Annotated in this window: 428 protein-coding genes, 8 tRNA genes and 7 pseudogenes (2 of these 443 running past the window's edge); 218 read left to right on the top strand and 225 right to left on the bottom strand. The window is 66.8% G+C overall.

The window, feature by feature from the left end; genetic code table 11:
• Positions 1-286, top strand: the final stretch of a protein-coding gene (locus AC1VNX_RS05685; protein ID WP_483155841.1) for a UDP-2,3-diacylglucosamine diphosphatase. 584 nt of this gene lie to the left of the window's left edge; only the last 286 of its 870 coding nucleotides appear in the window; its start codon lies beyond the left edge, outside the window; the stop codon is at positions 284-286.
• Between the two features lie 61 nt (positions 287-347).
• Here the strand turns inward: AC1VNX_RS05685 and AC1VNX_RS05690 are convergent, their stop codons facing one another.
• Complete coding sequence (locus AC1VNX_RS05690) at positions 348-548, bottom strand: hypothetical protein (protein WP_483155842.1); 201 nt, start codon at positions 546-548, stop codon at positions 348-350.
• 230 nt (positions 549-778) lie between these two features.
• On the opposite strand from AC1VNX_RS05690, the gene AC1VNX_RS05695 reads away from it, so the two are divergent.
• From AC1VNX_RS05695 to AC1VNX_RS05715, 5 genes are all read left to right on the top strand, one after another.
• A complete protein-coding gene (locus tag AC1VNX_RS05695) occupies positions 779-1,972 on the top strand; it encodes an acyl-CoA dehydrogenase family protein (protein WP_483155843.1) in 1,194 nt (397 codons plus the stop codon).
• Positions 1,973-1,983: 11 nt separating this feature from the next.
• Positions 1,984-3,126, top strand: coding sequence for an acyl-CoA dehydrogenase family protein (locus tag AC1VNX_RS05700; protein WP_483155844.1), 1,143 nt, complete (start codon positions 1,984-1,986; stop codon positions 3,124-3,126).
• Between the two features lie 80 nt (positions 3,127-3,206).
• Positions 3,207-4,319 (top strand): CaiB/BaiF CoA transferase family protein, encoded by a 1,113-nt coding sequence (locus tag AC1VNX_RS05705; protein ID WP_301506263.1) that lies wholly within the window; start codon positions 3,207-3,209, stop codon positions 4,317-4,319.
• Between the two features lie 35 nt (positions 4,320-4,354).
• Entirely contained in the window at positions 4,355-5,914 is a 1,560-nt protein-coding gene (locus tag AC1VNX_RS05710) for a long-chain-fatty-acid--CoA ligase (protein WP_483155845.1), read from the top strand.
• Between the two features lie 48 nt (positions 5,915-5,962).
• Positions 5,963-7,111, top strand: a complete 1,149-nt coding sequence (locus AC1VNX_RS05715) for an acyl-CoA dehydrogenase family protein (protein WP_483155846.1) — start codon at positions 5,963-5,965, stop codon at positions 7,109-7,111.
• Between the two features lie 21 nt (positions 7,112-7,132).
• On the opposite strand, the gene AC1VNX_RS05720 is transcribed toward AC1VNX_RS05715, so the two are convergent.
• The 4 genes from AC1VNX_RS05720 to AC1VNX_RS05735 all read right to left on the bottom strand — a co-directional run bounded on the left by AC1VNX_RS05720 (position 7,133) and on the right by AC1VNX_RS05735 (position 12,397).
• Positions 7,133-7,510: a hypothetical protein gene (locus AC1VNX_RS05720; RefSeq protein WP_483155847.1), complete on the bottom strand. Its 378-nt coding sequence runs from the start codon at positions 7,508-7,510 to the stop codon at positions 7,133-7,135.
• Positions 7,511-7,583: 73 nt separating this feature from the next.
• Complete coding sequence (locus tag AC1VNX_RS05725) at positions 7,584-8,411, bottom strand: AP2 domain-containing protein (protein WP_483155848.1); 828 nt, start codon at positions 8,409-8,411, stop codon at positions 7,584-7,586.
• Positions 8,412-8,647: 236 nt separating this feature from the next.
• Positions 8,648-9,499 carry an AP2 domain-containing protein gene (locus AC1VNX_RS05730; protein WP_483155849.1) on the bottom strand — a complete coding sequence of 284 codons (852 nt, stop codon included), beginning with the start codon at positions 9,497-9,499 and terminating at the stop codon, positions 8,648-8,650.
• A gap of 222 nt (positions 9,500-9,721) precedes the next feature.
• The gene (locus AC1VNX_RS05735; protein ID WP_483155850.1) at positions 9,722-12,397 is read right to left on the bottom strand and encodes a winged helix-turn-helix domain-containing protein; all 2,676 of its coding nucleotides are present in this window, start codon (positions 12,395-12,397) and stop codon (positions 9,722-9,724) included.
• A gap of 102 nt (positions 12,398-12,499) precedes the next feature.
• Between AC1VNX_RS05735 and AC1VNX_RS05740 the strand changes: the two genes are divergently transcribed.
• From AC1VNX_RS05740 to AC1VNX_RS05750, 3 genes are all read left to right on the top strand, one after another.
• Complete coding sequence (locus AC1VNX_RS05740) at positions 12,500-13,282, top strand: SDR family NAD(P)-dependent oxidoreductase (protein ID WP_483155851.1); 783 nt, start codon at positions 12,500-12,502, stop codon at positions 13,280-13,282.
• Between the two features lie 46 nt (positions 13,283-13,328).
• Positions 13,329-14,507 carry an acetyl-CoA C-acetyltransferase gene (locus AC1VNX_RS05745; RefSeq protein WP_483155852.1) on the top strand — a complete coding sequence of 393 codons (1,179 nt, stop codon included), beginning with the start codon at positions 13,329-13,331 and terminating at the stop codon, positions 14,505-14,507.
• A gap of 72 nt (positions 14,508-14,579) precedes the next feature.
• Positions 14,580-15,749, top strand: a complete 1,170-nt coding sequence (locus AC1VNX_RS05750; protein WP_483155853.1) for a GGDEF domain-containing protein — start codon at positions 14,580-14,582, stop codon at positions 15,747-15,749.
• Positions 15,750-15,793: 44 nt separating this feature from the next.
• Here AC1VNX_RS05750 and AC1VNX_RS05755 read toward each other — a convergent pair whose 3' ends face one another.
• The 7 genes from AC1VNX_RS05755 to AC1VNX_RS05785 form a co-directional block, all read right to left on the bottom strand.
• Positions 15,794-16,159 (bottom strand): hypothetical protein, encoded by a 366-nt coding sequence (locus AC1VNX_RS05755; RefSeq protein ID WP_483155854.1) that lies wholly within the window; start codon positions 16,157-16,159, stop codon positions 15,794-15,796.
• Positions 16,160-16,226: 67 nt separating this feature from the next.
• Positions 16,227-17,144 (bottom strand): DMT family transporter, encoded by a 918-nt coding sequence (locus AC1VNX_RS05760; protein WP_483155855.1) that lies wholly within the window; start codon positions 17,142-17,144, stop codon positions 16,227-16,229.
• A gap of 55 nt (positions 17,145-17,199) precedes the next feature.
• Positions 17,200-17,967 carry a helix-turn-helix domain-containing protein gene (locus AC1VNX_RS05765; RefSeq protein WP_483155856.1) on the bottom strand — a complete coding sequence of 256 codons (768 nt, stop codon included), beginning with the start codon at positions 17,965-17,967 and terminating at the stop codon, positions 17,200-17,202.
• Between the two features lie 34 nt (positions 17,968-18,001).
• Complete coding sequence (locus AC1VNX_RS05770; RefSeq protein ID WP_483155857.1) at positions 18,002-18,262, bottom strand: hypothetical protein; 261 nt, start codon at positions 18,260-18,262, stop codon at positions 18,002-18,004.
• A gap of 127 nt (positions 18,263-18,389) precedes the next feature.
• On the bottom strand, positions 18,390-18,779 hold the full coding sequence (locus AC1VNX_RS05775; protein ID WP_483155858.1) for a metallophosphoesterase family protein: 390 nt from the start codon (positions 18,777-18,779) through the stop codon (positions 18,390-18,392).
• Complete coding sequence (locus tag AC1VNX_RS05780) at positions 18,731-19,183, bottom strand: metallophosphoesterase (protein ID WP_483155859.1); 453 nt, start codon at positions 19,181-19,183, stop codon at positions 18,731-18,733. The genes AC1VNX_RS05775 and AC1VNX_RS05780 overlap by 49 nt, the downstream gene beginning before the upstream one ends.
• A 72-nt stretch (positions 19,184-19,255) precedes the next feature.
• On the bottom strand, positions 19,256-19,927 hold the full coding sequence (locus AC1VNX_RS05785; protein ID WP_301506236.1) for a nitroreductase: 672 nt from the start codon (positions 19,925-19,927) through the stop codon (positions 19,256-19,258).
• 121 nt (positions 19,928-20,048) lie between these two features.
• Here AC1VNX_RS05785 and AC1VNX_RS05790 point away from each other — a divergent pair, with 121 nt between their 5' ends.
• On the top strand, positions 20,049-21,689 hold the full coding sequence (locus AC1VNX_RS05790) for a 3-(methylthio)propionyl-CoA ligase (RefSeq protein ID WP_483155860.1): 1,641 nt from the start codon (positions 20,049-20,051) through the stop codon (positions 21,687-21,689).
• 231 nt (positions 21,690-21,920) lie between these two features.
• Here AC1VNX_RS05790 and AC1VNX_RS05795 read toward each other — a convergent pair whose 3' ends face one another.
• From AC1VNX_RS05795 to AC1VNX_RS05820, 6 genes are all read right to left on the bottom strand, one after another.
• Complete coding sequence (locus AC1VNX_RS05795; RefSeq protein ID WP_483155861.1) at positions 21,921-22,373, bottom strand: hypothetical protein; 453 nt, start codon at positions 22,371-22,373, stop codon at positions 21,921-21,923.
• 302 nt (positions 22,374-22,675) lie between these two features.
• Positions 22,676-23,155, bottom strand: coding sequence for a copper chaperone PCu(A)C (locus AC1VNX_RS05800; protein WP_483155862.1), 480 nt, complete (start codon positions 23,153-23,155; stop codon positions 22,676-22,678).
• 46 nt (positions 23,156-23,201) lie between these two features.
• Complete coding sequence (locus AC1VNX_RS05805; RefSeq protein ID WP_483155863.1) at positions 23,202-23,819, bottom strand: SCO family protein; 618 nt, start codon at positions 23,817-23,819, stop codon at positions 23,202-23,204.
• Between the two features lie 130 nt (positions 23,820-23,949).
• A complete protein-coding gene (locus AC1VNX_RS05810) occupies positions 23,950-24,267 on the bottom strand; it encodes a DUF2946 family protein (protein ID WP_483161885.1) in 318 nt (105 codons plus the stop codon).
• 165 nt (positions 24,268-24,432) lie between these two features.
• Positions 24,433-24,509, bottom strand: a tRNA-Met gene (locus AC1VNX_RS05815).
• 55 nt (positions 24,510-24,564) lie between these two features.
• Positions 24,565-26,097, bottom strand: a complete 1,533-nt coding sequence (locus AC1VNX_RS05820; protein WP_483155864.1) for a VWA domain-containing protein — start codon at positions 26,095-26,097, stop codon at positions 24,565-24,567.
• A gap of 136 nt (positions 26,098-26,233) precedes the next feature.
• On the opposite strand from AC1VNX_RS05820, the gene AC1VNX_RS05825 reads away from it, so the two are divergent.
• Entirely contained in the window at positions 26,234-26,902 is a 669-nt protein-coding gene (locus AC1VNX_RS05825) for a sigma-70 family RNA polymerase sigma factor (RefSeq protein WP_483155865.1), read from the top strand.
• Complete coding sequence (locus AC1VNX_RS05830; RefSeq protein WP_483155866.1) at positions 26,899-28,284, top strand: hypothetical protein; 1,386 nt, start codon at positions 26,899-26,901, stop codon at positions 28,282-28,284. Before AC1VNX_RS05825 ends, AC1VNX_RS05830 begins: the two co-directional genes overlap by 4 nt.
• 15 nt (positions 28,285-28,299) lie before the next feature.
• Here the strand turns inward: AC1VNX_RS05830 and AC1VNX_RS05835 are convergent, their stop codons facing one another.
• Positions 28,300-29,079, bottom strand: coding sequence for an enoyl-CoA hydratase (locus AC1VNX_RS05835; protein ID WP_301506216.1), 780 nt, complete (start codon positions 29,077-29,079; stop codon positions 28,300-28,302).
• Between the two features lie 134 nt (positions 29,080-29,213).
• On the opposite strand from AC1VNX_RS05835, the gene AC1VNX_RS05840 reads away from it, so the two are divergent.
• Entirely contained in the window at positions 29,214-29,804 is a 591-nt protein-coding gene (locus AC1VNX_RS05840; RefSeq protein WP_483155867.1) for a DUF2325 domain-containing protein, read from the top strand.
• Between the two features lie 13 nt (positions 29,805-29,817).
• Here the strand turns inward: AC1VNX_RS05840 and AC1VNX_RS05845 are convergent, their stop codons facing one another.
• Genes AC1VNX_RS05845 through AC1VNX_RS05855 form a run of 3 tightly spaced genes read right to left on the bottom strand, consistent with a single transcriptional unit; the run spans position 29,818 to position 33,528 of the window.
• The gene (locus AC1VNX_RS05845; RefSeq protein ID WP_483155868.1) at positions 29,818-31,647 is read right to left on the bottom strand and encodes a M61 family metallopeptidase; all 1,830 of its coding nucleotides are present in this window, start codon (positions 31,645-31,647) and stop codon (positions 29,818-29,820) included.
• Positions 31,647-32,369, bottom strand: a complete 723-nt coding sequence (locus tag AC1VNX_RS05850) for a DsbC family protein (protein ID WP_483155869.1) — start codon at positions 32,367-32,369, stop codon at positions 31,647-31,649. Before AC1VNX_RS05850 ends, AC1VNX_RS05845 begins: the two co-directional genes overlap by 1 nt.
• 55 nt (positions 32,370-32,424) lie before the next feature.
• The gene (locus tag AC1VNX_RS05855; protein WP_483161886.1) at positions 32,425-33,528 is read right to left on the bottom strand and encodes an FAD-dependent monooxygenase; all 1,104 of its coding nucleotides are present in this window, start codon (positions 33,526-33,528) and stop codon (positions 32,425-32,427) included.
• A gap of 142 nt (positions 33,529-33,670) precedes the next feature.
• Between AC1VNX_RS05855 and AC1VNX_RS05860 the strand changes: the two genes are divergently transcribed.
• Positions 33,671-34,552, top strand: a complete 882-nt coding sequence (locus AC1VNX_RS05860; protein ID WP_483155870.1) for an MOSC domain-containing protein — start codon at positions 33,671-33,673, stop codon at positions 34,550-34,552.
• Positions 34,553-34,574: 22 nt separating this feature from the next.
• On the opposite strand, the gene rbsD is transcribed toward AC1VNX_RS05860, so the two are convergent.
• The 6 genes and pseudogenes from rbsD to AC1VNX_RS05890 all read right to left on the bottom strand — a co-directional run bounded on the left by rbsD (position 34,575) and on the right by AC1VNX_RS05890 (position 40,722).
• On the bottom strand, positions 34,575-34,970 hold the full coding sequence (rbsD, locus tag AC1VNX_RS05865) for a D-ribose pyranase (RefSeq protein WP_483161887.1): 396 nt from the start codon (positions 34,968-34,970) through the stop codon (positions 34,575-34,577).
• Positions 34,967-35,941 carry a ribokinase gene (rbsK, locus tag AC1VNX_RS05870; protein ID WP_483155871.1) on the bottom strand — a complete coding sequence of 325 codons (975 nt, stop codon included), beginning with the start codon at positions 35,939-35,941 and terminating at the stop codon, positions 34,967-34,969. The genes rbsD and rbsK overlap by 4 nt, the downstream gene beginning before the upstream one ends.
• A 7-nt stretch (positions 35,942-35,948) precedes the next feature.
• Positions 35,949-37,031: pseudogene (locus AC1VNX_RS05875) on the bottom strand (LacI family DNA-binding transcriptional regulator); the annotation flags it as partial.
• 36 nt (positions 37,032-37,067) lie between these two features.
• Positions 37,068-38,066 carry an ABC transporter permease gene (locus AC1VNX_RS05880; RefSeq protein ID WP_483155872.1) on the bottom strand — a complete coding sequence of 333 codons (999 nt, stop codon included), beginning with the start codon at positions 38,064-38,066 and terminating at the stop codon, positions 37,068-37,070.
• Positions 38,063-39,661, bottom strand: coding sequence for a sugar ABC transporter ATP-binding protein (locus AC1VNX_RS05885; protein ID WP_483155873.1), 1,599 nt, complete (start codon positions 39,659-39,661; stop codon positions 38,063-38,065). The genes AC1VNX_RS05880 and AC1VNX_RS05885 overlap by 4 nt, the downstream gene beginning before the upstream one ends.
• A gap of 116 nt (positions 39,662-39,777) precedes the next feature.
• A complete protein-coding gene (locus AC1VNX_RS05890) occupies positions 39,778-40,722 on the bottom strand; it encodes a substrate-binding domain-containing protein (RefSeq protein WP_483155874.1) in 945 nt (314 codons plus the stop codon).
• Between the two features lie 209 nt (positions 40,723-40,931).
• Here AC1VNX_RS05890 and ychF point away from each other — a divergent pair, with 209 nt between their 5' ends.
• Positions 40,932-42,023 (top strand): redox-regulated ATPase YchF, encoded by a 1,092-nt coding sequence (gene ychF / locus AC1VNX_RS05895; protein ID WP_483155875.1) that lies wholly within the window; start codon positions 40,932-40,934, stop codon positions 42,021-42,023.
• Positions 42,024-42,202: 179 nt separating this feature from the next.
• Positions 42,203-42,877 carry a glutathione S-transferase gene (locus AC1VNX_RS05900; RefSeq protein ID WP_483155876.1) on the top strand — a complete coding sequence of 225 codons (675 nt, stop codon included), beginning with the start codon at positions 42,203-42,205 and terminating at the stop codon, positions 42,875-42,877.
• A 15-nt stretch (positions 42,878-42,892) separates the two neighbouring features.
• Here AC1VNX_RS05900 and AC1VNX_RS05905 read toward each other — a convergent pair whose 3' ends face one another.
• A complete protein-coding gene (locus tag AC1VNX_RS05905; protein WP_483155877.1) occupies positions 42,893-43,363 on the bottom strand; it encodes a YqaA family protein in 471 nt (156 codons plus the stop codon).
• A 175-nt stretch (positions 43,364-43,538) separates the two neighbouring features.
• Between AC1VNX_RS05905 and dusB the strand changes: the two genes are divergently transcribed.
• Genes dusB through purH form a run of 3 tightly spaced genes read left to right on the top strand, consistent with a single transcriptional unit; the run spans position 43,539 to position 46,507 of the window.
• Positions 43,539-44,603, top strand: coding sequence for a tRNA dihydrouridine synthase DusB (gene dusB / locus AC1VNX_RS05910; RefSeq protein ID WP_483155878.1), 1,065 nt, complete (start codon positions 43,539-43,541; stop codon positions 44,601-44,603).
• Between the two features lie 19 nt (positions 44,604-44,622).
• A complete protein-coding gene (locus AC1VNX_RS05915; RefSeq protein ID WP_007838304.1) occupies positions 44,623-44,859 on the top strand; it encodes a Fis family transcriptional regulator in 237 nt (78 codons plus the stop codon).
• A 16-nt stretch (positions 44,860-44,875) separates the two neighbouring features.
• On the top strand, positions 44,876-46,507 hold the full coding sequence (purH, locus tag AC1VNX_RS05920) for a bifunctional phosphoribosylaminoimidazolecarboxamide formyltransferase/IMP cyclohydrolase (protein WP_483155879.1): 1,632 nt from the start codon (positions 44,876-44,878) through the stop codon (positions 46,505-46,507).
• Positions 46,508-46,557: 50 nt separating this feature from the next.
• On the opposite strand, the gene AC1VNX_RS05925 is transcribed toward purH, so the two are convergent.
• A complete protein-coding gene (locus tag AC1VNX_RS05925) occupies positions 46,558-47,154 on the bottom strand; it encodes a TetR/AcrR family transcriptional regulator (RefSeq protein ID WP_483155880.1) in 597 nt (198 codons plus the stop codon).
• Between the two features lie 257 nt (positions 47,155-47,411).
• Here AC1VNX_RS05925 and AC1VNX_RS05930 point away from each other — a divergent pair, with 257 nt between their 5' ends.
• On the top strand, positions 47,412-47,855 hold the full coding sequence (locus tag AC1VNX_RS05930) for a hypothetical protein (protein ID WP_483155881.1): 444 nt from the start codon (positions 47,412-47,414) through the stop codon (positions 47,853-47,855).
• A gap of 15 nt (positions 47,856-47,870) precedes the next feature.
• Here AC1VNX_RS05930 and AC1VNX_RS05935 read toward each other — a convergent pair whose 3' ends face one another.
• Genes AC1VNX_RS05935 through thiD form a run of 3 tightly spaced genes read right to left on the bottom strand, consistent with a single transcriptional unit; the run spans position 47,871 to position 50,607 of the window.
• A complete protein-coding gene (locus AC1VNX_RS05935) occupies positions 47,871-48,356 on the bottom strand; it encodes a hypothetical protein (protein WP_483155882.1) in 486 nt (161 codons plus the stop codon).
• A 3-nt stretch (positions 48,357-48,359) separates the two neighbouring features.
• On the bottom strand, positions 48,360-49,640 hold the full coding sequence (gene hemL, locus AC1VNX_RS05940; protein ID WP_483155883.1) for a glutamate-1-semialdehyde 2,1-aminomutase: 1,281 nt from the start codon (positions 49,638-49,640) through the stop codon (positions 48,360-48,362).
• Positions 49,641-49,644: 4 nt separating this feature from the next.
• Complete coding sequence (gene thiD / locus AC1VNX_RS05945) at positions 49,645-50,607, bottom strand: bifunctional hydroxymethylpyrimidine kinase/phosphomethylpyrimidine kinase (RefSeq protein WP_483155884.1); 963 nt, start codon at positions 50,605-50,607, stop codon at positions 49,645-49,647.
• Between the two features lie 111 nt (positions 50,608-50,718).
• Here thiD and AC1VNX_RS05950 point away from each other — a divergent pair, with 111 nt between their 5' ends.
• The 6 genes from AC1VNX_RS05950 to AC1VNX_RS05975 all read left to right on the top strand — a co-directional run bounded on the left by AC1VNX_RS05950 (position 50,719) and on the right by AC1VNX_RS05975 (position 61,057).
• Entirely contained in the window at positions 50,719-50,889 is a 171-nt protein-coding gene (locus AC1VNX_RS05950; protein ID WP_007838397.1) for a rubredoxin, read from the top strand.
• Between the two features lie 84 nt (positions 50,890-50,973).
• The gene (locus tag AC1VNX_RS05955) at positions 50,974-51,372 is read left to right on the top strand and encodes a response regulator (protein ID WP_093205631.1); all 399 of its coding nucleotides are present in this window, start codon (positions 50,974-50,976) and stop codon (positions 51,370-51,372) included.
• The gene (locus AC1VNX_RS05960; protein WP_081271090.1) at positions 51,372-51,737 is read left to right on the top strand and encodes a response regulator transcription factor; all 366 of its coding nucleotides are present in this window, start codon (positions 51,372-51,374) and stop codon (positions 51,735-51,737) included. The genes AC1VNX_RS05955 and AC1VNX_RS05960 overlap by 1 nt, the downstream gene beginning before the upstream one ends.
• A 19-nt stretch (positions 51,738-51,756) precedes the next feature.
• Positions 51,757-52,290, top strand: coding sequence for a chemotaxis protein CheW (locus tag AC1VNX_RS05965; RefSeq protein WP_483155885.1), 534 nt, complete (start codon positions 51,757-51,759; stop codon positions 52,288-52,290).
• 42 nt (positions 52,291-52,332) lie between these two features.
• Entirely contained in the window at positions 52,333-54,642 is a 2,310-nt protein-coding gene (locus tag AC1VNX_RS05970; RefSeq protein WP_483155886.1) for a methyl-accepting chemotaxis protein, read from the top strand.
• A gap of 184 nt (positions 54,643-54,826) precedes the next feature.
• Entirely contained in the window at positions 54,827-61,057 is a 6,231-nt protein-coding gene (locus tag AC1VNX_RS05975; protein WP_483155887.1) for a hybrid sensor histidine kinase/response regulator, read from the top strand.
• Positions 61,058-61,106: 49 nt separating this feature from the next.
• On the opposite strand, the gene AC1VNX_RS05980 is transcribed toward AC1VNX_RS05975, so the two are convergent.
• The gene (locus tag AC1VNX_RS05980; protein ID WP_483155888.1) at positions 61,107-62,606 is read right to left on the bottom strand and encodes a cryptochrome/photolyase family protein; all 1,500 of its coding nucleotides are present in this window, start codon (positions 62,604-62,606) and stop codon (positions 61,107-61,109) included.
• Positions 62,607-62,666: 60 nt separating this feature from the next.
• Between AC1VNX_RS05980 and AC1VNX_RS05985 the strand changes: the two are divergent.
• The 7 genes and pseudogenes from AC1VNX_RS05985 to AC1VNX_RS06015 form a co-directional block, all read left to right on the top strand.
• Positions 62,667-63,103: pseudogene (locus AC1VNX_RS05985) on the top strand (YqgE/AlgH family protein); the annotation flags it as partial.
• Positions 63,104-63,329: 226 nt separating this feature from the next.
• On the top strand, positions 63,330-63,758 hold the full coding sequence (gene ruvX, locus AC1VNX_RS05990) for a Holliday junction resolvase RuvX (protein WP_483155889.1): 429 nt from the start codon (positions 63,330-63,332) through the stop codon (positions 63,756-63,758).
• Entirely contained in the window at positions 63,755-64,252 is a 498-nt protein-coding gene (gene pyrR / locus AC1VNX_RS05995) for a bifunctional pyr operon transcriptional regulator/uracil phosphoribosyltransferase PyrR (protein WP_483155890.1), read from the top strand. Before ruvX ends, pyrR begins: the two co-directional genes overlap by 4 nt.
• Positions 64,253-65,215 (top strand): aspartate carbamoyltransferase catalytic subunit, encoded by a 963-nt coding sequence (locus AC1VNX_RS06000; protein WP_483155891.1) that lies wholly within the window; start codon positions 64,253-64,255, stop codon positions 65,213-65,215.
• A 139-nt stretch (positions 65,216-65,354) separates the two neighbouring features.
• Positions 65,355-66,641 carry a dihydroorotase gene (locus tag AC1VNX_RS06005; protein WP_483155892.1) on the top strand — a complete coding sequence of 429 codons (1,287 nt, stop codon included), beginning with the start codon at positions 65,355-65,357 and terminating at the stop codon, positions 66,639-66,641.
• A 141-nt stretch (positions 66,642-66,782) separates the two neighbouring features.
• The gene (locus AC1VNX_RS06010; RefSeq protein WP_483155893.1) at positions 66,783-67,529 is read left to right on the top strand and encodes a lysophospholipid acyltransferase family protein; all 747 of its coding nucleotides are present in this window, start codon (positions 66,783-66,785) and stop codon (positions 67,527-67,529) included.
• 88 nt (positions 67,530-67,617) lie between these two features.
• Positions 67,618-67,941 carry a hypothetical protein gene (locus AC1VNX_RS06015; protein WP_483155894.1) on the top strand — a complete coding sequence of 108 codons (324 nt, stop codon included), beginning with the start codon at positions 67,618-67,620 and terminating at the stop codon, positions 67,939-67,941.
• A 236-nt stretch (positions 67,942-68,177) separates the two neighbouring features.
• Here the strand turns inward: AC1VNX_RS06015 and AC1VNX_RS06020 are convergent, their stop codons facing one another.
• Together AC1VNX_RS06020 and AC1VNX_RS06025 are read right to left on the bottom strand one after the other, a co-directional pair.
• Complete coding sequence (locus AC1VNX_RS06020; RefSeq protein ID WP_483155895.1) at positions 68,178-71,102, bottom strand: hypothetical protein; 2,925 nt, start codon at positions 71,100-71,102, stop codon at positions 68,178-68,180.
• 847 nt (positions 71,103-71,949) lie between these two features.
• Positions 71,950-72,846: an oxidoreductase gene (locus AC1VNX_RS06025; protein ID WP_483155896.1), complete on the bottom strand. Its 897-nt coding sequence runs from the start codon at positions 72,844-72,846 to the stop codon at positions 71,950-71,952.
• Positions 72,847-72,931: 85 nt separating this feature from the next.
• On the opposite strand from AC1VNX_RS06025, the gene AC1VNX_RS06030 reads away from it, so the two are divergent.
• Both AC1VNX_RS06030 and AC1VNX_RS06035 read left to right on the top strand, forming a co-directional pair.
• Positions 72,932-73,816: a MurR/RpiR family transcriptional regulator gene (locus tag AC1VNX_RS06030; RefSeq protein WP_483155897.1), complete on the top strand. Its 885-nt coding sequence runs from the start codon at positions 72,932-72,934 to the stop codon at positions 73,814-73,816.
• Positions 73,816-74,676 (top strand): EamA family transporter, encoded by an 861-nt coding sequence (locus AC1VNX_RS06035; RefSeq protein ID WP_483155898.1) that lies wholly within the window; start codon positions 73,816-73,818, stop codon positions 74,674-74,676. Before AC1VNX_RS06030 ends, AC1VNX_RS06035 begins: the two co-directional genes overlap by 1 nt.
• 115 nt (positions 74,677-74,791) lie before the next feature.
• Here the strand turns inward: AC1VNX_RS06035 and AC1VNX_RS06040 are convergent, their stop codons facing one another.
• The 6 genes and pseudogenes from AC1VNX_RS06040 to AC1VNX_RS06065 form a co-directional block, all read right to left on the bottom strand.
• The gene (locus AC1VNX_RS06040; protein WP_483155899.1) at positions 74,792-76,582 is read right to left on the bottom strand and encodes an acyl-CoA dehydrogenase; all 1,791 of its coding nucleotides are present in this window, start codon (positions 76,580-76,582) and stop codon (positions 74,792-74,794) included.
• A gap of 107 nt (positions 76,583-76,689) precedes the next feature.
• Positions 76,690-77,220 (bottom strand): MarR family winged helix-turn-helix transcriptional regulator, encoded by a 531-nt coding sequence (locus AC1VNX_RS06045; protein ID WP_184605474.1) that lies wholly within the window; start codon positions 77,218-77,220, stop codon positions 76,690-76,692.
• Positions 77,221-77,298: 78 nt separating this feature from the next.
• Positions 77,299-78,105, bottom strand: coding sequence for an alpha/beta fold hydrolase (locus AC1VNX_RS06050; protein WP_483155900.1), 807 nt, complete (start codon positions 78,103-78,105; stop codon positions 77,299-77,301).
• Between the two features lie 116 nt (positions 78,106-78,221).
• Positions 78,222-79,462, bottom strand: a pseudogene (locus AC1VNX_RS06055) (xanthine dehydrogenase family Fe-S subunit).
• Positions 79,463-79,468: 6 nt separating this feature from the next.
• On the bottom strand, positions 79,469-80,320 hold the full coding sequence (locus AC1VNX_RS06060; RefSeq protein WP_483155901.1) for an FAD binding domain-containing protein: 852 nt from the start codon (positions 80,318-80,320) through the stop codon (positions 79,469-79,471).
• Positions 80,317-82,698 (bottom strand): xanthine dehydrogenase family protein molybdopterin-binding subunit, encoded by a 2,382-nt coding sequence (locus AC1VNX_RS06065; protein WP_483155902.1) that lies wholly within the window; start codon positions 82,696-82,698, stop codon positions 80,317-80,319. The genes AC1VNX_RS06060 and AC1VNX_RS06065 overlap by 4 nt, the downstream gene beginning before the upstream one ends.
• 502 nt (positions 82,699-83,200) lie before the next feature.
• Between AC1VNX_RS06065 and AC1VNX_RS06070 the strand changes: the two genes are divergently transcribed.
• From AC1VNX_RS06070 to AC1VNX_RS06130, 13 genes are all read left to right on the top strand, one after another.
• A complete protein-coding gene (locus tag AC1VNX_RS06070) occupies positions 83,201-83,518 on the top strand; it encodes a non-heme iron oxygenase ferredoxin subunit (protein ID WP_184605470.1) in 318 nt (105 codons plus the stop codon).
• Entirely contained in the window at positions 83,515-84,768 is a 1,254-nt protein-coding gene (locus tag AC1VNX_RS06075; RefSeq protein WP_483155903.1) for an NAD(P)/FAD-dependent oxidoreductase, read from the top strand. Before AC1VNX_RS06070 ends, AC1VNX_RS06075 begins: the two co-directional genes overlap by 4 nt.
• Positions 84,769-84,795: 27 nt before the next feature.
• Positions 84,796-86,106, top strand: a complete 1,311-nt coding sequence (locus tag AC1VNX_RS06080) for an aromatic ring-hydroxylating oxygenase subunit alpha (protein WP_483155904.1) — start codon at positions 84,796-84,798, stop codon at positions 86,104-86,106.
• A complete protein-coding gene (locus AC1VNX_RS06085) occupies positions 86,103-86,618 on the top strand; it encodes an aromatic-ring-hydroxylating dioxygenase subunit beta (RefSeq protein ID WP_285414313.1) in 516 nt (171 codons plus the stop codon). The genes AC1VNX_RS06080 and AC1VNX_RS06085 overlap by 4 nt, the downstream gene beginning before the upstream one ends.
• 17 nt (positions 86,619-86,635) lie before the next feature.
• Positions 86,636-87,631 (top strand): amidohydrolase family protein, encoded by a 996-nt coding sequence (locus AC1VNX_RS06090; protein ID WP_285414314.1) that lies wholly within the window; start codon positions 86,636-86,638, stop codon positions 87,629-87,631.
• A gap of 23 nt (positions 87,632-87,654) precedes the next feature.
• Entirely contained in the window at positions 87,655-88,698 is a 1,044-nt protein-coding gene (locus AC1VNX_RS06095) for a 2,5-dihydroxypyridine 5,6-dioxygenase NicX family protein (protein WP_483155905.1), read from the top strand.
• Positions 88,695-89,339, top strand: a complete 645-nt coding sequence (locus AC1VNX_RS06100; protein ID WP_483155906.1) for an isochorismatase family protein — start codon at positions 88,695-88,697, stop codon at positions 89,337-89,339. Before AC1VNX_RS06095 ends, AC1VNX_RS06100 begins: the two co-directional genes overlap by 4 nt.
• A gap of 86 nt (positions 89,340-89,425) precedes the next feature.
• A complete protein-coding gene (locus AC1VNX_RS06105) occupies positions 89,426-90,604 on the top strand; it encodes an ABC transporter substrate-binding protein (protein ID WP_483155907.1) in 1,179 nt (392 codons plus the stop codon).
• Between the two features lie 14 nt (positions 90,605-90,618).
• Complete coding sequence (locus AC1VNX_RS06110) at positions 90,619-91,488, top strand: branched-chain amino acid ABC transporter permease (protein WP_184605462.1); 870 nt, start codon at positions 90,619-90,621, stop codon at positions 91,486-91,488.
• On the top strand, positions 91,485-92,498 hold the full coding sequence (locus AC1VNX_RS06115; RefSeq protein WP_483155908.1) for a branched-chain amino acid ABC transporter permease: 1,014 nt from the start codon (positions 91,485-91,487) through the stop codon (positions 92,496-92,498). Before AC1VNX_RS06110 ends, AC1VNX_RS06115 begins: the two co-directional genes overlap by 4 nt.
• Positions 92,495-93,259 carry an ABC transporter ATP-binding protein gene (locus AC1VNX_RS06120; RefSeq protein WP_285414323.1) on the top strand — a complete coding sequence of 255 codons (765 nt, stop codon included), beginning with the start codon at positions 92,495-92,497 and terminating at the stop codon, positions 93,257-93,259. Before AC1VNX_RS06115 ends, AC1VNX_RS06120 begins: the two co-directional genes overlap by 4 nt.
• Complete coding sequence (locus tag AC1VNX_RS06125; protein WP_184605459.1) at positions 93,240-93,962, top strand: ABC transporter ATP-binding protein; 723 nt, start codon at positions 93,240-93,242, stop codon at positions 93,960-93,962. The genes AC1VNX_RS06120 and AC1VNX_RS06125 overlap by 20 nt, the downstream gene beginning before the upstream one ends.
• A gap of 78 nt (positions 93,963-94,040) precedes the next feature.
• Positions 94,041-94,913 carry a LysR substrate-binding domain-containing protein gene (locus tag AC1VNX_RS06130; RefSeq protein WP_483155909.1) on the top strand — a complete coding sequence of 291 codons (873 nt, stop codon included), beginning with the start codon at positions 94,041-94,043 and terminating at the stop codon, positions 94,911-94,913.
• Positions 94,914-94,948: 35 nt separating this feature from the next.
• Here the strand turns inward: AC1VNX_RS06130 and AC1VNX_RS06135 are convergent, their stop codons facing one another.
• The 6 genes from AC1VNX_RS06135 to AC1VNX_RS06160 form a co-directional block, all read right to left on the bottom strand.
• Positions 94,949-95,932 (bottom strand): Bug family tripartite tricarboxylate transporter substrate binding protein, encoded by a 984-nt coding sequence (locus AC1VNX_RS06135; RefSeq protein ID WP_483155910.1) that lies wholly within the window; start codon positions 95,930-95,932, stop codon positions 94,949-94,951.
• Positions 95,933-96,040: 108 nt separating this feature from the next.
• Positions 96,041-96,817 carry an enoyl-CoA hydratase/isomerase family protein gene (locus AC1VNX_RS06140; protein ID WP_483155911.1) on the bottom strand — a complete coding sequence of 259 codons (777 nt, stop codon included), beginning with the start codon at positions 96,815-96,817 and terminating at the stop codon, positions 96,041-96,043.
• Positions 96,818-96,826: 9 nt separating this feature from the next.
• Positions 96,827-98,017, bottom strand: coding sequence for a CaiB/BaiF CoA transferase family protein (locus AC1VNX_RS06145; protein ID WP_483155912.1), 1,191 nt, complete (start codon positions 98,015-98,017; stop codon positions 96,827-96,829).
• A gap of 46 nt (positions 98,018-98,063) precedes the next feature.
• Positions 98,064-98,843: an SDR family NAD(P)-dependent oxidoreductase gene (locus tag AC1VNX_RS06150; protein ID WP_184605454.1), complete on the bottom strand. Its 780-nt coding sequence runs from the start codon at positions 98,841-98,843 to the stop codon at positions 98,064-98,066.
• 11 nt (positions 98,844-98,854) lie between these two features.
• Positions 98,855-99,991, bottom strand: coding sequence for a thiolase family protein (locus AC1VNX_RS06155; RefSeq protein WP_184605453.1), 1,137 nt, complete (start codon positions 99,989-99,991; stop codon positions 98,855-98,857).
• A 6-nt stretch (positions 99,992-99,997) separates the two neighbouring features.
• The gene (locus tag AC1VNX_RS06160) at positions 99,998-100,354 is read right to left on the bottom strand and encodes a Zn-ribbon domain-containing OB-fold protein (RefSeq protein WP_483155913.1); all 357 of its coding nucleotides are present in this window, start codon (positions 100,352-100,354) and stop codon (positions 99,998-100,000) included.
• A gap of 180 nt (positions 100,355-100,534) precedes the next feature.
• Here AC1VNX_RS06160 and AC1VNX_RS06165 point away from each other — a divergent pair, with 180 nt between their 5' ends.
• Positions 100,535-101,728 carry a PrpF domain-containing protein gene (locus AC1VNX_RS06165; RefSeq protein WP_483155914.1) on the top strand — a complete coding sequence of 398 codons (1,194 nt, stop codon included), beginning with the start codon at positions 100,535-100,537 and terminating at the stop codon, positions 101,726-101,728.
• On the top strand, positions 101,725-102,504 hold the full coding sequence (locus AC1VNX_RS06170; protein ID WP_483155915.1) for an SDR family oxidoreductase: 780 nt from the start codon (positions 101,725-101,727) through the stop codon (positions 102,502-102,504). Before AC1VNX_RS06165 ends, AC1VNX_RS06170 begins: the two co-directional genes overlap by 4 nt.
• Positions 102,505-102,578: 74 nt before the next feature.
• Here the strand turns inward: AC1VNX_RS06170 and AC1VNX_RS06175 are convergent, their stop codons facing one another.
• Positions 102,579-103,385, bottom strand: coding sequence for an AraC family transcriptional regulator (locus AC1VNX_RS06175; RefSeq protein WP_184605450.1), 807 nt, complete (start codon positions 103,383-103,385; stop codon positions 102,579-102,581).
• 145 nt (positions 103,386-103,530) lie between these two features.
• Between AC1VNX_RS06175 and AC1VNX_RS06180 the strand changes: the two genes are divergently transcribed.
• From AC1VNX_RS06180 to AC1VNX_RS06210, 7 genes are all read left to right on the top strand, one after another.
• A complete protein-coding gene (locus AC1VNX_RS06180) occupies positions 103,531-105,552 on the top strand; it encodes an FUSC family protein (protein WP_483155916.1) in 2,022 nt (673 codons plus the stop codon).
• Complete coding sequence (locus tag AC1VNX_RS06185) at positions 105,549-105,755, top strand: DUF1656 domain-containing protein (protein ID WP_184605448.1); 207 nt, start codon at positions 105,549-105,551, stop codon at positions 105,753-105,755. The genes AC1VNX_RS06180 and AC1VNX_RS06185 overlap by 4 nt, the downstream gene beginning before the upstream one ends.
• 27 nt (positions 105,756-105,782) lie before the next feature.
• Positions 105,783-106,769, top strand: a complete 987-nt coding sequence (locus AC1VNX_RS06190) for an HlyD family secretion protein (protein ID WP_483155917.1) — start codon at positions 105,783-105,785, stop codon at positions 106,767-106,769.
• A complete protein-coding gene (locus AC1VNX_RS06195) occupies positions 106,766-108,220 on the top strand; it encodes an efflux transporter outer membrane subunit (protein WP_483155918.1) in 1,455 nt (484 codons plus the stop codon). Before AC1VNX_RS06190 ends, AC1VNX_RS06195 begins: the two co-directional genes overlap by 4 nt.
• Positions 108,221-108,273: 53 nt before the next feature.
• Positions 108,274-109,209 (top strand): LysR family transcriptional regulator, encoded by a 936-nt coding sequence (locus tag AC1VNX_RS06200; RefSeq protein ID WP_483155919.1) that lies wholly within the window; start codon positions 108,274-108,276, stop codon positions 109,207-109,209.
• 181 nt (positions 109,210-109,390) lie between these two features.
• Positions 109,391-109,828 (top strand): YqaJ viral recombinase family protein, encoded by a 438-nt coding sequence (locus AC1VNX_RS06205; RefSeq protein ID WP_483161888.1) that lies wholly within the window; start codon positions 109,391-109,393, stop codon positions 109,826-109,828.
• Between the two features lie 493 nt (positions 109,829-110,321).
• Complete coding sequence (locus AC1VNX_RS06210; protein ID WP_483155920.1) at positions 110,322-111,335, top strand: hypothetical protein; 1,014 nt, start codon at positions 110,322-110,324, stop codon at positions 111,333-111,335.
• A 202-nt stretch (positions 111,336-111,537) separates the two neighbouring features.
• Here AC1VNX_RS06210 and AC1VNX_RS06215 read toward each other — a convergent pair whose 3' ends face one another.
• The 8 genes from AC1VNX_RS06215 to AC1VNX_RS06250 form a co-directional block, all read right to left on the bottom strand.
• Entirely contained in the window at positions 111,538-112,554 is a 1,017-nt protein-coding gene (locus AC1VNX_RS06215) for a hypothetical protein (RefSeq protein WP_483155921.1), read from the bottom strand.
• The gene (locus tag AC1VNX_RS06220) at positions 112,551-113,039 is read right to left on the bottom strand and encodes a hypothetical protein (RefSeq protein ID WP_483155922.1); all 489 of its coding nucleotides are present in this window, start codon (positions 113,037-113,039) and stop codon (positions 112,551-112,553) included. The genes AC1VNX_RS06215 and AC1VNX_RS06220 overlap by 4 nt, the downstream gene beginning before the upstream one ends.
• 108 nt (positions 113,040-113,147) lie before the next feature.
• Entirely contained in the window at positions 113,148-113,684 is a 537-nt protein-coding gene (locus AC1VNX_RS06225) for a beta/gamma crystallin domain-containing protein (RefSeq protein WP_483155923.1), read from the bottom strand.
• Positions 113,685-113,734: 50 nt separating this feature from the next.
• Entirely contained in the window at positions 113,735-114,478 is a 744-nt protein-coding gene (locus AC1VNX_RS06230) for a sensor histidine kinase (RefSeq protein ID WP_483155924.1), read from the bottom strand.
• A gap of 170 nt (positions 114,479-114,648) precedes the next feature.
• On the bottom strand, positions 114,649-114,957 hold the full coding sequence (locus AC1VNX_RS06235; protein ID WP_307616318.1) for a hypothetical protein: 309 nt from the start codon (positions 114,955-114,957) through the stop codon (positions 114,649-114,651).
• On the bottom strand, positions 114,954-115,127 hold the full coding sequence (locus AC1VNX_RS06240) for a hypothetical protein (RefSeq protein WP_483155925.1): 174 nt from the start codon (positions 115,125-115,127) through the stop codon (positions 114,954-114,956). The genes AC1VNX_RS06235 and AC1VNX_RS06240 overlap by 4 nt, the downstream gene beginning before the upstream one ends.
• 129 nt (positions 115,128-115,256) lie before the next feature.
• Positions 115,257-117,107 (bottom strand): sensor histidine kinase, encoded by a 1,851-nt coding sequence (locus tag AC1VNX_RS06245; RefSeq protein WP_483155926.1) that lies wholly within the window; start codon positions 117,105-117,107, stop codon positions 115,257-115,259.
• 23 nt (positions 117,108-117,130) lie between these two features.
• A complete protein-coding gene (locus AC1VNX_RS06250; protein WP_483155927.1) occupies positions 117,131-117,778 on the bottom strand; it encodes a response regulator in 648 nt (215 codons plus the stop codon).
• Between the two features lie 135 nt (positions 117,779-117,913).
• Between AC1VNX_RS06250 and AC1VNX_RS06255 the strand changes: the two genes are divergently transcribed.
• A complete protein-coding gene (locus AC1VNX_RS06255) occupies positions 117,914-118,528 on the top strand; it encodes a CHAP domain-containing protein (protein ID WP_483155928.1) in 615 nt (204 codons plus the stop codon).
• Between the two features lie 376 nt (positions 118,529-118,904).
• Here the strand turns inward: AC1VNX_RS06255 and AC1VNX_RS06260 are convergent, their stop codons facing one another.
• Positions 118,905-119,822 (bottom strand): LysR family transcriptional regulator, encoded by a 918-nt coding sequence (locus AC1VNX_RS06260; RefSeq protein WP_483155929.1) that lies wholly within the window; start codon positions 119,820-119,822, stop codon positions 118,905-118,907.
• Between the two features lie 96 nt (positions 119,823-119,918).
• Between AC1VNX_RS06260 and AC1VNX_RS06265 the strand changes: the two genes are divergently transcribed.
• Positions 119,919-120,947, top strand: coding sequence for a Kelch repeat-containing protein (locus AC1VNX_RS06265; RefSeq protein WP_483155930.1), 1,029 nt, complete (start codon positions 119,919-119,921; stop codon positions 120,945-120,947).
• Between the two features lie 43 nt (positions 120,948-120,990).
• Positions 120,991-121,614: a hypothetical protein gene (locus AC1VNX_RS06270; RefSeq protein WP_483155931.1), complete on the top strand. Its 624-nt coding sequence runs from the start codon at positions 120,991-120,993 to the stop codon at positions 121,612-121,614.
• A gap of 143 nt (positions 121,615-121,757) precedes the next feature.
• On the opposite strand, the gene AC1VNX_RS06275 is transcribed toward AC1VNX_RS06270, so the two are convergent.
• Positions 121,758-122,279 (bottom strand): TetR/AcrR family transcriptional regulator, encoded by a 522-nt coding sequence (locus AC1VNX_RS06275; protein WP_483155932.1) that lies wholly within the window; start codon positions 122,277-122,279, stop codon positions 121,758-121,760.
• 194 nt (positions 122,280-122,473) lie between these two features.
• On the opposite strand from AC1VNX_RS06275, the gene AC1VNX_RS06280 reads away from it, so the two are divergent.
• Complete coding sequence (locus tag AC1VNX_RS06280; RefSeq protein ID WP_483155933.1) at positions 122,474-123,394, top strand: SDR family oxidoreductase; 921 nt, start codon at positions 122,474-122,476, stop codon at positions 123,392-123,394.
• A 668-nt stretch (positions 123,395-124,062) separates the two neighbouring features.
• On the opposite strand, the gene AC1VNX_RS06285 is transcribed toward AC1VNX_RS06280, so the two are convergent.
• Positions 124,063-124,137: transfer RNA gene (locus AC1VNX_RS06285), tRNA-Arg, on the bottom strand.
• A 255-nt stretch (positions 124,138-124,392) separates the two neighbouring features.
• Here AC1VNX_RS06285 and AC1VNX_RS06290 point away from each other — a divergent pair.
• The 4 genes from AC1VNX_RS06290 (at position 124,393) to AC1VNX_RS06305 (ending at position 128,485) form a co-directional block, all read left to right on the top strand.
• On the top strand, positions 124,393-125,424 hold the full coding sequence (locus AC1VNX_RS06290; protein WP_483155934.1) for a Bug family tripartite tricarboxylate transporter substrate binding protein: 1,032 nt from the start codon (positions 124,393-124,395) through the stop codon (positions 125,422-125,424).
• 122 nt (positions 125,425-125,546) lie between these two features.
• Entirely contained in the window at positions 125,547-126,068 is a 522-nt protein-coding gene (locus tag AC1VNX_RS06295) for a tripartite tricarboxylate transporter TctB family protein (protein ID WP_483155935.1), read from the top strand.
• Between the two features lie 31 nt (positions 126,069-126,099).
• Positions 126,100-127,632, top strand: a complete 1,533-nt coding sequence (locus AC1VNX_RS06300; protein ID WP_483155936.1) for a tripartite tricarboxylate transporter permease — start codon at positions 126,100-126,102, stop codon at positions 127,630-127,632.
• A 16-nt stretch (positions 127,633-127,648) separates the two neighbouring features.
• The gene (locus AC1VNX_RS06305; protein ID WP_483155937.1) at positions 127,649-128,485 is read left to right on the top strand and encodes a cytidylate kinase family protein; all 837 of its coding nucleotides are present in this window, start codon (positions 127,649-127,651) and stop codon (positions 128,483-128,485) included.
• A 129-nt stretch (positions 128,486-128,614) separates the two neighbouring features.
• Here the strand turns inward: AC1VNX_RS06305 and AC1VNX_RS06310 are convergent, their stop codons facing one another.
• Complete coding sequence (locus AC1VNX_RS06310) at positions 128,615-129,223, bottom strand: Crp/Fnr family transcriptional regulator (protein WP_432727777.1); 609 nt, start codon at positions 129,221-129,223, stop codon at positions 128,615-128,617.
• Positions 129,224-129,374: 151 nt separating this feature from the next.
• Here AC1VNX_RS06310 and oxc point away from each other — a divergent pair, with 151 nt between their 5' ends.
• From oxc to AC1VNX_RS06365, 11 genes are all read left to right on the top strand, one after another.
• Entirely contained in the window at positions 129,375-131,201 is a 1,827-nt protein-coding gene (gene oxc / locus AC1VNX_RS06315) for an oxalyl-CoA decarboxylase (RefSeq protein WP_483155938.1), read from the top strand.
• A gap of 28 nt (positions 131,202-131,229) precedes the next feature.
• On the top strand, positions 131,230-132,504 hold the full coding sequence (gene frc, locus AC1VNX_RS06320) for a formyl-CoA transferase (protein WP_483155939.1): 1,275 nt from the start codon (positions 131,230-131,232) through the stop codon (positions 132,502-132,504).
• A gap of 152 nt (positions 132,505-132,656) precedes the next feature.
• Complete coding sequence (locus AC1VNX_RS06325) at positions 132,657-133,103, top strand: PAS domain-containing protein (RefSeq protein ID WP_483155940.1); 447 nt, start codon at positions 132,657-132,659, stop codon at positions 133,101-133,103.
• A complete protein-coding gene (frc, locus tag AC1VNX_RS06330; protein WP_126023597.1) occupies positions 133,100-134,347 on the top strand; it encodes a formyl-CoA transferase in 1,248 nt (415 codons plus the stop codon). The genes AC1VNX_RS06325 and frc (AC1VNX_RS06330) overlap by 4 nt, the downstream gene beginning before the upstream one ends.
• A 276-nt stretch (positions 134,348-134,623) precedes the next feature.
• Positions 134,624-134,941, top strand: coding sequence for an HAD family hydrolase (locus AC1VNX_RS06335; protein ID WP_483155941.1), 318 nt, complete (start codon positions 134,624-134,626; stop codon positions 134,939-134,941).
• Between the two features lie 32 nt (positions 134,942-134,973).
• On the top strand, positions 134,974-136,152 hold the full coding sequence (sucC, locus tag AC1VNX_RS06340) for an ADP-forming succinate--CoA ligase subunit beta (protein WP_483155942.1): 1,179 nt from the start codon (positions 134,974-134,976) through the stop codon (positions 136,150-136,152).
• A gap of 43 nt (positions 136,153-136,195) precedes the next feature.
• Positions 136,196-137,095 (top strand): succinate--CoA ligase subunit alpha, encoded by a 900-nt coding sequence (gene sucD, locus AC1VNX_RS06345; RefSeq protein ID WP_483155943.1) that lies wholly within the window; start codon positions 136,196-136,198, stop codon positions 137,093-137,095.
• A gap of 54 nt (positions 137,096-137,149) precedes the next feature.
• Positions 137,150-137,926 carry a fumarylacetoacetate hydrolase family protein gene (locus AC1VNX_RS06350; RefSeq protein ID WP_483155944.1) on the top strand — a complete coding sequence of 259 codons (777 nt, stop codon included), beginning with the start codon at positions 137,150-137,152 and terminating at the stop codon, positions 137,924-137,926.
• A gap of 49 nt (positions 137,927-137,975) precedes the next feature.
• Positions 137,976-138,989: a 2-dehydropantoate 2-reductase gene (locus AC1VNX_RS06355; RefSeq protein WP_483155945.1), complete on the top strand. Its 1,014-nt coding sequence runs from the start codon at positions 137,976-137,978 to the stop codon at positions 138,987-138,989.
• Positions 138,990-139,143: 154 nt separating this feature from the next.
• Positions 139,144-140,562, top strand: a complete 1,419-nt coding sequence (gene pyk / locus AC1VNX_RS06360) for a pyruvate kinase (protein ID WP_483155946.1) — start codon at positions 139,144-139,146, stop codon at positions 140,560-140,562.
• 27 nt (positions 140,563-140,589) lie between these two features.
• On the top strand, positions 140,590-141,537 hold the full coding sequence (locus tag AC1VNX_RS06365; RefSeq protein WP_483155947.1) for a LysR family transcriptional regulator: 948 nt from the start codon (positions 140,590-140,592) through the stop codon (positions 141,535-141,537).
• Between the two features lie 42 nt (positions 141,538-141,579).
• Here the strand turns inward: AC1VNX_RS06365 and AC1VNX_RS06370 are convergent, their stop codons facing one another.
• Positions 141,580-141,744: a hypothetical protein gene (locus AC1VNX_RS06370; RefSeq protein WP_483155948.1), complete on the bottom strand. Its 165-nt coding sequence runs from the start codon at positions 141,742-141,744 to the stop codon at positions 141,580-141,582.
• A 687-nt stretch (positions 141,745-142,431) separates the two neighbouring features.
• Here AC1VNX_RS06370 and oxlT point away from each other — a divergent pair.
• The 7 genes from oxlT to AC1VNX_RS06405 all read left to right on the top strand — a co-directional run bounded on the left by oxlT (position 142,432) and on the right by AC1VNX_RS06405 (position 150,860).
• Positions 142,432-143,712 carry an oxalate/formate MFS antiporter gene (oxlT, locus tag AC1VNX_RS06375; protein WP_483161889.1) on the top strand — a complete coding sequence of 427 codons (1,281 nt, stop codon included), beginning with the start codon at positions 142,432-142,434 and terminating at the stop codon, positions 143,710-143,712.
• A 118-nt stretch (positions 143,713-143,830) separates the two neighbouring features.
• Positions 143,831-144,319: a gamma carbonic anhydrase family protein gene (locus AC1VNX_RS06380; protein WP_483155949.1), complete on the top strand. Its 489-nt coding sequence runs from the start codon at positions 143,831-143,833 to the stop codon at positions 144,317-144,319.
• Positions 144,320-144,592: 273 nt separating this feature from the next.
• Complete coding sequence (locus AC1VNX_RS06385; protein WP_483155950.1) at positions 144,593-145,093, top strand: formate dehydrogenase subunit gamma; 501 nt, start codon at positions 144,593-144,595, stop codon at positions 145,091-145,093.
• On the top strand, positions 145,090-146,649 hold the full coding sequence (locus AC1VNX_RS06390) for a formate dehydrogenase beta subunit (RefSeq protein WP_483155951.1): 1,560 nt from the start codon (positions 145,090-145,092) through the stop codon (positions 146,647-146,649). Before AC1VNX_RS06385 ends, AC1VNX_RS06390 begins: the two co-directional genes overlap by 4 nt.
• 190 nt (positions 146,650-146,839) lie before the next feature.
• Positions 146,840-149,710 carry a formate dehydrogenase subunit alpha gene (gene fdhF, locus AC1VNX_RS06395; RefSeq protein ID WP_483155952.1) on the top strand — a complete coding sequence of 957 codons (2,871 nt, stop codon included), beginning with the start codon at positions 146,840-146,842 and terminating at the stop codon, positions 149,708-149,710.
• 37 nt (positions 149,711-149,747) lie between these two features.
• Positions 149,748-150,572 (top strand): formate dehydrogenase accessory sulfurtransferase FdhD, encoded by an 825-nt coding sequence (fdhD, locus tag AC1VNX_RS06400; RefSeq protein WP_483161890.1) that lies wholly within the window; start codon positions 149,748-149,750, stop codon positions 150,570-150,572.
• Positions 150,573-150,611: 39 nt separating this feature from the next.
• Complete coding sequence (locus tag AC1VNX_RS06405) at positions 150,612-150,860, top strand: formate dehydrogenase subunit delta (RefSeq protein ID WP_483155953.1); 249 nt, start codon at positions 150,612-150,614, stop codon at positions 150,858-150,860.
• On the opposite strand, the gene AC1VNX_RS06410 is transcribed toward AC1VNX_RS06405, so the two are convergent.
• The 8 genes from AC1VNX_RS06410 to AC1VNX_RS06445 all read right to left on the bottom strand — a co-directional run bounded on the left by AC1VNX_RS06410 (position 150,805) and on the right by AC1VNX_RS06445 (position 161,189).
• Entirely contained in the window at positions 150,805-151,119 is a 315-nt protein-coding gene (locus tag AC1VNX_RS06410; protein WP_483155954.1) for a hypothetical protein, read from the bottom strand. The genes AC1VNX_RS06405 and AC1VNX_RS06410 overlap by 56 nt on opposite strands.
• A 95-nt stretch (positions 151,120-151,214) precedes the next feature.
• Positions 151,215-155,276 carry a translocation/assembly module TamB domain-containing protein gene (locus AC1VNX_RS06415; RefSeq protein WP_483155955.1) on the bottom strand — a complete coding sequence of 1,354 codons (4,062 nt, stop codon included), beginning with the start codon at positions 155,274-155,276 and terminating at the stop codon, positions 151,215-151,217.
• A 15-nt stretch (positions 155,277-155,291) separates the two neighbouring features.
• The gene (locus AC1VNX_RS06420; RefSeq protein WP_483155956.1) at positions 155,292-157,238 is read right to left on the bottom strand and encodes an autotransporter assembly complex protein TamA; all 1,947 of its coding nucleotides are present in this window, start codon (positions 157,236-157,238) and stop codon (positions 155,292-155,294) included.
• A gap of 63 nt (positions 157,239-157,301) precedes the next feature.
• The gene (locus tag AC1VNX_RS06425; RefSeq protein ID WP_483155957.1) at positions 157,302-158,489 is read right to left on the bottom strand and encodes a vWA domain-containing protein; all 1,188 of its coding nucleotides are present in this window, start codon (positions 158,487-158,489) and stop codon (positions 157,302-157,304) included.
• Positions 158,490-158,535: 46 nt separating this feature from the next.
• Positions 158,536-159,402 carry a tetratricopeptide repeat protein gene (locus AC1VNX_RS06430; RefSeq protein ID WP_483155958.1) on the bottom strand — a complete coding sequence of 289 codons (867 nt, stop codon included), beginning with the start codon at positions 159,400-159,402 and terminating at the stop codon, positions 158,536-158,538.
• Between the two features lie 69 nt (positions 159,403-159,471).
• On the bottom strand, positions 159,472-160,059 hold the full coding sequence (locus AC1VNX_RS06435) for a GNAT family N-acetyltransferase (protein ID WP_483155959.1): 588 nt from the start codon (positions 160,057-160,059) through the stop codon (positions 159,472-159,474).
• A 26-nt stretch (positions 160,060-160,085) separates the two neighbouring features.
• Positions 160,086-160,331: a hypothetical protein gene (locus AC1VNX_RS06440; RefSeq protein ID WP_126023577.1), complete on the bottom strand. Its 246-nt coding sequence runs from the start codon at positions 160,329-160,331 to the stop codon at positions 160,086-160,088.
• Between the two features lie 3 nt (positions 160,332-160,334).
• A complete protein-coding gene (locus AC1VNX_RS06445; protein WP_126023576.1) occupies positions 160,335-161,189 on the bottom strand; it encodes an AAA family ATPase in 855 nt (284 codons plus the stop codon).
• A gap of 160 nt (positions 161,190-161,349) precedes the next feature.
• Between AC1VNX_RS06445 and AC1VNX_RS06450 the strand changes: the two genes are divergently transcribed.
• Positions 161,350-162,042: a c-type cytochrome gene (locus AC1VNX_RS06450; RefSeq protein ID WP_483155960.1), complete on the top strand. Its 693-nt coding sequence runs from the start codon at positions 161,350-161,352 to the stop codon at positions 162,040-162,042.
• Between the two features lie 71 nt (positions 162,043-162,113).
• Here the strand turns inward: AC1VNX_RS06450 and pcaG are convergent, their stop codons facing one another.
• Together pcaG and pcaH are read right to left on the bottom strand one after the other, a co-directional pair.
• A complete protein-coding gene (pcaG, locus tag AC1VNX_RS06455) occupies positions 162,114-162,722 on the bottom strand; it encodes a protocatechuate 3,4-dioxygenase subunit alpha (protein ID WP_483155961.1) in 609 nt (202 codons plus the stop codon).
• A gap of 17 nt (positions 162,723-162,739) precedes the next feature.
• On the bottom strand, positions 162,740-163,471 hold the full coding sequence (pcaH, locus tag AC1VNX_RS06460; RefSeq protein ID WP_483155962.1) for a protocatechuate 3,4-dioxygenase subunit beta: 732 nt from the start codon (positions 163,469-163,471) through the stop codon (positions 162,740-162,742).
• A 101-nt stretch (positions 163,472-163,572) separates the two neighbouring features.
• Between pcaH and AC1VNX_RS06465 the strand changes: the two genes are divergently transcribed.
• Positions 163,573-164,565, top strand: a complete 993-nt coding sequence (locus AC1VNX_RS06465; RefSeq protein WP_483155963.1) for a LysR substrate-binding domain-containing protein — start codon at positions 163,573-163,575, stop codon at positions 164,563-164,565.
• Positions 164,566-164,669: 104 nt separating this feature from the next.
• Here AC1VNX_RS06465 and AC1VNX_RS06470 read toward each other — a convergent pair whose 3' ends face one another.
• The gene (locus tag AC1VNX_RS06470; RefSeq protein WP_019656213.1) at positions 164,670-165,104 is read right to left on the bottom strand and encodes a DUF1841 family protein; all 435 of its coding nucleotides are present in this window, start codon (positions 165,102-165,104) and stop codon (positions 164,670-164,672) included.
• Between the two features lie 302 nt (positions 165,105-165,406).
• On the opposite strand from AC1VNX_RS06470, the gene AC1VNX_RS06475 reads away from it, so the two are divergent.
• The 7 genes from AC1VNX_RS06475 to AC1VNX_RS06505 all read left to right on the top strand — a co-directional run bounded on the left by AC1VNX_RS06475 (position 165,407) and on the right by AC1VNX_RS06505 (position 178,792).
• Positions 165,407-169,780 carry a hypothetical protein gene (locus AC1VNX_RS06475; RefSeq protein WP_483155964.1) on the top strand — a complete coding sequence of 1,458 codons (4,374 nt, stop codon included), beginning with the start codon at positions 165,407-165,409 and terminating at the stop codon, positions 169,778-169,780.
• Positions 169,781-169,884: 104 nt separating this feature from the next.
• The gene (gene pal, locus AC1VNX_RS06480; protein ID WP_432727749.1) at positions 169,885-170,388 is read left to right on the top strand and encodes a peptidoglycan-associated lipoprotein Pal; all 504 of its coding nucleotides are present in this window, start codon (positions 169,885-169,887) and stop codon (positions 170,386-170,388) included.
• Positions 170,389-170,499: 111 nt separating this feature from the next.
• Positions 170,500-173,586, top strand: a complete 3,087-nt coding sequence (locus tag AC1VNX_RS06485; protein WP_483155965.1) for a glutamate ligase domain-containing protein — start codon at positions 170,500-170,502, stop codon at positions 173,584-173,586.
• Positions 173,583-173,876 (top strand): hypothetical protein, encoded by a 294-nt coding sequence (locus AC1VNX_RS06490; RefSeq protein ID WP_483155966.1) that lies wholly within the window; start codon positions 173,583-173,585, stop codon positions 173,874-173,876. Before AC1VNX_RS06485 ends, AC1VNX_RS06490 begins: the two co-directional genes overlap by 4 nt.
• 102 nt (positions 173,877-173,978) lie before the next feature.
• Positions 173,979-175,802, top strand: a complete 1,824-nt coding sequence (locus AC1VNX_RS06495; RefSeq protein WP_483155967.1) for a peptidase domain-containing ABC transporter — start codon at positions 173,979-173,981, stop codon at positions 175,800-175,802.
• A gap of 57 nt (positions 175,803-175,859) precedes the next feature.
• A complete protein-coding gene (locus tag AC1VNX_RS06500) occupies positions 175,860-177,176 on the top strand; it encodes an HlyD family type I secretion periplasmic adaptor subunit (protein WP_483155968.1) in 1,317 nt (438 codons plus the stop codon).
• Positions 177,173-178,792 carry a TolC family protein gene (locus tag AC1VNX_RS06505; protein WP_483155969.1) on the top strand — a complete coding sequence of 540 codons (1,620 nt, stop codon included), beginning with the start codon at positions 177,173-177,175 and terminating at the stop codon, positions 178,790-178,792. The genes AC1VNX_RS06500 and AC1VNX_RS06505 overlap by 4 nt, the downstream gene beginning before the upstream one ends.
• A gap of 30 nt (positions 178,793-178,822) precedes the next feature.
• Here AC1VNX_RS06505 and AC1VNX_RS06510 read toward each other — a convergent pair whose 3' ends face one another.
• The 17 genes from AC1VNX_RS06510 to AC1VNX_RS06590 all read right to left on the bottom strand — a co-directional run bounded on the left by AC1VNX_RS06510 (position 178,823) and on the right by AC1VNX_RS06590 (position 195,566).
• The gene (locus tag AC1VNX_RS06510) at positions 178,823-180,250 is read right to left on the bottom strand and encodes a sigma 54-interacting transcriptional regulator (RefSeq protein WP_483155970.1); all 1,428 of its coding nucleotides are present in this window, start codon (positions 180,248-180,250) and stop codon (positions 178,823-178,825) included.
• A 16-nt stretch (positions 180,251-180,266) separates the two neighbouring features.
• Positions 180,267-180,533, bottom strand: a complete 267-nt coding sequence (locus AC1VNX_RS06515; protein WP_483155971.1) for a hypothetical protein — start codon at positions 180,531-180,533, stop codon at positions 180,267-180,269.
• Complete coding sequence (locus AC1VNX_RS06520) at positions 180,530-182,287, bottom strand: TadG family pilus assembly protein (protein ID WP_483155972.1); 1,758 nt, start codon at positions 182,285-182,287, stop codon at positions 180,530-180,532. The genes AC1VNX_RS06515 and AC1VNX_RS06520 overlap by 4 nt, the downstream gene beginning before the upstream one ends.
• Before the next feature lie 211 nt (positions 182,288-182,498).
• Entirely contained in the window at positions 182,499-182,774 is a 276-nt protein-coding gene (locus AC1VNX_RS06525; protein WP_483155973.1) for a TadE/TadG family type IV pilus assembly protein, read from the bottom strand.
• The gene (locus tag AC1VNX_RS06530; protein ID WP_483155974.1) at positions 182,771-183,259 is read right to left on the bottom strand and encodes a TadE/TadG family type IV pilus assembly protein; all 489 of its coding nucleotides are present in this window, start codon (positions 183,257-183,259) and stop codon (positions 182,771-182,773) included. Before AC1VNX_RS06530 ends, AC1VNX_RS06525 begins: the two co-directional genes overlap by 4 nt.
• A 37-nt stretch (positions 183,260-183,296) precedes the next feature.
• A complete protein-coding gene (locus AC1VNX_RS06535) occupies positions 183,297-183,752 on the bottom strand; it encodes a DUF3613 domain-containing protein (protein ID WP_483155975.1) in 456 nt (151 codons plus the stop codon).
• The gene (locus tag AC1VNX_RS06540) at positions 183,749-184,708 is read right to left on the bottom strand and encodes a tetratricopeptide repeat protein (protein ID WP_483155976.1); all 960 of its coding nucleotides are present in this window, start codon (positions 184,706-184,708) and stop codon (positions 183,749-183,751) included. The genes AC1VNX_RS06535 and AC1VNX_RS06540 overlap by 4 nt, the downstream gene beginning before the upstream one ends.
• Entirely contained in the window at positions 184,705-185,670 is a 966-nt protein-coding gene (locus AC1VNX_RS06545; protein WP_483155977.1) for a type II secretion system F family protein, read from the bottom strand. The genes AC1VNX_RS06540 and AC1VNX_RS06545 overlap by 4 nt, the downstream gene beginning before the upstream one ends.
• Positions 185,667-186,662: a type II secretion system F family protein gene (locus AC1VNX_RS06550; protein WP_483155978.1), complete on the bottom strand. Its 996-nt coding sequence runs from the start codon at positions 186,660-186,662 to the stop codon at positions 185,667-185,669. Before AC1VNX_RS06550 ends, AC1VNX_RS06545 begins: the two co-directional genes overlap by 4 nt.
• Positions 186,655-187,977 carry a TadA family conjugal transfer-associated ATPase gene (locus tag AC1VNX_RS06555; protein ID WP_483155979.1) on the bottom strand — a complete coding sequence of 441 codons (1,323 nt, stop codon included), beginning with the start codon at positions 187,975-187,977 and terminating at the stop codon, positions 186,655-186,657. The genes AC1VNX_RS06550 and AC1VNX_RS06555 overlap by 8 nt, the downstream gene beginning before the upstream one ends.
• A 4-nt stretch (positions 187,978-187,981) precedes the next feature.
• The gene (locus AC1VNX_RS06560; protein WP_483155980.1) at positions 187,982-189,268 is read right to left on the bottom strand and encodes a CpaE/TadZ family protein; all 1,287 of its coding nucleotides are present in this window, start codon (positions 189,266-189,268) and stop codon (positions 187,982-187,984) included.
• 46 nt (positions 189,269-189,314) lie between these two features.
• Positions 189,315-190,604, bottom strand: coding sequence for a type II and III secretion system protein family protein (locus tag AC1VNX_RS06565; protein ID WP_483161891.1), 1,290 nt, complete (start codon positions 190,602-190,604; stop codon positions 189,315-189,317).
• Positions 190,605-190,750: 146 nt separating this feature from the next.
• Positions 190,751-191,746, bottom strand: a complete 996-nt coding sequence (gene cpaB / locus AC1VNX_RS06570) for a Flp pilus assembly protein CpaB (RefSeq protein ID WP_483155981.1) — start codon at positions 191,744-191,746, stop codon at positions 190,751-190,753.
• Between the two features lie 81 nt (positions 191,747-191,827).
• Complete coding sequence (locus AC1VNX_RS06575; RefSeq protein ID WP_483161892.1) at positions 191,828-192,346, bottom strand: A24 family peptidase; 519 nt, start codon at positions 192,344-192,346, stop codon at positions 191,828-191,830.
• Positions 192,346-192,534 (bottom strand): Flp family type IVb pilin, encoded by a 189-nt coding sequence (locus AC1VNX_RS06580; protein WP_483155982.1) that lies wholly within the window; start codon positions 192,532-192,534, stop codon positions 192,346-192,348. The genes AC1VNX_RS06575 and AC1VNX_RS06580 overlap by 1 nt, the downstream gene beginning before the upstream one ends.
• Before the next feature lie 423 nt (positions 192,535-192,957).
• Positions 192,958-194,496, bottom strand: coding sequence for a L,D-transpeptidase family protein (locus tag AC1VNX_RS06585; RefSeq protein ID WP_483155983.1), 1,539 nt, complete (start codon positions 194,494-194,496; stop codon positions 192,958-192,960).
• The gene (locus tag AC1VNX_RS06590) at positions 194,463-195,566 is read right to left on the bottom strand and encodes a L,D-transpeptidase Cds6 family protein (RefSeq protein WP_483155984.1); all 1,104 of its coding nucleotides are present in this window, start codon (positions 195,564-195,566) and stop codon (positions 194,463-194,465) included. Before AC1VNX_RS06590 ends, AC1VNX_RS06585 begins: the two co-directional genes overlap by 34 nt.
• Positions 195,567-195,724: 158 nt before the next feature.
• Between AC1VNX_RS06590 and AC1VNX_RS06595 the strand changes: the two genes are divergently transcribed.
• From AC1VNX_RS06595 to AC1VNX_RS06640, 10 genes are all read left to right on the top strand, one after another.
• Entirely contained in the window at positions 195,725-196,687 is a 963-nt protein-coding gene (locus AC1VNX_RS06595; RefSeq protein ID WP_483155985.1) for a LysR family transcriptional regulator, read from the top strand.
• 253 nt (positions 196,688-196,940) lie between these two features.
• Positions 196,941-197,465, top strand: coding sequence for a cupin domain-containing protein (locus tag AC1VNX_RS06600; RefSeq protein ID WP_483155986.1), 525 nt, complete (start codon positions 196,941-196,943; stop codon positions 197,463-197,465).
• Between the two features lie 139 nt (positions 197,466-197,604).
• Positions 197,605-198,612: a hydroxyquinol 1,2-dioxygenase gene (locus tag AC1VNX_RS06605; protein ID WP_483155987.1), complete on the top strand. Its 1,008-nt coding sequence runs from the start codon at positions 197,605-197,607 to the stop codon at positions 198,610-198,612.
• A gap of 157 nt (positions 198,613-198,769) precedes the next feature.
• A complete protein-coding gene (locus tag AC1VNX_RS06610) occupies positions 198,770-200,233 on the top strand; it encodes an aldehyde dehydrogenase family protein (RefSeq protein ID WP_483161893.1) in 1,464 nt (487 codons plus the stop codon).
• 43 nt (positions 200,234-200,276) lie between these two features.
• Positions 200,277-201,530, top strand: coding sequence for an ABC transporter substrate-binding protein (locus AC1VNX_RS06615; RefSeq protein ID WP_483155988.1), 1,254 nt, complete (start codon positions 200,277-200,279; stop codon positions 201,528-201,530).
• A 13-nt stretch (positions 201,531-201,543) separates the two neighbouring features.
• Positions 201,544-202,263 carry an ABC transporter ATP-binding protein gene (locus AC1VNX_RS06620; protein WP_007836227.1) on the top strand — a complete coding sequence of 240 codons (720 nt, stop codon included), beginning with the start codon at positions 201,544-201,546 and terminating at the stop codon, positions 202,261-202,263.
• Positions 202,260-202,979 carry an ABC transporter ATP-binding protein gene (locus AC1VNX_RS06625; protein WP_483155989.1) on the top strand — a complete coding sequence of 240 codons (720 nt, stop codon included), beginning with the start codon at positions 202,260-202,262 and terminating at the stop codon, positions 202,977-202,979. The genes AC1VNX_RS06620 and AC1VNX_RS06625 overlap by 4 nt, the downstream gene beginning before the upstream one ends.
• Entirely contained in the window at positions 202,972-203,835 is an 864-nt protein-coding gene (locus AC1VNX_RS06630) for a branched-chain amino acid ABC transporter permease (protein ID WP_483155990.1), read from the top strand. The genes AC1VNX_RS06625 and AC1VNX_RS06630 overlap by 8 nt, the downstream gene beginning before the upstream one ends.
• 5 nt (positions 203,836-203,840) lie before the next feature.
• A complete protein-coding gene (locus tag AC1VNX_RS06635) occupies positions 203,841-204,872 on the top strand; it encodes a branched-chain amino acid ABC transporter permease (protein ID WP_483155991.1) in 1,032 nt (343 codons plus the stop codon).
• A gap of 103 nt (positions 204,873-204,975) precedes the next feature.
• Positions 204,976-205,989 carry a Bug family tripartite tricarboxylate transporter substrate binding protein gene (locus AC1VNX_RS06640; protein WP_483155992.1) on the top strand — a complete coding sequence of 338 codons (1,014 nt, stop codon included), beginning with the start codon at positions 204,976-204,978 and terminating at the stop codon, positions 205,987-205,989.
• Between the two features lie 31 nt (positions 205,990-206,020).
• Here AC1VNX_RS06640 and AC1VNX_RS06645 read toward each other — a convergent pair whose 3' ends face one another.
• Both AC1VNX_RS06645 and AC1VNX_RS06650 read right to left on the bottom strand, forming a co-directional pair.
• Positions 206,021-207,490 (bottom strand): esterase-like activity of phytase family protein, encoded by a 1,470-nt coding sequence (locus AC1VNX_RS06645; protein WP_483155993.1) that lies wholly within the window; start codon positions 207,488-207,490, stop codon positions 206,021-206,023.
• Between the two features lie 94 nt (positions 207,491-207,584).
• Positions 207,585-208,370, bottom strand: coding sequence for an IclR family transcriptional regulator domain-containing protein (locus AC1VNX_RS06650; RefSeq protein WP_483155994.1), 786 nt, complete (start codon positions 208,368-208,370; stop codon positions 207,585-207,587).
• A 138-nt stretch (positions 208,371-208,508) separates the two neighbouring features.
• On the opposite strand from AC1VNX_RS06650, the gene AC1VNX_RS06655 reads away from it, so the two are divergent.
• The 4 genes from AC1VNX_RS06655 to AC1VNX_RS06670 all read left to right on the top strand — a co-directional run bounded on the left by AC1VNX_RS06655 (position 208,509) and on the right by AC1VNX_RS06670 (position 212,222).
• Positions 208,509-209,210 (top strand): 3-oxoacid CoA-transferase subunit A, encoded by a 702-nt coding sequence (locus AC1VNX_RS06655; protein ID WP_301507989.1) that lies wholly within the window; start codon positions 208,509-208,511, stop codon positions 209,208-209,210.
• Positions 209,207-209,860 (top strand): 3-oxoacid CoA-transferase subunit B, encoded by a 654-nt coding sequence (locus tag AC1VNX_RS06660; protein WP_126025627.1) that lies wholly within the window; start codon positions 209,207-209,209, stop codon positions 209,858-209,860. The genes AC1VNX_RS06655 and AC1VNX_RS06660 overlap by 4 nt, the downstream gene beginning before the upstream one ends.
• Positions 209,861-209,887: 27 nt before the next feature.
• Positions 209,888-211,093, top strand: coding sequence for a 3-oxoadipyl-CoA thiolase (gene pcaF, locus AC1VNX_RS06665; protein WP_483155995.1), 1,206 nt, complete (start codon positions 209,888-209,890; stop codon positions 211,091-211,093).
• Between the two features lie 124 nt (positions 211,094-211,217).
• Positions 211,218-212,222, top strand: a complete 1,005-nt coding sequence (locus AC1VNX_RS06670; RefSeq protein ID WP_483155996.1) for a Bug family tripartite tricarboxylate transporter substrate binding protein — start codon at positions 211,218-211,220, stop codon at positions 212,220-212,222.
• Between the two features lie 9 nt (positions 212,223-212,231).
• On the opposite strand, the gene AC1VNX_RS06675 is transcribed toward AC1VNX_RS06670, so the two are convergent.
• Together AC1VNX_RS06675 and AC1VNX_RS06680 are read right to left on the bottom strand one after the other, a co-directional pair.
• The gene (locus AC1VNX_RS06675) at positions 212,232-212,642 is read right to left on the bottom strand and encodes a ribbon-helix-helix domain-containing protein (RefSeq protein WP_126025624.1); all 411 of its coding nucleotides are present in this window, start codon (positions 212,640-212,642) and stop codon (positions 212,232-212,234) included.
• A gap of 72 nt (positions 212,643-212,714) precedes the next feature.
• Positions 212,715-213,293, bottom strand: a complete 579-nt coding sequence (locus AC1VNX_RS06680; protein ID WP_483155997.1) for a DJ-1/PfpI family protein — start codon at positions 213,291-213,293, stop codon at positions 212,715-212,717.
• A gap of 303 nt (positions 213,294-213,596) precedes the next feature.
• Between AC1VNX_RS06680 and AC1VNX_RS06685 the strand changes: the two genes are divergently transcribed.
• Positions 213,597-214,019, top strand: coding sequence for a hypothetical protein (locus AC1VNX_RS06685; RefSeq protein ID WP_483155998.1), 423 nt, complete (start codon positions 213,597-213,599; stop codon positions 214,017-214,019).
• A 31-nt stretch (positions 214,020-214,050) separates the two neighbouring features.
• Here the strand turns inward: AC1VNX_RS06685 and AC1VNX_RS06690 are convergent, their stop codons facing one another.
• A complete protein-coding gene (locus AC1VNX_RS06690) occupies positions 214,051-214,563 on the bottom strand; it encodes a DinB family protein (RefSeq protein ID WP_483155999.1) in 513 nt (170 codons plus the stop codon).
• Positions 214,564-214,665: 102 nt separating this feature from the next.
• Between AC1VNX_RS06690 and AC1VNX_RS06695 the strand changes: the two genes are divergently transcribed.
• Positions 214,666-215,268: a TetR/AcrR family transcriptional regulator gene (locus tag AC1VNX_RS06695; protein ID WP_483156000.1), complete on the top strand. Its 603-nt coding sequence runs from the start codon at positions 214,666-214,668 to the stop codon at positions 215,266-215,268.
• Between the two features lie 105 nt (positions 215,269-215,373).
• Positions 215,374-215,736, top strand: coding sequence for a hypothetical protein (locus tag AC1VNX_RS06700; RefSeq protein ID WP_483156001.1), 363 nt, complete (start codon positions 215,374-215,376; stop codon positions 215,734-215,736).
• 38 nt (positions 215,737-215,774) lie between these two features.
• On the opposite strand, the gene AC1VNX_RS06705 is transcribed toward AC1VNX_RS06700, so the two are convergent.
• From AC1VNX_RS06705 to rtcR, 8 genes and pseudogenes are all read right to left on the bottom strand, one after another.
• On the bottom strand, positions 215,775-216,005 hold the full coding sequence (locus AC1VNX_RS06705) for a hypothetical protein (protein ID WP_483156002.1): 231 nt from the start codon (positions 216,003-216,005) through the stop codon (positions 215,775-215,777).
• A gap of 118 nt (positions 216,006-216,123) precedes the next feature.
• Positions 216,124-217,074 carry a bifunctional Delta(1)-pyrroline-2-carboxylate/Delta(1)-piperideine-2-carboxylate reductase gene (gene lhpI, locus AC1VNX_RS06710; RefSeq protein ID WP_483156003.1) on the bottom strand — a complete coding sequence of 317 codons (951 nt, stop codon included), beginning with the start codon at positions 217,072-217,074 and terminating at the stop codon, positions 216,124-216,126.
• A gap of 8 nt (positions 217,075-217,082) precedes the next feature.
• Positions 217,083-217,943 carry an alpha/beta hydrolase gene (locus AC1VNX_RS06715; protein WP_483156004.1) on the bottom strand — a complete coding sequence of 287 codons (861 nt, stop codon included), beginning with the start codon at positions 217,941-217,943 and terminating at the stop codon, positions 217,083-217,085.
• Positions 217,940-218,518 carry a 3'-5' exonuclease family protein gene (locus tag AC1VNX_RS06720; protein WP_483156005.1) on the bottom strand — a complete coding sequence of 193 codons (579 nt, stop codon included), beginning with the start codon at positions 218,516-218,518 and terminating at the stop codon, positions 217,940-217,942. The genes AC1VNX_RS06715 and AC1VNX_RS06720 overlap by 4 nt, the downstream gene beginning before the upstream one ends.
• Positions 218,519-218,562: 44 nt before the next feature.
• Positions 218,563-219,864 carry an SMI1/KNR4 family protein gene (locus AC1VNX_RS06725; protein ID WP_483156006.1) on the bottom strand — a complete coding sequence of 434 codons (1,302 nt, stop codon included), beginning with the start codon at positions 219,862-219,864 and terminating at the stop codon, positions 218,563-218,565.
• Positions 219,865-219,887: 23 nt separating this feature from the next.
• A complete protein-coding gene (locus AC1VNX_RS06730) occupies positions 219,888-220,217 on the bottom strand; it encodes a low molecular weight protein tyrosine phosphatase family protein (protein ID WP_483161894.1) in 330 nt (109 codons plus the stop codon).
• A 63-nt stretch (positions 220,218-220,280) separates the two neighbouring features.
• Positions 220,281-220,832 (bottom strand): annotated as a pseudogene (locus AC1VNX_RS06735) (2'-5' RNA ligase family protein); the annotation flags it as partial.
• Positions 220,765-222,369 carry an RNA repair transcriptional activator RtcR gene (rtcR, locus tag AC1VNX_RS06740; RefSeq protein WP_483156007.1) on the bottom strand — a complete coding sequence of 535 codons (1,605 nt, stop codon included), beginning with the start codon at positions 222,367-222,369 and terminating at the stop codon, positions 220,765-220,767. The pseudogene AC1VNX_RS06735 and the gene rtcR, both read right to left, overlap by 68 nt.
• 719 nt (positions 222,370-223,088) lie before the next feature.
• Between rtcR and AC1VNX_RS06745 the strand changes: the two genes are divergently transcribed.
• The 7 genes from AC1VNX_RS06745 to AC1VNX_RS06775 all read left to right on the top strand — a co-directional run bounded on the left by AC1VNX_RS06745 (position 223,089) and on the right by AC1VNX_RS06775 (position 230,628).
• A complete protein-coding gene (locus AC1VNX_RS06745) occupies positions 223,089-224,240 on the top strand; it encodes a slipin family protein (protein ID WP_483156008.1) in 1,152 nt (383 codons plus the stop codon).
• A gap of 305 nt (positions 224,241-224,545) precedes the next feature.
• Positions 224,546-225,775, top strand: coding sequence for an RtcB family protein (locus AC1VNX_RS06750; RefSeq protein ID WP_126025610.1), 1,230 nt, complete (start codon positions 224,546-224,548; stop codon positions 225,773-225,775).
• 98 nt (positions 225,776-225,873) lie between these two features.
• On the top strand, positions 225,874-226,527 hold the full coding sequence (locus tag AC1VNX_RS06755) for a zinc-ribbon domain containing protein (RefSeq protein ID WP_483156009.1): 654 nt from the start codon (positions 225,874-225,876) through the stop codon (positions 226,525-226,527).
• A complete protein-coding gene (locus AC1VNX_RS06760) occupies positions 226,518-227,489 on the top strand; it encodes a ribonuclease Z (protein ID WP_483156010.1) in 972 nt (323 codons plus the stop codon). Before AC1VNX_RS06755 ends, AC1VNX_RS06760 begins: the two co-directional genes overlap by 10 nt.
• Positions 227,490-227,518: 29 nt before the next feature.
• Positions 227,519-228,370, top strand: a complete 852-nt coding sequence (locus tag AC1VNX_RS06765) for a nucleotidyltransferase domain-containing protein (protein WP_483156011.1) — start codon at positions 227,519-227,521, stop codon at positions 228,368-228,370.
• A complete protein-coding gene (rtcA, locus tag AC1VNX_RS06770) occupies positions 228,363-229,400 on the top strand; it encodes an RNA 3'-terminal phosphate cyclase (protein WP_483156012.1) in 1,038 nt (345 codons plus the stop codon). Before AC1VNX_RS06765 ends, rtcA begins: the two co-directional genes overlap by 8 nt.
• A 163-nt stretch (positions 229,401-229,563) precedes the next feature.
• Positions 229,564-230,628 (top strand): maleylacetate reductase, encoded by a 1,065-nt coding sequence (locus AC1VNX_RS06775; RefSeq protein ID WP_483156013.1) that lies wholly within the window; start codon positions 229,564-229,566, stop codon positions 230,626-230,628.
• Between the two features lie 9 nt (positions 230,629-230,637).
• Here the strand turns inward: AC1VNX_RS06775 and AC1VNX_RS06780 are convergent, their stop codons facing one another.
• The 3 genes from AC1VNX_RS06780 to AC1VNX_RS06790 form a co-directional block, all read right to left on the bottom strand.
• A complete protein-coding gene (locus AC1VNX_RS06780) occupies positions 230,638-231,018 on the bottom strand; it encodes an alpha/beta hydrolase (RefSeq protein ID WP_483156014.1) in 381 nt (126 codons plus the stop codon).
• 31 nt (positions 231,019-231,049) lie between these two features.
• The gene (locus AC1VNX_RS06785; RefSeq protein WP_483156015.1) at positions 231,050-231,439 is read right to left on the bottom strand and encodes a helicase SNF2; all 390 of its coding nucleotides are present in this window, start codon (positions 231,437-231,439) and stop codon (positions 231,050-231,052) included.
• A 118-nt stretch (positions 231,440-231,557) separates the two neighbouring features.
• Positions 231,558-233,246 carry an adenylate/guanylate cyclase domain-containing protein gene (locus tag AC1VNX_RS06790; RefSeq protein WP_483156016.1) on the bottom strand — a complete coding sequence of 563 codons (1,689 nt, stop codon included), beginning with the start codon at positions 233,244-233,246 and terminating at the stop codon, positions 231,558-231,560.
• A 29-nt stretch (positions 233,247-233,275) separates the two neighbouring features.
• On the opposite strand from AC1VNX_RS06790, the gene AC1VNX_RS06795 reads away from it, so the two are divergent.
• On the top strand, positions 233,276-234,022 hold the full coding sequence (locus AC1VNX_RS06795; RefSeq protein ID WP_483156017.1) for a Crp/Fnr family transcriptional regulator: 747 nt from the start codon (positions 233,276-233,278) through the stop codon (positions 234,020-234,022).
• 12 nt (positions 234,023-234,034) lie between these two features.
• Here AC1VNX_RS06795 and AC1VNX_RS06800 read toward each other — a convergent pair whose 3' ends face one another.
• Together AC1VNX_RS06800 and AC1VNX_RS06805 are read right to left on the bottom strand one after the other, a co-directional pair.
• Positions 234,035-234,508, bottom strand: a complete 474-nt coding sequence (locus tag AC1VNX_RS06800) for a DoxX family protein (RefSeq protein ID WP_483156018.1) — start codon at positions 234,506-234,508, stop codon at positions 234,035-234,037.
• Between the two features lie 131 nt (positions 234,509-234,639).
• Positions 234,640-235,569 carry a LysR family transcriptional regulator gene (locus tag AC1VNX_RS06805; protein WP_483156019.1) on the bottom strand — a complete coding sequence of 310 codons (930 nt, stop codon included), beginning with the start codon at positions 235,567-235,569 and terminating at the stop codon, positions 234,640-234,642.
• Between the two features lie 186 nt (positions 235,570-235,755).
• Here AC1VNX_RS06805 and AC1VNX_RS06810 point away from each other — a divergent pair, with 186 nt between their 5' ends.
• The 3 genes from AC1VNX_RS06810 (at position 235,756) to AC1VNX_RS06820 (ending at position 239,189) form a co-directional block, all read left to right on the top strand.
• On the top strand, positions 235,756-237,354 hold the full coding sequence (locus AC1VNX_RS06810) for a glycosyltransferase family 39 protein (protein ID WP_483156020.1): 1,599 nt from the start codon (positions 235,756-235,758) through the stop codon (positions 237,352-237,354).
• 143 nt (positions 237,355-237,497) lie between these two features.
• Positions 237,498-238,343: an intradiol ring-cleavage dioxygenase gene (locus AC1VNX_RS06815; protein WP_483156021.1), complete on the top strand. Its 846-nt coding sequence runs from the start codon at positions 237,498-237,500 to the stop codon at positions 238,341-238,343.
• Between the two features lie 87 nt (positions 238,344-238,430).
• A complete protein-coding gene (locus tag AC1VNX_RS06820; RefSeq protein WP_483156022.1) occupies positions 238,431-239,189 on the top strand; it encodes a sulfite exporter TauE/SafE family protein in 759 nt (252 codons plus the stop codon).
• A gap of 18 nt (positions 239,190-239,207) precedes the next feature.
• On the opposite strand, the gene AC1VNX_RS06825 is transcribed toward AC1VNX_RS06820, so the two are convergent.
• From AC1VNX_RS06825 to AC1VNX_RS06845, 5 genes are all read right to left on the bottom strand, one after another.
• Positions 239,208-239,567, bottom strand: coding sequence for a DUF1428 domain-containing protein (locus AC1VNX_RS06825; protein WP_483156023.1), 360 nt, complete (start codon positions 239,565-239,567; stop codon positions 239,208-239,210).
• 70 nt (positions 239,568-239,637) lie between these two features.
• Positions 239,638-241,104 (bottom strand): DHA2 family efflux MFS transporter permease subunit, encoded by a 1,467-nt coding sequence (locus AC1VNX_RS06830; RefSeq protein ID WP_483156024.1) that lies wholly within the window; start codon positions 241,102-241,104, stop codon positions 239,638-239,640.
• A gap of 35 nt (positions 241,105-241,139) precedes the next feature.
• Positions 241,140-241,559, bottom strand: a complete 420-nt coding sequence (locus AC1VNX_RS06835) for a VOC family protein (protein WP_007833153.1) — start codon at positions 241,557-241,559, stop codon at positions 241,140-241,142.
• Between the two features lie 18 nt (positions 241,560-241,577).
• Positions 241,578-242,105, bottom strand: a complete 528-nt coding sequence (locus tag AC1VNX_RS06840) for an SRPBCC family protein (protein ID WP_483156025.1) — start codon at positions 242,103-242,105, stop codon at positions 241,578-241,580.
• Positions 242,106-242,145: 40 nt separating this feature from the next.
• A complete protein-coding gene (locus tag AC1VNX_RS06845) occupies positions 242,146-242,583 on the bottom strand; it encodes a VOC family protein (RefSeq protein ID WP_483156026.1) in 438 nt (145 codons plus the stop codon).
• A 131-nt stretch (positions 242,584-242,714) separates the two neighbouring features.
• On the opposite strand from AC1VNX_RS06845, the gene AC1VNX_RS06850 reads away from it, so the two are divergent.
• Entirely contained in the window at positions 242,715-243,368 is a 654-nt protein-coding gene (locus AC1VNX_RS06850; RefSeq protein ID WP_483156027.1) for a TetR/AcrR family transcriptional regulator, read from the top strand.
• Between the two features lie 18 nt (positions 243,369-243,386).
• Here AC1VNX_RS06850 and AC1VNX_RS06855 read toward each other — a convergent pair whose 3' ends face one another.
• The 10 genes from AC1VNX_RS06855 to AC1VNX_RS06900 form a co-directional block, all read right to left on the bottom strand.
• Positions 243,387-243,878: a MarR family winged helix-turn-helix transcriptional regulator gene (locus tag AC1VNX_RS06855; protein WP_483156028.1), complete on the bottom strand. Its 492-nt coding sequence runs from the start codon at positions 243,876-243,878 to the stop codon at positions 243,387-243,389.
• Between the two features lie 46 nt (positions 243,879-243,924).
• Positions 243,925-245,673 (bottom strand): acyl-CoA dehydrogenase family protein, encoded by a 1,749-nt coding sequence (locus tag AC1VNX_RS06860; RefSeq protein ID WP_483156029.1) that lies wholly within the window; start codon positions 245,671-245,673, stop codon positions 243,925-243,927.
• A 29-nt stretch (positions 245,674-245,702) separates the two neighbouring features.
• On the bottom strand, positions 245,703-247,448 hold the full coding sequence (locus AC1VNX_RS06865) for a tannase/feruloyl esterase family alpha/beta hydrolase (RefSeq protein ID WP_483156030.1): 1,746 nt from the start codon (positions 247,446-247,448) through the stop codon (positions 245,703-245,705).
• 46 nt (positions 247,449-247,494) lie between these two features.
• A complete protein-coding gene (locus AC1VNX_RS06870) occupies positions 247,495-248,229 on the bottom strand; it encodes an ABC transporter ATP-binding protein (RefSeq protein ID WP_483156031.1) in 735 nt (244 codons plus the stop codon).
• Position 248,230: 1 nt separating this feature from the next.
• Positions 248,231-250,042 (bottom strand): branched-chain amino acid ABC transporter ATP-binding protein/permease, encoded by a 1,812-nt coding sequence (locus AC1VNX_RS06875; protein WP_483156032.1) that lies wholly within the window; start codon positions 250,040-250,042, stop codon positions 248,231-248,233.
• Between the two features lie 161 nt (positions 250,043-250,203).
• Complete coding sequence (locus AC1VNX_RS06880) at positions 250,204-251,244, bottom strand: branched-chain amino acid ABC transporter permease (RefSeq protein ID WP_483156033.1); 1,041 nt, start codon at positions 251,242-251,244, stop codon at positions 250,204-250,206.
• A gap of 28 nt (positions 251,245-251,272) precedes the next feature.
• Positions 251,273-252,409, bottom strand: a complete 1,137-nt coding sequence (locus AC1VNX_RS06885; protein WP_483156034.1) for an ABC transporter substrate-binding protein — start codon at positions 252,407-252,409, stop codon at positions 251,273-251,275.
• Between the two features lie 57 nt (positions 252,410-252,466).
• Complete coding sequence (locus AC1VNX_RS06890; RefSeq protein ID WP_483156035.1) at positions 252,467-253,231, bottom strand: SDR family NAD(P)-dependent oxidoreductase; 765 nt, start codon at positions 253,229-253,231, stop codon at positions 252,467-252,469.
• Between the two features lie 20 nt (positions 253,232-253,251).
• A complete protein-coding gene (locus AC1VNX_RS06895; protein WP_483156036.1) occupies positions 253,252-255,111 on the bottom strand; it encodes a feruloyl-CoA synthase in 1,860 nt (619 codons plus the stop codon).
• Positions 255,108-255,881 (bottom strand): crotonase/enoyl-CoA hydratase family protein, encoded by a 774-nt coding sequence (locus tag AC1VNX_RS06900; protein ID WP_483156037.1) that lies wholly within the window; start codon positions 255,879-255,881, stop codon positions 255,108-255,110. Before AC1VNX_RS06900 ends, AC1VNX_RS06895 begins: the two co-directional genes overlap by 4 nt.
• A gap of 102 nt (positions 255,882-255,983) precedes the next feature.
• On the opposite strand from AC1VNX_RS06900, the gene AC1VNX_RS06905 reads away from it, so the two are divergent.
• On the top strand, positions 255,984-256,850 hold the full coding sequence (locus AC1VNX_RS06905) for an amidohydrolase family protein (protein WP_483156038.1): 867 nt from the start codon (positions 255,984-255,986) through the stop codon (positions 256,848-256,850).
• Positions 256,851-256,868: 18 nt separating this feature from the next.
• Here the strand turns inward: AC1VNX_RS06905 and kefC are convergent, their stop codons facing one another.
• Together kefC and kefF are read right to left on the bottom strand one after the other, a co-directional pair.
• Entirely contained in the window at positions 256,869-258,746 is a 1,878-nt protein-coding gene (gene kefC, locus AC1VNX_RS06910; protein WP_483156039.1) for a glutathione-regulated potassium-efflux system protein KefC, read from the bottom strand.
• A 2-nt stretch (positions 258,747-258,748) separates the two neighbouring features.
• Complete coding sequence (gene kefF, locus AC1VNX_RS06915; protein ID WP_483156040.1) at positions 258,749-259,501, bottom strand: glutathione-regulated potassium-efflux system oxidoreductase KefF; 753 nt, start codon at positions 259,499-259,501, stop codon at positions 258,749-258,751.
• A 101-nt stretch (positions 259,502-259,602) separates the two neighbouring features.
• On the opposite strand from kefF, the gene AC1VNX_RS06920 reads away from it, so the two are divergent.
• Together AC1VNX_RS06920 and AC1VNX_RS06925 are read left to right on the top strand one after the other, a co-directional pair.
• Positions 259,603-260,223: a ParA family protein gene (locus tag AC1VNX_RS06920; protein ID WP_483156041.1), complete on the top strand. Its 621-nt coding sequence runs from the start codon at positions 259,603-259,605 to the stop codon at positions 260,221-260,223.
• Between the two features lie 82 nt (positions 260,224-260,305).
• Positions 260,306-260,776: a MaoC family dehydratase gene (locus tag AC1VNX_RS06925; protein WP_483156042.1), complete on the top strand. Its 471-nt coding sequence runs from the start codon at positions 260,306-260,308 to the stop codon at positions 260,774-260,776.
• A gap of 37 nt (positions 260,777-260,813) precedes the next feature.
• Here the strand turns inward: AC1VNX_RS06925 and AC1VNX_RS06930 are convergent, their stop codons facing one another.
• The 3 genes from AC1VNX_RS06930 to AC1VNX_RS06940 all read right to left on the bottom strand — a co-directional run bounded on the left by AC1VNX_RS06930 (position 260,814) and on the right by AC1VNX_RS06940 (position 262,475).
• Positions 260,814-261,107 carry a DUF4148 domain-containing protein gene (locus tag AC1VNX_RS06930; protein WP_483156043.1) on the bottom strand — a complete coding sequence of 98 codons (294 nt, stop codon included), beginning with the start codon at positions 261,105-261,107 and terminating at the stop codon, positions 260,814-260,816.
• A gap of 131 nt (positions 261,108-261,238) precedes the next feature.
• Positions 261,239-261,700, bottom strand: a complete 462-nt coding sequence (gene trmL, locus AC1VNX_RS06935; RefSeq protein WP_483156044.1) for a tRNA (uridine(34)/cytosine(34)/5-carboxymethylaminomethyluridine(34)-2'-O)-methyltransferase TrmL — start codon at positions 261,698-261,700, stop codon at positions 261,239-261,241.
• Positions 261,701-261,731: 31 nt separating this feature from the next.
• Positions 261,732-262,475: a phosphoribosyltransferase family protein gene (locus AC1VNX_RS06940; protein ID WP_483156045.1), complete on the bottom strand. Its 744-nt coding sequence runs from the start codon at positions 262,473-262,475 to the stop codon at positions 261,732-261,734.
• Between the two features lie 23 nt (positions 262,476-262,498).
• Between AC1VNX_RS06940 and AC1VNX_RS06945 the strand changes: the two genes are divergently transcribed.
• The 8 genes from AC1VNX_RS06945 (at position 262,499) to AC1VNX_RS06980 (ending at position 269,062) form a co-directional block, all read left to right on the top strand.
• Positions 262,499-263,416: a class I SAM-dependent methyltransferase gene (locus AC1VNX_RS06945; protein ID WP_483156046.1), complete on the top strand. Its 918-nt coding sequence runs from the start codon at positions 262,499-262,501 to the stop codon at positions 263,414-263,416.
• 252 nt (positions 263,417-263,668) lie between these two features.
• Positions 263,669-264,145 carry a DUF2244 domain-containing protein gene (locus AC1VNX_RS06950; protein ID WP_126025562.1) on the top strand — a complete coding sequence of 159 codons (477 nt, stop codon included), beginning with the start codon at positions 263,669-263,671 and terminating at the stop codon, positions 264,143-264,145.
• Between the two features lie 60 nt (positions 264,146-264,205).
• Positions 264,206-265,384, top strand: a complete 1,179-nt coding sequence (coxB, locus tag AC1VNX_RS06955; RefSeq protein WP_483156047.1) for a cytochrome c oxidase subunit II — start codon at positions 264,206-264,208, stop codon at positions 265,382-265,384.
• 43 nt (positions 265,385-265,427) lie between these two features.
• Positions 265,428-267,071 (top strand): cytochrome c oxidase subunit I, encoded by a 1,644-nt coding sequence (gene ctaD / locus AC1VNX_RS06960; RefSeq protein WP_483156048.1) that lies wholly within the window; start codon positions 265,428-265,430, stop codon positions 267,069-267,071.
• A gap of 31 nt (positions 267,072-267,102) precedes the next feature.
• A complete protein-coding gene (locus tag AC1VNX_RS06965; protein WP_019656111.1) occupies positions 267,103-267,216 on the top strand; it encodes a cytochrome oxidase small assembly protein in 114 nt (37 codons plus the stop codon).
• Positions 267,217-267,266: 50 nt separating this feature from the next.
• A complete protein-coding gene (locus AC1VNX_RS06970) occupies positions 267,267-267,893 on the top strand; it encodes a cytochrome c oxidase assembly protein (RefSeq protein ID WP_432727632.1) in 627 nt (208 codons plus the stop codon).
• Positions 267,890-268,108: a DUF2970 domain-containing protein gene (locus AC1VNX_RS06975; protein ID WP_126025558.1), complete on the top strand. Its 219-nt coding sequence runs from the start codon at positions 267,890-267,892 to the stop codon at positions 268,106-268,108. The genes AC1VNX_RS06970 and AC1VNX_RS06975 overlap by 4 nt, the downstream gene beginning before the upstream one ends.
• A 72-nt stretch (positions 268,109-268,180) precedes the next feature.
• Positions 268,181-269,062 carry a cytochrome c oxidase subunit 3 gene (locus AC1VNX_RS06980; protein WP_483156049.1) on the top strand — a complete coding sequence of 294 codons (882 nt, stop codon included), beginning with the start codon at positions 268,181-268,183 and terminating at the stop codon, positions 269,060-269,062.
• A gap of 77 nt (positions 269,063-269,139) precedes the next feature.
• Here AC1VNX_RS06980 and AC1VNX_RS06985 read toward each other — a convergent pair whose 3' ends face one another.
• Positions 269,140-269,370, bottom strand: coding sequence for a twin transmembrane helix small protein (locus tag AC1VNX_RS06985; protein ID WP_483156050.1), 231 nt, complete (start codon positions 269,368-269,370; stop codon positions 269,140-269,142).
• Between the two features lie 27 nt (positions 269,371-269,397).
• On the opposite strand from AC1VNX_RS06985, the gene AC1VNX_RS06990 reads away from it, so the two are divergent.
• The 6 genes from AC1VNX_RS06990 to AC1VNX_RS07015 are packed head-to-tail and all read left to right on the top strand — an operon-like array spanning position 269,398 to position 274,560.
• Positions 269,398-270,270, top strand: coding sequence for an SURF1 family protein (locus AC1VNX_RS06990; RefSeq protein WP_483156051.1), 873 nt, complete (start codon positions 269,398-269,400; stop codon positions 270,268-270,270).
• Positions 270,257-270,937, top strand: a complete 681-nt coding sequence (locus AC1VNX_RS06995; protein WP_483156052.1) for an SCO family protein — start codon at positions 270,257-270,259, stop codon at positions 270,935-270,937. Before AC1VNX_RS06990 ends, AC1VNX_RS06995 begins: the two co-directional genes overlap by 14 nt.
• Positions 270,938-270,962: 25 nt before the next feature.
• Positions 270,963-272,183: a COX15/CtaA family protein gene (locus AC1VNX_RS07000; protein WP_483156053.1), complete on the top strand. Its 1,221-nt coding sequence runs from the start codon at positions 270,963-270,965 to the stop codon at positions 272,181-272,183.
• The gene (cyoE, locus tag AC1VNX_RS07005; protein ID WP_483156054.1) at positions 272,180-273,085 is read left to right on the top strand and encodes a heme o synthase; all 906 of its coding nucleotides are present in this window, start codon (positions 272,180-272,182) and stop codon (positions 273,083-273,085) included. The genes AC1VNX_RS07000 and cyoE overlap by 4 nt, the downstream gene beginning before the upstream one ends.
• A gap of 13 nt (positions 273,086-273,098) precedes the next feature.
• Complete coding sequence (locus AC1VNX_RS07010) at positions 273,099-273,716, top strand: SCO family protein (RefSeq protein WP_483156055.1); 618 nt, start codon at positions 273,099-273,101, stop codon at positions 273,714-273,716.
• A 16-nt stretch (positions 273,717-273,732) separates the two neighbouring features.
• Complete coding sequence (locus AC1VNX_RS07015; RefSeq protein ID WP_483156056.1) at positions 273,733-274,560, top strand: DNA alkylation repair protein; 828 nt, start codon at positions 273,733-273,735, stop codon at positions 274,558-274,560.
• 49 nt (positions 274,561-274,609) lie between these two features.
• Here the strand turns inward: AC1VNX_RS07015 and rpoH are convergent, their stop codons facing one another.
• Positions 274,610-275,551: an RNA polymerase sigma factor RpoH gene (rpoH, locus tag AC1VNX_RS07020; RefSeq protein ID WP_483156057.1), complete on the bottom strand. Its 942-nt coding sequence runs from the start codon at positions 275,549-275,551 to the stop codon at positions 274,610-274,612.
• A 98-nt stretch (positions 275,552-275,649) separates the two neighbouring features.
• Positions 275,650-276,114: an Mpo1 family 2-hydroxy fatty acid dioxygenase gene (locus tag AC1VNX_RS07025; RefSeq protein ID WP_483156058.1), complete on the bottom strand. Its 465-nt coding sequence runs from the start codon at positions 276,112-276,114 to the stop codon at positions 275,650-275,652.
• A 185-nt stretch (positions 276,115-276,299) separates the two neighbouring features.
• Between AC1VNX_RS07025 and AC1VNX_RS07030 the strand changes: the two genes are divergently transcribed.
• The 3 genes from AC1VNX_RS07030 to AC1VNX_RS07040 all read left to right on the top strand — a co-directional run bounded on the left by AC1VNX_RS07030 (position 276,300) and on the right by AC1VNX_RS07040 (position 280,040).
• A complete protein-coding gene (locus AC1VNX_RS07030; RefSeq protein WP_483156059.1) occupies positions 276,300-277,031 on the top strand; it encodes a response regulator transcription factor in 732 nt (243 codons plus the stop codon).
• Entirely contained in the window at positions 277,028-278,839 is a 1,812-nt protein-coding gene (locus tag AC1VNX_RS07035) for an ATP-binding response regulator (RefSeq protein ID WP_483156060.1), read from the top strand. The genes AC1VNX_RS07030 and AC1VNX_RS07035 overlap by 4 nt, the downstream gene beginning before the upstream one ends.
• 409 nt (positions 278,840-279,248) lie before the next feature.
• Positions 279,249-280,040 (top strand): hypothetical protein, encoded by a 792-nt coding sequence (locus AC1VNX_RS07040; RefSeq protein ID WP_483156061.1) that lies wholly within the window; start codon positions 279,249-279,251, stop codon positions 280,038-280,040.
• 87 nt (positions 280,041-280,127) lie between these two features.
• Here the strand turns inward: AC1VNX_RS07040 and ftsY are convergent, their stop codons facing one another.
• Positions 280,128-281,354: a signal recognition particle-docking protein FtsY gene (ftsY, locus tag AC1VNX_RS07045; RefSeq protein ID WP_483156062.1), complete on the bottom strand. Its 1,227-nt coding sequence runs from the start codon at positions 281,352-281,354 to the stop codon at positions 280,128-280,130.
• A gap of 77 nt (positions 281,355-281,431) precedes the next feature.
• On the opposite strand from ftsY, the gene AC1VNX_RS07050 reads away from it, so the two are divergent.
• Together AC1VNX_RS07050 and AC1VNX_RS07055 are read left to right on the top strand one after the other, a co-directional pair.
• Complete coding sequence (locus AC1VNX_RS07050; RefSeq protein ID WP_483161895.1) at positions 281,432-282,826, top strand: M16 family metallopeptidase; 1,395 nt, start codon at positions 281,432-281,434, stop codon at positions 282,824-282,826.
• A 15-nt stretch (positions 282,827-282,841) separates the two neighbouring features.
• The gene (locus tag AC1VNX_RS07055; protein ID WP_483156063.1) at positions 282,842-284,218 is read left to right on the top strand and encodes a M16 family metallopeptidase; all 1,377 of its coding nucleotides are present in this window, start codon (positions 282,842-282,844) and stop codon (positions 284,216-284,218) included.
• On the opposite strand, the gene AC1VNX_RS07060 is transcribed toward AC1VNX_RS07055, so the two are convergent.
• Positions 284,215-285,129, bottom strand: a complete 915-nt coding sequence (locus AC1VNX_RS07060) for a LysR family transcriptional regulator ArgP (RefSeq protein ID WP_483156064.1) — start codon at positions 285,127-285,129, stop codon at positions 284,215-284,217. The two genes, AC1VNX_RS07055 and AC1VNX_RS07060, sit on opposite strands and share 4 nt — an antisense overlap.
• Before the next feature lie 89 nt (positions 285,130-285,218).
• On the opposite strand from AC1VNX_RS07060, the gene AC1VNX_RS07065 reads away from it, so the two are divergent.
• From AC1VNX_RS07065 to pxpA, 6 genes are all read left to right on the top strand, one after another.
• Positions 285,219-285,857, top strand: coding sequence for a LysE/ArgO family amino acid transporter (locus tag AC1VNX_RS07065; RefSeq protein WP_483156065.1), 639 nt, complete (start codon positions 285,219-285,221; stop codon positions 285,855-285,857).
• Positions 285,858-285,892: 35 nt separating this feature from the next.
• On the top strand, positions 285,893-286,570 hold the full coding sequence (locus AC1VNX_RS07070) for an RsmD family RNA methyltransferase (protein WP_483156066.1): 678 nt from the start codon (positions 285,893-285,895) through the stop codon (positions 286,568-286,570).
• Between the two features lie 43 nt (positions 286,571-286,613).
• Positions 286,614-287,117 (top strand): pantetheine-phosphate adenylyltransferase, encoded by a 504-nt coding sequence (gene coaD, locus AC1VNX_RS07075; RefSeq protein WP_126025542.1) that lies wholly within the window; start codon positions 286,614-286,616, stop codon positions 287,115-287,117.
• 146 nt (positions 287,118-287,263) lie between these two features.
• A complete protein-coding gene (gene pxpB, locus AC1VNX_RS07080; RefSeq protein WP_483156067.1) occupies positions 287,264-287,911 on the top strand; it encodes a 5-oxoprolinase subunit PxpB in 648 nt (215 codons plus the stop codon).
• Complete coding sequence (locus AC1VNX_RS07085; protein ID WP_483156068.1) at positions 287,908-288,906, top strand: 5-oxoprolinase subunit C family protein; 999 nt, start codon at positions 287,908-287,910, stop codon at positions 288,904-288,906. Before pxpB ends, AC1VNX_RS07085 begins: the two co-directional genes overlap by 4 nt.
• A 48-nt stretch (positions 288,907-288,954) precedes the next feature.
• Positions 288,955-289,689 carry a 5-oxoprolinase subunit PxpA gene (gene pxpA / locus AC1VNX_RS07090; protein WP_483156069.1) on the top strand — a complete coding sequence of 245 codons (735 nt, stop codon included), beginning with the start codon at positions 288,955-288,957 and terminating at the stop codon, positions 289,687-289,689.
• Positions 289,690-289,695: 6 nt separating this feature from the next.
• Here the strand turns inward: pxpA and AC1VNX_RS07095 are convergent, their stop codons facing one another.
• Positions 289,696-290,634 carry a LysR family transcriptional regulator gene (locus AC1VNX_RS07095; RefSeq protein WP_483156070.1) on the bottom strand — a complete coding sequence of 313 codons (939 nt, stop codon included), beginning with the start codon at positions 290,632-290,634 and terminating at the stop codon, positions 289,696-289,698.
• 206 nt (positions 290,635-290,840) lie between these two features.
• Between AC1VNX_RS07095 and AC1VNX_RS07100 the strand changes: the two genes are divergently transcribed.
• The 3 genes from AC1VNX_RS07100 (at position 290,841) to pcp (ending at position 293,508) form a co-directional block, all read left to right on the top strand.
• Positions 290,841-292,454 carry a hypothetical protein gene (locus AC1VNX_RS07100; protein ID WP_483156071.1) on the top strand — a complete coding sequence of 538 codons (1,614 nt, stop codon included), beginning with the start codon at positions 290,841-290,843 and terminating at the stop codon, positions 292,452-292,454.
• 19 nt (positions 292,455-292,473) lie between these two features.
• Positions 292,474-292,737 carry a hypothetical protein gene (locus tag AC1VNX_RS07105; protein WP_483156072.1) on the top strand — a complete coding sequence of 88 codons (264 nt, stop codon included), beginning with the start codon at positions 292,474-292,476 and terminating at the stop codon, positions 292,735-292,737.
• Between the two features lie 123 nt (positions 292,738-292,860).
• Positions 292,861-293,508, top strand: a complete 648-nt coding sequence (pcp, locus tag AC1VNX_RS07110; RefSeq protein ID WP_483156073.1) for a pyroglutamyl-peptidase I — start codon at positions 292,861-292,863, stop codon at positions 293,506-293,508.
• Positions 293,509-293,528: 20 nt separating this feature from the next.
• Here the strand turns inward: pcp and AC1VNX_RS07115 are convergent, their stop codons facing one another.
• Positions 293,529-294,155: an alpha/beta fold hydrolase gene (locus AC1VNX_RS07115; protein WP_483156074.1), complete on the bottom strand. Its 627-nt coding sequence runs from the start codon at positions 294,153-294,155 to the stop codon at positions 293,529-293,531.
• A gap of 218 nt (positions 294,156-294,373) precedes the next feature.
• Between AC1VNX_RS07115 and AC1VNX_RS07120 the strand changes: the two genes are divergently transcribed.
• Together AC1VNX_RS07120 and AC1VNX_RS07125 are read left to right on the top strand one after the other, a co-directional pair.
• Positions 294,374-295,018, top strand: coding sequence for a Yip1 family protein (locus AC1VNX_RS07120; RefSeq protein ID WP_483156075.1), 645 nt, complete (start codon positions 294,374-294,376; stop codon positions 295,016-295,018).
• Positions 295,019-295,049: 31 nt separating this feature from the next.
• Positions 295,050-295,748: a histidine phosphatase family protein gene (locus AC1VNX_RS07125; RefSeq protein ID WP_483156076.1), complete on the top strand. Its 699-nt coding sequence runs from the start codon at positions 295,050-295,052 to the stop codon at positions 295,746-295,748.
• Positions 295,749-295,758: 10 nt separating this feature from the next.
• On the opposite strand, the gene AC1VNX_RS07130 is transcribed toward AC1VNX_RS07125, so the two are convergent.
• The 3 genes from AC1VNX_RS07130 to AC1VNX_RS07140 all read right to left on the bottom strand — a co-directional run bounded on the left by AC1VNX_RS07130 (position 295,759) and on the right by AC1VNX_RS07140 (position 299,289).
• Positions 295,759-297,354 (bottom strand): N-acyl-D-amino-acid deacylase family protein, encoded by a 1,596-nt coding sequence (locus tag AC1VNX_RS07130; protein ID WP_483156077.1) that lies wholly within the window; start codon positions 297,352-297,354, stop codon positions 295,759-295,761.
• Positions 297,355-297,492: 138 nt separating this feature from the next.
• Entirely contained in the window at positions 297,493-298,851 is a 1,359-nt protein-coding gene (locus AC1VNX_RS07135; protein ID WP_483156078.1) for a tetratricopeptide repeat protein, read from the bottom strand.
• Positions 298,852-298,890: 39 nt separating this feature from the next.
• Positions 298,891-299,289, bottom strand: a complete 399-nt coding sequence (locus AC1VNX_RS07140; RefSeq protein WP_432727598.1) for a tautomerase family protein — start codon at positions 299,287-299,289, stop codon at positions 298,891-298,893.
• A gap of 112 nt (positions 299,290-299,401) precedes the next feature.
• On the opposite strand from AC1VNX_RS07140, the gene AC1VNX_RS07145 reads away from it, so the two are divergent.
• Both AC1VNX_RS07145 and AC1VNX_RS07150 read left to right on the top strand, forming a co-directional pair.
• Complete coding sequence (locus tag AC1VNX_RS07145; RefSeq protein WP_483156079.1) at positions 299,402-300,262, top strand: LysR family transcriptional regulator; 861 nt, start codon at positions 299,402-299,404, stop codon at positions 300,260-300,262.
• A gap of 31 nt (positions 300,263-300,293) precedes the next feature.
• On the top strand, positions 300,294-300,923 hold the full coding sequence (locus AC1VNX_RS07150) for a YitT family protein (protein ID WP_483156080.1): 630 nt from the start codon (positions 300,294-300,296) through the stop codon (positions 300,921-300,923).
• Between the two features lie 9 nt (positions 300,924-300,932).
• Here the strand turns inward: AC1VNX_RS07150 and AC1VNX_RS07155 are convergent, their stop codons facing one another.
• The 7 genes from AC1VNX_RS07155 to AC1VNX_RS07185 form a co-directional block, all read right to left on the bottom strand.
• Positions 300,933-302,333, bottom strand: coding sequence for an amidase (locus AC1VNX_RS07155; protein ID WP_483156081.1), 1,401 nt, complete (start codon positions 302,331-302,333; stop codon positions 300,933-300,935).
• Positions 302,324-303,811 (bottom strand): ABC transporter substrate-binding protein, encoded by a 1,488-nt coding sequence (locus AC1VNX_RS07160; protein WP_483156082.1) that lies wholly within the window; start codon positions 303,809-303,811, stop codon positions 302,324-302,326. The genes AC1VNX_RS07155 and AC1VNX_RS07160 overlap by 10 nt, the downstream gene beginning before the upstream one ends.
• A 262-nt stretch (positions 303,812-304,073) precedes the next feature.
• Positions 304,074-305,567 carry an ABC transporter substrate-binding protein gene (locus AC1VNX_RS07165; protein WP_483156083.1) on the bottom strand — a complete coding sequence of 498 codons (1,494 nt, stop codon included), beginning with the start codon at positions 305,565-305,567 and terminating at the stop codon, positions 304,074-304,076.
• A gap of 110 nt (positions 305,568-305,677) precedes the next feature.
• Positions 305,678-306,514 carry an ATP-binding cassette domain-containing protein gene (locus tag AC1VNX_RS07170; RefSeq protein ID WP_483156084.1) on the bottom strand — a complete coding sequence of 279 codons (837 nt, stop codon included), beginning with the start codon at positions 306,512-306,514 and terminating at the stop codon, positions 305,678-305,680.
• Positions 306,511-307,509, bottom strand: coding sequence for an ABC transporter ATP-binding protein (locus AC1VNX_RS07175; RefSeq protein ID WP_483156085.1), 999 nt, complete (start codon positions 307,507-307,509; stop codon positions 306,511-306,513). Before AC1VNX_RS07175 ends, AC1VNX_RS07170 begins: the two co-directional genes overlap by 4 nt.
• A gap of 14 nt (positions 307,510-307,523) precedes the next feature.
• On the bottom strand, positions 307,524-308,399 hold the full coding sequence (locus AC1VNX_RS07180; protein WP_483156086.1) for an ABC transporter permease: 876 nt from the start codon (positions 308,397-308,399) through the stop codon (positions 307,524-307,526).
• Positions 308,396-309,346: an ABC transporter permease gene (locus tag AC1VNX_RS07185; protein WP_483156087.1), complete on the bottom strand. Its 951-nt coding sequence runs from the start codon at positions 309,344-309,346 to the stop codon at positions 308,396-308,398. Before AC1VNX_RS07185 ends, AC1VNX_RS07180 begins: the two co-directional genes overlap by 4 nt.
• A 104-nt stretch (positions 309,347-309,450) precedes the next feature.
• Here AC1VNX_RS07185 and AC1VNX_RS07190 point away from each other — a divergent pair, with 104 nt between their 5' ends.
• Positions 309,451-309,726: a YfhL family 4Fe-4S dicluster ferredoxin gene (locus tag AC1VNX_RS07190; protein WP_483156088.1), complete on the top strand. Its 276-nt coding sequence runs from the start codon at positions 309,451-309,453 to the stop codon at positions 309,724-309,726.
• 12 nt (positions 309,727-309,738) lie between these two features.
• Here the strand turns inward: AC1VNX_RS07190 and AC1VNX_RS07195 are convergent, their stop codons facing one another.
• From AC1VNX_RS07195 to AC1VNX_RS07230, 8 genes are all read right to left on the bottom strand, one after another.
• Positions 309,739-310,224 carry a hypothetical protein gene (locus tag AC1VNX_RS07195; protein ID WP_483156089.1) on the bottom strand — a complete coding sequence of 162 codons (486 nt, stop codon included), beginning with the start codon at positions 310,222-310,224 and terminating at the stop codon, positions 309,739-309,741.
• Between the two features lie 36 nt (positions 310,225-310,260).
• Complete coding sequence (gene pth, locus AC1VNX_RS07200; protein WP_184640656.1) at positions 310,261-310,893, bottom strand: aminoacyl-tRNA hydrolase; 633 nt, start codon at positions 310,891-310,893, stop codon at positions 310,261-310,263.
• 84 nt (positions 310,894-310,977) lie between these two features.
• Positions 310,978-311,658, bottom strand: coding sequence for a 50S ribosomal protein L25/general stress protein Ctc (locus tag AC1VNX_RS07205; protein WP_483156090.1), 681 nt, complete (start codon positions 311,656-311,658; stop codon positions 310,978-310,980).
• Between the two features lie 86 nt (positions 311,659-311,744).
• Positions 311,745-312,719, bottom strand: a complete 975-nt coding sequence (locus AC1VNX_RS07210; protein ID WP_081269883.1) for a ribose-phosphate pyrophosphokinase — start codon at positions 312,717-312,719, stop codon at positions 311,745-311,747.
• Positions 312,720-312,857: 138 nt separating this feature from the next.
• A tRNA-Gln gene (locus tag AC1VNX_RS07215) sits at positions 312,858-312,934 on the bottom strand.
• 70 nt (positions 312,935-313,004) lie between these two features.
• The gene (gene ispE / locus AC1VNX_RS07220) at positions 313,005-313,886 is read right to left on the bottom strand and encodes a 4-(cytidine 5'-diphospho)-2-C-methyl-D-erythritol kinase (protein WP_483156091.1); all 882 of its coding nucleotides are present in this window, start codon (positions 313,884-313,886) and stop codon (positions 313,005-313,007) included.
• A complete protein-coding gene (locus AC1VNX_RS07225) occupies positions 313,883-314,410 on the bottom strand; it encodes a lipoprotein insertase outer membrane protein LolB (RefSeq protein WP_483156092.1) in 528 nt (175 codons plus the stop codon). The genes ispE and AC1VNX_RS07225 overlap by 4 nt, the downstream gene beginning before the upstream one ends.
• A gap of 1 nt (position 314,411) precedes the next feature.
• The gene (locus tag AC1VNX_RS07230; RefSeq protein WP_483156093.1) at positions 314,412-316,271 is read right to left on the bottom strand and encodes a tetratricopeptide repeat protein; all 1,860 of its coding nucleotides are present in this window, start codon (positions 316,269-316,271) and stop codon (positions 314,412-314,414) included.
• Between the two features lie 81 nt (positions 316,272-316,352).
• Here AC1VNX_RS07230 and mutM point away from each other — a divergent pair, with 81 nt between their 5' ends.
• The 3 genes from mutM to mutY all read left to right on the top strand — a co-directional run bounded on the left by mutM (position 316,353) and on the right by mutY (position 320,330).
• On the top strand, positions 316,353-317,165 hold the full coding sequence (mutM, locus tag AC1VNX_RS07235) for a bifunctional DNA-formamidopyrimidine glycosylase/DNA-(apurinic or apyrimidinic site) lyase (RefSeq protein ID WP_483156094.1): 813 nt from the start codon (positions 316,353-316,355) through the stop codon (positions 317,163-317,165).
• Positions 317,166-317,296: 131 nt separating this feature from the next.
• A complete protein-coding gene (locus tag AC1VNX_RS07240; RefSeq protein ID WP_483156095.1) occupies positions 317,297-319,258 on the top strand; it encodes a dynamin family protein in 1,962 nt (653 codons plus the stop codon).
• A 37-nt stretch (positions 319,259-319,295) separates the two neighbouring features.
• Positions 319,296-320,330: an A/G-specific adenine glycosylase gene (gene mutY / locus AC1VNX_RS07245; protein ID WP_483161896.1), complete on the top strand. Its 1,035-nt coding sequence runs from the start codon at positions 319,296-319,298 to the stop codon at positions 320,328-320,330.
• A gap of 13 nt (positions 320,331-320,343) precedes the next feature.
• Here mutY and rapZ read toward each other — a convergent pair whose 3' ends face one another.
• The 3 genes from rapZ to AC1VNX_RS07260 are packed head-to-tail and all read right to left on the bottom strand — an operon-like array spanning position 320,344 to position 323,813.
• Positions 320,344-321,222 carry an RNase adapter RapZ gene (rapZ, locus tag AC1VNX_RS07250; protein ID WP_483156096.1) on the bottom strand — a complete coding sequence of 293 codons (879 nt, stop codon included), beginning with the start codon at positions 321,220-321,222 and terminating at the stop codon, positions 320,344-320,346.
• On the bottom strand, positions 321,219-322,901 hold the full coding sequence (gene recN, locus AC1VNX_RS07255; RefSeq protein ID WP_483156097.1) for a DNA repair protein RecN: 1,683 nt from the start codon (positions 322,899-322,901) through the stop codon (positions 321,219-321,221). Before recN ends, rapZ begins: the two co-directional genes overlap by 4 nt.
• Positions 322,902-323,813, bottom strand: a complete 912-nt coding sequence (locus AC1VNX_RS07260) for an NAD kinase (RefSeq protein ID WP_483156098.1) — start codon at positions 323,811-323,813, stop codon at positions 322,902-322,904.
• A gap of 31 nt (positions 323,814-323,844) precedes the next feature.
• Between AC1VNX_RS07260 and hrcA the strand changes: the two genes are divergently transcribed.
• On the top strand, positions 323,845-324,852 hold the full coding sequence (gene hrcA, locus AC1VNX_RS07265; RefSeq protein WP_093209713.1) for a heat-inducible transcriptional repressor HrcA: 1,008 nt from the start codon (positions 323,845-323,847) through the stop codon (positions 324,850-324,852).
• 40 nt (positions 324,853-324,892) lie between these two features.
• Positions 324,893-324,969 (top strand) — tRNA-Ile (locus tag AC1VNX_RS07270).
• Between the two features lie 181 nt (positions 324,970-325,150).
• Here AC1VNX_RS07270 and AC1VNX_RS07275 read toward each other — a convergent pair.
• Positions 325,151-326,623, bottom strand: coding sequence for a PIN domain-containing protein (locus tag AC1VNX_RS07275; RefSeq protein WP_483156099.1), 1,473 nt, complete (start codon positions 326,621-326,623; stop codon positions 325,151-325,153).
• A 73-nt stretch (positions 326,624-326,696) separates the two neighbouring features.
• Positions 326,697-327,113, bottom strand: coding sequence for a hypothetical protein (locus AC1VNX_RS07280; protein ID WP_483156100.1), 417 nt, complete (start codon positions 327,111-327,113; stop codon positions 326,697-326,699).
• Between the two features lie 210 nt (positions 327,114-327,323).
• Here AC1VNX_RS07280 and AC1VNX_RS07285 point away from each other — a divergent pair, with 210 nt between their 5' ends.
• The 3 genes from AC1VNX_RS07285 to AC1VNX_RS07295 all read left to right on the top strand — a co-directional run bounded on the left by AC1VNX_RS07285 (position 327,324) and on the right by AC1VNX_RS07295 (position 328,601).
• Positions 327,324-327,548: a hypothetical protein gene (locus AC1VNX_RS07285; RefSeq protein ID WP_483156101.1), complete on the top strand. Its 225-nt coding sequence runs from the start codon at positions 327,324-327,326 to the stop codon at positions 327,546-327,548.
• A gap of 137 nt (positions 327,549-327,685) precedes the next feature.
• Entirely contained in the window at positions 327,686-327,925 is a 240-nt protein-coding gene (locus AC1VNX_RS07290; RefSeq protein ID WP_483156102.1) for a hypothetical protein, read from the top strand.
• A 340-nt stretch (positions 327,926-328,265) separates the two neighbouring features.
• On the top strand, positions 328,266-328,601 hold the full coding sequence (locus tag AC1VNX_RS07295; protein ID WP_483156103.1) for a hypothetical protein: 336 nt from the start codon (positions 328,266-328,268) through the stop codon (positions 328,599-328,601).
• A 474-nt stretch (positions 328,602-329,075) separates the two neighbouring features.
• On the opposite strand, the gene AC1VNX_RS07300 is transcribed toward AC1VNX_RS07295, so the two are convergent.
• Positions 329,076-329,270, bottom strand: a complete 195-nt coding sequence (locus AC1VNX_RS07300) for a hypothetical protein (protein ID WP_483156104.1) — start codon at positions 329,268-329,270, stop codon at positions 329,076-329,078.
• Positions 329,267-330,151 (bottom strand): hypothetical protein, encoded by an 885-nt coding sequence (locus AC1VNX_RS07305; RefSeq protein WP_483156105.1) that lies wholly within the window; start codon positions 330,149-330,151, stop codon positions 329,267-329,269. Before AC1VNX_RS07305 ends, AC1VNX_RS07300 begins: the two co-directional genes overlap by 4 nt.
• A 250-nt stretch (positions 330,152-330,401) precedes the next feature.
• Here AC1VNX_RS07305 and AC1VNX_RS07310 point away from each other — a divergent pair, with 250 nt between their 5' ends.
• Positions 330,402-330,629, top strand: coding sequence for a hypothetical protein (locus AC1VNX_RS07310; RefSeq protein WP_483156106.1), 228 nt, complete (start codon positions 330,402-330,404; stop codon positions 330,627-330,629).
• Positions 330,630-330,712: 83 nt separating this feature from the next.
• On the opposite strand, the gene AC1VNX_RS07315 is transcribed toward AC1VNX_RS07310, so the two are convergent.
• Complete coding sequence (locus tag AC1VNX_RS07315; RefSeq protein WP_483156107.1) at positions 330,713-330,979, bottom strand: hypothetical protein; 267 nt, start codon at positions 330,977-330,979, stop codon at positions 330,713-330,715.
• A gap of 171 nt (positions 330,980-331,150) precedes the next feature.
• Here AC1VNX_RS07315 and AC1VNX_RS07320 point away from each other — a divergent pair, with 171 nt between their 5' ends.
• Positions 331,151-331,402 (top strand): hypothetical protein, encoded by a 252-nt coding sequence (locus AC1VNX_RS07320; RefSeq protein WP_483156108.1) that lies wholly within the window; start codon positions 331,151-331,153, stop codon positions 331,400-331,402.
• A 258-nt stretch (positions 331,403-331,660) separates the two neighbouring features.
• Here the strand turns inward: AC1VNX_RS07320 and AC1VNX_RS07325 are convergent, their stop codons facing one another.
• Positions 331,661-332,101: a helix-turn-helix domain-containing protein gene (locus tag AC1VNX_RS07325; RefSeq protein WP_483156109.1), complete on the bottom strand. Its 441-nt coding sequence runs from the start codon at positions 332,099-332,101 to the stop codon at positions 331,661-331,663.
• Between the two features lie 92 nt (positions 332,102-332,193).
• On the opposite strand from AC1VNX_RS07325, the gene AC1VNX_RS07330 reads away from it, so the two are divergent.
• Both AC1VNX_RS07330 and AC1VNX_RS07335 read left to right on the top strand, forming a co-directional pair.
• Positions 332,194-332,403 carry an excisionase gene (locus AC1VNX_RS07330; protein WP_483156110.1) on the top strand — a complete coding sequence of 70 codons (210 nt, stop codon included), beginning with the start codon at positions 332,194-332,196 and terminating at the stop codon, positions 332,401-332,403.
• A gap of 24 nt (positions 332,404-332,427) precedes the next feature.
• Positions 332,428-333,315: a DUF4238 domain-containing protein gene (locus AC1VNX_RS07335; protein ID WP_483156111.1), complete on the top strand. Its 888-nt coding sequence runs from the start codon at positions 332,428-332,430 to the stop codon at positions 333,313-333,315.
• Between the two features lie 404 nt (positions 333,316-333,719).
• Here the strand turns inward: AC1VNX_RS07335 and AC1VNX_RS07340 are convergent, their stop codons facing one another.
• Positions 333,720-334,007 carry a hypothetical protein gene (locus AC1VNX_RS07340; RefSeq protein ID WP_483156112.1) on the bottom strand — a complete coding sequence of 96 codons (288 nt, stop codon included), beginning with the start codon at positions 334,005-334,007 and terminating at the stop codon, positions 333,720-333,722.
• Positions 334,008-334,022: 15 nt separating this feature from the next.
• Positions 334,023-334,148 carry a YHYH domain-containing protein gene (locus AC1VNX_RS07345; protein ID WP_184640618.1) on the bottom strand — a complete coding sequence of 42 codons (126 nt, stop codon included), beginning with the start codon at positions 334,146-334,148 and terminating at the stop codon, positions 334,023-334,025.
• Positions 334,149-334,296: 148 nt separating this feature from the next.
• Here AC1VNX_RS07345 and AC1VNX_RS07350 point away from each other — a divergent pair, with 148 nt between their 5' ends.
• A complete protein-coding gene (locus AC1VNX_RS07350; RefSeq protein ID WP_483156113.1) occupies positions 334,297-334,881 on the top strand; it encodes a hypothetical protein in 585 nt (194 codons plus the stop codon).
• Between the two features lie 57 nt (positions 334,882-334,938).
• On the opposite strand, the gene AC1VNX_RS07355 is transcribed toward AC1VNX_RS07350, so the two are convergent.
• The 19 genes from AC1VNX_RS07355 to AC1VNX_RS07445 all read right to left on the bottom strand — a co-directional run bounded on the left by AC1VNX_RS07355 (position 334,939) and on the right by AC1VNX_RS07445 (position 351,776).
• Positions 334,939-336,495, bottom strand: coding sequence for a hypothetical protein (locus AC1VNX_RS07355; RefSeq protein WP_483156114.1), 1,557 nt, complete (start codon positions 336,493-336,495; stop codon positions 334,939-334,941).
• Positions 336,496-336,883: 388 nt separating this feature from the next.
• Positions 336,884-337,552, bottom strand: a complete 669-nt coding sequence (locus AC1VNX_RS07360; RefSeq protein ID WP_483156115.1) for a hypothetical protein — start codon at positions 337,550-337,552, stop codon at positions 336,884-336,886.
• A gap of 151 nt (positions 337,553-337,703) precedes the next feature.
• The gene (locus AC1VNX_RS07365) at positions 337,704-341,006 is read right to left on the bottom strand and encodes a glycoside hydrolase family 73 protein (protein ID WP_483156116.1); all 3,303 of its coding nucleotides are present in this window, start codon (positions 341,004-341,006) and stop codon (positions 337,704-337,706) included.
• Positions 341,006-342,436, bottom strand: coding sequence for a hypothetical protein (locus AC1VNX_RS07370; protein WP_483156117.1), 1,431 nt, complete (start codon positions 342,434-342,436; stop codon positions 341,006-341,008). Before AC1VNX_RS07370 ends, AC1VNX_RS07365 begins: the two co-directional genes overlap by 1 nt.
• Before the next feature lie 9 nt (positions 342,437-342,445).
• Entirely contained in the window at positions 342,446-342,727 is a 282-nt protein-coding gene (locus tag AC1VNX_RS07375) for a hypothetical protein (RefSeq protein WP_483156118.1), read from the bottom strand.
• Positions 342,687-343,001, bottom strand: a complete 315-nt coding sequence (locus AC1VNX_RS07380; RefSeq protein WP_483156119.1) for a hypothetical protein — start codon at positions 342,999-343,001, stop codon at positions 342,687-342,689. The genes AC1VNX_RS07375 and AC1VNX_RS07380 overlap by 41 nt, the downstream gene beginning before the upstream one ends.
• Positions 343,002-343,016: 15 nt before the next feature.
• Positions 343,017-343,697, bottom strand: a complete 681-nt coding sequence (locus AC1VNX_RS07385; protein WP_483156120.1) for a hypothetical protein — start codon at positions 343,695-343,697, stop codon at positions 343,017-343,019.
• Between the two features lie 47 nt (positions 343,698-343,744).
• Entirely contained in the window at positions 343,745-344,425 is a 681-nt protein-coding gene (locus AC1VNX_RS07390) for a hypothetical protein (protein ID WP_483156121.1), read from the bottom strand.
• Between the two features lie 124 nt (positions 344,426-344,549).
• Positions 344,550-345,095, bottom strand: coding sequence for an aspartyl/asparaginyl beta-hydroxylase domain-containing protein (locus AC1VNX_RS07395; protein ID WP_483156122.1), 546 nt, complete (start codon positions 345,093-345,095; stop codon positions 344,550-344,552).
• On the bottom strand, positions 345,092-345,433 hold the full coding sequence (locus tag AC1VNX_RS07400) for a hypothetical protein (RefSeq protein ID WP_483156123.1): 342 nt from the start codon (positions 345,431-345,433) through the stop codon (positions 345,092-345,094). The genes AC1VNX_RS07395 and AC1VNX_RS07400 overlap by 4 nt, the downstream gene beginning before the upstream one ends.
• A 91-nt stretch (positions 345,434-345,524) precedes the next feature.
• Positions 345,525-345,818 carry a hypothetical protein gene (locus AC1VNX_RS07405; RefSeq protein ID WP_483156124.1) on the bottom strand — a complete coding sequence of 98 codons (294 nt, stop codon included), beginning with the start codon at positions 345,816-345,818 and terminating at the stop codon, positions 345,525-345,527.
• The gene (locus tag AC1VNX_RS07410; protein ID WP_483156125.1) at positions 345,815-346,213 is read right to left on the bottom strand and encodes a hypothetical protein; all 399 of its coding nucleotides are present in this window, start codon (positions 346,211-346,213) and stop codon (positions 345,815-345,817) included. Before AC1VNX_RS07410 ends, AC1VNX_RS07405 begins: the two co-directional genes overlap by 4 nt.
• Positions 346,210-347,733, bottom strand: a complete 1,524-nt coding sequence (locus AC1VNX_RS07415; protein WP_483156126.1) for a YfjI family protein — start codon at positions 347,731-347,733, stop codon at positions 346,210-346,212. Before AC1VNX_RS07415 ends, AC1VNX_RS07410 begins: the two co-directional genes overlap by 4 nt.
• Positions 347,730-348,683 carry a toprim domain-containing protein gene (locus AC1VNX_RS07420; RefSeq protein ID WP_483156127.1) on the bottom strand — a complete coding sequence of 318 codons (954 nt, stop codon included), beginning with the start codon at positions 348,681-348,683 and terminating at the stop codon, positions 347,730-347,732. The genes AC1VNX_RS07415 and AC1VNX_RS07420 overlap by 4 nt, the downstream gene beginning before the upstream one ends.
• Entirely contained in the window at positions 348,680-348,883 is a 204-nt protein-coding gene (locus AC1VNX_RS07425) for a hypothetical protein (RefSeq protein ID WP_483156128.1), read from the bottom strand. Before AC1VNX_RS07425 ends, AC1VNX_RS07420 begins: the two co-directional genes overlap by 4 nt.
• Before the next feature lie 231 nt (positions 348,884-349,114).
• A complete protein-coding gene (locus AC1VNX_RS07430) occupies positions 349,115-349,513 on the bottom strand; it encodes a helix-turn-helix domain-containing protein (RefSeq protein ID WP_483156129.1) in 399 nt (132 codons plus the stop codon).
• A gap of 873 nt (positions 349,514-350,386) precedes the next feature.
• Positions 350,387-350,803, bottom strand: a complete 417-nt coding sequence (locus AC1VNX_RS07435) for a hypothetical protein (RefSeq protein ID WP_483156130.1) — start codon at positions 350,801-350,803, stop codon at positions 350,387-350,389.
• Positions 350,796-351,470, bottom strand: coding sequence for a hypothetical protein (locus AC1VNX_RS07440; protein ID WP_483156131.1), 675 nt, complete (start codon positions 351,468-351,470; stop codon positions 350,796-350,798). Before AC1VNX_RS07440 ends, AC1VNX_RS07435 begins: the two co-directional genes overlap by 8 nt.
• Positions 351,471-351,587: 117 nt before the next feature.
• Positions 351,588-351,776, bottom strand: coding sequence for a hypothetical protein (locus tag AC1VNX_RS07445; protein ID WP_483156132.1), 189 nt, complete (start codon positions 351,774-351,776; stop codon positions 351,588-351,590).
• Positions 351,777-353,055: 1,279 nt separating this feature from the next.
• On the opposite strand from AC1VNX_RS07445, the gene AC1VNX_RS07450 reads away from it, so the two are divergent.
• The 5 genes from AC1VNX_RS07450 to AC1VNX_RS07470 all read left to right on the top strand — a co-directional run bounded on the left by AC1VNX_RS07450 (position 353,056) and on the right by AC1VNX_RS07470 (position 359,557).
• Positions 353,056-357,087: an RHS repeat-associated core domain-containing protein gene (locus tag AC1VNX_RS07450; RefSeq protein WP_483161897.1), complete on the top strand. Its 4,032-nt coding sequence runs from the start codon at positions 353,056-353,058 to the stop codon at positions 357,085-357,087.
• A complete protein-coding gene (locus AC1VNX_RS07455; protein WP_483156133.1) occupies positions 357,075-357,464 on the top strand; it encodes a hypothetical protein in 390 nt (129 codons plus the stop codon). Before AC1VNX_RS07450 ends, AC1VNX_RS07455 begins: the two co-directional genes overlap by 13 nt.
• Before the next feature lie 101 nt (positions 357,465-357,565).
• Entirely contained in the window at positions 357,566-358,591 is a 1,026-nt protein-coding gene (locus tag AC1VNX_RS07460; protein WP_483156134.1) for an IS110 family RNA-guided transposase, read from the top strand.
• A 365-nt stretch (positions 358,592-358,956) separates the two neighbouring features.
• Positions 358,957-359,322, top strand: a complete 366-nt coding sequence (locus AC1VNX_RS07465; protein WP_483156135.1) for a cytochrome c oxidase assembly factor Coa1 family protein — start codon at positions 358,957-358,959, stop codon at positions 359,320-359,322.
• Positions 359,323-359,347: 25 nt separating this feature from the next.
• Positions 359,348-359,557, top strand: a complete 210-nt coding sequence (locus AC1VNX_RS07470) for a hypothetical protein (protein WP_483156136.1) — start codon at positions 359,348-359,350, stop codon at positions 359,555-359,557.
• A 154-nt stretch (positions 359,558-359,711) separates the two neighbouring features.
• Here AC1VNX_RS07470 and AC1VNX_RS07475 read toward each other — a convergent pair whose 3' ends face one another.
• Positions 359,712-361,061: a tyrosine-type recombinase/integrase gene (locus AC1VNX_RS07475; RefSeq protein ID WP_483156137.1), complete on the bottom strand. Its 1,350-nt coding sequence runs from the start codon at positions 361,059-361,061 to the stop codon at positions 359,712-359,714.
• A gap of 95 nt (positions 361,062-361,156) precedes the next feature.
• On the opposite strand from AC1VNX_RS07475, the gene AC1VNX_RS07480 reads away from it, so the two are divergent.
• The 4 genes from AC1VNX_RS07480 (at position 361,157) to greB (ending at position 362,256) form a co-directional block, all read left to right on the top strand.
• Positions 361,157-361,269: transfer RNA gene (locus tag AC1VNX_RS07480), tRNA-Met, on the top strand.
• Between the two features lie 83 nt (positions 361,270-361,352).
• A tRNA-Arg gene (locus tag AC1VNX_RS07485) sits at positions 361,353-361,429 on the top strand.
• A 116-nt stretch (positions 361,430-361,545) separates the two neighbouring features.
• Positions 361,546-361,622 (top strand) — tRNA-Arg (locus tag AC1VNX_RS07490).
• A gap of 55 nt (positions 361,623-361,677) precedes the next feature.
• Positions 361,678-362,256, top strand: a complete 579-nt coding sequence (gene greB, locus AC1VNX_RS07495; protein ID WP_483156138.1) for a transcription elongation factor GreB — start codon at positions 361,678-361,680, stop codon at positions 362,254-362,256.
• Positions 362,257-362,271: 15 nt separating this feature from the next.
• Here the strand turns inward: greB and AC1VNX_RS07500 are convergent, their stop codons facing one another.
• From AC1VNX_RS07500 to AC1VNX_RS07515, 4 genes are all read right to left on the bottom strand, one after another.
• Positions 362,272-364,527: a RelA/SpoT family protein gene (locus AC1VNX_RS07500; protein ID WP_483156139.1), complete on the bottom strand. Its 2,256-nt coding sequence runs from the start codon at positions 364,525-364,527 to the stop codon at positions 362,272-362,274.
• A gap of 93 nt (positions 364,528-364,620) precedes the next feature.
• On the bottom strand, positions 364,621-364,824 hold the full coding sequence (rpoZ, locus tag AC1VNX_RS07505; RefSeq protein ID WP_007835875.1) for a DNA-directed RNA polymerase subunit omega: 204 nt from the start codon (positions 364,822-364,824) through the stop codon (positions 364,621-364,623).
• A gap of 43 nt (positions 364,825-364,867) precedes the next feature.
• A complete protein-coding gene (gene gmk / locus AC1VNX_RS07510) occupies positions 364,868-365,488 on the bottom strand; it encodes a guanylate kinase (RefSeq protein ID WP_093209718.1) in 621 nt (206 codons plus the stop codon).
• 23 nt (positions 365,489-365,511) lie between these two features.
• Positions 365,512-366,435 carry a YicC/YloC family endoribonuclease gene (locus AC1VNX_RS07515; protein ID WP_483156140.1) on the bottom strand — a complete coding sequence of 308 codons (924 nt, stop codon included), beginning with the start codon at positions 366,433-366,435 and terminating at the stop codon, positions 365,512-365,514.
• Between the two features lie 91 nt (positions 366,436-366,526).
• Here AC1VNX_RS07515 and AC1VNX_RS07520 point away from each other — a divergent pair, with 91 nt between their 5' ends.
• The 11 genes from AC1VNX_RS07520 to AC1VNX_RS07570 all read left to right on the top strand — a co-directional run bounded on the left by AC1VNX_RS07520 (position 366,527) and on the right by AC1VNX_RS07570 (position 375,761).
• The gene (locus tag AC1VNX_RS07520) at positions 366,527-367,534 is read left to right on the top strand and encodes a serine/threonine protein kinase (protein WP_126025049.1); all 1,008 of its coding nucleotides are present in this window, start codon (positions 366,527-366,529) and stop codon (positions 367,532-367,534) included.
• 4 nt (positions 367,535-367,538) lie between these two features.
• Complete coding sequence (locus AC1VNX_RS07525) at positions 367,539-368,444, top strand: PP2C family protein-serine/threonine phosphatase (RefSeq protein WP_483156141.1); 906 nt, start codon at positions 367,539-367,541, stop codon at positions 368,442-368,444.
• 41 nt (positions 368,445-368,485) lie between these two features.
• Positions 368,486-369,217 (top strand): ribonuclease PH, encoded by a 732-nt coding sequence (gene rph, locus AC1VNX_RS07530; protein ID WP_483156142.1) that lies wholly within the window; start codon positions 368,486-368,488, stop codon positions 369,215-369,217.
• Positions 369,218-369,236: 19 nt separating this feature from the next.
• A complete protein-coding gene (rdgB, locus tag AC1VNX_RS07535; protein WP_483156143.1) occupies positions 369,237-369,836 on the top strand; it encodes an RdgB/HAM1 family non-canonical purine NTP pyrophosphatase in 600 nt (199 codons plus the stop codon).
• A 10-nt stretch (positions 369,837-369,846) separates the two neighbouring features.
• Complete coding sequence (hemW, locus tag AC1VNX_RS07540; protein ID WP_483156144.1) at positions 369,847-371,109, top strand: radical SAM family heme chaperone HemW; 1,263 nt, start codon at positions 369,847-369,849, stop codon at positions 371,107-371,109.
• 32 nt (positions 371,110-371,141) lie between these two features.
• Positions 371,142-371,229, top strand: a tRNA-Ser gene (locus AC1VNX_RS07545).
• A gap of 754 nt (positions 371,230-371,983) precedes the next feature.
• Positions 371,984-372,754 (top strand): hypothetical protein, encoded by a 771-nt coding sequence (locus AC1VNX_RS07550; RefSeq protein WP_483156145.1) that lies wholly within the window; start codon positions 371,984-371,986, stop codon positions 372,752-372,754.
• A gap of 5 nt (positions 372,755-372,759) precedes the next feature.
• On the top strand, positions 372,760-373,278 hold the full coding sequence (locus AC1VNX_RS07555) for a GTP-binding protein (RefSeq protein ID WP_483156146.1): 519 nt from the start codon (positions 372,760-372,762) through the stop codon (positions 373,276-373,278).
• 56 nt (positions 373,279-373,334) lie between these two features.
• Positions 373,335-373,718 (top strand): roadblock/LC7 domain-containing protein, encoded by a 384-nt coding sequence (locus tag AC1VNX_RS07560; protein WP_483156147.1) that lies wholly within the window; start codon positions 373,335-373,337, stop codon positions 373,716-373,718.
• A gap of 109 nt (positions 373,719-373,827) precedes the next feature.
• Positions 373,828-374,187, top strand: coding sequence for a hypothetical protein (locus tag AC1VNX_RS07565; protein WP_483156148.1), 360 nt, complete (start codon positions 373,828-373,830; stop codon positions 374,185-374,187).
• Positions 374,188-374,495: 308 nt separating this feature from the next.
• Positions 374,496-375,761 carry a hypothetical protein gene (locus AC1VNX_RS07570; RefSeq protein WP_483156149.1) on the top strand — a complete coding sequence of 422 codons (1,266 nt, stop codon included), beginning with the start codon at positions 374,496-374,498 and terminating at the stop codon, positions 375,759-375,761.
• A gap of 47 nt (positions 375,762-375,808) precedes the next feature.
• Here AC1VNX_RS07570 and AC1VNX_RS07575 read toward each other — a convergent pair whose 3' ends face one another.
• Positions 375,809-376,819, bottom strand: coding sequence for an AraC family transcriptional regulator (locus AC1VNX_RS07575; protein ID WP_483156150.1), 1,011 nt, complete (start codon positions 376,817-376,819; stop codon positions 375,809-375,811).
• Between the two features lie 212 nt (positions 376,820-377,031).
• Between AC1VNX_RS07575 and AC1VNX_RS07580 the strand changes: the two genes are divergently transcribed.
• The 5 genes and pseudogenes from AC1VNX_RS07580 to AC1VNX_RS07600 all read left to right on the top strand — a co-directional run bounded on the left by AC1VNX_RS07580 (position 377,032) and on the right by AC1VNX_RS07600 (position 382,134).
• Positions 377,032-377,823 carry an SDR family oxidoreductase gene (locus AC1VNX_RS07580; RefSeq protein WP_483156151.1) on the top strand — a complete coding sequence of 264 codons (792 nt, stop codon included), beginning with the start codon at positions 377,032-377,034 and terminating at the stop codon, positions 377,821-377,823.
• Between the two features lie 33 nt (positions 377,824-377,856).
• Entirely contained in the window at positions 377,857-379,095 is a 1,239-nt protein-coding gene (locus AC1VNX_RS07585; RefSeq protein ID WP_483156152.1) for a styrene monooxygenase/indole monooxygenase family protein, read from the top strand.
• Between the two features lie 13 nt (positions 379,096-379,108).
• Positions 379,109-380,347 (top strand): annotated as a pseudogene (locus AC1VNX_RS07590) (styrene monooxygenase/indole monooxygenase family protein); the annotation flags it as partial.
• The gene (locus AC1VNX_RS07595) at positions 380,342-380,842 is read left to right on the top strand and encodes a flavin reductase family protein (RefSeq protein WP_483161898.1); all 501 of its coding nucleotides are present in this window, start codon (positions 380,342-380,344) and stop codon (positions 380,840-380,842) included. The pseudogene AC1VNX_RS07590 and the gene AC1VNX_RS07595, both read left to right, overlap by 6 nt.
• A gap of 50 nt (positions 380,843-380,892) precedes the next feature.
• Positions 380,893-382,134 (top strand): dienelactone hydrolase family protein, encoded by a 1,242-nt coding sequence (locus tag AC1VNX_RS07600; protein ID WP_483156153.1) that lies wholly within the window; start codon positions 380,893-380,895, stop codon positions 382,132-382,134.
• 4 nt (positions 382,135-382,138) lie between these two features.
• On the opposite strand, the gene AC1VNX_RS07605 is transcribed toward AC1VNX_RS07600, so the two are convergent.
• Positions 382,139-383,053: a LysR family transcriptional regulator gene (locus AC1VNX_RS07605; protein WP_483156154.1), complete on the bottom strand. Its 915-nt coding sequence runs from the start codon at positions 383,051-383,053 to the stop codon at positions 382,139-382,141.
• 159 nt (positions 383,054-383,212) lie between these two features.
• Between AC1VNX_RS07605 and AC1VNX_RS07610 the strand changes: the two genes are divergently transcribed.
• Both AC1VNX_RS07610 and AC1VNX_RS07615 read left to right on the top strand, forming a co-directional pair.
• Positions 383,213-384,205, top strand: coding sequence for a Bug family tripartite tricarboxylate transporter substrate binding protein (locus AC1VNX_RS07610; RefSeq protein ID WP_483156155.1), 993 nt, complete (start codon positions 383,213-383,215; stop codon positions 384,203-384,205).
• A gap of 138 nt (positions 384,206-384,343) precedes the next feature.
• Positions 384,344-385,894, top strand: a complete 1,551-nt coding sequence (locus AC1VNX_RS07615) for an amidase (RefSeq protein ID WP_483156156.1) — start codon at positions 384,344-384,346, stop codon at positions 385,892-385,894.
• On the opposite strand, the gene AC1VNX_RS07620 is transcribed toward AC1VNX_RS07615, so the two are convergent.
• Positions 385,891-387,315, bottom strand: coding sequence for a short-chain fatty acyl-CoA regulator family protein (locus AC1VNX_RS07620; protein WP_483156157.1), 1,425 nt, complete (start codon positions 387,313-387,315; stop codon positions 385,891-385,893). The two genes, AC1VNX_RS07615 and AC1VNX_RS07620, sit on opposite strands and share 4 nt — an antisense overlap.
• A 121-nt stretch (positions 387,316-387,436) precedes the next feature.
• On the opposite strand from AC1VNX_RS07620, the gene AC1VNX_RS07625 reads away from it, so the two are divergent.
• The 5 genes from AC1VNX_RS07625 to AC1VNX_RS07645 are packed head-to-tail and all read left to right on the top strand — an operon-like array spanning position 387,437 to position 393,786.
• Positions 387,437-387,838 carry an acyl-CoA thioesterase gene (locus tag AC1VNX_RS07625; protein ID WP_483156158.1) on the top strand — a complete coding sequence of 134 codons (402 nt, stop codon included), beginning with the start codon at positions 387,437-387,439 and terminating at the stop codon, positions 387,836-387,838.
• A complete protein-coding gene (prpC, locus tag AC1VNX_RS07630; protein WP_483156159.1) occupies positions 387,835-389,016 on the top strand; it encodes a bifunctional 2-methylcitrate synthase/citrate synthase in 1,182 nt (393 codons plus the stop codon). The genes AC1VNX_RS07625 and prpC overlap by 4 nt, the downstream gene beginning before the upstream one ends.
• Positions 389,017-389,069: 53 nt before the next feature.
• Complete coding sequence (acnD, locus tag AC1VNX_RS07635; RefSeq protein ID WP_483156160.1) at positions 389,070-391,670, top strand: Fe/S-dependent 2-methylisocitrate dehydratase AcnD; 2,601 nt, start codon at positions 389,070-389,072, stop codon at positions 391,668-391,670.
• 17 nt (positions 391,671-391,687) lie between these two features.
• Positions 391,688-392,881, top strand: coding sequence for a 2-methylaconitate cis-trans isomerase PrpF (prpF, locus tag AC1VNX_RS07640; protein ID WP_483156161.1), 1,194 nt, complete (start codon positions 391,688-391,690; stop codon positions 392,879-392,881).
• 41 nt (positions 392,882-392,922) lie between these two features.
• The gene (locus AC1VNX_RS07645; protein ID WP_483156162.1) at positions 392,923-393,786 is read left to right on the top strand and encodes an isocitrate lyase/PEP mutase family protein; all 864 of its coding nucleotides are present in this window, start codon (positions 392,923-392,925) and stop codon (positions 393,784-393,786) included.
• Positions 393,787-393,818: 32 nt separating this feature from the next.
• Here the strand turns inward: AC1VNX_RS07645 and AC1VNX_RS07650 are convergent, their stop codons facing one another.
• The gene (locus tag AC1VNX_RS07650; RefSeq protein ID WP_483156163.1) at positions 393,819-394,265 is read right to left on the bottom strand and encodes a universal stress protein; all 447 of its coding nucleotides are present in this window, start codon (positions 394,263-394,265) and stop codon (positions 393,819-393,821) included.
• 165 nt (positions 394,266-394,430) lie between these two features.
• Between AC1VNX_RS07650 and AC1VNX_RS07655 the strand changes: the two genes are divergently transcribed.
• Positions 394,431-394,775, top strand: coding sequence for a hypothetical protein (locus AC1VNX_RS07655; RefSeq protein WP_483156164.1), 345 nt, complete (start codon positions 394,431-394,433; stop codon positions 394,773-394,775).
• A 24-nt stretch (positions 394,776-394,799) separates the two neighbouring features.
• Here the strand turns inward: AC1VNX_RS07655 and AC1VNX_RS07660 are convergent, their stop codons facing one another.
• Positions 394,800-395,348 carry a MarR family winged helix-turn-helix transcriptional regulator gene (locus AC1VNX_RS07660; RefSeq protein ID WP_483156165.1) on the bottom strand — a complete coding sequence of 183 codons (549 nt, stop codon included), beginning with the start codon at positions 395,346-395,348 and terminating at the stop codon, positions 394,800-394,802.
• 210 nt (positions 395,349-395,558) lie between these two features.
• Here AC1VNX_RS07660 and AC1VNX_RS07665 point away from each other — a divergent pair, with 210 nt between their 5' ends.
• Positions 395,559-396,545, top strand: a complete 987-nt coding sequence (locus AC1VNX_RS07665; protein ID WP_483156166.1) for a tripartite tricarboxylate transporter substrate-binding protein — start codon at positions 395,559-395,561, stop codon at positions 396,543-396,545.
• Positions 396,546-396,624: 79 nt separating this feature from the next.
• Here AC1VNX_RS07665 and AC1VNX_RS07670 read toward each other — a convergent pair.
• The 4 genes and pseudogenes from AC1VNX_RS07670 to AC1VNX_RS07685 form a co-directional block, all read right to left on the bottom strand.
• Positions 396,625-396,867, bottom strand: a pseudogene (locus AC1VNX_RS07670) (mandelate racemase); the annotation flags it as partial.
• Between the two features lie 148 nt (positions 396,868-397,015).
• Positions 397,016-397,703, bottom strand: a pseudogene (locus AC1VNX_RS07675) (response regulator).
• Between the two features lie 4 nt (positions 397,704-397,707).
• Positions 397,708-398,445, bottom strand: a complete 738-nt coding sequence (locus AC1VNX_RS07680) for a nuclease-related domain-containing protein (RefSeq protein ID WP_483156167.1) — start codon at positions 398,443-398,445, stop codon at positions 397,708-397,710.
• 18 nt (positions 398,446-398,463) lie between these two features.
• Positions 398,464-399,564 (bottom strand): hypothetical protein, encoded by a 1,101-nt coding sequence (locus AC1VNX_RS07685; protein ID WP_483156168.1) that lies wholly within the window; start codon positions 399,562-399,564, stop codon positions 398,464-398,466.
• Positions 399,565-399,786: 222 nt separating this feature from the next.
• On the opposite strand from AC1VNX_RS07685, the gene AC1VNX_RS07690 reads away from it, so the two are divergent.
• Together AC1VNX_RS07690 and AC1VNX_RS07695 are read left to right on the top strand one after the other, a co-directional pair.
• Entirely contained in the window at positions 399,787-400,947 is a 1,161-nt protein-coding gene (locus tag AC1VNX_RS07690; RefSeq protein ID WP_483156169.1) for a porin, read from the top strand.
• Positions 400,948-401,105: 158 nt separating this feature from the next.
• Positions 401,106-403,232: a type IV pilus secretin PilQ gene (locus AC1VNX_RS07695; RefSeq protein ID WP_483156170.1), complete on the top strand. Its 2,127-nt coding sequence runs from the start codon at positions 401,106-401,108 to the stop codon at positions 403,230-403,232.
• Between the two features lie 36 nt (positions 403,233-403,268).
• Here the strand turns inward: AC1VNX_RS07695 and AC1VNX_RS07700 are convergent, their stop codons facing one another.
• The 7 genes from AC1VNX_RS07700 to AC1VNX_RS07730 all read right to left on the bottom strand — a co-directional run bounded on the left by AC1VNX_RS07700 (position 403,269) and on the right by AC1VNX_RS07730 (position 409,547).
• Positions 403,269-404,216, bottom strand: coding sequence for a T6SS immunity protein Tli4 family protein (locus AC1VNX_RS07700; RefSeq protein ID WP_483156171.1), 948 nt, complete (start codon positions 404,214-404,216; stop codon positions 403,269-403,271).
• A 12-nt stretch (positions 404,217-404,228) separates the two neighbouring features.
• Complete coding sequence (locus AC1VNX_RS07705) at positions 404,229-405,182, bottom strand: T6SS immunity protein Tli4 family protein (protein ID WP_483156172.1); 954 nt, start codon at positions 405,180-405,182, stop codon at positions 404,229-404,231.
• A gap of 38 nt (positions 405,183-405,220) precedes the next feature.
• Positions 405,221-407,080, bottom strand: coding sequence for an esterase/lipase family protein (locus AC1VNX_RS07710; RefSeq protein ID WP_483156173.1), 1,860 nt, complete (start codon positions 407,078-407,080; stop codon positions 405,221-405,223).
• 194 nt (positions 407,081-407,274) lie between these two features.
• The gene (locus AC1VNX_RS07715) at positions 407,275-407,694 is read right to left on the bottom strand and encodes a hypothetical protein (RefSeq protein WP_483156174.1); all 420 of its coding nucleotides are present in this window, start codon (positions 407,692-407,694) and stop codon (positions 407,275-407,277) included.
• A gap of 112 nt (positions 407,695-407,806) precedes the next feature.
• Positions 407,807-408,091, bottom strand: a complete 285-nt coding sequence (locus AC1VNX_RS07720; RefSeq protein ID WP_483156175.1) for a hypothetical protein — start codon at positions 408,089-408,091, stop codon at positions 407,807-407,809.
• 82 nt (positions 408,092-408,173) lie between these two features.
• Positions 408,174-408,965: a fumarylacetoacetate hydrolase family protein gene (locus AC1VNX_RS07725; RefSeq protein WP_483156176.1), complete on the bottom strand. Its 792-nt coding sequence runs from the start codon at positions 408,963-408,965 to the stop codon at positions 408,174-408,176.
• 138 nt (positions 408,966-409,103) lie between these two features.
• A complete protein-coding gene (locus AC1VNX_RS07730; protein ID WP_483156177.1) occupies positions 409,104-409,547 on the bottom strand; it encodes an Lrp/AsnC family transcriptional regulator in 444 nt (147 codons plus the stop codon).
• Positions 409,548-409,685: 138 nt separating this feature from the next.
• On the opposite strand from AC1VNX_RS07730, the gene AC1VNX_RS07735 reads away from it, so the two are divergent.
• The gene (locus AC1VNX_RS07735; RefSeq protein WP_483156178.1) at positions 409,686-410,588 is read left to right on the top strand and encodes a DMT family transporter; all 903 of its coding nucleotides are present in this window, start codon (positions 409,686-409,688) and stop codon (positions 410,586-410,588) included.
• Positions 410,589-410,607: 19 nt separating this feature from the next.
• On the opposite strand, the gene AC1VNX_RS07740 is transcribed toward AC1VNX_RS07735, so the two are convergent.
• The 7 genes from AC1VNX_RS07740 to AC1VNX_RS07770 form a co-directional block, all read right to left on the bottom strand.
• The gene (locus tag AC1VNX_RS07740; protein ID WP_483156179.1) at positions 410,608-413,736 is read right to left on the bottom strand and encodes an efflux RND transporter permease subunit; all 3,129 of its coding nucleotides are present in this window, start codon (positions 413,734-413,736) and stop codon (positions 410,608-410,610) included.
• Between the two features lie 16 nt (positions 413,737-413,752).
• On the bottom strand, positions 413,753-414,892 hold the full coding sequence (locus AC1VNX_RS07745) for an efflux RND transporter periplasmic adaptor subunit (protein WP_483156180.1): 1,140 nt from the start codon (positions 414,890-414,892) through the stop codon (positions 413,753-413,755).
• Between the two features lie 235 nt (positions 414,893-415,127).
• Positions 415,128-415,673, bottom strand: a complete 546-nt coding sequence (locus AC1VNX_RS07750; protein WP_483156181.1) for an Rrf2 family transcriptional regulator — start codon at positions 415,671-415,673, stop codon at positions 415,128-415,130.
• Positions 415,674-415,707: 34 nt separating this feature from the next.
• Positions 415,708-416,406, bottom strand: coding sequence for a Bax inhibitor-1/YccA family protein (locus AC1VNX_RS07755; protein ID WP_483156182.1), 699 nt, complete (start codon positions 416,404-416,406; stop codon positions 415,708-415,710).
• 196 nt (positions 416,407-416,602) lie between these two features.
• Positions 416,603-416,998 carry a hypothetical protein gene (locus tag AC1VNX_RS07760; protein ID WP_483156183.1) on the bottom strand — a complete coding sequence of 132 codons (396 nt, stop codon included), beginning with the start codon at positions 416,996-416,998 and terminating at the stop codon, positions 416,603-416,605.
• Positions 416,999-417,083: 85 nt separating this feature from the next.
• Positions 417,084-419,303: a YccS family putative transporter gene (gene yccS, locus AC1VNX_RS07765; RefSeq protein WP_483156184.1), complete on the bottom strand. Its 2,220-nt coding sequence runs from the start codon at positions 419,301-419,303 to the stop codon at positions 417,084-417,086.
• A 53-nt stretch (positions 419,304-419,356) separates the two neighbouring features.
• Positions 419,357-420,652 (bottom strand): NUDIX hydrolase, encoded by a 1,296-nt coding sequence (locus AC1VNX_RS07770; RefSeq protein WP_483156185.1) that lies wholly within the window; start codon positions 420,650-420,652, stop codon positions 419,357-419,359.
• Between the two features lie 139 nt (positions 420,653-420,791).
• On the opposite strand from AC1VNX_RS07770, the gene AC1VNX_RS07775 reads away from it, so the two are divergent.
• Both AC1VNX_RS07775 and AC1VNX_RS07780 read left to right on the top strand, forming a co-directional pair.
• Complete coding sequence (locus AC1VNX_RS07775) at positions 420,792-422,009, top strand: acyl-CoA dehydrogenase family protein (RefSeq protein WP_483156186.1); 1,218 nt, start codon at positions 420,792-420,794, stop codon at positions 422,007-422,009.
• Between the two features lie 434 nt (positions 422,010-422,443).
• Positions 422,444-423,139, top strand: coding sequence for a hypothetical protein (locus AC1VNX_RS07780; RefSeq protein ID WP_165909715.1), 696 nt, complete (start codon positions 422,444-422,446; stop codon positions 423,137-423,139).
• Positions 423,140-423,215: 76 nt separating this feature from the next.
• Here the strand turns inward: AC1VNX_RS07780 and AC1VNX_RS07785 are convergent, their stop codons facing one another.
• On the bottom strand, positions 423,216-423,911 hold the full coding sequence (locus tag AC1VNX_RS07785; RefSeq protein ID WP_483156187.1) for a response regulator: 696 nt from the start codon (positions 423,909-423,911) through the stop codon (positions 423,216-423,218).
• Positions 423,908-425,551 (bottom strand): ATP-binding protein, encoded by a 1,644-nt coding sequence (locus AC1VNX_RS07790; protein WP_483156188.1) that lies wholly within the window; start codon positions 425,549-425,551, stop codon positions 423,908-423,910. The genes AC1VNX_RS07785 and AC1VNX_RS07790 overlap by 4 nt, the downstream gene beginning before the upstream one ends.
• Before the next feature lie 168 nt (positions 425,552-425,719).
• On the opposite strand from AC1VNX_RS07790, the gene AC1VNX_RS07795 reads away from it, so the two are divergent.
• Both AC1VNX_RS07795 and AC1VNX_RS07800 read left to right on the top strand, forming a co-directional pair.
• Positions 425,720-425,881, top strand: a complete 162-nt coding sequence (locus AC1VNX_RS07795) for a hypothetical protein (protein WP_483156189.1) — start codon at positions 425,720-425,722, stop codon at positions 425,879-425,881.
• Complete coding sequence (locus tag AC1VNX_RS07800; protein WP_483156190.1) at positions 425,878-426,732, top strand: intradiol ring-cleavage dioxygenase; 855 nt, start codon at positions 425,878-425,880, stop codon at positions 426,730-426,732. The genes AC1VNX_RS07795 and AC1VNX_RS07800 overlap by 4 nt, the downstream gene beginning before the upstream one ends.
• A gap of 38 nt (positions 426,733-426,770) precedes the next feature.
• Here AC1VNX_RS07800 and AC1VNX_RS07805 read toward each other — a convergent pair whose 3' ends face one another.
• The 3 genes from AC1VNX_RS07805 to AC1VNX_RS07815 all read right to left on the bottom strand — a co-directional run bounded on the left by AC1VNX_RS07805 (position 426,771) and on the right by AC1VNX_RS07815 (position 430,648).
• Positions 426,771-427,460 (bottom strand): response regulator transcription factor, encoded by a 690-nt coding sequence (locus tag AC1VNX_RS07805; protein ID WP_483156191.1) that lies wholly within the window; start codon positions 427,458-427,460, stop codon positions 426,771-426,773.
• A gap of 18 nt (positions 427,461-427,478) precedes the next feature.
• A complete protein-coding gene (gene bamA / locus AC1VNX_RS07810) occupies positions 427,479-429,893 on the bottom strand; it encodes an outer membrane protein assembly factor BamA (protein WP_483156192.1) in 2,415 nt (804 codons plus the stop codon).
• A gap of 83 nt (positions 429,894-429,976) precedes the next feature.
• Positions 429,977-430,648 (bottom strand): nuclease-related domain-containing protein, encoded by a 672-nt coding sequence (locus AC1VNX_RS07815; protein WP_483156193.1) that lies wholly within the window; start codon positions 430,646-430,648, stop codon positions 429,977-429,979.
• Between the two features lie 14 nt (positions 430,649-430,662).
• Between AC1VNX_RS07815 and AC1VNX_RS07820 the strand changes: the two genes are divergently transcribed.
• The 5 genes from AC1VNX_RS07820 (at position 430,663) to AC1VNX_RS07840 (ending at position 433,766) form a co-directional block, all read left to right on the top strand.
• Positions 430,663-430,854 (top strand): hypothetical protein, encoded by a 192-nt coding sequence (locus AC1VNX_RS07820; RefSeq protein ID WP_483156194.1) that lies wholly within the window; start codon positions 430,663-430,665, stop codon positions 430,852-430,854.
• Positions 430,851-432,011: a porin gene (locus tag AC1VNX_RS07825; protein WP_483156169.1), complete on the top strand. Its 1,161-nt coding sequence runs from the start codon at positions 430,851-430,853 to the stop codon at positions 432,009-432,011. Before AC1VNX_RS07820 ends, AC1VNX_RS07825 begins: the two co-directional genes overlap by 4 nt.
• Positions 432,012-432,137: 126 nt before the next feature.
• Positions 432,138-432,407: a hypothetical protein gene (locus tag AC1VNX_RS07830; RefSeq protein ID WP_483156195.1), complete on the top strand. Its 270-nt coding sequence runs from the start codon at positions 432,138-432,140 to the stop codon at positions 432,405-432,407.
• On the top strand, positions 432,407-433,018 hold the full coding sequence (locus AC1VNX_RS07835; RefSeq protein WP_483156196.1) for an ATP-binding protein: 612 nt from the start codon (positions 432,407-432,409) through the stop codon (positions 433,016-433,018). The genes AC1VNX_RS07830 and AC1VNX_RS07835 overlap by 1 nt, the downstream gene beginning before the upstream one ends.
• Positions 433,019-433,235: 217 nt before the next feature.
• On the top strand, positions 433,236-433,766 hold the full coding sequence (locus AC1VNX_RS07840) for a hypothetical protein (protein WP_483156197.1): 531 nt from the start codon (positions 433,236-433,238) through the stop codon (positions 433,764-433,766).
• A 43-nt stretch (positions 433,767-433,809) separates the two neighbouring features.
• Here AC1VNX_RS07840 and AC1VNX_RS07845 read toward each other — a convergent pair whose 3' ends face one another.
• Positions 433,810-435,390 (bottom strand): hybrid sensor histidine kinase/response regulator, encoded by a 1,581-nt coding sequence (locus tag AC1VNX_RS07845; protein ID WP_483156198.1) that lies wholly within the window; start codon positions 435,388-435,390, stop codon positions 433,810-433,812.
• Complete coding sequence (locus AC1VNX_RS07850) at positions 435,387-436,868, bottom strand: ATPase domain-containing protein (RefSeq protein ID WP_483156199.1); 1,482 nt, start codon at positions 436,866-436,868, stop codon at positions 435,387-435,389. The genes AC1VNX_RS07845 and AC1VNX_RS07850 overlap by 4 nt, the downstream gene beginning before the upstream one ends.
• A gap of 237 nt (positions 436,869-437,105) precedes the next feature.
• On the opposite strand from AC1VNX_RS07850, the gene AC1VNX_RS07855 reads away from it, so the two are divergent.
• Positions 437,106-437,285 carry a DUF3606 domain-containing protein gene (locus AC1VNX_RS07855; RefSeq protein WP_483156200.1) on the top strand — a complete coding sequence of 60 codons (180 nt, stop codon included), beginning with the start codon at positions 437,106-437,108 and terminating at the stop codon, positions 437,283-437,285.
• A 25-nt stretch (positions 437,286-437,310) separates the two neighbouring features.
• Here AC1VNX_RS07855 and ureG read toward each other — a convergent pair whose 3' ends face one another.
• The 7 genes from ureG to AC1VNX_RS07890 form a co-directional block, all read right to left on the bottom strand.
• Entirely contained in the window at positions 437,311-437,961 is a 651-nt protein-coding gene (gene ureG, locus AC1VNX_RS07860; RefSeq protein ID WP_019656511.1) for an urease accessory protein UreG, read from the bottom strand.
• A gap of 16 nt (positions 437,962-437,977) precedes the next feature.
• The gene (locus AC1VNX_RS07865; protein ID WP_483161899.1) at positions 437,978-438,685 is read right to left on the bottom strand and encodes an urease accessory protein UreF; all 708 of its coding nucleotides are present in this window, start codon (positions 438,683-438,685) and stop codon (positions 437,978-437,980) included.
• Positions 438,660-439,283, bottom strand: a complete 624-nt coding sequence (gene ureE, locus AC1VNX_RS07870; RefSeq protein WP_483156201.1) for an urease accessory protein UreE — start codon at positions 439,281-439,283, stop codon at positions 438,660-438,662. Before ureE ends, AC1VNX_RS07865 begins: the two co-directional genes overlap by 26 nt.
• Before the next feature lie 92 nt (positions 439,284-439,375).
• A complete protein-coding gene (gene ureC, locus AC1VNX_RS07875) occupies positions 439,376-441,094 on the bottom strand; it encodes an urease subunit alpha (protein WP_483156202.1) in 1,719 nt (572 codons plus the stop codon).
• The gene (locus tag AC1VNX_RS07880; RefSeq protein ID WP_093057422.1) at positions 441,094-441,399 is read right to left on the bottom strand and encodes an urease subunit beta; all 306 of its coding nucleotides are present in this window, start codon (positions 441,397-441,399) and stop codon (positions 441,094-441,096) included. The genes ureC and AC1VNX_RS07880 overlap by 1 nt, the downstream gene beginning before the upstream one ends.
• Positions 441,400-441,409: 10 nt before the next feature.
• Positions 441,410-442,015 carry a HupE/UreJ family protein gene (locus tag AC1VNX_RS07885; protein ID WP_483156203.1) on the bottom strand — a complete coding sequence of 202 codons (606 nt, stop codon included), beginning with the start codon at positions 442,013-442,015 and terminating at the stop codon, positions 441,410-441,412.
• Between the two features lie 128 nt (positions 442,016-442,143).
• Positions 442,144-442,446, bottom strand: coding sequence for an urease subunit gamma (locus AC1VNX_RS07890; RefSeq protein ID WP_301505874.1), 303 nt, complete (start codon positions 442,444-442,446; stop codon positions 442,144-442,146).
• A 194-nt stretch (positions 442,447-442,640) separates the two neighbouring features.
• Here AC1VNX_RS07890 and AC1VNX_RS07895 point away from each other — a divergent pair, with 194 nt between their 5' ends.
• A protein-coding gene (locus tag AC1VNX_RS07895; protein ID WP_483156204.1) for a hybrid sensor histidine kinase/response regulator crosses the window boundary here: on the top strand, positions 442,641-443,192 show its start. The gene runs 3,036 nt beyond the window's last position; 552 of the gene's 3,588 nt are visible here — the first part of the coding sequence; its start codon is at positions 442,641-442,643; the stop codon falls past the right edge of the window.

The following is a 443,192-nucleotide window of genomic DNA, read 5'->3' on the forward strand; positions in this document are numbered from 1 at the left end:
CCTCAAGGGCAAGGTCAAGCGGGCCGTGAGCTACGTGGGCGACTTCGAAGTGGCCGTGGCCCGCGAAGCCAGCAAGCGCGGCGCGCAGGGCGTGGTCTGCGGCCACATCCACCATGCCGAGATGCGCGACATCGACGGCATCCTCTACTGCAACGACGGCGACTGGGTCGAGAGCCTCACGGCGCTGGCCGAGCATGCCGACGGCACGCTGGAAATCATCGACTGGGCGAAGCACATGCCCGTGCCTGCGAAGGCGGCGCCGCAGCGCGAAGCCGTCGCCGCCTGAACCGGACGGCCGGTCGTCAGCCCTTGCGATCGGGGCCGTTCGCCGTCGTGTGGCCGAGCTGCTAGCGCCAGAGGTCGTAGTACCTGAACGCGCTCTTGCCCAGTTCGTCCATCCACAGCCACCAGGCCAGCGCGAGCTTCTCGGGGCCGTCGGCTTCCGGCAGGTTCTGGAAAAGGGGGGGGGCGGCAGGCGGTTCGGGCAGTTCGTAGTCGCACAGCCGCTCGACGCTGGCGTGCGGGAAGCCGGGAATGACAGTGCTCACTGCAGTGCTCCTTCAGCGCGGCGCGTTTTTTCTGGCGCCCTGAACGACTCCCCGGCAGATTGAAGCAAAAAGCGGCGCGGCGACGTATCGGACAATCCCGGATGAAAACAAAAGTCCACTGAAATCCGTAGGCCGCTGGCGGCGAAACCACGTTCGTCCGATCCGGCGATGCCGCCCGCCCCCGCCGGCATCACACTCGCCGGAGCATCCCGAATGGAGACGACAAACACATGGCCTGGGCACTCACGGCCGCGGAAACCGCATTCCGCGACGAGGTTCGAGACTTCCTGGCGCGCGAGCTGACGCCCGAACTGCGCATCGCGGGCCGGCGCTGCTCCGGCATCTTCAGCGACTACGAATACGGCAACCGCTGGCACCGCATCCTCGCCAAACGCGGCTGGAGCGTTCCGCATTGGCCGGTGGAGCACGGCGGCACCGGCTGGACGCCGATGCAGCACTACATCTTCTCGGCCGAGCTGGCGGCCGCCGACGCACCGGCGCGCGCGCCCATGGGCCCCGGCATGGTCGCGCCGGTGATCATCGCCTTCGGCACCGAGTCGCAGAAGCGCGCCTGGCTGCCCGGCATCCGCTCGGGTGAGGACTACTGGTGCCAGGGCTACTCGGAGCCACAGTCGGGTTCCGACCTGGCCTCGCTGCAGTGCAAGGCCGTGCGGGACGGTGACCACTACGTCATCAACGGCACCAAGATCTGGACCACCCACGCCCAATACGCGAACCGCATGTTCTGCCTCGTGCGCACCTCCTCGGGCGGCAAGCCGCAGCAGGGCATCAGCTTCCTGTGCTTCGACATCCCGGCGCCGGGCATCACCATCCGGCCGATCATCAGCATCTCGGGCGACCACGAGCTGAACCAGGTGTTCTTCGACGACGTGCGCGTGCCGGCCGAAGGGCTCATCGGCGAGGAGAACCAGGGCTGGACCATCGCCAAGTACCTGCTGCAGCACGAGCGTGGCGGCGCATGGGCGCCGATGCTGCGTGCGCGCCTGCGCCGGCTGCAGCAAGCCGCCGACGCGGCCTTCGCGGCAGGCGACACGCACGAGGCTGACGACATGGCCCTGCGCCTGGCCGAAGCCGAATGCGCCATCGACGCGCTCGAGGCCACCGAGCTGCAGTCGCTGCGCGCCCAGGCCCGCGGCGAGCCGCACGGCATTCGCCCGTCGATGGGCAAGGTGCTGGGCTCCGAGCTGCGCCAGCGGCTGACCGAGCTGGGCATCGAAATCGCAGCCCACTACGCCGCCGCCTCCCTGCCGCTGGACGATGGCCTGCAAGGCGGCGAACTGCCCGTTCCGGAGGACGCCGTGTTCTCGATGTCGGCCTACCTCAACGACCGCGCGGCTTCGATCTATGCGGGTTCGAATGAAGTGCAGCGCAACATCGTCGCGGCCCATCTGCTGGCGAACTGAGAGGCCGCTCCATGAACACCACCACCGAACGCGACGACACCCTGGCCATGCTGCGCGACAGCCTCGCGCGCTACCTCGACGACAACCACGGCTTCGAGCAGCGCCTGTACGCGCTGCGCAAGGCCGACGACGCGCCGCCGCCGTTCTGGCGCGGCCTCGCCACCGAGCTCGACCTGCTCGGCGCGGCGCTGCCCGAATCGCAGGGCGGCCTCGGCGGCGGCATGCCCGCGCATCTCGCGCTGATCGAAACGCTGGGCGGCGCGCTCGCCGCCGAGCCCTACCTGTCGACGATGGTGATCGGCGCGGGCCTGCTGCAGCGCAACCCCAGCGCGCAGGCCGATGCGCTGCTCGCTCAAGTGGTCGCCGGCGAGACCGTGCTCGCGTTCGCGCACGGCGAGCCGCAGAGCCGGCACGACCGCGCCGACGTGCGAACCGAAGCCGTGCGCGAAGCCGATGGCTCCTTCCGCCTCAACGGCCGCAAGGCCGTGGTGCACGCCGCACCATGGGCCAGCCACCTGCTCGTGAGCGCGCGCGGCAGCGCCGGCCTTTCGCTCTTCGTCGTGCCGAAGAACACGTCCGGCCTTCGCCTGCGCGCCTACCCGACGCGCGACGGCGGCCGCGCCGGCGACATCGCCTTCGACGACCTGCGCCTGCCCGCCGATGCATTGCTGGGCACGGAAGGTGCCGCGCTGCCGCAGATCGAACAGGCGCTCGACGAGGCCACGCTCGCCATCTGCGCCGAGTCGGTGGGAGTGATGCGCCGCCTGATGCGCGACACGCTCGACTACGTGCGCCAGCGCAAGCAGTTCGGCGTGCCGATCTCCAGCTTCCAGGTGCTGCAGCACCGGCTGGCCGACATGCACATGGCGCTGGAGCAGGCGGCCGCGCTCACCGCGAGCGTGGGCGAAATCATCGGCACCGCGCCGGCACCGGAACGCGCGCGCGCCGTCTCGTCCGCCAAGGTGGCCGCGGCGAAAGCATGCAAGGCCGTGGGCCAGGGCGCGGTGCAGTTGCACGGCGGCATGGGCATGACCGAAGAATTGGCAGTGGGCCACTACGTGCGCCGCGCCACGCTCATCGAAGGCCAGTTCGGCCCGCCTTCGTGGCATCTGCGGCGCGTTGCGAAGCTGCGTGCCGCCGTGGCGATGGCGTAGCGCCGCGCATTCGTCGCTTTCGACGATGCGGCGCCTTGGGCCCGGCGCCAAGATGCCTCCACACACAGGAGAGACACACCATGGCTGGTCCACTGCAAGGCCTTCGGGTGATCGAGATGGCGGGCATCGGCCCGGGGCCGTTCTGCGCGATGCTCTTCGCCGACATGGGCGCGGAGGTGATCCGCATCGAGCGCCCCGGCACGCGCACCGCGCCGCACGACATCCTCGCGCGCGGGCGCAGCACGCTGCAGGTCGACCTGCGCGCGGAAGGCGCGGCGCAATCCGTGCTCGACGCCATCGCGAAGGCCGACGTGCTCATCGAAGGCTTCCGCCCCGGCGTGATGGAGCGCCTGGGCCTCGGCCCCGCCGAATGCCATGCGCGCAACCCGCGCCTGGTCTACGGCCGCATGACAGGCTGGGGCCAGCACGGTCCGCTCGCGCATGCGGCGGGCCATGACATCAACTACATCGCCATCAGCGGCGCGCTGCACGCCATCGGCCGCGCGGGCGAGCCGCCGGTGCCGCCGCTGAACTACGTGGGCGACTTCGGCGGCGGCGCGATGCTGCTGGCCTTCGGCATCCTCGCCGCGCTGCACGAGGCCAAGGGCTCGGGCCAGGGGCAGGTGGTCGATGCGGCCATGACCGACGGCGCGGCGCTGCTGTCTTCCATGATGTACGGCTTCAGGTCGGCCGGCCAGTGGAGCAACCAGCGCGGCGAGAACATGCTCGACGGCGGCGCGCACTTCTACGACACCTATGCCTGCGCCGACGGCAAGTACGTGGCGGTGGGCGCCATCGAGCCGCAGTTCTACGCACTGCTGCGCGAGCGCTGCGGCATCGCCGAGGACACGGCCTTCGACGCGCAGATGGATGCCGACCGCTGGCCGCTGCTCAAGCTGCGCATGGCCGACGTGTTCCGCACCCGCACGCGCGACGAGTGGTGCGTGCTGCTCGAAGGCAGCGACGCCTGCTTCGCGCCCGTGCTCGACTGGGACGAGGCCCCGGAGCATCCGCACAACGTGGCGCGCGGCACCTTCGCCACTGTCAACGGCGTGGTGCAGCCCGCGCCCGCGCCGCGCTTCAGCCGCACCGCGCCCGTGCTGCCGCAGGCCACCGCGCATGAAGACGGCCCTGCCGTGCTGCGCCGCTGGGGCGTGGCGGCGGACGCGATCGCGCCCCTGTGCGGCGCTTGAGAAAAGCAGAAGAAAGAAAACGGAGCCAGCCACCCATGTTCCTCACCCAACCCCTGCACAAGGGCCGGCGCGAGAAGGCCAGGGCCACCGCCATCGTCTGCGGCGCCACGCGCCTCGATTTCGGCACGCTCGCCGACCGCGTCGCGCGCCTCGGGGCCGTGCTGAAGCATCTCGGCATGGCCCGCGGCGACCGGGTCGGCATGATGAGCCTCAACTCGCACCGCTTCGTCGAATATTTCTTCGGCACCTGGTGGGGCGGCGGCGTCATCAACCCGGTCAACATCCGCTGGAACCCGAAGGAAGTCGCCTACTCGCTGGACGACTGCGACACCCGCATCCTGCTGGTGGACGACCTGTTCGTGCCCATGGTGCCCGCGTTGCGCCAGCTCTCGGCCTCGCTGCGCACCGTGGTCTATTGCGGCGACGGCGCGGTGCCCGAGGGCATGGTCGGCTACGAGGCGCTGCTGGCGCAGGCCGAGCCCGTCGAGGACGCGCCGCACGACTCCGACGAGCTCGCCGCCATCATGTACACCGGCGGCACCACCGGGCAGCCCAAGGGCGTGATGCTCACGCACGGCAACCTGTGCATCAACGCGCTGAGCACCGTGGCGGCGCTGCCGCGCGATGCGCAGAGCGCGGTGGCCCTCGTCGCCGCGCCCATGTTCCATGTGGCCGGCTGCGGCGCCACCATCCAGAACATGCTGCGGCTCACGCCCACCCACGTGCTTCCGATGTTCGACGAGCTGGCGGTGCTGCAGGCGATGCAGTCCGCGCGCATCACCGAGATGTTCATGGTGCCGACCATGATCAAGCGCGTGGTCGAGCATCCGCGCTTCGCGGAGTTCGACCTTTCGAGCCTGCAACTGCTGTTCTACGGCGCCGCGCCCATCGACGCGGCGCTGCTCGACCAGGCGATGCGCGCCATTCCCGGCGCCTCTTTCGCTCAGGTCTACGGCATGACGGAGCTCTCGCCGGTGGTCACTGCGCTGTCGCCGCACTGCCACCTGCCTGGCCCTGACCGAGATCGCCTGCTGCGTTCGGCGGGCACGCCGGTGCCCATCGCCGAGGTGCGCATCGTCGACGGCGAAGACAACGAGCTGCCGCCCGGACAGGTCGGCGAGATCGTCGCGCGCGGCCCGATGGTGATGAAGGGCTACTGGAACAAGCCCGAGCAGACCGAGGCCGCGCTGCGCGGCGGCTGGATGCACACCGGCGACGGCGGCTGCATGGACGAGCAGGGTTTCGTCTACGTGGTCGACCGCATGAAGGACATGATCGTGAGCGGTGGCGAGAACGTGTATTCGGCCGAGGTCGAGAACGCCATCGCGAAGATGCCGCAGGTGCTGATGTCGGCCGTGATCGGCGTGCCCGACGACGAGTGGGGCGAGCGCGTGCATGCGGTGATCGTGCGGCGCGAGGGCATGGCGCTGGAGGCCGATGCCGTCATCGCCCACTGCCGCGAGCACATCGCGAACTACAAGTGCCCGCGCAGCGTGGAGTTCCGCGACGCGCTGCCGCTCTCGGCGGCCGGCAAGCTGCAGAAGTTCCAGCTGCGCGAGCCCTTCTGGGCCGGCAGGGAACGCCGCGTCGGATGAGCACAGGGCGCAGGAATCCAAGAAAGAAAGCAAGCAAAGGAAGACAACATGCCGATCGATTTCCGCCGCTCCTGGAGCGACGAAGACCTGGAGCTGTACCGCGACAACGTGGTGCGATTCATCGAGACCGAAGTGCTGCCGCACGACGAGGAAGCCCGCAAGCGCGGCCATGTGGGCCACGAGGTCTGGCGCAAGGCCGGCGCCCTTGGCCTGCTGTGCGCCGACATTCCCGAGGAATACGGCGGCGCCGGCGGCGACTTCCGCCACGAGGCCGTGTTCTACGAGGAGATGTCGCGCCGAGCCCTCACCGGCATGGCGACTTCGGTACACAGCATCGTGGCGCACTACTTCCTCAACCACGGCACCGAGGAGCAGAAGCGCAACTACCTGCCGCGCATGGCGCGCGGCGAGATGGTGGGCGCCATCGCCATGACCGAGCCCGGCGCGGGCTCCGACCTGCAGGGCGTGCGCACACGTGCCGAGAAGAAGAACGGCGGCTACGTCGTCAACGGCTCCAAGACCTTCATCACCAACGGCTTCCTGGCCGGCGTGGTGCTGGTGGTGTGCAAGACCGATCCGGCGCAGGGCGCGAAAGGCACGTCGATCCTCATCGTCGAGACCGAGGGCTGCAAGGGCTTCCGCGTGGGCCGCGTGCTCGACAAGATCGGCATGAAGGCACAGGACACCTCCGAGCTTTTCTTCGACGACGTGCGCGTGGGCTCCGACGCGCTGCTCGGCGGCGTGGAGGGCCAGGGCTTCTTCCAGCTCATGAGCGACCTGCCTTACGAGCGCACCATCATCGGCCTGAGCGCGCTGGCCACCATGGAAGGCGCCTACCAGGCCACGATCGACTACGTGCGCGACCGCAAGGCCTTCGGCAAGCCGGTGGCCGAGTTCCAGAACACGAAGTTCAAGCTGGCCGAGATCGCCACGCAGATCAAGGTGGGCCGCGCCTTCATCGACCGCTGCATCGAAGACCTCGTAGCCGGCAAGCTCGACACCGCCACCGCCTCCATGGCCAAGCTCTGGGGCTCGGAGGCCCAGGGCCGCGTGATCGACGAGTGCCTGCAGCTCTTCGGCGGCTACGGCTTCATGAACGAATACATGGTGGCGCGCATGTACGCCGACGCGCGGGTGCAGCGCATCTACGGCGGCACCAACGAGATCATGAAAGAGGTGATTGCCAGGGCGCTCTGAGCGAGCGACCCGGCGCCCCGCTCAGGACAGCCGCCTGATCTCCGAGCGCGCGATCTCGCGGTGGTGGTACGAGGGCGACAGGCCGATGAACTCCGTGTATTTCTCGCGCGCCGCCTCGGCGTTGCCCGCGTCCTCCAGCTCCAGCGCCTCCATCGTGACCTGGGTGAAGAGCCGGTTGGCCTCGCTTTCGCGCGCGGTGGCGGCCAGCGTCTTGGGCTGCAGCTCGGGCTGCGCGGCGTAGATCCGCCGCTGCACCTCGATCACTTCGATCAGCGCGCGGCCGATGCGCTGGATGTTCTCGTCCACGGGGGCGAGGTCGGTGGCGCGCACTTCCGTGGCGGCCTGGTCCATCAGGTGCGATGCCACGCGCAGCAGCTGGTGCAGTTGCCTGTGTGTCATCGGCGGGCCGCTCCGTGCGGGCGACCGCTTCCTGGCTTCGCAGCTTCCGCGAAGCCGTTTCCTTGCAATAAGCTCATCCGTTGTTCCGTCCGGTGCCGGATGCCGTCCTTGCGCGCGGCCTGCGCTGCAGTGCCGGCTCCGCCGCCCTGGTCTTTCCTCTTGTTGTTTCTTCTTCAGCCCCGCGCTGCTTGTCGGCGAGCTGGCTTGCGCGCTCGGCGATGGCCATGTTCCTCGCCGCCTCCGCGCCGTATGTCTTCACCGAGAAGGCCTTGCTCACGCTGCCCTTGCCGGCGGTGTAGGTGATGGCCAGCCAGTAGCCGGGGTGGCTGGGGTTGGGCGTCTTGAAATGCACGCCGCTCACGCCGCTGGTGTTGTTGCGCCGTGTGATCTCGGACTTCGAACGCTTGGCCGTGCGCGGCCCGGCCGCGTGGGCCGACAGTCCCATGCGGATCGCCTCCTCGGCCGGATGGATGCGCGCCAGCCCCGTCATGCGCTTCAACTGCTGCGCGCGCTCCTGGATCGCCAGCGCCTGCGCGTCGTCGCCCAGTTCGGCGACGGAGAAGTCGGTGCGCAGGATCTCGTCCTGCGCGATGTAGGTCTTGGCCATCCATGCGCGCACGCGGCCGCCCGGCGCGAGATGGTGGAACACGCCGGTCACGCCGGTGCTGTTGTTGGCGCGGCGCTTCTCGGCCCGCGCGCTGCGCGGCTGCGGCGGCACGCTGCGCACGATCTGGTCGCGCCAGTCCTGCGCGTGGAGCAGCGCCTGCTCCGCGCCGCCGTAGCTGGCCTTGCCGAACAGCCTGTGATGGCGGATGCCGTTGCGGACGATGGAGACTTCGAAACCCCAGGACCTGGAGTAGATGCCATACATGGCTGCCGGGTTCGGGATACCTTTGGGCATTCTCGACGTGATGCTGCTACTTGCGTACTCAGCCTTGCTGTTGCAGCTGACTACGATGGGCTCCCCGGTTTGCGCATCGCTCTTTGGCGCGCATTTTTCGCAGCTATTCTGGCCGAAGCTCCGCCACAAATTCACCCGAACATCGAAGCACGGAAAAATATCTTCAGTGAGGTGCGCCGGGCGTGCATGTCCACCGGCCGCCGCGCGAACGGAGCCGGTCCCGCCCATCGGCGCGCTCACTGCGGCGGCCTCGCCCCGGCGGCGGCCATGCCGTGCTGCAGGGAGGCAGTCTGCGAAGGCTGCTCCAGCAGGAAGGGAATGGAAAGCGGCGGCGCCTTGGCCTCGGCGCTGCTGTCTTTTTGCAGGAACGCGAGCTTGTCCTCGAGCTGGCGCCTGCGCTCCTCGATGGCCAGCAGCTTCGCCTGCTCGGCTCCGTGTTCCTTGATGGAGAAGGCCTTGCTCACGCTGCCCCTGCCGGCCGTGTAGGTGATGGCGAGCCAGTAGCCCGGATGGCCCGGGTTCGGCGCCTTGAAATGCACGCCGCTCACCCCGCTCGAATTGGTGCTGCGCTTGATCTCCGACTTCGAGCGCTTGGGCTGGAGCGTCACGGCCGCGAAGGCCGGCGGGCTCGTGCGGATGGTTTCCTCCGCCGGATGCAGCTTCGCCAGCCCGTCCATGCGGTCGAGCTGCCGCGCCCGCTCCTCGATGGCCAGCGCCTGCGCCGCTTCGCCCATCGAATTCACGGGAAAGTCGGTGCGCAGGATCTCGTCCTGCCCGATGTAGGTCTTGGCGACCCAGGCTCGCACCCTGCCGCCCGGCGCGACCTGGCAGAACACGCCCGACACGCCCGTGGTGTTGTTGACCCGCAGTTTCTCGGCCCGCGTGCGCCGCGGCACCGGCGGCACGCTGCGCACCACGCCGTCGCGCCAGTCCTGCGCCTGTCTGAGCGCCTGCTCGTCGCCGCCGTAGCTGGCGCGGCCGAACTGCTGGAAGTAGCGCTTTCCGTTTCGCACGATCGACACCTCGTAGCCCCAGCTGCGGGGGTAGATGCCGTACATGGCTGCGGGGTTGGGGATTCCTTTGGGCATGGTGCTTCGGCTTGAGTCCGCTCTCTGGTTCTTGCATGGCTTTCCCGCCGGGCGCCTTGGGGGGCGGCGCCGGGCGCGGATTCCCATGCGCCGCGATGCGCCTTGCGCTATCGCGGCAGTTGGAACACAGAGGGAAATGCTAGGGACGCAGGCACCGGCGGGGTATCACCGGAATCCGTAGTTCAGGGGGTAGGCGGCACCGGAAAGATGCCGGATGTAAGGCTATCGGATGACACCCAGCCGGCGCGCAATCGCTACCGCCTGCGTCCGGCTCTTCGCATCCAGCTTCATGTTGATGTTGCGCAGGTGCGTGCGCACCGTGCTGTCCGACACGAAGAGCTTTTCGGCCATGGCGTTGTTCGAGTAGCCCTCGGCCAATAGCTGCAGCACGCGGATTTCCTTGCGCGTGAGCGGCTCCTTGATCGCGTCGCCGGCTGGCGCTTCCGGTTCGGCGGCCGCCGCCATCGGTCCCACGGCCTGCAGCAGGCGCTGGAGGTGGTCCGCGAGGATCGGGTCGCTGTTGCCTTCCTGCATCGCGGCGGCGCAGCGGTGTACCAGCGTTCCGACGGCCGGGCCCTCGTCGAGGATCAGCCGCATGAAGCCTTCCTGGCTCGCGGCCTGCAGCACCTCGGCGAATTCCTCGGCTGCGGCGGCCGGGTCGCCGGCGCGTTGCAGGGCCAGGGCGCGCAGCACCTTGAGCTTGAGCACTCGCCGGTTGCGGGCGACGGCCAGCGCGGCGTGCAGTTCGGCGTCAAGCACGGACAGCGCCGCGCGTGCGTCGCCGAAAGCGATTTCCCATCGGGCCTTGGCGAGCGCGAGGTAGTCGAGGTCATGCGCGGGCAGGCGCTGGCGGCGCTCGCGTTCCCACAGGGCCGGGTCGTCGGCGCGCAGCAGTTCGTCGTGCGAGGCGGGGCCGTTGCCCTGCAGGAGCAGCATGCGCGAGCGCTCCAGCTTGGCGCCGGCCACCACGCGCGGCAGCTGGCGCTGGTGGCCCAGGTATTCGAGCTCGGTGAGCGCCTGGAAGGCCGCGTCGATGTCGCCTGCGTGGAAGGCCAGCCGCGAGCGCATCGCGTGGCTCAGGATCATGTGGTCGGGCAGGCCCACGTCGCGCGCCATCGGCAGGTACACGTTCAGCAGCCGCTCGGCCTGCGCGAGCTGGTTGGTCTCGTAGACGGCGCCGGCGTACAGCACGCCGGCCCATGCGTTGCCATGGCTGTGGTTGTACGACACGGCATGCGTCGAATCGACCGCCATGCGCAGCCGAGCCGTGGCCTGCCGCAGCCGGCCTTCGTGCAGGTCGAAGAGACCGGCCAGCGACTCGGTGTACATGCGGTTGAAGGCGCTGTTGCCCTGCTCGCGGCGGGCCGCGTCGAGCAGGCGCCGCGCCTCGTGCTGGTCGCCGCGCACCGCGAGGATGTGGGCCATGGCGTTGAGCAGCACGCTGTCGGCAAAGGCCAGGCCGGTGGGCAGGCGCGCCAGGCTCAGGCGGCCGGCCTCGTAGGCCTCGTCGTGGCGGTCCTGCATGGCCAGCAGCAGCGGCACCAGCGTGTGGGCGCTGGCGCGCACCTCGGCGATGGGGCTGTCGAGGCAGCCCGACGCGTCGAGCTGGCGCATTGCATCCCATGGGCCGTGGGTGAAGCAGGTGGCCCACAGCGAGATCGGCTGCAGGAAGGGGTGCTCGCGCAGCTGGTGCTCGGGAATGGCCGAGAACCAGCGCGCCAGCATGCGCATGCGGCCTTCCTCGAGGAACTGCGCGGCATGGTGGTCGAGCAGGTTCAGCGCATGCGGATGGTCGCCTCCTTCAATGGCGTGGTCGATGGCGGGCACCGGCCGGCCGTGCGACTCGTACCAGCCCGAGGCCGCGAGGTGCAGGCGCGCAGGCTCGCCGGGCATCTCGCGCGCGAGCTGCGCGCGCAGGAAGTCGGCGAACAGGCTGTGATAGCGCCACGCGTCGCCGTCGCCGCTCACCGGCGTGAGGAACAGGTTCGACGCGGCCAGCCGTTCGAGGATGGCCGCGCAGTCCATGCGCGGGCACAGCGCCTGGCACACCGATGCGTCGAGCTGGCGCAGGATGCTGGTGCGCAGCAGGAAGTCGCGGATTTCCTTCGGCTGGTGCGCGAGCACGTCCTCGGCCAGGTACTCGGCCACCGCGCGGTCGGAGCCCGAGAAGCGCTCGACGAAAGCAGTGGCGGTGGCGCCCGCCGAGCCCGCGCCGTGGCGCTCCAGCGCCATCGACGCGAGCCAGATCGCCGCCACCCAGCCTTCGGTCTTGCGGTGCAGCAGCGAGAGCATCTCGGGCGGCAGCGCCTGGCGCAGGCCGAAGAAGGCGGCGGTCTCCTCCAGGCTGAAACGCAGCCGGTCGGTGTCGATCTCGGTGAGCTGCCCGCGCGCGCGCAGCCGGCCCAGGCCGAGGTCGGGCAGGCTGCGCGAGCCGATCACGATCTGCCCCCGGCGCGGCAGGTGCTCGACGATCTCGCGCACCAGCCCCAGCACGGCCGGCTCCTGCACCCGCTCGAAGTCGTCGAGGAACAGCGTGAAGGGCGACTCGTGCGCCGCCAGCGCGGCCACTGCGTCGAAGGGGTTGTTGCCGCCGTTGCCGCGCGGGTCTTCGACGCCCAGGCGCTGCACGGCCTCGGCCAGGCAGTCGAGAAAGCGCGAGACGTCGTTGTCGGCCCGGTCCAGCGTGAGCCACGCGGTGGCGATGCCCTGCGCCTCCATCCGTTCGCGGATCTGCGCCATGGCGGTGGTCTTGCCGAAGCCGGCGGGCGCGCGCACCAGCACCAGCTTCACGGCCGCCGCGGCAACCTCTTCCCGGATCGCGGTGCGCGGCACCTGCGTGGCGACGAAGGCCGGGGGATTGAGCTTGGTTTCGAGAATCCGGGGTGTGGGCGGCTGCATGCGGCGCTGAAATCCCGTCGTTTCCGACGATGTGTGCGGTCGATTCTGCTTCCTAAACTGGGCGGCGACAAACCATTCAGGACACCTCAAGGACACCAGCAGATGCAACTCGATTCCAGCATTGCGGCCGTCGTCACCGGCGGCGCCTCGGGCCTGGGCGCCGCCACCGCGCGCCGCCTCGCGGGCCATGGCGTGAAAGTCGCGCTCTTCGACCTCAATGCCGAGCAGGGCGAGGCCTTGGCGAAGGAACTCGGCGGCATCTTCTGCAAGGTCGACGTCACCTCCGAGGAACAGGTGGATGCGGCATTCGCCAGGGCGCGCGCGGCGCACGGCCAGGAGCGCGTGCTGGTCAACTGCGCCGGCACCGGCAATGCGGTGAAGACCGCGAGCCGCGACAAGTCCACGGGCGAGATCAAGCACTTTCCGCTCGCCAATTTCGACCGCATCATCCAGATCAACCTGGTCGGCACCTTCCGCTGTATCGCCAAGTCGGCGGCCGGCATGCTCACGCTCGACATGCTGGCGGACGGCGAGCGCGGCGCCATCGTCAACACCGCCTCGGTGGCGGCGCAGGACGGCCAGATGGGGCAGGCGGCCTACACAGCCTCGAAGGCCGGCATCGTCGGCATGACGCTGCCCATCGCGCGCGACCTCATGAGCGAGGGCATCCGCGTCAACACCATCCTGCCGGGCATCTTCGACACCCCGCTGCTGCAGGGCGCGCCCGACAACGTGAAGGCCGCGCTGGCGGCGTCGGTGCCCTTCCCGAAGCGGCTGGGCAAGCCGGCGGAGTACGCGACGCTGGCGGAGCTGATGATCACCAACGGCTACTTCAACGGCGAGAGCGTGCGGCTCGACGGGGCCATCCGCATGGCGCCGCGCTGACCCGGACCCACGCATTCATACAGATACAGACAGACAGGAGAACTCCATGCCCGAAGCATTCATCGTCGCCGCCGCCCGCACCGCAGGCGGCCGCCGCAACGGCCGCCTTGCCGGCTGGCACCCGGCCGACCTCGCCGCGCAGGTGCTGAACGCGCTGGTGGCGCGCACCGGCGCCGACCCGGCGCTGGTCGAGGACGTCATCATGGGCTGCGTCGACCAGGCCGGCGAGCAGTCTTCCAACATCGCGCGCAACGCGGTGCTGGCCTCGAAGCTGCCCGAGTCGGTGCCGGCCACCTCGGTCGACCGGCAGTGCGGCTCGTCGCAGCAGGCGCTGCACTTCGCCGCGCAGGCCGTGATGTCGGGCACCATGGACATCGTGATCGCCGCCGGCGTGGAAAGCATGACGCGCGTGCCCATGGGCATGCCCGTCACGCTGCCGCTGAAGAACGGGCTGGGCTTCTACGTGAGCCCGCTCATGGCCAGGCGCTACCCCGACGTGCAGTTCAGCCAGTTCACCGGCGCCGAGATGATCGCCAGGAACTACGGCATCGAGAAGGACGAGCTCGACCGCTACGCGCTCGAAAGCCATCGGCGCGCCATCGCCGCCACCAAGGCCGGCCACTTCGAGCGCGAGATCGTGCCGCTGGCGGTGCGCATGGCCGACGGCACCGAGCCCGGCGAGCAGCACACCGTGGACGAAGGCATCCGCTTCGACGCCACGCTGGAGAGCATCGCCGCCGTGAAGCTCATCGCCGAGGGCGGGCGCTGCACCGCGGCCACCGCCAGCCAGATCTGCGACGGCGCCAGCGGCCTGATGGTGGTGAACGAGCGCGGCCTGAAGACGCTGGGCGTGGAGCCGCTCGCGCGCATCCACCACATGAGCGTGATGGGGCACGACCCGGTGATCATGCTGGAGGCGCCGCTGCCCGCCACGCAGCGCGCGCTGAAGAAGGCGGGCATGAAGATCTCCGACATCGACCTGTACGAAGTCAACGAGGCCTTCGCGCCGGTGCCGCTGGCCTGGCTGCAGGCGCTCGATGCCGACCCGGCGCGGCTCAACGTGAACGGCGGCGCGATCGCGCTGGGCCATCCGCTGGGCGCGTCGGGCACCAAGCTCATGACCACGCTGGTCCACGCGCTCGGCCAGCGCGGCAAGCGCTACGGCCTGCAGACCATGTGCGAGGGCGGCGGCATGGCCAACGTGACCATCGTCGAGCGGCTGTGAAGGCGGCGGCAGGATAGGCGCGGGAGGCCGACTGCGGGGCGGGGAATGCCGATGCCAACATAATCGGGGCCCATGGGCGCCTCGCCATCCATCCTCGATCCCCGTTCCATCATCCTGCTTGCGGGAGTGATGGGCGTCATGATGGCCCTCGTGGTCTTCTTCATGCAGCGCAGCTATCCGCGCAGCATCCAGGGCCTGGGCGACTGGGCGAAGGCCCCGCTGGTCGCGTTCGTGAGCACCATGCTGTTCGCGGCGCGCGGGTACTTTCCCGACTTCCTCACCATCGTGGTCGCCAACTTCGTGCTGTACCAGGCCTGCATCCTGTACTACGCGGGCAGCCAGAAATTCCTTTTCGGCCGCAGCGACACTCGGGGCTGGACGGTGCTGAACTGCGTCCTGGCGGTGGCGCTGTTCTGGTTCGGCATCATGAAGCCCGACTTCGAGATGCGCCTGCTGTTCGTCACCCTGGCGGTGGCGGCGCTGTTCTTCCGGCACGCGCAGCTCTACATGCGGCATGCGGGCGAGGTGTTCGGCAAGCGGCTGATGACCGGGCTGCTGCTGGCGCAGGCGGTGGTGGCGGCCCTTCGCTTCGTGTCGGTGGTGGCGGGCATGGCGGGCAACGGGCTCATGGAGGGCACCTGGATCCAGTCGCTCTACATCAGCATGTACTCCTTCACCGTGCTGCTGCTGTCCATCGCCGTCATCCTGATGGCCACAGACCGCGTGCACACCGAGTTCGAATACCTCGCCACGCGCGACCCGCTGACCGGCGCGCTCAACCGCCGCGCCGTGCTCGAGGCCAGCGAGCGCGCCTTCTCCTCGGGCGAGCGCGGCGGCGCGCTGCTGATGGTGGACCTGGACCACTTCAAGGACATCAACGACCGCTTCGGCCACCAGATGGGCGACGCCGTGCTGCGCGAGGCGGTGCGCCGCATGCAGCGCGCCATCGGCGACAAGGGCGTGCTCGGCCGCTACGGCGGCGAGGAGTTCGTCGTGCTGCTGCCAGAGTCCGGCAAGGCCGAAGCGATGGAAATCGCGGCGCGCCTCAGGCAGGCCATCGGCGAGCCCTTCCCGGCGGATTCGCCGATGGCCGTCGTCGGCTCGATGGCGGTGAGCATCGGCGTGGCGGCCGGCGAGAGCGGCACCGGCGGCAACGGCATCGACGACGTGCTGGCGCTGGCCGATGCGGCGCTGTATCGCGCGAAGGCGATGGGGCGGGACCGGGTGATTGCGGCAGCTTGAACCGCAAGGGCGGCCGGGTTCTTTTCAGCCGGCACCCTCTCGGTTCATTCCGGTGTGCTCGCGTCGAGCGCTGCTCCATCGACGCGCTCTGCATTGCAGCTTGCGCAGTAGCGGGCTGCAGGTGTGCGAAGCGGCTTGCCGCACACGTGGCACGGCGGGCCGAACAGGCTCAGGCGGTGATGCAGGATCGCATTCGGATTGGTTTCCTTGTAGCCGGTGATGCGTTCATAAGCCGCCACCGTCAGATAGCCGAGGCCGCGCTCACGGGCTTCGGCAAGGCTGCAGCCGGTTTCCTCCCGGTATTGCGTCATCTGTGCGATGTAGCCCATCGGGTGCGCGACCTGCCACTCTTCCTCCGTGAGCATTGGCATGTCGGTCTGGCAGCGCCAGCAGTAGAGGGTTCGGGGCATGGGATGAATGTCTTGCGGGTTTCGGTCGCGATGATCCGCCGCATTCTGCCCGCGTCACCCGAGGCTGCTATGTCGAAGGGCGTGCCGCCTGTTTCACTCCCCACCTCACCGCCCCGCTCGCCAGCACGATCCCCGGCACCACCAGCGACAGCGCCAGCAGCACCGCGCCGGTGATGGGCTCGTTCATCCACGCCGCAGCGCCCAGCGTGGTCAGCACCGGCACCAGTGCCGCCGAGAGCGATGCGCGCGGTGCGCCGAGCCTGGCGACGGCGACCATGTAGACCACCAGCCCGAGCAGGCCGGCGACCACGCCCTGCGTCGTGGCCTGCAATGCGACATCGGGCCATGGGGCGGTGAGCAGCTTCGGTACGCCGGCGAACGGCAGCACGAGCAGCGCCAGCAGCAGCGCCGACCATCCGTTCACGAACGCCGCGCCCTGCCATGGCGTGAGTCCGCAGTGCGCGAACACGAGCGAGTGCGCCGCCCACAGTACGGCCGCTGCAAGAAAGAGAACATCGCCGCGCCAGTCGTTCGAACCGCCGCCACCGCTGGAGCTGCCCATTGCGAACAGCGCCATGCCGACCGCGATGCAAGCCAGCCCGACGAGCCTGATGCCTTCGATCGTCTGCCCCTTGTGCAGCCACGCGCCGATGGCGGTGAAGAGCGGCAGGCTGCCCGCCATGAAGACGCCCATGTGGCTCGCGGGCGCCCGTTGCGCGCCGGCCAGCACCAGCAGGCCGAAGGGCAGCCCGCCGCCTGCGACGAGCAGTACGAGCAGGGGCAGCGATGCCTTCGGCGCGATGCGCTTTTCACCGAACCACAGGGGTGCGAGCAGCAGTGCTGGAATGCCGTAGCGAAGCAGCGCGAGGTCGATGGGCCCGAGCGTGGTGGTCACGCCGTGGCGCGAGACGAGTTGCCATGCGCTGCCGATGAAGGCAGCGGCCAGCGCGGCGAGCAGGCCGGTGAGGAGATTGCGCTCGAGCATTGCGGCGAGTCTCGCGACCGCGCCGCATGGCGGCTATCAAATTCTTGCGCCGTCGTCAGGCCAGGGTGCGCCGGGCTTCGCCGAGCGTGACGCCCACTTCGCGCCTGAATACCGCGCCCAGGTGGCTCTGGCTGCAGTAGCCGAGGTCGTGCGCGATGCCGGCGAGGTCGGTGTCGCCATCGGCCAGCCGCTCCATGGCCGAGGCAAGGCGCAGGTGCTGGCGGTACTGGTGGAGGCTCAGGCCGGTCTGCTGGCGGAAATTGCGTGCGAGGTGGAAGGGCGAGCGGGAGACTGCGTCGGCGAGTTCGAGCAGTGAGAGCCGCGTGTCGCGATCGGCGGTTTCCCCGAGCAGCCGCTTCGCGCGTGCGACCGCGCCCGTCAGCGGCATCTGCCGGCGCGACGAGGCGATTTCGTCGACCAGCGAGGCGATGACTTGCGCGCCGCCATCGCCCGCGCGCAGTTGCCGTTGCGCCGCGTGAATGCGAAACAGCGACCTTGGCGAGATCAGGCAGAACGCGGGCGTTGCATCGTCCATGCGATCCCGCCGATGCCGGCTGACTACCACGCTGCGTCGGACGGCACTTACTGTGGGGCGCAGCTGGTAGACCATGGCATCGCCCAGATGCATGGCCGTCAGCCCGTCGACTTGCCAGATGCTGTCGCCCCATCGCAAGTCGAGCATCGCGCGGCCGACAGGAAAGATGATGCGGCGCGATTCGAGTGTGTAGGGACCGCTCCAGCCGGGCTCTTCCTTCGCATGCGAGCGCAGATGTTCCACCGTGAACTCGTGTCCGGTGTACAGGAGCGTGCGGTCGTGGGGCATGGCGGCATTCTGCGCGCCGGAGGGCGCTGGTGGCCTATTTCTCGTCGTCGTCGCCCCAGCGCCAGCGCGGCGGCTCGCCCTTGAGCCAGCAGACCGCGACGAGCACGAGGGTCGGAACCGCGAGGCCGAGGAAGAAGCGCAGCGGTTCCTGCTCGGGGTGAAGGGAATACACCGCCGTCAGCACCAGCGCGGCGTAGACGGCGACTACCACCCAGCCTTGCCAGCGATTGGGAAGCCCCCAACCCCAGCCGTAGCGCTTGGCGGGAAACCAGTAGGGCTGTTGTTGTTTCTGCATCGAGTCTCTCCTTGTCGATCGGGGCAGCCTCTTCAATGTTCCAGTCGCTGCGTCGTTCCTTGCGGAACCCGGGCGGATTCTGTCCGCCTTGCCTGAAGAGATCCTGAGCGCCCGAAAACTGGCTCGCTCAGGCGAACGGAAAGGGCCCTTCCATCGCCCCGATGTGGCTGACATGGCTCACCATGCCATGCGCCTCGCTCCACAGGTGCAGCATGCAGCCCGGCCGGCCCATGTACGAGGCCGGCGCCGCGCCTTCGGCCAGCTGCAGCGCGATCTCGGTCGTGCTGCTCGGGCAGGAGCACACGACGGTGCCGGCCCAGCGGCGCAGCATCGTGCGGTGCACATGGCCGCACAGCACCAGCTCGATGTTGGGAGCGCCGCGCACGATGGCTTCGAGCGGCATGGTGTCCATGCAGCGGTACGCGTCCATGTAGGGAATGCCGCTGACGAAGGGCGGATGGTGCAGCATCAGCAGCGTGGGCTTGATGCGTCGGACTCCAGCGTGCGCTGCAGCCATGCGAGGCCCTGCGCGTCGATGCCGCCGTGATGTAGGCCGGGGATGCACGAGTCCAGAGCCACGATGCGCACCGGATGGTCGTCGATGCAGTAGTGCAGCGCACCCTCGGCCGGCAGGTAAGCGTGGTCGGCGAAGGCGGCGCGGAAGTTCTCGCGGTGGTCGTGGTTGCCGGGGATCACGAGGTACGGGATCTCCAGCTTCGCGAGCAGGCGCCGCGTCTGCGCGTATTCCTCGGGGCGGCCCTCGTCGACGAGGTCGCCGGTCACCAGCACGAGGTCAGGGCGGCGGTCGAGCGCGTGCAGGTGGTCGACGGCTTCCCCGAACATGCGGTTCGAGTCGGCCACGCCCTGGTAGAGCTGGCCTGCGGGGCGGATGTGCGGGTCGGAGATCTGTGCGATGAGCATGCGGCGTCTCGTGCTGTTCCTGTGCCACGAGGGCAAGCACGATCCGTTCCGCAGCCGGGGCAGGGCCCGCGCTCAGATGCCGACGAACTCCGCCACCTCCGACAGCGGCGCGCGCTCGGTCACCAGCGCATCGAGCGGCCGGCTTCGGTCGGCGTAGCCGATGGCCATGCCGGTGAAGAGCATGCGCTCGGGCGGCAGGCCGATGAAGCTGCCGATGGTCTGCGGGTAGATCGCCCAGCATTCCTGCGGGCAGCTGTCCAGGCCCTCGGCGCGCAACAGCAGCATGATGTTCTGCAGCACCATGCCGAGGTCGGACCACTGCGGCGGGCCCATGCGGCGGTCGACGCTGCAGAACAGCGCGAGCGGCGCACCGAAGAACTGGTAGTTGCGCGCGAACCATTCGCGGCGCGCGGCCTTGTCTTCGCGCGGAATGCCCAGCAGCTCGTACATCGCCTCGCCCACGGCGAAGCGGCGGTCGCGGTAGGGCGCGACCAGCTCGCGCGGATAGATGTCGTACTCGCTGCCTTCGCCGGCGGGCGCCTCATGCACGCGCGTGCGCATGATGGCCTTGAGCTCGGCGAGCCTTTCGCCACCGACCACATGCAGGTGCCAGGGCTGCAGGTTGCCGCCGGAGGGCGCGCGCAATGCCTGCTGCAGCACGCGGCGGATCACGTCGCCGGAAACAGGCGTGTCTAGAAAGTCGCGCACCGAGCGGCGGGTGGCGATGGCGTCCTGAAGGTGCATGGAAAAGTCCTCTTGAAGCGGATGCTAGGGGCAACCCTCGAATGGCCTCAATCGTCTCTTCCGACGATGCCGCACGGCATGGCCGCTGCCTAGCATCCGGCCAGCGTACAGGAGACAAGACATGTTCGGATTGATGCAAGACCGCCCGCTGCTGATCTCGTCGCTCATCGACTACGCGGCCAACTTCCACCCGCATGCCGAAGTGGTGGGCCGCACGGTGGAGGGGCCGCTGCACCGCACCAACTACGCGGAGATACAGCGCCATTCCAAGCAGGTGGCCAATGCGCTGAAGACGCTGGGCATCGAGCCCGGCGACCGCGTTGGCACGCTGGCGTGGAACACCTGGCGGCATCTGGCGCTGTACTTCGGCGTGTCGGGCTCGGGCGCGGTGCTGCACACGGTGAACCCGCGGCTCTTTCCGGAGCAGATCGACTACATCGTCAACCATGCCGAAGACAAGGTGCTGTTCTTCGACACCACCTTCGCGCCGCTGGTCGAGAAGCTCGCGCCGGCGCTGAAATCGGTGCGCGCCTTCATCGCGATGACCGACCGCGCGCACATGCCGTCCATCGATGTGCCCAATCTGCTGTGCTTCGACGAGCTCGTGGGCTCGCAGAGCGAGCAGTACGGGTGGCCCGAGTTCGACGAGCGCACAGCATCGTCGCTTTGCTACACCTCGGGCACCACGGGCAATCCGAAGGGCGTGCTGTATTCGCATCGATCCACCGTGCTGCACTCGCTGATGGAGTGCGCGCCCGACACCTTCGGCGTCAACTCGCAGATGACGCTGCTGCTCGCGGTGCCGATGTTCCATGCCAACGCATGGGGCATGCCGTATGCGGCGGCGATGACCGGCATGAAGCTGGTCATGCCCGGCCCGCACATGGACGGCCAGAGCCTCTACGAGCTGATGCGCGACGAGAAGGTCGGCTTCTCGCAGGCCGTGCCAACCATCTGGCTGATGCTGTTCCAGTACTTCGATGCGCACCCCGAGATCGATACGCGCGCCATCGGCCTGAAGCGCATCGGCGTGGGCGGCGCCGCCACGCCGCGCAGCATGATCGAGCGCTTCGAGCGCGACTTCGGCGCCGACTTCGTGCAGGGCTGGGGCATGACCGAGACCAGCCCCATCGGCGTGATCGGCAACCTGCTGCCCAAGCACCTGTCGATGCCGAAGGAGGAGCAGACACGCGTGAAGATGCGCCAGGGCCGCGGCGTATGGGGCGTGGAACTGAAGATCGTCGGCGAAGACGGCCAACGCCTGCCGCACGACGGCAAGGCCTTCGGCCACCTGCACGTGCGCGGTCCGTGGATCGCGAGCGGCTACTTCAAGAGCGAGGGCGGGCCGGTGCTCGACGCCGAAGGCTTCTTTCCGACGGGCGACGTCGCCAACATCGACGAGGACGGCTACGTGCAACTCGTCGATCGCGCGAAGGACGTCATCAAGTCGGGCGGCGAGTGGATCTCGTCCATCGATCTGGAGAACGCGGCGAGCCTGCACCCCGCGGTGGCCGAGGCGGCGGTGATCGGCATCGCGCATCCGAAGTGGCAGGAGCGTCCGCTGCTCATCGTGGTGAAGCGTGCGGGCATGGAAGCCACGCGCGAGGAACTGCTCACATTCCTCGCGGAGCGCGTCGTGAAATGGTGGCTACCGGAAGACGTGGTCTTCGTCGACAGCCTGCCGCATACAGCCACCGGCAAATTGCTGAAGACAAAGCTGCGCGAACAGTTCAAAGGTTACGTTGCGACGACATCTGTTTGACAGTTCAGTGACTTGTTCGAATTTTCTGTGGACAACTCTGTGAGTTGTGGGTGGAGGCGGTGAGGTGGAGCGAGAACTGGCGTGGGTTCCCGCCACGTTGCCTCTTGAATAGGCACCCGGATCGATGGCCGCGCGACAAGTAGACCAAAGGCCCAAGTCGCGCTCGGATGTATACAAACGGGAGGGCGCGGCGCGTGATTGCCCATTCGCAATCTTCCCGACACCGCGAAACTACCTGGTGCCGCGCGCGAGCTGGGCCCGACCGAACGGCGTGATGCGCCGGATCACCGCCAGCTCCTGCGGCGCCCCGTCGGCATCCTTCCATGCGAGCTCGGGGCTGATGGCCGCATCGACGAACCCGGCCTGCTTCAGCAGGCCGACGCAGCTGATCTCCTGCGGGTCCTCCACCCGAAGGGGGAAGGCCGAACGTTCTATGGCGCGCAGGTAGTCCAGCGGCTCCAGGCTCGTCTTCTTCTTTCTCGATGCGGGAATAGCGCCGCTTTGGCCGCGCAGCTTTTCGATCTCGGCGTGCCCTTCCTCCGTGATGCAGACCACCAGCGCGGCCTGTGCCAGCCTGTAGCTGCCATGGCCGGTATCGAAAGCAGGATCGATGGCCGCCTCGATGAGGCCGGTGGCTTTCAGGACGGACACGCGCCGCACATCGTGCGCGTCGGTCACGTGCATGGGCAGGCGAGCATGCTCCAGGTGGAGGAGGTATCTGAGCGGCACTGAAGAACCCCTGTGATCACCTCCCTCGGCCTTCGATGCCGCGCCATGCTGACCAGTTGGAGCAGAGACAGAGAGAACGCCTCCCGGCACCCTGGACAACTCATGCGCCCCGGGTAGTCCAGTTCACGAAGGAACTGGCCGGCGAGGGGATGGATTGTGAATATTTGTCAACAATTCTTGTGCCTCCGTAGGACGAGCGCCATCACCGAAATAGGGTATTCCCTCTGGCCGATCTACAGGCATGGGAGCGGGGGTGTTCAGTGCTTGTGCCCGCCATGCCCCGCGGGCTGCGCCGACGCATTCAGCGCCCTCACCGGCGCCTTCACCTCCAGCGTCTCGCGCTTGCCGTCCTTGCCCTCGAAGGTGAGCGTGAGCGGCACGGTGTCGCCTTCTTTCACCTGCTGCTTGAGGTCGAGCAGCATCACGTGATAGCCGCCGGGCTTGAGCTCGACGGTCTTGCCGGCGGGCAGGTCGAGCGTGGCGATCTGGCGCATGCGCATCACGTTGTCCTGCATGGCCATCTCGTGCACTTCGACCAGCGGGGTGACGGGCGAGCTGGCCGAGACCAGCTTGGTGTCCTTCGCGGCGCTGAGCTGCATGAACGCGCCGGTGGCCTTCTGCTGCGGCACGGTGGCGCGTACCCAGGCGTCCTTGACGGTGACCTGCGCGTTCGCTGCGTGCGCGGTGAGCAGCGCGGCGCTGGTGATGGCGAGGATGTGTGCGATACGGTTCTTCATGATCTTGATCTCCTTGGTTTGAATCTGTGTGCGATGGCGCAGGTCCTCAGGCGGACTGCAGGATCTTGCGCAGGTCGTCGGCGCATTCCTGCGCGCCCTGCTCGTGGCGCAGCACGATGCGGATCTTGCCCTTGGGGTCGAACACATAGCTGAAGGCCGAATGGTCCATGGTGTACGAGGAGCCGGTGGGCACCTTCTTGTAGAACACCTTGAAGTCCTTCGCGGTCTCGCTGGTTCGCTGCAGGTCGCCGTACAGGCCGATGAAGCTCGGGTCGAAGGCCTGCGTGTAGGCCTTGAGCACGACGGGCGAATCGCGCTCGGGGTCGACAGTTACGAAGATCACCTGCAGGCGATCGCCGTCGCTGCCGAGCAGCCGCTTGATCTCGGCCGCGCGCACGAGAGCGGTTGGGCAGACGTCGGGGCATTGGGTGAAGCCGAAGAACATCATCACGGCCTTGCCCTTGAAGTCGGCCAGCGTGCGCTCGCGGCCGTCGGCGTCGGTCAGGCGGAAGTCCCGCGCGTAGTTGGCGCCGGTGATGTCGACGCCGTTGAAGCGCGCGGGCAGCACCTTGTCGCAGGCTGCGAGGGTCGTGAACGCAATGAGGCTGCCGCCGGATAGCAGCAGGCGGCGCCGCGTCGGGTAGTGGGATTTTTCTCTGGGCATTGAATGGACTCGCTCCGGCGCCTGCAGCGGCGCCGATGGATTCGTTGCAGAAGCGCAGGCGATGGATGAGTGACGGCCTCGTCAGGAGGCCTGCCACGGCATCACGCGTGCGGGAACTGGGGAAGAAGCCTCAGAGGAGCGAGGGAGGTCCGCGCGCCGGAAGCGGCGCCGCGGTGGCTGCTGCGATGTGCGCGGAGGGAATCGGCTGCACCACGTGCGCCACCGGCATGGGCGTCGGCAGCTCGACGGTGGGCGTCGTAGCGGGCGGAGCGCCGTTGACCACGCAGAGCGGGCAGTCCATGTGGCCCGCGCCCATCTCCTGTGCGCCGTCGTCGGTGTGCACGATGGCCTTGAGCGATCCGGCGTTCGAGCAGACCAGCTCCACTGTCTGCGGATGCACGAGCGGGGAGGCGACGGCCACGCCGAGCGACAGCGCGAACCACAGCATCACCCAGCGGATCAGCCCCACGCCCGGGCGCCGCAACGCCGTACCGAGACGGTTGGGCGTGGGTCGAAGGGGTGGCGCAGGCATCGTCCGGATTATCGGCCAGCCCTGCGCGGCAAAGAAAAAAGCCTTGCAAGTCATTGACCTGCAAGGCTTTTTCGTTTGTTTTGGTGGCTCTTCACGGACTCGAACCGCGGACCTGTGGATTATGATTCCATCGCTCTAACCGACTGAGCTAAAGAGCCGTTCGGTGGTGTTGCACACCGAGCCTGCGATTATAGCCCAGTCCGAAGCCGCCGCTCAACCACCCGCCGGCAACTTGCCCAATTCTTCGGAAACCAGCCGCACGATCAGCTTGTCCAGCGTCTGCACCGAGTAGTTGCCGACGTCGTGCACCGTCTGCGTTCCAGGGCCGCTCGCCGGGTTCGTCGCCTCCTTGTAGGTCAGGAACACGAAGCGCCCGCCGGTGTACTGCGCGATCTGGCGCTGGATGTATTCGCCCTGCTTGTCCAGGCCCGATGCACCCACGCTGAACACCTTGATGCCCTTGCCCAGCGCGGCGACCATGTCGTCGTCGTACTGCGGGCCGCCGTGGTCGAGGTGCGGCGGTGCGTCGGCCAGCAGCACCACGAGGCGGGTGGTGTCGTTGCCGCGCCAGCTCAGCTTGTGGACGGTTTCGTTGAGCGCCTCGTTCATCGCCTCGGGGTAGTCGCCACCGCCCGCGGCGCGCAGCGCGTCGAGCACGCCCTGGAAGGCGTTCAGGTCGTTGGTGAAGTCGTGGCGGCGCACCAGGAACTCATCGCCCCGGTCGCGATATGCCACGAGGCCGAAGCAGGTGTCCGGGCGGCTGGGCAGCCGGGCGACCTGGTCGGCGATGGTGCGCAGGGTGGCCTTGAGCTTGGCGATCTCGTCGTCCATCGAGCCGGTGGCGTCGATCAGGAAGACAAGGTCGAGCCTGGCGCGCGCAGGCACGGCGCCGGGCTTGCCGCCGAGCACCACATCGACCGCGTTCTTCTGTCCGCGCTGCAGGAAGGCAGTGCTCTGGCGGCCGTTCTTGCGCACGGTGACTTCATAGACCGCGCTCTGCGCTTTGTCGAAGGCGTTCGGATGCAGCCATGCGCGCCCGCCCGCGTCAGTGCGAGCCCACATCGCGGCGCCGTTGGCGGCCTGCACCGCCACTTCGGCATCGGGCACGACCGCGCCGCGCGCATCGCGCACCTGCAGCAGGTAGCGTGCGCTGATGTCGCGCTCGCGGTGCGGTACCTGCGTACGGCCGTGGAAGGCCAGGTATTCGCTGAAGTCGGCGTTGTCGTCGACCATGCCGGCGGTGACGGGCTCGTTGGCCGGGCGCCGGGCCTGTACAGGTGCTTGAACTTCGCCGGACACGCGAGCCGCCGGGGCGGGCGCGACAGGTGCGATCGAGGCCGGCGGTGCTTCCGCGATGGCATCGGCGAGAGCCGCTCCAGCCGGTGCCGACTTGGCTGCGGGCGCCGCCATCGGCTTTGGCGTCGTGGGCGAAGGCACGACGGAGGGGCTCGCCCTGTATTCCTTCGACAATTCGGCGTACCTGCGTTCCTCCCGTGCGTTGGAGACGCGTGGCATACCCGGCGTCTCGTAGGTCCGCACCGGCCGTGCGCAGTGCGTGGCGGAGGGCGCCTCGAAGTTCGGCACCGTCTGCATCGGCAGCGCGCGGCTGTCGGGCGCGGGCGTCGGCCAGCGCACGGCGCTGCCGGTGGCGGGGATTTCGGTGGCGCCGCTGGCGCCCAGGAGCAATTGGGCGCACAGCAGCACGACGAGCGGGCGGCGAAACCGGGAAACGAAAGGCTGGGTCATGGAAGCACTCCGGGTGGTTGGGTGCTGGCTGATACGGCCCGCCTGCGCCGGCGGGGTTAGTCGGTCGTGAATTTTTTTGCCGCTCCGAACCCCGGTGCGCCTCTTGGCCCGTACAAGCTCGGGTGAAAATCCTGCGATGTCCGCGCTTCCCCGCGCCCCTTCAGCCAAGAACGCCCCCGAGCGCCAGGCCATGCCCGACGATCAGTTGATGCTGGCCTACGCGCAGGGCGATGCCGCCGCGTTCGACGTGCTCTACGCGCGCCACGAGGGCGGGCTGTTCCGCTTCGTCAAGCGCCTGCTCGGCGCGCGGCTCGCGGCGCAGGCCGACGAGGTGTTCCAGGACACCTGGGTGCGGATCATCTCGGCGCGCGAGAGCTTCTCGCCGCAGGGGGCGACATGGCGCACCTGGGCCTTCACCATCGCGCACAACCTCGCCATGGACCGCCTGCGCGTGAGCGGGCGCGAAGTGACGCTCGAAGCGCACGCGGACGACGACGGCAACTCCGTGCCCACGCTCGAACACGGCGTGCGCGGCGCGGCGGCCGATGCGGCCTCGCATCCTTCGGCCGAGGAACTCGCGTTCTGGCGCGCCGCTGGCCGCCGCCTGCTCGCCTGCCTGGACGAACTCCCGGCCGAGCAGCGCGCCGCGTTCCTGCTGCACCATGAAGACGGCCTGACCGTCGAGGCGCTGGCCGCGAGCCTGGAGATCGGCTTCGAGACCGTGCGCAGCAGGCTGCGCTACGGCCTGCAGAAACTGCGCGGCTGCATGGAGCGCTATCTGTCGGTGCTGGAGAAGCGGGCATGAGCGGCGGCAACGACAACTCCGGATTCGACGACCTGCGCGACCCGGCGCTGCGCCGCGCTCTGGACCATGCGCCCGACAGCGAGGCCACGCCGCATCCGCGTACGCGCGATGCGATCCTGAAGATGGCGCACAACCTCGCCGCCGCGCCGGCCAGCGCGGCCCCCGCGGCCAACAACGCGAGCGCCGCGCCCTGGTGGCGGCGTCTCTTCGGTGGCGGCGAACCGCATGCGCGCATGCCGTGGAACGCCGCCTTCGCCACCGTGCTGGTGGCCGCTTTCGTGACGGTGCTCTGGCACAAGGAGCCCGTGCCGGATGCGCGGCTCGACGGTGAAGCGCGCGTGGGCGAAACGACCGCGCCGGCGCCGGCACAAGCACCTGCCGCGCTGCCAGCGCCTGCAGCACCGGCTCCAGCCCACCCCCCGGCGGAGGCCGCCGCTTCGCAAGCAGAAACGCAGTCGGCACCCGACACAGCGGCACCGGCTCCTGCAAGAGCACCCGCGGCGCCTGCGCCCGAAGCAGAGCAACGCGCCAGGATTGCGCGCGATTCGGTGGACTCGTCCTCCAAGAGAGCGGCCAAGGAGACCGCCAACACAGCGGGCGCGGATGCGGTCCGGAAGGCCGAGCCGGCGCCTTCTCTCCAGCAGGCGGCTCCTGCCGCGCCTGTTGCTCCCGCCCCTGCTGCCGTTCCGGCTCCCGTCGAGTCGGCCGCGCCACCTGCATCGATTGCGCCGGCTCCGCCGCCTCCGGTCGTGGCCGAGCAGGCCGCCCCTGCGCCAGCGCCGTCGCCCGCACCTGTCGCGCGCGATGAGCGCCGAGAAGCATATGCGGACGGCGAACAGCGGCGTCGTGCCTATGCGGCGGGAGCCCCTGCGGCCGCCGCGCCGGCATTGCCGCCGGCAGCTGTCGCTCCAGCACCCGGCGCGGCCCCGCCGCACCGCGAAACTCAGCAAGACACCGCATCGGCACTCGCAAGGCAGGACAACGCCAGCGCGGGTGCTTCGGGCGCGCTGAGCCCAACCGCCCCGGCCGCGGCCAAGGCGATTGCCGCGCCACGAAGCGTGGCGCCTTTCTCGGCACTGGACCGCTGGACTTCCTTCAGCTTCACGCGCAACGGCGAAAGCGTGCGCCACGAGCGCGGCGATATCGAAGGCCTGCCGGCGCTGGTAGGCACCGTAGCGCGCTCGGCCAAGGCGCCCGACGAGCCGCTGGCCGCGCCGGTCGAGGCGCGTCTCGAGCTCTATAGGGGCAAGTCGCTGGTCGCCGTGCTGGAGATCGCCGGCAACCAGGTGCGCTGGACGCCGCAGCCCGGCGGCGCGGCATTGGTCGGCACGCCGCCGGCCCAGGCGCTCGACGCGCTGCGGTCGCTGCTGTCTACGCGCTGACCGGCCCGGCCGGCATCAGGCGTTCTTGAAGTCCGGCTGGCGCTTGGTCAGGAAGGCGTCCATGCCTTCCTTCTGGTCCTGCGTGGCGAACAGCGCGTGGAACAGGCGCCGCTCGAACATCACGCCGTCGCTCAGGCCGCTCTCGAAGGCGCGGTTGACCGACTCCTTCGCCGCGATCACCGAGATCTGCGAGAAGCCGCAGATGATCAGCGCCGCACCCAGCGCCTCGTCGGCGAGCTTCTCGAAAGGCACCACGCGGCTGACGAGGCCGGCGCGCTCGGCTTCGGCCGCGTCCATCATGCGGGCGGTGAGCACCATGTCCATGGCCTTGCTCTTGCCGACCGCGCGCGGCAGGCGCTGCGTGCCGCCGGCGCCGGGGATCACGCCGATCTTGATCTCGGGCTGGCCGAACTTGGCGTTGTCGGCCGCGATGATGAAGTCGCACATCATCGCCAGCTCGCAGCCGCCGCCCAGCGCGAAGCCGGCCACCGCGCCGATCACCGGCTTGCGGATCGAACGGATGGTTTCCCAGTTGCGGGTGATGTAGTCGCCCTTGTAGGTGTCGATGAAGCTGTACTTGGCCATCGCCGCGATGTCGGCGCCGGCCGCGAAGGCGCGCTCGCTGCCAGTGAGGATGATGCAGCCGATGGCGTCGTCGGCATCGAAGGCCTTGAGCGCCTGGCCCAGCTCGGTCATGAGCGCATCGTTCAGCGCGTTCAGGGCCTTGGGGCGGTTGAGGGTGATGATGCCGACCTTGCCTGCTTCGGTCCGCACTTCGATGTTTTCGTAGCTCATGGTGTCTCCGGGGGAACGGGAAAGGGGAAGAAAAACGCGCTTCACTATACCCAGCATGGCCGACGGGGTGATCCGCAGTGGATTGCTCTAATTGAGAATTGATCTCATCTAGAATGCCCGCCATGGAGTTCCCGATGCAAGAACATGCCGTGTTGCTGCGGGCCTATGCCCGCGTCCAGGAGCGTTGCTCGCGCCTGCTGGTCGAACAGGCCGCCCTCGTCGAAAGACTCGAAGCGCAGATCGTGCGCCTGCGCGGCGCGCTGGTGGCGCGGGATTCGGCCATTGCCATCGTGCGCGAGGAGCTCGCGGCGCGCGCCTCGGCCGGCAGCGCGCTGCCGAAGCGGCTGCACGCGCTGCTGGCGCCGGGCAGCAAGCGCCACCTGAAGCCGTCGCAGCCGCCTCCGCCAGCCGATCTGCGCGAGAAGGCCGTGCTGTGCGTGGGCCATGAAGAAGAGGCGCCGTCGTCGCTCGCGCGCCAGCTGGTAGAGATCGCCGGCGGCCGCTACCTGCATCACGACGGCGGCGATGACGATGCGGACGACCCCGCGCTCGAAGCCAGCCTGCGCGCGGCCGACCTCGTGATCTGCCAGACCGGCTGCGTGAGCCATGGCGCCTACTGGCGTGTGCAGGACCACTGCCGGCGAACCGGCAAGCCCTGCGTACTGGTGGGCGAACCCCAGCCGATGATGTTCGTGCGCCACCCGGCGGCGACGGAAAGTGCCTGACTGAGTCGTCTGGCTAGCCGGCCAGCCAGTTCGTCACCTTGCCGGCGTCGTGCGAGAACAGCCGCCAGGTGGTCGCGCCGGTTGGCAGCACCAGCGGCAGCCTGATCAGCTTGCGGTCGCGCGCCACGATGGCCGTGCACTTCGTCGCATCGCCCAGGTAGAGCGCCAGGTCGTCGAGCTTGGCGATGCGCCAGGCCTGCGCCGGCCGCTGCTGGCCCTTCTTGCCGGTGGCGGGCAGTTCGATGCCGATCCACTCGTCGTTCGCGGAGAAGCCGGCCTTTTCGGCCGCGCCGCCGCGCAGCACCACCTTCACCTGCACGCTGCCGTTGGCCTCGGCCACCCGCAGGCCCAGAGCCTGCGCTTGCTGCGACGGGTCTTCCAGCGTGGCCACGCCGTGTGCGCGCAGCAGCAGCGAAAGCGGAAGCTCCTCGGTCGAATGCACCCAGCGCGCCAGCTCCGCCTTGTACGAGCGGCCGCTCACGGCTTCGAGCGCGGCCGCGATGTCCGCCTCGCTGATCGGTCCGCCGCCGCCTTGCCGCCAAAGGTGGCGCATCACGTCGTCGAGCGTGCCCTTGCCTTCGTGGCGCAACGTGAGGTCGAAGCACAGCGCCACCAGCGCGCCCTTGGTGTAGTAGCTCACCGTGCTGTTGGGCGTCTGCTCGTCCTGCCGGTAGTACTTGACCCAGGCGTCGAAGCTCGCGTCGGCCACCGGCTGCACCAGCCGGCCCGGCGTCTGCATGACCTGGTTGATGGTCTTGTTCAGCAGGCGCAGGTAGCCCGCGTCGTCGATGCGCCCGGCGCGCCGCAGCAGCAGGTCGTCGTAGTAGCTGGTGAAACCCTCGAAGAACCACAGCAGCTGCGTGTAGTTCTCCTGGCTGTAGTCGTAGCGCGCGAACTCCGCCGGCCGCATGCGCTTGACGTTCCAGGTGTGGAAATACTCGTGGCTGATGAGCCCCAGCAGCGTGGTGTAGCCATCGGGCTGCTTCTTCTTCTCGCCCAGCTGCGGCAGGTCGCGGCGGTTGCAGATCAGCGCGGTGGAATGGCGGTGCTCGAGCCCGCCGTAGCCGTCGTCGACCACGTTGAGCATGAACACGTAGCGGTCGATCGGCGGCTTCGGTCCGCCGCGCTTGCCGACCTTGTCTCCGTGCCAGAAGCGCATCTCTGCTTCGCAGATGGCCTTGGTGTCGGCGATGAGCCTGTCGCCGTCGAACGACGCCGCGGCGCCGGCCACCACGAAGCGGTGCGGCACGCCGCAGGCCTCGAAGTCGGCGCTCCAGAAAGCACCCATCTCGACGGGGCTGTCGGCCAGTTCGTCGTAGCCCGAGGCGATGTAGCTGCCGAAGCCGTGCTTGTCGGCCTTCAGCGCAACGAGCGCGGTGGCGCACGACCAGCGCGGGCTGTCGCCGCCGGCGTGCGCGGGCGCGACGATCTCCATCGCGTGCGGCGTTTCGGTCTGTCCCTCGACGCGCAGGCACACGCTGGTGCCGTTGAAGAAGCCGCGCTCGGCATCGAGCCAGGCGGTGCGCACCGAGTTGTCGTAGGCGCAGACCTGGTAGTTCAGCACCAGCGGCTGGCCGGGCGTGCACTCGACCAGCCAACTGCACTTGTCGAGCTGGGTCAGCGCCGGCTTGCGGCGGCCCTGCGTGGCGCGCAGGCCCTGCACGTTCTTCGCGAACTCGCGCACCAGGTAGCTGCCCGGAATCCACACCGGCAGCGACACGCGCTGCTGCGCGGCGGGCGCGTCGATGGTGAGGGTGACGCCGAACAGGTGCGCGTGCGGGTCGGCGCATTCGACGCGGTAGCGCACGCCTGCCGCGTGCTGCGCTTGAGCCTTCGTCGCCATCAGCTGGACGAGGCGGCGAGTTGCTTCTCGACCTGCTCCGCGGGAATGGCGCCCGGCGTGCGCGTGCCGTCGCTGAAGATCAGCGTGGGCGTGCCGGTGATGTTGTACTTGCGGCCGAACTCGACGTTGCGCTGCAGCGCGGTCACGTCGCAGCTGCTCGGCGCGGCGGTGGGCTTGGTGCTGGATTCCATCCAGTCGCTCCAGGCCTTGCCCTTGTCCTTGCTGCACCAGATGTCGCGCGACTTGACGTTCGAATCGGGGCCGAGCACCGGGTACAGGAACAGGTACACGGTCACGTTGTCGACCGTCTTCATGTCTTTTTCGAAGCGCTTGCAGTAGCCGCAGTTCGGGTCCTCGAAGACCGCGAGCTTGCGCTTGCCGTTGCCGCGCACGATCTTGATCGAGTCCTTCAGCGGCAGCTGGTCGAAGGCGACGGCGCTGAGCTTCTCGACGCGCTCCTCGGTCAGGTTCTTGCGCGCCTTCACGTCGATCAGGTTGCCCTGGAAGAGGTAGTTGCCCTGTTCGTCGGTGTAGAAGATCTGCGAGCCGTTCACGCGCACTTCGTACACGCCCGGAACCGGCGACTTCGACACCTCGTCGATGGCGGGGAACTGCGGAATGCGCGAGGGCAGGTTCTTGCGGATCTCGGCTTCGCCTGCGGTGGCGGTCACGACCGCGCCGAGCGTGCAGGCGGCGAGAAGAAGGTTGCGTACGAATGTCATCGGGAGTCCGTTTGTTCGGTCGGGATTCGATCGGGATTGGGTCTGGCCCCAGGTCTCAGGCCTTCAGGCCCATGGCCTGCGCCGTGATCCAGTGCTTGACGAGGCGCGTGCGGTCGAAGCCGCGCATGCCCCAGTTGCGCAGTGCCTGCAGCGGGCCCAGGTCGTGCGCGAAGAGCTGCTGCAGCCCGTCGGTCGCCAGGCTCATCTGCAGCACGTCGGCGCGGCGGGCGCGTTCGTAGCGGCGCAGCAGGCGAGCATCGCCCACGCTGCGCCAGTAGTCGCGGTTCTTGATCACGTCGGCCAGCGCGGCCGCGTCGGCCAGGCCCAGGTTCAGGCCCTGGCCGGCCAGCGGGTGCACCGTGTGCGCGGCGTCGCCCGCCAGCGCCCATGAGCGGTTCGGCTGGCCGGGCATGGTGCCGGTCCAGCGGTCGGCGATGGCGCGGGCCAGCGGCCAGCCAGCGCGCTCGCTGGTGAGCCTGAGAGCGCCGAGCGCGTTGTGGCTGGCCTCGGAGACGGCGGCGGCGAACTCTTCATCGCCCTGCGCGAGCAGCTCGGGCGCGCGCAGCTGGTCGGCCGACCACACCAGCGCGACCGTCTTGCCGTGCGTGCCGTCCAGCGGCAGCAGCGCGAGCACTTCGCCCTTGTCGTTGAACCACTGGCGCGCGATGCCGTCGTGCGTCTGCGCCGCTTCCAGCCGCGCCGCGATCGCGTGCTGCGGATAGCGCGTGACCTCGTAGCTCACGCCGAGCGCCTCGCGCGTGGTGCTGGACTTGCCTTCGCACACCACGGTGAGCGGCGCCGCCACGGGTTCGTTCACCACCTCGATCAGGGGCTGGAAGCGCACCGCGTCGGCCAGCTGCCGTTCGAGCGCGGGCACGTCGACGATCCAGGCCAGCGCATCGACCTTCTGGCGAGCGGCGCTGAACTGCACCCGGCCGCCTTCGTCGCCATGCACCAGCATTTCGCGCACGGCCGTGGCATGGGCCGCGTCGGGCCAGGCGCGCAGCGATTCGAGCAGTGCGCGCGAAGCCGTGTTGAGCGCATAAGCGCGGATGTCTTCCTTGCCCTGCGTGGCGGGCGGCACCACCAGCGCGACGCGCACGCGCTCGCGTGCGAGCAGCAGGGCCAGCGTACGGCCGACGATGCCGGCGCCGCGAATGCAAACTTCTGGGGGAGAGCCATGAAACGATTGTAGGAGTTGCCCGTCCGACTCGGCCCCCGGGGCCTTTCCCTCGGGGGCCAAGGTCTTGCCGCCGCCGCGATACGGGACAATCGCGGCCGAATTTCAAGGAAACCCCACCGTGTCCCAGCCCGCCTTCGATCTCCAGGCCACCATCTCGCGCCTGTTCGTCTATCCAGTGAAATCCTGTGCCGGCGTCGAGCTCCCCGAAATGCTGCTGACCGAGACGGGGCTGGAGTTCGACCGTGCCTGGATGGTGGTCGATGCGCAGGGCGAGTTCGTCACCCAGCGGCAGCTGCCGCGCATGGCGCTCATCAAGCCGCAGATGAAGCACACGGAGGTGGTGCTGCGCGCGCCCGGCATGCTGGCGCTGCACCTGGCCTTCGACCGGGTCGAGAAGCCGGTGCGGGTGCGTGTGTGGAAGGACGAAGTCGCCGCCTACGACATGGGCGACATCGCCGCGCAATGGTTCAGCGACTTCCTCTCGGAGCCCGGCGAGCCGCAGACACTGCGCCTCGTGCGCTTCGACCCCGAGCACAAGCGCCTGTCGAGCCTGAAGTGGACCGACGGCGTGGAGTCGCAGACCCAGTTCGCCGACGGCTACGCGCTGCTGGTGGCGAGCGAGGGCTCGCTGGCCGAGCTCAACGACCGCCTCGCGGCGCAGGGCCACGGGGCCGTGGGCATCGAACGCTTCCGTCCCAACATCGTGCTCGCGGGCATCGAGTCGCACGACGAGGACCGCGTCGACGCGCTGCACATCACCACCGGCGAGGGCGAGGCCGAGCTGCGCCCCGTCAAGCCCTGTACGCGCTGCCCGATTCCCGACATCGACCCGGCCACCGCGCTGAGCAGCCCCGAAGTCGGCAACACGCTGCGCACCTACCGCGCCGACGCGCGCGTGGATGGCGGCATCACCTTCGGCATGAACTGCATCGTGATCCAGGGCGTGGAGCACACGCTCAAGGTCGGGCAGCCGGTGGGCGCGAACTACAAGTTCGAATGAAAGTCGGCGCCCGGTTGGCGCCTCAGAACTTCACCCCTGCGATCAGGATGATGTTCGCGTAGGGCGTGCATTCGCCCGTGCGCACCATGGCGCGGGCCTTGGCGGTTCGGCGCTTGAATTCCTCGTGCGACACCGTCTGGGGCTCGATGCCCAGCGATTGCGGGTACCAGCCCGGCAGCTTCTTTTCGTTGCCGGCCAGGGCCTCGTCGGCAATCACGATGCCTTCCACCTGCATCTCCGACAGCACCGCCTGCAGCACCTCGTCGAGCTGCGGCACGCCGCGCGCCACCGCGAGGTCGATGCGACGCGGGCCATCGGGAATGGGCAGGCCGGCGTCGCCGAGCACCAGCATGTCGCCATGGCCCAGCGAGGCGATCACGTGGGACAGTTCGGCGTGCAGCAGGGCGGTGCGTTTCAAAGCTTGATCCAGTCTGGAGGCATGGGGCTGCGCAGCACGGCGTCGCGTTGCGGAATGGAAGGCTGGGCGCCGGGCTGCTGGATGCACAGCGCCGCGGCGCGGATGCCCAGGCGCACGGCTTCGTCGAAGCTCTGGCCCTCGCCCAGCGCGACGGCGAGCGCGCCCAGGAAGGTGTCGCCGGCGGCCGTGGTGTCGACCGCCTGTACCTTCGGTGCGGGGTGATGGCGCGCGCCATCGGCATCGACGGCCACCGCGCCGCGCGAGCCCAGCGTGACCACCACGCGCGCGATGCCCTTGGCGCGCAGCGCCTGGCCGGCCTGCGCGGCTTCCTCCGGGCTGTCGGCGGACTGGCCGCACAGCGTCTGCGCCTCGATCTCGTTGACGACCAGCGTGTCGATCTTCGGCCACAGCGGCTCGGCGATGGCCTGCACCGGCGAGGGGTTCAGCAGCACCTTGCAGCCTGCTTCGTGCGCCACTGCGATGGCGCGGGCGATCTGCTCCAGCGGCGTCTCGAACTGCGCCACCAGAAAGGCGGCGCCCTGCACCTGCTGCTTCAGCGCGGCTTCGTCGGCCTCCAGCCGGGCGTTGGCGCCGGGAATCATCACGATGCGGTTCTGGCCGCTGTCTTCCACCAGGATCAGCGCCGTGCCCGTGGGCTCGCCGGCCACGGTGCGCAGGGCGGTGGTGTCGATGCCGTCGCGCTCCAGCGAATCGCGCAGGGCCTTGCCGTGCGCGTCGTCGCCGACGCAGCCGATCATCCGCACGCTGCCGCCTTCGCGCGCGCAGCTCACGGCCTGGTTGGCGCCCTTGCCGCCGGGAATGTCGGCGATCGAATGGCCCAGCAGGGTCTCGCCCGCGGCTGGTGCATGCGGCACGCGCACCACCAGGTCCATGTTGAGGCTGCCGAACACCACGATGCGCGGTGCAGTGGCGGGACCGTTGCTGCTGCTGGAAGAGGGCTTCAGGCTCACGAGGTGCGGGACTTTCGGGTTTGCGGGGAGGCTTTTTTTCGGCAGCGGCAGCAGGCGCCGTGGCCTCACGGAAGCTCGCGTGCCGCGCGGTCGAGGCGCGCACGCACAGCTCGGGCTGCAGCACCACCTTGCGTGCGTCGCGGCGCTTGCCGCCGACGCGCTCCAGCAGCATGTCGACCGCCAGCGCGCCGATGCGCTCCTTGGGTTGCGCCACGGTGGTGAGCGCGGGGCTGGTGTAGGCCGAGAGTTCGATGTCGTCGAAGCCGACGATCGAGAGCTCGTCGGGCACGCGCACGCCGCTTTCGTGCGCCGCGCGCAATGCGCCGATGGCCATCAGGTCGTTGCAGACGAACACGGCCGAGGGCTTCTGCTCGGTGCGCAGGATGGCGTGCATGGCCTCGTAGCCGCCCTGGCTGGTGAAGCCCCCGCGCCACAGCAGCGCGTCCTTGGCGATGTCGGGCGTGGCGCCGGCTTCGGCCAGCGCCATGCGCCAGCCTTCGATGCGCTGCTCGCTCGGAATCACGCCCACCGGCCCGCCGATGCAGGCGATGCGCTTGTGGCCCAGCGACAGCAGGTGCCGCACGGCGAGCAGGCCGCCCTGCATGTGGGCGGTCTCGACCAGGTCGCAGGCCGGGTTGGCGACCTCGCGGTCGACCAGCACGGTCGGCACGCGCAGGCCGGCGAGCTGCTTCGTCAGCGCGTCGTCGTCGCCCTCGCCGGTCGACACCACGATCAGCCCGTCGATGCGGCGCTCGGCCAGCACCTGCAGGTACACGCTCTGGCGGCGGGGCTCGTCGTCGGTGTTGCACAGCACCAGCGTGTAGCCGGCGCCGAAGCAGCGGTCTTCCACGATGCGCACGATCTCGGCGAAGTAGGGGTTCGAGCTGTTGGGAATCAGCATGCCCATCGTCGAGGTGGTGTTGCTCTTCAGGCTGCGCGCCATCGCGTTGGGCACGTAGCCCAGCTCGCGGATGGCGAGCTCCACGCGCTCGCGCACCTTGGCGCTCACGTGGCGGGTGTCGTTGACCACGTGCGAGACCGTGGTGACGGAAACCTCCGCCTTCAGCGCGACGTCCTTGATGGTGGCCATGGGTCTTGTCCTGTTGTCTGGTGGATCGGGGCGTGGTCAGGCCAGGCGGCGTTCCGCGCGGCGCTGGCGCAGCGTGTCGATGATGACCGCCACCACGATCACGGCGCCGGTGATGATCCGCTTGCTCGGCTCGCTGGCGCCCACCTGCGCGAGGCCGGCTTCGAGCACCGCGATGATCAGCACGCCGAAGAAGGTGTTGATCACCGAGCCGCGACCGCCCATGAGGCTGGTGCCGCCGATGACCACGGCCGCGATCACCTGCAGCTCGATGCCCACGCCCGCGTTCGGGTCGGCGGCTTCGAGGCGGGCCGACTGCATCAGGCCCGCGAGGCCGGCCAGCAGCCCGGTGACGGCGAACACGATGATGCGGATCGGACGCGGATCGACGCCCGCCAGGCGCATCGCTTCTTCGTTGGTGCCGATGCCCACCACGTGGCGGCCGAACACGGTGCGCGTGAGCACCATCTGCCCGATGACCACCAGCACCACCGCCAGCACGAAGGCGGCGGAGATGCCGCCGATCCACGGCGCGGCCAGGCCGGAGATGGCATCGCCCACGTACTGCGTGCGCGAATCGGTCACGAGGTAGGCGCCGCCGCGCACTGCTTCGAGCATGCCCAGCGAGACGATGAAGCTCGGCAGCCGCCAGGCCACCGACACCGCGCCGGTGACCGTGCCGCAGACCAGCCCGGTGGCCAGGCCGAGCGCCGCGGCCAGCGGCACCGAGAGCTTCCATTCGAGGATGGCGGCGGCCGTGACGGCCGCGCTGAGTGCCAGCACCGAGCCCACCGACAGGTCGATGCCCGCGATGATCAGCACGAAGGTCATGCCGACCGCCATCACGGCCAGCGCGGGGATTTCGTTGGCGATGGAAACGAAGGTCTCGCGCGTCAGGAAGTATTCGCTGAGCGAGCCGAAGAGGGCGATCATGCCCACGAGCACGACCGTGAGGCCCAGGTAGGTGCCGAGCTGGCCCTTGAGCGCGGAGGGCGAGGGCTTCGGATTGGCGGAGGTCGGGTTGGCGGCGGCGTTCATGGTGTGTCGGCGGTGACCAGGGTCGAGTCGGAAACGGGGGATACCGTCGGCGGATTGGCTGCTGCGTGTCCTGTCGCGTCGCTGAATGCCGCGGCCAGCAGCGATTGTTCGGTCCATTCTCCGCGCTCGAACACCGCGACCAGGCGGCCGGCGCTCATCACGCCGATGCGGTCGCACATGGCCATGAGTTCGCGCAGGTCGCTCGACACCATCAGCAGCGCCTTGCCGGCGTCGGTCATGCGGTCGAGCTCGGCGTAGAGGTCGGCGCGCGCGCCCACGTCCACGCCGCGCGTGGGTTCGTCCAGCAGCAGCACCTTGCATTCGCGGTGCAGCCAGCGCGCGAACACCACCTTCTGCTGGTTGCCGCCGCTGAGGGTGGAAACCGGCTGCTCGATGCTGCGCGAGCGGATGCGAAGCAGCTCCACCAGCTTGCGCGCGATGCCGCGCTCCTTGGCGCCCTGCAGCCAGCCGGCGTGCGAGATTGCGCCCAGGTCGCTGAGCGTGGCGTTGACGCGGATCGACTGCGGCAGCAGCAGGCCCTGCGACTTGCGGTCTTCGGTGACGAGGCCGATGCCGGCGCGGATGGCCTGCATCGGCGAGCGCCAGCCCTTGCGGACGTGGTGAGTGGCCTGGCCGTCGGCATGCAGCGTGATCTCGCCGCGGTCGGCGCGGTCGGCGCCGAAGAGCAGGCGCACCAGTTCGGTACGGCCCGAGCCGACGAGGCCGGCCAGGCCCATGACTTCGCCCGCGCGCAGGTCGATGTCGACGTCGCGCACGGCCTGCGCCCGGCCGATGCCGCGCGCGCTCAGCAGCACCGGGCCCGCCACGCGGCGGTCGCGGCCTTCGTGCTCGTGCACCGCGCGGCCGACCATGCGTTGCACCAGCTCGGATTCGCGCACGCCGGCCATGGCGCGCACGTCCACCAGCCGGCCGTCGCGCAGCACCGCCACGCGGTCGGCGATGCGCTGCAGCTCCTCGAGGCGGTGCGATACGTAGACGATGGCCACGCCGCGTGCCTTCAGCAGGTCGATCTGCTCGAAGAGGTGCGAGGTCTCGCGCGGCGTGAGCATGGCGGTGGGCTCGTCGAGCACCAGCACGCGCGTGTCGTCCTGCAGGTTGCGCGCGATCTCCACCATCTGCTGCTGGCCGATGCCCAGGCGCGCCACGGGCGTGGCCGGGTCGATGTTCTGCATGCCGATCTTGGCGAGCTGGCGCGCGGCCAGTTCGTGCAGCTTGCCGCGGCGGATCCAGCCGGTCTTGTTGGGCAGGCGGTCGAGCAGCAGGTTCTCGGCCACCGACAGCGTGGTGACGAGGCCGAGCTCCTGCATGACCATGCGCACGCCCAGGCGCTCGGCGTCGCGGCGCGAGGTGGGCGCGAAGGGCTTGCCGTCGAGCAGCATCTGGCCGCGCGTGGGCTGCACCAGGCCGCAGACGATCTTCGACAGCGTGCTCTTGCCGGCGCCGTTCTCGCCCGTGAGGGCCAGCACTTCGCCGGGGTTGAGCACGAGCGAGACGTCGTCCAGCACCGGCGCCGCATAGTCCTTGCCCATGGCGCTCAGCGAGAGCACGGGCGCGCTGCGATTGTTATCAGCCATCGATTGGCAACCTTATTCCAGAAACACCGCGGAACCGGCTCCGCCGGGCCGCAGGTGTTGCCCCCGGTAGGGGGAAGGCGAAGCGACACGAAGTGCGCGAAGCCTGGGGGCGAGCATTACTTCGTGACCAGCACCACGTCGGTCTTCACTTCAGCGGGCATCTCCGACTGCTTCTTCTTGTCGGCGATGGCCTTCAGCGCGGTCTCGATGCCGAACACGGCCTGCTTGGCGGCGAACTGGTCGGCCGTGGCGAGCACGCGGCCGTCCTTCAGCATCGGCTTGATGGCGCCGATGTTGTCGTAGCCCACCACCAGCACCTTGCCGGTCTTGCCGGCTGCCTTGACGGCGGCCACGGCGCCCAGCGCCATGCTGTCGTTGCCGGCGAGCAGCGCCTTCAGGTCGGGGTGCTCGCGCATCATGCCGGCTGCCACGGTGTTGCCCTTGTCGATTTCCCACTGGCCGGACTGCACGCCCACCACCGTCACGCCGGCGGCCTTCATCGCGTCCTGGTAGCCCAGCGTGCGCTGCTGCGCATTGAAGGTGGTCGACACGCCTTCGATGATGCCGACCTTGTCGCCCGCCTTCAGCTCCTTGGCGAGCGCGTCGCCCACCAGCTTGGCGCCGGCGCGGTTGTCGGGGCCGACGAAGGGCACCTGGATGCCTTTTTCCTTGAGCGCGGCGGCGTCGAACTGGTTGTCGATGTTGACCACCAGGATGCCCTTGTCGATGGCCGCCTTGACCACCGGCACCAGCGCCTTCGAATCGGCCGGCGCGATGACCAGCGCGTCGATCTTCTGCGCCACCATCTGCTCGACCATCTTGATCTGCGCGGCGGTGTCGGTCTCGTCCTTGATGCCGTTGGCCACCAGCGTGTACTTGGAGGCGTTGGCCTTCTGGTGCGCCTTGGCGCCGTCTTCCATGGTGCGGAAGAATTCGTTGGCGAGCGACTTCATGACCAGCGCGACCTTGGGCTTGTCCTGCGCGAAGGCTGGCGTTCCGGCCATGGCGCCCAGCAGCGTCAGTGCGGCAGCGCTTTGCAGGGTACGGCGGGTGAACTTCATGGTGGATGTCTCCTGGGATTGGTTGATCGGAACGGTGCGCCGGTCTTGGCCGGGGCGCAGATGTTAACTGAGGGAAACGTTTGCGCAAACGTTTGCCAGTCGGGTCTTTCCCTGATGCATCCGGGTGCGGGGAATGCTGGCCGAAGACCTGTCTGGCGGGCGCCGGATCATGCTCGCCTAAAATTCGCGGTTATCCAAGAGGACCTCCCATGAGTTTGCAATGCGGCATCGTCGGCCTGCCCAACGTCGGTAAATCCACTCTTTTCAATGCGCTGACCAAGGCCGGCATCGCGGCGGAGAACTATCCCTTCTGCACCATCGAGCCCAACGTGGGCGTGGTGGAAGTACCCGATCCGCGCCTCGACCAGCTCAGCGAGATCGTCAAGCCTGAGCGCGTGGTGCCCGCCATCGTCGAGTTCGTCGACATCGCCGGCCTGGTGGCCGGCGCCAGCACCGGCGAAGGCCTGGGCAACAAGTTCCTGGCCCACATCCGCGAGACCGACGCCACCGTCAACGTGGTGCGCTGCTTCGACGACGAGAACGTGATCCACGTGGCCGGCAAGGTCGACCCGATCTCCGACATCGAAGTGATCCAGACTGAACTCTGCCTGGCCGACCTGGCCACGGTGGAGAAGGCGCTGCACCGCCACACCAAGGTCGCCCGCTCGGGCGACAAGGACGCGCAGAAGCTGGTCGGCCTGCTCGAGCGCTGCCAGGCCGCGCTGAACGAGAACACGCCGGTGCGCGCACTCGAGTTCACCAAGGAAGAGCTGCCGCTGGTCAAGAGCTTCACGCTGATCACCGCCAAGCCCGCGATGTTCGTGGGCAATGTGTCGGAAGACGGCTTCGAGAACAACCCTTACCTCGACCGCCTGCGCGAATACGCCGCCAAGCAGGGCGCGCCCGTGGTCGCCATCTGCGCCAAGATCGAAGCCGACCTGGCCGAGATGGACGACGAAGACAAGAAGATGTTCCTCGCCGAGATCGGCCAGGAGGAGCCGGGCCTGAACCGCCTGATCCGCGCGGCCTTCAAGCTGCTGGGCCTGCAGACGTATTTCACCGCCGGCGTGAAGGAAGTGCGCGCCTGGACCATCCACATCGGCGACACCGGCCCGCAGGCCGCCGGCGTGATCCACGGCGACTTCGAGAAGGGCTACATCCGTGCCCAGACCATCGCTTTCGAGGACTACATCGCCTTCAAGGGCGAGCAGGGCGCGAAGGACGCGGGGAAGATGCGTTCGGAAGGCAAGGAATACGTCGTGAAGGATGGCGACGTGATGAACTTCCTGTTCAGCTCGTAACAGGGCTCGCCCCCAGGCTTCGCGCACTTCGTGTCGCTTCGCCAACCCCCTACCGGGGGCAACACCTGAGGCCCGGCAAAGCCGGTTCCTCGGTGTTTCGCGAAAGAGCTCCTTCGGGCTTTTGAAGGCGTTGTTGGATAGACTCCGCGCGCGCCGTCTCTCCTCCCAAGGCCAGCCCCATGCTCACCGTCCACCACCTCAACAACTCCCGCTCGCAACGCGTGCTCTGGCTGCTCGAAGAGCTGGAGCTGCCCTACGAGATCGTGCATTACCAGCGGGATCCGAAGACCATGTTGGCGCCCGCTTCGCTGCGGGCCATTCATCCGCTGGGAAAGTCACCGGTTGTCACGACGGATGACGGATTCACGCTCGCGGAGTCCGGGGCGATCATCGAGACGGTGATCGAGCGCTACGGCAACGGCCGTCTTGCACCCGCGGCGGGTTCGCCGGAAGCGTTGCGCTATCGCTACTGGATGCATTTCGCGGAAGGCACGGCGATGTCGCCGCTGCTGCTCAAGCTGATCTTCGACCGGATCGAGACGGCGAAGATGCCTTTCTTCGCGAAGCCCATCGCCAAGGCCATTGCGGCAAAGACGAAGGGGGCGTTCATCAATCCGAACATCGCGAGCCACTTGAGCTACATGGAAGCGGAACTCGGCAAGAGCGAGTGGTTCGCCGGCGATGCGTTCACGGGCGCGGACATCCAGATGAGCTTCGTGGTCGAGGCCGCGCAGGCGCGTGGCGGGCTCGATGCGAAGCGGCCGAAGCTGATGGCGTACCTGGAGCGCATCCATTCGCGCGCCGCGTACAAGCGCGCGCTCGAACGCGGCGGCCCCTACGCCTTGCTGAACTGAGTCGAGGCCCTGGGCTCAGGAGGGGAAGACATACAGCAGCGCGACCGTCATCGTGACGTAGCGCAGGAATTTCCCGATCGCCATGTAGGCCACGCACGGCCAGAAGGGCAGCTTGAGCCAGCCCGCCACCGCGCACAGCGGGTCGCCCACCAGCGGCAGCCAGCTCAGCAGGCAGGCCTTCGGGCCGAGCTTCTCGAGCCAGCCCAGAACGCGCACATGATGTTTCGAGTGCGAGTATTTGTCGGCCACCTTGTGCGCGCCGTAGCCCATCCACCAGTCGACCGCGCCACCCAGCGTGTTTCCCACGGTCGCCACCGCGATGGCGGGCCAGAACATCTCGGGGTTGAGCTTGAGCAGGCCGAAGAGAATGGGCTCGGAGCCTACCGGCAGAAGCGTCGCCGAGACGAAGGCCGCCACGAAGAGCGTGGAGAGTCCGTACTGCGGCAACGCCAGCAGTGCAAGGAGAGAGTCGAGCCAGGCTTGCATAGGGTCGGCGCAGTATAGGCAGCGCCAGCGTCGCAATCGCGTGGGAGAAAGCCCCGGCGCGCACCGGTATTTGTACGGGGTACCGAGGCGCAAATCGTTTCAGTCGCTGAAATGCGGCGTGGCTACAATCGTGCCTCATTTTTCAGCAGCCGAACGCGCACGCTCCCCCTTCCAAATGACCTTGCAGATCGGCAACCACACGCTGGAAAACCGCCTGTTCGTCGCGCCCATGGCCGGTGTGACGGACCGGCCCTTCCGCATGCTGTGCCGCGAACTCGGCGCGGGCTACGCGGTCAGCGAGATGGTCACCTCGCGCAAGGAGCTGTGGGGTTCGCTCAAGACATCGCGCCGCGCCAACCACGACGGCGAGCCGGGCCCCATTGCGGTGCAGATCGCCGGCACCGACGCCGCGATGATGGCGGAGGCCACGGTCTACAACATCGAGCGCGGCGCGCAGATCATCGACATCAACATGGGCTGCCCGGCCAAGAAGGTCTGCAACAAGTGGGCTGGCTCGGCGCTGATGCGCGACGAGCCGCTGGCGCTCGAGATCGTGCAGGCCGTGGTCGACGCGGCGCAGCCCTTCGGCGTGCCGGTCACGCTCAAGATGCGCACCGGCTGGAGCGAAGAACAGCGCAACGCGGTGAAGCTGGCGCGCGACTTCGAATCGGCCGGCGTGCAGATGCTCACCGTGCACGGACGCACGCGCGAGCAGGGCTACAAGGGCTTCGCCGAATACGACACCATCGCCGCCGTGAAGGCCGCGGTGCGCGTGCCGGTGGTGGCCAACGGCGACATCAATTCACCCGAGAAGGCGCGCGACGTGCTTGCGACCACCGGTGCCGATGCGGTGATGGTCGGCCGCGCCGCGCAGGGCCGGCCGTGGATCTTCCGCGAGATCGCGCACTTCCTCGAAACCGGCGCGCACCGCGCGCCCCCGCTGGTGGTGGAAGTGCGCCGCTTGCTGCTCGACCATCTCGTGGAGCACTATGCGCTGTACGGCGATTACAGCGGTGTGCGCACGGCGCGCAAGCACATCGGCTGGTACGTGCGGACGCTGCCCGACGGCGAGGCGTTTCGCGCACGCATGAACATCATTGAAGACTGTGCCGAGCAGCTGCGCGCGGTCGGCGACTATTTCGACGGGCTGGCGGACCACATGGACCGCATGCCCGTGCAGCGCCTGGAGGACGGCGACGCTCCGGGCGAAGAAGAGGAGGCGGCCTGCGCCGCCCATTGAGAGAGGAAAAGAAGAAGCAATGAGCAAGAAACACATCGAGGACTGCGTGCGCACCAGTCTGGACAGTTACTTTCGCGATCTGCGCGGCACCGAACCCGACGGCATGTACGAGATGCTCGTGCGCGTGGTCGAGAAGCCCCTGCTCGACGTCGTGATGACGCGCGCCGAGGGCAATCAGTCGAAGGCCGCGCAATGGTTGGGCCTGAACCGCAACACGCTTCGCAAGAAGCTGGTCGAACACAAACTTTTGAAATAACCCCACGGCATATCCAATGGCCCAGACAGCACTCATCTCCGTTTCCGACAAGACCGGCATTCTCGAATTCGCCCAGGCGCTGCATGCGCTGGGCATCAAGCTGCTGTCCACCGGCGGCACCGCCAAGCTGCTCGCCGATGCGGGCCTGCCCGTCACCGAGGTGGCCGACCACACCGGCTTTCCCGAAATGCTCGACGGCCGCGTGAAGACGCTGCACCCGAAGATCCACGGCGGCCTGCTCGCGCGCCGCGACCTGCCCGCGCACGTCGCCGCCATCAAGGAACACGGCATCGACACCATCGACTTGCTGGTGGTCAACCTGTACCCGTTCGAGGCCACCGTGGCCAAGCCCGGCTGCACGCTGGAAGACGCGATCGAGAACATCGACATCGGCGGTCCGGCCATGGTGCGCAGCGCGGCCAAGAACTGGAAGGACGTGGGCGTGCTCACCGACTCCTCGCAGTACGCCGTGGCGCTGGCCGAGCTGAAGGACGGCGGCAAGCTCAGCGACAAGACCAAGTTCGCGTTCTCGGTGGCCGCGTTCAACCGCATCGCCGACTATGACGGCGCGATCAGCGATTACCTCTCGGCCATCGACTTCGACGCCAGCATCGGCCAGGCCGCGCCCAGGCGTTCGCTCTTCCCGGCGCAGAGCAACGGCCGCTTCGTGAAGGTGCAGGACCTGCGCTACGGCGAGAACCCGCACCAGCAGGCCGCCTTCTACCGCGACCTGCATCCGGCGCCCGGCTCGCTGGTGTCGGCGAAGCAGCTGCAGGGCAAGGAGCTGAGCTACAACAACATCGCCGATGCCGATGCGGCATGGGAATGCGTGAAGAGCTTCGACGTGCCCGCCTGCGTGATCGTGAAGCACGCCAACCCCTGCGGCGTCGCCATCGGCAAGGACGCTGCCGAGGCTTACGGCAAGGCCTTCAAGACCGACCCGACCTCGGCCTTCGGCGGCATCATCGCCTTCAACCGCCCTGTGGACGGCGCGACCGCACAGGAAATCGCCAAGCAGTTCGTCGAAGTGCTGATGGCGCCCGGCTACACGCCCGAGGCGCTCGAAGTGTTCCAGGCCACCAAGGCCAAGCTCAACGTGCGCGTGCTGGAAATCGCACTGCCCGCGACCGCAGGGTCGCCTGGCTCCCGTGGCGGCGCCACCGACTGGGACAACGGCCGCAACGCCATGGACGTCAAGCGCGTCGGCTCGGGCCTGCTGATCCAGACCGCCGACAACCATGAACTCGCCGCCAGCGACCTCAAGGTGGTCAGCAAGAAGCAGCCCACGCCGCAGCAGCTGCAGGACCTGCTGTTCGCATGGAAGGTCGCCAAGTACGTGAAGAGCAACGCGATCGTCTTCTGCGCCAACGGCATGACCATGGGCGTGGGCGCCGGCCAGATGAGCCGCCTCGATTCGGCGCGCATCGCCAGCATCAAGGCCGAACATGCCGGCCTCTCGCTGAAAGACACCGCAGTAGCCAGCGACGCCTTCTTCCCGTTCCGCGACGGCCTCGACGTGGTGGTCGACGCAGGCGCGAGCTGCGTGATCCAGCCGGGCGGCTCGATGCGCGACCAGGAAGTCATCGATGCCGCCGACGAGCGCGGCGTGGTGATGGTGCTGTCGGGCGTGCGGCACTTCCGCCACTGATTCGGCACTGATCGACCGGCGCCCGTTCCAGGGCGCGGCCGGGCCGTCCGCTAGCTCTTCCCTGGCGCGCGCGACTCGGCCTTTTTCTTTTGGGGCGATGCTGCCGTTTCGGCGCTGGACTCCGCCGCGCCCGCGAGCAGCGACATGAAGAAATCCAGCGTGCCCGCCATCGTCTTCGCGGTCGACTGGCGCGAAAGGCTCCATTCCGGAAAGTGTCCGTCCACGGCCATGCGCGCCAGGCCGTAGACCAGCGCGCGCGCGGCGATCTGCGCGTGCGCGGCGTCGGCGGCATTCGTCGTGCTGCCGCTTTGCGCGAATGCCTCGTCGAAGAGCTTGCGCATCTGCGTGCGGATCGTTTCGTTGTCGCTGCGCAGCGTCGGCGAATCGTCGTAGTCGATCAGCGAGCGTTCGCTGATGACGCGAAAGTGCGTCGGGTTCGCGCGCGCCCATTCGATGTAGGCATGGCCGATGGCGCCGAAGCGCGCCAGCGGCGGCGCTTCGGACGCGGCGGCCACGGCTTCCTCCACGTGCGTGCGCAGCCGCTGTGTCGCCTGCTCGGCCACGGCCGTCAGCAGCGCGGTCTTGGTCGCGAAATGACGGAACGGCGCGCCGGGCGACACGCCCGCGCGCTTGGCCGTTTCGCGCACGCTGAGCTTGTCGAGGCCGTCGCGCTCGATCAGCTCGACGGCCGCCTCGATCAGCGCCTCGCGCAGGTTGCCGTGGTGATAGGCGCGGGGTTCGGGAGCGGGCGGAGGGGGGAGCGAGTGGCCATGGGGATGGAGCTTGCTGCATTCAATGTAATCACTGCTTATTTTGAGCTAGACTGCGCCCTGCCGCGATGTATGCATTGATTACATGTGCGGCATCCGAACCATTTCCATCCATCGTTCCGACTGGAGTTCTCATGCGCATCCGTCTTGCTTTTCTGTTCGCCGCGGCCCTTTGGGCAGGCGCGGCATCGGCCCAGGAATCCGCACCGACATTGCAGATCGTCTGGCCGCCCGAAGGGGCTGTCGTGCAACTGGGCAGCGATGCCGAGCGCTCCATCGGCGTGGTCGTGCAGAGCAACTACAGGCTGCTCGCCGCCGGCCAGTGCGGCGGCGACAAGCGCTGTGGCCATATCCACATGAAGATCGATCCCGAAGGCGACAGCTGCAACCTGCCGGGCCGTCCCTACAACAGCATGAACAGCGATTTCGGCGGCGAGCTGATCAAGGCGCGCTTCGGCCCGTGCCCGTCGCCGACGGGTGCGCATGTGATCGGCATCCTGCTGGCCGACGACCACCACAGGCCGATCCTGGTGGACGGCAAGCCTGTGACGCGGCTCGTGAAGGTCACGACCCGCTAGGAGGCGCCAGCGCTCTTATTCGTGCGCGCCGAAGCGGTACTTCAGCTGGAAGGTGACCGCGCCGTACAGCCTGTTCTTGATGGTCGGCACGTAGGCGATGTTGAGGCCCCAGTTCTTGCCCTCGATGGCGGCCACCGGAAGGATGGCCGGGAACCAGTTGCCGTTGCGGTAGTTCGGGTAGCCGTCGAAGCCGCCGACCACGGCGCCGAACTTCACGCCGTAGAACTCGAAGGGCAGCGCGTACAGGCCGACGTAGTTCGATTGCCTGCGGTCGCTGTTGCGGAAGGTGCCTGCCGTGACGCGGAATGTGTCGTTCAGCGGGTACTCGAAGCCCAGTCCCTGGTTGACGTTCTCCAGGCCCTTGCCGCTGTCGAAGTGGGCCGAATAGAAGCCGGGGTTGATCCAGATCTTCTTCGGATCGAAGGACGAGTCCTGCGCCGCTGCGAAGCCGGGAATGAGAAGAGCGATGCTCAGGACCGGCAGCGTGCGCAGGGAGTTCATGGGCTAGGGTGTCCTGAAGATTTGTCGTGCGGCTTCGATGGTGGCGGCGATGTCTTCGTCGCTGTGGGCTGCGCTCACGAAGCCTGCTTCGTAAAGCGCGGGCGCAATATACACGCCGCGATCCAGCAAACCGTGAAACAACGCATTGAATTTCGCGTTGTCGGTTGTCATCACGGTGGCATAGTTTTGCGGCAGGTCCTTCATCAGGAAGAAGCCGAACATGCCGCCTTCGCTGTCGGCGCTGAAGGGCTGGCCTTCAGCCGCGGCAGCGGCCTTGAGTCCGTCGACGAGCGAGCGAGTCTTCTTGCCGAGCGCTTCGTAGAAACCGGGCTTCGCGATTTCCTTCAGCGTGGCCAGACCGCATGCCGTGGCCACCGGGTTGCCCGACAGCGTGCCGGCCTGGTAGACCGGCCCCAGCGGCGCGAGCTGTTCCATGATCGCGCGCGGGCCGCCGAAGGCCGCGAGCGGCATGCCGCCGCCGATGACCTTGCCGAGCACCGTGAGGTCGGGCTTGATGCCCAGCACGCCTTGCGCACCGTGCAGGCCGACGCGAAAGCCGGTCATCACCTCGTCGAAGACCAGCAGTGCGCCGTGCTGCGTGCAGAGTTCGCGGCAGCGCCTGGCAAACTCGGGCGTGGCGCGCACGAAGTTCATGTTGCCGGCGATGGCCTCGATCATCAGGCAGGCGATGTCCTTGCCGTGCAAGGCGAAGGCTTCTTCCAGCTGCTGCAGGTTGTTGTACTCGAGCACGATGGTGTGCTGCACCACCTCGGGCGGCACGCCGGCGGAGGTCGGGTTGCCGAAGGTGGCGAGGCCGGAGCCGGCCTTCACCAGCAGCGCGTCGGCATGGCCGTGATAGCAGCCCTCGAACTTGACGATGCTCTTGCGGCCGGTGGCGCCCCGCGCCAGGCGCAGTGCGCTCATGGCAGCCTCGGTGCCCGAGCTGACCAGCCGCACCATCTCCATCGACGGCACCAGCGCGAGGATGGCCTCGGCCAGCTCGACCTCGCGCTCGGTCGGTGCGCCGTAGGAGAAGCCTTCGAGCACGGCCTTCTGCACGGCCTCGACCACGGCGGGGTGGCCGTGGCCCAGGATCATCGGACCCCAGGAGCCGATGTAGTCGATGTAGCGCTTGTCATTGGCATCCCAGAAATAGGCGCCCTGGGCGCGCTGGACGAAGCGGGGCGTGCCGCCCACGGCCTTGAAGGCGCGCACGGGTGAGTTCACGCCGCCGGGAATCACGGCGCGGGCGCGCTCGAAAAGAATGTCGTTGCGGTCGGTCATCTGATCAGTGTCGGGTGTCGTGTGGGGGCAGGGCGAAATCGGGCTCGGCGTCGGGGTCTTCGCCGTCCTCGTCGTCCTCGGGCTCCGCCCAGAACAGGCGGTCGGGCAGCACGTGGCCCATGCCGGGGCGGAAGCCGGCGTCGAGGCAGCGGTCCATGTAGGCGAGCGCCTCGGTGGTCGCGGCCACCAGGTCGGTGCCGCTGGCCAGCAGGGCGGCCAGCGCGGCCGACAGGGTATCGCCCGCGCCGGCGAAGACGGCCTCGAGCCGCTCGTACTTCTCGCTGGCGAGCACCGACTGCGGCGAGGCCAGCACGTTGTCGATGAACTGCTCGGGCAGCACCAGGCCGGTCACCAGCGTATAGGGCACGCCGAACTCGCCAGCGGCCTTGGCGATGTCGCGCGCACCGGGCGGACGCTCGCCGTTCCAGTCCGGAAGCAGCCAGCGCCACAGGGTGCTGTGGTTTCCAACCAACACTGTCGTCTGGGGCAGGACGAGCTCGCGGAAAGCGTCCAGATAGGGCTCGATCAGGTTCTCGTCCCACCACGACAGGTTGGGCATGTAGGCCACCACGGGCACCTCCGGATAGTCGGCGGCGGTTTCCGCGATGGTGCTCAGCGCCTCGGTGGTGCCGGCGAAGCCGACCTTGATCAACTGGACCTCCACGTCCTCCAGGATGGCGCGCGCCTGCTCGGCGATGGCCTCCTCGTCGAAGGGGAAGTGGTCGAAAATCTCTGCCGTGTCGCGGGCATAGGCGCCCGTGACGACCGGCAGGATGTGTGCGCCTACCGACCCCATGGCCAGGGCATCGGCGCCGAGCCCGCCCGCCCCGCTGGGATCGCTGGCGTTGAACACCAGCACGCAGGGGGGATTCAGGTCGCGTTCGGCCAACTCGCCGTCATCCTGCGAGGGGTCGTTAAGATCGCCCGGTTTACGGGCGTTGTCTGCTGGAAGTAAGTAGATGGTCATACGCCGTGCGGAATCCTCTGGATGGTGGCATAGGCGCGACGTTTACAGTCTGCCAGAGAGATACGCATAGATACACTCGTTGCATTTAATGAACAAGGACTTTAAGCTCCGATGAATACGAAAACTTGGATGTGCCTGATTTGTGGGTGGATCTATGACGAAGCGGTTGGTGTACCGGAAGATGGCATCGCGGCAGGCACGGCCTGGGCCGATGTTCCGATGAACTGGACCTGTCCTGAGTGCGGTGCGCGCAAGGAAGACTTCGAAATGGTTGAAATCTGAAAGCATGGCATAGATAGAGCTACGCGGTCTGCGTCGGTGTTCGGCGCGGCGGGCTTCCAAGTCTCATGAGCAGGAGCGTTTGCAATGGGCCCGAATGGATCTGGTTACAAGGTGCTGGTCATCGACGACAGCAACACCATCCGGCGCAGTGCCGAGATTTTTCTGAAGCAGGGTGGGCACGAGGTTCTTCTCGCGGAAGACGGCTTCGACGCGCTCTCCAAGGTTAACGACCACAAGCCGCACCTGATTTTCTGCGACATCCTGATGCCGCGCCTGGACGGCTACCAGACCTGCGCCATCATCAAGCGCAACGCCCACTTTTCCAACGTACCGGTCGTCATGCTGTCTTCGAAAGACGGTGTATTCGACAAGGCCCGCGGCCGCATGGTCGGATCGCAAGACTACCTGACCAAGCCTTTCACCAAAGACCAGCTGCTGCAGGCCGTGCAGCAGTTTGGCACCGTTCAACAGGAAGTGCAGTAATGCCTATTCGAAAAATCCTCGTCGTCGACGACTCCAAGACGGAACTGGTGTTCCTGACCGACCTCCTCCAGAAGAACGGCTTTGCCGTCAAGACGGCCGAAAACGCCGACGACGCCATGCGCCGCCTCGAGGAAGAGCACCCCGACCTCATCCTCATGGACGTGGTCATGCCCGGCCAGAACGGCTTCCAGCTCACGCGCGCCATCGCCCGCGACCCGAAGTACGCCGCGATCCCGATCATCCTGTGCACCAGCAAGAACCAGGAAACCGACCGCGTCTGGGGCATGCGCCAGGGCGCGCGCGACTACATCGTGAAGCCTGTCAACGCCGCCGACCTGATGTCCAAGATCAGCGCGCTGAACTGAGCGAAAGCCTGCCGAGTCCATGGCGAATCGCGATGCTCTGAGAGCCTTCCAGTCCCGGCTGGCGAGCCGCCTGCAGGCCGCTCGCACGACGGGCGTGGCCGCCACCTGGCTGGCGGTCGAGGCCGGCGAGGGCAAATACCTCTTCCCGCTGGGACACGCCGGCGAAATCTTTCCCTGGACGCCGCCACAGCCCGTGCCCTACACGGAGCCGTGGTTCCTCGGCGTTGCCAACCTGCGCGGCGGCCTCTATGGCGTCGTGCAGCTTTCTGCGTTCGCCACCGGCGGGCCGGCCGCGCTGGCCGCCACCGAGGCGGCGCGCATCCAGTCGCGGCTCGTTGCTTTCAACGAGTTGCTCGAAGTCAACTGCGCATTGCTGGTCGATCGACTGGCGGGGTTGCGGGGCGCGGAGGCCTTCACGGCATCCGAGCCTCCTGGCGCAGAAGCACCTGCCTGGCATGGGCATGTGTTTACCGATGCAGCGGGGGAGCGCTGGCAGGAAGTCAACCTGCAGGCGCTTTCGCAGCAACCCCAGTTTTTGAGCATTGGTGCGTAGTGCCCCCGCACGCCGTACCGGAAACCACCTGAAGGACCGACCGTGAGCTCGATCGCCGACAAGTTCAAGAAATTACTGCCCGTGAGCAACGGGAACGACAAGGCCCGCGTCGATGGCTCCGGTTCGATATCGCTCGACGATGTCGATACCGTCCAGGTTCCGGACGAGAAAACCGTGCGCCTCGCCAAGAAGGGCTCCGCGGCCCCCGACACCAGCTTCGGCGACGTCGACCTGCCCGGCGGCGGCGACGCAGCCAACGAACCCGGCGCCGCGGCTGCCGAGATCGCGCCCGACGCCACCGGCGGCCGCGTGGGCTCCAACCCCGCGAAGCAGCAGCGTATCCTGGCCATCATGCTGGCGATCGTGGTGTTGCTGCTGCTGCTGGTTGCCGGTTCCGCCATTCTTCGCGCCGAACGCCTCGCGCAGCAGGTGGCGGCCACCGGCCAGTCGCTGATGCAGTCGCAGCGTCTCGCCAAGTCGATCTCGCAGGCCCTCGTGGGCAGCGCGTCGGCCTTCGTCGAAGTGAAGGACGCCGCGGACGACCTCACGCGCCGCGTGCAGGGCCTGACCAACGGCGACGACTCCCTGCGCCTGGAGCGCGTGGGCAACCAGTACGACGAGGAGATGAACAAGATCAATCCTCTGGTCACCCGTGCGGACGCCAGCGCCAAGGTCGTGCTGGCCCAGCGCCAGATCCTGACGCAGGTGGGTGCCGCTCTGCGCGACATCAACCAGCAGTCGTCCACGCTGCTCGAGATGACGGAAACCGTCGCCTCGCTGAAGATGCAGCAGAACGCCACGCTGCCCGAGATCTCGGCCGCCGGCCAGCTCGTGATGCTGACGCAGCGCATCGGCAAGTCGACCAACGAGTTCTTCACGGTCGAGGGCGTGAACCCCGACGCCGTGTTCCTGCTGGGCAAGGACCTGAACACATTCCAGGAAACCACCCGCGGCCTGCTCGACGGCAATGCGCAGCAGCGCTTCCCCGGCTCGAAGGACCCGCAGACGCGCCAGCAGCTCGAAGCCATCCTGAAGACCTACGAACAGATGCGCACGCAGGCGTCGGCCATTCTGGGCAACCTGCAGGGCCTGGTGGCCGCGCGCGAAGCGCAGGCATCGATCCTGACCGACAGCGAGCCGCTGCGTAAGTCGCTGGGCGACCTGCAGGAAAAGCTCTCCGCGCGCACCGGCCTGGGCGCCGGCACCATCGTGCTGCTGTTCGTGCTGTCGCTGGCCGCCCTGGCACTCGCCGGCGCCATCGGTTTCGTGCAGGTGCGCGAAGGCCGCGAACGCGCCGCCGTCGCCGAACGCGAGCGTCTGGCCGCCGAACAGGCTTCCGACGAAGCCAGCCGCGTGAACAACGCCAACCAGGCCGCCATTCTCCGGCTGATGAACGAACTGCAGACAGTGGCCGAAGGCGACCTGACGCAGGAAGCGACCGTGACCGAGGACATCACCGGCGCCATCGCCGACTCGGTGAACTACACGGTGGAAGAACTGCGGCTGCTGGTGGGCAACGTGCAGAACACGGCAACCCGCGTGGCGCAGACCACGTCGCAGGTGGAAAGCACCTCGACCGAGCTGCTGGCCGCCTCGACCGAACAGCTGCGCGAAATTCGCGAAACCGGCCAGTCGGTGCTGACCATGGCCGAGCGAATCAACGGCGTGTCTACCCAGGCGCAAGAGTCCGCCACGGTGGCGCGCCAGTCGCTGCAGGCCGCATCCTCGGGTCTGCAGGCCGTGCAGAACGCCATCGGCGGTATGAACTCCATCCGCGACCAGATCCAGGAAACCTCCAAGCGGATCAAGCGCCTGGGTGAATCCTCGCAGGAGATCGGTGAAATCACCGAGCTGATCTCGGACATTACCGAACAGACGAACGTGCTGGCCCTGAACGCCGCCATCCAGGCCGCATCGGCTGGTGAAGCCGGACGAGGCTTCTCGGTGGTGGCGGAAGAAGTTCAGCGACTGGCCGAACGCTCCGCGGACGCCACGCGCCAGATCTCGGCGCTGGTGAAGGCGATTCAGACCGACACGCAGGACGCGGTGGGCGCCATGGAGCGTTCCACGCAGGGTGTGGTCGAAGGGGCCAAGCTGTCCGACAACGCGGGTACCGCGCTGTCCGAGATCGACCGCGTGTCGCGCCGACTCGCCGACCTGATCGAGCAGATTTCGCAATCCGCCTCCCGCGAAGCCGATTCGGCCAACGTGGTGGCCGCGAACATCCAGCACATTTTTGCCGTGACGGAACAGACCGGAGAAGGTACGCGTACCACCGCCCAGCAGGTGCGCGAACTGTCGCAGATGGCCGAGGAACTGCGTCGTTCCGTGGCCCGTTTCAAGATTGCGTGATGACGCTCTCCCCCAGCCTTCGCGCACTTCGTGTCGCTGCGGCAACCCCCTTCCGGGGGCAACACCTGCGGCCCGGCAAAGCCGGTTCCGCGGTGTTCCTTGAAGTGGCCGTGACGGCCTTGCGTATTCGGGGCGCTCTGCGCCCATTGGAAAACTGACAGTCAAAGAACGGCGAGCACCCAACGTGTCGATTCAAACCCCTGCCACGGCCCCTCACGCCGGCAACACGCCGGTCACCGAAGACCTCGGGCCGCTGGCCTGGGTGCTGGGAGAAATCCAGAAATCCCTTGACGGTGTAGGCAAGTCGTTGCGGCGCTTCGTGCGCGAAGTGGATGCCGCCGCGGCCGAGCCCGAGGCCGGTCCGCTGCAGATGGCCCGCCAGCAGCTGCACCAGGCCGTCGGCGCGCTCCAGATGGTGGGGCATTCCTCGCCCGCGCTGGTGCTCGGCGCCATCGAGTTCGCGGTGCAGGGCTTCATCGCCGAGCCGCAGCGCTGCACCGAAGCCGCGGTGCTCAAGATCGAGCGTGCGGGCTTCGCCGTCACCGACTTCCTGGGCGCGCTGCTGGCCGGCAAGCCGGTGTCGTCGGTCGCGCTGTTCCCGCAGTACCGCGACGTCCTGGAACTGGTCGGCAACGAGCGCGTGCACCCGGCCGACCTGTGGAGCACCGCCTGGCGCTGGGTCGAGATCAAGCCTGCGGTCACGCAGGCGGCCGTTGCCTACGACCCGGCAGTGCGCTCGCGGCTCGACCGCGAAGTGCTGCAGCTCGTCAAGAGCGGCGACACCCAGGCCGCGCGCCGGCTGCATGCGCTGTGCCTGGGGCTCGGTCGCGGTGCGCTGCTGCCCCGCGTCGCCAGCTTCTGGACCCTGGCCGCCGGCTTCTTCGAGGCCCTGGCCGCGGGGCTGATCCAGCCCGACGCCTACGTCAAGCGCGCCGCCTCGCGCGTGCTGCTGCAATACGCCACGCTCGCGCGCGGCGACAGCCTCGTGTCCGACCGCCTCGGCCAGGACCTGCTCTTCTTCTGCGCGCAGGCCGTGCCCGCCGCCGGCGACGATGCCGCCACGCTGCGCACCGTGCGCACCGCATGGGGCATCACGGGCGAGCTGCGTGTCGACTACAACGTCGAGCAGTTCGGCCGCTTCGATCCGCTGGTGCTGCAGCAGGCGCGCAAGCGCATCGAGACCGCCAAGGAAATGTGGTCGGCGCTCTCGGGGGGTGACATCACCCGCACCCGCCAGGTGGCCGACACCTTCGCGCAGCTCGGCGAATCGCTGCAGAAGCTGCATCCGCCGAGCCTGCCGATGGTGCAGGCCCTGACCCACGCGGTCGAGGCCTCCGTGCGTTCCGGCCAGGCGCCGGGCACCGAGCTCGCGATGGAAGTCGCCACCTCGGTGCTCTACCTGGAAGCCGCGCTCGAAGACCTGGACCCGAGCGATCCGCAGCTCACCTCCCGCACGCTGCAGCTGGCGGGCCGCATAGAGCGCGTGCGCGCCGGCGGCCATTCCGAGCCGCTCGAGCCGTGGATGGAGGACCTCTACCGCCGCGTGAGCGACCGCCAGACCATGGGCACCGTGGTCGACGAGCTGCGCAGCCACCTGAGCGAACTCGAGAAGTCGCTCGACCAGTATTTCCGCCGCCCGGCCGAAAAAGGCCTGCTGCGCACCGTGCCGACGCAGCTCATGCAGATGCGCGGCGTGTTCTCCGTGCTCGGCCTCGACCAGGCCGCGCTCACCGTCCAGCGCATGCGCGAGGACGTCGAGGCGATGCTCGTCAGCACTTCGCCGGCCGAGGAAATGGCCGGCTTCGATGCGCTGGGCAACAACCTCGGCGCTCTGGGCTTCCTGATCGACATGCTGGGCTACCAGCCCGCGCTGGCCAAGCGCCTGTTCGTGTTCGACGCCGACGCGGGCGAACTCAAGCCGCTGATGGGCCGCCAGGCCGCCGATGCCACCGAAGGCGGCGGCACCGCCACGGCCCAGGCTCCCGCCGCGGAAGCCGTGCTCAGCATCGAGGAAGTCGACGCCCAGATCGCATCGAAGCTCGCGGCGCTCGCCGCGCCCAAGGCCAAGGCGTCGCCGATCGAGGAATTTAGCAAGAAGGCCGACAGCTGGACCCACAAGATCTCCGGCCCGGCCGATCTGCCCGACACCGAAGTCACCGAGCTCGAAGAAGACGACCTGCAGAACATCTTCCTCGAAGAGGCCCGCGAGGTCGTGCAGAACGGCCTGGCCGCCATCGAGGAACTCGCCAGCTACCCGGACGACACCGAAGAGCTCACCATCCTGCGGCGCGCCTTCCACACGCTCAAGGGCAGCTCGCGCATGGTCGGACTCACCGAGTTCGGCGATGCCGCGTGGTCGCTCGAACAGGTGCTCAACACCTGGCTGGCCGACCAGCGCCCCGCCACGCCGGCATTGCTGGAAGGCACTGAACGCACGATGAAGGACTTCGGCCAGTGGGTCGAAGCCATCGCCTCGGGTTCCGCACAGGGCTGGCAGTCCGCTCCGTTCAGCCGCGTGGCCAACGCGCTGCTGGCCGGCGAGCCCGTGCCCCCGCCGGTGCGCGTGGCCGATGCGCAGGCCCTGGCGGTCGCTGCGCGCCACATCGCCGCCGAAGCGCCGATGTCGGCACCCGCGCCGCTGGAAGTTCCCGCGCCCGTGGCGCCGGCCCCAGTGGCTGCGGAGCTGCCGCCCCTGCGTTTGCCCGATCTGCCGGACCTGTCCCTGACGACGGAGGCTCCCGCGCCTGTGCAGCCGCCCGCAGCACCGGCCGCCGCCCCCGAGATCCCGCCGCTGCAGCCCCTGGACTGGCAGGTGCCGGAGCCCGTGAAGGCTGGCGCGCCCGAGACCGACGACGATTTCGCGTCGACCGACTTCATCGACTTCGAGGCGAAGCCGCAGGCCGAGGAACCCGCGCCGCTGGTTCTGCCCAGCGGCGAGATGTTCGACTTCCTCGCGCCGCCCGCCAAGACGCCGGCGACCGTCGAACTGAAGCAGGAGCCCGCCGAACCGGCCGCTCCTGCACCGGAACCCATCACCGCCACTGTGCCCACCACCGCCGGCCTGCCCGACCTGCAATGGGAGCCCGAGCCGCTGCCCGTGCAGGCCGCCGCTCCTGCCATCGAGCCGGAGCCTGTCCCCGAAGTGGTCGAGGCGGTCGAAGCGGTCGAAGCGGTTGAAGTGTTCGAGGCGCCGCTGCCCGCGGAAGAGCCGGCCGCGGTGCCCGAGCCGCAACTGGCGGTCGAGCCCGAGCCTGAACCTGAGCCAGCCCCCGTGGCAGCGGCCGATGACGTGCTCGTGCCCATTTTCGAGGCACCGGCCGTTCCCGCCGAAGCGCAGATCCTCGTCGCCGACGAGCCGGCCCCCGCTGTGGAGCCCCTGACGACCGTCGAACCGGCCGAAGTCGCCGCGCCCGCCGTCGCGCAGGAAAGCGCCGAAGACCAGGTGAAGGTCATCGGCCCGCTGCGCATCGGCATCCAGCTCTACAACGTCTACCTCAACGAGGCCGACGAGTGGTCCCGCCAGCTCGCCACCGACGTCGGCGAATGGGCGCTCGAATCGCACGAGCGCCTGCCTGATTCGACCATCGCGCTGGCCCATTCGCTGGCCGGCAGCTCGGCTACCGTCGGCTTCCACAGCCTGTCTGGCATGGCCCGCCTGTTCGAGGCCGCGCTGCAGCACCTGCAGATGCAGGGCAGCGGCACGCGCGAGCAGGGCATGGTGCTGGTGGCCGCGGCCGACGAGCTTCGCCGCCTGCTGCACCAGTTCGCGGTCGGCCTGCTGCGCGATCCGGCCGAAGGCACGCTGCAGGCGCTGCGCGACATCGCCAACTCGCCGATGCCCACCGAAATCGCGATGCGCGCCGAAGCCCGGCCGCTGCCGCAAGTGGTGGTCAGCGAGCCCGTCGCCGACGTGGCGCTGGACGATTCCGAGGACGCCATCGACCTGGCCGACGCGGTCGACGTCGACCTGTTCCCGATCTTCGAGGAAGAGGCGGCCGAACTGCTGCCCCAGCTCGGCGAGGCGCTGCGCCAGTGGGCGCACCACCCCGACGACAGCGCGCCGCGCGCCTCGGTGCTGCGCACGCTGCACACGCTCAAGGGCAGTGCCCGGCTGGCCGGCGCCATGCGCCTAGGCGAGCGCGCGCACCGCATGGAGTCCGAGATCGAAGTCCTGGGCTCGCAGGGCGCCGAGCGGGCCAACATCGAAAAGCTGCTGACGCGCCTCGATGCGCTGCAGGCCACCTTCGACGCGCTGCGCGCGGCCGACGACGCCACGCAGGTCGAACTGGCCCAGATCGTGGCCGCGGCCACGTCGGCCGCGCCCGTCACCGTTGCTTCCCAGGCACCCGAAGCCGGCGTGCCGGCGAACGACGAGACCGCCGCGCCCGTGGCGAGCCTGGAAGACCAGCCCGCCGCCGAGGCTGCCGCAGCCGCTCCCGACACGGCAGCGGACGCCCCCGCCCCGCTGCAGCCGCGCCCCGCGCCCGCGCTGCTCACGCCCCTGCGTGCCGCGACCGGCCAGGCCGTTCGCATCCGCACCCAGCTGCTCGACCGCCTGGTCGCGCAGACCGGCGAGGTCATCATCACGCGTTCGCGCCTGGAGGCCGAACTGGGCCAGCTGCGCGGCTCGCTGTCCGACCTCACGGGCAACCTGGACCGCCTGCGCCAGCAGCTGCGCGACATCGAAGTGCAGGCCGAAAGCCAGATGCAGTCGCGCCTCGCGCAGGCCAAGGACTCGCAGCAGAGCTTCGACCCGCTGGAGTTCGACCGCTTCACCCGTGTGCAGGAGCTCACGCGCATGATGGCCGAGTCGGTGAACGACGTGGCCACCGTGCAGCGCACCCTGCAGAAGACGGTGCAGGCGACGGAAGACGACCTCAGCGTGCAGGCGCGCCAGACGCGCGAACTGCAGCGCGGCCTGCTGCGCACGCGAATGGTGGAGTTCGAAGGCATCTCCGACCGCCTCTACCGCGTGGTGCGCCAGGCCTCGAAGGACACCGGCAAGCAGGTGCGCCTGGACATCGTCGGCGGCTCCATCGAAATGGACCGCGGCGTTCTGGACCGCATGACGCCCGCCTTCGAACACCTGCTGCGCAACTGCGTGGCCCACGGCATCGAGGACGCGGCGGCGCGCGAGAAGGCCGGCAAGGACGCCAGCGGCCTGATCGTCATCGACCTGCACCATGAAGGCAACGACGTCTCGGTGAGCTTCCGCGACGACGGCGCCGGCCTGGACAACAAGCGCATCGCCGACCGTGCCCGCGCCCTCGGCCTGCTCGGCGCGGACCAGGAGCTGACGGCCGAAGAAGCGACCGAGCTGATCTTCAAGCCCGGCTTCTCGACGGCGGGGCAGGTTTCCGAACTCGCAGGCCGCGGCATCGGCATGGACGTGGTGCGCGCGCAGATCGCGGCGCTCGGTGGCCGCATCGAGACGCACAGCACGCCGGGACAGGGCACCACCTTCAAACTGGTGCTGCCGCTGACCACCGCCGTGACGCACGTTGTGATGCTGCGCGCGGGCGAGGTGTCCATCGGCGTTCCGTCGAACCTGGTGGAACTGGTGCAGCGCGTGGGCTCGACCGACCTCGAGGCCGCCTACCTGAACAACAGCCATCCCTTCGGCAGCGAGCACGTGCCGTTCTACTGGACCGGCGCGCTGCTGCAGGCCTCCACCCGCAGCGGGCAAGGGCTGGCCAAGAACAACACCATCGTCGTCGTGCGAAGCGCGGCGCAGCGCGTGGCCCTGCACGTGGACGAAGTGCTGGGCAACCAGGAAGTCGTGGTGAAGAACCTCGGCCCGCAGCTCGCGCGGCTGCCCGGGCTAGCCGGCATCTCGGTGCTGGCCTCGGGCGCGGTGGCGCTGATCTACAACCCGGTGGCGCTGGCCGCGGTGCACGGCGAACAGGCGCGCGAACGCCAGGCCGCCGCGCTGGCCGCGCCGACGCAGGCTTCGGCGACCACGGCTGCGGCCGAACACGGCGCGCCGCAGGAGCCGTTGCCGGTGCTGGCACCGGTGGCGCCGCAGATCCCGCTGGTGCTGGTGGTGGACGACTCCATCACCGTGCGCCGCGTCACGCAGCGTCTGCTGCAGCGCGAAGGCTATCGCGTGTCGCTCGCGGCCGACGGCCTGCAGGCGCTGGAACGCCTGCAGCAGGAGCGCCCGGCGGTGGTGCTATCGGACATCGAGATGCCGCGCATGGACGGCTTCGACCTGGCCCGCAACATCCGCGCCGACGCGGCCCTGGCCGAGCTGCCGATCATCATGATCACCTCGCGCATCGCCGAGAAGCACCGCGACTATGCGCGCACGCTGGGCGTGAACCACTACCTCGGCAAGCCGTACTCGGAAGAGGAACTGCTGCGCCTGGTGCGTGCGTACACGAGCGAGCCGGCGCTGGTGGCCGCTGCCGCCTGAGGCGCGTCCGTCTGTTCGTTCATGAAGAAGGGGCCTCGCGGCCCCTTTTTTATTTCTGCAGCGCCTTTGCCCGCGCCACCCCGTAGCGCTGCAGCGTCTTCTCGCGCGCCTCCGCATGGTCGACCACCGGCTTGGGGTAGGTCTCCCCGAGCTTGATGCCGGCGGCTTCGAGCTCCACCGGCGAGGCTAGCCACGGCGCGTGGATCGTGGTGTTCGACAGCCCCGCGAGCTGCGGCAGGTAGCGGCGGATGAACTTGCCCTCGGGGTCGAAACGCTCGCTCTGGGTCACCGGGTTGAAGATGCGGAAGTAGGGCTGGGCGTCGCAGCCGCTGGAGCTGGCCCACTGCCAGCCGCCGTTGTTCGAGGCCAGCTCGAAGTCGTTCAGGTGCAGCGCGAAGTAGGCCTCGCCGCGCCGCCAGTCCAGCCCCAGGTCCTTGCACAGGAAGCTAGCCGCCACCATGCGCAGGCGGTTGTGCATGTAGCCGCTCTGGTTGATCTGCAGCATGGCCGCGTCCACCAGCGGGTAGCCGGTGCGGCCGTTGCACCAGGCGTCGAAGAGCTGGTCGGCGTGCTTGCCGTGGTGCCACTGGATCTTGTCGTACTCGGGCCGGAAGCTCTTCGACTCGCCGCCTTTGTGCACGTGCGGGAAGTGCGCCAGGATCTGGAAATAGAACTCCCGCCAGATCAGCTCGCTCAGCCAGGTCGCCGCCCCCGTGTTGCCCTGCAGCGAGAGCTGGTGCGACAGGCTGGCCATCTGCCGGATCGACACCGTGCCGAAGCGCAAATGCACGCCCATGTAGCTGGGCCCGCGCACGGCGGGGAAGTTGCGGGCTTCGTCGTAGCGGTCGATGCGCTCGAAGAAATCCTCGAAGAGCTGGCCGGCGCCGCGGGTGCCGGTGGGAATCCCGAGCGCCGAGAGGTTGCTCTTCTCGAAGCCGATCTCGCGCAGCGCCGGCACCGGCTCGCCATAGGCCTGCGGCGAGGGCGCGAGCGCGTCGGCGTGGCTGCGCACCGGGTACGACTTGAGGAAGAAGGAATCCAGCTTCGCCAGCCAGGCCCGCTTGTAGGGCGTGAACACCGTGTAGGGCTGGCCGGTCTTGGTCATGACCTCGTCGCGGTCGAAGACGGTCGAGTCCTTGTAGGTGTGGAAGGTCACGCCGGCATTGGCCAGCGCGCCGAAGACCTTGGCGTCGCGCTCCAGAGCGTCGGGCTCGTCGTCGCGGTTGGCGAAGACCGCCTGAACCTCCAGCTCGCGGGCCAGCGCCGGGATCTCCTGCGCCGCCACCGCGTGCCGCACGATCAGCCCGCCGCCCAGCGCGCGCAACTCGGCCTCCAGTTCCACCAGCGATTCGCGGATGAATTCGACCCGGCGGTCGACCGTGGGCAGGGCGTCCAGGATCGCCTTGTCGAACACGAAGACGCACAGCACCTGCCTGCAGGCCCGCAGCGCCCTGTAGAGAGCGGCGTTGTCGTCCACGCGAAGGTCGCGGCGGAACCACATGAGCCCTTTGGGATAGGTCTTGTCGACGGCCAGTAAAATCGGAGGCATATGGCCGCCGATTCTGCCCCGATGAACCTCACGCATCACTTTTTGATAGCGATGCCCGGGATGGAAGACAAAACTTTCAACCGCAGCGTCGTGTACCTCTGCGAACACAGCGAGCGCGGCGCGCTCGGCCTGGTGATCAACAAGCCCAGCGACATCAACCTCAAGGTGCTGTTCGAGAAGATCGAGCTGCACCTGGCCCGCCCCGAGCTGGGCGAAGCCCCCGTCTTCCAGGGCGGCCCGGTGCAGACCGAGCGCGGCTTCGTGCTGCACGAGCCGGTCTTCGCCCAGGCCGAGAAGCCCGAGGAATCCGTCTACGCCTCGACCATGACCATCCCCGGCGGGCTCGAGATGACCACCTCCAAGGACGTGCTGGAGGCCCTGGCCACCGGCGCGGGCCCGCGCAAGGTGCTGGTTTCCCTGGGCTATGCGGCCTGGGGGAAGGCCAGCTCGAATCCGAGCTGGCCGAGAACAGCTGGCTCACCGTGGGTGCCGACCCGGCCGTGATCTTCGACACCCCCATCGAGCAGCGCTACGACAAAGCGCTGATGCTGCTGGGCCTGGAGGCCTGGAAGCTGTCCCCCGACGCCGGACACGCCTGATGAACTTGGCTCACCCCCAGGCTGCGCGCACTTCGTGTCGCTTCGCCAACCCCCTTCCGGGGGCGGGCCGGCCGCTTCGGGCGGCCGTGCGCGGCGGCCCCCTGTTCCTGTGAGTGGACCGGCGATGTCTGGCAGTGCTCAGCCCTCAGCACCTGCAGTTGTTCCCGCCCATTTCCAGAGCTTCCTGGCCTTCGACTTCGGCCTGAAGCGCACGGGCGTGGCCAGCGGCAACCGGCTGCTGCGCACCGCCACGCCACAGCCCACCATCAAGGCCGAGGGCGACGCGCGCTTCGCGCAGGTCGAGGCGCGCATCAAGGAATGGCAGCCCGACGCGCTGGTGATCGGCGTGCCCTGGCATCCCGACGGCGCCGCGCACGAGAACACCCGCCGCGCGCAGAAGTTCGCGCGCCAGCTGCGCGGCCGTTTCAATCTCCAGGTGTTCGAGGTCGACGAGCGCTACAGCACCACTGAGGCGCTTGCCTCCGGTGCCCGCGATGCCGATGCCGCTTCCGCCTGCATCATCCTGGAGCAATTTCTGAGGAGCATCCCTTGAGTTCAATCCCCGACGCCGAAGCGCTCTACACCAAGCTGCTGGCTGGCGTGAAGCCGCTGATGCGCCCTGAAACGAAGCTGGTGGGCATCACCTCCGGCGGCGCCTGGCTGGTCGAGCGGCTGCAGAAGGACCTGGGCCTGCCCGGCGCGCCCGGCATCATTTCGTCGGCCATGCACCGCGACGACTTCTCGCGCCGTGGCCTCTCGGCCAGTGCGCAGACCGCGCTGCCCTTCGACGCCAACGGCGCCGACGTGCTGCTGCTCGACGACGTGCTCTACACCGGCCGCACCATCCGCGCGGTGCTCAACGAGCTGTTCGACTTCGGCCGCCCGGCCAGCGTGCGCCTCGCGGTGCTGGTGGATCGCGGCGGGCGCGAACTGCCGGTGGCGGCCGACTTCGCCGCGACGACGCTCACGCTGCCGAATTCCCAGTTGCTGGCCCTGGCCCGCGCAGCGGACGGCTCATTCAGCCTGAAGGTGGAGGAAAGCAAGTAAATGCTCTACAAGCGAAACCCTCAGCTCAACAAGAACGGCGAGCTGATCCACCTGCTGTCCATCGAGGGCCTGCCCAAGGACATCGTCACGCACATCCTCGACACGGCAGCCAACTTCACGAGCGTGAGCGACCGCGAGGTGAAGAAGGTGCCGCTCTTGCGCGGCAAGAGCGTGTTCAACCTGTTCTTCGAGAACAGCACCCGCACGCGCACCACCTTCGAGATCGCGGCCAAGCGCCTGAGCGCCGACGTCATCAACCTCGACATCGCGCGCTCCTCGGCCACCAAGGGCGAGTCGCTGCTGGACACCATCGCCAACCTGAGCGCCATGGCCGCCGACCTGTTCGTGGTGCGCCACAGCGAGTCGGGTGCGCCCTACCTGATCGCGCAGCACGTTGCGCCGCATGTGCACGTGGTGAACGCCGGCGACGGCCGCCATGCGCACCCGACGCAGGGGCTGCTCGACATGTACACGATCCGCCACTACAAGAAAGACTTCTCGAACCTCACGGTCGCCATCGTCGGCGACGTGCTGCATTCGCGGGTGGCGCGCTCCGACATCCACGCGCTCACCACGCTGGGCTGCGCCGAGGTGCGCGTGGTCGGCCCCAAGACCCTGGTGCCCGCCGACATGGCCGGCATGGGCGTGCGCGTGTACCACACGCTCGAGGAAGGCATCAAGGACTGCGACGTGGTCATCATGCTGCGCCTGCAGAACGAGCGCATGAGCGGCGCGCTGCTGCCTTCGTCGCAGGAGTTCTTCAAGACCTTCGGCCTCACGCAGGAAAAGCTGCAGCTGGCCAAGCCCGACGCCATCGTGATGCACCCGGGGCCCATCAACCGGGGCGTGGAGATCGACTCGGCCGTGGTCGACGGCAAGCAGAGCGTGATTCTTCCGCAGGTCACTTTCGGCATCGCGGTCCGCATGGCCGTCATGAGCATCGTCGCAGGTAACGAAGCATAGAAATGTTGCTCGCCCCCAGTCTTCGCGCACTTCGTGTCGCTTCGCCAACCCCCTACCGGGGGCAACACCAGTGGCCCGGCGAAGCCGGTTCCACGGTGTTTCCCGAAAAGGCCATGACTGTCACCGGAAGTACAGACGCATGAACATCCATATCACCAACGGCCGCGTCGTCGATCCCGCATCGCGCACCGACAAGAAGGCCGACATCGCCATCGCCGACGGAAAGATCGCCGGCATCGGCAGCAGCATTCCCGCCGGCTTCAGGGCCGAACGCACCATCGACGCCACGGGCTGCATCGTCACGCCGGGCCTCGTCGACCTGGCCGCGCGGCTGCGCGAGCCCGGCTATGAGCACGAAGGCATGCTCGAAAGCGAAATGGCCGCGGCCATCGCCGGCGGCGTGACCAGCCTCGTGTGCCCGCCCGACACCGACCCGGTGCTCGACGAGCCCGGCCTGGTCGAGATGCTCAAGTTCCGCGCCGAGAAGCTGCAGGGCGCGCGCCTGTTCCCGCTGGGCGCGCTCACGCGCGGCCTGGCCGGCGGCGTGCTGACCGAGATGGCCGAGCTCACCGAGGCCGGCTGCATTGGCTTCGGCCAGGCCGACGTGCCGCTGGCCGACACGCAGGTGCTGCAGCGCGCGCTCTCGTACGCCAGCACCTTCGGCTACACCGTGTGGCTGCGCCCGCAGGACCGCGACCTCGGCAAGGGCGTCGCCGCCAGCGGCCCGCTGGCCACGCGGCTCGGTCTCGCGGGCGTGCCGGTGTCGGCCGAGACCATCGCCATCTTCACCATCGTCGAGCTGATGAAGGCCACCGGCGCGCGCGTGCACCTGTGCCGCGTCTCCAGCGCGCGCGGCGTGGAGCTGGTGCGCCAGGCCAAGGCGCAGGGGCTGCCGATCACCTGCGACGTCAGCATCAACTCGCTGCACCTGGCCGACACCGACATCGGCTACTTCGACAGCCGTGCCCGCCTGAACCCGCCGCTGCGCCAGCAGGGCGACCGCGACGCGCTCTCCGCCGCGCTGGCCGATGGCACCATCGACGCGCTGGTGTCCGATCACACACCGGTCGAGGCCGACGCCAAGACGCTCCCCTTCGCCGAGAGCGAGGCGGGCGCCACCGGCCTCGAACTGCTGCTGCCGCTCGCGCTGCAATGGGGCGAGCGCAGCGGCGCGGGCCTCGCGCGCGCCATCGAGGTCGTCACCTCCGCGCCCGCGCGCCTGCTGAGCGCGGCCGACGCGGGCACCGGCATCGGCCGCCTGCAGGAGGGCGGCGTGGCCGACCTGTGCATCGCCGATCCCGCGCTCGAATGGCAGGTGCTGCCCGACGCGCTCAAGAGCCAGGGCAAGCACACGCCCTTCGCCAGCTATCCGCTGCAGGGCCGCGCGCGCCATACCCTGGTGGCCGGTCGCGTGGTGCACGGCTAGAAATGAAGCTCACCCCCAGTCTTCGCGCACTTCGTGTCGCTACGCCAACCCCCTTGCAGGGGCAACACCAGCGGCCCGGCAGAGCCGGTTCCGCGGTGTTTCGCGACCATGCATTGAAGCAACTGAGAGGTCGCCCGTCTGATGTTGCATTCGCTGAAAGCCTGCTGGCGCCTGACGCGCGCGGTGGCGCACGCGGCCTCGGGCTGGTGGACGATCCGCTTCACCTTCCCGAATCTCACGCAGGCCGAGCGCAACGCGCGCGTGCAGGCATGGTCGCGTCGCATGCTGGAGCTCATGGGCATCAAGCTCGTGGTGCAGGGCACGCCGCCGCCCACGGGACCGGTGCTGCTGATCTGCAACCACCTCTCGTGGCTGGACATCACCACCATCCATGCCGCGCGGCATGTGCGCTTCGTGTCGAAGTCCGACGTGAAGAGCTGGCCGCTGATCGGCACGCTGTCCAACGGCTCGGGCACGCTCTACATCGAGCGCGAACGCCGCCGCGACGCGCTGCGCGTGGTGCACCACATGACCGAGGCGCTGCGCAACGGCGACCTGATCGGCGTGTTTCCCGAGGGCACGACCAGCGACGGCCGGGGCCTGCTGCCCTTTCACGCGAACCTGCTGCAGGCGTCGATCTCCTCGGGCGCTCCAGTGCTGCCCGCCGCGCTGCGCTTCGCCGACGCCGCCACCGGCGAGACCAGCCAGGCGCCGCGCTACATCGACGACGACAACCTTGTCGTCTCGCTGTGGAACACGCTGCGCGCGCCGCCGCTCTTGGCCATCGTGCGCTTCGGCGAGCCGCAGGACCCGCACGGGCGCGACCGTCGCGAATGGGCGCATTCGCTGCACGAAGACGTGCAGCAGCTGCGCCGCGAGACGCACTGACGGAAGAAGCCGGCCGGCCTTCGAGCGAGGGTTCGCCGCGCGGTGTCGTCGGCCATAACATCGGCCCTCGTCAACCGGAGCAGCACGCATGGGGCGCACCCGCATCTTCTTCCTGGGCATCGTCATGGCCACTGCAGCCTTCGCCGCGTCCGCGCAGACGCGCAAGCCGCTTCCGCCCGGCGTGGTGGGCGTGATGCGCATCGACGCCGGCACCGACTACGTATTCCTCGACCGGCCCACCACCGTCGGCGGCGCCTGCAAGGGATGGAAAGCGGTGTCGATACAGGCACCGGGACCGGCGGGCTCCGGCATCACCAACCTCATGTGCTGGAAGGAATCGAACGGTCAGCTGCTGACGGCGACCGAGCAGAAGATGACGCCGCAGGTCGCGCCGATGAGCCTGATCCGCTGAGGACCGCCTGGGAGCAGCGCTTTGCGCCGCCGCAGCGGACACGCATGCCCAAAAAAAGCGCCCTCGAAGGAGCGCTTAACGACGCACGGATGCGTCGTGAGGAGGAACCGGGATCCACGGAACCTCCACATTGACTCTGCACACTGCCCGCCCATGCGGGACATTGCAAGGCAAGCGCGTGAGCGCCTGCCTACAGCGGCATCCCGGAGCCGGCAGCGGGCGAGCGGGTGGTCCGCTCAGCCCAGCAGGCCGTGCAGGATGTTGGTGACCGGGCTCACCACGTGACCCACCGTCTGCTCGACCTGGCTGGTGATCGGCGCCACGACTTCGCCCACGCCCGCGGCGACGGCACTGGCCGCGCCTTCGACCACATGGGCCACCGTCTCGACCACAGGCGCCACCGTGCCGGCGGTACCGGCCAGGATGTCGGTTGCCGGAGCAGCGGCACTGGAGGCCGCATGCGCCGCCGGAGCTGCCGCTTCGCTCGTCGCCGACTGCAGCACGTTGGCCACCGGGCCGTCGTCGCCGCTGAGCGAGCCGAGCAGCCGGCCCACAAGGCCGTCCGCGCCCAGCACGCTGCCGACCAGCCCCTCGTCGCCGAGCAGGTTGTTCACGATGCCGTCCTCTCCGAGCACGCCGCCCAGCAGGCCGCCGGTGCTGCCGCCGCCGGTCACGCCGCCGAGCAGGCCACCGACGAGACCGTCTTCGCCAAGCAGGCCGCCGACCAGGCCGCCGGCGTCGCCGTTGGTCACGCTGCCGAGCAAGCTGCCGACGAGGCCGTCCTCGCCGAGAAGACCGCCGACCAGGCCGCCGGCATCGCCGTGGGTGACGCTGCCGAGCAAGCCGCCGACGAGGCCGTCCTCGCCAAGAAGACCATCGACCAGGCCACCGGCGCCGCCGTTGGTGACGCCGCCGAGCAGGCCCCCTACAAGGCCGTCCTCGCCGAGCACGCCGCCGAGAAGACCACCATCGCCACCGAGTACGCTACCCAGCAGGCCATCGTCGCCAAGGACGCCGCCGAGCAGGCCACCGTCGCCGCCGAGTACGCCGCCCAGCAGGCCATCGTCGCCAAGGACGCCGCCGAGCAGGCCACCGTCGCCGCCGAGTACGCCGCCCAGCAGGCCATCGTCACCCAGGACGCCGCCAAGCAATCCGCCGTCGCCGCCGAGCAAGCCACCCAGCAGACCGTCGCCACCGAGGACGCCGCCAAGCAGGCCTCCATCGCCGCCGAGCAGGCCGCCCAACGGGCCGTCGGCACCGAGGAGGCCGTCGTCGCCAAGAACACCGCCCAGCAGGCCGTCTCCACCGAGGAGGCCGCCGATCAGGCCGTTGTCGCCCAGCACGCCGCTGAGCAGCCCGTCTTCGCCGCCGAGCAAGCCGCCCACGGGCGTTGCGCCCAGCAGCCCGCCGACCACGCCGTCGGGTCCGAGCAGGCTGTCGACCAGGCCGTCGTTGCCGAGCAGGCCACCGGTCAGGCCATCGCTGCCGAGCAGGCCGGCAAGCGAACCATCACCGCCGAGTACGCCTCCGAGCAGGCCGTCGTCACCGCCCAGCAGGCCACCCAGAAGACCGTCGTCACCCAGCACACCGCCGAGCAGGCCACCATCGCCACCGAGCACGCCGCCCAGCAGGCCGCCGTCTCCCAGGACACCGCCAAGCAAGCCACCATCGCCACCGAGCACGCCGCCCAGCAGGCCGCCGTCTCCCAGCACGCCGCCGAGCAAGCCGCCATCGCCACCGAGCAGACCACCCAGAAGGCCGTCGTCACCCAGCACACCGCCGAGCAAGCCGCCATCGCCCAGCAACTGCCCGACCAGCCCGTGCTCGCCGAGCACGCCGCCCACCAGGCTGCCGTCGCCCAGCAGGCCTTCGAGCACCTGGCCGACCACGCCGTCGTCGCCGACGAGCTGGTCGACGAGGCCGTCGATGCCCAGGCCGGTGGTCACGCCGCCGAGCAGGCCGTCGCTGCCGAGCACGTTGCCGAGGATGTTGTGGAGCGCGTCGGTCAGGTAGTCGACCTGGCCGTTCAGCGAGCCGATAAGCGCGTCAGTCAGGCCGGCGCCCAGCAGTCCGTCGACCACGGGGGTGAGCACGCCGCCGAGGTCGGCGGTGATGTCGTCGACGGTGTTGTCCAGCGGGTCGAACGCGTTCGGATCGTTGGCCCTGAACTCGTTGCCCGCGATGGGCGAGAGCACTTTGTCCACCAGGTCCGTGAGACCGTCGGCCGTGGGCATCAGCGACGAGAGTGTGGGCGCGGAACTCGCGACTGCGGCGCTGCGCGCGGCGGCGGCCGAACCGCCGCCTCCGCCCAGGCCGAGCAGGTTGTCGAGCGCACCGACCAGATGGCCGGCGGCGCCGTCGCCCGGATCGAGCAGGTGATCTGCGTCCGCATCGGCGTCGGAGTCGGCATCCGAGTCCGCATCGGAATCGGCGTCGGAATCCGAGTCGGCATCCGAATCCGCGTCGGCGTCGGAATCGGCGTCCGCATCCGAGTCACCGTCTGCATCCGCGTCGGCATCTGCGTCCGCGTCTGCATCCGCATCGCTTTCGCCGATCCCCGGAACGAAGAAGGGAACCGCGCTGTCGCTGCCCCCGCCACCGCCCAGTGCCGCCGCGAGCCCGGCGGCGCCCAGTGCGCCCAGCGCGAATTCGCCCAGCCCGATGCCGCTGCCGGCGGCGGTCTTCTTGCTCACCGCGAGCGCAGCCGCTTCGGCGTCGCTGTCGGGCGAGGTCACTTCCAGGTCGCCGGAGGCCACGTCGACGTTCACCTGCTCCAGGCCGCTCGCGAGCTTGGTCGAGCTGATGGTGGCGTCGGTGCCGCCGGTGAACACACCGGCCAGCGGCGCCTTGTTGGTGGCCGAGCCGGGGAACAGGACATTGGCGTGGCCGTCCTGAGGAACGATCACGCGGTCGCCGGCCATCAGCGTCTGGCTGCCGGATACGGGAATCGCCACGCCGTCGCGCATGACGACCGTGCCGGGCGTGGCGTTGGACAGCGACCCGACGCCGGCCGGTGCAATGGTTGGCGCCGCTGCGGCGGCGGTGGTTCCGCCCATGGGCGCGATCGGCCGGACCGTCGATTGCGCGAGGATCACTGGCGTGGCGGCACTGCTGTCGGCGCCTCCGGCGATCGAAGAAATCGTTGTATTGGCATCCGTCATTGCAGCCTCCTCGGTGGTGGGACTGACTGAGGGGGCAACTTGTGTGCCGCTTTTTTTTGCAGGTGCTGGCACTGCGGATGAGCGCGCACAAGCTGTTGATTTAATTGAAGATTTTTGCCGAGCGGGTACTTCGGTCGAGGGCTCCCGGCAAGCGTGCTTTGGCGCTTGTTACGTAGCGTTGCTACACCTCGTGCCCGTAACGGACACGGAGCTGGACGCAGGCCTCCAGCGAGCAGTTCTGATATGGGCCGATGGAGGTCCCATCATCGACAGGGAACGGATCGGCTTCAGGTGGGCTGGTTCCGGGGCGAGCAGACGGTGCATCGCCGGCAAGCAGTGGCCCCGGGGTCATCGAGGCCAGTGGCGACACTCTTCTTGTCGCGGCGATGAGAGCTGTCGTGATCGACCGGTTCGGATATCTGGAGTTGCATCCGGTCAGGCTCGGGCGGGAGGGTTCCTATGGAGAGGCATTCCTAGAACAGGTGGATCGTGTCTTGCTTATGCGCAAGCAGTGTGATCCATATCGCCTAGAAGAAGTCCAGCGGGCCACGCAGCAAGAGACTCAGCTGGCCATGTTGGTGAATGAGTACGACATGGATCGATTGAGTGACCGATTGCATAGCCGAGGGGATTGAGCGTGAGTCTGAGTGCCTCTTCAAGGATCTGATCCTTGAAGAGGCACTCATTCGGTCAGCCAAATTGTTTTTGGGGAAGCAGAGTCGCGTCTTGCGTGGCAGATGAGCGCATCGGCCCCGCCCAAAAAATGAAGCACCGGACCCGCCTTTCAACGGGGCGTTCGAGGGTTTGACGCTGACCCAGTGGAAGTACGGATAGCGCAGACAGGGAATCAGCCAGGACCGTCGCTCGCAGCCGCGAGCAGCGGCACCAAGACGTCGCTGATGGGGGTTGGAATGTTGTGAGCCTGACCGCGACGTGAGACGACGCCGTTGCGAATGTCCCATTCGAGTGGACGGCCGGCTTCGCGATCCGTGAGGATGGATGTGCCCATGTCGGCGGGAGACGCCTGGAACTTGTCGAGGATCGCCTGCGGCACCTCGTCGCCAAGCTCGGCGCCCTCGGCGCGGGCCACCGCCAGACATTCCTGCAGATAGCCTAGGGTGAGCCTGGAGATGTCGGACCGGCCGAACATGCCCGAGCGACGATGCGTAAGCGCCATGAGGCCGGCCACCGCGTTCTGCAGCAGCTTGCGCCAGGCCAGGCATTTGAAATCTGCCGCCAGTTCGACGAAACAGCGGGTGCCTTGCATCGCCTCGGCGATCACGCGGGAAGCCGGCGCGTCCGGCAGGCTGAGGCGAGCGTCGCCACGCAAGCGCACCGAGCCATCGGGCTGCGCCTGCGCGGGAAACCACACGATGGCGGGCACGATCCGCCCACGCGGGCAATGTGGCGCGACCCTCTCCAACTGCTCGACGCCGTTTTGCAGAACGCACACGACGGTTTCCGGACCGGTCAGTGCGGCAAGCCATGCTGCGGCTGCCTCGATCTGCGTCGCCTTGACAGCCAGAAAGACGAGGTCGACCGGACGAGCGATCTGGATGGGATTCGTCCGGACCGGACCAGGAATGGTGATGAGGCGATCGCCATCGCGCAGCGCCAGATGACCGCGGGACGTGCGGCCGCACAGCAACGGCGTGCGGCCGACCTCGTGCAGCACCGCCGCGATCGTGGTGCCGATGGCACCTGGCCCCACGACTGCTACTGATGGACTGCTTTCTGGATTCATGCAACGGGACTCCTGCGGCTTGGTTGCAGAGCACCTGCTTGCGTGGCGGTTGTCTGCTTAGGATGAGCAATGTAATATATTTCAAATGATCGATGAAATTGGTAATGGAATTTCTTCGGATGGAGGGCGGCTCGGGCAATGGATAGGAAGCATCCAGGCCCGCTGCGGCAATCTGGCTGCCAGCGAAGCGAAGGTCGTGGCTCTGCTGCTCGCCGATCCCTTGTTCGTCGGCGCGAGCACAAGCGCGCAAGTTGCGGCTCGTGCGGGCGTTTCGCCACCGAGCGTCGTCCGCGCCGCGCGTGCCATCGGGTTCACCGGGTTCACCGAACTCAAGATCGAGATCGCTCGCGCCCGCGGCACGACCCGGTTCTTCGCGCCGCCTGAAGTTCTCGGTGCGGACGCGACGTCCGCCACGGTGCTCGAAACGTCCATCCGCGCAGGCACCGACGCACTGGCCGCGCTCGCCGGGGCCGTCGAACTCCCTGCTGTCGACGAGGCGGTCCGCGCCATCCAGTCGGCGCGCCAGGTCATCGCGTACGGCACCGGCCCGTCGGCAACCGTCGCCGCCGATGCAGTCTTCCGCCTGCGAGCAGTCGGCGTGACGAGCATCGGCATCCCCGACCACCTGTCGGCGATGATCGCGACGCGCCTGCTCGGGCCTGGCGATGTCGTCATCGCCGTGAGTTCGACGGGACGCACGCCGGCCACGCTCGCCATCGCCGATGCGGCTTCCTCGGCCGGGGCGTCGCTCATCGCCATCACCAACCAGTACGGCACACCGCTGGCCACGCTCGCGGACGTTGCGCTGGTCGTCGGCGGCGCGCCGCTGCCGGCGCAGATGGCCGCGGCGGGGAGCCGGCTGGCGCAGCTCGTCGTGATCGATGCGCTGGTCGCGATGCTTGCGCTGCGCGACCCGGAGCGCAGCCGACGGGCAGAACGGGCGGGCATCGACCTGCCCGACATCTCCTGATGCATCCCGGCACGGTCGCGCTCGTGCTCGTCGCGGCGACAGCGCATGCGCTGTGGAACATCGCCTCGAAGTACAAGCGTGGCGAGACCTTCCTGTTCGTCTGGGCCTATACCTGCGCCTCGGCGCTGCTGTGCGTGCCGATCGGCATTGCCCTCATGGCCGAGGGGCAACAGGTGCTCGATTGGCGGCTCGTGGTGGGTTCTGCGGTCTCAGCGGCATTGCACATCGCGTACTCGCTCATCTTGCAGGCCGGCTACGACCGCGCGGAGCTCGGGGTGGTCTACTCGGTCGCCCGCGGCACGGGGCCCATGCTGACGATGCTGTTCGCTGTTCTCCTGTTGGGAGAACGGCTCACCACGGTCGCCATGCTCGGCGCGTTGGTGATCATCGCGGGCATCCTCGTCGTCGCGGGCAATCTGTTCAGAAGTGGCTCCCGCCGTCCGGTGCCGGGGATCCTCTGGGGGGCCGCGACAGGCGGCACCATCGCCGCATACACCCTCTGGGACAGCTACTCGGTCACCTCGTGGCACTTGGCGCCCGTGAGCTATTACGCAGGCACGCTGCTGCTCCAAGGCCTGATCCTGACACCCATCGCGCTGCTGCGGCGGCATCGGATCCCCGATGTCCTCCGTGCCGACGCTGTGCCGATCCTCATCGTGGCCGTGTTGTCCCCGCTCGCCTATATCCTCGTTCTCACCGCGATGCTGAGTGCGCCGGTGGCTTTGATCGCACCGCTGCGCGAGTCGTCCATCGTCATCGGCTCTTTCCTCGCGTGCTGGCTCTTTCGTGAGGACCATCTCGCACGGCGCGTTGTCGGGGGCGTGATCGTGCTGGCCGGGATCGCGGCGATCAGCCTTTGATGTTCATGCGGGGAGCCTCAGGGGCTAGCGCGATTGCGAATTGGGGTTTCGGCAGCAGGGGAGGGCCGCCGAGCTTGGCCTTCGTCGCGCGGAGAAAGAGTCCCTTGTCCTTACTTCAAAAAGCCTCGAGCGCCAGTGCGGTCACGCTCTCAGCACCTTCGACGATGCTGTCGCGGATGCCCGGCACCTTGTTCAGGATGTGCTCGGCATAGAAGCGCGCGGTGGCGATCTTCGCCAGCATGAAGTCGGTGTCGAAGCTGCGCGAGGCGAGGTCCTGCGCAATGATCAGCGAGCGCGCGAGCTGCCAGCCTGCCACGAGGTTGCCCGCGAGCATCAGGTAGGGCACGCTGCCCGAGAACACCGCGTTGGGCGATGCCTTGGTCTGCCCGGCCACGAAGTCGACCACGTCGATGAACGCAAGGCGCGCGGCCTTCAGGCGCTTGAGCACGGAAGCCGCCGCGGGGCTGTCGCTCTTGGCGAGTTCGGCCTCGGTCTTCTCTATTTGTGCCGCGATGGCCTTCGCAGTCTGGCCGCCGTCGCGTGCGGTCTTGCGGCCCACGAGGTCGTTGGCCTGGATGGCGGTGGTGCCTTCATAGATCGTCAGGATCTTGGCGTCGCGGTAGTACTGCGCCGCGCCGGTCTCCTCGATGAAGCCCATGCCGCCGTGCACCTGCACGCCCAGCGAGGCCACTTCCAGGCTCATCTCGGTGCTGTAGCCCTTGACCAGCGGCACCATGAATTCGTAGAAAGCCTGGTTCTGCTTGCGCGCATCCGCGTCGGGATGATGATGCGCGGCGTCATAGGCGGCAGCGGCCACGCTGGCCATCGCGCGGCAGCCTTCGGTGTAGGCGCGCATCGTCATCAGCATGCGCTTGACGTCGGGGTGATGAATGATGGGCGCGCTGGCATTGATGGAGCCATCGACCGGGCGGCTCTGCACGCGGTCTTTTGCATAGGCCACGGCGTGCTGGTAGGCACGCTCCGCAATCGCGATGCCCTGCATGCCCACCGCATAGCGGGCCGAGTTCATCATGATGAACATGTACTCGAGGCCACGGTTCTCCTGGCCCACCAGGTAGCCGATTGCACCGCCATGGTCGCCGTACTGCAGCACGGCGGTGGGCGAGGCCTTGATGCCCATCTTGTGCTCGATGCTCACGCAATGCACGTCGTTGCGTTCGCCGAGCGAGCCGTCCTTGTTCACGAGGAACTTGGGCACGACGAACAGGCTGATGCCCTTCACGCCCTCGGGCGCACCGGTCACGCGGGCCAGCACGAGGTGCACGATGTTCTCGGCCATGTCGTGCTCACCGTAGGTGATGAAGATCTTGGTGCCGAACACCTTGTAGGTGCCATCGGGCTGCGGCTCGGCGCGGCTGCGCACCATGGCGAGGTCGCTGCCGGCCTGCGGCTCGGTGAGGTTCATCGTGCCGGTCCACTGGCCGCTCACGATCTTCTCGAGATAGGTGGCCTTGAGCTCGTCGGAACCGGCCGTGAGCAGCGCCTCGATGGCGCCGTCGCTCAGCAGCGGGCACAGCGCGAAGCTCATGTTGGCCGAGTTGAGCATTTCGCCGCACGCCGCGCCGATGGTCTTGGGCAGGCCCTGGCCGCCGAAGTCCGCCGGATGCTGCAGCCCCTGCCAGCCGCCCGCCACGTACTGCGCGAAGGCTTCCTTGAAGCCCGGCGTGGTGGTGACGGCACCGTCCTTGAACGACGAGGGATTGCGGTCGCCCGGCACGTTCAGCGGCGCGATCAGGTCCTGGTTGAAGCGCGCGCACTCTTCGAGCACGGCCTGTGCGGTTTCGAGGCCGGCATCCTCGAAGCCCGGCAGCTTCGCGATCTCGCCGATGTTGGCCAGGTGTTCGATGTCGAACAGCATGTCTTTCAGGGGTGCTATGTAACCCATCTCTATCTTGCTTTTGCAGCAACTCCAAAGTAATCGGGAAATGTGGCCGGGCCGCATAGGGGGCAGCAGCCAGGCGGCAAGAGGCCGCTCGGTATGAATCTGAAGGACTAGCCTTGCTTGTCCATCTTTTCGTGTGCATCCACGAGCTGCGCCAGCAGCTTCATGAAGACGGCGCGATCCTCTGGCGACAACGGCTCGATCAACAGCTCCTGCGATCGGTGGATGCTTTCCTGCAGGTCGTTGATCAGGTTCAGGCCGTCCTTGGTGATCACCGAAAGTCTTGACCGCCGGTCGTCCGGATTGACGCGCGTTTCGACGAGCCCCTTGTCGCCAAGGCGTTTGAGCACTTCCGCCGTCGTCGTTCGATCCAGGGAAAGCTCCCGGCCGATGGCCTTCTGATCAAGCCAGGGGTTCATGGAAAGTGCCGTCAACATGCCGACCTGCAGCGGCGTGATGCTCTCGGACTTGCACAGATCGAAGAAGATCGCCTGGCCGATCTGGGTCAATCGACGAATCAGGAAGCCCGGGCGACGCCACATCACTTCGCGCAGCGGATTGAAAGGCTCGGGGCCCTGAGGTTTTGCCGCCTCTGCTACGCCACCTGTCTTCTTCTGAGCGGGGGAACGCTTCGTCATCATCTCGAGATCGCCGATAGTCAGCCGGCGAGTGTACCGGCTGCCCTGTGTGTGAATGGATAGCCAATCGCGCCTCCACTGCTACGACAGGTCGATTTTCAGATGCTCGCCGAGCTGGCGATGGAACCCGTCCTCATCGTCCCAAGGGATCATGTGGCCGGCGCCCTGCACCCGACACTGCACCAGGCCTGGCGCGAGTGCTTCGATCTCCGTCAGGTCTTCCGCAAGCACCACGCCGCCTCGTCCCGCCGTCATGAGAAGCCCGGGCGTCTGCAGCTTGGCCAGGTCGGCGTGGATGTCGTCGCTGTGAAAACCGGCATGCGCCTGCACGATGGCCTCCTCGCTGCAGGTGTGCAGCCACTCGGCCCGCAGTTGCAGCTGTTCGTCCGTCCAGGTCGGCGCGTAGGGGCGAAGCTCCTCGGCCGTCACGCCCTCGATGGCCATCCGGATCGATTCCACATACCAAGGCAGCGGCACCGGATAAGGCCGGCGGCCAGGACCGGAGACGGGGGGGTCGACCAGCAGCAGCCTGTCGATGCGACGGGTGTCGCGCGCGGCTGCGCGAATCGCCACGCGCGCGCCCATCGAATGACCCAGCAGCGTCACGGACGACCAACCCTGAACCTCCAGCAGCGCGAGCACGTCGGTCGCCATGGCATCGAGGCTCGCGTCCATGCCGGGCGCGCTGGAGGACAAGCCGCGCCCGCGAAAGTCCAGAACATGGACGTCGAAGTGGCGAGCCAGCCGCTCGGCAACGAAGCCCCAGGTGATCGCGGGGCTCGTGATGCCGGGCAGCAGGAGCATGCGCGGGCCGCGCCCGCCATAGCGCAGCAGGTGCAGCCGTACCCCATTCGCGCGTACGTGATAGCCATGAAGAAGGAAACTCATTGCGACTCCGAGCTGTTCCATGCACAGTCGCTCTCGCTCCAGGCCGGTGTTGAAAATTGCATCGATGAAAAATCCTGCCATTGCGCCGGGGCTTGCGGCACCCGGCGTGGCCTGTCTCAAGGCCGCGGCGGTCTTCCCAACCAGCCGCGGATGCGGTTCCAGAGCACGCTCCACATCATTGCGGCCATGGAGACAGTCGTCTGCGGCTCACCGGCCGACACCGTCTGCCCGCCCAGCCTGCGGGTGATCTGCTTGCCGAAGTCCGCCACCATGCGGCGCACGAAATCCTTCACCAGGCCGGAGCGGGAGAATTGCGCGAGCGGGCCCTGCAGCGCGTAGATCATGTCCACGTGCACCCGGGTGTTATCGGTCGACAGCGCCTCCAGCCGATAGCTGATGTCGCCCTGGGTGCGCGATTTGCTCAGGCTGTCCTGCCCTGCCCCCGAAGGACGGCACGCTTGGCCGCGTCGTCGCGCTCCAGCCGCGCCGCGCCGGCGAAGGCCGCCGACATCGGGCCGAACTTGATGGCGATGGTGCCCTTGACTCTTTCGCCCTCGTGCGAGTCGATGGTCGCGCCCGGCAGGCACGAAGCCACCGCAGGCAGGTCGCCCATGAATTCCCACACCCGATCGAGCGGATAAGGCACGTCGAAATGGACTTCGATCGCGTTGCCCTTCGCCTTGGCCTTGGCCATCGCGACCGGATCGACTTCCGCCATGTCCGCCGCAGCGGACGGTTCGGATGCGGCCGGCTTCCCGGTCGATGAAGTGGATGTCGAAGTGGATGACGGGGTGGCCGATCCGGCCTGCGCCGCCGCGGCGACACGCTTCATCGTGACCGAGCGCGGCGCGCTCAATCGTTGCCGCAGTTGCTCGAACTGCGCGTCGGGGCTGATGCGCTGTTGCTGAAGGACGTCCAGGATGGCGTCCACGATGCCCTGGTACCCGGTGCAACGGCACAGGTTCCCGGACAGCTCAAGACGCACGCACGCTTCATCGGCTTCGGGCAGGCGAAGCACGATGTCGCGCGCCGTGGTGAGCATCCCCGGCGTGCAGAAGCCGCACTGCAGTGCATGGTGGCGCGTGAATGCCTGCCGCAGCCGCTGCATCACCGCATCGTTTTCGTAGCCTTCGATGGTGGTGACCTCGCGGCCTTCGCACGCCACGGCGAACGTGATGCACGAGCGCGTGGGCTGGCCGTCGACGAGCACCGTGCAGGCGCCGCAGACGCCATGTTCGCAGCCGAGATGCGTTCCTGTCAGGTGCAGTTCGTCGCGCAGGAAGTCGCCAAGATGCATCCTCGGCTCGGCCTGTCGGCTGAAGCTGCGGCCGTTCACTTGAATGGAAATCGGGTCCAAGTCTTTTTACTCCACTTGTCTGATGTCGGCAAAGATGCCGGACTGATCGAGTGCGCGCTCCAGGCAAGCCGTGAAGAGCTTGCGGTCGATGGCGTCGCGTTCGGGGAGTGCGGTTTGCACGGCTGCTCGCAGTGCCTCGCGCCCCGCCGCGCCCGTGCCCTTGAGCGCGATCTCGGCCGCCAGCGAATGCAGCAGCAGGGGAGGGCCGTCGGCGGCTCCCAGGACGATTCGCGCTCGCTTGCGCGAAGCATCGAAATAGACCGCCGCACTGGCCTCTGCAAATTCGCCCGGCTTGCGGCAGACCTTGTGGTAGCCCCAACGCGTCGTGTGAGTCTGCGAAGGCACCGCGACGGAGACGATGAGTTCATCGGACTCGAGCATGGTCGTGTAGGCGCCGAGCATGAACGCGTCGGCCTCGACCGTGCGTTCGCCTCGCGGCGACCTGACCGTCACGCGTGCGCCGAGTGCCGCGAAGGTTACGACCCAGTCGGCCGCGGGATCGGCATGCGCCAGGCTGCCGCCGACGGTACCTCGAGTGCGGATCGCGCGATAGGCGATTCCGCGAGCAACTTGGCGCATGGGATGTTCCGCCAGCGGCGCATGCACGCCGTCCTCTATCTCGGCGTGGGTGACGGCAGCACCGATCTCGATCCAGTCGGCCTTGCGGCTCACCGTCCGAAGGTCGGGAATGTGTGCGACGTCGACCACCTGTGCGGGCCGCGCCAGCCTCAGGTTGAGCATCGGTCCGAGCGACTGGCTGCCGCTCATTGCCTTTGTGGCGCCTGCGCCGGCGGCCAGCGCTGCGATCGCCTCATCCACTTCGAGGACGCGCGCGTATGCGAATTTCGGCGCTTTCATCGAGCGTGCTCCTGTTGGCTCTTCGCGCCTTCCAGCGCCGTGAGCAGGCGGCGTGGCGTCAACGGCGTCATCAGCACTTCGGCGGCGCCCGTGCCGCGCAGGGCGTCGTTCACGGCATTGAAGATCACTGCCGGCGGCGCGATCGCGCCGCCTTCGCCCACGCCCTTGGCACCGAATTCGGTGTGCGGCGAAGGCGTCTCGAAGTGTTCTATGCGGATGCGCGGCACTTCCGTGGCGCCGGGCAGGATGTAGTCCGCCAGGGTGGAAGCCAGCGGCTGGCCCTGTTCGTCGTACGGGCTCTCCTCGTACATCGCGGTGCCGATGCCCTGTGCGATGCCGCCGATGGTCTGCCCTTCCACAATCATCGGATTGACCATGGTTCCGCAGTCTTCGACGACGACGTAGTCGAGGATCTCGACTTCGCCGGTCTCGGTATCGACGGCCACCACCACCGCATGTGTCGCATACGTGAAGGTGCCGGTATCGACGTTGGGCTTGTACGCACGAGACACCTCCAGGCCACCGAGATGAACGTCGGCAGGCAGGTCCTGCGGCGTGAGGTACCAAGCGCCTCCGACTTCCGACAGGGGGATCGACTTGTCGCCGGCCACGGCGCGTCCTTCGATCAATGCGACGGTTGGCGCATCCACGCCCATGAGGTAGCCCGCGATCGACTGGATGCGAGGCAGGAGCTCCTTGCACGCGACCGAGATGGCCCCTCCGGACATGACCGTGGCGCGCGAGGCGTAGGTGCCCGAGGAGAACGGGGTGAGCGCGGTGTCGCCATGCACCACCCGAATCCTGGCCACCGGGATGCCGAGCACGTCGTTGGCGATCTGCGCGAAGCTGGTCTCCATGCCCTGGCCGTGTGAGTGCACGCCGACACGCACTTCGAGTCCACCGTCGGCGGTCATCCTGACCACTGCCTGGTCGAAGCCGGGCACCACCGGCAGGCCCCAGTTGGCGAACACCGTAGTGCCGTGGGCGGACTGCTCGGTATAGGTGGCCGTGCCGAAGCCGATGAGGCGGCCGTCCGGCTCGCCGCGTGCCTGGCGCTCGCGTACCGCGTCCAGTCCGATCATCTCCACGGCGCGCCGCAGGCTTGCGGGGAAGTCGCCGCTGTCGAAGTGCTTGTTGGCCACGTTGACATAGGGCATGGCGGCGGCTGGTACGAGATTCTCCATTCGCACTTCCCAGGGCTCGCGTCCCACTGCACGCGCCACTGCATCCATGAGCAGCTCGATCGCGAAGCAGACACCGGTGCGCGCGACGCCGCGATAGGCCATGAACCCGGGCTTGTTGGTTGCGACGCAGAGGGTCTCGCACCGATAGCCTCGAAAGCTGTAGGGGCCGGGCAGGTTGCCGATCGCCTGCCCGGGCTCCAGGCCGACGAAGAAGGGATAGTAGGAATAGGCGCCGCCGTCGATGGTGATGACGGCATCCAGCGCCAGCAGCTTTCCGGTGCGGTCCGCATAGGCGGTGAGCCGATAGTGATGCTGCCGCGTATTGGCACCGACGATCAGGTGCTCGCGCCGGTCCTCGAGGTAACGGAACGGCGTGCGGTACGTCTTGGCGAGCCAGGCAACGCACAGGTCTTCAGGGTAGAGCTGCCCCTTGTAGCCGAAGGCGCCGCCGACGTCTGGCGACACGACGCGCACGGCTTCCTCGTTCATCGAGAGGTGCTGGGCGATTCCCACGCGCAGCAGATGCGGAACCTGCGTCGCGCTGACGACCACGAGTTGATCGGTCTGGAAGTCCCAGTAGGCGAGCACCGACTTGCCCTCCAGCGGCACGATGCACTGGCGCGACAGCTCGACCGTGCGGCTGACCTTCACCTCGGCCTTCGCGGCAAGCTCCTCGAAGTCGCGGTTGGCGCGCAGCGTGAGAAACACGTTGTCCTTCCAATCGGGATGCATGAACTCTCCCGTGGCTGCGAGAGCGGATTCGGCGCTGTGATAGACGGGCAGCTCGTCATACGAGACCTGCACGTCCTCCAACAGGTCTTCCGCCATGGCGCGCGTCGGCGCAACCGCCATCGCGATGGCCTCGCCGACGTGACGGACCTTGCCGGAGGCCAGTGGAGGCAATGCCGAGTACTGGTAGGTGGGCAGCGAAGACGGCGAGCCGATGTCTGCCGCGTCGGGCATCATCTCCCGCAGGAACACCTTCCCGGCCAGCGCCTCAGGAATCTCGACGCCTGTGACGACGGCATGGGCCAGCGAGCTGCGCAGGAACGCGACCTCCTGGAGCCCCGGCAGCACGAAGTCGCCCACGAAGTTGCCCTTGCCGACCAGATGGCGCGCGTCTTCCTTGCGAGGCACCCGGGCGCCGATGCCTTCGCGCTTCAACAGCCGTGCAGGAATGTCTGCTTGGTCCATGCGTTTCCTTCTCCTTCCGATTTCCATGTGCCGGGCTGCACCGGATGTGCAGCATCGAACACGCGAGATATGAACCGGCCGAATCGATCAAGCCCATTCATCACGGCCACGCTCCCCTGCGAAGGGACGGCCTCGAAGCTTCTTCGCAGGCGGTTCGGCGCGTGGATCGAGACGCCGGCTCGCATGCGCGGCACCTCGGTCCAAAGTGTGATCCGGTCAACAGGCATTGCCGATTAAGTCAGTTAACTTGCATAAGTGTAAGAGCCATTTGATTGCGTGGAAAGATGTTTCGCTGAAGCCCGGCATAGGGAGCGGAAGTTCTCACGATCATGGTGCATTTCTCCAATGAAAATGCGCCATATCGAGGCGAATTCGCAGATTTCTAAAGTCCATCTTGGGGCATCGGAATTCCGTAGAAACCCGAACAAAAAACACGAGACAAATCGATATTTATGTCAGTACACTGACTACTTTCGATGCTCAAGATCGACAGGATGGAATCATGGAATGGATCAAGGTCGCTTCAGCGCAAGAGCTGAGTAACGACGAAGCGAAGACCGTCAATGTCGCGGGCCAGGGTGTCGCGCTCTTTCGTATCGACGGCGAGTTCTTTGCCACGGACAGCATGTGCACGCATGCCACTGCGCTGCTCTCGGAAGGCTATGTGGAGGACGGCTGCGTGGAATGCCCGCTGCACCAGGGCCGCTTCGACATTCGTACGGGCAAGGCGATGTGCACGCCGGTTACCGTGGATCTGCGCACCCATCCCGTCAAGCGGGAAGGCGACGACATCTATGTGTTGTCGCCCGAAGCCAAATGACGTCGCCCGGCGTTCTCATCATCGGCGCGGGCCAGGCGGGCGCAGTTGCGGCACGTGCGCTGCGCGAACTGGGCTTTCGCGGCGGCATCACGATGGTGGGGCGGGAGCGCCACAAGCCGTATGAGCGGCCGCCGTTGTCGAAGGCCGTTCTGGTGGCAGCGCAAGAGCCCTGTCTCGATGTTCTCGCGCAGGAGGTCTGGGCACTCGGCGACATCGACTTGCTGAGAGGCAGCGAGGTGGTGGGCCTGGATGTCTCGAGGCGGCAGGTCCGCCTTGCCGGAGGCCAGATGCTCGCCTACGACACGTGCCTTCTTGCCACGGGTGGGGAGGCGAACACGCTGACATCGGCTCCAGCTGGCCATCCGCACGTGCACTACGTGCGCACGCTGGACGATGCGCGCAGGCTGCGCGCCGCCCTCCATGGCAAACCGCAAGTCGCCATTCTGGGTGGCGGCTTCCTCGGCCTCGAGATCGCTCACGCTGCGATATCGATAGGCGCGGCGGTGACAGTGCTCGAGCGCGCGACATCCTTGCTCGATCGCTTCCTGCCGCCAGAGGCGTCGACGTGGCTCGAATCCGGGCTGCGCGAGGCCGGTGTACGGCTGCTTCTCGGGACCTTTCTCGGCGGCATCCACTCGATGCCTGGCGGTCGCATGCGGCTGGTCACCGATGCGGGCGATCTGGAGGTGGATGAAGTCGTCGTCGCCATCGGCCTCTCGCCCAATGATTCGCTGGCCCGCGATGCGGGCTTGGCGATTGCGGCGGGCGGCGGCGTCCTGGTCGACGCGCAATGCCGCACCAGCGACGAGCGCGTCTTCGCATGCGGCGACTGCACCAGCCAGCAGCGCCCCGGACAGACGGCGCCCGCGCGACTGGAGTCGTGGCAGAACGCCAACGACCAAGCACGCACCGCCGCAGCAGCCATGCTCGGCGTGCCCATTCCCGCGCCAGCGGTGCCCTGGTTCTGGACCGACCAGGGCAAACACAACATCCAGATGCTCGGAATGCCGGCGCCGGGTCTGGACTACCTGTGTCGAGGCGATCCGGCCTCCGGCAAGGCGCTGTGGATCGGCCATCGGGGCGGTGTTCCGCTTCATGGCGTTGCCCTGAATGCGGGCGCCGATCTGCGCGCCATTCGTCCGCTCTTCGAAAAGGGGCTGCCCGTGCAGCTCGACGACTTCCCGCTGAACGCCACCAACCTGCGCGCCTGGGCCAGGCAGATGCAGGCCGGCGCCGCTGCCACCGTTTAACCACCTCTCAGAGCCAAGGAGCTTTCCATGTATCAATCGCAGGCGGTCATCGGCATCACCAATGCCCGAAAGAACCCGCCCCTGGAGCAGTGCGTCTGGCCCGCCGACGCGCTCAACAACATCCCCGACTGGGTGTACACCAGCCAAGCCATCTATGACCAGGAGATCGAGCGCATCTTCCGCGGGGACACCTGGAACTTCGTCGCCCTGGAAGCCGAAATTCCGAACCCTGGCGACTACAAGCGCGGCTATGTAGGTGCCACCGCGGTAGTGATTGTTCGCGCGGAAGACAACACGATCTCCGTCTTCGAGAACCGCTGCGCCCACCGCGGTGCCGAATTCTGCCGCTCCAGCCACGGCAACGCCAAGGAGTTCGTCTGCCCCTACCACCAGTGGTCGTACGACCTCAAGGGCAATTTGCAGGGCGTTCCGTTCAAGCGCGGAATCAACAAGATCGGCGGCATGCCGCCGGACTTCAAGAACGCGGAGCACGGTACCCGCCAGTTGCGCGTGGCGACGCGTAACGGCGTGGTGTTCGCCACCTACTCCGACAACACTCCGCCGCTGGAAGAGTACATGACCAAGGAGATCGTCGAGGAGTTCGACGTTCCCTTCTCGGGCAAGAAGCTCAGGATCCTGGGCTACTGCCGCAACGAGCTTCCGTGCAACTGGAAGATGTACCACGAGAACCTCAAGGATCCGTACCACGCGACGCTGCTGCACTCGTTCCTTGTGGTGTTCGGCCTTCTCGTGCCGGGCATCAAGTCGATCGTCTTCGCGGACAAGGAACATGGTCGACACGGCTACATGGCGTCGTCCAAGCCCGACCAGGTCTATGCCACTGTCGCCGCCGACGACAAGGCGCAGATGCGGTCGTTCAGCGACAACCTCCGGCTGCGCGACGAGCGGTTCCTCGACTACGTGCGCGAGTTCGACTCACCCTGGTCCGCCAACATGATGACCATGTGGCCGAACCTGATCGTGCAGCGCCAGATGAACACGATGGGTGTGCGCCAGATCATCCCGAATGGCCCGAACAGCATGGTGATGCAGTGGACCATGTTCGGCTATGAGGACGACACGCCGGAGATGACGCGGCACCGCCTCCGCCAGGGCAACCTGATGGGGCCGTCGGGCTTCCTCGGCCTCGAGGACAACGAGGCGCTGAAGTTCGTGCAGGAGGGCATCCGCAATTCGTCCACGGACAACAACGTCGTCAAGCTCGATGCCGGCCATCAGGGCACGGCACGCAACCTGATCTCGGAGTCGTGCATCCGGTCGCTCTACGAGTACTACCGGGCCGTCATGGGCATCCGTGTCGCGGAGAACGCAGCATGAAGGAGCAACTCGCCTACGCCAGGTCCGTGGTGCTGCCCCTTCGCGCGGCCGAACTGCGCGCCGAGATCGACTCTTTTCATGTCGAGTACTGCGCCGCGCTCGACGCCAACGACGTCGAGCGTTGGCCCGAGTTCTTCAGCAAGGAAGCGACTTACCGGATCACCTCGCGCCAGAACGCGCTACTGAACATGCCGGTGGGACTCGTGTACTGCGAGGGCCTGGACATGATCACCGACCGCGCGCTCGCCGTGGCGCACTCGCAGATGTTCGCGCCCCGGCACATGCTGCATGTCCTGGGCATTACGCGGGTGCTGCGGGAGACGGGTGACACGATCAGCTCGCAGACCCCCTTCATCCTGATGCAGACCCTCGTCGAGGGGCCTTCCACCGTGCATCTCGCGGGCATCTACCACGACCGTTTCGTGCGCGAAGGCGCAAGGCTGCTCATCGCCAGCCGCGAAGTGGTGCACGACACCGAGATTCTTGACACAGCCCTGGCCTACCCGGTCTGAACCCGATGAGGACAATGATGAATCGAACTCCCAAGATCGCGCTCGAAGAGCACTTCTCCGCCCCCGGCTTCGATGCGTACTCCGCCAAGTACACGCGCGCGCTGCCCGTCGACTTCGTGGCCCGGCTCGACGCCAGGCTGAGCGACTTCGACGACCGGCGCCTCGCCGAGATGGATGCCGGCAACATCGAATACGCCGTGCTGTCGCAGACGATGCCCGGCGTACAGGCCGAGGTGGACGGCACCACCGCCGTGCGGCGCGCACGCGAGAACAACGAGTTCCTCGCCGAGCGCGTGGCGCGCCATCCACAGCGCTTCGGCGCCTTTGCCCACGTGGCGCTGCAGGATCCGACCGAGGCTGCGCGAGAGCTGGAGCGCACGGTCGTCGAGCACGGCTTCAAGGGTGCCATGATCAATGGCCACACCCTGGGGCGCTATTACGAGGGCAGCGAATTCGACGTGTTCTGGGAGCGCGCGCAGGCGCTCGGCGTGCCGATCTACCTGCACCCCAACGCGTTCAGCCAGCCACCGGCGCTGCTCGAAGGCATGCCGGTGCTCCAGGGAGCTGCCTGGGGATGGGGCGTGGAAACGGCAGGGCACGCCTTGCGCCTGCTGTTCGGCGGGGTGTTCGACCGCTTCCCGCGACTGACCTTGCTGCTGGGCCACATGGGCGAGGCCCTGCCGTATCAACGCTGGCGCATCGACAGCCGCTTCGCCGCGTATCCCTCGGGCATCAAGCTGGCCCGCAAGCCCAGCGAGTACATCGGCAGCAACATCCTGATCACGACATCCGGCGTGTGTTCCGCGCCGGCACTGCTTGGCGCCATCGGTGAGCTCGGCGCGCAGGCCGTGCTCTTCTCCGTGGACTATCCCTACGAGTCCACCGCCGAGGCCTGCACCTTCATCGAGCAGGCGCCGCTCGATGAGCAAACCCGTGCGCAAGTCTGCTACGGCAATGCCCGCCGGATCTTCAAGCTGGGCAGCCCGCAAGACCTTGCGCTCCTGCAGATCTGACACTTTCAAACAAAGGACGAAAAATGCCAGTCAGCGATTATCAAATGGTCAAGGCCTGGGACGAGGTCCTGAAGCTAAGCAAGGTGGAGCGCGGCCAGAAGGTCTCGATCCTGTGCGGTCCCCACACCCATCCGCAGACGCTTCAGACCGCGACGATTGCAGCCCAGGCCGCGGGCGCGGTCGTCACCAGAATCGAGCTGCAGCCCATCAACGCCGAGAAGGCCCCTAGCCGGGACCTGATGAACTACCTGGGCGAGACGCCGCTCACCAACAATCCGGTTGCGCTCGCGGCGATGAAGAACAGCGACATCGTGCTGGACCTGATGCTGCTGCTCTTCTCGCCCGAGCAGATGGAGATCCTCGAGTCGGGAACGAAGATTCTCCTGGCGGTTGAGCCACCCGAGGTGCTGGTGCGGGCCGTGCCCACCGAGGCCGATCGCCAACGTGTGCTGGCGGCGTCCAGGCTGCTGAAGTCGGCCAGAAAAATGCATGTGACGTCGCCGGCTGGCACGGACGTGACTTTCAAGCTCGGCGATTTTCCGACCATCTCCGAGTACGGCTTCTGCGAAGAGCCTGGGCGCTGGGACCATTGGCCGAGTGGCTTCCTCTTCACCTTCGCCAACGAGGGCGGCAGCGACGGCACCATCGTGATCGACCGCGGCGACATCCTGCTGCCGCAGAAGAACTACGTCTCGGACAAGATCACCATGCATCTGCGCGAAGGCTTCGTGCGCGGCATCGAGGGTGACATCGACGCCGCCTTGCTGCGCGAATTCATGGAAGCGTACAAGGACCCCGAGGCCTACGCCATCGCGCACATCGGCTGGGGAATGCAGCCGCGCTGCTACTGGCACACGCTGTCGCTGGTGGACCGCGAAGCCACTTCCGGGCAGGACGCACGCGCGTTCGAAGGCAACTTCCTGTTCTCGCTGGGCCCGAACAACGAAGCCGGAGGGCCGCGCACCACGCCTTGCCACCTCGACATTCCCTTGCGCAACTGCACGGTGAAGCTTGACGATGTCGTCGTGGTTCGCGACGGCAAGGTCATCGACGAGGCCTTCCAATGAGCGCTGATCCGGACATCTACCAGAAGCAGGGCTTCGGCAATGCCGTCGCGCCGAAGGCGCCGTACGGCCTGCTGATCATCGACTTCGTCAACGGATTCGCCGATCCGCTCACGTTCGGCGGCGGCAACATCGAGCCGGCCATCGAATGCACGCGCGGCCTGCTGGCCGCCGCGCGCGAGCGCGGATGGCCGGTCGCCCACACGCGGGTCGTGTACCAGGACGATGGAGCCGACGCCAACATCTTCGCGCTCAAGGTGCCGCCGATCCTCGCCCTGCGGGAGGACGCGCCGCAAAGCCAGATCGTCCCGCAGCTACGGCCCCGCAGCGGCGAACTGGTGCTGCGCAAGATCCATCCCTCGGCCTTCTTCGGCACTTCGCTGGCTTCCTGGTTGTCCCAGCGCGGCGTGCAGACCTTGCTGATCGCGGGATGCACCACCAGCGGGTGCGTCCGTGCCAGCGTGGTTGACGCAATGTGCCACGGCTTTCGCCCTCTCGTCGTCACGGACTGCGTGGGCGACCGGTCGCTTCAGGCGCACGAGGCCAATCTGTTCGACATGGAACAGAAGTACGCGACCCTGATGCCCCGCGACGCCGCCCTGCAGGCGACCGAAGCGGTGCAGCCCCACGGCGCCCAGGCCTGAAGCCAAGCCTCGCCCCACGATTCCCGATCCACCTCTCGTCAAAACCCGGGCGCATGCCCCGCCAGCGACCCTACCTGGAGAAGAAGATGACCCTCAAACTCATTGCCGCGATGGCGGTCTCACTCGCGACGCTCGCCTTCCAAAGCCGCGCCGACGTCGTCAAGGTGGGTGTGATCGCACCCATGTCCGGACCGTTCTCCGCGGTGGGGCAGACCTGGGAGGGCGCGACCAAGGCCTATCAGAAGCTGAACGGCACCACTGCGGGCGGACACACGATCGAGGTCATCTACCGCGACCTGCCGGACATCAATCCCGCGCAGGCCAAGGCATTGGCCCAGGAGCTCATCATCAAGGAAGGCGCCCAGTACATCGCCGGCCTGTATTTCACGCCCGATACGTTGGCTGTCGCCGCACTCGCACAGGAGGCGAAGGTGCCCGTCGTGATCTTCAATGCGTCGACCTCGTCGCTTCTCGAGAAGTCTGATTACCTGCTGCGCACCTCGTACACACTGCCGCAGATGGCGGTGCCGGTGGCCAAGTACGCGCTCGAGAAGAACGTGAGGAACGTCGTGTCGCTGGTCAGCGATTTCGGCCCCGGCCTCGACGCCGAGAAGGCCTTCAACACCGCTTTCGTCGCCGGCGGCGGCAAGCTGCTCGAAGCAATCCGTGCGCCGCTGAAGACGACGGACTTCGGCCCCCTGATGCAGCGCGTGAAGGCGCTCAAGCCCGATGCGCTCTACGTCTTCGGTCCGGGGGGGCCGGCCACCTACGCGATGGTCAAGGCCTACAACGAAGCGGGGTTGAGGGCCGCGGGCGTGCGCTTCCTGGGCACGGGCGAGACGGATGAAGACCAACTGCGCGCGATCGGCCCCGAGCTGCTGGGAATCGAGACCGGCATGTTCTATTCGGCGACACACAACTCGCCGCTGAGCAATGCCGCCGTCAAGGCCCTGGCCGAAGTGGCACCCAAGGCCATCCCGACCGTCCAGCTCGCGAATGCGTACGACGGCCTGCATGTGATCTATCACATGGTCAAGGCGACCGATGGCAAGCGCGACGGGCTCAAGGCCATTGCCGCCGCCAAGGGCTTTTCCTGGGAAAGCCCGCGTGGCCCGGTGAAGATCGACCCCGCCTCCCGCGAGTTCGTGCAGAACGTCTACATGCGGGTGGTCGAGAAGGATGCGGCCGGGCGCTTCGTCAATCGCGAGTTCCGCACCTTCGAGATGCAGCCCGACTACGGCCGCATCCAGAACGCAACCAAGTAGGAAGAGGCTGCAGCATGTCCGTTGCGCTTCTCAGCAGCATCCTGGTCGACGGGATCACGTACGCCATGATCCTGTTCATGATCACCGTGGGCCTGTCGATGACCATGGGCCTGATGCGGGTGGTGAATCTGGCCCATGGCGCCTTCGCGATGCTCGGCGGCTTTCTCGCGGCCAGCATTCCGCAGCGCCTGGGCGTGCCCATCGGGCTGGGTTTCATTCTGGCGATCGCCATCGTGGCCCTGGTGGCGGTGCTTTTCGAGCGCATCCTGCTGCGCCGTTTCTACCGGCGCGACGATCTCGACCAGATGCTCGTGACCATCGGCCTGATGTTCGTCGCGACGGCGGCGGTCAACCTGATGTTCGGATCGTCGGTGACATCCGTCGCGCTTCCCGAGGCATTCGGCGGCTCTGTGGACCTGGGGTTTCGCTCCATTCCCCGGCACCGGCTCATCGTCGTCGCCTGCGGGCTCGTGGTCGTCGGCGTCCTGTGGCTGAGCGTGGACCGGTCTTCCTTCGGCATCCGGGTGCGCGCCGCGGTCGACAACGCGCCGATCGCCCGGGCCATCGGCATCGACACGACCAGGATCTATGCGGCCACCTTCGCGATCGGTGCCGCGCTCGCGGCGCTGGGCGGCATCGCCGGTGCAGAGATGCTGCCGATGGAGCCGACCTACGCCTCCAAGTACCTCGTGATCCTCCTGGCCGTCGTCGCCGTGGGAGGCAACGGAAATCTGTTCGGCTCTTTCTTCGCAGCGTTGCTGCTAGGCATCGTGGAGACCTCGATGAAATACATGGTTCCGCAGCTCGCATCGGCTGCCTTTTTCCTGACGATGATCATCGTCTTGCTGGTCCGCCCGCAGGGGCTGTTCGGGAGGCAGGCATGAGCGCGGTGATTCCACCCATGGCAATGGCTGCGCCGGCGCGCTTGCGCCCGTGGAAGCAGTTGCGCGCCGAGATCGTGCTGATGCTCGCGGGGCTGCTGGCTTTCGCGCTGTTCCCGCAGGACCTCGGATTGCTGACCAACATGGCCACGATGTCGATCTTTGCACTGTCGCTGAGCCTCGTGCTCGGACAGGCGGGCATCGCGACCCTGGGCCAGGCCGCGCTGTACGGCACCGGCGCTTATGTCGCGGGCTGGACCGCGCTGTACCTGACGACCGATCCCATCGCCGGGCTACTGCTCGGCGGCCTGGGCGGAGGGCTGATCGCGCTGCTGAGCGGTGCCGTCATGCTGCGCTCGATCAAGCTCACGCTGGTGATGCTCACCATCGCCGTGGCGCAGCTGCTGCTCGAGCTCGCCAACTGGGCCAGGTGGCTCACCGGCGGCGACGACGGACTTGCCGGCTTCGAGGTCGCGCCGCTGTTCGGCATCTGGGAGTTCAACTTCATGGGCCACACCGGCTATTTCTACGCGCTCGGCGCGCTGGTGCTGGTGTACTTCCTGGTGCGCAACCTGGTCGAGTCGCCCTTCGGCCTGACGGCCAGGGCCATACGGCAGGATCCGGGGCGCGTCCAGGCGCTGGGCGGGCGCGTGTACCTGCACCTGCTGGCCGTCTACACCGTGGGCGGCGTCGTGGCGGGGCTCGCGGGCGCACTGACGGCACAGACCAGCAAGGTGGCCAATCTCTCCATGCTGGACTTCACGACGTCCGCGGGTGTGGTGGTCATGATCGTGCTGGGCGGCACGCGCCGCCTGGCGGGGGCGGTGCTCGGCACCGTCGCGTACATGACCATCCACCACATCGCGTCGACCTTGAACCCGTATCACTGGCTGTTCGTCATCGGGTCGATGTTGATCGTCGTGCTCATCGTTCTGCCGGAAGGCCTGATCGGGCTTCTTGACCGGGCCGTGGCATTCGCCAGGCGGCCGGGCCGCAGCGGGGGAGGCCGATGACCCACCGGTTGCAAACCCAGAATCTCTGCCATTCCTTCGGAGGCCTGGCGGTCACGCAGAACGTCACGCTGTCCCTACCGCAGGGTGCGCGCACGGCGCTGATCGGTCCCAACGGGGCCGGCAAGACGACGCTGGTCAACCTGCTGAGTGGAGCGATGCGCCCGCAGTCGGGCGACATCCGGCTGGACGGCCGCTCGATCGTCCAGCTGCCGCAGTACGCACGCGTGCGCAGCGGCATCGTCCGCACGTTCCAGATCAGCCGCCTGTTCAAGGACCTCACCGTGGCGGAGAACGTCAGGGTCGCGGTGCTGCAGCGGCTGCGGGCCTCGATGCAGTGGTGGCCCTCGCAGGCGCGTTCGGCGCGCGTTCGCGACGAGGTTCACGAGACGCTCGGCATGCTGGGCCTGCATCCCTACGCGAACCGGGTGGTGGGACACCTCGCGCTCGGTGAGCAGCGGCTTGCGGAGATCGCTCTGGCGCTCGCGATGAAGCCGCAGGTGCTGCTGCTGGACGAGCCCGGCGCGGGTGTGCCGCAAGGAGAAGGCGGCCGCATCATGGACGCCATCGAGAGCCTGCCGAAGGAACTGTCCGTGCTGCTCATCGAGCACGACATGGACCTGGTGTTCCGCTTCGCCTCGCACATCATCGTGCTCGTTGCCGGTGCGGTGATGGTCGAGGGCACGCCGCAGGAGGTCGCCGCCAACGAACAAGTCAAGCAAATCTACTTCGGACGAGACGGCCATGCCCAAGCTCCCTATTGAACTCCGGTTCGACGATGTCACGACCGGCTACGGCGGCGTGCCGGTCGTCGAGCATCTCAGCTTCAGCGTGCGCGAAGGCGAGCGTCTGGGCCTCATCGGGCGCAACGGCGCCGGCAAGACCACCACGCTGGCAACCGCGATCGGCCTGGCCGACCTGATGCAGGGTCGTATCCACTTCGGCGGCAACGACATCGGCGGGGCTACCACGTATGCGCGCGCACGGGCAGGGCTCGGCTACGTGCCGCAGAGCCGCGACATCTTTCCTTCGCTGACGGTGGAGGAGAACCTGCTGTCGGGCCTGCAGGGACGCTCGGCCGGCGTGGCCCTGCCGCCGGTCTATGCACTGTTCCCGCGGCTCAAGGAGCGGCGGCGCAACGGTGGCACGCAGCTGTCGGGCGGCGAGCAGCAGATGCTGTCCGTGGCACGGGCACTCGTCGGCCAGCCGCGCATACTGCTGCTCGACGAGCCGCTGGAGGGCCTCGCTCCGATGGTGCGAGAGGAACTGATGGACGCCATCGTCCGGATGAGCGACCAGCTCGGAGTCGGCTGCGTCCTCGTGGAGCAGCACGTCGACGTCGTTCTCGACTTCTCCACGAACGTCATCGTGCTGGAGCGGGGCGTCGCCGCTTATTCCGGCTCCGCGTCGGCCCTGCGCGAAGAAGAGGACCTTCTGAACCGAACCATCGGCATCCAGAAATGCTGAAGCCGATGCATGCGAGTGCCGAGGCAAGCAGCTGCCTCTTCAGGGAGCGCTGAGTTTGCCGGAAGTTTCGATCCTGTCATGCGGAACCTTCGCGCGCTCCTGAGCCCGCTGCGGGCGTTCGATGCGGTGTATCGAGCCAAGGGGGTGTCGCGAGCCGCTCAATTGCTCCACGTCACTCCCGGGGCCGTGAGCCAGCAGATCAAGCTGCTGGAAGCGGGGCTGGGCGTGCAGCTGTTCCGGAGGGCCGGTCGCGAGATCGAACTCACCGCAGCGGGCGAACGGCTCGCCACCCGCGTCTGCGACGCCTTCGATCGCCTGCACGACGCGCTGGGCGACCTGGCCGACAGCCAGCGGGAGAAACGGCTCCGCCTCAAGGTGCCTCCGAGCATCGCCATCCGCTGGCTGGTTCCCCGCCTTCACGGCTTCCATGCGCTTCATCCCGACATCGGCCTGGAGATCGCGACGATCGCACTCGCGGATGACGTCCGGCTTGAAGGCGCCGACTGCGCAATCCGGCACGGCATGGGCGAGTGGGCCGATGTGGAGCTCGACCACCTGTTCGACGACGAATTCGTCCCGGTCTGCGCACCCGCCCTGGCGGGGCAGTTCCAGGTGCCTGGCGATCTGCTGCGGGCCGACCTGCTGCACTCCATGCTGCGCCCGCAGGCCTGGCCGCTGTGGCTCGGCTCGGCCGGCCTGGCGGACACCCCATGCCTGCCGGGAATCGCGTTGGCGAATGCTGCGTTGTGCTATCAGGCCGCAGCGGATGGCCTGGGCGTGGCAATGGCGCAGCGGGCCTACGTGCAAGATGACCTGCGCACCGGGCGCCTCGTGGTTGCGGTGGACCATGTCGCCAGGACGGAGCTCGGTTACTACCTCGTCTGCGACCCTTTGAAAGCGGCCACGGCACCGGTCCGGCTCTTTCGGGATTGGATCCGCTCGGTGCGCTAGGTGCGCCGCGGGGAGCGCGCGATCGCGTCATCGCGCTAATCGGCCTTGAATCCTGAGGCCTTGACGACCGGTTCCCAGAACCCGCGCATTTCGTCGAACCTGGCGCGCGCTTCGGCGGGCGAGCTTCCCGTGTTCATGAAGCCGAGCATGCGGACCTTGCTCGCGAACTGCTCGGTGGAAGCCGCCTTGCGCACGGCGGCGCTCCATTCGGAGACTACGGCCGCAGGCGTGCCGGGGGCAAGGCATATGGCCAGCACGCCGACAGCGGTGAGTTCCTTGCGGCCGAGTTCGCCGAAGGTCGGCACGTTCGGCAGCAGCGGCGAGCGTTGTGCGGAGGTGACCGCCAGCACGCGCAGCTTGCCGGCGTTGTGGTGCTGCGCAAAGTCTCCGACCGTGGACGTGCCCGCCGCGACATTGGCGCCCGTCAGGTTCACGATCATCGGCGCTGCGCCCTGGAACGGTATGTCCTGCAGCGGTGTGCCGATGATCCTGGCGATCTGAAGTCCCAGGAAGTGCGTCGGACCGCCCGATGCCGCGTGGCCGAAGTTGGCTTTCTCCGGGTGCGCACGCACCCATTGGGCGTATTCGGCGAAGGTCTTGACGGGCGAGGAGGAGGGCACGGCCAGTGCCATCGGGAACTCGACCACCGTCGACACCGGCAGGATGTCCCTCTGCGGGTCGTAGTTGAGCTTGTTGAAGACGAAGGGGTAGATCGATGCGAGAAAGTCGGGGCACAGCATGGCCACGCTGCCGTCGGTGGGAGCGGCGCGCATCGCATCGATCGCGATCTTCCCGCCTGCGCCCGGCTTGTTCTCCACCACCACAGTGCGATCGAGCGGGCCATGCAATTGATCGGCAAGCGCGCGCGTCACCACGTCGAGCGTGCCACCGGGTGAGAAGCCGACCAGGATCCTGGCGGGTGGGCGGCCGGTTTGCTGCCCGATGGCCGGTGATGCACCGACGAACGCGGCAACGATGAGTGCGAGGTTGTTGAGCCAGGCGGTACGCGGTTTATTCACGGGATGCTCCAGGAGAAAGCTCACATCGGTTGTTCGAGCGTCGACTCGTGCTTGCGAGCAGATCGAAGGCTCGCCCAGAGAACGCATCCGTCTTGCGGGCGAGGCATTTCAGCGGCCGCGAAACACGGGAGGGCGCTTCTCGGCGAAGGCGCGGCGCCCCTCCAGCCGATCTTCGCTGTCCCTGAGCAGCCCGAACGCCTGGCGCTCCAGGGCCAGCCCGCCCGCTAGCGGCAGTTCGCGTCCGTTCATCGCGAGGCGCTTGGCGGCGGTCATCGCCAGCGGGGCATTGGCTGCCATCGCGCCCGCGAGCTGCAGGGCTGCCTGCTGCAATTCGGAAAAGGGAACCACCTTGCTGACCAACCCGATCCGCAGCGCTTCCGCGGCGTCGATGCGTTCACCGGTGAGCAGCATCCACATCGCGTCCGACTGGCCGACTGCGCGGATCAGGCGCTGCGTGCCACCGGCGCCCGGGATGCTGCCGACCCGCACTTCCGGCAAACCGAAGCGTGCGTTGTCGGAGCAGATGCGAATGTCCGCCAGCAAGGCCAGCTCCAGCCCGCCGCCCAGGGCGTAGCCATTGATGGCGGCAATGACGGGCTTGTCGGTCTGCAGCGTGCCGAAGTTGAAATGCCCGGTTCCGCAGCGAAAGACCTGCCGCGCCGCGCTGTCGGCGGGCGGCATGGTCTTCTTGAGGTCCGCGCCTGTGCAGAAGGCGCGCTCTCCCGCACCCGTGAGGACGAGCACGCGGATGTCCTCGTCGTTCGAAACCTCGTCCCAGATCTCGAGCAATTGCTCGTTCGACTCCGGGTCGATGGAGTTCATGGCCTCGGGCCGATTCAGGGTGACGACGGCGACGCCGTTCTGGACTGTCTTGACGATGGGCATGGTTGTGCTTCAGTTCTGGGAAGGGCTGGGGGCGATCACCGAATCGATGGCCGCGGCTGGCATGCCGAGCTCGGCCAGCACCTCCCGGGTGTGCTGGCCCAGGGTGGGGGCGGGGCGTCGCGCCCGGGGCCGCTCCCCGACCGCGCCGATGACGCTGCGTGGCAGCGTCATCGACCCGGCGACCGGGTGCTGCAGCTGCTCCGCGAGCGCCGCTTCGAGGAAGGGCGCGGACTGCGCCACCTCCGCATAGTTGTTGATGGGGCCGCAGATGATGTCCACGGCTGCGAACTTCTCCAGCCAGAAGGCACGGGGATGCGCGAGCATGCGCTCTTCGAGCAGGCGCAGCAGCGTCTCGCGGTGCTGGAGCCGGCCCTTGTTGTCGGCGAAGCGTGGATCGCAGGCCAGTTCAGGCGCGCCTATGGCGGCACACAGGGCCTGCCACCGTGCGGGGTGATAGGCCGCCACCATGATCCATCCGTCGGCGCAGCGCAGGGCTTCGTTCGGGGTCGAATACGGCGCGGCATGCCCCTGTGGCCCGGGCACTTGGCCGTCCGCGAAGTAGGACGCGAAGCTCACGTGCTGAAGCGCGATGGCGCTTGCGAACATGCTGGCTTCGACGTGCTGCCCCTGGCCCGTGCGTTGCCGGTCCGCGAGGGCGGCCAGGACTGCGATGGTCGCCAGCGACCCCGTGACCAGGTCGACCACCGGCACCGGCACCTTGCACGGCTCCCCGTCGCGCGCGCCGGTGACGCTCATCAGGCCGCTCACGGCCTGGAGCACGCCGTCGACCCCGGGAAGATCCTTGCTGGCGCCGTGCTGGCCATACGCCGAGACCGAGCAGTAGATGAGCCGCGGATTGCCCGCGGACACCGTTGCGTAGTCCAGCCCGAGGCGCGCCATCACGCCCGGGCGGAAGCTCTCGACCAGCACATCCGCCTGCGCGACCAGCGCCTGCGCCGCCTGCAGGTGCTCGGGGTGCTTGAGGTCGAGCACGACACTGCGCTTGTTGCGATTAAGCGCCATGAAGGCGACCCCCTCGCCCCGCACCCAGGGCGAAAGGGCCCGCGAGAGATCGCCTGCAGGCGCTTCGACCTTCACCACGTCGGCGCCCAGGTCGGCCATGCACAGCGTGCAGGTCGGACCGGCCATCACCTGCGTGAAGTCGATCACTTTCAAACCGCTCAATGCATTGGCGAGCATGCGATCTTCAGTCTTGTTGGATTGCTCATGTCGTGATGTCGGCGCGTTATACGGAGGGGCTGCCGAGGCTGCGCCCGCCGCAGACGTACAGGAGCTGGCCGGTGACGTAGCTCGAGCCGGGTTCCGCGAAGAACCGGACGGCGCGGCCGATGTCCTCCGGCTGGCCGATGCGTTCCATCGGCACGGTTTTGTGGAGCCCCTGTCGGACCTCCTCGGTCAGTGTTTCGAACAGCGGCGTTTCCACGATGCCGGGCGCGATGGCGTTCACGGTGATGCCTTTGCGCGCATATTCGAGCGCCAGCGAGCGCGTCAGGCTCACCACCGCGCCCTTGGAGGCGGAGTAGGCCGCCTGGCCGCGATTGCCCAGCCATGCGCGCGAGCCGATGTTGATGATGCGGCCGAACCGGTTCTCCGCCATCTGTGCCAAAACCGCCCTCGAGCAGATGAACTGCGAATGGAGGTTGACCTCGATCACGCGGGTCCAGAACGCGAGATCCATCTTGGAGACCAACTTGTCGCCGCCGATGCCTGCGTTGTTGACCAGGATGTCGATGCGGCCATGAGACGCGAGAAGCCGGGCCACCGTCGCCTCCACCTGCTCCACCGAGCTGACGTCGACCTTGAAGGTCCGCACGTCGAAGCCCTCGCCCGAAAGGGCCTGCTCGGCTGCCTGCAGCGCCGCCTCGTCGAAGTCCCACAGCGCGATGCGGCATCCGGCTTGTGCGAGCTCGCGGGCGATGCCGAGGCCGATGCCCTTGGCGCCACCGGTCACGACGGCAACGAGGCCGTGCAGCGAGGCCGGCGTGGTTGTGCTTGTCTGGTTCATGGTGCTTGCAATCAAAGCGAAAGAATGTTGATGGAGCAGGCGGCGTGGTCCACGCCCCAGATGCCGCCACCGGTCACCTGCGTGAGGCCGATGCGCGCTCCGCGCACCTGCCGTGCGCCGGCACGGCCTTGCAGCTGCTCGCAGACCTCCACGACCTGTGCGACGCCCGTCGCTCCCGGCGGATGCCCCTTGGCGATCAGTCCGCCGCTGGGGTTGACCGGCACGCGTCCGCCAAGCGTGGTCGCGCCGCTTTGCAGGAGGCTTGCCGCCTCGCCCCGGCTGCAAAGACCAAGCGCCTCGTAATAGAGCAGCTCGGAAATGGTGAACGCGTCGTGCACCTCCAGCAGGCTGAGATCCTGCGGTCCGATGCCGGCCTGTTCATAGGCCAGCCTGGCGGCGCGCGCGGTGATCTCGGCCTCGGTCATGTCGACCGGTGCGGTCTCGAACAGGCCCGACTGCACCACCGATGCCAGGACCCGGACCGGCTTTGCAACGCCCCTGGAGGGCTTGGTGCTGAGCACCAGCGCCGCCGCCCCGTCGACCACCGCGGGGCAGCACTGGAGCAGCGTGAGCGGCTCGGCCACCGGGCGGGACGCCAGAATCTCCTCGCGGCTCGCCAGCTTGGCGAACGTAGCGACAGGATTCAGGACGCCGTGCTTTCGATTCTTGACGGAGATGTCCGCCAGCGTCTCCAGCGTGAGGCCGTGGTCGTGCATGTATCGCCTGGCGCGCATGGCATACAGGGCCGGCATGATCATTCCGCGTCGGTTGTTCCAGTCCTTCTGACTGAGCTGCAGCGGGCCACCGCCAAGGCTGCTCAGGTGGTCCATACCGAACACCACCACGGTGTCGTACTGGCCGACCTTGAGCGCCTGCAGCGCAAGATTCAACGCAGTGGCGCCGCTGGAGCAGGCGTTGTCCACGTTGTAGACGGCACCGCCCTCGGCATGCAGCTCGCGCAATGCGCGCTGGCCGGGCAGCATGGCCCCCAGCGCGTTGCCGCAGTAGAACGCCTGCACCTCCGAGAGCTGCGTGCCGGCATCGGCAAGGGCATCGAGAATCGCTGCCTGGGCCATGGCCTCTTCGGTCAGTTCGGGAAAGCGGCCGAAGTCCGTAATGCCGACCCCGGTGATCAGTGGTTGCTTCATCTCGCATCACTCCTGGAAGGCATAGTCGGGCGTGCCGTCCGGCAACGCGAAGGGCACCACCCGCAGGCGGCTGCCGATGGCCGGCGGCTCGGTGCCGAACAGCAGCCGCCCGAACGCCCGCACGCCAGGCGCGAAGTCGACCATGGCGAGGCCATAGGGCTGCTTCTCCTTGCCGGGGTGGACGATCGTGAAGCTGTAGAGGGAGCCGGTGGGGCCGAGCTCGATCTCTTCGACCTGCTGGTCATCGTGAACGAATTCGATCGGCGGGAACTGGGGTGGCTGGCTGGCCACGCGTGTGGCGACAAGCACCATGCCGCCGGGGGTGTCGCGGAAGGGGGATTCCGTTCGCTTGATGATCTTCAAAAGGTGTCTCCTGTTCGTGTGGAGCTGGCCACAGCAACAGGAAGTATCGAGACGCACACCCTCGTGGTCATTGGATTTCTGCTCGGCATTCTTTAGCCGCGCTAAAGCATGCAGCCAGGTTAAAGAAAGGCCAGCCAAACTGAAAGGACGGCGGCCCGGGTGCAACCGCATACTGGGCCGATGAAAGAACAAATCAACGTACCGGTCACCTTGATGCGCGGTGGCACGAGCAAGGCCGTTTTCCTCTCACAGCAGGACGTGCCCGCCGATGCCGAGGCGCGCCTGCGATTTCTGTTGGCTCTGTTCGGCAGCCCGGATGTGCGGCAGATCGATGGGCTCGGCGGCGCAGACATCCTGACGAGCAAGTGCGCCATCATCGGGCCGCCGTCGCGCCCGGATGCGGACATCGACTACACCTTCGTGCAGATCGGCATCGACCAGCCCACGGTCAGCTTCGAGATCGTCTGCGGCAACATTTCGTCGGCCACGGGGGTGTATGCGTTGCAGGAGAAGCTGGTTCCCGTGCAGGAGCCCGTCACCACCGTTCGGGTGCACAACACGAACACCGGAAAGATCCTTCGAATGACGGTGCAATGCGCCGATGGCGAGCCGCGCGTGGAGGGAGACAGCGAAGTGGATGGCGTGCCCGGCACCGGCGCAGAGGTGGCGCTGGATTACTCCGACACCAGCGGCTCCACGACCGGCAAGCTGCTGCCCACCGGGCAGGCGCGCGATTGGGTCCACGTGTCGAAGCTCGGCCGCGAAATACCGGTGTCGGTGGTCGACGTCGGCACGGCGTGCGTGTTCATCCGCGCGGCGGATCTGGGCATCAACGGCACGGAACTGCCGGGCCAGCTCGGCCCCGAGATCTACGAGATGGCCGAGGAGGTGAGGCGCTGGGTCGTCGAACGCTGCAATCTTCCTTCGTCGGGCATCCTGACGCCGTACCAGATCCTGATCAGCGAAGCCCAGGACTACCGGACCATTGCCGGCGACCGCATCGTGCAGTCATCGGAAATCGACTTCGTCGCGCGCATGGTGCTCAACGGTGGCGCCATGCACAAGGCGTTCCCTGGCGGCGGCTCGGTATGCCTCTCGGTCGCGGCGCAGATCGCGGGAACCATTCCGGCCGAAGCGCGAGGCACGCACGCCGGCCCGACGCGCATCCGCATCGGCCATCCGAGCGGGGTGCTCAAGATATTCGCGAATGTCGAGCATGCGGGCGGGAACGAATGGACTGTGCGCGAAGTGCACTTCACGCGCACGGCGCGGCGCCTTTTCGACGGAACGGCCTATGTGCGGCGATCGCGCCTCGAGGTGCCCGCAGAAGAAGGCACGTCCATGCGCGAAAGTTCGGCGGTGATGTCGCCATGAGTGCTCAGGATCTTTTCTCGCTGCAGGGCCGCACGGCGCTCATCACCGGTGGCTCGCGAGGCATCGGCCGCATGATCGCCGAGGGGTTCCTGGCGCACGGCGCACGTGTCTACATCAGCGCGCGAAAGGCCGAGGCCTGCGACTTGGCCGCGCGCGAACTCGCGGGCACGGGCCACTGCGTATCGCTGCCGCACGACGTGTCCACGGTCGCGGGCTGCCAAGCAATGGCCGACGCCTACGCCCGCCATGAATCGACGCTGGACATCCTGGTCAACAACGCCGGAGCCGCGTGGGGAGAAGACTTCGATGCTTTTCCGGAGAGCGGCTGGGACAAGGTGGTCGACCTGAACCTGAAGACGCCTTTCTTCCTGACGAAGGCGCTCGCCGGACCGCTGCGCGCCGCGGCCAAGGCGCGGGTCGGGAAGATCATCAACATCGCTTCGACCGACGGCATCGGGCTCAACCCACAGGAGAACTACTCCTACGTTGCGAGCAAGGCAGGACTGGTTCACCTGACGCGACGCATGGCGATGCGCCTGGCACAGGACAACATCGCGGTCAGCGCCATTGCGCCGGGTGCATTTCCCTCCGAGATGAACCGCAATGCTCGCGACCATGGGGAGGTGCTGTCTGGGCACATTCCCGCCCGTCGCATCGGCACGCCGGACGACATCGCAGGCGCAGCCATATTCCTGGCCTCGCGCGCGGGAGATTACGTGATGGGTGCCACCCTGGTGGTGGACGGCGGCGTGACCCACGCGCGCCCCTACCGGTGAAGTCCTGAGGCGGAACTTCGGCTGCGTTCATCCCGGCACGACGTGATGCCGGCCGAAGAGCGCCCCAGGGGGCCTCATCCTCCGGCCATCAGCCGGTCATTGATGTACGTGGCGGGAGGCTTGCCGAACGCCTTCTTGAACATCGTGATGAAGGCCGAGGGCGACTCGTAGCCGAGGTCGTAGGCGACCTGCTGCACGGTCGCTCCTCCGGACAGTTCCCGAAGCGCGACCATCATGTGCAGCTGGCGCCGCCAGCGTCCGAAGCTCAGGCCGGTCAAGGCTGTGCACAGCCGGTTCAGCGTCCGCTCGCTCATGCCGAGCTGGCGCGCCCAATCTTGCTGCGTACGGCGGTCGGACGGATCCCGCATCATGGCGCGGGACACCTTTCGCAGCCGCGCATCCTCGGGCATGGGCAAGGAGACTTCCTCCTTTGGCATGGCGCAGAGCTGGTCCAGCAGCACATGGGCGAGCCGATCGGTCGGCCCGCCTGGCTCGTAGGAGGGCGGTTGTTCCGCCAGGTACTGGATCATCTCGCCGAGCATCGGGCTGATGCGCAAGGTGCAGCAGCTGGCAGGCAAGGGCGCGGCATCGCGCGCAACGAACAGATAGAAGATCACCGCGTTCGCCGTGCTGTGGTTGCTGTGCGGCGTGCCGCCCGGAATCCACACGCCCGCCTGGGGCGGAACCATCCACATTGCACCGGGTACGTCGCAGGAGACCGCCCCCCGCAGCGCCATCACCAACTGGCCCGATCGATGCACGTGAATCGGAACCTCGCGCTCGCGCTCCTCGACATCCACGCGATGTGCCATGACGGGCACCGATGGCTCGTAGTCCAGGTCGAGGTTGGCGCGAGACGTGGTACGGACGGAGCGGTTCATCCGGGATGACCGAAAAGAGAAATCATTTGTCCAAGTTTACGATTCTTGCCTCGCATGAGGATGCCTAGCATCTGCACATGCAAATGATTCGCAACAAGTTCGAAGCCGAATCGACGCCCTCGAACACGATCTCCAGGGGCGCCGCATGAGCGCGCGGCCTCGTTTCTCCAGGCAGGAGTGGCTCTTTTCGCTCAAGAGCTTTTTCGCGGCCATGCTCGCGCTCTACCTGTCCAGCCGTTTCGGGCTGCCCCGGCCCTTCTGGTCCATGATGACCGCATACATCGTGGCCCATCCCCTGGCGGGCCATGTGCGCTCGAAGTCGCTCTACCGCCTCTGCGGCACCGTGCTGGGATGCGCGGCCACCGTGGTGTTGATCCCGTCGCTGTCGGGATCGCCGCTGCTTCTGTCGCTCGCGCTTGCGCTGTGGGTGGGCTCTTGCCTTTATCTGTCGCTGATGGAGCGAAGCGCGCGCTCCTATGCCTTCATGCTCGGAGGCTACTCTGCGGCGCTGATCGGCTTTCCGCTGGTGGACGCACCCGCGGCGATGTTCGACATCGCCGTCGCCCGAACCGAGGAGATAGCGATCGGCATCGTCTGCGCGAGCCTCGTCCACAGCATCGTGTTGCCCGCCAGCCTCGCGCCTTCACTTGTCGGGCTGATCGACCGCACGCTGGGCGATGTACGCCGATGGGCCGGCGACCTGATGAGCCCTGGTGCCGACGATGAGGTTCGCAAGCGGCTGGCACAAGACAGGCGGCGCATCGCCACCGACATCACCCAGTTGCGCCTGCTCGCAACCCACGTGCCCTTCGATACCGGTGGCCTGCGTTGGACCCGGCATGCCGTGGGCGACCTGCACGACGGCCTCGCGGCACTGACGCCTTCGCTTTCGGCCCTGGAGGACCGGCTCGCAGCCTTGCGCGATGCAACGGACGGCGTGGCCGACCCGGTCGCGCGGGCCGTGGCGCAAGGCAGCGCCTGCCTCGATGCCGAGGCGCCGGCCGGCGCCTTGGACAGCGTCCGCGCCGCTGCCCGGGCTGAGAGCGCGGACCGGCGGAACTCGTCCTGGGTGCGTGCGCTGAACATTGACGTCGCGGCCCATGTCGACGAGCTGGTCGCGGGATGGCTCCGGTGCAACGCGCTTCGCGCCGACATCGCCGCCGGGCTGGCCGGCCATGCGCCGCCTCCGAAGCGGGGAGAGGCTTCGCGGCCTTCGGTCCTTCACGTGGACAGGGGCCTGGCGCTGCGCTCCGCATTCACGGTCGTGCTTTCCACGTGCACTGCATGCGCGGCGTGGATCTTCAGCGGTTGGCGCGCGGGATCGTCGATGGCCATGGCGGCAGCGGTCTTCTGCAGCTTCTTCGCCACCATGGACGACCCCGTGCCGGGCATGCACAAGTTCCTGGTCGCCCTGCTGTGGTCGATGCCGGTGTCTGCCTTCTACATCCTCGGCGTCATGCCGCTGGCGCACGACTTCGGCATGCTGGTGCTGTGTATTGCGCCCCTGTTCCTGGTCGTGGGCGGCTACCTCGCTCGTCCGGCAAGCAGCCTCACGGCACTTGGCATGTTTTTCGGCGTGGCCGGCACACTGGCCCTGCACGACATTGCCAGCGCCGACTGGGTCAGCTTTCTCGAGGGCAATCTGGCGCTCTTCGCCGGTGCCCTGATTGCCGCACGCGTTACCGCCATCGTGCGCAGCGTGAGCAGCGAATGGAGCGCGCGGCGCATCCACCGGGCCACCTGGCGCGATCTTTCCGGGATGGCTGCGCGCCCGAAGCGCGCGCTGGCGCGTGACGCATTCGCCGGCCGCATGCTGGACCGCATCGCGTTGCTGGTTCCGCGCACGGTTGGCGGCGCCGCGGACCAGGGCAGCGAGGCGGTGCAGTTCGCCATGCGCGAACTTCGCATCGGCGCGAGCATCGGCGTTCTTCAGCAGCATCGCCACCTGCTGCCCGAAACGCCTGTGCGCGAGCTGCTGACCGCGCTCGAGCGAGCCTTCCTCGCCCAAGCCACGGAATCGCTGACGCGGCTAGACGCGCTGTTGCCGCAGATCGACCGGCTGCTGGCCCTTTGCCTCGCAAGCACCGGGTGCGAACCCGCTGTCTCGGCCCTCGTGGGGCTGCGCAGGGATCTCTTTCCTTCCGCGCCTTTGGACCTCCAACCATGATCGAAACGAGCTTCTTCGGCATCTACGTTCCCGGCCTGCTCCTGCTTGCAGGAGGCGCGATGGCTTGCGCCTGGTGGGTTCGCCGCCTGCTGTCGCTGCTCGGTGTCTACCGGTGGGTGTGGCATCCACCGCTCTTCGATCTGGGGCTGTATCTCCTGTCGCTTTATGCGCTGGTCCGGCTGGCCGGCGCCATCTCCTCCTGAACTGACCCGTTGTCCTGCTGCTCGATCATGAATACCAAATCCGTCCGCCTTCCTGCCTGGCTGTCGCACTCGGCTCCATCTCTCTTGCGCATGCTGTTGACCGCGCTGGTTGCTGCGGCCGCCTGCTGGGCCGGCCTGCAACTCTGGGACCACTATGAGCTGGCGCCCTGGACGCGCAACGGCCGGGTGCGCGCCGACGTCGTCCAGGTGGCGCCCGATGTTTCCGGCATGGTGGCCGTCGTGGCGGTGCGCGACAACCAGCCGGTCGTGGCGGGCGAGTTGCTCTTCTCGATCGACGAAGCCCGCTTCGCGCTGGCGCTGCAGCAGGCCGAAGCTGCAGTCGCCGCTCAGCGGATCGTCATCGGCAATCAGCAGGTCGCGCTGGCCCAGGCGCAGCGCGAGCGCCGCCGCAACGACGAACTGGAGGGCCTTGTCGCGCAGGAGGTGCGCGAGCAGTCGCGCCTGCGTGTCGAGCAAGCCAGGGGGGCGCTGCTGGCGGCCGAAACGGCCCTGCGCCAGGCGCAGGTGGCGCTCGACGTGGCGCGCCTGAACTTGCAACGCGCAGAAGTGCGCGCGCCGGCGGCGGGCCGTGTCACCAATCTCGATCTGCGCCAGGGCGCCTATGCGACCGCAGGCCACCCCGCATTGGCGCTCGTGGCCGACGGTTCGATCTACGTCGAGGGCTACTTCGAGGAAAACAAGCTGTCGCGCATCCGGCTGGGTGACCGGGTGCGAGTGACCCCCATGGACGCGCCCTCGCTCGAAGGCGAGGTCGACAGCATTGCCGCAGGCATCGGCGACCGCGACCGCAGCACTGGTGCCAACCTGCTGTCCAGCGTGAACCCCACATTTAACTGGGTGCGGCTCGCCCAGCGCGTTCCGGTGCGAGTGAAGCTCGACCCGTTGCCGGCCGATGCTCGCCTGGTCGTCGGTCAGACTGTCTCTGTCGAGGTGATGGAGGCCCGAGCGGCCTCTACCGCCGGCGCGGCTCGCGTTCAGGAGCCGCGGTCATGAAGCCGCTTCGCGTCCTCGCGCTTGCAACCGCTGCCGCATGCGTGATGTTGGCTGGCTGTGCCCATGGTCCCGTCGGCCCCGACTACGTCGCACCGGCCGCGCTCACCGCAGCGCAGTCCGCTTCGGCCGGGCCGTTCCTCTCCGGCGGCGCTGCCACATCGGATGCAACGATGCCCGCGCACTGGTGGCGCCTTTTCGACGACCCGCAGCTCGACGGCCTGATCGCCCGGGCCCTGGCGCACAACACCGATCTGCGGCAAGCCCTGGCTACCTTCGAGCGTGCCATGGCCCTCGAGGCAGAGGCGCACGGGAGCGAACAGCCATCGATCACCCTCAATGGCGGCCCGAGCTTCGGTCATAGCTCGGGCTTGTCGGTGCTGCAACCCGGCCATGCGCCGCCGAGCCGGCTCAACTACAGCATGGGCATGGCCGTGTCCTACCAGCTGGACCTCTTCGGCCAACTGCATCGCGCCATCGAGGCTGCCGAAGCGGATGCCGGCGCCGCGCGCGCTGCGGTGGACCTGGTGCGCGTGAGCGTTGCCGGCGGCACGGCGCAGGCATATGGCGCGGTGTGTGCCACCGGGCTGCAGTTGCGCGTGGCACAGGTGTCGATGCGCCTGCAGGAGGACGCGCTCGGGCTGGCGCTGCGGCTGCAGCGCGCGGGCAAGGCCGGCACCATGGACGCCGCGCGTGCGCGCGCCCAGTTCGAAACCCTCCGCGCCGCGATTCCCCCGCTGGAATCCCGGCGCCAGCAGGCGCTGTACCGGCTCGCCACGCTCACGGGTGCGCCGCCGCGCGACCTTCCCGAGGCCGTCGGCCATTGCGAGCAGCCTCCACGCGTGGCCGGACTGCTGCCCGTGGGCGACGGTGCGGCGCTGCTCGCCCGGCGCCCCGACGTGCGGCAAGCCGAGCGAAGCCTGGCCTCCGCGACGGCGCGAATCGGTGTCGCGACGGGCGATCTCTATCCCAAGGTAATGCTGGGCCTCTCATCGGCGTCCGCCGGCTTTGTCGAACGGTTCGCCAACCGCGAGACCTTCAGCTACAGCGTGGGCCCGCTGATCAGCTGGTCCTTTCCCAACACGGGTGTCGCGCGAGCGCGCATCACCCAGGCCGAAGCAACGGCTCACGTCGCAGTCGCGCGGTTCGAGGGCACCGTGCTGAATGCGCTGCGAGAAGCCGAAGCCGCGCTGGACACCTACGGCCGCGAGCTCGATCGGCATGCGGCTCTGGCTGCCGCGCGCGACCAGAGCCTGATCGTGGCCGACCAGGCGCGGGCGCTGCTGATCAACGGAAAGGTCGGCCAGTTCGATGCGCTGGACGCCCAACGCACCCTGGCCTCGCACGAAGCCGCGCTGGCTGAGTCCGACGCCCGGTTGGCGGAGTACCAAGTCGGGGTTTTCATGGCCCTGGGTGGCGGATGGGAGAGTGGCCCCGCTGCGTCGCACCCGTGAGGGTGAAGGGCAGTTATCTGCAATGGGACGCTTCGCGAGTGACGGGATGAAAAATGGACGGATTCGAGCTTCTCAGGACATTTTCGGAAGTGGCTTTCCAAGGCAGCTTCTCGCGCGCGGCCGGCAGGCTCGGTATCTCGAAGGCCAGCGTGAGCAAGCACGTTGCAGCACTGGAGTCGCGCTTCAATGTCCGCTTGCTCAACCGCTCGACGCGTTCAGTCTCCCTCACCGACGCAGGCCGCTTGCTGCAGGCGCGATGTGCGCCCCTGATGGAGATGATTGAGCAGACCACGAGCGAGCTGCAGGCACGCGGCTCGCACCCCAGCGGTCGCCTGTTGATCACCGCGCCCCATGGAATGGTCCAGACTGCGTTTCCGCGCCTGCTGGGAGACTTCCTCACCTGCTATCCCGACGTGCAGCTCGACCTGAAACTGAGCAACCGCATGATCGATCTTGTCGACGAGGGAGTGGACATCGCCCTGCGGTTCGGGCAGATCGGCGACGAGAACCTGATCGTGCGGCGCCTGCGCCGGATGGGGCTCACACTTTGCGCCACGCCGCGCTACTGGGCGCGGCGCGGCATTCCGCTACAGCCTGATGACATGCGAAAGCACGACGTCCTCGCATACTCCGTCACGCCAGGGCCTCCACAGATCGCATTCGAAGTGGACGGCCAGCCGTACAACGTTCCCGTTCGGGGACGCATGGACGCCAACGATGCGAGTGCGTTGATCGGCGCAGCACTGGCGGATATCGGCGCGGTGTGCGTTCCCGACCTGCTTGCGCAACCCTACGTGGAAAGCGCTCACTTGGTTCCGGTTCTCAGGGACTTCATGCCCAGCGACATCTGGCTCTATGCAGCCTACACACAGCGCCGCCAGAACAGCGCCGCTCTCCGTGTCCTTCTCGCGATGCTGGAAGTTCGTATGCGCGACAGTGCGGCTTCCCTTCCGGTCTTGATAGGTGCCGCGCCTGTACCTCCTGTGTAACGGCGAACCGCGAGTCTCTTCAATTCGCGCTTCGGTACGGAACAGTTAATAGAAGGATGCCGCGTGCTGGAAGTTCAAAACAAGGTACTCGGAGCACCTGAGCGCAGGCTTGGGTCACATGGATCGACACGCTGGCTTTCGTGGGTACTGCACGGGCCTGATGCTTCCCTCGTCGCGCAAGATGGAGAAGACCGGTCGACAGGACCTGTTGTATCCGACGCAGTTCCAGGACGACAGCCTCGCCTACTGGAGTCGGCTGCTCGAACCGATCGTGGCGGCGCACTACACGCTCACGACGGGGCGCAAGGTCCGGCGCGTCAATACCACGCTGCAGCACCCGCGGCACTCGTGGATGCGCGCCATGGTCACGCGCGAAGTCGTGGCGTCATCCGATGTCCAGCTTCTCGAATGCTTCTCCGTCGGCATGAGCCTCGTCCACTTCTGGGCTCAAGGTGTCCCCGAGCACATCAGGCTGCGGGTGTTGCACCAGCTCGCGGTCACAGGCGCGAACGCCGCCGACGTGATCGTGCTGCTGGGCGGCCAGCACCTGCAGGTCTACCGGATCGAACGCTGCGAAGCCGAGATTGCGCGACTTATCCGGCAGGAGCAAGCGTTCTGACGATGTGTCGAGCTCGACAAGGCCCCGTCTGCGCAGGACAACGACGCACAGATGCCGTGACGCACCGACGTCAAGGTGAGAACCGCGTTTGGCTCAGCGGCACTTGCTCGTTCTTTTCAGTGTGCGCGCCAGAGCTTCCACCACGGGCGCGGCGCCGTTCTTTTCTCGAGTGGGCGCATGTCCAGGGTGTCGTAGCTCGTGAACGGTGCAGCGGCACGTCGGCGCAATTCCGTCTCAAGTTCGTGGGCAGTGCCGCGTGCATGAAGGCCTCCCTCCAGGGCCTTCCTGCGCCACTCCACTCACCGGACAATCGGGGGCCTTGATCGCGATCCGCTTGGCACGACACCAGCTCCCGTCAGGACAAGGCTGAAACTGAACTGAATTTTGCAGGACGCTCGGCACGTCGGTGTCAAGGACCTGCCCCGCTTGGGTGGAAGGAAGTGGGTGCGCTTCAAGGGCCGGACAAGGAACCGATCAGCAAGCAAGGAAAACAATGGCATCCAGCGACGTTTCATCTGTGTACTACCTCGACGGTGTGGTCATCGCACCCGACTTCGTGTTCCTCGCGACCCAACTCAACGCCTTGGATCCGCGCGAGACCGCACACACACGGATGTCGACATACAACCCGGCCGAGCAGGAGCTGCCTTTCGGGTACTTCGACCTCGAGGACAACATCGTGTCCGTGCACGCCTATCGGACATTGCCGCAAGACAAGAAGCGGTTTGCCTGCCTCGGCGCACAGGGCGCGGTCCATTTCGTTCGCGGCAGTACGAGGGAGGTTCGCACCGAGCAGATTCCTGGTGCCGGGATGCTGGACGGCAATTTCGGCGGCCTGATGAGCCACCTGCGCGAGATCGATGGCCAGTTGTGGGCCTGCGGCCAGCACGGGCAGGTGTATCGCCGCTTCGGCGTCGACGACTGGCGTGAGAACGATCAGGGGATTCGCGTGAAGGTGGACCCTGCGCAATATGGCCCCGATCGCATCGGCGAGATGCTGGAGGCAGTCTCGACCGCGCCGATGCTGAGCTGCATCGATGGCACCCGAGCGAGCGACGTCTATGTGGTGGGGCTACGCGGCTACATGGCGCATTTCGACGGCAAGCGATGGACCGAGATCGGCTTGCCAGTGAACGAGCACCTGGAATGGGTGCGCTGCAACGGCCCGGACGAGGTCTGGGTATGCGGCCACAACGGAACGCTGCTCAAGGGCAACGCGCGAACGGGATTCCAGGGCCTGGGCGACTCGGATGGCCAGCAGACCTTTGTCTGTCTGGCCACTTTCAACCGTGCGGTCTACCTCAGTGCCGAGAACGGACTCTTCCAGTTCGACGGGAAGTCGATTTCACGGGTGAAGTCGAAGCTCAAGCCCGAGTTGCAGGACGCATGGCGGCTGGACAGCATCGACGGCGTGCTGTGGAGCATCGGGATCACGGATTTGGCACGGTTCGACGGCAGGAAGTGGGTCCGGATCGATCATCCCGACAACGAGCAGATTCGCGGATGAGCCGGTCGCTCGTGCTTGTACCTATTTGCGAGCCCCGAGTGGCCGATGGAGCGGTGGCGGTGGTCTCGGGTGGGAATGAACGATAACGCGCAACGGCGATCATCAGCCGCGTCCGGCGATCTGCATCGAATTCAGGCCGCTCGCGTCGTGCTCGATCGGGGGCCACATCCATGCCTCTGCCGAACGCAAAGATGCAGTTGCTTCAGGCGGCGTCCTTCGTCCGACCAAGCAGCGTCAGCCGACAGACACGGTCTTCGGCCAGGCTGTAGAGGATGTGCAGATCGAAAGCACCAAAACGCCACTGACTATGGCCCTGCATCTCATCCATGCTCTGCCGGTCCGGAGCGCGCCCGACCTTGGCAACTACCGTGTCCGGTCCATCATCGAATGTGATGCCGAACAGGAGCGGACCTTGCCATTGAACGCTCTTGAAATCGAGGTCGCATCGATAACGCGCCCCGGACAGGCAGAGCGTTCCTGGATTCACCTCATTCGTACGCTCTGGGAGCAGGTCTTCGGCAGGCGCAGCATAGAGCTCGAAGCCGTCAGTCCTGGAGAAGTCTATTCCGCCATAACTGCAGGCTTCGGGAAGCTTCCCGGCGTAGTCGACGGCGCTGAACGCCGCCCTGACGGGATCCGACGATATCGGCGTCCCCAGCGCAGCCAAGATCCGATCCGGGCCAGGCAGGGCCAGTTGGCGCTGCCGCGCCTCGGCGCGCATGGCGTCGGCTTCAGGCGTGTACTGCAGCGTCAACGAAACAAGCTTGCATTCGCCCGATGGCGTGAAGCTGACATCCGCTTGCGCGCCATCGACGAGCCACCTCGCCTTCCGGATGACTCCGGCGACTTCGTGGGTCCATTCGGCGTGACCCAGCGCATCGATCCATGCATCAAGCCGGGCGCGCATCGTCAGGTCGCCAACAACCGCACCCTCATAGGCATCCACGTCGGCGTGGTATGCCCCAAAGAAGACCACCCGGCTGACCATGATCGGCCCCTCGCTTTTTGCCAGGCCAAATCGAGCCATGTACGACACTGCGTCGGTAAAGAACAAGAACATGCCTCGCTCGAGATTGAAGAGCGAAAGCCTGCCGTCCACCACTGCCTTCTGGATCGACTCGCCGTCAATGTAAGGACGATCCGGCCAATCGGCGATCACCCGCTGGACCGCGGGGTCGCTCCAGCCCCGACCCAGATGATCCACGGGCGACATGATCACCTTTTCACCATGGGAACCGATATCGACACCGTGTCAATCTGCAGATCTTCGCGGTAGCTGGCGCGGAGCTGGCGTCCGTCCTTGCCCCACTGATCCCACTCAATCTCGTCATCGTCCTCTTCCGTGCGGCTGGGATCACCGTAGACGCGAAGCGCGTCATCCCGATTGCGGATGCCTTCGGAGGCAAACGGGGCCGGACCCGTGTACGTGCCGAGATCAGTGCCGCCATGCGGGTAATAGAACATCCCGGAAAGCACATACGGTCCCTCACCACGCGGTGTTCCCCGCGAATCTTCAAACCGTGTGCGCGACTGGAAGGCCAGGGAGAGTCCCTTCTCGCTCAGGTTGACGTAGTCGGTGCCCAGTTCGCGAATGTTCTTTGGAGACAAGTCCGCCACATTTCCTCCATGCTCTCCAATGGCGGAAATGAGCTCCTGGTCCGCGTTCGTCATGCCGAGAAGCTGGTGGAAGTCTTCGATGTTCATCAATTACCTTCTTTGAAATCATCTCAGGCGCTTGGCCGCATTTCTATGTGCAACAAAGCCCCTGGGCGAGTGGGAGTGGGCGCCGACGAACTGAGCCCGAGCCAGGCCCTATTGAGGGCACCGGCACGCAAAGGATGAAATCCTATCGTTCCAATCGTCACCGACATATTCCGCATCGCTATTGAATGTCACCACCGCGCCCTTCCTGTCGCGATGTTCCCACGCAACAATTTTGCACCCTGGTGACACTCTGAAAGACGAAATCTTGTCGTTGAATTTGTCTCCAACGTAGGTGGCGATCTTCTTTCTCCCCAGGGTGTATCTGTCTCCACGAAAACCGCGGTGCGCATATGCGTAACAAGCACCGTCACGGCCAGTAAATTGGCCCGTTTCATTTGGGCCTTGAACCGGATTTCCCCCCTCGTCAACAGGAATCCCCACGACGTCATTACAAGGTCTCGGCGGATTAGAAGGGGTGCACTGCGCCGCTGCGGTAACGCAAAACGAAAACATCGCCGCCGGCACAGATGCGAAAAGCATCAATTTAATCCAGCTCTTCCAACTCGAAGGAGAGAGACGTTGAGCACTTGATACTTCGCCACGGCGATGACCCCAGGTTGCGGTCAAGAAAATCTTCGACTTCATGATGATGGTCCTTTCAGAATGATCTTTTTTCGCAGCGCGGGGGTGATCGTCTATCCCGCGAATCGGCTATGACCGGACGCTGCGGGCAGCACGACGGACACCACCGTGCCCTGGCCGGGCCGCGAGCGCAACCGAACCGTCGCGCCCTGCAGATCGGCCAGTCGCTGCACCGTGGCCAGCCCCAGACCCAGGCCGCGTCCGCACGCGGCCGATTGTTCGGGGGTATCGATCCTGTAGAACGCCTCGAAGACCCGCGCCTGATGCTGCGGTGGAATGCCGACCCCGGTGTCGCAGACATCGATGCGAATGCCTTCCCGATGCCGCCGCGTGCCCACGAGTACGCCGCCGTGGTGTGTGTGGCGCAGCGAGTTGCTCACCAGGTTGTTGAGAATCCGCGCGAGCATCACGCCGTCGCAGCGCGCCCATGCGCCGGTGGGGCGCACCACCAGCCGCACTCCCTGCGCCTCGGCCACGGCGAGGAAGTGATGCCGGACCTCGTCTAGCAGCGGATCGAGCGCCAGATCGGCGCACCTGGGTGGTGTGCGGCCCGCCTCGATCTGCGTCAGGTCCAGCAGCCCGGTCAACAGCCGATCGAGAAAGTCGACGGACTGGCGAATCTGTTCGATGCGCCGGTGCAGCCGATCGGTGTCGAGATCGGCGCTCGACAGCGCGTTCGAGAACAGCATCAGGGCTTGCAGCGGCTGCCGAAGGTCGTGGATTGCGGCAGCGAAGAGGCAGACCTTCGCCCGGTCGGAGGTCTCGAGCAACTGGTTCTTTCGCAAGAGCTCGGCCATGGCCTGCTCGACAGGAGGCTGAAGCTCCGGTGGAGGAGCACGCACCGGGAGCGGGACGCCGTCGAATGTGTTCCTCCGGCGGGGCAGCTGCGACGTCCCCTCAATCGGCACAGGCAGGGGAAAGCCTAAGAGCCGAAGTATGTGCTGAAGCGAGTTCATACAGACATCTCCTAGAGCAGTCCCCTGCGGCGCGCCGCGATCAACGCGACGGTGGCGCAGCACACGAGGTTGATGGCCGAGATCGTGATGAACAGGCCGTCGCGCACGACCCAAGCGCCGTACATCACGCCGGTGAGGTTCGCGAGCACCCAGGAGCTCCAGGTCACGAGCGAGATCGCACGCGCGCCGTCCGTGCAGTGCCAGACGGCGACGATCTGCGGCACGTAGGTAACGGCGCGCACGGAGTTGGTCGCCAGGTAGAGCCAGCTCACGATCGACATCAACGTGGCCGAAGACTGCAGATCACCGGCGGGGCTCATGTGATCGACTCCCCGATGTGGATGGTGTCGTTCACGCCGTAGGTCGATAGCCGGTTGCCGCATCCTGCCATCCAGAGGATCAGCGAGGCCAGCGCAACCACTGCGATCGCCAGCAGCCAGCGGCCGACCCTCGACAGGGTGTCGTCGGTGGGCCCGGATTGTGGGGTCATGCGTTCGCGCTCCTCTGGAATGTCATGTCTGTGCATGGCATCCAATGTAGAAATTGCGGCGCTGCTGCGGAATACCGTCTTCGGGCCAAGCCCTCGCGTGTTTGCGGGATGGGCCGCGGGGCACCCGGCTCAGGCGGCAGAGGATGCGAGGGGAGCGCTCAGCACGACGCAGGTTCCATGCGCGTCCTGCCGCAGCTCGAGCGTGCCGCCGAGCCTCTCTGCGCGAGCGCGCATGTTGACGATGCCGCGCCCCTGGGCGCCGGGCGCCAGGCCGGCACCGAGGCCGTCGTCCTGGATCTCCAGCCGCAGCAGTCCGTTGGCCCGCTGCAGCCGAAGCTCCACCTGCTTCGCGCGCGCATGCTTCACGACGTTGGTCAGCGCTTCTTGCGCAATGCGCAGTATCTGCAGCGTCGTGTGGGGCGGCACGCCCGGGGCTTCGTCGGGCATGTCGATGGTCCAGGCGGCCCGCACGCCAGCTGCTTCGAGTTCGCCCTGCCAGCGGAACAGGAAGTCGCCCAGGGCGGTGCGCAGGTCGTGGTCTTCCGGCGCGAGCGCGTCCAGCGCGAGCCGCATGTCGGCGATGCAGGCGCGCAGCGACTCTTCGATCTGCAGGTGGCTCATGTCGCCGCGTTCCACCCGTGACAGCGATGTGAAGAGCTTCGAGCCGAGGCCGTCGTGGATCTCGCGCATGATGAGTTGCCGCTCTTCGGCGGCGGCGTTCTGCCGCTCCAGCGCCGCCAGACGGAGGTAATTGGCGGAGAGGCTGCGCTCCCGGTCGGCCACGCGCGACTCCAGCGATTCGTTGAGCTGCTCCAGTGAGGTGAGAGCCCTTGTGAAGCGCAGCGACAACAGCACGCCCATCGTCAACAGCATCAGGTTGGCGCCGTGGTGCAGCATGAACAGGCGGTGCCCCGCCCAACCCGGCAGCACGCGCTCCATGAGCCCCGCATCCCACGAAATCAGGTAGTCATGCACGCCCGCGAGCGTTGCCAGCGTGAGAACCGCCGGCATGACTGCCGAAGCCCATCTGCGCTCGCGCCACACGGCCCAGAACGAGACGGCGATGATTCCGATGCCGATGGGTATCAGCCCGCCGCTCCAGATGCGGTTGACGAGCGGTTCACCCGCGGAGCCGGCGAGCAGCAGCCACACCGGGCCGATCAACCAGTACGCAGCCAGTGCGCGTTCGAGCCCGCGATGGCGCAGGCCGGCGAAGCGCATGGCGAAGAGCGCCATGACCACGACGAAGCCACCGGTAGCGGCCAGGTAGACGAGCCGCCAGAGCTGCCAGCGCTCCACCGGCACCACCTCGATCACAAAGGTCAGCGTGCGGATTCCCCAGAACACGGTTGCGAGCCCGAACAGCCCATAGAGCACCTCGCCCGGGCGTCGCCACCAGATGAACAGGACGAATGCAGAGACGATCAGGCAGGCCAGCACGGTGAGCTGTGGCGCGGTCCGCACCCAGAACTGGCGGCGGTCGTTCGCTTCGCTCAGCGTGACCACGGGGCCGATGTCCACGCGCGGAAAGCGCAGGCTGTGTTCCCCCAGTGCGGGAGCCGCACGCACCATCAATTCGTTGTCGCCATCGCGCAGCAGGTTGTCGGGCAAGGGCAGCAGGTGCGCGCGCTCCCACCGCACGCGCAGCTGGTCCGTCGACTCCGGCACGCTGGCCACCTGTTGGCCGTTGAGCCAGATTTGCCCGCCGCCGTACAGGTAGGGCAGATAGACGGCCCAGGGCCTGGGCGATGCACTCTCGCGCTTGAAGTCGATGCGGAACCAGGTCGGGCCCTGAGGGGCTGCAGCACCGAGCTGCGGCGCGACGCTGGGCAGCGTCACGCTTTGCCATGGGGCATCGGGTGCGGGCGGCGTGAGTCCGGAGGCACCTAGGCGCAACGCGTGCTGCGGCGATGCGGATTCATTCGCCTGGTCGGCACTCCTTGCATCGGTGGCGCCGCCGATGATCAGCGCGACCAACAACAGGCACCGAAATCCTGGCCATGTCACAGCAGCCCCATCTGATTGGCCTCGTAGACAGCCTCCCCGCGCGAGTGCACTGCCAGCTTGCGATAGATCTTCTTGACGTGCGCCACCACGGTGTGCGGCGAGATCTCCAGGAGCTGTCCGATCGCATCGAAGCTCAGGCCCTTGGCCGTCAGGCGCAGCAACTCCGTTTCCCGTGGTGTCAGCACCGCGTCGCGCGGGCTTTCGTCACGCGGTTGGGTCGTGGCCGTGCGCATCCGCGCCAGGATGCGACGCGCGATGCCGGGGCTGATAGGGGAGCCGCCCGCGTGCAGTTCATGGATGCTGGTGGCGATGCGGTCAGCGCCCGCATCCTTGAGCAGATAGCCCGTCGCTCCCGCTTCCAGTGCGGCAATCACATGCCGGTCGTCGCCGAACATGGTTACCACAAGCACGTCGCATGCCGAGTGGTGAAGGGCGACATAGCGAATCACCTCGGTGCCGTCCATGTCGGGCAGACCGAGATCGAGCAACAGCACATCGGGTGGTTGTGCCCCCAGGAGCGCCATTGCCGCGGCACCGGTCGAGACCGCCCCCGTGAGTGAAAGCTCCGGGTCGGCCAGCACGGCGTTGGAGAACCGGCGCATGAATTCCGGCTCGTCCTCGACTATCAGCACGCGGATTTTCATTCCCACTCCAGGGTATTCGGGCGCAGTGTACGACTCCATTCTTCGCCTGCGCATGCCGCCGGGCCATAGCGCCTATGCGGTATCGCCGCTCAGCGGAGTCCCGGTTATTTTCGGAAGAAGTCCCAAAGGAGCCGTATGTACCGAACTGAAGATGTCCTGACGCGTGCGCATTCAGCCTGTGGACAGGGCACTGTCTATTGGCTCGGTGAAGGAGGGCGGTCCGCAGATGCGGCATTGCCGACGAGCGCGTTGCCGGTCGGCCAGTTGTGGCCGACGCTTCCTCTGGTGCAGCAGCACGCCCTGGAGCCATTGGCCCTGGCAGCAGGACTCGACGTGCACGATCCGGCGCTGGTGGTGCCCGCCTGCGACTGCTCGGGCTTCGTGTGCTGGGCGCTCGGCTTCGGCAGAAAAAGCAATCCCGCGCCTTATACGGACGCTGCCGGCTGGATCTACACGGACAGCATCTGGGCCGATGCCATGGGCGCCGGCGTGCGTTTCGAACGCCGGGCCAGGGCCACGCCCGGGGCGCTGGTCGTCTACCCGAAAGCGGGAAGCGGCGAGAACTACGGCCACGTGGGGCTCGTGATGGAGGCCGATGCAGATGGACGCGCTCGCCTGGTGGCGCATTGCTCGGCAGTCAATTTCAAGGTGGCGCCGTTCGACGCCATCAAGATCACCTCGCCGGAACTCTTCGAGCGGCAGCCCCGCTGCATATACGCGTGGTGCCGCACATTGGAAATGAAGCTTTAAAGGAGCTGATATGGCCCAGCTTTCTCGAAATTCACGCCGCGGTAGTGAACAAGCTGGCGCGAACGATCTGGGCCGTACCGGCACGCGGATAAGCCGACGCCCCGAGGCGTGGCAGCCCGCGCACTGATACGGATTGATAGACGACCGCTTTTGGAGGAGAGCAAGCGACCACGCGCCCGCACAGCGGCATAGGAGGCGTGGCGCCCATGTCCAGGCTCAACTCGTCAAGAAACAAACCTCTTGACGTTTCACCGCTAGCGGGCCTGGGCGCCCAGTGGTCCAGTCCGGATGCGATCGAAGGCCGGGCATCCGGCCGCAAGCGCGAATGGGCGCATCGAACACCGCCATGAGACAAGCACGTGCCGAGGACAAGCGTTCAATCGAGGTGGGTCGAGCCTGGCGCCTGCATCGCCGCCGATCGGCAAAATTCCACGAAGGCCTTCATGGCAGCCGAAACGTGGCGCTGGCGTGGGTAGTAGAGATAGGGCGGCCCGATCCCAGGCGACCAGTTCTCCAGCACCCGCACCAGCTCTCCTGCAGCCAGCTCGCGTTCCACATATTTCTGGTGAACATACGCCAGGCCCCCGCCTGCCACAGCCGCATTCACCGCGACCTGCGCATCGTTGACCACCAGCCGCGATGGTCCTGTGTTCACAGCCGCGTGGCGCCGCTGGAAATCCCAGGTCTGGAGTCCTCCGCCCGGAAATCGCCGCTGGATGCAATGATGGCCGGCAAGATCGCGCGGGGACTTTGGCACGGCATGGCGTGCAAAGTAGGAAGGGGAGCCGACCACCGCGTAGCGCTGTGGCGCCCCGATGCGCACGGCCACCATGTCCTGCTGCAGATCCTTGTCGATGCGCACGCCTGCGTCAAAGCCATCGCGCACGATATCGGTCATTGCGGCGTCCGCGGTGATCTCCATGGAAACGCCCGGGTGCATCGCCACGAAGCGAGCGGCCAGACCGGCCAGCAGGAACTGGGCGACCGGTGCGGGTGCATTGATCCTGAGGGTGCCAAAGGGGGAGTCGCGATGCTGGTTGAGCCGCTCCACCGCCTTGTGAATCAACGCCAGGCCCGGCTCCAGCTCACTGAGCAGCTCCAACCCGGCAGCGGTGGGGGTGACGCTGCGCGTGGTTCTTGTCAGGAGCGTGACCCCCATCTGTTCCTCCAGACGGCGAATCGTCTGGCTGATCAGCGACACGGACACATCGCGCTGGGTCGCTGCAGCGCGGAAGCTCCTGTGCTTCGCAACGGAGGCGAAGACATCGAGATCAGGCAGGACAGACCGGGACATTGTTTAGTCCAGTTGAACAGCTCATGCAGGATTATCCACCTAGTCGCACCTGACCCCGGCTCGTACGATCTGGCCATTCGCAAAGGACAAGACGCCATGAGAACGAGCTCCAGGATCGCCCATCTCGCATTGGTCGCAGCCGCACTTGTATCCACGCAGTCTCAAGCCCAGCCGCTCCCACGCTGGGAGCAGGCAGCACCGGCCGGGGTGGCCCGCCAGGAGCTGTATCCCGAGGTGCTGGACGGCAAGATCTATGTGGCGGGAGGCCTCCTGAGCCCGAACACGGGGTATTCGGCGCACTTCGAGTCCTGGGATGCGACCCAGGCGCGCTGGACCCGCAGGGCCACGCTTCCCGAGGCTCGGCACCATATCGCCCTGGCTGCGGCGAATGGTCGCCTGTGGGGCGTCGGGGGATTCAGTGGCGGGTTTCCGAACTGGCGCGCCCAATCCAGCGTGTTCTGGTATGAGCCCGAAGCCGACCGCTGGCACCAAGGGCCCGACCTGCCTCGACCTCGGGCGGAGGGCGTCGCTGCGGCGGTTCTCGGGAAGGTCTATGTGATCGGCGGCCGGGTGCCCGCGTTCGTCGGCGCCAGCCACTTCAACGACCACCAGGATACCTCTGCAGTGGAAGTCCTCGACCCGGCCAGCGGACGCTGGCGGCGGCTGCCCGATGCGCCCACGGCCCGCAACAGCGCCGCCTCCGCGGTCATCGACGGGCGCATCTACGTCGTGGGAGGCCGCAGCGCACGCAAGCAGGCCGACGGCGCGCTCAGCCAGATCAATGTCTCGACGCTCGAGGTGTTCGACCCGGTGCGCAACACCTGGACGACGCGAAGGCCGATGCCACAGGCGCGCGGCGGGCTGGCGGCGGCCGCGCATCGCGGCAAGCTCTACGTCTTCGGTGGCGAGCAGTGGGTCCCGGAGCAGAAGGTGTTCGCCGACAGCTGGGTCTACGACCCCGCCACCGACGATTGGGAGGCACTGCCGCCCATGCCCACTGCACGTCACGGCCTGGGCGCCGCTGCGTTGAATGACCGCATCCATGTGTTCGGCGGCGGTCTGAAGACGGGAGGCAACGCGGCCAGCGACATCCACGAAGTGCTGGTGCTCGACGAACCCCGATGAGCGATCGCCTCCACTGAATTTGAACCATCGGCACAGGCCCGTCATGCCCCTCGAAAACACCTCGTTCTCAAAAGATCGTCGCCAGCTGCTGCAACGCGGGATCGGCGTTGCGGCGGCCCTTCCGTCGGCATGGGCCGCCGAGTCCAGCGGCGCGCAAACCGGAACGCCGGCACCCCGGACGAGCGCGCCTCCTGCGGGGGTGTTGACGAGGACGATTCCGCGCACCGGCGAATCGGTCTTCAACCGCCATGCCGAGAAGCGCGTGTTCCCAGCGGCCCAATCGCATGGCGTCGGCGTTCTGGTCAACATGGCGATGGAAAAGGGGCGGCTCCACAAGGTCGTCGAGGGCCATCCGCTGCCGGCGTTTGCGCGCGAGTACGGCATCGAGAACTGGGCGCAGTACTTCCTGAAATTCGTGATGTCGCACCCGGCCGTCACATGCTGCCTGAGCTCGACGGCGGATCCCGATCATGCCGCGGAGAATGTGGGTGCGTTGAGAGGTCCCCTGCCAGACGCTGCGACGCGCGCGAGGATGCTGCGGCATCTGGAGAACCTCCCGGGGTTCGATCGGATTGCATCGATGCCGTGGTATCCCGGCAAGGACAAGCACTACCCAGGCTTCATTCGACGCGGGCAAGCCTCGTTGAGGTTGCGCAACGCCCTGTAGTTCGCAAGCGCAGGCCGCCTGCGAACGTGGAGCAGGTGGGGCGCCCGCTTCAGGTGCTTCGGCCGTGCGTCGCGGTCTCGGTCTCTGTTTCGGCCTCGGCGCGGCAGTGAGGAGCGTCTTGCGCTGCCCCGTGCCACGCGCCGTCAAAGCCCCGTTCGAAGACTGTCGAAGGCGTCTCTGAGGAATTGAGCCGCCGGCCTTCGCTGGCCGGTCTGCTCTCTCCAGGCCTGCAGCGCCAGCCTCAGCGCACCGACGGACACCATGGCCACCATCCGAAGTGCCCTCTGCCGCTCGGGCTGTCGCCAGACCTCGCGCAGCGCAAGAAACAGCGCCTGTTCCTGCTTCGCGTAGAACGCCTGCTTGCGTGCGAGCAGCGATTCGCTCGACAGCATGAGGTCGTCGATGGCCGTCATCTCTTCGGTCGTGTGCCGTGCAATGCGCTTGACCATCACATCCCGGACCGCGTCCAGTGGCGGTACGTCGGGCGACGTCTTGAGCAGTTCGGCGATCAACTCGGCCGAATCGGCCTCCATCCCGAACAGGATGATGTCGTCCTTGGACTTGAAGTACGAGAAGAAGGTGCGGCGAGAGATTCCCGCTGCGGCCGCGATCGCATCGAGCGTCGTGCCTTCGTAGCCGTCGGCCAGGAACAGGCGCAGCGCCACCTGCGCAATGCGCTGTCGCGTCTCGCGTTGCTTTCGCTCCCGCAAGCCCCCGGGTGGCGCAGCGCCCGTGGCATCCCAATTTCCTGACATTTCGAGGGCCTATTTCAAATTCTGCACTCGGTGCAATAATATTTGCACCGGGTGAATTTCTACATGCACCCAGTGTAGTCCCCCATTCTCTTCAGGCAAGAACCATGACCCATTGGACGGCTTCCGACATCCCCTCCCAACAGGGCCGCACGGCGGTCGTCACGGGCACCGGCGGCCTGGGATTCCAGGATGCGCTGGCACTGGCGCGTGCGGGTGCGAACGTGATCATTGCCGGGCGAAGTCCTGCCAAGGGAGCGGTCGCCGTGAACCGGATCCGCCAGGAAGTTCCAGGCGCGCAGGTGGCGTTCGGCCTGCTGGACCTCGCCAGCCTCAGTTCCGTGCGTTCGTTCGCACAAGGCCTGCGCAGCTCGCACAGCAGCCTGGACCTGTTGATCAACAACGCGGCGGTGATGACGCCTCCCCAGCGCCGGTCGACCGCGGATGGTTTCGAGTTGCAGTTCGGCACGAACTACCTGGGGCACTTCGCCTTGACCGCAGCGCTTTGGCCCCTGCTGCGCCGGGGCAGCCAGGCGCGCGTCGTCACGCTGTCGAGCATCGCTGCCCGCAACGGCGTAATCGACTTCGACGATCTGCAGGCCGAGCGCGTCTACAAGCCGATGCGCGCGTACAGCCAATCGAAGCTCGCCTGCCTGATGTTCGCGTTTGAGCTGCAGCGCCGCAGCGATGCGGCCGGATGGGGCATCCAGAGCATTGCAGCCCATCCCGGCATTTCGCGCACGGACCTGCTGCCCAATGGTGCCGGGGCATGGAGCGTCGCAGGCATGCTTCGCCGCTTCATGTGGTTCCTGTTCCAACCGGCCGAGCAGGGCGCGTTGCCGACCTTGTTCGCGGCGACTTCGCCACAGGCGCGCGGCGGGGCCTACTACGGCCCGGACAGGCTCGGTGAGGTGCGCGGCCACCCGACCTCTGCCGCGATGCCCCCTCAGGCACGGGATGCAGCGGTCGCGGCCCAACTCTGGTCGGCCTCCGAGGAACTGACGGGCACGGTTTTTCCTTGGATTTGAAGCCTGCCGACGCATTTCAGAGTGTCCGCCACCTGCGCGCGTGATGAAGGACTGGGCTTCAAAAGTTGGGGCCTCGTGAACTGCAGGAAACACGCGTCGACTGCGACGACGGAAAGCGAGCACTGTGCTGTTTGGGGCTTCCCTAGGGCCTGAGATGAGCGCGGACGAGGGGTCTGACCATCATCGGCCAGGTCAACCAGGTGATCGATTACATCGTATGAAGCCGAGGTTTGAGCGGGCTCAGCGCTTCATACGGGGCAATCGCCAAGCACGAACGCAAACCTGGCCGCTAGCTGTTGATTTCCATCCAGAAGTGACCCGCCGGGTCAGGATTCCATGGAAATCAACAATCCAGCCTGGATGAACAAGTACTGGCGCCAAGTCCGGATGTACCAGCGCATCGCGGAATGGGGCAAGCGTGCGCTGGTCAATGTGGAGCCAGCTTTCTAGGGCTTCGCCGCGTCGCAGGCACCCGGTCGCGATCTGACGAAGGTAGCTGCCGCTGTGAGGATGATGCCCCCAGGCATTGGCCTGTTGCCCCCATCGATGCCCCCAATTTTTTCGGATCGTATCCCACTTGTCCGGACAATGCCGGCCAATATCCTCGGCCTTCTCAGAGGAGAGCAGTGGTCCTAAAGGACGGTATCGGACCTTTTTGGACACCGAGGTGGTGCCTTCGACAGGAATCGAACCTGTATCTGAGTCTTAGGAGGACCCCGTTCTATCCATTGAACTACGAAGACCGGATGGGGATGCGCGAAGCGGTGAACCCGGTGCGCACCCGCGATTTTATAGGGTTCGCGATGACAGTCCCGGCTCGGGGGCGTACCCGGCCCCTCGCGCATCGCCAGCGCGGGCTTACCCCGATACGAAATCTGCAAAAAGTTGACCGCGATCAAGCCGCCTCGAATCGGTGGCGCGCACCATCGTGCCCGTTCGCATCTCTGCTCAGATTCAAGAACAAAAAAGAGCGAAATCACTACACAGGAGACAACCTGATGAAGAAGATCGCCTCGAATGTTCTGAGCCGCGCGACTGCCGTTCTTGCCACGAGCACCGCCGCGATGGCGCTGGCGACCGGTGCCGCGCCTGCCTTCGCATGGGAACCCACCAAGCCGGTGGAGTTCGTGATTCCCGCCGGCACCGGCGGGGGCGCCGACCAGATGGGGCGGCTGCTGCAGGGCATCGTCATCAAGTACAAGCTGATGAAGGAGCCGCTGATCGTCGTCAACAAGTCCGGCGGCGCGGGCGCCGAGGGCTTCCTGGCGGTGAAGGAAGCGAAGGGCGATCCGCACAAGATCGTCATCTCGCTGTCGAACCTGTTCACCACGCCGATGGCAACGGGCGTGCCTTTCAACTGGAAGGACATGACACCGGTCGCGATGCTGGCGCTCGACCAGTTCGTGCTGTGGACCAATGCCTCCGAGCCCTACAAGAGCGCGGGCGAGTACGTCGCGGCGGTGAAGACCGCGGGGCCCAACAAGTTCAAGATGGCCGGCACCGGCTCCAAGCAGGAAGACCAGATCATCACGGTCGCGCTCGAGAAGGCCACCGGCACCAAGTTCATCTACGTGCCGTTCAAGGGCGGTGGCGAGGTGGCGGTGCAGCTGGTGGGCGGGCACGTGCAGTCGACGGTGAACAACCCGATCGAGGCGGTGGCGCAATGGCGCGCGGGCAAGCTGCGCGCGCTGTGCGTGTTCGACGACGAGCGCATGCCGTTCAAGGCCAAGGTCACCGACACGCAGTCGTGGAACGACATCCCCACCTGCAAGGAAGCGGGCGTGCCCACCAGGTACACCATGTTGCGCGGCATCTTCATGCCGCCCGGCGTCACGCCCGACCAGCTCGCCTTCTACAAGGACCTGCTGACCAAGGTGGCGGCCACGCCGGACTGGAAGGAATACATGGAGAAGGGCGCCTTCAACCCGACCTTCATGACCGGCGACGCCTTCGCGAAGTGGCTTACCGAGGCCGAGGCGACGCACCGCACGCTGATGTCCGACGCGGGCTTCCTCGCGAGCAACAAGTAGGCCGGCACAGGTCGGCCGCGACGACTGCCGCGCCCTGCGGCAGCGGGTGCGTGCGCCGCGAGCGCACGCCGGTTTCCTTTCTTCGTTCTTTCTTTCCTTCAAACAACCACGATGGGGGCTCCATGGAGCACGACGAATCATCCGAGGGCCCGGCGCGCACGGGCATCTTCACCCACCTTGTAGAAGCGGCGGTGGCCGTGGCGCTGCTGGTCATCGGCCTGGTGGTGGTCTTCGAGGCGCGCAAGCTCGGCGCCGGCTGGACCACCGACGGCCCGGGCGCCGGCTACTTCCCGTTCTTCATCGGCGTGATCATCACGATATCGGGCGCTGGCATCCTCTACCAGTCGCTGCTCGGCAAGAACCGCAACACCACGGTCTTCGTCGACCCGGTGCAGCTCAAGCGCGTGCTGTCGGTGCTGGTACCGGCCACGGTCTACGTGCTGGCGATCTCCCTCCTCGGCATCTACGTGGCCTCGGCGATCTACATCGCGCTCTTCATGATGGTGCTGGGCAAGTACGCGTGGTTCAAGAGCGTGTTCGCCGCGCTGGCCGTGAACACGCTCTTCTTCTGCATGTTCGAGGTCTGGTTCAAGGTGCCGCTGTTCAAGGGCGCGCTCGATCCGCTTCGGTTCCTCGGCTACTGACCGAACCCAACACTCACGGAGCACAAGCGAAATGGAAGAAATCAGTGCCCTGATGCAGGGCTTCTACGTGATCCTCTCGCCGATGAACATCGGCCTGATGTTCGTCGGCATCATCCTCGGCGTGCTGATCGGCGTGCTGCCGGGGCTCGGCGGCGCCAACGGCGTGGCGATCCTGCTGCCGCTCACCTTCACGATGTCGCCGACCTCGGCCATCATCATGCTGTCGTGCATCTACTGGGGTGCGCTGTTCGGCGGGGCCATCACTTCGATCCTGTTCAACATACCGGGCGAGCCCTGGTCGGTGGCCACCACCTTCGACGGCTACCCGATGGCGCAGAACGGGCATGCCGGCGCGGCGCTCACCACCGCGTTCACGTCGTCCTTCGTGGGCGCCTTCCTCGCGGTGGTGATGATCACCTTCCTCGCGCCGCTGGTCGCCAAGTTCGCGCTCAAGTTCGGCTCGCCTGAGTTCTTCGCGGTGTACCTGCTCACCTTCTGCAGCTTCGTGGGCATGGGCAAGGGCTCGCCCTTCAAGATCCTCGCGTCGATGGCGCTGGGCTTCGCGCTCGCCAGCGTGGGCATGGACACCGTCACCGGCCAGCTGCGCCTGACCTTCGGCCAGCCCGAGCTGATGCGCGGCTTCGACTTCCTGATCGCGGTGATCGGCCTGTTCGGCATCGGCGAGATCCTGCTGTCGATGGAAGAGGGCCTGAAGTTCTCGGGCAAGAGCGCGAAGATCGATCCGAAGGTGGTGTGGCAAACCTGGAAGCAGCTGCCAAAGTACTGGATGACCTCCATCCGCAGCTCGCTCATCGGCATCTGGATGGGCATCACGCCCGGCGGTGCCACGCCGGCCTCGTTCATGGCCTACGGCCTTGCCAAGAAGATGTCGAAGAGGGGCGCGAAGTTCGGCACCGGCGAGCCCGAAGGCGTGGTCGCGCCGGAGACCGCCGCGCACGCGGCCGGCACCAGCGCGCTGCTGCCGATGCTGGCGCTGGGCATTCCCGGTTCGCCCACTGCCGCGGTGCTGCTGGGCGGCCTGCTGATCTGGGGCCTGCAGCCGGGGCCGCTGCTCTTCGTCGAGCAGAAGGACTTCGTCTGGGGCCTCATCGCCAGCATGTACCTTGGCAACATCGTCGGCCTGATCGTGGTGCTCAGCACCGTGCCGCTCTTCGCATCGATCCTGCGCATTCCGTTCTCGATCATCGCGCCGGTGATCATCGTGATCTGCGCGATCGGCGCCTACACCGTGCACAACGCGATGCTCGACATCTGGTTCATGCTCGGCTTCGGCGTGCTGGGCTATCTCTTCAAGAAGCTCGACTTTCCGCTCGCCCCGCTGGTGCTGGCGCTGGTGCTCGGCGACAAGGCCGAAGACTCGTTCCGCCAGGCCATGCTGGTCTCGCAGGGCGACGTGATGGTGATGTTCTCCAACCCGCTGGTCGGCACCATCACCACGCTCGCGCTGGTGCTGCTGTTCTGGCCGCTGATCTCCAAGGCGCTGGCGTTCGTCAGGAAGCCGAAGAAGCCCGACGAGTTCGCCGTCGAACGGCCGGTGGATTGATGAAGGAGGCCATCACATGCCAGTGATCGCATTGACCCAGGAGATGGGTTCCCTCGCGAAAGACGTTTCGCTCAAGCTTGCCGAGACGCTCGGCCTCGCCGTGATGCGCCACGAGGTCATCGAGCACGTCGCGGACCGGATGCAGGTCTCCACCAGCCTCATCGGCCGGCTGCGCAGTGGCAAGGCCGGGCTGGTGGAACGCCTGACCACCGACAAGCGCAGCGTGGCGCTCTACACCGCCGAAGAGCTCTTCGCGCTCGCCGATCGCGGCAACGTGGTGCTGCGCGGCTGGGGCGCCACCTGCCTGCTGCGGCCGGTGCCGCATGTGGTATGCGTGCGCATCACGCGCTCGATGAAGAAGCGCGTCGAGTGGCTGATGGGCGACCTCGAGACCGACGACGCCGAGTTCGCCGAAGCCGAGATCCGCCGCAGCGACCAGGCGCACGCAGCGCGCATGCACGCGCAGTTCGGCGTGACCTGGGGCGACCCGGTGCTCTACGACCTGGTGCTCAACACCGACCGGCTTTCGGTGGAAAGCTGCGTCGAGCAGATCAGGCTGATGGTGGCGCGCCCCGAGTTTGCGGAAACGCCGGCCTCGCGTGCGCTGCTCGCCAACATGGCGCTGGAGGCACGCGTGCGCGCGGCGCTGAAGGAGCACGAGGCCACGCGCGACATCAACGTGACCATCACCGCGAACCAGGGCGAGCTGCTGCTGCGCGGCATCGTGCTGAACTCCGGCGAGCGGGCGCAGACCGAGTCGGTCGTGGCTGAAGTCCCGGGTGTGAGCGGGGTGCACAACCAGCTGCGGCTGATGGCCACCTCGCGGCGCTTCGCTTCGGCGAAGCAGACTTAGGCTTTGCTCCTTCCCCCTCTGGGGGAAGGTGGGGATGGGGGCAGTCGGCGGTAGACACGCTGGCGGCCCTTGATGCGCCCCGTGCCCCCACCCCAGCCCTCCCCCAGAGGGGGAGGGAGCAAGACGGGCTCAGATCTTCCCGCGCTTGCGCAGCCGGCTAAGGGTTTCCGCTGAGAGATTCAGATACGAAGCCAGCTCCTTGCTCGGAATCCGGTCTTCCAGCTCCGGGTGCTTGCGCATGAAGCGGTGCACGCGCCCGGCGGCGTCGAGCAGGTGCAGCGTGATCGTGTGCGCCATGATCTCGCTCATGCCTCGCATCACGAGGAACTCGAAGAGTTCCTTCGTCTGCGGGTGCTTGTTCAGGAAGGCGATCCACTCCTTCAGCGGCAGGCTCGCCACCCGCGCCTTGGTCACGCAGACGATGCCGTAGGGCGTGGGCGTGCCCAGCCGCAGCGCGGCGTAGCTCGTCTCCATGTCGTTCTCGTCGGCGAAGCGAAGGATCATTTCCTTGCCCTCCGGGTTGCTCACCACCCGCTTGAGGATGCCGTCGAGGATGAAGTACTGCTCCATCTCCCGCACGCCCTGGTGCAGCAGGAACTCGCCCTTGTTGCCGTCCACGATGACCAGGTGCGCCTCGAGCTCGGCGCGGTCGGCTTCGCTCAGGTCCTTGAGAAGCACGTTCTGCCGCAGCTGGGCGCGAATGATGTTCTTCTCCGGATGGTTTTCCAACGTCGTCATGGTCACCGTCTTGCTCGATTTCGCTGCCGGCGCCGGTCATCGGGGTCGTCGCCGTTTTCGGGAAAGTTGACCGAGGTCAACGGCCGAAAGTTTGGCCCGAATCATAGTCGCGGCTCGGGCCTCGGCCATTCACCCATGCAGAAGGAGAGACATGTCTTCAGTCAGAACAGAGAAAGAGGCGACCACCACGCTGGACGAAGCCCTCAAGCCCGCAAAAAACCGTGATGCCGACGGCGAATTGGTGGTCCGCGCCATCAAGAGCATGGCGGAAGACACGCCGGCGGCCGAGACCATCGACGGCTTCCACCTCGTCATCGATGCGCTCAAGCTCAACGACATCGACACCATCTTCGGCCTGCCCGGCATCCCGATCACCGACCTCACGCGCATGGCCCAGGCCGAAGGGCTGCGCGTCATCTCCTTCCGCCACGAGCAGCACGCCGGCAACGCGGCAGCCGCCGCCGGCTTCCTCACGCAGAAGCCCGGCATCTGCCTGACCGTGTCGGCCCCCGGCTTCCTCAACGGCCTGACCGCGCTGGCCAACGCCACCACCAACTGCTTCCCGATGATCCTCATCAGCGGCTCCAGCGAGCGCGAGATCGTCGACCTGCAGCAGGGCGACTACGAGGAGATGGACCAGCTGGCCATCGCCAAGCCGCTGTGCAAGGCCGCCTTCCGCGTGCTGCATGCACAGGACATCGGCGTGGGCATCGCGCGCGCCATCCGCGCCGCGCTCTCGGGCCGCCCGGGCGGCGTGTATCTCGACCTGCCGGCCAAGCTCTTCGCGCAGACCATGGACGCGGCGGCGGGCAAGGCTTCGCTCATCAAGGTGGTGGACGCCGCGCCGCGCCAGATTCCGGCGCCCGACGCCGTGAATCGCGCCCTCGACATCCTCAAGGGCGCGAAGCGTCCGCTGATCCTGCTCGGCAAGGGCGCCGCCTACGCGCAGGCCGACGCCGACATCCGCGCGCTGGTCGAGAAGACGGGTATTCCCTACCTGCCGATGTCCATGGCCAAGGGCCTGCTGCCCGACACGCACGCGCAGTCGGCCGCCGCCGCGCGCTCCTACGTGCTGCAGGAAGCCGACGTGGTGGTGCTGATCGGTGCGCGCCTGAACTGGCTGCTTTCGCACGGCAAGGGCAAGACCTGGGGCCAGGAAAAGGGCGCCAAGAAGTTCATCCAGATCGACATCGCGCCGACCGAGATCGACAGCAACGTCGCCATCGAGGCGCCCGTGATCGGCGACATCGGCTCCTGCGTGGCCGCGCTCCTGGCAGGCATCGACGCCAAGTGGGCCAGGCCGCCGGCCGATTGGACCGGCGCCATCGCCGAGCGCAAGGACAAGAACCTGTCGAAGATGGCCGCCACGCTGGCCGCGCGGCCCTCGCCGATGAACTTCCACAGCGCGCTGAGCGTGATCCGCGACCAGGTGAAGGCGCGGCCCGACGCCATCGTGGTCAACGAGGGCGCCAACACGCTGGACTTCGCGCGCAGCATCGTCGACATGTACGAGCCGCGCAAGCGCCTGGACGTGGGCACCTGGGGGATCATGGGCATCGGCATGGGCTTCTCGGTGGCCGCAGCCGTGGTCACGGGCAAGCCGGTGATCGCCATCGAGGGCGACAGCGCCTTCGGCTTCAGCGGCATGGAGGTGGAGACCATCTGCCGCTACAACCTGCCGGTCTGCGTCATCGTCTTCAACAACAACGGCGTCTACCGCGGTACCGACGTGAACGCCAGCGGCACGAGCGACGTCGCGCCCACCGTGTTCGTGAAGAACGCGCGCTACGACAAGCTGATGGAAGCCTTCGGCGGCGTGGGCGTGAACGCCACCACCGCCGACGAGCTGCAGAAGGCCCTGGCCGAGGCCGTCGCCTCGGGCCGACCGACCCTGATCAATGCCGTCATCGACGAGACCGCCGGCACCGAGAGCGGCCGCATCACGAGCCTGAACCCCAGCACGGCGAAGAAGAAGTAACTCAATCCCATCCAAGGAGATTTTCCAAATGAGCAGCATCAAGCCCCTCAACGGCATCAAGATCATCGACTTCACGCACGTGCAAGCCGGTCCGGCCTGCACGCAGATGCTGGCCTGGTTCGGCGCCGACGTGATCAAGGTGGAGCGCCCGGGCGCCGGCGACGTCACCCGCAGCCAGCTGCGCGACATCCCGAACGTCGACGCGCTGTACTTCACCATGCTCAACAGCAACAAGCGCTCGATCACGCTGGATACGAAGAAGCCCGAGGGCAAGATCGTGCTGGAAAAGCTGATCCGCGAATCCGACGTGCTGGTGGAAAACTTCGGCCCCGGCGCGCTGGACCGCATGGGCTTCACCTGGGAACGCCTGCAGGAGCTGAACCCGAAGATGATCGTCGCCTCGGTCAAGGGCTTCAGCGAAGGCCACCACTACGAGGACCTGAAGGTGTACGAGAACGTGGCGCAGTGCGCCGGCGGCTCCGCCTCCACCACCGGCTGGTGGAAGGGTGAGAACTCGGTGCCGACGATCTCGGCGGCCGCTCTGGGCGACTCCAACACCGGCATGCACCTGGCCATCGGCATCCTGACGGCCATCATCGGCCGCCAGCAGACCGGCAAGGGCCAGAAGGTGGCCTGCTCGATGCAGGACGCCGTGCTCAACCTGTGCCGCGTGAAGATGCGCGACCAGCAGCGCCTGGACAGCGTGGGCTACCTCGAGGAATACCCGCAGTACCCGCACGAGATGAGCGCGTTCGCCGACAAGGTCGTGCCGCGCGGCGGCAATGCGGGCGGCGGCGGCCAGCCCGGCTGGATCCTGAAGTGCAAGGGCTGGCAGACCGACCCCAACGCATACATCTACTTCACGGTGCAGGGCCACGCCTGGGAGCCGATCTGCGAGGCGCTGGGCAAGCCCGAGTGGAAGACCGACCCCGACTACATGACGGCCAAGGCCCGCCAGCCGCACATCGAGCAGATCTTCGCGACCATCGAGGACTTCATCAAGGACAAGACCAAGTTCGAGGCGGTGGACATCTTCCGCAAGTACGACATTCCGTGCGCCCCGGTGCTGTCGATGAAGGAACTGCTGCACGACGAGTCGCTGCGCAAGAGCGGCTCGATCGTCGAAGTCCCGCACAAGGAGCGCGGCAGCTACTGGACCATCGGCAGCCCGATCAAGTTCTCGGACCTCAAGCCCGAAGTCACCGCCTCGCCCCTGCTGGGCGAGCACACCGAAGAGGTGCTGGCCGAACTGGGCTACACCCGGGAGCAGATCGACAACCTGAAGGAAGCAAAAGCCGTGTGATCGGCTCACCCCCAGGCTTGCCCACTTCGTGTGGCGGCGCCCACCCCCTTCGAGGGGGCGACACCCGCGGCCCGGCAAAGCCAGTTCCGCGGTGTCTCTGGAAGGAGGCGGCACTGCGGGGGCCGGATTGGAATGAAGCGCCGGAGGCAAACATGCAAGCGAATGTCGATTTCAAGCAGCTCGTCGAAGGCTCCGGCGATGCGATCATGGTGTGCGACGCGAAGGGCGCGATCACGCTGTGGAACCGCGCCGCCGAACGCATCTTCGGCTTCAGCGAGGCCGAGGCGCTCGGCCAGTCGCTCGACCTGATCATCCCCCAGCGCCAACGCCAGCGGCACTGGGACGGCTATCACAAGACGATGGAAACCGGCGTCACCAAGTACGGCGCCGACCTGCTGCGCGTGCCAGCCCTGCACAAGGAGGGGCGCACCCTGTCGATCGCCTTCACGGTGTCGATGCTGTTCTCCGCCGATCACCAAGTCACGGGCATCGTCGCCGTCGTGCGCGACGAGACCGCCCGCTTCGCCGAGGAGCGCAAACTTCGCGCCCGTCTGGTAGAAGTCGAAGCCACCACGATCAGAGAAGGAGACAGTCAATGAGCCAAGCACTCGAGGGCGTGCGCATCCTCGACTTCACCCACGTGCAGTCGGGCCCCACCTGCACCCAGCTTCTGGCGTGGTTCGGCGCCGACGTGATCAAGGTCGAGCGCGCGGGAGAAGGCGACGCCACGCGCGGCCAGCTGCGCGACATTCCCGGCGCGGACAGCCTCTACTTCACGATGCTGAACCACAACAAGCGCTCGATCACGCTGGACACCAAGAACCCCAAGGGCAAGGAGGTCCTGGACAGCCTCATCAAGACCTGCGACGTACTGGTCGAGAACTTCGCGCCCGGCGCGCTCGACCGCATGGGCATCACCTGGGCCCACATCCAGAAGCTCAACCCGCGCATGATCGTCGCCTCGGTCAAGGGCTTCGGGCCCGGCAAGTACGAGCACTGCAAGGTCTACGAGAACGTGGCCCAGTGCGCGGGCGGCGCGGCCTCCACCACCGGCTTCGAGGACGGTCCGCCGCTGGTCACCGGCGCACAGATCGGCGACAGCGGCACCGGCCTGCACCTGGCGCTCGGCATCCTGGCGGCGCTGTTCCAGCGCAACAGCACCGGGCGCGGCCAGCAGGTGCTCGCGCCGATGCAGGACGCGGTGCTCAACCTGTGCCGCGTGAAGATGCGCGACCAGCAGCGGCTGGAGCGCACCGGAACCATGCACGAGTACCCGCAGTACCCCGACGGCAAGTTCGGCGACGCGGTACCGCGCGCGGGCAATGCATCGGGCGGTGGCCAGCCCGGCTCCATCCTCAAGTGCAAGGGCTGGGAAACCGACCCCAACGCGTACATCTACTTCATCACGCAGGCGGCGGTGTGGCCGGCGGTGTGCAAGGTCATCGGCGAGGAAGGCTGGATCACCGACGAGGCCTACGCCACGCCGGCGGCGCGCCTGCTGCACCTGAAGCCGATCTTCGCGCGCATCGAGCAGTGGACCATGACCAAGACCAAGTTCGAGGCCATGGACATCCTCAACGAATACGACATCCCGTGCGGGCCGATCCTCTCGATGAAGGAGATCGCCGCGGACGAGTCGCTGCGCGAGACCGGCACCATCGTCGAGGTCGACCACCCGGTGCGCGGCAAGTACCTGACGGTGGGCAACCCCATCAAGATGTCCGACAGCCCGACGGTGGTGACGCGTTCGCCGCTGCTCGGCGAACACACCGAGGAAGTGCTCAGGCAGCTCGGTTACGACGCGGACGCCCTGGCGACCCTGCGGGCCGAACGCGTGATCTGAGGCCCGGCGGCGCGGGCCGCCGCCTTTTGCCGTTTTTCTCTTTTCTGGCGCGCTGCCTGTTCACGGGCAGCGCGGAGGGCGCCTGCGCGCCCGGATTTCGAATCAATTGCCGGTTACCGGTCTGGCTGGAATTGCGAGATTTTCATCCATAACCTGCAATGAATGGTTTTTATAAATTCATTTGATTTTTATTTATCGTCCATCGCTTCTACATTTTGAACTCGCCGGAATTTCTCATCCCATTCGTCGATCCGGCATTCATTCAAGGAGAAGATCATGGAAAACCAGTCACCCATCCAATACTGGCGCGACGAGATCGAGCGCAATGCCTATAACGCCGCCTTCTTCGAGCTGGGGCTGCGCTGGCACTGGGACGGCGAGACCTACGACCGCCTGATGGGCCTGGGCCAGGACGCCAATACGCGCATCGGCCACTACCTGAAGACCGAGCAGCCGCATCTGCTGAAGGCCTACGACGCCGAATTCCTGGCGTTGGCCATCGAGCAGAAAAAGGAAATCCACAGAAAGCGCGAAATGGCTTCGTCGAGCTATTTTAATTGGGCCGAAAGCCACGGCGTCGAGCTGGGCGCCTGAATTTCAATTAACGATTTCAGGTAATTGCGGCCATGAACATCCACGAATTCCAGGGCAAGGAGGTGCTGCGCCAATACGGCGTGGCAACGCCTCGCGGCTTCGTCTGCCGCTCGCCCGACGAGGCGGCCGAGGCCGCCAGCCGCATCGGCGGGCGCGCCTGGGTGGTCAAGGCGCAGATCCACGCGGGCGGCCGCGGCAAGGGCGGCGGCGTGAAGCCGGCCTGGTCGGTGGACGAGGTGCGGCGCCACGCCGGCCAGATGCTCGGCATGACGCTGAAGACGCCGCAGACCGGCCCCGAAGGCCGCGTGGTGAAGCAACTGCTGGTGGAAGAAAGCGTGGAGATCGACAAGGAGCTCTACCTGGGCTTCGTGGTCGACCGCAACTCGCAGCGCGTGGCGCTGATGGCTTCGAGCGAAGGCGGCATGGACATCGAGGAGGTGGCCGCGCGCGCGCCCGAAAAGATTCACCGGCTCTTCATCAACCCCGACACCGGCCTCGGCGTGGCCGAGGCGGACGGCATCGCGCGGCGCATCGGCATCGCCGACCGCGCGGTGGTGCAGGCGCGCGTGCTGATGCAGAACCTCTGGCAGGCCTTCGACGGCAGCGATGCCTCGCTGGCCGAGATCAACCCGCTGGTGCTCACACGCGACGGCCGCGTGATCGCGCTCGACGCCAAGTTCGACTTCGACGACAACGCGCTCTTCCGCCAACCCGGCATCGCCGCGATGCGCGACCTCGGCGAGGAAGACCCGGTGGAGATCGAGGCCTCGGACGCCGGCCTCTCGTACATCGCGCTCGACGGCGACATCGGCTGCCTGGTCAACGGCGCGGGCCTCGCGATGGCGACGATGGACGCCATCAAGCTCTACGGCGGCTCGCCCGCCAACTTCCTCGACGTGGGCGGCGGCGCGACGGCCGACAAGGTGGCCGAGGCCGTGCAGCTGATGCTGCGCAACCCCAGGCTCAAGGCCGTGCTGGTCAACATCTTCGGCGGGATCATGAAGTGCGACGTGATCGCGCACGGCGTGGTCGACGCGGTGCGCGAGACCGGCCTCAGGGTGCCGCTGATCGTGCGCATGAAGGGCACCAACGAGGACCTGGGCCGGACCATCCTCGCGCAGTCGGGCCTGTCGATCATCAACGCCGACGACATGGCCGAGGCCGCGCAGCGGGCCATCGGCGCGGCCAGCAACTGGGAGCGCCAGCGATGAGCCGCTCTCGTCGTTTCCAGCAACAGTCGATGGAGCTCGCCGCATGTCCATCCTGATCGACAAGCACACCCGCGTCATCACGCAGGGCATCACCGGCAGGACGGGGCAGTTCCATACGCAGGCCTGTCTCGAATACGGCAACGGCAGGCATTGCTTCGTGGCGGGCGTGAATCCGCTGAAGGGCGGCCAGTCGATGGCGGGCATTCCGATCTTCGGCACGGTGAAGGAGGCCAAGGCAGAAACCGGCGCGACGGTCTCGGTGATCTACGTGCCGCCGGCCTTCGCGGCCGCCGCCATCGACGAGGCCGTCGATGCCGAGCTCGACCTGGTCATCTGCATCACCGAGGGCATCCCGGTGCGCGACATGATCCGCACCCGCCACCGCATGCAGGGCCGCAAGACGCTGCTGCTGGGGCCCAACTGCCCGGGGCTCATCACGCCCGGAGAGATCAAGATCGGCATCATGCCCGGCCACATCCACCAGCGCGGGCGCATCGGCGTGGTCTCGCGCTCGGGCACGCTGACCTACGAGGCCGCGAGCCAGCTCGCGAGCTTCGGCATCGGGCAGTCGACGGTGGTGGGCATCGGCGGCGATCCGGTCGGCGGGCTGCGGCATATCGACGTGCTGAAGATGTTCAACGACGACCCGCGCACCGACGCCGTGATCATGGTCGGCGAGATCGGCGGCGACGCAGAGGAGCAATGCGCGCGCTGGATACGCGACCACATGACCAAGCCCGTGGTCGGCTTCATCGCCGGTGCCAGCGCGCCGCCCGGCAAGCGCATGGGTCATGCGGGCGCCATCGTCTCCGGAGGCCGCGGCACCGCGCAGGAAAAGCTCGCGGTGATGAAGGAGTGCGGCATCCACGTCACGCGCAATCCGGCGGACATGGGAAAGCTGCTCGCCTCGCTCGTGGTGCCCGATTACCTGCCGTTCGACTGATCGATCGAACGGCGGCGGACCCGAATCCTCAACATCCAGAAAGACGACAACAACATGGAACAGCAGCAGAAGAAATGGGTCCGCTTCGAGCACGCCGGCGGCATCGGCTTCGGCACGCTCGAAGGCGACGCGGTGCACGAGTGGCAGGGCGACATGTTCGGCAGCTCCGAGCCCACGGGCCGCGTGTTCGCGCTGGCCGGGCTGCAGCTGCTCACGCCCACCGAGCCCACCAAGGTGATCGCGCTGTGGAACAACTTCCACGCGCTGGGCGCCAAGCTGAGCCTGCCGGTGCCGGCAGAGCCGCTGTACCTGCTGAAGACGCCCAACTCGTACCTCGCGCCCGGCAAGCCCATCCGCAAGCCGCTGTGCGACGGCAAGGTGGTGTTCGAGGGCGAACTCGGCATCGTCATCGGCAAGACCGCCACCGCCGTGCCGGAAGCCGACGCGCTCGACCACGTGTTCGGCTACACCTGCGCCAACGACGTCACCGTGGCCGACATCCTCAACCGCGATGCCTCCTTCGCGCAGTGGGTGCGCGCCAAGGGCTTCGACACCTTCTGCCCCATGGGCCCGGTGGTGGCCACCGGCCTCGACCCCGCCACGCTCACCGTGACCACCACGCTCAACGGCGAGCAGCGGCAGAACTACCCGATCAGCGACATGCGCTTCTCTGTGCAGCAGCTCGTGAGCCTCATCTCGCAGGACATGACGCTGCACCGCGGCGACGTGATCCTCTGCGGCACCTCGGTCGGCGTCGGCTCCATGAAGCCCGGCAGCCTCGTCGAGATCGAGATCGGCGGCATCGGAAAGCTCAGCAACCGCTTCGGCTGAACGCAGCGCAAGGGTCGCGCAAGGATTTCAACTCTTGGGGATAGACGACATGAAAATTGCAATCATCGGAGCCGGCGCCATCGGCGGGCTGGTCGGCGTGAAGCTCGCGCTGGCCGGCGAGGACGTCACGTTCATCGTGCGAGGCGCCAACCTCGAAGCCATAGGCCGCAACGGCATCAAGCTGGTATCGGCCGAAGGCGAGGAACAGGTGGCGCGCAACGTCAAGGCTACCGACCGCTACGACGAGGCGGGAGCGCAGGACATCGTGGTGCTCGCGATGAAGGCCCACCAGGTCGAGACCGTCGCCAACGACGTGCCCAGGCTCTTCGGGCCCGACACGGTGGTCGTGACCATGCAGAACGGCGTCCCGTACTGGTACTTCCACAAGCACGGCGGCGCGCTCGAAGGCACGCCGGTGCGCAGCGTCGATCCTTCGGGAATCGTCGCCGCGAAGCTCCCCGCGCAGCGCGTGATCGGCTGCGTGGTGTATCCGGCCTCGGAGCTCATCGCGCCCGGCGTGGTCAGGCACATCGAGGGCGACCGCTTCCCGGTGGGCGAGCTCGACGGCTCGAGCAGCAAGCGCGTGAACCGGGTCTCGGCCTGCTTCACCGGCGCGGGCTTCAAGGCGCCGGTGCTAGACAACATCCGCTCCGAGATCTGGCTCAAGCTGTGGGGCAACCTCACCTTCAACCCGATCAGCAGCCTCGCGCATTCCACGCTCGTGGACATCTGCCAGTACCCGCCTTCGCGCGAGCTGGCCGCCGCGATGATGCGCGAGGCGCAGGCCGTCGCGCACAAGCTGGGCATCGAATTCCGCGTGACGCTGGAAAAGCGCATCGCGGGCGCCGAGAAGGTCGGCAAGCACAAGACTTCGATGCTGCAGGACGTGGAAGCAGGCCGCGCGCCCGAGATCGACGCGCTGGTCGGCGCCGTGGTCGAACTGGCCCGGCTCACCGAGACGCCCACGCCGCACATCGACACCGTCTACAGCCTCGTCAAGCTGCTCGCGCGCACGATGGAAGACCAACGCGGCCGGGTGAAGCTCGACGAGATCGCGGCATGAGCGGATGGCGTTTCTCCCTCTCCCCTCGGGGAGAGGGCTGGGGTGAGGGGGGCGGCCTTCGCGTGGGCCCCGCCTCGACCAACGCCGTCGGCCCTCACCCCCACCCTCTCCCCGAGGGGAGAGGGAGCAATGCCCTGGGTACCGGGGGCGTTCGATGAGACGCACGCGCAGCGCCCGGATCGTCGCCACCCTCGGCCCGGCCACCACCGACGAGCCGGCCATCCGCGCACTGTTCGGGCGCGGCGTGGACGTGTTCCGGCTCAACTTCAGCCACGGCACGCAGCACGACCACGCGCGCCGCATCGAGAGCATCCGCCGCCTCGAGCAGGAATACGGTCGGCCCATCGGCATCCTGCTCGACCTGCAGGGGCCCAAGCTGCGGCTGGGCACCTTCGAGGGCGGGCGGGCGCATCTCGACGCGGGCGCGCGCTTCCGGCTCGACATGAGCCAGGCCAGCGGCAATGCACGCCGCGCGCCGCTGCCTCATCCCGAAATCTTCGCTGCGCTGCAGAACGGCACCGAGCTGCTGCTCGACGACGGCAAGCTGCGCCTGCGCGTGGACAGCCACGGTGCCGACTTCGCCGAGACCACGGTGCTGGTGGGTGGGCCGATTTCCGACCGCAAGGGGGTCAACGTGCCCAGCGTGCTGCTGCCGATCTCGCCGCTCACGTCCAAGGATCGCGACGACCTGGCCTTCGGCCTCTCGATGGGCGTGGACTGGGTCGCGCTCTCCTTCGTGCAGCGGCCCGAGGACATCGAGGAGGCGCGCGCCATCATCGGCTCGCGCGCGTGGATCATGGCCAAGCTGGAGAAGCCCGCGGCCATCGAGCACCTGGATGCGATCGTCGAACTGTGCGACGGCATCATGGTGGCGCGCGGCGATCTCGGCGTGGAACTGCCGCCCGAGCAGGTGCCCGAGCTTCAGCGACTGATCGTGCGCACCTGCCGCAAGGGCGGCAAGCCGGTGGTGGTGGCGACGCAGATGCTCGAATCGATGATCGTCTCGCCGGTGCCCACGCGCGCCGAGGTGTCGGATGTGGCGACCGCCGTGTACGACGGCGTCGACGCGGTGATGCTCTCGGCCGAATCGGCCTCGGGCAAATATCCGCTGGAGGCGGTCGCGATGATGGACCGCATCATCGCGCGCGTGGAGGCCGACCCGTCGTACCGCGCGGGCATCGATGCCACGCACGATGCGGCGCTGTCGACCACGGCCGACGCGGTGTGCGCCTCGATGCGCCAGGTGGCCTCGCTGCTCGCGCCGGCCGCCACCGTGACCTACACATCCTCCGGCTTCACCAGCCTGCGCGCGGCGCGCGAGCGCCCGGCGGTGCCCATCCTGAGCCTCACGCCCGACGTTGCCGCTGCACGGCGCATGGCGATGGTGTGGGGCGTGCATGCCGTGCTGGTCGACGACGTGCACGACGTGGCGGAGATGATCGACTGCGCCTGCCGCACGGCGCGCAGCGAGGGCTTCGCAAAGGAGGGCGACGACGTGGTGGTGGTGGCGGGCCTGCCCTTCGGGCAGTCGGGCACAACCAACCTGCTGCACGTCGCCCGAATACCGCGCTGAACACCGTTCGCCGCTAGCAGCATTGCGATGAAACACGCGACCCTGCGCCAGATGAAGGTCTTCGAGGCAGTGGCGCGGCTGCTGAGCTTCTCGCGCGCGGCCGAAGAGCTGCACCTCACGCAGCCCGCCGTTTCCACGCAGGTGCGCAAGCTCGAGGAGCACGCGGGCAATGCACTCTTCGAGCAGTTCGGCAAGAAGATCTACCTCACGCCCGCGGGCACCGAGCTGCTGCAGATCAGCCGCGCGATCATCCAGCAGTTCGAGGCGGCCGAGCACGCGATGATGCAGTTCAAGGGCGTTTCCGGCGGCAAGCTCAACGTGGGCGTCATCAGCGCGGGCGACTACTTCTTTCCGCGCCTGCTGGTCGAGTTCGCGAGCCGCCACCAGGGCGTGACGCTGAACTTCACGGTCCACAACCGCGCGGAGCTGCTGACCCACATCGCGGAGAACCTCACCGATCTCGCGATCATGGTGCGCCCGCCCACCGATCTCGACACCGTCAACCAGCCCTTCGCGCCGCACCCCTATGTGATCGTCGCGGCGCCGGGCCATCCGCTGGCGGGCGAGAAGAGGATTCCGATGGCGCGACTGATGCGCGAGCCCTTCGTGGTGCGCGAGAAGGCGTCCGACACCTGGCACTCGATGGAAGAGGGCTTCGGCGGCGACCTGAGCGGCATCAACATCGCGATGGAGATACGCAGCACCGAGACCATCAAGCAGGCGGTGATCGCGGGCATGGGCGTGAGCTTTCTTTCAGCCCACACCGTGAGCCAGGAGTTGCGCGGGGGTAGCCTCTGCGTGCTCGACGTGGAAGGCCTGCCGCTGATGCTCAACTGGTACGTGGTGCACCGCCGCAGCAAGCGGCTGCCGCCCGTGGCGCAGGCCTTCAAGGAGTTTCTTCTGAGCGACGGGCCTTCGCTGATCTCGCAGATCGTTCCCTTCGAAGGCCCCAAAGAAAAAGAGCGCGGCGAGTGACTCGCGCGCGCTCCTGGTGGGGGAGGAATCCGCCGCGGCGGTTCAACGCCGCACGAGTGCCGAACGGCGCTGCATGAGGGCGGCGCGAGCGGCCTTGTAGAAGATCACGATGGGCATCACCGCGAACAGCTCGCGCATGACGTTGCTGGCGGCCGAGGAAGACGAGGGGGCGCGCAGCGCGTTGGAATTCAGGGTCGTGTGGCTCATTGAGTGCTCCAAAAAAAGAATCTGAAACTGAATCGGAAAGACCGAAGGGATTACCCTGAATTTTAGGGTTTACCCTAGACGAGGGCAAACGCGATTTTCGCGTTTCTTGACCCAGGTCAATTTTTTCCCTGTCGAAGAGGTTCTCTTCATGGGGCGGAAGTTCCCCTGCCAGAGCCGATCGGAAGAGCATCGGCCGCGCGCAGCGCGTGCATTGCAAAGCCATCGAAGACATCGCATGAGCTGACGCATGCATCGCAAAAGGGCGCGCAACCATCACGCGCGAATCATCGAAATTCCGTCATCCATTTCTCTTCCGTGATGCGATGCGCGAAGCCCGCTCGACATGCATCGCAGCGGCCTCTCATCCGCATCGCGCGCAGTGCGATTTCCAGAGAGGAATCAGTGCCTCGTGCTAGGGATACCTCGGGGGTTCCGCGAGAGTGCGATTCGTGTGAACTTGACTGAGGTCAAGAGTTTTTGAGTCGCTCGGTCCGACAGTCATTCACGCGCACAACGCTAGTGAATCCAATGCCGTGTATCGATGTCAACGAAGCCTCGTCGCCCGTCGATACACACCGATCGCTCGACTGATTGCTCTGCTTTGGCAGCCCGTCGGATTTCAACGAAAACACCAAGGACAACTCCATGACTCGGCCCACCTCCACGATCGCAGGTTCCAACGCCGCGATGTATCCACCGTCCGAAAACTATGCCGCCAGTGCGACCCGATCAGAGGCGTACCGATGGGGCCAATTGCTCATAGGCATCGTCTGCATGGCGATGATCGCCAACCTGCAGTACGGCTGGACGCTCTTCGTCAATCCGATCGCCGACAAGCACGGATGGAGCCGCGCCGCGATCCAGGTCGCCTTCACCATCTTCGTTCTCACCGAAACCTGGCTGGTGCCCATCGAAGGCTACCTCGTCGACCGCTTCGGCCCGCGTCCCGTGGTGCTGGTGGGCGGCGTGCTGTGCGGCTTGGGCTGGGTGCTCAATTCGTTCGCCGATTCGCTCGCGCTGCTGTACATCGCGGCGGCCATCGGCGGCGTCGGTGCCGGCGCGGTCTACGGCACCTGCGTGGGCAACGCGCTCAAGTGGTTCCCCGACCGGCGCGGGCTCGCGGCAGGCATGACCGCCGCGGGCTTCGGCGCGGGCTCGGCGCTCACGATCATCCCGATCTCCTCGATGATCAAGTCCAGCGGCTACGAATCGGCGTTTCTCTATTTCGGGATCGGGCAGGGACTGATCGTGTTCCTGCTCGCATGGATGCTGACCCGCGCACCCGACCACGCCAAGGCTTCGAACAACCGCGCCGTGCAGCAGTCGCGCCGCGACTACGCACCGTCGGAGGTACTGCGCTCGCCGGTGTTCTGGGTGATGTACGCGATGTTCGTGATGGTGGCGGCCGGCGGCCTGATGGCCACCGCGCAGCTCGCGCCCATCGCCAAGGACTTCAAGATCATCGACGTGCCGGTCAACATCATGGGCCTGGTGCTGCCCGCGCTGACCTTCGCGCTGGCCATCGACCGCGTGCTCAACGGCCTCACGCGGCCCTTCTTCGGATGGGTGTCCGACAAGATCGGCCGCGAGCAGACCATGTTCATCGCCTTCGCGATCGAGTCGGTCGGCATCCTGATGCTCTACCACTACGGCCAGAACCCGCTGCTCTTCGTGATCCTCACCGGCATCGTGTTCTTCGCCTGGGGCGAGATCTACAGCCTGTTCCCCTCGACCTGCGCCGACACCTTCGGCTCCAAGTACGCGGCATCGAACGCCGGCATGCTCTACACCGCCAAGGGCACGGCCTCGCTGCTGGTGCCTCTGTCGAGCGTGCTGGCCGCTTCCACCGGCAGCTGGCAGGCCGTCTTCATCGCGGCCAGCGCGGTCAATGCGCTCGCGGCGCTGATGGCGTGGTTCGTGCTGCGGCCGATGCGTCGCAAGCACATCGAGGCCAGCAGCAACGAATAGAACACCTGGTCACCACGAAGGCGGGCAGCGCCGGTACCATCCGGACATTCCGTCTTTCCCCACACGGCCCCGCCATGAAGATGGCGGGGCCTTTTGCCGATGAACAGGAGCCCTCGCAGTGACGATCTACCGACTTGACGCGCATGAACCGGTCATCGACGCCAGCGCCCGCGTGGCCGAAAGCGCCAGCGTGATCGGGCAGGTCGTGCTCGCGCCCGGCAGCAGCATCGGCGCGCATTCGGTGCTGCGCGGCGACAACGAGCCCATCACCGTCGGCCGCGGCAGCCAGGTTGAGGCGGGCGTGATGCTGCATGCGGACCCGGGCTTTCCGCTCACCATCGGCGCCGATGTGACGGTGGGGCCGCATGTGATGCTGCACGGCTGCACCGTGGGCGACGGCGCCGTCATCGGCGAGAACACCGTCGCGCTCAACGGCTCGGTGGTGGGCCGTGGGTGCATCGTCGAGCCGGGTTCGCTGCTGACCGAAGGCAAGGTATTTCCCGACCGTTCGCGCATCGCGGGCCGCCCCGCGAAGGTCACCGGCGAGGTGGGCGACGAAGAGGCCGAAGCGCAGCTGCGCAGGGCGCGCGAAGCCTCCGCCCGATAGGGGCTTTCGCTCAGTTCTTCCGATCCTTGCGAAACCCTGCGCGCCCGCAGGGTTTGTGCGCATTGGCACCGTGCTTGTTTCGGCGGAAATTGACTTGTGTCAAGGCCCCCGACGCCCGATTCATCGACATTGATCCCCAAGCGGACGACCACGGGATTCGCGTCGAATTCGCGACGTCGAACCCGTGACGGAACCACGATGAAAACAGCTCCGCTTGAATGGCTTCAGGGCCACAGGCAGCGACAGGCAGCAACGGAGCAGATCGGACGGACCATGAAACAGGAACAGGGTCAGCAGGCGCAGCAGGGCCACGAGGCGGGCGAGCTCGCCACCGTGCAGCGCGTCCTGCAGGCGCATGAGAACGAGCCCGGCGCGCTGCTGCCGATACTGCACGACGTGCAGGACGCGCTCGGCTACATCCCCGCGCACACGGTGGCGGTGATCGCCGAGGCGCAGAACCTCTCGCGCGCCGAGGTGCACGGCGTCGTCACCTACTACCACCACTTCCGCAGCGCACCCGCGGGCCGCCACGTGATCCAGATCTGCCGCGCCGAGGCCTGCCAGTCGATGGGCGCCGATGCCCTGCTGGCCCACGCGGAGCTGCGCCTGGGCTGCAGCGCGCACGGCACCACGAAGGACGGCGCTTTCACGCTGGAGCCGGCCTTCTGCCTCGGCCTGTGCGCCTCCTCTCCCGCGATGACGCTGGACGACCAGCCGCATGCGCGCATGACGCCCCGTACATTCGACGCGCTGGTCGCGCAGGTCGCCCCATGAGCACCATCACCGTCTATGTTCCGCGCGACTCGGCCGCGCTCGCGGCCGGCGCCGACCGCGTGGCCCAGCGCATCGCGAAGGAAGCCACCGCGCGCGGCCTGATGCTGGAGATCGTGCGCAACGGCTCGCGCGGCATGTTCTGGCTCGAGCCGTTGGTGGAGGTGAACACGCCCGCCGGCCGCATCGCCTACGGGCCGGTGACGCCCGACGACGTGGCGGGCCTGTTCGATGCGGGCTTCCTCACCGGCGGCAGGCATCCGCTGGCGCTCGGCCAGACCGAGGAGATCCTGTACCTGAAGAAGCAGGAGCGCCTGACCTTCTCGCGCATGGGCATCACCGACCCGGTGTCGCTCACCGACTACCAGGCCTATGAAGGCTTCGCCGGCCTGCGCCGCGCGCTGGCGCTCGCGCCGGAGGACATCGTGCAGCAGGTGCTCGACTCGGGCCTGCGCGGACGCGGCGGCGCCGCCTTTCCGGCGGGCATCAAGTGGAAAACGGTGCTGGGCACGGCGGCGGCGCAGAAGTACATCGTCTGCAACGCCGACGAAGGCGACTCGGGCACCTTCTCCGACCGCATGACGATGGAGGGCGACCCCTTCATGCTGATCGAAGGCATGACCATCGCGGGCCTCGCCACCGGCGCGACGCAGGGCTACATCTACGTGCGCTCCGAGTATCCGCATGCGATCGCCACGCTGAACGAAGCCATCCGCATCGCCGAGGCGGCGGGCTTCCTCGGCGACAACATCCTGCGTTCGGGCAAGCGCTTCTCGCTCGCGGTGCGCAAGGGCGCGGGCTCGTACGTGTGCGGCGAAGAGACGGCGCTGCTCGAAAGCCTGGAGGGCAAGCGCGGCATCGTGCGCGCCAAGCCGCCGCTGCCGGCCATCGAGGGGCTGTTCGGCCAGCCCACGCTCATCAACAACGTCATCACGCTGGCCAGCGTGCCGCTGATCCTGGCGCGCGGCGCGGCCTTCTATCGCGACTACGGCGTGGGCCGCTCGCGAGGCACGCTGCCGATGCAGCTGGCCGGCAACATCAAGTACGGCGGCCTGGTAGAGAAGGCCTTCGGCGTCACGCTGCGCGAGCTGCTCTACGACTACGGCGGAGGCTCGGCCTCGGGCCGGCCCATCAAGGCCGTGCAGGTCGGTGGGCCCCTGGGCGCCTACCTGCCCGAATCGAAGTGGGACCTGCCGCTGGACTACGAAGCCTATGCGGCCGTCGGCGGCACCGTGGGCCATGGCGGCATCGTGGTGCACGACGACACGGCCGACCTCTCGAAGCTCGCGCGCTACGCCATGGAGTTCTGCGCGCTCGAATCCTGCGGCAAGTGCACGCCCTGCCGCATCGGCTCGACGCGCGGCGTGGAAGTGATCGACAAGATCCGCGGCAACCAGAACCGACCGCAGCAGGTGATGCTGCTGCGCGACCTGTGCGACACGATGGTCCACGGCTCGCTGTGCGCCATGGGCGGCATGACGCCGTTCCCGGTGCTCTCGGCGCTCGACCATTTCCCGCAGGACTTCGGCATCACCGTGCCGGACCGCAAGGCCGCGTGATATGCCCACCCCCGTTGCTTGCTCACTTCGTGTAGCCGCCTCCCCCCTCAAGGGGGCAACACCGGTGGCCCGGCAAAGCCGGTTCCACGGTGTTCCGCGACCCAGGTGCGAGAGCTGCAGGTGTGACGAAGCCGGTTCGCGCTTCGCACGGCGGTAGTGAATTTGCCAGACCAGAGAGAAAGCTAAGGACATGTTGGACCATCTCAAGGAAATCGACTACGGCACCCCCAGGCGCGAATCGGAGCGCGAGGTGACGCTGGAGATCGACGGCAACGAAGTCACCGTGCCCGCGGGCACTTCGCTGATGCGCGCGGCGGTGGATGCGGGCATCCAGGTGCCCAAGCTCTGCGCCACCGACAGCCTGGAGCCCTTCGGCTCCTGCCGGCTGTGCCTGGTCGAGATCGAGGGTCGCCGGGGCTTCCCGGCCTCGTGCACTACGCCTGCGGAGGCCGGCATGAAGGTGCGTACCCAGACGCCCAAGCTGCAGGACCTGCGCAAGGGCGTGATGGAGCTCTACATCTCCGACCACCCGCTCGACTGCCTCACCTGCTCGGCCAACGGCAACTGCGAGCTGCAGGACATGGCGGGCGTGACCGGCCTGCGCAACGTGCGATACGGCTTCGACGGCGCCAACCACCTCAAGAGCGAGAAGGACGAGTCGAACCCGTACTTCAGCTACGACCCGTCGAAGTGCATCGTGTGCAACCGCTGCGTGCGCGCCTGCGAGGAAACGCAGGGCACCTTCGCGCTGACCATCAGCGGCCGCGGCTTCGAGTCGCGCGTGTCGCCGGGCCAGGACGAGGCCTTCATGGATTCGGAGTGCGTGAGCTGCGGCGCCTGCGTCGAGGCCTGCCCCACCGCCACGCTGCAGGAGAAGTCGGTGATCTGGCTCGGCCAGCCCGAGCACAGCGTGATCACTACCTGCGCCTACTGCGGCGTGGGCTGCTCGTTCAAGGCCGAGATGAAGGGCAACGAGGTCGTGCGCATGGTGCCGTGGAAGGACGGCAAGGCCAACGAGGGCCACTCCTGCGTGAAGGGCCGCTTCGCCTGGGGCTACGCCACGCACCAGGACCGCATGCTCAAGCCGATGATCCGCAAGAACATCAGCGACCCTTGGCAGGAGGTGAGCTGGGAGGCCGCGCTCAACTACGCCGCGAGCGAGTTCAAGCGCCTGCAGGCCAAGTACGGCCGCGACTCCATCGGCGGCATCACGTCCTCGCGCTGCACCAACGAGGAAACCTACCTCGTGCAGAAGCTGGTGCGCGCCGCCCTCGGCAACAACAACGTCGACACTTGCGCGCGCGTGTGCCATTCGCCCACGGGCTACGGACTGAAGCAGACGCTGGGCGAGTCGGCGGGCACGCAGACTTTTGCCTCTGTCGACAAGGCCGACGTGATCATGGTGATCGGCGCCAACCCGACCGACGGCCACCCGGTGTTCGCGTCGCGCATGAAGAAGCGGCTGCGCCAGGGCGCGAAGCTGATCGTGGTCGACCCGCGCCGCATCGACATCGTGAAGTCGCCGCACATCCAGGCGGCGCACCACCTGCAGCTGCGCCCCGGCACCAACGTGGCGGTGGTCACGGCGCTGGCGCACGTCATCGTGACCGAGGGGTTGATGGCCGACGAGTTCGTGGCCGAGCGCTGCGACACGGCCTCGTTCAAGGAATGGAAGTCGTACGTCGAGCGCCCCGAGCAGTCGCCCGAGGCCACCGAGGCGGTCACCGGCGTGCCGGCGGCCGAGATGCGCGCCGCCGCGCGGCTCTTCGCCACGGGCGGCAATGCCGCCATCTACTACGGCCTGGGCGTGACCGAGCACAGCCAGGGCTCGACCACGGTGATGGGTATCGCCAACCTCGCGATGGTCACCGGCAACGTGGGCCGCGAGGGCGTGGGCGTGAATCCGCTGCGCGGCCAGAACAACGTGCAGGGCTCCTGCGACATGGGCTCCTTCCCGCACGAGCTGCCGGGCTACCGCCACGTGTCGGACAGCACCACGCGCTCCGCGTTCGAGGCCGCATGGGGCGTGCCGATCGACCCCGAGCCGGGCCTGCGCATTCCCAACATGTTCGACGCCGCCATCGGCGGCAGCTTCAAGGGGCTGTACTGCGAGGGCGAGGACATCGTGCAGTCCGACCCGAACACCCAGCACGTGGCCGCCGCGATGATGGCCATGGAATGCGTGGTGGTGCAGGACATCTTCCTTAACGAGACCGCCAAGTACGCGCACGTGTTCCTGCCGGGCTCCTCCTTCCTGGAGAAGGACGGCACCTTCACCAACGCCGAGCGCCGCATCTCGCGCGTGCGCAAGGTGATGCCGCCGAAGGCCGGCTATGCCGACTGGGAAGTGACGGTGAAGCTCGCGCAGGCCCTCGGCTATCCGATGGACTACAGGAGCCCGGAAGAGATCATGGACGAGATCGCCGCGCTCACGCCCACCTTCCACGGCGTGAGCTACAAGCGCCTCGACGAACTGGGCAGCATCCAGTGGCCCTGCAACGAGAACGCGCCCGACGGCACGCCCACCATGCACATCGACCGCTTCGTGCGGGGCAAGGGCAAATTCATCGTCACGCAGTACGTGGCGACCGACGAGAAGGTCACGCGCAGGTTCCCGCTGCTCTTGACCACGGGGCGCATCCTCTCGCAGTACAACGTGGGCGCGCAGACGCGGCGCACCGAGAACAACCAGTGGCACAGCGAGGACCGGCTGGAGATCCATCCGCACGACGCGGAGGAGCGCGGCGTGAAGGAAGGCGACTGGGTCGGCATCCAGAGCCGCGCGGGCGAGACGGTGCTGCGCGCCACGGTGTCGGAGCGCGTGCAGCCGGGCGTGGTCTACACCACCTTCCACTTCCCCGAGTCGGGCGCGAACGTGATCACCACCGACAACTCCGACTGGGCCACCAACTGCCCCGAGTACAAGGTCACGGCGGTGCAGGTGGCGCCGGTGATGCAGCCCTCGGCCTGGCAGCAGGAGTACAGCCGCTTCAACCGGACGCAGCACGACCTGCTCGCCGCCGCCTCGCACCAGAGCAACGAGACGGTGCCGGCCAAGTGAAGAGCCAGGGAAAGAGCGGAGTGCCCGCCGCATGAACATGCAGGCCGCCGACACCGTCCGCTTCTGCGAAGGCGCGCAGCTGTTGCCCGTGCACGGCGTGCGCGGCGGCCAGCCTTTCGACGTGCAGGACTGGGTGGCCGAGGAAGTGCCGGTCGCGCTCGAATACAACGGCATCTCGCACGCGGTGATGCTGGCGACGCCGCTCGACCTGGAAGACTTCGCGCTCGGCTTCTCGCTGAGCGAGGGCATCCTCGGCGCGGCGCACGAGCTCTATTCGGTGGAGGCCGAGCAATCGGCGCTGGGCTTCACGGTGCACATGCAGGTGTCGAGCGCCGCCTTCGCGCGCCTCAAGCAGCGCCGCCGCTCGATGGCCGGGCGCACCGGCTGCGGCCTGTGCGGCACCGAGAGCCTGACGCAGGTGTCGCGCGAACTGCCCATGCTGCAGGACGATGCCGCCGTGCGCTTCGAACGCGAAGCCATCGGCCGTGCGATGTCGCAGCTGCCCTCGCAGCAGACCTTGCAGGAAGCCACCGGCGCGGTGCACGCGGCGGCGTGGTGCTCGCCCGATGGCGAGGTGATGTGGCTGCGCGAGGACGTGGGCCGCCACAACGCGCTCGACAAGCTGGTGGGCGCGCTCGCGGCCAACGATGTCGACGCATCCGGCGGCTTCATCGCCGTTACCAGCCGCGCGAGTTTCGAGATGGTGCAGAAGGCTGCGATGGCCGGGGCGCCGTTGCTTGCGGCGGTGTCGGCGCCGACCTCGTTCGCGGTGACCACGGCGCAGCGCGCGGGGCTCACGCTGGTGGGCTTCGTGCGGCAGCAGGATCTTGGCGTGTACAGCCACCCTCAGCGGCTGCGCTGAGCCTTTCTCCTTTCAACCCAACAAATTCCCGGAAGCCAAATGGAGCACGATCAATCGGCGCAACTGGTCAAGATGGCCAACCAGATCGGCAGCTTCTTCCAGGCGCAGTCGCCCAGCGACGCGGGCGCGGCCACGCAGGCCATCGCCGCGCACCTGAAGTCGTTCTGGGCACCGAGCATGCGCATCCAGCTGCTGCGCGATTTCGATGCGGGCAAGACGCCGCTGTTGATGCCTATCGTGGCATCGGCGCTTCGCAGCCATCGGGCGACGCTGCTGCCTGCGCCATGAGCAGCGATTCGTAGTAGAGGCACAGCGGCATCGCGATGAACACCATGCCCGCGACGTAGATCACGAGGCTGGTGACGGGAAAGTGCATGCCGCCCCAGTAGGGAATGGACGCCGCGAGCGCAAGGCCCGCGATCAGCGCGATCGTGCCTCGCAGTGCGCCGCGCGTGAGGGCGATGCGCGAGAGCCCCGGCGGGGCGGATGTCCGAGAGCCATCTGGAAAGTTCCGAAGGCTCTCGCCCTTGTCTCCAACTCTTTTCATCGTGGTCGCTCCTCGGTGAAGGCGAGGCACGGTTCTTATCACGCGCGCGAGAGGCGGGTCAAGGCCGAAGTCGGCGGCGAGACCGCTCCCCGGCTTCAGTCGTACTTGACCGTGTAGATCAGGTCGAGGCCGCTGGTCTGGCCGGCCTGGCCGCGCAGGGTGAGGCGCGTCGTGAGGTCGTAGAAGATGAAGAGGGTGCCGAAGGTGCCGCCGATGCTGCGCTCGTAGGTGATGTAGAAGTCCTTCGACAGGCGCTTGCCCAGCGTCACCGCCGATTCGCGCAGGTCGCCGCCGCTGCCCGGGCCCTTGAAGCCGAGTTCGTCCAGGCCGAAGCGGCTGGCGAGGCTGCCGCCGGTGGTGGCGCCGCCTATCTTGCCGAGCAGCGAGAGCGCGGCCTGCTGCAGCAGCGCCGATTCGCCGCCGCTGGTGGCCGAGGCGCGGCCCAGGATCACCCACGACAGCGTCTCGGCATCGGACAGCGCCGGCTCCGAATACAGCTTCACGCGCGGCGACTGTGCGGTGCCGGTGATCTGCACGCCCGCGCGCTGCGAGAGGTTCGGGCGAATGGCGAGGATGTCGAGCGCAGGGTTGTCGAAGGGCCCGTTGAAGCGCGCGATGCCGGTCTCCACGTCGAGCTGCTGGCCGTAGGCGCGGTACTGGCCCTTCACGGTCTTCACCTCGCCGGTGATGCGCGGCGGCGCATTCAGCCTCGTGCTGCGGATCTCCAGGTTGCCTTCGAGGCGCGTGGTGATGCCGCGGCCCTGCACCGCGAAGTCGTCGCCCAGGTCGAACTCGACCGCGATGTCCGGCGGCTTGGCCGTCTGCGGCTTCGCGGCCTGCGCGTCGGCGCGGGCGGATTCGCGCTGCGCCGCCTCGGCGGCCTCGCGGTCCTTGGCGGCGGAGCGCACGACCACGTCGCTGCCCAGGCTGGGCGCGGTCTCGTCGGGCAGGATGATGACGGCGCGATCGGTCTTGAGCTTGCCGCGCACGGTGAACTGGCCGTTGTCCAGCCGCGCCTGCAGGTCGCCCGAGAGCGTGACCTGCCGGTCGGTGCGCACCAGCACGCGCAGCGCGCGCAGCTGGCCCTGCACCGCCATGCGGATGCCGGAGGCCGAGCCGCTGGCCGGGCCCCAGGCGAGCTCGCCGCTGGCCGAGAGCGTGCCGCCGTCGGTGCGGGCTTCGCTGGCGGCGGTGCTGCGGTTGCCGCTCTGGCCGCCGATGCGCGCCGAGCTGCCGGCGCCGCCCTTGAGCGTGAATTCGGTGATCTCGATGCGCTCGCCGGTGAGCGTGGCGCGCAGCCGGCCGTCGCGCAGGTCCAGCCCTTCCACCGGTGCGCGCAGCGCGAGCTTGTCGGCGCCCAGCGTGCCGTTCCAGCGCGGCGTGGCGCGGTTGCCCGAGAGCGTGGCGTTGGCGTCCAGCGTGCCGGCGATGCGCCAGCCCGGCGGCGCGAGCATCGACCACACGCCCAGGTTCGGCAGCATGGCCTTGATGGTGCCGCCCAGCGGCGCGTCGGGCGCCCACTGCCAGCCGCCCGCGCGCTGCTGCACGCGGGTGTTGATGTCGGCGTCGATCTTGCCGGCGCGTTCGCTGTCCCACGCCAGAACCGCATGCACGGCGTCGCCGTCGGCATCGAGGCGCAGCTCGGCCTGGCGCAGGCCGGCCGGCGTGCTGGGCGTGTCGCCGCTGGCCGAGGCGGCGTTCATCGTGCGCTCGCTGGCGGTGCCCGTGCCGGTGCTGGTGATGCGCGTGACCAGCGCGGCCTCGCCGGCCTGCACACGGATGTCGCCGCTCTGCCGCGCGAGGCGGGCCTTGGCGTGCAGCGTGTCGCCGGCGTCGATGTCCCAGTCGCCGTTGAACATCAGGTCGCCGCTGATGCCGTATTCGCTGAGCGCCGAGCCCGCGCCCAGCGCGCCGGCCCAGGCCATCGGCAGGCCCTGTAGCTGGCCCTTGGACTGCACGCGGAACACGCGGCTGGACGCGGCGCCGCTCTGGCTGAAGCGCAGCGGCTGCCAGTCGATGCGCACCGTGCCCGGCACGGGCCCGCGCAGCGTGGCCGAGGCGGCGGAGGCCTCCACGTCCAGGCGCGGCGCGTTGCCGCTCGCGGTCCGGATGGTCGCGGTGATTTCACGGCCCAGCTCCAGTACCCACGGCGCGCCGGGGCGGGCGCTGTCCTGCGCCTGCAGCTTCAGGCTGGCCAGCGCTGCGCGCCACTGGCCGGCACCCGCGATGCCACCGCTGGCGCGGGTGTCGATGTCGAACTTCTGCGTGCCGGTGGCGGCTTCGCCCTTCAACGTGAGCGTGGCCTGCGCGAGGCTGCCGGCGAGGTCGGCATTCAGTTCGCGCAGCTGCACGGTGGTGGCGGCGCCACCGGGCTGCTCGGAGGGCAGGGCGAGCTCCAGGCGCGGCACGGCGAGCGCGGCCTTGATGCTGGGCTCGGCGCTGCCGCGCGCGACTGGCGCGTTGGGGTTCTCCAGCCGGCGCTGTATGGTGCGCCAACCGCCCTGCCAGCTCGCGTCGAGCTTCGCGGAGCCCTTGGCGCCGGCGCCGCCGAACACGCCGGAGAGCCCCGGCAGGCCCTGCACCCAGCGCTGCACGGTGTCGGCGTCGTCGATGGCGGCCTTGACTTCGCCGCTGCCCGAATCGGGCGCGATGCGGCCTTCGACCCGCGCGCTGCCGCCGGGCAGGGCGAGGGCCAGCTTGCCGCTGGCGGCCTGCTCGGCCACGCGCACCTGCAGGCGGCCGTCGACGCTGGCGCGCTGCGCCTCGATGCGCAGCGTGCGCAGGTCGAGCACCTGGTCCTTCCACTGGCCCTGCGCGAGGGCGCGGTCGAACGCAAAGCCGGGCAGGGCCTTGCTGCCCGCGCCGCCGCCCTCGGCACGCAGGCTGGCGTCGAAGGCGACGGTGCTTTCCTTCTGCTCGGCCTTGAGCTGGCCGCTGACCGGCGCGCCGGAAAGCTCGCTGTAGAGCGCGGCGGGCCGCACGCCGCGCACGGTGGCCTGCGCCTGCCAGGGAGAGGGCGCCGGGCTCCACTTGCCGGCCGCGTCGATGCGCCCGCCGCCCGCGCGCACGGTGGCCTCGGAGATAGTCCAGCTCGTGCCGTCGAAACCGACCTTGGCCAGCACCTGCTCGAGCGGCAGTTTCTCCTTGTCCCACGGGCCGGGCAGGGCGTTGCGGATGTCGGCCGAGGCCTTCCAGGCTGCGGGGCCGGTGTCGGCATCGGGTTGCAGCTCGACGGTGCCGGTGAGCCGCGTTTCGGGCGCGCCGGGCCACAGGCTCGATGCATCGACGTTGCGCAGGTCGGCCTTGGCGTCGATCACCGGCTGGGGCAGCCAGGGCGCGATCTGCGCGCGCAGGTTGGCCTCCATCGGCGCTTCGGCGTTCTCCTCGGCCGGCTTCAGTTCGGCCGCCACCTGCAGCCGTGCGCCGGTGCCGGCGAGCGTGCCCTTGACGGTGGCGGCGGCCAGCACGTCGATGTCGTGGTCCTCGGCGAGAGGTGCCTTCACGCGGCCGTCGAGGGCAGCGTCGATCGCCATCGGCGCGGGGCCCTGCAGCTTCACGCGGGCGCTGTAGTGGCCGCTGGCGATGTCCACGCCCTTGACCTCCAGCGCATGCTCGGCGGCCTTGTAGCTGTAGCTGCCCGCGAGGTTGAGCGCCTGCAGCGCGGGCGGGCCGGCGAAGCGGATCTCGTCGATGCGGAAGGGCAGCTCGATCTCCACCGGCAGCGCGAGCTGCTCCAGCGGCTCGGTGGGCTTGTCGCTCGGCGGGCCGCGCTTCTCGATCAGCACCTGCTTCGCATGCACCTCGCCGAGCTGCACCCTGCGCTTCAGCAGCGGCGCGAGCTGCCAGCCGATGGTGGCGTCGTTCACCTCCACGGCGATGCTGTCGCTCTGGTACTTGAGCCAGCCGATGCGGCCGCCCGTGCGCAGCGAGCCGCTGACGTCTCGGCTCTCCAGCGTCTGCCCGGCCGGCAGCCGCTGCGCCGCCTGCGCGAGCGCGAAGGCCAGCGAGGTGTTCGAGCCCAGCCACCACCAGGCGCCCGCGACCAGCAGCACCATGGCCAGCAGCAGGCCGGCGACGGTCCAGGCCAGGGCGCGCATCGCACGCCGCGCGCGCGAGCGGCGAGGAGGCGTCGGCGGAGTCTGAACGTCGGTCTGCATCTGGCTCGCGTCGCGTCAGAAGGTGAAGCCGAGGCGGAAGTGCAGGCGGAACTTCTTCGAGTCCACGCCATAGGCCAGGTCGGCCTGCACCGGCCCGACCGGGCTGCGCCAGCGCGCGCCCACGCCCACGCCGACCTTCGGCTTGAGCTCGCCGGGTTTGTCGGCCACGGCGCCGGCATCGACGAACACCACGCTCTCCCATTCGGTGAGCTTGTTGTTGTAGACGAAGGGGCGCTGCCACTCGACGCTGGCCACGCCGAGGTAGCGGCCGGCCACGATGGTGCCGTCGGCGCGCACGGTGCCGATCTGCTTGTAGCTGTAGCCGCGCACGGTCGTGTCGCCGCCGGTCAGGAACATCAGCGTGGAGGGAATCTGCGCGCTGTCCTTGGCCGACACCGCGCCGGCTTCCACGCGCAGCTGCAGGCGGCTGCGGCGCGCGCGCAGTTCCTTGTCTTCCGCCGAGCCCAACGGCAGCACGCCCAGCCAGCGCGCGTAGGTGCGGGTGAAGGGCACCTGCTCGCCGGTGAGCGTGTAGCCCGCCGCCACCTCCAGCGCGAGGCCGTAGCCGCGCGAGGGCGCGGCGTTGTCGTCGAAGTAGCGCCCGGTCCAGCCCCAGTTGGCCGTCACGGCCGAGGCCGAGGGCGGTGCGTTGGTGCCGCGGTTCTGCGCGTAGTCGTACTGCAGGAAGTAGCTGCGGTCGATGTGGTCGCCCGACTTGCTGCGCCCGCCGCGCAGCCGGCCGCTGTCGACCACGTAGCTGCCCGACTGCTCGCTCTTGAGTTCGGCGCCCGAGAACCAGCGCCAGCCGCGGTCGTCGGGAATGGCCTTCAGCTCGGTGGACAGCGACTTGATGTCGTTGTCCACCGACAGCCGCGAGACGGCGCGCCAGCCCAGCAGCGGAACCTGGTTGTGGATGTGGTCGATCGACAGCCGCGGGCCGTTGTCGGTGGTGAAGCCCACGCCCAGCACCACCTTCTGCAGCGGCGCCTCGCGCAGCTGCGCGATGACGGGCGCGGCCAGCGGGTTGCCGCTCTCGGTGTCGAGCGTGAGGAACACGGAGTCGTAGTAGCCGCTGCTGGCCAGGCGCTGCTGGGCGTCGAGCAGCTTCTGCTGGTCGTAGTCCTGGCCGCTGGGCAGGCGCGCGATGCGGCGCGCGCCGTCGGGGTCGTAGCGCTGGATGCCGCGCAGCACCAGCGGCCCGAACTTGTAGGCCGGGCCCGACTGGTAGGTGACGCTCAGGCGCGCCTCGCTGCGGTCGGCGTCCACCTCGGCGCGGCTGATCTCGATGCTGCCGGTGGGAAAGCGCTTGGCGGTGAGGTTGCGCAGCGCGGTGGTCTTGGCCTCGTCCCAGGCCTGCTGGGTGAAGGGCTGGCCGGCGCGCAGGGCCCATGCGGTGCGGATGGAGTCGCGCTGCGACTCGGCGGCCGCGTCGTCGGCGATGGGGCCTGCATAGCTGATCTGCACGTTGCTCACCTTGGTGAGCTCGCCGGGCGACACGTTGATGACGATCTCGCGCGGGGCTTTTTCGCCTTGCGGCGTCTCGTTGAGCTCCAGCGTCAGCGTGGGCGTGAAGTAGCCGAGCGTGCCGAGCAGTTCTCGGGCGTTGGCCTCGGCGGCCACCATGAGGCGGGAGATCTCGGTCGCGCCGAGGTCGTCGAGCTCGCGGTAGCGCTGGATTTCGAGGTGCAGCTTGAGGTAGTCGCGCACGGTCTCGGGGCCGCGCACGTCGACGGTGAAGGCATCGCGCTTGTCGCCGGCCTTCTTGCCGTCTTCCGTCTCGCCTTTGTCAGCCCCTGCGGCGCCGGCACCTGCCGCGCCGCTGCGCACAAGGCCCGACACGGGTTTGTTTTCTTCGGCGGATTCCTTTTTCGGCAGCAGACTGCAGCCTTGCAAGAGCAGGACGCCGCACAAAAACAAAGCCGGCCACCATGCCGGCGAAGAAACAGGAACCGCCCTGACCATGGGCGGATTCTGACAGCAAGCCCGGCCGGTTCCTGAAGGCCCCGCCGGATCGACGGCATCGTCCTACTTGGACAGCATGCGCATCGCCTCCTCAAGCCCGCGCAGGGTGAGGGGGTACATGCGGTTGGACATCAGCTGCTGCATCACCGCGATGCTCTGGCGGTACTGCCACACGCCCTGCGGCTCGGGGTTGATCCACGCGAACTTCGGGAAGGCGTGCGTGAGGCGCTGGATCCACTCCGCACCGGCCTCCTCGTTGTTGTATTCGACGCTGCCGCCCGGCTGCAGGATCTCGTAGGGGCTCATGGTCGCGTCGCCGACGAAGATGAGCTTGTAGTCCTTGTTGTACTTGCGCAGGATGTCCCAGGTGGCGAACTTCTCTGAGAAGCGGCGCTTGTTGTTCTTCCACATGAAGTCGTAGACGCAGTTGTGGAAGTAGAAGAACTCCAGGTGCTTGAACTCGGTCTTCACGGCCGAGAACAGTTCTTCCACGCGCTGGATGTGCTCGTCCATCGTGCCGCCCACGTCCATCAGCAGCAGCACCTTGACGTTGTTGTGGCGCTCGGGCCGCATCTTGATGTCGAGGAAGCCGGCGTTGGCGGCGGTGGAGTGGATGGTGTCGTCGAGGTCCAGCTCTTCCTCATGGCCTTCGCGCGCGAACTTGCGCAGCCGGCGCAGCGCGACCTTGATGTTGCGCGTGCCCAGTTCCTGCGTGTCGTCGTAGTCCTTGTAGGCGCGCTGGTCCCACACCTTCACGGCGCTCTTGTTCTTGCCGGCGCCGCCGATGCGCACGCCCTGCGGGTTGTAGCCGCCGTTGCCGAAGGGCGAGGTGCCGCCGGTGCCGATCCACTTGCTGCCGCCCTCGTGGCGCTCCTTCTGCTCCTCGAAGCGCTTCTTGAGCGTTTCCATGAGCTCGTCCCAGCCCATCTTCTCGATCTTGGCCTTCTCTTCCGCCGTGAACTCGCGCTCCAGCGTCTTCCTGAGCCAGTCGAGCGGCACTTCTTTCGTGAAGTCGGTCAGCATCTCCACGCCCTTGAAGTAGGCGGCGAAGGCGCGGTCGAACTTGTCGTAGTGCTTCTCGTCCTTCACGAGCGCGGTGCGCGAGAGGTAGTAGAAGTCGTCCAGGCCGTGTGCACCGTCGGAGTTGGGCCCCACCACATCGGCCTGCAGGGCCTCCAGCAGCGTGAGGTATTCCTTGACCGACACCGGCAGCTTGGCCGAGCGCAGGGTGTAGAAGAAGTCGATGAGCATGGTGGCGGGTCCTAATTTCGTCTTCGGAGTTGCCCTGGAATGCAAGTCAACGTGCGAAGTGCATCTGTGCCAGCACGGGGTTCTGGAGATGTCTTACGCATGGAAAGGTGTAGGCGCCTATGACGGATTCATCATCCCACCTCGACCAACGAAACGGGCCGAACTTTGCATCGGCCTCTTTGATGACTGCTAGTTTTTTTGAATCAATTTTCGATTCAATCAGCGCGACAGTCGCTGCATCAACATTGGCGCCTTGACTCTTGGCGCCCAGAAACCAGTAATAGGCGGCAACGAAATCGTTCTCGGTGGCAGCCTTGCGAAGCAGTCGTTCGGCGAGTTGCAACTGTGCCCCCTGATGGCCGTGTGTCGCCGCAAACTCTAGCCACCACGTATTCTTCGACTCAGATTTTGGTGTGCCGAGGCCCTGGTCGTACATCTCCGTTACCAGTTTGACCGCATGAGGGTTCGCTCGCCGGGCCGACAGTTCCAGCCACGGCAGGCTCTTCTCGTAGCTTTGGGGAACACCGTCACCAAAATAGTACGCAATGCCGATGAGCCACGGCGCAGGGGCGGACCCCCGTTCGCTCAACTGGCGCAGCAACTCGAATGCGCGCTGCGTATCTTTGGAGCGCTCGTCACCGCAGTACAAAAGCATGGCGAGATTGCCTATGGCCTCCTCTTTCCCTTTCTCCACGGCCTTTTCATACCAAGCCTCTTTTTGCGCAGTGCTCGGCGCCGCTACGGCGTTCAGGAATTGGCTGCTTGCGATGCCCGCGTTCCCCATGATCTGGTGGTACTGCCTGGCAACGTCTGGAGGCAGGCTCTGCGCAAGTGTGTACTGCGAAAACATCCAGCCGAAAGCAAACGTCAGAAGGAGTCGCTTGAGATTGGCGTAGCGGGATAAATTCAGCATGAGCGGTCGTGAGGATTGGGGAGAAGAACTGCTATTGGTCGAATCGACTCAATTACGGCCGCGCTCTCTCTAGCTGCGCGGCTTGTCGAGCAAATACAGCAGCTGCGCCTTCACCTCGGGCCATTCGCCTGCGCGCAGGCTGTACATGACGGTGTCGCGGATGGTGCCGTCGCGGCGCATCGCGTGGCCGCGGATCACGCCGTCCTTCTTCGCGCCCAGGCGCTCGATGGCGCGCTGCGAGGCGAAGTTGAAGTTGTCGGTGCGCCAGCCCACGGTGTTGCAGCCCAGCGCGTCGAAGGCATGCGTGAGCATCAGCAGCTTGCAGGTGGTGTTGACGTGGGTGCGCTGGCAGCGCGCGGCGTACCACGTGTAGCCGATCTCCACGCGCTTCACGGCCGGCAGGATGTCGTGGTAGCTGGTGCTGCCGAGCACGGTGCCGGTGGCCTCGTCGGTGACGGCGAAGGCGAAGCGGTCGGCGGTCTTGAGCGCGGTCTCGATGTAGGCGCGGGTGTCTTGCGGCTCGGGCACGGAGGTCACGCGCAGCTTCCACAGCTCGCCGTCGGCGGCCGCGGCGCGAAGGCCTTCTTCGTGCGCGAGCGAGAGCGGCACCAGCGCGAGGCCGCGCGCCTTCAGCGTGACAGGTTCGACGAACGCCATCTTCAGCACCTTCTCTTCGTGATTCTTCAGCCGCGCGGATCGCCGTACTTGTGCACGTACCAGACGCGAGCGGCCTGCGCGCCGGCACCGCCGCCCAGGCCGATCAGCGCGATGCCGATGAGCTCGCGCTTGTTGTATTCGCCGCTGCCGAAGGCGTCGAGGCCCAGCAGCAGCCCAAGCCCCCGACCGAGCATCGCGCCCACCATGAACAGCACCGCCTGGGCAATGCCCAGCTTCATGAGTTGCCTGGTGGAGTGTTTCTGGCCGCTCATGGCTCAGCGGTTGTTGCGCTGCATGAAGACGAGCTTCTCGAAGAGCGTCACGTCCTGCTCGTTCTTGAGCAGCGCGCCCACCAGCGGCGGCACGGCGACCTTGTCGTCCTTGCTCTGCAGGGCCTCGAGCGGGATGTCCTCGGCCACCAGCAGCTTGAGCCAGTCGAGCAGCTCGGAGGTGGAGGGCTTCTTCTTCAGGCCGGGCAGGTTGCGCACGTCGTAGAAGGTCTTCATCGCGGCCGCGAGCAGCTCCTGCTTGAGGCCGGGGAAGTGCACGGCGACGATGTGCTTCATCGTCTCGGCATCGGGGAACTTGATGTAGTGGAAGAAGCAGCGGCGCAGGAAGGCGTCGGGCAGTTCCTTCTCGTTGTTGGAGGTGATGAACACCACCGGCCGGTGCTTGGCGCGGATGAGCTCGCGCGTCTCGTAGCAGTAGAACTCCATGCGGTCGATTTCGCGCAGCAGGTCGTTCGGGAATTCGATGTCGGCCTTGTCGATCTCGTCGATCAGCAATGCCACCGGCTGGTCGGCCGTGAAGGCCTGCCAGAGCACGCCCTTGACGATGTAGTTGTTGATGTCGCTCACGCGCTCGCCGCCGTCGAGGTCCTTCAGCTGCGAGTCGCGCAGGCGGCTCACGGCGTCGTATTCATACAGGCCCTGCTGCGCCTTGGTGGTCGACTTGATGTGCCACTGCAGGAGCGGCAGTCCGAGCGATTGAGCCACTTCCTCGGCCAGCATTGTCTTGCCGGTGCCGGGCTCGCCCTTGACGAGCAGCGGGCGCTTGAGTGTGATGGCCGCGTTGACCGCGAGCATCAGGTCCTGCGTGGCGACGTAGTTGTCGGAGCCCTGGAATTTCATGAGTGAGATGCGTGAGACGAAGGCTGGGGTGGAGAAAAGAACACACCCGATGTGCGTTGTGCAGCCTCAGGGTTGGCCTGCACAGGGTTCCAGGGGACCCCTGCATATAATCGAATGTTGATCCGAAAAACTGTACTCTCCACGAGATTGTGCGCGCAAAATGAACAAGTTGTTGACCACGATGTTTGCCCTTGCTGTCGCTTCCGTGACGGTCTCGGCTGAAGCCCAACAAGTCACTGGCAAGGCCCAGGACGGAGCAAAGAAGGTACAGATGTGCGTGGGCTGCCACGGCATCATCGGCTACCAGGCCAGCTTCCCGGAGATTCACAAGGTGCCGATGATCGCTGGCCAGAGCGCCACCTACATCACGGCAGCGCTCACCGCGTACAAGGGCGGCGACCGCAAGCATCCCACCATGCGCGCCATCGCGGACACGCTCTCCGACCAGGACATCGCCGACATCGCCGCCTACTACAGCCAGCTCGGCCTGAAGGACGGCAGCGCACCTCCCGCCGCACTGGCCAAGCCCACGCCGGCCAACGTCGAGGCACTCATCACCCGCAACGCCGACAACAGCTGCACCAAGTGCCACGGCGCCAACTTCAACACGCCCAACGACGGCACCGTGCCCAAGCTGGCCGGCCAGCATGCCGACTACCTCTTCGTCGCGCTCAAGTCGTATCGCGTGAAGAACAACTCCCACCTGGGCCGCTCGAATGCGGTGATGGGCCAGCAGGTCGAGGACAAGAAGTTCACCAACGCCGAGCTGAAGACGCTGGCCAGCTACATCAGCTCGCTGCCGGGCGAACTGAAGACGGTGCCCGAGTCGCGCATTCACCACGGCGCCGAATAAGCAAGCCGAGCGCTTCCAAAACAAAAAGCCCGCGATGCGGGCTTTTTTTGTGTCCGGGATTTCCCTGAGGATCAGACGTCGAAGAAGGCCGTCTCGTCCGCACCCTGCATGTGGATGTCGAAGCGGTAGGTGATGGCTCCACCTTGCTCCACGCGCTGGGCGATCAGCGTGTGGCGACGGTCCGCGGGCACGCTCTGCAGCACTGCGTCCTTCGCGTTGGCCTCGGCCTCGTCGCTGAAGTAGATGCGCGTGAAGGCGTGCAGCAGCAGGCCGCGCATCAGCACGATCGCGTTGATGTGCGGTGCCTCGCCGGCCGACTCGGCACCGGGCTTTACGGTGTGGAACACGAAGCGGTTGCCCTCGTGCGTGCCGGTGCCGACGCGGCCGAAGGCGCGGAAGCCCATGGCGCGTGCTTCTTCCGGCGTCTGCGGATAGCGGCCTTCGCCGTCGGGCTGGCTGATCTCGACCAGCGCGTCGTTGATCGGGTTGCCGTCGCCGTCGAGCACGCGGCCTTCGAGGCGGATGCGCTGGCCCGTGGCGTTGTCGAGCGCAAGCACGGCATCGAAGGGCTGGTCGAAGTCGTAGCCGTACTGCGTGGCGGTGAGGCCGTAGGCGAAGTAGGGGCCCACGGTCTGCGAGGGGGTCTGGCCGAAGTTGGCTTCCAGTGCGGTCATCAGCATGGTGTGTGTCTCCTGGCTCAGCGGTTTTCGAACGGCGTTTCGTCGGCGCCGCGCAGCACCATGTCGAACTGGTAGCCCAGTGCATAGCCTTCTTCGGTGATGTCGAGGCTGAAGTCGGCGATCAGGCGGTTGCGATAGCGCTCGGGGGTGCCTGTGATCATCGGGTCGTACTGGTGCAGCGGGTCGCCGGGGAAGTACATCTGCGTGACAAGGCGGCTCGCGAAGCTCTGGCCGAACAGCGACAGGTGGATGTGCTGCGGACGCCAGGCGTTGGGGTGGTTGCCCCACGGATAGGCGCCGGGCTTGATCGTGAGAAAGCGGTAGCGGCCTTCGCTGTCGGTCAGGCAGCGGCCTGCGCCGAGGAAGTTGGGGTCCAGCGGCGCGTCGTGCTGGTCGACCTTGTGCACGTAGCGGCCGGCGGCGTTGGCCTGCCAGAGCTCGACCAGCGTGTTGGCCACCGGGCGGCGGCGCTCGTCGAGCACCTGGCCGGTGAGGATCATGCGTTCGCCCAGCGGCTCGCCATTGCGGCGCGCGTTGCGCGTGAGGTCGTGGTCGAACTCGCCGATGCTGTCGTGGCCATACACCGGCTGCTGCAGCTCGCCGAGCGAGGCCTTCAGCGGAATCAGCGGCTTCTGCGGGCCGCGCTTCACGGTGGACTTGTAGCCGGGGTAGATGTAGCTGGGGTGGGCATCCCAGTCGCGCGGCGTGAGGGTGGGCGAGGGGGCCCGGGGATCTTGGCTCTTGGTCAACGTTGTCTCCTGTCGTGGGACGAATCCGGAAGCCGCCACTTTAGAAGCGGCATCCGATGATGTAAATTGAAGATTGCTACGTTTTCAATAACTATCAGGAATTGAAAGACCCACTCACCGATCTTCGCCAGGACTTCGTGCGCAACGTGCAGTTGCGGCACCTGCGCTGCCTCGTCACGGTGGCGCAGGAACGCCATCTCGCGCGCGCCGCCGAGCGGCTGGCGCTGAGCCAGCCGGCAGTGTCGAAGACGCTCTCCGAGCTGGAGGCGATCGCCGGCACGCGGCTGGTCGAGCGCAGCAAGGCCGGCCGTCGTGGCGTGCAGGGCCTCACGGCCGCCGGAGAACAGCTGCTCGCGCATGCGCTGCGCGTGCTCGAGGCGCTGGACGCCAGCGCGCAGGCCGTGGCGCCGGTGGCGGGCGAGCGCATCGAGCGGCTGCGCATCGGCGCGCTGCCCAGCGTGGCGCCGGCCCTGCTGCCGGTGGCGCTCGCGCGGCTGCGCGACAGCCGCCCCTCGGTGCAGATCGTGGTGAAGAGCGCGGCCAACGCCGCGCTGCTCGATGAGCTGCGCGCCGGCGAGCTCGACCTGGTGGTGGGCCGCATGAGCGATCCGCGCCTGATGGGCGGCCTGAGCTTCGAGCTGCTGCACACCGAGGCGCTGGTGTTCGCGGTGCGCGCGGGCCATCCGCTGGCGCACAAGGCGGCGTCGGTGCAGGCGGTGCTGGCCTATCCACTGGTGGTGTACGGCGAGGGCACGATCCCGCGCCACAACACCGAGAGCTTCCTGTCCGCGCGCGGCCTCGTGCTGCCGGCCAACACGCTGCAGACGCTCGACGTGGCGGTGGCGCGCGCGCTGGTGGCGGTGTCCGACGCGGTGTGGATCACGCCGCTGGGCGCCGCGCGCGGCGAGCTCGCCGACGGGCGCCTCGTGCGGCTGCGCATCGAGACCGGCGGCACCGAGGAGCCGGTCGGCCTGCTGCAGCGCAGCGATGCCGAGCCCTCGGCCCTGCGCGGCGCCATGGCCGCGCTGCTGCGCGAGGCGGCGAAGCAGCAGGGCGCCGTTCCGCCCGCGGCCAGACGGAAGCGCAGCGGCTAGCCGGTTTTCGCAAGGAACACCGCGGAACCGGCTTTGCCGGGCCGCTGGTGTTGCCCCCTGCAAGGGGGTTGGCGAAGCGACACGAAGTGCGCGAAGCCTGGGGGTTAGTCCTTTGTCGCTCGGCGCTGCACGCAGGCCACGTAGCCCTCGCCATCCGGCGGCCGGCCTGCGCGCTGGCTCTCCCACATCATCTGCCCGAGGCACTCCATCGCCTCGTGATGCGCATGCAGCAGCGAGCCGCGCCGCGCCGCCAGCAGCTCGACCGCCTGGCGGATGCCGCGTGGCTGGTCAATGGAGCACTGCTCGCTGATGGACAGATGCATCGACAGATGAAGGAACGGGTTCTCGCGTCCGTTCGATCCGTCGTACACGCGCGCCACCGCCGCGTCGGCATCGGCCAGGTCCTCGTGGTACTCGGGGTGCTGGTCGATCCAGCCGGCGGCGATGGTCTCCAGCGCTTCCATCGGCAGGCCCTGCCGGTGCTTGGCGTAGACGTCGCAGAAGAAGCGGCGCACGTCTTCCTGGGAGGGATTGAACATATCTATATAGAGGTAGCAAAAAGAAGAGAGGGAGCCATCGGTGCGAACTGCTTTTCAGGCGGCTTCGCGGCCCCTCGGATGTGTCGGACGTTCCGGGTACGAGGCGTTACGTCGTTACGTAACGAATCGCTGATTGACCTCCTTACGAGCTGTTTCCACATCCCGCCGGAGGCCCTGCAAAAAGAAAATTTTCCATACGAATCAACGAGTTGCGGCACCTGCAATGGCTTTGGCATGGAGCGCGGCAAAAGCGGCACGCTAGTTGCCCCTGAGTAGGCATCTTTTGTCACAGAGGCTGCCCAATGACCGCTCAACAAGCATCGACCAATCCGACCGAGGGACTTGCCGCCGCTGGCGCTGCCCCTGTGGTTCTCGCCCAGGCCACCGTCACTCCGCTGGGTACTCCCGGCATGGTGAGTTCGGCCGCTCCTGCCGCAGCCACTGCGGCTGCTGGCCCCGCCAGCATCGGCACATTATCGAACGCCACGCCCGGCGTCACCGTGATGCGCGACGGTGTCAGCATTCCCGTCGATGGCAATCAGACGCTGATGGCCGGCGACCGCGTGCTGGTGCCGCAGGACGGCCACGCCAATGTGCTCTTCCCCGGATCGGCCACCAACAAGGCTCCGCTCGCAGGTGTGTTCACCGGCGGCACCGACGCCACCATCGGCTCGACCAAGCTGCCCGGCGGCCTCGAACAAGTGAATGTGGATGTCGCCTCGGGCGACCTGCAGGTGACTCCGCCCGACAGCGACGCGGATGCCGCTGCCCTGGCCGTCACCAAGAAGCTCGCTGCCGGCAGCGGCATCGGGCTGGGTGAATTCGCGCTCGGCGCCCTGGGCGCCGCGGCGCTGGGTGCCGCTCTCAGCGGTGGTGGCGGCGGCAGCGACAGCGTCGTTCCGCTGCTTGTCGGTTCGGGCAATCCGAGCACGCCGGGCGACTCCGATGCGGACGCCGATTCGGATGCGGACGCGGATGCCGATGCGGATGCGGATGGTGACGCCGATGCCGATGCCGATGCCGATGCCGATGCCGATGCCGATGCCGATGCCGACGCCGACGCCGACGCCGACGCGGACGCCGACGCCGACGCGGACGCGGACGCGGACGCGGATGCGGATGCGGATGCCGACGCTGACGCGGATGCTGACGCTGACGCTGACGCTGACGCTGACGCTGACGCTGACGCGGATGCCGATGCCGATGCCGATGCCGATGCCGATGCCGATGCCGATGCCGATGCCGATGCCGACGCCGACGCCGACGCAGACGCAGACGCAGACGCAGACCACCTCCTCGACCCGGGCGACGGCCTCCTTGGCCACGTCACCGACAGCCTCGGCGGCGCGCTCGGCCTCGGCGACTCGCTCACCCCGGTCACCAACACGACCGACGGGCTGACCGACACGCTCGACGACGTGTTGGCTCCGCTGCTCGGCAGCGAGTTCACGCCGAACGATCCCAACCAGTTCGACCCGATCGACAACACCGTCGGCAGCGTGACCGACCTGCTGGGCGATTCGCTGAGCCCGACGCTCGACAACCTGCTGGGCCAGGGCGCGACCACCGCCATCCTCGGCACGGTGCTGGGCCAGGTCGACTACCTGACCGACGCGCTGGACAACGGCCTGACCAACCTCGTCGGTGACCACGGCATCATCAGCGGCCTGACCGACGCCCTCGGCCTCAGCGGCCTCACCGACCAGCTCGTGGGCAACGACGGCCTGCTGGGCGGCGTGCTCGACAACGTGCTGGGCGAAGGCAGTCTCGTGAACGGCCTGCTGGCCGAAGACGGCCTGGTCGGTGGCCTGCTCGGCGAAGACGGCGTCGTCGGTGGCCTGCTGGGTGAGGACAGCGCCCTGGGCGGCGTCCTCGGCAACGTGCTGGGCAGCGACGGCCTCGTCGGCGGCCTGCTTGGCGACGGCGCCGTGGGCAGCCTGACCGGCGGCCTGCTGGGTGACGACGGCGTGCTGGGCGGCCTGCTCGGCGACGGCAGCGCAGTGGGCGGCCTGCTGGGTAACGATGGTCTGGTGGGTGGCCTGCTCGGCGGCGACGGTGCCCTCTCGGGCCTGCTCGGCAGCAGCGGCCTCACCGGCGAACTGCTGGGCCACGGTGGCCTGGTCGACAGCCTGCTGGGCCAGGACGGCGCGATCTCTGGCCTGATCTCCGACAGCCCGCTGGGCGGCCTGCTCGGTGGCGAGGGCGGCCTGCTGGGCGGTGCCGTCGACGGCCTGCTCGGCGACGACGGCCTGGTCGGCGGCCTGCTGGGTGACGACGGCCTCGTGGGCGGCCTGCTCGGCAACGACGGTCTCCTCGGCGGCGTGCTGGGCGGCGACGGCCTGCTGGGCGGTGTGCTCGGCAACGACGGCCTGGTCGGCGGCCTGCTGGGTGACGACGGCCTCGTGGGCGGCCTGCTCGGCAATGACGGTCTGCTCGGCGGCGTGCTGGGCGATGACGGCCTGGTCGGCGGTGTGCTCGGCGGCGACGGCATCGTGGGCGGCCTGCTCGGTGACGATGGTCTGGTCGGCGGCCTGCTCGGTGGCGATGGCCTGCTGGGCGGCGTGATCGGCGACGACGGCCTCGCCAGCGGTCTGCTCGGACCGGACGGCCTGGTTGGCGGCCTGCTCGGTGAAGAAGGTCCGGTCGGCGGCCTGCTGGGCGAAGACGGCCTGCTGGGTGGCCTGCTCGGCGACGTGCTGGGCGGCATCGGCGGTGGCGGCACCCCGGGCACTGGCGCTGCGCTGCTCGACCCGGCCGACGGCGTGGTCGGCAACCTGGTCGACGGCCTCAACACCGGCCTGCTCGGCGGCCTCGGACTGGGCAACGTGCTCGGCCCGGTTGTCGGCGTCGTGGACGGCCTGACCGACACCACGGACGGCCTGCTGGGCCCGGTGCTCGGCACCAGCTTCTCGGAGAACGACCCCAATGTGCTCGACCCGGTCGACGGCCTCGTGGGCCAGGTGGCAGGCAATGCCGCCGGTCTGCTTAGCCCGCTGACCGACCAACTGCTCGGCGCAGGCACGACGAACGCGCTGTTCAACGGTGTCACGGCGCAGGTCGACTACCTGACCGACGGCGTGGCCAACCTGCTGGATGGTGGCGGCCTCCTCGGCGGCGTGCTCGGCGGCGACGGTGGTTTGCTTGGCGGTGTGCTGGGCGACGACGGCCTGCTGGGCGGTGTGCTCGGCGGCGACGGTGGCTTGCTCGGCGGTGTCCTGGGCGACGACGGTCTGCTGGGTGGCGTACTCGGCGGTGACAGCGGCCTGCTCGGTGGCGTCCTTGGCGACGACGGTCTGGTTGGCGGCCTGCTGGGCGGCCTGACTGGCGGCGATGCCGGCGGCCTGCTCGACGGCATCCTCGGCGACAACGGCGTGGTCGGTGGCCTGCTGGGTGGCCTGACTGGCGGCGACGCTGGCGGCCTGCTGGACGGTGTGCTTGGCGACGACGGTCTGGTTGGCGGCCTGCTGGGCGGCCTGACTGGCGGCGATGCCGGCGGCCTGCTGGACGGTGTGCTCGGCGACGACGGCCTGGTTGGCGGCCTGCTGGGCGGCCTGACTGGCGGCGACGCCGGTGGCCTGCTCGATGGCGTTCTTGGCGACAACGGCGTGGTCGGTGGCCTGCTGGGCGGTTTGACTGGCGGCGACGCCGGCGGCCTGCTCGACGGCGTCCTCGGTGACGACGGCCTGGTTGGCGGCCTGCTGGGTGGCCTGACTGGCGGCGACGCTGGCGGCCTGCTCGACGGCGTGCTCGGCAGCGACGGCCTTGTCGGCGGCCTGCTCGGCACCGTGACCGGTGGCGACGCTGGTGGCCTGCTCGACGGCGTGCTCGGCAGCGACGGTCTGGTCGGCGGCCTGCTCGGCACCGTGACCGGCGGCGACGCTGGCGGCCTGCTCGACGGCGTGCTCGGCAGCGACGGTCTGGTCGGCGGTCTGCTCGGCACCGTGACCGGTGGCGATGCTGGCGGCCTGCTCGACGGCGTCCTCGGCAGCGACGGCCTCGTCGGTGGCCTGCTCGGCACCGTGACCGGTGGTGACGCCGGCGGCCTGCTCGACGGCGTGCTCGGCAGCGACGGCCTCGTCGGTGGCCTGCTCGGTACCGTGACCGGTGGCGATGCTGGCGGCCTGCTCGACGGCGTGCTCGGCAGCGACGGCCTTGTCGGTGGCCTGCTCGGCACCGTGACCGGCGGCGACGCCGGTGGCCTGCTCGACGGCGTGCTCGGCAGCGACGGCCTTGTCGGTGGCCTGCTCGGCACGGTGACCGGTGGCGACGCTGGTGGCTTGCTCGACGGCGTGCTCGGCAACGATGGCCTCGTCGGCAGCCTGCTGGGTCAGGACGGTCTGGTGGGCAGCCTGCTCGGCGGCCTGACCGGCGGCAGCAGCCCGGTGGCGAACATCCTGCAGCCGGTGACCGAAGTCGCCAGCGGCGCGACCGATGCCGTGACGCCGATCGTGTCGAACGCGACCAGCGCTGTGCATGACGTGACCGCACCTGTGACCGACATCCTGGCTGGCGCCACGACGGCGGTTGCCCCGGTGGCGGATGCCGTCAGCAACGTGACGAGTGGCGTCGAACACGCCGTCACCCCGCTGGTGACGGAAGTCGTGACGCCGATCACCAGCCTGGTCGAGCACGCGGCATCGCCGGTGACGAACATCCTCCACGGCCTGCTCGGCTGATCGGCGGACACGGAACAGTTCACAAGAAGGAAGAGGGGCGAGGGAGCTTGCCGCAGCAGCACCAGGGACAGGCCGCCACCGGCCTGTCCCGCGAAAGGACCGATATGAAAAAGAATTTCCAGACAGTGGCCATCGTCGCGCTCGGCGCAGTCCTCGTGGGCTGCGCGGCCCCCAAGACCGGTCGTGACGATGCGACTTACTACTACTCGAACAAGGCTGCGACCGCGGTGCCGAAGGTGGAGCCGGCGCCTCCGCCGCCGGTGCAGAACGGACCGGTCGGCGTGCCGAAGATCGTCTATTTCGACTTCGACAAATACAACATCAGGCCCGGCGACCGGAACATCGTGGAGGCTCACGCGAGCTTCCTGCGCAACCGGCCGCAGAGCCGCGTCGTGATCGAGGGCCACACCGACCAGCGCGGCGGCCGCGAATACAACCTGGCACTGGGCCAGCGCCGTGCCGACTCGGTGCAGCGCGCGCTCACGCAGCTCGGCGTGCCCGCCGAGCGCATCGAGGCCATCAGCTGGGGCCTGGAGAAACCCGCATCGCTCGAAACCACCGAGGAGGGCTATCAGCTCAATCGCCGCGCCGAATTCAGCTACCGCTGAAGCCGGGTCACGCGATGACTTCGGCGGTGGCAGTCCCCGGACCACGCACACGTCACCAGAGCGAAAGCAGATGACGGGCGCGGCCGGTTTCCCGCATCCGAACGGGGCCGAATGATGTCCTTCCCAGACCAGCTCCACGCCTGCCACGAACGCCTGGTGTCGGTGTGCGCGGCGCTGCCTGCCCCTTACCCGGCGTTCACGCTGTTCTTCTCGGTCAGCGACGGCGCGCAGCGCGCGCACGTGGTGCACGCACGCGCCGCCGACTTCGAGACAGCATGGCGCGAAGGCGCCGGCCACGTCGAGCGCTGGGTGCGCGAGCGCGGCATCGTCTCGCCATGGCTGCGCATCGATTGGGTCGAGGGCGCGAGCCCGATGGACTGGGCCCAGTTCAAGACGCAGCTCACGGCCGTCAAGCGCAACTACTTCCGCCTCGGCCTGGCCTTCGACAAGGACTTCGCGCTCGCCTTCACCGAGCAGGAGCTCAACGCCAACGCCATGCTGTGCGGCGACTCGACCATCGCGCACTCGGTGGTCAACGCGCGCAACTTCGAGGTCTACGGCCAGGCGCGCTTCGAATGCTCGCCGCCGCTGGACATGCCCTCGGACCAGCCCGTCTACCTGCTGGCGACCGTGGGCGTGTTCTGCCAGCCCGACGGCGTGGTGCACAAGCTGGTGGGCACGGGGCTCGACGCGGGCCGCAGGCAGCTGCCGGCGCTCAACCCGCAGTCGGTGCTGGAGCTGGTGCGCAGCGGCTCGTCGTATCTCGCGCGCCAGGTACAAAGCGACGGCCTCTTCGTGTACGGCTACTTCCCGTGCTTCGACCGCCGCATTCCCACCTACGACGCGATGCGCCACGCGAGCGCGGTCTACGCCATGCTCGAGTCGTGGGAGCTCACGCGCGACGAGACGCTGCGCGCGGCCATCGACCGGGCGCTGGACCATCTCACCACTTCGCTGATCCGCGAGTACACGCTGGTCGACGGGCGCGCCGTGGCCTTCCTGGTCGACACCGGCGGCGAGATCAAGCTCGGCGGCAACGCGGCCTGCGTGCTCGCGCTGGTGAAGTACTGCGAGCTGATGGATACGCGCCGCTGGCTGCCGCTGCTGGAGCGCCTCGCGCTGGGCATCGCGTCGATGCAGGACCCGGCCACCGGCCGCTTCAACCACGTGCTGCATGCGGCCGACCTCACGGTCAAGCAGGCCTCGCGCATCATCTACTACGACGGCGAGGCGGCCTACGGCCTCATGCGCCTCTATGCCCTCACGCGCGAGCCGCAATGGCTGGCGGTGGTGGAAAAGGCCTTCGACCATTTCATCGCCAGCCAGCACTGGCAGGCGCACGACCACTGGCTCAGCTGCTGCGTCTGCGAACTCACGCACTGGAGCCCGCAGGAGAAGTATTTCCGCTTCGGCCTGCAGAACGTGGCGGGGTATCTGGACTTCGTGCTCGACCGGAAGACCACCTTCCCGACGCTGCTCGAACTCATGCTGGCCGCGCAGCAGATGCTCCAGCGGCTCGAAGGCATGCCCGCGATGCGGCACCTTCTGGACGAACTCGACACCGAGAAGTTCTACCGCGCGCTCGACTACCGCGCGCACTACCTGCTCAACGGCTTCTTCTGGCCCGAGATGGCGATGTACTTCCGCCGGCCCTCGACGGTGGTGGGCTCGTTCTTCATCCGCCACCACTCGTTCCGCGTGCGCATCGACGACGTGGAGCAGTACCTCACGGGCTTCGCCGCCTATCACCGCTACCTGATGGAGCGCCGCGCCGCGCCCGGCGGCGCGGGCTCGGGCTCCGGCGGCGGGCGCGACGACGGCGCCGTGTGGACCGCCAGCGAGATGGCGCGCGTGACCGGCGGCGAATGGGTCGTCAAGCCAGAGGACGGCTGGCGCGCCGCGGGCGTGGCGCAGCGCTCCTTCATGCGCAAGGGCCGCGTGGTGTTCGACCACCAGACGCGGCCTTCCAGGACGCCGCTGGCCGCCGTCACGCTCAAGGGCGTGCTGCAGCCGGCCGCGGCCGTGCTGTGCTCCGACCCCAAGCCGCACCTCGACAAGCGCGTGCCCGTGCTCAAGGTGCAGAACGTGCTGCAGGCCGTGCTGGAGCTGGGCGACCATGCGCGCGCCGAGTTCACCGGCCGCGTGTGCGGCGTGCTCGGCAGCGGCGCGGGCAGCAGCACCGTGGCCGCGATGCTGGCCGGCGCGCTGACCGTGTGGGGCGAGGTCGGCCAGCCCGAGGGCAACGTGAGCCTGCCGTCGGGCATCGCGTGGAACATGACCTGCATGCCGAGGCACGCGGCCTACTGGGTGCTGGAGATGGGCACCTCGCACATGCCGGCGTCGGCGCAGCTGGTGCGGCCTTCGCTGATCGTGGTGACGGGGCTTTCCACCGCATCGCAGAAACATCGCGGCCCGAGCGAGGCCGCCGCGCGCCTGGACAGCCGGATCTTCCAGGCGATGGCGCCGGGCGACGCCGTGGTGCTCAACCGCGACATGCCCGAGTTCGCTACCTTCGCCGAAGCGGCGATGGCGCAGCAGCTGCAGATCGTGACCTACGGCGAGCACAAGGATGCCGACGTGCGCCTGCTGGCCTTCGACCATGGCGAGGTGCAGGCGCAGGTGGCGGGCGAGCCCTTCCAGCTGCGGCTGAATGCGCCGGGCCGGCACATGGGCGCGAGCGCCATCGCCGCGCTCGCCGCGCTGCAGGCCATGCGCCTGCCGCTGGCCGCCGCGGTCGAGCCTTTCGCGCACTTCGAGCCGCCGGGCGGCCGCGGCGCGCTGCACACCATCCACATCGGCGGCGGCAGCTTCAAGCTGATCGACGAGACCTACGACGCCAACCCGAGCTCGATGCGCGCGGCGCTGGAGCTGCTGTCGCAGGCGCCCTGCGAGCCGGCGCGCCGCGTGGCGATCCTCGGCGACATGCAGGAGCTCGGCCCTGCCGCGCAGCGCCACCACCTCGACCTCGAGGCCGAGCTGCTCGCGTCGCAGCCCGACCGCGTGCTGCTGTGCGGCCCGCTGATGCGCGCGCTGCATGCGCGCATCCGCACCAAGGTGCGCTCGCACTGGTTCGTCGATGTGTCCGATCTGTCGACCGCGCTCGGCGGGCTGCTGCAGCCCGGCGACTGGGTGTTGGCGAAGAGTTCCGCGGGCGTGGGCCTTTCGCGCCTTGCCCGGGTTTTGAAAGCACTGCCATGAGATTGAACGCACTCCTGCACTCGGCCTTCGGATACGAGGCTCCGATCCAGCGCCAGCCGGCCGCGCGCCACTGGTGGCTGGGCTGGCTGCAGCTGCTGTGCGCGTGGGTGCTTTGCATGCTGCTGTGCGCCAACATCGCGCTGGTGTTCGCGCAGGATTTGTCAGGGCAGAAAGGGGAGGCCAGGGCAGGGAGGCCGGCCGGTTGCGCGGTAACGGGAAGCGCCGCGCAACCGGAGCCGGTTCATGGGATCAGGGCCGATATCGCGAGGGGGCAGAAGCTGTCGTGCTGATGTGTGTTTGAAGCACACGGTGAGCGAATATTTGCCTTGTAACAGTCGGGTAACAGTTGATAATGACGCAGGCGTCATTGCACGACGAACCGGCTCTTTCCCATGATCAAGTTCCTCCTGCCAAGCCAACTGGTTGCCGAGTCCCCGGACGAGCCCGGAGCCAGTCCTTACGCTGGCGCGCTGAACGCCGCGTTCCGCGCTGCCTACCCGCTCGTGAAGAGCGCGGCATGGCGCTCGCTGCCCATCAGCCTGTTCGGGCTGCTGCCTTCCATCTTCCTGCTGCAGGTGTATGACCGCGTGCTCTCGCGCAGCGGCACCTCGACGCTGGCCGCGCTGGTCAGCGGCATCCTGTTCTTCCTGTGCATCGAGTTCTGGCTGCGCACGCGCCGCTCGCGCCTGCTGCGCAACGCGGGCGCCATCGTCGACCACGGCGTCTCGGGCGCGCTGCTGAACTCGATGCTGGGCCGGCCGCTGCGCGCGCTCGAAGCGCGGCCCGCGTCGGTGTGGCACCTGTACTTCCGCGACGTGGCCTCGGTGCGCGGCACCATCACCGGCGGGCTGGCCCAGTCCATCTTCGACCTGCCCATGGCCGTCTTCGCGCTGGTGGTCATCGGCATCGTCGCGCTGCCGGTGCTGCCGGTGGTGGCGCTCTTCCTCGGGATCATGTCCTTCCTCGCGTGGTGGTGGGCCGACGAGGTGCGCTCCGGCCGCGTGGAAGAAGTGCAGCGCGGGCGCGGCCTGGATCGCGTGACCGCCGAGATCTGCAACGCGCGCGAAACCCTCAAGGCCCAGGCCAACGACGCGCCCACCATCGAGATGTGGCGCCAGACCTACAACGCCTGGCTCGCCGAGAGCTTCAGCAAGAACGGCCAGATCGAGACCGCGCGCGACGGCACCACCGTGCTGCTCACCGTGTTCTCGGTGGTGGTCGTGACTGTCGGCGCCGTTTCGGTGATGGAGCAGTGGATGACGGTGGGCGGCCTCGTCGCCTCGAACATGCTGGCGCTCAAGGCGCTGCAGCCGGTGGCCGGGCTGGTGTCGAACTGGCGCTCGCTGGCCACCGCCAAGGAAGCCGCCAAGCGCCTGGAGACCGTGCTGCGCGAACCGGTCGAGAAGCCGCCCACGGGCATGACGCTGCCCCAGCCGCTGGGCCGCATCACCCTGAAGGACGTGAGCTTCAGCTTCACCGAAACCGCGCAGCAGCCGGTGCTGGAGAACGTCGACCTCGACATCGGCCCGGGCGGCCTGCACGTGATCGTCGGGCGCAACGGCGCGGGCAAGTCCACGCTGGTGAAGCTGCTGTCGGGCCTCTACACGCCCACGCGCGGCGTGGTGAGCATCGGCGAGTACGACCTCTCGCAGTTCGGCCGCGAGGAGCTGTCGCGCTGGATCAGCTACCTCTCGCAGGAGGTCTACTGGTTCGGCGGCTCGCTGATCGACGTGATGCGCCGCAACGCGCCGGGCCAGAGCGACGAGCAGATCGTCGCGGCCTGCAGGCTCTCGGGCGCGCACGACTTCATCTCGCGGCTGCCCGACGGCTACCGCACCATGGTCGGCGAAGGCGGCACCGGCGTGTCGGTGGGCGAGCGGCGCAAGCTTGCGCTGGCCATGAGCTTCCTGCGCAAGCCCTCGGTGCTGGTGCTCGACGAGCCAAGCAACGACCTCGATTTCCAGAGCGAGCGCAACCTGCTCGCCACGCTGCTCGCGGTGGCCAAGGTGCGCACCGTGGTGGTGGTCACGCATTCGCTGCGTATCGTCTCCGCCGCCAACGTGGTCTACCACGTCACCGGCATGGGCAACGTGGAGCAGGGCACGGCGGCGGTGATGGTGCCGAAGCTGTTCGGCGTGAAAAAGCCGCTGGTCGCGCTGGGCGACGCGGAAGACGGCTCGGCTGGCGCTTCGCCGGCCTCCCGCTCCATGGCGTGAGGCGAGTGACAAGCGACGAACAACGAGTGACGAACGAAGAGTGACCGGGGACGCGATTTGAAAATAGACCTGCCGCAGATTCTTCAGGACGAGAACGAGAAGCGCGCGGCCCAGACCTCGCCGCAGGGGCGGCGGCGGCAGTGGATCATCGGCGGCGCGATCGGCGTGCTCGCGCTGGTCGGCCTGGGCTTTCCGATGGAGACCGTGGTGGTCGCGCCGGGCCGCGTGATTCCCTCGGACCGCGTGAAGTCCATCCAGCACCTGGAGGGCGGCATCGTCAGCAACGTGCTGGTGAAGGAAGGCGAGAAGGTCAAGCAGGGCCAGTCGCTGGTCGAGATCGACCTGGGCGGCAGCGGCCTCAACCTCGAAGAGCTCACAGCCCGCTACGCCGCCACGCAGGCCACGCGCGTGCGGCTCATGGCCGAGAGCCGCGGCCAGCCGCTCACGCGCCAGTCTTTCGCGACCGACATCGACGAGGGCGTGTTCGAAGGCGAGACCGGCGCCTACCAGGCACGCGCGCTCGAGCAGCGCGGCGTGATGGCCGGCGCGGTGTCGGGCCTGGAGCAGGCGCGCAGCAAGAAGCTGGAGCAGGAGGCCAAGGTCAAGGGCCTGAGTGACCGGCTGGCGCTGATGCAGAAGGAACTGGAAATCTCCGAGCAGCTGCTCAGCGAGAAGCTGGTGGGCCAGGTGGAAGTGCTGGAGAAGCGCCGCCAGGCCGAGAGCGTGCGCAGCGAACTCGCGGTGGCGCGCCAGGGCGTGGTTTCGGCCAACGCCTCCATCACCGAGGCGCAGGCCAAGATGGCGGAGGCCGAAGGGCGCTTCCGCCGCCGCGCGTCGGACGAACTGGCCACGGTGGAGCGCCAGTTCGCGAGCCTGGCCGAAGACCTAGCGCGTGCGCGCACCCAGCGCTCGCGCACCGTGGTGAAGGCGCCTTCGGACGGCATCGTGAAGGGCCTGCGCAACTCCAGCCCGGGCTGGGTGGTGAAGCCGGGCGAATCGATCCTCGAAGTGGTGCCCGACGAGGACGAGATCATGGTCGAGGCGCGGCTCAACCCCAACGACCGCGGCTTCATCGAAGTGGGCCAGGAGGCACGCGTGAAGATCACCGCCTACGACTACCTGCGCTACGGCGCAGTCGACGGCAAGGTGAAGCTGGTGGCGGCCGACGCCGACCGCGACCCCGCCATTTCCAACGGCGCGCCGTACTACCGGCTGCTCATCAGCATGTCGCAGTCGCACGTGGGCCGCACGGAGAACCGCATCACCGCCGGCATGGAGTCCGAAGTGGACCTGCGCGTTGGCACCGACCCGTTCATCTGGTACATCCTGCGACCTGTGCTCAAGCTTCGCCGCGAAGCTTTCCGCGAACCATGAAGTACCGCAAACCGGTCGATCTGCGCCGCGTGGGCACCGGCGCCGTCTGCGCAGCACTGTGCGCGGGCTTCGCTCTGCCGCCGGCCTACGCACAGGAGCAACAGCCGCAACAACAACAGCCCCAGCCGCTGCCCGACTACCTGCTGCAGCAGCAGGAGATGGAAAGCGCCGCCAGGCTCACGGTCGCGCGCAGGCTGTCGCCGCCCTCGCTGGGCGCCGCGAGCTACGCGCAGCAGGTGAAGCAGGCGCTGATCGCACTCTCGCAGGATTACCCCGAAGTGCAGACCATGCAGGCGGCAGCCAACACCAGCAGCTACGGCGTGGACGCGGCCAAGCAGGCGCGCTACCCGAAGTTCAAGGTCGGCACCTCCTCGGGCAACTACAACAGCGGCGCGGCCAACGCCAAGACGCAGAGCTACACCGTGCTGACCGCCGAGGCGCGCGTGAGCCTGATCGACGGCGGCGCCATGAGCGCCGCGCAGCGCGCCGCCGAGGCGGGCAACCAGGCCGACGACGAGGCCGTGGTCACCACCTCGCAGAAGGTGGTGCTGGACGCGCTCACCGCCTACCTGCAGGTGCAGCGCTTCGACCTCAAGAAGCAGATCGCGCACAAGGCCACCGAGGTGGTGGCCGAACTTTCGAAGGCCGAGGCTCGCCGCGTGGCGCTGGGTGTGAGTGGCGACAACGACCTGAACATGGCCGCCTCGCGCCGCGCGCTGGTGGCCGCGCGCGAGTCCGACTTCGAGGCGCAGCGCGACGAGGCGATGGCCAAGTTCCGCAACTACTTCAAGTTCTCGCCGAACGCCGAATCACTGCCCGTGCTCGCGGCGCCGGCGCAGTGGCGCATTGCCACGCAGGAAGAGGCGCTGCGCCGCGCCGAGTCGCGCAGCACCGAGATCGCCGAAGCGCTGGGCCGCATCGAGCGGGCGAGGGCGCTGGCCGACCAGCAGGACGCGAGCCTCTACCCCACGCTGGATGCCGTGGTCGTGAAGAGCAAGGACCCGCGCGGCGTCTCGCCGCAGGACCCGACGCGCGCGGCCTTCGAACTCAACTGGAACTTCGGCAACGGCTTCGACCGCCAGCTGCGCATGAAGTCGGCACTGGCCGAAGTCGCCAACCAGGAAGCCAAGCTGGAAGGCGTGAAGCTCAATCTGTTCGAGCTCACTGCCGCCTCGTGGTCGCGCACCGTTTCCGGCCGCGAGCGCGAGAAGCAGCTCATGGAAGCCGTCAGCACCTCCGGCCAGGCCTTCCGAGGCCGCCGCCGCCTGATGGAGTTCGGCCGCGAAACCCTGCCCAAGGTGCTCGACGCGCAGCTCGACTACTACACGCTGCTGTTCGACTATGTCGACGGCGTCTTCGACCTGCGCATCTCCGAGCTGCGCCTTGCGCGTACCACCGGCGAACTGCGCATCGACCCCGCCGGCCCCAACAACTGGATCGACCGTCTCTTCGGCGCGCCCAGCCGCCAGGTGCTGACAGAGGATGGCCTGCTTGCGAAGCTGTGCATCTCGAGCAACACGGCCTGCGCGAGCGAGCCTGTGGTGGCCGAACGCGCGACGGGAGCGGCTGGAGCGCCGCCTGCGCTGCGCAGGGCCCAGCGCCTCTCGATCCCCTGACGCCCGGCGAGTGGGCAGTCTGGGGCGAGCCTATTGCTCTTCAGGGATTCCTGGCTCGCCGTCCAGGATCTGGTACTTGCGCATTTTTTCCCACAGCACCTTGCGGCTGATGCCCAGGTGCTGCGCCGTGTCCTGGCGCTTCCAGTCGTTGATCTCCAGCGCCGCGATGATGCGGTTGCGCTCGCTGCTGTTCCAGCCCTTGCGGTCGGCGCTGCCGTCGATCGCGCCAATGCCGCCACCGTTGCCATTCATGCCGTTGCCGGCCGATGCGGCCGGCGCAGGCGTGCCACGCGTGAGCGCAATGGCGCGCTGGATCAGGTTCTGGTCCCAGCCGCGCAGCTGCCGCGCGATCACGCCCACGCGCTCCGCGAGATTGCGCAGCTGCCGCACGTTGCCGGGGAAGTAGGTCTCGGCCACAGCATCGCTGAGCCAGTGCGGCGTTTCGCCAAGCGCTTCGAGCTCGTCGCCGAGCACGTTGCTCAGCAGCGCCTTGAAGATCGCGATCTTGTCGATCTCGCCGCGCTCCTCGAGGCTGGGCACATGCAGCTCGATCACCGCGAGCCGGTAGAACAGGTCGGCGCGGAATTCGCCGCTGGCCACCATCTCGCGCAGGTTGCGGTTGGTGGCCGCCACCAGCCGGAAGTCCACGCGCACCGGCGCCGTCGCGCCCAGCCGCGTGACCGCGTTGTCCTCCAGCACGCGCAGCAGCTTCACCTGCTGGTAGCGCGGCAGGTCGCCGATCTCGTCGAGGAACAGCGTGCCTCCGGTGGCCTGCTCGAAGTAGCCGCGATGCGCATGCACAGCGCCCGTGAAGGAGCCCTTGGTGTGGCCGAAGAAGAGCGACTCGAAGAGGCCATCGGGAATCGCGCCGCAGTTCACCGCCACGAACGCGCCCTTGCCGTAGCGCTGGTGACCCAGGTGCAGCTGCTGCGCGATGCGCTCCTTGCCCACGCCGGTTTCGCCGCGCACCAGCACGCTGTGGTCGCAGTCGGCAAACGCGCCCACTTCGGCCAGCAGCGCCTTCATCGCGTCGGAATGCGCCACCAGCACGTCGGGCGCCTGCGGCGCCACCTCGCGCGCACGCAGCTGCCGCACCAGCTTCGCGACCATCGTGCGCAGCTCGGCGCAGGTGAAGTCGTAGGGCAGCACGTGAAGGTACTCGGGCGGATAAGTGCGCGAGTCGCGCTCGCGCGAACCGGCCGCCACCCAGATCACCGGCATGCCCTGCAGCAGCTCGGTCGCATGCGCCAGCCCGCCGCTGTCGATGACCGTCACGCTGATGATCGCCACCGCCGGCCGCATCGCCACGCCCGCGTCCTGCGGCGGAGGCGGCATGCCGTCGGCCCGGACAACCTCCACGTCGAAGCTCGCCATGCACCGCGCGATGCGGTCGAGGATGTCGGCTTTGCCTTCCCAGACAAAGAGGTCGAGTTCGTCGAAATTGGCGGGGGAGCTCATCGAAGTGACACGAAATTTAGTAAACGAGCTGGGCGCCGCTGGAGCAACTGAGTCGACCCCCTACCTCCGCCTGGGCGAGGTTCACTCCGAGCACCTTGCTCAGCAAAGTGTTGAGCAAGGGGTCGAGCAGTGGTGACAACACGCCGGAGACGACACTCGTCAGGACATTGATGACGCTGCTGAGCGTGTTTGTTAGGCCTGAAAGCACGTTCGACAAACCGCCGCCCGGTGCAGTGGGTGGGATCGTGATCAGGAGGTTCAGTGCATTCAGGGTATCGCTCACACTGTTGACGATGTTCTGTGTCGTGATCGCCAGATAGTTGGGCGGCTGATCCAGGGGGGGGGATTCGCAAAGAACTGCGATTGCGTGGAAGATGCCACTGGCACGTCGGCCTTGAGTCCGAGGCCTCCACCGTAGAAGGCCTTGCGTGTCGAGGCGTCGCAACTCACCACGCCGAGGCCCAGCAATCCCAACTGGCAGCTTTGAGAGCCGATGTCGATCACCGACACGGGGTTGACAGGAGGTGGCGCACTGGATGAAAAGGCGTTTGTCTTTGCTGCTGCGGCTGTCGCCCCCAGGCTGCCGACCCGCAGCGTCGCTGCCGAAGTGGTTGTCAGTGCGGTCAGGGATGTCGCTCCTGACGTACAGCTGAAGTCCGTGACTCGGGAAGCGGCTCCACCCGCGTCCAGGCTGATGTCCAGACGCACTGGTGCCGGAAGAATCTTCAGATCGGTCACATTGCGTGTGCAGCCCAGCGTACATCCAAGGATGTTTTGCAAGCCGGTGAAGAGATTCAGGCTCAGCAGGTTGTTAAGCAGATCCGTGACGGGCGAGAGCGCATTCGTCAGTGCATTGACCAGGCTGGTGATACCACTCAGGACTGGCAGTTCGATGGAGATCAATGCCCGTACCTGAGCTGTGCGCACGTAGATCTGATCAGGCCCTGTCGGGTTGATCTTCGCCAATGCGGGATTGCCCGTGGCAGAGAGCTGCGGCGGTTCGATGACTTTGACGTTCGTCGTTATCGTGGCCAACCCTGACAGAGGAAGGCTTGCCGTGACCGCCAGGCCATTCTTGGCATTTGCGGCCTGCACCACGCCTTGAAGCAACTGGAAAAGCTGCAGATCGGTGTTCAGGGCAGCTGCATCGGTTCCGGTCTGTACACCAAGCAGATCGCCCAACTTCAGCAATGGCTGGGCGGCCGCCGCAGTGGCGCTGATTTTGATCAGATTGAGCGCGTCGATCACAACCTGTGCCGTATTTCCGCTGCGCTGCAAGGCATCGATCATGGCTTGAATCAGCGTGCCCACTGAAACGTTCGTGCTCAGCACCTGATCGTATTTTCCAACGCCGATACCGAGATTGATCCCCAATTGGTCGATGTATGTCAGCAACTTGACGTTGGTGTTGAGAAGACCATTCCATCCGACTGCGTCGATGTTGAGGCTGCCTCCTAGCAAACCACCGAAGACCGCGTTGAGCAGTGGAGACTGCGTGGAGTCAACTGACAAAAGTGTAGAGCGGATGCTCAGATTTGCTCGGGGAGTCTGTTGAGCAGCTAGTGCGTCCACGGTGATCGGCTTTGCCTGGTTTCCAGGGATCCCAGCCAAAAGAAGTGGAGGAGTTCTGCTGATGGTGACTCTGACTGCGTTGAGTTTCTGACCGCTGTCCGGCGGACCGAAATGGGGGGCGGTCGGTCGTAAGACCGGGTCCCATCGGCCGCACACAACGCTTGCTGCGGCGAGGGGGGCGAGCCCAACCGGCATGTTCTGAGCCGCATTGGCGACCGCCGCGGTTGTCGCGGTCCCACAGTTGTTGACCCCCAGCCCCTGCGCACCGGCCAGGGCCGCAAGATCCGCTGTCTTCTGCAGCTCTCGTTTCAGATAGAACAGGTAGCCCAGTTCGGTACCAATCAAGGTGATGATGATCAGGCTCAACGCGATTGCCGTGTTGACCAGGATGGAGCCCGCAGATCCTTTGCGTCGGTGCGACATGGCGGTGGTGCGAAGGTTTGGAGCGTCGAGGCGAATGTTCATGTTCGCCCTTTTCATGTGGGCTGGATCGCCGCAGTCGACCGACTTTTCAATTGGTCTGGCATCCAGAGACTTGCGTCAAGAAGAGGGACCGAAGGCAATAGGCGATTGGCACTGTACGGATAGGTCACGGTCACAACGACGCTGGCGTTGGGGTTGGTTCCTGTAGGTGTGATGGCCACAGTCACCTGGGTGGCGATCCAGGCGCGTCGGGTTAGCAGGGAAGCATTCGAGGCGGCGGGTACGACCAGCGAGCCGGCGAGCGAGTCGTAGACGACGCTCTGGATTCGCGAGTCGTTGATCGCGGGGGAGAATTCAGCAAGACCACGGCACGAGCGCCATCCTCGGCGGAGCGTGAAACAGCTTGCTGTGTATAGAGCACGGCTCCGAAAGTTGCCAGCCCGTACACGACCAGAAAAAGCACGAGGAAGATCAGCGCGAACTCGATGGCAGCTACGCCGCGCTGACGATGAAGACGCAGAACAATCACGGCGTCCTCCCGTCGAGCAGGATGGTGGCGCGTCCGATCAATCGATCGGGCATGGCGACGGCCGGCAAGGGAGGGAGCAGTTGCCTCATATTGCTGGCTGTGACCGTGACGACCATCTGGCAACGGGTACCCCATGTGACGCCGCAGGTGCTGAGGACAGAAGATGCGCAGTTGTTGTTGGCGACCTGGCATACCGTTGCTGTGACATCCAATGCCACCGCGGCGGGCAACCAACCAGCCTGGGCGGTAGCGACCGCCTGGGCTTGCGTGGCGCGCGTGGGAAAGTCGGGCTGGTAGCGCAATGCTGCGCGCGCACCATCTTCCGCCGCGTTCTGCAGGCCCATGCGCAGCGCGAAGAGGATGCCATAGCTGATGCTTCCGTAGAGCAGTGCGAAGAAGATCAAGAACACCATGGCGAACTCGACCGCGTACACACCGCGCTGGGCATGCGCGCCTGTGTGGGTGCAAAAGCGTGAGGCCATCATCGTGAAGCCCGAGGTGGTGCCGTTTGCGGTGCGATGACTACTTCGGTATCGCACCGCCACCGCTGTTGCTCGAGGACTGCCTGACGATGGAAGTCATGCGCTCGGGAATCGGGAACTCGAAGCTCTTCAGGTAGCGTTCGTAGCTGCGGTTCGCGACGTTGCCCGCGATGGTCCGCGGCGTGGTGGACGAAATCTCACCGCCGCGCTGCCAGGCGAGCAGACTTTGCGTGGCGTCGCCCACCCGCAGCGGTTCGTAGTCGAACTCTCTGGCCTCACTCGCCTCTTCCTGGCCCTGCTGCTGTGGTGCAGGCGTCGCGAAGGGCTCAGTCGTGTTCCCAACAGATGCGGCGGGATCCTGCGCCTTCGCAACGGGGGCGGTGAGCGGTTGCGGCGGCTGCTGCGCGAACGCGGTGGTTGCAGGCATCAGCAGCGTGGCCGCCAGGCCGAACGTGGACAGCACCGAGATACGGGCAATGGATTTTTTTTTCGTCATGGTGTGCCTCGTGAACTTGAATTCGGCGACGGTGAAGTCGTGACATCCGCCGTGGCGGGGTTGAGCTGGCTGGCCGTGCGAATGCCGCCGTTGTCGGACCAGCGGGAAGCCTTGAGCATCAGTGGCTGCTGCGCTTGCTCTTCGCGCGAGACCGTGTCCGGAAGCGGGCGCATGGCGGCAACGGACGGCGGCAGTGAGCTGGAGGCTGCAGGGAGGACAACGCCACCCGCGCGGAGCTGCTGCGCCGCATCGCGTACCGCCGCGCGGGCTGCGGGAGACATGCGATTGGCTTCCATCAGCTTGTTCGCCTGTTCGCTCTGGTCTGTGATTTCGAGATACAGCGCCAGATTGGATTGGGCCTGTGCGCTGTCGGGGCGCAACTGAAGCGCTTGCATCAGCGGCAGCCGGGCGTCGGCGATCTGCCCCGTGCGCAGGCTGGCATAGCCGAGGTCGCTGAGCAGGGCGGCGTCAGTAGGTGTCAGGCGCTGGGCCTGCTTCAGCAGCTGTACGGCCTCGGCGAAGCTGCCGCGCGCGCCTGCCAGCAGACCCAGGCCGCGATAACCGGCACTTTCGAGCGGAGTGCCGATGAGGCGCTTGTAGGTCTGCTCGCTCAAGGCGGCCTGCCCCGTCTGCCTCAGCGCGTCGGCGCGCATACGCGTGGATTCTGGCGAAACGCCCCAGCGTTGTTCGAGGGCGTCGATGTGCGCCAGAGATGCGAACCACAGGCCTTCCTTCTGCATCTGCTCGACGAGCTTGAGGTAAGTGGTCTTGGTATCGATCGCGGCCCCGGCCTTGGTGTCCGCCGCGGCATCCGCCGCCGCACGCTGCTGTGCATCGACGCTGGCGGCGTATTGGTCCTTGAGTGCGCCGCATCCGGTGACGGCTAGCACCGTGGCTGCACAGGCCAGCAGGCGGATGGCGTCACGCGGGCGCATGCAAAAGTCGAGGGTGTTCATTTGCTGATCGCTCCCAGTGAACGGACTATCGCGATGAAGCCGGGTCCGGCGGTGACGATGACCAGCGCCGGCAGCAGCGTGGTGACCATGACACCGGTCATCTTCACGGTGATCTTTCCGATGCGTTCCTTCATTTCCGAGCGGCGATGCTCGCGCAGCCGGTCGCTGAAGATACGCAGCGGCTCCTGTACCGCGCCGCCATGCCGGTCGACCTGTACCAGGAGCGAGACGAGGCCCCGGAGGTTTTCGTTCTTGTGCAGCGTCGCGAGGCGGTGCAGCGAATGTTCGCGGGTGCGGCCGCGGCTGTACTGGTTGTTGGCCAGCGAAAGCTCGTAGCCGAGCACGTGCAGCACGTGCGAGAAATCGGTGGCCATGATCTGTAGGCTCTGGTCCAGGCTCAGCCCTACGCCCTGCAACAGCCGCAGCAGGTCGATGAAAAGTGGAAGCTCCTGTGCCGCGCGTTCGCGCCGGGCAGCAGCGAAATGGCCAAGCACCCACTTGGGCGCCATGAAGCCGATGACGAACGCGGCGGTCAGCACAACGATGACCGTGCGCTGCGCATGCCCGCCGCTCCATACCACATAGGCGATCAGTGGCAGCAGCAATGCGAGCAGCACGCGGGTGACCAGGAAGATCAGCTGCGCGCGCTTCGAAGGCAGACCGCACTGGTCGATGAGGTTCCGGTCCTCGTCCGCCACCAGCGCCCGGCCCAATCGCGAATCGAGCCAGTGGAACGGCAGTTCGATATCCGATGGCACGGGTTCATCCGTCTGCAATGCAGAGTCCGCTACGGACTTCGATACCTCGGGCAGCACCGCGCCCTGGCGGATCGCGCGGCCGATCACCTGCCCGCTGCGCGCACGTCGCAGCTCGGCGGCGATCAGCGCACCAGCGCCGATCATCAGGCCCACGGCGAGCAGGACAAGGCTGGCGATGGCCAGTTGATTCGGCGTGAATGTCATGCCAGCCTCGCCAATCGATAGAGAAGCGCCGCGCCTACCAACTGAAGGCCTACCGAGGAAAAGATCAGTATGCGGCCGGTACCGTCGTTCCACATGCCCATGAAGTAGCCGGGATTGCTGAAGATGAGGAATGCACCTACGCCCACCGGCAGCAGCCCGAGGATCCAGGCGGAGAGTCGTGTCTCCGAAGACATTGCGATCAACTCCTGCTCGGCCTGTTCGCGGTCGCGCATGAAATTGCTGACACGTTCCAGCAGCAGGTCGGCACGGCCACCGTAGCGCACGCCCAGGCCCAGGATGGAAGCCAGCAGGTACATCTCTTCCACGCGTACGTTGGCGGCGGTCTGGTGCAGTGCGCGGTCCAGGTCCATGCCGGCACGCACCAGCGATGCGGAACGTTCCAGATGGCCGCGCAGCGGCGCCTGTGTGGTCGCGATTGCCAGCTGGAATGCCGCCTGCGTGGAGTTGCCGATGGTGATGAGGCGCACCATCGAGTCGATGTAGGCGGGGAGTTGGCCTACGAGCTTGCGCCGGAAACTCTGCAGCCGTAGCCAGATCGCGAAGACGGCGATGAGAGCGAGAAGGAGCAGCACACCCAGAGCCGCGAGCCAGCCAGCGAATGCGCCGGTCAGCGCGAAAAGCGCCGCGATGCCAGCCAGCGCCAGGGCGGTTGCACGCGGATCGATCACGCCCGTCAGCCAGTCGGGCAGGGCGCGTTCCAGCAGGCCTGGTGGGGCGGTGGCAGCATCTGCGTTGCTGTTCAGCCACGGGTCCGTGGTCAGGCCCGACATCAGTCCATCGCTCGGCAGGTCCCGCAGGGGCATTGGTATTGGCGCGGCGTCGGCGGCAGCGGCGCTGGCCAGGATCTGCTGATTCAGATGCCGCTCCGTCGCCAGCCGCCCCTGCCTGTTCCTTGCCCATTGCCACAGCAGCAGCCCCGCGGCCGCCAGCAGCAGCGCGATGCAGGCCACCACGAGCAGGGCTTCACGCACGGTGGTCTCCTCCCTGCTGCGACGCGCGCTGCAGCGACTGGCGGAAGCGCGTGATCTTCGGCGAGTGCGGCGCGATGCCCAGCGACACCCAGCGGTCGCGCTCCTCGCCGTCTGGCGAGACGATCGGCTCGTAGCGGTACAGCTCCTGCATCGCCACCACGTTGTCATTGACGCCCGTGACCTCGCTCAGCGAGATGATGCGGCGCTGCCCGTTCGACAGCCGCCCGATCTGCACGATGAAGTCGATGGCGTTGGCGATCTGCCGGCGCAGGCTCACTTCGCTGCCCTGGTAGCCGGCGAAGCCCGCGAGCATCTCCAGGCGGTAGAGGCATTCGCGCGGCGAGCTCGCGTGGATGGTGCCCATCGAGCCTTCGTGGCCGGTGTTCATGGCCTGCATCATCTCGATGACTTCGGCGCCGCGCACCTCGCCCACGATGATGCGGTCGGGCCTCATGCGCAGGCTGTTGCGCAGCAGGTCGCGGATCGACACCACGCCCTGGCCGTCGAAGCCGCCGGGGCGGCTTTCGAGCCGCACCACATGGCTGGTGCCGAGCGAGAGTTCGGCCGTGTCTTCGATGGTGATCACGCGCTCGCGCGCGGGAATGAAGCTGGCGAGCGCGTTGAGCAGCGAGGTCTTGCCCGAGCTGGTGCCTCCGCTCACGAGGACGTTGCAGCGCGCGCGCACCGCGATCTCCAGCAGCTGCGCCATGCCCGCGTCGAAGGTGCCCAGCTTCACCAGGTCGGCCGGCGTGAGCGGCTCCTTGCGGAACTTGCGGATCGACACCGACAGGCCGTCGATGGCCAGCGGCTCGATGATCACGTTGATGCGCCCGCCGTCGGGCAGGCGCGCGTCGACCATCGGGTTCGACTCGTCGAGCCGGCGGCCCAGCGGCGCCAGGATGCGCCGCACGATGCGCATCACGTGCTCGGAATCGGCGAAGCGCACCGTCTCGCGCTCCAGCACGCCATGGCGCGACACGTACACGTTCTGGTAGCCGTTGATCAAAATGTCTTCCACGGCCGGGTCGTTGAGCAGGTCTTCCAGCGGCCCGAAGCCGGCGAGCTCCTTGGTGAGCGCGTCGGAGATGAGCTGCATCTCGCGGTCGTTGATCGGCACGCGGCGCAGGCGCACGAAGCTGTCGACCTCCAGTTCGACGAACTGCTGGATCGACGCGCGCGACCAGCGGCCGAACTCGGCGCCGAGCTCCTCGATGCGGCTGAGCAGGTGGTCGTGCGTCCAGCTCTTGATGTCCTGGAACTGCTGGGAGTTGATGAACGCCTGGTCGTCGTCGGCGAATTCGATATCGGTGGACATGGGCTCAACCTTCGTGTGAACTCTTCCAGAAGCCGGTGACCTGCGACATGAGCGCAACCCAGCGTGGATCCTTGGCCGGTGGCTGGCCCGAGGCAGACATGTATTCCTGGTGCAGGCTGCGGGCGAGTCCCGTCACGGCCTGCGCATAGGGGTCGTTGCGCGCGGTGCGCACCAGCATCTCGCCGCGGCTGGCGGCCGCGAGCAGCTGGGCGCTGCGCGAAGGCAGCACGTGCCGCAGCGGCAGCTCGAGCCGCTCGGCGATGTCCTTGGCCGACAGGCCGACGTGGCTGTCGAACTTGTTCACCACCAGCGACAGGCGCTCGGTCTCGACGCCGCGCGCGCGCAGCTCCTTGAGCATGTTGGCCGTGGACACGATGCCGCCGATGCTCTGGTCGCACACCACCCAGGCCTGCTGTGCCTCGCGCACGGTCTGGGCCATGAAGTCGATGGTCGAGAAGCCGCCGAGGTCGGCGATCTGGAAATCGAAGAAGTCGGCCAGGCGCTTGATCAGCGAGACCGAGTCGGCATGCGAGATCTCGCGCACCTGCGCCAGGCTCGCGGGCAGCGGCAGGATGGCCACGCCGCTGGTGTGGTGCGCGAGCGCGGTGTGCAGCAGCGTCTGGTCGAGCCGGCGCAGGTTGCGCACGCCGTCCACGAAGCTGAAGCCGCTTTGCGTGTCGAGGTAGAGCAGGCCGTCGCGCGCGGGCAGGCCCAGGTCGAGCAGGGCCACGCCGTGTCGCGAGCTGCTGCGGCCCGGCGGGCGCTGCGGCGCCTGCGAGAGCTGGTCGTTCAGCGTAAGAGACAGGCTGGTGGCCAGCGTGGTCACGCCGAGGCCGGCGCGCGCGCCCAGCAGGGCGAGCGTGCTGCCGCGCGTGCCGCCCTGCAGCGTGCTGCGCCGCTCGAGCAGGGTGCGCAGCGTGACCACCGCGTCGGTGGGCGGCGCGGCCATGTCGATGAAGTCGTCCACGCCCGCGCGCAGGGCCGAAAGCATGGCGGCGGGCTCGGCCGACACGCCGGTGGCCAGCACCGGCAGCGTCGGCCAGTCGCGCTTGAGGCGTTGGTGGAGCTGGCTGGCGGTGGCGCCCTGGTCGGGCGAGAAGTCGATGAAGACCGCCACCGGCCCCAGCAGGGCGATGCGCTCGTCGATCGACTTCGTGTCCGGCGGCAGTACTACCACCGAGCCGAGGGTGCCGAGTGCGTCGGTCAGCCAGGTGATGTGGCCGCCGTTGCTCGATGCGAACAGATAGGTCTCGCTGCCTGTCTCTGGGATGCTGTCGCGTGGTGCGTTCATGGTGCCAGCCTGCGATGCATGTTCCGGGTCATTGATATCGGGTCGCTCAGCGGGAGAAGCCGGGCACGGGCGTGTCGATCGCGCCGCCCAGGAAGTACGAGCGCCACACCGCGCCATCGCGCTGCTCGGCGGTGCCGGGCAGGTACGGCGTCAGGTCGGTGCCGCGCGCGATGGGCTTGACCAGGTGCGGAGTGACCAGGATCACCAGTTCCTTCTCCTTCATCTGGTAGTTGTTCTTGCTGAAGAAGGTTCCGATGATCGGCAGGTCTCCGAGCAGCGGCACCTTGTCGGCGTTCGATGTGGTGGTGCGGCTCACGAGGCCGCCGATGATGAAGCTCTCGCCATCGCCCAGCTCCACCGTGGTGTCGGCTCGGCGGGTGGTGATGGCGGGTACTGCCACGCCATTGAGGCTCAGCGAGTTGGTGTAGTCGAGGTCGCTGGCTTCCGGAGCCACCTTGAGCACGATGCGTTCGTTAGACAGCACGGTCGGGGTGAGCGTGAGGCCGATGCCGAAAGGCTTGTACTCGATGCTGGTGGTGCCCAGGCCCTGCGGCACCGGGATCGGCAGTTCGCCGCCGGCAAGGAAGCTCGCGCTCTGGCCCGACAGCGCCACCAGTGTGGGCTCGGCCAGCACGCGCGCCATGCCGTTGCCTTCCAGGAAGCCGACGTTCATGCCGATGCCGGCCTTGCTGAAGTTGAAGAGAAGGCTGAAGGCCTGTGCCAGCGGGTTGTTGTACTCGCCGCTGATCTGTCCGTTGGGGGCGAAGGTTGCGGACGCCAGCGAGGAGGGCGAGAACACACCGAAGCTGAACCCGCTCGAGTTGGGTCGTGTGCTGAAGATGTTCAGGCCTGCCTGCTTGAGCACGCTGCGGTTGAATTCCACGACCTTCACTTCGACCTGAACGGTGCTGCTGCGCACGTTTACGACCGAGCGGTCGACCAGATCGGTCTTGTCGGCCGCACTGGCCAATGCGGTGTCGCGCGCCTGCTGGTGGGCTGTCATGCTGTCCATCGATCCGCCCAGCGTGGCCGTGCGCCGCCGCACCTCGATGACGTAGCTGGTGGCCGCCGAGCTGCCCTTTTCCCACACCATCAGCGAGGTGCGCCCCGCGGCCTTGCCGGTCACGATCAATCGTGCCGCCGGCGAGTTCTGCGTCTTGCGCGTGATGGTGACGCCGGCCACCGCCTCGTCGCCGATGGCCATGCGGTCGATGCCCTTGTCGATCACCAGTTCCTGCTGCGTGCCTGCGCTCAGCACGATGGGGCGCTGCGCTTGTGCGCGCGCCGGCTGGGCGTCGGCGGCTGCCGATGTCAATGGCCAGGCGGCCTGTGTCATCGTGCACAGGGCGATCAGGGACGGGCGCAGCAGCCGCGACGAGATGTTCATGAGGCTGCGAGCGGCACGTGTCGACTGCTCGCGAGGCGTGGTGTGCATGTGTTGTTTTCCTGGATGTCGGATGTCGGCGTGCTGCGTGCTGCTTCTTAGTAGTTCACGGTTTCGCTGCGCTCACCGCGAATGACTTCGACCTGAAGCCCGCTTCGCGCGGGACCAGCCGCGCGCGGCGCACCGTTGGCGGCGGCACGCACTTCGATGGCTTGCGGTCGGACACCGGGGCCCTTGCCGCCGGTGACGAGGTCTGCGGCGGTCAGGCCGGCCTGGGCGCGGTCGAGTCCTTCGAGAGGTGCGCGGCGCGGCTCGCCCGCCTTGGGAACGGAAGGCTGCAGGGCGGTAGGCAGCTCGGCGAAGAGCTTCGGATCGGGCTCCGACATGTCGGTCGGGTTGCGCAGGGCGAGCATCAGGCGGCCGCTGGCGTCGCCGATGGTCAGGCGGTTCACTTCGTCGACCGGCACGGCGAGAACGGCGGTGCGGGCCTGTTCGTTGCGCTGGGCCTGCTGTGCGGCTGCCTTGTCCGGCGACTTGGACTGCAACCCGTCGACGGAGGCGCTGCCGAAAGCCAGCACGCGCTTGCGTGCGAGCAGCAGGCGCGCCTGGCTGCGGTCCACGTCCTTGCCGTCCGACTTGAGCATGAGGAAAACGTCCACGAAGTCGCCGGGCTGGATTTTGTTGCCCACGCCCATGACCTCGTCGGCCTTGACCGCCACGGCGCGCTCGCCCTCGTTGATGCGCAGCGCGAGACCGGAGACCAGCTGGTTTTCCATCACCGGCGTGCCTTCGGCGAGGTCGAGCACAGGGACACGGCCTGTGGCGACGGTCACGTCCTGGAAGGCTCCGGTCGGGTTGATCGTCAGCCGCTCCACGCGCAGCGCGTCGGCGGGAATCGCCTGGCCTGCGGGCAGTGACTTGGATGCCACCACGACCGGATAGGTGGGGGCCTGCTGTGTCTTGACGGGAGCGTTCGCCGGGTTGGCGGCGCTCGTTATTGGCGCGGGCTGCCGGCTCAGCATCCAGGCATAGACGCCGAGTGCGATGGCAAGGAGCACCAGGACGGCTGCGAGGATTTTTGTGAGATTGATCATGGGCGGCGGACTGGAGAGTGAGGGCAAGCAATCATGAAAAGCGGCGGATGAATGGCCTGCGATGACAGAGGCAGTCGGCTGCTAGCTCTGTCGCCCCCAGACCATCCACGCCACAGTGGCCAGTGCGAGATACGCCGCGTAAGGAATGAAGCGCACCCGGCCCGGCGGAGTGCTCTTGCCGAACGGCTTGCGTTCGCCCAAAAGCATCAGCGCAAGTCGAGGCAGGACGGGCCAGCGGTTCAGGACGAGCCAAAGCACACCGTGTACACCGGCCAACAGACTGGCGCCGATCCAGATAGGCATGAGTGCCGGCAGGCCGACCCACAGCCCGAGGGCGCCCGCGAACTTCACGTCGCCTGCTCCCATGATTCCGACGACGTAGAACAGCAGCAGGAATCCAAAGCCGACCGCGCTTCCAATGAGCGCTGTGGACCAGGAGTTCCCGAATGGCTGCATGCCGAAGGCAAGCGCAGCCAAGGCCAGCATGGCCCCGGACAGCACAAGCCAGTTGGGAACTCGACGCTTTCGGAAGTCATAGGCGGCGATGGAAAGTAGCCAGATCAGCAGCGCAATTTCGGCTTTCAGGGGCGAGGCCTTGATTACTTCGGGGTAGCGTCGCCGAGGGCACCCGCGATCCCGCTGAACACACCTGAAATCGCTGTATAGAGAGTCCCGGTGGGGCTAAATACGGCGACCAAAAGAACAGCCATCATCCCCGCAATAATTCCATATTCAATTGCGGTAGCACCTTCTTCATCGCGCAAAAAACGAGTAATAGAGCTGAGCATGATTTCCCCTTTCAGGAAGTGTTAACAAAGGCTTGCAAGGTGGATGTTATACAGCGTAACTCCGTGTATCAACAAGACAAACCCGCAAGACTTTCGTCAGAGTGTGCTAGCCGAAAGGGGTAAAGCAGGATGGCGGCCAGCCTCCTGCCAGCCCGAGCCAGGAGTGGCCTGGTCAGCTGGTTAACGATTGAGAAACGAATTTTTCCCTCTGTAGGCCACGTGGCGCCTCCCATGAAGGGGGGATGTGGCGTAACGCTGCGGGGAACGCTCGGAACGGGTGTGTTACGGGAACAAACGCGTTACGTGTTACGTAGCATGGGTCTGGAGCCCCAGATGTAACGCTCAAAAAAGGCCCAACTCGTGCGCAAAAAGTCACGAGTTTGAGGGGTTCGCCCCTTCGACGGGAGGGTTTCGGGCCGGGCTTCAGCCCAGGATTTCTTCGTGGAAGAGCTTCCAGTCGGTACCCTGGCGTAACCAGTACTGGCGACGGGAACGTCCGCTCTTCTCGCCTTCGAACACTTCGCCGAAGGTGACAACCATGGTGTCGTCGCCGTCCTTCCAGTGGAGGTACGACATGTCCTTGAGCTGGACGCGCTTGCCCTGCGCGTATTTCACTTCGTCGTCGACGACTGAAATTCCCTCATTTGATTTTTTGCTGCTGCGCTGGAAATCGGGCAAATAGAATTTCTTCAATTGCGCTTCATTTCCACTGGCTCGCGCATCTTTCCAGCCGGTGATAGCACTTGTAATTGACTGTGCTTCTTTTTCTGCCTGCGGTTGCGAGATCCATTGCAGGCTGCGTGCGGTGACCACCGGGGTGGCGCCGATTTGCACTTTTCGCAATAGCTGCTTGAGATCAGGGTTTGCCATGACCACGCAGCCGTCGCTCGCCAGCGGCGCCCGGGCGAACTGCTGTGGCGGGGTGCCGTGCAGCCAGATGCCGCCACCGGTCTTGCCGCGCCGAACGTCGTACGGGTTGGGGTAGTTGATGGGCAGGGCGCCCGCGCCGTAGAAGTCCTTGAGCGACTTCGGATCGAGGCTGCTGGTGATGTAGTACACGCCCAGCGGCGTGCGCGCATCGCCTTCGGTGACCTTGTCGGTGCCCGACTTGCCGACGGAGATGTAGTAGTCGGCCGTCAGCTTCAGGCCCTTGTCCGAGTTCTCGAACAGGTACAGCCGCGAGCGCGAGGCGTCGACGGCGATGGCGTAGCGGCTGCGGGTCGAGAGCGCCAGGAACTGCGAGGGCACGGTGTTGGCCGGCGGGCGTTCGCGCAGGGCCTGCAGGCGGCGCTTCGACTCCTCGTGCAGCTCGGCCATGGCTGGGTTGCCGCGCATTTTCGCGATGCTGGCGCTGTCGGGCAGGGCGTTCGAAGGCGGAAGCTGCGCGGCGAGCAGATCGCCGTAGACCAGCTGTGCGAGCTGGAAATTCGGGTAGTCGCGTACCAGGTCGCGTGCCTTGGCCAGCGCGGGTCGGCTCTGGCCGCGGCCGAACATTTCATAGACCGCGATCAGGCGTGCTTCGGCGTTGCTGGCTTCCTGGATGGTGCCTGCTGGCGCGGGCTTGCGCGTGGCCCTGGCGGCGGTCGCGGCGGTTGCCGAAGTCGCTGCTGCCGCGGCAACGGCGGTGCCGGTTTTCCTGCTCCTGGCGCCGCGGGCTTCCTTCGCTTCCTTAACGGAGGAAGAGCGCCCGGCCGCGCCGGTACGCGCCGTGGAGCGTGCATTGGCTGCCGGGCCCTTTGCCCTGGCTTTTTCCTTGTGTGCGCTGTTGCTTGTCTTGGAAGCCTTGCCGGCGGCGTTCGACGCCAGCGCGGCGCCGGGCACCGCGAGCATCAGTACGGACGCGGTCGCGAGCGCCGCGAGCAGTTGCTGCCCGCCACGCAGGCGGAACGGGGGATTCTGGAGCCGGCCCTGCCGGACGATGTCTGCCACTAGCCGCCGACGCTTTCCTTGCGAATGTGCCATTGATTGCCGGAGCGCTGCATCTCCAGCGTCTTGCGGCTCGAAACGTTGAGGTTGTCCGCGCGGTAGATCTGGCGGAACTTGGCCGTCGCGTTCTGGCCATCGACCTTGATCGCGAGGTTCTCGATGTTCACGCTGATGCTCGACTTGCCGACGATGCGCGCACGGCGGTCTTCTTCCCAGTTTTTGCGGCTCTGGCCGCCGGCGGGCGTGAACTCGGAGCCGTAGGCCGCGAGGTAGCGGTCCATGTCCTGGCTGGCCCAGGCCGAGGCCCATGCGCGCACGGCCGATTCGACTTCGGCGTTGGCTGCGGTGTTGGCCGCTGCGGGTGCCGGGGCGGGCGCGGGAGCCGGTGCAGCCTCGGGCGCCTTGGGCGCGGCGGCCACCGGTGCGGGAGCGGCGGCGACCTTGACGGGCGGCGGCGGAGCGGCAGGTGCCGGGGCCGGCGCAGGTGCTGCCTTGGCAACCGGGGCCGGAGCCGGCGGGGGCGCGGCGGCGATCAGCGCCGTCGGCTTGGCGCCGGGCGGCGTCGGCGTGAAGAGCGTGCGGATCACCGCCAGCTTGGGTTGCACGGCCGTGTTGTTCTGGTCGAGCTGCAGCGCCTTGCTGTAGGCCTGGCTCGCGAGCCGCGCGTACACGTCGCCGAGGTTCTCCTGGGCGGTGGCGTAGCTGGGGTTGGTGCGGATCGCGCTTTCGAGCGCGGCGCGGGCCTTGTCGAACTGGTTCTGGCTCGCGTAGATCACCGCGAGGTTGTTGTACGGCTCGGGCAGTTCGGGCGCGTCGAGCGTCAGCTGCGTGAAGGCGGCGATGGCTTCGTTGCGCTTGCCGGTGTCGAGCTGGATCACGCCCTTGAGGAAGCGCATCTGCGGATCGCGCGGCTTGTCCTTCAGGAAGGCTTCGGCTTTCACCATGGCCTCGTCGAGCTTGCCGGCCTGCATGAGCTTGTCGACTTCTTCATGCTCGATAGCGGCCAGCGCCGGAAGGACGGCGCCACAGGTAGCCGCGGCCAGGAGCAGGGCGCGCACGGTGGGGGAGAAGCTGAAACGGGCGCGTGGCCTGGGGCTCTTGGGCATTGCGGACAAGACCTCGTAGGGGTGGGTGATGCGGCAGGGATTGTAAGTGGGGCGGGTAACCCCCCGATACAGGGATGACGGGGCTTTCGCGGCCTTTTGGCTTGCCCGCAACGTCCCCCGGCGCCCCGATCCGGCCGGCCCCGCAGTACAGTGCCGCCGTGGACCGCCTCCAAAGTATTGAAACTTTCGTTCGTGTCGCGCAGACGCAGAGCTTCGCCGAAGCCGCGCGGCAGCTGCGCGTAGCCAATTCGGTCGTCACCACGCGGGTCAAGCAGCTCGAGGAGTTCCTCGGCGCGCCGCTCTTCCATCGCAGCACGCGCGTGGTGCGGCTCAGCGACATGGGCCAGGCCTTCCTGCGCGACTGCACCGAGCTGGTGGCCCGCGCCGACAGCATCGTCGACCAGATGCGCGAGGCGCGTGGCACGCCCTCGGGCACGCTGCGCGTGCATGCGCTGACCGGCATGGTGCTGGGGCGTTTCGCCTCGCTGCTGCGCGAGTTCCAGTCGACCTATCCCGACATCCACCTGGAGCTGATCGTGAGCGACGCGGTGGCCGATCCGGTGAAGGCGGGCGTCGATTGCGCGCTGCAGATCTTTCCCGCGGCCTCGCAGGAGCTGGTGGCCAGGCCGCTCTTTCCGGTGCGGCGGGTGCTGTGCGCCACGCCGGCGTACCTGAAGGCGCACGGCACGCCGGCCACGCCGCGCGAGCTGCACCGCCACAAGCTGGGCCTCTACTCGGGCTACCCCACGCGCGATCGCTGGACCTTTCATCACGACGGCGAGCAGACCACCATCTACCTGAACGCCGCGCTGCTGACCAACAGCGTGCACCTGCTGCGCGAATATGCGCTGGAGCATGCGGGCATCGTCTGCCTGCCCACGCTGGTGGCGGGCGACGCCATCGCGCGCGGCGAACTCAGCGTGGTGCTGGCCGACCACCAGTTGTCGTCGTTCTCGCTGAGCGCGGTGTACGCGGGCACCTCGCGCAATGCGCTGAAGCTGCGGCTTTTCATCGAGCACATCGCCACCCGTTTCACCCGCGTGCCGCCCTGGGATGCGACGTTGATAGAGCGCGGCTTGATCCCGTCGGAGCTCATCGAGTTCAGCCGCACCAGCGGATGACATAGGTACTCCCCCAGGCTTCGCGCACTTCGTGTCGCTGCGCCAACCCCCTCGCCGGGGGCGACGCCTGCGGCCCGGCGAAGCCGGTTCCGCGGCATCCTGCGAACGAGCCTGTGGGTTGCTTCCGAGCGCAGGTCCGACAGGGGGTAAACCCCAGCGATTATTCGGAAGCTCCGAATAATCCTCTTCCAAACTGATCCCTACCGGTGCCGCCGCATGGCTCCTAAAGTTCGCTCATCCAAGGAGACAAGCCATGACCGCCGCCAATTCCACCGCCGCCTACAAAACCCGCTTCGGGTCGCTCAAGCACTTCGAGAAGGGCCACGTCGAGCCCATCGACGACGACGTGCGCCACTACGCCTTTTCCAACTGCTTCGAGATCGCGAGCCTCAGCAAACCCTACGAGAAGGTCGTGTTCGGGCAGAACCAGATCTACGTGCTGGAGACGCTTCGCGCCGAAGGCACATCGCCCTGGTACACCTGCGCGCACGATGAGTTCGCGCTGGTGATGGACGGCGACGTCGAAGTGCATCTCGTGCAGCTCGACGACGGCCAGACGGTGGCCGACAAGGAAAAGAACGGCGCCGTGCTCGTCAAGGGCGAGCCCAAGGGCAAGAAGATGGGCTGGATGAAGCTCTCGCGCGGCCACCAGGGGCTGCTGCCGAAGAACACCGCCTACCAGTTCCGCAATGCCGGCGAACCGGGCGTGATCGTGCTGCAGAGCTGCAAGGGCGATCTCTCCGTAGAGAAGTGGGCCGACATCTGCCAAGCACATTGACTCGCCCCCAGGCTTCGCGCACTTCGTGTCGCTACGCCAACCCCCTACCGGGGGCAACACCTGCGGCCCGGCAAAGCCGGTTCCGCGGTGTTCCACGAAGGATGCAGGCCACATATTCAGACCAGACAAGGAAAACACCATGAACGCACCCGCAGAACTCGCCAAGGTGATCGCGTCGCAGCCCGACGCCACGCTCGGCTACAAGGACTTCTCGCTCGGCAGCTTCAGCTTCCGCCGCGACGAATACTTCGTGCACATCGGCTGGAAGACCCGCGACGGCCGTCCCATGAGCCACACCATGGACGCCGGCAGCTACCTGCGCGCGCTGATGCGCGACGTGGCCTGGGGCTTCTTCTACGGCTGGGTCAACTTCGACGACGTGTTCGGCACCGTCAACCACTACGAGTCGGTCGACCTGTACGCAGGCAGCTTCAACGGCACCATGAAGGAAGCGGGCATCGACCTGCTGGAGAACTTCCCGACCGCGGAGATCCGCGCCACCTTCGAGGCCATGCTCGACGACTGGACCAACGAGAGCTTCGACCCCTTCGCTGCGCCGCAGGAAACCGGCTCGCCCTACGGCCGCAAGAACGGCAACAACACCGCCAAGATCACCAGGGCGCGCGAGCTCGCCAAGCGCTGCGTGGGCCTGAAGGGCGACCTCGACCTGCGCAGCGACGAGCGCGGCGCGCCGGTCAACCGCGCCTTTGCCGACGTGCCGCAGGGCCAGCCCGAGCTGCACCCCGAGCCCGGCTTCGAGAACGAGGTGCACGCCTTCAATCTCTTCGGCTTCCTGAGCCGCTCGCAGGTCACCTGGAACCCGAGCTTCACCTCGGTGGTGAAGCACAGCTACATGTGCCCGACCACCGAGGAGCACATCCTGCCGATCATCCACGGCAACGACCGCGTCGAGTGGTTCTTCCAGATGACCGACGAGATCCACTGGGACTGCGGCGACAAGAACACCGGCAAGCCCATGGCCCGCGTGATCATGAAGGCCGGCGACATGGCCGCCATGCCCGCCTACTGCCGCCACCAGGGTTTCAGCCCGAAGCGCTCGATGCTGCTGGTGTGGGAGAACGGCTCGCCGAGCCTGGTGTACGAGATACAGAAGGGCGAGTCGCCCGAGATCCCGGTGCAGTTCTGAATGGCCCCCTCTCCCGCGAGCGGGAGAGGGCTGGGGTGAGGGTCGCCGCCGCGCCCTGAATGCCCCCTCACCCCAACCCTCTCCCCAAGGGGAGAGGGAGGAATGCAAAGACATGACGTCCATTGACATCGCCGCCGCGGCGGGCCTGCGCTCGCCCATCCGTCACCAGCTCTTCATCGACGGCCGCTTCGTCGACGCCGAATCCGGCGAGACCCTCGCCACGCTGAACCCGCACGACAACACGCCCATCGCCCAGGTCGCGCTGGCCGGCAAGGCCGACGTCGACAAGGCCGTCGCCGCGGCGAAGCGCGCCTTTCCCAAGTGGAGCCGCATGGCCGCCGCCGACCGAGGCCGCATCCTGCTGAAGCTCGCAGACCTCATCGAGGCCAACGCTGAAGAACTCGCGCGGCTCGAATCGCTCGACACCGGCCACCCGATCCGCGATTCGCGCCGGCTCGACGTGCCGCGCACGGCAGCGTGCTTCCGCTACTTCGGCGGCATGGCCGACAAGTTCCAGGGCGAGACCATTCCGGTGGAAGAGGGCTTTGTCAACTACACGCTGCGCGAGCCTGTCGGCATCGTCGGCCAGGTGGTGCCGTGGAACTTTCCGCTGATGTTCACCAGCTGGAAGATGGCGCCCGCGCTCGCGGCCGGCAACTGCATCGTGATGAAGCCGGCGGAGATCACGCCGCTGAGTTCCCTGCGCATCGCCGAGTTGATGGCCGAGGCCGGCCTGCCGCCAGGCGTGGTCAACATGCTGCCGGGGCTTGGCAGCGTGGCGGGCCAGTACATCGCCGAGCATCCGGAGATCGCCAAGATCGCGTTCACCGGCAGCACCACCACGGGCCGGCGCATCGTGCAGGCCAGCGCGGGCAACCTGAAGAAGGTGCAGCTCGAACTCGGCGGCAAGGGGCCGAACATCGTGTACGAAGACGCGAACCTGCAGGCCGCAGTCAACGGGAGCGCGTGGGCCATCTTCCACAACCAGGGGCAGGCCTGCATTGCGGGCTCGCGGCTGATGCTGCACGAGAAGATCGCCGATGCCTTCCTCGAGAAGTTCATTCCGCTTGCGAAGTCGATCCGTCTCGGCAACCCGCTCGACGAGGCGACGGAGATGGGCCCACTCACCAGCGCGCAGCATCGCGAGCGCGTGCTGAGCTATGTGGAAGTGGCGCAAGGCGAGGGCGGCGAATTGCTCGCGGGCGGCAAGTCGCCAGGCGGCGATCTGGCCAAGGGCTGCTACGTCGAGCCCACAGTGATGCGTGCCCGCTCGTACAAGGACCGTGTCGCGCAGGAAGAGGTGTTCGGCCCGTTCGTCACCGTGCTCACCTTCAAGAACGACGAAGAGGCGATGCAGATCGCCAACGGCACCGACTACGGCCTCGGCAGCGGCCTGTGGACCCGCGACCTGCAGCGCGCCCACAAGGTCGCGCGCGACCTGCACGCCGGCATGGTCTGGATCAACAGCTACAAGCGCGTGAACCCCGGCTCGCCCTTCGGAGGCGTAGGCCAGAGCGGCTACGGCCGCGAGATGGGGTTCGATGCGATGCGCGAATACACGCAGGTCAAGAGCGTGTGGGTGAACGTCGACGCGCAGATACCGCCGCACTTCGCGCGCTGACCCCTGACCGGGCGGCACAAAAACACAAGAGACGGAGACAACCATGACATTCAATCGCAGACAGTTCACGCAGGCCACGGCCGTGCTGGTGGCCTCGGGCGCAACGCCACTGGTGTTCGCGGCCGACACGCTGAAGATCGGCTATGTGTCGCCGCAGACCGGGCCGCTCGCGCCCTTCGGCGAGGCCGACAAGTGGGTCATCGACCAGATGAAGGCCGCCTTCAAGGACGGCATCACGGTCGGCGGAAAGAAATACGCGGTGCAGATCGTTCTGAAGGACAGCCAGTCGAACCCCAACCGCGCGGGCGAGGTGGCGAACGACCTGATCCTGAAGGACAAGGTGGCGCTGGTGCTCACCGCAGGCACGCCCGAGACCGCCAACCCGGTGAGCGATGCCTGCGAGCTCAACGAGGTGCCCTGCATCTCCAGCGTGGTGCCGTGGCAGCCGTGGTTCTTCGGCCGCAAAGGCGACCCGGCGAAAGGCTTCAACTGGACGTATCACATGTTCTGGGGCCTGGAGGACGTCATCGCCAACTTCACCAACGGCTGGAAGACGCTGGCTACCAACAAGAAAGTGGGCGGCCTTTTCCCGAACGACGGCGACGGCAACGCCTGGGGCGACAAGGAACTGGGCTTTCCCAAGCCGCTGTCGCAGATGGGCTTCACGCTCACCGACCCGGGGCGCTTCCAGAACGGCACGCAGGACTTCAGCGCGCAGATCTCGGCCTTCAAGAGCGCGGGCGTCGAGATCGTCACGGGCGTGGTGATCCCGCCCGACGCCAAGACCTTCCTCACGCAGGCGCGGCAGCAGGGCTTCAAGCCCAAGGTCATCACGCTGGGCAAGGCGCTGCTGTTCCCCGGCGCCATCGAGGCGCTGGGCGACCTGGGCGACGGCCTCTCGACCGAGGTGTGGTGGAGCCCTTCGCATCCGTTCACATCGAGCCTCACACAGCAGAGCGCGAAGGCGCTGGCCGAGGCCTACGAGGCCGGCACGAAGAAGCAGTGGACGCAGCCTATCGGCTTTGCGCACGCGCTGTTCGAAGTGGCGGCGAATGCGCTGGGCCGTGCGAAGTCGCTGAAGGCATCGGATGTGCGCGATGCGGTGGCGTCGACCTCGATCAACTCGGTGGTCGGCCCGGTGAAGTGGGGCGGGCAGGGGCCGTTCAAGAATGTCAGCAAGACTCCGCTGGTGCTCGGCCAGTGGGGCAAGGGCAGCAAGTACAAGGTGGAACTGACCATTGTGAACAACGAGGCGGCGACCAGCATTCCTGCCGGCGGCAAACTGCGGCTGCTCTGAACCCGGGAACGCCATGACGCTGCTGGCATTGCATGCCGTGAGCAAGTCCTATGGCGCGCTCAAGGTCACCGACGACATCACGCTCGCGGTGACCGAGGGCGAGACACTGGGCATCCTCGGGCCGAACGGCGCGGGCAAGACCACGCTGTTCAACCTGATCTCGGGCGACGTGCGCGTGGATGCGGGGCGCGTGGAGTACGCCGGACGCGACGTGACTCGGCTGAAGCCGCACCAGCGCTGCCATGCCGGCATTGGCCGCAGCTACCAGGTGCCGCAGCCCTTCGGCAACATGAGCGTGTTCGAGAACCTCGTGACCGCCGCATGCTTCGGCGGACAGCAGACAGAGCGCGAGGCCTGGAGCACCGCGCACGAGGTGCTGGAACAGACGGGACTGATGGCGCATGCGAACAAGCCGGCGGGCGGACTGACCCTGCTCGACCGCAAGCGGCTGGAGCTGGCACGCGCGCTGGCGACGCGGCCGCAACTGCTGCTGCTCGACGAGATCGCGGGTGGGCTCACGGAGCCGGAAGCCGCGGTGCTGGTCGGCGAGCTCAAGCGCATCAAGGCGCGCGGGGTGACGATGATCTGGATCGAGCACGTCGTGCATGCGCTGCTCTCGCTGGCGGACCGCCTGTTCGTCATCAACTTCGGACAGAAGCTCGCCGAAGGCCCGCCGCACGCGGTCATGAACGACCCCGAAGTGCGGCGCGTGTACATGGGAATGGAGGCATGAGCGCGCTGCTCGACACCCGCGCGCTGAAGGCCTTCTATGGCGACGCGCAGGCCCTATTCGGCATCGACTTCTCGCTCGAGGGCGGCGAGCTGGTGGCCATCATCGGCGCCAACGGCGCGGGCAAGTCGACCTTCCTGAAGAGCCTCACGGGCCTCGTGCGTGCGCCCCACGACGCGATCCGCTTCAAGGGCGAACCCATCGGCGGCCTGCCGCCCGGCGACATCGTGCGCCGCGGGCTCGCGATGGTTCCCGAAGGCCGCAGGCTTTTTCCGAGTCTCAGCGTGGAAGAGAACCTGCTCATGGGCGCCACGCCGGCGCGAAAGGGACCGTGGAGCCTGCAGCGGCTGTATGGGCTCTTTCCCATCCTCGCGGAGAAGCGCAACCAGCCGGGCACTTCGCTTTCGGGCGGTCAGCAGCAGATGGTCGCGCTCGGCCGCGCACTCATGAGCAACCCCGAGGTGCTGCTGTGCGACGAGCTCTCTCTGGGGCTTGCGCCCATCGTCATCCGCGAGATCTATGCAGCGATGCCGGCCATCACCGCGGAGGGCATGACCGTCGTCATCGTCGAGCAGGATGTGACCATGGCGCGGCAGGTGTCGAAGCGCATCTACTGCTTCCAGGAAGGGCGCGTGTCGCTCGAAGGCCGTTCCGCCGACCTCACGCGCGAGCAGATCTCGCAGGCCTACTTCGGCATCGCGGAGGCGGCCCATGCTTGAGACCCTCGTCCAGGGCGTGCTGCTCGGCGGCCTCTACACGCTGTTCGCGCTGGGGCAGTCGCTGATGTTCGGCGTGATGCGGCTCACCAACACGGCGCAAGGCGACTTCATCATCCTCGGCGCCTTCGCGGTCATCGCGGGCGTTTCGCTGACGGGCGGCGAGGCGCCATGGCTGGTGGCGCTCGCGGTGCTGCCGGTGGCCTTCGGCTTCGGCTATGTGCTGCAGCGCTACGTACTCAACGGCACGCTCGGAAAAGATCCGCTGCCCTCGCTGGTCGTCACCTTCGGCCTGTCGATCGTGATCCAGAACCTGCTGCTCGAACTGTTCTCGGCCGACCCGCGCGCCATCGAGACGGGCGGGCTCAGCACGCAGGGCATCGCGCTGGGCGATGCGATGTCGCTGGGCGTGCTGCCCCTGGTGGTGCTGGCCGTCGCGCTGGTGGCGACTGGCGCGCTGCAGTGGCTCTTCGCGCACACGGCGCTGGGGCGGTCGTTCCGCGCCGTGTCGGACGACCGCGAGATCGCAGAGCTCATGGGGCTGAGCGCGAAGAAGGTCTACGCGCTCGCGACAGCCATTGCCTTCGTGCTCATCGCCATCGCCGGTGCGCTGCAGGGCATGCGCACCACGGTGTCGCCCTCGGACGGGCCACTGCTGCTGCTTTTCGCCTTCGAGGCCGTGATCATCGGCGGCATGGGCTCCTTCTGGGGCACGCTGGCCGGCGCGATGATCCTCGGCATCACGCAGCAGATCGGCTTCAGGCTGGACCCAGGCTGGGGCATCTGGTTCGGGCACATCGTTTTCCTGGTGGTGCTGGTGCTGCGGCCGCAGGGACTCTTTCCAAAGACACGCGGATGACGAACATGCCCCCTCCCATCGTTGCGGTCGAACGCGCGACGGCCGCGAGCCGCGCGGCGCTCGTGGCCGCCGTCGCCATCGTGCTGCTTGCGGCCAGCCTGCCGTTCTGGGGCGAGTCGAGCTGGATGCGCGAGTTCGTCGAGATCGCCTGCTACTTCATCTTCGCGATGATGTGGAACCTGCTCGCCGGCTACGGCGGCATGGTGAGCATCGGGCAGCAGGCCTTCTTCGGCTTCGGCGGCTATGTGATGCTGATGCTCGGCAACTTCGCGGGCCTCAACCCGTTCGTGGCGATACCGCTGGGTGCGCTGGCGGCGGGGCTGGTGGCGATACCGGTGTCCTTCGTCGCGTTCAGGCTCTCGGGCGGCTACTTCGCCATCGGCACCTGGGTCATCGCGGAGGTGTTCCGACTGAGCTTCGCCAATGTGTCGGCGGTGGGCGGCGGCTCGGGCACCACGCTGACCGCGCTGCGCGGCATCGACAAGGCGACACGTGAGAGCACCACCTACTGGATGGCGCTGGCCTGCGTGGTCGCGGCGGTGGCGCTGGTGTATTTGTTCCTGCGCAGCAAGCGCGGGCTGGCGCTGCTGGCGATACGCGACAACGAGGTGGCGGCCGAGTCGCAGGGCATTCCGGTGGCGCGCATGAAGCTCGCGGTGTACGTGGTCGCGGCCTTCGGCGCGGGGCTCGCGGGGGCGCTGTACTTCGTGGGCAACCTGCGCATCAGCCCCGATGCGGCCTTCAGCGTCAACTGGACGGCCTTCGCCATCTTCATGGTGGTCATCGGCGGCATCGGGCGCATCGAGGGGCCGCTGGTGGGGGCGCTCATCTTCTGGGCGCTGAACAAGTTCCTGAGCGACTACGGCACCTGGTACCTGCTGGGGCTGGGGCTGCTGGCGATCCTCGTCACGCTGTTCTTCAAGCAGGGGCTGTGGGGATATGCGCAGCAGCGCTGGGGCTGGTCGCTGTTTCCAACGCAGCGGAAACTGCTTCGCATAGCGCCTGACGCTAATACTTTCCTACGCGATAGACCCTGACGGGAAGCCACTTCGAGCTTGCGAAAAGCATCGTCGTCATGTAACGTCTTGTAAACACCATGTAATCATCGTTTCCAGTCCCCTTCATCCTTCTGGAGTCATCTTGACGATCACCAAACGCCGCCTGCTCGAAGGCGGCGCGGCAGCCATTGCCGCTTCGCTGCTTGCGAAGACTTCGTGGGCCCAGCAGCAACGCAACAGCGGCACCGCCGACGCGGCTTGGCCGACCAAGCCCGTTCACATCCTCGTGGGCTTTCCCGCTGGCGCATCGCCCGACCTCGCGGCGCGCGCCATCGCGGAGCCGCTGTCGAAGATCCTGCGCCAACCGGTGATCGTCGAGAACAAGCCCGGTGCCAGCGGCAACACGGTGGCCGACCAGGTGGCGAAGGCCACCGACGATCACACCGTCGGCGCGCTGATCAACGGCAACCTGACCATCGCGAAGCTGCTCAATCCGTCGCTGCCCTTCGATCCCGAGAAAGACTTCGCGCCGGTCGGCCTGATCGGCACGGCGCCGCTGGTGCTGGCGGTGTCGGGCAGCGCCACGGGCAAGACATCGGCCGAGCAACTGCTGTGGGTGCGCAACCTCGGCAGCGGCGCCAGGTACGGCACGCCGGGCGTGGGCACGGTGGGCCACCTGGGCATGGAACTCATCAAGAGCCGCGCGGCCATCACCGCGCAGCACAAGCCCTACACCGGCAATCCGCAGGTCATCGCGGGCCTGCTGGCCAACGAGATCCAGCTGGCGCTGCTGCCGCCGGGGCTCGCGTTGCCGCACATCAAGTCGGGGAAGATCAAGGCCATCGGCGTGACCTCGCCCGAGCGCAGCCCGCTGGCGGGCGAACTGCCCACCATCCGCGACGCGGACGTGCGCGGCGCCGACCTGGAAATCTGGACCGCGCTGGCCGCGCCCGCGAGCATGAAGCCCGCGGCCATCGCCAGGCTCAATGCCGCGCTGGTCGAAGTCATCAGCTCGCCCGAGGTGAGCCAGGCGCTGCTGAAGACCGGCTGGCAGGCCCAGCCCGGTTCGCCCGACACGCTGGCCAAGCGCATGCGCGCCGACACCACGCGCCTGGGCGGCGTGATCATCATGAAGGGCATCCACTCGGAAGGCTGATGCCCTCCGGGTTCCGCACAGGGATCGTCCGTCAGGTCTTCGACGCGGCGCGCTTGAACAGCGGCTGCTCGAAGCGGATCGTGATGATCTCGGTGTCGTCCGGCTTGCCGGGCACGCGCCCGTCCTCGGTCGGGAAGTTGGTGTCGATGGCGACGGCGAGCGTGTAGTCGTCCACCACCTCGACGCTCTCGACCGAGTCGAAGGGCATGCTGAACTTGCCGTTCGCGACGTTGGCCAGCGGGCCGCCGACGTCGTCCGGGTCGGAGATGTTCAGCAGGTCGACCAGCAGCGTCTTCTTCAGTACGCCGTCGGCGTCCTTCACGTCGAGATCGACCATGTAGAGGCGCTTGACCACGGCCTTCGAGCCGTAGAGGCTGTCGCGCTCGATCAGCACGAACTTGTTGCCGCCGATGTTGGTCATGTCGCCGATGACGATCTGGTTGTCCTTGGCAGGGCCGTCCTTCTTGTAGACCGGGTTCTTGCCGGTATAGAGCATCGAGGCGGGATCGAACTCGAAGAAGTTCAGGTAGCGCTCGTCGTCGGCCACCGGGCGCAGCGAGGCCAGCGAAGGTGCCGCTTCGGGCACCGCGTAGAGACGGGTCTTGTCGCCGTTGAAGGCGAGGCTCTCGAAGCCGCGGCTCGAAAGCGAAGTCACCGTGGCGCCTTCGTTCATCACCAGCGGGTTGGACGGGCTGCGCAGGAAGGGATGCGGCACCGGGTCCCCCATCAGCGTGCCGTCCTTGTCGAAGTGCAGGATGTAGGGGCCGAACTCCTCGCCCACGAAGTACGTGCCGTCCTTCGCGCGGGCGATCGACTCCACGTCGAGATCGAAGCCCGTCAGCAGCCGGCCGCTGACGATGCGCGAATCCACCGGCTTGCCGCTGTCGACGAGGTTGTTGCCCGAGACCGTCTGGTAGTTGGCGAAGTCGGCGGTGATCTTCAGGTCCACGCCCTTGCCGTCCTTCAGGAAGCCCTTGGAGTCGTTGAAGGCGACATGGCTGTTGACCTTCACGGTGCCCGGCACCGTCGTGCCATTGGACACGGTGCGCAAGTCGATGCTGACGTTGTAGAAGCCGACCACGAAGTCGCCGGAGTTGCTCTTGCTGCCGTAGCCGTTGTCGGGCATGGCGGTCCAGGTGCCGTCGTCGTTCTTCAGCAGCGCCGAGAAGCCGGGCAGCGGCTGGCCGTTGACGAAGGGCGGTGTCACGCCAAGCGCGGCGGTGATGAACTGGCCCGTGGTCGGACCGGGCTGGCGGAACGTGGCGGGCAGGGAGGCCCAGCCGGTGAGCTTGTGCGGCAGGCCGGCGCTGGGGTCCTGCGGCGCGGGCGCTGGCGCTGGCGCGGGAGCAGGCGCTGGCGAAGGTGCGGGCGTGCCCGCGACGGGTGGAAAGAGGATGCCGCTGTCGTTGCCACCGCCGCCGCACGCGGCGAGGACTGCGGATGCAACGGCCGCGATCGCGAGATGGCGCGGCAAGCGGGACGAGATGAAATTGCTGGACACGATTGACCCTCCGGTTTTGTTGTGAGGGCGCAATCTAGAAAGCCGATGTGACCTGGCCGTGAATGTCCTTTCGCTCAGGGCGGAGCGGGGGCGATCAGAGCAGGTGCGAAATCCGGTCCGCCGCTTCGCGCAACGCGGGCAGCATGGTCTCCTGCATCGCCTTCGCGCTGGTGCGGTTCGCCTGGCCGCTGATGTTGAGCGCGGCCACCATGCGCCCCTGCCGGTTGACGATGGGCGCGGCCACCGAGATCAGGCCTTCTTCCAGTTCCTGGTTGACGAGGCACCACTGCTGCTTGCGCGCTTGCGCGACCTTGGCCATGAGCGCGTCGATGTCGGTCAGCGTGTGCTTGGTCAGCGCCTCGATGTTCGAGGCCTCGAGCCGCGCGCGCACCTCGTCGTCGTCGAGGTCGGCCAGCAGCAGCCTGCCCAGTGATGTGCAGTAGGCCGGCAGGCGCGAGCCCACGCCCAGGTTGATGTGCATGATCTTCTTGGTCGGCACGCGCAGCACGTAGACGATGTCCGTCGCGTCGAGCACGGCGGCCGAGCACGACTCCTGCACCTGCTGCACCAGCGCTTCCATCACCGGCTCGGCGCGGTTCCAGATCGGCATCGAGGAGAGGTACGCGAAGCCCAGATCGAGGATGCGCGGCGTGAGCGTGAAGAGCTTGCCGTCGGTCACCACGTAGCCCAGCGTCTGCAGCGTGAGCAGGATGCGCCGTGCGCCCGCGCGCGTCAGCCCGCTGCCGGCGGCCACTTCGCTGAGCGTCTGGTGCGGCGCGTTGGCGCTGAACGAGCGGATCACCTGCAGCCCGCGCGCGAAGGACTGCACGTAGCTGTCGCCGGGAGCGGGTGTCTCGGGTTGTGACGCGTGGGTTGCCATGGTTCGTCTTCCTCTTTAAAATTCATTATACGAACAAATGTTCTTTAGACGAACAAATCGGCGGTTTGCAGAATCGGTCGGCGCGTTCAGGCGGATTCGTTTCTTCGTTCCCTTTCCTCACTTCCGGAGACAGGCTTCATGATCAACAAGATCGCGCGCTCGGTCGCCGATGCCCTCGCTGGCATCCCCGACGGCGCCACGGTTCTCATCGGCGGCTTCGGCACCGCCGGCATTCCCAACGAACTCATCGAGGGCCTCGTCGAGCAGGGCGCCAAGGACCTCACCGTCGTCAACAACAATGCGGGCAACGGTGAGACCGGCCTCGCGGCCTTGCTGAAGGCCGGCCGCGTGCGCAAGATCATCTGCAGCTTCCCGCGCCAGGCCGACAGCCAGGTGTTCGACGGGCTCTACCGCAGCGGCAAGATCGAACTCGAACTCGTGCCCCAGGGCAACCTCGCCGAGCGCATCCGCGCCGCGGGCGCCGGCATCGGCGCCTTCTTCTGCCCCACCGGCTACGGCACGCAGCTGGCCGGCAATCGCGAGACCCGCGAGATCGACGGCAAGCAGTACGTGCTCGAGTACCCCATCCACGGCGACGTGGCGCTCATCAAGGCCGAGCGCGGCGACCGCTGGGGCAACCTGGTCTACCGCAAGGCGGCGCGCAACTTCGGCCCGGTGATGGCCATGGCCGCGAAGAAGACCATCGCCACCGTGCACGACATCGCCGAGCTCGGCACCCTCGATCCCGAGACCGTCGTCACCCCGGGCATCTTCGTGCACCAGGTGGTGCGCATCGAACGCGTCGCCACCCAGGCCGGCGGCTTCAAGAAGGCAGCATGACCATGAGCACGAACTACACACGCCGCACCAAGGACCAGCTCGCCGCCCGCGTGGCGCAGGACATCTTCGACGGTGCCGTCGTCAACCTGGGCATCGGCCAGCCCACGCTGGTGGCCAATCACCTGCCCAAGGGCCGCGAAGTCATCCTGCAGAGCGAGAACGGCATCCTCGGCATGGGGCCCGCGCCCGAGGCCGGCGAGGAAGACTACGACCTCATCAACGCCGGCAAGCAGCCCGTCACGCTGCTGCCGGGCGGCTCCTTCTTCCATCACTCCGACAGCTTCGCGATGATGCGCGGCGGCCACCTCGACATCTGCGTGCTCGGCGCGTTCCAGGTGTCGGCCACCGGCGACCTCGCCAACTGGCACACTGGCGAGAAGGACGCCATTCCCGCCGTCGGCGGCGCGATGGACCTCGCCATCGGCGCCAAGCAGACCTGGGTCATGATGGACCTGCTCACCAAGCAGGGCGTGAGCAAGCTGGTGAAGGAATGCACCTATCCGCTGACCGGCATCGGCTGCGTCAAGCGTGTGTACTCCGACCTCGCCACGCTCGAATGCACGCCGCAGGGCCTGAAGCTCGTCGACCTGGTCGACGGCCTGAGCCGCGAAGAACTCGAGAAGCTCGTCGGACTCCCGATCGCAGCCTGACCCCTTTCAAGCAAAGAGAGACAGCACATGACCAACCAAGCCTTCATCTGCGACGCCGTTCGCACCCCCTTCGGCCGCTACGGCGGTTCGCTCAGTAGCGTGCGCACCGATGACCTCGGCGCCGTGCCGCTGAAGGCGCTGATGGAGCGCAACAAGAACGTCGACTGGCAGGCAGTGAGCGACGTGCTCTACGGCTGCGCCAACCAGGCCGGCGAGGACAACCGCAACGTCGCGCGCATGTCGGCGCTGCTGGCGGGCCTGCCCATCGAACTCGGCGGCGCCACCATCAACCGTCTGTGCGGCTCGGGCCTCGATGCCTTGGGTACGGCCGCGCGCGCCATCCGCGCCGGCGAAGCGGGCCTGATGATCGCCGGCGGCGTCGAGAGCATGAGCCGCGCGCCTTTCGTCATGCCCAAGGCCGAGAGCGCCTTCAGCCGCAACAACGCGGTGTACGACACCACCATCGGCTGGCGCTTCGTCAACAAGCTCATGAAGGCGCAGTACGGCGTCGACTCCATGCCCGAGACGGCCGAGAACGTGGCCACCGACTACAAGATCGAACGCGAGGCGCAGGACCTGATGGCGCTGAACTCGCAGCTGCGCGCCGTGGCCTCGCAGAAGTCGGGCTTCTTCGACGCCGAGATCGTGCCCGTGACCGTGCCGCAGAAGAAGGGCGACGCCATCATCGTCAACAAGGACGAGCATCCGCGCGAAACCAGCCTCGAGTCGCTCGCCAAGCTCAAGGGCGTGGTGCGTCCCGATGGCACCGTCACCGCCGGCAATGCCAGCGGCGTGAACGACGGCGCCTGCGCGCTGCTGCTGGCCGATGAAGCCAGTGCCGCCAAGCACGGCCTCACGCCGCGCGCCCGCGTGGTTGGCATGGCCACGGCCGGTGTCGCGCCGCGCGTGATGGGCATCGGTCCCGCGCCCGCCACGCAGAAGGTGCTGGCGCTCACCGGCCTGAAGCTCGAGCAGATCGACGTCATCGAACTCAACGAAGCCTTCGCCGCGCAAGGCCTCGCCGTGCTGCGCCTGCTGGGCCTGAAGGACGACGACGCGCGCGTCAACATCAACGGCGGCGCCATCGCGCTGGGCCACCCGCTGGGCGCCAGCGGCGCGCGCCTTGCCACCACCGCCGTCAACCAGCTGCACAAGGGCGGCGGCCGCTATGCGCTTTGCACCATGTGCATCGGCGTGGGGCAGGGCATCGCGGTGATTCTCGAACGCGTCTGACGACCGGACCGCGGCGAAACAAAAAACAACCAGAGAAGCAAGAAGACAAGCCATCGGCAGCCGCGGCAACAGCGGCCCGATGGCATTTTTTTAACCAAAGAGGATGAAAGAGAAGGATCAGAGGATGAACCACACGTCGAAGAAGACTACGCGCCGCGGCGCCGGCATTGCCGCGCTCGCGCTGGCCGCAGCGGCCCTGTTGCCCGTGGCCGCGTCCGCGCAGCAGGCCTTTCCTACCAAGCCCGTGCGCATCATCACGCCGTTCCCCGTAGGCGGAGGACCCGACGGCGTGGCCCGCCTGGTGGCCGACAAGCTCTCGCGCGCCTGGGGCCAGCCCGTGGTGGTCGAGAACCGCCCCGGCGGCAACGGCTTCATCGCCATCGACGCCTTCAAGCGCGGCGCGAAGGACGGCCACGACATCATCGTGCTCGACAACGTGCACCTCGCTGCGTACCCGGCGCTCTTCAAGAAGCTGCCCTACGACACCACCAAGGACTTCGATGCGCTGCTGCCGCTGTTCAAGACCTACTTCTTCTTCACCGTTGCCACCAACAGCAAGTACAAGACCATCGGCGACCTGATCGCCGACGCCAAGGCCAACCCCGGCAAGCTCGACTACGGCTCGTGGTCGGTCGGCAATCCGGTGCACTTGGGCTCGGAGCTCTTCGAGTCGGCCACCGGCACGCAGATGGAGCACATCGTCTACAAGGAAACCACGCAGCTCTACACCTCGGTCGCCACTGGCGAGCTGGCCTTTGCGCTGGGCAGCAGCGCCACGGCCGGCCCGCTGCAGCGTGCGAACAAGCTGCGCTTCCTCGCCGCCGCGGCGCCGCAGCGCGTGGCGGCCTTCCCCGACGTGCCGACGGTCGGCGAATCGGGCGGCCCGAAGGGCTTCGAGGTCATCGGCTGGAACGCCATCGCCGTGCCCAAGGGCCTGAGCGCATCGGTCACCGAGAAGATCAAGCGCGACATCGAGAAGGGCCTGGCCGAGCCCGACGTGCTGGAGAAGTTCAAGAGCTTCGGCTACGAGCCCTTCCCGACCACGCGCCCGCAGTTCGACGAGTTCGTGGCGAGCGAGACGAAGCGCTTCACCGACGTGATCCGCAAGGCGAACGTCTCGCTGGACTGATCGAGCTGGCTAGGCCTGCCGCCGCGCTGCCACGTGCAGCGTGTGCACGCGGGCCTGCTCGGGCAGAGGGCTGCCCCAGCCCTCGGGCAGCTCGTGCAGCACCGCCTTCGCGTCGAGCGAGCGGATCGCCACCGAGTTGTCCGCCGGAATGCGCCCCTGCGCCAGCAACGCCTCGTAGCGCAGGGCGCTCACCCGGAGGAACGAGGCGAAGTTGCCGACTTCGCCGCGCGCGGCCACCAGCTCGTCGTAGAGCCGCTCGATGAGCTGCACCACGACCATGCCGTCGCGCCGCGCGATCTCTTCCAATACCTGCCAGAACAGGTTCTCGAGCCGGATGCTGGTGACGACGCCATGCAGCCGCACCGAGCGCGTGCGCGCGTCGTAGCTCTGCGGATCGGCACTGATGAAGACTTCGCACATGGTGGCTGTCTCCTTTGCGTGAAGGAAGGTGGACGACGCCCGCACTGTAGCGCCGCGCCGCCCGCCGGAAGTTCAGTGCTCGATGCGCGTGCCCAGCACCGCCAGGAACTGCGAGAGCCACGCCGGGTGCGCCGGCCATGCGGGCGCGGTGACAAGGTTGCGATCGGTCACGGCCTGATCGACCGGAATGCCCATGTACTCGGCGCCCGCGAGTTCCACCTCCACCTGGCAGGCCGGATACGCCGACACCTTGCGGCCCTTGAGCAGGCCCGTGGCCGCGAGCAGCTGTGCGCCATGGCACACCGCCGCCAGCGGCTTGTCGGTGGCCAGGAAGTGCCGAGCGATCTCGACCACGCGGGTGTTCATGCGCAGGTATTCGGGCGCGCGGCCGCCTGGAATGACGAGCGCGTCGTAGGCCTCGGGGCGCACGTCGGCGAAATTGGCGTTCAGCGTGAAGCGGTGGCCTGGCTTCTCGCTGTAGGTCTGGGCACCCTCGAAGTCGTGGATGGCGGTGTGGACCCAGTCGCCGGTCTTCTTGTCCGGCGCCACCGCATGCACCGTGTGGCCCACGGCCAGCAGGGTCTGGAAGGGCACCATGGTTTCGTAGTCTTCGGCGTAGTCGCCGCACAGCATCAGGATCTTGCGCGCCATGTCTGTTGTCTCCTTCGGATGAGGTTGGAATGCGGCCGCGCACTGGGGCAGCGAGCCGTCGCCGGATTATTCGAAGGAGGAGTGCGCGGCGGGTAGCAGCCGGCTGTGACCGTGCTTCGCGGCAGCGAGGCCGACGCAGTTAACAGAAGTTCGCAGAGGCTGCAGAGCGCGCGCGAGAGCTGGTGCTCGGGGCGGGGGCGTCACGGAGCTGCCTTTTGCGCTGAATAGCCTCGTTCAGGGTTTTCCCGTATCCCGGGCAAGCCTCTTACGGACCGACAGACAACTCACAGAAAAGACCGAACCATGAAGACCTCCCAGATCGCCCTCGCTGCTGCGCTCGCCCTGCTCGCCATCGCTTCCGTGCCCGCCCAGGCCCAGCAGCGCACGCGTGAAGCCGTCGAAGCCGAAGCCATTGCCGCCGCCCATGCCAAGGACCAGAACGTCACCCGCGGTTCGCGCGGTGCCGATCCGTTCACCTCCACGGCCGATGCCGAAGCCGTGTACAAGCAGGCCGTCGAAACGGCCCATGCGCCCAACCAGAACGTGACGCGCGGCTCGCGCGGCGCGGACCCGTTCACCTCCAGCCGCGACCCGGCGCTGGTCTACCAGGAAGCCATGGCCACTGCCGCGGCGCCCGACCAGAACGTGACCAGCGGCTCGCGCGTCAACAGCAAGGTCATCTCGACCATGCAGAACCCGGTGCTGCAGTCGGCACAGGGCAAGTAAGCCAGCGGGCCATTGCCTGAAAACGCCGCCGCTACGCGTTGCGTGCGCGGCGAGCGGGCTCGGCCTGATGCAGGAAGCCGGTGAAGGTGTCGGGCGGCGACGAGCCCGTGAGCCGGGTCAGCAGCCGGCCGACCTCTCCCCGGTGATAGCCCGCGTGAGTCGCCACGTGGGCCAGCATTTCCTCGCGCGACATCCGGCCCGGCGCTCCGTCGCTGAACATGAACTCGATGCTCTCCTCGAGTTCCTGCGGGCCGAGGCGCGCGACGTAGTCGATGTACCAGCGGTCGGTTTCCCTCACCGCCTCGGCCAGCGCCTCCAGCGGCGGCGGCTCGGGCGCGCCGGTCGCGGTGTGGCCGTGCGCCATGCGCTGCACGTTCGCGACGAAGATGCGGTCGACGATGCAGGCGTGGTTGAACACGCGCGCGGCAGTGCGGTATTCATCTGCAGGGCCCTTGGCCGCCAGATCGGCCAGGCTTGCCAGCAGGGCCTCGTCGGCCCAGGCCTTGTAGCGGAACAGCGAGGCCAGAAGCGTCTGCGTACTCATCACAATCTCCCCTCGGACAGCTGAACGCACGTCTCGTGTGCGCTCTTATTCTTGAGTGGAGCCTCGAACTTGGGTACTCGCATTCCCCCACAGCGCAGGACCATGCGCAAAGCGCCCCGGCAGCAGCGTTCGCGCGTCACGGTGGACGCGATCGTCGAGGCCGCAACTCGCGTTCTGGCGCGCCGCGGATGGGCGCGTTTCACCACCAACGAGATCGCGGCGGTGGCCGGCGTCAGCGTCGGCTCGCTCTATCAGTACTTTCCGGACAAGCTGGCCATCGCCGAGGCGATACGGCAGCGGCACCTTGACGAGGTGCTCGTGGCGCTGGCCGGCTCCGACGCGGATGGCGACGCGTCGGCCACACTCCCGCGCCGCGTGGAGCGCTTCGTCGACGGCGTCATCGCCGCCCATTCGGTCGACCAGGCGCTGCATCGCGTGCTGGTCGACGAGGTGCCGCTCGCCGCGCGCTCGACCTACCCCGAGTTCGAGGCTGAGTACCAGCGGCGCTACCGGGCGCTCGTCGCCGAAAGCGGTGGACCGGGAGACGGTGCCGATGCCGGCATTGCGGCCCGCATGCTCTCGTCCGCGGTCGAAGGCGCGGTCCATGCGGCGGCGCGGCGCGGCGACCTGGAGGCGCCGGCGATGAGGACCGAGCTCGTCAGACTGGTCCTCGCCTACTTGAGCGACCGCCAGAGCGCAGGCTGAAGCTTCATCGACATGCGGGTTGCCGGTGTGGACACCGCCCCCGGTCCCTGACCACAATGCCCCGGCCCCGTGCCTTTGCGGGTGCTGAAAGGAAAGGTCATCGCAATGAAAAAAATGCTCGTGCCGGTCTGCCTGGCCGTGGCTCAGATGATGGTCGTGCAGGTGGCGTCCGCCCAGTCTTCCGGCGAAGCCGATCCGGCGCAGGGCAAGGCGCGGCCCACGGCGCCCACCACCAAGGCGGAGCGCGCCGAGGCCCGCAAGGAACGCCGCGCGGACGGCGCAGCCGCCGCCCGAGGACCGCAGATGCAGGAAGGCGAGGTGCGCGCGACGACCGCGCCGAAGATGTCGAGGGAAGAGCGTCGCGCCGCCGCGGCCAAGCGCCGTGCGGCCAACCGCGAGGCGATGAAGGCGGGCCAGCTGTCGCGCGGCGGCAGCAACGACGCACCGGAAAAGCAGAAGAAGCCCTGAGGCCGAACGGGGCCGGCCGGCTGGATCGGGCCGGGCCGTCAGGCCCAGGCCTTCGCCGAGCGCAGCTGCAGCAGCGCCAGCATCCGCGCTTCTTCCGAGTCGCGCAGGCTCTTGGCTGCGCGGCTGGCGGCGTACGTCACGTAGAGCGTGTCGACCGCCTTCGCCCAGCACTGGGCCGTCTGGTAGGCGCTGTTGGGGGTTCCTGGACCTGCGGGCACGGCGTATCCGGCCTTGCGCAGGATGTTGGCTTTGTGTTCGGTGCTCAGCATGTCGTACCCCCCGGTTCAATGGCGTGAGGAGCACGTTACCTGCGATACGCCGTGTGCGCTATTGGCTACATGACGTATCCAGATGTAGGAAAACACAGCACAAACTAAGCCGTAAGGCTTAGAGGCTGTCGCCCGCCTGCCACACGAGCGTGGCGGCGGCCAGGTCCTCCAGGGCGCTGCCGACGGCCTTGAACACGGTGCGCTCGCTGTCGTTCGTGCGGCCCGGGCGTTCCCCGCGGCACAGCGTGGCCAGCGTGCCCCGCACTTCCTGCGCGCGCAGCGTGCCGGCGGCCATCGCATCGAGCAGGTCGCCGGACTTCTGCAGCGCCTCGTCGGTGTCGACCCAGGTCAGCGCACCCTCGAAGCACCGCACGTCGGCCTCGCGCATCGCGGGCGTGAAGCTGCCGATCAGGTCCAGGTGCGAGCCCGGCGCCAGCCATTCGCCGCGCACGAGTGGCGAGGTGGCCAGCGTGGCGCAGCTCACGATGTCGGCCTGGCGCACGGCGGCTTCCAGGTCCGTCGCCGCGCGTGCGTTCCAGCCTTCGGCTCGCCATTGGGCGGCCAGCGCTTGCGCGCCTTCGGGCCGGTGGTTCCACACCCACAGTTCGTCGATGGGCCGCACGCTCGCATGCGCGGCCGGCAGCATCCGCGCGATGCGGCCGGTGCCCAGCACCAGCAGCCGGCGCGCGTCGGTCTGCGCCAGGAACGACGCACCCAGCGCCGAGGCCGCGGCCGTGCGGCGCGCGGTGATCTCGTTGCCGTCCATCATCGCCAGCGGCACGCCGGTGCGCGCGTCGTACAGCACGTAGGTCGCGTGCAGGCCGGGCAGTCCGCGTTCGCTGTTGCCGGGGAAGATGTTGATCGTCTTGATACCGAGGAAGCCCGCGTCGCTCCATGCCGGCATGATGAGCACGGTGCCCTTGCTGCTGCTGTCGCCGGCTGCGGTGTCGACGGCATGCACATGGCGCGGCGGCACCTGGGCGCCCGTCGCGAAGGCTGCGCGCAGGGCAGGAATCAGCCGCTCGAAGCCCAGCGGGGCACGGGTCGCGGCTTCGTCGAAATGCTTCATGGCCGTCGTCATTGCTGGAGTGGGTGCAATGCTGCCTCGAAGAACTCGGTCAGCGCCTTGCGGTAGGCCGCGCCGTAGCGCAGGGCCGTCATCGGTTCGAGGTGCGCGGCGCCCGGTGCCTCGATCAGCCGCTTGGGCTCGCGGGCGTCGGTCAGCAGCCGCTTGGAATGCGAGATCGGAATCACCTGGTCGGCCGTGCCGTGAATCAGCAGCAGCGGAATGGGCGATATGGCCGCCACGTATTTCGAGGCTGCATATTCATCGCTCACCAGCAGGCCTGCGCCGCTGAGCTTCTCGTTGGCGATCGACGAGTAGGAATAGAAAGTGGATTCGATGGCCGCGGCCCGCACGCCCGCGCGGTTGCCCGAGCCCACCACCGCGATCGCGTTGGTGCCGCCCAGGCTCTGGCCGAAGACGAAGAGCCGCTCGGGGTCCACGTCCTTGCGCGAGCGCACGTAGTTGAGAGCGGCGTTGGAATCATCGAACACGCCCTTGGGCTCGGGCTTGCCTTCCGACTGGCCGTAGCCTCGGTAGTCGAACACGAACACGTTGTAGTCCCGCTTGGGCAGCCAGGCCACGAAGCGCCAGTGCGTGCTCATGTTCTGCGCGTTGCCGTGAAAGTGCACCACCGTGCCCTTGGCTTCCTTCGGGTTCTGGCGATGCTCCGCGGGCAGGAACCAGCCGCTCAGGCGCGTGCCGTCGGCACTGGTGAACTGCACGCTTTCGTAGCGCATGCCCAGTGCCTCGGGCGTCTCGTAGCGCACGCTGTCGGGGTAATAGAACATCGACTGCACGCAGCCGCCCAGCATGAGCGGCAGCGTGCACAGCGCCAGCCCTCCGAACCACCGACGCAGCGCTCCGCCCTTCATGAAGGCTGCCCGCCCGCGGATGCCGTGCGGTTCTCCGCCAGCATGTTGCAGAACAGCGCACCCTGCTCGATGGCGTCGTCGAGCGCCACGTGCGTGTGCGGCAGGCCGGCGTCGAACCAGCGGCGCGGCATCGCGCGCTTGGTGCTGTCGCGGTAGTCGAGCTTGAGCATCGCCATCGCGAACGACTTCACGTCGAGCGCCGAATGGCTGAACGGGCTCTCGCCCGCGAACCGCATCAGGTACCAGTAGACGAAGAGAAAGTCGAAGCCCGCCGGATACGCGACGAATACCGGCCGCGCATGCAGGCCCTTGAGCCAGTTCACGTAGTTTTTCATGGCATGGGCCGGGTCCTGCAGATCGGTGCGGCATGCGACCCATGCCTCGGGCTGGGTCTTCCACCATGCGGCGGTCTTCGGGTCGGCCTGCGCGCCGGGCAGCGTGTGCAGGTTGGCGCTGAAGGTGGAGACGAGTTGCTTGTCGGCCGTGTAGGCGGCCGAGCCGAAACTGAGCATCGAGTTCGGGCCGGGGATGGGGCCGTCGGATTCGACGTCGGTGCTTATGTAGATTTCTGTCATGCAGATTGGAATCTTTCTTGGCTGCAGACGTGCTGCATGCTTCTTTAATTCGGGGTGGTGGAGAGCCAGCGCTTCCACCATGGATGTTTTGCCCGTGCGATTGCCGGTGGAGCACCGGATTCGGGCATACCCGGCGACAGGAATATCTTGCAGCCTTGCGCGCGATCTCTGAGGCTCTCGACGGTACCTGCAGGCGCCCATTCCGACGGCTCGCTTTCAAGCTGATCGAGCGCCCAACGGAGTTCGGATTCCGCTGCGTCGAGCATGGGATCGCCGGTGACCGCACCCTGCACAGCGGCCAGCAACTGCTGCGGGCTGCCTTTGCCGAACCAGAACGCGCATGCGGCGATGTACGAAAAAATCGCGGCCTTCATGCCGGCGTCGTCAGGGCCGGGGAGTTTTGTCGACAACAGATGCTGTCCCAGGTCATGCTGCACGCCGAGCATGCCGTCCACCATTTCGTCGCATTCGACCGGCAATTCGAAGTGCCGTTGCAGCAGTTGTGCCCAGAGCACCTCGTCCAACCGGTCCTGCAGAGCGAACTCCTTGCCGAAGCCAATAGCCGAGGCGTAAGCCTCGAGGTTGGGATAGAGAGCCTGGGCGCAGAAGATCGCAAACGCTGCGGCCTTTGGGTTCGAGAGCTTTGACAGCCTGGGGGAGAGAGCCTTGGAGAAGCGGGTCTGTGCTTGCGACTCGGAGACTTGCTTGATGTTCTGCTCGACCCAGTGCAAGTACCAGTCGGTGAAACCCATGCGGGTTCCGTTCTCGTTCATGAAAGGCTCGATGCCCTTGTAGTCGGCCCGCAGGTCGCGCCATACGGTGCCTGCCAGCGGGCCGGTCACGACCAGCCAATTGCGTAGCGCGCAGCCTTCGTGGCAGATGGGTATGGCGCCGTCCATGATGCTCGGTGCGTAGTACTGGGTCTCGAGCTTCCTGTCCCAGACCTCGTTCATTCGATCTTCTTCATCGATGGGCGTATCTGCCGTCGGGTTCGGATGCTGGGCCCAGAAGTCTCCAGGCAGGTTCCAAGAATGCTCCCATGGAAATGGCTTCGACAAATCGCCGATGAGTTGAAACGTAGCGTCCCAACTGGCGAGGCCGTGAAACTCGTCCTGCATGCCGAGAGGAAACACGCCATACGCGGGGCCTGCACCGCCATTCCCGATCTCGGTGATGAACCTGCGGTACTCATCGGGAAACCTGCACTGGTGCTTTGCCTCCACCTGCGCGACCTCCTCTTCGGAAAGCGGCGGATTCAGGTCGTACCAGTGCGCTTTCGCCGCGAAGCAACTGCAGTCCAGGTCGAGCCGTTTGAGCGTTTGAAGGCGGGACAGGATATCGGTCACGACGGGCTCATTCCTCTTGCTTGTTATTCGATTCCGAGAATCGATGGAACCGAGCGTTGGAGTTCCTCGACCAACGCAGGGGCCATGTATTTGTATTCATCCGGAATGTCGAGCACATGGATCAGCTTGCCTTCCAGCATCCGCGTGAACTCGGCCAGCAGCCTCGACTTGTGCTTTTCTTCCATCACGAGGATGACGTCGGCCCACTCGATGTCGTCGATGGAGACCTTGTGCCGCGCATTGGGGCTGGTGCCGGCGGAGCGTGCGGATACCTGAGGATGCCGGCGCCAGATCTGCTCCGCGGTCGGGCTGCGCCACTGGTTGCGGCTGCAGATGAAGAGGACGTTGCGCATGGTTGTCTGGGTGCGTTCGGGTAGCACGAAGATGTGCATGTCCCGCCAGTTGCCCGATGAGTTCTCGATCAGCGCGACTTCCGTGCAGCTCGCACGCACGGCTCCCGACGCGGCAAGCCGGGCTTGCAGTTCAACCGCCGCCGCATCCGCATCGAGCGCATTGCCATGCGCCACCGACAGATGCGCAACGATGCTGTCGTGCTCGCCGCCATAAGGCGGGAAGTCAGGAAACGCTTCCACGAGCGCTCGCGTCATTTCGATGAAGGGGGCGGATGGCTCCGGCGCGAGATACGCGGTTTCCGGAAAACGCCCGACCCTGTTCAGCGTGAAGGAGAACGAGGTCGTCCGATTCAAGGCCAGCCTCGCTCGCTCCAGGACTTCCGGCGTGATCCGTGCCGGGTCCATGAAGGGAACGAGCACCGTGATGTGTGCGGGCACTCCGAGGGCCACGGTGGCGTCGTAAAGGCGGCGCAGGTCGCCCACCATGGGCTCGGCGGCGGGAACCTTCACGGCGAATGCGGAGATGGCCATGGCGGCGGAGGATAGCTCAGGCGTCGGCGATCCGGCTCCATTCCAGGCCATGCTTGACGAGGTACTTGCGCAGCCTGTCGGCATCGTTCACCACGCTGCGCTGCGCGCGCGAAGCCTGGAAGAGCTGGCGGCCCGCGTCCGACAGGCTGCGCGACTGCCGGCAGACGCGCACCACCGCTTCGAGCTGCAGGCGGTCGAAGAGGTCGAGCGCGGCGCTGCGTTCCTCGCCGAGCAGGGCATCGAGGTCAACGCTATCGCCGGTGGCCGGCATTGCGCCTGCGTGCTTCCACAGCCAGCGCAGCCGTGCGATCTCGGCTTCCACCAATGCCACCGGAATGCGCCCGCCGTCGGCGAGCGTTGCCAGCCTTGTCACGCTGGCCGAGAGGTCGCGGAAGTTGCCGCTCCAGATCGCCTCGCCGCTTTGCGCGAAGCGCAGGTAGGCCGTGCGCGCCTCGGCGTTGAAGCGCACCACGCGGTTGTTCTCTGCGGCATGGAGGGCCAGCAGGTGGTCGATGTTGGGTTCGATGTCCTCCGGCCGCTGTGCAAGGCCGGGCAGGTCGTAGGTCCAGAGGTTGATGCGCGCGAACAGGTCTTCGCGGAAGCGGCCTTCGGCCACGTCGCTGCGCAGGTCGCGGTTGGTGCCGGCTATCAGCTGGAAGTCGCTTTCCACTTCCTTGTCGGCGCCCACGGGGAAGAAGCGCTTCTCCTCGATGGCCTTCAGCAGCATCGCCTGCTCGTCGAGGCCGAGCTCGCCGATCTCGTCGAGAAAGAGCGCGCCCTGGTGCGCGGTGCGCAGCAGGCCCGCGCGGTCGGCGGCGGCGCCGGTGAAGGAGCCCTTCTTGTGCCCGAAGAGCGTGGAGGCCGCCCCGTCGCCGCGCAGCGTCGCGCAGTTCACCTCGACGAAGGGCCCCGTCATCTGGTGGCGCGACTGCTTCAGCTCGAACATGCGCCGCGCCAGGAAGGACTTGCCCGCGCCCGTCGGACCCACCAGCAGGATGGGCGCGCGCGAGCGAACGGCCACGCGCTCGATCTCGTCGATCAGCGCATTGAAGCGCGCGTTGCGCGTGGCGATGCCGCTCTTCAGGAAGGCGACCGCGTCGCGCTGCTCCGCGTCGAAGCGCCGTGCGATCACGTCGTAGCGCGACAGGTCGAGGTCGATCAGCGTGCACTTGCCCGCCTCGCCCTCGCGCTGCTTCTTGGGTGGCGATGTCTGCGCCAGCACGCCGGGCACCACGCGCGATTCGGACAGCAGGAACATGCAGATCTGCGCGACGTGCGTGCCGGTGGTGATGTGGGTCCAGTACTGCTCGCGCTCGGTGTCGAAGCTGTAGCCGCGCGCCCAGTCGTACAGGCGCGTGTAGACCTCGCCGAAGTCCCACGGGTCCGCCAGGTCGAGCGGCACCAGGTTGACCGTGGTCTCGGGCGATACGGCGGCGATGTCGGCCCTCACCACCTCGGCCAGCGCCTTGTGCCGCAGCGTGTAGAGCAGCTCCATGCGCGAGACGACCATGTCCTCGTGCTGCGCGAGCGAGACGGTGGGACGCCACTTGTTCCATCGGCCGGCGCCCTGGCCGGCGTCGAGCTGGGTGCCGAGGAAGCCGATGACGACTATTGGCTTCATGAATAAAAAGCTAGCTAAATTTATATGAAGAAGATGAATGCTAGCAGGTCGAGTGCAACGCGAGCTACGGGCCGGAAAAGAATTTAGCTATTCATATCAACAACTTGCGTGATCCCAGAGCTTGCTTCTCCTTCTTCTCGCGCAGCCTGGCACGCCGGCTGCAATAGACAACCCGTCGGATGCAGTTCATCCGCTCGCAGGTGCCGCGTGAAAGCGGCCCGGTGCCGCAGGCCAGATCCTGTCTTGGGCTCGCGGTATGCCGCTGTTGAACTGGCTGGCAACTGAACTTGTTTCAGTTCTGCTCATGGTTGAGCACCGTGCTAACCACACGGCGTTGTGGGTTCGATTCCCGCGAAAAACCCTGGCGGTGCTTGCATCGCCATCTGATGGGGCGAAAGCCCCCCGCCCCGGCACACCGGAGCGATGGCGCAGGGCCCCAAGGCCCTGCGGCGCGCGACACAGTGCCAAGCGCAGGCGGCTTGCGCACCGCGTGCGTGCCAAGGAACTGCGTGCAGCCATCGACGGCAAGGGAAGTGAGGATGTTGCGATGCAACGACGGGAGGCACCTACCGAACCGCGCGACCGCTGCATGCCAGGCCTTGGCAGCCGCTGTGTCCGCCGCCTGCCCTTTCGAGGGCCTGGATTGAACGAATGGATGAATGACGACTGGCCGACGAGAACGAAACGAACAGTCGAACCGAACAAAGAGGAGAAAAAGAATGCTGGGCTTCAACCAATACACCATCAAGAAGAACGAGCGCGCACTGCTGCTGCGCAACGGCGACTTCGAGCAACTGCTCGGCCCGGGAAAGCACCGCGTTTTCGCGGGCTTCGACGCCATCCAGCTGCAACGCTTCTCGCTCGCCGAGCCGGTGTTCGAGCACGAGCTGGCCGACTACTTGCTGGCACGTGAGCCTGAGCTGATCGAGCGTGAGTTCGTGCACGTGTCGCTGGGCGAAACCCAGGTCGGCCTGCGTCATGAAGATGGCGTGCTGGTGCAGATCCTGCCGCCCTCGACTCGCAAGCTGTACTGGCGCGGACTGCGCGAGCAGCGCATCGACGTGATCGATGTGTCCGCCGACGCGCGCCTGCCGGCCGAGTTGCTGGCAAAGCTGCAGAGCGTGGCCCTGCGTCCGCGTGCGGTGCAGGGGCTCGAAGGCGTGCTGCTGGTGCAGGTGCCCGAGTTCCACGCCGGTGTTTTGACGCTCGAGGGGCAGATGCAGGCCTTGCTGCCGCCGGGAAACCACGGTTTCTGGCGCTTCAACCGTCAGGTGTCGGTGACCTCCGTGGACCTGCGTTCGCAGATCGCCGAAGTGAGCGGCCAGGAAATCCTGACCCGCGACAAGGTGGGACTGCGGCTGAACCTGTCGGCGGTATGGCGCTTCCTCGACGTGCGGCAGGCCCTGGCGCAGATGCCGAAGCCGGCGGACCATGTGTACCGCGAACTGCAGTTCGGTCTGCGTGCCGCGGTCGGCGAGCAGACGCTCGACGCGCTGCTGGAGAACAAGGCAGCCATCGACCAGACCGTGCTGGCGCAGGTGCGAGAACGGCTGGAGGGTTCTGGAGTCGTGCTGGAGAGCGTGGGCGTGAAGGACATCATCCTGCCGGGCGAGATGAAGACCATCCTCGCGCAGGTGGTGGAAGCCGAGAAGTCGGCCCAGGCCAACGTGATCCGTCGCCGCGAGGAAACCGCGGCCACGCGCTCGCTGCTGAACACCGCCAAGGTGATGGAGGGCAACCCTGTCGCGTTGCGGATGAAGGAACTTGAAACGCTGGAACGCGTGGCCGAACGGATCGACAAGATTTCGGTGGTCGGCGGTCTGGACCAGGTGCTCAACGGACTGGTGACGCTTCGGCCGAACGGTTCCTGAGTTCTGAGGGAAAGAGATACGGGCACGCAGGCACAGAAGGGAGCGCCACTGCCAAAAATGTTGATGTTGCCGGCAGTCCGGGTAGCACCGGATGCGGCGGGCAAGTCGGTCGACGAGCAAGGTTGAGGATGCAGGTGCTGGCTCCGATGACGGGTCTGTCACTGGCGCGCGTTTCCAATCGTCGACTGGGCCGCTGGATTGAAACACCACGGTCGCCGTATTGATGCGGGTTCGAATCCCGCCGTGTCCACCAGCCGTTCGTGAAGAATGGATAGACAGTTACAGAGAGAGAAAGAAAGAGAAAAATGGAACAGAGCAAGAACTACAACCTGCACGAAGTCGCCAACGGCGTTCCCGTGAAGATGTGGACCCGCGGCGTGCCCGTGGAAGACGAGGCACAGAAGCAGCTCGAGAACGCAGCGCGCCTGCCCATCGTGTTCAAGCACATCGCGGCCATGCCCGACGTGCATTACGGCATCGGCGCGACGGTGGGTTCGGTGATCCCGACCTTCAAGGCCATCATCCCGGCTGCGGTGGGCGTGGACATCGGCTGCGGAATGATGGCGTGCAAGACCACGCTGCATGCCAACGACCTGCCCGACAACCTCGGACCGCTGCGCTCGGCGATCGAGAAGGCCGTGCCGCACGGCTCGAACCCCAAGCGCATGGGCCGCGACAAGGGCTCGTGGGAGACGCCTCCCAACGAAACCGACGTGGCCTGGGCCGGACTGGTGGACGAGTTCGACGCGATCTGCGAGGACTACCCGCGCCTGAAGAACACCAACAACCACAAGCACCTGGGAACGCTGGGTACGGGCAACCACTTCATCGAGGTGTGCCTGGACGAAGCGGGTTCCGTGTGGTTCATGCTGCATTCGGGGTCGCGCGGTGTCGGCAATGCCATCGGTACGCACTTCATCGAACTCGCGAAGAAGGACGCCGAGCAGCACCAACGCAACCTGCCCGACCAGGACCTGGCGTACTTCGAGGAAGGCGCCAAGTACTTCGGCGACTACGTGCGCGCGGTGGGCTGGGCCCAGAAGTTCGCGCGAGCCAACCGCGAAGTGATGATGCAGCGCGTGGTCGCGGCCGCGCGCAAGGTCATCACCAAGCCTTTCGAGGCGCACGTGGAAGCGGTGAACTGCCACCACAACTACGTGAGCCGCGAAACGCACTTCGGCGAAGACGTGCTCGTGACCCGCAAGGGCGCGGTGAGCGCAAAGGCCGGCGAGCTGGGGATCATTCCCGGAAGCATGGGCGCCAAGAGCTACATCGTGCGCGGAAAGGGCAACCCCGAGAGCTTCATGAGCTGCAGCCACGGCGCCGGTCGAAAGATGAGCCGTACCAAGGCCAAGAAGCTCTACACGGTGGCCGACCAGATCGCCGCGACCGAAGGCGTCGAGTGCCGAAAGGATGCCGACGTGATCGACGAGATCCCGATGGCCTACAAGGACATCGACGCGGTGATGGATGCGCAGAAAGACCTGGTGGAGGTGGTCTACACGCTCAAGCAGGTCGTATGCGTGAAGGGATGAAAGCGAGGCCGGTTCCCGGCCTCATGAGTGCGGTGTTGCGGTAGGAAGGGGCTTCGGCCCGCCTTCGCGACACCGTGCGTATTGCGAAGGTCCGAGAAATGAAGAAAAGCAACAAGCAACGCCGCGCCGAAATCAAGGCGCGCCGCCTTCAGCGCGCCGCCGCGTCGGCCGCACGTCTGCGCGCGCCGGATGTCCGCCTGCCGCAGCCCGATTGCGCGTTCGCACTCGGGTGCGAGCCGGCGGATCAGTTCGTCCTGCAGCAGTACAACAACACCTACGGCGTGCTGCCTCGCTGCTATGTGGCCCGCCCCTTCACCTGCCGCGATTGCGGAGCTGAAGAACTGTGGACGGCCAAGCAGCAGAAGTGGTGGTACGAGGTGGTGCACGGCCATATCGATAGCCGTGCCGTGCGATGCCTGGCATGCCGCCGCGCGCGACGCGAGCGGCTGCGCAATGCGGCGCCGGGCGCGAACCTCCTGAGCGAGCAGACGGATCGCCTTCGCGCATTGGGTGCAGCGAAACCGAATGCACGGGCCGTGGCCGAAGTCGACGCCGCGCTTGAAAGCAAATGGTGGAGCTTGCGCGTGGTGGCGATCCAGACCATGGCGCGATGGGGCGGCGACGCGAACCTCGCGAAGCTTCGTGGACTGATGACGGCCCGCCCCGAAGGCGGTCGCCGATACTTTGCCTGGGAGCGCGTTGCCGCGGATGCGGCGAGGAGCGCGCTGATGCACAGGGAGCGATGGCCTTGACGACGATGATGAAACTGACTTTCCTGGGGACCTCTTCCGGCACCCCCACGCGCCACCGCAACGTTTCCGGCCTTGCGGTGCAGACGGTGCTCGGCGCCGACTGGTTCCTGGTCGATTGCGGCGAGGGTACGCAGCATCGCGTGCTGCAGACGCCGCTGTCGCTGAACGACCTTGCCGCCGTCTGCATCACGCATGTGCACGGCGACCATTGCTATGGCCTGCCGGGATTGCTCGCCAGTGCCGGCATGGGCAAGCGCACGAAGCCGCTGAAGTTGATCGCGCCGCTGCCGGTGTGGGAATGGTTCGAAGCCACGCGACGGCTGACCGATCTGCATCTGCCCTACGAGGTGGAGCATGTCGATCTGGAGAACGAAGCGCTGGTGTACGACGTGCCCGGTTTGCGGATCGAGCGCCACGTGCTGCGGCATCGTGTGCCGAGCCATGCCTATCGCGTGCAGGTCGAGACGCGGCGCGTGCGGCTGAAGGCCGATGCGCTGCGGGCAGTCGGCCTGCCGCCCGGTCCGGCATGGCGTGCGCTGCAGAACGGAGAGGACGTGTCATTCAACGGCGAGACGCTGCACAGCGCTGATTTCGTGGACACGCAGGTCGACACGGCCGTTGCCGTGCTCGGCGGAGACAACGCTGAACCCGCAATGCTCCATGAAGCCTGCCAGGGCGCGCAACTGCTGGTGCACGAGGCCACCTTCACGCAGGACGCGCTCGACAAGGTCGGCCCCGGCCCGATGCACAGCTCCGCGCGCCTCCTGGCCGAGTTCGCGCAGTCCGTCGAAGTGCCGAACCTGATCCTCACGCACTTCAGCGCGCGTCATCAGAACGAGCAAGGCATCGCGGCGCTGATGGCCGAGACGCAGGCGCACTACCGCGGCAATGCGTTCCTGGCCAATGACCTGGACGTGTACGAGCTCGACAGTGCCGGCCAGGTGACAGCCACGCGGGCCTGACGAGAGAAAAGAAGAAAGAAGAATCGAAGATGAGTACCGAGGAAGAATTCCTGCGCTCCGCCCACCCGATCGAGCCCGCCATGCGCGCGCAGATCATGGAGGCCCTGCGCGACATCGAAACGAAGCACGACGTGAGCGTGCTCTTCGCCTGCGAATCCGGCAGCCGAGGCTGGGGCTTCGCCTCGCCCGACAGCGACTACGACGTGCGCTTCATCTACGTCAACCGCCTGCCTTGGTATCTCACGGTGATGCCGCATCGCGACGTGATCGAGGTGCCGATCAGCGGTGACCTCGACATCAACGGCTGGGACCTGCGCAAGGCCCTGGGCCTGATGCGCGAGTCGAACCCGACGCTGCTCGAATGGCTGCGCTCGCCCGTCGTGTATCGCGACGACGCGACGGCGATGCCGCGCTTTCGCGAACTGTCGGAAGCGGTGTTCTCCAACGCGCGCGGCTGGCATCACTACAGCTCGATGGCGAAGAAGAACTTCCGCGAGCACCTGCAGGCCGACGAGGTGCGCTACAAGAAATACCTCTACGTGCTGCGCCCGCTGCTGGCCGCACGCTGGATCCGCTCGCAGCCCGGCGTGCCGCCGATGCGCTTCGCCGACCTCGCGCAGCGCACGCTCGACCCGGTGCGCGACGCCGCGCTGATCGACGAGATCAACGCGCTGCTCGAAGTGAAGATGCGCGCCGGCGAGGCCGCGACCAGTCCGCGCTGGCCCGGCATCCATGCGTTCATCGAATCGGAGCTGGCGGCCAACGCGGCGGAGCCGGTGACGCCGCTGCCGCAGTCAGAGCAGGCCGGCCTCGATGCCTTCCTGTACGAAACGGTCCTGCGTTTCGAAGCGAAGAAGAGCCAGGAGGCCGCGCATGGTTGAACTCGACGGCTCCCAGGGCGAGGGCGGCGGCCAGATCCTGCGCACCAGCCTCGCGCTGTCGATGGTCACGGGCCAGCCATTGGCCATCGAGAAGATCCGCGCGGGCCGCGCCAAGCCGGGCCTGATGCGTCAGCACCTCGCGTGCGTGAACGCGGCCGCCGCGATCAGCGGCGCGGAGGTCGACGGTGCCGAGCTTGGTTCGCAGTCGCTGCGTTTCGTGCCCGGCCCGGTGCGCGCGGGGGAATACCGCTTCGCGATCTCGGGCGCGGGCAGTTGCATGCTGGTGCTGCAGACCGTGCTGCCGCCGCTGCTGCTGGCCGGTGCGCACAGCCGTTTGCATCTGAGCGGCGGCACGCACAACCCGATGGCGCCGCCATTCCATTTCCTGGAGCGTGCGTTTGCCCCGCTGGTGCGCCGACTGGGTGCCGATCTGCTGCCGACGCTGCGCCGTTGCGGCTTCTATCCGGCCGGCGGCGGCGAGGTCGAGGCGGTCATCGTGCCTGCAGCCGGTGCGCTGCAGCCCTTCGACCTGATGGCGCGTGGTTCGCATCTGTCGAGCTATGCGGAGTGCCTGGCGCCGGGTATCCCGCGCCATGTGCCGACGCGCGAGCTCGATACGCTGGGTGGCGCGATGGGATGGTCGGGCGAGCAACTGCGCTTCGGCTCGGTGCGCCAGAACGAAGGACCGGGAAACGCGCTGCTGGCTACGCTGGCGTATGAGCACGTGACCGAGGTGTTCACCGCCTTCGGCGAGAAGTCGCTGAGCGCCGAGCAGGTGGCGCACGGTCTGGTGAAGGAGCTGCGCGCGTTCCAGAAGAGCGAGGCGGCCGTGGGGCCGCACCTGGCGGACCAGCTGGCGCTGCTGCTGGCGCTCTCGGTTTGGCAGGGCAAGAAGGAATGCGCCTTCACCTGCAGCGAGGTGACCGAGCACACGCGCACGAACTGCGCGGTGATCGAGCGCTTCCTGCCGGTGCGCTTCGCGATCGCCGAGGGCCGCCAGGCCTGCTCAGTGCGGGTCGCGCCTGCCTGACCTGTCTGACACGGGCGCTCGGCCGTTGCCCGCGGCTGGCGGAAAACTCCTTTCCGTTTTCCGCCATCGAACTGCGTGCGGGCCGGCGTATCGTTGTGGCCCGGCACGGGCCGGGTGCGGACGGATTCGTCCAGGCAGACATCGGAGACACGGACACCAAGCCATGACCACACCCTCGTTCATCTACACCAGCGCACCCCAGCGGGTGGTTTTCGGCGCGGGCTCGCTGCAGCACCTGGCCCGCGAGATCGATGCCCTCGGTGCGCGCCGGGCCCTTGTGCTTTCCACGCCGGAGCAGCGCCCGCAAGCCGAGCGCGTGGCCGACATGCTCGGCGCCCATGCGGCCGGCGTGTTCGACCGCGCCGTGATGCACGTACCCATCGAGACCGCGCGCGAGGCGAGGGAAGTGGCCACCAGGCTCGGCGCCGACTGCGCCGTGGCCATCGGCGGCGGCTCCACCACCGGGCTGGGCAAGGCCATCGCGCTCGACTCGGGCTTGCCGATCCTCGCCATTCCCACCACCTATGCGGGCTCCGAGATGACGCCGATCTACGGCATCACCGAAGCCGGCATGAAGAAGACCGGCAAGGACTTCCGCGTGCTGCCGCGCACCGTGATCTACGACCCCGAGCTGTCGCTCGGCCTTCCCGTGGGCATGAGCGTGACCAGCGGCATCAACGCCATCGCGCATGCGGCCGAAGGGCTCTACGCGGTCGATTCGAACCCGATCATGGACCTGATGGCGCAGGAGGGCATCGCCGCGCTGGGCCGTGCGCTGCCGGCCATCCGCGCCACGCCAAAAGATCCGGCCGCCCGCGGCGACGCGCTCTACGGCGCATGGCTGTGCGGCACGGTGCTGGGCAATGTGGGCATGGCGTTGCACCACAAGCTGTGCCACACGCTGGGCGGCAGCTTCAACCTGCCGCATGCCGAGACCCACACCATCGTGCTGCCGCACGCGCTGGCCTACAACGCCGGGGCTGCGCCCGAAGCCATGGCGAAGATCGCGAAGGCGCTGGGAGGAAGCGGCAGCGCCGCGCAGGCCGTGTACGACCTTGCGCGCGACAACGGCGCGCCGGTCGCGCTGCGCGACATCGGCATGAAGGAAGCCGATCTCGATCTGGCCTGCGAGCATGCGCTCAAGAACCAGTACCCCAACCCGCGCCCGCTGGAGCGCGCGGCGATCCGCGCGCTGCTGCAGAACGCCTGGGAAGGCGTACGGCCCTGAGGCCGGGCGTCAGGGCCGTGCCGTGGCCGGCAGGCCGGCCTGCTGCGTGAACGAGACGCTGGGCTTCTTGTAGGCAGCAGGCACTTCGTCGCGGTAGAAGGCGCGGCGGTCCAGGCTTTGCAGCGGGTTGTTGGCGGCGGCCACGGCCTGCTCGCGCACGGTGCTGCGGTCGAGCGTGGACTTGAAGGCCACGGCGCCTTCGGCGGCGGTGTCCGAATAGGGGTTGCCTTCGCGCGTCGCAGCCACGGCTTCGGTCTTCACGTCGTTGCGGCTGGCGGAGGAGGTGACGGCGTGGACGCCGTCATAGGTTTCGGCGTGCGCTCCGGCGGAGCCGAGCATGGCAAAGGCTGCGGCGAGAGCGGATGCGGCGATGCGTTGCTTGTTGTTCATTGCGAGATTCCTTTCGAGTGCTTCGGGCCGATCAGAGCGGCAGCGCGTCGCCACGTGCGGCAGCGCGGGCCGCGGCACGCACGGTGGCGCGGTCGATCGTGCTGGCCACCATCGGAGCCACGCCCGACGAAGCAGCTTCGCCGTAGGGGTTGTCGGCGTGCGCGGCGGCAACGGCTTCGGCGCGCACTGCTGCCCGGCTGGTCGACGAGGCGATCACCGGAGCGGGGCCGGCGCTGGCGCCGTCGGCGTAGGGGTTGTCGGTGCGCGCGGCGGCCACGGCTTCGGCGCGCACGTCGGCACGGCTGACAGACGAGGTGATCGGATGCACGCCTTCATAGGTTTCGGCGTGAACCGCGCCCGCTGCGCCGAGCATGGCGAATGCGATGGCGGAGAGAGCGGCGATGCGTTGCTTGGTGTTCATGATGCGAGTCCCTTTGCTGACTGGTGTGGGCGGCGGACATTCGTCGTTGCCACGGGATGCAGTGTGAAACCGCATCGCGGCTGGCGCTGTGCGTTTGCGCACCGCTTTCGGCGATTGGTCAGAGGCAGGAGGCTGCCGCGTGCTGTCCGTAGAGCACCACGAGCGGCTCGGAGCGGCCGCGCACCGTGAGCGTTTCGGCCGTGCCCATGGCGTGCGCGACGCCGGCCTTCTCGGCGGCGAACAACGACACAACGAGGCGAGAGGCGGCAGTCTTCGAATGGTCCTGCAGCCGGCTCGCGGTGTTGACCACTTCGCCGATGGCGGTGAATGTGGTGGTCTCCAGGTAGCCCACCTCGCCGACCGCCGCGCGGCCCGCATGCAGGCCCATGCCGAACTCCAGCCGCTGGCCGAACTGCGCCTCGAAGCCTTCGCTCCATGCGTCCATGCGCTGGCCGATCAGCTCCGTTGCCCGCAACGCCTGCCTGCATGCGGTGGGCAGGTCGCAGTCGAGGCCGAAGATCGCCATCACGCTGTCGCCGATGAACTGGTTGGGCACGCCGCCGCTCTCGCGCACCGCCGCGCCCACGGTGGCGAAGTAGCGGTCGAGCACGTAGGCCAGGTCGAAGGGCCACTGCCGCTCCGACAGGCCCGACCAGCGCCGCAGGTCGACGAAGAGGATCGCCACGTCGCGCTCGCGCCCGAAGCTGCCGACCGGCGCGGGCCGGCCCTCGTTGGGCAGCGGCGCGAACAGCGGCGTGACCTCGATGTCGCCGCGCGGGCGCAACTGGCAGGCCAGCCGCACGTCGGCCGGCGCGCGCACCCGCTCGAGCGTGCGCCGCTCGTCGCGGCCCGGCTCGCCGATATGGTCGGCCGGGCCGGCCACGCGCACGCGGCAGGTGGAGCAGCGCGCGCGCCCGCCGCAGATGGAGACGTGGTCGATGCCGTGGGAGCGGCTCGCCTCCAGCACGCTCCAGCCATGCGGAACATGCACCGTGCGGCCGGGGTAGCGCAGCGCCACCTGCGGCTGGCGCGACCAGCGCGCAAGTCCGTTGCGGCCCCAGCGCGCCGCCAGCAGCGCGACCAGCGCCAGCCCGTAGCCCCACTTGATCGCGTTCTCGGCCGTGCCCAGCGCCTTGCCCTGTTCGGCCGTGGGCAGGGCGGTCGGCGGCACGCCGGTCCACTGGAACTCGCGCCCCATCGAGACGAAGCCCATCGCGGCGGTCAGCGGCAGCACCACCGCGACGGCCAGCAGCAAATGAGAGAAGCGTCGCCACACCGGCTTGGCCCGCAGCGCGAAGTGCAGGCCCAGGCAGCCGTGGGTCCAGGCCGCCAGCATCATCAGCAGTTGCGCGGCGGCGCCCTGCCAGTCCCAAAGGCCCCAGACCACGCGCACGTACGAGCCCTCGATGCCGTAAGCCAGGTAGGCGCCGCGCATGGCCGTGAGGTGCGTGGCCAGCAGCAGCGGCAGCGCGAAGCCCAGCGCCACGCGCAGGCCTTCGAGCGGGGGCATGCGCAGGGTGCGCCGTTCCCAGAGGGCGATCGCCGCCAGCGCCAGGTGCGCGGCGGCAGCGCTGTACAGCAGCGCGGTGCCCGCAAGCGTGTGCCAGAAGGCCTGCACGCCGCGCAGCACGGTCTCGGCGGCGGCAAAGGAATAGATGCCCAGCGAATGGTTCAGCAGGTGCACCGTGACGTAGGCCATCAGCACCAGCCCGCTCGCCCAGCGGAGATTGCGCCGCGTGGGCGGTCTCAGCGAAAAGGCGGCGGCAGATGTTGCGTCAGGGGGGGCGTCAGGGGAACGTCTGGCCATGAACGGGTTCGAAGCGGCACCCGAGCATAATGCGCGCGCCCCTACCGTCCCCCGGCATGGCCAAACCCGAACCTACCCCCCGCTCCAGCCTCGCGCTGCGCCAGATCGCGCTGCTCGAAGGCCTTTCCGACCAGCGGCTGGACCTGCTGGCCCAGCAATGCCTGTGGCACAGCGTGGAGGCCGGCAAGCCCCTGCTGCTGCGCGCCGAGCAGCAGGGCGAGGTGTTCCTGCTGGTCTCGGGCCGGGTGCGGGTGACGACCTATTCGGCCAATGGCCGGCAGGTGACCTTCCGCGATTCCGAAGCCGGCGAGCACTTCGGCGACATCTCCGCCATCGACGGCGGCCCGCGCTCCGCCGACGTTGTCACGCTCGAACCCAGCGTGGTCGCCAGCCTCGACCGCGCTTCATTCATGGCCCTTTTGCGCGACGAGCCCCTGGTGGCCGGCCGGGTGATGCTGCGGCTGGCCTCTCTGGTGCGGCAGCTTTCCGAGCGCGTGATCGACCTGAGCACCCTCGGCGTGCAGAACCGGCTGCATGCCGAACTGCTGCGCCTGGCCCGCGCCGCCGGCGTGGAGGGCAACCAGGCCCGGCTCGACCCGGCGCCCAGGCATGCGGCGCTGGCCAGCCAGATCAGCACCAACCGCGAGCAGGTGACCCGCGAGCTCAACGTGCTGGCGCGCAGCGGCGTGCTGCGCAAGGACGACAAGGCCCTTCTGGTCGCCGACGTGGCCCGCCTGGAGGCGATGGTTTCGCAGGTCAGGGGCGACGCCGGCTGAGCCTCGGGGCGATCAGTTCCAGCGGCCCTTGGTGCCGCCGAGAGAGAAGCGGCCGGCGCCCAGCAGCACCACGGTCAGCGCGCCGAACAGGTACAGGCCCTGCAGTTCCAGCGCCCAGCCGCCCTGCTTGGTCATGGCGAACAGGTCGGCCATGTGCACCAGGCCGAAGGCCACCAGCATGTTGATGACGACCACGCCCGCGGCGGCGCGGGTGTAGATGCCCGCGATCATCAGCAGCGGCGCGACGATCTCGCCGACGTACACCAGGTAGGCGATCCCACCCGGCAGCCCGGACTTGGCCAGCATGCCGGCGATGAAGCCCACGCCGGCCGACAGCTTGAAGATGCCGTGCAGCAGCACCAGGAAGCCGATCGTCACGCGGATCAGCAGCTTGCCGGAGTCGTCCAGCGTGGCGGGGGAGAGGGCGGACAGCGGCGACGCGATCGGCGCACGCGGGGTGTTGGCGGCGGTGGCCTGGGTGTTCATGGCAGATCCTTGCAGGGTGGAAACGGTGGGTCCGCCGCGGAATGCGACGGTTGCGGTTCCAGTGTGCGGGGCTGCGGAAATGCGGAATGTGCGTTTACGCACATCTTTTGGCGAAAGCCCCCAGTCCGGGGTCAGTGGGGGCCGAAGTGCGCTGTCCACTTGCGCTCGTAGTCCATTTTGCGGAAATGGGCTGCCATGAAGTCGATGAAGCTGCGCACCTTGGCCGACAGGTGCTTGCGGCTGGGGTAGGCCAGGTTGATGGTCAGGTGCGGCAGGTCCCAGTCGTCCAGCGTGGGCACCAGCCGGCCGGCCACGATGTCGTCGTAGACGATATAGGTGGGCTGCACCAGGATGCCCATGCCGTCGAGCGCGGCGGCGCGCAGCACCTGGCCGTCGTTCGACTCCAGCAGGCCCGTGACCGACACCGTGTGCGTCTCGTTCCCGCGGCGAAAGCGCAGCTCGTTCGGGTTGTTGGCGTGGGTGTAGATCAGCAGCTTGTGCTGTTTCAGCTCGTCCAGGGTCTTCGGAAAACCGTGCTGCGCGAAGTAGCGCGGCGAGGCTGCGAGGAGGCGCCGCGTCTCGCCGAGCCGGCGGATGGTCACGTTCGAGTCGGGCTCGAACTCGCGGGTGCGGATCGCCACGTCGATGTTGTTGTCGATCAGGTCGAAGTAGCGGTTGGCCGCCTCCACATGCACCGTCACGCCCGGGTAGCGGTCGGTGTACTCGCGCAGCAGCGGCGCGATGTGGTGGATCGAGAACGACAGCGAGGCCGTCACGCGCAGCGTGCCCGTGGGGTTGAGCGCGGTGGCGTTCACCGCCGATTCGGCGTCCGACAGGTCGGCCAGGATGGTGCGGGCGCGGCCGCAGAACTCGCGGCCGGTGTCGGTGAGGTACAGCCGGCGCGTGTTGCGCTCGACCAGCCGCGCGCCCAGCCGGGCTTCCAGCGCGCTCAGGTGGCGGCTCGCGGCCGCGTTCGAGAGGCCCAGCGCCTCGGCCGCACGGCTCAGGCTGCCGGCATCGGCGATCTGCACGAGCAGGGCGATTTCGGTCCAGCGGTCCATGGGGTGTGTCTCCGGGGCTTGCCTGCGTGCGCGGTCTTGTCGGGCCGATCCTGGGCCAATCCGGGCCGGCCGGGCTGGCCGGGCCCTGGACGCCTGCAGGCAGGCTGGCGATTCTATGTGGCGGGGAGCGCGGGCAGAGTGGGTTGGTCAGGTGCCGTTAGGGCTGCAGCTTTACAAAGGGAGGCAATGAATTCCTGGCTGATCCCGCCCGGCACCCGTCCGGCGCCCGCGTTCGCGCGGCATCTTTCCCTGAATGGCGTGGTCGTCGTCGCACTGCTGGCGCTGGTGGTGCTCTGGACGCTGCCCATGGCGGGCTTCTACGAGACGCCGCCCTGGGACAACGTCGAGGAACTCTTCTGGGGCGGCAGCCCGCAGTGGGGCTACTACAAGCACCCTCCGCTGCCGAGCTGGCTGATGAGCCTGCCGGTCTTGCTGGCCGGCCGCCAGCCCTGGCTGACCTATGCCGTCGGCGTGGGCTGCGGCGTGGGCGCGCTCTACATCATGTGGCGCTGGTCGCTGGGCATGATGTCGCCGATGCGGGCGGCGCTCGCGGTGCTGCTCGGCTCGCTCGTGACCTACCACGTGCAGCGCGCGACCATCTTCAACCACAACACGGTGCAGTTGCTGCCGATGGCGGGCTACTGGTGGATGCTCTGGCGCGTGCTGCGCACGCCTTCGGCAGGCGGTCGCTTCGACTGGCTCTGGCTGGGCGTGTTCGCGGCGCTGTCGATGCTCACCAAGTACAGCGCGCTGGTGCAGTTCGCGGTGGGCGCGGGCTTCATCGTCCGCGAGGGCTCGTGGCGCGACGCGCGCGTGCGCCGCGACCTGCTGCGCGCGAGCGGCGTGGCGCTGCTGCTCATGGCGCCGCACCTTGCATGGCTGGTGCAGCACGGCGACCAGACCATCGGCTACGCGCGGCACTCGGTGCATCCGTCGGGTCCGCTGCTGAAGCACGTGCACCCGAGGCCGCTTCGCATCCTGCTGGTGCAGGTTGCGCGCCTGTCGCCGATGCTGCTGTTCGTCGCGTGGGCCTGGTTCACGCGCGAGCGCGCTCCGGTGCCACCAAAGACGCAGCAGAACGGCTTCGACCGCCGCTTCCTCGCCTGGGCCACCTTCGGGCCGGTGTGCCTGGTGCTGGCGATGTCGGTGCTCTTCAACATGCGCCTCGTGGCTTCGTGGCTCAGCACCTTCTTCCTGCCGGTCGCCGTGTGGGCGGTGATGGTGGTACCGGGCCTCGAAGCCGAGCGCTGGACGCGCCGCCGATGGATCGGCACCCTCGTGGCGGCTGCAATCCTCCACATCGCCGGCTCCCTCGGCCAGGCCTGGGTCGATGGCGTCTGGAGCGCGCGCCATGGCTACGTCACCCGCGCCAACCTGCCATCGGGGCAGATCGCAGAAGCCGTCCAGGCCGTATGGCGCGAGCGCGCCGGCGAACGTCCGCTGCGGCTGATGGTGGGCGACACCTGGTTCACCGGCGCGGTGGTGCTGCACATGGACCCGGCCGTGCAGCTGCTGATCGACGGCGATCCGCGCACCTCGCCATGGCTGCCGCCCGATGCGCTGGCGCGCGAAGGCGGCATGGTGCTGATCCTCGACACGCCGGAGTTCCGCTCCGAGGGCGCGCTGCTGGAGCCGCTGCTGGCCACCGCCAGTTGCAGCGGCAGCCTGCGCCTGCCCTGGGCGGGCGAGGACGACGCGCGCAGCGTGCGGGTGCGCTGGGGCATCCTGCCGGGCAGCGATGTGCAGGAAGAGCTGCGGAGCTGCCTGCCGGCGGCCTCGCCCTGACCCGGACCCGGACCCGGACCTGGCGCTCGACCATTCCGCTGCGCGGAAAAATCATTTGCGCGCGGGGTGCTTCAACCGGCGCGGCGCGCAGCCTACAGTCTCCCGAAGTCGAAGTTCGACCGGACAACATGGAGACAGCCACGATGCGCAACCTCAACCAGGACAACATCACGCAGGCCGTGCTCGCGCGCTTCGCCGACACGCCCGACCCGCGCCTGCGCGAGATACTGACCAGCCTGGTGCAGCACCTGCACGCCTTCGCGCGCGAGGTGAAGCTCACCGAGGACGAGTGGTTCCAGGGCATCCAGTACCTCACGGCCACGGGCCGGAAGTGCGATGACAAGCGGCAGGAGTTCATCCTGCTGTCGGACGTGCTGGGGCTTTCGATGCTCACCATTGCGATGAACAACGACAAGCCCACCGGCTGCACCGAGGCCACCGTGTTCGGCCCCTTTTATTTCGAGGGCGCGCCCGAGTACGAGCATGGCGACGACGTGGCCAACGGCGCCGAGGGCGAGCCCTGCGACGTGTTCGCCACCGTGCGCGGGCTCGACGGCGAGCCGGTGGCGAATGCGGTCGTCGACGTGTGGCAGGCCGACGCGGGCGGGCACTACGACGTGCAGCACGCCGGACTCGACCACGCGGAGAACCGCGGCACGCTGCGCACCGGACCCGACGGCTCGCTGCATTTCCGCAGCGTGGTGGCGGTGGCGTACCCGATCCCGGTCGACGGGCCGGTGGGCGACCTGCTGCGCGCGACGAAGCGCCATCCGTGGCGGCCCGCGCACCTGCATTTCAAGATCGAGGCGCCGGGCTACGAGCGGCTCATCACGCACGTGTTCCGCGAGGGCGACGAGTACCTGGATTCGGACGCGGTGTTCGCGGTGCGCCAGTCGCTGGTCGCGCCTTGGAAGAAGCAGGACAACGGCCGCTGGCGCCTCGACTTCGACTTCGTGCTCAATCCGCTGAAGCAGACGGCTCGCCGGTAGCCCCGCAGCCGGCACGCCCGGTGCCATGCTGCTACGCTCGGAAGACAAGCCCGCTCCCAGGCGGGTTTTCTCTTGTCTTTCTTCCCCATGGCTTTTCCCCTGATCACCGACCCGTACTTCTACGCGGTCGCCATTCCCGCCGTGCTGCTGCTCGGCATCAGCAAGAGCGGCTTCGGCGCGGGCTTCGGCTCGCTCGCGGTGCCGATGATGGCGCTGGCCGTCACCGTGCCGCAGGCGGCGGCCATCCTGATGCCGCTGTTGCTGCTGATGGACGTGCTGGGCCTCGCGGCGTTCCGGCGCGACTTCGACCGCTCGCTGCTGAAGTTCCTGATTCCTTTCGGGCTGCTGGGCACGGTGATCGGCACGCTGCTGTTCCGCATGCTTTCCGCGCACACGGTGGCGGGCATCGTCGGCGTGTTCACGCTGCTCTTCCTGGCGCAGCGTTTGCTCTTTCCGCCCAAGCCCAACGATCCGCTGCCCTCGCGCGGCGTCGGCGCGGTGCTGACCACGGTGTCGGGCTTCACCAGCTTCATCGCGCACGCGGGCGGCCCGCCGATCAACGCCTACGTCATTCCGCTGCGGCTCTCGCCGGTGATCTTCACGGCCACCATGGCCTACTTCTTCTTCGTGGTGAATCTCAGCAAGTGGATTCCCTACGCGTGGCTCGGCCTGCTCGACTTTCGCACGCTGGCCACCTCGCTGGTGCTCATGCCGATCGCGCCCTTCGGCGTGTGGGTCGGCATCCGCATCGCCCGCCGCATCGATGCGACGTGGTTCTATCGCTTCGTGTACCTGGGCATGTTCCTGACAGGGCTCAAGCTCGTCTATGACGGGTTCCTCGCCTGAGCCCTGCCCAGGTTTCGGTCAGAACTCGACGATGGACTTGAAGCCGCCGAAGATCATGCGTTTTCCATCGAAGGGCATAGTCTTTGGGTCCATTGCGGCGATGCGCGGGTCGGCCATGACCTTCGCGTTGACCGTGTCGCGGTGCTTGCGCGACTTGTAGACGATCCAAGAGAAAGCCACGGTCTCGTCGGCCTTGAGTTTCACGCTCTGCGGAAAGGAGGTGAGCTTGCCGGGCTTCACGTCGTCGGCGATGCACTCCACGTATTCGATCGCGCCGTACTCCATCCAGACCTTGCCGGCCTTGCGCGCGAGCTTGCGGTAGGCCTCTACGTTGGCGTTGGGGATGGCGATGATGAAGCCGTCTACATAGCGAGCCATGGTTGTTCTCCTGAATAGTCTGTGGAACCGTTGAAGAAAGAAGACCGGTGGTTGCATGGCGTGTTGCCGCTCATTGCGATGCCGCCGTTCCCTGGGGTGCCGCTGTTTCATCGTTGTTCTGCATCTGCCCCGGCATGGCGGAGCGAAGCAGCAAGGCACCGAGCAGACCCGCCGCCGCCGCGAACACGGCGCCGACGAGAAACGCGAGGTTGTAGCCGCCGGTGAGCGCCAGCGGCATCTGCGCGCCGGCGGCTTCCATCGACGCGGAGCGCGCGGCCGCCGCGCTGGCCAGCACGGCCAGGCCCAGCGCGCCGCCCATCATGAAGGAGGTGTTGACCACGCCCGAGGCCAGGCCCGAGTCGGCGGGGCTCACCTCACTCATCGCGGCCAGCAGCACCGGGTTGAAGGCCATGCCCGCGCCCAGGCCCAGCAGCATCATGCCGGGCAGCACGTCGACCACGAAGCTGCCGTTGACCGGCGCGCGCGCGAACAGCGCCAGCCCGATGGCCGCGAGCCACAGCCCGGCCGCCAGCGGCTTGCGGATGCCGAAGCGCATCACGATCTTTGCCGAGAGGCCCAGCGAGAACACCGCCATGATGATGTTGGCCGGCAGGAAGGCCAGGCCGATCTGCATCGGCGTGTAGTTCAGCACCAGCTGCATGTAGAGCGCCGAGATGAAGAACCACGCGAACATGGCCGCGGCCCACAGCACGCCGACCACGTTGGCCACCGACACGCTGCGCAGTTTGAACAGGCCCAGCGGCATCAGCGGATGCTGCACGCGCGACTCGATGGCGATGAAGATCGCGAGCAGCACCACGGCCGCGCCCAGCAGGCCGAGCGTCTGCGTGGAGCCCCAGCCGGCCTCGTTGCCGTTGACCACGCCGTACACCGCGAGCATCAGCGACAGTGTGACGGTGATGGCTCCGGCCACGTCGAGCTTCTCGCCGTGGGCATGGCCGCGCGCGCTGGGCAGCAGCGCCACGCACAGCGCATACACCGCCACGCCGATCGGCAGGTTGACAAGGAAGATCCAGTGCCAGCTCAGCGTGCTCGTGAGCAGGCCGCCCAGCAGCACGCCGATGCTGCCGCCGCCGGCGCACACGAAGCCGTACACGCCCATCGCCTTGGCGCGGTCGGCCGGCTCGGTGAAGAGATTCATGATGAGCGAGAGCGACACGGCGGACACCACCGCCCCGCCCAGGCCCTGCACCGCGCGCGCCGCCACCAGCAGGCCCTGCGAGGTCGAGACCCCGCAGGCCAGCGATGCCAGCGTGAACAGCACCAGGCCCGCGAGGAACACGCGGCGGTGGCCGTACAGGTCGCCGAGCCGGCCTCCGAGCAGCAGGAAGCCGCCGAAGGTCAGCATGTAGGCATTCACCACCCAGACCAGCGAGGTCTCGGTGAAGCCAAGGTCGGTACGGATCGAGGGCAGCGCCACGTTCACGATGGTGGTGTCGAGCACGATCATCAGGACGCCGAGGCACAGCACCATCAATGCGAGCCAGCGCTTGCGGCTGTCGAGTTGGTTGGTCATGGGAAGCGGTTTTCTTGAAGCAGGAAGGGGACGGTTCAGACCAGCGGCTTGCCGCCGTTGATGAGCCACGGAGTGCCGAAGCGGTCGGTCACCATGCCGAAGCCTTCGACCCAGAAGGTCTTCTCGAAGGGCATTCCGACGTGGCCGCCTTCGGCGAAGGCGTCGAAGACGCGGCGGGCCTCGGCCACGGTCTCGATGGTCAGCGCGACGCCGAAGCCCTTCATGCCTTCGTACGGCTGGCCGGGCATGGAGTCGGAGGCCATGAGGATGCCCTGGCCGTAGGCGAGCGAGGCATGCATGATGCGCTTCTTCGCCTCGGGCGGGAACTGCTCGGTGTCGGGCGCTTCGCCGACGGTCATCATCATCTGCATGGTGCCGCCCAGCGTCTTCTCGTAGAAGCGCATGGCCTCGGCTGCGTTGCCGTCGAAGGTGAGGTAGGCGTGGATGTGGGGCATGATTTTTCCTTTCGGGAATTACTTTTCGGTGGCGGCCTTCAGGTTGGCAAGGCCCGTCTCGAAGTCCTTGCCGATCATCTGGTCCATGTTGAAGAAGATGCCCATGAGCTTGGCGACATAGGGACTCGGGCCGTACATGGCCCAGGTGACCTGCGTTGCATTGCCCTGGGGCTGCAGCGTGAATTCAGCGGTGTTGTGGCCCTCGAAGGGCTTGATGAAGTCGAGCTTGATCGCGACCTTCGACGAAGGCGCCGACTCCACGATCTCCATGCGGCCCGCGCCGGCCTTGTCGTTGCCCTCCCAGGCGTAGGTCGCGCCCTTGCCGCTCGCGCTGCCGCCGAAGCTGCGCTTCATGGCGGGGTCGAGCTTCTCGTAGGGCGACCAGGTGCCCCAGCGGTGGAAGTCGTCGATCAGCGGAAAGATCTTCTCGGCCGGCGCCTCGATGCGCGCGGTGCGTTCGACGCGGAAGGTGTCGGGCCGGGTGGCCGCGAAGATCAGCAGCGCGGCGATCGCGAGCACGACGACGAGGGCGATTTTCTTGAGCATGGCGGGGCTTTCGGGAGATTGGCTGTGCGAGCGGGTGCGATCAGGCGGGGTGCGCGACGACCAGCAGCCAGCCTACGCCGAAGCGGTCGGTCAGCATGCCGAAGTTGGAGGTGAAGAAGGTGGGAATCAGCGGCTGCATGACCTGGCCGCCTTCGGCCAGCGCGTTGAACCACTTGACGACCTCGGTGTCGGTGCTGGCGGTGAGAGCGAGCATGACGCCCTCGAACTTCGCCTGGCCAGAGCAGCGGCCGTCGGAGGCCATCAGCTCGGTTTCGCCGATGCGGAACACCGCGTGCATCACTTTCTCGGCATCGGGCGTGCCGCCGGCGCAGCCGGCTTCGGCGTTCTCCGAAGGGGCGCCTGCAGGCGCTTCCTTGTAGCGCATGAGCTGGACGACTTCGGCGCCGAGCGCCTTCTTGTAGAAGCCGAGCGCTTCGTCGCAGCGGCCTTCGAACGAGAGGTAAGACTGGACTTTCATGACGATTCCTTTGGACTGAAGAGGTGACTCGGAGGCCCCCGGTGTCTCGGGCCGCAAACAATCGGATTACTTTGTGTACACCGTCCACAAAGAATAGCAGAGATAATGGACAGTGTCCACATGGAGATGAGATGAAGCTCAACAACGTCCCCGACAGCCTGCCGCCTGCGCGCAGCACTTATCGCCACGGCGATTTGCGCCGCGCGCTGCTGGAAGCAGGCATCGAACTGGCCCGCGACGGCGGTCCCGACGCGGTCGTGTTGCGCGAGGCCACCCGGCGTGCCGGCGTGGTACCCAACGCGGCCTACCGGCACTTCGGCAGCCGGCAGGAACTGCTGCTGGCAGTGCGCGAGGCGGCCCTGGCCGCCGCGGCGCAGGCAATGGAAAAGGAGTTGGCCGCCCAGCCCTGCGACCAGCCCCCCGCCGACTTCGCGCGCGGGCAGGTGCGCGCCATCGGCACCGCCTATCTGCGTTTCGCCCAGGCAGAGCCCGGCCTGTTCCGCACGGCCTTCGTGATTTCCGACGAGGGCCGCGGCGAGCTCGGCCCCGGCAAGGCCGGCGCGAGCGGGCTGGACCCGTTCCAGCTGCTGGGCAAGGCCATCGACCGGCTGGTGGACGCCGGCGTGCTCGATGCGGCGCGGCGCCCGAACGCCGAGTACTGCGCGTGGAGCGCAGTGCACGGGCTGGCGCTGCTCATCATCGACGGGCCGCTGCGCGAGATTCCGCCCGAGGCGGCCTATAAGTTGGGCCAGCAGCTGATCGACATGGTCGAGCGAGGCCTCTGAGGCCCTTCCGGGTTCCCGCTAGAAATAGATCTTCTGCAGCAGCCGTATCAGTGTCTCGCGCTCCCGCGCCGTGAGCTTGGCGCTGGCATCGGCTTCGAGCTGGATCACGGTCTGCTCCGCCTCGCGGATCAGCGCCTCGCCCGAAGCCGTGAGATGCAGCCCGACCGCGCGCCCGTCATGTGGATGAGGGCGGCGCTCTATCAACCCCCGGCTGTCCAGCGTGGCCACCAGGCTCACGAGATTCGGCGGCAGGATGTCCAGCGCATTGCACAGCTGCCGCGAGGTGGCGCCCGGGTTGTGCGCCAGCAGCGAGAGCACCGAGAAGTCGATCTGCTTGAGCCCGTATGGGGCCATGCGCTCCGCGAAGAAGGCGCTGACGATCAGCCAGGCCCGGCGGGCGTTGTAGCCAACCAGTGTTTCGAGCATGCGTGCGTCGAGCCGGTCCGGCTTGCCTTGCGGCGCCGCGGCCTGCTCGCCTTTGGCGGGAGCGGATTTCGGGGTGGAGGCCATGGCCCGAGCGTAACCCCGAGCGGACGCCCGCGAATGCCCGGAGTGGCTAGTTGGAGACACCGGTGCCGGGCGTAGCTGCATGGGTCAGAGCCACTGTCTCGCAGGCCCGCTTGACGATGCCCAGCCGCATCTCGAATTCCGGCAGTACCCAGCGCCGGAACGCGGCGGCCACGCGAGCCTTCTGCGCATCCTGCGGCGCGGCCGCCTCGATGCGCGCCCAGGCCCAGGCCATCATCGCGAGCATGGTCACGCGCAAGTAGTCGTCGGCTACCTCGTACGGCAGCACCGGATTGGCATGCGCCGCCATCGCGACGGTGGTGCCCAGGTAGCGCAACTGCGCCAGCCGCCGCTGCACGTCGGCATCGGCCTCGCGCGAGGCGTCCAGCGTGTCGCGCAGCTCCAGCAGCACGGCCGACATGGCGGCGCCGCCGTCGGGCAGCACCTTGCGCACCAGCAGGTCAATGGCCTGGATCTCGTTGGTGCCCTCGTAGATCATCGTCACGCGCGAGTCGCGCACGATCTGCTCGATGCCCCATTCGCGCACGTAGCCATGGCCGCCGAGCACCTGCAGGCACTCGCTCGCGCCGTGAAAAGCCTGGTGCGTGCACGCGGCCTTGAGCACCGGCGTGACCAGCGAGCACCAGCGCTGGGCGCGCTCGCGGGCCTTGGGGTCGGCGTCGTGCGCGGCCACGTCGAGCATCAGCGCGCTGCGGTAGGCGAGGGTGCGCGCGCCGTCGATCCAGGCGCGCTGCGTGTCGAGAATGCGGCGCACGGCCGGATGCTCGGCGATCAGGTCGGCGCTCTCGCCGCCGCGGCTGGCGGGCACGGGGCCGGGCGCGCGCATCTGGCGGCGCTCGGCGGCGTAGGCGTCGGCCTTCTGCCAGGCCGCGTCGAGCAGGCCGATGCCCTGCAGCGCCACGTGCAGCCGAGCCGAATTCATCATCACGAACATCGCGGCCAGACCACGGCCGGGCTCGCCGACCAGCCAGCCGGTGGCGTCATCGAAGCGCATGGTGCAGGTGGGGCTGCCGTGCAGGCCCATCTTCTCCTCGATGCGCTCGCAGTGCACCGCGTTGCGCGTGCCGTCGGGCAGCAGCTTGGGCACCAGCGCCAGCGACAGGCCCTTGGGGCCGGCAGGCGCATCGGGCAGCCGGCACAGCACCAGGTGGACGATGTTCGGCGTCAGGTCGTGCTCGCCACCGGAGATGAAGATCTTGCCGCCGCTCACCCGCAGGCTGCCGTCGGTCTGTGACACGGCGCGCGTGCGCACCTGGCCGAGGTCGCTGCCCGCGTGCGCTTCGGTGAGGCACATGGTCGCGAGCCATTCGCCGGTCGCGATCTTCTGCAGATAGCGCTGCTTCAGCTCCTCGCTGCCGTGGTGCTTGAGGCAGGCGTACGCGCCGTGCAGCAGGCCCGGCGCCATCGTGAGGCCATGGTTGGCCGCGGCCAGCCATTCGTAGAGCACGGCCTCGAGCACCGCCGGCAGGCCCTGGCCGCCGTCTTCGGGCGCGGCCGAGAGGGCGGGCCAGCCGCCGCCGACGAAGGCCTGGTACGCATCGCGAAAGCCCGGCGGCGAGACCACTTCGCCGTTGGAGAAACGGCAGCCGGTTTCGTCGCCGCCGCGATTGACCGGCGCGACCACCTCGCCGACGAATCGACCCGCCTCCTCGAGCACCTGCGACTGCAGCGCCTCGTCGACTTCGGCAAATGGCGCGAGCGCGGCAAGGCGCGCGGGCGCATCGAGCACCGCATTCAGCAGGAAGCGGACGTCATCGGGGCGGGGCTGGTAGTCCATCGGAGGTTCGGTAGCTAACTAGGTGGGTATCAGGGTGTCGGCAGCTTGCAGGCGAAGCTGCCCGCGCGCTCGGCATCGCCGCCGGTGTAGGTGGCGACCTGCGGATAGGGGCACAGCGGCCGCGTGCGTTGCGCGGCCCAGCCGGCCGGCACTTCGGCGTTCGGCACCGGCGTGCCCGCGCCGCGTGCCGAGGCGGTGACGGACGCCGGCGCCTTGCCCTGCTCGACCCAGTCGACCAGCGCGCTGAGCATGTCGAACTGGTCGGTGGCCGGCCCGCCCGCGCAGTGGTTCATGCCGGGCACGGGGAAGTAGCGCGCGAACGAGGAGGCATCGCCGCCGTTCGCGGCCTGCACGCGCTCGTACCAGGCCTGCGTGTCGTCGGAGGAGAACACCGGGTCGCTGGTGCCGTGGTAGACGATCATCCGGCCGCCGCGCTCGCGCAGCGCGCCCAGGTTGGCCGCATCCGGCGGCGTCATGAACGACAGCGCCGATTCGCGGAACACGCCGTCGGTGGCGGCGATGCGCGGCGCGTCGCGGTCCATGTCGAAGCCCAGCGCGAAGGGCAGGCCCTGCGGCCGGTCGGCCAGCGGCGGCGTGCTGAAGATGAAGCCCACAGCGCCCGCGTCGCGCGTCGGCGGGCTCGCGAACTTCCACTCGCGCCAGTTGGCGCCGCTCACGCCCGCGTCGAACGGGAAGCCGCTGTAGACCGGCTGGCCGGCGCTGTTGCGCGCGCCCTTGAACACGTTGGCCAGCGCATTCTTCTGCGGCGCGCTCAGGCACATGCCGTCTCGCGTACCGGCGGCGCAGGTCGGCACGTCGCGCTGGATGTCGAAGCGCGTGCGGCAGGCGTTGACGTCCGACACGATGCCGTCGGCAATGCCGTCGAGCGCGTCGCAGCGCTGCAGCACCTTGTCGGCCACCAGCTTCAGCTCGGCGGGCGTGAAGGCGCTCTGCAGGTCGGGCTGGCCGGCGGGCGTCTTCGCGCTGGCCACCGCCGCGTACTGCTGCGCGCCGTAGAGCTGCGCGACCGCCGCCTTCGGCAGGTTGAAGCCGGGGTCACCCGCGAGCACGCCGTCGTACTGGCCCGCGGAGCGCACCGCGGCCACCATCGCATGCCGGCCGCCGTTGGAGCAGCCGCCGATGTACGAGCGGTCGGGCCCGCGGCCGTAGGCCTTGGCGATCAGGTTCTTGGCCATCGGCGTGAGCTGCGCGACGGCGTTGTAGCCGTAGTCCAGCCGCGCCTGCGGATCGAGCCCGAAGCGCGGCCCCATCGAGCCCGCATGGCCGGCGTCGGAGCTGATGACCGCGAAGCCCATCTGCAACGCGCTGCTGCGCGGTCCGCCGCCGCCGATGCCGCCCAGCGCGGGCACCACCACGCCGTCGAGCCCGCCGTTGGCCTGGTAGAAGAAGCGCCCGTTCCAGGCGACCGGCAGCCGCATCTCGAAGCCGATGGCATAGCGCTGGCCGTCGACGGGGCTGGTGCGCTCGTTCATGCGGCCCTGCACCAGGCAGTGCGCGGGCGCCGCCATCGCGACGCCGCCGACCGTGACGGTGCCGGCCGGCACCTCGGTGGCCGATGTGTAGACCGTGCCCGGCAGCACCGCGCGGGCGGCGAGGTCGGTGCAGGCCTGCAGCGTGCCGGGGCGCGCGGCGGGCAGCGGCGCATGTGGCGCCGGCGGCGCGGTGGACCGGCTCGCGCAGGCCGCGAGCAGCGCGGCGGCGGCGAGCGCGGTCGCGCACAGGGCAGGGTGGAAGCGGCGCTGTGGCTTCTTCATGCTGTCGTCTCCTTGCTGCCGCGCAGGTCGCGGCGTTGTCGTTGGCTCAGGCGGCTTTTCTCGCGGCGCCGAGGTAGGTGTCGATCACGCGCGGGTCGACGGCCAGCTTCTTCGCTTCGCCCTCGAGGCTCACGCTGCCCATCTCGAGCACGTAGCCGTGGTCCGCCACCTCGAGCGCGGCGCGCGCGTTCTGTTCCACCAGCAGGATGGTCACGCCGGTGGCGCGCAGCGCCTCCACGGTGCGGAAGATCTCCTGCACCACCAGCGGCGCCAGCCCGAGGCTGGGCTCGTCGAGCATCAGCAGCGTGGGGCGCGACATCAGCGCGCGGCCCACCGCCAGCATCTGCCGCTCGCCGCCCGAAAGCGTGCCGGCCAGCTGGGCGCGGCGCTCCTTCAGGCGCGGGAACAGCGTGTAGACCTCGTCGATGCGGTCGCGCCATTGGCGGTTGCGCAGCCGCACCTGGCGGAAGGCGCCGAGCACGAGGTTGTCTTCGACCGGCATGGTGCCGAACAGCTCGCGCTTCTCGGGCACCAGCGCGATGCCGAGCATCACGCGCTCTTCCAGCGACAGGCCGGCAATCGGCTGACCCTTGAACTCGACGACGCCCTTGGAGGGCAGCACGCCCATCAGCGCGTTGAGCAGCGTGGACTTGCCGGCGCCGTTCGGCCCGATCACCGTGACCACGCTGCCCTGGCCGGCCTGCAGGTCGATGCCGTGCAGCACTTCGGCGCGGCCGTAGCCGGCGTGCAGGTCGCGGATGCGGAGCAATGGAGATGTCATGTCAGTGCTCCGTTCCAAGGTAGGCGGCACGGACCTTGTCGCTCGCCTGCACCTCGGCGGGCGTGCCCTCCATCAGGTGCGTGCCGAATTCCATCACCACGATGTGGTCGCAGATGTCCATCACCAGTCCCATGTCGTGCTCGACCAGCAGGATGCTCATGCCCTCGCCGCGCAGCTGGCGCAGCACCTTGCCGAGCGCTTCCTTCTCCTTGTGGCGCAGGCCGGCCGCGGGCTCGTCGAGCAGCAGCAGGGCGGGGTCGGCGCACAGGGCGCGCGCAATTTCGAGCAGGCGCTGCTGGCCCATCGCGAGGTTGCCCGCGAGCTCGTGCAGGTAGTCGCCCATCCCCACGCGCTGCAGCTGGCGCTCGGCCTCGCGGAACAGCGCGCGCTCCTCGGCGCGGTCGATGCGCAGCATGGCGGCGACGGCGCCCTTGCGTCCGCGCAGGTGCGCGCCCAGCGCGACGTTCTCAAGCACCGTCATGTCGGCCACCATCTTCACGTGCTGGAAGGTGCGCGACACGCCGCGCTGCGCGATCTGCCGCGCGCCCAGTCCGCCGATGGCCTCGCCGCGGAAGCTCACCGCGCCGCCCGAGAGCCCGAGCACGCCGGTGATCAGGTTGAAGGTGGTCGACTTGCCCGCGCCGTTCGGCCCGATCAGGCCGACGATCTGGCCGGCGCGCGTCTGGAAGCTGATGTCGTTCACCGCCACCAGTCCGCCGAAGGTCTTGCGGATGGCGCGCACGTCGAGCACCACCTCGCCGGCGGCAGGCTTGGCGCGCGCGGGGAGATCCTTGGCGCCTTGCCAGTCGACGCTGCGGCGCGGACGCGGCAGGCGGCGGTCGACGAAGGCCCAGAGCCCGTCGGGCAGGTACTTGAGCACCAGCACGATCATGATGCCGAACACGATCAGCTCGTAGCTGCCGGCCGTGCCGATCAGCTTGGGCAGCAGCACCTGCAGCTGGTCTTCGAGCTGCTTGACAACGCCCGCGCCGGCAATGGCGCCCCACACGTGGGCCGCGCCGCCGAGCACCGCCATGAACAGGTACTCGATGCCCATCTTCAGCCCGAAGGGCGAGGGGTTCACCGTGCGCTGGAAGTGCGCGAAGAGCCAGCCGGAGACCGATGCGAAAAGCGCCGCGAGCACGAAGATGCCGATCTTGAAGCGCAGCGTGTTCACGCCCATGGCCTCGGCCATCTGCGAGCCGCCGGCCAGCGCGCGGATGGCGCGGCCGCTGCGCGAGTCGAGCAGGCGGATCACGGCAAACGCCGCGAGCAGCGCGAAGACCCACACCACCGCATAGAACATGCGCTGCTGGCCGACCTCGAAGCCGAACACCGTGAGGCCCTTCACGCCGAGGATGCCGTCGTACTTGCCCAGCGCCTCCAGGTTGCCCATCAGGTAGTAAAGCGACAGCGCCCACGCGATGGTGGCCAGCGGCAGGTAGTGGCCCGACATGCGCAGCGTGATCGCGCCGATGATCGCCGCGCTGATGCCCGTGAGAGCCATGCCGATGAAGAGCGTGACCCACGGCGACAGGCCGGTGTTCACCGTGAGGTAGGCCGTGGTGTACGCGCCGATGCCCACGAAGGCCGCCTGCCCGAAGGAGGTGAGGCCGCCCACGCCGGTGAGCAGCACCAGGCCCAGCACCGGCAGCGTGTAGATGCCGACGTAGTTGAGCTGGATGATCCAGAAGTCGGGCAGCGGCAGCAGAGGCAGCGCGACGAGCACCAGGACCAGCGCGAGCGGGCCCCAGGTGCGCAGGGCGCTCTTGTCGGGCGCTTGGGCCGTCGAGGGATTCAAAAGTGCTTCCATGTCAGATGCCCCTCGCGGTGCTCATCGCAGACGGTTCACCAACGCGGCACGGCCGGTGAGGGGAACACCGCGGAACCGGCTTTGCCGGGCCGCTGGTGTTGCCCCCGGCGAGGGGGTTGGCGAAGCGACACGAAGTGCGCGCAGCCTGGGGGAGTCTCATTTCAATGCTCCTCGTCCGAATGGCCGCTTTTCAGCGAGCGCCACAGCAGCACCGGCAGGATGATGGTGAACACGATCACTTCCTTGAACGAACTGGCCCAGAAGGAGCCGAAGGCCTCGATCACGCCCACCGTTAGCGCGCCGACGAGCGCGCCGGGGTAGCTGGCAAGGCCCGCGATCACGCCGGCCACGAAGCCCTTCAGGCCGATGAGGAAGCCGGAGTCGTAGAACACCGTGGTGGTCGGCCCGATCAACAGGCCCGAGAGCGCGCCGATAAGCGCCGCCATCGCGAAGGTCAGCTGCCCGGCCGCCTGGGTGGAGATGCCCATGAGCCGCGCGCCCAGCCGGTTCACGGCGGTCGCGCGCAGCGCCTTGCCGTACAGGCTGCGCTCGAAGAACAGGTACAGCAGCACGATCAGCGCGGCCGACACGCCGAAGATGATGAGCGCCTGCCCGCTCACGTTGAGCGGCCCGAGCGCCATGCGCTCGTCCCAGAACGGCGGGTTGCGGAAACCCTCCGCGCCGAAGAAGAGCAGGCCCAGCCCGGTCATCGCGAAGTGCACGCCCACCGAGACGATCAGCAGCACCAGCGAGCTCGCGCCCGCCAGCGACTGGTAGGCCACGCGATACACCAGCGGCCCGAAGGCCGTGACGATGAACACCGTGAGCAGCGCCTGCACGCCGATGGGTAGGTTGCGCGGGCCGGCCCAGGCCGAGATCGCGCAGATGACGGCCGGCGCCGCGAGGGTGCGCAGCGCTGCCTTCAGTCCGGCCGACGCGCTGCCGTTGTGGCGCCAGGTGACGACCAGGTCCATCAGCGCCGCGACGCCGGCCAGGATGAGCAGCAGCCACACCGTGCCCGGCGTCTTGCCGGTCTGGAAGATCGCCAGCGTCAGCGCGCCGTACGCCACGAATTCGCCCTGCGGAATGAAGATGACGCGGGTCACCGTGAAGACGAGCACGATGCCCATGCCCAGCAGGGCATAGATCGCGCCATTGGTGAGTCCGTCCAGCGTCAGGATGCTGGCGATTGAAAGGTCCATGGCGTGAGGTCGCGGCTGAAGAAGGGGATTACTGCTCGACCTTGAACGCGCCGTTCACCACCTTGAGCATCACGCCGGTCTCGGTCGTGTAGCCCCAGTGGTCCTGTGCCGTCCAGTTCAGCACGCCGTGCGCGAGCACCGTGCGGCCCATGCCCTCGAGCGCGTCGCGCAGCGCGGCGCGGAACTCCGGCGTGCCGGGCTTGGCCTTCTTGAGCGCAACGGGCACGGCCTTCTCGAGCACCGTGAGCGCGTCGGCCGCGTGGCCGGCGAACTGGTTGCGCGAGCCGGGGCCATAGGCCTTCTCGTAGCCCTGCACGAAGGCCACGGCTGCCGCCTTCGACGGATGGCTGTCGGGCAGCTGCTCGGCCACCGTGGCGGGGCCCGACACCACGAAGGTGCCTTCGGCGTCCTTGCCGGCGGTGCGCATCAGGTCCTGCGTGGCGGCGGCGTGCGTCTGGTAGACCTTGCCCTTGAAGCCGCGCTCCATCACCGCCTTCTGCGGCATGCCGGCGCCGCTGCCCGAGGCCACGATCAGGATCGCGTCCGGGTTGGCCGAGGTGAGCTTGAGCACCTGGCCGGTCACGCTGGTGTCGGCGCGCGCGAAGCGCTCGGTGGCGACGATCTTGATGCCGTTCTTGGCGGCCTCGGCCGTCAGCGCCTTCAGCCACAGCTCGCCGTAGGCGTCGGTGTAGCCGAGGAAGCCGACCGTCTTCACGTTCTGCTTCTTCATGTGCGCGACCACCGCGTAGGCCATCACGTCGTTCGACTGAGGCAGGCGGAAGAACCACTTGTCCTTGCCCGGCGGCAGGCCGGCCGGCGCGGTCGACAGCTGCGGCGTGCCCGATTCGGCCGTGACGTCGGCCATGGGAATGGCGACCGGCGTGGCGCTGGAGCCGACGATGATGTCGGCCTTGTCCTCGGTGACCAGGCGCTGCGCGTCCTTCACGCCGGTGGTCGGGTCGGTGGCGTCGTCGAGCACCACCACCTTGAGCGTTTCGCCCGCGATGGTCTTGGGCCAGATGGCAATGCCGTTCTTCACCGGAATGCCCAGGCCCGAGGCCGGGCCGGTGAGCGGCTGCACCACGCCCACGGTGATGTCGGCATGGGCGACGCCCATGGCCATGAGCGCCAGCACGGCGGCGAGGGTGGTCTTCTTGAAGGTCATCGATGTCTCCTGGATACGTTGTGAAGCGGGCTGAACGAACGCGAAAAAGGGCAAGGCTCAGCGTGGCGCCATGCGCAGCGCGCCGTCGAGGCGGATCACCTCGCCGTTGAGGTGGCCGTTGGTGACGATGTGGCAGGCCAGCTCGGCGAACTCCGAGGGCTTGCCCAGGCGCGGCGGGAATGGAATGGACGCGGCCAGCGAGTGCTGCACCGGCTCGGGCAGTTCCAGCAGCAGCGGCGTGGCGAACAGGCCTGGCGCCACGGTGCACACGCGGATGGCGTGCTGCGCGAGGTCGCGCGCCATCGGCAGCGTCATGCCGACCAGGCCGCCCTTGGAGGCGCTGTAGGCCTGCTGGCCCACCTGGCCGTCGAAGGCGGCGACCGAGGCGGTGAAGAGCATCACGCCCTTTTCTCCGTTGTCGAGTGCCGCGAGCTTGGCGCAGCGCGCGGCGAACAGGCGCGCCATGTTGTAGCCGCCGATCAGGTTGATGTTGACCACGCGCACGAAGTCTTCGAGCGGCGCGGGGTTGCCGTCCTTGCCGACGATGCGCTTGGCGCTGCCGATGCCGGCCACGTTCATCAGGATGCGCGCGGTGCCGTGCGCGGCCTCGGCCTTGTCGAGCGCGGCGTTCACGCTGTCGGTGTCGGTGATGTCGCAGGCGCAGGCGACGCCGCCGATCTCGGCCGCGACCTTCTCGGCCAATGCGGCATTGCGGTCGAGCACGGCGACCTTGGCGCCCAGGCGGGCGAGTTCGCGCGCGGTGGCTTCGCCGAGGCCCGATGCGCCGCCGGTGACGAGGGCGGCTTGTCCTTCGATCTTCATTCTTGTGTCTCCTGGATGGGTTAGCGGGGCTTGACGGTGAAAGGCAGCGTGCCGTCGTGCATCGCATCGGCCAGCGCGGCGCGGTGCTTGAGCACGGAGCGCTGGTTGATGGAGCCCTTGTCGGTGACCTCGCCCTTGTCGATGGAAGGCGGCTCGGCCATCAGGTGCAGCCGTGCGATGCGGTTGGCACTGCCGGTGGCGCCGGCGGCCAGCGTGTCGGCGACCTGCTGGAAGTGCGCCTGCACGGGGGCGCTTTCGAGCACCTGCTGCATGGTCGCGTCGGCGGGCAGGCCGGCGAGCTCGCGCACCTTCTGCGTCGGGAAGATGAGCGCGCCCACTTCCTTCAGGTTGATGCCGGTCAGCACCGCGTCCTGCACGTAGGGCGCGCCGGCCGCGATGATCTTCGCGCGCATCGGGCCCACGCTCACGAAGGTGCCGGTGGCGAGCTTGAAGTCTTCGGCGATGCGGCCGTCGAAGCGCAGGCCTCGGTGGATGTCGCCCTCGTCGATCCACTTCACGGCGTCGCCGGTGGAGAAGAAGCCTTCCTCGTCGAAGGCCTCCGCCGTGGCCTCGGGCGCGCGCCAGTAGCCGGGCGTGATGTTGGGGCCGCGGTAGCGCACCTCGGTCTTGCCGTCGACCTCGATCAGCTTGAGCTCGATGCCGGGCGCGGGCAGGCCCACGTCGCCCGACTTCACGTCGGGGCCGGTCACGTACAGAGCGAAGGGCCCCGATTCGGTCATGCCCAGGCCGGTGCCCATGACGATGCGCTCGCCCACCTCGGCCTCCTGCGTGCGGTGCAGGCTGTCCCACACCGGCTGCGACAGCGCCGCGCCCGAATAGAAGAACATCTTCACGCGCGACAGCAGGTTGCTACGCAGCACCGGATCGGTTTCCATCGCCTGCGCGATGGCCTCGAAGCCGGTGGGCACGTTGAAGTAGATGGTGGGCGCGATCTCGCGCAGGTTGCGCAGCGTCTCGGCCATGCCGGCGGGCGTGGGCTTGCCGTCGTCTACGTAGAGCGTGCCGCCGTTGTCCAGCACGATGCCCACGTTGTGGTTGCCGCCGAAGGTGTGGTTCCAGGGTAGCCAGTCGACCAGCACCGGCGGCTCGTCGCCCAGGGCGGGAATCGACTGGCGCAGCTGTTGCTGGTTGGCGCACCACATGCGGTGCGTGTTGATGACGGCCTTGGGCATCTTGGTGGAGCCCGAGGTGAAGAGAAACTTGGTGATGGTGTCGGGGCCGGTGGCGCGCATCGCCGCGTCGATGGCGGGCGTGGTCGGCGTGGCCGCGAGCGCGCTGAACGGCGTGACGGGACGGTCGTCGAGCCGGCCGTCGGCCAGCACGACCTCGGTGCCGGCGGGCGCGACGGCGGCGATGGCCTTGGCGAAGCGCGCCGCGTCGCTCGCGAACACGAGGCCCGGCGTGAGCGTGTCGAAGACGTGGCGCAGCTTCTCGAAGTCCTGGCTCACCAGCGAGTAGGGCGGCGATACGGGGCAGTAGGGCACGCCGGCGTAGAGGCAGCCCAGCGCCATCAGCGCGTGCTCTATGCCGTTCTCGCTGAGGATCGCGACCGGGCGCTCGGCGCTCAGGCCGCGCTCCAGCAGCGCCTGTCCGATGCCGCGTGCTTCTTCCAGCGCCTGCGCATAGCTCACGCGCAGCCAGTCGCCGGTGCTGCCGTCGGCGAGCTTCTCGCGGCGGGCGATGAAGGTGCGTTCGGGCGTGGCCTCGGCCCAGTGGGCGAGGCGGTCGGTCATGCGCTCGCGGTAGGGCGCGAGCTGCGTCTCGGCGCTCAGGTACTGCGTGCCCGGCGCGCCGTCGCGCAGCACGGCGCGGGTGACGCCGAAGACCAGCGGGCGGTATCGGACGGCAGGGGCGCTCATCCCTTGCTCACTTTCGCGCCGCGCCCTTCGAGGAAGTCGCGCACGCGCTGCTTGGCCTCGGGCGCGGCCTGCGTGATGCCGGAGATCAGCGCCTCGGTGAAGAAGCCGTGGTCGGCCGACTGCTCGGCGATGCGCGGCAGGGCGTGCATCAGCGCGTAGTTGGTGAGCGGGGCGTTGGTGGCCACGCGCTTGGCGAGCTCGAAGGCCTTGTCGAAGGCCTGGCCCTCGTCGACGAGGTACTGCGCGAAGTTGGCGCGCTCGCCGTCCTCGGCGTTGTAGACGCGGCCGGTCATCATCATGTCGGTCATGCGGGCCACGCCGATCAGCTTGGGGATGCGCACCGAGCCGCCGCCGCCCACGAAGATGCCGCGCGAGCCTTCGGGCAGCGCGTAGAAGGTGGTGCGGTCGGCCACGCGGATGTGGCAGGCGCTGGCCAGTTCGAGCCCGCCGCCGACCACCGCGCCGTGCAGCGCGGCGATCACCGGCACCGGGCCGTGCTGGATCAGGTCGAGCGCGGCGTGCCACATGCGCGAGTGCTGCATGCCCTGGCCGGCGTCGCGCTCCTTCAGTTCGCTCAGGTCGAGCCCGGCGCAGAAATGCGGGCCCTCGCCGTCGATCACCGCCGCGCGCACGCTGGACGGCAGCTGCTCGAAGGTGTCGCGCAGCGCGAGGATCAGTCCGTCGGAAAGCGCGTTGCGCTTGGAGCCGCGCGTGAGGCGGATGATGGCGACTTCGTCGCGGATGTCGAGTTGGAGGTCTGGATTGGTCATGATGAGTCCGGGGTTGCGTCGAATTATGATTATGGGAAATAATCAATTCAAGGAATTTGGAGCCCCCAGAGCCTAGGGACTTACCCGTACCGGAGACAAGACATGGACCACCAGAACCTGATCGCGATCGACATCCACACCCACGCAGAAGTGAGCTGCTGGAACCCGTTCGACAACTACGGCGAGGAATACGACCGCGCGGCCGACAAGTACTTCGGCTCCAGCGGCCGGCCCACCATCGCGGAGAGCGTGGCGTACTACCGTGAAAGAAAGATCGGGCTGGTGATGTTCATGGTCGACGCGGAGTCGAACATGGGCCGCAGGCGCATCCCGAACGAGGAGATCGCGGAGGCCGCGAAGAACAACAGCGACATCATGATCGCCTTCGGCAGCGTCGATCCGCACAAGGGAAAGATGGGCGCGCGCGAGGCGCGCAGGCTCATCGAGGAGCACGGCGTGAAGGGCTTCAAGTTCCATCCCACGGTGCAGGGCTACCACCCCTACGACCGCATGGCCTGGCCCATCTACGAGGTCATCGCCGAGTACGGCCTGCCGGCCATCTTCCACACCGGCCACAGCGGCATCGGCTCGGGCATGCGCTGCGGCGGCGGGCTGCGGCTGGAGTACAGCAACCCGATGCACCTGGACGACGTGGCCATCGACTTCCCCGACATGCAGATCGTCATGGCGCACCCCAGCTTCCCCTGGCAGGACGAGGCGCTGAGCGTGGCCACTCACAAGCCCAACGTCTGGATCGACCTGTCGGGCTGGAGCCCCAAGTACTTCCCGAAGCAGCTGGTGCAGTACGCCAACACGCTGCTGAAGGACCGCATTCTGTTCGGCAGCGATTACCCGCTGATCACGCCCGACCGCTGGATGCGCGACTTCGAGAACGCGGGCTTCAAGCCCGAGGTGATGCCCGGCATCCTCAAGGGGAACGCGGTCAGGCTGTTGAAGCTGGAGGGCTGACCGGAGCGGGCGCTTCTTCTAGGCGTCCGCCTTTTCTTCCCTTGCCGCGGCTTGCTGCTCTTCCTCGTCGTCGAGCTTGCCCCAGTCGCGCCCCAGGCGCCGCTGGCGCTCCTCGCGCTCGCGCGCCATCTGCTCCTCGAACTGCTGGCGACCGGCCTTGTTGGCGGCGATCAGCTTGGCGCGGTCCTTGTAGTGCGGGTAGATCTCGTTGCTGAGTTCGATGTTCCGGCGGCGGAAGCGCATCGCCGATTCGCGCGCCTCGTGCGCCGGCCAGCCCAGCGCTTCCAGCGTCGAGCGCGCGCTGCGCAGCGAGGACTCGAACACCTCGCGCTCCACCTCCGTCACGCCGCGGTCGCGCAGCTGGAACAGGTGCGTCACGTTGCGTGCCCTGGCGATGATGTGGGCCTGCGGGAAGTTCTCCTTCACCAGGTCGACGATTTCGAGCGACTGCTCGATGTCGTCCACCGCCACCACGATCACCTTGGCCGTGCCCGCGCCCGCTGTGCGCAGCAGGTCGAGCCGCGTCGCGTCGCCGTAGAACACGCGGAAGCCGAACTGCCGCAGGCCTTCGACGGTGTCGGCGTCGTGGTCGAGCACCGTCACGCGCAAGCCCTGCGACATCAGCATGCGACCGACGATCTGGCCGTAGCGGCCGAAGCCGCAGATCAGCACCTTGGCGTCCTGCTGCTCCGAGATCTCTTCGAGCTTGGTGCCCGTGTTGCGGCTGTAGCGCGGCAGCACGAACCGGTCGAGCAGCACCAGCAGCAGCGGCGACAGCAGCATCGACAGCGCCACCGCGCCGATCAGCAGCGACGTGACTTCGGGCGGCAGCACGTCGGGTCCCGCCGCCTGGAACACCACGAAAGCGAATTCGCCGCCCTGCGCCAGCAGCAGCGTGAACACCGGCCGCTCCTGGTAGGCGATGCCCATGGCCTTGGCGAGCGCGTAGATCACGACCAGCTTGATGACCATGAAGCCGACCACCAGCATCGCCATGACCCACGGGCTCGCGATCAGCACGCCGAAGTTGATCGACATGCCCACCGCGATGAAGAAGAGGCCCAGCAGCAGGCCCTTGAAGGGCTCGATGTCGGTCTCGAGTTCGCGCCGGTATTCGCTCTCGGCCAGCAGCACGCCGGCGAGGAAGGCGCCCAGCGCCATCGACAGGCCCACCAGCTGCATCAGCGCCGCGATGGCCACCACCAGCAGCAAGGCGGCGGCGGTGAATATCTCGGGCGTGTCGCTGCGCGCGATCCAGCGAAGGATGGGCCGCAGCAGCAGCCGGCCGCCGAGGATGATGCCGCCGATCACGCCGATGATCTTCGCGGCCTCCAGCGCGCGCTCCAGCCCGGTGATCGACTGCTCGGCTGCCGTGGCGCCGGCCAGCAGCGGCAGCAGCGCCAGGATCGGAATGGCGGCCACGTCCTGGAACAGCAGGATCGAGAAGCCGGCCTGGCCGCTGGGCGTCTTCAGCAGGTTGCGTTCGCCGAACACCTGCAGCGCGATGGCGGTGGACGAGAGCGCCAGGCCCAGCGCGGCCACCAGCGCCACGCGCCAGCTGGCGCCCACGGCGCAGCCGACCGCGAACAGCACCGCGGCGCAACTCAGCACCTGCGCCGTGCCCCAGCCGAAGATGGGGCGGCGCAGGTTCCACAGGCGCCTGGGCTCGAGCTCGAGTCCCACGAGGAACAGCATCAGCACCACGCCGAACTCGGCGAAGTGCAGCACGTCCTCGACGCTGGAGACCAGCCCCAGCCCCCAGGGCCCGATGGCGATGCCGGCCACGAGGTAGCCGATGATGGAGCCCAGGCCCAGGGCCTTGGACAGCGGCACCACCAGCACGGCGGCGCTCAGGTAGATCAGGCTGTTGGTCAGCCAGGCGGGTGCGTGTTCCATGCTCAGGCCGCCTTTTCGTCGTTGTCCGCGGAGGCGATGGTGCTGGCCAGGCCATGGGCCATCGCCGCGCGGAATGCGTTGGAGACCACCTTGCCGACCTCGTCGTTCTCGGTCGGCCGGTCGGTCTCGGGCACGGGGCAGGCGATGCAGGCGTCGATCTCCTCGATCTCGGGCCAGTCGGGGTAGCTGCCCAGCCGCTGGGCGAAGGTGTCGACATGCGCCTTCACCGCCGCCTCGCTGGCGCTGCGCGCGCCGTAGAAGATCATCGGCGGCAAAAAGCGCATGCCGCACAGCGCGGCGGTCTGCTCGTAGGGCGGCAGGAAGGCGTCGAAGAAATAGCGGTGGTAGTTCTGCGGGTGGTAGCTGGCCTCGGGGCTGCCGGTGGTGGCGACCAGCCAGAGGTCCTTGCCCTGCAGGGCGGTACCGCCGGGGCCGTAGGCCCAGCCGTAGGCGAGCACGTCGTCGAGCCAGAGCTTCTGCAGCGCGGGCATCGAGTACCACTGGATCGGGTGCACCAGCACCACCAGGCTGGCCCTGGCGAGCCGGGCCTGCTCGGCCTCGACATCGATGGCGAAGTCGGGGTAGCTGCCGTAGAGGTCGTTCACGTCGATCCCCGGCACGCCGCGCGCGGCGGCGAGCATGCGGCGGTTGACGCGCGAGTCGCGCCAGTGGGGGTGCGCGGCCAGCACGTAGATGCCGCCGGAGCCGTTTTCGGCGCCCTCGGCGGGAGTTCCCGTCGGTGTTGTTGTCGTCATCCCGCGAACATATCTCAATAGCGTGGCGGAGGCCCCCTGGCCGGGCAAAAACGCATCACCGACTAACATTCCGGCTGTTGCCGTTCTGGAGGAGTGCTTTTATGCCGGTGGTTCTGGTCGCCAATCCCAAGGGAGGCGTGGGCAAATCGACGATCGCGACGAATGTCGCGGGCTACTTCGCAAGCCGGGGCCACGCCGTGATGCTGGGCGACGTGGACCGCCAGCAATCCTCCCGCCTGTGGCTGGGCCTGCGCCCGCCGATGGCCCGGCCGATCTCCACCTGGGAAGCCACCGGCGAAAGCACCGTGGTGCGCCCGCCGCGCGGCACCACGCACGCGGTGCTCGACACGCCCGCCGGCCTGCACGGCTGGCGCTTCAAGGAGGTGCTGGCGCTGGCCGACCGGGTGATCGTGCCGCTGCAGCCCAGCATCTTCGACATCTACGCGACGCGCGACTTCCTCGACCGGCTGCTTGAAAGCCGCCGTGCCGAGAAGACGAGGATCGGCCTCGTCGGCATGCGGGTGAACGCCCGCACGCTGGCGGCCGACCGGCTCCACGAGTTCATCGCGGGGCTCGGCGTGCCGGTGATCGGCGAGTTGCGCGACACGCAGAACTACGTGCAGCTCGCCGCGCGCGGGCTCACGCTGTTCGACATCGCGCCCGGCCGCGTGCAGCGCGACCTGGAGCAGTGGCAGCCGATCTGCGAATGGCTCGACGCCTGAGCGGCGTTCCTGCCTGCTCCCGGTTTTCCCTGATTCCGGTTGTCGCAAGGCCGACAGCCGCGCGGCGACCCCAGACGCCAGAATGCCCCGCATGACCAAAAAGACATTCCAGACCCTTCAGGATCTCGCCGCCTGCGTCGGCCAGGAGGTCGCCGTGAGCGACTGGATCGCCATCACGCAGGAGCAGGTCAACCAGTTCGCCGAGGCGACGGGCGACCACCAGTGGATCCACGTCGACCTCGAGCGGGCCAAGGCCGGCCCCTTCGGCGGGCCGATCGCGCACGGCTTTCTCACGCTGTCGCTGCTGCCGCGCTTCTATGAGACGGCGCTGGACGTGGTCGAGTCGCGCATGGGCGTGAACTACGGCCTGAACAAGGTGCGCTTCATGTCGCCGGTGCCGGTGGGCAAGCGCCTGCGGGCGCGCATGAAGCTGCTGACGGCGGAGCCCATCGCCGACGATGGTTTCCAGATGACCTGGGAAACCACCATCGAGCTCGAAGGCGCCGCCAAGCCGGCCTGCGTGGCCGAGTCGGTGGTGCGCCGCTACCGCTGAAGGCGCGGCGGCCCTTCTCTTTCTCTTTTCTTTCCTCTTACATCCGGCGGTCGGTCACTTCGCCGTAGGTGGCCGCGCCCTGGCGGGTGATGCTGCGGGCGCTGGCGCGCACTGCGTCACGGTCGATGTTGCCGCTCCTGGCCTGCGTCACGCCGGTGCCGCCGTTGCCGATCTGCAGCGGCTGGCGCGCATCGGCCTGCACCTGCGCGCGCGACAGCGTCGACTGGAAGGGCGCGGGCGGCAGCGGGTTCTGCTCTCCCTGGAAGGCTTGCGCGCCGCTGGCGAAGGCGAGCGTGGCGAAGGCGGCAAGGGCAATCGGCTTGGCATTCATGGCGGGACTCCTTGGGGCAAGGTGGTGGATGGAACGAATGCCGGTCGGCTGACGGCCGGCATGTCTTCCATACGGCGCGAACCGCCGATCGGATGTGTCCGCCCCTGCTGCCCGTAGGGGCGGCTGATGCTTCAGCCGAAGCCGTTCTGCCGCCAGGCCTCGAACACCGTCACCGCCACCGCGTTCGAGAGATTCAGGCTGCGCTGTCCCTCGCGCATCGGCAGCCGCAGGCGCTGGGCCTCGGGAAAGCCGTCGCGCAGCGCGGGCGGCAGGCCGCTGGTTTCCGAGCCGAACACCAGCCAGTCGCCGGGCTGGAAGCGTATGTCGTGCACCGGGCGCGAGCCGCGCGTGGTGAGCGCGAACATGCGGTCGGCCGCCGGTTGCTCGGCTGAGAGCAGGGCCTGCCAGTCGGCGTGGCGCCGGACCTCGGCGTACTCGTGATAGTCGAGGCCGGCGCGGCGTAGCAGGCGGTCGTCCATCGAGAAACCCAGCGGCTCCACGAGGTGCAGCTTGCAGCCGGTGTTGGCTGCGAGCCGGATCACGTTGCCGGTGTTCGGCGGGATTTCGGGGTGGACCAGGACGATATTGAACATGCGGCGATTGTCGGCGGGGCGGTGCGAAGGCTCAGCGCGGCGGATCGGTCCGGGCGAGCACGATGGCGGTGACGTGGGCCGCGCCGGCCTGCCGCAGCACCTCTGCGGCGGTGAAGATCGATGCGCCGCTGGTCATCACGTCGTCCACCAGCAAGATGCGCCGGCCGCGCAGCTTGTGGGCGCGCAGCGGCTCCACGGCGAAGGCGCCGCGCAGGTTGCGCAGGCGCTCGGCGCGCGACAGGCCGCTCTGGGCGGGCGTTTCGCGTGTGCGAAGGAGCAGGGTGGCGTCGGTCTTCGATGGAGCGAGGCGGCGCGCCAGCTCGTGCGCCTGGTTGAAGCCGCGCTCGCGCAATCGGCGCGAGGCCAGCGGCATCGGCAGCACGATGTCGCTGGCTTCCAGTGCCGGTTCCACCCAGGGCGCGCTGCGCAGCAGCGTGGCGAAGGGGCTTGCCCAGCCGGCTTCGCCACGGAACTTGAAGGCGGCGATGGCGTCCGGCCAGGGCCATGCATAAGCACAGGCGGCGAGGCAGGCATCCAGTGGCGGCGGGTTCTTCACGCACTCGCCGCAGCGGCTCACGCCATCGGGCACGGGCAGGGCGCAGCCGCCGCAGCGCGCGACGGGCGGGGCAAAGCGGGCCACGCAGGCGTCGCACACCGGGCGCGAGGGCCAGGCACGGCAGACCGCGCACTGGCTGGGCAGCCGCGCGAGCAGCGAGGCGAAGCGCGCGAAAGGGGAAAGAGGAGCGAAAGGCCACATGGCCCGGTGGCTGGACATCGGCTCAATATACTCACGGTCCCATGGCCACCGACCCCACAAGACGACCGCCGACCATCGATGCCACGGCGGCCGCCCGCTGGCGCCGGCTCGCGCCCGCCGACGGCACTTCCCCCTGGCTGCACGAGGAAATCGGCCGCCGCATGGAAGACCGGCTGCAATGGATCAAGGCCCAGCCCCGCCACTGGGCCGACTGGGCCCCGCTGCGCAGCGGCCTCGAGGCTCATGAGCTCGTCGCCCGCCGCTACAAGGACGCGGCCTCCTACGTGATCGAGCCCGAGCCCGCGCTCGCCGCAGCCACCGGCCAGGCGCTCGCCGCGCCGTGGTGGAGCGCGCGGCGCTGGCAGGCCGGCAAGGCGCGCTTCGAGGCGCCGCCCGAGGACGGCGTCGACCTGCTCTGGGCCAACATGTCGCTGCACATGGCGGCCGACCCCGAGGCGCTGATCTCGCACTGGCACAAGCTGGTGGCGACCGACGGCTTCCTCATGTTCTCCTGCCTCGGCCCCGACACCGTGCGCGAGCTGCGCGCGCTGCATGCCCGCCTCGGTTGGCCGGCAGCGGGCCACGAGTACACCGACATGCACGACTGGGGCGACATGCTGGTGCACGCCGGCTTCGCCGAGCCGGTGATGGACATGGAGCGCATCGTGCTGACCTGGGCCACGCCCGAGGCGGCGCTCGCCGAGCTGCGCACGCTGGGCCGCAACCTGCATCCGGCGCGCTTTCCGGCGCTGCGAGGCAAGGGCTGGCTCCAGTCATTGAAGAAGGCGCTGCCCGAACTCGCGCCGGCCGAGGGAGGCGATGGGCGCATCGCGCTGACCTTCGAGGTCGTCTACGGCCACGCATTCAAGCCGGTGCCGCGCGTGTCGCTCGCGGCCGAGAGCGCGGTGTCGCTGCGCGAGATGCGCTCGATGCTCCAGCGCGGGCGTCCGGGCGCCTGATCGATCGGCGTCGGTGCTACGGCAAACGCGCATGAAAAACGCGTGCCGAAAACGCTAGTCGTACAGGGCGTTTCTTGCCTACTAGTAGTGACCCGTAGGCGTCCCACAGGGCACTCGGGCGCAGGTATCTACCCGCTACAATCCGCCGTTGCGTGAAACTCGCGGGTATTGTCCCGCGATCGAGGGGTGTCGGATCCTGTTCGTACGAGAGGGTTTGGCGACCGTCGACGCACCGATTTGCTGAACTCGCCCGTGTCGAATTCCGTGTTTCGATTTGCCACCGTTTCAGGCCAGAGCATCCACTGGTTCCTGAAGCGCAACTGCTCGGTGACGCCGAGCCAGCTGGGCTGGCTCTACGCCTCGCTGTGCGTGGTATCTCTCGGCATCGGCACCCTGTTCTGGCTGCACGGTGCGCCCATGGTGCTGCCTTTTGCCTGGCTCGAACTGGCCGCTGTCGGATTTGCGTTCATGGTCTACGCACGGCATGCGACAGACGGCGAGAAGATCGCATTGCAGGAGGGACGGCTCGTCGTGGAGCTCGAAAACGGCGGGCACTACGAGCGCACGGAATTTCTTCCGCACCAGGTGCGGATCGAACCCCAGACCGGCGATCGCTCGCTGATCGAGGTCTCGGGTCAGGGTCGATCAGTCAGGGTGGGGCGCTATGTACGCCCGGAGTTGCGTGCGGCCTTGGCCCGCGAGATTCGAATGGCGTTACGCGGCGCCTGAGGGGGCTCGCGCAGTGCTGCACGGTTGGGTTTGTCGAAAAATTGAAGAAACGTGAACACGATGAAGAGCATTTGGCGCAATAAGTACAGGCCGGCGAATCTGTTGCTGGCGGCCGGCGCGGCTTTCAGCAGCGCGGCGCACGCAGTCAACGATCTGCCCGGCGGCCCTTCGGTGCGCCAGTTGAATCTTCCGGTCGGCGTGACCAAGATCGCTCAGGAGCAGCATCTGCTCCACACGATCATGATGATCCTGTGCACGGTCATCTTCGTTGGCGTGTTCGCGGTGATGTTCTATTCGATCTGGAAGCACCGCAAGTCGGTGGGCCACAAGGCCGCCAACTTCCATGAATCGGTGGTGGTCGAGGTCATCTGGACCATCGTGCCCTTCCTCATCGTCATCGTGATGGCGCTGCCCGCCACCAAGGTGCTGGTGGCCCAGAAGGACACCACCAACGCCGACCTCACGATCAAGACCACGGGCTACCAGTGGAAGTGGGGCTACGACTACCTGAACGGCGAAGGCGAGGGCCTGGCCTTCATTTCGACGCTCGACAGCTCGCAGCGCGCCATGTCCGACGCAGGCGCCAAGGGTGCGATGCCCGACGACTACCTGCTCAAGGTCGACAACCCGCTGGTGGTGCCGGTCAACAAGAAGGTCCGCATCATCACCACCGCGAACGACGTGATCCACGCCTTCGCAGTGCCGCAGCTGGGCCTCAAGCAGGACGCCATTCCCGGCTTCGTGCGCGACACCTGGTTCCGCGCCGAGACCGTGGGCGACTACTACGGCCAGTGCCAGGAACTGTGCGGCAAGGAACACGCCTACATGCCCATCCACGTGAAGGTGGTCTCGGCCGCCGACTACACGACCTGGGTGGCCGCCAAGCGCAAGGAAGCCGCTGCCAAGCTCGACGACCCGACCAAGGTCTGGACCCTGCCCGACATGCTCACGCGCGGCGAGAAGGTCTATGCCGCCAACTGCGCGGCCTGCCACCAGGCCAACGGCAAGGGCGCCGGCCCGATCAAGCCGCTGGACGGCTCGGCCAAGGTGACCGACGCCGACCACAAGATCCAGCTGACGGTGCTGCTCAACGGTCAGAACAACGGCGCAATGCCATCCTGGAAGCAACTGAGCGATACCGACCTCGCGGCCGTGGCCACGTACACCAAGAACAGCTGGTCGAACAAGACGGGCCAGCTGGTGCAGCCGGCCGAAGTGCTGGCCCTGCGCGCCAAGTGATGCGCGAGCGCCCCGCGACGAAGAAATTGCAAGGAACAACGAAATGAGCGCAGTTCTCGACCCCCACGGTCACGCAGCAGGCCACGGCGACCACGCACACGACGATCATCACGATCACCATGCGCCCACCGGCTGGCGCCGCTGGGTGTTCGCTACCAACCACAAGGACATCGGCACGCTCTACCTGCTGTTCAGCTTCACGATGCTGATGGTGGGCGGCGTGCTCGCGCTCCTGATCCGCGCAGAGCTGTTCCAGCCCGGCCTGCAGCTGGTGAACCCCGAACTCTTCAACCAGTTCACCACCATGCACGGCCTGATCATGGTGTTCGGCGCGATCATGCCGGCCTTCGTGGGCTTCGCGAACTGGATGATCCCGCTGCAGGTGGGCGCCTCCGACATGGCGTTCGCGCGCATGAACAACTTCAGCTTCTGGCTGCTGATCCCGGCGGCGCTGATGCTGGTGGGCTCGTTCTTCATGCCCGGCGGCGCACCGGCCGCGGGCTGGACGCTGTACGCGCCGCTCACACTGCAGATGGGCCCCTCGATGGACGCCGGCATCTTCGCGATGCACATCATGGGCGCCTCGTCGATCATGGGCTCGATCAACATCATCGTGACCATCCTCAACATGCGCGCCCCCGGCATGACGCTGATGAAGATGCCGATGTTCTGCTGGACCTGGCTCATCACCGCCTACCTGCTGATCGCCGTGATGCCCGTGCTCGCGGGCGCCATCACGATGACGCTGACCGACCGCCACTTCGGCACCAGCTTCTTCAACCCCGCCGGCGGCGGCGACCCGGTGATGTACCAGCACATTTTCTGGTTCTTCGGCCACCCCGAGGTCTACATCATGATCCTGCCGGCCTTCGGCATCATCAGCCAGGTGGTGCCGGCCTTCGCCCGCAAGAAGCTCTTCGGCTATGCCTCGATGGTGTATGCCACCTCGTCCATTGCCATCCTGTCGTTCATCGTGTGGGCGCACCACATGTTCACGACCGGCATGCCGCTGACCGGCCAGCTGTTCTTCATGTACGCGACCATGCTGATCGCGGTGCCCACGGCCGTGAAGATCTTCAACTGGATCGCGACCATGTGGCAGGGCTCGATGACCTTCGAGACGCCAATGCTGTTCGCAGTGGGCTTCATCTTCGTGTTCACCATGGGCGGCTTCACCGGCCTGATCCTGGCCGTCGCGCCCATCGACACGCAGCTGCAGGATACGTACTACGTGGTGGCCCACTTCCACTACGTGCTGGTGGCCGGCTCGCTGTTCGCCATGTTCTCGGGCTTCTACTACTGGGTGCCCAAGTGGACCGGCGTCATGTACAACGAGACGCGCGGCAAGGTGCACTTCTGGTGGTCGCTGATCTCGTTCAACGTGACCTTCTTCCCGATGCACTTCCTGGGCCTGGCCGGCATGCCGCGACGCTATGCCGACTACCCGATGCAGTTCGCCGATTTCAACGCCGTGGCGTCGGTCGGTGCGTTCTTCTTCGGCTTCGCTCAGGTGTACTTCTTCCTCTTCATCGTGCTGCCCACCATGCGCGGCAAGGGCGAGAAGGCCGCGCAGAAGCCGTGGGAAGCCGCCGAGGGCCTCGAATGGGAAGTGCCTTCGCCGGCGCCGTTCCACACCTTCGAGAACCCGCCCAAGCTCGACGCGACCGCCACCAAGGTGATCGGTTGAACGGACGACTGACCGGACCGCGCAGCACACGATGACACCCGAACAGAAAAGGAACAACCGCCGCATGGGGCTTACGCTGGCCTCCATCGCCGTGGTGTTCTTCATCGGCTTCATCGTCCGCATGGTCTGGTTCAGCGGACGTTGAACGCACCAGTCGGTCACGCAAGCAGTCATCATCGAACGGGAGCACAGCGCATGAGCCTCGGTCCACGCATCCGCCGCGCCAACGTCCGCATGGTCGGCAAGCTGGCCGTCGTGGCCTGCGGCATGTTCGCCTTCGGCTACGCGCTGGTGCCGATGTACCGCGCGATCTGCGAGATGACCGGCATCAACATCCTCGCGCTCTCCGAGCTCGAAGTGCCGGGCGGCGCCAGCGGCGGCAAGAACGTGCGCGTGCCCGACAACACGCAGGTCGACACGAGCCGCACCATCACGGTCGAGTTCGACTCCAACGTGCGCGGCGGCCTGTGGGACTTCAAGCCCGCGGAGCGGACCATCCAGGTGCACCCGGGCGAGCTCAACACGGTGATGTACGAATTCCAGAACGTGCAGAACCGCCGCATGGCCGCGCAGGCCATCCCGAGCTATGCGCCGCAGCAGGCCGCGCCGTATTTCAACAAGCTCGAGTGCTTCTGCTTCAACCAGTACACGCTCGATCCGGGCGAGAAGAAGCAGTGGCCGGTCGCGTTCGTGATCGACCCGAAGATTTCCAAGGACGTGAAGACCATCACGCTGTCGTACACCTTCTTCGAGGTGGGCGGCAAGACGCCCGCGGCCCCGGTGGCCGCCGTTTCCGGCACCGCGAATGAGCCACGCTCGTGACCGATCCCTCGAACCGGCCGAAGGCTTCGCTGTGGGACACGGTGAAGGCGGTGGGCTGGTCGTTCTTCGGCGTGCGCAAGAACAGCGCCTACCAGGAAGACCTGCGCAAGCTGAATCCGCTGCACATCATCGCGGTGGCGTTCGTGGCGGTGGTCGTCTTCGTGGTCGCCCTCGTGCTGGTGGTGCGCCATGTGGTCGCGTCGGCCGGGGCCTGACGCAAAAGAAGCCTTCCACGACAAGCAGAATCCATTGAACCGAGAAGAGAAGAAAGAAAGCCAGGAGCTGATATGAGTTCAACCACCCACGGCACCGCGCCCTACTATTTCGTGCCCGGCCCCTCGGCCTATCCGGTCTCGGCCGCGATCGGCCTGTTTTTCGTGATCCTGGGGGCGGCGCAATGGATCAACGGCCACCAGTGGGGCGCATGGTCGCTGCTGGCGGGCATGCTGATCTGGCTCGGCACGCTGTTCGTGTGGTTCCGCGCCGCCATCGGCGAGAGCGAGAGCGGCCAGTACGGCCACAAGGTCGACCTCTCGTTCCGCTGGAGCATGAGCTGGTTCATCTTCTCGGAAGTGATGTTCTTCGGCGCGTTCTTCACCGCGCTGTGGTGGGCCCGCACCCACGCGCTGCCCTCGCTCGGCAGCCTGGACAACGCGCTGCTGTGGCCCGACTTCAAGGCCGTGTGGCCCAGCGTCGCCCCCGGCGCCACCGCATCGCCCGCCGGCATCGTCGAGCCCTTCCAGACCGTCGGCCCGTTCTGGCTGCCCACGATCAACACCGCGCTGCTGCTGAGCTCGGGCGTGACGCTCACCATCGCCCACCACGCGCTGCGTGCCGGCCATCGCGCGCAGACCATCCGCTTCATGTGGCTCACCGTGCTGCTCGGCCTGATCTTCCTGGGCGTGCAGGGCTACGAGTACCACCACCTGTACACCGAACTGAACCTCAAGCTCAGCTCGGGCACCTATGGTTCCACCTTCTTCATGCTGACCGGCTTCCACGGCCTGCATGTGTTCATCGGCATGCTGATGCTGCTGTTCATCACGCTGCGCCTGCGCAAGGGCCACTTCACGCCCGAGCGCCACTTCGGCTTCGAGGGCGCGGCCTGGTACTGGCACTTCGTGGACGTGGTCTGGCTTGGTCTTTACCTGCTGGTCTATTGGCTTTGAGCGAAGAACCTCGCGGCATGACAAGAAAAAGGCGCCGTAAGGCGCCTTTTTCTTGGTTCTCCTGGCACGAGCACCATCTACTTGCCGAGCGGGAGCCCGGTTGGCTGGATGTATCCGAGCTTCCAGGCGAGCAGCATGCAGAGGAACAAAAACACCGAGAGGCCGATCCGAACGGTGAGCGCGCGCGCCATGCCGCCGCTCTTGGCGCGCCCGTTGCGCCCGTCCTTCAGCATGAAGTACAGGGCAAACGCGAGGCTCGCGAAGATGCCCACGAACACCAGGGCGACGAAGTATTTCATGAACCGCATTATCGGCCGCACGCCCCGCCCCCTCCAGTGACTCCTGTATCCCTGTATTCCGAAGAACCACGCCTGCGCCGGGGCCGCTTCTGGGTGATGACCATTGCCGCCGCGCTGACTGTGTCGGCCACCATCTCCCTCGGCCGCTGGCAGCTCTCGCGTGCCGCGCAGAAAGAAGCGCTGCAAGCCAGCATCGACGCCGAGAAGCAGAAGCCGCCGCTGACGCAGGCCGAGTTCCTCGCCCTCGGCACGGCCTCCGACGCGCTGCACCGCGCGGTGCGCCTGCGCGGCCTCTGGCTGACGCCGCAGACCGTGTACCTCGACAACCGCCAGATGCATGGCACGCCCGGCTTCTACGTGCTGACGCCCTTCGCGCTCGAAGGCACCGAGCAGACGGTGATGGTGCAGCGCGGCTGGATCCAGCGCAATTTCGTCGACCGCACGAAGCTGGGCGCGGTCGAGACGCCTGCGGGCATCGTCGAGGTCACGGGCCTGATCGAACAGCCGCCGAGCCATCTGCTGGAGCTGGGCTCCACGGCGCCAGCGCCGGCACCCGCGACCGCGGCCTCTTCGCCTGCCGTGGCGGCTTCTGCCCCGAATGCCCCGGCGGCCGCTGCGGCACCGGTCGCCGAAGGGTATTCGCCCATCCGGCAGAATCTCGACCTGGAGGCCTTCCGTGCCGAGACCAAGCTGCCCTTGCGCACCGACGTGTCGCTGCAGCAGGGCGGGCCGGCTTCCGAGGGCCTGCAGCGCGACTGGCCGGCCCCGGCGCTGGGCCTCGAGAGGCACTACGGTTACGCATTCCAGTGGTTCGGCCTGTCGGCCCTCGTCGTCATCCTCTATGTCTGGTTCCAATTCATCACGCCCATCCGCCGCTCACGGCGCCGCGCACGCGATGGCCGCTTCTGACGAGCCGCTGGGCCTGACGGTGCATTCGATGCCGTCGCCCAACCAGGCGCTCGACGGCGCGGAGGGCCGGCGCACGGCCGTCGGGCGCTGGAAGATGATCGCGGTCATGCTGATGTGCGCGTCGCCGGTCATCGCCTCGTACTTCACCTACTACGTGATCCGGCCCGAGGGGCGCAGCGTCTACGGCGAGCTGATCGATCCGCAGCGCGAACTGCCGAAGATCGTTGCCACCGATCGCGGCGGCGCGCCCGTCGAGCTGAGCACGCTCAAGGGGCAGTGGCTGCTGGTGTCGGTGGCCGATGCCGCATGCGACACGCTGTGCGAGCAGCAACTCTACCTGGTGCGGCAACTGCGCGAAAGCCTTGGCCGCGAAAAGGACCGCATGGACCGCGTCTGGCTCGTGAGCGATGCCGCTCCCGTGCCCGAGCGCCTGAACAACGGCCTGCATGGCGCGACAGTGCTGCGCGTGCCGGCCGAGCAACTGGCGAAGTGGCTCGCGCCCGCGCAGGGCCATTCGCTTGCCGAGCACCTGTATGTGGTCGACCCCATGGGCAACTGGATGATGCGCTTCCCCGCCCGCATGGACGCCGCCGGCGCGGGCCGCGCCAAGCGCGACCTCGACCGCCTGCTGCGCGCCTCGGCCTCGTGGGACGAGCCGGGCCGCTGAGAAGACACGACAGGCACGCCGCAGCATGGACACCACGAGCTCGCTCTACGATCTGACGCCCATCGCCTGGCTCATGGCGACCGGCGTGCTGATCGCGCTCGGCCCGCTGGTGTGGGTGTGGCGACGCAACGCGGGCGCCGGCCCGGCGCGGCGGCTGCATGCGCTCACCGTGCTCACGCTGTTCCTCACCTTCGACCTCACGCTGTTCGGCGCTTTCACGCGGCTCACCGATTCGGGCCTGGGCTGCCCCGACTGGCCGGGCTGCTACGGCAACGCCAGCCCGCACGGCGCGCGCCACGAGATCGCGATGGCACAGTCCGCGCAGCCGACCGGCCCGGTCACGCACAGCAAGGCGTGGGTCGAGATGGTCCATCGCTATCTGGCTACCGGCGTCGGCGCGCTGATCCTCACGCTTGCTGGCGCCACCTGGATCGTGCGTCGGCGCCAGAGCCGCATCCCGCCGGAGAAGGGCGCGGAGCACCACGCCACGCTGAGCGCGTGGTGGCCGGCCTTCACGCTGGTCTGGGTCTGCCTGCAGGGAGCCTTCGGCGCACTCACGGTGACGTGGAAGCTGTTCCCCGCGATCGTCACGCTGCACCTGCTTGGCGCCGTGGTGCTGCTGGCGTTGCTGTGCATCCAGGCAGTGCACTACCGGCAGGCCGCCGCCGACCGGCTGCCCACTCCCGTGTCGCCCGCGCTGCGCAACGGCCTTATCGCGACCACGGTGCTGCTCGTGCTGCAGATCGCGCTGGGCGGCTGGGTCAGCACCAACTATGCGGTGCTGGCCTGCACGCAGTTCCCGACCTGCCAGGACAGCTGGTGGCCGTCGATGAATTTCGTGCAGGGCTTCGAGATCTGGCGCCATCTGGGCGTGACGGGCGAGGGCCAGCCGCTCGATTTCTCCGCGCTCACCGCCATCCACTATGCGCATCGGCTGATGGCCTATGCGGTGTTCGTCGCGCTCGGCGTGCTGGCGTGGCGCATGCGCCGCATCGATACGCTGCGCCCGCAGGCGCGATGGCTCGCAGGCCTCGCGCTGCTGCAACTGGCCACCGGCCTGGGCAATGTGCTGCTCGGCTGGCCGCTGGCCGCTGCTGTGCTTCATACCGGCGGCGCCGCGGCGCTCGCCGTGGTGCTCACCTGGGCGCTGTGCGAGAGCCGGCGCGCTCCGGCGGCGCAGATCGCCCATGCCAGTGAAAATACGGCCGGTCGCAACAACAACAGTCAAAGGAAGGCCGCCGCGTGAGCACCCCGATTTCCGTTCAGCAAACCGCCAGCGCCAACGTGCTGCGCCAGTACTACGCGCTGACCAAGCCGCGCGTGGTGCAGCTGATCGTGTTCTGCGCGCTGATCGGCATGGTGCTGGCCGTTCCCGGACTGCCTTCGTGGGCCGAGGTGAAGCGCGCGGTGGTGGCCTGCATCGGCATCTGGCTGGTGGCCGGCGCGGCCGCGGCGTTCAACTGCCTGGTCGAGAAGGGCATCGACGCGAAGATGAAGCGCACCGCCTGGCGCCCCACGGCGCGCGGCGAACTCAGCGACCGGCAGGCCCTGGCTTTTTCGGTGCTGCTGTGCGTGGCGGGCTCGGCGCTGCTGTGGTTCATGGTCAATCCGCTCACCATGTGGCTGACCTTCGCCACCTTCGTCGGCTATGCGGTGATCTACACAGTGATCCTCAAGCCGCTCACGCCGCAGAACATCGTGATCGGCGGCGCCTCGGGCGCCATGCCGCCGGTGCTGGGCTGGGCAGCGATGACGGGCAGCCTCGATCCGGGCGCGTGGATTCTCTTTCTCATCATCTTCCTGTGGACGCCGCCGCACTTCTGGGCGCTGGCGCTCTACCGCGTGGAGGACTACCGCAAGGCAGGCCTTCCGATGCTGCCGGTGACGCACGGCAACGAGTTCACGCGGCTGCAGGTGCTGCTCTACACCTTCATTCTTTTCGCGGCCTGCCTGATGCCCTTCATTCACGGCATGAGCGGCTGGCTTTACCTGGCGGTGGCGGTCGCGGTGAGCATCGGCTTCACCGGCTACGCCTTCGCGCTGTGGCGCAACTACTCCGACGCGCTGGCGCGCAAGACCTTCCGCTTCTCGCTGATCCACCTGAGCGTGCTGTTCCTGGCGCTGCTCGTGGATCACTACATCCAGTGAGCACCAAGTTTCAATGAACAAGCGCAACGCTCTACGACTGATGGCCGCCGGCGCCGGCTGGGTGGGCGTCAGCGCCGCACTCGGACTGGGCCTCTCAGCCTGCAGCGAGACCAAGCAGAGCTTCACCGCGGTCGACATCACCGGTGCCGACTACGCCAAGGACTTCTCGCTGAAGGACGCCGACGGCAAGGTCCGCACTCTGGCCGACTTCAAGGGCAAGGTGGTCGTGCTGTTCTTTGGCTACGCGCAGTGCCCCGACGTCTGCCCGACCACCATGACCGAGATGGCGCAGGTCAAGCAGCAGCTCGGCAAGGACGGCGACAAGCTGCAGGTGCTGTTCGTCACGGTCGACCCGGCGCGCGATACGGCCGAGGTGCTCAAGGCCTACATGGGCGCGTTCGATCCGAGCTTCGTTGCGCTGATCCCCACGGCCGACGAGCTGGCCGCGGTCGCCAAGGACTACAAGGTCTACTACAAGAAGGTCGACGGCAAGACGCCGACCAGCTATTCGATGGACCACTCGGCCGCCAGCTACGTCTACGACACGCAGGGCCGGCTGCGGCTCTACGCGCGCTATGGCGCGGGCGTGGCGCCGATGGTGGCCGACCTGAAGACGCTGCTGGCTTCCTGAGAAGGGCCGCCATCCGATGGCCCCCACCGATCCGCTCGGGCATCTGAAAGGGCGCAAGGGCGCCTTCCGTATCGCGCTGATCCCGCCCGAGGTGCTGGATGCCCTCAACGACGGCCTGATCGAGACCGTCAATCTCAACGAATTCCTGGCGCTGGAGCTACCCCGTCTGGCGCGCAGCGTGGCGGGGCATGTCGGGCTCGACGCGCAGAGCGAGCGGCTGGCCGACACCATCGCGATGCTCGGAGCCTTCAAGCCGATGCAGCGGCATGGGCACATTGCGCGTGCGCTCTATGACCTGACTGCGCTTCACGGCGAACGCGATGCCGTCGCGCACCGGCTGGCCACGCACGCGAGCGACGTCGCGCGCTGCTGGGCGGCGCAGTGGGTCACGCTCTCGGGCCTGCCGTTGGCGGCGCAGCTGAAGTCGGTGCGCCGCTTCGCCGCCGACTCGCATTTCGGCGTGCGCGAGATCGCCTGGATGGCGGTGCGCGACGCGGTGATCGGATCGCTCGACGAAGCGGTCGTGTTGCTGCAACCCTGGGTGCTCGATGCCGACCCCAACATCCGCCGCTTTGCCAGCGAGCTCACGCGGCCGCGCGGTGTGTGGTGCGCGCAGATCGAAGCGCTCAAGGCCGAGCCCTGGCGTGCGCTGCCGTTGATCGAACCGCTGCGCGCCGATACCAGCCGCTATGTGCAGAACTCGGTGGCGAACTGGCTCAACGATGCGAGCAAGAGCCAGCCCGAGTGGGTCGACGGCCTTTGTGAGCGGTGGTCGGCGGAGTCGGAAACGGCTGAAACCCGCTACATCGCGAAACGGGCGATGCGAACGCTGTCCAAGCAATGAAAAAAGCCCGGCATTGCCGGGCTTCGTTCTTGGGGAAGGTGAAAGGGGCTTACGCGTAGTCCGCGAGGGCCTTCTTCATCTTCTTCATGGCCGCCACCTCGATCTGGCGGATGCGCTCGGCGCTCACACCGTACACGGCAGCCAGGTCGTGCAGCGTCATGCCGCCCGAGCCGTCGTCGTTGACCTTGAGCCAGCGCTCTTCCACGATGCGGCGGCTGCGGTCGTCCAGCGCCTCGAGCGCGGTCGCGATGCCGTCGCTCGACAGGCGGTCGCGCTGCTGCGATTCGAGCAGGGCGGTCGGTTCCTGCGAGGCGTCGGCCAGGTAGGCGATCGGGCCGAAGGCCTCGTCGCCGTCGTCCGTCGGGCCCGGGTCGAGCATCACGTCGCCGCCCGAGAGGCGCGTTTCCATCTCGAGCACTTCCTCGGGCTTCACGTTCAGGCGGTTCGCCATCTGCGAGACCTCGTCGGGGCTCAGCGTTTCGCGGTGCGTGCCGTTGTCGGCAGCGGCCGAGTCGGCCTTGAAGCCCTGCTTCATCGAGCGCAGGTTGAAGAACAGCTTGCGCTGGGCCTTGGTCGTCGCGACCTTGACCATGCGCCAGTTCTTCAGGATGTACTCGTGAATCTCGGCCTTGATCCAGTGCATGGCGTAGCTCACGAGCCGAACGCCCTGGTCGGGGTCGAAGCGCTTCACGGCCTTCATGAGACCGACGTTGCCTTCCTGGATCAGGTCGCCGTGCGGCAGCCCGTAGCCCAGGTACTGGCGGGAAATGGAGACCACGAGGCGCAGGTGCGACAGCACGAGCGCGCCGGCGGCTTCGAGATCGTTGTGGTCGCGCAGCTTGCGTGCGTAGCCTTGCTCTTCTTCGAGCGTGAGCATGGGCAGGCGGTTGGCGGCCGAAATGTAGGCGTCCAGGTTGCCCAGCGGGGGAACCATTGACCAAGGGTTGGCGACGGCCAGCTGGTTGGCAGAGACTCCAGACAGCGTTGTCATCAGGGGGAACTCCTTTGTGTTGGCCATATTAGCACTCGGTTAGAGGGAGTGCTAATCCAAGGGTTCCCTTGAATTTCTATCGCCGAAATAGCCAATGGCTACCAGCGGATGCCCAGTCTTAGGAAGAGCTTGGACAACACGAACAGGGGACCGACCCAGAGATATTGGATGTCTTCGAAGAACGACGGCTTCTTGCCTTCGATCTTGTGGCCCACGAACTGGAAGATCCAGGCCACTACAAAGATAGCGGCGGAAACCGGCAATACAAGGCCTCCCATCGCATGCACCAGCACCAGGGCCAGCGCGGTCAGCACGAGCATGGCCACGAGGAAGGCCGGGGCTCGCAGCATGACGTAGTAGACGAGGCTGGCGGCCACGAAGGCGTAGGCCACCCACGGGTGGATCGCGAAAAGCAGGCCGACGATGCTCAGCATGATGGCCGGGATGGCCACGAAGTGGATCAGCTCGTTGGTCGGATTGCGGTGGCTCTCCTCATAGTGGGCGAGCAGGCGGTCGACCTTGCGGTCGCTAGCTTCGAGAGGGGCGGCGGCGGTGTGCGTCATGGCTGGTCTCCGTGGGCGCCGTGCGATGCGGCGAGACTTTCGATAGTGCCCACAGAGAAGCCCGATGGCAAGCGCGCATGCGATGTGAAAATGCTATCAAATAAGTAGCATAAAGCACTACAGCCACGCTTGTTGCCGTGACTTTCTACACTGTCACAAGAAGGTTACATCGCTAAGATCGGCAAGTGCCTCCCTTCGACTCCCCACCCGCTTCACAGTCGCCGGCCGCGGAGACCGGTACGGCCGCTCGCGCACCCCGGGCGATCCTCGTCGTGGACGACCACGACCTGCTGCGCCTGGGTGTGTGTGCGCTGGTCCAGGCCCAGGCCAGCCCTTCCGGCGCGAGCATCGAAGTCTTCGAGGCCAGCAACGTCGCCGATGCGCTCCGGCTGTACGAAGCCCACCAGGCTTCCATCGGGCTGGTGCTGCTCGACCTGGCGCTTCCCGACACCCACGGCCTGAGCGGCCTGGCCGAGTTCCGGATGCGCTTTCCCGAGGCGCGGATCGTCGTGCTCTCCGGCACCGGCAACAGCACCCTTGCGCAGGGCGTGCTCGCGCTGGGCGCGGCCGCCTTCCTGCCGAAGTCGGCCGACTTGAAGGAGGTCGTGAGCTTCATCCGCGCCTGCGGCCTGCTCGACGGCAGCCCCGACGCCACGCAGCAGCAGCAACCGGCGGTGGCCCCGGCCATGCCCGGCAAGGCGCTCAGCGGCTATGCCGAGTTCGCACACGCCAGCGCCTGGCAGGAGCTAACGCCCCGGCAGATGCAGGTGCTGCAGTGGGTGCTCGAAGGCAAGGCCAACAAGGAAATCGCCCAGCTCGCGAACCTGAGCGAAGGCACGGTGAAGAACCATGTCTCGACCATCCTGCTGCTCTTCGGCATGCGCTCGCGTGCCCAGCTGATCAGCACCCTGCATTGAGCGTGCAGCCCGCCGCGCCGACCGCCCCGACCGCCGATCACGCGCTCGGCCAGCGGGTGCTGCGCGAGCACGTCGCCTCGGTCTACAGCACCTACGGCGTCTCGACGCTCACGCACATGGCCTTCGTGGTCGTGTTCGGCAGCATCATCTATTCGCAACTGAAAGACCCGAGCCTGCTGTTCTGGCTCGCCGGCCTGCTGATGGCCGACATCTACGTCTTCTTCACGCCGCGCTGGACCCCGTCGCGGCCGGTCCGGGAGAGCGCCTATTGGGCGCGCAAGATCTCCCGCATGGTCACGCTGGTGAGCATGGTCACGGCAGTGGTGCCCTGGCTCATCGTGCCGCACAACAACCTGCCGATGACCTCGCTGCTGATGGCGGTGATCGTCGGCAGCTGCGCGCGGGCGGCGCAGTCGCTGTGGCCGCTGAAGCCGGCGCTCTTCGGCTACACCATGCCGATGTCGCTGGGCATGATCACCGCGCTGGCCTGGCAGGGCGACGGGCTGCACCTGTTCCTGGCGGCGGCCGGCGCTGCATACCTGCTGCTCACGCTGTACGCGGGCATCGGCCAGCACAAGCTGCTGACCGAGTCGCTGATGCTGCGCTTCGAGAACGAGGCGCTGGCCGCGCGGCTCGGCGAGCAGATCGCCGCCACCGAGCGCGCGAGCGAGGAGAAAACGCGCTTCCTCGGCACCGCCAGCCACGACCTGCGTCAGCCGCTGCACGCCATCGCGCTCTTCGGCGCCGCGCTGGAGAACGAACTGCGCGACCGCCCCGAAGGCCGCAACGCCGAGCGCCTGATGCGCGCGGTGAACGCGCTGGGCGCCTCGCTCGACACCATGCTCGACATCTCGCGCCTGGACGCCGGCGTCATCACGCCTGCGCCGCAGCCGGTGCAGCTCGACGCGCTGTTCCTGCCGCTCAACCACACCTTCGCGGCACGCGCCGAACACAAGGAGCTGCAGCTGCGCGTGCGCGCCAGCGGCCTGTGGGTGCACAGCGACCCGCAACTGCTGCACCGCATGCTGTCGAACCTGATGGACAACGCGCTCAAGTACACGATGCGCGGCGGCGTGACCGTCACCGCGCGCGAGCGCGGCGAGGCGGTGTGGATCGAGGTGCGCGACACCGGCATCGGCATCGCGCCCGAGCAGTCGGGCCGGATCTTCGAGGAGTTCTATCAGATCAACAATCCGGGCCGCGACCGCTCGCGGGGGCTGGGCATCGGCCTGTCGATCGTGCAGCGGCTGTCACGGCTGCTGGGGCATCCGGTGCAGATGCATTCGCGGCCGGGGCGCGGCACGCATTTCCGCGTGGTGGTGCCCATCGCGAGCGCGCCGGAGCGGGCATCGGCCGCATCGGCTTCTCCTGCCGGGGCAGCATCAGCGCGGCAGCCTGGCAGTTCAGCGCTGGCGTTGCCCGGGCGCGTGCTGCTGCTCGACGACGAGCAGGAAATTCGCGAGGCGATGGTGGGGCTGCTGCGCTCCCATGCCATCGACGCGCACGCCGTCTACAGCGAGGAGGGCGCCGCGAAGGCGCTGAGGCATGCGGCCTCCGAGGGCCGTCCGTTCGATCTGCTGCTGTGCGACTACCGCCTGGCCGACGGTGCCGACGGGCTCGATGCGGGCCTGCGCCTGAGCCAGTGCGCGACCCAGGGCACGACGGCTACGCCGTTGTTGCTCATTACGGGCGAAACCTCGCCGGACCGGCTGCTGCGGGTGCGCGAGTCAGGCGTGCCAGTGCTGTTCAAACCGGTGGTGGCTGATTCGCTGCTGCTGGCGATGGCGGAACTCGTGACAGCTCGCTAGTTATCGGAGTTTGAGTCTATTGGTACTACTTTCGGTGCCGATATGTTCTGTAGTCGCCAGATGTCATGACTTTTGGCACTGTTGGATGCCGCTGCGGCGCTTTAACTTAGCGGTCCACTGGCGCTTCGGACTCCCGTCCGACTCCCTCGTTAGTGGGCTCACAACACATGGATTCCGGAGGTTTTTCCCCAATGAAGTTCAGACTCGCGGCGGTAGCGGCCGCAGTTGCTGCGACGCTTGCCCTGGCGGCTTGCGGTGGCGGCGGCAACGATGGCAACAGCTTTGCGCCAATTGGCGTTCTCCCGCCCGCACCCCCTCCCCCGCTCCCGCTCCGCCGCCTGCGGAGCCCCCAGCGCCAGCGCCCGCGCCAGCGCCCGCGCCGGCTCCCAGCACATTCCTGTACGAGCAGGTGCCGTATCCGGCGGATGGCGCGGCTTTCCTGAACGACCTCAATACCGAAGGTGCGAAGGGCTTCGGGTTCCTCGGCCCGCTGACGGCGGCCCAATCCGGTGTCGGTGCCAACGTCTATTACAAGACCGGCAGCATCACCTATGTCTACGAGACGAAGGCCACTCCGGCGGACGCGGACGCCTTCCTGGTCCAGGCCAACGAGGCCGGCGCGCGCGGTTTCCGCTGGGCCGGCGTGAGCAGCGTGAACAACGTGGCAGTGATGATCTACCGCAAGGACAGCGGCACCGACGCCACCTACACCTACCGCACCCAGGCTGCGCCCAGCACCAGGTCGGACTTCATCACGCTCGGCAACGCGCAGGGCGCGGAGGGCTACTTCAATACCGCGCCGGCCTATGCGTTCGGCCCTGCGGTGGTCGCGGTGTTCGAGAAGAGCTCGGTCGGCAATTCCACCTTCGCCTATGAAGTGAAGGACGACGCCGCCGATGTCGACGCGACGCTGGCGCAGTTCACCGAGGCCGGCGCCCGTGGTTTCCGTTTCCGCGGGCCCTACAGCTTCGGGAACATCTTCGCGAAAGATCTTTCGCAGTCGAGCACCTTCACCTACCAGGCCCTGGTTCCGAAGGACACGCTGGAAGCGGACCTGGAGCAGTCGAACGCCGTGGGTGCAGACGGCTTCGCGCTCATCGGCCCGATGATCGTGAACTCGCAGTCGCGCAACTACTACTACAAGGCCAGCAACTGCACCGGGCCTGCCCTGTGCATGCCGACATCGCCGTTCGGTCTCTGACCCGGCGAGGGGGAAGAGAACAAGAAAAAAAGGAGAAACGGCCCCGGTGCGAACCGGGGCCGTTTTTTCATCGGGGCGCGGACCGGATCAACCGAGCAGGGCCTGCGCGAACTCGCGTGCGTCGAAGGTCTCGAGGTCCTCCAGCTTCTCGCCCACGCCGATGAAGTAGACCGGAATCGGCCTTTCACGCGCGATGGCGCACAGCACGCCGCCCTTGGCCGTGCCGTCGAGCTTGGTCACGATCAGGCCCGTGAGGCCCAGCGTCTCGTCGAAAGCCTTGACCTGCGCCAGCGCGTTCTGGCCGGTGTTGCCGTCGATCACCAGCAGCACCTCGTGCGGCGCGGTGCCGTCGGCCTTGGTGACGACGCGCTTGATCTTCTTGAGCTCGTCCATCAGGTGCAGCTGCGTCGGCAGGCGGCCGGCCGTGTCGACCAGCACCACGTCCTTGCCGCGCGCCTTGCCGGCGTTCACCGCGTCGAAGCTCACGGCCGACGGATCGCCGCCTTCCTGGCTCACGATCTCGACGGTGTTGCGGTCGGCCCAGACCAGCAGCTGCTCGCGCGCGGCCGCCCGGAAGGTGTCGGCCGCCGCCAGCAGCACCGAGGCGCCCTCGTCGGCCAGGTGCTTGGTGAGCTTGCCGATGGAGGTGGTCTTGCCCGCGCCGTTGACGCCGGCCACCATGATCACGGTGGGCGTGAACTGGCCGATCACCAGCGGCTTCTCTAGCGGTTTCAGCAGGTCGGCCACCGTCTCGGCCAGCAGCGCCTTGACCTGCGAGGCATCGGTGGCCATCTGGCGCTTCACGCGGCCGCGCAGGTCGTCGAGCAGGTATTCGGTCGCCTTCACGCCGGTGTCGGCCATCAGCAGGGCGGATTCGAGTTCTTCGTACAGCTCTTCGTCGATCTTCGCGTTGACGAACACGGCCTGGATGCCGGTGCCGGTCTTGCGCAGGCCGGTCTTGAGCTTGTCGAACCAGCCCTTGCGTTCGGTGGCGATGACGGGTTCGGCAACCGGCGCGACGGCGACCGGTGCCGGCGCGGGTGCAGGAACAGGAGCTGGGGCCGGGGCAGGCGGCGGAACCGGGACGGGAGCAGGTGCCGGCGCAGCCACTGGGGCCGGCGCGGCGACGGGCGCGGGTGCCGGGGAGGGCGCGGGCGTTTCTTCCGCCGCCGGCTTCGAGCCGAACCAGCTCGAGGGGGAGAACACCGAGCGTGCCGGTGCAGGTTCCGGAGCAGGCGCCGCCGGGGCCGGCGGGGTGGGCACCGGCGCGTCGGGGGTCTCGGCAGGCGGTTTTTTCTTGAAGAAACTGAACATCAGGAGCTTTTTACAATCCGAGCCATTCTATGAAACACCTCCCGCCACGCCGTGCTGCGTCTGGTGCGGTGCTGGCGATGGCGCTCCTGGCGCCATGGGCCGTGCCTGCCCAGGCCCAATCCGCCCCGCCTTCCGCCGCAGCTGCCGCCGCGGCTCCCGGTCCCCAGCAATTCACGCTCGCCAACGGCATGACGCTGATCGTGCAGCCCGACCGGCGCTCGCCCACGGCGGTGCAGATGGTCTGGGTCCGCGTCGGCTCCATCGACGAGGTCGACGGCACCTCCGGCGTGGCCCATGCGCTCGAACACATGATGTTCAAGGGCACCAAGGACATCAAGCCCGGCGAGTTCTCCCGCCGCGTGGCCGCCCTCGGCGGCCAGGAAAACGCCTTCACCACCCGCGACTACACCGGCTACTACCAGCAGATCCCGGTCGGCAGCCTGGAGCAGGTGATGAAGCTCGAATCGGACCGCTTCGCCAACAACCAGTGGCCCGACGACGAGTTCAAGCGCGAGATCGAGGTGGTCAAGGAAGAGCGCCGCCTGCGCACCGAAGACCAGCCGCGCGCCCTGCTCGGCGAGCAGCAGAACGCGGCAGTCTTCACCGCCTCTCCCTATCACCGCCCCGTGGTCGGCTGGATGAGCGACCTCGACGCCATGACGCCCGAGGACGCGCGCGCCTTCTTCAGGCAGTGGTACGTGCCCGCCAACGCCGTGCTGGTGGTGGCCGGCGACGTCGACGTGGCCCAGGTGCGCTCCATGGCCGAGAAGTACTACGGCCGCATCCCCTCGCGCGCCGTGCCCGCGCGCAAGCCGCGCATCGAGCCTGCGCAGCGCGGCATCCGCCGCATCGAGCTGAAGGCGCCGGCCGAGCAGGCCTACGTGTCGCTGGCCTACCGCGTGCCGCAGCTCGCCAGCATCGACGACGTGAACAGCGACGCCTGGGCGCTGGTGGTGCTTTCCGCCGTGCTCGATGGCTACGCCGGCGCCCGGCTCGACCGCGCGCTGACCCAGGGGCCCGACCGCGTCGCCGATTCGGCCGGCGCCTATTCGGGCTTCGTCGGCCGTGGCCCGCAACTCTTCGTGCTCGATGGCGTGCCGGCCGCCGGCAAGAGCGCCGAAGCGGTCGAGGCCGCGTTGCGCGCCCAGGTCGCGCGCATCGCCAAGGACGGCGTGGGCGAGGCCGAACTGGCCCGCGTCAAGACCCAGTGGGTGGCGAGCGAGACCTACAAGCGCGACTCGGTGATGGCGCAGGCGCGCGAACTCGGCAGCAACTGGATCCAGGGCCTGCCGCTGGACGCCAGCGAGCGCATCGTCGCGCGGCTGCAATCCGTCACGGCCGCCCAGGTGCAGGCCGTGGCCGCCAAGTACTTCGGCGACGACCAGCTCACCGTCGCCACGCTGCGTCCCCTGCCGCCCGAAGCCAAGCCGCGTGGCCGTGGCTTCGCCGCGCCCGCGGGCGAGATGCGCTGAAAGGTCAGGATTCCCATGCAGAAAACTTTCATCAAGACCGCGCGGCGCGCCCTGATCGCGGGTGCGATCGCCGTGGCGGGCATCACCGGCGCGCAGGCCGCGCTGCCCATCCAGCAATGGACGCTGGCCAACGGCGCCAGGATCTATCTGGTGTCGACCAACGCGCTGCCCATCGTCGATGCGCAGATCGACTTCGACGCCGGCAGCCGCCGTGACCCGGCGCCGCAGGCCGGCCTGGCCAGCGTCACCGCGACCATGGTCGAGAAGGGCGTGCGCGCCGGCAAGAGCGGCGAACCCGCGCTCGACCAGAACGCCCTGGGCGAAGCCTGGGCCGATCTGGGCGCCAGCTTCGACGTGAGCGCCGGCACCGACCGCACCAGCTACTCGCTGCGCTCGCTGTCCGATCCGGTGCTGCTGAACAAGGCGGTGGCGCTGGCCGCGCGCGAGATCGGCGAGCCTTCCTTCCCCGACGACGTGTGGCAGCGCGAGCGCGAGCGCATCAACGCCGCCATCAAGGAAGCCAACACCAAGCCCGCGACCGTCGCGGGCCGCGCCTTCGCGGCCGACGTGTACGGCACGCACCCCTACGGCCAGGAAGTGACGGAAGAGACGCTCGCGCGAATCGACACCGCCGCCATGCGCCAGCGCTACCAGCAGCTCATCGTGCCGTGCCGCGCCAAGCTCAGCATCGTCGGCGCCGTCTCGCGCGCCGAGGCCGAGAGCATCGCGACCACGCTGCTGTCGCGCCTGCCCGGCCCCGAGGCCTGCACGCCGCTGCCGGTTGTCGCCCCCGTGGCGGCGCTGACCGCGCCGAAGAACGAGCGCATCGCCTTCGAGTCGGCGCAGGCCCATGTCCTCATCGGCCAGCCCGGCTACCCGCGCAAGGACCCGGACCACTTCGCGCTCACGCTGGGCAACTACGTGCTGGGCGGCGGCGGTTTCGTCTCGCGCCTGATGAACGAGGTGCGCGAGAAGCGCGGCCTGACCTACAGCATCTACAGCGGCTTCGCACCGGGGCTCGAGGCGGGCGCGTTCCGCGTCGGCTTCCAGACCCGGCCCGACCAGGCCGAAGAGGCCGTGAAGGTGTCGCGCGAAGTGCTCGCGAAGTTCGTGGCCGAAGGCCCGACCGCCGCCGAGCTGAAGGCCGCCAAGGACAACCTCATCGGCGGCTTCCCGCTGTTGCTCGACAGCAACCGCAAGCTGATCGGCAACGTCGCCAACATCGCCTGGCACGACCTGCCGCTCGACTACCTCGACACCTGGACCGCGCGGATGAACGCGGTCACCGCTGCTGACGTGAAGGCCGCCTTCCAGCGCAAGCTGCAGCCAGAGCGCATGGTGACGGTGGTGGTGGGCGCCAAGGACGCCAAGACCGCCAAGGCGCAGCCCTAGTCCAATGCGTGCGGGCCGCTGGTGGCGGCCGCGCGCACTGCGGCGCCGAGCCGCTCCAGCAGCTTGGGCGCCGCGCGCGCGTGCTGCCAGTAGAGAGGCACCGGCAGCATCGAGTCGGGCACCAGCTCGACCAGTCTTCCTTCCTTCAGCGCCCCGGCCACCATGCTGACCGGGTGCATGCCCCAGCCCATTCCCGAGCACGCCGCTTCGACGAAGGCGCTGGGCGAGGGAATCCAGTGCCTCGGCGTCTCGACATTGCGGTGGCAGATGCGCCGCACCCAGCGTGCCTGCAGCCTGTCCTTGCGGTCGAACACGAGGCTGGGCGCGCTCGCCAGCGTGCGGGCGCCCACGCCCTTGGCGAAATGCTCCTGCACGAAGCCGGGGCTGGCGGCCGCCACGTAGTGCGTCGTGCCCAGCGCCTCGCTGTTGCAGCCCGCCACCGGCTGGGCCAGCGCGGTGACCGCCGCGAGCACCGCACCGCTGCGCAGCCGCTCGGCGGTGTGGTCCTGGTCGTCCACCGTCAGGTCGAGCAGCGCGCCCGGCTCATGCGCAGCGAAGGCTGCCGCGGCTGCGATGAACCAGGTCGCGAGCGTGTCTGCATTGACCGCCACGCGGATCGTGACGCGCTCGCTGCCCGCCTCGTCGCCACCCATGCCCAGTGCGGGCAGGGCCTCGCGCAGCTCGTGCTCCAACATGCCCACGCGCTCGACGTGCCGGCACAGCTGCCGGCCGGCCTCGGTCGCGACGCAGGGCTGGCCGCGCACCAGCAGCGCCCCGCCGGTGCGTTCCTCCAGCTGCCTGATGCGCTGCGATACCGCCGAGGGCGTGACGTGCAGCGCGCGGGCGGCGCGTTCGAAGCTGCCTTCGCGCACGACGGCGGCGAGGGCGTTCAGGGCGGCGTAGTCGAGCATGGGCTGGGCCTGATGGAATGAAGAAAAACTGAATCTGCTTAAGAAAGTTTAGTTTGAATTAATCCGGTGCGGACGGCATCCTCGAATGCATGCAAGCCGTACACGTCACCACCGCCTTCGCCAACGGGCTCTTCATGAGCCTGGTCCTCATCGTCGCCATCGGTGCGCAGAACGCCTATGTGCTGCGCCAGGGTTTGCGCCGCGAGCACGTCGGCCCGGTGGTGCTCTTCTGCGCCGCCAGCGACGCGGTGCTGATCGGCGCCGGCGTGGCCGGCATGGCACAGGCGCTGAAGGGTCGACCGATGCTGGCCACCGTGCTCGCGGGGCTGGGGGCCGCTTTCCTGTGCGGCTACGGGCTCAAGGCGCTGTGGCGTTCGCGGCAGCCCGCGGCGCTGCAGGCTTCGGCGCAGGGCGCTTCGTCGCTGTCGCGCGCGGCGGTGCTGGCGCAGGCCGCTGGCTTCACGCTGCTGAATCCGCATGTGTACCTCGACACCGTGCTTCTCGTGGGCAGCGCGGGCGCGCAGTACGCGGGGCTGCTCAAGGTCTGGTTCGTGGCGGGCGCCACCACGGCGAGCGTGGTGTGGTTCACCTCGCTGGGCTTCGGCGCGCGGCTGCTCGCGCCGGTGTTCGCGAAGCCGCGTGCCTGGCAGATGCTCGATGCGCTGGTCGGCGGCACCATGCTCGTGCTGGCGGCGATGCTGGCGCGGCGTGCGCTCACCGGGGCTTGAGAGATCGGCGAATGTGGCGGCGTTAAGCTCGCCGCATGCCCCAGCCCCAGAAGAAAGCCTCCCCAGCATCCCGTTCCGCGCCAGCAGGCAGCAAGCCCAAGCCCGCGGTGAAGCGCCCGTCGAAGCCCAGCGAGGTGCGCATCATCGGCGGCGAATGGAAGCGCACCCGCCTCGCCGTGGCCGACAAGCCCGGCCTGCGCCCCACGCCCGACCGCGTGCGCGAGACACTCTTCAACTGGCTCGCGAGCCTGGCCGGAGCAGGTGGCGGCGAGCTGCCTGGCTGGCAGTGCGTGGATGCCTTCGCGGGCACCGGCGCACTGGGCTTCGAGGCCGCTTCGCGCGGCGCGGCCAGTGTGCTGCTGTGCGAGCAGGACGCGGCGCTCGTCGCCCAGCTGCAGGCCGTCAGGGCCAAGCTCGAGGCCGAGACCGTTCGCATCGAGCGCGGCAACGGCCTCACCGCGCTCGAACGCGTGCCGGCCGGCAGCCTCGACGTCGTGTTCCTCGACCCGCCCTTCGACAACACCGCGCTCTACGAGCCGGCCTTGCGTGCCGCCGTGCGCGCGCTGCGGGCCGGGGGCTCGGTGTACCTCGAGGCGCCGCGCCGCTGGAGCGACGAAGAGCTCGCGGCGCTCGGCCTCTCGGCCTTCCGCTATCTCAAGGCCGGCGCCGTTCACGCACATCTGCTGAGGCCCGCCGCGCAGGGGACTGCATAATCCGCCGGACAAGCCGCACCGGCAGCATGAGGAAGAAGCAACCATGGCCAGCAACGTCATCGCGGTTTATCCCGGCACTTTCGACCCCATCACCCTCGGTCACGAGGACGTGGTGCGCCGTGCCACCCAGCTCTTTTCCAAGGTGATCGTCGCTGTCGCGGCGGGCCATCACAAGAAGGCGCTGTTCACGCTTTCCGAGCGCATGGACATGGCCCGCGAGGCCGTCAAGCCTTACAGCGACCAGGTTTCCGTCGAGAGCTTCTCCGGCCTGCTGCGCGACTTCGTCGTTGCGCGCGGCGGCAAGGCCATGGTGCGCGGCCTGCGCGCGGTGACCGACTTCGACTACGAGTTCCAGCTCGCCGGCATGAACCGCTCGCTGATGCCCGACGTCGAGACCGTCTTCCTGACCCCGAGCGACAAGTACCAGTTCATCTCCAGCACCTTCGTGCGCGAGATCGCCATGCTCGGCGGCGAGGTCCACAAGTTCGTCTCCCCGAACGTGGAGCAGCAGCTCGCTGCAAAAGTCCGCAGCCTCGGACGTGAATAAGCTCTCCCCAGGCTGCGCGCACTTCGTGTCGCTTCGCCAACCCCCTCACCGGGGGCGACACCGGTGGCCCGGCAGAGCCGGTTCCACGGTGTCCCGCGAAAAGCCCGGCCTTGACCGCGGGCCGACTTGAAGTGAACGACCTGCCCTTGCCCCGTCTGCATCTGCTGGGCGATGCAGCGCTGCTGTGCGATCTGCCCGCGCCCGCCACGCTGGCGCAGCAGCAGCGCATCTGGGCGCTGGCCGAGCATGCGCGGCAGTGGCCCGGCGTCGGCGAGACGCTGCCGGGCATGAACAACCTCACGCTCACCTTCGATCCGACCGCGATCGACCTCGACACGCTCACCGCGCGCGTGCTCGAAGCCTGGCCGAAGCTGTCCGCCGGCGCGGTCGAGGGCCGATTGATCGAGATCCCCGTGGCCTATGGCGGCGAGCACGGACCCGACCTGGCCGACGTTGCGGCCCATACCGGTTTCACGCCGGCCGAGGTGGTGCGGCGCCACACCGCTGCGGAGTACGTCGTCTACCTGCTGGGCTTCCTGCCCGGCTTCAGCTTCATGGGCGGGTTGCCGCCCGAACTCGCCACGCCGCGCCGTGCCGAACCGCGCCTCGCGGTGCCCGCGCGCTCGGTCGGCATCGGCGGCGAGCAGACCGGCATCTACCCGCTGGTGTCGCCGGGCGGCTGGCAACTGATCGGCCGCACGCCGCTCGAGCTGTTCGACCCCGCGGCAGAACCGCCGACGCTGCTGCGCCCCGGCGACCGCGTGCGCTTCGTGGCCGAGAGCGTGCAGACATGATCGCCATTCGCAGACCCGGCGTGCTCGCCTCGGTGCAGGACCTGGGCCGCCACGGCCATCGCCAGCTCGGCATCTGCCCGGGCGGCGCGCTCGACGTGCTCGCGCTCACGCTGGCCAACCGGCTGGTGGGCAATGCCGATCGCGCGGCCGGCCTGGAACTCACCATGGGCGGCTGCGAGCTGCAGTTCGAGACCGACACGCGCATCGCGCTCGCGGGAGACGACTTCGGCGCCAGCCTCGACGGCGTGCCGATCTGGCCCTGCTGGAGCGTGCCCGTCGCGGCCGGCCAGACGCTCAGGCTCGCGGGCGCCAACGCCGCCGGCACGAAGAAGACCGGCGTGCGCAGCTGGCTGGCGGTTGCGGGCGGCATCGACGTGCCGCCGGTTCTCGGCTCGCGCAGCACCGATCTCAAGGCCGGCTTCGGCGGCCTCGAAGGCCGTCCGCTGCGCAAGGGCGACCGCTTGGCGACGGGTGTTTCGACGCTCGATGCCGCGCAACGCGAACGCCGACCCTTCGGTATCCGCGGTCCCGACTGGGGCCCGGCCGAGGACGACGGCGCCATCGCCCTGCGCGTGCTGCCCGGCCCCGAGTTCGAGCTGTTCACGCTGGCCGCGCGCGAGCAGCTGTGGGGCGAGCGCTGGCGCATCACGCCGCAGAGCAACCGCATGGGCAGCCGCCTCGAAGGCGCCGAGCTCAAGCGCAAGCGCGGCGGCGACATGCTCTCCTCGGGCGTGATCCCCGGCACGATCCAGGTGCCGCCCTCGGGCCAGCCGATCATCCTGATGGGCGACGCGCAGACCACCGGCGGCTATCCGCGCATCGGCGTGGTCATCCGTGCCGACCTCTGGAAGCTCGCGCAGGCGCCGCTCAACGGCAGGCTGCGCCTCGTGCAGGTCGACCAGCCGCAGGCGCTGGCCGCGTGGGCCGGCCAGCAGCGCTACCTGTCGCAGGTGGCGCAAGGCCTTGCCGCTGCGGGCTGGCCGAACGCGGCATAGACTGCCCGGAAAGACTGCCCGGAAATCGCGAGAGAAAGGAAGCCCACGATGCAAATCGATCTGAATGCCGACCTCGGCGAAGGCGCCGGCAACGACGAAGCGCTGCTCGCGCTGGTGAGCTCCGCCAACATCGCCTGCGGCTGGCACGCGGGCGACGCGAAGACCATGCAGCAGTGCGTGCGCTGGGCGATGCGCAACGGCGTGGCCATCGGCGCGCACCCCAGCTTTCCCGACCGCGAGAACTTCGGCCGCAGCACCATGCACCTGCCGCCCGAGGAGATCGTCGCCAACGTGCTCTACCAGGTGGGCGCGCTCGCGGCCATCGTGAAGGCCGAGGGCGGCAAGCTCTCCCACGTGAAGGCCCACGGCCAGCTCTACAACCAGGCGGTGAAGGAGCCCGAACTCGCCGACGCGCTGTGCGAGGCCGTGCGCCGCTTCGATCCCTCGCTCAAGTTCTTCGGCCTGGCGGGCAGCAACATGATCGACGCGGCCCGCCGCGCGGGCCTGGAGCCCGTGGAGGAAGTGTTCGCCGACCGCGGCTACATGCCCGACGGCAGTCTCGTGCCGCGCAGCCAGCCCGGCGCGCTGATCGAGAGTGAGGAGCAGTCCCTCGCGCAGACCCTCTCGCTGGTGCGCGACCGCCGCGTGACCGCCATCGACGGCAGCGTCGTGCCGGTCAATGCGCAGACCGTCTGCCTGCACGGCGACGGTGCCCACGCGCTGGCCTTCGCGCGCCGCATCCGCGAACGGCTGGAGGCCGAGGGCATCGCCGTGCGCGCTTGATGCCGGCTACGCCGGGCTTCCAGCGGTCAGGTCGCTGACCCAGCTTTCCCCAGCTTCGGCGCAGTACTCGCCCACGATGTCCCGCGTCAGCCTGCTGACCGCGTGCGCGGCCGGCGCGGTGTCGCGCAGATGGGCCACGGTGATCGTCATGGGCGGCAGCATGGGGCCCTCGCGCACTTCGAGACAGCCCGCGCCCAGCTCGTCGCGCACGAAGATCGGCGGGATCGCCGCCACGCCGAAGCCGCCCTTGGTCAGCTGGATGATCGACTGCACCGAGGGAAAGCTGCACACACGCGGCTCGGCAGGGCGCCCCGCGAACAGCGCCCGCACATGCGCCCGCGGCCCCGAGGTGCGCGAGAAGGTGAGCACCGGCACCCGCTCCAGGTCTTCGAGCCGCAGGTCGCGCTCCTTGGGCAGCATCGCAGGGCGCGCGATCCACTGCATCGGAAAGCGGCACAGCGGCGCGACGGCCGTGTCGCCATCGCCGGCCGCTTCGGTCATGTCGTCGTTCTGGATCAGCAGGTCGAACCTGCGCTGGCGGAACTGCTCGCGCAGGTTGTAGGCGGTGTCGACCGTGATGTCGGGCTCGATGGCCGGCAGCCGCTCGCTCAGCGCCTGGATCAGCTGAGTCAGCCAGGTGTGGACCACCGTCTCGATGACGCCGATGCGCACCCGGCCCGAGGGCGGCGCGTCGGGGTGGACCGAGAGCTTGAGCTGGCGCTCCAGCGTGAGCATCTGCTCGGCCTGGCTCACCACCTGCTCTCCGAGGATGGTGAGCTTGAACGCACGCTGCGAGCGGTCGACGAGCGGGACGCCCAGTTCCTCTTCCAGCGCCTCGATCCGCTTGGACACCGCCGCCTGGGTGGTGCACAGGACCTGCGCCGTCTGGCGAAAGCTCTTGAGCCGGTCGAGCATGACCAGCGTCTCGAGAAAACGCGTGTTCATTGGTGAATCCTCTCCCTGATTGCCAAGTCTGTTGAGTTTTTGTTATCAGTTTGTTCAACAAAAACTCGTTCGACACCTGTCGGGGGCGCATGTTTTCATAAAGCCGTCATCCAGACAAAGAGGTGGAACCCTCCCCAGAACGGCCGCACGAGTCGTGCCAGGAGGCCCGCTGATTTCGTGTCACACATCACAGGGAAAGGCGAAGAATGAAACGGACGACGGCAATCCGGCGGCTGGCGGGGCGCGCCACGCTCGGCGCTTGTTGCGCTGCGGCGCTGGCCAGTTGTGGGGGCGGGGGAGGTGGCGGCGGGGCCGATCCGGCGACGCTGGCGGCCATTGCCGCGGCGGTCGCGGCAGCCGGCTCGGTTGCCACGGCACCGCCCGCGCCGGCTGCGACGCCTGCGCCAGCTCCGGCGCCCGCTGCACAGCCACCGGCAGCGCCGCCGTCGCCTCCAGCACCTCCGTCGATACAGGCCAAGTGCGCCATGGACACGAGCGTGCAGCCGTCCTACGAAGAACAGCGGCTGCCCAACAAGCTCTCCAGCAGCGACGCGCTGAGCTTCTCGGCGCAGCTGCTTCAGGCCAGTGGCTTCGACAAGTTCGGCCCTGATTTCGCCAACACGCTGTGCACTAATGGCATGGCGGGCGCTTCCAGCTACGACCAGGCCGTGGCTCTCCTGAGGACTGAGGGCACGAAGCTCTGGCAGGCTGCGCTCGACCGCGTGCAGGGCCGCAAGGTGCAGGGCACGCTGCCAAAGAGCGACGACCGCATGCTGTACTGGGCCCGCCTCACCATGACGCTGGCGCTGCGCCAGTGGAAGCCCGACTTTCCGCTGACCGACGACCAGCGCGCGGCCCTGCAGAACGAATTCGAGCGCGCCTCGCGCGGCCAGTACGCCATCGACTTTCCCGATGGTGCGAAGTACAAGCGCATCCTGGTGAGCGGCTTCGATCCCTTTACGCTGGGCACGCCGGGCGTGGATGGCAACCCGAACATCCGCATCGGCAACCCCTCGGGCGCGACCATTCTTTCGCTGGACGGCAACACCGTGACGCTGGCCGATGGCAGCACCGCTGTGATCCGCACCTTCATCCTGCCGGTCAACTACGGGCCGTTCATCCAGGGCATGCAGGAAGACACGCTGGGGCCCTGGTTCAGGTCCGGCACGAAGCGCGTCGATGCGTCGATCAGCATGAGCCAGGGCAGCGGCGAATTCGATCTGGAGCACTTCAACGGCCGCTACCACCTGGCGAGCATTCCGGGCAACGACAACGTCTGGCCGGCCTGCGCCGACGGCGGTTCGTTCCCGTCCGCGCTGGACTGCGACATTCATCCGCCCGAGCGCTGGCTGGGCTACGCTTCCAAGCCATGGGTGATGAATTCGCCGCCGCAGTTCATCGAGTCGACGCTGCCGTTCCAGAAGATGATCGACGCCAACACCGGCGCGGGCGTCATCAACTGGGACAACCCCGCCAAGCCGACGACGGGCTGGCCGGTCGTGCGCCGCGACACCTACTCGACGCGCGCCTGCTTCAAGGGCGCGGTGGGGCCTTTCGACCTGAGCTGCGCGAGCACGGGCGGCGGCGGCAACTACCTGTCCAACGCCAGCGCCTACCGCAACACTTTGCTGCGGGACGTCTTCAAACTCCAGATACCGGCCGGGCACATCCACACACCCGTCATGACACGCTTCGGCGCAGGCAGCGACGGCAAGATCACCGACGCTACCTTCGAGGGCTACCGGGACGCCATCGTCGCCCAGGCCCGCAACCTGGTGTTCGCCGTCGCGAACAGCCTGGCCACCCCGTCCCCGATGTAGTCCAATGACCCCGGAAACCATGACCATGAGACTCCAAGCCTTCGCATTCGCCGTCTGCGCTCTGCTGCTGGGCGGCACGGCACTGGCCCAGCCCAGTGGCGGCTTCTACATCTTCAAGAACAGGGAAAGCGGCAAGACGGTCTGTTCGCAGAACCCCATCAGCCCCGACTGGGTGCAAGTGGCCGGCCCCTTCAAGGACCAGGATTGCAAGATCGACCAGAAGCCCGAACCCGTGCGCACCGACCTGCCGGCCAACCCGCTCGACCTGGCGCCCAAGAAGTAAAGAGAAGGAAAGGGCCGAGGCGCCAGCCGGCGTCTTGCAGTACCTTCCGGGGTGCTGCAAGACATCGCCATGCCAAGGAAACCGAAAGCACCACCGCCGCCTTCCCCCTCATCGACCACGCCAATGCGCGTGCTGCTCACTGGTTTCGAGCCCTTCGAGCAGGAGGTGCTCAACCCCTCATGGGACGCCGTGCGCGCGCTCGACGGCTGGAAGGTGGGCCGCGCGACGGTGCATGCGCGCCTGGTGCCGTGCGTCTTCGGTGAGGCCATCGATGCACTGATGCGAGCGATGGACGAACTCCAGCCGCAGCTGGTGCTGTGCATCGGCCAGGCCGGCGGGCGTGCGGAGTTCACGCCGGAGCGCGTCGCCATCAACATCGACGACGCGCGCACGGCCGACAACAAGGGGCAGGAGCCCATCGACGTGCCGGTGGTGCCGGGCGCACCCGCGGCGTATTTCTCGACGCTGCCGATCAAGGCGATGGTGCGCGAGCTGCGCGCGGCCGGGGTGCCGGCCTCGGTGTCGAACAGCGCGGGCACTTTCGTCTGCAATCACATCTTCTACGGGCTGATGCATCGCATCGCGACGCATCCGGTGCCGGGGTTGCGCGGCGGCTTCATCCACATTCCCTACCTGCCGGAGCAGGCGGCGCGCTTTCCGGGGGCGCCGAGCATGTCGCTGGAAACCATGGTCAAGGCGCTGCGCATCGCGGTGAGCACCTCGCTGGCCGTGGAGCACGACATCGCCGAGACCGGCGGCCAGCTGCACTGAGCGACCGCGAGGGTTCAGGTTCAGGCGGCGATGGCAGCGGGGAAGTTCTTCGCCAGCCAGCGGTTGAGCGCGGCGTTGACGATGTCGGGCTTCTCCATCGTCAGCATGTGGCCGCAGTCGGGCACCCACACCACCTCGGCCTGCGGCAGCAGCGCGGCCATTTCGGTGGTGCATTCGGGGGGCGCGAGCTTGTCTTCGTTGCCGCACATCAGCAGCACCGGCGCGCGCACCGAAGCGAGATGCAGGCGCGCGTCGGGCCGGCGCATCACGGCGCGGTTCTGGCTGATGAGCTGCCGCGCACCCGCGCCGAGCACGATGTCGAGGTAGCGCTGCACCAGCGCTTCGTCGGCCGCCTGCGCGGGATGGAAGGCGAAATAGACGTTCGGCTCGATCACGTCGCGCAGCTCGCCGCGTTCGAAGTATTCGATGGCGCCCTCGCGCAGCGTGAACATGTCGGGCGTCTCGGGTCGCGCGCTGGTGCCCAGCAGCGCCAGGCCGGCGATGCGCCCCGGCGCCTGGCGGGCAGCCTCCATGGCGACCATGCCGCCCATCGATGCGCCGCAGAGCACCAGCGGGCCCTCGTTGTCGCGCAGCACGGCCGCGGCCATGCCCTCGATGGTGTCGTTGTGCCGCTGGACGTCGCTCACGCGGGCGCCGAAGGCGGGGGAAAGGCGGGTAGTTGGGCTTCCCAGATGCGCTCGTCGCAGGCGAGGCCGGGCAGCAGGATCAGGTTGGGCATGGGCAAGGATTCTGCGCGATTGCGGCTGTGGGCGCAGCGGCATAGGTCATGGCATAGGCCTCATGGCCAGCAGCCATCGCGGGGCGCCGCCGACATACTCGAAAGCCCATGCCGAGGAACCCCGCAATGAATCTTGTAGAACGCGTCCAAGCCATCCTGCTCAAGCCGAAGGCCACCTGGCCCGAGATCGACGCCGAGCCGGCCGACGCCGCATCGCTCTACAAGAACTACGTGATGATCCTCGCGCTGATTCCCGCGGTGGCCAGCTTCATCGGCCTGTCGCTCATCGGCATCGGCGCCTTCGGCGTGAGCTTTCGCGTGCCGCTGGCCTCGGGGCTCGCGAACATGATCGTGGGTTATGTGCTGTCGCTGGTGATGGTGTTCGTGCTCGCGCTCATCATCGACGCGATGGCACCCACCTTCGAGGGCACCAAGAGCCAGATCGGCGCGCTCAAGCTTTCGTCCTATGCGAGCACGGCAGCCTTCGTCGGCGGCGTGTTCAGCCTGCTGCCTTCGCTGTCGGTGCTGGGAGCCCTGGCGGCGCTCTATGGCATCTACCTGCTCTACACCGGCCTGCCGGTGCTCATGAAGTGCCCGCCTGACAAGGCCATCGCGTACACCGCCGTGGTGGTGGTCTGCGCCATCGTCGGCGGCGTGGTGATCGCCTGGGTGCTGGCGCTGCTCACGCCGTCGCCGATGCGACTGGGCGCGGCACCCGCGGTCGATGCCGCGGTGGCGGTCGTGCAACAGGCAGTGGGGACAAACACCTGAGCGTCACGCGCACGGTGGAAAATGGGCGGCAATGCCAACGCCCAAGCCCGAAAACACCACCGACCTGATCCTCATCCGCCACGGCGAGACCGCCTGGAACCGCGAACTCCGCTTCCAGGGGCATGCCGATGTGCCGCTCAACGACATGGGCCACGAGCAGGCCCGTCGCCTCGGCCTGCGGCTGGCCAGCGAAACCGCGGTGCAGCACATCTTCAGCAGCGACCTCATGCGCGCGCAGCAGACCGCCGCGCCCGGGGCGCAGCAACTCTCGCTGCCTGTGGCCACGTCGGCAGCCCTGCGCGAGCAGTTCTTCGGGGTGGTCGAAGGCATGCGCTCCGACGAGATCCAGAGCCTGCATCCCCGCGCCTGGGAAGAGTGGCTGGAGTTCCGCGAAGACCACGCCATGCCCGAAGGCGAGACGCCGCGCGAGTTCCACGCGCGAATCATCGCGGCGCTGGGCAACATCGCCTCGGAACACCGGGGCCGGCACCTGATCGTCGTCACGCACGGCGGCGTGCTCGACATGGTGTGGCGCACCGCCAGGGGCCTGAGCCTGAGCGGGCCGCGCCGCAGCGACATTCCCAACGCGGGCTTCAACCGCATCCGCATCGCCGACCCCTCGCGGCCCGACGACATCGAGATCGTCGAATGGGCCGACACGCGCCACCTGGCCGACCTGCCGCCGCAGCCGACCTACGACCAGACGCGGCACCTGAAGGACAAGGGCTGAGGCAGGCCCCTCAGCCGCAGCTGCCGGCCTTCGGTGTGCGCAGCAGCGGCTGGCCGGCGCCCACGCCCGTGGGTTTGCCGCCGTCGACGGCGAGCTGCCCGTTCACCAGCACCGTGCTCACGCCTTCCGACAGCAGCGTCGGCTGCGTGTAGGTAGCCTTCGCCGCATAGCGCGCCGGGTCGAACACCACCACGTCGGCGTAGTAGCCAGGGCGCAGGTGCCCGCGCTGCTTCAGCCCCAGCGTGTCGGCCGTGAGCGACGAGCTGCTGCGGATGAACTGCGCCAGCGAGATCGTGTGCTCCTTCACCACGTACTGGTCGTACTTGCGCGCGAAGGTGCCGTAGGCGCGCGGATGGCCCAGCGACGAGTCGGACGAGGTCATGACCCAGGGCCGCTTCATGAAGGCGCGCACGTCGTCGTCGCTCTGGTTGAACGAGGCGATCATCAGGTCGCCGTCGCGCAGCACCGCGATGGCGGCTTCCACCGGATCGGCGTTCGACGCCTTGGCCACGTCGGCCAGCGTCTTGCCCACGTACTTCGTGCTGCCCGCCGAGAACAGGATGGCCTCGGGGCCGCCGCGCAGCCGCAGGTTCTCGCGCATGTCCTTGCGCAGGCGCTCCTGCTGCGAAGCGTCGTCGAAGCGCTGCAGCGTCGCCGCACGGCCGCCCTCGTTGGCCCACGGCGGCAGCAGCGCGGCCGAGAAGCGCGTGCTCGACGCGGTCCACGGATAGTGGTCGGCCGTGATGTCCAGCCCGCCCGCGCGTTCCTTCTCGATGCGCTTGATGATGTCGCCGCTCTGGCCCTGCACGTCGACGCCCAGCGCCTTGATGTGCGCCACATGCACCGGCAGCTTCGCCTCGTGGCCGATGCGGATCACCTCGTCGATGGAGCCCTTCAGGCCGATGTTGTACATGGACTCGTCGCGGATGTGGCTGTCGTACAGGCCGCCGTGCCGCGCCGCCACCTTCGCGAGCTCGATGACCTCCTCGGTTTTCGAGAAGTTCTGCGGCGTGTAGAAGAGCCCGGTCGAAAGGCCAAGCGCGCCTTCGCACATGCCCTGGCTCACGCGCTTCTTCATCGCCTCGAGCTGCTCGGGCGTCGGTGCCCGGTTGGCCTCGCCCAGCTCGCTCATGCGCACCGGGCCGAAGCCCACATACATGGCCACGTTGGTGCCCACCGGCGCGGCACGCAGCTTCTGCGCCTGCGCCGCGATGTCGAAGCCGCCGAAGCCGTCGTTGCCGATCACCGCGGTGGTCACTCCCTGCGTGATGAACGGAATGTTCAGCCGCTTCTTCGGATCGTTCGAGTGCAGGTCGGCATCCGCATGCGTGTGGGCGTCGATGAAGCCCGGCGCCACCACCATGCCCGTGGCGTCGATGACGCGCCTTGCCGTGAACTGCGCCGGCGCCGCCTTGCCCGCGAACACGATGCGGTCGCCTGCGATGCCGACATCGCCCACCACCGGCGTGTCGGAGTCGCCCGTGTAGACGGTGCCGCCGCGCAGCAGCAGGTCGAGTGCGACGGGTGTTCCGTCGGCGGCATGCAGGGTGGGTGCGAAGGGGGCGAGGGCCGAGAGAACGGCCAGCGTGACGAGAGACTTGCGCATGGGCGATGGTGCCTTGAAGGCTTCTTGTCGATAGGGAGCGGCCAGTTTAGGAGCCGCCTCCGGGCCATCGCCAATTCCTTTTGCACCATGCCCCATGACCTGAAGGCATGGGCTGCCGGGCAGTGCTCGCAGATGCGCTCAGGCTTGCGTCGCAAGCTGCCCGAGGCCGAGGCGCTCGTACACCGCCGCCGTCTGCCGGCGCAGGCGCAGCGACTCGGGCTGGCCATTGAGCTGCTGCTGCAGGATGCCCTGGGCAGCGGACAGCGAAGCCTCCGTGCCGCTGCGCACCAGCGCATCGAGATACACCTGCTCGAACAGGTCGCGCTGCGCGTGGCTGCCGCCGATCTCGATCATGCGCGGCAGGGCAGTGCCCAGCCCTTCGATGGCTGCCGCGAGATCGCCGCGCGCATGCGCCACCAGTCCGTGCGCGGCCGGCACGCACACGCGCTGCCATGCCGCGCGCGTCGATGCCGGCGCGTTCGGCGCGAAGGCCACCATGTTGCGCAGCAGAACCTCCGCCTCGGGGCGCCCGGCGCGCGCCAGGCCGTAGAGGTACTGCAGGTCGAGAAAGGGCAGCACGTGGTCGGCCTGGCGCTGCCGCAGGTAGCCGGCCACGTCCTCCCAGCGCCCGCCCACCTCGATGCCCGCGAGCTCCAGCCGTGCGAGCAGCGAGACGGCGCCGATCTGGTCCTGCGAGTAGTCCTTCACCACGCCCCAGGCATGCTCGTCGTACACCGCGAGCGCTTCGGCATCGCGGCCCAGGTCGATGAGGAACAGCGCCATGTGCCACCAGTTGTGCGTGACCATGAAGGAGTTGAGGCCGGTCCAGGTGTCGCTCACGCTCTGCATGAACGCCAGCCCCTCGGCGAGCCGGCCCTCGGTGAGCATCACGTGCGCCAGCGCATGGTGCGCCCACGGCTCTTTGCGGCACATGGCGATGGCGCGGCGTGCGCTCGCCTCGGCCTCGCGCATCAGGTGGCACTGCTCGTAGCCGAAGGCCGCCATGCCGTGCACGTAGGGCACGTCGGCCGCATGCGGCAGCACTGCCAGCGCGAGCTTCAGCATGCCGGGGCAATCGCCGGTGTTGAAGCAGTGGTATTGGCCCAGCTTGACCGACACCAGGTCGCGCGGATGCTCGCGGGCCTGTTCGGCATGCAGTGCGATCGCGCGAGCAATGTCGCCTTCGGCCCAGGCCTCGATGGCCGCGATGTAGCGCTGTTCGCGCGGCGTCGCACGCGCGGCGCCGGCGCGGGCTTTGGAAAGAAATGGTCGTGCGTTTGCAGCAGCCTCGCGCGATTCGGCGAACAGGTGCAGCGTGGCGCAGTAGGCCTGCACGATGGGGCTCGTGTCGGCATCGGCCGCCGCGAGCAGGTTGACGGCGCGCGCCTCGCTGGAGATGAATCCCATGACGAAGTCGTCGACCAGCGGCAGGCTGGCGGCATCGTCGAGGGTGAGCGGGTTGCCGAGGCTGTCGGCGAGCGGTTTTCCGGGGGACATGGCGGCATGGTGCCATGCCCCCGGAGATGCTTCAACGGCTCAGACACCGGCCTGCTGGTGGCGGTACTCCTGCGTCTTGCCGCCGTAGCCGTAGGCCGCGCCGCGCGCGTCGATCACGTGGATGTACGACACCTCGTGCAGGTCCGGCCTGATCTTCGCCATGGCCGCGTGCACCTCGCGCAGGTAGCGCGCCTTCTCGGCCTTGGTGTTGGTCTCGTCGGTGATGCTGATGTCGAGATGGAAGGCCGACTTGCCCAGCGAGGCCAGCGACTGGCCACCGATGAACCAGGCGTCGGCGGCGATGTATTGCACGGTAATGGCGATGACCGGCAGCTGCTTGCCGAGCACGCTCTGCGTGAGCTCGGCGACGGCGTCGACGGTCTTGCGGGTGAGGTCGGCGTCGGGTTGGCCGGAGAGGTGGACGACGATGTGGGGCATGGCGGACTCCTTGGATGAATGGGTTGTCGATGGGGTGATTCTGGGAGCCGGCCGGTCATCGGAAAAGCGGGAAGATATGATGTGTTTCATCGGATAAACGGATGGATTGACCATGCAAGGGTTCGACCTGGAGCAACTGCGCACGCTGGCCACCGTCGTCGACGCGGGCAGCCTCACGGCGGCCGCGCCGCGTGTCTTCCTCTCGCAGTCATCGGTGAGCGAGCAGATCCGCAAGCTGGAAGAGCGGGCAGGGCAGTCGCTGCTCACGCGCAGCAAGGCGGGTGTTGCGCCCACCGAGGCGGGCGTGCGGCTGCTGGGCTATGCGCGGCGCATCCTCGCGCTGAGCGACGAGGCATTCCGCGACCTGCACGGCGAGACGCTGCAGGGCGAGCTGCGGCTGGCCGTTACCGACTACTTCCGGCCCGGCGACCTCACGCGGCTCCTGGGGCGGCTCGGCGAAAGCTATCCCAGGGTGCGGCTGCACGTCACCATCCTCAAGAGCGACGCGCTGCGCTCGGCCTATGCGCACGGCGATTTCGACGTGGGCATCGCGATGAACATCGCCGGGGCCTCCGCGCCGGAGGCTCGTGGCGCGGTGCTCAGGCGCGAATCGCTGGTGTGGCTCGGCGCGGAGGGCATGCGGCTCGTGCGTGGGGAGCCGCTGCGGCTGCTGGCCCTGCCCGACACCTGCTCGCTGCACCAATTCACCGTTTCGCTGCTGCGGCGCCGGCGCGTGCCCTATGCGCTGGCGCACGTCGCCTCGGGCGTTGCGGGCCTGCAGTCGGCACTGGCGGCAGGGCTGGGCGTGGCCTGCCTGAACGAGTCCGCGATCAGCGACGGCGTGACGCGGCTGGCGCCGCCGCACGGCCTGCCGGCGCTGCCGCGCGTCGCCTTCCAGTTTCTGCCGGGGCGCAAGGGGGAAACCGCGTTCGTGACCCGGGCCAGGGAGATGCTGGCAACGCACCTGATGTAGGGGTGGCGCGGGATTTGCGTCAGCCTCGGCCATGGATGCGCCACCTCCCACGACCTCCTCGCCCAGCCTGCTGCGCCACACCCGCTTCGACGACGCGCAGGCCATCTTCTCGGGCACGCTGTTCGTCGCCATCGCGATGATGCTGTTCGGCCAGGCGGGGCTGCTCACCGGCGGCACGGCCGGCATTGCGTTCCTCTTGCACTACGCCACCGGCGCGAGCTTCGGAAAGCTGTTCTTCCTGGTCAACCTCCCGTTCTACTGGTTCGCCTGGCGCCACATGGGCCGGGCATTCACGCTCAAGACCTTCTCGGCCATCGCGCTGCTCTCGGTGATGACCGACCTGGCGCCGCGCTATCTCTCCATCGATTCCCTGCACCCGGCCTTCGCCGCCGTGCTCGGCGGCCTGATGCTGGGCACCGGCTGCCTGTTCCTCGCCCGCCACCGCGCCAGCCTGGGCGGCGCGACGGTGCTCACGCTGTACCTGCAGGAAAAGCGTGGCTGGCCCGCCGGCAAGGTGCAGATCGGCATCGACTGCACGGTGGTGCTGCTCGCCCTGTTCGTGATTCCGCCACAGCGGGTGGCTTGGTCGGTGCTGGCGGCTGTGGTGATGGGGCTCTTTCTCTGGATCAACCACAAGCCGGGGCGGTATGCGGCGACCTGAGCTGTCTCGCTAGCGGCCGGGCGGCGACGGCCAGGGCCGCTGCGGTTCGCGGATCTGCTCGAAGGCGCGCGACACGCGCAGCACGCCGAGATCATCGAAGCGCTGGCCGGCAATCTGCAGGCCGATCGGCAGGCCCGAAGCCGAGTACCCGCAGTTCACCGAAGCAGCCGGCTGCTCCGACATGTTGAACGGCACGGTGAAGCCGATGTGCTCCAGCGGCCGCAGCGGGTCGTTGGTGGGCGAGGGCGCCTCGGCCGCCGCGGGCATGTTGGGCGACACGGGCGAGATCACGTAGTCGAAGCGCGCGCAGGCGCTCACGGCGGCCACGCGCGTCGCATGGAACTGGCTGAAGCCGCGGAACACGTGCTCGCCGCTGAACTCCGCCGCGCTCTCGGCCCATTCGCGGATGTAGGGCAGCACCCTGGAGCGCTGGTCGGCGCGCAGGCTCTTCATGTCCACCAGCGAGCGCATGCGCCAGAAGTGGTCCATGCCGTCGAGCATGGCCTGCGACATGAAGGGCTGCATCGGCTCGATGATGGCGCCGGCCTTCTCGAGCAGGCGCGCGGCCTGCTCGACCGCCGCCTGTATCTCGGGCTCCACCGCCAGGCCGCAGCCCGCGTCGAGCAGAAGCCCGAAGCGCAGGCCGCGCAGATGGTCGGGCGCCACGTCGAAGCTCGCCCAGTCGATGTCCTGCGCCGGCAGGCTCATGCTGTCGCGCGCGTCGGGCTTAGCCAGCGCCTGCATCAGCAGCGCGGCGTCGCCCACGGTGCGCGTCATCGGTCCTGCCGCGCGGCCCATGTAGGGCGGGTCGATGGGGACGCGTCCCAGGCTGGGCTTGAGCGTGAAGATGCCGCACCAGCTCGCGGGCAGGCGAAGCGAGCCGCCGATGTCGGTGCCCAGGTGCAGGGGGCCGTAGCCCGCTGCCGTGGCGGCACCGGCACCCGCGCTGGAGCCGCCGGGCGTCAGGCTCAGGTCCCACGGGTTGCGTGCCAGCGTGTGGAAGCTCGACAGCCCCGAGGACAGCATGCCGTAGTCCGGCATCGTGGTCTTGCTCACGATCACTGCGCCGGCTTCCTTCAGGCGTGCGGCGGGTGGGGCATCGGCGGTCGCGGGCTTCAGGTCGACGGCGGCCGTGCCCGCGGGCATCGGGTCGCCGCGCGTCGCGATGTTTTCCTTGATAGTGGCCGGCACGCCGTCCAGCGGCCCGCGTGCATCGCCGCGCAGCCAGCGTGCCTCGGAGGCGCGCGCCTGATCGAGCGCCGCTTCGGGCCTGAAGAGCCAGGTGGCCTGCAGGTGAGGCTCCCATCGCTCCACCTGCGCGATCACGGCCTGCGTGACCTCGACCGGCGAGAGCTTGCGGTCGCGGTAGGCGGCGGCGAGCTCCTGCGCGGAAAGGTCGTTCAGCTCCACGAGAGTGCGGAGAGGTCGTTGACGAAGATCGGGTTTTCCTTCCAGATGCCCTTGACGCTCTTCTTCGCGACCGTCGGGAACTGCGGCTGGTACAGGAAGCCGTTGGCCGCGTCGGTGGCCAGCATCTTCTGCGCGTCGCCCAGCAGCTTGTTGCGCTCGGTGGCGCTGGCGGTGGTCTTGATCTTGTCGAACAGCGTGTCGAAGGCCTTCGACTGGTAGCCCCAGTAGTAGTCGGGCTTGGCGTAGTTGCCGAGGTCGAAGGGCTCCACGTGCGAGACGATCGACAGGTCGTAGTCCTTGTTGCCGTAGGTGCCGCTGAGCCACTGGGCCCACTCGACGTTCTGCACCTTCACCACAATGCCGATCTTGGCCAGTTGCGCCACGATCACCTCGCCGCCCTGGCGCGCGTAGGGCGGCGGGGGCAGCGTCATCTTCAGTTCGAGCGGCGTCTTCACGCCGGCCTCGGCCAGCAGCTTCTTGGCCTTCTCCACGTCGAAGGGGTTGATGCCGGTGGTGTCGACATAGCCCGCCGCGCCCGGCACGTAGTGGCTGCCGATGGGCACGCCGAAGCCGTCGGCCGCGCCCTCGATCACTGCCTTGCGGTCGATGGCAGCCAGGATGGCGCGGCGCACGCGCACGTCGTCCAGCGGCTTCTTGCGGTTGTTGATCGACAGGATGGTCTTGGCGCGCGAACCGGCCAGGATCACCTGGAACTGCGGGTTCATCTTGAACTGCTGCACCACGCGCGTGCCGATGCGCGGGAACACGTCGATGTCGCCCGAGAGCATGGCCGCGGCCTGCGCGGCCGTGTCGGAGATGAAGCGGAAGGTGACCTTGTTGATCTTCGCGGTGGCGGGGCTGCGAAAGCCTTCCCACTTGCTCAGCGTGATCGACGAGCCCTTGGCCCAGTTGTCGAGCTTGTAGGGGCCGGTGCCGACCGGCTTGGTGGCATTGCCCTCGGCGCTCTTGGGCTCGACGATCACGGCCGTGGCCTGGCCCAGCACGAAGGGCAGGTCGGGGTCGATCTCCTTGTTGATGATGACCACCGTGTAGTCGTCGACCACCTGCGTGCTCAGGTTGGCGAAGGTGCGCTTGTCCTTGTTGGTGCTCTTCTCGCTGCCGGCGCGGTCGAACGAGAACTTGACGGCGGCCGCGTTGAAGGGCTCGCCGTTCTGGTACTTCACGCCGCGCTTCAGCTTGAAGGTGTAGGTCTTGAGGTCGGGCGAGATCTCCCAGCTCTCGGCCAGCAGCGGCGTGACGCTGCCGTCGGAGTTGATCTTGGTGAGCGTCTCCAGGATGTTGTACTGCACGACCTCGGCGATGGCGGCCGCGGCACCGGTGGTCGGATCGAGCCCCGGCGGCTCGAGCGCCATGCCGATCACGATGGCGTCCTTCCTGCCCTGCGCCATGCCGGCGAGCGGGCTGGCCAGCGCCACGGTGGCGCCGGCGGTGGTAAGGAGGGTGCGACGGTTCAACATACGTGTGATCTCCGGAAAAACAAGCCAGGTTCGAATGGCGGACGACTGCTGCGGCGCACGCCGTGCCCCGAAGGGAGGCGCGGCGCCGCGAAAGACACGGCACGCAGCACGAAAGATGCCACCTGCGCGACCGGTCATTTTGATGCAGCAGGCACGTCGCCGCGCGGCCCGAGGGCCGGTTTTTACTCGGGACGTTCCCGTATGCGGGGCGTCCAGCTGATCAGGTCCAGCTGATCAGGTCCAGCTGATCAGGTCCAGCTGATCAGGTCCAGGACAGGGCTGCGATGTCGTTCACGAAGATCGGCGTGTCCTTCCACAGCCCGCGCAGGTTGCGCGCCGCCACGGTGATGAACTGCGGCTGGTACAGGAAGACGTTGGCCGCGTCTTCCGCCAGCAGCCGCTGCGCGTCGCCCAGGTAGCGCAGGCGATCGGCGGAGCGCGCCGCGTTGCGCGCCTTCTCGAAGATCTCGTTGAACTTCGGCGACTGGTAGCCCCAGTAGTACTCCGGCTTGGTGTAGTTCACCAGGTCGAAGGGCTCGACGTGCAGGATCAGCGAGAGGTCGTAGTTCTTGTTGCCGTAGGTGCCGCTGATCCACTGCGCCCATTCGACGTTCTGGATCTTCGCGACGATGCCCACCTTGGCGAGCTGCGCGGCGATGAGCTCGCCGCCCTGGCGTGCGTAGGGCGGTGGCGGCAGCACCAGATCGAGTTCGAGCGGCGTTTTCACGCCCGCCTCGGCCAGCAGCTTCTTCGCTTTCTCCACGTCGTAGGCGTTGATGCCGGTGGTGTCGACGTAGCCGGGCGCACCCGGCACGTAGTGGCTGCCGATGGGCACGCCACGGCCGTCGGCGGCGGCCTCGATCACTGCCTTGCGGTCGATGGCCGCCGAGATGGCGCGGCGCACGCGCACGTCGTCCAGCGGCTTGCGCCTGTTGTTGATGGCGAGGATGGTTTTGCCGCGCGAGGCGTTGAAGACGATCTGGAAGCGCTTGTCGTTCTGGAACTGCGGCAGGCTGCGCGACACCGAGGCATGCGGGAACAGGTCGACGTCGCCCGAGAGCAGCGCGGCGGTCTGCGCGGCCGGCTCGGAGATGAAGCGGAAGCTGGCCTTGCGGATCTGCACCGTGTCGGCGCCGCGCCAGCCATCCCATTTGGCGAGCACGATGCTCGAGCCCTTGGCCCAGTTGTCGAGCCTGTAGGGGCCGGTACCGACCGGCTTGGTGGCGTTGGTCTCCACCGTCTTCGGCTCGACGATGATGGCCGAGGCCTGGCCGAGAAGGAACAGCAGGTCGGGCTCGATCTCCTTGGTGATGAGCACCACCGTGTGCTCGTCGACCAGCTGCGTCGCGATGTTGGTGAAGGTGCGCTTGTCCTTGTTGGTGCTGTTGGCCGCGGCCGCGCGGTCGAACGAGAACTTCACGCTCTGCGCGCTGAAGGGCTCGCCGTTCTGGAACTTCACGCCGCGCCTGAGCTTGAAGGTGAGCGTCTTCAGGTCGGGCGAGACTTCCCAGCTCTCGGCCAGCAGCGGTGTGACGCTGCCGTCGGAGTTGATCTTGGTGAGGGTTTCGAAGACGGTGTAGAGCACCACCTCTGCGATCTCCGCGCCGGCCTTGGCCGTGGGGTCCAGGCCCGTGGGCTCCAGCGTGAGGCCGATGACCAGCGCATCCTTTTTCTTCTGTGCCAGCGCGATGGTCGGCAAGGCCAGCGGAGTCAGGGCTGCGGCGCCGGTGGCGAGCAGGGTGCGTCGTTTGAGCATGAAGCGGTGTCCTCGAAACAGGGGGCAGGCATCATCCGCGACGGCGCGCGCGTGCGCAACCAGATGCTTATGACCCACTCATCCTAAGGAGGCGGGACGACGCTTCGATGTCAGCCTGGCAGCAGCGTGCCGCCGGCGGGCGTGCGTGGCACTGCGTCGAGCAGCGTGCGCGTGTACTCGTGCTGCGCATGCTGGAAGAGCTCGGCGGGCGCTCCCTGCTCCACGATGCGACCCTTGAAGACCACGCACACGTTGTCGCAGAGATGGTTGACCACCGCCAGGTCATGGCTGATGAGCAGATAGCTGATGCCGAACTGCTGCTGCAGGTCCTGCATCAGGTTGAGCACCTGCGCCTGCACCGACACGTCGAGCGCGCTCACGGGTTCGTCGGCCACGATGAGCTTGGGGCGCGTGATGAGCGCGCGCGCGATGGCGATGCGCTGGCGCTGTCCGCCCGAGAACTCGTGCGGGTACTTGTCCATGTCGGTGGTGCGCAGGCCCACGGCGGCGAGCGTCTCGGCGGCGCGTTCGCGCTGTTCGGCGCGGGTGGTGGCCGCGAGTGCTTCGAGCGGCTCGGCGACGATGCGTGCCACCGTCTGGCGCGGGTCGAGCGAGCCGTACGGGTCCTGGAACACCATCTGGAAGTCGCGCCGCGCCACGCGCAGTTCTTCCTTCGAGAGCGCGTGCAGGTTGCGGCCTTCGAGCGAGACGGTGCCTGAAGTGGGCGTATCGAGTGCCATCACGAGACGCGCGATGGTCGATTTGCCCGAGCCCGATTCGCCAACGATGCCCACGCTCTGGCCGGCCTGCACTTCGAAGCTCACGCCGTTGAGCGCCTTCACGGTGGGCGGCGGGCCGAATAGCTTCTCGCGCGGCAGCGCGTAGTGCCGGACGAGATCGGTGACCCGCAGCAGCGGCGTCGATGCACTGGTGGCGGCCGTGCTCATCGCGCGATGGCCTCCCCGGCTTCAAGCGTGGCGATCTCTTCCAGCCTGATGCAGCGCACCGCATGGTCCTGCGGAAGCATCGTGGCCGGCGGCCGGATGGTCGTGCAGGCGTCGACGGTGTAGCTGCATCGTCCCGCGAAAGGGCAGCCCTTCGGCAGGTCGACCAGCTCGGGTACGCTGCCCTTGATGGTGGCCAGCCGCACGCCGCGGGGCGCACCGATGACGGGGCGCGCGGCGAACAGGCCTTGCGTGTACGGATGGGCGCGCCTTGCGAACACGGCTTCGGTAGGGCCGCTCTCGACCACGCTGCCGCCGTACATCACGAGCATCTTCGACACTGTCTGCGCGATCACGCCGAGGTCGTGGGAGATCAGGATCAGCGCCATGCCGCGCTCGGCCACGAGGCTCTGGATCAGCTCGAGGATTTGCTTCTGGATGGTGACGTCGAGCGCCGTCGTCGGCTCGTCGGCAATCAGCAGGTCGGGCCCGCAGGCGAGCGCCATCGCGATGCCGATGCGCTGGCGCTGCCCGCCGGAAAATTGGTGCGGGTAGGCGTCGAGGCGCGAGGCAGCATCCGGAATGCCCACGCGCTCCAGCAGCGCGAGCACTTCCTTGCGTGCGTCGGCTTTCGAGAGCCCGCGATGCAGCCGCAGCGGCTCGCCGACCTGGCGCGCGATGGTGTGCACCGGGTTCAGCGCCGTCATCGGCTCCTGGAAGATCATGCCGATGCGGTTGCCGCGGATCTCGCACATCTGCTTCTCTGGCAGTCCGACGAGCTCGGTGCTGTCGAAGCGGATGCTGCCGCCGACCTTCGCGGTGGCAGGCAGCAGGCCCATGAGCGACATCACGGTGATCGACTTGCCGCAACCCGACTCGCCGACGATGCCCAGCGTTTCGCCGCGCTCGAGCGAGAAGCCGACGCCGCGCACTGCCTCTGCCGGGCCGCGCTGCGTCTGCAGGCCGATGTGGAGGTCCTTGACTTCGAGCAGGGGCATCTTGCTTACCTCGCCTACCTTGCTCTCGCGAGTCGTGGATCGAGCAGGTCGCGCAAGCCGTCGCCGAGCAGGTTCAGGCCAAGCACCGCGAAGGCGATGGCCATGCCGGGGAACACCGCGAGCAGCGGCGCCTGGAACATCATCGTCTGGGCTTCGCTGAGCATGCGGCCCCACGAGGGTTGCGGCGGTTGCGTGCCAAGGCCGAGGTAGGAGAGGGCGGCCTCGGCAAGGATGGCGATGGCGAAGCGGATGGTGATCTGCACGATCAGCACGGCCGAGATGTTCGGCAGCACGTGCTGCATGGTGATGGCGAAGCTGCCCTTGCCGCAGGCGCGTGCGGCGGCGACGTACTCGCGCGACCAGATCGCATTGGCCGATGCGCGTGTGATGCGCGCGAAGGTCGGGATGTTGTAGATGCCGATGGCGATGATCGCGTTGACGATGCCCGCGCCGAACACCGCCGTCATCATGATGGCCGAGAGGATCGCGGGGAAGGCCAGCGAGAAGTCGGTGAGCCGCATGATGGCCTCCTCGACCCAGCCGCGCTTTGCAGCGGCGAGCAGGCCGAGCGCGGTGCCGACCACGAGGCCGATGCCCACCGCGATCACGCCCACCAGGATGGATGCGCGCGCACCGACGAGCAGCAGCGAAGCCACGTCGCGCCCATAGGTGTCGGTGCCCAACCAGTGCGAACCCGTCGGCGGCTTCAGCTTGTTGGCCATGTCCATCTCGTAGGGCGACCAAGGCGTCCACACCAGCGAGACGGCGGCTGCCAGCAGCAGGAGCAGCGTGAGCGTGCCGCCCAGCACGAAGCTGCGGTGATGCAATGCGCGGCGCCAGAAACCCGGCACCTTGAGCGCGGCGGCGCTGGGAGCGGTGACGGTGCTCATATGTCGCTGGCCTTGATGCGCGGGTCGATGACGGCATAGAGCACGTCGACCACGAAGTTCACGATGACCACCATGGCCGCCAGCAGCATCACGCAATTGCGCACCACGATCAGGTCGCGGTTGCTGATGGCCTGGAAGATCAGCCGGCCCAGGCCGGGAAGATAGAACACGTTCTCCACCACGATCGTGCCGGCCAAGAGTTCCGAGAACTGCATGCCCATGACCGTGATGACGGGAATCATCGCGTTGCGCAGCACGTGCGTCCAAAGCACCATGCGCTGCGACACGCCCTTGGCGCGGGCGGTGCGAACGAAGTCTTCGCGCATCACTTCCAGCACTGCCGAACGCGTGATGCGCGCGAGGATCGCCGCCTGCACCACCGCCAGCGACAGCGCCGGCAGCAGCAGCGACTTGATCCCAGCGAAGATCCCTTCGCCCCAACCTTCGAAGCCGCCGGCGGAGAACCACTGCAGCTGCACCGAGAACACCAGGATCAGCAGGATGGCGAACCAGAAGTTGGGAATGGCGATGCCGACCTGGGCCATGCCCATGAGGCCGACGTCGCCGAGCTTGTTGTGGCGGGCCGCGGCGGTCACGCCCACCAGCAGCGCGATCACGACCGTGAGCGCCATGGCCATCACGGCCAGGGGCACCGTCAATGCAAGGCGCTCGAGGATGAGGTCGAGCACGGGCGAGCTGTAGGCGTAGCTGTCGCCGAGGTTGCCGGTGAGCAGGCCGCCGATCCAGTGCCAGTAGCGCGTCCAGGCGGGCTGGTCGAGGCCGAGCTTGGTGGCGAGTGCAGCCACGGCCTCGGGCGAGGCGTCGGGGCCCATGAGCATCTGCGCGGCGTTGCCGGGCAGGATCTCGAGCACGAGGAAGACGATGACCGAGGCGCCGATCAGGGTGCCGATCAGCGTGGCGAGGCGCTTGACTAGGAACAGACTCATGGGGCGGGGCGCAGCATAACTGACTCCCGCAACAAATGTGCCGCGAATGTGGCCTTTGTCATCCACCGGCTGCCGGCCCGGCCCGAGCCGCGATAATCGGGGCCATGGCCCTCATGATCACCGACGAATGCATCAATTGCGATGTCTGCGAGCCCGAGTGCCCGAACGATGCGATCTACATGGGCGAGGAGTTCTACGAGATCGATCCGCACAAGTGCACCGAGTGCGTGGGCCATTTCGATGAGCCGCAATGCGTGCAGATCTGCCCTGTGGCCTGCATTCCCGTGAACCCCGAGCATGTGGAAAGCCGCGAGACGCTGATGCAGAAGTACCAGCGTCTCACGGCGATCAAGGTGGCGGCCGCGCCGGGCGGCGCCTGATCAATCCGGCACTCAGTCGGCCGATTTCCGTTTCTTTTTCTTCCGATCCGGCGCTTCCGTGCCCGGGCTGCTGCTGAAGCTCATGCTGGACTTGCGGGGCGCGCTGGCCTCTTTGCGCGCGCGGTCGCGCTCCTTCTGTTCAGCCATGGCGAGCCGCTTTTCAGCCAGGGCCGCGCTTCTTGCCTCCCGCGCGGCGCGCTGGTCGCGCTCCCAGGCCGTCTTTTCCAGCGACAGGCGGTTGCGTTCCATGCGGTCAGCCTGGGTCTGGACACCTCGGGTGCCGGCATCGGCGGCGCGGCGGTCTTCGTCGCTGCGGCGGTCATCCACCTTCACCGTCCTGCCGCCTTCGCAGGGCTGGTCGGAATAGGTGTTGCCGCAGCGCCAGGTGTTCGCCCCTTGGGCGGCAGCACCTGCGGAACAGACGCCGATTGCTATTGAAAAGATAGCGGCCGCGGTTTTCGAAACCGTCTTTCCGTCCTTCTCTTTCTTCTCGCTCATTTTTATTTCTCTCCCTCCCTGCACTTCAATGGCCGGCTAGGTGGCGGCAGGCGTGCCCCCTTCGCCGGGCTCCCTCCGCGGCGGTTTGGGCCGGGGTGGTTTGCTCGTGTGAATGACCAGGGTCGCCTTTTCCATCTCGCCCGCGACCAGCGCGGGAATCGCGTGCAGCGTGCGGGTGATGGCGTCCTCGATCGCTTCGCGCTGTTCCTTGAGCGGCTTCTTGAGCACCCAGTTGACGACCTCCGACTTCACGCCGGGATGCCCGATGCCCAGGCGCAGCCGCCAGTAGTCGCCGGTGCCCAGTTGCGCGTGGATGTCGCGCAGCCCGTTGTGGCCCGCATGGCTGCCGCCGAACTTGAGCTTGACCTGGCCCGGGACCACGTCGAGCTCGTCGTGCACCACGAGGATCTCTTCCGGCGCGATCTTGAAGAAGCGCGCGAGGGCGGCCACCGACTTGCCCGACAGGTTCATGAAGGTCTGCGGCTCCAGCAGCCAGATGCTCTGGCCGCCGATGCTCGTGCGTGCGGCGAGGCCGTGGTAGCTGCGCTCGGGCACGAGATTGAGCTTCCATTCGCGCGCGAGGGCGTCGATCCACCAGAAGCCGGCGTTGTGCCGCGTGGCTTCGTACTCGGGGCCCGGGTTTCCGAGGCCGACAAACAGCTTGATCATGGTCGTGGATTATCCGGTCGCCGGAAAAGCAGAAGGCCCGCACGAGGCGGGCCTTCGACAAGCAACAAATGCGAAAGAAGCGAATTACTTCTTGGCAGGTGCCTTGGCAGCGGGCGTCTTGGCCGCGGCCTTGCCACCCTTGCCGGCCGGAGCGGCTGCTGCTGCGTCTGCAGCTGCTGCGCCTTCGGCGGGAGCTTCTTCTTCAGCAGCCGGCGTCACGGCCGAAGCCAGCACCGGGTTGGCCTTGCCGTGGCTGACCCACTTCACGCCGCGGGGCAGCTTGATGTCCTTCAGCGTGACGGTGCCGTTCTTCTTCAGGCCCGACAGGTCGACTTCGATGAACTCGGGCAGGTCGGTCGGCAGGCAGTTCACTTCCAGTTCGGTCGTGACGTGGTTGACCAGGTTGTGGTCGAGCTTGACGGCGTCGGACTCTTCCTCGCCCTTGAAGTGCACGGGCACCTTCAGGGTCATGCGGGTCTTGGCGTCCACGCGCTGGAAGTCGATGTGCTGCACCAGCTGGCGGAAGGGGTGGTATTGCACGTCGCGCAGCAGAACCTTGCTGACGTTGCCGCCCAGTTCCATTTCCAGAACGCTGGAGTGGAAAGCTTCCTTCTTCAGGGCGTGCCACAGCGCGTTGTGATCGATTTCGATCAGTTGCGGCTGGGTGTCGCCACCGTAGACGATGCCGGGGGTCTTGCCCGTGATGCGGAGACGGCGGCTCGCACCCGTGCCCTGCTTTGCGCGCTCAAAAGCGACGAATTTCATAACTAGCTCCTGTAAGAGTCCACCGCGACCAGTGCGACTCCGGTTCAAAAAGGCCTCCCGTAAAGGAGGCCCGCTTCATGCCCCGGTCAGAACAGGTTGTCCTGATCCGAGAACAAACTCATCACCGACTCGCCCTTGGCAATGCGCTGGATCGTCTCGGCGATCAGCGGTGCCACGGAGAGCTGGCGGATCTTTCCGCAGGCGTTGGCGCCGTCGGAAAGGGGAATGGTGTTGGTCACGACCACTTCGTCGAGGGCCGAGCCCTGCGTGATGCGCTCGATGGCCGGGCCCGAGAAGATCGGGTGCGTGCAGTAGGCATACACGCTCTTGGCGCCGCGCTCCTTCAGTACTTCGGCCGCTTTGACCAGCGTGCCGGCGGTGTCGATCATGTCGTCCATGATCACGCAGTTGCGGCCATCGATCTCACCGATCACGTTCATGACTTCGCTGACGTTGGCCTTCGGGCGGCGCTTGTCGATGATGGCGAGGTCGCAATTCAGCTGCTTGGCCAGCGCACGGGCGCGAACCACGCCGCCGACGTCGGGCGAAACCACGATCAGGTCTTCGTAGTTCTTGGCGCGCAGGTCGCCCAGCAGCACCGGCGAGGCGTAGATGTTGTCGACGGGGATGTCGAAGAAGCCCTGGATCTGGTCGGCGTGCAGGTCCATGGTGAGCACGCGCTCGACACCGACGGTTTCCAGCAGGTTGGCCACGACCTTGGCCGAGATCGGCACGCGGCTCGAGCGCGGGCGGCGGTCCTGGCGGGCATAGCCGAAGTAGGGGATCACGGCGCTGATGCGTTCAGCCGAAGCGCGCTTGAGCGCGTCGACCATGATCAGCAGTTCCATCAGGTTTTCGTTCGTCGGTGCGCAGGTCGACTGCACCACGAACACGTCGCGTGCGCGGACGTTCTGGTTGATTTCGACGGTGACTTCGCCGTCGGAGAAGCGGCCGACGCGGGCAGCGCCCAGCGAGGTGCCGAGGTTGTGCGCGATTTCTGCAGCAAGGCCCGGATTGGCGTTGCCGGTGAAAACCATGAAATCAGGGTGATTAGCCTGCATGAGCGCGTCCCGGCAGTGCAAGTGGGCTTAGGAAGCCGCCAAAAGGTTCGTAGGCGTGGCGGCCGGTGAGCCGCCGATTATTGCAGCGGGTGGGCTGCAAATGAAGACTGCGGCCATCGGGCCGCAGTCGTGAAGATTTGGCAGGGGAGAAAGGATTCGAACCTTTGCATGCTGGAATCAAAATCCAGTGCCTTAACCAGCTTGGCGACTCCCCTACACGGGTCGACGGCTTTCGCCATCAACCGATATATGTCGCATCGAACCGAATGAACGATCCGATCATCTTCAGGTTGCCCATCCGCAGAGTGGATGGGCTTCCAGGTTGCTGCATTGACGAACCTGCCAGCCTTCGGGGGCTTCGAGCAGTTCCGCTTCCTGCGGCGATTGCGGCAGCTTCGCGAACACCGAGCTTCCGGAGCCAGTCATCCGGGCCTTCAATCCTTGGGCGCCGAGCCATTCGATGGCGTCGGTGACCGCGGGACAAAGTCGCTGGGCAACCGGCTGCAGGTCGTTGTGGCCGAAGTCGAAAACCTGGTTTCCCAAGTTTGTCGCTTCCGACGATTCGCTGTCTGCAGCAAAGCCTGAGATTATAGCAACAGGCGTGGCACGTTGAAGGCCTGAGTCCGAAAAAATTAATCGGGTATCGAGTCCCTCGGGTGGTTTGACCACCGCGAAGCGCGCCGACGGAAGTGTAACCGGTGTGATTTCCTCCCCGATGCCTTCCACCCACGCGTTGCGCCCGCCGAGGAAGAAGGGCACGTCGGCACCCAGCTTCAGGCCGATGTGGGCCAGCCGCGACAGCGGCAGGTTCAGCCCCCACAGGCGGTTCAGCGCGAGCAGGCAGGTGGCGGCATCCGACGAACCTCCGCCCATGCCCGCCTGTGCTGGCACATGCTTGGCGACGCCGATGTGCGCACCCTGGCCGGGCGCCGCGAACGGCTGCAGGGCGCGCGCGGCGCGCAGGATCAGGTCGTCCGCGGGCAGCTCCGTCGTCAGGTCCTCGCGGCTGAGCTGGCCGTCGCGCCGCAATTCGACGTGCAGCGTGTCGCACCAGTCGATCAGCATGAACACCGACTGCAGCAGGTGATAGCCGTCGTCGCGCCGGCCGGTGATGTGGAGAAAGAGATTGAGCTTGGCCGGCGCGGGGAGGTCGTAGATCGCCTTCATGACCGCTCGAACACGATGCGCAGGTCGGCCCGCGGGCTCGGCGACTCGCGCACCGCCTGCAACCGCCCGCTGCCGAGTTGCGCGAGATCGGGCTTCCAGCCGGGCACGGGCTCGTTGCGGCCCGCGAGCCAGCCGAAGAGGGCGCCGACCGGAATGGCCGCGCCGGTAGCGGCCTCGATCAGCTCATCCACGGAGTCGAAGCGCCGAGTCTTGCTGCCGTCCTTCAGCAGCGCCTCGCCCGGTGCCCAGTGCAGTTGCGCGAGCGTGCTGCCGATGGGCGTCGTGAGCGTCAGGTCGCCCGCTTCGGCCGAGCCGCGCAACTCGAACAGCGCGGCGAAGGTCTGCACCGGCTCGCTCTCGATGCGCAGCGACATGCGGCCGCTCCAGCTGTCGGTGGTCTTCGGCGCGGAAGAGCCGCCGGACAGCTGCGCGCAACCGGTAATCAGCAGGGCCGCTGCCCCGCCCGCCGCCAGAAAAGCGCGACGGCCGCCCCGCATCGGCGCGAATGCCTCTGCCTGCGCCATGTCAGGGCTTCACTCGCAGGCGCTTGAGCGTTTCCTGCAGCGTCTCGTTCTCGGCGTCGCTCAGCAGGGCTTCTTTCCAGATCGTGACCGCGCGGTCCTTCTGGCCGGAGGTCCACAGGACTTCGCCGAAGTGCGCTCCGATCTCGGGATCGGGCCGCGTCTTGTAGGCCGCCTCGAGGATGCGGATGGCCTCCGCCGTGTTGCCGAGGCGGAATTCGACCCAGCCCAGGCTGTCGGCGATGAACGGATCTTCAGGCGCCAGCTGCACCGCCTTCTGGATCAGCGTGCGTGCCTCCTCGAGCCTGATCTTGCGATCGGCCAGCGAGTAGCCCAGCGCGTTGTACGCGTTCTGATTCTCGGGCTTGAGCTCGATGAGGCGGCGCAGCAGGCGTTCCATGTCGTCGAGGCGGTTGAGCTTCTCGGCGACCATGGCCTGGTCGTAGACGAGGTCGCCGTCGTCCGGCGATGCCGCCGAAGCCTGGGAGAGCATGTCGTAGGCCGCCTGGTACTGCTTGGCGTCGCGCAGCAGCTGCACTTCGGCAAGGAATTTCTGCTTCTTGTCCTCGGCCGTGCGCTCGGGCAGGCTGCGAATGATTTCGCGCGCCTGCGGCAGCTTGCCCTGGCGGGCCAGCAGGCTCGCGCGGCGGGTCTGTGCGGCCACCAGTTCGTCGGCGCCGTCGACGCGCGAGAGCCAGCGCTCGGCCGCCGCATAGTCCTTGCGCCGTTCCGCCAGCTGCGACAGTGCGAAGTACGCCTGCGACACGCCGCGCTTGCGGTCGGCCGCATCGTCCGCGTCCTTGCTGTTGCCGCCCTTCGGGTTGCCCGACAGTTCGATGAAGCGCTTGATAGAGGCCTCGGCCGCCGCGTCCTGCCGGGCCTGCATCTGCAGGCTGCCGAGCAGCAACCATGGTTCCGCGAGTTCGGGGCGCGAGGTGGTCAGCGCCTGCAGCTGGGCGGAGGCATCGCTGTAGCGGCGGTTCTCGACCAGCACGCGCGCATAGGCCACGCGGAGGTCAGGCGAGGCCTTCGGGTTGTTGTTCAGGAAGCGCGTGACGATCGGCTCTGCGAGCGGCTGGCTGGGGTCGATCATTTCGAGCGCCAGAGCTGCGGGCGCGTCGGAGGCCGGATCGATCTCCTGGCCCTTGCGCGCGGCCTCGAGCGCGCCCGACGCATCGCCGGCGTTGAGACGCAGCCGGCCGACGGTGGCCCAGGCCAGCCCGCCAGTGGTGGGGTTCTTCAGTTCGTCGACCAGCGCCTGCTCGACGACCGAGGCTGCCAGCTTCTTGTCCGATGCGCGCGAGTAGTTGCGTGCGATCACGGCCATCAGCAGCGGACGTTCGATCTGCGAGGTGGCCGCCACTTCGGCGCGCAGCGGCTCGACGGTTTCGCTGATGCGGTTCAGCGCGATCAGGATCTGCAACTCGATGCGGCGTGCGTCGCGCGAATTCGGCAAGGTTTCCTGCCAGGCGCGTGCCGCGGCAAGCGCGGCATCGCCGGAGCGCGACTGCAGCGCGATCTCGACCGCGCGCTGGAACAGCTTGCCGTCGCGCAGCCGGCGGGCGGCGTCGAGCACGAGTGCATAGCCGGAGCCGGGGTCACCGGAGCGGGCGGTCATCTCGCCCATCAGGATCTCGTAGAACAGGTCGGCCGTCAGCGCGGATTGCAGCGGCGCGGGTTCGGCGGCTTCCTTGGCCGCGGCCGGCCTAGGCCTGGCTGCGGGCTTCGATTGCGCCGGCCGTTCGATGGCGGGAGTGGGGCTGACGGGAGCTGCCGGATCGGAAGTTTGCGCGTGGGTGGCGCAGGCCAGCAAGGCGAGAGACGCGGCCGCCGCAAGGCGGTGTCGGCGGGGCGAAAAGTTCATGCAACCATAATAATCCAGCCTTTTGTACGAGCATCGCGTGGGGCTTCGCCGACGCAGGCGTTTGCCGGAGATTTACTTTTCATGCCCGAGCTACCCGAAGTCGAAGTCACCCGCCGTGGGTTTGCCGACCGCATCGCGGGCGGCCGCATCGAGTCGGTGCGCATCGGCAAGCCGCTGCGATGGGCGCTGATGGTGCTGCCCGAGGCGCTGGTCGGCCGGCAGGTGCGCGAGGTGCGCCGGCGCGGCAAGTACCTGCTGATCGATCTCGATCGCGGCATCCTGCTGCTGCACCTGGGCATGTCGGGCAGCCTGCGCTTCGATGCCGCGCTGCCGCCGCCTGGCCCGCACGATCACTTCGATCTTGTTACCAACCGGGGCACGCTCAGGCTCAACGACCCGCGCCGTTTCGGCGCAGTTGTTTACGTGGAAGACGAATCCGCCCCATGGGCCATCAAGCTGCTGGGCGGCCTGGGCATGGAGCCGCTGGACGAAGGCTTCGACCTCGACGCCTTCCACGCCGGCCTCAAGAAGCGGAAGACCGCCGTCAAGCAGGTGCTCCTGGCGGGCGACGTGGTGGTGGGCGTGGGCAACATCTACGCGTCGGAGGCGCTGTTCCAGGCGGGCATCCGGCCGACGCTGTCGGCCGCGCGCATCAGCCGCCCGCGTGCGGCCAAACTGCACGCGGCGGTGCGCGAGATACTGGCGCGGGCGGTGGAGAAGGGCGGCAGCACGCTGCGCGATTTCTCCAATATCGACGGGCAGAACGGTTACTTCCAGCTTGAGGCGACCGTCTACGGCCGCGCGGGCGAGCCCTGTCGGGTTTGTGCAACGCCGATCCGGCTGTTGCGCCAAGGGCAGCGTTCTACCTATTACTGCCCCAATTGCCAGAAGTAATAGGGAAGAAAAGAAGAGAAGAGAAATCGGAAGGCGCGGAGCCCGGTGAACCGGTTCGGGTGAAACACTTTGGACGCGGTTGTTGCCGCCTCCCGATGCTATATTTGTAAATTGTTTCTTACATATTCCCCTTGAGCCGCTCCTTCAACCAACAACTCGATCAGCACGGTGCGTGGCGGAGCAATTTCGCCCACCGGCTGCAGTGGCTGTCCCGCTGGCTGACCGAGAACGAGCTGCTCGACCAGGCGGTGGCGGAGCGCCTGCGCGGGCTGGAAACGCAGATCCGCACCAGCAAGGTCATGGTCGCCTTCGTGGCCGAGTTCTCGCGCGGCAAGTCGGAGCTGATCAACGCCATCTTCTTCGCCGGCTACGGGCGGCGCATCATGCCCGCGAGCGCCGGCCGCACCACGATGTGCCCGACCGAGCTGGGCTACGACGCCGCGATCGCGCCCAAGCTGCGGCTGCTGCCCATCGAGACCCGGCTGGAGCCCCATTCGCTGGCCCACTGGCGCGACAAGCCCACGCGCTGGACCGAGATCGCCATCGACGTCGGCAACGCCGAGCACCTGGCGCAGGCCATGGGCAAGGTGGCCGAGGTACGCTGGGTGAGCAAGGACGAAGCCCGCACGCTGGGCTTCTGGAACGACGAGACACCCGACGACAACCCGGTGCAGGACGCCGAAGGCCGCGTCGAGATCCCGCGCTGGCGTCACGCGGTGCTGAACATGCCGCATCCTCTGCTGGAGCAGGGGCTGGTGATCCTGGACACGCCGGGCCTGAACGCGATCGGCGCCGAACCCGAACTGACGGTGAGCCTGATTCCGCAGGCGCACGCGGTGGTCTTCATTCTTGGCGCCGAGACCGGCGTGACGCGCTCCGACCTTTCCATCTGGCGCGAGCACCTGATCACCGAGGACGAAAGCAACGACACGCGCTTCGTGGTGCTCAACAAGATCGACACCATGTGGGACACGCTCAGCACGCCTGCGCAGATCGAGCTGCAGATCGAGCGCCAGCGCGAAGGCGCGGCCCGCCTGCTCGAAGTGCCGCTGGCGCAGGTGCTGCCCGTGTCCGCGCAGAAGGGCCTGCAGGCCAAGATCCAGCACGACGGCCAGCTGCTGCAGGCCAGTCGCCTGCCGGCGCTCGAATCGCTGCTGGCCGAAGGCGTGCTGGGCAAGCGCGAAACCATGCTGCGGCTCGCGGTCGACGCGGGCATGACAGCGCTGCGCGTCGAGGCCGAGCGCATCCTCAAGGTGCGCCAGCGCGACCTGGCCGAGCAGGCGCTCGAGTTGCAAGGGCTGCGCGGCAAGAACGTTTCGGTGATCCGCCACATGCGCGCGCGCATCGACCAGGAGCATGCCGAATTCGAAGGCAGCAACACGCGCATCCTGGCGCTGCGCTCGGTGCAGGGGAAACTGCTGCGCGAGGTGTATGCCGTGCTCGGGCGCACCGCGCTGAAGGCCGACATGGTGAAGCTGTCGGCTGCGCTCAAGCGCCCCGGCGTCAAGTTCAACGTGCGCAAGGTGTACGCCGAGACTTTCGACTCGCTGCGCAACAACCTGCGCGAGGTGCAGGCGACCACGGCCGAGATCCAGTCGATGCTGCACGCCACCTTCCGCCAGCTCAACGCCGAGCAGGGCTTCACCCTGCAGGCGCCGGCAGAACCCGACCTCACGGGCTTCGAGCAGGAGCTCGCGCAGATCGAGCGCAGCCACATCCATTACCTGGGCGTGGGCAACCTGCTCAAGCTCGCGCAGGCCGACTTCTGCGACAAGCTGGTGCGCGCGCTAGCCAGCCGGTTGCGGCTGGTCAACGAGGCGGCCATGACCGAGGTCGAGCGCTGGAGCAAGGGCGCAAGCGCGCAGATCGATGCGCAGCTCAAGGAACGCCGCCGCAACTTCAGCAAGCGCATCGAGGCGATCGAGCGCATCCAGAGCGCGGCGGGCAACCTCGACGAGCGGCTGGTCGAACTGGCGGCGCAGGAGAGCAACCTCACCGAGCTCCATGTGCAGCTGCGCGAGTTCACTTCGCTGATCGCGCAGCACGGAAAGCCGCAGCCCGCGGCCACCATCGGCGAGCTGCGTGCGGCCTGAAAAAACCGCCTCCACGGCGGCGACCGCGACCCAGCTATTGCCCCCGGATTTCGCAGCGCAGATCGTGAGCTGGCAGCGCAGCCACGGGCGCAGTCAGCTGCCGTGGCAGAACACGCGCGACCCGTATCGCGTGTGGCTGTCGGAGGTGATGCTGCAGCAGACGCAGGTGTCGACGGTGCTCGGCTATTTCGCGCGCTTTCTCGAACGCTTTCCCGACGTGAAGGCTCTCGCCGCGGGCACCGAGGACGAAGTGTTCGGCCTGTGGAGTGGGCTGGGCTACTACAGCCGCGCGCGCAACATGCATCGCTGCGCGCAAGAGGTCGTCGCGCGCTTCGGCGGCGAGTTTCCGCGCACTGCGGCCGAGCTCGTCACGCTGCCGGGCATCGGCCGATCGACCTCGGCGGCCATCGCGGCATTCTGCTTCGGCGAGCGCGTGGCCATCCTCGACGGCAATGTCAAGCGCGTGCTGACGCGCGTGCTCGGCTTCGCGGGCGACATGTCTTCGGCGGCGCAGGAGCGCGCGCTGTGGGACCTGGCCACGCAGCTACTGCCGCCTGCAAAGGAAAAGGAAGCCATCGCGCACTACACACAGGGTGTGATGGACATGGGCGCCACGGTGTGCCTGCCGCGCAAGCCGAGCTGCATGATCTGCCCGGTGCAGAAGAGCTGCGCGGCCCTGCGCGAAGACGCGCCGGAGCGCTACCCGGTCAAGACGCGCAAGCTCAAGCGCAGCGCCCAGTCGCTCTGGGTGCTGCTGGCGCGCGATGCCCAGGGCCGTGTGTGGCTGGAGAAACGGCCGGCGAAGGGCATCTGGGCCGGGCTTTACTGCCTGCCGGTGTTCGACAGCCGCGAAGAACTTCTTGCCGCCCTGCCGACGACCGCGCGGCGCGGTGCTCACGACTTGCCGGCCTTCGTGCACGTGCTGACCCACAAGGACCTGCATCTGCATCCAGTGCAGATCGATGATGGCCAGCCGCAAGGCGAGGGCGCGCGCTGGTTCGCAGCAAAGGAGTGGAGCCGGCTGGGCCTGCCGGCCCCGATGCGCAAGCTGCTGGAGGGCGGCGAGGCCTAACCCCGCCAGCCGATCAGTTCGCGTCGAGCTCGCGGTGCCGCTTCAGGGCGCCCCAGCGAGCGCCGAACGAGCGCGCCAGCTGCTCGACCAGGAACACCGAGCGGTGCTGCCCGCCCGTACATCCGATGGCCACCGTCACGTAGCTGCGGTGGTCGCGCGCCAGAGCGTCGAGCCAGTGCGTCAGGAACTGCTCGATGTCGTCGTACATGCGCGCCACGTCGTCGTGCTCGCGCAGCCATTCGATCACCGGCTCGTCGCGGCCCGTGAGCGGCCGCAGCGCAGGCACGTAGTGCGGGTTGGGCAGCATGCGCACGTCGAACACATAGTCCGCATCGAGCGGCACGCCGCGCTTGAAGGCGAAGGATTCGAACACCAGCGTCAGCGCGGTCTGCGGCGCTGAGATCAGCGACTTGATGTAGCTCTGCAACTGCGCCGGGCGGATCAGGCTGGTGTCGATCACGTCGGCACCGTCGCGCAGATCGGCCAGCAGCTCGCGTTCGAGCTCGATGGCCTGGGTCAGCACGCGATGCTGCTCGGGCACGTCGGTGCGGCCCTCCTGGCGCGAGAGCGGGTGGCGGCGGCGGGTTTCCGAATAGCGGCGCAGCAGCGCGTCGGTGGTCGCGTCGAGGAAGAGCGAGCGAAGCGAAATGCCGCCATCGCGGCGCAGCGCGTCGAGCTGCTGCGGAACGGTGGGCAGCGAGACGCCACTGCGCACGTCCATGGCAATCGCCACCCGCGTGGCCTGCTGCTCGTGCTGCAGCGCGATGAACGAGGTCAGCAGCTCGGGCGGAAGGTTGTCGACGCAGTAGTAGCCAGCGTCTTCCAGCGCATGCAGGGCCACCGACTTGCCGGAGCCCGACATGCCCGTGATGAGCACAAGGTCGAGCGTCATTGCGCGGTCGCCGAGGTCTTGTGGCCGAGCATCTCGCGCGCGTGGGCGAGCGAGGTCTGCGAGACTTTTTCGCCGCCCAGCATGCGGGCGATTTCCCTGGCGCGGTTGTCGTCGTCCAGGCGCGACACGCCGCTTTCGGTGCGCGGACCGTCGCTGCCGGTTGCAGCCGTCTGGCGCTTGGCCACCACCAGGTGGTGGTCGGCGCAGGCAGCCACCTGCGGCAGGTGGGTCACGGCGAGCACCTGGCGGTCGCGGCCGAGCTGCTTCATCAGGCGGCCGACGGTTTCCGCGACCGCGCCGCCCACGCCGGAATCGACCTCGTCGAAGATCAGCGTCTGCGCCGCGCCGAGCTGGCTGGTGGTGACTGCAATGGCGAGCGCGATGCGCGAGAGCTCGCCGCCCGAAGCCACCTTGCCGATGGCGCGTGGCGTGCTGCCGGTATGGCCGGCCACGAGGAAGGCCACGTCTTCGAGGCCGGCGCGGCTGGGTTGAGCCAGCGGCTGAAGCTCGACCTCGAAGCGCCCGCCCTGCATGCCCAGGCCCTGCATCGCGTCGGTAACGGCCTGCGAGAGCCGGGGCGCCGCCTGCTTGCGGATCTTGCCGAGCGCCTTGGCTTCCTTCATGTAGGCCTGCTGCGCGGCCTGCTCGGCGCGCTCCAGGCCTTCGAGATCGCTTTGCGCGTCGAGCGCCTGCAGCTCGGCCTGCCAGCCGGCCAGCAGCGCCGGCAGCTCGGCCGGCGGGCGCTTGTAGCGGCGCGCCAGCGACATCCACAGGCCCATGCGCTCGTCGAGTTCGGCGAGGCTTTGCGGATCGGTGTCGGCATCGCGCAGGTAGCCGTGCAGCGTGTGGGCCGCGTCGGAGGCCTGGGCCACGCAGGAGGCGAGCACCTCGCCCAGCGCGCGGAACTCGGGCTCGATGTGCTCGCAGTTCTGCAGCAGCGTGGCCGCGCGCTGGAGCGCGGAAAGGGCGCCGTTGTCATCGTCCTCCAGCGCCTGGCTGGCGCCCTGGGCCGCGTCGATCAGCGCCTGTGCATTGGAGATGCGCGAGTGGTTGGTCGACAGCTCTTCCCATTCGTCGGCGCCCGGCGCGAGCTTGGCGACTTCGGAAATTTGCCACTGCAGCCGTTCGCGTTCGCGCTGCAGCGAGTCTTGAGCGGAGCGGGCGTGTTCGAGCGTGGATAGCGCCTGCCGCCAGGCCTGCCATGCGGCGTCGAGCGCATCGGTGCGCGCGCCCGCGTAGGCGTCGAGCAGGCCGCGCACCGCTTCGGGCCGCGTCAGGCTCTGCCAGGCGTGCTGGCCGTGGATGTCGAGCAGGCGGTCGCCGAGCTCGCGCAGCTGGGTGGCGGTGGCGGGGCTGCCGTTGATCCAGCCGCGGCTGCGGCCTTGCAGATCGACGGTGCGGCGCAGCAGCAGCGCGTCGCCGGGCTCGAAGCCGCCTTGGTCGAGCCAGCCGTCCAGCGTCGGATCGGCATCGAATTCGGCGCTCACGTCGAGGCGCTCGGCGCCCTCGCGCACCGCGCCGGCATCGGCCCGGTTGCCCAGCGCGAGCTGCAGCGCGTCGATCAGGATGGATTTGCCCGCGCCGGTTTCACCGGTCAGCACTGTGAAGCCGCCGGACAGGTCGAGTTCTAGTGATCGCACGATCACGAAGTCGCGCAGTGCGATGCGTCGCAGCGCCATTCAGGAGCCCCCTTCGTTCCAGTGAAGTTTCTTGCGCAGCGTGTCGAAGTAGCTCCAGCCGCGCGGATGCAGGAAGCGCACGCGGAAGTCGGAGCGGCGCACCACCACGCGGTCGCCGATAGCCAGCGAGGCGAGCGACTGCATGTCGAAATTGGCGCTGGCGTCGCGCCCGCCCACCAGCTCGATGACGATCTCGTCGGCATCGGGCAGCAGGACCGGGCGGTTCGACAGCGTGTGCGGCGCGATCGGCACCAACACCCACCCCGGCACCGCCGGGTGCAGCAGCGGGCCGCCGGCCGACAGCGCGTAGGCGGTCGAGCCCGTGGGCGTGGCGATGATCAGGCCGTCGGCACGCTGGTTGGCCACGAAATGGCGGCCCACCGACACGCGCAACTCGACCATGCCGGAGGTGGCGCCGCGGTTGACGACCACGTCGTTCATGGCGAAGGCGTCGAACACCGAGGCGCCGTCGCGCATGACTTTGGCCTGCATCAGGCTGCGGTGGTCTTCCTCGTACTCGCCGGCCAGCATCGGGATCAGCGTGGCCTGGTAGTTGTCGAGGGGGATGTCGGTGATGAAGCCGAGCCGGCCGCGGTTGATGCCGATCAGCGGAATGCCGTAGCTGGCGAGCTGGCGGCCGATGCCGAGCATGGTGCCGTCGCCGCCGACGACCAGGCCGAGGTCGCAGCGCTGGCCGATTTCCTCGACGCTCAGGGCTTCGTAGCGTGGATGGGCGGGGAGGGCGTCATCGGCTTCCTCGCAGGTCGGGCGCTCGACGTAGACCGTGCAGCCTTGCGATTCGAGAAAGGCACCGATGTCTTCCATGACACTGTCGCGCGCATCCGCCTGCGCCCGGGCGCCGGAAGCCTGGTATTTGCCGATCAGGGCGACGTGACGAAAGCGTGAGGTCATATCTCACAAATTACAACACTAAAATCTTGCAATGCTGGACGACCGTGCCAAGTTGCTGCTCAAGACGCTCGTCGAGCGCTACATCGCCGACGGGCAGCCTGTCGGTTCGCGCACGTTGTCGCGCTCTTCGGGGCTCGATCTGTCGCCGGCAACCATCCGCAACGTCATGTCCGACCTCGAGGCGCTGGGGCTGATCGCCAGTCCGCACACCTCGGCGGGGCGCATTCCCACGCATCGCGGATACCGCCTCTTCGTCGACACGATGTTGACCGCGCAGCGCGAGCAGATGACCGCGCCGAGCCTCGCACCCGACCAGCCGCAGAAGGTGATCGCCAATGCGGCGCACCTGCTGTCGAACATGTCGCAGTTCGTGGGCGTGGTGATGGCGCCGCGGCGCGCGTCGGTGTTCAAGCAGATCGAATTCCTGCGGCTGTCGGAGCGGCGCCTGCTGGTGATCATCGTCTCGCCCGATGGCGACGTGCAGAACAGGGTGATCTTTCCGGAGGCCGACTATTCCCAGTCGCAACTGGTCGAGGCCTCGAACTACATCAACGCGAACTATGCGGGCCTGACCATCGAGCAGGTGCGCGACCGGCTGCAGTCCGAGATCGAGATGCTGCGCGGCGAGATCGCCACGCTGATGCAGGCGGCGGTGCAGGTCAGCTCGGAAGTGCTGACCGAGGCGCAGGAAGACGACGTCGTCATCTCCGGGGAGCGCAATCTGCTGGCGGTGAGCGATTTCTCCAGCGACATGGGACAGCTGCGCCGCGCCTTCGAACTCTTCGAGCAGAAGGCCCAGTTGATGCGCCTTCTCGACGTGTCGAGCAAGGCCGAGGGCGTGCGGATCTTCATCGGCGGAGAAAGCCAGGTGGTGCCGTTCGAGGAGCTTTCGATCGTCAGCGCCAACTATGAGGTCGACGGGCAGGTCGTGGGCACGCTGGGCGTGATCGGGCCGACACGCATGCCTTACGAGCGCATGATCCAGATCGTCGACATCACGTCGCGTTTGGTTAGCAACGCGCTGAGCCATCGCAAGTAGCGCAGATCGGCTCGGCGGCGCGCATAGAATCGTCCCGCGTGGGCCGTTAGCTCAGTTGGTTAGAGCAGCGGACTCATAATCCGTTGGTCGCTGGTTCAAGCCCAGCACGGCCTACCACCGAAAAGCCGTATGGGCACTGAATAAGGCGCTATTTAAACGATAGCGCCTTTTCTTTTTCTTTCGGGCTCAGAGAGGCCATGTAGCCATGGTGTAGCCGAGCGGCGCCAAATTGGGGGCTTTATCCCAGCCGGCTGTCGTCCTTGCTGGGCTCTGTACTCACTTCACGGATGGAAGCGGTCTAGTTGAGAGATATCTTGGTAATCGCCGCCTGCTCGACAATCTTTAGCGCCTCTGGCCACGGGGTCATGTCCAGGGGAGTCACGCGCACTGGGAAGCGTTGGGTGAATGCCTTCGTCAAGTTCTTTGCGTGCACCTCCACTGTGACAGTTCCTTCTGCCGGCTCGTCACCTAAGAGTGGGTGCAACACCAATTCGAATGATTCTGCGTCCATCGAGTGTCTCCACTGTTGGCACGTCAAGATTACCTCGCTTTGAGGATGCTCAGGTCGATTGGGATGCCAGTAAAAAGCGTTTGGGTCTCTGCCGCCAGCAGAAAGCGAGGACGACAAATCGTCGCGCCAAGCGGGGTGCGGCATATTCAAATGGTGCGCGAACCCTCTGTTTAGGAGATCAGGGTATCGATGAGTCCGCCATACTCCAGAAGGTGGACTGGGCGCGAGGGGCAATTCTGGCATGCTCGGCTGCTCCTTCTTCCACGGCGGAGCCGCTATCTGAAGCATGCCTCTGCACGTGAATTTGACTAGTGCATCCTCCGCCGGACGTGACCCAACATTTTGGATACACACAGTCAGCAATGGCAAAGGAGCTTGTGTATTGAGGATGTCGTGAAGGCTCGCCAAGTAGGTCGAACAGGCTTCGATCCAGTTCGGATAAAGCTCATCTTGATATTTTCGAATACTGTCATCGCTCGCGGGCGTAAAGGTCTTCTTCGTGAAAAGAATCGATTCAAAGCCTTTGGCTGCGACTTCCTTTGGTTCTCTCGGGCCAAAATCGTGCGCACAAGGAATCCGAGCCTTGAGATGCTGCACTAGTCTTTCTATCTCCTCGTCCTGAAGCGGACGATAGCGCTTCAGTTCAATCAAAGCCACTTCCACGCCAATACCTGAGGTGTCGAGATCTTGGTGGGCCTCAAACTTTGGCTCTGCTTTGCGGTAGTCGGCTAGTTCCGCCTCAAGATTTCGTGTGCGCTTCTCGGCTTCGTCGAGTTCTGGCGCTAGGAGCCAGCTGTCTGGTATCGGTGTGAAGGCGATGCCTGCAGCACGCGCCGCACCCATAGGGCCTGTGTCATGCGTCAGTACGCGGACATCAAGTTGAGGATTTCTCTTGCTATAGAGTGCAGCGGTCCCAACCAACTGGTGATCGCGCTCATCGTAGCTAAGTACTTCGTCCAGCGACGGATCAACTTTCAGATCTGATCGCACGCTCAAACGGACAGTTGGATTACCCGTCTTGATCTCGATGAAGCCCGAATCTGCCGTCAGCGCTGCGCGAAATATGCTTGAGGCTGTGCGAGCACGTTTGGCTAGGCGGCCAGATCCTTTGCCTTTATGGCCGTCGATTTCTGCTTGGATTGGACGGCAGATGATCAACTCGATTTCTGCTACTCCCCACCGCGACCAGTCGAGGTCTGCAAGCGGTTTGCATTGTGCGAAGAGATTTGTGTCTGGGAAAAAGTGAATGGAAGGCGGCATGTTGAGAGTATCCGTGCCCTGGAGGTCTAACTATCACGGCTGGGCCGGCGACTGCCAATGAATTGCAGTTGCCTCAGATGCTGCTCAATATTTCGTTACGGCGCGACTCGTATTCGGCGGGGGCCACAAGGCCCTTCTCTTTCAAGTCGGCAAGCGTGCGAAGCCGAGCCTCAATCGAGGCCCCAGCGCTGGCGTGACTGGACTGCGGAAGTGCCGCCGTACCTGCTGCTGCGCAGGCGGCATTGATGTCGTTCATCAGGGCAACCTCATCGAACAGTGAGACGCCCTTCTTGTCACGCGTTAGGTGGGAGTACGCGCGCCCCAGCGCTAGGGTGTGCTGCTTCAGATCCGCATTGTTTGGCGCGACTTTGAGTTGCGCCAGGGCTTCTAGGTATGCCTTCTTGGCGCGTTCCAACGCTCTCTGCTTCTGAATGCCTGCCCAGATGCCAGCCACGATGGCAATGACGATGATCCCTATCACCACCTCCATACCACCCTCCTGTGTTTGTGAAGGGGCATTGAGGGCCCCTGCCCCATCATGTCATTCCGCTAACTCCTCAGGCTCACATGTTCATGTGATTGGCCATCTGGAATCCGGACAGGATGCGTCCTCGTGCTCATAATCCAGCCTCGGCTCAGATTGAGCCGCCCAAGCTAGAAAAGAGGGCGGAATAGGCACCTCACTTCAGGGAGGGACGAAATGAAGAGCATCGCTCATTTGGTCTTCAGGCCTGCCGTTGGCAGCTTCCTCTTGTCATTCGCATGGCTTGCCGCGGCCCAGTCGATTTCGACGCTGGATCAACTCACGTTTCAGCCAACCATTCTGGCTGCCAGAGGCGCGGTTACATCATGCGGTATCCGCTTCACCGCGCTTGCGATGCAACCTGGAACAAGAACTGGCGTTGATGTGTGGACGGGTCAGTAGCCATTCATTCCCAAGGCTACACATTGGTCAAAGCTGGGCTCAAATCGGGCGACCTGAGGGAGGGCGCGGAAAAGATGCGACTTACTGGGAAGAAGGTCGCCTGGATCAGGACGGAGGGGGGAACGCCTCTTGCTCCGATGGAGAACAAGATCATTGATGCCGATGACCCGGGCTTCCATATGTTCGGGTCACCGTTGAACGACGGGCTCACAGCCTTGGAGGGATTCCTGGCTGATAAGAAATTTTGGATCGGATTTAGTGGTGGGACCGGACAGGACAGGGTCTTCTCAGGAACCGCTCGCATGGATGAGCGGACCCGCAACGAGTTCTCCTCATGCATCGGGGAGTTGGCAGCGACATTGAAGGGCAAAAAGTAGGACGCGTCGATTCTTTGCTGGCAATCTGGGGACACTCCGTTGTGTGCGATGGTGCGCGCTTCGCGCAGCATGCATGCGGCGGCGACCTGACCCGCCGTGTCCTCGGCGACAGCAATGCAAGTTTTGACAAGTTCTGCTCGCGCGGGGCTGCGTCAATAGCTGGTCGCATGGGCTGACCATCTACGCGTCCATTCCCCGCGTATTGACCCCCGTCGCCTTCTTGGCGGGTGAGAGAAGTTCACTAGCCTTGTGCTCGGTTCGGAATTCGATTTCGCTTGATTGTTTTCAATCAGAACCAGCAAAGTTCGCGTGAGAATCCAGCACATGGAGAGAGCCGCATATGGACTACGCAAAACTCGACCAAGACAATGAAGCCCTGTTCGTCAAGCAGATGGAGCAGGGCATGAAAGTGGGCGCTGCCGAGCGGATTGTTTACACGGCGGCGTTGACTGCCCATCGCTCAGCTGCTGCTGAGGGACTGGTCCCGACGAGGAACGAGGATGGTGAATTCGTCTACTCAGCGCAGCAAGGGCTGAAGGCCGCATGCCATGCCAGAGAGGACGTTGTGGCGCTTGTGAATATCCAACTGCCGGCCCTGAAGCTCCTGCACCAGGTGAAGCTGTTGCTGTGGACCTGTCTGGCTGTGCTGGTCTACATCGCGTACCGGGTGAGCTGACATCCGCGCGGGCACACTGCGAGTAAATACTCTTTACTTTGGTGGGGAAGGCTAACTTTCACTAACTGGGCCTCGCGCGCGCGGAACGTTGCGGATCGGCCGTTGCTCGCGCCTGGCTACACCTTGTGAAAACTACTCGGAGAGGGCGTCCGAAATCCGAAAAGGTGCCCCGGGGTCACTGACAAAACCGGCAAAAGCTCGCGCGCGCGCGTATTGGTCTCGAAACGCGGCTGCTTTTTGCTGTTTTCAGCAAACGTCGATCTGTTTCGGGTCTGTTCTCAGACTGCCCCATGGTCGCGGCACTTCAGGGGAGAGACAACTGCTTGTCGTTGGCGCTCTTCATATGGTTGAGCCAAGTTGCTTGCTTGATCAACTGGCCGTACGCTGATTGGATGATTAATCGATTGTTAGCCTAAAGATTCGAGGCGGGCTGCTATTTGAAATTGATCTGCAGTTCCACCCTGGCAACTCATCTCATTTCTTTTGTTCTTCCTGTTGCTTTTTTTTCTCAGGATGGGCACTCATCCGTAAACCGATGCCAGCCAGCGGATCACCTAGAACTCTTGCAAGCTGATCGGCGGTGTAGGCACCGGTCTTTGCATAGTGTTCACGCATTCGAACTACTGTGTCCTGTATTGAAGCTTGATCTAGATTTTTGCGTTTACTCATTTCACCTCTCCATCGGCAATTGCCGCGTCCCACGCTTTGTGACGAACCCAACGGAACTTGCGATCAGAGGTGATGACAGCAAGTTCAATCGGCCCCCCACATACCTGCGGCAGGTTGGAAAACTTCATTGCCTTGATAGTGCAATAGATGGCGGAGTGCACGTAGTCAATTGCATCACGTATGGGTAGGTGAGCACGTGGCACCCAGGGGCGGGCTGCAAGAACTTGGACAAGCTCGTCTTGAGTACCCGTCCACTTCTGTGAGTCTAGGACAGCAGTCACGGTATCATCATCAACGCCGTATACCAGTCTGTTCATAACGTTGGGCATCCCCCACCAGTTGACCTCATGTGGGCGCAAGCTTTCAGCATTAGGCTTTGGTGCAAGGGCGCGGAAAGAGACGGTGACAGCGGCAGGTTGCCTGTTTTGCTCAGCATGCCCTGCAATACAAAAACCAACTCCTAAGTCACGCGCCAGCTTTGCGTACAGCTTCTCCTCGACCTCTGTGCGGTTGTTTGTCGATGCAGCATCTGCGGGATCATGCTTCGGCTTTTTATCTAGAGCTAGAGCACGCTGGACATCGGAATCTCCGAGAAACTCAGGCCAAAAAATATCGATCCACCTTGCAGCAACATCATCAATTGAGGTGTGAGGCACACGAGTCAGATCATCACCAAGATTGGCGATGAGTGTTCTGTAGCTCGTCGTTCCAATGCTGCCCATCCCCCAAGTGAGTATTCCGAATGTTGAATCTTGGCCTATTTCAAAGAGCTTTTGGCCATAGTTGAAATAGTGGTAGCCGTTTTCACCGTGGACGGAGGAGGTGCTATCAGCTCCGAGCACAACGCCCTCCGGTGAAAAATACATTCCAGCGATGGTCAAACATTACTCCTCAAGGCCACTTTGGCTCTGATTCCGCCTCGTTTCACGCGATTTTGCGCGGCAAAAACGACAGAAACAAGCAGGAATACGGTCTAGCGCATTCGCGGTATCAAAAGCCTCAAGATGTGTCTTTGTTGAGCAACGGGGGGATTCTGCTTTCTGGCTTCGAATGGCCAGTAGATGAGCCGCAACGTCCTCATTCTTGGTGGTGCGTCCCGGCCTCCACTGAACAGCCCGCGACAATCAAGCGATGAGCCAAGCCGAATTCTTCCCTGCCGAACCCGCCGTCCTCTATACACCAGCTTGGTACAGCGACACCGAACTCGAGGTGAGCCTTTTGCCGATGGGCCCAGGCGACTACAAGATCACGCCCGGGCACGGCGCCGAGCGCTGGACGGTCACGTCGCTGAAGGACGGCACCACCATCTACAGCGGCATCGGGCCAGTCGAGATCCGAAACCCACCCCCAGCGGGTTGATCTGCAGCTCTTTCCAAGCCATGCCGCCCTCGAGGCGGCTTTTTCATGGGCGCTCGCACTGCCAGGACCTGCAGCCTAGGCCCTCATGCTTCCTCGGGCTCGGCCGACCGACTCAGATCGCCGCGAAGACCCTCTCGCTGCTCGATCCAGTCCACGCACTTTTTCTTCAGCATCTCATCCCCCTCTTGCGGAGAGAGGCAGGGACTGGCCAGCACCAGCTTACATTGGTGCCTTCCTTGAAAGCTGATGTCGGCTGCACCAGAGTAGCCACCCTCCGGTGCCTGCGTATGAGAAATTGAGAAAGTCCAATCGCCGGTCTTACCGGCTGGAACTTGTTCATTACGGCTCATGCCCCACTCCAGCACCATGCACGCGCGGCACCCGTATCGATGATTAGCGCGTGCAGCGAACGCCTCTCACCTTACGCGCATCTCCGCGAGCATGTGTGAAATATGTCATCTTCGAGGTCTTTTGACACCCGCCAAGGCCTTGACACCATTCCCAATGACTACGGTTACGCGATGACCACCCTTTACCTACAGATGACCGAAAAGCTGATTGCCCACTGGAAGGGTAACGGCAACGCCTACCCGCAAAAGTTCGTTCTGTCGCCAGCCCTGCGCGACGAGTACGTGCGCTGCCTGAATCTCATGACCATCCCGGGCGACCGGGACATGAGCGCCACTAAGCACATGGGCGTGCGCATCGAGATTGACGAGGCCTCGCCGGGCGTGATGGTGGCAGCCGACGGCACCGAGGTGGCGCTGCAGTGAGGGCGAGCAGAGGAAAAAACAGAGCCCTGAATCTGAACTTTTCGCCCCAGTGGCTAATAGTTGCTAAGTTTTCTGGTAACAACTCTGGAAAACCGCAGTTCTGGTCTGTGTGACTGATTGCTAGTTGTCATGGCAAGCAGCAGTTGCTCGCACGATCGCCGTCAATCCACGTGAGATCAGCAGGATGTCGCCAGCAGGCTGCAGCATGACGACTGACTGCGAGCGATGTGACCTCTACAGTAGCTGTCAAACGGCTGGTCATTGCGCGCCAAGGCGCTCCGCAACGTCACGCGCTCCTAGGCTTCGCACTGTTGCCAGGTTCTCCAGTTGGGCTGCGCGCGGACGCGCTTTTCCTTGCTCCCAGTGGTAGATCGTCTGACCTGAAACGCCGACCAGCGCTCCATAGCTGGCGGCGGACAGTCCAAGCTTGGCCCGATGTGCCGCCAGCCGAGATGCACTGAATCTGCGCTTGGTGCCCGATGCTTCAGTGTCTTCAGGTGTTTCTGTAGCAACTTGGCGGGACGAGGCTTTGCTGACACGCCGTAATTCCTCTTCCAACGCCGCGACTTGTCGGCGCAGGTCCGCGATTGTCGAGCGATAGCCTGTTGAGGCCTTCTTGAGCGCTTCGATTCCTGAGCGGACCTCTTTTCGAGCCACGCGAGAGATTTCGGCTTTGAAGATTGATGCGATATTGGGCATGACAGCATTGTCACCTCGCCGGTTAGGCATTGCCTGATCGACTACAGATGCGGCAGCATTGTCCAGAAGACCTCGATCAAGGAGCGCTCGGAATGTCTCCCAAAATCACACTGGCAGCATGGGCGGCAAAGCAATTCGATCCACCTCCATCTGAAAACACTTTGCGCGCATGGGCTCGTAACGGTCGCATCGTCCCCGCGCCGCTAAAGATTGGCCGAACCTACTGGGTTGAGCCAACAGCCCGGCACATTGCCGAGGTGATGGCAGACAACCGATTGGTGAACCGGCTTCGGCGCGGGTAATTTCATCCGCCGAGTCGCCTGCATATGACATCCAAAGAGAGTGATCTCTACGTTCGACAACACTACGTACCGAAGTTCATGCTTTCGGCGTGGCTTGGCGAAGATCGCCGGCTGACGGCATTTCACAAGGTGCGCGGCACACTGGAGCAGAAGCGCGTAGGGCTAAAAGGCATTGGCTTCGCACGGCACCTCTATTCAATCCCGCATGGGGAAGGACAGTACGACACGACCCTCGAAAAGGAATTCATGGGGCCGTATGTCGATAGCCCAGCTGCCGACGCATACAAGGCACTTCTAACAGCAGGCCTCCTGAAGTTGACAGCTGAGCAGAAAGGATATTGGGCTCAGTTTGTCGTTTCTCTCATCTTGCGGATACCTCGGACCGTAGAAAAGCTGCATGGGATGGCAAGAGAAACCTTGGGGGCGCTGCTGGACGAAGACCCAGATGCAGTTCGCGAAGTTACAGCGGACCTGACGTTGCGCGAGTACGTTGATCGCCATGCGCCGTGGATGTACCAACGAGTTGCCCTGGGCGCCATGCATATGGGGATTCAGTCAGAGCGCATGTTGAAGACGGTGACAACCGGCCAATGGTCGCTGCGCAAACTTTCCCCAAGAGGTTCTTTCGACCTCTTGCTTGGAGATCAGCCATTACTGATGGCTGGAACAGAGAAAACGAGTTTCCTTATCGCCATTCCTCTATCGCCGCGGGTCGCATTCTTCATGTTCAACGTGGCCGCGACAGGCGGTAACTTGGCGCGGCTATCGGATGCCTCGATAGCAAAAATGCTCAATCGAGAAACCGTTTCTAGCGCTGCCCGGTATGTCTTTGCAACCGATGGGCGCCACGCTGCATTCATCGAGAAACATCTTCGAAGCAATTCGCCAGCAAGCCCGAATGCCAAGATTTGAACCACTCGGCAGAGCAGCGAAGACGCAATCCGGGATCTCGGTAGAGGCTGTCTGCATGCTCCGATTCTCCAGGTGAGCGGCCTACTGATCGCAGCGTTAGACCATGGAGTAAACAGTCGGAGGCTACGACTTTTCGGCGACAGAATCGTTAGGCCGCCGACCGAGCATCGATTTGGCTGTATGTTTTCAGACCCGTAGTAGGGCATTGGCCCTATTGCGGTCGTGCGACGCGACCGCAATCAGCCGGCCATCGGACAGCCATCGAATGCACAGAAACGTCAATCAGGGAGGGCTACAAAACCTACGAAAGCCCCCTAGAACCCCGATTTTTCAGGAAAACGGGCGGGGGACGGGGCTACAAAACCTACAAAAGGCCCTGAACGGAGTCATCAGGATGAAAGCGCTCAGTCTTGAGGTTTGGTTCCTGGCTTGCCGGTGTACGGATTCACATTGCCCTTGGTGGACCAGTTGTCCGCCTTTGTGCCATTCGGATTGGTCGCGTGGCTCGGCGCGACGTAGGTTCCATTGCTCTTCGTGTAGCCGCTGATCGAGTGGCTGCTGCCTGAGCCCGAGCTGTGACCAGACGAATAGGACCCATGGCTTCCGGAGCTGTGGCCGCCACCACCGCCTCCTCTGGCGAGCGCTGGCATGCTGACGGCGAGAACAATGACTAGGGCGACTGTCGATTTCATGTTTATTTCCTTGCTTCAGTGGCAGTGATACCCGCCGGTTTTGTGGTCGCGATGGCATCCGTTCTTGTCCGTGCCGCCCGAGTGCGCAAAGGCGCCTAGGCTGAGGCACAAGGCCCCGACCATTACTGCGATCTTCTTCATGGAGTCTCCTCATTTGATAGAAGTCGCAGTCTGATCTTCCGTTTGCTCTGTCAATCGAGGGTTTGCGAGCGCTCTCCCATGTTCATGGGAGCCTATGCGCCACTTCTCGGAACTAGGCTGCCCGGAAGACGTGCAATGAGATGCGCAAATGACCTTGAAATCTGCCTTTGCCTTCGTCCTCATGTTTCTCGCATGGAGTGCCGGAGCGCAGTCGATTACTACGCTGGAGCAGCTCACTCTTCAGCCGACGATCCTGGCTGGCAGAGGGATCGTCACCTCATGCGGCATCCGTTTCAGCGGGATCGCGATGCAGCCTGGAAGCACCACAGGCGTCGATTTTGTTGACGGGTCAATCGCCATCGACTCGGACGGCTTCACCCTAGTCAAGGCCGGATTCAAGACGGGCGACCTGAAAGACGGCGCCGAGAACCTGAGAATCTCCGGGAAGAAAGTGGCTTGGATTCGGACTGAGGGCGGGACGCCTCTCGCTCCCACCAATAACAAAGTCATCGATTCTGAGAATCCAGGCTTTCATATGTTTGGCGCCACGCTGGAAAGCGGGCTCTCGGCGCTGGAGGGGCTGTTGGCCGACAAGAAGCTCTGGATCGGTTTCAACGGCGGCACGGGGCAGGATCGAGTCTTCGCCGGTACTGCTCGAATGGATCAGCGAACCCGCAGCGAATTTGCTTCGTGCCTCGGAGAGTTGGCATCGACTTTGAAAGGTCGCAAATAGATTAGGCCTTCTTAACCGCCTTCCGTTAGCCAACAGTAGCGCACAGGTAAATAGCTGTCAATCGTCGGAAATAAACCTGGCGGCTAGATTTACCCCAAAAATGAATTCTATTTTTTCTGCCTGCTGCGCAGCTAATTTGTATTCATTCAGTTCTTCGTCCGAGTTGCCAATACGCCTGCCTCCGCGAAACGAGAAGTCCGAAATAACGCATTCGTACCCAGATTCTGAACATTCCAACGATATCTTCGCGAGCATGTGGTACGCCAAGATCATGTCGCCCACGGCGACGCTTTGGCACATTATCGCCGGAAGACGATTTCTAATGTTTGCGAAGAGCGGATGCTCGGCTTCTAATGGGAACCGAAATTTATGGTCCGGATTTCGTAAAAGCTCACTAACCAAAGCCAGCTGTGATTCTGCGGCAACAATTTCGCCAAGCTCATATGCGTGTGTCATGTCTTCGCCGCACGCTTGATATAACGAGCCCAGAGCATCCGTTAAGGCAAGCCAGCGTTCAATTTTTTTCCTCGATATCGAATGCGGAGGGGCAAAAGAGAACGAAATGGAGCCAGGATATTTTTTTGGTCGAATTTCTATTGATCCACCAGAAGAGCAGAGCAAAACATCTGCGAGCTTCCAATACTCTCTCCAACTGCTGATGGGTGCACGAAAGGTTGCTGGTTCAAATTTGAAATCGCCGGTTACTTCGGTATTTGATCTAAGTATGTCGAGCGTGATGTAGTTCGCCTTTACATACATGCGATCTGAACCACCTGTCACGGCGCCCGGGAGGTTATAAAGATTCGCATCCATCGATACAGGAGGAGATCCGTTGTCGCTTCGTACTATTAAGCGGCAAGAATCGAACGGCTCCGGAGTAATGGTTATCCTCCCTTTTTCACTTCGGACTTCCTGAATTTCGATGCCAAATCTCGTCTCAAATATGTCAATGCTACGGACTGGTACTTCTGTTTTTATGCCAAGGTAGATGTCGCCCAGCTCAACACTACTTGTGGTAGGAATTTTGATCTTCGCAACATATGGCCGCTGACCAAAACCCAAGCTAGAAAGCTGCTTCTGCTTTTCGCGATAATACGAATGAATGTTACCTCCGCACGCTGCTAACAGGGCCTCTCGCAGCGCATCCCCAGTTGTCGAGATTTTTTCATGGGTCTGAGGTCTCATTGATACGAAGACCTTATTCATATGTTCGGTCCCGTGGTCAACGCTATGTTTTCTCAAGCGGTGCAGAACATAAGCCAATCTTTCGTTAAGGATATGAATTAAATAGGAGTCGATTATGTCTTTTGTAGGGCTTACCACGAAAACGCATACAAAAGCCGGCTTAAGCTCCTTTGCCAGACGCTCGGCCATATTGAGCTTCATTCGTATGGTCTTCGTGCTAGAGAGGATAGTCTTCACCTGAACATGGCACGAGAACGGCGCGTGGCGCTTATCTAGAGATCGCGCAGTTTCATTGTCAAAATGGTCTTCTACTAAAAAATCCCAACCACTCCTGTCGCGGTCCGATTTATTGCACAAGAGTTTCGCATCCGCACAGAGTTCTTTAAACCGGCTCTCTCCCTTGTCTCCTAATTCATCTGCCGTAAGCATTCTTCCTCCATCGGTTTCTTGAACATCCAACTTAGGGCTATCGCATAGACACAATGGTGAGAGTATGCGCGGCACACGCCGAATATTTACGTGAAACGTGGGGGCGTGACCCCAACTTGAAGGCCCCTCAAGTGCGCTTCGGCTTAACTCGCTTCCGCGACTTGCGCGATACGGTCGCAATCTTCTTCTTCGCGGCCTCAACCTTGACCGCTAGGAGGCCCTGAACCGGGCCTTGTCTTGGAACTTTGCGAGTCTCGAAAAACATCACGGATCTCCTTGGGGGCACAACTAGAGCAGTGATTCGACGGCGCGTTTCTGATCGCGCAGCAGGGCGTTGATCTCCTTTACCAGACGCCGCTCCTCGATCCACTGCCCACCTGCGTAGGCGTTACGGGACACGACGGCTTTCCCTTCGGGTGTTACGGGGCCGGTGGCCTTCTCCCACGGCCGCCAGCTGCGGATAAGCATTGCCTGCCGTGCCCGGCGTTCTGGGGTCCATCCATTGGCCATCATTGCCCTCGAAAACTTTGTTTTGCGCGCTTTCGGTTTCCTCCGCGCGCGCTTGGTTGTTGATCTGCTGCTGTCCGTTGTTGACGTTGCTCACGTTTTTGGCAAACACCACTTGGCGCGGGAACTTGAGGTCCACCAGTGCCTGCACTGTCGCCCGGCTCTGAGCCTGAGCCTTTAGCGCCATGCCCATGAACGCCTCCAGGTTGCGCTGGTTCTTCTGCAACTGAGCACGCTGGGCATAGTTCGCCGCGATGGTCTGAAGCGCGATGGCTTGCCCGACTAGCATCCCCTCCAAGTCGGAAAGGTCGCCGCGCTTCACCGCCTCTGTAATGCGGCGCACTTCGGCGATATTGGCGTTCACATCCTTGGTGCCGGGCACATGGTCTTGAAACGTGCGGGCCATCAAGCCGGAGCTGATTGCTGGGTCGGCAACGCTGCGCCCTGTCGTCTCTGCAGTTGTCTCAAGCTCTCCGTTTGGCTTCGCGGCCTGGTGTAAACGCAATGCCGAGTCTTGAGAGTCTTCTTCATCATCCTTTGGCATATTCATCCTGCTTTGCATGGTTGGTCTAAGATCCCGGAAATGACTTACGACGTGTTCGGGTTCGCGGTTCCGGCTTTCCTGTTCTGGAAGGTCATCGGCCTGTGCGTCTTGGCCTTCGTCGTAAATTTTCTTTACACCCTGTGGACTGGCCGCAATCTCACTGACGACCGGAACCGGATGCGGCAATCAGAGGAACAGCGCGGTTCGTCTGGATCCCTATCCAAGACGGATCGAGAATCCCGATAGGGCCTTTGCTGGATTGGCTCAGGTACTGGGCCAGCGCCGTATCGAAGGCCACAGGGTCGGACAGTAAGCCCCCGATCTGAGCAACCTTGCCGGCCCTTGCCGTGTTCTGCAGCGCTTCGAGCATCGGGCCAGTGAACCTGCCCACAATAGGCGTGCGGTTCAGTACCGCCTTCACCAGCTTGTTATCGAGCGCCCCCAGGCTCAGGGCGTTCTGCACGGTCGGCGAGCCCTTCGCCATGTTGAGGGTCGCGGCTTGGTCGGCCCGCATCAGGTCCGATGCAACCCCGCGCAGCTGCGCCCGTTCACCTTCGCTCATCAGGCCGTCAATCGCACCGTTGCGAGCCTTCAGCCAGTTGTTGAACTTCGCGTTCGTGAGATTGCCCAGGCGGTCTGTCTGGTTCGCTGCGTCGGTGATCGCGTAGTTCTTCAGCGCTGCCTGCGTCTCCGGCGTGGCGATGCGGCCGAACGATTCAATGTCCGACGCCTGTGACATGCGCGGGCTGAAAAACTTTGCAGCAAGCTCGCCGCCTTGTGCCTGCGGTAGACCGTCGGCGGCTTTGCGGAACATCGATGCCTGAGGCCCGGTATGGAACTTCGCCATTTTGTCGGCGTGCATCTGTACCGCGTCTTGCCAAGCCTTCACGATATCAGCGGGGAAGTACTCGCCTTGACCACCACGCCCCGCCGCTACCTGCGCCGTCTGGTTGTCCAACTCGGCAATCATTTGTCGCAGTGCCGCAGCCTCTTTGTTCGCACCCTTCGCGCTGGCTTGCTCTGCGGCTTCTCCGAGGGAAGAGCGCAAGTTCTGAATCTCCCGGAACGCTACCGGCTTCGGGATGGTCATCGCGCTGGGCGCTTCACCCATTGCTGCCTCACGTGCCGCCTGCATCAGGCGCGTTTGGTCGGCCGCAGCAGATACGACACGTTGTCCGGCTGCATGATCGCGCAGCGCGTTGAGCAACACGGCCGGGTCAGGCTCCGCGATGTAGCCCTGAGCGTGCATTGCCTGCGCAAGGGTATCGAGCGATTGCCCGCGCCCCTTCTGCATGACACTGCCAAGGCCAGACTGCCGAAGGTCTGCCAGCTCGCCGGCCATGCCGCGCGACGACACCGCATCAGTGTTGATCCCGCCAAGATCGCGGATCGCCTTGGTGATGGGTTGCGGTTGCGAGCGAGCCCCCGGAGCCGCAGCGGCGGTGATTGCCGGCAGTTCCTCTGTGCCGATTCGGCGTGCTTCTGCAAGCGCTGCCTGCGCCTTGCTACCAGTCCCGAAGGTGCCCGGCCCCAGGAACTTGTCCCGAGCCTGCTGCATGGCATCGCTCGGCAGATTGATGCGGGTTTCGTTGAACGGGTCTACCGCATCAAAGGCAGCATTCACGCGGCGCGATGCTTGGGCCTCTGCTGGAACGACATTGGCCGCGAGGCTGTTGCCGAAGTTTTCGGCCGACTGCTGCACCGTAGCAGTGACGGGCGAGACGCGCTCCAAGGTTGCCAGGCGTGATGCGTTCTGCGCAGCCTCCTTTTCGGTCAGGGCGCTACCGCCTGCGTTCTGAAGGGTGCGCTGCAGCTGGCTAATGCCTGGGTTCTGCAGGATCTGAGGCACGGTCGGGCCTTCCGCGATGATGTTCGGCCCCATCTGCCCGACTGCGGCGCGCACCGCGGCAATCTCGTCGGGATTGGTCAAGCCTCCAGCCTCAAGGATGGCTTTTGCAGCTCGAACCTCATCAGGAGTGCGCAGGGACCGAATACCGGCTGCCAAGAGCGATCCGGCTTTTCCGGCTGCGGCCACTGCGGGTGGCAGGGCAGCGCCAACGGCCGCGCCGACTTTCGCCGACTGCGGGTCGATCAGGGCAGCCGATGCGCCGCCATTGATCGCACCTCCAGCAGACCGCAGCGCGAGGTTGCCTATGGTGCCGACCGTGGTGGTAGGCGCGAGGCCGGTAGACATCCCACCGGTAGAAATTGCCTCCCCGAGGTTTGCCAGCCAGGGCGCAACGTTCGCAATGGCAGGAGTGGACGCAACGGCCTTCACGCCGTTTCCGATGAGGCCGCCAACGGGCGCCGTGGCAAGCACATTGCCGCCGATCCGGCCCACAGCAAAGGGCAGGGATGCGTTATCCGTGTTGAACTGCTGCAGGCTTGCTGTTCGGTCTGCGTTATCCCTCTCTGACTGGCTCATCGGCTGCTGACCGGTCACGAGGCTGGAAACGCCGCGCTCCTGCCGGCGCAGGTTCTCCGGCACCATCCATTGAACATCCGGATTCGTCGGCATGGCGTTCGCGCCGGCCTTCGTGCCGCTGTTGATGATCGTGTTCCCCACGTCTGCGAAGCCAGAAGCCAGGCCCATCAAGGCCTTTCGCTCCATGCCGCCCGGGTTGGTCACGAGGTTTGCCAGGAAGCCGGCAGGCGTAGCGGAAATCGCTGCATTCAAAAGATCGTTGCCAGCGCCGCTTGCTGCTGCGGCAGGAGTGGCCGGCGCCGTGCCTTGCTTAGCCTGCTTCGGCGCGACGGGTTGCTGCTTGAATTGCGTAACCAGTTGGTCGAGCGGGTCCGTGTTGGCCGCTTGCTGTGCAGGCTGCTGGCGGTAGCTGTTCACCAGCCCCGCCAAGTCGGGCGAGAGATCTTCGTTTTGAGCCATAGGAGCCCTTTGCGCGGGTTGTTGCGTCGTCTGTGCATTGGCGGACGGAAAGAGGGATGAAACCGCGTTGCCAATGGCGTTCATGACCGGGCCGGGGGCATTGCTCGCCATGCGAGAGGCTTGCACGAGCTTGTTCGCGTATTGCGGATCTTCCGCATAGCCCTTCAGGCCCGCCGCGAATTTGGCCGGGTCTGATCCAGCCCCCAGAGCGCCGGGGTACTTGCGCTGGATGAGGCTGGCATAGTCGCTGGCGAAGTCTGCCGGGCTCGCGTAAGTGCGGTACTTGTCCCGGCTGCCCGTCATGTTGTCCGTGGCCGAAGTGCCAGCGCCCGAGAAGTCTTTGATGTTCCCAAGATTGTTTGTCCCGGGAATGATCGACTTGCCCCAGCCAGTCTCCAAGCCCCACTGACCCAGCAGGATGCGAGGATCGACGCCAAGGGCCTTGCCCGCGACTTCTGCAGCACCGCCATACGTGTTGATGAAGTCGGCCGGGTTGTTCACCCTCGGCACGCTCGCCGGGATGCCAGCGCTATTGCCAACGGGATAGAGAGCATCTAGCAGGCTAACGGTTTCCATCACTTGGCCCACTTCTGCAAGATCGGGTCATTCCAGACCGAATATCCGACCTTGCGCCAAGCCCTATCTGCTGCAGTGAGGTCGCCCCGTTGCTGCACCATCGGGAGCGCGCTGTCGTAGAAACTGGCCTTGGCCTGATCCATGTTTGCCTTGGCCTGTGCGAAATCGAGGATGAAGGCGTTTGCTTCTGGCGTGTTGTTCAGCTTCGCAAAGGTCTGCTGTGCGCGCTGTGCATCGCCTTCGGTCTGGGGTCCCTTCTGGGCGCCAAGGGTTGTCAACAGCCGATCCATTGCCACGGATTGGAATTTCTGCGCGTTCGCTGCGTACAGTTTCGAGCTGCCGACATTCACGCCGAGGCCTTCGAGGAAGGCCGCTGCATTCGCCTTGCTTTCCGCGCCCCATCCAGAATTGAAATCGATGTTGCGCATCGCCTGAACACTATTCAGCAGGTCATTCGCCGTGTTGCCCGCATCCTTCACCGGCTGATAGGTGGACTTGATCCAGTTATCGTTAAGCGCGATCTGCGATTGCTGCTTGATCGGGTTGCGGTCTGCGACGTACGGGTTTTGGCCCTGAGCCTGCGCGCCAGGAGCACCGCCATTCCCGGGGGCAATGTTGCCGCCAGGATTCATGCCGGAAGGCTGGCCACCACCCGCGATAGCCAGGCGCGAAACATAGTCCGTATCGCCCGTGAGTGGGTTTACCGCCTTCATCGGGTCCAGCTGGGCCTGCGTGTACTGCTTCGCGCGGTCGGTCTGAATGTCGTAAGGCATCTTTGCGCCGGCTTGGGCTGCAGCCTGCTGTCCCGAGAGCGCCGCGAGCACATCAGAGCCTGGGAGAGCAGAAACCATTCCGTTGCGGAAGTCGATTCCCTTCGTCGGATCAGGCAGGTACTGCGGAGCTTGTCCCGGCATCTGGGTATAGCCACCCGCACTCAACTGCGTTGGCACGTTTGCGAGCTTCCAGGCATCGATCAGATCCGGACCGCCCGCCGCCTTCAGCGCGGCCACTTTTTCGAGAGGGACTCCGCGCAGGCCGGACGCTTGTGCAACGGTCGGCATTTGCATTGAGGCGCCAGGATTTACGCCAGGGGCATAGCCGCCCGTGCCGTCCGAGCCTGCAGCAGAAGCCCCATAGGTCGAGCCAGGAACACCAGCACCACCGAACAAGCCATTGGTCATCGCTTGGATCTGATTGGCCTTCGTGATCTGCGCTTGTCGCAGTGCATTCTGTGAAGCGTTCTCTTCCATCTGAGACTGCAGCAGCTTGCGCTTCAAGTCCGCATCCTGCTGTGCAGAAACACTTTGCAGAGCACCGGACAAGCGCTGACCGAAGCTCATGGGAGTGGTGCTCGGCCCACCAGCAGCAAGCAGCCCAATACCGAGTTGGGCGCCAGGATCGTTGAGAAGGGATTCGAAAAGACCAGCCATGATTTTTCCTCAGTGCATTGTTTCGGTTGGCTCTTCCCAAGGAAGCAGCTTTAGGCTCGCCGCGATCTCTTCATCCTCATACCACTTTGCGCCAACGCACGGCAGGCAGAAGGAAAAGAGATCCTTGCCGACGATGACGCGGGCATCGGTCGCCTCAAGGAAATACAACAGACTGGGCCTCAAACTCTCGATCACTTCGATGGCATATCCGGCAAAGGCAGCGTGCTTTTTGTAGTCGGCCTCTTCGCCATCAAGTGGGGTGTTCCACTGCGTTCTGATTTCGATGGTCATGCGCCCCCCCCTTTGCCTTCGCAAGCGCCTGCCGAGCCTTGGCATGGCCGATCAGCTCATCCGCCAAATAGTGCGCTGCCTCCATCGGCATCACAATGCGCAGATTGACGAGCCGCGCCATGGGTGCATCCGCGTGGCTGTGATCCGCGATCAGCGCCGCGAAGGAAATGTGATAGTTCCCGAGGTTGTGCACGAGTCCCACGGCCTCACTCACAAACACCTCTTGTGCACCGCCGTTGTCGATCACCGGGATACCAGGGATATTCTTTGCCATAGTTGCGCTTCCCGTTCAGCCGTATGGTTGGTCAGGTGAATAGCCGTTGGTCTGGAAGTTGTTCCCGTAACCGTTGGCCTGAGCGTTGCTATTGAGACTTTGATAGGTGTCGCCGCCGTAAGCGTTCTTCCAGTTGTTATAGATCCTTGACCCGAGCACGGCACCACCCATCGCAGTAAGCGCCGGATTGCTTGAGCTGCCCATGCTGGTGTTTTGCGTGCCGTAGCCCTGCCCGAAGGCATTGGCTTGATTGGCGAACTGCTGCCAGTAGTTGAAAGGCGTGTTCTGAATCGTGTTTGCGTTCGTTAGATCGTTGGCGTTGTACCCCGCCAATGTCCCCAGCAGACCAATCCCAGTCGTGAGGTTGTTCATGTTCTGCCCGTAGGCGTCATTGAACAACTGGCGGTTGAACCCCTGATCCCACTGGTACATCTGCTGCTGCTGGTTGTAGTCCTGCATGCGCATGCTCGAATCGACATTCGATAGCGTGTCCAAGAGTCCACGCCGGGCGTTGTCGTTCATCTCCTGAACACCAGAGTTTCCGAACGAACCCGACTTCACCATGGCGCTGTTGTAGGCGGGCTGGGTCGTGAGGTTGTATTGCCGAGTTAGATCGCCTTGAGCGCGGTCGATGTTCTGCTGTAGATAAGGGTTGTTCTGCCCCAGGAATGGGTTTTGATCGCCAAATCCGGCCATGGTGTTACTCCAGCGCTGTCACAGCGTTAGGGGTTGATCGAAGTGCCTTACCAGGCCGTGTTCCCTGATGCCGCCGCCGCCGTATTGGCCCCGGTGTCACCGATGCCTCCGCCAGCGGGAGTGCCATAGCCGCCGCCCGAAGTCCAGAGATAGGACAGCGGATTCGCGGGAGGCAGTTGGTATGCGGACGACTGCCGGCCGTAGAGGTTGTTCGGGTCCGCGCCGCCATTGCTGAAGTACGCGGACATGTCGCGGTAGGCCTGCGTGCCAGGCTGCGGCATCGGCATGCCGTACTTGAAGGTGCCATAGCCGCCAGTGCCGCGAAGTCCAGATTGGCCGTCTCCACTTGCTGCAGTAGCTCCGCTCAGCATGTCGCTCTGCTGAGTAAACGTACCTTCGTCTTGCTTCGGCTGTTGAACCTGGGCAGTGTTCTGCGCCGGGGTCGTGTTGGACGAACCACTAGCCATCTGCGCTAGTAGCCCCTTCAGGGTGTCGCCACTTGCGAAGTCGAAGGGCTGCGGGCGCGCGTTCTGGTTGTTGCGGTCGTATGCCAGAGGCTGACCGCTCAGCTGCGAGAGCAAGCCGGGCACCAGAGCCCGCATGTAGTTGCTCTGGTTGCCCTGATTCGCATAGGCCTGGTTCTGGAGATTACTGAACGGCTGCGCTGTGTAGGCGTTCTGCAGGTTCTGGCCTTGCACCAAGTTGCTCAGAATCCACGGCTGGGCCATAGCCCAGGGCTCTTTGCTCTGCGTACCAGAGCCAGCGCCGCCGCTGCTCGATCCGCCGCCGCCACTCGAAAGCGCGCTAGACGCGACTGCGCCAATTACCGGCGCTGCAATGCTCCAGGGCATATCAGTTTCTCCCCGTCTTGATGCAGACGATCATGGTGATTCGGTCGCGCTGGCTGTCGTTCGTCACCCAGTGCGTATGCGAGTTGTCAAACCAAAACAGATCGCCGGGCTTGGTCACGAGTGACTGCCCTTCAAAGTGAAAGGTTTGCTCTGGCGCGGCCTCGATCTGAACGGCGTACTTGTCGTAGTAACGGGCATGCCAGCCAGGATCGGTATGAGGTCTGCAAATCTGCCCGGGCTTGATTCGCGTGATGAGCACGCCGCCCAGTCGTTCGCCGTGGGTCATCGCCATCAGCGGGTAAACAATCTCGCGCACCGGCAAGATGCCGGCGCACGGATACCAAATGGAATCATGCGAGCCGTCTTCCCGAATCGTCGCCGGGTCTGCATAGCGCGCCCAGATATCGGACAGGCCGTGATGCGGGGAGGTTTCTGGCGCAGTCCTGCCGGTGTTCTGATCCCACAGTTCCGGGTGCGCTGCCAATGCGGCTTGCATCGGCCCAACGTCGATGCCTTCAGCGAGCAGCAGGATGCGCGGCGCGGTCATTCCTGAAGCTCTCGGATCATCGAGCCCATAAGAGCATCGTCAGGAGCTTGGATCAGAACTTCGTCCGCCTCGTGCGGGTCGGTGCAGTCGGTTGCATGGATGCAGTACCAGACAACATCGGTCAGCGCCTTCACACCGTGATGCTTGCCGGCCTCGATGGTAAGACAGGCAGGCCCGGTGACTTCGCTACGCACGCCATCAACCAGCAATTCCACGGTGCCAGAGGCCAACACCGAAAGATGGTCGTAGTCGTGCTTGTGCTGAACGAGGATCAGGCCAGCGGAAATGCATGTTTCCTTGGCGTAGACACCGCCGCCGAAATGGTGCGTGATCGGCATGGCGTCGAGTGTGGGAGTCGATTGCATGCCTGATAGGTTAGGCGCCGCACTCTTTACAAGCTATGCCAGAAAATTACCGATTAAGTCGCTTTCAGACATTTCTGCTCATCTCTATCCACGCCGCCAGGTGTTCAACGCGGTAGGTAACTTTGCTCTGCGCACCACAGGAGAAGTGCACCGGGCCATTTCCGGCTAAGCGGAGTGCCTTAAGGTAGCCGCGCGAGTAGCAAAGCAGCGTTGCGGCATCTTTCTCGCTTACTCTTCCGTCACCCGATACGGCCATTCCTGCGCGTAATGCAGCCTCTTTGAAGGCAGCGGCAGTTAACGCAATGTTGTCCCGCATGGCGCGCGTTTCCGGCGCTACATGGTCTTCATCAAGGCTCATAGCACCCCCTCGAATGCTCGGCACCGCTGCGGCATCCTCACGATTGCCTCCACAACGCGCCCAGCACCAGCGAGAACGGACCGCGTGCACACCTTGCCGCTCAGGTGGCGGCACTCCAGGCATAGGCGCCGGTCGTCGAGGTCGGCCGCGCGCCGCCGAATGTCTTGCGCAAGCTGCTTCGCGTCCTTGACCCGCAGGCCGCGCTTCACAAGCAGGTCAATCAGTGCCTTTGCGGCTTCTTCATCCCTGCTGGTTGCGTCGTCCTGCAGTGGGTCGTTTTCGGCAAATGGTGCGTCTACCGGGGCTACAAAACCTACAAAAGGGGCTTTCGTAGGTTTTGTAGGCTCCGGGCCCGGGGTGTTTTCGGTTTTCTTGAGCCGTGCGAGCCAGTTCATGACGCCCCCAAGACACGAGGATTGACGGTGTACTGTTCGCTTGGACGGCCGCCTGTTTGAACAATCTCCCGATGGAGATAGTCGTAGTCGGTCAGCAGCTCTGCTGCCTTGCGTACAGCCTCGGTGGAATCGAGCCCCGCCCAGGACTTCTGCGCCACCATGCGGGCCGTAAACGAGTCGCCAAGTAGGCCGGCCCGGATCTTGGTTAGCAGCGTCTTCGCTGCGCCTGTTTCTGGCATCACTGCAGCGCTGTACAGGCGCTCTGCATGCGTGCGCAGGTAGTCGGACCAGGCGAGGGCGCGTAGTAGGTGGTGCTGTTCGATCACACCGGCTTCGGGCGCGTCGATCATGGCGAACACCAGCGCCAGCGCCGGAATCAGCTTGCGATATTTCGACAGGTGCGCCACCAAGGCCGGATGCAGATCGCCGCCTCGAATCTCTGGCTCGAATCGCTCGCGCCATTCGTTGAAGATCGACTGAGCAGAAGCATCGAAACGCCAAACCTGTTGCGCATCGTTCACCTCGATGGCAGCAAGGCGTTCGAACACATCGTAGGCGCGCTGTTTCGCGTTCCGGTCAGGCCATTGGTCTACGTTCTTGAACGCGCCTCCAATGTCAGGCCACACCGTCAAGGCGAATCGCTGCAGTAGCCCGTCATCGCCAGCGCCACCATTCACGGCCTCTCTCACATAGCTCTGAATCCGGCCGGGCTGGATACTTCCCAGCATCGCCAGGCAAACGCGCTCGATGCGCACCGTCCCGCGTCCAATCCGGTCAAAGGTATACGACTGGTTGCCGTCATAGCTTTGGAGGTAGAAAGCCCTAGAGCCCTCTTGACCATCTTTATCCATGCTCCTGAGCAACCCATAGATTTCATCCCGATAGGCCATGAAGCCCCACGGGTTGGAGCCCATCAGTTCCCCCAGCTTCTCTACCGTGGCATCGTTGACGATGAACCGGCGCTCCAAGGGTGACGGCGGAAGCTCTACCGGGCGCAGGAGGTCGCGGGCCTTGGCCGGGTCTTTGACCGCAATAGCCCGTGCCTCCTTGGCGTTCGCCTCGGTCTGCATTTCTGCCACCTTCACATCGAGCTGCCAAGTCTCGCGCTCTTCTTCCCAGGCTTCGCGGGCCTTGGCTTCGAGCTTGTTCAATGGGCGCAGCGATTCGCCCAGTGCCGGCGACTTCATCACGCCAGGACTGCCGATGATTAGCCCCCAGAGGTTGGGCACTACCTGCCAATCGTCCTTTTCCTTCGGCTGTACCAAAGCGCGCGCACCTATCAGGCTGGAAAGCGCGGTGATGACTCCGACTGCCGGGAAGTCGGGAGGGCATTGCATGCGGTGTGCAATGTCCATCACCCAGCCGCGAATTTCCTCCGGCAATAGCTCTGGGTCGAACTTGGCCACAGGCGGCAACGCGTCAGGGAGTGCCGCAGGAATCGGCCAACCCTCTAGCGAAGGCTGAGCCTTATCAAGGACTTCGCGAATGAATGCGAGATCATGAGAAGCAACGGCATTCATGCTGCACCGCCAATCTGTACGGCGCCGGCCAGGCGTGCAAGGTCGTTGAAGTCTGTAGCGTTGTCTGGTCGATCAGCGATGCAGGAGAAATCGGGAATGGCCACCAGCGCGCGGGCAGCAGATGCTGCGGCTCGCGCAGCAGTGACACCGGGGTTCATCAACTCCCCTGTGCGAGGATCCTTGGTCTTCCAGTCATCATCGGCCGCGATGACGATCACCAATTCCGGATACTTTGCGCGCAATGCTTTTGCCACCGCCTCAAGGTTCCCGGAGTTGAAGGCCACGGCCACAGCGTCTCCTGTGGCCTCGTGCACGGTTGCTGCAGTTGCATACCCCTCCGCGATGAAAAGGCGTCCTCCTACTCGGCCAATCGAGTGATAGCAGCCCTTCACGCGGCCACCGGGAAGGAATAGCTTCTCCCCTTCGGCGGTGATGCCCTGCAGGCTGTGCAGCGTGCCTGCTGCATCGCGCATCGGCACATAGAGCACGTTCTCAAGCGTCATCAGCTCGCCTGTGTCGGCGTCGATTCGCTTCCACGGACCAGCACGCAGGCCACATGACTTCACCTGTTTGCGCATCAGATAGGCGTGACTCGTCGCCGGGGAGGCCGATTCCCACATGGAATTGGCTCTGTCGGCTGCCTGTTGCCTGCGCCGTTCAGTTTCCCTGTCGCGCGCTGCCTGGGCCAGCCGAATGCGAGCCCGGACGGCGGTTTTCTCAGCCTCGGTCATGTCGGACATGGCTTTTGCAGACCAAGTGCTCTTCAGACCAGTGCGCCAGTCGCCGGCAATGCTGCAGGGCACCCCATCGCCATAGGAAACAACCCAGATAGGCGACGCTTTCTTCTTCCCTCGGTGCAACCGTCCATCAAAACAGATCGCCTCTTGAGGCAGATCAATAAGTCCGTTGTCTACGTGGTGCGCATAGGCGCGATCTTCCATATCGTTCATTTCTTCCCCGCGATCTGTTCTAGGAGTTGTTCGGCGTGGTCGAGGCTGTGAACCGGACGGATCCAGCCCCAGCGGGCGCAGTAGTAGGGCGCCTGTCCGCTTCCCTGTTGTGCGCGCACCAGTGAATGGCCTGCAAGGGCGTACTGCGCAGCCAGAGTGGCAAAGCGCTTGTCTTCGTCGTCGGTCTCAGGTGCGTGCATTCGTTCCTCCCTTGGAGCGCTCGAATACGCGCGTGCCCACCTTGGCGACGTGGCTTGTGCCGCTCTTGCGCGGGCTGGCGAGATTGGGACTTCCGCAGAAGTCGCAATGCCTCACGAAAGGCCGCAGTGACCCTCCGCAGCCGTCGCAGATCGTTGGAAGCAGAGATGTGGCTTCTTGAAGGCGAGCGCCGGCCTTGGCCGTTTTCACGGCCTCGATGTAAGCGAATGGCATCAGGCCTCCCCGCGCTCTTGGTCGTCGCGCCAAGTCGTCTCAGGCTCGTGCAGCACGTACAGCGCCATGCGCTGGTGATACATGCCGTCCGTGCTGAAGTCATCAAACAGGTGCGTCTTGATGCTGTAGCCGAGGGCGCGCAGGCTGAAAATTCGAGCGCTTACCTGGTAGATGCCGTGAGCGCGCAGCGAGTCGGTTGTCTGGGGCCCAACTCGCAGCAGTGCAAGGATGCGGTCCAACTGCGAGAAACCAGCAGTTGGCTTGTTGATCGGAGCTACCTGTCGATCGGCAAAAGGCTTAGAATCGTGCACCCCTGCATGATTCTGATTAGCCCCCTGCGCCGTAACAGGTGCCTGGGGCTTTTTCACGTGCGCCCCGCTGTGACTGGTAGTTTTCACTCGGACACCTCCGCGACCAGCTCTCGAATCTTCGAGACGTGCCATGCAAGGCGGCCGTTGATCCGAACGGGCCGAAGTGGGCCGTTATCGTTGCAATGCCACTGATGCAGCGTGCGGGGCTTGCGATTCAAGTAGTAGGCGGCTTGTTCCGTCCCGACTACGTCGCTTGTGACTTCCTCTAATGAGGGGTACTGTCGATTTGACCTTGTTTCCATCTGACACCATCCTTTCGCCTCTCGGCAAGTTGATTGATGTCAGTGAGTGTTCCTTTGTGACGCGGTTACGGCACGGGGGGAATTTGTCTATTTCTCCCCGTATCCTTTGTTCGCCGCACAGGTGGACTAGGAGATCGTGGTCGAGTAGTTCCATGGCGGCGTACTTCCTTCGAATTCGGCGCGCCTCCCTTGGGTCTAGGTCCTTGCCTTCTGTCGCTCGGCGTGCATCACTCATCGCTTCCTCGATTCGCGCAGCGATGTACCCGCGCCGATGGAGGATGGCTCCGAACGCTGCAAGTGGAGTTTCCCATTCGGGGAATGGGTTAGCAGGGCGCCCCTTGCCACGTTCGACTTCCACGTTCATAGCCCGATCAGCCTGAATCCCGTCCGCAAGGTCAAGCAGGCAGCGAGCTAAATAGAAGCGCATCGGCTCGGATAGGTTGTTCGCGTACAAGCCCGTAGCGCAAAGCCTTATCGCTTCCATCCCCGCCTCGGCATTCCCGTTGCGAGCAAGAGCGATAGTCATTGCCTCGAAATCCGCGTGAATTTGTAGGTCATCGCTCACGGCTGGTCCTTCAAGGATCGGGGAATTTGGCGCAGGTCCGTCAGGGAAACGGATGTTCGGGAGCGACTACTAGCGCCTTCCAATCTCAACATATCACACCCAGCGGGTGGGCGAGTCTTTCGCTAACTCTTCAGCCAATCCCCCGGCTGATTGCACATGGTTAGCGAGTAGCCAGAGGTCGTCGCTATAGGCGCCAGAGGCCACCAATCTACCGGGTGGGTAGGTGTCCTCACTTTCAACAGGAATGCCCTGCAGTTTGATGAGCACGATCCCCTTTAACTCGCCATTGACAATTTCTAGCGTCGTCTTTGTCAAGCTCTCCAGCATCCGCGATTTCCACAGCTCAGAGCGTGCCGCGCCGTTTATGTTCTTGATCTTCTTGCCGGGGAATTGCAGCACGTTGCTGCGCTTGCGCGCGCGGCCTTTGGCGGCTTTGGGAGAGGTTGTGGCAGCGCGGCTAGGGAAGATGATGACGTTCGATGCCGTGATGGTTTGAGCGGCCTTACGCATGGTCGCCTCCATCAGCGGGGATGCACTGGAGGCGCAGAAACGATTGAAATGCGTTGTCGTTCCTTGCCGCGTCGATCTGCGCCCGATTGCCGCTGACCGTGCGCAGTTGCCCGACTTTGAAGATGGTCAGGACGTAGCGCAGGCCAGTAAGCAGCTTGTCGGCGTCGCCGGCATCCAGCTCAAACGGATATGAATTGGCGTTCGTGCGGTATTCGGCGCTACCAAGCGTCAACAGATCGATGACAAGGCGTTCGGCAGTCGCGCGATAGGCGGTTTCGTCGATTCTTGTTGCTTGTGTCGCCCTTGCTTGTGCCGTCGCTTTGACGCACTCTGCAGCCCGCTTTTCCTGCTCTGCCTTGCAGACGCCGATGCGGACCGTGATGGTTCTTGATCCAACTGAACGATGAATGTTGAGATAGCCGGGGCCGCGAGGGACCTTGTGGGTCTTGATCGCCTGTTCGCCGTTGTAGAACGACACGCTGTATTTCGGCATGCCAGGCTGCCCCGGAATCTGATCTGCTTTCACCAGACCGGCAGCGATGAGCGCCTCAATCGTGCCTGTATACACATCTACGGTCTGGTGCGATTTGTCGATACGCACGGGGTGATGGGTTTGCGGAGTTTGTTCCGCGATAATCGTTTTAGCCATTGTTCTGCTCACTTTCATGGTTCAGCAGGGTTTTGGTCAGACGGTCCTTGGTGTGTCCAGCACCTTGGGCCGTCGCTTTTTGCGCCTCAGTTAGAGGGTCGCAGGATGCGACCAGCGACGCCCTGAGGCTCGGCGTCATTCCTTCCGTAATTTCGCCTTGTCAATCTTTTCGCGTATCCAAGGCGCGCCGCCAAGGATCTCCAGCTTTTCCTTCTGAGCTGTCGATAGCTTGATCGTCACAGGAGAGGTTGCTGGAGCGCCAGCCACGCGCGGCTTTCTGCCGCTGCCTGGACGTACTCCGCCATGTTTGTTTTCTGCGTTCATGTTGAAATGGTACACCTATAGTTTGGGTTTAGTGTACTTTTTCAAGGAAGATGTGGGATGTCTGTAGAACCTATCTCGGAGACGCGTTGCCCGACCGTGCTAGCGGATCGAGTGATCTATCGTCGTGATCTGTGTGCGATGCTGGGTATCGGAAGTGAGTGCCTTCGTCGCTGGATACGCGATAAGAAGTTTCCACCTCCGGATATAGCCATCACCCGCCGCACAGTGGGCTGGCGACTTTCAACCTTGCAAGCTGCTGGTATCGGGCTTGTCTAGCCAGTCTGCCCAGGCTTGCATCATGGCTCGGCGCTCCTTGATGTATTGAGCCCGGTTGGGATGTGGTGATACGGCTCGGTTGACCAATGGCAGCAGGCACTTACCGCGGTCATTCGCTCGCGCTGGCTGTCGTCGAGCAACAACGCAAGGCGAACCCCCTGTGTACTTTCCCATTCAGAGTGGCCGCATTTCTCCTAGCTTTGCCAATATGACGTTGGTTGCCGATGGCCCTTCGGCTAACCTGAAACAACTTGTACGGAATGCGCTGCGTGGCAGTGCGCATCACCTGAGGGGGGATTGACCGTTCAAAAAACTGACCGTAGTGGCTCACGAAGGTGCCACCAGATGTTCAGGTTCGCAAATGGGAAAGCACGGGGAGAGGGTGATGGAGATTTCTAGGACGCTGATGGGCAAGGTGGTTCCGTATTTCACTGCTCGTCTTGCAGGGCTGACTGGGAACAGAACGAAGTGGCCTTTGCGCCGAAGTTTGAAGAGGATACAACTCAAGATAGTTGCCACGCTGTTGTTCCTTGTCGCATCAGCGTCGGCTCACGCCGCAGCATGTGATGTTTCTAGGGACAAGCAAACTTGTATGCCACCGCAGGAGTTGGGCTGGTACTGGTTACCTAACGGTGTGCGATTCGACTACCCCAGCTTGAGCGCCGCCACCGATGCCGTCTCTGCCCGCATTCGTCAGGAAAAAATCGACTTGTGGGGAGCCTCGTTGTGTTCGATTGCTGTCTCTACAGTGCCTGTCGGTACTCTGACGGTCGGTTCCCCCGATCTTTGCTATGGCGGAACTGTCGGTAACTTTGCGGGTGAGGGCAGCACCCTTTGCGTCGAGACCACCGTGACGGGGTTCGCTCGCTCTGACGGTCAATGCAGTGCGGTGCCGAGCCAGTCCTCCCGCTTCCAGCTATTTCGCGTTCTTCAATGTCCTTCTGGCTGGACGCCAGACGACGCGGGATGCTGGAGACCCATTACTCCCGAGCCAGCGCCCAACATGTGTCAACGCCCGGTCGATGGCGCTGGCACTCCGAACCCGATTCTTCCGGCCACAGCTGAAAAATTCCGCTCCGAGCCTGATTGGTCCGACTCTGGCCCCGGCGCCTTGTCCTTCATACGCACCTACCGCAGCAACTGGGCCAGTGATTCGGCACGCGTCGGTGGGCCGCTCGGCCAGGTCTGGTCACACAACTTCAGCACCAAGCTGGTTGCAACGCCCAGTTCTTCACCCACGAGCGTGACCATCACCACTGGCGAAGGCTACGTGCGCACCTTCGGCAAGGCTGCCGGCGCCACGACTTGGAGCGCAGGCAATAGCGCGGACTCGCTGGCCCAACTCTCCTCCGGAGCCTGGACCTATTCCCGGGCGGACGACAACACCACGCTGAGCTTCGACGGCTCCGGCAAGCTGCAGGCCGAGACGGACCGTAACGGTTGGACCACCACCTACACCTACAACGGCGCTGGTCAATTGGCCTCCGTCACGAATAGCTTCGGCCGCACCCTGGCGTTTGGATACAGCAGCGCGGGTCAGTTGACCACTGTCACGACGCCAGACACACGCGTCATCGCCTATGCATATGACAGCGCTGGTCGTTTGGCCTCCGTCCTGTACCCCGATGGCAAAGGCCGCAATTTCGTCTACGAGAACGCATCGTTCCCTCAGGCCCTGACCGGCATCTTCGATGAGGCCGGTGTTCGTTGGGGCACGTTCGCCTACGACAGCACGGGCCGTGCGATCAGCACCCAGCTCGCGGGCTCCGCTGACAGCTACCAAGTCAGCTATCCCTCGGCTGGCTCGGCTACGGTGATCGACCCGTTGGGCACGAGCCGTAACTACAGCTATGGCACCACGCTGGGCAAGCTTGCCGTCACCGGAGGCTCGCTGCCCTCGGGCGAAGGCAAGAGTGATGCGGCATCCCGGGTTCAAGACAGCAATGGCCTGATCACCTCAGAGACCGACTTCAATGGTGTGGTGACCACCACGACCTGGGACGTGACCCGCCGCCTGCCGACCACCGTGGTGTCAGCCTCCGGCACGCCCGATCCGAAGACGGTGACGACCCAATGGCATTCGACCTTCAGCCTGCCCGTACTGATCACCGAGCCCGGCCGCACCACCGCCTATACCTACGATGCCGTCGGCAATCCTTTGTCGAAGACGGTCACCGATACCGCGACCAACAAGGCCCAGCTCTGGCAGTGGACGTACAACGCTCAGCAGCTGGTCGATGTAGCCACCGAACCCAACGGCGCAGTCACCAGCTACACCTACGACCCCCGAGGCAACGTCCTCACGTCCACGAATGCGCTGGGCCACGTCACCAGCTACGCCTACGACCTCGCCAACCGCGTCGTCAGCTCGACCGCGCCCAATGGCCTAGTCACCACCCACACTTACGACCAACGTGACCGCTTGTTGACTCAGACCGTCGGCGGCCGGACCACCGTTCTCACCTACAAGCCCTACGGCACCGTAGAGACTGTCTCCTTGCCCAGCGGCCTCGTCCTGACCTACGCCTACGACGCTGCCCACCGCCTGATCGGTTGGAGCAACAACCGAGGCGAGAGCGGCACCTACACCCTGGACGGCATGGGCAACCGCACCGCCGAGCAGATCAAGGACTCCGCAGGCAACGTCGCCTGGAGCGTGGCGCGCACCATCAACAACATCAACCGCCTCTCGGGCAGGACCGAAGGCGCAAACCAGAGCAGCACCTTCGGCTACGACGCCAACGGCAAGCTGATCCGATCCACGAATGCTTTGAGCCAGAGCACCGTCGTTGACTTTGATAGCCTGCGCCGCGTCAAGAGCGTCACCGATGCAGCCAACGCCAGCGCCACCCTGAAGTACAACGCCTTGGACGCCGTCACCGAGGCCAAGGACTTCAAGGGCGTGGTCACTGCCTATGGCCGCGATGCCCAGGGCAACGCCACCACCGAGAGCAGCGCAGACACCGGCGGCTCCAGCACCCAGTACGACAACCTCGGCCTGCCCAGCCAGGTCACCGATGCCCTGGGCCAGGCCGCGACCATCACCCGGGACGCCCTGGGCCGCCCCACCGGGCTGGTCTTCGCCGACGGCAAGACCACCACCCTGCGCTACGACCTCACGGCCAACAGCAAGGGGTATCTGTCGGAGATCATCGACCGCAGCGGCACCACCGAGTACACCCGAGATGCCTTCGGGCGAGTGACGCTCAAGAAGCAGACCTTGGCCAACGGAAGCGTCCAGCAGGTCAGCTACGCCTACAACCCCAACGGCACCTTGGCGAGCATCGGCTATCCCAACGGCGGCACCCTCAGCCACACCTACGACGCCACAGGCCGTCTCACCGGCCTGAACTGGAACGGCAACCCGCTGGTCAGCGGCATCGCCTGGAACCCACTGGGCCAGCCCACGGCATGGACCTGGACCTTCACCACCAGCAGCCCTCAGCTCACAGCCAGCCGCAGCTACGACACCGCCGGCCGACTGACCACCACCGAGTTCAGCAGCTACGGCTATGACGCTGCAGGCCGGATCACCAGCCTCACGCAGAACCTCTGGCAGCCCGGCGACACCGACCCCACCCACAGCACCATCGCCAATGCGAATGTCACCTGGAGCGCCGGGTACAACAGCGTGGGTCGCCTCACCAGCTTCAACGCCACCGGCAACACCGCAGGCTTCGGCTACGACGCCAACGGCAACCGCTCCAGCAGCACCCGGCTCCTGAACGGCCAGACCACCACCCGCACCTACACGGTCGGCTCCTCCAGCAACCAGCTCTCGGGCTTCACCCAGACCATCAACGGATCAAGCAACACCAGCGTCACCTACGGCTACAACGCCAACGGCGACCTGCTCTCCGATGGCCTGCGCAGCTACACCTACGACGCCGAGGGGCGCCTGGCCGCGGCAACGACTGGCGCGACCGATGTCAGCCCCACCACGCGCTATGCCCACAACGCGCTCGGACAGCGGGTGTTCAAGACCGAGCCTCTGTACCCGCCGAGCCAGGGCGATGAGGCCGACCCGGGGTTCATGGCCAGCCTCATCGCGTTCTTCACGAAGCTGTGGAGCCCGAGCACGACGCAGGCGGAGCAGCTGGGCTACGCCTACACCTACGACGAGCAGGGCACGCTGATCGCGGAGGTGGGCAGTGGCGGCACGGCCAGTACAGGCCAAGCGCAGTACATCTACCTGCCCACGGGCAATGGGCCGATGCCGATTGCGGCGGTCATCGATGGAGCCACGTATGCCATCCACAGCGATCACCTGAACACCCCGCGCAAGCTCAGCAACGCCGGCGGCCAGGCCGTCTGGCAGTGGGGCTACAGCGCCTTTGGCGAGGACAAACCCACCAACGCCAGGAACAGGTTCGCCAACACGGAGACAACACCGAATCCGGGCACCACGAACATCGCCGAGGTGAAGTTCAACCTGCGTTATCCGGGGCAGTATGCGGATGAGGAGTCGGGCCTCAGCTACAACTACTTCCGCAGCTACGACGCAAGGACCGGGCGGTACAGCCAGCCCGATCCGATCGGCCTCCAAGGCGGTTGGAACAGGTTCGGGTATGTCGATGCGAATCCTTTGATCTTCACGGATCCATTGGGACTGCTCCACGGGATACCGATGGAACAGGTTCCCATTCTGGTGCCTGAGCCACTCCCACCAGTCAATGATCCATGCGTGCAGAAATTCCTTCTGGATACCTACGGCGACGCACTGACCAAAGCCATCAACTTCGGCAACCTTCAACAGTATCTTCCCGTTGCCAACCCGGATGCATATCGAGCCCTGAAAGAGGGGATGAAGATTGGAGCTGAGAAAACGCTGGTTGCGAAAGGTCCAGGAATTGCGGGCAATGCGCTCATGAAGGCCAACCCTGGAAACCTTTCACTGGGATATTCACTCGGGTCAAAATTGGCAGGATTCTCGAGTGTCGTGTCAGGTGTCGCCGAAGTTGGGGGCGCATTTCTGATGCCTTTCGGATCTGTTGCGATGATTCAAGCGCGCGAGGCGTGTTCATGCAAAAGATGAAGGCCGATCTTGTTGGCTTGGTGATGCTGGGGGTGCTGGTGGCAGTTGCTTCACTCTTGGTCCCGAGCTCTGAGATCGCGAGACCTCTTTGGCTCTTCATATTTGCCGTGTGGGGGGTCTGTGCCCTCTTTGTCTGGCATCACAAGCTTGCACCCGATCAACCAAGACGGTGGCTTTTGATGGCGGCAGGATCGATCGCTGGCGCTGCCTTGTGGTTTGGATTTGCAAGACTCGCATCTCGTCTCGCATTCGGAGTACACGAGCCTGGCCTATCTGGATTTTTCGACGCGGGCATAGCGCTCATGATTGCTCCCGGCCTTGCTTTTATAGCTATCGGGGGCTGGGTGCGCGCCCTGTTCGTGAACTCAGCAACGTAGTTCTTCAGATGGTATGGGCGCCCCTCCCGCTGCTGCTTGCACCGCACTGCGGGTAGTGCCAGATTGACGATTCCACCGTCATCATCGAAACGGAGACCATCATGGAACGTACCGTCATTGCCGTCGACATTGCCAAGAAGGTGTTTCAGCTGCACTGGGTCGAGATGGACACTGGTTGCATCGAGCGCCTGCAGTTGAAGCGGGCAAGGATGCTGGAGTGGTTTGCCAATCGAACGGCTGCACTGGTCGTCATGGAAGCTTGCGGCGGCGCACACGACTGGGGCCGGGCTCTGATTGGATTGGGCCATGACGTACGACTCATCTCACCCAGGAAAGTGCGTCCGTTCGTGCAGCGCAACAAGACCGATGCTGCGGACGCTCAAGCGATCTGGACGGCATGCCAGCAGCCCGGCATGCGCTTCGTTCCCGTCAAGACCGAGGCCCAGCAGATCGTGCTGTCGCTGCACCGGCTGCGCGCGCAGCTCATGAAGACCCGCATCATGCAAACCAACGAGCTCCGGGGGCTGCTCTACGAGTTCGGCATTGTGCTGCCGGAAGGCCACGCGGCACTGCTCAAGGCATTGCCCGACGCCATGTGCGACGCGAAGACCCGGCTGCCAGCGATGCTCATGGACAGTCTGGACGAACAGCTCAGGCGAGTGCAGCGACTGCAGGCCGACATCGGCCTGATCGAGCGACGGCTCTCGCAGCAGATGCGGGAATTACCGGCCTGCAAAGCTGTCGCCGAGATCCCCGGCATTGGTCTTCTCACGGCCACGGCCGTCGTCGCCAGCATGGGCACGCCGACAGCGTTCAAAGACTCCCGGGAGTTTGCTGCATGGATCGGCTTGATTCCGCGCCAGACCGGTACCGGTGGACGGGTACGGCAGCTCGGCATCAGCAAGCGAGGCGATGCTTACCTCAGAACGTTGTTGATGCACGGTGCTCGAGCCGTCGTGATCAGATCCAAGGATGGCCCGACATGGCCATGGTTGACCGCCCTGTTGCAGCGCCGACCTTACAGCGTGGCTGTCGCCGCGGTGGCGAACAAGCTGGCACGAACGATCTGGGCGGTGCTGGCACGCGGTCAAGCCTGGCGCGCCGAGGCGTGGCAGACCGCGCACTGACGACGAAGAGAACGAAGCAACCAGTTTGAAGGAGAGCAAGCGACCACGCGTGTGATGGGACAGACGGGTCGGACCGGGACGGGGACACTCCGATAGGGAACAAGAGCGCCAAGCTCGATGTTCAGATGGGAATCCCGTCAGCGAAAACCATCAGGGCCAGCAGGCATATCCGCCTGCACAACAGGCCGGATATAAGACTGCAGCCCTGCCTCCTGGATCTTCACACAGCGAGTTCTTGTAATCCGGGGGCGCCCATATAAGAGGTTCCCTAAATCGGACCTTCCCAAGTTTGGAACGGGCAACAGCCGGGGCGGTGACGGAGCCGGTGCTTGGGTCGATGGAACGCTTTACAAAGCCGGGGTAGCATGAAATTTTTCAAGTGGGCGATTGTCATCGTGCTAGTTGTCCTCCCGCTTGCGGAGGTAGTCGGTCACTTTGTTGTTCAACGAACTGATGCGTACCAAGTCCTTGCCGACTACGTCGAGTCCTCAACTGCCATCAAAGAGAAGGTTGGGGATCGCCCGAAGATGAGGTTGCATGTCTTCGGGTATTCAGTTCGAGTAACAGGGCCAAGTGGAAGCGCAGAGTTCTCTGCGTCCGTAGAAGGTTCTCGCGGAACAGGGGAGCTATATGCGAGCCTGGCAAAAAAGAGCGATTGGAAAATCACTGCGATCACACTCGATGGCCAAGAGGTTTATGTGACTGGCAAAGAGGAGCCAACAGGCAGATGACCTGACCGAGTGCATCGAGCTCTTAATGATCAAGATGAAGTTCAGCACACCACGCCGCAGGAACCCTTTCGACAACCCGCTGGTCGCACTCCTGACCCATGTGGCAGCCCTGTGCATCGCATGCGCTGCAGGCTACTACTCGACGCGCGAAGCAACATGGCTGCCGCTGATTGTGGGGGCGGGAGTCATCACGGTCATGGAGGCCGCATGGCTCTATTTCCGGTTCAGACACTAGAAGCGCATCAGCGTCTGATGTGGGAAATCACCGTAGGCCGCGCTGCGACCTGTTCTCCTTCTTTCCCTTCAAGCTCAACCCCCCCACCGGGGACCCTACAAAACCTACAAAAGCCCCTTTCGTAGGTTTTGTAGGCTCCGTGGGTGGCCGCTTTTCAGTTTTGCGAGGTCTGCGACGCGGCCTCTGTCGCTGCTTCTGGTGACGGGAACCTGATTCCTGCCTGCTCCAGAATCCAAGCTTCGATGCGCTCATGGTGGACGCGCAGCAGGTCGAGCGGTCGCACCGTGTAATGCTTCTCAGCCGTCGCGCTGGGCTTGTGGCCCATGATCTGCGCAACGACGCCGGCAGGAATCTCCAGCCACTCTGTAAGACTCTTGAATGAGCGGCGCAGGCCATGGAGCGTCAGGCCTTCCAGTCCTGCTGCGATACAGGCATCCGTCATCCCCCCGTTTGGATCAGAGAGGTGGGTCTTCTCCTTCACTGGGCTGGCGAAGACGTACTGGTTCACACGGTGCAGCGCGGATATCAGATGCCACACATATGGAGTCAGCGGGATTTGCCTGTCGCCTTCCACCTTGTCGCGAATGGTGATGCTCTTCCAACGCTCGTCTATGTCGGCCCATTTCAGAGCAAGCAGTTCGCCGCGGCGAGCCCCGATCAGTAGCAATGTCTGGAGGTAGGCCGAGAGTGTCGGGCTAGGCAGCGCCTGCACCGCAGCGAACCACGCAGGCAGCTGCTCCTTCAGAAGAACATCCTTCTTCTTCCCGGCCTTGCCGAATGCCTCTCGAGTCTTTCGGGTCTTCGCGGCTTCGGGATCAACGATCCGCTTGTAATCTGGCTCCTCGCTGCACCAGGTGATGAAGGCTTTCAGGCATCGCCACGCCAGGCGGCCGTAGGTCTTGCGCTCCTGCCCTTGCTGGGCAGACCACGCTTCTACCGCGTCGGGTGTGAGGTCTGAGAGCTTCATGGAGAGCAGGGGAAAGAGCGGCCCCGGCTTCGTCTGGCCTGCGCCTCTGGTGCCTCGGTTGACGATCTTTCCGCCCGCCTGAGCTAATTTCTCGTGGTCAGCGTAGTGGCGTGCACCCCACGTCGATTTGCGGGCCTTCAGGTAGACCTGCCAAGCATCGCCAACCGTCACGGCATCTTTCACGGCCTGCACTGCTGCTGCAACTCGCGCTTTTTCCTGTTGGCGCGCAACCTCGCGGGGGTCGGTCCCGCTGTCCATCGCAACACGCAGGCGAAAGGCTTCGGCCCGAGCTGCATCGATGCGCCATGCGCGAACGTCTCCGATAGTGCGGCGGATGGTCTTTCGATCAAGCTTCGCCTCGAAGACGAAAGACTTTGCACCGTTGGCCGTGACGCGCACGCGCAGACCTGGGGCCTTGCTGTCCCTCAGAAAGGCCTGTTCCTTCCCTGGTGGGCAGGCCAGGCGTTCGATGGCACCGGTCGTGAGGTCGATGGGTTCGGAGAGGTCGAGCGCTTGATTGCGGGGCGGGCGTGCCATCGGGTGCCTTTCATGTAGCCGCCATGTAGCCACTTGCCATGGATTTACATAAACATTCAGCGATGCCGAAACGAGCATCGAAGCCGTCTTCAGAGGGGAAATGAGACGGTCAGCGTGATTCTACGAACATCCATGAACTTCGCTTGACATTCAATTTCTCGGACTCATAATCCGTTGGTCGCTGGTTCAAGCCCAGCACGGCCTACCACCCTCCCTTCGGCGATTCGAGACTGCAACGTGTTGCCGTGCTTTCGGGGAGCAGCCAAAAATCAGGCTATAATCGAAAGCTTCGCGGCTGTAGCTCAGCTGGATAGAGTACTTGGCTACGAACCAAGGGGTCGTGGGTTCGATTCCTGCCAGCCGCACCAACTTAAAAATGCCCGGAAGATTCGTCTTCCGGGCATTTTTTCTTTTTCGGCTTTCGATTCAATTCATCCGAATAGTTCGGGAATGACCTGCAAAGCGGGCTATAATCGCAAGCTGTGCGGCTGTAGCTCAGCTGGATAGAGTACTTGGCTACGAACCAAGGGGTCGTGGGTTCGATTCCTGCCAGCCGCACCACTATAAAGAAAGCCCGCAACGTGAGTTGCGGGCTTTTTTCTTTTGGAGGATTGGCGTGAACAAGGCATTCACCAAGGAAACGGATTCCGACGGAGACGACGACGGCGCCGATGGTGCCTCGCCTCCGCTTCCCGCGGGCAGCAAGAACTACATCACTCCCGAAGGCTATGCGCGCCTGCGCGACGAGCTGCTGCAGCTGATGGACGAGGAGCGCCCGAAGATCGTCGAAACCGTCCATTGGGCCGCCAAGAACGGCGATCGCTCGGAGAACGGCGACTACCTCTACGGCAAGAAGCGCCTGCGCGAGATCGATCGCCGCATCCGCTTCCTCACCAAGCGCCTTGAAATCGCGGAGGTCACCGATCCATCGGTGCACCATGGCCGCGATCAGGTCTTCTTCGGCGCCACCGTCCTCTACGCCGACGAAACCGGCGAAGAACGCAGCGTCACGATCCTCGGTATCGACGAGGCGGAGAGCGCGAAGTCGCAGGTCAGCTGGATCTCGCCGATCGCGCGGGCGTTGCTGAAATCACGCGAAGGCGATGTCGTGAAGCTCGTGACGCCCGGTGGGGCGCACGATGTCGAAATCCTGTCCGTGAGCTACCCGGCGCCGCGCCCGGCCGGGGCTGCGTAGCACGGCAACGCCGCCTCAGGGCGCGGGAACCGTCCTGGAAGCGGTCAGCACCGACGCCGTGCGCCGTGCCGCGCGCAGCACCGCATCAAGATGCGCGCGATCGCGCACGGCAATCACGAAGCGCAGGTCGGTTGAATCCTGCGGTGTCTCGTCGGCCATTTCCACGTGCGTGATGTCGGCTTCCGCATCGGCCAGCGTGGCCGCGACGCGCGCCAGCACGCCCTTGTCGTTGCGCACGGTGATGACAACCCCGGTTTCGAAAGCACGCGTGGGCTCGTCCGCCCACTCGACGGCGAAGAAGCGTTCGCTGTCCTTGTGGCGCAACCGCTGGCCGACGCCGCAGTCTTCCGTGTGCACCACCAGGCCTTCGCCATGACCGAGATAGCCGACGATCGGATCGCCGGGGATCGGCCGGCAGCACAGCGCAAAGCGCACGGAAGAGTTCTCGCTGCCATCCAGCGTGACCGCGCCCTGCGACACGGTCTCGTGCGAGATGAAGCGCTCGCGGCTCAGCAGCAACGCATCGGGCCTCTCGCCCAGTTCGGAAAGCATCGACACCAGCCGCTTCGCAACGATGCTCGCGATGCGCTTGCCCAGGCCGATGTCGGTCAGCAGCTCGGAGCGGGTGCGGTTGCCGGTAAAACGCAGCAGCTTTTCCCACAGCGCCTGGTGCTCTTCGTCTTCCTCGGGCAGCTTGCTCAGCCCTTCGGCGCGCAGCGCCTGCGCGAGCAGTTTTTCGCCCAGGCCCTCGGACTCGGCATGCGCCAGCGTCTTCAGGTAGTGGCGGATCTTGGAGCGCGCCCGGCCGGTACGAACGAAGCCCAGCCAGGCCGGATTGGGCGTCGACACCGGCGCGGTGATCACTTCGACCACGTCGCCGTTCTTGAGCTCGGTGCGCAGCGGCACCTGGTCGCCGTTGATGCGCGCGGCCGAAGTGTGGTCGCCGATGTTGGAATGGATGGCGTAGGCGAAGTCGACCACCGTGGCTCCGCGCGGCAGCGCCATGATCTGGCTCTTGGGCGTGAACACGTAGACCGCGTCGGGAAACAGGTCGACCTTGACGTGGTCCCAGAACTCGGCGGCGTCGCGCGTCTCGTCCTGGATGTCGAGCAGCGATTGCAGCCACTTGGTGCCCAGCCGGTCGTTGCTGGCGGCGTTCGGCTCGGCTGCCTTGTAGAGCCAGTGCGCGGCCACGCCCGATTCCGCCACCACGTGCATGGCCTCGGTGCGCAGCTGGAATTCGACGCTCACGCCGGCCGGCCCCACGAGCGTGGTGTGCAGCGACTGGTAGCCGTTGAGCTTCGCGATCGCGATGTGGTCCTTGAACTTGCCCGGCAGGGGCTTGTACATCTGGTGCAGGATGCCGAGCCCGGTGTAGCAGGCGATCACGTTCGGCACGATCAGGCGGAAGCCGTAGATGTCGGTCACCTGGGCGAAGCTCAGGTGCTTTTCTTCCATCTTGCGGTAGATGGAATAGAGAGTTTTCTCGCGGCCGGCGATCCGCAGCGTCATCCCGGCGGCGGAAAAAGCGGCCTCGACCTCCTTCTGAACCTTCTGGATCAGGTCGCGCCGTCGGCCGCGTGCCTTGGCGACGGCCTTGGACAGCGTCGCATAACGCCAAGGTTTCAGATGCCGGAACGACAGCTCCTGCAGCTCGCGATAAGTCTGGTTCAGCCCCAGGCGGTGGGCAATGGGGGCATAGATGTCCAGCGTTTCCCGCGAGATCCGGCCCCACTTTTCACGCGGCGCATCGGCCAGCGTGCGCATGTTGTGCGTGCGGTCCGCCAGCTTGACCAGGATGACGCGCACGTCGCGCGCCATGGCCAGCAGCATCTTGCGGAATGACTCGGCCTGGTTTTCCTCGCGGGTGTTGAACTGCAGCTTGTCGAGCTTGGTGAGCCCGTCGACCAGTTCGGCCACCGGGGCGCCGAAGCGCTCGATGAGTTCGGGCTTGGTGACGCCGCAGTCCTCGATCGCGTCGTGCAGCAGGGCGGCCATCAGCGCCTGCGCGTCGAGCTTCCACTCAGCACATTGCGCCGCCACGGCGATGGGGTGGGTGATGTACGGCTCGCCGCTGTTGCGCAGTTGCCCCAGGTGCGCCTCGTCCGCGAAGCGGTAGGCGCGGCGGACCAGCTCGGTGTCTTCGGGGCTCAGGTAGTCCAGGCGAGCGGTCAGTGCGGCAAAACTCGCGGCGGCCGCATTCAACGCCGCCGGGCTCGGCTTCGGCGTGCCTTTGGGGGCATGGGACTGAGATTTGGCGACCGCACTCATGGCTACCACTTTAGCGTGACCGCTGTATGGACGCGCCGGGACATAAAAAAAGCACCGCTTTGCGGTGCCTTTTCGTTGCAGGGCTGCGTCAGATCAGCCCGGCACCTTCTTGAGCATTTCGAGGCCGATCTTGCCTTCGGCGATCTCGCGCAGGGCGGTCACGGCGGGCTTGTTCTTGCTCTCGATCTTGGGGGCGTGGCCCTGGCTCAGCATGCGCGCACGGTAGGTGGCGGCCAGGACGAGCTGGAAGCGGTTCGGAATGTTGACGAGACAATCTTCGACGGTGATGCGGGCCATGATGAGGATCTTTCGGTCGGTCTGGGAGCGGTGGGCTCGGAAATCAGGGGATGTTCAGTGCGGCGAAGGTGTCGGCACGCGCTCGGCGTTGCGCGGAATACCGAAGCCGCTGAGCGTGGACGATCGCCTTGAGATCGAAAAGTGCCCGCTCAAATAACTCGTTGATTATAACGAAGTCGAATTGCCCGGCCTGGGCCATCTCTTCGGCGGCGTTTTTCAGGCGCAATTCGATGACCGAGGCGCTGTCCTCGCCGCGCCGTTCGAGCCGGGAGCGCAGCTCCTCCCAGCTGGGAGGCAGGATGAAAATCATCACCGCGTTGGCAAAGGTCTTGCGGATCTGCAACGCGCCCTGGAAGTCGATTTCGAGGATGACGTCGGCCCCCTGGGCGATGCGGTCCTCGACGGCCTTCTTCGACGTGCCGTAGCGATGGCCGTGCACATGGGCCCATTCCACGAAGCCGTCGGCCGCGATCATCGCGTCGAACTCCGTCGGCGAGGCAAAAAAGTACTCGCGGCCGTGCTTTTCCTGCCCGCGCGGCGACCGGGTCGTGTGGGACACCGAGGGCTGCACTGCCGAGTCGAGCTCCATCAGCGCCTTGACCAGGCTCGACTTGCCCGCGCCGCTGGGCGCCGCCACCACGAAGATATTGCCGGGGTAATCCATTCTTTCGCTCGTCTTCGTCGTCGTCATTCGATGTTCTGGACCTGCTCGCGCATCTGCTCGATCAGGACCTTCATGTCCACGCCGATGCGCGTGAGTTCCAGCGCTGCCGACTTCGAGCCCAGGGTGTTGGCCTCGCGGTGCAGCTCCTGGATCAGGAAGTCGAGGCGCTTGCCGATCTCGCCGCCCTTCTTGAGCAGCCGCTCAATTTCGTCGAGGTGCGAATTCAGCCGAGTGAGCTCCTCGGCCACGTCGATGCGGATTGCGAAGGCGGTGGCCTCGGTCAGCGCGCGGTCCTGTGCGGCCTCTGGCGGCGTGCCGCCCGTTCCGGCGGTCAGGCCCATGGCCTCCTGCCAGCGCTCCAGGAAGCGGGTGCGCTGCTGCTCGACCAGTTGCGGCACCAGCGGGCCGGCCTGCTGCACCAGCGTGCGCAACTGCGCGAGGTGGGCTTCGAGCATCTTGGCCAGCCGGGTGCCTTCGCGCTGGCGGGCCGAAATCAGGCCTTCGAGCGCCTTGCCCGTCACGTCGAGGAGGTCGGGGCCCCAGTCGCCGCGGGTGGCGCTGTCGCCGCCGGCCAGGCGCAGCACGTCGGCCACGCTGAGTTCGCGCGCGCTCGGCAGCCACGCCTTGATGCTGTCCTGCACGCCATTCAGGCGCTGCAGCAGCTTGACGGAGGGCTCGACCACGCCCGAGGAAGACGTGCTTTCGATGGCTGCCCGCACTTCGACCTTGCCGCGCTTGAGCTTGGCCGTGAGGAGCTCGCGCAGCGCGGTTTCATGCTGGCGGAGCTCTTCCGGCAGCTTGAAGGTGAGATCGAGGAAGCGGCTGTTGACCGAGCGGATTTCAACCCCGAGCCGGCCCGTGGCGGAAGGCCGTGCCTCGGCTTCGGAGTGGCTGCCTGCGGGCCCGTTCTGGCCGCTGGCGTAGCCGGTCATGCTGTAAACTGGCATTGCGCCTCACTGTGGTTTTGCTTGCATGCACCGAGGCGTCGGCACGGCGTTCGCTTGCCGCACCATCGCCTTCGGGCGAAACTCCCGGATTATGTCAAAGGTCAAGCCTACGCCCCTGCCGCCCGATACGGTCATTGGTGGTTACCGCGTTGTACGCCGGCTTTCCGCGGGCGGTTTCGGTGTCGTCTATCTCGCCATCGACTCCAGCGGACAGCAGGTGGCCATCAAGGAATATCTGCCGTCGTCGCTCGCCACGCGGGGGCCGGGCGAACTCGCGCCGCAGGTGCCGCCGGAGAAGCTGTCGCTGTACCGGCTGGGCTTGAAGAGCTTTTTCGAGGAAGGGCGCTCGCTGGCACAGATCTCGCACGCATCGGTGGTCAGCGTGCTCAACTTTTTCCGCGAGAACGAGACCGTCTACATGGTCATGAACTACCTGGAGGGCGCGACCCTGCAGGACTTCGTGGTCACGGCGCGCGACCTGAAGAAGCAGAAGGTGTTCCGCGAGTCGACCATCCGCTCGCTCTTCGACGAGATCCTGCGCGGCCTGCGCATCGTCCACCAGTACAAGATGCTGCATCTGGACATCAAGCCGGCCAACATCTTCGTCACCGACGACGACCGCGCCGTGCTGATCGACTTCGGCGCCGCGCGCGAAGTGCTCAGCAAGGAAGGCATCTTCATCCGCCCGATGTACACCCCCGGCTTCGCGGCCCCCGAGATGTACCGGCGCGATTCGTCCATGGGCCCCTGGACCGACATCTACGCCATCGGCGCCTGCATCTACGCCTGCATGCAGGGCTACCCGCCCAACGACGCGCCCCGGCGCATCGAGAAGGACCGCCTCAGCCTGTCGCTCTCGCGCCTGCGCGGCGTGTATTCCGACAACCTGATCGAGGTGGTCGAGTGGTGCATGTCGCTCGACCCGCTGTCGCGCCCGCAGTCGGTCTTCGCGCTGCAGAAGGAGCTCAGCCGCGAGGGCGAGCGCCGCTACACAAAGCTCACGGTGGGCGAGAAAGTGCGCCTGTCGATCGACAACATCCGTTCCTTCGACAAGAAGGCTCTGCCCAAGGCTGCCGCGCCCACCACGCGCCCTGCATGACATCATGAAATTCTCCGTCTTCCAGGTCAGCCGCAAGGGCGGACGTCTCAAGAACGAAGACCGCATGGGCTATTGCTACACGCGGGAATCGGGGTTGTTCGTGCTGGCTGACGGCATGGGCGGCCATCCGGAAGGCGAAGTGGCGGCGCAGCTCGCGCTGCAGACCATCGCCGCGCTCTACCAGCGCGAGGCGCGCCCGACCGTGAAGGACGTGAAGTCCTTCCTCGCCGAATCGGCCATGGCCGCGCACCAGCAGATCATGCGCTACGCGAGCCACAAGGCCATGCTCGACACCCCGCGCACCACCGTCGTCGCGGCCGTGTTGCAGGGCACCACCGCCACCTGGATGCACTGCGGCGATTCGCGCCTTTACGTCGTGCGCGACGGCCGCCTGCTGGTGCGCACGCGCGACCACTCGCACGCCGAGCGCCCGAAGCCGCACGGCTCCGACATGCCCGTCAACCGCAACCTGCTGCTGACCTGCCTGGGCTCGCCGACCACGCCGCTCTTCGACGTCTCGGCACCGCTGCAGCTGCAGCGCGGCGACCGCATCATGCTGTGCTCTGATGGCGTCTGGGGCGTGCTCGACGACGAACTCATCGTGCACACGCTGTCTTCCGGCAAGCCCGTGTCCGACGCCGCCCCCGACCTCGCCGAGATGGCCCTGCGCAAGGGCGGCTCCCACAGCGACAACGTCACGCTCATCGCGCTCGAATGGGAAATGCCCGACAGCGCGGACGACCGCAGCGGCGTGTCGACCGAGACCATCGAGGACGGCGTGTTCGCCTCCACCATCCAGGCCGGCATGCCGTCGGACAACGAGATCGACGACCTCGACGAAGACGCGATCGAGCGCTCCATCGCCGAGATCAACGAAGCCATCCGCAGATCGGCGGCGCGCAAGACCTGAGCGCCGCTTTCCTTCCTTTTTCCTTTTCCGGTTCTCGAACAATGACTGCTTTCACACGAAGCGGCGGCCGCGCCGCCGACCAGCTGCGCCCGGTGCGCATCACCCGCGGCTTCACCATCCATGCCGAAGGCTCGGTGCTCATCGAGTTCGGCCAGACCCGCGTGCTGTGCACCGCCTCCGTCGAAGAGAAGGTGCCGCCGCACAAGAAGGGCAGCGGCGAAGGCTGGGTCACCGCCGAATACGGCATGCTGCCGCGCGCCACCCACACCCGCAGCAGCCGCGAGGCGGCCAAGGGCAAGCAGACCGGCCGCACGCAGGAAATCCAGCGCCTCATCGGCCGCTCGATGCGCGCCGTGTTCGACCTCGCCGCGCTCGGCGAACGCACCATCCACCTCGACTGCGACGTGCTGCAGGCCGACGGCGGCACGCGCACCGCGGCCATCACCGGCGCCTTCGTCGCCGCGCAGGACGCCGTCGACAAGCTGATCGCCTCCGGCGCCATCACCGTCTCGCCCATCAAGGGCCACGTGGCCGCCATCTCGGTCGGCATCGTCGAAGGCACGCCGCTGCTCGACCTCGAATACACCGAAGACTCGGCCTGCGACACCGACATGAACGTCGTCATGACCGGCGCTGGCCACTTCGTCGAAGTGCAGGGCACGGCCGAAGGTGTGGCCTTCACGCGCGACGAAATGAACATCCTGCTCGGCCTTGCCGAAAAGGGCATCGGCGAACTCGTGACCCTGCAGAAGCAGGCACTGCTCTCGAACTGACCCATTCACTGACAACTGCATGAAACTGGTTCTGGCTTCCAACAACGCGGGCAAGCTCGCCGAACTCCAGCAACTGTTCGCGGAGCTCGCCGTCACCCTCGTGCCGCAATCGGCGCTGGGGGTGAGCGAGGCTGAAGAACCCTTCCGTACCTTCGTCGAGAACGCGCTGACCAAGGCACGCCATGCCAGCGCCGCCACCGGCCTGCCGGCCATCGCCGACGACGCAGGCCTGTGCGTCGATGCGTTCGGCGGCCTGCCGGGCGTGGACACCGCCTACTACGCCACGCAGTTCGGCTACGCCAAGGGCGACGCGAACAACGTGAAGGCGCTGCTCGAGCAGCTCGACGGCGTCGCCAACCGCCGCGCCGCGCTCGTCAGCACGCTGGTCGCGCTGCGCAGCCACGACGACCCCGAGCCGCTCATCGCCGTGGGCCGCGTGGTCGGCGAGATCGCGCCCGCGCCCATCGGCGACAACGGCTTCGGCTTCGACCCCGTCATGTACCTGCCGGCCTTCGGCAAGACCTTCGCGCAGCTGTCGCCCGAGGTGAAGAACGCCAACAGCCATCGCGGCCGCGCGGCGCAGGCCATGCTGGCGCTGATGCGCGAGCGCTGGTTCTGATGGGCGATTGATGGCCACCACGTTCCCGATCCAGCCAGCGCCGCCCACGGGCGCGCCGCAAGCCAACGACGTCCTGCACTGGATGCGTCCCGGCCCGCTGCAGCTCAGCGCGTTGCCGCCGCTGTCGCTGTACATCCACCTGCCGTGGTGCCTTCGCAAGTGCCCGTACTGCGACTTCAATTCGCACGAATGGCGCGCCGCCAGCGAGGCCGACATCGACGGCATTCCCGAGGCCGCCTACATCGACGCGCTGGTGGCTGACCTCGATGCAGCACTGCCGCTCATCTGGGGTCGCACCGTCCACACCATCTTCATCGGCGGCGGCACGCCCAGCCTGTTCTCCCCGCAGGCCATCGACCGCCTGCTGGGCGACATGCGCGCACGCCTCAAGCTCGCGCCCGACTGCGAGATCACACTCGAAGCCAACCCCGGCACCTTCGAGCGCAACCGCTTCCGCGCGTACCGCTCGGCCGGCGTCACGCGCCTGTCGGTGGGCGTGCAGAGCTTCAACGACGAGCACCTGAAGGCACTGGGCCGCGTGCACGACCGCGCGCAGGCCATTGCCGCCCTCGAAGAGGCCGCGAGCACCTTCGACACCTTCAACCTCGACCTGATGTACGCGCTGCCCGGCCAGACCCTGGACGGCCTCGACGCGGACCTCTCGCAGGCGCTGGCGCTCGCGCCGCCGCACATCTCGGTCTACCACCTGACCATCGAGCCCAACACCTGGTTCGCCAAGTTCCCGCCGGCCCTGCCCGAGGACGACATCGCCTACGCCATGCTCGACCGCATCACCGAGCGCACCGGCGCCAGCGGCATGTCGCGCTACGAGGTGTCGGCCTATGCGAGCGAAGGGCACCGCTGCGCGCACAACCTCAACTACTGGCAGTTCGGCGACTACCTCGGCATCGGCGCCGGCGCGCACAGCAAGCTGAGCTTCGCGCACCGCATCGTGCGGCAGGTGCGCTTTCGCGAGCCGCGCCTGTACATGGAGAACGCGCGCGCCGGCGCGGCCGTGTCGCAGAGCGACGAAGTGGCGCTGGCCGACCTGCCGTTCGAATTCATGCTCAATGCATTGAGGCTGAAGCAGGGCTTCACGCTGCCGCAGTTCAGCGAGCGCACGGGGCTGGCGATGACTTCGATCCAGCGCGGTTTGGAAGAGGCCGAACGCAAGGGCCTCGTCGCCCGCGACCTGTTCCGCGTATGGCCGACCGAGCGCGGCCTCGACTTCCTGAGTGACCTGCAGTCGATGTTCCTGCCCGACGAGGAGTAGGGCGCCGCCGTCGGCATAAAATCGCCGGTTCCGGAGAGTTGGGTGAGTGGTTTAAACCAGCAGTCTTGAAAACTGCCGACGTGAAAGCGTCCGTGAGTTCGAATCTCACACTCTCCGCCAGAATCAATCTCTGGCAGTTTTTGAAAGTCCCGCGCAGCCTCTGCGACGGGACTTTTTCATTTGCAGAAGCTCGTTCACCACGAGAGATCTGCTTGGCGCTTCTATCGGCCAAGCGCTCCATGCCGAAAGACTTCAGCGATACCGAATCAGGTCCGCACTGTTTCTGGTTGGCGACGAGTTTGGTCAGCCGGGACCCCTGGTCGTTGTCGTAGATCAGGGTGAGAGCCCACCGGTCGTGAACTGCGGAATTGCCGAGAAGAGTTCGCAGCCGTCCTTGTAGACATGCTCGAATTGGCGCCCTCGGCGATCGCAGCCGCCAAAGATCCCGTGTCTGCGGGCTCTCCCGCATCGGTGCAGGTGTCATAACTCCCTGCAGCCTGGGCTTGCCTAGAGGGAGGCTCATGCACCAGCCGATTTCGCGGCCTCCTCGGAGCCGCGCCCCCGAGCCTGACAACCGCGTCGATGCGCTTGGAGCGGTGGCCATCCGCCATTCCGTCGCCGCACCACCACACCCCTCCCTACCGATTCCCGTAGGCTGCACTCAGGCTTTGTAATCTAGTGTTTTTATTTGCAACGGATGTTATATTTTCCCAGAAACATTTTCATAACACTTAGGCATTCAGTTCAGGGAGGGGCGCGAGTCTCCCCGTGAATGCTCAGCGTGGGGAGCTCCGGAATTGCAGTTCAAGCCGCAAGAAAGCCCCAACTTGGTGCCACTGGCCTTGGTCATTGCGTGGCCGTTCCGGAGCCATCCATGAACACGCCAGCCGCCGCCCCACGCGCCCGCCGGCCGCTGCTGAGCTTCAGCGTCGAGGGCTTGCCGGCCCGCGACGAGCTGCTCTTCAAATCCCTTGTCCGGTTGCTCGACCACCGCACCCACCAGCACTGGGCCTGGCAGGTCGAGGACGCCGATCTGCGCGTGGTGGGCGACAGGCTCCCCGCGCCGCCTGAAGAAGAACCGGCCGACAGCCCGGTGCCGCTGTTGACGATCGGCGAGACGCCGCCGCCGCGCGGGCCGTTCCTGCGTTTGCCGTTGCATGCCGATGCGCTGGAGGCCATGCTCAACCGCCTCGGCGCGCTGGTGGTCCATGCCCGCGAGCTAGGGCTGGCTGCGGCTTCTCGCCGCCGCAACGAGCAGGCAGCGCATGGCGAGGAATACCGCCTGCTGCGCTGGCCCTCGGCCACGCTGCTCGACTCCACCCTGCGCATGAAGCTCGCCACGCTGCTCGCGAGCCGTCCGGCCTCATTGCAGGCGCTGCAGCAGCGCTCGAACGCCAGTGCGCAGGAGTGCGCGGATTTCATCTCCGTGCTCGAGCGCGCGGGCTTCGTCGCGAGCAGTGGCGGAGGCGCCACCGGCTTCGCCAACAGCCGCGCGCCCGAGTCGATCTGGCCCGATTCGCACATCTCCACCGGCAACGACGCGCCTCATGCCGCGCCCCCCGCGCCGCGAGCCAACGTGGAACCAGGCCTGCTGGCGCGCATCCGCAGCCGCCTCGGGCTGCTGTCATCCGGACCGAGGGCCTGAAGAGCGTGGAGCACAAGATTCTTTTCACCGGCACCATGGGTGCGGGCAAGACCACCGCCATCGCCGCGGTGAGCGAGATTCCACCGGTGCGCACCGAGGTGCGCAACAGCGACACCTCCGTCGCCAAGGCCACCACCACCGTGGGCCTGGACTACGGCGAGCTCACGCTCGACAACGGCGAGAAGCTGCGCCTGTACGGCACGCCGGGGCAGATGCGCTTCGACTTCATGTGGCGCATCCTCGCGCGCGGCGCGCTGGGCCTCGTGGTCCTGGTCGACAACAGCCGCCCCGATCCGCTGGCCGATCTGGAGGTGTACCTCGACGGCTTCGCCGAGCTCATCGAGAAGACGGCCTGCGTGGTCGCGGTGGGCCGCATGGAGACGCACTCAGAACCGGGCCTCGAGGCCTACGCCCAGCGCATGCAGGACAAGGGTGTGCTGTGCCCCGTGCTGCCGGCCAACGTGACCGATCCGCAGCAGGTGGTGCAGCTGCTCGAGCTGCTGTTGATCCAGCTCGAAGCCTGAGCACCGGACTGCTTTCCTTTTCCTTTCCTCTCACCGCAACGCCGGACCCCATCCACATGAACATCGCACCCCGCATCAAGGACGCCGCCGAGACCGTCGTGGACACGCTCATGCGCGAGATCAAGGGCGTGAAGGCCGTGGTGATCGCGACCGAGGACGGCCTGGAGCTGGCCGCGCGCGCGGAGAACACCGCGCAGGTCGCGCGCATGTCGGCCATCGCGAGTTCGCTGGCCGCGCTCGGCGCGGTGGCGGGCGAGGAGAGCGGCCTCGGCCAGTGCGAAAACGTCGCCATCGAAACCGCGCTGGGCCACATCCTGATGCTGCAGGCCCGCCACGAGGAAGCCGGGCTGATCGTGAGCGTGGTGACGGGCAAGGACGCCGTCATCGGCCAGGCCCTGTACTTCTCCAAGCAGGCAACGCTCGCGCTGCAGCGCGCCTGAACTTCACAGCCTTCTTTCTCCGTTCGTTTCTTCACCAGCGGCTGCCGCTCATCATTCGCCCGGGCGGCGGCCGATCATCAGGGCGATGGACTACCTACGAAAGACTCCGATGGCAAACATCAAGCAATCCATGGACGAACTCATGACGATCGACGGCGCGCTGTGCGCGGCACTGGTCGATTCGGGCAGCGGCATGATCCTTGGGCAGATCGGTTCGGGCGTCGACCTGGAAGTGGCCGCCGCCGGCAATACCGAAGTGGTGCGCGCCAAGCACAAGACGATGCGCGCACTGGGCCTGAACGACGTGATCGAGGACATCCTGATCACGCTCGGCCGCCAGTACCACATCATCCGCCCGCTGCAGAAGCACGAAGGCCTGTTCATCTACCTGGTGCTCGACAAGTCGAAGTCGAACCTCGCGCTCGCGCGGCGCAAGACGCAGGACGTGGAGCAGACGGTAGTGGTCTGACCGACGCGCCTCCATCCTCCGCGCAGACTGCGCCAGAGCCCGCCCGGCTGCGAGAGCCTGGCGGGCTTTTTCGTTGCCGCTCGCCTGCTGCCCTCGAAAAACGGGCGGTGCAGAGCCTCGGCGAAGGCCGCCACTGCTCGATCGCAGTGCCTACCGAATTCTCGGTATTGATCGCACCCGGATTGAGCCGGATATTGAAGCCACGCCGCCGGGGCTGGCGCCAACGGGAGTTGGCCTGCGCGGCTCGGGGAACGGGCGACAGTCTCGTGCCCTCGTTCTCTCATCTTGTTGGCTGGGGAGTCGTGTCCATGCATAAAGCTGCGCTAGACCTGTTTCTTGCCGAGTGCACAGCCACCGCGCTGAAATCTGAAGTTGAACTCAGAGGCACATTGGCGAGCGCCCTGCAAGTCCGCCACAAGATCCGGGACACCGATCTCCAGACCCTGTTCAAGCTGGCCGACGGTGCGCCGCCAAACACATTCAAGCGGGCCTACTACGTCCTGACGTTGCAGTTGTTCGCGGGCTCGGCCTACAAGGACTTCGGACCGATCTTCAGCGCTTTCAGCGGCAACCTGTCGCACACGCAGGTCACTCCCCACTGGGACTCACAGAAGCCTCACAAGCTGGGCTCGATCTACGCGGCGGAGCCGATGAACCTGTTCGCCGGATGGTCGTTGACCAACACGCGCAACAACCAGACCATGCTCGATCCTCACGTGCTGATGGAGCATCTCGACGGATCGATCTCCAGCGACCTGAATGGGGTGTCGTCCAGTTCGACCACCCCGACGGTCGGCATGAGGATCTCGGGTGCGCTCGACCGGCTGGACGCGAAAGCCACGACGCAGCGTCTGCAGGGGGAAACGCCCCAGGGGCTCAAGCGAAGGTATTCGGCATACAGCCTGAACCTGAAGAGCGACGAAGCCCGGATGCAGAACACCTTGGGCAAGCTGTCCGGCGGCCATGCGCGGGACTACGACCGCGAGCAGGCACTCAGGAAGTTCGAGAAGCTGCTGCGGGACATGCGCAACAGCACCCGCGCAGGCCTCGAGCACTATCGGGAGCTGTACCGGAATGTGCCGCAGGACAGTGCGATCAGCGGCCATCTGGCGGAGGCGTACCAGTCCTGGAAAGTCCATCGGCTGACCGCGGAAGCCGAGATCGAGGCGCTTTGCACCAAGCTGAAGAGTCCTCACTGGGGCGGCTCGAACATCATGACGCTGCCCCACAAGGACGCGTCGCGGCCGGTGCCGCAGTCCGTGCAGCAGCTACCACAGTACTTCCCGCAGCATCAGCCGTTTGGACAACAGCAGGCGCCGCACTATCCGCAGCAGCATCAGCCATTCGGGCAGCAGCAGGCGCCGCACTATCCGCAGCAGCATCAGCCGTTCGGACAGCAGCAGGCGCCGCACTACCCGCAGCAGCATCAGCCGTTCGGACAGCAGCAGGCGCCGCACTATCCGCAGCAGCATCAGCCGTTCGGACAGCAACAAGCACCGCACTACCCGCAGCAGCATGGTCATCAGCAGCAGCCGCAGACCTTCCCGCCGCAGACCTGGTTCTTTCCGAAGTAGTAGAGAAAGAGTCCGGCCGCGCACCTTGCCAGCGTCCGGCCGATGGATCAGCGGCCGCGCGACGCCATCGTCTCCGAAGGCCGCTCCCCGAAGCGCGCGCGGTATTGCGCCGCGAAGTGCCCCAGGTGGAGAAAGCCGTACTTCTGCGCCACATCGCGCACGCCGGCTCCGGTGGCGCCGGCCGTCGTCTGCTGCAATTCGGCCCGCACCCTGTCGAGCCTCGTCTCGCGCAGGAACTCCATGGGCCCCTGTCCCGCATGCTGGCGAAACGCCAGCTGCAGGGCGCGTGCGCTGCAGCCGACCTCGCGGCAGACATCGGCCAGCGACAGGGGCTGGTCCGCATGCGCCGACATGTATTCCTGCGCCTTGCGGACCACGCGCGGCAGCAGGCGCCGCTGGTTGCCGCCGGCAAGGGCTTTCGAGTGGTTGTGGCCCGCCGACATCAGCAGGCTGGAGATCAGATAAGCCTCGGCGTGCTCGGCCAGCGGGCCGCCACTCTGAAGCCCGGTGCCGGCATCGAGCGTGAGGCGCAGGTAGTCGATGAAATGCACCAGCGGCGCGAGTGTGGGGCTGTCCAGCGGCACGCCGAGGTCGAACACCAGCGGCTTTCCGACAGGTGCCTGCAGCAGCGATTCGAGCCGTGAAAGCAGCGCTGAGCGTGCCAGTTGCACGATCAGGTGCGGGCTTCCGTCGGCCCAGCGCATCGACAGCGGCTCGGTGGGCGAGGGCAGTGACGCCAGGCGGGGCGTGGCCTCCACCTGCTGCGCGCCGCAGCGGATTTCGGCGCCGCCGCGCAACGGAATCTGCAACAGGAAGAAATCCTGCAGGTAGCCCGGGTCGATCTGCACGCCGGGGCCGTACTGCACATAGTTGAGGCTCACGTCCCGGTGCAGCCGCGCGCTGTGGTGGCAGGCGTCCAGCGTGGTGCGCGGCCTGAGCATGACGAGGCCGTGCGGGCAGAACACGCGGGCCACGCTTTCACGCGCCTCGTCCACGTCGTGGCTCTCGAAAAGCCGGTAGCGCTGCAGCGGCAACGGTGGGGTCGTGAGGGTTTCCATGGGGCGAGAACAGGGCGTGGGCACCGTAGCAAAAACCATCCCCGCCCACAATTCGGGCCTCCCCTCGGGCCCGCATGAGGCGTCGCTCAAGAAAACTGCGCGCCAGGGACAGGGCCTGCGTTTGCGGGATTCGTCCGGGGCCCCCTTGCCCATAACGTTCGCTCCACAGGCACCAGCCGGGCCTGCCCGATCAACCGAGGAGAGCAAGCGTCATGTTCAAGGGACTCGAAGGCAAGAGCGCCATCGTCACCGGTGGCTCCACACTGATAGGCGCGGGCGTGGTGCGCGCCCTGCATGCGGCGGGCGTGAAGGTCGTCATCGCCGACATCGACGCCGCCAACGGCCAGGCCCTGGCGGATTCGCTGGGCGCCGGCGTGCGCTTCGTGCGCACCGACATCACCGACGACGCGCAGGTGAAGGCCTGCGTCGCGGAAGCGGCCGGGCGGCACGGCGGGGTGCACTTCCTCGTCAACCTGGCGTGCTCCTACGTGGACGACGGCTTCAAGTCGCCCCGAGCCGACTGGCTCACCTCGTTCAACGTGAACGTGGCCAGCGCGGTGGCGATGCTGCAGGCCGTGCATCCGCACATGGTGGCGGCCGGCGGCGGGGCGGTGGTCAATTTCACGAGCATCTCGTCGAGCGTGGCGCAGACGGGCCGCTGGCTCTATCCGGTGAGCAAGGCGGCGATGGCGCAGCTCACGCGCAACATGGCGATGGACCTCGCGCCCGACCGCATCCGCGTGAACAGCGTGTCGCCGGGCTGGACCTGGTCGGCCGTGATGAACCAGCTCACCAACGGCGACCGCGCCAAGACCGACCGTGTGGCCGCGCCCTTCCACCTGCTGGGCCGCGTCGGCGACCCGGACGAGGTGGCGCAGGTGGTGCTGTTCCTGTGCTCCGACCACGCGAGCTTCGTGACCGGCGCCGACTACGCGGTGGACGGCGGCTACTCCGCCATGGGCCCCGAGCAGGCCGTTGCCGCCATTCCCAAGTTGATGGACTGACCCGCTCCACGCGGAGCATCGAAGGAGCATGAAATGAAGCGAATCGCCATCGTCGGAGCGGGCCAATCGGGCCTGCAACTGGGGCTCGGCCTGCTTGCCGCGGGCTACGAGGTCACGATGTTCAGCAACCGCACGGGAGAAGACATCCGGCACGGCAAGGTCATGTCGAGCCAGTGCATGTTCCACACCTCGCTGCAGATCGAGCGCGACCTGGGGCTGGACCACTGGGGCAGCGCATGCCCCACGGTGGACGGCATCGGCCTGGCCGTGCCGCACCCCGAGGAGAAAGGCGCCAAGGCCATCGACTGGGTCGCACGGCTGAATTCGAGCGCGCAGTCGGTCGACCAGCGCGTGAAGATCCCGGCGTGGATGGACGAATTCCGGAAGAAGGGCGGCGAGCTCGTCTTCAAGGACGCGGGCATCGACGAGCTGGAGACCTGCACGCAGACCCACGACCTCACGCTGGTGGCCAGCGGCAAGGGCGAGATCTCCAAGCTCTTCGAGCGCGACGCCCACAAGTCCACCTACGACAAGCCGCAGCGCGCGCTGGCGCTGACCTACGTGAAGGGCATGAAGCCGCGCGAGCCGCACTCGGCCGTGTGCTTCAACCTGATTCCCGGTGTGGGCGAGTACTTCGTGTTCCCCGCGCTGACCACCACGGGGTCCTGCGAGATCATGGTGTTCGAAGGCGTGCCCGGCGGCCCGATGGACTGCTGGGCCGACGTGAAGACGCCCGGGGAACATCTGGCGCGCAGCAAGTGGATCGTCGACACCTTCACGCCATGGGAGGCCGAGCGCTGCCGCGACATCGAGCTGACCGACGACAACGGCATCCTCGCCGGCCGCTTCGCGCCCACGGTGCGCAAGCCGGTGGCGACGCTGCCTTCGGGGCGCAAGGTGCTGGGCCTGGCCGACGTGGTGGTGCTCAACGACCCGATCACGGGGCAGGGCTCGAACAACGCCGCCAAGTGCGCCGACACCTACCTCAAGAGCATCCTCGCGCGCGGCGACGGCCCGGCCGACGCGGCCTGGATGCAGCAGACTTTCGACCGCTACTGGTTCGGCTACGCGCAATGGGTCTCGCAGTGGACCAACATGCTGCTCGCGCCGCCGCCGCCCCATGTGCTGAACCTGCTCGGTGCCGCCGGCGCGATGCCGCCGCTGGCCAGCGCGTTCGCCAACGGTTTCGACGATCCGCGCACCTACTTCCCGTGGTTCGCGGACCCGACCGAGGCGCAGCGCTTCATCGACACCTGCGCCGCCGTCGCATAGCTGGAGCCGCACCATGAAGCGACGCGTGGCCATCGTCGGCGCCGGCCAGTCCGGCATGCAGCTCGCGCTCGGCCTGCAGAGCGCGGGGCACGAGGTGACGGTGTTCTCCAACCGCAGCGCGCGGGAGATCGGCGAAGGGCCGGTGATGTCCAGCCAGTGCATGTTCGAGACCGCGCTGCAGACCGAGCGCGAGCTCGGGCTCGACTGGTGGGCCGATGAACGCCCGGCGGTGGAAGGCATCGCCATGACGGTGCGCAACCCCGAGGGCGGCAGGGCTGTCGAATGGAGCGCAAAGCTCGACGGCCCCGCGCAGTCGGTCGACCAGCGGCTCAAGATACCCGCGTGGATGGCCGAGTTCGAGAAGCGTGGCGGACGGCTGGTGCTGCGCGACGTGGACATCGACGACCTGGAGACCTGCGCGCAGATGAACGACCTCGTGGTCGTGGCAAGTGGCAAGGGCGAGATCTCCAGGCTCTTCGAGCGCGACGACGAGCGCTCGCCTTTCACGCAGCCGCAGCGCGCGCTGGCGCTGACCTACGTGAAGGGCATGAAGCCGCGCGAGCCGCACCCGGCGGTGTGCTTCAACCTGATTCCCGGCGTGGGCGAATATTTCGTGTTCCCCGCGCTGACCACCACGGGGCCCTGCGAGATCATGGTGTTCGAAGGCGTGCCCGGCGGCCCGATGGATTGCTGGGCCGACGTGAAGACGCCGCAGGAGCATCTGGCGCGCAGCAAGTGGATTCTCGAAACCTTCCTGCCCTGGGAAGCCGAGCGCTGCAGGAGCATCGAGCTGACCGACGGCAACGGCATCCTCTCTGGCCGCTTCACCCCGACGGTGCGCAAGCCCGTGGCAACGCTGCCTTCCGGCCGCAAGGTGCTGGGCCTCGCCGACGCCGTGGTGCTCAACGACCCGATCACGGGGCAGGGCTCGAACAACGCGGCCAAGTGCGCCGACATCTACCTCAAGCGCATCCTCGAGCAAGGCGACGAACCCTTCGACGCCGAGTGGATGCAGAAGACCTTCGACCGCTACTGGGAAGGCTACGCGCGCTGGGCCACCGACTGGACCAACAGCCTGCTCGCGCCGCCCAAACCTCATCTGCAGAAGCTGCTGCAGAGCGCCAGCAGCATGCCAGCGGTCGCGAGCGTCGTGGTCAACGGCTTCGACGATCCGCGCGCCTTCGCGCCCTGGTGGTTCGATGCCGCCGAGGCGGACCGCTTTCTCGAAGACCGCGCGCGCGAGGCCGTGGTCGACCGCTTCGACCGGCGCGACTTCCGCAGGGCGCTTGGCCAGTTCAGCACCGGCGTGACCGTCATCACCACCCGCGCGATGGACGGCCGCCGCGTGGGCATGACTGCCAATTCGTTCTCGTCGGTCTCGCTCGATCCGCCGCTGGTGCTGTGGAGCCTCGCGCGGCAGGCGCCGAGCCTGGGCGACTTCACCGGCGCCAGCCATTTCGCGATCAACGTGCTGGCGGCGAACCAGCATCACCTGTCGCGGCAGTTCTCGACGCCGCAGGCGGACAAGTTCGGCAGCGTGGACTGCTGCGAGGGCACCTCCGGCGTGCCGCTGCTCAACGGCGTCATCGCGCGCTTCGTGTGCCGCAACGTCAGGCAGTACGATGGCGGCGACCACCTCATCTTCATCGGCGAGGTCGAGCGCTACGACCGCTTCGACGGCGAGCCGCTGGTCTTTCATTCGGGCTACTACCAGGTGACGACGCGACATCCGGAATGCATGCAATGAGCAATGAACGCGCGGCCCGCACCATCCACCCCATGAACGGAGCAAAACACATGCAGCAGAATTCACCCCACGCGGCAGCACCACAGCGCATCCGCATCGACGCCACCGACGCGAGCGGCAGTTTCAGCGGCTACCTCGCACTGCCCGCCTCGGGCACCGGGCCCGGCCTGGTCATCGCGCAGGAGATCTTCGGCGTGAACGCCACCATGCGCGAGGTGGCCGACTACTACGCCGAAGAAGGCTACGTCGTGCTCGTGCCCGACCTGTTCTGGCGCCAGCAGCCCGACGTGGAGCTGGGCTATTCGCCCGAAGACTGGCAGCGCGCCTTCGGCTTCTACCAGGGCTTCGACGAGGCCAAGGGCATGGAGGACATGCAGGCCTCGATCACCGCCTTGCGCCAGCGCCCCGAGGTGCAGGACGCCAAGGTCGGCGTGCTCGGCTTCTGCCTCGGCGGCAAGCTGGCCTACCTCGCGGCCTGCCGCACCGATGCGGACGTGGCCGTGGGCTACTACGGCGTGGGCATCGATGCCGCGCTCGACGAGGCCGACAAGATCAAGCGCCCGCTCACGCTGCACATCGCCGAGCTCGACAAGTTCTGCCCGCCCGAGGCGCGAGACCGCATCGTCGCGGCGCTCAAGGACCGCCCCGGCGTTTCGCTGCACGTGTACCCGGGCATGGACCACGCCTTCGCGCGGCTGGGCGGCGAGCACTTCCACAAGCCCTCGGCGCTGATGGCGCACGAGCGCAGCATCGCCACGCTGAAGGGCGCCATCGGCCCGCACTACGACCTCTCGGCGCTTTGGGACAAGCACTGCGAGTACGAGTTCGGCACGCGCAACGTCGACGACACCATGTCGACCATGGTGGCCGAGCCCTACGTCAACCACATCCCGACCATGACCGGCGGCGTGGGCTACAAGAACCTGCACGCCTTCTATTCGAACCACTTCGTCAACAGCAACCCGCCCGACACCTCGCTGGTACCGATCTCGCGCACCATCGGTGCGACGCAGGTGGTCGACGAGATGTTGTTCTGCTTCACCCACACCACCGAGATCCCGTGGATGCTGCCGGGCGTGGCGCCCACCGGCAAGCGCGTGGAGATCCCGCTGCTCGCGGTCATCAAGTTCCGCGGCGACAAGCTCTATCACGAGCACATCTACTGGGACCAGGCCAGCGTGCTGGTGCAGGTGGGGCTGCTCGACGCGAAGCTTCTGCCGGTGGCCGGCGTCGAGACGGCGCGCAAGCTGCTCGACGAGACGCTGCCGTCGAACACGCTGATGCAGCGCTGAGGGCTCAGTCCGAGGCCTTCACCGCATCCACCAGGAAGCGCACGAAGGCCTTCGCCGCATCGGGCAGCGAGCGGCCCGCCATGGTTTCGATGGCGAGGTGCCGCTCGTGCATCTCGCGGTCCTTCAGCGCAATGGCGACCAGCGCCTTGCTCTGCAGCAGTGTTCGGATCGACAGCGGACCGTAGAAGGCGATGCTGCCGCCGCCCGCGGCCGCGAAGCTCAGCAGCGCGTTCGCGTGGTTGCTCGACATCGCCAGCTGGTAGCGCAGCTCCTGCCGCGAGCAGCTCGCGTCGAGCAGGCGGCGGATGGAGCTGTCTTCCTGCGGCAGCCCCAGCGGGTACGCCACCACCTGTCGAAGCGAAAGCTGTCGTTGCTTCGCCAGTGGGTGGTCCATGGCCATCACCGCGAGGATGGGGCTCGGGTGCCGCAGCTGGACCTCGATGCCTGGCTCGGGCAACGCGCTGAGCGTGATGCCGACGTCGGCTTCGCCGTCGCGCACCAGCCTCGAAATGTCGGCGGGCGCGCAGACCTCCAGGTGAAAGCGGATGCCCGCGTGCTTGAGGCGGAACTGCGCGATCAGCCGTGGAATGAAGTCGAAGGCGAAGCCCTCGGTGCTCGCCACGCGGACGTAGCCGCTACGCAGCCCGCGCAGGCCGGCGATCTCGTTGGCGACGCGCTCGATGTCCTGCTGCGCCCGCTTGGCGTGCGCAGCCAGCAGTTCCCCCGCGGCATTGGGCACCATGCCGCGCGCATGGCGTTCGAAGAGCAGGGTGTCGAGCTCGCGCTCCAGCCGCGCGACCTGCCGGCTCACGGCCGAGGGCGCGACGTTGAGCTTGAGTGCGGCTTCCTTCACCGAGCCGGTCTTCACCACCTCGAGAAAGTAGCGCACGGCGGTTTCCTGCAAGGCACGAGGCGCCATGGATCGCTCCTGCACGTGGTCTGGACGGATGCTGTGAATTGCCGATTCGGCAACGAAGAATTCTAAACATTGCGCTTGTGACACCGGCATGACGATCCTAGGATGAACTCGTTCGCACCCTCGAACCCCTGTCATCCAGTCGAAATTCCAGGAGTCCCGATGAACCGTCTCCCGCTCGTGGCGCGCATGGCATTGCTGTGCTGCAGCCTTGGACTTGGCGCCATGCCGCTGGCGTCCCTTGCCGCCGAGACGGGGTTTCCCGCGCGGCCGGTCACTTTGGTGATTCCATTCCCGCCCGGCGGTGCCACCGACGTCAACGGCCGTGTGATCGCGCAGCGCCTGGGCAAGGAACTGGGCCAGCCGGTGGTCATCGAGAACCGCGGTGGCGCCGGCACGGTGGTCGGCGCGAGCTACGTGGCGAAGTCCGCACCCGATGGCTACACACTGCTGCTGAGTTCGGGCTCCACCTTCACCGTCAATCCCGCGATCCGCAGCAACCTGCCCTACGACCCGGTGAAGAGCTTCGAGCCCATCGGCATCGCCGGGCGCGTTGCGCTGATCCTTCTGGCGAACAGCGAAGTGCCGGTGCAGACGGTCAAGCAGTTCGTCGACTACGTGAAGGCCGCGCCTGGCAAGTACTCGTACGGCTCCTTCGGCACCGGCACCACCGCGCAGTTCGCGGGCGAAACCATGCTGCACGCCACCGGCCTGAAGATGACGCACATACCCTACAAGGGCAGCGCCCCGGCCATGACCGACCTGATGGGCGGGCAGATCCCGTTCAGCATCGACACCGTGAGCGCGGCCGTTCCGCAGCTCAAGAGCGGAAAGATCAAGGCGATCGCGCTGACCACCGCGAAGCGCTCGGCGCTGCTGCCCGACGTGCCCACCTTTGCCGAGAGCGGCTATCCCGATGTCGACATGGATTCCTGGCTCATGCTCGCGGCCCCCAAGGGTGTGCCCGCCGACGTGAAGGCCAGGCTGGAGAAGGCACTGGCCGCGACCATTGCCGATCCGGAAACGAAGAACAAGCTGCTGGCCGCGGGGCTGGAGCCGAGCTACAGCAGCGCGGCGGCAAGCGTCGAGCTGATCAACCGCGAACTGCCGATCATGCGAGCCGTTGCCGCGCGAGCCAGCATCACCGCCGATTGAATTGGCTCTCCCCCAGGCTTCGCGCACTTCGTGTCGCTGCGCCAACCCCCTCGCCGGGGGCGACACCGACGGCCCGGCAAAGCCGGTTCCGTGGTGTCCCGCGAATGCGCAGCGCCATGCCCAGAACAAGAGACATCGATGACCCCTGCCAAAACAACCCACGATTCCGCCACCGAACTCGTCGAAAAATCCGCTGTCGAACTGCGCCGCCTCATCGGCAGCAAGCAGGTCTCGCCCGTCGAGCTGCTGGAGGCATGCATCGCGCGCATCGAGCGCCTGAACCCCTTCGTCAACGCAGTCACCGCCACCTGCTTCGACCGCGCGCGCGCTGAGGCGAAGGCGGCCGAAGGCGCCGTGATGCGCGGCGACGCGCTGGGCCTGCTGCACGGCCTGCCGATGGGCGTGAAGGACCTGGAGCCCACCGAGGGCCTGCTCACCACCTGGGGCTCGCCGATCTACCGCGACCACGTGCCGACGGAAGACATCGAACTCGTGGCGCGCCTGCGCCGCGCGGGCGCCGTCGTCGCGGGCAAGACCAACGTGCCCGAGATGGGCGCGGGTGCCAACTCGCGCAACGACGTCTGGGGCGCCACCGGCAATCCCTTCAATCCGAACCTCAACGCGGGCGGTTCATCGGGCGGCTCGGCGGCCGCGCTGGCGTGCGACATGCTGCCAGTGTGCACCGGCTCCGACACCGGCGGCTCGCTGCGCATTCCGGCCGCGAAGTGCGGCGTGGTGGGCTTCAGGCCATCGCCAGGCGTGGTGCCCAGCGTGCGCAAGCCGCTGGGCTGGACGCCCATTTCGGTCGTCGGCCCCATGGGCCGCACCGTGGAGGAGGCCTGCCTGCAGCTCGCCGCCTCCGCCGGCATGTGCGCGGGCGATCCGCTGAGCTATCCGCTCGACCCGATGTCATTCCTCGCGCCACCGCCCGTCGACCTGGGGCGGCTGCGCGTGGCATGGACCGAAGACTTCGGCATCTGCGCGGTGGACGACGGCATCCGCGCCACCTTCCGCCACAAGATCGAAGCGATGCGGCACCTGTTCGGCCGCTGCGACAAGGTCGAGTTCGACATGGGCGAGGCGCACCGCTGCTTCGACGTGCTGCGCGCCGAGGCCTTCGTGGCCGGCATGCAGGCGGCCTACGAGCGCGATCCGGACAGCCTCGGCCCCAACCCGCGCGCCAACTACGAGATGGGCGCGAAGATGAGCCTGCTCGACAGCGCCTGGGCGCAGGCCGAGCAGACCCGGCTGCTGAAGCGCTTCCAGGCCACCTTCGCCGACTACGACCTCGTGCTGTCGCCGACCACACCCGTCTCGCCCTTCCCCTGGACGCAGCTCTACGCCGCCACCATCAACGGCGAGCCGCAGGCCAACTACTACCGCTGGCTGGCACTGACCTACGTGGTCACGCTGACCACGCATCCGGCGATAACGCTGCCCTGCGGCCTCGACCACGCGGGCATGCCTTTCGGGCTGCAGGTGGTGGGCGGGTTCAGGGCCGACCACCAGCTGCTGGGCGCGGCGCATGCGATGGAGGCGGCGTTCTCGTCGAACCCTGAGCTGCGCCGTCCGCGCCCCGACCTCGCCGCGCTGCGCGTGGCCGAGCCGGCGCTGACTTCGATCGTCAAGGCGCCGCCGGTCTTCGGTGACGGCCGTGCTGTCGCATCGGCCGCGGTGTCGGCCGTCTAGGCGTTCGCCACCGCGTAGGGCGTGAACCGGCTTTCGTTTTCGTTCACGTCCAGCGCCCGCCCGATGAAGGGGAACGCCCGCTGCGGGCAGGCCGTGCGCTCGCACACCTTGCAGCCCATGCCGATGGGCGTGGGCGCTTCCTGGTCCGCGAGGTCGAGGCCCTTGGAATAGATCAGCCTCGACGCATGCCGGATGTCGCAGCCCAGGCCGATCGCGAAGGTCTTGCTCGGTGAGCCGAAGCCGCGCTGTCCGTGCGACACCGTGCGCGCCACCCAGAGATAGGTGCGCCCGTCGGGCATGCGCGCGAGCTGCCGCAGTACCCGCCCGGGCTGCGCGAAGGCCTCGTACACGTTCCACAGCGGGCAGGTGCCGCCAGTCTTCGAGAAGTGGAAGTGCGTGGCCGACTGCCGCTTCGAGATGTTGCCGGCACGGTCCACGCGGATGAAGAAGAAAGGCACGCCCGGCGCGCCGGGCCGCTGCATCGAGCTCAGGCGGTGGCAGACCGTCTCGAAGCCCACGCCGAAGCGGCGCGCCAGCAGGTCGATGTCGTAGCGCAGGGCTTCCGCCGTCTTCAGGAACAGGCCGTAGGGCAGCAGCATGGCGCTGGCGAAGTAGTTCGCCAGTCCGATGCGGGCCAGCGCATGCGTGGGCGCGTCGTCGTTGAAGTTGGCGCCCTGCAGCAGCGACTCGATCAGCCGCGCCTGCTCCAGCAGCGCCAGCTGGGTCGCGAGCTGGAAGGCCTGCTGCCCGGGCTCGAGGCTGGCCGACAGGTGCAGCACGCGGCTGGCAGGGTCGTAGCGGCGCTGGCTGTCGATGGCGTCTTCGTCGGTGGACACCACGTGCACGCCGTGCTGCTTCGAAAGGCGCTGCTGCAGCCATTCCGACAGCGGGCCGCCGCGGCCGCGCGCTTCGTCCGCGAGCTTTTCCGCCTGCAGGTCCAGCTCCTCGAAATGGTTCTGGTGGGCGAAGAAGAAGTCGCGCACCGCCTCGAAGGGCATCGGCCGTGCGTTCGTGAGTTCGCCGCGTCCGTCGCCGAGTTCGGTGGCCATGATCTCCAGCCGCTCCATCGCTTCCTGGTGGCGGCGGTGCAGCGCCAGCAGCGCACGCGCCACGGCTGGCATCTGCGAGGCCACTTCGCGCAGCTCGGGCAGGGCGACGGCTTCACCGCCGGGGTTGTCGGCCAGCGCATCGCGCATGCCCGAGACCAGGCGGGCTTCCTCGTCTTCCGAGAACTGCTGCACGTCGACGCCGAGCGTGCGGCTGATCTTGAGCAGCACGGCCACGGTGAGCGGCCGCTGGTTCTGCTCCAGCTGGTTCAGGTAGCTGGGCGACAGGCCCAGCGCCTGCGCCAGCGCCACCTGCGTCATGCCGCGCTCGGCGCGCAGCTTGCGCAGGCGCACGCCCATGAAGGTCTTGCTCATCTTGCGGCTCCTTGCTGCCTCTGTGGTGTTCGCAATATTCGCAAATCAGGTGCTTTCCATTCGCAATGATTGGCCAATTCAGTCCTTCATTATGGGTGCGCATTTGCGTAAATTGCGAATCATGACAAACCGGAACACGGCACTCGAGCTCACGGAAATCGTGTTCCCGGAGCATGCGAACCACTACGGCACGCTGTTCGGCGGCAATGCGCTGATGCTGATGTCCAAGGCGGCCTTCCTGGCGGCGCGCGACTTCGCGCAGGCCGACGTGGTCATGGCCGGCTGCGGTGACACGCAGTTCCTCGCGCCCGTGCCGGTCGGCAGCGTGCTGCGGCTGCGCGCCTGGGTCAGCCGGCAGGGCCGCAGCTCGCTCACCGTCAGCGTCACTGGCAGCTTCGAGCAACTGGGGCAGGCGCCGCGCGAGGCGCTGAGCTCCTTCTTCGAGATGGTCGCCGTGGACAAGAGCGGACGGCCCAGGCGCATCCCCAACGCACAACCGAATCCAGAAAAGGAAGCAGCATGAACGACATCGCCACCCCCGCCGAGGCCTCCACCGAAGCCGCAACCGGCTTCAAGCCGAAGAAGTCCGTGGCCCTGTCCGGCGTGACCGCCGGCAACACCGCGCTGTGCACCGTCGGGCGCACCGGCAACGACCTGCACTACCGCGGCTACGACATCCTCGACATCGCCGAGGTCTGCGAGTTCGAGGAAATCGCGCACCTGCTGGTGCACGGCAAGCTGCCCACGGCCGCGGAGCTGCGCGCCTACAAGGCCAGGCTCAAGTCGATGCGCGGCCTGCCCGCGAGCCTGAAGGAAGCGCTGGAGCAACTGCCCGCCGGCGCGCACCCGATGGACGTGATGCGCACCGGCGTCTCGTCGCTGGGCTGCATGCTGCCCGAGAAGGAAGACCACAACCTGCCGGGCGCGCGCGACATCGCCGACCGGCTGATGGCTTCGCTGGGCTCGATGCTTCTGTACTGGTATCACTGGTCCACGCAGGGCAAGCGCATCGACGTGGAGACCGACGACGACTCCATCGGCGGCCACTTCCTCCACCTGCTGCATGGCCGGAAACCTTCGCAAGCCTGGGTGCGCGCGATGCACACCTCGCTCAATCTCTACGCCGAGCACGAGTTCAACGCTTCGACCTTCACCGCGCGCGTGGTGGCGGGCACCGGCTCCGACATGTACTCGGCCATCACCGGCGCCATCGGCGCGCTGCGCGGGCCCAAGCACGGCGGCGCCAACGAGGTGGCCTTCGAGATCCAGAAGCGCTACGACTCGCCCGGCGAAGCCGAGGCCGACATCCGCCGCCGCGTCGAGGCCAGGGAAGTGGTGATCGGCTTCGGCCACCCGGTCTACACCGTGAGCGATCCGCGCAACGTGGTCATCAAGGGCGTGGCGAGGTCGCTGTCGCAGGAGGCCGGTTCGACCAAGATGTTCGACATCGCCGAGCGGCTCGAAGGCGTGATGTGGGAGGTCAAGAAGATGTTTCCCAACCTCGACTGGTTCAGCGCCGTGAGCTATCACATGATGGGCGTGCCCACGGCCATGTTCACGCCGCTCTTCGTCATCGCGCGCACCTCGGGCTGGGCGGCGCACATCATCGAGCAGCGCATCGACAACAAGATCATCCGGCCCAGCGCCAACTACACCGGGCCGGAAGACCTGAAGTTCGCGCCGATCCAGGATCGGAAGTAAAAAGAGAAGAAGACGAGACAAGACATCGCAGAAGAGGCCCGATCGCCGCCCCCATGAATACCCAGTACCGCAAGAACCTTCCCGGCACCACGCTGGACCATTTCGACGCGCGCGAAGCCGTCGAGGCCCTGCGTCCCGGCGCCTGGGTCACGCTGCCCTACACCTCGCGCGTGCACGCCGAGAATCTCGTGCGCCGCTGCGATCCGGCCATCCTCGAGCAGAGCCTGCGGCAGATCGTCGAGGGCCGGCGCGAGCACGACTTTCCGTGGTTTCCGGCGCGCGTGGTGTGCCACGACATCCTGGGCCAGACCGCGCTGGTCGACCTGGCCGGCCTGCGCGATGCCATCGCCGAGCAGGGCGGCGACCCGGCGCAGGTGAACCCGGTGGTGCCGGTGCAGCTCATCGTGGACCATTCGCTGGCGGTGGAGTGCGGCGGCTTCGACCCCGACGCCTTCGCGAAGAACCGCGCCATCGAGGACCGGCGCAACGAAGACCGCTTCCACTTCATCGACTGGACGAAGCGGGCCTTCAGGAACGTGGAGGTGATACCGCCGGGCAACGGGATCATGCATCAGATCAACCTGGAGCGGATGTCGCCCGTGGTGCATGCGCAGGACGGCGTGGCCTTCCCCGACACGCTGGTCGGCACCGACAGCCACACGCCGCACGTCGACGCGCTGGGCGTCATCGCCATCGGCGTGGGCGGGCTGGAGGCCGAGAACGTGATGCTGGGCCGGGCCTCGTGGATGCGCCTGCCCGTCATCGTCGGCGTGAAGCTCTCGGGCCGGCCGCAGCCGGGCATCACCGCCACCGACGTGGTGCTGGCGCTGACCGAGTTCCTGCGCCAGTCGAGGGTGGTGGGCGCGTACCTGGAGTTCCACGGCGAGGGCGCGGCCAGCCTCACGCTGGGCGACCGCGCGACCATCTCCAACATGGCGCCCGAGTACGGCGCCACGGCCGCGATGTTCGCCATCGACCAGCAGACCATCGACTACCTGCGCCTCACCGGCCGAAGCGACGAGCAGGTGCGGCTGGTGGAAACCTATGCGAAGCACACCGGCCTGTGGGCCGATGCGCTGAAGGACGCGGTGTACGAGCGCGTGCTGCACTTCGATCTCTCGACGGTGGTGCGCAACATGGCGGGCCCGTCGAATCCGCATGCGCGCGTGGCCACGACCGAGCTCGCCGCGCGCGGCATCGCGGCGCCCTGGAGCGACGAGCCGGGCCGCATGCCCGACGGCGCCGTGATCATCGCGGCCATCACCAGCTGCACCAATACCAGCAACCCGCGCAACGTGATTGCCGCCGGCCTGCTGGCGCGCAATGCCAACCGGCTGGGGCTCGTGCGCAAGCCGTGGGTCAAGTCATCGCTGGCGCCGGGTTCCAAGGCGGTGACGCTGTACCTGCAAGAGGCCGGCCTGATGGGCGAGCTGGAGCAGCTCGGCTTCGGCGTGGTGGCCTATGCCTGCACCTCGTGCAACGGCATGTCGGGCGCGCTCGATCCGGCGATACGGCAGGAGATCGTCGAGCGCGACCTGTACGCGACCGCCGTGCTCTCGGGCAACCGCAACTTCGACGGCCGCATCCACCCGTATGCGCGGCAGGCCTTCCTTGCCTCGCCGCCGCTGGTGGTGGCCTACGCGATCGCCGGCACCGTGCGCTTCGACATCGAGCGCGACGTGCTCGCCGTGGTCGACGGCAGGGAGGTGCGGCTGAAGGACATCTGGCCCGACGACGCGGAGATCGACGCCATCGTGAAGTCCAGCGTGAAGCCCGCGCACTTCCGCGAGGTGTACGAGCCGATGTTCGAGATCCGGCCCGACACCGGCGACAAGGTGGCGCCGCTGTACGACTGGCGCGCCGCCTCCACCTACATCCGCCGCCCGCCCTACTGGGAAGGCGCGCTGGCCGGCGAGCGCACGCTCAGGGGCATGCGGCCGCTGGCGATCCTGCCGGACAACATCACCACCGACCACCTTTCGCCCTCCAACGCGATCCTCATGGACAGCGCGGCCGGCGAGTACCTCCACAAAATGGGCCTGCCCGAGGAGGACTTCAATTCCTACGCCACCCATCGCGGCGACCACCTCACGGCGCAGCGCGCCACCTTCGCCAACCCCACGCTCAAAAACGAGATGGTGCGCAAGGAAGACGGCAGCGTGCGCGCCGGCTCGCTGGCGCGCGTGGAGCCCGAAGGGCAGGTCATGCGCATGTGGGAGGCCATCGAGACCTACATGCTGTGCAGGCAGCCGCTGATCATCGTGGCGGGTGCCGACTACGGCCAGGGCTCCTCGCGCGACTGGGCCGCCAAGGGCGTGCGCCTCGCGGGCGTGGAGGCCATCGCGGCCGAGGGCTTCGAGCGCATCCACCGCACCAACCTGATCGGCATGGGCGTGCTGCCGCTCGAATTCAAGCCCGGCACCAGTCGCCTGACGCTGGGCCTGGACGGCACCGAGACCTACGACGTGACCGGCGCGCGCGAGCCGCGCGCCGACCTCACGCTGGTGGTCCGCCGCCGCAACGGCGAGCGGCTCGAAGTGCCGATGACCTGCCGCCTCGATACCGCAGAGGAAGTGTCGATTTACGAAGCGGGCGGTGTGCTGCAGCGCTTCGCGCAGGATTTCCTCGCCTGCGCCACACCCGTGGCCGCATGAACCGAGAATCGCAGCCCATGGCTTCCTTCGGACCACAGATCAGGATTCCCGCCACCTACATGCGCGGCGGCACCAGCAAGGGCGTGTTCTTCCGCCTGCAGGACCTTCCCAAGGCCGCGCAGGTGGCCGGCAAGGCGCGCGACGCGCTGCTGCTGCGCGTCGTCGGCAGCCCCGACCCCTACGGCAAGCAGATCGACGGCATGGGCGCCGCCACCTCCAGCACCAGCAAGGCGGTGATTCTTTCGAAGAGCGACAGGCCCGGCCACGACGTGGACTATCTCTTCGGCCAGGTGTCGATCGGCCAGCCTTTCGTCGACTGGAGCGGCAACTGCGGCAACCTCTCGGCGGCCGTCGGCCCCTTCGCCATCGCCAACGGCCTGGTCGACGGCAGCTGCCTGCCGCGCAACGGCGTGGCGGTGGTGCGCATCTGGCAGGCCAACATCGGAAAGACCATCGTTGCGCACGTGCCCATCAGCGATGGCGCGGTGCAGGAAACCGGCGACTTCGGGCTCGACGGCGTGACCTTCCCGGCCGCCGAGGTGCAGCTCGAATTCATGGACCCGGCTGCGGAAGAAGAGGGCGCAGGCGGCGCGATGTTCCCGACCGGCAATCTGGTCGACGAGCTCGAAGTGCCCGGCGTCGGCACGCTGCGCGCGACGATGATCAACGCCGGCATCCCGACCATCTTCGTGCAGGCCGAGGCCATCGGCTACACGGGCACCGAACTGCAGGACGCGATCAACGGCGACGCCGCCGCGCTCGCGAAGTTCGAAGCGATCCGCGCGCACGGCGCGGTGCGCATGGGACTCATCGGGCACGTCGGCGAAGCGGCAGGGCGGCAGCACACGCCCAAGGTCGCGTTCGTCGCCAGGCCCGCGAGCTACACGGCTTCCAGCGGCAAGCCGGTCGCGGCGGGCGATGTCGACCTGCTGGTCCGTGCGCTGTCGATGGGCAAGCTGCACCACGCCATGATGGGCACGGCGGCGGTGGCCATCGGCACGGCGGCGGCCATTCCGGGCACGCTGGTCAATCTCGCGGCCGGCGGCGGCGAGCGCTCGGCGGTGCGCTTCGGCCATCCCTCGGGCACGCTGCGCGTGGGCGCGCAGGCCAGCCAGGCCGATGGCGAGTGGCGCGTGACCAAGGCTGTGATGAGCCGCAGCGCCCGCGTGCTGATGGAAGGCTGGGTGCGCGTGCCCGGCGATACCCTCTGACGCTTCAGGATCGAATCAAACAGGACAACAAGGAAGAACCGATGTCGACTCGCAAGACTCTCCGAGCCCTGGCCGAAGCGCGCCGGGGCGTGCTGGTGCCGGGCGCCTTCAATGCGCTGTCGGCGCGCGTGATCGAGGACCTGGGCTTCGAGGCCATCTACGTCACCGGCGCGGGCGTCACCAACATGTGGTTCGGCCTGCCCGACCAGGGCTTCATGGGCCTGCACGAGATCGCCGACCACACGGCGCGCATCCGCGACGCCGTGGGCCTGCCGCTGATCGTGGACGCCGACACCGGCTTCGGCAATGCGCTCAACGTGCGCCACACCGTGCGCGTGCTGGAGCGCGCGGGCGCCGACTGCATCCAGTTCGAGGACCAGGTAGCGCCCAAGCGCTGCGGCCATTTCTCGGGCAAGGACGTGATCTCCACCGGGGAGGCCGTGAGCAAGATCAAGGCCGCGGTCGACGCGCGCACCGACCCCGACCTGCTGGTCATGGCCCGCACCGACGCGGCCGCCACGCTGGGCTTCGAGGCCGCCATCGAGCGCGCGCAGAAATTCAGCGAGGCCGGTGCCGACATCCTCTTCGTGGAGGCCGTGACCACGGCCGACGAGATCCGCGCGCTGCCGCAGCGGCTGAAGAAGCCGCAGCTCATGAACATGGTGATCGGCGGCAGGACGCCGATCTTCGGCGCCGAGGAACTCGCCGGGCTGGGCTACGGCATCGTGCTGTATGCCAACGCCGCGCTGCAGGGCGCGGTCGCCGGCATGCAGAAGGCGCTGACGGTGCTGCGCGACACCAGGCGCGTGGACGAAGACCCGGCGCTGGTCGTGCCCTTCGCGGAACGCCAGCGGCTGGTGGGCAAGCCCGAACTCGACGCGCTGGAGAAGCGGTACGCGAGCTGAGGAGGAGGCCGAGGAGGAGAGGGCTGGCGCCGCTAGCGCAGCACCAGCACCGGGATGTGCGAGTGCGTCAGCACGTGCAGCGTCTCGCTGCCCATCAGCAGGCGCGCCAGGCTGCGCCGGCCGTGCGAGGCCATCACGATCAGGTCGCACTGCTGATTCTTCGCGGCCGCGATGATGGCCTCGGCCACCTGGTTCGACTTCATGACCACGGCCCTCGGATTGCGCACGCCCCTGGCGGTCGCGGTGGCGACCGACTTGTCGACCAGCCGGCGCGCGGCCTGGTCCGACTGCTCCTGCGCGGCCTCGATGTCGCGCAGGCTCAGCATCATCGAACCTTCGAAGTAGCCGGTAGGCTCGATGTGCGCGACGGTGACGCTCACCAGTTCGGCATTGCAGAGCAGGGCCAGCTCGATGGCGGCATTGACCGCTTGCTCCGACAGCGCCGAGCCGTCGGTAGCCACGAGAACACGCTTGTACATGGCAGGCTCCTTGGCCCCCGGCACCGCGGGTGCCCTCGCATTTCAGTCTAGTTCGCGATCCCGGCCGTGCAAGCGATCGCGGGGCGATCAGGGGCGGCCCTCTATTTTTCGCGCCGGCTGCCGATATAGATCCTTTCCATGCAGGACAACCGAAGGAGGAACGTGATGCTGAATGCCATCGGCGCGAGCGGCAGCGCAACAAGGAGCGGGGTTAACGTCAACGTGGAGATCGCGAAGATCCAGCGGCAGATCACCGCCACGCAGAAACAGATCGGCGAGACGCAGGCCCAGCTGCTCGCCGCGCCCGAGGATGCCCGGGATGCGATCCGGATGCAGCTCGAGGCGCTCGCGGCCAAGCTCGCGATGCTGCAGCAGCAGATGAACGCGCTGCGCAACGCCGGCGTCCAGCAAAGCGCGATGGCCTCGCTGGAGGAAAGCGCCGCCAGCACGCAGCGCGCCAGCCGCGGTGCTTCGGGAAGGCTGAGGAGTGTGGTGGACGTGCAGGCCTGATCGCCCGCCTGATCGCCCGCCGGGTCAGCCGCCGCGCTCGGGCCAGCGGTGCCGTGTGCCGCCCGAGCGGCGGTCGGCCTTTTCCGCCACCACGCCCTGCGCGAGCAGCGCTTCCCCGCGCTGCTCCAGATGCTGCAGGCAGCGCAGGAAGGCGTCCAGGTCCGCGGGCGCCACGCCTTCCAGCAGCTCCGTGTTCAGCCCCGCGATGCGCGGGAAGAGCCGGCCGAAGAGCTGCTGGCCCGAGGCGCTCAGCCGCACGTGCACCTCGCGCCGGTCCTCCGCGTTCTGGCGGCGGTGCACCAGCTTCTTGTCGACCAGGCTGCGCAGTCCGCGCGAAGTGCGTACGCGGTCCAGATGCAGCAGCGTGGCCAATGCCGACGCTGTCATCTCGCCCTCCTGCGCGAGCGTGGCGATCATTCCCCACTCGCGGCGCGTGATGCCGAAGCCGCCCTCGACCAGCCGCGTCGCCATGCCGTTGCCGGCCCGCACGGCGCGCACCATGCGGTAGAGCACCAGATCGTCCAGTGAACGGGGCGTGCGCAGCGCGCCGGCGTCGGGGAAAGCTTGTCGCATACGGGGTGAGGGTGACGTGATTGCGGAAACGCCGGGAGTGTGGTTCGCCCGCCTCGGCAGGCAGTTGGTTGATTAGATCAACTGTTTCCCCATACGTATAAACCAGTAACAAATTTGAACGAGCGGAAACAGTCTTGGCGCGCGATTTTCGCCGCGAAACCGCGCCTGTCCCGTCCGCTCGCGCCCATCGTCCGCAGGAGACCCGATCCGATGCCCTCATTCCTTTCACGGCGCAAGCTCATCATGGCAGGAGGCCTCGCCCTCGCCGCCTGCGCTCCCCTGGCCCAGGCCCAGGCGCCCGCCGCGCTGGACGGCGGGCCGCTCACCCTCGTGGTCGGCTATGCCCCGGGCGGCAGCACCGACCGCATCGCGCGGCTGATTGCCGAGCGGCTCACGCCGAAGCTCGGCGTGCAGGTGAGCGTGGAAAACCGTCCGGGCGAAGGCGGCCGTCTCGCAGCCAAGGAAGTGAAGCGCGCGCCCGCCACGCAGAACGTGCTGATGCTCGGCAACCCCGCCGTGATGGTGGTCGCGCCGCTGGTCATCAAGGACGCGGGCTACGACCCCGACAAGGACTTCGTGCCCGTTTCGCAGGTGAGCAGCTATGACTTCGCATTGGCCGTCGGCAGCAAGCTCCAGCTCGACCGCGCGATGTTCCTCGTGGGCCGGCTGTGGGCTCATCCCGAGGAAGCCGTCTTCGGCGTCCCCGCCACCGGCAGCCTGCCGCACTTCTTCGGCCTGATGGTGGGCGACGCGCTGAGCGTGCAGCCGCAGATCAAGGGTTATGGCGGCTCGGCGCCGCTGGCGGCCGACCTCGTCAACGGCAGCCTGCCCATCGCCATCGACACGCTCGACTCGCTCTATCCGCAGCACGTGGCCGGCAAGATCCGCATCCTGGCCACCTCGGGCAAGAAGCGCGCGAGCTTCGCGCCCAACATCCCGATCTTCAGCGAGGCTGGCATGAAGATCGACGCCGACGGCTGGAACACCTTCTTCGCGCCGGTTTCCATGCCGCCCGCCAAGGTGCAGCTGCTGGCCAATTCGATCCGCGACGTGATGAAGGACCCGGGCCTGCAGAAGGCGGCCGATGCGCTCTTCATCACGCCCGTGTCCAGCAACGCGGCGGAAACGACGCAGATGCTGAAGGCTTACCGCGCGCAGTGGGAGCCGGTTGTGCGCCGCTCGGGCTTTCATCCTTGAACCTGGTACTCCCCCAGGCTTCGCGCACTTCGTGTCGCTTTGCCAACCCCCTCGCCGGGGGCGACACCTGCGGCCCGGCAAACTGCAGCCAGTCGCGGTCGGGGCGCATGCCGCCGTGGCGGATGAGGTTGCGCGTGTCCTGCATGGAGAACAGGTTCTCGCCCGTTGCCATCGGGCCGGCATACACCTCGCCGAGCCTGGCCTGCAGTTCGTAGTCGAGCGGATCGCCGGCCTCTTCGTACCAGAAGAGCGGGTACTGCGAACCGCCGATCTTCATCTTCACCACCGAGTAGCCGCGCTCCAGGTAGCTAGCTCTCGACCTTCAGGTGCAGCTCGGGGCCTTCGTACACGTTGCCGGCCTGATTCAGGTGCACGTTGCCGGAGGCCGTGGCAAGGTCGCCCGGGGGCCGGTATTCGAGCCGGTCGGCGGTGATGCGCGTGTCGCCGCGCCGCAGCGTGCCGGCGTCCGCTCAGGCGTCCTGCCTGGCCTGCGATTCCCATGCGAAGCCGACGCCGTAGACCGAGCGGATCCAGTCGTGCGCGGCCGAGACGGTGGCCAGCTTCTTCCTGAGGTTCTTGATGTGCGTGTCGACCACACGCTCGTTGACGTCCAGTGCCTCCGGGAACGCGGCTTCGAGCAGCTTGGAGCGCGTCAGCACCTTGCCCGGCTCCCTGGAGAGCGCGCGCAGCAGCAGCGACTCGCGCCGCGTCAGCGGGAGGTAGTGGCCGTCGAGGATCGCGCAGCCGCGCACCGCGCCGAAGGTGATTGGCATGGCCGGGCGCGCTACGCGCTGGCGCTGCGTGCAGCGGCGCAGCACGGTGTCGATGCGCACCGCAACCTCGCGGGGAGAAGGGCTTGCACACGTAGTCGTCGGCGCCGAGATCGAAGCCGCGCAGCCGGTCCGACTCCTGCGCGAGCGCGGTCAGCATGATGATCGGGTGGTCGCTGCGCGCGCGGATCTTCTCCAGTATCTGCAGGCCGCTGACGCGCGGCAGTTCCACGTCGAGCAGGGTGAGCGCGGGCGGCGAGGTCAGGATGCGGTGCAGCGCGACCGCGCCGTCCTCGATGTGTTCGGTCTCGTGCCCCGCGCGGCGCAGTTCGTCGAGCAGCACCGAGGCGGCGTCGTGGCCTTCCTCCACCAGCAGGATGCGGCTCATCGCGTCATTGCAGCTTCAGGGCCCCGGGTTGTGCGCAGCGGTCGCGGCAGTTGCGCATGTGGTCGTCCACCGTCAGGTCGCCCTGCAGGTCGGTCAGCAGCTGCAGCGTGCGGTCGATGGCGGCGTTGTCGAGCATCGGGTAGCCCTGCTCGTTGCGCCCGTTGTTGCGTGCCACGCGCGCGATGTAGGGCAGGTCTTGCGGCGTGATGACGACGGCGGGCATCACGCCTTCGAGTTCCACGCCGTCGAAGGGCAGCATCACGAAGTACTGCACGCGCAGGTCGGAAGGCATCAGGCTGCGCAGGTGCGTGGTCTTGCGGCCGCACTGCCAGGCCGGGTCCTTCACCTCACGTGCCAGCGAGTGCCCGTGCTGGCGCAGGAACCAGCGCGGCACCGTTTGCGCGGAGGTCTTGCGGTAGACCACCGCGTTGCGCCAGCCCTTCACCTCGAACAGGTACACGCCTGCCTCGCACACCAGCGCCACGTCGAAGCGGGCGGTGGGAACGGCGCTGCCTTCGTACATGGGAATGACGAGGTCGCGCAGCACGTGCATGCGTCCGAAGGCGGGCTGGAACGCGGCGGCGAGCTGCTGGATGGCCAGCGTGGTCGCGGCGGTGCTGGCCGGTTCGCTGTCCGGGGAGCAGATGCGGCGCGCGGGCGCGGCGGGCTCCGGCTTCTTGTGTCCGTGGCCGGCCAGTGTCAGCACGGGGCGGGCAGGAACTTTGTGCAGGGCTGTGGTCATTCGGGGCTCCTTCGGAATTCAAGGATTGCGCAACTTTCGGGAGACTTTGTGCAGAAACGGCAATTGCTCGATCTGTCCTGTGCGCTCGGCTTGTGGGGAGCGCGGGTCGGCGATGGTGTCGATGGATGCGCCGCTTCCGATGCTTCCCATGAGAACGACCCACGCGATCGCGAGCTCGCCGTTGGCGGCGGCCAGCACGTGCAGGTCGAGCAGCAGGCCCTGGAAGTCCTCCATGAGCTGCACTTCGGAAATCTCGCCCCGGTCGCGTCGCTGCTTCGAAGCCTCGAAGCTCGCGCGTGCATTCACGACGCGCGCGTAGGCGGTGTTGGCGATGTCGCTTTGCATCTGCAGGCGGCGCAGCGCCTCGGCGACCTGTTCGCGCGCCTGCGCGACCGCGCGTGCGTACAGGGGCTTGCCCGGCACCTCGATGTCGATGGCCTGCGTCTCGTCGTCTGCCGCGTCGATGGTGCCCGCGGGCATCGCCATCGGGTCGGCGTCGTAGAGCGCGGCGGCGAGGTTGATGTCGTTCCTGTTGGAAAGCACCGCCATCGGCAGCTCGCGCGGCACCTCGGCCGCGAAGCGGGGCAGCGACTTGTCCTGCAGCGCGTCGGCGAGCATTTCGCCGAGCGCTGCTTCCGTCATGCGGCACTGTTTGGCCAGGTAGGCGAGGTAGCTCGCGCGCTGCGCCCGCAGCTTCTCGATGTTGGCCTGCGCGCCGGCCTCGCGCTGCGCGAGCTGCCTGGCGAAGTCGTCATGCGGCAGGTTCGCGCCCTTGATGAGCGCCGTCTGCCGCGCGACGGCCGCGCGGGTGTTCTCCAGGTAGTTCAGCTCCAGCGTCTTCACCTTGAGCGCAATGTAGGTCGCGGCAATGCCGGCTTCGGCATTGCCGTCGCGCGATGCGGCCATCAACTTGTCCATCGCGGGGTCTTCGAAGGCGGACCACCACGAATGCGAGTCGGCCTGTGCGCGCGTGGATGCAGTGGATGTCCTTTGCGTCTTGTGGTCCACGAACATGCCGGCCGTGAGCTGCGAGGTGCGATGGACCATCGCGATGCTCGTGCTGGCGCATGCGATGGCGAGCGCGCCGCACACCGCCGCCATCAGGGTTCGTGAACGCATCACCTTCGGATCTCCAGCTTCGTCATGCGTGGATCTTTTCAGGCGATCTGGGAGAAATTTGAAGGGCGGTGTAACGACCCCGCGCGGAGGTCTGATGTGCGCGCACAACACTCCGCGCGCAGGAAAACCAAACCACCAAATTCCTCCCGAATTGGACGAAACGATGCGTACAGCCGGTCGATACCGAGCGGCCGCAACAGACCTGAAACTGGAGAACCCTGAATGAAGAAAACCCTCACGGCATTCGCCGCCCTGGCCGTCTGCGGCCTGGCTTCTGCCCAATCGTCCGTCACGTTGTTCGGCGTCGTGGACGCCGGCCTGACCTACCAGTCGACGACCTCGCGCGACACCACCACCGGCGCCTCGATCAAGCAAAGCAAGACCAGCCTGGGCAACTCCGGCTACAACTCCAGCCGCATCGGCTTTCGCGGCACCGAAGACCTCGGCGGTGGCCTGGCCGCGAGCTTCTGGCTCGAAGCGCCCATCACCAACGACGACGGCGCCACCGGCATCTCCACCTTCGCCCGCCGCTCCACCGTGAGCCTGTCGGGTGGCTTCGGTGAACTGCGCCTGGGCCGCGACTACACGCCCACCTTCTGGAACGACACCGTCTTCGACCCGTTCGGCACCAACGGCTCGGGCACCAACGTCATCAGCACCGTCAGCGGCAACACCACCATCAACAACGCCAACTACGTGCGCGCCAGCAACTCGATCGGCTACTTCCTGCCGCCGAACTTGGGCGGCTTCTACGGCCAGTTCCAGTACGCCCTGCACGAGAACGCCAGCACGGACGCGACCAGCACCACGGCCGCCTCCAGCAGCAGCGCAGGCCGCTACGTGGGTGGGCGCTTCGGCTACGCCAACGGTCCGCTGGACGTGGCACTGGGCGTGGGCCGCAGCACCGTCGTGGACACCACCGCGCTGCAGCGCAGCGTGCAGACCATCAACCTGGGCGCCTCGTACGACTTCGGTCCGGTGAAGCTCTTCGGCGAGCTGTCGAACGTGAAGAACAAGTTCGACTACGCGGCAGTGGCCGACACGCACGACAGCTACAACGGCTACCTGATCGGCGCGACGGTGCCGGTGGGCGCAGGCCTGATCCGCGTGGCGTACTCGCAGGTGCGCTACAACGAAGGCACGGCCGGCATCACGGGCGAGGACCCGCTGGCGCGCAAGTTCGCGATCGGCTACGTGCACAACCTGTCCAAGCGCACGGCGCTGTATGCGACGGTGGCGCGCGTGAACAACCGCAACGACGTGAACTACACCGGCAGCCTGGTGTCGGCCAGCACCACCGGCTATGGCAGCACGGGCACCAGCTACACCGGCTTGCCGCGTTCTTCCACCGGCTACGACTTCGGCATCCGACACGCTTTCTGATCGCGTGAGGATGTGACGGGGCAGCGCGGCCGCCGCAGAGGCGCCGCGCTGCCCGTTCCGGCCGCGCGCAACGGCTTGCGCGGTCTGTGGAACACGCTGCACTCGGGAGGGAAGCTCAGCGCAGCGAGGAGAAGGTGCCGCAGTTTCAAGGCAGTCAAATGAACAAACAGATATTCGCGATCGCGCGCTGGTGGCGCGCGTCCGTGTTCCTGCTTGTCGCCTTCGGGTCGCTCACGGCGGCGCAGGCGCAGAACAGGATCGAGTCGGTCACGGGCTCCTTGCAGGCAGGCAGCGAAGTGCTGCGCGTCGATTTTTCCGAGCCGCTGGCCGCTGCGCCCAACGGCTTCTCCATCCAGTCGCCCGCGCGCATCGCGCTCGACTTTCCGGGCATGAGCAGCACTCTGGGCCGCGAGGCCATCGAGATGAACCAGGGCAACCTGCGCTCCGTGAACGTGGTGCAGGCCGGCGAGCGCACGCGCCTCGTGCTCAACCTGAAGCAGGCGACCGCCTTCAAGACCGAAGTGCGCGGCAAGTCGCTGCTGGTGTCGCTTCAGACGGCGGCAGGCCCCGCACTGGTGGCCGCCACTCCCTTCGAATTCGCGGAGAACCGCAATCGCGACGTGCTGCCGCTGCGCGACGTCGACTTCCGCCTGGGTACCGAAGGCGCCGGCCGTGTGATCGTGAGCCTGCCCAACGACCAGGTCGGCGTGGACATCCGCCAGCAGGGCAAGGGCCTCGTCGTCGAATTCACCAAGTCGCTGCTGCCCGAGGGCCTGAACCGCAAGCTCGACGTGGCCGACTTCGGCACGCCCGTGCAGACGGTGAGCCTGCAGCAGGCCGGCGACCGCGTGCGCATGGTGATCGAGCCGCGCGGCGACTGGGAACACAGCGCCTACCAGAGCAACAGCCAGTTCGTGGTGGAAGTGCGCCCGCGCAAAGTCGACCCGACCAAGCTGACGCAAGGCACGGGCTACAACGGCGAGAAGCTGTCGCTGAACTTCCAGAACATCGAGATCCGCTCGCTGCTGCAGGTGATCGCGGACTTCACCAACTTCAACATCGTCACCTCCGACTCGGTCAACGGCACGCTCACGCTGCGGCTCAAGGACGTGCCCTGGGACCAGGCGCTGGACATCATCCTGGAGGCGAAGAACCTCGGCATGCGCAAGAACGGCAGCGTGCTGCGCATCGCGCCCGAGGACGAGCTCAACGCCAAGGACAAGATCAAGGCAGAGGCCCAGGCCACCTTGCAGGGACTGGAGCAGCTGCGCACGCAGTCATTCCAGCTCAACTATGCGAAGGCGGCCACCGTGGCGCAGGGGCTCTCCGGCACCGGAAGCAGCGCTGGTGGAGGCAGCGGCGGCAGCTCGGGTGGTGCGACGCGCATCCTGAGCTCGCGTGGCAGCGTGCTGGCCGAGGTGCGCACCAACCAGCTCTTCGTGACCGACATCCCCTCGCGCCTCTCGCAGGTGGCCGAGCTCATCCAGAAGCTGGACGTGCCGATACGGCAGGTGCTCATCGAGGCTCGCTTCGTCGAGGCGACCGACACCTTCAGCAAATCGCTGGGCGCGAAGCTGGGCGGCGGTTTCGTCAACGCGAACTCGTCGGTGGGCGTAACACCTTCCGTGAGTTCAAGTACCACGAGCGGCGTGACCACCACCACGAGCACCAGCACCTATTCGAGCACCAGCTTCGTCAACCTGCCCGCGACCAGCACGACGGGCGACGCGGTCGGCACCTTCGCGCTGTCGCTCTTCAACTCCGGCCTGACGAAGATGCTCAACCTCGAGATCTCTGCGCTGGAAGCGGATGGCAAGGGCAAGGTGGTGTCGAGCCCGCGCGTGGTGACGGCCGACCAGACCAAGGCGCTGATCGAGCAGGGCACCGAGCTGCCCTACCAGGTGGCAACGTCAAGCGGCGCGACCTCCATCGCGTTCCGCAAGGCCAACCTCAAGCTGGAGGTGACGCCGCAGATCACGCCCGAGGGCAACATCATCCTGGCTCTGGACGTGAACAAGGACACCGTGGGCCAGTCGACCACCGCGGGCTACGCCATCAACACCAAGCACATCCAGACCGAAGTGCTGGTGGAGAACGGCGGCACGGTCGTCATCGGCGGCGTCTTCGAGCTGACGGACACCAACTCGGAATCGCGCGTGCCGGTGCTGGGCGAGTTGCCGATGGTCGGCGCGCTGTTCCGCACCCGCAGCCGGGTCAACAACAAGACCGAGATGCTGATCTTCATCAGCCCGAAGATGATTTCGGATCGGAACGCGGCGCGGTGAGCGAATGGTCGGCGGGAGCGGCAGGAAGCCGTTCCTTCACCTGATCGCCACCGCTTCGGGCGGTGCGCCCGGCACGGCGACGCGGAACTTGAGTCCGTCGAGCAGCTTGTCCCACAGCGCGATGGCTTCCTCGTCGTTGAGCGAGGAAGCCGCCGCAGCACCCACACGGTCCGATGCCACCTTGGTGAACATCGCCGCCTGCAGCAATGCCGGGCGCGCGACGTTGCCGGTTTCGCCGATGAACATCCACTCGAAGTCGTGCGAACCATCGGCTTCGCGGACCAGCGACTCCTCGCCGTCCCAGCCGTGGACTTTCTTCTTTCCCTCGCGCAGCGTCGTCAGCTTCGGGTAGCTGCTGCCGGCGTCTCGCTTGCGGTCGTTGATGAGCTTGAGCAGGCCGTAGCCGTTGCTGCCCTTGGTGCTCTGGCTCTGGTTGCTCTGGACGCTGAAAACTACGTCGGGCAGGGCGGCGATGTGCAGGCCGGCTTGAGACAAGGCCGGACCTTGGGAGCCGTCGACACGGGTGAAGCCGTATTGGTGGCACAGGCCCTGATCCGTGGGGACTTCGTCGGGCTCGCGCGTGCGCAGGTTGCTGGCGGTCTCAACCGTATCGCGAAGAATCGACTCTGCGGTCGCGCCGTTGCCAGTGCCTCTGCGGTTGATGAATATGTGTGGCCCGACGACGTAGTAGATGCGAAAGCTCTCGAGCCCAATTTCTTTCGCGAACTTATCGCCGAAGGAGCGGATCAGCCATGTGCCCGGAGTCGGCCCTTTGCCGAAGTAGTTGATTTCGGCGGTCTTGTGGTCTGCCAAAATCTTCGAGCGCTCGACCTCCATTACTTTCTCGAGATCGTTGGCTTGGTTCGGCAAGGTCGGGAAGTCGCGTCCGAACGCCAGTATCGATTCGATGGGAACGGTCAGCACATAGCGCCCGAAGCACAGTAGCTTGGTCTGCTCGAACAATTTCTCGATGCGTCTGTTCACGCACGGGCTCCTCTACTTGAGTGCCACGGCCTCGGCGGGCGCACCGGGAACAGCCACACGGAACTTGAGACCGTCGAGCAGCTTGTCCCACAGCGCGATGGCTTCCTCGTCATTGAGCGAGGAGGCTGCGGCCGCACCCACGCGGTCCGATGCCACCTTGGTGAACATTGCCGCTTGCAGCAATGCCGGGCGCGCGACGTTGCCGGTTTCGCCGATGAACATCCATTCGAAGTCGTGCGAACCATCGGCTTCGCGCACCAGCGACTCTTCGCCGTCCCAGCCGTGGACCTTCTTCTTGCCTTCGCGCAGCGTCGTCAGCTTCGGATAGCTGCTGCCTGCATCTCGCTTGCGGTCGTTGATGAGCTTGAGCAGGCCGTAGCCGTTGCTGCCCTTGGTGCTCTGGCTCTGGTTGCTCTGGACGCTGAAAACTACGTCGGGCAGGGCGGCCATGTGCAGGCCGGCTTGAGACAAGGCTGGACCTTGGGAGCCATCGACACGAGTGAAGCCGTATTGGTGGCACAGGCCCTGGTCCGTGGGGACTTCGTCGGGCTCGCGCGTGCGCAGGTTGCTGGCGATCTCGACAGCATCACGGAGGATCGAATCGGCAGTCACGTTGTAGCTCTTGGCCGTGGCATCGCCTCCGACGAAGATGTGCGGGCCTACGACGTAGTAGATGCGAAAGCTTTCGAGCTCCAGTTCTTTCGCGAACTTGTCGCTGAAGGAGCGGATCAGCCATGTGCTCGGAGTCGGCCCTTTGCCGAAGTAGTTGATCTCGGCGGTCTTGTGGCCGGCCAGAATCTTCGCGCGTTCGGTCTCCATCACTTGCTCGATATCCTTCGCGCGGTTCGGCAGTGTCGGAAAGTCGCGCCCGAACGCCAGTCGTGACTCCATCGGAGCGGTCAGCGTGTAGCGCCCGAAGCAAAGCAGCTTGGTGTGTTGGAAAAATTTCTCGATGCGTCGGTTCATGGACAGAGCCCTTCGTCGTCAATGATGGGTGGGTGGATTCAGTACTTTTCCGACCACCATTGGGAGTCGAAATCTGCCGCGATACGAACGATGCCGTACAGCGTGGCCGCGCTGGCGTTGGCATCGCCGTAGCTGCCTTGGTGGTCGTAGCCGGTCTGCACGAACTTGACCTTGGCGCGTACCTTTGCGGCACTGCGCTCCACGGGCACAGTACCGTCACTGGGCGTCATCGGGGGTTGAAGCTTGAGCTTGAGAACTTCGCCTCGGTCGCCTTTCACGCGCAACGTACCTTCGCCGTTGTCTCCCTCGTTTCCGGGCAGCAGGGTCCACGTCAGCGGATCACCGGCGATGACGGGGTCGCCATCGACTACGCGCCATACCAGGTCGTTCCAAGCCGGCTGCCCAGGGTCGCTGCCGTAGTGCGCATAGGTGCGTTGATGGAAAGTGTCCTGGATGGCATCGGCGAATTCCATGGCCAGTTTGATGCGCTTCACGGTCGCCTCGGCGCCGATCTGATCTTTGGTTTTTCCGCCTTTACCTGGCGGCAACTCTCTCTGCCCCGCCGGATCGATCCAATCCGGATTGATCAACCTCCACCACTTGTCCCGATCCAGCGTGTAGATCTCGCTCACCGCGTCGCCCTGCGGCAGCTTCGCCAGGAACTTGCCGTTGTCGTCCTGCACCTGAAGCCATTGCGTGCCGTACGCGGCGGCGGGTAGCAGTTCGAGCCCGCCTTGCGCATTGGCCAGCACGGCCGTCACTTCCTCGCCGTTGTCGCCCAGCACGCTCTGTGTGATGCTGCCTACCAATCGGGACTTCAGATGCCACCAGGGCTTGTTGCTGCCCTCGAAGCCCGCGCGCATGCGCTTGTACGCGGCGGCCGCGCCGGTGGTGGGCATCACCCCGTGCACCACGCCCAGGATGCGATGCCTGATGCCGCCGTAGTCCGCATGCATCATCGCCCGCGCAAGGATGCCGCCCATGCTGTGGGTGACGACGATGACGCCGGGGCAGTCGAAGCCGTTGTGGTTGTAGGTGTCGATCAGCAGCTCGATCTTCTTCGCGAGCCGCTTGCCTTCCTCGCCATTGCTCTTGAGCCAGTTGTAGCCGAAGGCATGGACCGGATACCAGCATTCGCCGATCTTGCGGATGTCGTCTTCGCCAAGCGGCTGCGCGTCGTGGACGCCGAAGCTCGACGGTGCCCGCCCCACCAATGCTTCGGGGTTGTCCTTGTCGAGCCACGTGGGCGAGATGACCTGCTTCCTGTCCTCGCGGCGCAGCATGTCGTTGAGCTGGCGTTCCATCACCTGGAGGATGCCGCCGTAGGCTTCGAACATCACCTCGCTCCAGCCGCGCGCGCGGGCCTTCTGGGCGGCGGTGAAGCATTGCCGGTTGCTCGCCAGCGGATGCGTCGGATCGGCCTTCGGATCGGTGATGAGCAGCTTGCTGACATCGCCCAGGTCATGGGGCACGTTGTCGTGTCGCTGGTCGGAGCTGACGGTCGCGTCGCCCGTCGCGTCGAAGCGCCGGCTTCTCTTGCCTTCGACTCGTTCGCTGGTGGCCTCGTAGTGGTCCACTTCGATTTCGTCGGGGTCCAGGCGCATCTGGCGGGCGGCCGCGCTCGCATGGCGCCGCGCGATGGCGTCGCCTTTCTTGTCGGGCCACCATGCGAGGTTGTCGCTGCGCTTGAGCAGTGCCTGCCGTCCCCTGGACAGGCGCAGGTTGCTGCCCATGATGCCGGGCAGGAACACGATGGGAATGAGCTTGCCCGGCGGCACGCGCACGCGGATCTTTCTCTTGTCCTCGATGGGCGTCGTCACGGCCGTGACTTCAGCGAAACCGCCCATGCCCAGGCTGAAGTCCAGCCAGATGTCCTCTTCGTAGCCATGTACGGCCATTACCTGCTTCTCCCTGGCGTGTGCGCATCGCCGTACCGCGAGCGCATTTCAAAATAGTTGAATCAGACTATATAAGTCGCAATTTCATTTCGAATGGCATTGCGTAGGCTCGAGCGCGATCCGTGAAGAAATGCGCGTGGCGCGAGCGGCGGAAATGCGCCGGCGCTTGGAGGGGCTGATCGTCGTCCGGTGCCTCAGCGAACCGTCTTCATCCGCAGGGAGCGGCCGGGCTTGCGCCTGCAGCTGCTGTCGCGCAGGCTCGGGCTCGCCGTGCCGGTCGCGGTGATCGGTGCGAGTGTCGATTGGCTGTAGTCGCTGCCCGCGCCCGAATCGCGTTGCGCGCAGGTGTCGTTGCTCGCCATGAAGATGCCGAACGCCAGCGAGCCGAAGGCGAGCAGGCCCGCGATACCGAACCGCCTCGATGACTTGCGAGGGTGTGCCGCGGCAGCGGGAGAAGGCTGCGCCTTGCCGCTCCAATGGGCCTGCATGGCGGGCTCGAGGAAAACGCCTTGTGCATGCGCCAATGCCGGCAGGCCGTCGAGCCGCAAGGCATGCGGAGCCCCGTGTGATTCACGTGAGACGTCGTGCGGGTTGCGATGCCGGGGACTGTTCATGCCCGGTATCGTGAGCTGCAAAGGGGGAGAAAAATTGGAAGGCCGCGCTCCCGTGCGGCCGTCCTTCGACCCTTCGGCGGGTGCGGTTCGTGCCCTGTCTGCGCTCTGCCTTTCAGTGTCCGTTGCCCGGCGCCGGCGCCAGCCCGCGCTGCTTCAGGAAGTCGTAGAGGCTGACCGCCAGCACCTGCGCGATGGGAATGGGCAGCGTCACGCGCAGCACCGCGGCCCGGTGCACCGGGCACTGGTCGGAGCTGTGGTCCACGCGGCTGGCGTCGAAGGTGATGTGCACGCAGCCCGCGTTGACCCAGTAGCCCGAGACTTCGTCCGCGAACACCTGCGGGGCGTGCAGGTCGTCGATGTAGGTGGCTTGCGGGGTCTGCTGCTGTTGCTGGGACATGGTGGCTCTGTGTTTGCGTGAGCCACGATGATCGGCATCAATCTCTTAGAAAAAATGGTGCCGTGCCGCACCTTCCGGGCCTTCAGACGATCCGCACCGACAGCTCCGGCAGCCGGTCGATGTGGATCTCGATCAGGTCGCCCCGCACCACCGGCCCGACGTTCTCCGGCGTGCCCGAATAGATGATGTCGCCCGCCTTCAGCTCGAAGGCCTGCGACAGCCGGCTGATCTGCTCGGCAACCGACCAGATCATGTGCCTGAGCGTGGCGTTCTGCTTCGTCTGCCCGTTCACCTTGAGCCAGATCGCGCCGTCGCTGAAGTGCCCGACCTTCGCCACCGGGTGGATCGGCCCGACGGGCGCCGAATGGTCGAAGCTCTTGCCGATCTCCCAGGGCTTCTTCTGGTCGCCCATCTCGCGCTGCAGGTCGCGGCGCGTCATGTCCAGGCCGAGCGAGTAGCCGTACACATGGTCGAGCGCGGCGCTCGTCGCGATGTTGCGCCCGCCCTTGCCCAGTGCCACCACCAGCTCGACCTCGTAGTGGTAGTTCTTCGTGAGCGTGGGGTAGGGATGGTCGGCCACCACGCCCGGCGTCACCACCTGGATCGCGTCGGCCGGCTTCTGGAAGAAGAAGGGCGGCTCGCGGCTCGGGTCCGAGCCCATCTCGCGCGCATGCGCCTCGTAGTTGCGGCCGATGCAGTAGATGCGGCGCACCGGAAAGACCTGGTCACTGCCGACGATCGGAATGGTCGACGAGGCGACATCGAAGGGCGTTGCGGCCGAGCGGGCGGCCCCGGCGGGCAGCGCGCAACCTGCGATGGCGCCAGTGGCCATGGCGGCGGAACCGGCCAGCAGGCCGCGGCGGGAAGTGATCATGAGCGTCTGTCTCCTTGGTCTTGTGGAATGCGCCGTGCCTCTCACGGCCGGTCGATTCTGGGATCGTGCACCGGCGCACAACCGTGCGCATCTACGCAAAAACAGGACAGAACCCATCCGGAGGATTCAGCGGTCGCCTCACCGCGCCGCGAAGGGCGGCAGCCGCCTCGGTATCGTCTGCGCCTTCACGATGGAAGTGTTGGTCTCGGCCCTGTTCGCGATGCGGTCGAGGATGCCGTCCAGCTGTTCGAGCGACTGCAGATGGAGTCGCGCGACGAAGCAGTCTTCGCCCGTGATCTTGTCGCACTCGCAGAACTCGGGCGTGCCGACGATCAGCTCCTGCACCGCCTGAAGCTGCCCCGGCAGCGGCCGGATGCGCACGATGGCCTGGAACTGGTAGCCCAGCGCCTTCGGGTTCACGTCCAGCGTGTAGCCGCGGATCACGTCGCGCTCCTCAAGACGGCGCAGCCGCTCGGAAACGCTGGGCGAAGACAGCCCGACGTGATGGGCCAGTTCCTTCAGCGACATGCGCGCATTGCCCGCGAGGGCCAGCACGATGGCTTCGTCTGTTGCGTCGAGCATTTCGTCGTTCTCCGGTGAATTGGCTTCGGTGACTTCTTTTCGAAGGCCACTGGCGGCTTCTGCCTTATTCAAAGCATATCCAACAGGCGCGATAAATGGCACTCTTGTCTTCCGGAACAAAGAGGACGACGGACGGACATGCAGACGCAGCTTCGCGGCGCGCTCGAGATGAGCGCGGCCATGGCGATTTCGGGAACCATCGGCTGGTTCGTGGTGCGCTTCGACCAGCCGCTGCCCGACCTTCTGTTCTGGCGCTGCGTGTTCGGCGCTGCCACGCTGCTGGTCGTGTGCTTCGCGCTGGGCCTGCTGCGGCGGGGCCTCTCGATGCGCAACTTCGCGCTGGCCGCTTTCGGCGGCGTGGCGCTGGTCGTCAACTGGGTGCTGATCTTCGCGTCCTTCTCGCACGCGTCGATCTCGATCGCCACGGCGGTCTACAACACGCAGCCCTTCATGCTGGTGGCGCTGGGCGCGTTGCTGCTGTCGGAGCGGCTCAACGCGATGAAGGCGATCTGGCTGTGCATCGCGTTCGCCGGCGTGGTGCTGGTGGCACAGGCCAAGTTCGGTGGCGGCGCCGACGGTTCCTCGTACCTCGTCGGCGTGCTCATGGCGCTGGGCGCGGCCTTCTGCTACGCGGTGGCCGCCTTCGTCGCGAAGAAGCTCGACGGCATCGCGCCGCATCTCATCGCGCTGATACAGGTCTGCGTGGGCATCGTGATGCTCGCGCCCTTCGCGAACCTGAAAGCGCTGCCCACCGACGCGGCTACCTGGGGCGTGCACCTGACGATGGGCGTGGTCTACACGGGGCTTGTGTTCGTGCTGCTGTACGGCGCGCTGCAGAAGCTGTCGACGCCGGTGGCGGGGGCGCTGTCCTTCATCTATCCGCTGGTGGCGATCGGTGTCGATTACGTCGTCTTCGGCCAGCGGCTGGGCCTGCTGCAGCTGGTGGGCGCGGCGGCCATCCTGATCTCGGCGGCGGGCATGACCTTCGGATGGACCCTGCCGGGCCTGCCGAGGCAGGCGCCCGCCGCCGGAAAGAGCTGACCTGGCGTCTTCGCTTCGCTCAGGATGCTGCGATGACGTCGCTGCCGCGCCTGAAGAGCCTGCCCGAGGCCCGCTTCACCAGCAGATAGAACAGCGGCACGAAGAAGATCCCCAGCGCCGTCGCGGCCAGCACGCCACCGAACACGCCGGTGCCGATGGCGATCTGGCTGGCCGAGCCGGCGCCGGAGGCCAGCGCCAGCGGCACCACGCCGGCCAGGAAGGCCAGCGAGGTCATCAGGATCGGCCGCAGCCGCAGGCGCGCGCCTTCGGCCACCGCGTCGAGCAGCGGTATGCCACGGCGCAGCGCGGCTTCGGCGAACTCGATGATCAGGATCGCGTTCTTCGCCGACAGCCCGATGGTCGCGAGCAGGCCGACCTGGAAGTAGATGTCGTTCGAGAGGCCGCGCAGCGACGCCGCGATCACCGCGCCGAGCACGCCCAGCGGAATCACCAGCATCACCGAGAACGGCACCGACCAGCTTTCGTACAGCGCCGCCAGGCACAGGAACACGACGAGGATCGACAGCGCGAAGAGCAGCGGCGCCTGTCCGCCCGACAGTCGCTCTTGGTACGACAGGCCGCTCCATGCATGGCCGGTGCCGCGCTGTTTCTTCGCGATGGCTTCGACTGCCGCCATCGCCGTGCCCGAGCTCGTGCCATGCGCCGCCGCGCCCTGGATCTGCACCGCGGGCAGGCCGTTGTAGCGCTCCAGCTGCGGCGCGCCCTGCGACCAGCGCGTGGTGGCGAAGGCCGAGAACGGCGTCATCGCGCCGGTGGCGCCGCGCACGAACCACTGGCGGATGTCGTCCGGGTCGGAGCGGTAGGGCGCGTCGGCCTGCACGTACACGCGCTTGACGCGGCCGCGGTCGATGAAGTCGTTGACGTAGCTGCCGCCCCAGGCGATGCCCAGCGTGGTGTTCACGTCGTCCAGCGACAGCCGCAGCGCCGAGGCCTTGAGCTGGTCGATGTCGATCTGCAGCTGCGGCGTGCCGGCCACGCTGTTGGCGCGCACCGACTGCAGCCGCGCATCCTTGCCCGCGTCGCGCAGCAATGACTCACGCGCCTGCACCAGCTTCTGCGCCCCCATGCCGGAGGTGTCCTGCAGCCAGAACTCGAAGCCGTTCGACTGCCCCAGCCCCTCGATGGGCGGCGGCACCATGCCGTAGACCTCGGCGTCGCGCTGCTGCTTGCCCAGCGCGGTGCCGGCACGCTCGACGATGGCCTGCGCGCGCTGGTCGGCATGTTCGCGCTCGGCCCAGTCCTTGAGAGACACGAAGGCCATGCCCATGTTCTGCCCCGAGCCGCCATAGCTCCAGCCCGAGAGCGTGAAGATGGTGTCGGTCGTGTCCTTCTCGGTCTCGAGGAAGTGCTTCTCGACCATGCGGTTCACCGCGTCGGTGCGGTTGATCGTGGAGCCCGCCGGCAGCGTGAGCTGCACCATCACGCTGCCCTGGTCTTCCTCGGGCAGGAAGCCGCCCGGCAGGCCGAAGTACAGCAGGCCCATGCCGGCCACGATGGCCGCGTACACGGCGGTGAAGCGCAGTGGCTTGCGCAGGATGCGGCCCAGCAGGCCCACGTAGCGGCCCTGCGCCGCGTCGAAGCGCCGGTTGAAGGCGCCCAGAAAGCCGCGCGTGCGCGGCGCGTCGCTGGCCCTCAGGAAGCGCGCGCACAGCGCCGGAATCAGCACGATGGCCACCACCACCGACAGCGCCATCGACGCGATGATGGTCACCGAGAACTGCCGGTAGATCACGCCTACCGAGCCGCCGAAGAAGGCCATCGGCAGGAACACCGCCGACACCACCACCGCGATGCCCACCAGCGCGCCGGTGATTTCCTTCATCGACTTGATGGTGGCGGCCTTCGGGTCCAGCCCCTCCTCGTGCATCACGCGCTCGACGTTCTCCACCACCACGATGGCGTCGTCCACCAGCAGGCCGATGGCCAGCACCATGCCGAAGAGCGTGAGCACGTTGATCGAATAGCCGAAGGCCGCGAGCACGCCGAAGGTACCCAGCAGCACCACCGGCACGGTGATGGCCGGGATGACCGTGGCGCGCCAGTTCTGCAGGAACAGGTACATCACGACCACCACCAGCGCGATGGCTTCCAGCAGCGTCTCGATGACCGACTTGATCGAGATCTTCACGAAGCGCGTCGTGTCCTCCGCGTAGGCCACGCGCAGGCCGGCCGGCAGCAATGGCTCCATCTCGGCGATGCGCGCCTTCACCGCGCTGGCGGTGGTCAGCGCGTTCGCGCCGGGCGCCAGCATGATCGCCGCGCCCGCGGCGGGGTGACCGTTCAGGCGCGTGGTCTCGGCATACGACTCGCTGCCCATCTCCACGCGCGCCACGTCGCCCAGGCGCACCACGGCGCCGTCGGCCTGGGTCTTCAGCACGATGCCGCGGAACTGTTCCGGCGTCTGCAGGCGCGAGAGGGCGGTCACGGTGGCGGTGAGCTGCTGCTTCGCGGGCGAGGGCCGCGCACCGATCTCGCCGACCGACACCTGCGTGTTCTGCGCGGCGATGGCGGCGGTCACGTCCGAGGGCATCAGCTGGTAGCTCGCGAGCCGGTGCGGGTCGAGCCAGACGCGCATCGCATACGAGGCGCCGAAGGCCTGCACCGAGCCCACGCCGTCGACGCGGCTGATGGGATCGCGCAGGTTGCTGGCCATCCAGTCGGCCACGTCGGTGTCGGTGCGGCGGTCGGTCTGGTCGTAGAGCGCAACGATCAGCAGGAAGTTGTTCTGCGACTTCGCGACCGTCACACCCTGCTGCTGCACTGCCTGAGGCAGGCGGCTGGTGGCCTGGCTGACCTTGTTCTGCACCTGCACCTGGGCGGTGTCGGGGTTGATGCCCTGGCGGAAGGTGACGGCGATCTCGGCCCAGCCGGCCGAACTGCTCGTCGACTTGAAGTACAGCAGCCCGTCGATGCCCTTGAGCTGCTGCTCGAGCACCTGCGTGACGCTGCTTTCCACCGCCTGCGCCGAGGCGCCGGGGTAGTTGGCCGAAACCACGACGGTGGGTGGCGCGATGTCCGGGTACTGCGAGACCGGCAGCGTGCGAATGGCCAGGCCGCCGGCCAGCATGATGAGGATGGCGATGACCCATGCGAACACGGGCCGCTGGATGAAGAAGTTGGCTATCACGTGTGTTGTCTTTTCTTCAATCGGCCGAGGCGGGCGTTGCCGCAGCCGATACCGGCACCGGCTTCACCTTGTCTCCCGGGTGCGCGCGCTGCAGGCCGTCGACCACGAGCCGGTCGCCTTCGCGCAGGCCGCCGGTCACGATCCACTGGTCGCCCGCCGCACTGCGCACTTCGAGCGCGCGCAGCTCGACCTTGTCGTCCTTGCCCACCACCAGCGCGGTCGGCTCGCCCTTGTCGTTGCGCGCCACGCCGCGCTGCGGAGCGAGGATGGCCTGGCGCTCCACGCCCGACTCGACCTGCGCCCGCACGTACATGCCGGGCAGCAACAGCCCCTGCGGGTTCGGAAACTCCGCGCGCAGCGTGACCGAGCCGGTCGCGGTATCGACGGCCACTTCGGTGAACTTCAGCGTGCCGGCGTGCGGGTAGGGCAGGCCGTCTTCCATGCGCAGGCCCACGCGCGTGCTCGCGGGCGCCATGTCGCCCGAGATGAAGCGGCGCTTGAGCCGCGTGAGCTCGAGGCTGGACTGCACCACGTCGACGTAGATCGGATCGATGCGCTGGATCGTCGCAAGCGCCGTGGCCTGGCCCGGCGCCACCAGCGCGCCCTCGGTCACGCTGGAGCGGCCGATGCGGCCCGAGATGGGCGCCTCGATGCGCGTGAACTCGAGGTTGATACGTGCCGCCTTCAACGCCGCCTGCGCGGACTTCACGCCGGCCTGCGCCTGTACCAGCGCGGCCTGCGCCTCCTCGTGCTCCTGCCTGCTCACGGCATTGGCCTTCACCAGCTCGCCGAAGCGCTCGGCCTTGCCGCGCAGGCTCGCGATGCCGGCCTGCGCGGTCGCGAGCGCGGCCTGTGCCTGCTCGTGCGCAGCCTCGAAGGGGCCGGACTCGATCTCGTACAGCACCTGGCCCGCACGGACCATGCTGCCTTCCTCGAACAGGCGCTTGCGCACGATGCCGTTGACCTGCGGGCGCACCTCGGATACGCGGAAGGCGGCCGTGCGGCCCGAGAGCTCGGTGTGCACGGGCACTTCGCTCGCGTGCATCGCCATCACGCCGACTTCGGGCGGCGCGGCAGCGGTCTCGGGGGCCTGCCTGGCGCCGCATGCGGCGAGCACGAGCAGGGAAATGGGGAGAAGCAGAAGCTTGGAAGTCATGGCCATCCGGAAACGCGGTGCGGCGCGAGCCGGGATCGCCCGGGTCGCGCGCCTGTATTGTTTTGCACTGTTATGGTGCATTTTGCCTGCCCTGTTGCGTCGCAACATGAAGGATTCCTGAGGCTTCCGAGGGGGAAGCCAACGACAAAAGCCCATGCAGGCACGAGCCCGCCGCCACGTCGATCCGTGGCGGCGGGCCCTGCCGCATGGGCCGTGTTGGCTGGCTGGCTCGGAGCTAGCTGGCGCTTTGCTGGTGACGCCGTCCCAGTGCGAACACCGAGTTCGGCGCGTCGACGACGAAGGGCTTGCGCGTGGCGGGCTGGCCGGTCGGCGAACGCCGGATCTCGGTCCGCACCGCGGCCTGCACGCCCTTGGCCTTCTGCTCGTCGACAAGGCTCTGCAGCGAGATCGACTTGAGGAACTCGACCGCCCGCAGGTTCACGGTGGCCCAGAGCTCGTCGATTTCGCAGCGGCCGGTCTCGCCCGGCGCGTCGGCATCGCGCCGGCGGGTGGTTTCGGCATCGTGTTCCTCGATCGAGAGGACGATGTCGGCCACGGAAATCTCGGCCGCCTTGCGGCTCAGAGAATACCCGCCGCCCGGGCCGCGTGTCGATTCGACCAGGCTGGCGCGGCGCAGCTTGCCGAACAGCAGCTCCAGGTACGACAGCGACACGCGCTGGCGCAGGCTGATCGAAGCCAGCGTGACGGGGCCCGAACGCCCATGAAGGGCGATGTCGATCATCGCGGTGACCGCGAAGCGGCCTTTGGTGGTGAGGCGCATGGGATGTTCCTTCCTTTTCTTCCTTCGTGGGGAATCACTCGTCCCGGCCGCCGGCGATGCCCAGCAGGGCAAGCAGAGACTGGAAGACGTTGTAGATGCTGAGATACACACCCAGCGTGGCGGAGATGTAGTTGGTCTCCAGGCCGTCCTTCACGCGCTTGAGGTCGTGCAGGATGAAGGCCGAGAAGATGCCGATGGCCAGGACCGACAGCGTCATCATCAGAGCGCTCGACTTGATGAAGAAGTTGGCGATGCCCGCCACCAGCAGCAGGATGGCGCCGATGAAGAGCCACTTGCCCATGGAGGACAGGTCGCGCTTGATGACCGACGACAGCGTGGCCATGCCGAAGAAGATCGCGCCGGTGCCGGCGAAGGCCATCATCACCAGGCTGGCGCCGTTGGCCAGGCCGAGCACGGTGCCGACCAGGCGCGACAGCATCAGGCCCATGAAGAAGGTGAAGGCCAGCAGCACGGGCACGCCGGCGGCCGATTCCTTGGTCTTCTCGATGGCGTACATGAAGCCGAAGGCGCCGCCGAGGAAGACCATCAGGCCGATGCCCGGCGACATGGCGCGCGAGAAGCCGGTGGAGACGCCGATCCAGGCGCCGAGCACGGTGGGCACCATCGACAGCGCGAGCAGCCAGTAGGTGTTGCGCAGGACGCGGTTGCGCTCCTGCGGCGAGGCGATCGGCAGCTCGATGCTGTCGTGATAGGTGGTAGGGCTGTTGTTCATTCTGTGTTGATTCCTTGAAGCTGGACCGGCGCCGGGTGCGTGCAATGGATGGCGCGCGCAAAGGGGCACAGGGCCGTGAATGAGAGAGATCAGGTAGCGGCGGTTGCGATGCGGGTGCCGCCTGATGGCGGTCGGCCCGGATCACAACAAGGGGGCGGGAGCCATGGCGGCTCCCGGTCGCGAAGGCTTTTGGGGCCTAGGCGACGAAGGCAGCGGCGCGGGGTGGCCGCTTGGGTCGCGCCAGGAACGGCGAGACGATGGTGGTCAGGCCGAGTTTCGGCGGCTGTTCCGTGAAGCGCAGCAGCGCGGGCGCGCCGTTGCGGGCATCGACCAGCTCGGCGTGTTCGGAGCCGGCTTCGTCGATGGAGAGGGCGTCGTCCGAGGCCTGGTCGGCATTGCCTGCCGGCTTTTTGGCATCGGAGAGATCGGAGATGTCCGAGAAGGCGACGCTGACGATCAGCGTCTGGGTTGCCTGGGCGGTCTGCGGTTCGGCATGCGAATGGCCGGCACCGAGCATGTTGTGGGCAAGCACGGCAAAGCCGTAGCAGGACAACATGATTGCGAGGACGGTAGCGGCAAACCAGCGGGACATGTAGGGGTAATTTTACCTGCCGCGCGAAGGGATGCCCGCAACGGCGCTTTCAACCGACCGGATCGCACGGATGTTCACTCGCCTTTCAGGCTGGCGCGGTCGTGTTTTCGCCGCCTTCGGGCTGCAGCCATTCGCTCGCGTGGGTGCGCAGGGCGTCTATCTGCAGCCAGATCAGACCGAGTTCGGTATGGAAAGTTCGCGCCTGCGGGTCGCCGCTTTCCCCGCCTTCGGCGGCGGCCTGTGCCAGCGCGGCCCGCGCCGCTGCTTCAGCTTCCGTGCCGCCTGTTACACCTGCCACGCCCTTTTCAAGTCCGGCCGCCAGCGCTTCCAGCGCCGCGATCGCCCCTTCGGCCGACGCATGCAGCACCGCCATCTGCGCCGAATCGGGCAGCGCCGCGCGGTGTGCGCCCAGCGCCGACAGATAGCTCAGCAACGTGTGCGAGCGGATCAGGAAGCGCAGAGCCACACCCGCGCGCGGCCGCACGTAGCCCGGCTCGCGGAACATATCCGACACCGCAGTGGACAGCGCCGCATCCGCGTTGTGGTCGTTGCGACGCGCCAGCCGGTAGTCGAGGTGGTCGCGCGCGCCGGTACGGTATTGCCCGACGATCTGCCGCAGGTAGCCCGCGTGGCCGCGCATCGCCGCGGCGGCCAGTTCGTTGATGCGCCGCGCCTGCCAGTGCGGCAGCACCAGCAGCACCGCCAGCCCCGCGATGGCGCTGCCGATGGCGGTGTCGACCAGCCGCGGCACCAGCAGCACGCCGCTGTCGCCGACCTGGTTGAAGCACATCAGCACCAGCAGCGTCATCGAGGCCGTGGCCAGCAGGTAGCGCGTGGTGCGGGTCGCGAAGAACAGCACGCCGGCGATCACCGCGAGCACCGACTGCACCAGCGGCTGCGGAAAGAGCTGCAGCAGCGCCCAGCCCGCCACCACGCCGAGGGCAGTGCCGGCAATGCGCTGCCCCATGCGCGCGATGGTGTCGCCATACGTCTGCTGGCAGACGAACAGCGTGGTCAGCAGGATCCAGTAGCCCTGCGCCGGGTGGATGACATGCATCACCCCGTAGCCCGCCACCAGCGCGATCGACAGCCGCAGTGCATGCCTGAAGAGCGGCGAGCGCACCGTGAGCTGCCGCCGCACCCGCTCCACCGCGTCGCGCCAGGAGCGCGGCGAGCGATCGAACAAACCCATCTCAGTACGACCCGCGCGCGCCGAAGGCTGGCTGGCCCCCGCGAGCTGGCCGTCGAGCAGCGCGAGATTGCGCGCCAGCGCCTCCACCGAGGCCAGCAGCGCCAGCCGGGCGGGCGTGTCTGCCCGTGCGCGTTCGTGCTCGATGGCGCTGCGCAGATCGGCCAGCGCCTGCACGGTCTCGGTTCCCACCTCGAAGGGCTCGCGCCGCTCCACCGAATCGGCCAGCCGTTGGCAGGCCAGCCCTTGCAGGCCCAGCACGCGCTGGCAGCGGTAGAGCAGGTCGCTGTGGAAGAAGGCATCGGCCAGCGCGTTGTAGTCGTCGTGCGAGGAACTGGCGCGCTCGTGCACGTCCTGCGCGATCAGGTAGAGGCCCCGGTAGCGCGAGATGCGCCCGGTCGGTGCCCGCGCGCCGATGCGGCGGAAGATGCTCTCCTTGGCCGCATTGAGTTCCGTCACCACCTCGGCGTTGAGCTGCGCGAGCGCAAGCCGCTTGCGCTCGATGTCGATGCCGCGCAGCGGCTCGAAGAGCGACGCCTTGAAGCGCACGTAGTTGCCCAGCACGGTAAAGAGCGTCACCAGCCGCGCCTGCACCGGCTGCGCCGGAAAGGCCGCGCACCACAGCACGGAGAACACGCCATACCAGGCCGCGCCGGCCACCAGCAGCAGGGGCTCGCGCCCGCGGTGCGCCACGCCGTGCGCGCCCATGTTCTCGATGCCCAGCGTGGCGTACATCGCGAGGATCAGCGTCGCGTACGCGATCGCCTTGTAGCGTGCCTCCACGGCGCCGAGCATCGTGAGCCAGAAGGCCGCGAGCGCAAGCCCGGCGATGAACACCAGCGGCATGCCGAAGGCCGCCTCCACCGCGAACGCGATGGCAGCGAAGCAGCCCAGCGTGACCACCTGTGCGCGCAGCCGTCCGCGCCAGCTGTCGTCGGTCTCGGCGAGCGCGCTGGCGATGGCGCCGAGGAAAAGGGGGATCACCGCATCGGTGTGGCCGGTCCAGGCGCAGCCCGCCATGAGGCTGCCGAGTGTGAGAAGAATGCGCACGGGCTGCGCGCGAGAGGCGAAAGACCGCAGCCGCTGGCGCAGCGCGTCGGGAGACAGGGGAAGCATGATGGGCCGATCTTGCACGATGCATGCCACGGCCGTGTGGCGCTGAGAGTCGATCAGCGCCGGCTGTGCAGGAATCCGTGGCGCGGCGCGATCCACCGGACCTGCTCTTCGTCGGCCGTGGGCGCATCGGAAGTGCCCGCGAACAGCATTCCTTCCTCGACCAGCAGGAACCGGCGCGCCTGCGAACTGCCATCGCCCGGCAGCACGCGCAGCGTGGCATTCCCGATACGGATCTGCTCGCCCGGTGCCGGCACCATGGTGGCTGCATCGGAAGCCGCCTGCGTCGACAGACGCCATCGCACACGCCCCGGCGCGGCGGCGGCAAGCGCCTCGGCATGCGCGGAGCTCGCGGGCGATGCGTCGATCAGCGCGCAATCGCCGCCCGCCGCTCCTACAAAGTAGCTGTGCACCAGCGTGCCCGACCCTTCGCCGGCTTCTCCGGTCACCCGCAGCACCCGCGCCGACAGCCGCATGACCAGCCCGGCCTCATGCGCATAGCGCCCGCCGCCTTCGCCATCCGGATCGACAAAGCCGACTTCCTCGTACGCAGGCTCTTCCATGTTCACCGGCCGCCTTCCTGCCGGACCATCCGCCAGCCGCGGCATCACGCGCGGAATGTGCTTCAGCCCGCGCGCATGCGCCATGAGCCCGTCCACGCTTTCGAATTGCGCGAGTTCCAGCAGAATGCGGCGCGTCACGTTCATCAGCTTGAGCCCGCGCGCCGGGTCCGCCGCATCGGCGGGCCGCAGCCACGTGTGTTCGACCGTCTCCCGGCCATCGGGCTGCACGTTCTGCGCCTCGGGCATGGCCGCAAGAAAGAAGCGTGTGTCGAAGCGGCGCGGCATTCCCGGCGGCGTGAGCCAGTGCGAGAAATACGCGAGCCGGTCGGCCGCGAGCCGCCAGCCATGCTGCGCGCACAGCGACAGCAGCGCGTCGGTGCCTTGTTCCGCCGCATGGCGCATCTCGGCGAGCTGGCCGGAGGGTAGGCCGTCCAGCGTCACAGGCCGTCCGGCGTCGTCGGTCGCGAACAGCAGGCCGGCTTCCTCGAAGCATTCGCGGATCGCCGCCGCGTAGTAGTCCAGGCCGCCCTCTGACACTTCGAGTCGTTCGCTCGCGGCCCGGTCGTCGAGGCCGCTGCAGCAGCCATGCAGGCCTCGGTCGTGCGCGTCGATCACGCCGCCCGGGAACACGCTCGCGCCGCTGTTCTGGTCGTTGGCCTTCTCTGCCCGCCGCAGCATCAGCACCTCGAGGCCGCTGCTTCCGTCGCGCAGCACGATGAGGGTGGCCGCCATGCGCACGGGGCGTGGCGGTGCGGGGCGGGTCGGGGCATCCGTGGGGCTGGCGGTCATGCACGCATTGTCGCGCCGGCCGCTGCTGCCAAGGTGACAGCACCGGAGCGCCGCTGTCGCGCGGAAGACCGTTCGAAACGCCGCGCGCAACGTACCTTCAAGGCACGCCACATACATCGACTCTTGCTGAAGGACGCACATGCATTTCGAATTCACGCCCCGGGTGATCGCGCTGCGCGAGGAACTGCTCCGGTTCATGGACGAGTACGTCTATCCCAACGAGAAGCGTCACGAAGAGGAGCTTGCCGCCAACGCCCGCGCCGGCCGCCCGTACGCCGAACTGCCGATGATGGCCGGCCTCAAGGCCAAGGCGCGCGAGCGCGGACTGTGGAACCTGTTCCTGCCCGAGTCGGAGCACGGCCCCGGCCTCAGCAACGTCGAGTACGCGCCGCTGTGCGAGATCATGGGCCGGCGCTACTGGTCCTCCGAGATCTTCAACTGCTCCGCGCCCGACACCGGCAACATGGAAGTGCTGGCGCGCTACGGCACCAAGGCGCAGCAGGATCGCTGGCTCAAGCCGCTGCTGGCCGGCGAGATCCGCTCCTCCTTCGCGATGACCGAGCCCGAGGTGGCTTCCAGCGACGCCACCAACATCCGCTGCAGCATCCGCCGCGAGGGCGACGAGTACGTCATCAATGGCCGCAAGTGGTACATCACCGGCGCGATGAACGAGCGCTGCGAAATCTTCGTGCTCATGGGCAAGACCGATCCCGACAACGCCGACCGCCACAAGCAGCAGTCGATGATCCTCGTGCCGAAGAACACGCCCGGCGTGACCATCGTGCGCGACATGGCGCTGCTGGGCGTGTACGACCCGCCCTTCGGCCACCCCGAGATCGTGTTCGAGAACGTGCGCGTGCCGGTCGAGAACATCCTGCTCGGCGAAGGCCGTGGCTTCGAGATCGCCCAGGGCCGCCTCGGGCCGGGCCGCATCCACCACTGCATGCGCGCCATCGGCATGGCCGAGGCCGCGCTGGAGATGATGTGCCAGCGCCTCGTGTCGCGCACCGCCTTCCACAAGCCGTTGTCGGAGCAGGGTGTCTGGCGCGAGCGCATCGCAGAGTCGCGCATGCTCATCGAGCAGTCGCGCTGGATGGTGCTCAACGCCGCTTACCGCATGGACACCGTGGGCAACAAGGTCGCCGCCAAGGAGATCGCGATGATCAAGGTGCTAACGCCCAACAACTGCGTGAAGGTGGTCGACTGGGCCATGCAGGCCTTCGGCGCCATGGGCCTGAGCCAGGACACGCTGCTCACGCACTTCTACGCCTACGAGCGCCACCTGCGCGTGGCCGACGGCCCCGACGAAGTGCATCGCAACGCGATTGCGAAGCAGGAGCTGGCGGCGTACCAGTAGGAAAACCGGAAAAGCAGAAAAGCAGAAAAGCAGAAAAGCAGAAAAGCAGAAAAGCGGCGACCGGCTTCGTGCCGGCCGATCGCGCATCTCTGGCGTCATCGTTGCCCCGGCCACGCAGCTCGGGCGCCGTCATCAGGTGGGCGAACTGCTCTTCGTAATCCTCTTGCAATACCGTTGCAATAAAAGCTTTTGGCGCTCCCTATGGGGTAGCGCGAAAAATCAACAATTGTCAATGTTTGCAAAAAAACGGAGGGATTATGAAAAGAGTAGATGCCTGCACCTTGCAGCGCGCACGGCTGTTTGCGACGGCAACAATGGCTGCGGCGATTTCCGCGTGTGGAGGAGGGAATGGTGGAGGCGGCGGAGTTCCCATCCTGCCAATCGCACCAGCCCCCGCGCCAGCCCCTGCCCAGCCGGCCGCAGCACCGCCAGCCGTGGAGAGTTCGGCCGCATGTTTCAACGAAGCCGACTTTCGCGAGGGAACGACCCTGGATTTCGAGGCGATGAAAGTGGGAGGAAGCCCGACGGCTCAGCCTTTCCGCAGAAAGAGCGTCACCGAAGGACGTGAATCATTTGCTGGCGCCAAACCAATTGCCTTCAACGTCGGTTCGGAGCTTGTCGATCTTCCGCAGTTTCAGCAAAGTACCGTCAAGAAGGAATTCAAGGATCTTGTCAGCGGGAATGTCTTTCTCTACGGCAAGTCGACCACACAGAAGACAAAGATCACGCCGCCGCAACCGGCTTCTCCTTCGGAGCAGGTTTTCGTCTCTTCGCAGTCATATGCGCCGCCGATCTCGTTCCCTGTCGACATGAAGCCTGGGCAGGTCGCCCGGCAGCAGATTTCCTTCACGAAGATCTCAACCACCGATGGCCGCGTCGATTGGACGACTACGGTGCCGGCAACCGGCGAACTCACCTACCATGGCCGCGAGAAGCTGGAAACCCCGCTGGGGGCCTTCGACACATGCAAGTTCTCTCTGAAGATCACTGCCGGTCCGGGCGGGCTGGCGCAAGTCACCGTGGGCGAGATCTGGCAAGCGGCTGAAGGGCCCTACAGGGGACAGGTGCTCAAGGGGATCGATCCGAAGTCGCCGATGATCGCGACCAAGATGACTTACTCACCCAAGTAACGCAGTCGCCCGACTGGTCCGCGCGGCTGCCCGGGGCACCCGCGCGACCATGTCGTCTTGGTTGTGTCGGCAGGCTTCAGGCTGGAGCCGGCGCTTCCCAGGCGAAACCGACGCCGTACACCGACCGTATCCAGTCGTGCTCCGGCGTCACCACGCCGAGCTTGCGGCGCAGGTTCTTCACGTGGCTGTCGATGGCGCGTTCGGTCACGTCCACCGTGTCGTCGTAGGCCAGCTCGAGCAGGCGGGCGCGCGAGAAGATGCGCCCGGGGTGTCGCGACAGCACCTGCAGCAGCCCGAACTCGCGCCGCGTGAGGTTCAGCGGCGTGCCTTCGAGCGAGGCTCGCCAGTGCACGTCGTCCAGCACCAGCCCCGGCGCGTCGCCCTGCGGGGACGCGCCCTGCGCCAGGCCCGGCGCGGTGCGGCGCAGCACCGCGCGCACCCGCGCCACCAGCTCGCGCGGCGAGAAGGGCTTGCACATGTAGTCGTCGGCGCCCAGCTCCAGGCCCAGCAGCCGGTCGACCTCCTCGATGCGCGCCGTCAGCATGATGATCGGGTGCGCCGTGTGCTCGCGTGCGCGGCGCAGTACCTCGATGCCGTCCAGCCGCGGCAGCATGATGTCCAGCAGCGTGAGGTCGGGCGGCGAGGCGACGATGCTCTCGAGCGCGCTGTGCCCGTCGGTGAAGAGTTCGGTTTCGTAGCCCGCGTGGCGCAGGTAGTCCTGCACCACCGAGGCGATGTCGGTTTCGTCTTCGACGATGACGATGCGTGTCATGACGCTGCTGCCAATGGAAGGGTGATGGTCAGGCGCAGCCCGCCCAGTGGCGAGGCCGACGCGTCGATGGTGCCGCCGTGCGCCTCGACGGTCGCGCGGCAGATGGAAAGGCCCAGGCCGGAGCCGCCGTGCTCGCGGCTGCGCGAGCTCTCGCCGCGGAACAGGCGGTCGAACAGGCGCGGCAGCTCGGACTCGGGCACGCCCGGCGCGCTGTCGTCGAACACCAGCGTGAGGCGGTTGCCCGCCCACGCGCCTTCGACGATGACGTCGATGCGCAGCTCGCCGCTCGCGTCGGTGTAGGCCAGCGCGTTCTCCAGCAGGTTCATGAAGACCTGGTGCAGCCGGTGCGCGTCGCCCTCGATCACGGGCTGCGCGGAGGCGCCGATGCGGTCGACCGCGCGGCGGTCCACCGTGATGTCGCGCGCGTCGAAGCGGTCGCGCGTGTGGTCGAGCGCCTCCTTCAGCAGCGAGAGTGGGAACACGGTGGTCGCGAGCAGATCGCTCTGCGGCTCGCGCATGCTGCTGCGCAGGTCGTCGACCAGCTGGCCCAGGCGCAGCACCTGCCGGTGCAGCCGCAGCGCGGTGCGCTCGTCGAAGGTGCGCACGCCGTCCTGCAGCGCCTCGATCTCCGCGCGCATGGCGGCCAGCGGCGTGCGCAGCTCGTGTGCGGCGTCGGCCAGCCAGGCGCGGCGCGAGGCCTCCATCGTGTCCAGGCGCTGCGCCATGTCGTTGAAGGTGCGGCCCAGCAGCGCCAGCTCGTCGGAGCCCTGCACCACGACGCGGGTGGAGAGCCGGCCGCGAGCCACGTCCTGCGCGGCCTGCGTGAGCTCGTCGATGGGCCGGAACCAGCGGCGCGCCAACAGCCACGACAGCACCAGCGCGAAGCCGAGCCCGCACAGGCCGGTGAGCACGATCACGCCCGACTGCCGCGCGACGAAGGCTCGGTCGGCCTCGCTCTCCAGGCCCCGCAGCGGCGTGAGTGCGAGGTAGCCGATGACGCTGCGGTCGCGCCGGATCGGAATTCGCGCGGCGTTCGCGAGGTCGGCGTCTGCGCCCACCACGCGCGCGCCGTGCGCGTCGAGCACGGCCAGCCGCTGGAAGATGGAATCCTGCATGTCGCGCGGATCGCGAAAGATCCAGGGCGGCGGCATGCTCCCCATGCGGCGCGGCAGCAGTTCGAGCTGCTGCGACGGTGGGCCGGAGTCGGGCGGGGGCGGGGGAGGAGGCGGGCGGCCGTCGCCCGCATTGTTGCCATTGCTGCCGGTGTTGCCGCTGTTATTGCCGTTGTTGCCTTCCGGCGGAGGGTTGCCGCGCATGGCGCGGTATTCGTACCAGGGCGGCAGCCGCCGCTCGTCGGCGCCGCCGGCGTTGTTGTCGAGCGCGGCGGACAGCCGGCCCATCTGCAGGCGGCGCCACACCTCGTCGTTGTCGTGCAGGCCCTTCCAGTCGCCGTTGGCCACGTAGTACTTCAGGAGCACCTGCGAGAGCCAGTCCATACGCCGGATCTCGATCTCGGCCACGTAGGAGCCCAGCCCGCGCTGCAGCGCGATGATCGACAGGCCCGCGAAGCTGATCAGCAGCACGATCAACAAGGCGGCCAGCGCCAGGAAGATCTTTCTGGAAAGGGTCAGGTGCGGCATGGGCTCGGAGGGGGCATCGCCGCATTCTGCGGCATGCATGGCGGGGCGGGCGGGGGGAGGTGGGGTGGGTCGGCAGCCGATCATCGCGGCCGAATGTGGAGGAATCTGGGAGAAATGCCGCCCGGGGATCTCCATCTTTTCTCCTTCATGCGGCCCCAGCATCGGGTCATGAATCCGGAACCGAGCGTTGTGCTGCATGGGGCGGTCGCAGTATTTTTCTGCCTGGTCGCACAGGCATGGGCGCTGCTGATCCTCTGGGCCGAGATCCGCGTCACGCGGCCGGCCGGTCCGCCTCTCACCGGCCCGAACATTCACAGGGAAGAAGAATGACAAGTCACGATGCCACCGCCATCGGCCGCCGCGGCCTGCTGGCCACCCTGGGCGCCGCCACGCTGGCCGCCGCCTCCACCCGGCCCGCCGGGGCAGCGACCGAGCCCAGGAAGCTGCCGCTGACCGCGCAGACCACCGAAGGCCCCTACTACCTCGAACTGGACCAGGTGCGCCGGGACATCACCGAAGGGCTCGAGGGCGTGCCGCTGGAAGTGCGCTTCAACGTCTGCGACACCACCGGCAGGCCGCTGCCCAGGATGCGCGTGGACATCTGGCATTGCGACATGCAGGGGCGCTACTCGGGCTTCGGCGAGCAGGGCGACGACCGCAAGCTCGGCTTCGAGGGAAAGACCTTCCTGCGCGGCAGCCAGTTCACCGACCGCGAAGGCGTCGCCGCCTTCGCAAGCATCTATCCGGGCTGGTACGCGGGGCGCACCACGCACATCCACGTGAAGGTGCTCAACGGAACGCGCGCGGTGCTCACCTCGCAGTTCTTCCTGCCTGATGCACTCAGCGAGTTCCTCTACACGCAGGTCCCGCTCTACCAGCGCTCGCGGGTGCGCGACACGCTCAACAGCATCGACGGCATCGCGCTGAAGGCTGGCGACACGGTGCTTGGCGCGGTGCGCGAGGAGCGCCAGCGCTACGTGGCTACGCTCGCGCTGGTGGTCGACCCGGCTGCGAACCCTGCGATCGACCGGCCGCCGCCTCCTCCCGCGGGCGACATGCCGCCGCGTCCCCAGGGCATGCCCCCGATGGGCGGTGCGGGCGGCGGCAGGCCCATGCATCCGCGCGCGCTGGACGGCGCAGCGCGCCTCGAGGCGCTGGTGCCGCCGCGCGCCGCGAGCTGACAACCCGACCAGGGACCAGGTGGCCGACCGGCGCGCCCTCAGGCCGCCGGCCGTTCCGCGAAGCTGAAGCCCACGCCATAGACCGAGCGTATCCAGTCGTGCGAAGGCACTGCCGCCGCGAGCTTCTTGCGCAGGTTCTTGATGTGCCCGTCCACGGCGCGCTCGTTCACGTCGAAGGCTTCGGGAAAGGCCGCCTCCAGCAGATTGGAGCGCGTGAACACCCGGCCCGGGTCGCGTGACAGCGCCCGCAACAGCAGCAGCTCGCGGCGCGTGAGCGTCAGCGCGCGGCCTTCGAGGCAGGCGTTGCCGCGCGGGTCGTCGAAGCGCACGGCGGTCGAAGGCCTGGCGACGCTGTCGCGCCACTGCGCGTGCCGGCGCAGCACAGTCTGGATGCGCGCCACCACCTCGCGCGGCGAGAAGGGCTTGCAGACATAGTCGTCGGCGCCCATGTCCAGCGCCAGCAGCCGGTCGGCCTCGTGCGTGCGCCCGGTCAGCATGATGATCGGGTGCTTGCCGCAGGAGCGCACCTTCTCCAGCACCTGGATGCCGTCGATGCGCGGCAGCACCACGTCGAGCAGCGTGAGCGCGGGCGGCTCGCCCAGGATGCGCTCCAGCGCGGCCTCGCCGTCCCCGACCTGCTCGATCTCGTGGCCCGCGCCGTGCAGATGGCACAGCAGCAGCGAGGCGCTGTCGTGCCTCTTGTCCTCCACCAGCAGGATGCGACCCATGGCCAGGACTCCCTGTGCTCAGAACGAGGTTCCGATCTGGAACTGGAAGCGCTGCGTGCGGTCGGCCGCGATGTTGTTGGCGGTGTCTGCCTTCTGGTAGATCAGCGGCACCGCGTAGGCCAGCCGCAGCGGGCCCAGCGGCGAGATCCAGCTGATGCCGATGCCGGTGGAGGCGCGGATGCGGTTCTGCGCCTTCCACTGCGCGTCGGTCATGCTCGCGGTGCGGTCGGCGAACACGTTGCCCGCGTCGAGGAAGGTGTACAGGCGCAGCGTCTTGTCGTTGCCCGCGCCAGGAAAGGGCGTGCTGAACTCCATGTTGAATATCGCCTTGCGCGTGCCGCCGAGCGCGCCGCCCGTGACCGAGTCGGCCGGGCCGAGCGAGTTCTGCTCGAAGCCGCGGATCGAGCCCAGGCCGCCGGCGTAGAAGTTCTTGAAGATCGGGTAGGTGCTGTCGCCCAGCGCGCGCGCATAGCCCAGCTGCCCGTTGATGGCCAGCGTGTACTGCTTGGACAGCGGGAAATACTGCTGGTACTGGTAGTTGGTCTTCAGGTAGCGCAGCTCGTTGCCCACGCCTATTTCGAGGTTGGCGCTCTGCAGCCGGCCGCGCGTGGGCACCAGCGCGCTGTCGCGGTCGTCGCGCGACCAGCCCAGCGTGGCCGGAATGGCGATCATGCTCGACTTGGCGCAGCTCACGCTCGGCGCCGTGCCCGTGCACTTGAAGTAGTCGAGATAGGCCTGCGGCGTGGCTGTGTAGACGTAGGAGCCGTCGACCAGCGTGTAGGTGCCGTTGGTGCCCGGCGTGAACGACCAGCGCTCCAGCCCGATGCCGAGGAACACCGTGTCCTGCTCGCCCACCGGGAAGCCGAAGCGGATGGAGCCGCCGTCGCTCGCGAGCTTGTAGTTGCCGTCGGCCTCGTAGTAGGGCCGCGTGGTGGTGTGGAACACGTTGATCGTGCGCGAGATGCCGTCCTTGGTGAAGTACGGATCGGTGGCCGTGAGCGAGATGGTGCGGTTGTACGAGCTGGTGTTCACGTTCAGCCCCAGGTAGTTACCGCTGCCGAACACGTTCTCCTGCGTGATGCCGAAGGTCAGCGAGACCTTGTCGGTCGACGAGTAGCCCGCGCCCAGCTGCAGCGAGCCGGTGGGCTTCTCGACCACGTTCACCGCCAGGTCGACCTGGTCGGGCGAGCCGGGCACGTCGATGGTGTCGACGTTGACGTCGGTGAAGAAGCCCAGGCGGTCGATGCGGTCGCGCGAGGCGCGGATCTTGTTGCCGTCGTACCAGGCGCCTTCGTACTGCCGGAACTCGCGGCGGATCACCTCGTCGCGCGTCCTGGCGTTGCCGCCGATGTTGATGCGGCGCACATAGGCGCGGCGAGAGGCTTCCGCCTTGAGCACCAGCGTCACGCGGTTGTTCTGCCGGTCGATCTCCGGCTCGGCCTTCACGCGCGCGAAGGCGTAGCCGAAGGTGCCGAAGTAGTCGGTGAAGGCTTTGGTCGTGGCCGCCACGTCCTCGCCGTTGTAGGGCTTGCCGGGGCGGATGGTGACCAGCGTCTTGAACTCGTCCTCGTGGCCCATGTAGTCGCCCGCGAGCTTCACGCCGGCCACCACGAACTTCTCGCCCTCGGTGATGTTGATCGTGAGGGTCAGCGTCTGCCGGTCGGGGGAGATGGCCACCTGCGTGGAGTCGATGCGGAACTCAAGATACCCGCGCGTGATGTAGTAGGAGCGCAGCGTCTCCAGGTCGCCGTTGAACCTGGTGCGCGAATACTGGTTGGACTTGGTGTACCAGTCGAGCCAGCCGCCCGTGTCCTGGTCGAACAGGTCCAGCAGCGTGCTCTCGCTGAAGGCCTTGTTGCCGACCACGTGCACTTCCTTGATGCGCGCGCTCTCGCCTTCGGTCACGGTGAAGGTGATGTTCACGCGGTTTCTCTCCAGCGGCGTGACGGTGGTGATGACCTGTGCGTTGTAGAGGCTGCGGCTGATGTACTGCCGCTTGAGCTCCTGCTCGGCGCGGTCGGTCAGCGCCTTGTCATAGGCCTGCCCTTCGGACAGCCCCACCTCGCGCAGCGCCTTCTGCAGCGCCGCCTTGTCGAATTCCTTGGTGCCCACGAAGTCCACGTCGGCGATGGAAGGGCGCTCTTCGAGCACCACCACCAGCACGTTGCCGTTCACGTCGATGCGCACGTCCTTGAAGAGGCCCAGCTCGAACAGCTTGCGGATGGCGGCGCTGCCGCGTTCGTCGCTGTAGGTGTCGCCGGCTCGCAGGCCCATGGTGGCGAAGACGGTGCCGGGCTCGACGCGCTGCAGGCCTTCGAGCCTGATGTCCCTGACGGTGAAGGGCTCGACCGCCCAGGCGGGAGATGTGGCAATGGAGGCGGCGATGGAAGCAAGCAGCGCGGCGGCAGCTGCGAGTGACTTGGGAAACTGCATCGCCGCATGGTTCCCGCCAATGTCGGAGAAATTTGGGACTTTCTCCTGCCTGCCCCGCAACGGTCGGGGTCTTTACCTGCGGCTTACTGCAACCCCATTGCGTTCGATGCCGCCCATGCCGGCGCGGCGGCGGCTTGCGGCATCTGCGCGTTTCTTTCGCGGCAGTTGCGCAGGTGGTCCTCGATCGTCAGGCTGCCCTGTATCTCGAGCAGGCGCTCCACGGTGCGGTCGATGGCCTGGTCGTCCAGCAGCGGGTAGTTGCGCGCGAGGCGACCGTTGTTGCGCACCAGGCGCGCGATGTAGGGCAGGTCCTGCTGCGTGACGACGGCCGCCGGCATCACGCCTTCGAGCTCGATTCCCTCGCAGGGCAGCAGCACGAAGTACTGCAGCCGCAGCTCGTCGGACAGCAGGCTGCGCAGCTGCGTGGTCTTGCGCCCGCCCTGCCACGCGGGGTCTTTCACCTCGCGCGCGTTCTTGCCGCCGTGCAGCCGAAGAAACCAGCGTGGCGGCGACTGGTCCGACTTCTTGCGGTAGACGAAGGCGTTGCGCCAGGCCTTGATCTCGAAGAGATACACGCCCGTCTCGCACACCAGCACCGCGTCGACGCGCGCGGTGGGCACCGTGTGGCCCTCGGGCATCGGAATGATGAGGTTGCGAAGAATGCGCAGGTACGAAAAGGTGGGGCTGAATGCGCTGGCGAGCTGCTGCACACCCAGCGTGGTGGCGGTATTGCCTGGTGGCAAGGCGATGGTCATGGAGAGCTCCTTCGGTGAAAGAGCATCGCGCCGCTTTTGGGAGACTTCTTGAACGAGGTGTTTCCTTCGGTGGATGGCCATGGTTTGCGTGCAAACAACAGTTCTCGCAAAGCAATGGCGAACCACAAGATTCCTCCGAATTTGAACGGGACCATGCGTGTCTGCCGCTCGATGGAGAGCTGCTGCAACTGGAGAACCCTGAATGAAGAAAACCCTCACGGCATTCGCCGCCCTGGCCGTCTGCGGCCTGGCCTCTGCCCAATCGTCCGTCACGTTGTTCGGCGTCGTGGACGCCGGCCTGACCTACCAGTCGACGACCTCGCGCGACACCACCACCGGCGCCTCGATCAAGCAAAGCAAGACCAGCCTGGGCAACTCCGGCTACAACTCCAGCCGCATCGGCTTTCGCGGCACCGAAGACCTCGGCGGTGGCCTGGCCGCGAGCTTCTGGCTCGAAGCGCCCATCACCAACGACGACGGCGCCACCGGCATCTCCACCTTCGCCCGCCGCTCCACCGTGAGCCTGTCGGGTGGCTTCGGTGAACTGCGCCTGGGCCGCGACTACACGCCCACCTTCTGGAACGACACCGTCTTCGACCCGTTCGGCACCAACGGCTCGGGCACCAACGTCATCAGCACCGTCAGCGGCAACACCACCATCAACAACGCCAACTACGTGCGCGCCAGCAACTCGATCGGCTACTTCCTGCCGCCGAACTTGGGCGGCTTCTACGGCCAGTTCCAGTACGCCCTGCACGAGAACGCCAGCACGGACGCGACCAGCACCACGGCCGCCTCCAGCAGCAGCGCAGGCCGCTACGTGGGTGGGCGCTTCGGCTACGCCAACGGTCCGCTGGACGTGGCACTGGGCGTGGGCCGCAGCACCGTCGTGGACACCACCGCGCTGCAGCGCAGCGTGCAGACCATCAACCTGGGCGCCTCGTACGACTTCGGTCCGGTGAAGCTCTTCGGCGAGCTGTCGAACGTGAAGAACAAGTTCGACTACGCGGCAGTGGCCGACACGCACGACAGCTACAACGGCTACCTGATCGGCGCGACGGTGCCGGTGGGCGCAGGCCTGATCCGCGTGGCGTACTCGCAGGTGCGCTACAACGAAGGCACGGCCGGCATCACGGGCGAGGACCCGCTGGCGCGCAAGTTCGCGATCGGCTACGTGCACAACCTGTCCAAGCGCACGGCGCTGTATGCGACGGTGGCGCGCGTGAACAACCGCAACGACGTGAACTACACCGGCAGCCTGGTGTCGGCCAGCACCACCGGCTATGGCAGCACGGGAACCAGCTACACCGGCCTGCCGCGTTCTTCCACCGGCTACGACTTCGGCATCCGACACGCGTTCTGATTACGGACGCGCGCCGCGCGGGAGGGAAGGGGCATGCATTTGCAGCCCTTTTTCTCCCGCGCGGCTTTTTCGTTTCCGCTCTTCATTCATCCACTCATCCACTCATCCAGAAGCGAGCTTCGACCCATGAACCGAATCCGGCTTCTCGCGGGCGTGCTGGCGGCCTCCGGCCTGACCGGCTGCATCATGCCGCCCCCGCCGCCCATGCCTTACCGCCCGCCGCCACCGGGATTCCGTGGCGAAGGCCCGCCACCGCCGCTGCTCTTCGGCGATGCCCGCCGCCCGCCGCCTCCCGGATGGGCCGCTTGCGAGGCCGGCCGCGCACCCGTGCAGGAGCGCTGTGCGCGTGACCTTCCGGGCGAACCCGCGCCGCAGCCTCCGCTGGGGGCACGCTGATGACGGGCGCGGGGCAGCTGCACTCGGGCAACCTCGGCCTCATCATCGCCGCCGTGATCCTGCTGGGGGTCGGCAGCGTGGTCGGCATGATGCTCTCGCTCTTCGTCGCCAACCTGCGGCAGAGTGCCAAGGCGCGCGAGCTTGCCGAAAACGCCCACAAGGAAGCACGGCAGCGCATGGGCGCAAGCCGTGCGCAGGACATCCGGGCGCTGCTCGACGCGGCTTCGGCCCAGGTCGATGGCAATGCCATCCGCCTCGACATCCAGCTGCCGCATGAAGCGGTGCGCGTGTTCGCGATCGAAGCCGAACTGCGCGAGCTGCTCGCGAAGGTCACGACCTATGCGGCCAGCGTGATGCGTGCCGGAGCTACGCTGCAGGTGTCCGCGCATGCCGATGGCGAGCAGGCGGTGATCCACTGGCGCGATCTCGATGCGGTCGATGCGCACCCGCCGCTCGCGAGGTTCTTCGACGGCAAGCTCTCGGCCGCCGTGGCGGCCAGCGCAAAGGCCTGCGAGCGCATCGCCGGCCACCATGGCGGGCGCATCTACTCGGCGCCCCATGGTGACGGCGTGCTGGGGCTGACGTTGCGGCTGCCGCTGATGCAGGCCTGAGGATCTTCGGCATCGAGGGCCACCTGTTTCTCGAGCTGAAGTGCGAGCCCGCGCTGGCGCTATCGGCTGGCCAGCTGATCGTGGCGCTGCTGCCTCCGGTGAAGGCCAAGCGCGAAGAGGGCTTCGTCGAGGACTGACGGAAAGGGGGCGGCGGCGGCTGGCCGGAACTCCGCGCGATACTTGCGGTCCCACGCTGCCGCCGCCTTCCTTCCCTCCGATGCCCGTCGTGCGACTTCCTTCCTTCTCGATCCTTCTTCGTGCGCTCACCATAAGCGCAACCCTTTTCGCCGCGGGCGCCCCGCATGCGCAGGCCCTGCCGCCCGGCGTGCGGCTGGGCATGTCGGCCGATGAGCTGCAGGCCGCATTGCCCGCCGCCGAGCGCGTGCAGAGGCCGCAGCGCCTGAGCGGTGGCCTCGTTGGCTCATGGCGTGCGGCGCCGGTCGAGATGGCGGGGCTGCTGTTCGAGCCGACCTTCTTCTTCGCGGCCTCGGAGCTGCGGCGCGTCGAGTACGTGGCCTCGGCGCAGTCCGCATCCGATGCCGGTTCGGCGGCCTTCGCGGCGCTGGTGCAATGGGGCCGCGGCGCGTTCGGCAACGAGCTGGCGTCGCGCGACCCGGGCAGCGCGTACGCCGCATGGGTCAGCAGCGACACCGACATCTACGTGCAGCAGCAGTCCGGCGATCCGCGCCGGGCGAGCGTGCGGCTGGTCTACAAGGCGCGGCAGCTGCGCGACGGCAGCGAGCTCTGAGAAAAAGAGAAGGGCTGCCAGAGCCCTTCCTTCGCGTGGCGCCTCAGCCTGCGGCGCGCCTCTCGAGCTTCTGCAGCGCCACCGTCAGTTCGTCGACATCGAGCGGCTTCAGCAGGTGATGGTCGAAGCCGGCCCGCGCGATGCGCAGCCGGTCGTCGGGCTGTCCCCAGCCCGTGAGAGCGATCAGGCCGATGCCATGCAGGCGGGGATGCGCCCGCAGGCGGCGCGCCAGCTCGCAGCCGTCCATGCCGGGCATGCCGATGTCCAGGATGGCGATCGACGGCTCGAAGAGTTCGGCCTTCGCCAGCGCGTCCGAGCCGTTGAACGCCACCGCGACCTTCGCGCCGAGCAGCGCCAGCAGCGCCTCCAGCGATTCGGCCGCGTCGCGGTTGTCGTCCACCACCAGGATGCGGTGGTTCACCGCCATCGCGGCCTCCGGTGCCGCCGACTCCGTACCGGTTCGTACGCCGTGGCCGAGCAGGGGAAGGGACACCGTGAACTCGCTGCCCCGGTCCGCCCCCTCGCTCTTCGCGCTGACCGTGCCGCCGTGCAGCTCCACGATGCTCTTCACCAGCGTGAGGCCGATGCCCAGCCCGCCCTGCGCGGCGCGCGCGGTGCCGCTGACCTGCACGAACATCTCGAAGATCGCGTCCAGCATGGCGGCCGGGATGCCGGCGCCGCTGTCCTTCACGCGCACCATCGCATGGCCGTCGCCGTCGTGCTCCAGGAAGACGTCGATGCGTCCGCCCTCGGGCGTGTACTTGGCCGCGTTGTTCAGCAGGTTCGAGAACACCTGGGTGAGGCGCACGCTGTCGCCCATCACCGCCAGCGAGGCGTCGGCGATGTGCAGCTCGAGGGTGTGCCGGCCGGCGTCCATCAGCGGGCGGCTGAGCTCCACCGCGCCGCGGATCACCTTTTCCAGCACGAACTCGTCCAGCTGCAGCTCGATCTTCCCGCGCGTGATGCGCGAGACCTCCATCAGGTCGTTCACCAGACGCACCATGTGGTCGAGCTGGCGGCCCATGAGCTCGTAGTAGGGCCGCGCGGCTTCTGACGTGAGCGGCTTGCGCTTGAGGATGGCCAGCGCGGTGCTCAGCGGCGCCATTGGGTTGCGCAGTTCGTGGGCGAGGGTGGCGAGGAACTCGGTCTTGCGCCTGTCGGCCTCGTTGAGGTCTTCCAGGATGCGGCGCAGTTCGTACTGCCGCCGGCGCGCGCGAAGCGCGCTGCGCAAAGCGCTGACCAGCGAGGCCACGCGCAGCGGACGCTCCAGCACGGTGACGTTGGCGATGCCTTCCATCGCGGTGGAGATGGCGCGCGAGTCGGCACCCTGCCGCGCGAGTATCAGCACCGGCAGGTCGGACCACGGGGGCTGGGCCGCCACGGCCGCGGCGAGTTCGGCGGCGCCGCTGCCTGAGAGCAGTTCTTCGGACACCAGCAGCGCGCCGGCGCCGCCGGCCATTTCGCGCAGCAGCCCGGGAAGATCGGCGCAGGTGTGGGCCTCGATGCCGGCGTGCTCGAGCACGACGGCCGTCATCGCGGCGTCCTTCGCGGTCGCGGGTCTCATCAGCACGCGCAACTGCGGATCTCGCAGCTGCGGCAGCTGGATCGTCGGGTTCTCGGTCACGGCGGGGGCGTGGCAGTGCCATCGATCGGCACCGGCACGCCGGTCAGGATGCCTCTGAAGCGGCGCAGCGGATCGCCGACGTGCAGGCCGCGCTGGTCCATCGAGAACGCACGGATGGAGCGCTCGTGCACGCCACCGCGCTTCTTGAGCACCGAGATGGCCTGCCGCACCTCCCCTTCCGCCTCGTAGTAGCGCAGCAGCACCACCGCGTCGGCAAGGTAGCTGGCGTCCACCGGTGTCTGCATCTGCGCGCCGATGAGCCCGTGCTGCGCGCCGACCAGCAGCGTCGCCACGCCGGACTGCCCGAGGTAGGTGAGCAGCTCGTGCAGCTGCACGATGAGAAATCGCTCGTCGGGCATTGCGTTGAGGTAGCCGTTCAGGCTGTCGATGACGATCACCTTCGCGCCGTGCCCGGTCACCGCCTGGCGGATCTCGTGCACCAGCTCGCCCGGGGACAGCTCGGCCGGGTCGACCTGCTTGAGGCGGATGCGGCCCGATCGGACATGGGGCTCCAGCTTCATGCCCAGGCCGGTGCAGCGCGTGCGCAGGGTGTTGATGCTCTCGTCGAAGATGAAGAGGGCGGAAGCCTCGCCGCGCTCCGCAGCCGCGACGGCGAACTGCACCGCGACCGACGACTTGCCCGTGCCCGGCGCGCCGACGAACAAGGTGCTGGTGCCTTTCTCGAGGCCGCCGCCCAGCAGTGCGTCCAGCGACTCCAGCCCGCTGGGCAGACTCGTTAGTGCAGTGTCGTTGACGTGTTCGGCCGCCACCAGGCGCGGAAACACCTGCAGGCCGCCGCGGCCGATCTTGTAGTCGTGGTAGCCGCCGCGGAAAGACTGCCCGCGGTACTTCACGACCAGCAGGCGGCGGCGCGCGGCGCCGAAGTCGGAGTTCGACTGCTCCAGCCGCACCACCGCGTGCGCGATGCTCTGCACCTGCAGGTCGTGCTCGGTGGCGGTCATGTCGTCCAGCAGCAGCACGGTGCACTGGCGCCCCGCGAAGAACTGCTTGAGCGCCAGGATCTGCCGGCGGTAGCGCAGCGAGGTGCCCGAAAGCAGCCGCAGCTCGGAGAGCGAATCGAACACGATGCGCGAAGGCTTGATGGCCTCCACGTCGCTCAGCAGGCGCAGCGTCGTTTCGCTCAGTTCCACCTCCGAGGGGTGGAACATGGTGTATTGCTCTTCGGGCTGCAGGCTGTCCTGGGTGGGCAGCATCTCGCGCACGTTGACGCTGGAAATGTCCCAGCCGTGCGAGGCGGCCACGCCGCGCAGCTCATGCTCGGTTTCGGACAGCGTCACATACAGCACGGACTCGCCGCGCGCCACGCCTTCGAGCAGGAACTGCATCGCGATGGTCGTCTTGCCGGCCCCTGGCGTGCCTTCGAAAAGATAAAGCCGGTTCGGCTCGAGGCCGCCGCCGAGCACGTCGTTCAGGCCCGGCACCCCCATGCTTAGCAGCCGCTGGTTATGAGGCTCCATAGTCGCTTCTCCGCGAATGAATAAGGTCACGGCCGAATTCAAGCACCCCGGCCGGGGGCGGCTTGCAGGACGGCACCGCATGGCGCGCCGTCGCGCGCGACTATGGCAGTTGTCCTGCAAGGGGGAGCGGATTCGTCCGTCCGGCCGGCCGGAGCGGGCGGAGAAACTGCGCTTCCGGCAGCCGCCGCCCAACCTTCATTCAGTCAATCAACCAATTTCCGGCTTCAGGAGAAGACGATGCGCGAAGACACAGAGATCCGCATTCCACGGGACGATGAACGGATCGACGTCACCGACCTCAAGGAGGTCGACTACTGGACCCAATGGTTCGGGGTGAGCGAGGAGCGCCTGCGCACGGCCGTGGCCTCGGCCGGCACGATGAAGGACGACCTGCGGGTCTACCTCGGCCTGCCTTGAGGCTTCGAGGCAGGGCTCGAAATCCTCAAGCGGCGGTCAGCATGCCCCGCTCCTCGATGAACGCGACCACGTCGGCCACGCCCGAGAGCGTCTTGAGGTTGGTCATCACGTAGGGCCGCTGGCGGCGCATGCGCTGCGTGTCCTGCTCCATCACGTCGAGATTCGCGCCCACGTAGGGCGCGAGGTCGGTCTTGTTGATCACGAAGAGGTCGCTCTTGGTGATGCCGGGGCCGCCCTTGCGCGGGATCTTCTCGCCGGCCGCCACGTCGATCACGTAGATCGTGAGGTCCGACAGTTCGGGGCTGAAGGTGGCCGCGAGGTTGTCGCCGCCCGACTCGACGAAGACCACGTCGGCGTCCGGAAAGTCTTCCAGCATGCGGTCGATGGCTTCGAGGTTGATCGACGCGTCTTCGCGGATCGCGGTGTGCGGGCAGCCGCCCGTTTCCACGCCCATGATGCGCTCGGCCGGCAGCGCGCCGGCCACGGTGAGCAGGCGCTGGTCTTCCTTGGTGTAGATGTCGTTGGTGATCGCGATCAGGTCGTACTTGTCGCGCATCGCCTTGCAGAGCATCTCCAGCAGCGTGGTCTTGCCCGAGCCGACCGGGCCGCCGATGCCCACGCGCAGCGGCGGAAGTCTCTTGGTGCGGTTGGGAATGTGGTGCAGGGCGGAAGTCATGGCAGTGGTGTCCGGTTCAGCTTCTGAAAAGGCGGGAATATTGTGTTTCATGGCGGGCCGACAGCACCGCCAGCAGGGGCGCGAAGGCTTGGCGCTCGTCGTCGCCGAGGGCCATGGCGCGGGTCACGGCATCGGGCATTTCCCGCGCCAGCCGTCCGAGGATGCGCTGGCCCGCGCTCTGGCCCAGCGGCACGGCCTTGACGGCGGCGGCCACCATGTTCTCGGCCCAGCCGAAGGCGAAGGCCAGGCTGCCGTCGTGCACCGTGGCGCCAGCGCGGCTGGCCGCGAAGGCAAACGCCACGGGGTAGCTCGCGCCCAGGTCGGCGAAGACTTCCGCCGTGTCGGTGTGGTGCAGCTTGAGCCACTCGACGAAGGAGCGGCCCATCTGCTCGGTCTGCAGCAGGAACTCGGCCGACTCGCGGGTGGCCATCACCCAGCCGTTGAGCTGGCGGATGCGCGGCATGTCATTGGCGCGCCAGGCTGCGATGGCCTGCGCGCAGACGGCGAGATCGCCGCGGGCGAAGCTCAGGTGCAGCTGGTCGGAGAGCCACTCGGCCGCGCGCGGCTCGGAGTCGATGCCGGCCCATTCGACGGCGGCTTCGACGCCCTCGGAGTACGAGAAGCCGCCGACCGGCAGCGCGGGCGAGGCGAGCCAGATCAGCTGCAGGAGGCTCTGGGCGGACACGTCAGTGGGGTCGTCAGTGGGAATGGCCGTGGTGCCCATGGCCGTGATCATGACCATCGTGGTCGTCCAGCAACTCCGGCGCGAGCACCAGCGGCTTCGGGCCGCTGCCATGGTCATGCGAGTGGCCGTGATCGTGCGAATGCCCGTGGTCATGGCTGTGGCCATGGCTGTGCGAATGCTCGTGCGATCCATACGCACCGCCCTCGGGTTCGAAAGCCTCTTCCACCGCCACGACGATCAGGTGCATCGAGCGCAGCATGTCGGCCAGCACATGGTCGGGCTCGATCTTCAGGTGGTCGGGCTTCAGCTCGATGGGCACGTGCCGGTTGCCCAGGTGGTAGGCCGCGCGCGTCAGGTCGAAGGGCGTGCCGTGGGCGGTGCAGTGCGTGATGCGAAGCACGGGCTGCGGCGCGGCGATCACGCGGACCAGCGAGCCGTCTTCCGCCACCAGCACGTCGCCGCCGCGCACCAGCGTGCCGCGCGGCAGGAACACGCCGATCTGGCGGCCTTGCGAGTCGGTGGCGTCGAAGCGGCTCTTCTGGCGGATGTCCCAATCGAGTTCGACGGTGGCGGCACGCTTGAGCAGCACGGGCGCGAGGCCGCGGCCCTGGGGCATGAGTTTGTTGGCGGTGAGCATGGTGCAAATGGAGCGCCCCGGAGGGCGCCCGCTGGCTGGATGAATACCTTCGAGGATACGCAGCCTGTCAAGCAGCCGCGCTCCCCAGGGCTTCAGAACAGGAAATACCGCTGCGCCATCGGCAGCAGCTTCGCCGGCTCGCAGGTCAGCAGGTTGCCGTCGGCGCGCACCGCGTAGGTCTGCGCGTCGATCTCCATCTTCGGCGTGTAGCCGTTGTGGATCAGGTCCTTCTTGCGCACGCTGCGGATGTTCTTCACCGCGCTCAGTTGCTTCTTCAGGCCGTAGCGCTCGCCGACGCCCGCGGCCAGGCCGGCCTGCGAGACGAAAGTCAGCGAGCTCTTCGCGAGCGAGCCGCCGTAGGCGCCGAACATCTGGCGGTAGTGCACCGGCTGCGGCGTGGGGATCGACGCGTTGGGGTCGCCCATGGCCGCCAGCGCGATGCTGCCGCCCTTGATGATGGTGAAGGGCTTCACGCCGAAGAAGGCCGGCTTCCAGATCACGATGTCGGCCCACTTGCCGACCTCGAGCGAGCCCACCTCGTGCGCGATGCCGTGCGCGATGGCCGGGTTGATCGTGTACTTGGCGACGTAGCGCTTGGCGCGGAAGTTGTCGTTGCGGCTGCTGTCCTCGGGCAGCGTGCCGCGCTGCAGCTTCATCTTGTGCGCGGTCTGCCAGGTGCGGATGACGACCTCGCCGACGCGGCCCATGGCCTGGCTGTCGGAGCTGAACATGCTGATGGCGCCTAGGTCGTGCAGCACGTCCTCGGCGGCGATGGTTTCCTTGCGGATGCGCGACTCGGCGAAGGCCAGGTCTTCGGCGATGCCGGCGTCGAGGTGATGGCACACCATGAGCATGTCGACGTGCTCATCGAGCGTGTTCACGGTGTAGGGCATCGTCGGGTTGGTCGACGACGGCAGGAAGTTGCTCTCGCCCACCACGCGCAGGATGTCGGGCGCGTGGCCGCCGCCCGCGCCCTCGGTGTGGAAGGCGCAGATGCCGCGACCGCCCACGGCGGCGATGGTGTTCTCGACGAAGCCCGACTCGTTGAGCGTGTCGCTGTGGATGGCCACTTGCGTGTCGGTGGCGTCGGCCACGTCCATGCAGTTGCTGATGGCCGCGGGCGTGGTGCCCCAGTCTTCATGCAGCTTCAGGCCGATGACGCCGGCCTCGATCTGCTCGTGCAGCGCCTGCGGCAGGCTGGCGTTGCCCTTGCCGAGGAAGCCGAGGTTCATCGGGAAGGCGTCGGCCGCCTGCAGCATGCGCTCGATGTGCCAGGGGCCTGGCGTGGAGGTGGTGGCGAAGGTGCCGGTGGCGGGGCCGGTGCCGCCGCCGAGCATGGTGGTCACGCCGGAGGACAGCGCCTCCTCGATCTGCTGCGGGCAGATGAAGTGGATGTGGCTGTCGATGCCGCCGGCGGTGACGATGCTGCCCTCGCAGCTGATGATCTCGGTGCCCGGGCCGATGACGATGTCCACGCCCGGCTGCACATCAGGGTTGCCGGCCTTGCCGATGGCGGCGATGCGGCCGTCCTTCAGGCCGATGTCGGCCTTCACGATGCCCCAGTGGTCGAGGATGAGCGCGTTGGTCAGCACCGTGTCGACCGCGCCTTGCGCCCGGGTGCGCTGCGACTGCGCCATGCCGTCGCGGATCGTCTTGCCGCCGCCGAACTTCACCTCTTCGCCGTAGCCGCCGGCGCGCAGGGTGTAGTCGGCCTCGACCTCGATCAGCAGTTCGGTGTCCGCGAGACGGACGCGGTCGCCCACGGTGGGGCCGAAGATCTCGGCGTAGGCACGCCTGCCGATGGTGGCCATCAGAGTTTTCCTTGAACGAGGCCGCGAAAGCCGTAGACGATGCGATCGCCCGAGAAGTCGACCAGCTCGACCGTGCGCTGCTGGCCCGGCTCGAAGCGCACCGCGGCGCCCGAGGCGATGTTCAGCCGCATGCCACGCGCGGCCTCGCGGTCGAAGCCGAGCGCGCCGTTGGTCTCGGCGAAGTGATAGTGGGAGCCGACCTGGATCGGCCGGTCGGCGGTGTTCTGCACGACCAGCGTGAGGGTGCGGCGGCCGGGGTTGAGCGCGTGCTCGCCGTCGTCGGTGAAGAGTTCGCCGGGAATCATGCTGGCCACCTCAGATGGCTTGCGCCAGCAGCGTTGCGCCCAGGCCGACGACCGCGGCGCCGGTCACGCGCGGCAGCCATGCGTTGGCGTTGCGCAGCGCCCAACCGAATGCGATGCCGATGGCGTGCAGCAGCACCGTCGCGCAGACCATGCCGGCCAGCGTGAGGGCGGCGCCTTCTTCGCTCGCCAGTTCGTAGCCGTGCGCCACGCCATGGAACACCGCGAACACGCCCACCACAACCATCGCCGCCACGGCCGGCAGGTGTACGCGCGTGACCACCAGCAGGCCCAGCACCAGCAGCGAGGCCGCGATCATCGGCTCGACCGCCGGCAGCTGCACGCCGGCCAGCCCCGCCAGCGCGCCCGCCAGCAGCATGCCGGCGAAAGCCAGCGGCGCCCAGAGCAGGTCGGGCCAGGCGCGGCGCGCGGCCAGCGCGCTCCAGAAGCCGACCGCGACCATCGCCGCGAGATGGTCGGCGCCGGTCAGCGGATGCATGAAGCCGGTGACGAAGCCGTGGTGCAGGCCGCCGTCGACGCCGGTGTGGGCGCTGGCCGCGAGCGGCAAGACCGCGACTGCGGCGAGAAGGGCGGTGAGGATGGATCGATGAATGCGCATCAGCAGGTCTCCAATAGGATGGAAGCACTTCCGGGGAACACCACGGAACGGGCTTTGCCCGGCCGTTGGTGTTGCCCCCGGCGAGGGGGTGGGCGAAGCGACACGAAGTGCGCGCAGCCTGGGGGAGGTCATAGGATTGGCTGGTGGACGGTCACGAGCTTGGTGCCGTCCGGGAAGGTGGCTTCGACCTGGATGTCGGGAATCATCTCGGCGATGCCGTCCATCACATCGGCGCGGGTGAGCACGCTACGCCCTTCGCTCATGAGTTCGGCGACGCTCTTGCCGTCGCGCGCGCCTTCCATGACGGCGGCGGAGATCAGGGCGACGGCCTCGGGGTAGTTGAGCTTGAGGCCGCGGGCCTTGCGGCGTTCGGCCAGGAGCGCCGCGGTGAAGATCAGCAGCTTGTCTTTTTCGCGCGGGGTCAGTTCCATGAGATCGGCGTCGGGTGGCGGGAGGAGGCGGCCATTATGGGCAAGCCGGCTTCTTTGCAACAGTCGTGCCGCTTGGCAGCCTGGGCCGCCGCGCACGGCCGCCCGAAGCGGCCGGCCCGCCCCCGGTAGGGGGTTGGCGCGCGCGACACGGAGTGCGCGCAGCCTGGGGGCGAGCAACGATTCAGGCACGGAAGATGCACCGAAACGGTGTGAACACCGAAGCCGCCCCGACCACCCCCGACGACGCCCCGCAGCGCATCGTCAAGGTGCGGCGCGACTACAACAGCTGGGTGGCCAGCGAGACGCTGGAGGACTACGCCCTGCGCTACACGCCGCAGCGCTTCCGCAAATGGTCTGAATGGCGGGTGGCCAACACGGCCTTCGGGGCGGCCTCGTTCCTGATCCTGGAGGCGGTGGGCGCCACGCTGCTGGTGCAGTACGGTTTCGCCAACGCCTTCTGGGCGATCCTGGCGACCGGGCTCATCATCTTCCTGGCGGGCGTGCCGATCAGCGTCTACGCGGCGCGCTATGGCGTGGACATGGACCTGCTCACGCGCGGCGCGGGCTTCGGCTACATCGGCTCCACGCTCACCTCGCTGATCTACGCGAGCTTCACTTTCATCTTCTTCGCGCTGGAGGCTGCCGTGATGGCCTATGCGCTGGAACTGGCGCTCGGCATTCCCCCGGTCTGGGGCTACCTGGTGTGCGCGCTGGTGGTGATTCCGCTGGTCACGCACGGGGTGTCG

This window comes from Variovorax sp. TLI9-5A (assembly GCF_056867935.1).

Coding starts and splice junctions, on each gene's coding strand:
- AC1VNX_RS05695 (WP_483155843.1), top strand. CDS start 779: ATGGCCTGGGCACTCACGGCCGCGGAAACCGCATTCCGCGACGAGGTT.
- AC1VNX_RS05700 (WP_483155844.1), top strand. CDS start 1,984: ATGAACACCACCACCGAACGCGACGACACCCTGGCCATGCTGCGCGAC.
- AC1VNX_RS05705 (WP_301506263.1), top strand. CDS start 3,207: ATGGCTGGTCCACTGCAAGGCCTTCGGGTGATCGAGATGGCGGGCATC.
- AC1VNX_RS05710 (WP_483155845.1), top strand. CDS start 4,355: ATGTTCCTCACCCAACCCCTGCACAAGGGCCGGCGCGAGAAGGCCAGG.
- AC1VNX_RS05715 (WP_483155846.1), top strand. CDS start 5,963: ATGCCGATCGATTTCCGCCGCTCCTGGAGCGACGAAGACCTGGAGCTG.
- AC1VNX_RS05720 (WP_483155847.1), bottom strand. CDS start 7,510: ATGACACACAGGCAACTGCACCAGCTGCTGCGCGTGGCATCGCACCTG.
- AC1VNX_RS05725 (WP_483155848.1), bottom strand. CDS start 8,411: ATGCCCAAAGGTATCCCGAACCCGGCAGCCATGTATGGCATCTACTCC.
- AC1VNX_RS05730 (WP_483155849.1), bottom strand. CDS start 9,499: ATGCCCAAAGGAATCCCCAACCCCGCAGCCATGTACGGCATCTACCCC.
- AC1VNX_RS05735 (WP_483155850.1), bottom strand. CDS start 12,397: ATGCAGCCGCCCACACCCCGGATTCTCGAAACCAAGCTCAATCCCCCG.
- AC1VNX_RS05740 (WP_483155851.1), top strand. CDS start 12,500: ATGCAACTCGATTCCAGCATTGCGGCCGTCGTCACCGGCGGCGCCTCG.
- AC1VNX_RS05745 (WP_483155852.1), top strand. CDS start 13,329: ATGCCCGAAGCATTCATCGTCGCCGCCGCCCGCACCGCAGGCGGCCGC.
- AC1VNX_RS05750 (WP_483155853.1), top strand. CDS start 14,580: ATGGGCGCCTCGCCATCCATCCTCGATCCCCGTTCCATCATCCTGCTT.
- AC1VNX_RS05755 (WP_483155854.1), bottom strand. CDS start 16,159: ATGCCCCGAACCCTCTACTGCTGGCGCTGCCAGACCGACATGCCAATG.
- AC1VNX_RS05760 (WP_483155855.1), bottom strand. CDS start 17,144: ATGCTCGAGCGCAATCTCCTCACCGGCCTGCTCGCCGCGCTGGCCGCT.
- AC1VNX_RS05765 (WP_483155856.1), bottom strand. CDS start 17,967: ATGCCCCACGACCGCACGCTCCTGTACACCGGACACGAGTTCACGGTG.
- AC1VNX_RS05770 (WP_483155857.1), bottom strand. CDS start 18,262: ATGCAGAAACAACAACAGCCCTACTGGTTTCCCGCCAAGCGCTACGGC.
- AC1VNX_RS05775 (WP_483155858.1), bottom strand. CDS start 18,779: ATGGCTGCAGCGCACGCTGGAGTCCGACGCATCAAGCCCACGCTGCTG.
- AC1VNX_RS05780 (WP_483155859.1), bottom strand. CDS start 19,183: ATGCTCATCGCACAGATCTCCGACCCGCACATCCGCCCCGCAGGCCAG.
- AC1VNX_RS05785 (WP_301506236.1), bottom strand. CDS start 19,927: ATGCACCTTCAGGACGCCATCGCCACCCGCCGCTCGGTGCGCGACTTT.
- AC1VNX_RS05790 (WP_483155860.1), top strand. CDS start 20,049: ATGTTCGGATTGATGCAAGACCGCCCGCTGCTGATCTCGTCGCTCATC.
- AC1VNX_RS05795 (WP_483155861.1), bottom strand. CDS start 22,373: ATGCACGTGACCGACGCGCACGATGTGCGGCGCGTGTCCGTCCTGAAA.
- AC1VNX_RS05800 (WP_483155862.1), bottom strand. CDS start 23,155: ATGAAGAACCGTATCGCACACATCCTCGCCATCACCAGCGCCGCGCTG.
- AC1VNX_RS05805 (WP_483155863.1), bottom strand. CDS start 23,819: ATGCCCAGAGAAAAATCCCACTACCCGACGCGGCGCCGCCTGCTGCTA.
- AC1VNX_RS05810 (WP_483161885.1), bottom strand. CDS start 24,267: ATGCTGTGGTTCGCGCTGTCGCTCGGCGTGGCCGTCGCCTCCCCGCTC.
- AC1VNX_RS05820 (WP_483155864.1), bottom strand. CDS start 26,097: ATGACCCAGCCTTTCGTTTCCCGGTTTCGCCGCCCGCTCGTCGTGCTG.
- AC1VNX_RS05825 (WP_483155865.1), top strand. CDS start 26,234: ATGTCCGCGCTTCCCCGCGCCCCTTCAGCCAAGAACGCCCCCGAGCGC.
- AC1VNX_RS05830 (WP_483155866.1), top strand. CDS start 26,899: ATGAGCGGCGGCAACGACAACTCCGGATTCGACGACCTGCGCGACCCG.
- AC1VNX_RS05835 (WP_301506216.1), bottom strand. CDS start 29,079: ATGAGCTACGAAAACATCGAAGTGCGGACCGAAGCAGGCAAGGTCGGC.
- AC1VNX_RS05840 (WP_483155867.1), top strand. CDS start 29,214: ATGCAAGAACATGCCGTGTTGCTGCGGGCCTATGCCCGCGTCCAGGAG.
- AC1VNX_RS05845 (WP_483155868.1), bottom strand. CDS start 31,647: ATGGCGACGAAGGCTCAAGCGCAGCACGCGGCAGGCGTGCGCTACCGC.
- AC1VNX_RS05850 (WP_483155869.1), bottom strand. CDS start 32,369: ATGACATTCGTACGCAACCTTCTTCTCGCCGCCTGCACGCTCGGCGCG.
- AC1VNX_RS05880 (WP_483155872.1), bottom strand. CDS start 38,066: ATGAACGCCGCCGCCAACCCGACCTCCGCCAATCCGAAGCCCTCGCCC.
- AC1VNX_RS05885 (WP_483155873.1), bottom strand. CDS start 39,661: ATGGCTGATAACAATCGCAGCGCGCCCGTGCTCTCGCTGAGCGCCATG.
- AC1VNX_RS05890 (WP_483155874.1), bottom strand. CDS start 40,722: ATGAAGTTCACCCGCCGTACCCTGCAAAGCGCTGCCGCACTGACGCTG.
- ychF (WP_483155875.1), top strand. CDS start 40,932: ATGAGTTTGCAATGCGGCATCGTCGGCCTGCCCAACGTCGGTAAATCC.
- AC1VNX_RS05900 (WP_483155876.1), top strand. CDS start 42,203: ATGCTCACCGTCCACCACCTCAACAACTCCCGCTCGCAACGCGTGCTC.
- AC1VNX_RS05905 (WP_483155877.1), bottom strand. CDS start 43,363: ATGCAAGCCTGGCTCGACTCTCTCCTTGCACTGCTGGCGTTGCCGCAG.
- dusB (WP_483155878.1), top strand. CDS start 43,539: ATGACCTTGCAGATCGGCAACCACACGCTGGAAAACCGCCTGTTCGTC.
- AC1VNX_RS05915 (WP_007838304.1), top strand. CDS start 44,623: ATGAGCAAGAAACACATCGAGGACTGCGTGCGCACCAGTCTGGACAGT.
- purH (WP_483155879.1), top strand. CDS start 44,876: ATGGCCCAGACAGCACTCATCTCCGTTTCCGACAAGACCGGCATTCTC.
- AC1VNX_RS05930 (WP_483155881.1), top strand. CDS start 47,412: ATGCGCATCCGTCTTGCTTTTCTGTTCGCCGCGGCCCTTTGGGCAGGC.
- AC1VNX_RS05935 (WP_483155882.1), bottom strand. CDS start 48,356: ATGAACTCCCTGCGCACGCTGCCGGTCCTGAGCATCGCTCTTCTCATT.
- hemL (WP_483155883.1), bottom strand. CDS start 49,640: ATGACCGACCGCAACGACATTCTTTTCGAGCGCGCCCGCGCCGTGATT.
- thiD (WP_483155884.1), bottom strand. CDS start 50,607: ATGACCATCTACTTACTTCCAGCAGACAACGCCCGTAAACCGGGCGAT.
- AC1VNX_RS05950 (WP_007838397.1), top strand. CDS start 50,719: ATGAATACGAAAACTTGGATGTGCCTGATTTGTGGGTGGATCTATGAC.
- AC1VNX_RS05955 (WP_093205631.1), top strand. CDS start 50,974: ATGGGCCCGAATGGATCTGGTTACAAGGTGCTGGTCATCGACGACAGC.
- AC1VNX_RS05960 (WP_081271090.1), top strand. CDS start 51,372: ATGCCTATTCGAAAAATCCTCGTCGTCGACGACTCCAAGACGGAACTG.
- AC1VNX_RS05965 (WP_483155885.1), top strand. CDS start 51,757: ATGGCGAATCGCGATGCTCTGAGAGCCTTCCAGTCCCGGCTGGCGAGC.
- AC1VNX_RS05980 (WP_483155888.1), bottom strand. CDS start 62,606: ATGCCTCCGATTTTACTGGCCGTCGACAAGACCTATCCCAAAGGGCTC.
- ruvX (WP_483155889.1), top strand. CDS start 63,330: ATGTCTGGCAGTGCTCAGCCCTCAGCACCTGCAGTTGTTCCCGCCCAT.
- AC1VNX_RS06000 (WP_483155891.1), top strand. CDS start 64,253: ATGCTCTACAAGCGAAACCCTCAGCTCAACAAGAACGGCGAGCTGATC.
- AC1VNX_RS06005 (WP_483155892.1), top strand. CDS start 65,355: ATGAACATCCATATCACCAACGGCCGCGTCGTCGATCCCGCATCGCGC.
- AC1VNX_RS06010 (WP_483155893.1), top strand. CDS start 66,783: ATGTTGCATTCGCTGAAAGCCTGCTGGCGCCTGACGCGCGCGGTGGCG.
- AC1VNX_RS06015 (WP_483155894.1), top strand. CDS start 67,618: ATGGGGCGCACCCGCATCTTCTTCCTGGGCATCGTCATGGCCACTGCA.
- AC1VNX_RS06020 (WP_483155895.1), bottom strand. CDS start 71,102: ATGACGGATGCCAATACAACGATTTCTTCGATCGCCGGAGGCGCCGAC.
- AC1VNX_RS06025 (WP_483155896.1), bottom strand. CDS start 72,846: ATGAATCCAGAAAGCAGTCCATCAGTAGCAGTCGTGGGGCCAGGTGCC.
- AC1VNX_RS06030 (WP_483155897.1), top strand. CDS start 72,932: ATGATCGATGAAATTGGTAATGGAATTTCTTCGGATGGAGGGCGGCTC.
- AC1VNX_RS06035 (WP_483155898.1), top strand. CDS start 73,816: ATGCATCCCGGCACGGTCGCGCTCGTGCTCGTCGCGGCGACAGCGCAT.
- AC1VNX_RS06040 (WP_483155899.1), bottom strand. CDS start 76,582: ATGGGTTACATAGCACCCCTGAAAGACATGCTGTTCGACATCGAACAC.
- AC1VNX_RS06045 (WP_184605474.1), bottom strand. CDS start 77,220: ATGATGACGAAGCGTTCCCCCGCTCAGAAGAAGACAGGTGGCGTAGCA.
- AC1VNX_RS06050 (WP_483155900.1), bottom strand. CDS start 78,105: ATGAGTTTCCTTCTTCATGGCTATCACGTACGCGCGAATGGGGTACGG.
- AC1VNX_RS06060 (WP_483155901.1), bottom strand. CDS start 80,320: ATGAAAGCGCCGAAATTCGCATACGCGCGCGTCCTCGAAGTGGATGAG.
- AC1VNX_RS06065 (WP_483155902.1), bottom strand. CDS start 82,698: ATGGACCAAGCAGACATTCCTGCACGGCTGTTGAAGCGCGAAGGCATC.
- AC1VNX_RS06070 (WP_184605470.1), top strand. CDS start 83,201: ATGGAATGGATCAAGGTCGCTTCAGCGCAAGAGCTGAGTAACGACGAA.
- AC1VNX_RS06075 (WP_483155903.1), top strand. CDS start 83,515: ATGACGTCGCCCGGCGTTCTCATCATCGGCGCGGGCCAGGCGGGCGCA.
- AC1VNX_RS06080 (WP_483155904.1), top strand. CDS start 84,796: ATGTATCAATCGCAGGCGGTCATCGGCATCACCAATGCCCGAAAGAAC.
- AC1VNX_RS06085 (WP_285414313.1), top strand. CDS start 86,103: ATGAAGGAGCAACTCGCCTACGCCAGGTCCGTGGTGCTGCCCCTTCGC.
- AC1VNX_RS06090 (WP_285414314.1), top strand. CDS start 86,636: ATGAATCGAACTCCCAAGATCGCGCTCGAAGAGCACTTCTCCGCCCCC.
- AC1VNX_RS06095 (WP_483155905.1), top strand. CDS start 87,655: ATGCCAGTCAGCGATTATCAAATGGTCAAGGCCTGGGACGAGGTCCTG.
- AC1VNX_RS06100 (WP_483155906.1), top strand. CDS start 88,695: ATGAGCGCTGATCCGGACATCTACCAGAAGCAGGGCTTCGGCAATGCC.
- AC1VNX_RS06105 (WP_483155907.1), top strand. CDS start 89,426: ATGACCCTCAAACTCATTGCCGCGATGGCGGTCTCACTCGCGACGCTC.
- AC1VNX_RS06110 (WP_184605462.1), top strand. CDS start 90,619: ATGTCCGTTGCGCTTCTCAGCAGCATCCTGGTCGACGGGATCACGTAC.
- AC1VNX_RS06115 (WP_483155908.1), top strand. CDS start 91,485: ATGAGCGCGGTGATTCCACCCATGGCAATGGCTGCGCCGGCGCGCTTG.
- AC1VNX_RS06120 (WP_285414323.1), top strand. CDS start 92,495: ATGACCCACCGGTTGCAAACCCAGAATCTCTGCCATTCCTTCGGAGGC.
- AC1VNX_RS06125 (WP_184605459.1), top strand. CDS start 93,240: ATGCCCAAGCTCCCTATTGAACTCCGGTTCGACGATGTCACGACCGGC.
- AC1VNX_RS06130 (WP_483155909.1), top strand. CDS start 94,041: ATGCGGAACCTTCGCGCGCTCCTGAGCCCGCTGCGGGCGTTCGATGCG.
- AC1VNX_RS06140 (WP_483155911.1), bottom strand. CDS start 96,817: ATGCCCATCGTCAAGACAGTCCAGAACGGCGTCGCCGTCGTCACCCTG.
- AC1VNX_RS06145 (WP_483155912.1), bottom strand. CDS start 98,017: ATGCTCGCCAATGCATTGAGCGGTTTGAAAGTGATCGACTTCACGCAG.
- AC1VNX_RS06150 (WP_184605454.1), bottom strand. CDS start 98,843: ATGAACCAGACAAGCACAACCACGCCGGCCTCGCTGCACGGCCTCGTT.
- AC1VNX_RS06155 (WP_184605453.1), bottom strand. CDS start 99,991: ATGAAGCAACCACTGATCACCGGGGTCGGCATTACGGACTTCGGCCGC.
- AC1VNX_RS06165 (WP_483155914.1), top strand. CDS start 100,535: ATGAAAGAACAAATCAACGTACCGGTCACCTTGATGCGCGGTGGCACG.
- AC1VNX_RS06170 (WP_483155915.1), top strand. CDS start 101,725: ATGAGTGCTCAGGATCTTTTCTCGCTGCAGGGCCGCACGGCGCTCATC.
- AC1VNX_RS06175 (WP_184605450.1), bottom strand. CDS start 103,385: ATGAACCGCTCCGTCCGTACCACGTCTCGCGCCAACCTCGACCTGGAC.
- AC1VNX_RS06180 (WP_483155916.1), top strand. CDS start 103,531: ATGAGCGCGCGGCCTCGTTTCTCCAGGCAGGAGTGGCTCTTTTCGCTC.
- AC1VNX_RS06185 (WP_184605448.1), top strand. CDS start 105,549: ATGATCGAAACGAGCTTCTTCGGCATCTACGTTCCCGGCCTGCTCCTG.
- AC1VNX_RS06190 (WP_483155917.1), top strand. CDS start 105,783: ATGAATACCAAATCCGTCCGCCTTCCTGCCTGGCTGTCGCACTCGGCT.
- AC1VNX_RS06195 (WP_483155918.1), top strand. CDS start 106,766: ATGAAGCCGCTTCGCGTCCTCGCGCTTGCAACCGCTGCCGCATGCGTG.
- AC1VNX_RS06200 (WP_483155919.1), top strand. CDS start 108,274: ATGGACGGATTCGAGCTTCTCAGGACATTTTCGGAAGTGGCTTTCCAA.
- AC1VNX_RS06205 (WP_483161888.1), top strand. CDS start 109,391: ATGGAGAAGACCGGTCGACAGGACCTGTTGTATCCGACGCAGTTCCAG.
- AC1VNX_RS06210 (WP_483155920.1), top strand. CDS start 110,322: ATGGCATCCAGCGACGTTTCATCTGTGTACTACCTCGACGGTGTGGTC.
- AC1VNX_RS06220 (WP_483155922.1), bottom strand. CDS start 113,039: ATGAACATCGAAGACTTCCACCAGCTTCTCGGCATGACGAACGCGGAC.
- AC1VNX_RS06225 (WP_483155923.1), bottom strand. CDS start 113,684: ATGAAGTCGAAGATTTTCTTGACCGCAACCTGGGGTCATCGCCGTGGC.
- AC1VNX_RS06230 (WP_483155924.1), bottom strand. CDS start 114,478: ATGGCCGAGCTCTTGCGAAAGAACCAGTTGCTCGAGACCTCCGACCGG.
- AC1VNX_RS06235 (WP_307616318.1), bottom strand. CDS start 114,957: ATGAGCCCCGCCGGTGATCTGCAGTCTTCGGCCACGTTGATGTCGATC.
- AC1VNX_RS06240 (WP_483155925.1), bottom strand. CDS start 115,127: ATGACCCCACAATCCGGGCCCACCGACGACACCCTGTCGAGGGTCGGC.
- AC1VNX_RS06250 (WP_483155927.1), bottom strand. CDS start 117,778: ATGAAAATCCGCGTGCTGATAGTCGAGGACGAGCCGGAATTCATGCGC.
- AC1VNX_RS06255 (WP_483155928.1), top strand. CDS start 117,914: ATGTACCGAACTGAAGATGTCCTGACGCGTGCGCATTCAGCCTGTGGA.
- AC1VNX_RS06260 (WP_483155929.1), bottom strand. CDS start 119,822: ATGTCCCGGTCTGTCCTGCCTGATCTCGATGTCTTCGCCTCCGTTGCG.
- AC1VNX_RS06265 (WP_483155930.1), top strand. CDS start 119,919: ATGAGAACGAGCTCCAGGATCGCCCATCTCGCATTGGTCGCAGCCGCA.
- AC1VNX_RS06270 (WP_483155931.1), top strand. CDS start 120,991: ATGCCCCTCGAAAACACCTCGTTCTCAAAAGATCGTCGCCAGCTGCTG.
- AC1VNX_RS06280 (WP_483155933.1), top strand. CDS start 122,474: ATGACCCATTGGACGGCTTCCGACATCCCCTCCCAACAGGGCCGCACG.
- AC1VNX_RS06290 (WP_483155934.1), top strand. CDS start 124,393: ATGAAGAAGATCGCCTCGAATGTTCTGAGCCGCGCGACTGCCGTTCTT.
- AC1VNX_RS06295 (WP_483155935.1), top strand. CDS start 125,547: ATGGAGCACGACGAATCATCCGAGGGCCCGGCGCGCACGGGCATCTTC.
- AC1VNX_RS06300 (WP_483155936.1), top strand. CDS start 126,100: ATGGAAGAAATCAGTGCCCTGATGCAGGGCTTCTACGTGATCCTCTCG.
- AC1VNX_RS06305 (WP_483155937.1), top strand. CDS start 127,649: ATGCCAGTGATCGCATTGACCCAGGAGATGGGTTCCCTCGCGAAAGAC.
- AC1VNX_RS06310 (WP_432727777.1), bottom strand. CDS start 129,223: ATGACGACGTTGGAAAACCATCCGGAGAAGAACATCATTCGCGCCCAG.
- oxc (WP_483155938.1), top strand. CDS start 129,375: ATGTCTTCAGTCAGAACAGAGAAAGAGGCGACCACCACGCTGGACGAA.
- frc (WP_483155939.1), top strand. CDS start 131,230: ATGAGCAGCATCAAGCCCCTCAACGGCATCAAGATCATCGACTTCACG.
- AC1VNX_RS06325 (WP_483155940.1), top strand. CDS start 132,657: ATGCAAGCGAATGTCGATTTCAAGCAGCTCGTCGAAGGCTCCGGCGAT.
- frc (WP_126023597.1), top strand. CDS start 133,100: ATGAGCCAAGCACTCGAGGGCGTGCGCATCCTCGACTTCACCCACGTG.
- AC1VNX_RS06335 (WP_483155941.1), top strand. CDS start 134,624: ATGGAAAACCAGTCACCCATCCAATACTGGCGCGACGAGATCGAGCGC.
- sucC (WP_483155942.1), top strand. CDS start 134,974: ATGAACATCCACGAATTCCAGGGCAAGGAGGTGCTGCGCCAATACGGC.
- sucD (WP_483155943.1), top strand. CDS start 136,196: ATGTCCATCCTGATCGACAAGCACACCCGCGTCATCACGCAGGGCATC.
- AC1VNX_RS06350 (WP_483155944.1), top strand. CDS start 137,150: ATGGAACAGCAGCAGAAGAAATGGGTCCGCTTCGAGCACGCCGGCGGC.
- AC1VNX_RS06355 (WP_483155945.1), top strand. CDS start 137,976: ATGAAAATTGCAATCATCGGAGCCGGCGCCATCGGCGGGCTGGTCGGC.
- pyk (WP_483155946.1), top strand. CDS start 139,144: ATGAGACGCACGCGCAGCGCCCGGATCGTCGCCACCCTCGGCCCGGCC.
- AC1VNX_RS06365 (WP_483155947.1), top strand. CDS start 140,590: ATGAAACACGCGACCCTGCGCCAGATGAAGGTCTTCGAGGCAGTGGCG.
- AC1VNX_RS06370 (WP_483155948.1), bottom strand. CDS start 141,744: ATGAGCCACACGACCCTGAATTCCAACGCGCTGCGCGCCCCCTCGTCT.
- oxlT (WP_483161889.1), top strand. CDS start 142,432: ATGTATCCACCGTCCGAAAACTATGCCGCCAGTGCGACCCGATCAGAG.
- AC1VNX_RS06385 (WP_483155950.1), top strand. CDS start 144,593: ATGAAACAGGAACAGGGTCAGCAGGCGCAGCAGGGCCACGAGGCGGGC.
- AC1VNX_RS06390 (WP_483155951.1), top strand. CDS start 145,090: ATGAGCACCATCACCGTCTATGTTCCGCGCGACTCGGCCGCGCTCGCG.
- fdhF (WP_483155952.1), top strand. CDS start 146,840: ATGTTGGACCATCTCAAGGAAATCGACTACGGCACCCCCAGGCGCGAA.
- fdhD (WP_483161890.1), top strand. CDS start 149,748: ATGCAGGCCGCCGACACCGTCCGCTTCTGCGAAGGCGCGCAGCTGTTG.
- AC1VNX_RS06405 (WP_483155953.1), top strand. CDS start 150,612: ATGGAGCACGATCAATCGGCGCAACTGGTCAAGATGGCCAACCAGATC.
- AC1VNX_RS06410 (WP_483155954.1), bottom strand. CDS start 151,119: ATGAAAAGAGTTGGAGACAAGGGCGAGAGCCTTCGGAACTTTCCAGAT.
- AC1VNX_RS06415 (WP_483155955.1), bottom strand. CDS start 155,276: ATGCAGACCGACGTTCAGACTCCGCCGACGCCTCCTCGCCGCTCGCGC.
- AC1VNX_RS06420 (WP_483155956.1), bottom strand. CDS start 157,238: ATGGTCAGGGCGGTTCCTGTTTCTTCGCCGGCATGGTGGCCGGCTTTG.
- AC1VNX_RS06425 (WP_483155957.1), bottom strand. CDS start 158,489: ATGCTCATCGACTTCTTCTACACCCTGCGCTCGGCCAAGCTGCCGGTG.
- AC1VNX_RS06430 (WP_483155958.1), bottom strand. CDS start 159,402: ATGCTGAATTTATCCCGCTACGCCAATCTCAAGCGACTCCTTCTGACG.
- AC1VNX_RS06435 (WP_483155959.1), bottom strand. CDS start 160,059: ATGGCGTTCGTCGAACCTGTCACGCTGAAGGCGCGCGGCCTCGCGCTG.
- AC1VNX_RS06440 (WP_126023577.1), bottom strand. CDS start 160,331: ATGAGCGGCCAGAAACACTCCACCAGGCAACTCATGAAGCTGGGCATT.
- AC1VNX_RS06445 (WP_126023576.1), bottom strand. CDS start 161,189: ATGAAATTCCAGGGCTCCGACAACTACGTCGCCACGCAGGACCTGATG.
- AC1VNX_RS06450 (WP_483155960.1), top strand. CDS start 161,350: ATGAACAAGTTGTTGACCACGATGTTTGCCCTTGCTGTCGCTTCCGTG.
- pcaG (WP_483155961.1), bottom strand. CDS start 162,722: ATGCTGATGACCGCACTGGAAGCCAACTTCGGCCAGACCCCCTCGCAG.
- AC1VNX_RS06470 (WP_019656213.1), bottom strand. CDS start 165,104: ATGTTCAATCCCTCCCAGGAAGACGTGCGCCGCTTCTTCTGCGACGTC.
- AC1VNX_RS06475 (WP_483155964.1), top strand. CDS start 165,407: ATGACCGCTCAACAAGCATCGACCAATCCGACCGAGGGACTTGCCGCC.
- pal (WP_432727749.1), top strand. CDS start 169,885: ATGAAAAAGAATTTCCAGACAGTGGCCATCGTCGCGCTCGGCGCAGTC.
- AC1VNX_RS06485 (WP_483155965.1), top strand. CDS start 170,500: ATGATGTCCTTCCCAGACCAGCTCCACGCCTGCCACGAACGCCTGGTG.
- AC1VNX_RS06490 (WP_483155966.1), top strand. CDS start 173,583: ATGAGATTGAACGCACTCCTGCACTCGGCCTTCGGATACGAGGCTCCG.
- AC1VNX_RS06495 (WP_483155967.1), top strand. CDS start 173,979: ATGATCAAGTTCCTCCTGCCAAGCCAACTGGTTGCCGAGTCCCCGGAC.
- AC1VNX_RS06505 (WP_483155969.1), top strand. CDS start 177,173: ATGAAGTACCGCAAACCGGTCGATCTGCGCCGCGTGGGCACCGGCGCC.
- AC1VNX_RS06510 (WP_483155970.1), bottom strand. CDS start 180,250: ATGAGCTCCCCCGCCAATTTCGACGAACTCGACCTCTTTGTCTGGGAA.
- AC1VNX_RS06520 (WP_483155972.1), bottom strand. CDS start 182,287: ATGAACATTCGCCTCGACGCTCCAAACCTTCGCACCACCGCCATGTCG.
- AC1VNX_RS06530 (WP_483155974.1), bottom strand. CDS start 183,259: ATGATGGCCTCACGCTTTTGCACCCACACAGGCGCGCATGCCCAGCGC.
- AC1VNX_RS06535 (WP_483155975.1), bottom strand. CDS start 183,752: ATGACGAAAAAAAAATCCATTGCCCGTATCTCGGTGCTGTCCACGTTC.
- AC1VNX_RS06540 (WP_483155976.1), bottom strand. CDS start 184,708: ATGAACACCCTCGACTTTTGCATGCGCCCGCGTGACGCCATCCGCCTG.
- AC1VNX_RS06545 (WP_483155977.1), bottom strand. CDS start 185,670: ATGACATTCACGCCGAATCAACTGGCCATCGCCAGCCTTGTCCTGCTC.
- AC1VNX_RS06555 (WP_483155979.1), bottom strand. CDS start 187,977: ATGTCCACCGATATCGAATTCGCCGACGACGACCAGGCGTTCATCAAC.
- AC1VNX_RS06560 (WP_483155980.1), bottom strand. CDS start 189,268: ATGAACGCACCACGCGACAGCATCCCAGAGACAGGCAGCGAGACCTAT.
- AC1VNX_RS06565 (WP_483161891.1), bottom strand. CDS start 190,604: ATGACACAGGCCGCCTGGCCATTGACATCGGCAGCCGCCGACGCCCAG.
- cpaB (WP_483155981.1), bottom strand. CDS start 191,746: ATGATCAATCTCACAAAAATCCTCGCAGCCGTCCTGGTGCTCCTTGCC.
- AC1VNX_RS06580 (WP_483155982.1), bottom strand. CDS start 192,534: ATGCTCAGCTCTATTACTCGTTTTTTGCGCGATGAAGAAGGTGCTACC.
- AC1VNX_RS06585 (WP_483155983.1), bottom strand. CDS start 194,496: ATGGCACATTCGCAAGGAAAGCGTCGGCGGCTAGTGGCAGACATCGTC.
- AC1VNX_RS06590 (WP_483155984.1), bottom strand. CDS start 195,566: ATGCCCAAGAGCCCCAGGCCACGCGCCCGTTTCAGCTTCTCCCCCACC.
- AC1VNX_RS06600 (WP_483155986.1), top strand. CDS start 196,941: ATGACCGCCGCCAATTCCACCGCCGCCTACAAAACCCGCTTCGGGTCG.
- AC1VNX_RS06605 (WP_483155987.1), top strand. CDS start 197,605: ATGAACGCACCCGCAGAACTCGCCAAGGTGATCGCGTCGCAGCCCGAC.
- AC1VNX_RS06615 (WP_483155988.1), top strand. CDS start 200,277: ATGACATTCAATCGCAGACAGTTCACGCAGGCCACGGCCGTGCTGGTG.
- AC1VNX_RS06620 (WP_007836227.1), top strand. CDS start 201,544: ATGACGCTGCTGGCATTGCATGCCGTGAGCAAGTCCTATGGCGCGCTC.
- AC1VNX_RS06625 (WP_483155989.1), top strand. CDS start 202,260: ATGAGCGCGCTGCTCGACACCCGCGCGCTGAAGGCCTTCTATGGCGAC.
- AC1VNX_RS06630 (WP_483155990.1), top strand. CDS start 202,972: ATGCTTGAGACCCTCGTCCAGGGCGTGCTGCTCGGCGGCCTCTACACG.
- AC1VNX_RS06635 (WP_483155991.1), top strand. CDS start 203,841: ATGCCCCCTCCCATCGTTGCGGTCGAACGCGCGACGGCCGCGAGCCGC.
- AC1VNX_RS06650 (WP_483155994.1), bottom strand. CDS start 208,370: ATGGCAACCCACGCGTCACAACCCGAGACACCCGCTCCCGGCGACAGC.
- AC1VNX_RS06655 (WP_301507989.1), top strand. CDS start 208,509: ATGATCAACAAGATCGCGCGCTCGGTCGCCGATGCCCTCGCTGGCATC.
- AC1VNX_RS06660 (WP_126025627.1), top strand. CDS start 209,207: ATGACCATGAGCACGAACTACACACGCCGCACCAAGGACCAGCTCGCC.
- pcaF (WP_483155995.1), top strand. CDS start 209,888: ATGACCAACCAAGCCTTCATCTGCGACGCCGTTCGCACCCCCTTCGGC.
- AC1VNX_RS06670 (WP_483155996.1), top strand. CDS start 211,218: ATGAACCACACGTCGAAGAAGACTACGCGCCGCGGCGCCGGCATTGCC.
- AC1VNX_RS06675 (WP_126025624.1), bottom strand. CDS start 212,642: ATGTGCGAAGTCTTCATCAGTGCCGATCCGCAGAGCTACGACGCGCGC.
- AC1VNX_RS06680 (WP_483155997.1), bottom strand. CDS start 213,293: ATGGCGCGCAAGATCCTGATGCTGTGCGGCGACTACGCCGAAGACTAC.
- AC1VNX_RS06685 (WP_483155998.1), top strand. CDS start 213,597: ATGAAGACCTCCCAGATCGCCCTCGCTGCTGCGCTCGCCCTGCTCGCC.
- AC1VNX_RS06690 (WP_483155999.1), bottom strand. CDS start 214,563: ATGAGTACGCAGACGCTTCTGGCCTCGCTGTTCCGCTACAAGGCCTGG.
- AC1VNX_RS06695 (WP_483156000.1), top strand. CDS start 214,666: ATGCGCAAAGCGCCCCGGCAGCAGCGTTCGCGCGTCACGGTGGACGCG.
- AC1VNX_RS06700 (WP_483156001.1), top strand. CDS start 215,374: ATGAAAAAAATGCTCGTGCCGGTCTGCCTGGCCGTGGCTCAGATGATG.
- AC1VNX_RS06705 (WP_483156002.1), bottom strand. CDS start 216,005: ATGCTGAGCACCGAACACAAAGCCAACATCCTGCGCAAGGCCGGATAC.
- lhpI (WP_483156003.1), bottom strand. CDS start 217,074: ATGAAGCATTTCGACGAAGCCGCGACCCGTGCCCCGCTGGGCTTCGAG.
- AC1VNX_RS06715 (WP_483156004.1), bottom strand. CDS start 217,943: ATGAAGGGCGGAGCGCTGCGTCGGTGGTTCGGAGGGCTGGCGCTGTGC.
- AC1VNX_RS06720 (WP_483156005.1), bottom strand. CDS start 218,518: ATGACAGAAATCTACATAAGCACCGACGTCGAATCCGACGGCCCCATC.
- AC1VNX_RS06730 (WP_483161894.1), bottom strand. CDS start 220,217: ATGCGCAACGTCCTCTTCATCTGCAGCCGCAACCAGTGGCGCAGCCCG.
- rtcR (WP_483156007.1), bottom strand. CDS start 222,369: ATGAAGCCAATAGTCGTCATCGGCTTCCTCGGCACCCAGCTCGACGCC.
- AC1VNX_RS06745 (WP_483156008.1), top strand. CDS start 223,089: ATGCTGGGCTTCAACCAATACACCATCAAGAAGAACGAGCGCGCACTG.
- AC1VNX_RS06750 (WP_126025610.1), top strand. CDS start 224,546: ATGGAACAGAGCAAGAACTACAACCTGCACGAAGTCGCCAACGGCGTT.
- AC1VNX_RS06755 (WP_483156009.1), top strand. CDS start 225,874: ATGAAGAAAAGCAACAAGCAACGCCGCGCCGAAATCAAGGCGCGCCGC.
- AC1VNX_RS06760 (WP_483156010.1), top strand. CDS start 226,518: ATGGCCTTGACGACGATGATGAAACTGACTTTCCTGGGGACCTCTTCC.
- AC1VNX_RS06765 (WP_483156011.1), top strand. CDS start 227,519: ATGAGTACCGAGGAAGAATTCCTGCGCTCCGCCCACCCGATCGAGCCC.
- rtcA (WP_483156012.1), top strand. CDS start 228,363: ATGGTTGAACTCGACGGCTCCCAGGGCGAGGGCGGCGGCCAGATCCTG.
- AC1VNX_RS06775 (WP_483156013.1), top strand. CDS start 229,564: ATGACCACACCCTCGTTCATCTACACCAGCGCACCCCAGCGGGTGGTT.
- AC1VNX_RS06780 (WP_483156014.1), bottom strand. CDS start 231,018: ATGAACAACAAGCAACGCATCGCCGCATCCGCTCTCGCCGCAGCCTTT.
- AC1VNX_RS06785 (WP_483156015.1), bottom strand. CDS start 231,439: ATGAACACCAAGCAACGCATCGCCGCTCTCTCCGCCATCGCATTCGCC.
- AC1VNX_RS06790 (WP_483156016.1), bottom strand. CDS start 233,246: ATGGCCAGACGTTCCCCTGACGCCCCCCCTGACGCAACATCTGCCGCC.
- AC1VNX_RS06795 (WP_483156017.1), top strand. CDS start 233,276: ATGCGCGCGCCCCTACCGTCCCCCGGCATGGCCAAACCCGAACCTACC.
- AC1VNX_RS06800 (WP_483156018.1), bottom strand. CDS start 234,508: ATGAACACCCAGGCCACCGCCGCCAACACCCCGCGTGCGCCGATCGCG.
- AC1VNX_RS06805 (WP_483156019.1), bottom strand. CDS start 235,569: ATGGACCGCTGGACCGAAATCGCCCTGCTCGTGCAGATCGCCGATGCC.
- AC1VNX_RS06810 (WP_483156020.1), top strand. CDS start 235,756: ATGAATTCCTGGCTGATCCCGCCCGGCACCCGTCCGGCGCCCGCGTTC.
- AC1VNX_RS06815 (WP_483156021.1), top strand. CDS start 237,498: ATGCGCAACCTCAACCAGGACAACATCACGCAGGCCGTGCTCGCGCGC.
- AC1VNX_RS06820 (WP_483156022.1), top strand. CDS start 238,431: ATGGCTTTTCCCCTGATCACCGACCCGTACTTCTACGCGGTCGCCATT.
- AC1VNX_RS06825 (WP_483156023.1), bottom strand. CDS start 239,567: ATGGCTCGCTATGTAGACGGCTTCATCATCGCCATCCCCAACGCCAAC.
- AC1VNX_RS06830 (WP_483156024.1), bottom strand. CDS start 241,104: ATGACCAACCAACTCGACAGCCGCAAGCGCTGGCTCGCATTGATGGTG.
- AC1VNX_RS06835 (WP_007833153.1), bottom strand. CDS start 241,559: ATGCCCCACATCCACGCCTACCTCACCTTCGACGGCAACGCAGCCGAG.
- AC1VNX_RS06840 (WP_483156025.1), bottom strand. CDS start 242,105: ATGCTCAAGAAAATCGCCCTCGTCGTCGTGCTCGCGATCGCCGCGCTG.
- AC1VNX_RS06845 (WP_483156026.1), bottom strand. CDS start 242,583: ATGAAAGTCCAGTCTTACCTCTCGTTCGAAGGCCGCTGCGACGAAGCG.
- AC1VNX_RS06850 (WP_483156027.1), top strand. CDS start 242,715: ATGAAGCTCAACAACGTCCCCGACAGCCTGCCGCCTGCGCGCAGCACT.
- AC1VNX_RS06855 (WP_483156028.1), bottom strand. CDS start 243,878: ATGGCCTCCACCCCGAAATCCGCTCCCGCCAAAGGCGAGCAGGCCGCG.
- AC1VNX_RS06860 (WP_483156029.1), bottom strand. CDS start 245,673: ATGGACTACCAGCCCCGCCCCGATGACGTCCGCTTCCTGCTGAATGCG.
- AC1VNX_RS06865 (WP_483156030.1), bottom strand. CDS start 247,448: ATGAAGAAGCCACAGCGCCGCTTCCACCCTGCCCTGTGCGCGACCGCG.
- AC1VNX_RS06870 (WP_483156031.1), bottom strand. CDS start 248,229: ATGACATCTCCATTGCTCCGCATCCGCGACCTGCACGCCGGCTACGGC.
- AC1VNX_RS06875 (WP_483156032.1), bottom strand. CDS start 250,042: ATGGAAGCACTTTTGAATCCCTCGACGGCCCAAGCGCCCGACAAGAGC.
- AC1VNX_RS06880 (WP_483156033.1), bottom strand. CDS start 251,244: ATGGACCTTTCAATCGCCAGCATCCTGACGCTGGACGGACTCACCAAT.
- AC1VNX_RS06885 (WP_483156034.1), bottom strand. CDS start 252,409: ATGACCTTCAAGAAGACCACCCTCGCCGCCGTGCTGGCGCTCATGGCC.
- AC1VNX_RS06890 (WP_483156035.1), bottom strand. CDS start 253,231: ATGAAGATCGAAGGACAAGCCGCCCTCGTCACCGGCGGCGCATCGGGC.
- AC1VNX_RS06895 (WP_483156036.1), bottom strand. CDS start 255,111: ATGAGCGCCCCTGCCGTCCGATACCGCCCGCTGGTCTTCGGCGTCACC.
- AC1VNX_RS06900 (WP_483156037.1), bottom strand. CDS start 255,881: ATGACCAATCCAGACCTCCAACTCGACATCCGCGACGAAGTCGCCATC.
- AC1VNX_RS06905 (WP_483156038.1), top strand. CDS start 255,984: ATGGACCACCAGAACCTGATCGCGATCGACATCCACACCCACGCAGAA.
- kefC (WP_483156039.1), bottom strand. CDS start 258,746: ATGGAACACGCACCCGCCTGGCTGACCAACAGCCTGATCTACCTGAGC.
- kefF (WP_483156040.1), bottom strand. CDS start 259,501: ATGACGACAACAACACCGACGGGAACTCCCGCCGAGGGCGCCGAAAAC.
- AC1VNX_RS06920 (WP_483156041.1), top strand. CDS start 259,603: ATGCCGGTGGTTCTGGTCGCCAATCCCAAGGGAGGCGTGGGCAAATCG.
- AC1VNX_RS06925 (WP_483156042.1), top strand. CDS start 260,306: ATGCCCCGCATGACCAAAAAGACATTCCAGACCCTTCAGGATCTCGCC.
- AC1VNX_RS06930 (WP_483156043.1), bottom strand. CDS start 261,107: ATGAATGCCAAGCCGATTGCCCTTGCCGCCTTCGCCACGCTCGCCTTC.
- trmL (WP_483156044.1), bottom strand. CDS start 261,700: ATGTTCAATATCGTCCTGGTCCACCCCGAAATCCCGCCGAACACCGGC.
- AC1VNX_RS06940 (WP_483156045.1), bottom strand. CDS start 262,475: ATGTCCAGCCACCGGGCCATGTGGCCTTTCGCTCCTCTTTCCCCTTTC.
- AC1VNX_RS06945 (WP_483156046.1), top strand. CDS start 262,499: ATGGCCACCGACCCCACAAGACGACCGCCGACCATCGATGCCACGGCG.
- coxB (WP_483156047.1), top strand. CDS start 264,206: ATGAAGAGCATTTGGCGCAATAAGTACAGGCCGGCGAATCTGTTGCTG.
- ctaD (WP_483156048.1), top strand. CDS start 265,428: ATGAGCGCAGTTCTCGACCCCCACGGTCACGCAGCAGGCCACGGCGAC.
- AC1VNX_RS06965 (WP_019656111.1), top strand. CDS start 267,103: ATGACACCCGAACAGAAAAGGAACAACCGCCGCATGGGGCTTACGCTG.
- AC1VNX_RS06970 (WP_432727632.1), top strand. CDS start 267,267: ATGAGCCTCGGTCCACGCATCCGCCGCGCCAACGTCCGCATGGTCGGC.
- AC1VNX_RS06980 (WP_483156049.1), top strand. CDS start 268,181: ATGAGTTCAACCACCCACGGCACCGCGCCCTACTATTTCGTGCCCGGC.
- AC1VNX_RS06985 (WP_483156050.1), bottom strand. CDS start 269,370: ATGCGGTTCATGAAATACTTCGTCGCCCTGGTGTTCGTGGGCATCTTC.
- AC1VNX_RS06995 (WP_483156052.1), top strand. CDS start 270,257: ATGGCCGCTTCTGACGAGCCGCTGGGCCTGACGGTGCATTCGATGCCG.
- AC1VNX_RS07000 (WP_483156053.1), top strand. CDS start 270,963: ATGGACACCACGAGCTCGCTCTACGATCTGACGCCCATCGCCTGGCTC.
- AC1VNX_RS07010 (WP_483156055.1), top strand. CDS start 273,099: ATGAACAAGCGCAACGCTCTACGACTGATGGCCGCCGGCGCCGGCTGG.
- AC1VNX_RS07015 (WP_483156056.1), top strand. CDS start 273,733: ATGGCCCCCACCGATCCGCTCGGGCATCTGAAAGGGCGCAAGGGCGCC.
- rpoH (WP_483156057.1), bottom strand. CDS start 275,551: ATGACAACGCTGTCTGGAGTCTCTGCCAACCAGCTGGCCGTCGCCAAC.
- AC1VNX_RS07025 (WP_483156058.1), bottom strand. CDS start 276,114: ATGACGCACACCGCCGCCGCCCCTCTCGAAGCTAGCGACCGCAAGGTC.
- ftsY (WP_483156062.1), bottom strand. CDS start 281,354: ATGTTCAGTTTCTTCAAGAAAAAACCGCCTGCCGAGACCCCCGACGCG.
- AC1VNX_RS07050 (WP_483161895.1), top strand. CDS start 281,432: ATGGCGCTCCTGGCGCCATGGGCCGTGCCTGCCCAGGCCCAATCCGCC.
- AC1VNX_RS07055 (WP_483156063.1), top strand. CDS start 282,842: ATGCAGAAAACTTTCATCAAGACCGCGCGGCGCGCCCTGATCGCGGGT.
- AC1VNX_RS07060 (WP_483156064.1), bottom strand. CDS start 285,129: ATGCTCGACTACGCCGCCCTGAACGCCCTCGCCGCCGTCGTGCGCGAA.
- AC1VNX_RS07065 (WP_483156065.1), top strand. CDS start 285,219: ATGCAAGCCGTACACGTCACCACCGCCTTCGCCAACGGGCTCTTCATG.
- AC1VNX_RS07070 (WP_483156066.1), top strand. CDS start 285,893: ATGCCCCAGCCCCAGAAGAAAGCCTCCCCAGCATCCCGTTCCGCGCCA.
- coaD (WP_126025542.1), top strand. CDS start 286,614: ATGGCCAGCAACGTCATCGCGGTTTATCCCGGCACTTTCGACCCCATC.
- AC1VNX_RS07085 (WP_483156068.1), top strand. CDS start 287,908: ATGATCGCCATTCGCAGACCCGGCGTGCTCGCCTCGGTGCAGGACCTG.
- pxpA (WP_483156069.1), top strand. CDS start 288,955: ATGCAAATCGATCTGAATGCCGACCTCGGCGAAGGCGCCGGCAACGAC.
- AC1VNX_RS07095 (WP_483156070.1), bottom strand. CDS start 290,634: ATGAACACGCGTTTTCTCGAGACGCTGGTCATGCTCGACCGGCTCAAG.
- AC1VNX_RS07100 (WP_483156071.1), top strand. CDS start 290,841: ATGAAACGGACGACGGCAATCCGGCGGCTGGCGGGGCGCGCCACGCTC.
- AC1VNX_RS07105 (WP_483156072.1), top strand. CDS start 292,474: ATGACCATGAGACTCCAAGCCTTCGCATTCGCCGTCTGCGCTCTGCTG.
- pcp (WP_483156073.1), top strand. CDS start 292,861: ATGCGCGTGCTGCTCACTGGTTTCGAGCCCTTCGAGCAGGAGGTGCTC.
- AC1VNX_RS07120 (WP_483156075.1), top strand. CDS start 294,374: ATGAATCTTGTAGAACGCGTCCAAGCCATCCTGCTCAAGCCGAAGGCC.
- AC1VNX_RS07125 (WP_483156076.1), top strand. CDS start 295,050: ATGCCAACGCCCAAGCCCGAAAACACCACCGACCTGATCCTCATCCGC.
- AC1VNX_RS07130 (WP_483156077.1), bottom strand. CDS start 297,354: ATGCGCAAGTCTCTCGTCACGCTGGCCGTTCTCTCGGCCCTCGCCCCC.
- AC1VNX_RS07135 (WP_483156078.1), bottom strand. CDS start 298,851: ATGTCCCCCGGAAAACCGCTCGCCGACAGCCTCGGCAACCCGCTCACC.
- AC1VNX_RS07140 (WP_432727598.1), bottom strand. CDS start 299,289: ATGCCCCACATCGTCGTCCACCTCTCCGGCCAACCCGACGCCGACCTC.
- AC1VNX_RS07145 (WP_483156079.1), top strand. CDS start 299,402: ATGCAAGGGTTCGACCTGGAGCAACTGCGCACGCTGGCCACCGTCGTC.
- AC1VNX_RS07150 (WP_483156080.1), top strand. CDS start 300,294: ATGGATGCGCCACCTCCCACGACCTCCTCGCCCAGCCTGCTGCGCCAC.
- AC1VNX_RS07160 (WP_483156082.1), bottom strand. CDS start 303,811: ATGTTGAACCGTCGCACCCTCCTTACCACCGCCGGCGCCACCGTGGCG.
- AC1VNX_RS07165 (WP_483156083.1), bottom strand. CDS start 305,567: ATGCTCAAACGACGCACCCTGCTCGCCACCGGCGCCGCAGCCCTGACT.
- AC1VNX_RS07170 (WP_483156084.1), bottom strand. CDS start 306,514: ATGAGCACGGCCGCCACCAGTGCATCGACGCCGCTGCTGCGGGTCACC.
- AC1VNX_RS07175 (WP_483156085.1), bottom strand. CDS start 307,509: ATGCCCCTGCTCGAAGTCAAGGACCTCCACATCGGCCTGCAGACGCAG.
- AC1VNX_RS07180 (WP_483156086.1), bottom strand. CDS start 308,399: ATGAGCACCGTCACCGCTCCCAGCGCCGCCGCGCTCAAGGTGCCGGGT.
- AC1VNX_RS07185 (WP_483156087.1), bottom strand. CDS start 309,346: ATGAGTCTGTTCCTAGTCAAGCGCCTCGCCACGCTGATCGGCACCCTG.
- AC1VNX_RS07190 (WP_483156088.1), top strand. CDS start 309,451: ATGGCCCTCATGATCACCGACGAATGCATCAATTGCGATGTCTGCGAG.
- AC1VNX_RS07195 (WP_483156089.1), bottom strand. CDS start 310,224: ATGAGCGAGAAGAAAGAGAAGGACGGAAAGACGGTTTCGAAAACCGCG.
- pth (WP_184640656.1), bottom strand. CDS start 310,893: ATGATCAAGCTGTTTGTCGGCCTCGGAAACCCGGGCCCCGAGTACGAA.
- AC1VNX_RS07205 (WP_483156090.1), bottom strand. CDS start 311,658: ATGAAATTCGTCGCTTTTGAGCGCGCAAAGCAGGGCACGGGTGCGAGC.
- AC1VNX_RS07210 (WP_081269883.1), bottom strand. CDS start 312,719: ATGCAGGCTAATCACCCTGATTTCATGGTTTTCACCGGCAACGCCAAT.
- ispE (WP_483156091.1), bottom strand. CDS start 313,886: ATGAAGGCGATCTACGACCTCCCCGCGCCGGCCAAGCTCAATCTCTTT.
- AC1VNX_RS07225 (WP_483156092.1), bottom strand. CDS start 314,410: ATGGCGCAGGCAGAGGCATTCGCGCCGATGCGGGGCGGCCGTCGCGCT.
- AC1VNX_RS07230 (WP_483156093.1), bottom strand. CDS start 316,271: ATGAACTTTTCGCCCCGCCGACACCGCCTTGCGGCGGCCGCGTCTCTC.
- mutM (WP_483156094.1), top strand. CDS start 316,353: ATGCCCGAGCTACCCGAAGTCGAAGTCACCCGCCGTGGGTTTGCCGAC.
- rapZ (WP_483156096.1), bottom strand. CDS start 321,222: ATGACGCTCGACCTTGTGCTCATCACGGGCATGTCGGGCTCCGGCAAG.
- recN (WP_483156097.1), bottom strand. CDS start 322,901: ATGGCGCTGCGACGCATCGCACTGCGCGACTTCGTGATCGTGCGATCA.
- AC1VNX_RS07260 (WP_483156098.1), bottom strand. CDS start 323,813: ATGACCTCACGCTTTCGTCACGTCGCCCTGATCGGCAAATACCAGGCT.
- hrcA (WP_093209713.1), top strand. CDS start 323,845: ATGCTGGACGACCGTGCCAAGTTGCTGCTCAAGACGCTCGTCGAGCGC.
- AC1VNX_RS07275 (WP_483156099.1), bottom strand. CDS start 326,623: ATGCCGCCTTCCATTCACTTTTTCCCAGACACAAATCTCTTCGCACAA.
- AC1VNX_RS07280 (WP_483156100.1), bottom strand. CDS start 327,113: ATGGAGGTGGTGATAGGGATCATCGTCATTGCCATCGTGGCTGGCATC.
- AC1VNX_RS07285 (WP_483156101.1), top strand. CDS start 327,324: ATGAAGAGCATCGCTCATTTGGTCTTCAGGCCTGCCGTTGGCAGCTTC.
- AC1VNX_RS07290 (WP_483156102.1), top strand. CDS start 327,686: ATGGAGAACAAGATCATTGATGCCGATGACCCGGGCTTCCATATGTTC.
- AC1VNX_RS07295 (WP_483156103.1), top strand. CDS start 328,266: ATGGACTACGCAAAACTCGACCAAGACAATGAAGCCCTGTTCGTCAAG.
- AC1VNX_RS07300 (WP_483156104.1), bottom strand. CDS start 329,270: ATGAGTAAACGCAAAAATCTAGATCAAGCTTCAATACAGGACACAGTA.
- AC1VNX_RS07310 (WP_483156106.1), top strand. CDS start 330,402: ATGAGCCAAGCCGAATTCTTCCCTGCCGAACCCGCCGTCCTCTATACA.
- AC1VNX_RS07315 (WP_483156107.1), bottom strand. CDS start 330,979: ATGAGCCGTAATGAACAAGTTCCAGCCGGTAAGACCGGCGATTGGACT.
- AC1VNX_RS07320 (WP_483156108.1), top strand. CDS start 331,151: ATGACCACCCTTTACCTACAGATGACCGAAAAGCTGATTGCCCACTGG.
- AC1VNX_RS07325 (WP_483156109.1), bottom strand. CDS start 332,101: ATGCCCAATATCGCATCAATCTTCAAAGCCGAAATCTCTCGCGTGGCT.
- AC1VNX_RS07330 (WP_483156110.1), top strand. CDS start 332,194: ATGTCTCCCAAAATCACACTGGCAGCATGGGCGGCAAAGCAATTCGAT.
- AC1VNX_RS07335 (WP_483156111.1), top strand. CDS start 332,428: ATGACATCCAAAGAGAGTGATCTCTACGTTCGACAACACTACGTACCG.
- AC1VNX_RS07340 (WP_483156112.1), bottom strand. CDS start 334,007: ATGAAATCGACAGTCGCCCTAGTCATTGTTCTCGCCGTCAGCATGCCA.
- AC1VNX_RS07345 (WP_184640618.1), bottom strand. CDS start 334,148: ATGAAGAAGATCGCAGTAATGGTCGGGGCCTTGTGCCTCAGCCTAGGC.
- AC1VNX_RS07350 (WP_483156113.1), top strand. CDS start 334,297: ATGACCTTGAAATCTGCCTTTGCCTTCGTCCTCATGTTTCTCGCATGG.
- AC1VNX_RS07355 (WP_483156114.1), bottom strand. CDS start 336,495: ATGCTTACGGCAGATGAATTAGGAGACAAGGGAGAGAGCCGGTTTAAA.
- AC1VNX_RS07360 (WP_483156115.1), bottom strand. CDS start 337,552: ATGAATATGCCAAAGGATGATGAAGAAGACTCTCAAGACTCGGCATTG.
- AC1VNX_RS07365 (WP_483156116.1), bottom strand. CDS start 341,006: ATGGAAACCGTTAGCCTGCTAGATGCTCTCTATCCCGTTGGCAATAGC.
- AC1VNX_RS07370 (WP_483156117.1), bottom strand. CDS start 342,436: ATGGCTGGTCTTTTCGAATCCCTTCTCAACGATCCTGGCGCCCAACTC.
- AC1VNX_RS07375 (WP_483156118.1), bottom strand. CDS start 342,727: ATGACCATCGAAATCAGAACGCAGTGGAACACCCCACTTGATGGCGAA.
- AC1VNX_RS07380 (WP_483156119.1), bottom strand. CDS start 343,001: ATGGCAAAGAATATCCCTGGTATCCCGGTGATCGACAACGGCGGTGCA.
- AC1VNX_RS07385 (WP_483156120.1), bottom strand. CDS start 343,697: ATGGCCGGATTTGGCGATCAAAACCCATTCCTGGGGCAGAACAACCCT.
- AC1VNX_RS07390 (WP_483156121.1), bottom strand. CDS start 344,425: ATGGCCCAGCCGTGGATTCTGAGCAACTTGGTGCAAGGCCAGAACCTG.
- AC1VNX_RS07395 (WP_483156122.1), bottom strand. CDS start 345,095: ATGACCGCGCCGCGCATCCTGCTGCTCGCTGAAGGCATCGACGTTGGG.
- AC1VNX_RS07400 (WP_483156123.1), bottom strand. CDS start 345,433: ATGCCGATCACGCACCATTTCGGCGGCGGTGTCTACGCCAAGGAAACA.
- AC1VNX_RS07405 (WP_483156124.1), bottom strand. CDS start 345,818: ATGAGCCTTGATGAAGACCATGTAGCGCCGGAAACGCGCGCCATGCGG.
- AC1VNX_RS07410 (WP_483156125.1), bottom strand. CDS start 346,213: ATGAACTGGCTCGCACGGCTCAAGAAAACCGAAAACACCCCGGGCCCG.
- AC1VNX_RS07415 (WP_483156126.1), bottom strand. CDS start 347,733: ATGAATGCCGTTGCTTCTCATGATCTCGCATTCATTCGCGAAGTCCTT.
- AC1VNX_RS07420 (WP_483156127.1), bottom strand. CDS start 348,683: ATGAACGATATGGAAGATCGCGCCTATGCGCACCACGTAGACAACGGA.
- AC1VNX_RS07425 (WP_483156128.1), bottom strand. CDS start 348,883: ATGCACGCACCTGAGACCGACGACGAAGACAAGCGCTTTGCCACTCTG.
- AC1VNX_RS07435 (WP_483156130.1), bottom strand. CDS start 350,803: ATGCGTAAGGCCGCTCAAACCATCACGGCATCGAACGTCATCATCTTC.
- AC1VNX_RS07440 (WP_483156131.1), bottom strand. CDS start 351,470: ATGAAAGTGAGCAGAACAATGGCTAAAACGATTATCGCGGAACAAACT.
- AC1VNX_RS07445 (WP_483156132.1), bottom strand. CDS start 351,776: ATGAACGCAGAAAACAAACATGGCGGAGTACGTCCAGGCAGCGGCAGA.
- AC1VNX_RS07450 (WP_483161897.1), top strand. CDS start 353,056: ATGTGTCAACGCCCGGTCGATGGCGCTGGCACTCCGAACCCGATTCTT.
- AC1VNX_RS07455 (WP_483156133.1), top strand. CDS start 357,075: ATGCAAAAGATGAAGGCCGATCTTGTTGGCTTGGTGATGCTGGGGGTG.
- AC1VNX_RS07460 (WP_483156134.1), top strand. CDS start 357,566: ATGGAACGTACCGTCATTGCCGTCGACATTGCCAAGAAGGTGTTTCAG.
- AC1VNX_RS07465 (WP_483156135.1), top strand. CDS start 358,957: ATGAAATTTTTCAAGTGGGCGATTGTCATCGTGCTAGTTGTCCTCCCG.
- AC1VNX_RS07470 (WP_483156136.1), top strand. CDS start 359,348: ATGATCAAGATGAAGTTCAGCACACCACGCCGCAGGAACCCTTTCGAC.
- AC1VNX_RS07475 (WP_483156137.1), bottom strand. CDS start 361,061: ATGGCACGCCCGCCCCGCAATCAAGCGCTCGACCTCTCCGAACCCATC.
- AC1VNX_RS07500 (WP_483156139.1), bottom strand. CDS start 364,527: ATGAGTGCGGTCGCCAAATCTCAGTCCCATGCCCCCAAAGGCACGCCG.
- rpoZ (WP_007835875.1), bottom strand. CDS start 364,824: ATGGCCCGCATCACCGTCGAAGATTGTCTCGTCAACATTCCGAACCGC.
- gmk (WP_093209718.1), bottom strand. CDS start 365,488: ATGGATTACCCCGGCAATATCTTCGTGGTGGCGGCGCCCAGCGGCGCG.
- AC1VNX_RS07515 (WP_483156140.1), bottom strand. CDS start 366,435: ATGCCAGTTTACAGCATGACCGGCTACGCCAGCGGCCAGAACGGGCCC.
- AC1VNX_RS07520 (WP_126025049.1), top strand. CDS start 366,527: ATGTCAAAGGTCAAGCCTACGCCCCTGCCGCCCGATACGGTCATTGGT.
- AC1VNX_RS07525 (WP_483156141.1), top strand. CDS start 367,539: ATGAAATTCTCCGTCTTCCAGGTCAGCCGCAAGGGCGGACGTCTCAAG.
- rph (WP_483156142.1), top strand. CDS start 368,486: ATGACTGCTTTCACACGAAGCGGCGGCCGCGCCGCCGACCAGCTGCGC.
- rdgB (WP_483156143.1), top strand. CDS start 369,237: ATGAAACTGGTTCTGGCTTCCAACAACGCGGGCAAGCTCGCCGAACTC.
- hemW (WP_483156144.1), top strand. CDS start 369,847: ATGGCCACCACGTTCCCGATCCAGCCAGCGCCGCCCACGGGCGCGCCG.
- AC1VNX_RS07550 (WP_483156145.1), top strand. CDS start 371,984: ATGAACACGCCAGCCGCCGCCCCACGCGCCCGCCGGCCGCTGCTGAGC.
- AC1VNX_RS07560 (WP_483156147.1), top strand. CDS start 373,335: ATGAACATCGCACCCCGCATCAAGGACGCCGCCGAGACCGTCGTGGAC.
- AC1VNX_RS07565 (WP_483156148.1), top strand. CDS start 373,828: ATGGCAAACATCAAGCAATCCATGGACGAACTCATGACGATCGACGGC.
- AC1VNX_RS07570 (WP_483156149.1), top strand. CDS start 374,496: ATGCATAAAGCTGCGCTAGACCTGTTTCTTGCCGAGTGCACAGCCACC.
- AC1VNX_RS07575 (WP_483156150.1), bottom strand. CDS start 376,819: ATGGAAACCCTCACGACCCCACCGTTGCCGCTGCAGCGCTACCGGCTT.
- AC1VNX_RS07580 (WP_483156151.1), top strand. CDS start 377,032: ATGTTCAAGGGACTCGAAGGCAAGAGCGCCATCGTCACCGGTGGCTCC.
- AC1VNX_RS07585 (WP_483156152.1), top strand. CDS start 377,857: ATGAAGCGAATCGCCATCGTCGGAGCGGGCCAATCGGGCCTGCAACTG.
- AC1VNX_RS07600 (WP_483156153.1), top strand. CDS start 380,893: ATGCAGCAGAATTCACCCCACGCGGCAGCACCACAGCGCATCCGCATC.
- AC1VNX_RS07605 (WP_483156154.1), bottom strand. CDS start 383,053: ATGGCGCCTCGTGCCTTGCAGGAAACCGCCGTGCGCTACTTTCTCGAG.
- AC1VNX_RS07610 (WP_483156155.1), top strand. CDS start 383,213: ATGAACCGTCTCCCGCTCGTGGCGCGCATGGCATTGCTGTGCTGCAGC.
- AC1VNX_RS07615 (WP_483156156.1), top strand. CDS start 384,344: ATGACCCCTGCCAAAACAACCCACGATTCCGCCACCGAACTCGTCGAA.
- AC1VNX_RS07620 (WP_483156157.1), bottom strand. CDS start 387,315: ATGAGCAAGACCTTCATGGGCGTGCGCCTGCGCAAGCTGCGCGCCGAG.
- AC1VNX_RS07625 (WP_483156158.1), top strand. CDS start 387,437: ATGACAAACCGGAACACGGCACTCGAGCTCACGGAAATCGTGTTCCCG.
- prpC (WP_483156159.1), top strand. CDS start 387,835: ATGAACGACATCGCCACCCCCGCCGAGGCCTCCACCGAAGCCGCAACC.
- acnD (WP_483156160.1), top strand. CDS start 389,070: ATGAATACCCAGTACCGCAAGAACCTTCCCGGCACCACGCTGGACCAT.
- prpF (WP_483156161.1), top strand. CDS start 391,688: ATGGCTTCCTTCGGACCACAGATCAGGATTCCCGCCACCTACATGCGC.
- AC1VNX_RS07645 (WP_483156162.1), top strand. CDS start 392,923: ATGTCGACTCGCAAGACTCTCCGAGCCCTGGCCGAAGCGCGCCGGGGC.
- AC1VNX_RS07650 (WP_483156163.1), bottom strand. CDS start 394,265: ATGTACAAGCGTGTTCTCGTGGCTACCGACGGCTCGGCGCTGTCGGAG.
- AC1VNX_RS07655 (WP_483156164.1), top strand. CDS start 394,431: ATGCTGAATGCCATCGGCGCGAGCGGCAGCGCAACAAGGAGCGGGGTT.
- AC1VNX_RS07660 (WP_483156165.1), bottom strand. CDS start 395,348: ATGCGACAAGCTTTCCCCGACGCCGGCGCGCTGCGCACGCCCCGTTCA.
- AC1VNX_RS07665 (WP_483156166.1), top strand. CDS start 395,559: ATGCCCTCATTCCTTTCACGGCGCAAGCTCATCATGGCAGGAGGCCTC.
- AC1VNX_RS07680 (WP_483156167.1), bottom strand. CDS start 398,445: ATGACCACAGCCCTGCACAAAGTTCCTGCCCGCCCCGTGCTGACACTG.
- AC1VNX_RS07685 (WP_483156168.1), bottom strand. CDS start 399,564: ATGCGTTCACGAACCCTGATGGCGGCGGTGTGCGGCGCGCTCGCCATC.
- AC1VNX_RS07690 (WP_483156169.1), top strand. CDS start 399,787: ATGAAGAAAACCCTCACGGCATTCGCCGCCCTGGCCGTCTGCGGCCTG.
- AC1VNX_RS07695 (WP_483156170.1), top strand. CDS start 401,106: ATGAACAAACAGATATTCGCGATCGCGCGCTGGTGGCGCGCGTCCGTG.
- AC1VNX_RS07705 (WP_483156172.1), bottom strand. CDS start 405,182: ATGAACCGACGCATCGAGAAATTTTTCCAACACACCAAGCTGCTTTGC.
- AC1VNX_RS07710 (WP_483156173.1), bottom strand. CDS start 407,080: ATGGCCGTACATGGCTACGAAGAGGACATCTGGCTGGACTTCAGCCTG.
- AC1VNX_RS07715 (WP_483156174.1), bottom strand. CDS start 407,694: ATGAACAGTCCCCGGCATCGCAACCCGCACGACGTCTCACGTGAATCA.
- AC1VNX_RS07720 (WP_483156175.1), bottom strand. CDS start 408,091: ATGTCCCAGCAACAGCAGCAGACCCCGCAAGCCACCTACATCGACGAC.
- AC1VNX_RS07725 (WP_483156176.1), bottom strand. CDS start 408,965: ATGATCACTTCCCGCCGCGGCCTGCTGGCCGGTTCCGCCGCCATGGCC.
- AC1VNX_RS07730 (WP_483156177.1), bottom strand. CDS start 409,547: ATGCTCGACGCAACAGACGAAGCCATCGTGCTGGCCCTCGCGGGCAAT.
- AC1VNX_RS07735 (WP_483156178.1), top strand. CDS start 409,686: ATGCAGACGCAGCTTCGCGGCGCGCTCGAGATGAGCGCGGCCATGGCG.
- AC1VNX_RS07745 (WP_483156180.1), bottom strand. CDS start 414,892: ATGACTTCCAAGCTTCTGCTTCTCCCCATTTCCCTGCTCGTGCTCGCC.
- AC1VNX_RS07750 (WP_483156181.1), bottom strand. CDS start 415,673: ATGCGCCTCACCACCAAAGGCCGCTTCGCGGTCACCGCGATGATCGAC.
- AC1VNX_RS07755 (WP_483156182.1), bottom strand. CDS start 416,406: ATGAACAACAGCCCTACCACCTATCACGACAGCATCGAGCTGCCGATC.
- AC1VNX_RS07760 (WP_483156183.1), bottom strand. CDS start 416,998: ATGTCCCGCTGGTTTGCCGCTACCGTCCTCGCAATCATGTTGTCCTGC.
- yccS (WP_483156184.1), bottom strand. CDS start 419,303: ATGCTTCCCCTGTCTCCCGACGCGCTGCGCCAGCGGCTGCGGTCTTTC.
- AC1VNX_RS07770 (WP_483156185.1), bottom strand. CDS start 420,652: ATGACCGCCAGCCCCACGGATGCCCCGACCCGCCCCGCACCGCCACGC.
- AC1VNX_RS07775 (WP_483156186.1), top strand. CDS start 420,792: ATGCATTTCGAATTCACGCCCCGGGTGATCGCGCTGCGCGAGGAACTG.
- AC1VNX_RS07785 (WP_483156187.1), bottom strand. CDS start 423,911: ATGACACGCATCGTCATCGTCGAAGACGAAACCGACATCGCCTCGGTG.
- AC1VNX_RS07790 (WP_483156188.1), bottom strand. CDS start 425,551: ATGCCGCACCTGACCCTTTCCAGAAAGATCTTCCTGGCGCTGGCCGCC.
- AC1VNX_RS07795 (WP_483156189.1), top strand. CDS start 425,720: ATGAATCCGGAACCGAGCGTTGTGCTGCATGGGGCGGTCGCAGTATTT.
- AC1VNX_RS07800 (WP_483156190.1), top strand. CDS start 425,878: ATGACAAGTCACGATGCCACCGCCATCGGCCGCCGCGGCCTGCTGGCC.
- AC1VNX_RS07805 (WP_483156191.1), bottom strand. CDS start 427,460: ATGGGTCGCATCCTGCTGGTGGAGGACAAGAGGCACGACAGCGCCTCG.
- bamA (WP_483156192.1), bottom strand. CDS start 429,893: ATGCAGTTTCCCAAGTCACTCGCAGCTGCCGCCGCGCTGCTTGCTTCC.
- AC1VNX_RS07815 (WP_483156193.1), bottom strand. CDS start 430,648: ATGACCATCGCCTTGCCACCAGGCAATACCGCCACCACGCTGGGTGTG.
- AC1VNX_RS07825 (WP_483156169.1), top strand. CDS start 430,851: ATGAAGAAAACCCTCACGGCATTCGCCGCCCTGGCCGTCTGCGGCCTG.
- AC1VNX_RS07830 (WP_483156195.1), top strand. CDS start 432,138: ATGAACCGAATCCGGCTTCTCGCGGGCGTGCTGGCGGCCTCCGGCCTG.
- AC1VNX_RS07835 (WP_483156196.1), top strand. CDS start 432,407: ATGACGGGCGCGGGGCAGCTGCACTCGGGCAACCTCGGCCTCATCATC.
- AC1VNX_RS07840 (WP_483156197.1), top strand. CDS start 433,236: ATGCCCGTCGTGCGACTTCCTTCCTTCTCGATCCTTCTTCGTGCGCTC.
- AC1VNX_RS07850 (WP_483156199.1), bottom strand. CDS start 436,868: ATGGAGCCTCATAACCAGCGGCTGCTAAGCATGGGGGTGCCGGGCCTG.
- AC1VNX_RS07855 (WP_483156200.1), top strand. CDS start 437,106: ATGCGCGAAGACACAGAGATCCGCATTCCACGGGACGATGAACGGATC.
- ureG (WP_019656511.1), bottom strand. CDS start 437,961: ATGACTTCCGCCCTGCACCACATTCCCAACCGCACCAAGAGACTTCCG.
- AC1VNX_RS07865 (WP_483161899.1), bottom strand. CDS start 438,685: ATGGGCACCACGGCCATTCCCACTGACGACCCCACTGACGTGTCCGCC.
- ureE (WP_483156201.1), bottom strand. CDS start 439,283: ATGCTCACCGCCAACAAACTCATGCCCCAGGGCCGCGGCCTCGCGCCC.
- ureC (WP_483156202.1), bottom strand. CDS start 441,094: ATGGCCACCATCGGCAGGCGTGCCTACGCCGAGATCTTCGGCCCCACC.
- AC1VNX_RS07880 (WP_093057422.1), bottom strand. CDS start 441,399: ATGATTCCCGGCGAACTCTTCACCGACGACGGCGAGCACGCGCTCAAC.
- AC1VNX_RS07885 (WP_483156203.1), bottom strand. CDS start 442,015: ATGCGCATTCATCGATCCATCCTCACCGCCCTTCTCGCCGCAGTCGCG.
- AC1VNX_RS07890 (WP_301505874.1), bottom strand. CDS start 442,446: ATGGAACTGACCCCGCGCGAAAAAGACAAGCTGCTGATCTTCACCGCG.